Origin of the sequence: Cognatundibacterium luofuense, assembly GCF_018139685.1 — a bacterium.
In the GTDB taxonomy this organism is placed as follows: Bacteria; Pseudomonadota; Gammaproteobacteria; order Burkholderiales; family Burkholderiaceae_D; genus Undibacterium; species Undibacterium luofuense.
The window spans coordinates 1-427,641 of sequence record NZ_JAGSPN010000002.1; the positions used below are offsets into that span (position 1 = coordinate 1).

Here is a 427,641-nt window from a genome sequence, read left to right on the forward strand (position 1 = left end):
ACGCCAGCCGGGTCATCGCCGGCTGGATCGGGTTCTACAACAACCAGCGTCCACATCAGGCGCTGGGGATGAAAACACCCGCTGAGGCATTTGCTTTAGCAGCCTAAGTTGAGCAGGAATCGCTGGGTCATTACACACGGACGTTGAGACAAGTCTGTGGCTGACTCCTGCTGTCTCCGGTTACGCACCGGTGCAATTAAAATCCGGTCATATCCCCTGTATTAGCAGCAAAACTGCCATACCCCACATGGTAATAACGATCAGTGCATCGATGACTTGCCATGCGCGCGGATGCTGAAATACCGGTGCAAGCCGTGCTGCACCAAAGCCGATGATCATGAACCAGCTCAGACTGGCGAGACAGGCACCCGCGATAAACCACCAGCGTAACAGTGGTGCCTGTTGTGCACCGATACTGCCGATCAATAGCACGGTATCCAGATAGACATGCGGATTCAGAAATGTGAAGGCGGCTGCTTGTGCAAGTACAGCGGCCATTCCTGCTCCTGCCACATGGCTGGCTGCAGTTAATTGCTGTGGTCGCCGTACCCGCTGTAATGCCTGCCAGCCGTAAACCAGTAAGAAGGCAGCACCGCCCAGTGCCAGAATCTGATTCAGTAAAGGGCTGGCTTTCAGCGTTTGCGATAAGCCCAGCACGCCGCTGCTGATCAGTACCGCATCGGTACCGGCGCAGAACATTACTACCGGCCAAACATGCTCGCCACGCAAACCCTGACGCAATACAAATGCGTTCTGCGCGCCGATAGCAACGATCAGACTCAGACAGACCATGAAACCCTGTACAAACACACTCAGCATGACGACCCCCTGCTCACTCAAATTTGGAAAACACAGAGCTTGCCTCAGCATTAAAATGAAGCCAAACTATCTTTTCTTAATCAAAGTTAGCAATGCTTAATTATGTTTGACTATGATGCGCTGGCAGCGTTATCTGCCGTGATTCGTGAAGGCAGTTTTGAACGTGCTGCCCGCGCCCTGCATGTAACGCCGTCAGCCATATCACAGCGAATCAAACTGCTGGAGGAACGTACCGGCTGCGCACTTGTGATTCGCGGGCAGCCATGCGAAGCCACTGCCACCGGGCGACAGTTGTGTTTGCATGCGGATCGTGTGCGCTTGCTGGAGCAGGAATGCAGGCAAACATTACCGGGTTTGTTTCCGGATAGCCCTCAGCGAGCGCCGCTCAGTGTCGCGGTCAATGCTGACAGTCTGGCCAGCTGGTTTGCTGATGCGATGGCAGCCTTCGCGGCGGAAGCACCGGTGCTGGTGCAGGTTGCCGTGGATGATCAGGATCACACCGGAAGCTGGCTGAAAAACGGTGAAGTGATGGCGGCAGTCACCAGCACTGCACAACCGGCAACCGGCTGCAATGCCTTTGCGCTGGGTGCGATGCGTTACCGTGCGACAGCCAGTCCGGCTTATATGCAACGCTATTTCCCCGATGGTGTTGATGCCGCAAGCCTGAAGAAGGCACCCAGCCTGCTGTTCAATCAAAAAGATACGCTGCAGGCACGCTGGGTTTTGCAAGTATGCGGAGAAGATATTCCTTTGCAGCGCCACAGCCTGCCATCCAGCCATGCGTTTGTGAATGCCACACGGGCAGGCATGGGCTGGGGGATGAATCCGGATTTGCTGGTCGCATCCTATCTGGCAGATGGCAGCCTGGTGGAACTGATTCCGGACACGCCACTGGATGTGCCACTGTACTGGCAAAGCGCCCGCGCTTCTTCCGGCTTGCTGAATGATTTCAGTCAGCATATTTTGCGGGCAGCCAGAGCGGCGCTGATTCCGCTCTGAGCCGCTGACGCGGAAGTACTCAGCTTTGCTCCCTTAGTCGTGACCGAAACCGGTGACAACGACCTTACCGATAGTTTGCTGACTTTCCAGCATTTCATGCGCCTGCCGCAGCGTCGCTGCATTAAAAGGCTGCAAGACAGTGCTGAGTGTCGTACGCAGGCGTCCCGCATCCACCATCGCGGCGACTTCGGCCAGCAAAACACCCTGCTGCGCGATATCGTCGGTGCTGAACATCGAACGGGTGAACATGCTTTCCCAGTGCAGCGAGATACTTTTGCGTTTCAGCGGCATCACATCCAGCACATCGGCATCATCAATCACTGCCAGTTGTCCTTGCGGCGTCAGGCATTCCACATATTGGGCGATGTATTCAATGGTATGCGTCAGACTGGCGATCATATCCACGCTGCTCAACCCCAGCGCCTGCAATTGCGGCAGCAGTGGCTGATGATGGTTAATCACATGATCAGCACCCAGTTCGCGGCACCAGGCAGCAGAGGATTCACGCGATGCGGTGGCGATTACCGTCACATCCGTCAACTGTTTCGCCAGTTGTATCATCATCGATCCGACACCACCGGCACCACCAGTAATCAGCAATGTACGCTGACGCGGCTTGCGTGGTTCAGCGCCTTTGCGTTGCACCTGCAGACGATCGAACAGGATTTCCCACGCGGTGATGGTAGTCAACGGCATGGCGGCCGCCTGTTCATCGCTGAGGCTTTGCGGTGCGGCTGCAATCAGACGCGCATCTACCACCTGATACTGCGCATTGCTGCCCTGACGTGCCAGCGCACCGGCGTAATACACGCGCTGCCCCGGCTGAAATCCGCTGACTGCGCTGCCGGTTGTGACGATTTCCCCGACCGCATCCCAGCCCGGAATCCGCACTTCGCCCGCAGCAGGTGCTGCCAGTCTGCGGATTTTGGTATCAACCGGATTGACGGCAATCGCGCTGATTTTGACCAGCACATCGTGCGCTTCCGGCACCGGCAGCGGTAAGTCCAGATCGATCAGGGCTTCAGGGTGGCTGACTGGTAAAGACTGACGAAATCCAACGGCTTTCATGATTTTCCTTTCGTGAACAAAATGTATGCGATGATTGTAGGCTTCAAAATAATTTTGATTAAGCCAGATAATTCTGAAAGACTTTCAAATGAAAATTGAAAATATCAGCGATTTACGGGTTTTGCTGGCGACTGCACGTCAGGGTTCGCTGAGTGCTGCAGCACGTGAACTCGAAATCACGCCAGCCGCCGCCAGCGCCATGCTGAAACGGCTGGAACAGCAACTCGGCGCGCGCCTGTTTGTGCGCTCTACCCGCGCATTGCGCTTGACCAGCGAAGGCGAGCTGCTGCTGAATTACGCCAGACGGGCGCTGGAATTGCTGGAAGAAGGTATTACGCAGGTCGGCGTTGGCACCACCCATCTGAGCGGTCATATCCGCGTCGCCGCGCCATCGGATTTGTCGCGCCACTGGCTGATGCCGTGGTTTGATCAGTTCATGGAAATGCATCCGCAAGTCAGTATTGCACTGACAGTCAGCGATAAATTGCAGGATTTACACCGCGATGCGCTGGATCTGGCGATACGCTACGGCGAGCTGGCGGATTCCGGTCTGGTCGCCCGCTTGCTGGCGGAAACGCAGCGCATTGCCTGCGCCAGCCCGGCCTATTTTGCCCGTCACGGCTACCCTGCTGACCCGGACGATTTGCAGCGGCATGAATGCATCAGCCTGCATATCGCCGGTCAGCGCGACACTTTATGGTGGTTTTCACGGACAACATCCGGCGCAAAACCGGAAATACGCGAAGTCCGGATACAGCCGCGCCGCAGTGTGGACGATGGCGCGCTGGCGCATGACTGGGCGCTGGGCGGCAAAGGCATTACCTACAAATCGGCGCTGGATATTCACAACGATCTACAACACGGTCGCTTATTACCAGCACTGCCGGACTGGCAAGGCAAGCCCTACCCTTTGCATGCGCTGTATCCGGCCAACCGTTTTTTACCGGCGCGCGTCAGGGCGCTGACCGATTTTCTGGCGCAGCAATTTGCGGGATTAGGTTAAACCCGCGCCATCCACTGCACCTGCCTTTGTGCAAATATCGTCATGAGGTGATTTGCAAGAGCCGGACTTTCTGCCGACGACCGCCAGATAGCTATGCAGGAATCCGCATTTAAGGCAATTTTGCCCCGTTTCCGACAGTTCTCAGCGGCATTCAACATGCAGATCACCAGCCTGCCAGCACAATCACACACCACATGGCCAGCACCGCCGCAAAATTCAGGGTGAATACGATGCCGCGTAAGCGCACATTGCTCGTCAGTATCTGCACGCCGCTGTGTAAGACTCTGCCTGTCACAAATAACCATGCCAGCACAGGCAGTGCGGCACTGCTCAGCGCCAGCAATTCGCTGAGCAGACAAGCCACGTAGAACAGCATCGGCCATTCAAACTGGTTTTTCAGATTGGCGCTGATACGTGGTTCCAGCGCCGCAAACGGATTCGATCCGTCCGTATTTCGTCCGACACCCCATACCGCCGGTGCGCGGGCGATGGTCAGCAACACATACAGGCTGGCGAGCAACAGTACATGGACGAACATCGGTAACAATAATTCATGCAACATACTCTTCTTTCCTGAGAGAGCGATCTGTCGAAGAAAATAACATTTCCGTCAGATATTTACTTACACGCAATTTACATAGAATTGACACCGCATTGACACCGAATTGACACATGACCTGAGGTTTTCCCCGAATCTTTTTACATGCAGACGACAAACAAAAAGCGGTGACAGAAAACTGTACACCGCTTTTTACTTTGTCTGTATCGCAGAGGCAGAAACTTCCTGCCGCCATGCGCAGCCGGATATTACTTCAGCACTGCAGCAATCGCGTTCGCTGCTGCTTCCACGTTACCGCTGTTCAGACCAGCGATACACATACGGCCGGAGCGAACCAGATACAGGCCGAACTCTTCACGCAGGCGATCGCACTGTTCTGCGCTGAGGCCGGTGTAGCTGAACATGCCGCGCTGTGTCAGGAAGTAAGAAAAATCGCGGCCCGGTACTTTGGCGCTCAGTACGTCGTGCAGTTTGCGGCGCATTAACTGAATGCGTTCACGCATTTCTTTGACTTCAGCTTCCCACATCGGACGCAGAGTTGCATCGCTCAGCACTTGCGCCACCAGCTGACCACCGTGGATAGGCGGGTTGGAGTAATTGCGGCGGATCGTCGCTTTCATCTGACCCAGCACATTCACCGCTTGCGCTGCATCGGGACACACCACGCTCAGCGCGCCGCAACGTTCACCGTACAGGCTCATGCTCTTGGAGAACGAGTTCGCCACGAAGAAGCTCAGGCCCTGCTCTGCGAACAGACGGATAGCAAATGCATCTTCGTCGATACCGTCGCCGTAACCCTGATAAGCCAGATCCATGAAAGGAATCAGTTCGCGCTCTTTGATTACAGGAACCAGCGCCTGCCATTGTTCTTTACTCAGATCCACACCGGTCGGGTTGTGGCAGCAAGCGTGCAGCAATACGATGCTGTGTTTATCCGCTGCTTTCAGCGCTTCCAGCATCGCCTCAAATTTCAGGCCGCCGGTGGTGCTGTCGTAGTAAGGATAGGTTTTGACCGTCATGCCGCAGCCTTCAAATACGGCGCGGTGATTATCCCAGGTCGGATCGCTGACCAGCATCACGGATTGCGGGAAATAACGCTTGATGAAATCGCCGCCGATTTTCAGGCCGCCGCTGGAACCCACGGTTTGCATGGTCACGACACGGCCTTCTTTGACCGCTGCACTGTCTGCACCGAACAGCAAATGCTGTACCGCGCTGCGGAAATTCGCTGCGCCTTCCATTGGCAGGTAAGGACGCGCACCGGCATCGTTCACCACTTTGTGCTCTGCGGCACGCACCGATGGCAGCATCGGAATCTTGCCGTTATCGTCAAAGTAAATACCGATCGAAACGTTGATTTTGCCCGGACGGGTATCTTTGCCGAATGCTTCGTTCAGAGACAAAATTGGATCGCCTGGGTAGGCTTCGACGTGCTGAAACATAGATGGACTCCAGAGTAAAAAATCATCGCCCTGCTACTGCAGACAGGTTTTTGCAGCGCAGACAGAAAGCGCCATTTTGACATACTCCGCCTGTAAAACAGGATACACATGGTGTTTTTACGGGGGCTTTTCTGTGCGGATTCTTGCTTTACTGCAGTGTTTTCCTGAAAAATGAAAACAGCTCGTCAACAGCACTGCTTGTCAGGAAAAATTTGTTTCGTTTTTCCGATGAAAAACACCGATACAGCGCCATGCGTATCGGGCCGGACTGAGCATGACCGTGCAGTCGCCTTCCGACGCAGATGGAGGCAGGTAAATAAGCTGGTCTGCCAAATGCACCCACGCCCCATCCCGTCCGCCAGAACGGAGACTGAACAGCGTTACCAACTCCTGCAACACCCCCCCATCCCATCACTGATCACAGCTGATCGTCTGAAGGTGAACCGAAGGCGGGCTGATTGCGCTCTGAAATTGCTCCAAAACCCGTCTGAATGCGGATTCTGGCATAGAAAAAGCACCTGCTCACCGGCTTGTCGTTGAAAACAGTGGTTCACTGCGACTTCATTTTTTAGCGCATGACGATTTCTGAATAGCTCAAAACTATCCCGAAAAACAATTAACTGAAAATTGGTTTTCAAGGAGCAGATTGCGCTTGCAAGTAAATGTACTTTTTACAAATCTGGCACAAAGCTTGCTGCAGATCAAACACGCGCCACTTTTAACAGACGCGGCTTTCATAACAATTGATCAGGGAGGCAATTTTGAAAAATCTATCTCGCGCCATGCTGGCACATGCACTGGCTGCCGCTTATCCGGTGGTGTTTGTGATCGGCACTTTTGGTGTGCACTTACAAGCCAGTGCGCAATCCGCGTCCGGCAATACCGGAAATACCGGACTTTCTCAGACAGCGCAAAACTATCAGCAAATGTGTAATGCGGCGGGTGGTTATTTTCAGACTGGTACGGTCAATTCCGCTACCAATAACGATTATCCGAACGTGACTAACTACACCTCCGGCAAGAAGCGCCAGGGCATCCCGTTGTCGCATACGCATATTGAAATCACATCCGCGATTGACGGCAATATTTACGATGTCGCGATCGATAACGTATTCGCCCCGGATTACGACCCGAGCAGCTACGTTGTGCCACCATCTTATGTCAACGGTATTCAGGCCGGTGGCAATCTGTATCTGTGCAGCGGCAATCCGGGCAAAGTACCTTACGCCGAAAATGAAGGGCTGGCAAAGCAAGGCTTCGACTGGGTTCACACCAATTGCAGCACCAGCGGTTACAGCAGCTCTTACAAAAACGGCTTTATCTACAACGATCAGGGCGTGAATCTGACCAACAGCCAGACGTATTGCTATCTGTGGCCATCCAGCTGATTACAGCCAGACCCGTTCCGCCACGGCGCTGCAACAACATTGTCACGTATCGCCGTCCCGACCAATTCACCACTTCATTTCAGAACAGGAATTCCTGATGAAACAGCGTACAAAAGTCATTATTGATACCGATGTCGATTTCGACGATTACATGGCCATCGTGTATCTGATGCAAAACCCCGACATCGACGTTATCGCCATTTCCGTTACCGGTTGCGGCGCAGTGCATTTATCCAAAGGCGTGGAGAACGTCGCGAACCTGCTGACTCTGTTCGGCAATCACGCACTGAAACTGCCGGTCTTGCGCGGCGCTTCTGCACCACTGAGCTTCAGCAATGTGTTTCCGGCAGATGTGCGGAATGGCGCCGATCTGCATTACGCCGCAGCATTTCCCGGCGTGAATCCGTCTCCGGCGATTTACGAGGCGCAAAGCTGGCTGCATGACTTCTTCATGCATAACGATGAACCGGTAACGGTATTGTCGATTGGTGGCGGCACCAACTTCGGCACATTGTTCCGCAGCGCGCAGCAAAACCCTGCGCTGAAAGCGAAACTGCAGAGCGGCATACAGCAAATCGTGATGATGGGTGGCAATATCCTTCCGCGCGACATTTCACCGGGTGCGATGGGCAATATCATTCCAACGCTCGGTGATAACGTGATTTACCGTAACGAAGTCGCCGAATGGAATATTTTCATTGATCCGCTGGGCGCACAGCTGATGTTTGAATCCGGTGTGCCATTACGTCTGATTGCACTGAACGCGACCAATGAAGTGCCGCTGGATCAGGAATTTGTCAGCAAACTCAATGCGATTAATACCCCGCAGGCTAAATTCCTCAGCGCCGTGCTGGCCTATCCTGAAAACGCCGCTGGCATCGGCACCTATCTGTCTTTCTGGGACCCGTTAGCAGCCTGCACGATTCCCTTGCCCGCACTGGTCACTACCGAAGCATTCAAACTGTATGTATGTCAGGAACTGAACGAAGAAGACGATCAGAGCGCCAGCCTGATTGTAGACAGCAAACACGGCAGCCGTATTGAAGTCGCTATTGCCGCCAATGCAGATGCGGTTCATGCCGAATTTCTGCGCGTACTGAGTCTGCCAATGCCAGACACCCGGCATTGCACCGGGAATTAACAACATCATTTCAATCACACGAGGGAGACAACATGTTTAAACGCTCTGTACATACCGCCATTCAGGCCGGTGTTATCGCGCTGATGGGGATGTCCGCATCCGCATTTGCCGCAGGTGCAGCCAAACCGGCAAACACCTGCAGCGGCACCTATCCAAGCTACTGGCAGGACATCGCACCGAAATTCGCGGAAATGTGGAAAGGCCAGATCATTTCGAATGCGCCAACCGGTGCGTATTCCGGCCCGGTATTTAAATTATCGGATGATTATCCGCGTCAGCCAGTGGATGACAAAGCGAATCAGCCTTGGCGCTCTGCCAAATTTGATCCGCTGTTCGATCCTGCCACACCGCAGGATGTGAAAGCCAAACTGGCCAAAGAATATGGCTGGCTGGTGTATAACTACATTCTGGCCGGCAATATCAATCAACCCGGTCAGTCCGATTTTGATGTCTGCGAAAATCCGGTACGTCCTTGGTATCACATTGCTTTCCAGACGTATGATCCTTTGAGCGGCCGCGAATTTATTCATGGTCTGACCCGCGAAGCACCGGTCACCTTCTCGATCAAATCCGGCACCGGCACAGCAGCCACTACGATGTGGGCAGTTGCTGTCTACAACGCCACTGCAGCTTATACGCTGGGCACAGTCTGGCAAAAAGACGGCACAGCAAAAGTCCCGACCTCGAATATCCGCTTTCAGGAAGGCGCTGTGATCGGCAAACCGCTGTTCAATACTGCAACGCTGGATCAGTTGCCGGTGCTGGCGAATATGCCGCGCTGGAATGCGAATATTTCTGATCCGACGTTCTGTAATGCGCCACAAGGTGCCACGATGGCAGAACAATCCGCCGCCTGTCCGCGCAATTACGCTGCATGGAACGATGTACGCTTGCTGCAGTTTGATATTTCGATTGCGGACAGCCGCGCCAAAGGTACTGGCTGGGTGTACGGCACTTTCGTCGCCGATGGTCAGCGTAAAGCCAAAGTCAAAGATGAATGGCAGCGCGTCAGCCTGCTGGGCATGATGTGGGGCAACGACACGCCGCCACCAGGCCAGCTGGCTTACAACTATCCGCCTAACCCGCGTAAAAACGGTTTTAAAGAAGAAGTGATTTTCTGGGATGTGGTGGACGAACTGAATTCCTACGGCGGTACTGGTATGGTGCAGCGCATGGGCCATCTGGGTTCCAATCACCGTCTGAATGGCCCGGCAGATAATGCCAACAGTTCCTGCATGTCTTGCCACGGCACGGCGTCGGTACCGGACTCCACATTCACGACACCACCACTGCTGGCAAAATTTGCACCAGCCAGCATGAATATGACATATCAATCGGTTGCGCCGGTGAATGGTTTGAAAGCGGTTGGTCTGGATCGCAGCGGCTCACCGGCAACCGTGAAAAACGATGTCAGCTTCAGCGAAATGGATGCTATTTATTTCGCGAATGTGATGGCGGGTACGTCATTCAACATGACCACGCCTTCAGGCAAAAATGTGATGGGAGAAGGCGTACCGAGTTATCCGAATCCTGCACAAAAACAATGGATTTCTCTGGATTATTCGCTGCAATTGTCGATGTCGCTGACCCAGTGGATGCAGTGGAAGGCTGCTGAAGCAGCGCAGACGCCACCGGAAAAACGTCAGTTCGTCAAAGCACTGCGCCGCACACAGTAATCGCTTTCTCAGCGCTTTACTGAAAAAACGCCGGACTGGTTCCGGCGTTTTTCTTTCTGCGCTCAGGCTTGCCGGCGCTGAAGGGAAACCGGATGCGGCAAGGCCTGTCACTGAGTTCTTATCCCGACCGGTATCGCCGTCGGATCGGATCTTATCTGATCTGCCCCGATGCCTGAAAATGCCTCCACAATGTCCCGAATCGCCTGAAATGCGGACTTTCGCACAGAAAAAACACCCTGTTTGCTTGTCGTCCGCGAAAACAGTGGCGCTCCGGACTGCCTGTTTTCCGGCAAATGATGATTTTTGCACAATCGGGCAAGCGCAAACACATGTAAAAACAAAAAAGCTGCCCGGAAACCGGACAGCTTTTTATCTCATCAGCGGCGACACGCAACATGGCTGCATGCCGCGTCGCTGCGTCTGCCTTGCGATTGAAAGCGATTTACAGCACCGTTTACGGCACCTTAGCCGCATCACTCATGGTTGTGATTGTGCGAATAGTCAATCGCATCCACTGGTGCATTCGCGCCCTGCTTACCCTCAAAGAAGAATGGTTTGCGTGGTTTGGCACCTTTGCCTTGCGGATTCATGGTCGCAGTATCGTACAGACGACCATTGATCATCACATAGCTTAAGCGATCCGACTGGCGGATATCTGCCACCGGATTACCATCCACCACCATCAGATCGGCCAGTTTGCCTGCTTCCAGCGAACCGACATCTTTATCCATTCCCAGATATTTCGCGCCGTTCAGCGTCGCGCTGCGGATGGCTTCCAATGGTGTCATACCGCCCATTACCAGTGTCCACATTTCCCAGTGCGCCGCCAGACCTTCACGCTGACCGTGTGCGCCCAGATTCACCGGCACACCGGCACGCTGCAGTTCGGTTGCGACTTTGGCGGCTTTGATCACGTTGAAATCTTCTTCCGGCGCGGTTTCGCGACGCACGCTACGCGGTTGCAGTACAGTGCGCGGCACGTATTTCGACAGAATCGGATGTTCCCAGACATTGGTGCGCGCATACCAGTAATGTTCACCATCCAGACCGCCGTAAGCCACACCCAGCGTCGGCGTGTAACCGACCGCAGTTTGCGACCACAATTGGCGTACATCATCATAAATATTCGCCACCGGCAACGCATGCTCGACACCGGTATGTCCATCAACCACCATGGTCATATTGTGCTGGAACAGCGAACCACCTTCCGGCACCACCATCATGCCGGTCTGACGCGCCGCTTCCAGAATTTGCTGGCGCTGCTCACGACGCGGCTGGTTATAGCTTTTTACCGAGATCGCACCGGCGGCTTTCATGCGTTTCAGATGCGTCAGCGCGTCATCGTAATTATTGACCACGGCGCTGAAATTACTCTTCGCACCATACAAAATCGTACCAGTCGAGAAAATACGCGGTGCCACCACCAGACCCGCTTTCTGCATTTCACTGTGGGTGAAAATCGTCCCGGTATCGTTCGATGGATCGTGAATCGTGGTCACACCAAAAGCCAGCGACGCATAATCAATCCAGCTTTGTTGCGGAATAATGCCGTCTTCACCCATGCCACCGTGCCAGTGCACATCCACGATGCCCGGCAATATGGTTTTACCGCTGACATCAATCCGCTCAGCACCAGCCGGAATCGTAACCTCTGCCGCCTTACCAATCGCTTTGATGCGGTTGTTTTCGATCACGATACGACCCTGCTCGATGACTTCATCACCGCGCATCGTCACGATACGTGCACCATCCAGTACTTTGATGCCGGTAGGTTTATCGGCCTGCATGCGCAAACCGATTTCCAGACCACGTTCAGGATTCGGCGCTGCTTTCACATCCGTTGCCGCACCGGCCTGCCACGGGAAAGCGTCTTTCAGCTCACGGGTGAACAATTCATTCCCCAGCGCAAAATGCAGCTTGCGGCCATCGCCGGACCAGTGCAGATACTGACCGGCATTCACGTCTAATTGTTTTACCGGTAGTGCATCCATGTTTTTACCAATGGTAACTGGCTTACCGGCTTGCGGTAACGGCGTTACATAGGCATGGAAACGTTCACCGAAAGCCAGCCACTGACCATCCGGCGACAAGGAAAATTCACCGGCAAATTCACTCTTCGCGACCGGCGCTTCCTGATGCGTCTGCAAATCCAGACGCACTAAGGATGTGGTCCAGTCAACTTCGCCACTGTATTTAGTACGGCTGACATACAGCACATCGGAGCGGTCAGTCCATTGCGGGTTATTACCGTCTTCCGTGACCAGTTTCGCTTCGCCGCTGCCATCCGCCGCTGCCACATACACACCGGTTTCCATACCGTGCCACGGCGTTGTCAGGTAGCCGCCTTTGGATTTTACGAAGCTGACCGATTTGCCATCCGGCGAAAATGCCGGTTGCAGATATTTACCTGACGTTTTGCTGATCACCGTTTCTTTGCCACCGGCAACATCCAGCACGCGCACGCTACCAAGTTGCTGATCATCCCAGGTCGTGAAAACCAGTTTTTTACCATCGCGCGAGAAACGCGGGAAATATTCGAAATGGTCGGACTGACGGGTCAGGCGGCGTGGCGTGCCATCCGGCAAATCACGCACATACAATTGCCCCATTGCGGAATACACCACTTTATCGCCTGCCGGTGACACGTTCACCCAGCGCAACTGGTGCACATCAAACTGATCCGGCGCGACTTCATGTGCAAAATGTAAAGCAGGACGGACTTCGCGGCTGTCTTTCACATGGAAGGCAATCTCTTTTGCACCGCCTTTGAAAGAATCGACCCGCCAGATGCGACCCTTGGCCCAGACCACAATTTCTTTGCTGCCTGGAGCCCATGCGAATGCCGGATACACACCGTGAATTGCCCATGATTCCTGCATGTCACGCTCCAGCTCCGGCCAAGCGGCACGCTCTTCGCCAGTCTGCAAATCCTTCAGAAATAAGGTGGACTGATTGCGGATGCGGCGCACGAATGCCAGATAACGACCATCCGGCGAAGGGACAGGCCGTACCGCACCGCCCGGACCACCAGCGATGGATTTGACTTTACCGTCACGTAAATCTTTGCGGAAAATCTGATAAATCTGGTTATTCGAATCTTTGTTGTATTCAAACGCCGTGCCGCCGGTCGTATCCTGCGAGTAATACACGTAGCGGCCATCCGGTGAAAATGCCGGTTCGCCCAGATCTTTTTGCCAGTTCGGTTTTTCATTCAGTTGTATACCTGCACCGCCATTCACGTGATACATCCAGATTTCACCGGAACCCAGCGAACGGGTACCGCTGTAATGTTTACGCGCCGCAATGTACTGACCATTCGGATGCCAGACCGGATTATTCAGTAAACGGAAATCTTCTTTGGTAATCGCACGCGCATCGCTGCCATCGGCATTCATGACCCAGATATTGTCACCACCACCTGCATCCGACATAAAGGCGATTTTTTTACCGTCCGGCGAAAATTTCGGCTGCATTTCCCACACCACCGAATGTGTCAGCGCTTTCGCTTCCCCGCCCTCCGCTGGCATCAGGTAAATATCACCGAGCAGATCAAAGGTAATCCATTTGCCATCCGGACTGATATCCACGCTCATCCAGGTACCGGTACGGGTATCGATACCAACCGATTTTGCCTCGCCGGGCGGCTGATTCACATTCCATTTTGGTTTTTCGGCAGGCTTATTGTCTGCAGCAAGCGCTGGCAAGGCAAACAAACTGGCAACGGCCAGTGATATCAGGCTGGTTTTGAACATTCTGCTTTTTCTCCGTTGATTTTTTCTTTATGTCGACCGGCGGCAATGACCGGTAGTTTTACGCATTGACTGATGCGGTTTGCTGGTGCGGCAGGTGCACATGCTCAGCGCAGACGCCTGTTACCGGTAACACCCGGTTTCCGCGTTTTATTCGGATGCGGCGTTCAGACGGAAACCGGCTGGCAAAGTTCCTGAAAATTATTTTCCATATTATTGCGCTATGCACCAATTTCACTTCTGCAAATAGTTTCGCGACACAACGAGATTGCGCAATGTGCAGTTTTTCATTATTTCAAATCGTTTTTTTCACGAAGCTACCACCATCAAATTGCACCATTTTCGTGCAATTCAAAAATGATGAAAATATGGTCAAAAGAGGTGCAAATATTATTTTTGTGCAGTTTTATACTTCTGAGCGACTTAATTACCAAAGCTTATATGGGTATTCGTGAAACTTATTTTGCATGAAAACCTTTTTTCACGTTGTCGCAAAAAACGAACAAAAAAACGACAATTTTTTATCAAATATTCATCGTTTTCAATAAATTTCGTCAGTTTTTAGAAACAAAACGTTACTATTAATTTTGGGGCGGAAATTTTTTCTCAGCGAGGGGGATCTCGCGGGGGAGAAGAAGTAGCAAATCAGTTCCACCATCGTCTGAAAAGACGAAAAAAAGATGCAGGCAAGCCCTGTTAAATCCCGGCAAAACGCACGGGTTTTCTTATAACTGGAGAGTTAAAGAATGAAATTAACTAAAATTACTCTGGCGCTGGCAGCTATCGGTATGACTACCGTTGCTTTCGCTCAAGAGAAAACTGAGACCACGGAGAAGATTCAGAAAGTTGAAGTGACTGGTACAAGTATTAAACGTACCAACACTGAAACAGCTTCCCCTGTTCAGGTGATCAAAGCCGAAGACATCAAACGTTCCGGCGCATCCAACATGACCGAACTGTTGCAGACTATCCCTGCAATCACTTCCGGTGGTCAGAATGACTTCACTTCCGGTAACGGTTTTGCTGCAGGTACTGCAACTGCATCCCTGCGTGGTATGGGTTCTGCATCGACACTGACCCTGATCAACGGCCGTCGTATGGCAGCAACTGCGACTGCAGATCCTAACTCTGGTCAGTCCACGCTGTATAACATCAACAACATCCCGATGTCCGCGATTGAGCGTATCGAAGTTGTAAAAGACGGCGCATCCGCTGTTTACGGCTCCGACGCGATTGCCGGTGTTGTTAACATCATTCTGAAAAAAGAATACACAGGCTTTGAAGCAACTGCGACCGAAACCGGCGCAACACAAGGCGGCTTCAAAAACCACAATATCTCCCTGTTCGGTGGCTGGGGCGATGTTGAAACAAACGGTTTCAACGTGATGGTTGGTCTGGATGCGTCTAAGCGTCCTGGTACCAAGTACACAAAAACCGGTGGTCTGGACATGAATGCAGTCAATCTGGGCAGCTTCGCTGGCGGTTCCCAAACCGACCCTGATTCCGCAATCACATACACACCAAACTTCTACCCTGAATCGGCAAAAGGCAGCGGCGCGTTCCTGACAACGTCTCCTCTGACCCCGACTAAGTGCCCTGCAAACCAGATCAGCACTACATGGTTCGCAACTGGTAAGCCAACTTGCGTGATGGATCTGAGCCAGTTCGGTTACCACACAACACCATCTAAATCTGCAAACCTGTTTACACGTGTCTCGTTTAACGTTAACAAAGACATCCAAGGTTTCGTAGAAGCAAGCTACTCTCGTCTGGAAAATGATTTCCCAGGTGGTGGCGGTTTCGCAACACTGTCCAGCAGCCTGTCTACATGGTTTGACCCAGCCGGTAACCGTCGTTCGTTCCGCTTCATCATGCCAGCGAACCACCCTGACAATCCACTGTTCCAGGCGGATCCGAACAACCAGCTGCGCGTCGTTACCGGTGCACGTCTGGCTGATATCGCTGCAGGTACATACGTTACTCAGGATACTTACCGTATCGTTGGTGGCTTGAGCGGCACACACTTTGGCTGGGACTGGCAGTCTGGTGTTCTGCTGAATCAATCCAAGCGTGATCAGCGCGAAACCGGCATGATCAATTCCGTGACTGCTCAGGCCGCGCTGGAACAATACCGTTTTGGCGGCAGCAACAGTGCTGCTCTGCTGTCACAAATCAGCCCAGAAGCACTGTCTACAGGTAAGACAAAAGTTAACTCCGTTGACTTCAAAGCTTCCCGTGAATACGGTGCATTGCCAGGTGGCGCAGTTGGTATCGCTGCTGGTGCTGAATTCCGTAAAGAATCCATCGATATGACTCCGGACGCCAACCTGGCAGCTGGTAATTTCGTTGGTCGTGGCGGTTCTTCCGCTACTGGTTCCCGTAACGTTTCCTCTCTGTTCACAGAGCTGAATCTGCCAGTATGGAAAACAATCAATATCGAAGCAGCGGTACGTTATGACCGTTACAGCGATTACGGTTCTTCCACAACACCAAAACTGGGCTTCAAATACACACCAATTCCGGAACTGAGCATCCGTGGTACTGTTGCTGAAGGCTTCCGTGCACCAGGCCTGACACAGATTTCCAAATCTAACGTGTCCAGCTTCCAGTCCATTTCCACATGGCGCGACAACGTTCGTTGCCCAGGTGGTAAAGCGATTGCAGGCGCGACTGGCTACGAAAGTGCGAATGAGTGTAATGCCGCTTCCAGCGCTGCTACACGTACTATCGCCTCCTTCATCGTTGCGAATCCGGATCTGAAACCAGAAACTTCCCGCAGCAAAACGCTGGGACTGGTATTTGCTCCGACAAACAGCCTGAGCGCAACACTGGATATCTATGAAATCAGCCGTAAAAACGAAGTTGACCGTCTGAGCTCTAACGACATCCTGCGTAAGCTGTACCAAGAAGGTAATGGTTTCTACAACGACGTCGTATTCCGTAGCCCTGATCCTGCTACTCAGCTGAAAGATGCTGCTGGCAACCCAATCCCAGGCACCGGTACTATCGTCGGCGTAAAACGTAAATACCTGAATCTGGGTGAAACCATCGTTAAGGGTGTAGATCTGGACATTACCTACAAAGCCAATCTGGGCGCAATGGGTAAAGTAACGACCTCCCTGTTTGCTGGTTACAACGACAGCTACAAGTTCCAGCGTGAAGTAGGTAACCCATACGTTGACGAAGCAGGCACTGAAGTTGCACCACGCCTGAAATCCCGCGTAAACGTCAGCTGGGAAAAAGGTGATTACACTGTATTTGGCGCGATGAACTACACCAGCGACTACAGTCTGGCAAGCTTCAACACCACAACCGGTGTTCGTACAGAGTGCCCTGCATCTGTATCCGTTGCTCCGTACACCATCACCAACCCAGCTTGCCGCGTTGCTGCAAACTACACGTTTGATATCGGCACCAGCTACAAAGGCTTCAAAAACCTGACGCTGCGCGCAACTATCCGTAATATGTTTGATCGTGCAGCACCATACGATCCATACTACACATACTACAACACCGTTCTGGCTAACCCAAATGGTCGTATGTTCTCTGTTTCTGCAAACTACAAATTCTTCTGATTTGGCAGTTTAAAGACAGTGAGTTAAAAAGCCCGGTCTCTGACCGGGCTTTTTTTATTTTTCTCACCACATATCAGGCTTACATTCATTAAATAAATTTTTATACCGACAAAATATCACTGAATTTTATGGAATCGGCGCATAACACCGGAACTTACATTTCCGTTTTGCGATCAGAGAATGCAACTCAGGTACTGCTCTTGGTCTTGCAGCGCAACTTTCCTTATTTCAATAATGATATTCAGAAAAAAAACTCCGCTCTTTTCTGCTGTAGCATCGGCTATTTTTGCAACGCTGACTACCAGTGCTCATGCGCAATCACAGAACTTTCAGGCTGTACGTATTCCTGATACCGCCTCGAAAATCATACTCGATGGGAAACTCAATGATCCCGTATGGCAGTCTGCACCGGTGTCTGATACTTTTTATCAGACTCAGCCCGTGGATAAACAAAAAGCTCATTTAAAAACAGAAGTCCGGGTTTTATACGATGACAAGTATTTGTATGTAGGTGTACGGGCATTTGATCAAAGCCCTGCAGATATTCGTGCTCCGTTTGCCCGCCGCGACAAAATTAGTATCGATCAGGATTTTATTGCGCTGTATATTGATCCCAGTGGCGCACATAAAGCATCGCAAGTATTTTATGCGAATGCTCGTGGTGCAATCATGGATGGCATATACAGCGACATGACTGGTGACGATACGGCGCCGGATTATCAGTATGATGTTGCCACTTCAATCGACAATGAGGGCTGGACGGCAGAATTCAGAATTCCTTTCTCTGAGATCGCATATAACAAAGATGCCACGCAGCCTTGGAGCTTGCTTGTCCTGAGAAATATGACCCGTGACCAGCGTTATCGTATGTACAGTGGTGGCGTGACACGTGCAGCCAGTTGCAATCTGTGTTTTTCAGATCCTGTCACGGGGCTGCGTGATTTGCCATCAGCAAGTAACTGGCATCTGACGCCACAGCTGGTTGTCCGGCGTGCTGAAGATCGCAACGGCGATCAGGTAACACGCTCAGCATCCAGTCGTGATCTGAGTCTGGATCTCAAATTTCGTCCCGACTCGTCTACCACCATAGACGGTACACTTAAGCCAGACTTTTCCCAAATAGAACTCGATGCCCCGCAGTTATCCGGCAATACAAAATTCAGTATTTTTTCGCCGGAAAAACGCCCGTTTTTCCTCGAAGGTGCGGATATTTTCAAAACCCCTCTGAATGTCATCAGTACACGCAGCATTGCCAACCCTGATGCTGGTTTGCGCTACACAAAACGCGACGAACAGAAAGATATCAGCATCCTCGTCAGCCGTGATGCGGCGGGTGGACTTGTTCTGCTGCCAAACAGTTATTTCACTGGACTTGCTACATCCTCCACGCGGTCTGTTGCGACCGATGCACGTTTCAATTTCCGCTTCGGCAATATGTCCGCTGGCGCAATCCTGACCGACCGTAATTATGGTGAAGGCCGTGGTTATAACCGGGTATTCGGGCCGGATCTGGTCTGGCAGGCAGACGAAAATGAGTTATTCCGCATCCAGTTGCTTGGCAGCCAGACAACGGCACAAGCCGGCATGGACGGTAACCTGCAATCCGGCGAAACAACGAGTGGCTACGCAGCATTTGCTGACTGGTATCGCGGGAATGACGAATGGTCATATTCAGCAACATATAAAAATTTCAGCAAAAATTTCCGGGCGGACAATGGCTTTTTTGCGCAAACCGGGTTTCGCAGCGTTAATGGTGAAATAGTAAAAAAATGGGGGAAGCAATCCCCTTTACATGAACTGAATACTTATTTACAAGCCGAATATAAACTGGACTCTGATGGCAATCTGATGTCTCAAAGTGTGACACCAGGTATACGGATCGCAAGTCACTATGACAGCAGTGCGTACTTCGCTGTCAGCCCATCCGTGCGTTCACGGATACAACGTTTTGGTGAGGCATACGACACTAATAAATTTCTGACTGGTTTTGCAATCAGCCCTGGCCGTCATCTGGCACGACTGACCGTTGATATGACTTTCGGCGATACGATCGATGTTGATGCCAGCCGTACAGGTCGCGGGGGAACGCTGACTGCCAGTGCAAAGATACGTGCGCACGACAGATTAGAGCTGGAACCAAGTTACGCTGTTAACTGGATTGATCATCCGGGCAATTCCGCCATTACACAAAAAGGCCGCGCGTTTACTGAAACAGCGATTCAGTTAAATACGATTGCGCACTTCAGCAGCAAAGATAATTTGCGCTGGATTTATCAGGGTCGGCATACATCCCGTAATCCGGCGCTGTATAACTTCAGCGTGACAGCAGACAGCCAGCGACAAGTAAATTCCGTGGTGTACACCCATACGCGAGCCCTCGGAAAAGTGTTTTATCTGGGCTGGACACAGTCCACTGCTGAAGCAACAATCAGTGCGCCACGTACAAAACAACAGGAAATTTTTGCAAAATTCTCCTGGCGCATCTGAGTCACTCCGCAATACTGAAATACCAAAAAAAACGGCTTCCTCGCGGAAGCCGTTTTTACAGCGACTTGAATAAATCAACCAGCAAACGTATAGCTGGTTTTCATTGTCGTAAAAAATTCGACTGCCGCCGAACCCTGTTCACGCGCACCGTAACTGGAGCCTTTTGTGCCACCGAACGGAACATGATAATCCACACCTGCTGTCGGCACATTCACCATCACCATACCGGCACGTGCGTGACGCTTAAAGTGTGTTGCATGTTTCAGCGAAGTTGTGCAGATACCTGCAGTCAGACCAAATTCGGTGTCATTTGCCAGTTGCAGCGCATGTTCATAATTCTTCGCTGGAATGACAGAAGCAACCGGACCAAAAATTTCTTCGCGCGCATGCACCATATCCGGATGACAATCAGTAAACAATGCCGGACTCAGGAAGTAGCCTTCCGTCTCGCGTTTCAGCAGATCGCCACCGAATGCCAGCGTCGCGCCTTCATTTTTTGCGATATCAATATAGCGCAGATCCTGCTCCAGCTGAGACTGATCGGCAACCGGGCCAATGTCGATACCTGCGTACAGTGCATGCCCGACTTTAATTTGTGCCAGCTTATCTTTCATTGCAGCGACAAAAGCGTGATAGATGCCCTCTTCCACGATCAGACGTGAAGATGCAGTACAACGCTGACCTGTCGAATAGAATGCGCCCTGAATCGCAGCATTCACCGCAACGTTCAGGTCAGAATCTGCCAGAACAACCAGCGGGTTCTTTCCGCCCATTTCCAGCTGTACTTTGGCGCGGCGCGCTGCACATCCGGCCAGCACACGGGTACCCGTACCAACCGAACCGGTAAAGCTGATTGCATCCACGCGACGGTCATTTACCATCGCTTCACCAACCACGCGACCCGGGCCAGACACCAGATTAAACACGCCAGCTGGCAAACCAGAACGACTAATGATTTCCGCCATTTCCCAGGAACAACCAGGAACCAGATCAGCGGGTTTCAGCAGTACGGTATTACCATAGGCCAGCGCTGGTGCCACTTTCCATGCAGGGATCGCGATCGGGAAATTCCACGGTGCGATGATACCGACGGTTCCAACCGGTTCACGAGTCACATCCACATCAAGACCGGGACGTACCGATGCCAGTTTATCGCCACGGATACGCAAAGCTTCCTGTGCAAAAAATTTAAAAATCGCTGCTGCACGACCAACTTCACCAATCGCTTCCGGCAAGGTTTTACCTTCTTCGCGTGCCAGTAAAGTACCCAGCTCGTTTTTACGCTCGTTAATTTCTGTCCCGATTTTGTCCAGAATATCTGCACGTTGCTGCACATTTGAATAACGCCAGGATTCCGCAGCATTGCTAGCGGCTGCAATCGCCATTTCTACTTCTGCAGTACCGGCGCTGGCGTATTCACCCACCACATCGCTTAAATCAGACGGGCTGCGTGTCGTCGTAACTTTTGCGCCTTCTAACCATTCACCATTGATAAAAAGTTTTTTCATTACTTGGCTTCCTTAAGAGAAGAAGCAGCAATTGCTGCAAGAGTTGATGTTCTGCATGGAAATACAGGTTGTCTTAACTCGGGCGCATCCCAGCCAAACATGATCTGGCAGGCTGCACCGCAAATCCGGCCCTGACAAGCGCCCATTCCGGCACGGGTAATCAGTTTTGCCGAACGCCAGCTAGCGTGCTGACGCAGCTCAGCGACCGGGACATCCTCGCAACGGCAAACCAGCGTTGAATCTGATGCGAGACGCCTGACCTCATCATTCACCGCAAATGTGTCGCGCAATAAGCCCATAAAATGCTGAGCTTCCTCACGCCTGACTTCATCACCATGACTGATTGACTGATCACTGACAGCGAGTCCTGCGATATGTCCTTCGGCGATCGCCTTTTCCACTCCGCCAAAACCGGTGATTTCGCCAGCGACATAAATGTGAGGCACGGAAGTACACTGACGCTCATCATGAATGACAGCGCCACCACCTGTGCTGCATCCGAGCAGACGTGCAATTTCGGTATTCGGCGTGATTCCGAAACCACAAGCGAGCAAATCCGCCTGAACTGTCATCAACTGGTCACCACGCCGGAAATGCACCTCAGCCAGTTGCCCGTCTCCGGCCGCTTTTTCGATAATGATGTTGCTGAGGTAGGGAATTTTTTTAAGTGACCAGTACAGTGAAATTGCCTGCAGCGCTTTACTGCGATGATGCAATATCAACTGCCCCATAAAACGCATCAATTTAAAGATTGGCTGAATTTCAGCAACAAGCAAGACTTCAGCCCCTGCTTTTTGAGCAGTCTCTGCCACCGCGAGTAACAGCGGTCCGGTACCAGCAATGACAATCCGTTTCCCACGGACATCCGCACCCGCTTTAATTAATGCCTGCAAACCACCTGCCCCGGTGACACCGGGCAATGTCCAGCCATCAAAAGGCAACAAAAGCTCACGGCCACCGTTGCACAAAATTAGTCGCTCAAAGCGGATACTGACAACTTTTTCCGGCAATTCAAAAATGGCTTCATGCGGATGACTGAATGCAACCAGTCGCGCAGAGTTCAGCCATTGCACATTCAATGCGTTTTGACAGCGATCCCAGAATAATGCGGCACGCGCATCCCTGACTTTCCCGGGACCCCCTCGCCAGATTTGACCACCCGGTAAGGGATTATCATCAGCGATCAGTATTTGTTTACCCGAATTTAATGCGGCACTGGCGGCAGCAAGTCCTGCTGGTCCGGCACCGATAATCAGAATTCCGGTGTGTAACTCCTGCATCTTCATACGACTGCTTTCTTATCTGTCTGTATGACCATACCCGGCTCACAAATCGTCTGACATGCAAGACTATGCGGATGACCATTAATCTGCACTCTGCACTCCTGACAAATGCCCATACCGCAGACCGCAAATCGTGCAGAACCGGAAACCGAGAGACGTGTCAGCAACTGATTTTCCTTCATCAGAATCGCGGCCACACTCACGCCACGCTCAGCTTCGACCTGTGCACCATTTATCCAGAGTCTGATCCTGTTTTTTTCAGGCATACTGCAGTTTCTCCTTATCAAAGAAACGAGACGGATCGTAAGGACGCATATCAAGCGCAGGTGACTTACCGCACATTTGTGCAGCCAGCAATTGTGCTGTAGCGAACGCAGTTGTAACGCCAAGACCTTCATGCCCGGCGGCAATCCAGATTCCGGGTTGAACCGGATGCTGCCCAATGACCGGATGCCCATCCGGGGAAGCAGGACGCATACCGGCCCACGCTCTGACGATACGCATATCTGCGAGGCATGGCAGTAATTCCGTCGCTGAGCGCAGAACCCCACCGAGAGCACGCGGGTCAAGCGTTGTATCTGTCTGACCATCTTGCCTGCAAGAACCAATCAGCCATTGACCAGTCGGTCTGGGCTGCACGTTAGCGGCTACCGTCAATGCATCTGCAGTCACTGTCGCCTGACCATAATTCATGCTAACGACCTGATGCTGTAAGCGTCCGGGATAACGATCAGTAATCGCCAGATGCCCCTTACGCGGGAAAATTCTGAAATCGGGCAATAGCCTGCTGACGCCGGTACCGGCAGCAATCACAATTTGCGCAGCCTGAATCACACTGCCATCACTGAGAAGTACACCGTCATCATGTAAGACCATGACTGGCAAACCAAACCGGCACTGTCCACCGGCCTTTTGCAACAACCCCGCCAGATAATGCGCCACTGCTGGCGGATAAATGACGGCGTCGCCAGATACCCTTACGCCGCCAGCCAATCCGCTTCTGAGGCAAGGCTCAAGGCGACGTAACTGATCACTGTTAACGAGTCCGGCGCGCCAGTGATGATGATTCAGACGTTCGGCGCGACGTTCTGCTTCAGCAAGCTGCTCTTCGTTCTCAGCAACCCATAAAGTACCGCACTGACTATAGTCACCAACACCGGGATGCTCACGAACAAAATCCTGCCACAGGCTCAGGGCATACAAGCATAAATTCAGTTCATCTTCCGACTCATCCAGTGCTACCAGATGTCCCATACCGGCAGCGGTGACGCCACTGCCAGGAGACTTTTCATCGATCAGGGTCACCTGATAACCCTGTTGCTGCAAAGTGAAAGCGCAGGCTGATCCTACGATGCCTGCGCCTATCACCAGCACATCGGCTTTGTTGCCCATGTGTTGATCACCTATCTCTGATTATGCAAAGCTTGGCAGCTTAGGACGGTTAGCCAGTGCAGCTTTTACAACTGCTTCTGCGCGGGTACGTGGCTCGCCTTCCAGTGGCATACGTGGCAGACGCACGCGCTCGTTGGAATCGATCACCATCGCTTCAACCAGTTTGATGTTCTGAACCAGATAAGAGGAAACGTCCAGATCCAGCAAAGGACGGAACCAGCGGTAAATCTCCAGTGCTTCAGCATAACGACCTGCCTGAACCAGACGGTAAATTGCGACGGTTTCATGCGGGAATGCGACCACCAGACCAGCAACCCAGCCGATCGCGCCAGCTGTCAGTGCTTCGAATGCCAGATTATCGACACCGGTGAATACATCGTAACGACGACCCAGACGATTGATGATTTCTGTTGTACGACGGATATCATCAGAAGACTCTTTCACTGCGACGAAGCGTTTATCGTCCGCCAGCTCTTCCAGCATATCGGTTGTCACGTCAACGCGGTAAGCGATACGGTTGGAGTAAATCATGACCGGCAGATCTGCCGCAGCAGCGATTGCACGCAGATTGGCAACCGTTTCTTTCGGGTTGGTGTGGTAGATGGTACTTGGTACAACCATCAAGCCATCTGCGCCGGCTTTCGCGCCTTTTTCTGCCAGTGCACAAGCTTCACGGGTAGAAGCTTCAGCAACAGTCAGCAGTGCAGGTTTTGCGCCGGTAACTTGCTTAGTTACTTTCAATACTTCGATACGCTCATCATGCGACAGGAACGGGCCTTCACCGAGGGAGCCGCAAGCGATCAGGCCATCGCAACCAGCGTCCATCAGGAACTTGAAGCAACGTTCCATTTCGTTGTAGTCGAGCTTGTCGTCGGCCGTGAATTTAGTCGTTACCGCAGGAATAACACCTTGCCACATGATTTACCTTACTTTCTCCGGCTGGTCCGGTATCTGTTAAAAAGTCAAGAATTCACCGCAACAGTTGTGAGTGTACCGGTGACTCCGGCACACTGCTTCCCGCTCGTGTCCGGGAAACTGATGCGTAACATTGCACAGTTTAAGCAGCCACACGTAACACGTCTTGATAGTTGTAACCGGACAAAAAGCAGAATTCTGCACAGTAAAATACTGCTGTTTTCTGACGATCAACAGATGTTTTTACTGCACGACGGCATTTCCACAAGGAAATTTTCGACAAATTTCACCTTAAGAATCGATAGAACGTGGCTATATTTCCGTATTTTTGAGGAAAAACACCACCAAACTTAGAATTTACTTTGATCTATCAGGATAGAAAGCAAATTTCTTTTATTCTCGCCATTCTGATAAACCGACTTCCATCACATCGAAATAAGATGAAATCAGCATAGTGATTGTCGTTTTTTTATCATTCGATCTAAAAACCAGTGGCGAAATCCGTCACATCAGAACGGCGCGGCGGTGTGATCAGAAATTGCAGTTAACTGCACAAGCCGGTTAAAACCGCACACCACAGCTTACTCATGCATTTTCGGATAACCGGTAATCTCCTGAATCGATTTGTACAGAGGTTGCAGACGACTGTACATTTTGCAATAGACCTGTTTGTACAGAGCCTCATACATCTGATGGTGATGAGGAATAGGCTCGAATGTGCGGCCAGTGCGCGTCATGGCTACGATAGCACTGTGAAAATCACTGTAACAACCGACACCGACCGCCGCATTGATTGCTGCACCTAGTCCGGAGGTTTCATAGACATGCGGACGCGATGTCGGCAAGCCAAAAATATCGGCAGTTAATTGCATTGCCGCGTCACTCTGCGACCCGCCGCCTGAAATACGTAAGCTGGTGACAGGAACGCCACTGCGCTTTTCTATGCGCTCCTTCCCTTCCCGCAAGGCGTAAGCAAGGCCTTCGAGAATAGCGCGGTACATGTGTGCACGGTTATGGACATCACCGAAACCTATCATCGCACCCTTGGCTTCCGGTCCCGGGATTTTGATACCGGGCGTCCAGTAAGGTTGCAGCATTAAGCCCATTGCGCCGGGCGGTACCGAGTTCACCAGCTCGTCAAACAAACTTTCAGGAGAAACGCCAAGCTGCTCCGCTGCCAGTCGCTCATTCAGCCCGAACTGCTCCTTAAACCAGTTGACCATCCAGTAGCCACGGAATATCTGCACTTCAGTACTGTAAGCACCCGGAATAGCAGCCGGATACGGCGGAATAAACGGTGTCACTTCCACATACTTGCGGCTGGTAGTATTGATCGTTGCCGTTGTGCCATAACTGAGGCAACCGATATGCGGCGCTTCGCACCCAGCACCAATCACTTCACACGCTTTATCTGCTGCGGCGGCAATGACCGGTGTTCCTTCAAGAATACCGGTCTGCGCGGCGGCACTAGCGGTAATGTTTCCCAGCAGACTGCCCGGCGCTACCAGTTCCGGCAACATTTCCTCCCTGACCGCCAGCGCCTGCCATTTCCAGTCCCATTTCGGGGCCCAGCGCAATCCTTTGTAATCAAACGGGATGTATCCGACCTGCGAACCTGAAGAGTCACGGAAAAGGTCAGTAAGCTTGTAATTCAGATAGCCGGATAACAACAGAAAATGGGCAGTCTTGTCCCAGATCTCCGGTTGCATATGCTTAATCCAGTTCAGCTCCGCTTCACCGCGAAAAAAACGGATGGTGTCGGCAACACCTGCTACTTTGAATGCTGCCAGCCACAAAGGATTTACCGGCGGATAGTGTTCGGTACGGCGCTGATCAAGCCATGTGATCGCAGGGCGCAAAGGCTGTCCGTGTGCATCGAGGTTCACCACCGTGCCGCGCTGCGTCGTAACAGATACCGCAGCAACATGCGCCGGCCCTGCTGAGGATTGTGCCCACAAACGCTGACATGCAGTACACACTGCCTGCCAGTAGCCATCCGCATCATGCTCCGCCCAACCGGGTTGTGCAGAAAAATACGCTTCCAGATGCACCTGCGATTTGGCAACGATATTCCCGTGCACATCAAACAAAATTGCACGGACGCTCTGCGTTCCGTTATCGATGGCGAGTAAATACTTTGCCGACATAAGTCCCCACGTTTCTTTATTTTTTATTGTTATTGTTTATTTCAGATGAACCCGGTCATCTGAAGATACTTATTTGCCTAGAACTCATTTCATAAATACCCGCGAGATGCGTTTGCCTCATAGCGCGAGCTGGCAAGGCGGACAAGGCAGTGAATAGCGGTGCTATTCACAACGCGTCCAACGCTGTCCAGCATGCGCTATGAGGCAAACCCTCCGGGAACGGAGGTGCCGGGCGCATTGCTTTGTTGCGTCGCTTGCACAGGCACCAGCCTGTGCTGCGCAACGGCGCCGCGCACTGCCTCCCGGCACCTCGCGTTCGCACTCGTGGCTATTGATGAAATGAGTTCTAGTTAGCTGAATAATCATTCACTGGAAACGTTTTTTTACGTCTTCCCGCACATGTTATGCATCGGGCAAACATGCCGCTGGCAATTGATACACCTCTTGCCAGATCATCAGATAGCGCTGTTCCTCCTGCTCCCAGTGCTGATCATCCCAGCCCAGTGCAGTCTGACACAGGCTGCGCAGCGCTGACAAGTGATCACGCCCGCCTTGCGGCAGGATCAGGCCATAACGTGTGCGGCGCAATAGCAAATCATCCAGATGGCGCACGCTTTCATGCCTTGCACACCAGAGCATTTCTGCCCACAGAATCTGCGTACCAGGTACATACAGCGTCGCCGTCAAGGACGTCAGCGTCAGGATTTCCTGTGCTGCATCACCGTAATAGCCGCATAGTCTTTGCCACAAATCCGGCGCGATGCCTGCGTTTGGCGGCATGAGCGTCGCCACCTGAGTAAATAATGTTTCTTCAGCCTGAGCGTTTCGCGCTACAGGCAGGATTGCCGACACACTGTTCAGTGCTTCTCTGGCGATCAGCCGGAAAGTCGTCAGTTTGCCGCCGGTGACGGTCAGCAAACCGTTTTCCTGCCACAGCACATGATCACGCGAGACTTGCGAAGGATCAGCATGCCCGTCATCCACCACTGGCCGGACGCCTGCATAACATGACAATACATCCGCTGTCGTCAGCGCCAGCGAGGGAAACTGCCAATGCAATGCACACATCAGATAGTCCACTTCCTGCTGACTGATACGCGGCTCCTGATCAGCCGGTGCGGCATGATCTAAATCCGTGGTTCCAACCAGCGTTACGCCTTCCCACGGATACAAAAAGACTGGTCGCCCGTCGTCCGGATGCATCAGGCTGACGGCTTGTGCGACAGGCAAACGCCATGCAGGAAACAGTAAATGACTGCCGCGTAAAGGCCGCAGCTTTTGTGCATCGGGATGCACTTTCCGTAACTGATCCGACCATGCACCACATGCATTAATCACGATTTTTGCTCTGACTTCGACAGTTTTCCCACCATCGGCACTGCAAAGCGCTGCACCGCACACCTGATCACCGTCGTATATCAGATGCTGCACTTTCAGATAATTACGGCACACCGCACCCAGCTTGCGCGCTTCCTGCAGCACACGCAGTACCAGACGCACATCATCTGTCTTTGCATCCAGATAGCACATGCCACCATCCAGGCCTTCTGCGCGAATATGCGGCGCCAGCCACTGATATTCCGCCTGATCGTACTGATGGCGCGCATGACTGCCCGCCATCTTGTCGTAGATCGCCAGTCCGAGCGCAAACAACCAGCGCGATGGCCCTTTGCCACGATAATGACTGAAAGCAAAACTCTGTGGCTGCACCAGCCCCGGTGCTTCAGTCATCAGGCGCTGGCGCTCGCGGACTGAATCGCGAGTCAGTTTCCACTGCCCCTCCTTCAGATAACGCAAGCCACCGTGCACCAGCTTGGATGAACGGCTGGAGCTGCCCCACGCAAAATCCTTCTGTTCCGCCAGCAATACACGATAACCTGCACGCGCCGCTTCCAGTGCAATTCCCGCGCCGGTGATACCACCACCTGCAATCAGAATATCCACCTCTGTGGGTAAGGAATTATCCTTACTAGCAGAACAAAAACGCTGGCTTTGCCAGTCATGTTCAAGGATTGCTGGCATTGATCAGACTCCTTTGCCGGCAACACATTTGCCGGGATTCATCATGTCCTGCGGATCAAAATGGCGGTATATGCTGCGTATTGCATCCAGCCCCGCCTCACCTTTTTCTGTATGCAGATAAGGAGCATGGTCCAGACCAACGCCATGCTGGTGGCTGATCGTGCCGCCGAATGCCGTAATCGATTCAGACGCAGCCCTTTTCAAACGTTGCCAACGGCGTAAATCGGTCTGATAGTCACCACTCAGACGATAGACAAAGGTTGTGTACACGCTCGCACCCTGCGTATATACATGGGACAGATGGGTGTAGGTATGAACCGTTTCCCCGTCTTCTGCCAGCGCTGCACGGGCAGCCTGTTCTACGGCTTGCATCATTGGTGTAATCCCCGGCCAGTCAGTTGCTGTTTCCACCGTATCAATTGCGTATCCCATGTCCCATAAGGTATTACGCAGATACACATTGCGGAAACGCCCGTGCTGCCACTTCTTTCCTAACAAAGTACCCAACCCGACACCGCCGTGCAGCCGCCAGACCGCTTTTGCCTGCTGCAAAGCCTGCCGCACCTGCAATGCGCTGCCGCTGGCACCGATAATCGCCATACATTTCTGTTCCGCACAGCCGCGCCAGCGCAGATATCGCTCCAGCCATGCCACTTGCTGAACATGCCCTGCCAGCTTCAGGCTGGTCGCAGTTTCAGTGGCATTCGATAAACGCAGCATTGATAAAGGCATTTGCTGTTGCGCCATCTGACGTAAAGCCTGCCGCCCGCTTTCCCAATCGGAAAAGCACACTGCAATAAAGCTTTCTTTTTCAGGCAAACGCTGAACACGCACCGTTACATCGGTCAGCACACCGATTCTGCCCTCCGAACCCAGCACAAGTTCACGGAGGTCGGTACCGGCCGCAGAAGCCGGAAAAGCGCGGATGTCCAGCGTACCGGTCGGTGTTTCCAGATGTCCGCCGGCAAACATTGCTTCAATACGACCGTAACCCAGCGATTGCTGACCAGATGAACGTGTGACTACCCAGCCGCCCAGACTGGAATATTCAAACGATTGCGGAAAATGTCCCAGCATAAAACCATGAGCACGTAGCTGAGCCTCCAGATCGGGGCCGAGCACGCCGGCACCGAAAGTCGCCAGTTGCGCTTCCTTGTCCAGCGATTGCAATTGCATCATGCGCTGCATCACCAGTGTGATCACAGGTCGTGACGAAGCCTGCACATTGACATGCCCGGCAACACTGGTCCCGCCACCGTAAGGAATCACCACGCAGCCGAGCTGCGCCGCCCGCTGCAACACCGCACGGACCTCTTCCCTGCTTTCCGGAAAAGCCACCGCATCCGGTGTTTGTGCGATCTGTCCGTAGCGTAATTGCAGCCAGTCGGGCAGGCTCTGACCCAGACTGTAGCGGATACGCTGTGCAGGATTCGTCGTCCATAGTTTTGTGTCGCCCAGTCTTGATGCCGACAACCGGGCAACAGCTGTGTTGAAATCCGCATTTGGGCCAGTTTTAGCCTCTCCGAGCACTTCGCGCAGGAATTGTTTTGCCTCCGGCACCAGTGCCAGCTGAATCTGCTCATCTCCCCAACCATTCCATCGGCGCATGTTGTCCGTCCTTTTTTCCGTTTTCTGACAAGTTGCCGTAAGATTAGCGGGGTTCGTCAGGTGCGTATTGCGCACAGACGTCAGGATTTTTGCGAAAACATGCCAAACACTGCTTCCCGCCCTGCCAACGGATTATCAACCACACACATGGTCAGCCTTGCGTATCTGCAACCGCTGCAGGATGTGCTGCATGCCCGCAACAGTTCGCTGGAAAAGCTGATGCAGCATGCCGGTTTGCGCTATCACGCAGGAGCCGACGTCATCCCCGCCAGCCACTATCTGCAATTACTCGATGCCGGAGCGGCGCTGTTTGATGACACTTTTTTTGGTCTGCACTGCGGTGAAAAGACACGGCTTGGCGCTTATAACGTGTACGGACTGATACTGATGAGCTGTCAGGATCTCGGCGAAGCGCTGCACCAGACTATGCGCTATGAAGAGCTGGCACATGATCTGGGACGATCTGAATTGCTGACCGACGGCGACTACGCCGAATACCGCTGGCACAGCCATTTTCCGCAAGCCAGTCGCCATCTGGCGGAAAGCGTGTTCGCCGGTATCCGGGTCTTTGCCGACTGGTTTGCCGGTCAGCCTTTACCTCCGGGCGAATTGCGCTTTCAGCATGCGGCGCCACCGGATTGCAGCGAATATCTGCGGGTGTTTGGCGCTGTACCTGCATTCAGCGCAGATTGTCATGCGGTGCGTTTTCCCTCCGCCTTACTCAGTTTGCCGGTACCCAACGCAGATCAGTCGCTGGCAAGTATGCTGCGTCAGCATGCAGAAACACTGCTGCAAAAAAAACGGCAGCAAGCCATGCCGGAAATCGTGCGGCTATTGCGGCAATTATTTGAACATCAGTTGAAGAGTGGCGAGGTAAAGCTTGCCGACGCTGCTGCCCATCTGCAAATGAGCGTACGTACACTGCAAAGAAAACTATCTGATGCCGGCACTGGTTATCAGCAAGTACTGGATCAGACCAGACATGAGCTTGCTTGCCTGTATCTGGCCAACCCGCAACTCAGCCTGACGGATATCGCATTCCTGCTCGGCTATCAGGAACAGAGCAGCTTTCAGCATGCGTTCCGCACCTGGAGCGGCGTGACCCCGGGCCAGTACCGGCAACGACTGCATAAGCCAGCATGATGCTAATCGCTGCTCGCAACAGCAAAAAACGCACATTCTTGTAATTTTCTGTAAGTAATAGAAAGTAAATATTTAAATTAATAAAATTTAATCTCTGCCTTTCTACAATGCGGCCTTTTTTCTGACAGGCCACCCGCATGTTGATCCGACGCATAACAGCGCCGAGTGCTGACAAAATTAAGTCTGCCATTACCCGCCTCGATACACCTCTGCTGATTCAGAACAATCCGGAATTTGCCAGTTTCTGTGAAGTGTGGAATTTAGAATCCATGCCATCAGAAACGGAAGATCAGCTGGTTCGCATAGTGACAGCTAACCGCGAACGGGAAGCGACCCGTTTCCGTGAAGTCAGTCTGCATCATTTTCTGAACAGTCTGCACTTACGTCAGGAACAGGATTTTCGCTACCTGAAAGAATTTCCGCTCGCCGCTTTGCACCGGCGCTTACCTGAATATCTTGCGCAACACCGGTTTATTCCGAAATCCGGCATTGCAGGCAGTGCTTGGATAGGCAGCGGTCAGACAACCACTGGCACCCATTTCGATTTATTCGATAATTTACTGTTTCAGGCCGATGGTAAAAAAGCGGTCTGGCTCGCGCCTCCGTATGCGATTTCCCGCCGGCAGTATGCACGCAAATACGACCGCTTTGCCCGCCTGGCAACGCCGGAACTGGCCGGGCTTTCAGATGCTGTCCGCATCGAAGTTCAACGCGGTGATTTGCTGTTTATCCCGCGCCGCTGGTGGCATCAGGTGCAAAACCTGACTCCTTCTTTCACCATCAGCGGTTTTCACTACAGCCACACTGAAGTGCTGACGCGGGCAATTCCTGAATATCTGCGCCACGGCGCACATTGTATTAACCCTTTCCGACGAGAGTGTACCTGCCATGTCTGATTTAACCGTACGTTTGCTGAGCAATGCAGATCTGGATGCCCTGCTGGCACTGGAACATAAAAAATGGGAGCCGTCGCAGTGCGCAACCCGCGAGATGTTATCAACCCGGCTGCAGCATCTGGATAAAACCAGCTGGGGTGCGTTTCGACCGGACGGCGAGCTGGTCGGCAGTTTATTTGTCATGCGCAAATGCCGCCAGCGGCTGGCTGCAAGTACAAACTGGTATGAAACAACCCATGGCGGAATTGGCTTTCCGCAGGATGATGCGCCCTACTGGTTTGGCATCAGTCTGACTTGTGACGATATTCACGCGCAATCCGCTTTATTCGCCTTTGCGATGCAACGCGCGCTGGAACAAGGTATACGTTCAGTTTTTCTCGGCTCACCGGTTCCGGGTTTCGCGAAAGCACGTCAGCAAGAACCTGAACTGAGTCTGCTAACTTATGTCAGCCGGACCCGCAGTGATAAGCGCGGCGGGTCTGCTGTTCCGGCCGATCCTCAGCTCTACTATTATCATCAGCGCGGCTTTAACCAGATACTGGCAGCGCATGAAAACTATTTCGAGCATGCCGCTGCATTAAACTGCGCTGCACTGCTTGAATATGTGCTGATACCTGAACCAATTGCTGCATGATTACAGCACCGACCGGAATGCAAAACTCCGGTCAGTGCTGACTATCCGGCGCGTGCAAGGGCAGAATCAGAGTGAAGGTTGTGCCTTTGTCCGGCTCACTTTCCAGATGAATACGCCCACCGAGTATCTCCGTGACGAGGTTGTACACAATATTCATCCCCAGACCAGAGCCACCCTGACCAAATTTCGTTGTAAAGAAAGGATCAAACACCTTACTCAGGTGATCTGCTGCGATGCCATGTCCGTCGTCACTGAACCGGATTTCGACAGAGTTTTCTGCATTCAGCGTCGTCGACAATCGCATCAGGCCTTTAGCTCGCCCTTCGAATCCGTGACGTATCGCATTCGCAATAAAATTACTGATAATCTGCCCCAGCGCGCCCGGATAACTGTTCATACTGATACCCTCCGCCAGCTGCGTTTCCAGCTTATAAGGGGTTTTTAAATACATCGACGAATTCGTCAGCAGAATCTCCTGCAGTGTCTCTTTCAAATCGAACTGACGCCGCATATCGCTGGACTGGTCAACCGCAACGTGTTTGAAACTGCGTATCAGTTCGGAAGCACGTCCAAGAGACCGCATCAGTACATCTGCACCAAAACTCAGGTTATCCAGTAACTGATTCAGCATGGATCGTTTTAACTGCCCGCTTTCCATCTCACGACGGAAGCGCCGTATTTCATCCTGCAGCGTACTGGTTACCGTCACGCTATTGCCGATCGGTGTATTCAGCTCATGCGCAATTCCGGCGACCAGCGCCCCCAGCGATGCCAGTTTTTCTTGCCGGATCACCTCTTCCTGCATCATACGTACCGATTGCAATGCCTGTGCCAGTTCTGCATTCGATTGCTCAAGATTGCGCGTTCTCTTTGCAACCCGCTCTTCCAGCTCGGCATTCAGTTCGAGCAATTTCTGCTCCGCGGCCAGCTCACGGGTCACATCCAGTGGCGTGACGATATAACGTGTTTCATCTCCGACAAAAATCTTCCTCGCGGATAACAGGCAGGTCCGGACAGCACCGTCCGAACGGACCAGTTCGGCCTGAAACTGGTCAATCTGCTGATCTTCAGCTAGTTGCCAGACAAATTGGGTCAATTGCTCAGGATGTTTCCAGAATCTGACCTGCCAGTCTGCCTGCTGATCTTTCAGCACCGATTTACTGTAGCCGAATAAATCCACCCAGGCCTGGTTGACAGTTTCTATTTGCCGGTGCTGCAAATCAACCAGAGACAAAGCCAGCGGAGATCGTTCAAAAATTTCGGAAAATTTATATTCAGCCTGACGCAGCACCAGTTCTGAACGACGCAGTTTTGAAAGCTGCCGACTCAGCAAGCCCATCATCACCATCAGCGCAGCCAGCACCAGAGCGGTGTACATCAGTTTATGCTGTACCCGTTTTTCCCAGCCGGCCAGCATGCTTTCAAAGTCGCGACCGTAGACTACCGTCACCGGATAATTTTTAATTTTTCTGAATACATACAAACGCCGGAATTCATCGTCCAGCCAGCTGTCATCTTCAATCTCGCCTTCATTTCCCATTGCGGCAAGCCGTGTAGTCGCATCCTCTGCGGCGATATCACGCCCCGCATAACGTGCCTCAAACGGTGAACGGATGATAATAAATCCCGCATCGGCAATCAGCGCCAGCATGACATTATTTTCAACAGCGATGCCGTTATATAAATCACCAAAATAAGAAAGACGAATATTGGCACTCAGAATGCCAGTCTGCCTGCCCTCAGCGTCATAAACATAACGGGACAGGGGCACAACCAGTTGGCTGTCATACGGACTCTGATACGGATGACCGAACACAATCCGGGTATAACCGGGATTCAGTAATAAAAACTGAATATCATCACGGTCAGCCACATTCACACTGTGCGCAGGAAAATCAGGCGACTCAACCCAGCTTTCGCCGTTTGGATGAATGAACTGCAGCGACTTCATAAAACGGGAATCCTGAAGTGCGTTCAGACGCAATAAACGCTGAATCCGGTTTTCATCACTGCTGACATCTGCAATTTGCTCCGCAACCGCATCCAGCTTACGGGCACCGTCTTCGAGCGTCTGTGTCACATGCTCTTCAAGAATCCGTATTGCCACATGACCATTCGATTTTTCTGCTTCAATGGTTTGTTTACGGTCGTCGGTAAGACTCCAGTATGTCTGTACGATAATGGCGAAAGCCATGCCAACACCCAGCAACAATAAGCTGAGTTTATGCGAGACAGCACCATTATCCTGTTTTGGCGTCATCGCAATCTACCTTCCTTCCACGCTTGCAGTAAGCGTTCGTAGGGGATTGTTTCTCCGGGAGGTTTTTCATTGGGCAAGGCTTGCCATGGCGCACCTTTACTTGTCAGATAGCGGTCGCCGTGTTGCTTAGCATTCAGTTTCGGCGCGCAATGCATCATGCCCTGATGCTGCAACTTTCCAAGCACATCATCCATTTGTTGCGCCAGTTGCTCCATTGCTTTAGCTGGCGACAATTTTCCATCAACTGCCAAGCCGATATTTCTCCACCAGAGTTCAGCCATTTTCGGATAATCCGGCACATTGGTTCCGGTCGGCGTCCAGGCAATGCGGGCGGGGCTGCGGTAAAACTCGATCAGTCCGCCAAACTGGTCCGCATGTTCTGTAAAGTAAGGATGCCGGATATCGGATTCGCGGATAAAAGTCAGACCGGTAATCGATTTCTTTAGTGAAACCGTGCGGGATGTAACAAACTGGGCGTACAACCAGGCAGCAGCCTTACGCCAGCGTGGTGTGGATTTCAAAAAGGTCCAGCTTCCTACATCCTGATAACCATTCTGCATTCCCGGTTTCCAGTATGCGCCGTGAGGCGAAGGTGCCATTCTCCAGAGCGGCTTACCCGCAGCATCGGTCACCGGCAAACCCGGTTTATTCAGCGCGGCGGTAAACCCTGTGTACCAGAAAATCTGCTGTGCGATCTGGCCCTGTCCAGGCACCGGGCCAGCCTGAGTAAAGTTTAATCCTTTTGCCTCCGGTGGCGCAAAACGGTTCAGCCAGTCAAGATAATGACTCAATGCGTAAATAGCTGCCGGTGAATCCGTTGCTCCGCCACGCTCGACTGATGCACCGACCGGCGTACACTGATCACCGGCGACGCGAATCCCCCACTCATCGACAGGCAGCCCATTCGGCAAACCTTTGTCCGCCACGCCTGCCATCGATAACCATGCATCCGTAAACCGCCACCCAAGCGAGGGATCACGTGCGCCGTAATCCATGTGTCCGTATACCCGTTTCCCGTTCAGCTCACGAACATGCACCGAAAAAAACTCAGCAATATCCTCGTAAGCCGACCAGTTCAGCGGTACACCAAGCGGATAACCATAGCGGTCACGGAATTGTTTTTGCAAATCTTCCCGTGCAAACCAGTCAGCGCGAAACCAGTACAAATTCGCGAATTGCTGATCCGGTAACTGATAAATCTTTCCGTCAGGGCCAGTGGTGAATTTCAGCCCGATAAAATCCTTCAAATCCAGCGTCGGACTGGTGAAATCGCGCCCCTCGTCCTTCATGTAATCGGTCAGTGACTCAACCAGTCCGTAGCGATAATGTGTTCCGATCAGATCGGAGTCAGTTATCCAGCCATCATAAGCGCTGTCGGGACCGTCCATCGCTTGCCGAAAACGGCTGACCAGCGTCCCTTCCGGAACAATTTCATGCACAACCCGAATACCGGTGATTTCAGTAAATGCTTTAGCCAGAACATTCGCTTCATAATGATGGGTGGCCAGATCTTCAGAAATAACGCGGACTTCACGAATCCCGTTCAGACGCAGACGGTCTGCAGCGAGAACAAACCAGCGCAATTCAGCACGCTGCTGTTCGGAGGTCAGAGAAGATGGCTGAAATTCTTTTTGAATCCAGCGGTCAGCATCCGACTGTCCGGCCATTACGGAAACACAGGTCAGTGATGCGGCAATCACAACAGGCACAGTCCATCGATTTAACCTCATGAATTTCACTCCAACGCAGCCAAAGCGCAGTTGAACATCACTGCAGAACACCGGTTCGGTTTTCCGGCGTTACTTTTGCATAAAATAACGGATGCCTGCCTGTGCGAAAAACGATGCATTCAGGTAAGAAGTACGCTAAGCCATTATAGGTATGACGCTTTAACAACTGCAAGCGAGTGCTGGCAGTCAGGCTGTCAGAATGCGGAATTTTTGGGAAAGCACAAAATAAAAACGGAGCCTCGCAGGCTCCGTCCGGAATTCGGGACCGGCGACCACCGCTAAGCAGCAAGCACACCGGACTGCCGTCATACATATCGGTTGTATGTACAGCAGCTGTTGCAAACTATATCACACACCATCACAAAACCGCACAGTCCGAAGCGCACCAGTATCGTACTTACAACAATTCAAAATCACACCACTGTAAAAACAAAACCGGCCAGACGCTTGCGCAGTCTGACCGGTACCACCGTCATACATATCGGTTGTATGTACAGCAGATGAGTGAACTTTATCAGATCAATACTACAAAATCATGACATAAAACAAAGTTTATGCTTCATGTTAATCAGTACGGATACGCTGGCGTTTTACCGTCAATATCCACCCACATGCCAGTTTGTACCTGATTGCCCTTACCCGGCGCCAGCGCATACAGCCACAGTGGTGCAACCGGCAACTTCAGATCAGAAACGGAATCCAGCGAACGCTGATCAAGCGGAATACCCCAGGCTGCAAAATACTGGCGCATGTCCTGCCCGATAATTTGAGAGCTCAGCACATACAACAGATCATGGTTTGTAATCGTATTGTTCGCATATCGGCCCATCGCATATTTCGATGCATTTGCTGTCGTCCAGTCTTTCGCCACCAGTCGGTCAGCTTTCGTCAGCAAGGTCAGATATTCCAGCGAAGTATCGACAGTCGGTTTATCCATGCCCAGACGGAAGCGTGTATAAAGGAAACCAAGCTGAAAATGCACTGCGCGCATTGCATTCTGATTATCACTGTTCCACAAACGGTTGCTCATCTCGGCGATCAGATCGTTACCGGTCTTGCCGGTTGCACGGCTGGCGCTCAGGTAGCCATACAAGCCTTTGTAATCAATGCGGTCACCGCTGACATCTTCGCCGGAAACCGCATAGTTGCGCATCGCAGATGCTGTCGACAAAATATTGTTATCGCACTCGACTACGCAACCTGCCGTACCCGGTGGAACGATATGGTGCACGCGCTGAACAGTATTATGACCCAGTTCATGCCACCAGCCCCAGCCAGCCGCAATACCAGCGAAACCATCCGACGGATTGCCTGAACACAGGAAGCCGCACGTAGCGATCCAGCCGACAAAATGCTGAACACCCGGTGCGCGATGCATATCACCGTCACAAGTCCATCCCAGCTTGTCGCATACTGCTTTGACATTGGCAGACATCGCCATATTGCTGTAACCATTTGCGATATGGTTAGAGTCAAAAATGCGTGCGCGCAGATTGTCCTGAATATAGTCACGCGGATCTTTAGTACCAATCACACTCAGCGCATAAGCATTGGTTTGATGTACTTCACCACCGACGAATTTTGAAGTCTGCCAGCCAAATACTTTAGATTTAATCACTGCAGAGGCAGCATCAATCTCTGCCTGCGACATGTCTTTCGTAAAATCAAAATGACCATACTTCGCACCACCTTTAATTTGCAACTTAACGACTTTACCCCCGGCGAGGCCGCTGTAATTCAGGTAAAGCGGACCACCAAACGGTGTCACAAATACGTTATCTGTCGCTGCAGATAAAGGAATGTTCGGGGAAATCGGTTTACGCGGACGACCATATTTTTTGCCATCAGAAACCGGATCACCCCAGGTACGTGCAAACCCTGACTGCACCCCCAGAGAACCACTCGCTGCATCAACAACACGAATCGTAACGGGTTTACCGGGTACTGCAGCCCGTCCGATTGCAGTGATCCCGCTACCCTGTGCGATGGTGACATCAATGCTTTCGAAATCTCCGCTGACAGGCATTGTGGTCGCTTCTTTTGGCATAAAATCGCCATAACCGTTCGGTGCAATTGTTGTCTTTCCGCGGTTGAACACCACCCAGGAGTCACTGGCAAAAGTACGCAAGAAATCTGGCGCTGTCGATTTTTGTTCAGGTGGCAACTGGCCGTATTTCGTCACCGACGGACGCCACAAATCTGCCCACAGCACCAGCAGTTTATGCAAATCCATTGTGGTGCCACTGAACAGATTCACGCCACGACCCTGAATACCGTTAACTTCATTCATTACCAGCGTTACCGGATCCAGCGGAGAGCTGTCTGCAGCGAAGTCCCACAATAATTGATCGCTCTGCAGTTTCTGGATCGTGCCAATCAAACCGGCCATCTTATCTGCCCGACCGATCGTGTCTGCTGCAGTTCTCGTATTGGAAATTTTCAGATCATCAGCGGAAGCAAAATAATTGCCCGGATAACCGCCAATATCGATCCCCATTGCATTCGCTACTTTTCTGCCACCACCGGATTCAATCCAGCTCGGCGCAAAATAGACGACAGACTTACCGGCATTCAAGTAAGTCTGGATCTGAGTACTCAGACCGGCAACATCTTTTGTTCCGCCACCGAATACCATCAAATCCGTATTCTGCCAGCAGGTGTTTGCCAGATCTGTCAGATCACAGGAAACTTCCTGCGCTTGCCAACCGGATTTTTTAAAAAAATTATTTACATTAGCAGCACCGTAGCCCGCTACCGTAAATTTAACGGTTGCCGGCATTGCCGCATCCGGGTTTCCGGTTACCAGCCATGTCATCACGCGCTGAAATAAAGGCAAATGCTGTTGCTGACTGGTTGTTCCCGCCATCCATGACAGTACATCAGCACCATAAGCAAGACCACGGCCCTTACCGACGACCGAAAAAGCCGCCATGCCGTTATTGCCATCTGCGTTCAGAAATCCCACAGCAGACGTCGAGTTCTGCGGATAAACGGCGATACTGTTTCCGGTATATGTCAGTGACTGATCCAGATCAGCACCATTTTTTCGCAAAATGCTGCCCAGCAACGTAACTTGCTGCTGCTGAACGTTACCTGCAATCACCAACGCTTTTTGCAGCAAGCTAGGCTGAGCGGCGGCAGGCTCTAGTCCGGATGCATCACCGGTCTGCATCGCAGCTGCAATCTTTTCATCCAGAGTCGGCACTTTAGGCGGAGTAACAACACCAGTATTGCTGTCTCCACTTGATCCGGAACCAGAACCTCCTCCGCCACCACAGGCCGCCAGCAGCAAAGCCGCAGCGAGCAAGCTTAATTGTTTTTTTAACATTTGCATACCAATCTGTTATCAGGTCATGAAGTTGGCTGACGTCACACCAGAAAATCAATCCGGGCGCCACAGCAAGCCGGGGGAGCCTGAATCTCTAACTAAAAAGCAAATTTTCTGTTTCGTGAACAGATGTGCAATACCCGGAACAACGGATTCCGGTTTCTGACGTCAGCCTGAAAAAGTTTACGTGTGGCAACCGGTTTTTACTATTGCACTTTGGTGCAATCCGACACATTTCTCAATATTGATACAGCACAGACTGGCAGCGATGACGCGTTGAACTTGGTAAAATATTCAATTCGCCTGAATTACCGGAATCAATCGTATGTCACCGACCAGTACTGCTCAAACCAGTGAGTTCCTCTTTTCCGCAACCGGGCATACCGCAGCGATTCTGCAACACGCATTCCTGCATGATAATCAACAACCCGCATTAATCATTTCTGATTACAGATGTGAACTCGCCACAATCCTGACCGGCGCATACCAGCAAAATCTGCCGCAGGCGGCGGTCTTGCATTTTGATCAGTTAGCACCGCAACAAGTGCTCGATCACATTCTTGCCCTGCCTGCAGGTGCACTGGTTGTATTAATTCAATCCACCCATTTCCGGCTTGAAGCCTATCGTTTACGGGTTGAATTATTTAAGCGCGGCTTGAAAATCATTGAACATCCCCATCTGGAGCGCATGCTGCCGGACGAAATAAGCGCATATATTGACTCCCTCGCTTATGACCCGGATTACTATCGCAACACGGGTAAAGGTCTTAAACAACTCATTGATCGTGCAAATCAGGGAATCATCGTCAGCGGTGACGGTGCTCAACTGGTGTTCAGTGATGGCTTTGAACCTGCAAGACTGAATGTTGGCGATTACAGCGGCATGCAAAATACCGGCGGACAATTCCCAATTGGCGAAGTGTTTACCGAGGCGTGTGACCTGGAAAAAGTCAGCGGATGCGTCCGTATCTTTGTTTTCGGCGATACAAGCTTCCGTATCAATGAACCGGAAACGCCGATTACGCTAATTGTTGAAGCGGGCAAGGTAGTTACCACCGAAAACAGTACACCGGAATTTGATACTGTTCTGGAAAATATTCGTCGTGATGAAGGCGGAATCGTCTGGGTAAGAGAACTTGGCTTTGGACTAAACCGTGCTTTTACAGCAAGCCGACGGGTCAGGGACATCGGGACCTATGAACGTATGTGCGGCATTCACTTATCGCTGGGTGCGAAACACGGCAGCTATGGCAAACCGCATATCAAACGTGGTGAAGGCCGCTACCACATTGATGTTTTTGCTATTACTGAGCAAGTATGGCTGGATCAGCATAATGTCTTTCAGGATGGCAAATGGCAGTTGCCATCAGAAGCCAGCCTGAGCGAACTCGCAGTGCCCGCTGAGCGCTGACTGCAGGCGATTCTGCCAGTCCGGCTGCGCCAGCGTTTCCGATAACTGACGCAACATGCGCAGCACATCCAGTTGTCGTGTCAGCACAGGTGCAAATCCAAACTGGGATAAATGCGCCAGATCAAAATCGACCTGCACACCGCTGAGCATCAGCGCTTGCAACATCAGATGTCCGTCTGCATGCAAAACTGCCAGCGCAGGTGCACCGTTTTCCTGTTCGGGGAACGCGATATCAAATGCGCCATCCGGGAACCAGTCATGTAAACGCTGCGCCAGCGCGTGACGACTCAGATGATGCGGCTCCTGCGGACAATACACCAGCACATATTCGTGCGGTGCAATCAGGATCTGATCAGATTCTTCAGGCAAAACTGATGCCTGCTCTGGTCGCTGCGATAACAAATAACTGACAACGGCTGCATCCAGCGTACTCATCCGGCTTCCTTCCCGATTCGGGTTTGATCTGAACTTCAATGTCTTAAAACACTTGCATGCATCATCACGCCATATCGGAACAGCGCACATTGTCGCCATCCGTCCCGAGTTGCCACGTGGCATCTGGTGCATTGTTCGATTGTAGGAAACTTACGCTGTGCTTCATATTGCACTTTGGTGCAGTCTGACGCATATCCGCAGAAATTTTATTGAAGGGATCTTTATTACGGACGACAAGACAATAAGTCGTTTTATGAAAGTATCAGTCTGCAAACAATTGCAGATCATGACCTACCACGGGGAGCAAGAGAGAATAGCTTACACAACGGACTGGGCGTCACGCAGTGACTGAAGCAGATTCAGTAATTCTGATTTTTCAACTGGCCGGCGTATAACCGGTAAAGCCAATCCGGGAACTGTGCGAGGCAGGCGTGGCGCCACGCGCTCATCTGCCATCAGAATCAGAGGAAAGCGCTGGCGCAATGCACTCAGCCGCTCACTAAGATCTGTTTGCGTCAGCATGCGTTCACTGACCTCCAGAATAACGCAGCCCGGCGTGTTGCTTTCTGTGTTTGCGAAATCAGTCATTGCGTCGTAACACTGCACTGTGTACGCATAAGCACCAAGCACCAGACTCAATACAGCCCGCTCGAAATCGTTGCCGGAAATAATATGGGTTACAAACACAAGAGTGCCTCAGAGAAACGCAAAAAACTGCCGATAAACCATTCAACACGTAAACAAATCGTGCAGACAGATTTTCGCCGTGATAATGCTCGAAACCCCGAGTATACGTAACTGTGTGGCTCTTGCCTATCGTACTTTGGTGCAAAACTGCAAATGATTGAAAATAATCGTATCTTTTTTATCGCTTAAAACTGACATTAATGAAATAATTTTTTCTATTTTTGTGCTTGCGTCGAATTCAAAACCCCCAATTGCGTTGCCTGAAGAACAAGTTCTGCAAGCGTATCCGCCTGCATTTTCTCCATCACACTGCTGCGATGGGCTTTGATCGTGCGCTCAGATGTACCAAGTTCAAATGCGATTTGCTTATTCAGCTTGCCGCGCACAACCTGATGGAAAACTTCCAGCTCGCGCTCGGTCAGTTGCCCCAACCGGTAACGCAAATCATCCAGCCTCACCCGCTCTGAACGGGCTTTTGCACTGCGCTGATGCGCTGCATCAACTGCACGCAATAAGTCTTCTTTTCTTACAGGCTTACTCAGAAAATCATCAGCTCCAGCTTTAATAGCACGTACGCTCATTGAGATATCGCCATAAGCAGTCAGAAAAATGACAGGTACGGGACTTTGTCTGCGGTTCAGTGCTTCCTGTACTTCCAGACCACTCAGGCCAGGCATGTTCACATCCAGCAAAAGACAACTGACCACATCTTCCGGCTGCATCTGAAAGAAATGCGCTCCGGATTCGAACGTCTGCACACGATAACCACAGGCCTGCAACAAAATACTCAGTCCTGACCGTACCGAAGCATCGTCGTCAACCACATACACAAGGGGTAAGCTTTGCTCACTCATGATGACCGCGCAGTAAAGGAAGTTTGAAACGCATAATGCCGCCGCCGAGACGGTTTTCTGCCCAGATATGGCCGCCGTGGGCCTGCACAATCGATGCACTGATCCACAAGCCCAGACCAACCCCTTCGGGCTTGGTTGTGAAAAATGATTCAAAGACGCGCTCGACACCCTGATCGAAACCCGTACCTGAATCGACGACCGAAATCCTGACCTGATCGCTGGCATACAGACTGGTTTCCAGCGTAATAACCCGCTCTTTCCCTTTTTTACGGTCAATCGCATCCATACTGTTCAGTATCAGATTCACCAGTACCTGCTGCAACTGTACGATATTGATAGAAACCAGCATACCGTCCTGCCCCAGATTTTCACGGATCTGAATGCGGCGCACTTTCGCTTCAATCGATAAGAAGTTCAGAACCTTTCTTACCAGCCAGTTAATATCCACCGGCGTGAGTTCTGTATCGGACTTTGTCAGCAAGCCCTTCATATTGCGTATCAGCTCGTCCGCACGCAGATTATCGCGGCGGATATTCTGCAGAGTTTCATGCAGCAGATCATAGGCCGGCGGTTCACGCTTTAAGAAAATCATCGCCGCTTCCACGTTCGACAAAATCGCCGCCAGTGGTTGCATCAGTTCGTGTCCGATCGCTTCGTTATAAATCGAAGCAGTCATTTTGCGATTCATTTGCGTAATCTGGCTCAATACCTGACGCGAAGCATCCACTGCGCTGGAATGCAAACGACGCTCAATCACCAGTGTGATCACTGCAATCAGTAACAACAAAAAAGTAGCGAAAGCAGCGATCAGATACCAGCGATACGCTTCCCAGATCGTTGGTGTGTAAAAGCGGCGCTGCGTACCGGCAGGCAAACGCGAATCAGGTATCTGCCAGCGTTCAGCCTGATGATTGTCCAGCAGCGGAATGAAACCGGAACTGATCAGATCATGCGAACCTTCTTTCCCCGCTTTCGCTTTCAGCGCAAGTGCAGCAGTTTCCTTTGCCAGTTCTGCAAAATCAAAACTCAGGGCCACCAGTGGCCCCTTACCTAACTGCCCCGGCTCATCAACAATCACCGGATGCTGTGCCTGCGCCAGTACCGCTTGCAATACATCTGCACCGTACTGACGCGCACTGGCGCGGTCGGCTGTCTGCATTCCCTGGAAAATCACGCTGCCAGCGGGCAGTTTACGAACTTCCTCAAGTACTTCCGTCAGCGGCAAATGCCTTAAATCGCGGATACTCAGCTCATCCGACATTTGCATCGCCTGCTGGCGAAAAAAAGTACGATTCATTTCACCGGGTGGTACATTTCCGGTCAGCACCAGTTGGCGAGTGCCCGGCAGCATGGTTTTGACGACATGCACTACGTTTGAAAAGTTTGCCCGCAATACTTTGCCGTTAAAATGCGGCGGCAAATTCATCTGGATAACATCCACATCGCTGGCCAGCGAGAATACGACGGGCGTCCCCGGCCACATCCACTTTTCGTATTGCAAACTGAAACGCAAGGCCTGCTGACCGGTGACGATAATGACATCCGGCGGCATATTTTTATATTTGTCGCGAAACCATCTGGCCAGATTCAGGCGATAAGTCTCATAAGGAAACTCCTGCAAATCCAGCGATTCGTGATACAGCGTAACATTTCCCGACTCTTCCAGCGACTGCTGCAATTGCCCGTAAAATTCCTGCAAACCCTGATCGCGCCGCGATTCAGGTGTCAGCAGCAATATCCGCTTACCTTCCGTTGCATAAGCATCCGGAATCACGCCGGCAATACTGCCCGTGATCAGCAACAAGCAAATCAGGATGCGAAAAAAAGAGGAAGCAAATCGTTGTGACATGCGTAATCACTTCACAGAGCGCAGAAACGGCTATTGAAAGAGGGAAACACCATCGCAGGATGCAGACAGCAACAAGCAGCACGTGCAGAAAACAGCATCTGCCACAACCGGCACACAGCATCAGATAATTGCGCGAAGGCAATGAGAGCGGAATTATCTTCGAAATTGTTCTGATCAGCAAAATAATTTACTGATTAACGGTCAGCATTTCCATATTTTCAATTGCAAAGCTGATTACAAATCCGCACAAAGCAAGGCAATCCTGTGCATCAGGAAGAAGTCTTCAGATTTCCGGCGCGCCATAAGCGGAAATTCACCCCCGTTCGCTGCTAGAATAACGCTCTTGTTCTATCTCTATGATTGCCACTCCTATGACCAGAAAGTTGTTTGTCACTACCGCTCTACCTTATGCCAACGCGCCCTTCCATCTGGGCCACATCATGGAATACATCCAGGCAGATATCTGGGTGAGAAACCAACGAATGTCTGGCAGTGAAGTGCATTTCGTAGGGGCAGATGATGCGCACGGTGCGCCTATCATGATCGCCGCTGAAAAAGCCGGTCTGACACCACAGGAATTCGTCGGCCGCATCGCTGCCGGCCGTCAGCAATATCTGGATGGATTTCATATCCGCTTTGATAACTGGCATTCAACCGATGGCCCGGAAAACCATGCGCTGTCGCAAGACATTTACCGCAAACTGAAAGCTGCCGGTTTCATCATCAGCAAAACCATTGAACAGTTTTTTGATCCGGTCAAAAACATGTTCCTGCCGGACCGCTACATCAAGGGCGAATGTCCGAAATGCGGCGCGAAAGATCAGTACGGTGATTCATGTGAAGTGTGCAGCGCTGTGTATGCACCAACCGAAGTAAAGAACCCGTACTCTGTACTGACAGGTGCCACGCCGGTTCTGAAATCATCTGAACATTTCTTCTTCCAGTTATCCAATCCGCAATGCGTTGAGTTTCTGCGCAGCTGGGCATTGTCTGATAACCGTCTGCAATCTGAAGTCGCGAATAAATGCCGCGAATGGCTGGAAGGCGAAGGCGGTCTGGGCGACTGGGATATCAGCCGCGATGCGCCTTACTTCGGTATCGAAATCCCGGATGCACCGGGCAAGTATTTCTACGTCTGGCTGGATGCGCCGGTCGGCTATCTGGCTTCGCTGAAAAATTATTTCGCGAAAACCGGTCGCGACTTCGATGCATTCATGGCGGATCCGCAAACCGAACAGATTCACTTCATCGGTAAAGATATTACGTATTTCCATACACTGTTCTGGCCGGCGATGCTGAAATTCTCCGGTTACAAAACACCGGATTCCGTTTACGCCCACGGTTTCGTCACCGTCTCCGGCGAAAAAATGTCGAAATCCCGTGGCACCGGTATTTCGCCGCTGCGCTATCTGGAAATCGGCATGAATCCTGAATGGCTGCGTTATTACTTTGCTGCCAAGCTGAATGCAAAAGTGGAAGATCTGGATCTGAATCCTGACGATTTCGTCGCCCGCGTTAATGCAGACCTGATTGGTAAATACATCAACATCGCCAGCCGCGCATCCGGCTTTATCACCAAACGTTTTGACGGCGTAATCAATACGGCATGGGCAACTGACAGTGATGAATTCCTGAGCCATATCCGTGCTGCCGCTGGCGAAATCCGCGCGTTTTATGAAAACCGCGAATACGGTAAAGCCCTGCGCGCCACCATGGAACAGGCAGACTACATCAACGCTTATGTAGATGCCAACAAACCGTGGGAACTGGCAAAAAATGCTGATAACAATGCGCGCCTGCAGGAAGTGTGCAGCCGCTTGCTGGAAGCCTTCCGTATCCTGACGATTTATCTGAAACCGGTACTGCCTGCGCTGGCAGCCAAAGTGGAAGCACAACTGAATATCGGCGAACTGAGCTGGGCAGATGTGAACACCCCGATGGCAGATCAGCACAAAGTCAATGCCTACGAGCATCTGATGCAGCGCGTTGATATCAAAGTATTTGACGACCTGTTCGACCCGCCAGCGCCGGCAGCAACTGCTGCTGCAGAACCGGCAGCGGCCAGCATTGAACCGATTGCCGAAGAAATCAAAATTGATGACTTCGCCAAAGTCGATCTGCGTATCGCCAAAATCGTCAATTGTGAACACGTTGAAGGTTCCGACAAACTGCTGCGTCTGACACTGGATGTTGGCGAAGGCCGCACCCGCAATGTGTTCTCCGGCATCAAATCCGCGTACCAGCCGGAACAACTGATCGGCAAATTCACCGTGATGGTGGCCAATCTGGCGCCGCGCAAAATGAAGTTCGGTATGTCGGAAGGTATGGTACTGGCCGCATCCGCTGCGGATGAAAAAGCCAATCCGGGTCTGTACATTCTGGAACCATGGGCTGGCGCCGAGCCAGGCATGCGCGTCCGTTAAGCGTATGCCCGACCTTACGATACGCGAAGCGGGTCAGACCGAAGCGGCACTGATTGCCGAACTGACCCGCCAGTGCTGGGCCAACAAAGTTGCGTCCAGCTCCAGCGGCCACCGTGAAAACACGGAACAAGTCGCAGCAGAACTCGCGCATGGCGGCGGATTCATCATGTACCTCGATGATGTTCCCGCCGGGTCCGTACGCTGGCTGCCAGTGGATATGGATGCCAGTATCTGGGAAATGCGGCGCATGGGTGTCCTGCCCGCTTTCCGTGGTCAGGGCTACTCTGAGCACTTACTGGAAGCAGTGATTCTGGCCGCGCAGACTGCCGGCATTGAAGAACTGCGACTGGGTGTGCGCATTGATCAGCCGCGCCTGTTGGATCTCTATGCCGCTTACGAATTTGAACTGGCACCTGAGCTGGACTATGCTCATGCCAACCCCGCCGAACCCAAACCTTATGTGATGCGCCGCTTTTTGCGCTGAACCCGCCTTCTCCGGAAATCTTTCATGAACACGATACCAGAACGTATATCCGCACTGCGTCAGGCGATGCAAGCGCAGCAGGTGCATGCCTGCCTGATTCCTTCTGCCGATCCGCATTTATCCGAATACCTGCCGGAACGCTGGCAAGGCCGTGAATATTTTTCAGGCTTCACCGGCTCCGTCGGCACCCTGATCGTTACCGCAGACTTTGCCGGTCTGTGGGTGGACAGCCGCTACTGGAGTCAGGCCGAAACCGAACTGGCTGGCACCGGCATCACGATGATGAAAACCAATTCCGCTGCTGCCACCAGCTATATCGAATGGCTGGCACAACATCTGACCACAGGTCAGGTGCTGAGTGTGGATGGCATGGTGCTCGGTCTGACAACTGCCCGCATGCTGGAACGTCAGGCGGCGCAATCCGGCTTTATCCTGAAAACCGATACCGATGTGACCGGCCTGATCTGGCACGACCGCGCCAGTCTGCCGACTGCAGCGGTTTACAGCCACATGGCACCGTTCGCGGTTGTCAGTCGCGCGGAAAAGCTGGCGCAAGTCCGTGGCCGCATGCAGGAACTCGGCGCACAGCATCACCTGATTTCTACGGTGGACGATATTGCATGGCTGCTCAATCTGCGCGGCGGCGATGTCAGCTACAACCCTGTATTCATTTCGCACCTGTTGCTGAATGCAGAACAAGGCACGCTGTTTATCGCCGAAGGCAAAGTACCTGGCCCGATTGCCGCTGAACTGGCTGCCGACGGTATACAGATCGCCGCTTACAACAACACCATCGCTGCATTGTCTGCCCTGCCTGCGGACAGCAGTGTGCTGATCGATCCGCGCCGTGTCACATATGGCTTGCGCTCTGCGATTCCGGCCAGCGCCAAAGTCATTGAAGCAATCAATCCTTCCGTGTTTTTTAAATCCCGTAAAACTGCCGGTGAAGCGCAGTTTATCCGTGAAGCGATGGAACAGGATGGCGCTGCGCTGTGTGAATTTTTCAGCTGGCTGGATAAAGCACTCGGACAGGAACGTATCACCGAAATCACGATTGATGAACAAATCTGTGCGGCGCGTGCCCGTCAGCCACACTTCATCAGCCCGAGCTTCGGCACCATCGCCGGTTTCAATGCCAACGGCGCAATGCCACATTACCGCGCCACACCGGCATCCCATGCTGTGATTGAAGGCGACGGCCTGCTGCTGATCGATTCCGGCGGCCAGTATCTGAACGGCACTACCGACATCACCCGCGTGGTGGCGATCGGTGAAGTCAGTCAGGCACAAAAGCGCGATTTCACGCTGGTGCTGAAAGGCATGATCAACCTGTCCCGCGCCCACTTCCCGACTGGCACGCTGTCACCGGCGCTGGATACGCTGGCTCGCATCCCGCTGTGGCAGGAAGGCATTAATTTCGGCCACGGCACCGGTCACGGCGTCGGTTATTTCCTGAATGTGCATGAAGGTCCGCAATCGATCAGCCCGACCATCGCCGAACCACACATGGCATTACTGCCGGGCATGGTCACCTCAAATGAACCAGGCATTTACCGTCCGGGACAATGGGGTGTGCGTATCGAAAACCTGATTCTGACCACCGATGCCGGCGACGAAGGCTTCGGCAGTTTCCTGAAATTCGAAACCCTGACCCTGTGCCCGATCGACACCCGCTGTCTGGATACCAGCCTGATGCGCGACGATGAAATCGCGTGGCTGAACGATTATCACGACACCGTCCGCGCCCGCCTGTCTCCGCGTGTCAGCGGCAACGCCCTCGAATGGCTGCACCGTGCGACGCAACCGGTCTGAGTCGTCATCAGAAAACAGCAAGTGGCGTTTGAGTTTTACACTAAACCGCTGATGGTAAAAATGAGGAGCACTGCTCCTCATTTTGCTTTCTGGCGGCAAGATGTGGCTGACATCAAATCACTGCAAAAAAGCATTGTTCGGGTTACCTCTGTTGCTTGCAACTCGACAATCGCCGCCGCAGGCTATGCATTTTGTATAAGTACAGATACGATACCAGCCGGAATTTGTATTTTTCTATCTCTCACTGATAGTACGTACAACAAAGGACGCATCACCGATGAAGTCTGCTCTGAACACTGCCGCTGGCGCTATGGCCGGCACTGCCATTTATAGCTGGCTGACCAGCACCCCTGCTGCGCTAGATCTGCAGCGAACGCTGTGGATTGGCGTAATCACATTTTTTCTGCTGAGACTGTTTCAACTGCTGAGGCGCTGACGCTTCGCGAGGCGTAGCGATCGACGCCGCGCCGCCTGCCACAAGCCAACACCAGACCGGACGCGCAAAGCATGCCATTTTTGCACTACTTTGGTGCAAAATGCGGACTTCAACACAGCTTTTTTAGCCTGTCGCCTTGTCGTCGGCGACAGCTCTGGCTTTCCGGGGCATGGCTTTTTCAGCGGATGCGGGTTTCTGCATAGTGTCAGGTGTTGCTGACGGGTGGTTGCCACTGGCGCAGGTACTGAAATAAGGCGGTGGCGGCTTTGGTGCGGCTTTTTTGCGGGTGCCAGATCAGATAGAGCTGGCGATACAGGGTGCCGGTAGGTAGTTGCAGTTCGGCCAGCGTGCCATTGTTCAGCATATCGGTGACAGCGATGCGCGACAGGTAGGCGACGCCGAGTCCGGCGGCGACGGCTTGCTTGATGGCTTCGGACTGCCCCAGTTCTGCCATACGCGGATGTTCGCCGAGCAAGGGGCGGATTTGCTGTTCCCAGACTTCGCGGGTGCCGGAGCCCGGTTCGCGCAGCAGCCATTGCGCCTGCTTCAGCGCTGCCAGCCGCTGACCGGGACTCATGTTCAGCAACGCGTCCTCTCTGGCGCACACCAGCACCAGTTCTTCCCGCAGCCAGGGTTCGCAGGCCAGTTCCGTCTGATGGCATTCTCCTTCGATCAGCCCGACATCCGCACGCAAACTCTGCACCAGCGCAATCACATCAGCAGTATTACGGATCAGCAATTCCGGCAGACCGGTGGTCAGCGACGGCGGCAGTTCGCGTCTGGCTTGCGCCAGCAGTGGCGGACAATAGTAATTGCCGATGGTGGTACTGGCCGCAAAACGCACCCGTTGCCAGTTGCTGCCGGTGCTGAAATCCTGTTGCAGCGTCTGCGCCTGATCGAGCAAGGCTTGCGCCTGCATTCGCAGCGCCTCGCCTTCCGCATTCAGTGCCAGACGCTTGCCGATGCGTTCAAACACGCGGGTATCGAGCTGGTTTTCCAGTTCGTGCAAACCGGCACTGACAGCCGACTGCGATAAGCCCAGCTGTTCCCCCGCTGCCGCAGTGCTGCCGCAGTCTGCAATCGCCATAAAAATTTCTAACTGCCGGAGCGTGATACGCATGTTATTAACCAGTTTTTTAGCTTAATTTGATTAGTTTAATCCGTTTTACAGCTTGATTGTACGGGTTTAGCATGCGGGCATTGTTTTGACTGAGGTTTCATCATGTTGTCGCGCATCTCTGCCCGCCTGCAAGCTTTTTTACCCGGTACGGCACTGGCCTTGCTGGTGGCTTTATTGTCTTTATGGCTGGTGGTGACATGGATTCCGGTCAGCGCCGGTCTGACGCCACTGCATCTGAGCCTGATTGCGGGTTGCTTACTGGCACACAGTCTGCCGGCCAGCTGGCAATCACATTGTGCTGCCGGACTGGGCTGGTCGCGCCAGACGCTGTTGCGACTTGGGATTGCACTGTACGGCTTGCAAGTCAGCTGGTCCGATTTAGCCGCACTTGGGCCGGCAACGCTGCGCGATTCGATACTGGTGGTGTTTTCCACGATAGGTCTGGCGGCCTGGGCTGGCCCGCGCTTACTGGGGCTGAACCGGCGTGAATCCTTGCTGATCGGTGTTGGCAATGGTATTTGCGGCGCGGCAGCGATTATGGCGGCATCAGACACTCTGCGCGCACGTCAGCAGGAAACGCAGGGAGCGGTTGCCGGTGTGATGCTGTTCGGTACGCTGAGTATGCTGCTGTATCCGTATCTGGCCAGCCTGCTGCATTTGTCTCTGCATGGCACGGCAAGAGCGCTGGGCGGCACGATACAGGAAGTCGCGCAGGTACTGGTTGCAGCGCGTCAGTTTGATGCCGACGCTCTGCCCGCCGCGATCGGCAGCAAAATGTTCCGCGTGATTTTACTGACACCGGTGATTTTATTGCTGAACCGTCAGACACCAGTCAGCGATGCAGACGGCGTGCGTGCGCAAAGCCGTCCGGCTGCTGTGCCGTGGTTTATTCTCGCGTTTATTGCGGTGATTACCGTGCATCCGTTGTTGCAACTGAGCACAAATGCCCATGCAAATCTGATCCGGGCTGATCAGCTGATGCTGACCATGGCGATGTTCGCACTGGGCATGCAAATGCAGATTCCGGCGCTGATCAAAGGCAGTCGCCGTACGCTGGGACTGGGAGCAATGTTATGGGGCTGGCTGACATTGTGCGCAGCACTGATTGCCACCAACTGAAACCGGGGAAACTGCGCTGGCAGCGATGTTCAGCGCAGATGCGGTTTATGTGCGCTTTCTGCCATCACCAGCTTACGCAAACGGTTCGCCTGCGGTTCCGGCAAATCAACAATTTCAAATCCCATTTCCAGTATGTGACCGCGCACAACGCGGTTACGCAAGCGTGCTGTCACCTGAAAATTCTGACTGTCTTTGATCATCAGATCGGCGACGCACTCCTGATCCATCAGCGCCAGAAAACGCGCTTCTTCGCTGACATCGGCAGATAAACGGAATCCGCGCTCGCTGAAATCTCTCAACTGGCAGCGGTATTCGCGCAATTGTTCGTCCAGAATGCGCACCTGAGAATGGGTATCGGCCAGATAAATACGCAAATAACGGCGGAACTCTGAGCTGAGTAACTGATCCGGCAATGGAAAGCGCCAGAAATACGCCAGCGCATCCTGCCAGTTGCTTTCGGTTTTTACGGTCGCCAGGTAATTTTTAACGCCGTCAGAAAAGGCCATGTTCAGGGTTTCGCGGTCGCGCGCCAGTTCAAACACAGGATCGGTGGAACTGATTGTCACCAGCGCATCACTGACCTGATAGCCATGAAAAACTGCATGAACAACATGCTGCTCTTCTTCACCGAGCAAGCGCACACCGGCATGTTTTTCGCAGGCAGCAAGAAAGATGGCGTGAATGCGCTCTGCATCCGCAATCACCGGCGAGTTAACCGGCCGGCCTGTGTTCTGTTGCCCTTGCGTCAAGAGTGGATCCCGGGTCAGAACCGAATAAATACGCCGCCACCAGCCTGCCATAAAACTACTATCCTGCTTATCAAACTAATCTATCCTGCCGCAATCTTTTTTTGCTGTACGGCACCCCAAACGCCGCCATTTGCAGCGCTGCGACACATTATCCTGTTCGGTCTGAGTCCGCAACGGCACCAGCGCAACTTTTGCACAGATGTCGCAATAAACCACACTCCGGCAATGCTTTTTCGCGTTTGCACAAAGCCTGCTGCAGTGCGACTTGATACCCTCGCACGAAACCATTATAACGAGAGCACATCAGCCTGCTTCCAAGTACGCATCGTGATGCAGGTTGCATTCACCTTCAAAATCAAGTCCCCTGAATGAGGTTACGCATGCCAGCCTTCAATTATGCTGCCGCCCTGCAGGCAGCCGATCCTGAAATTATCGACATCATGGCTGCACCGTTTCTGGCGGCACTGCCTCAGTATTTGCAAGACATTGAAACTGCAGCTTCCGAACAGCGCCACAGCGATCTGCGCCGTCATGCGCATACGCTGAAAGGTCTCGCAGGAAATTTCGGCGCAGAGCCTATCGTCAGCCTCAGCCATACCATCGAGGAACTCGGTAAGCAGGAGCAATCTGCTGAAGCACAACCGCTGCTGACAACGCTGAAAAACGAATTACGCGAATTTATTACCGTGCTCAGCGCCAGCGCCTGATTCGGGCAAATAAACGTTCAGGACATAAAAAGAAGCGGCGTTCCGTATCAACCGGAACGCCGCTTCTTTTTTCAGAACTCCGCCGGGTTTACTTCGCCTCTTCCGGCACTTACTGCTGACTGTGCGCTGCAGACAAAGGAAACTGCACGCTGAACTGGCTGCCAACATCCGGTGTGGAATCAATCACCAGTTGCGCATGATGACGCAGCAACACATGCTTCACAATCGCGAGACCCAGACCGGTTCCCTGCGTTTCGCGTGAACGGCTTTTATCGACGCGATAGAAACGCTCCGTTAAGCGGGAAATATGTTCCGGGCTGATACCGATACCATTGTCTTCCACGGAAAAGCGCGGACCTTTATCGGTTTGCTCCCAGCGCAACTGTATCGTGCCGCCTTCTGGCGTGTAGCGAATTGCATTCGTAACCAGATTCGTCATCGCACTGCGGATTTCATCGGTACTGCCTTTCAGATCAGGCCCTTCCACCAGCAGCGTAATTTCGTGTCGCCCGTTCGACAACGCTTTTGCCTCCTGCAGAATCTGCTCCAGTAAGGCGCGCATATTAATCACTTCTGTGCGCACCAGATGATCGACCGATTCCAGCCGCGTCAGTGTCAGCATGTCTTCAACCAGACGCTGCATACGGTTGCCCTGCTCTGTCATCAGACGGATATGTGCTGCGCGTGTGTCTTTGTCCATTTCCACGCCGGATGCTGCAATTTCCAGAAAACCGTTAATCACGGTCAGCGGGGTGCGCAGCTCGTGCGAAGCATTCGCAATAAAATCGCGGCGCAGCATGTCGATACGTTCTGACTCCGTAACATCATGCGTTACCAGAATCTGACGACGGTTTTCAAACGGAATGATATGCACGATCAGTTTGTGATCGCGGAACGATAAGGTCAGCGGCGTATCGTAACGGCCCAGAATAATGTAATCCATGAATTCCGGACTGCGCACCAGATTCGTCACGCGCATCCCTTTATCCTGATGCAGACTGAGCCCCAGATGACGCTCCGCCGCCGGATTACACCATTCCAGAAACAGCACGTCATCCATAATGACGACGCCGTCCGGCAGCAAAGTCATGGCCTGACGGAAACGCGCCAGCCACTCTGCCAGCTCAGCCTGATTTTTTTCATCGCCGCGACGCAGTTTGTACAAGCGCGAAAACACTTCCATCCAGGCACCGCTGCCATCCGGCAAGCGGGAACTGCTGGGGTGATCGAGCCACACCGCAAGACGCTGAAGGTAATACAACTGATGTAAAAACAAGCCGAGTACACCGGCAAAGCCGAGCAGTAATCCTGTGGTAACACCCCAGAAGTAGCACGCAAGCCAGGTGCCTGCCACGATCAGCAGGATGCGGACGGAATTGGAAATCCAGAAAATGGTACTTGGTGACATGTACGAAGGAAGGGATGAGTTTGCAAACCGGGTTGCCGGTAAACACGCAGGGCAGAGATACTCTGCCCTGTTATTCAAAAATGACTTACAACGACAAAGCGCTTAAGGCTTTTCAGACAACATGTAGCCGACGCTGCGTACTGTGCGGATCAGATTCTCTGCGCTTTTCAGCACTTTACGTAAACGCAGCACGTGGACGTCGACGGTGCGCTCTTCAATCACAACATGGTCGCCCCAGACCTTATCCAGCAACTGGCTGCGGGAAAACACCCGTTCCGGATGCGCCATAAAAAACTTCAGCAGCTTATATTCTGCATGACCAATTTCAACTTTCTGGTCGTGAATACGCACTGTGCAACTGACCGGATCTAACACCACAGGCCCCGCTGTCAGCGCGGTTTGCGAATGTTCCGGCGCTTTGCGACGCAATAAGGCTTTTACACGCGCTGTCAGTTCACGCGGAGAAAACGGTTTTGTGACATAGTCATCCGCGCCGTGATCCAGACCGGCGATTTTGTCTTCTTCCATGCTTTTTGCTGTCAGCATGATGACCGGGATTTCATTGAACTGACGGTCAGAACGAATTTTTGACAGCAATCGCAATCCGCTCTGATCCGGCAGCATCCAGTCCAGCAAAATCAGTTGCGGCGTGCGACGCTGGATAAAATCCCAGGCTTCGCCGGTGCTGCCAACGGCTACCGTACTCCAGCCGGCAGCCTTCAGGGTAAAACTGACCAGCTCAACAATGGCTGGTTCATCTTCAACTATTAAAATCGTGGTATCGGCCATATCAGAGTCGTTCCATCTTATTGTTGTTCCTGGCGGGCAGCCACGTAATCTGAGTGGCGAATATCCTTACCTTCAACAATATAAATGGTGTGTTCCGCAATATTTTTCGCATGATCGCCGATGCGCTCTATCGCTTTTGCCACCCACAGCGTGTTCAGCGAAGAAGAGATTGTCGACGGGTCTTCCATCATGTACGTGATGAGATTCCGCATAATCGAGCGAAAATCGTTGTCAATAATAGCATCTTGTGCAATTAACTTAACAGCCTTTTCCTGATCCAGACGGGCAAATGCATCCAGCGAAGCATGCAGCATGTCTGCTACGCTGCTGGCCAGCACGCGCACGGTTTCATATTCACTGAAAATCGGCAGACCACGACGGCCATGCGCGGATTCTTTTGCGATACGTGCGATCTTGGTAGATTCATCACCGATGCGTTCCAGATCCGTGATGACTTTGCCGGTTGCCATTACAGTACGCAAATCATTCGCAGCAGGCTGACGTTTGACGATCAGGTGGCTGCACATGTCATCCAGCGCCACTTCCAGACGGTTCACTTCCAGATCGGACTGAATGACCGCTTCTGCCTGCTCCGCATTACCACTGCGGAAACACGCCATTGCGTCATGAAAATGACTTTCTACCAGACCGCCCATCAGCAGGACCTTGGAGCGGATTGCTTCCAGATCCATGTCATATTGTTTTGAAGAATGTTCTCCAGTCACAGCTTTCTCCTCTTTTTTCCGGGAATCAGCCGAAACGGCCGGTAATGTAATCCTGTGTTTCTTTTTTCACAGGGTTCATAAAAATCTGATCGGTTTCACCGAACTCAACCAGTTCACCCAGATACATATAAGCGGTGTAATCAGAGCAACGTGCAGCTTGCTGCATGTTATGCGTCACAATCGCGATTGTGTACTCTTCTTTCAGCTCATTAATCAGTTCTTCGATTTTGACGGTGGAAATCGGATCCAGCGCGGAAGTCGGTTCGTCCAGCAGCAGAACATCCGGTTTTACCGCAACGCCGCGTGCGATACACAAACGCTGTTGCTGACCGCCGGACAGACTAAGACCGCTTTTATTCAGCTTGTCTTTCACTTCGGTCCAGATCGCGGCTTTTTTCAGCGCCCATTCAACGCGCTCATCCATTTCACCTTTGGACAGGTTTTCATACAAACGCACACCGAAAGCGATGTTGTCATATACAGACATCGGGAATGGTGTCGGCTTCTGGAACACCATACCGACTTTGGCGCGCAACAGATTGATATCCTGATCGCTGTCCAGAATATTTTTTCCGTTATAAACAATTTTGCCTTCGGCACGCTGCCCCGGATACAGGTCATACATACGGTTCAGCGTACGCAACAGCGTGGATTTACCGCAACCGGACGGGCCGATAAATGCAGTAACTTTTTTATCAAAAATATTCAGATTAATATCGCGCAGACTGCGGGTTGCACCGTAAAAAAAGTTCAGTCCGTTAATTTCAATCGCTTTTTTCAGATCGTTGGCGTGAGTAGTCATATCGGTGCTCAATTAATGCTGTGTTTTTTGGTTAAACAGGGTGCGGGACAGAATGTTCAATCCGAGTACGCTGAAAGTAATCAGCAGTGCACCACCCCAGGCGAGATCACGCCAGTTATCGTAAGGACTCATTGCAAACTGATAAATCACGACCGGCAGATTAGCCATCGGTTTATTCATGTTAGCGCTGAAGAACTGGTTATTCAGTGCGGTGAACAGCAACGGTGCGGTTTCACCGGAAATACGCGCTACTGCCAGCAGAATGCCCGTCACAACACCGGCTTTGACTGCACGCAGACGCACCATCAGGGCAACTTTCCAGCGCGGTGCACCGAGCGCAAACGCCGCTTCACGCAGACTGGCAGGCACCAGACCGAGCATGTTATCGGTGGTACGCACTACAACCGGAATTGCAATCAGGGAAATCGCGATACTGCCTGCCCAACCGGAAAAATGCTTCACGTTGGCAACATAAACCGCATATACAAACAGGCCAATCACAATCGATGGTGCAGACAGCATGATGTCCGTCACAAAGCGCGTCAGACCACCGAACCAGCTTTTATCGCCGTATTCCGCCAGATAAATACCGGCCAGAATACCCACCGGTGTGGAGATCAGCGTGGCGCTGCCAACCATCATCAGTGACCCGACAATCGCGTTTGCCAGACCGCCGCCATCACTGCCCGGTGCAGGTGTTGATTCGGTGAACATGGTCCAGTGAATCGCGCTAACGCCTTTGCCGATCAGGATAAACAAAATCCACAGCAATGCGCCGATACCGAAAGCCATTGCCACAGAAGAGAAGAAGATACCGATTTTGTGACGCAGCAAGCGGCCGCGGTACACGGGATTATTGGCGGTTAAAGTGATGTTTTCCATTATTTCGCTCCTTCACTCTTGCTCAGACCCAGTAGCAGCAATTTGGCTGCGGACAGTACGATGAAGGTAATCACAAACAGGATCAGACCCAGTTCAAACAGAGAGGCAACATGCAATGGTGATTCCGCTTCCGCAAATTCGTTCGCCAGTGTCGATGCAATACTGTTACCGGCGGCAAACAGCGACCAGGACAATTTGTGTGCGTTACCGATCACGAAAGTCACGGCCATGGTTTCACCGAGCGCACGTCCCAGACCCAGCATCACACCACCTACCACACCGATTTTGGTGTACGGCAATACAATCTTGCGTACCACTTCCCATTTGGTACAGCCGAGGCCGTAAGCAGATTCTTTCAGTACCGGTGGGACGACTTCAAACACATCGCGCATGACGGAAGAGATGAAAGGAATAATCATCACCGCGAGAATGATGCCCGCAGTCAGGATACCCAGACCGATCATCGGACCGGAAAACAATGCACCGATGACAGGCAGTTTGCCGAGTGTTTTCGCAAGAAACGGTTGTACATATTCAGAAAACAGCGGCGCAAACACAAACAAACCCCACATGCCGTAAATGATACTCGGCACGCCCGCCAGCAATTCAATGGCTGTACCAAGCGGACGTTTGAGCCATGCAGGGCAAATTTCTGTGAGGAACAATGCGATACCGAAGCTGACCGGAAAAGCGATCAGCAGTGCGATCAGCGAAGTTGCCAGTGTACCGACAATCGCAATCATGCCACCGAACTGATCATTCACCGGATCCCATTCGATGGTAGTAATAAAGGCAAAACCGTATTCCTTCAGCGCAGGCATTGCACGCAGGAACAGAGAAATAATAATTCCGAGCAAAACAATCAGCACCAGTGCGGCGAAGCTCAGGGTAATTTTGTGAAACAGAAAATCCTGCCAGCGCTGACGACGCATAATCTGATGCATACGCTCATCGCTGACCGACGCATTAACCGGCGTCTGAACGGACTCTTTCGGGTGTGTAACCGAAGGTGAACTCATGTTGACCTGAGAAGATGATGTGGGCATAAGGTTTTTTGCTGACTGACAGAACCGGCGATACCGGCTTCCTGCAGGAAAAACCGGGGGAATATTCCCCCGGCACAGGGATTACCAGAGCGCTTTACCTGAAGCGTCTTTGATTTTTGCTTTCCAGCTGTCTTCGATCAGTTTGACAACCGGTGCTGGCATTGGAACGTATTCCAGATCAGCTGCCATCTGGCCGCCGTTTTTAAATGCCCAGTCAAAGAATTTCAGCACTTCTTTACCTTTTTCTGCTTCAGCCTGAGATTTGTGCATCAGGATGAAAGAAGCGCCTGTCACAGGCCATGTTGCTTTGCCTGGCTGATTTGTCAGTACCAGGTACATGCCAGGTGCTTTTGCCCAGTCAGCATTCGCAGCAGCAGCTTTGAAGTTTTCATCATCTGGGGAAACAAACTGACCATCCAGATTTTTCATCTGGGTGTAAGTCATTTTGTTACGTTTTACGTATGCGTACTCAACGTAACCGATAGAGTTTTTGATACGCTGAACGTTAGCTGCAACGCCTTCGTTACCTTTACCGCCCAGACCTACCGGCCATTTCACAGCAGTAGATGCACCAACGGAGGATTTGAATTCTGCGCTGACTTTGCTCAGGTAATCTGTCCACAGGAAAGTTGTACCGGAACCGTCAGAACGGTGAACAACGGTGATCTCTTCTGCTGGCAGCTTAACGCCAGGGTTGATAGAAGCGATCTCAGCAGCATTCCATTTAGTGATTTTGCCGCCGAAGATACCAGCCAGCACTTCACCAGTCATTTTCAGCTGGCCTGGTGCAATACCGTCAACATTCACAACCGGCACAACACCACCGATCACAGCCGGGAATTGTGTCAGACCTTCCGCATCCAGCTCTTCAGCTTTCAGAGGCATGTCAGATGCACCAAAATCAACAGTCTTTGCTTTGATTTGTTTGATACCACCGCCGGAACCGATGGACTGATAGTTCAGACCATTGCCAGTCGATTTTTTGTATGCTTCCGCCCATTTAGCGTAGATCGGGTACGGGAAAGTTGCGCCAGCACCGGTGATATCCGCCGCTTGTGCAACAGAGTAAGTAGCAGCTACACCAACTGCAGCGATCAGGGATTTGACGACACGATTCATTTGCATGTTCACCTCAGGGTTAAATAACAAGTGTTGTTAATGCGAGGCGAACTTTAATGACGAAATATGACCGGATTATGACAAGATGAAATCCGTATGAAATATTTCACTGGTGTGAAATATTTTCTGTCATAAAATTGTCATACAGGCCATTTAGAATATGGCAAACAGCAATGAAAAAGCCTATGACTCAAAGACTTACACCCGAATCAGCCTCCCCTGTAACAAATACGGTTGCTGATCAGCCAGCCGGACAACCCTCACCGGCTCCCGAGGCTTCTGTGACAGACGATACGGAATCCGGCATCCCGATAGCAGCGAATGTACGCGCCCCCCGCGGTGCTGGAACGGAAGGAAGCCGTAATGTGATTTTCCTGGACCGGGAAATTTCGCAAATCGCGTTTAACCGGCGCGTGCTTGCACAGGCAGAAGACAGACAAGTGCCGTTACTGGAACGATTAAAGTATCTTTGCATCGTTGGCAGTAATCTGGATGAATTCTTTGAAGTCCGCATTGCCAGCCTGCTGGCACAGAACACGGTGGACGGTGAATTATCTCAGGACCCCGCATTCCGGCAGCAGTTACGGAAAATTTCGGAGAACTGTCATCAGCTGGCACAACGTCAGTACGAATTACTGAACACAGAAATTCTTCCGCAACTGGCGAAAAAAGGCGTCCGCATTCTGCGTCACAATGACCGCAATGAAGCGCAGCGCGCCTGGGTCAAAGCGTATTTTGAACGTGAAGTAAAACCGCTGCTGACCCCGATTGGTCTTGATCCCGCCCATCCTTTCCCGCAAGTCGTCAATAAAAGTCTCAATTTCATCGTTTCTCTGGCAGGTAAAGATGCGTTCGGTCGCGGTACTGCAATTGCGATTGTGAAAGCGCCACGGGTTTTACCGCGCATTATTAAATTGCCGGAAGAGATTTCCGGCAACTGCATGGCTTTCTGTCTGCTGTCTTCTGTGATTCACTCCCATATCGAAGATTTGTTTAATGGCCGTGAGGTCATCAACTATTCCCAGTTCCGCGTTACCCGTGACAGTGATTTGTGGGTGGACGAAGAGGAAGTGAAGAATTTGCGACAAGCCTTGCAGGGTGAATTGCAAACACGTCAGTTCGGCGAAGCGGTTCGTCTGGAAGTGGCGAAAAATTGCCCTAAAGAGTTGTCCGACTTCCTGCTCGCGCAGTTCAATTTACCGCCGGACCGTTTATATGCGGTCGATGGCCCGGTCAATATGGTGCGTCTGGGCGAGTTGCTGGATTATGTACGCCAGCCAAGCTTGCGCTTCCCGCCATTTACGGCGCGCTTTGTGACCAAAGCCAATGGTCTGGATATGTTCAGCAATCTGCGTAAGCATGACATTCTGCTGCATCATCCTTTCCAGGCATTTCAGACGGTAATTGACTTCATCCGCTCCGCATCGCTGGACCCAAATGTGGTTGCCATCAAACAAACGGTATACCGCACCGGCATGAATTCCGACCTGATGGAGTCGCTGATTACGGCGGCCCGTCACGGTAAAGAAGTGACTGTGGTGGTTGAACTGAAGGCGCGCTTTGATGAAGAGGCGAATATCAACTGGGCAGACCGCTTGCAGCAAGCCGGTGCACAAGTGGTATATGGCGTGGTTGGCTTAAAAACCCATGCCAAGATGGCGCTGGTCATTCGCCGCGAAGATGGTGGCGTACTGCGTCACTACGCCCATCTGGGAACCGGTAACTACCATCCGTCCACCACACGCTTTTATACCGACTTCGGTTTGCTGACCGCACATCAGGGTATTGCCACCGAAGTCAATGAAGTGTTTATCCATCTGACCGGACTGAATAAACCGAAAAAGCTGGAACATTTATGGCTGGCACCATTCGGCCTGCAACCACAAATCATCAAAGCAATCCGCAATGAAGCGCGTATTGCCCGTGAAGGCCGCCCTGCCCGCATCATCGCCAAAATGAATGCACTGCTGGATGAATCCGTGATTCGCGCACTGTATGCGGCCTCTGCCGATGGCGTGAAGATTGATCTGATTGTGCGCGGCGCTTGTGCTTTGCGTCCGGGCGTGCCGGGCTTATCGGAAAATATCCGCGTTCGCTCGATTATCGGCCGCTTCCTTGAACACAGCCGGATTTACTATTTCCGCAATGATCTGGCGCATGACGTTTATCTGGGCAGCGCCGACTGGATGAACCGCAACCTGTTCCGCCGTATTGAAGTCGCATTCCCGGTGCTGGACAAAGCCCTCAAAAAGCGGGTGATCAGCGAAGGTTTAGACCCGTACCTGAAAGACAATACCAATTCCTGGGTACTGGACAGCGAAGGCAATTACGAACGTCGTAAACCGCGTGGCAAGCAACCGTCTTTCTGCGCACAAAATTATCTGATGCAGCAATTAGGTTCCCTCTCTCATACGGACGATGACTAATGGACTTAATCCTCTGGAGACATGCAGAAGCAGAATTCGCCACCGGCGACATGCAGGACAGTGACCGCAAGCTGACTGCAAAAGGCTTAAAGCAAGCCGCGAAAATGGCATTCTGGCTGGACAGCGTACTGCCGGACACTTGCCGGATTCTGGTCAGCCCGGCGGTACGTACACGCAGCACAGCCGATGCGCTGCTGGAGTACGGGCGCAAGTACAAGGTAATGCCTGAACTGGGGGTGGATGCCACGGTACGCGAAGCCCTGCTCGCCGCTAACTGGCCTTACAGCCGCGAACCAGTCATGATCGTCGGCCATCAGCCGTATCTGGGTGCGATTGTCGGGGAATTACTGGGACATCCGCTGCATGATTATTCGGTACGTAAATCAAATGTCTGGTGGATTTCTCAGAAACAAAAAGAAACTACGGACGCTGAAACCTATCTGAAAGCCATCATGGCACCGGATCTGGTGTTGAAATCCTGATCACCTCTTTGCCCCGGCAAGCAATCTGCCGCGGCTTTCAGTAACTCACACAGTTTGCAATGCAGGCACCGGTTTCGTTCAGCGATACCGGTGCTTATTGCTGCTCGCACGATATTTTGGCTGCGGCCTTGCCTGCAAATCCATCCGGCGCGGAATGCATTTACCGGCGTGACAGGTGCTGCGGAGCGGAGCCAATCGCAAGGTTCGTCAGCGAAGGTTTGGAAACTGCCGGAAATGGCAAAAAATGCCCTGAATGCGGACTTTGGCATAGCGATCTGGCGGTCGTCGGCAGAAAGTCCGGGCCTCGCTAAAGTGTAAATGACGATACTTGCACAACTACACGCAAAGTCCATCCATCACAACGCCTGCCAGCGCGCTGCCGCAGGCAGCCCGGCAGACGCAAGCCAGCCAGCCATTGTCAGGCAATCATGCCTTCACTGACCGGCGCCGGTGCACCGCTTTCAGGATCTTTCGGTAATTGCTGATAGACGACGTCGTGCCAGGTCACAATACTCAGCTCACCGGCAGCATCTTCGACCAGTGCGGACAAGCTTTCGACCCAGTCGCCATCATTGCAGTACAAAATGCCGTTGATATCGCGGATTTCCGGCTTATGAATGTGGCCGCAAATCACACCGTGCAAGCCTTTACGACGTGCTTCTTCGGCTAAAGCATCTTCAAATCGGGTGATGTAGCTGACCGCATTTTTGACTTTCAGCTTCAGATATTGTGACAAGGACCAGTAAGGCAAACCGGCGCGGGCGCGCCAGATGTTGTAGATCTGATTGAATTTCAGAATCATGGTGTACAGGCTGTCTCCCAGATAGGCCAGCCATTTGGCGCAGGCAATTACACCATCAAAGCGGTCGCCGTGCAGCACCAGCAAGCGGCGACCGTCGGCCGTGGTATGCACCAGCTCATCCCGAATCTGAATACCACCGAAATTCAGATCAATAAACTGACGCACCGATTCATCATGGTTACCGGGAACAAAAATCACATTTGTCCCCTTTTTCGCTTTCTTCAACACCGTCTGAATGATGTTGTTATGGGTCTGATCCCAGTACCAGCGGCGTTTCAGTTGCCAGCCATCAATGATGTCGCCGACCAGATACAGGGTTTCGGATTCGGTGGCTTTTAAAAATTCCAGCAAGCGCGCCGCCTGACAACCGGTGGTACCGAGATGCAGGTCAGAAATCCAGATCGTGCGGTACTTCAGCACATCTTTTTTACTGACCTTGTGCAGTTTTTTCCCGAGGAAGCGGTCGGCCTTCATCAGCATTTACTCACCGGTTCCGTAATGACGGGCGTAACGGGCATCAAGATTTGCCAGTGGCAGCATGACAAACAGATCGGCGCTGTGGAAATCAGGATCCCAGGCCGGTTCGCCGCAAATCCATGCACCGGCACGCAGATAGCCTTTCAGCAGCGGCGGAATCCGCGCATCGCTGGCTTGCGCATCAATGCCCTCCAGCGGGAAAGGCAGCAAGGGGCTGACGCGATATTCCAGCGGACACATTTCTTTCTCAGTCAGGCTGCGGTAAATCGCCGCCGCATTCGCACCGCCATCAGTCAGGCTGATACTGGCGCAACCAATCAGATGCGAGCACCGTTCACGGCGCATGTAAGCCGCGATACCCGCCCACAGCATCATAATCACTGCACCGCTGCGGTAATCCGGATGGATACAGGCACGGCCTGCTTCTGCAATACCGGAACGCAGATTAGCGAGGCGCGATAAATCGAATTCTGTTTCGGAATAATAACGACCGATGGTACGTGCGGCATTCGGGCCCAGGATACGGTAAGTACCCACCACTTTCAGTGTTTTGCTGTCGCGCACCAGCAAGTGATCGCAGTGATCATCGAACTCATCCTGATCCAGCCCCTCGGCATTCGCCAGTGCCGACAAACCCATACTTTCAATAAATACTTTGTAACGCAGGCGCTGCACTTCCCGGATTTCTTCCGGTGTGGTTGCCAGACTGAGGCTCAGTTTGGAAAAACTCGGATTTGCATCGGCCGGGATCGTAAGTAATCGCATGAATTGTCCTTTTGCTCATAAATGTGCTTGACTGACAGGCACAGATTAATGAGGGATTACTTCAGGACGATGACGTTTTGATTGCAGTTTAATGACAGGCAAAAAATACAACAAGTGCTCAGAAAACAGGCGACCGGTCAGGGGGAAACGTGATGTATACGAGAGCAGAAAGTGCTGGCGGGACAATACAAACAGAAATGCAGCAGCGCAGGCACACCAGGGTGTCCGCGCTGCTCAGCAGAAGAAGTAATACAGTAAAGCGCTGTTTAATCGCGGTCTTTTTTCGGGCGGCCAGCTTTCAGCACCGGCAACTCGGCGATCAGTTTTTTCAGCGCAGGTGTTTCTGTCTGGCTCAGTAACAATAAACCGATGCGCAGCAACTGGCTTTTCTTCACTTCGACACCGGCTTTCAGACATGCTTTTTTGGTGGCACCAAGAATCGCATATTCATCTTCAGGCATCGTAAAACTGTCACGCACCAGTTTAGTTTTAGCCGGCTTTGGCGCTGACTTGGCGACTTTCAGTTTCACCGGTGCCTTCACCGGCGCTTTGACGGCCTCCGTTTTCTTTTGATCGTCTTTCACAGCCGCAGACCTTTGTCTGCTGGCAGCACCTGCTGCTGCCGTATTCCGTTTCGTCGCTACTGCCATAAGATCCTCAGTCAAAATAAACAAATCATCAATTGATATAAACCATTCCGGCACCCGGTAACAGCATAACCGCATGGCATGACAAGCTTGTTACCAAAGAGTATCAAATTCATCAGAAAAAAGCTTCAGCGCCGCACTCTAACCAGCGGATATATCAACTCACCCTGTCCAGCCGCCAGATTTCCGAATTTGCTTCAGCATCAGCGCTGTCATAATCACGCCTTTTCAGCAGCGTCAGCAAAAGCAGCGCAAGAAAGCCGGTTTATGTTAACAAAGTTGTTCAGTTTTATAGGATTCAGTGCAGCACTGAGTTTCAGCAGTGCTGTGTTTGCGCAGGATATTCAGGGTGCAGGTTCTTCTGCAGCCGCACCACTGTATCAGTTGTGGGCTGATGCATTCGGCAAAGCAAAAGGCAGCAAAATTGCTTATCAGGCCAGCGGTTCGTCTTCCGGCATACGGCAGATAAAAGAAGCCAAAACCGATTTCGGTGCCAGCGATGTTGCCTTACCGGCGACTGAACTGAAACGCCACGCTTTACTGCAATTTCCGTCAGCCATTTCCGGCGTGGCAGTGGTCTATCATTTGCCCGGCGTAAAGTCACAGGAACTGCGCCTGACCGGTGACTTGCTGGCACAGATTTTCTCCGGAAAAATCACACAATGGAATGATACCCGCCTGCAAACTGCCAATCCGCAATTGCGTTTACCGGCGAAAGCTATTGAAGTGCTGGTACGCGAAGACGGGTCCGGCACGACCTATAACTTCAGTGACTATCTGAGCAAAATCAGCCCTGCGTGGAAAGCAGAAACCGGGCGCGATTTTGTGCTTCGCTGGCAGACACATTTCCGCGCCACCAAAGGCAGCAGCGGAATCGCTGCCATGCTGAAGAAAACGCCCTACAGTATCAGCTATATCGATTACAACTATGTGCTGCAGGAAAGACTGGATGCAGCCCAGTTGCAGAATCAGGATGGCAAGTTTGTCAGTCCCGGCGGCGAAAGCTTTGCCGCTGCATTAAATAACAGCCGCTGGAAATCAGAAGGCGGATTTGATGAAACGCTGACCAATCAGCCAGGGGCGAAAAGCTGGCCGATCACAATGGGCACCTTTATCATCCTGCCGCAAGTAACTGCAAGTCCGGCGCAAACCCGCACTGCACTGCAGTTTTTTACGTGGGCGTTTATGAACGGCGACCGTCTGGTCAGCGCGGCAGATTTTGTGCGTTTGCCGGATGCGATACAGGCGCGCATTTTCCGCGAACTGAACAGCGTGACCACACGCGATGGCAAACCGCTTAATTTCTATCAGTAATTTGCGGACATACAGCGCATCGCAAAGCATCACAGCAATAAAAAAGCGCAGACCATGCAATCTGCGCTTTTTTTCCGCCTGCCGGTGAAATCAGACGAGCATCACTCCGCCGGTGCCTGCATCCATTGCTGTGGCGTGCAGCGATCCCAGTTCATGCCTGCAGCGTAAAACAATGCAGCGCGGGTTTTCGATAAATAGTTAAACGATGGCTGCTGAACCAGGCGGACTTGTCCTGCGCTCACAAAAAACTCCACGGTGTATTTCGGGTACGCCATCACCAGTCCGCCGGGAACAAACGAAACATCTTCTGGCCGAATAATTTCTGCCAGCTGTAACTCTTTTGCGCCGGTAGTTACTGCTTTCAGGCGCTGCGCATTTTTCTGATAAGCCTCGCGCTCTGCCATATTGTCCCGGGCAGAGCTGAGCTTACGGATAATATTCAACGGATTGGTTCCCATGCTGACCAGCGACTCCAGATCTGACAGCGAAGGATTGCGTGCCACTTCAACAATACTGCGCCAGGTCGGCTTTTCCGGCAGCGTAATGCTCAGTTCCGTCACAGGTTCTGCGCGCGTAACCAGTGATTTCAGCCACGCATCTGCATCATCGCCCCAGTGACGGCGGGTCGCTGTGGCATATCCACGGCAACTGTAAAACGCCGCAGCGTCGCGACGGCTGAGTTTGCCGCTGAGTTTGCCATCTTCAAAAATCAGTGCGCCCGGCTCACCTTCCGTGAGCGCGAGGTAATGCCAGACCTTGCCCTGACTGTCTTTGACCTCAAAACGCTCCATAACGGCTTCAGGCGCGAAATCTGTAACAACCTTCCGCGCATCCTGCGTTGCGCTCACCTGTACCGTCTGCGCCTTCGCCAGTGCATTCTGAGCGCACAGCAACGGCAATAACAAGGCACCGTACCGGACTGCCGGTCTGATCTGATGGCATTTCATACTTCAGCTCCGTAACAAAAATGCATTCAACATAACAAAATGATATGCCAACCGCCAGCAAAATCTGATCAGATGGTCATGAAACCGACAAAACGTTTTACATGATTTAACATAATTTCCGGCAATTGCACTCTACGCGAGCCCTTACGGCATAAGGCTTTCCCACGAAGTCGCAAAAATTTTATACAATTACGCCCTTTCCGATTTCTGCAATTTACCAGACAAAGCTTGTCAGGCAAGGCTAAGACTAGGATAATCTCGCCCTCGCGCAAAAATCTTGCGCGGATAACCGAGTAAGATGATTCCGCTTTTTTGTCAGCGTAGCCCGCTAATTTTCAGCGGGCTTTTTCGTCCGTGTCTGCCGTTGATCTGCAACTTTGATCGTCTGCAGCATCTCGCTATTGCCAAGCTCACTTGACTAGCCCTTTGTTGCCGTACTGAATTTGTTACATGAAAAACAGCTTAACTGACTCATCGACTGCCAATGCAAAAACAGGTTCCACGCTTACCCTTGGTAAAAAGACCTTACAGCTGAACCGTGGCGCAGCACCTGCCGTTGCTGCAACACCTGCCCCTGCGGAAGACGCTGCACCTGAAACGGTTGCAGGCGCTGACGCATCCGGCGCTGTGCCTGTCATTACCCGCCGCAAGGTGCGCATCCAGACTATGGCAACCGCCGCCGTTGCTGCGCCGAAAGCCTGGACTGCCGAAGAAATTGAAGCCATGGCACAACTGCCGGAAAGCGAACTCGCTTCCGCTGGCCTGCAGATTCCTGCTGAGCCGGTTGCACCTGAATTGACCGCAGAAACTGCGGCACCGGAAACGGATGCCGCTGCTGCAGTCATGGCTGCTATTGTGACGCCGGCAGAACCTGAACCGGTTAAACCGGAAGTGAAAGCCGAAATTCGTGCCGATCTGCGCGCGGAACTGCACACACTGAACGGCAATGATTTGCAAAAACCGCGTGCTGCAGTGATTCGTAAAACACTGGCAACACCTGCTAAAAAATTACTGCTGGCAGATCAGCAACAAGATAACCGCAATGTTGCGGGCAGCACTGTGAAGAAAGAAGCACGCATCAGTAATTCGCGCTTTGCAGAACCTTCGCCAGTCAAAACACTGAAACCTGTGAGCGCCACGCCGACACGCACTATAGTGCGTGCAGCTGCACCGGTAAGCACTCCTGCACCTGCAGCGCCTGTCGCCCGCTTTGAACAGCCTGCCATCATTGCACCTGTCAGCGCTCCTGCGCCAGCCGCACCGGCAATGTCTGCGGCAACTGTTACGCCGGTTGCACCTGCAGTCAGTCTGCGCGCAGAAACACCGGTAACACGTCCGGTTGTTGCCGAAGCACCGGCAAAACCTGTCGTGGCAAGCTTCAGCGAAGTCGATGCCGCAGCACTGCTGACACCAGTGAAAGATGTGAAACGCGGCCGTAAAGCCGTGGATGCGGATAACGAAGGCGATGAAATCGCGATGCTGAATGCCGCGGAATCTGCTGAAATCAAACTGGCAGCCCGTGCACGCACCCGCAAAAAAGATACCCCGGAAGCGGAAGCCGCCCGTCTGGAACACTATCGCAAGCAATTAGCGAAACTGATCCGTCTGGGCAAAGACCGTACTTACCTGACCCACGCTGAAATCAATGACCATCTGCCGGAAGAAGTCGCGGATGCGGAAATGATTCAGGAAGTGATCAGCACCCTGAACGATATGGGTATTGCTGTGTACGATCAGGCGCCGGACGCAGCAATGATGCTGCTGACCGATACCGTGGTCAGCAATGTCAGCGACGATGAAGCAGAAACGGTTGCCGCGTCTGCGCTGGCCACTGTGGATTCTGATTTCGGTCGTACCACTGACCCTGTCCGTATGTATATGCGTGAAATGGGTGGCGTGGAATTGCTGACACGCAGCGGTGAAATTGAAATCGCTAAGCGTATCGAAGAAGGTCTGAAAGACATGGTGCAGGCAATTTCTGCCTGCCCGGTCACGATTTCTGAAATTCTGGCAATTGCCGACCGCATCGAAAAAGATGAAATCCTCGCGGACGACGTTGTCGATGGCTTTATCGCTGCCGAAGAAAACGAAAACACCAGCCTGATGCTGAACGACGGCGATGATCTGGATGACGATGTTGGCGAAGATGACAATGTTTCCGACAGCGTCGGCGGCATCAGCGACGAACAACTGGCGCAACTGAAAGCGACAGCAATGCAAAAACTGCGTTTCGTTGCCAGCAACTTTGAAAAACTCAAAGAAGCGCGTGCCATGGACGGTTATCAGTCTGCCGCTTACCAGCAAGCCCAGCGTGCGATTACGGCAGAACTGCAAACCATTCGTTTCACAACCAAAACAGCAGAAAAACTGTGCGATACCCTGCGTAAGCAAATGAAAGAGTTGCGTACAGCAGAGAAGCAACTGATGGATCTGGTGGTGAACCGTTGCGCAATGCCGCGTGAATACTTCATCAGCATGATCAAAGTACACGCGACCAATCCTGACTGGTTTGAACAGGAAATGGCTTCCGGCAAGCCTTACGCCGCTGCGCTGTCCCGTCATATCCATGCGGTACGCGAACAACAGCGCCGTCTGATTGATCTGGAGAACCGCGTTGAACTGCCACTGAGCGATTTGCGCGATATTAACCGTCAGATGATTGCCGGTGAAAAACGTTCTGCAGAAGCCAAACAGGCGATGACTGAGGCCAATCTGCGTCTGGTGATTTCGATTGCGAAGAAATACGTCAACCGTGGTCTGCAATTCCTGGATCTGATTCAGGAAGGCAATATCGGCTTGCTGAAAGCGGTCGATAAATTTGAATACCGTCGCGGCTACAAATTCTCGACCTATGCAACATGGTGGATTCGTCAGGCAATCGCCCGCGCGATTGCGGATCAGGCACGCACGATCCGCGTTCCGGTACATATGATCGAAACCATCAATAAGATGAACCGTGTTCGCCGCCAGTTGCTGCAATCCACTGGTCTGGAACCGGAACCGGTTGCTATCGCAGAGAAAATGGGCTTACCGGAATCCAAAGTCCGTGAAATTCTGAAAATTTCTAAAGAACCGGTATCGCTGGATGTCCCAATCGGTGACGATGGTGATTCCGCACTGAGCGACTTTATCGAAGACGGCAATACGATGTCGCCTATGCACGCAGCAATGCAGGCATCGGTCAATGCGAAACTGAAAGAAGCACTGGATGGCCTGAGTCCGCGCGAAGCGAAAGTCTTGCGTATGCGTTTCGGTCTGGAAACCTCCACCGAATTCACGCTGGAAGAAGTCGGCAAACAGTTTGAAGTAACGCGTGAACGTATTCGTCAGATCGAAGCGAAAGCGATGAAGAAACTGCGTACACCAGGCAAAGCAGAACAATTGCGCAGCCTGATGGAAAACGAATAATTCCGAGCTGATCGCAGTAGTACAAAACAGAACGCCCGCCAATATCGCGGGCGTTTTGTTTTGAGTGTCAGCAAACTTATGCATTGCAAACACTGCGGGAAATCATCGCCCTGCGCATGCTCCGGCGGGCGACACAGCAAAAAAATAAAGCACTCCCTGAATGCTGTGACTGTGCAAAAATCCGCATGTGCGATTTCCGGAGCGCCAGCGTTTCTGCCGACGACCGCCAGATCGCTATGCTGAAACCCGCATTTACACTGAAAAATGGCCTTTGACGGCACTTTTGGATGCAACAACGGGCTTTGCCCGTCAGACTCAGCTTAAAACGGTCTTCAGCCCGAAAGCCAGAAAAACAAAAGCCGCTCAGCGAGCGGCTTGAACAGCAACAACCGGTAATCAACTCAGGCGCCGATCAGAAAATCCATCGCAAACGCGACCTGATCCAGCCGCTCCTGCATACCACCTGCCAGCAGCAAATGCGGGATTTCACGCTCTTCCAGTTCCTGTTGCAGTTTGTCGTGAATGCGCTGACGTACAGCAGGCGATTCGCGCTGCAAACCGTCATCAACCCATGCGAAATCCGGTGATGTCAGCAAGGTGAAATCATAGGTGTGCGATGCAGCCAGCTCAAACAATGGCAGATCGGCTTTGCCGAAATAATGTTCGCTGTATAAACGAATCATCAGCGGCGAAGTATCACAAAACAGGAACTGATTTGCCTGCGGCAATAACTCTGCCTCGCGCTGCACCTGCATACGGGCAATCTCAATCTGCTCATGTTCTTTTGGTGTGCGCTGATGCTGCGCGACAAAGTCACGCAGATATTCCGGCACCCACACCGTGTTGTAATGCTGCGCAAGTGCCTTTGCCAGTGAGGTTTTCCCACTGCACTCCGCACCGACGATCACGATTTTCTGAACCGGTTTACTTAATTCTGTAAGTCCTGCTTCCAACGTTTCCACCCCTGTACTGCCATCAACACAAAAATACCGTATAACACCGCGGTCAGCTGCAAACCTTTATACAGATACAAACCTACGTACAACACGTCCACTGCAATCCAGATCAGCCAGTTTTCTATCCGCTTTTTTGCGAGCAGATACTGCCCAACCAGACTGCCTGCCGTCAGAAATGCATCGCTGTATGGCACATCGCTGTCGGTGTACATGCGCAACGCGGCGGCAATCGCCACAAACGATAAGCCCCAGCTGGCAAACACGGCAACCTGCCCGCGCTGCGTCAGTGCAGTTACCGGCAATGCGCGCTGCTCGATACCGCGTAACCACCAGATCCAGCCTTGCACGGACACTGCGACAAATACGATCTGCAAAGCCATATCGCCATACAGCGCAGACTGATAAAACACCACGCCGTACATCAGCGAGGATGCGATCGAAAACAGCCATGCCCAGTGCAACTGGCGGACATTCAGCCAGACCGTCACCACCGACAACAGAAAAGAAATCAGTTCCAGCCAGCTGGTGCTGAACGGACCGATGACCAGTGCATCGTTCATGCTGTACCCTGTAAAAAGTCAGTCCGGCATTATCGGCGATGATGGCGGTACTGTCATGAAAAACTTTGAAAAATTGCCCCCGGACAGACAAGCTGTACGGGGGCAAGCTATTACGGCATTCTGATGCGCACCATCATCGTACACATCGAATTTCAGATCAGGTTTTCAGCAATCTGAAATCAGAACTTATGTTCAAACATCGCGCGGAACGTCACGGTCGTTGGTGTGTAGTTCGTTTGCACAATCGAACCGGCAGTATTGTAGTAGGTCGATTGCGACAGATTATCCTGATGCAGCCAGTTCGATACCGAAGCACGCAGGCTGGTTTTCGGATCAAATTTCCACAATGCATATACATCCACAACGCGCTTCGGTGTTGCATAAGCAGTACGGTCTGCAGCGATACGCACTTCGCCCGCACCCTGATATCCATAATTACCACCGACCGTCAGCGGCGTACCGTCGATTTTGTAATCAACACCAACGTTTGCGCTGACCGGCGTTTGTGAAGCAAGACGATTATTCGGACCAGGTACAGAACTCAGATTCGAGAAATTAAACGAAGCATTGGCGCGGAGATCAATAGATGGCGCATTTTCCATCAGTGCACGCAATGGCATCTTCGCATCCAGCTCTATGCCTTTGGTGGTTGCGTTACCGGCATTTGCAGGCATCGATACCCAGCGACCATCGATCAGATTCAGCTGCGTAATCACCACATCGGTGATCTTGCGCATATACACGCTGGCACTCAGCACACCGCCCTGTGGCATGTAATGTTCGTAAGCCAGATCCAGACCCCATGCCAGCTCCGGCTTCAGATTCGGATTACCGGTGGAGTCCGGATTGGTTTGTTTATTGTCTGTCGACAGGAAACGACGCGGTATCAGCGAATTGGTATCCGGTGCTTTGTAAGTACGGGTCAGGCCAAAGCGCAACTGATCATTTTTACTGTCAGGCAGTTTGTACAGTGTTTGCAGAATCGGGCTGAATACGCTGGAACGGTTTTTCACATCCGCGTAAGTATTACCGGAGCTCTTGGTTTCCAGACCTTCCCAGCGCAGACCGGCATATACCGACCATTGCTTGGTAACATTCCATTCGTCCTGCGCAAACAAAGCCAGACGTGACACCGTTGCATCAAAATCTTCGTTCAGATTAATCGGCGTTAACTTGTTCCCGGTGACCGGATCTGCCGAGACAACATCAGCCTGCGTACGTGTTTCATTGCGCTTGGAATACTCTGCATCCCAACCGATAACAACGGAATGATCTTCAATGAAAGGTGCGCTGTATTTACCGCTGGTTGTCCAGCCTTTCGCCGTTCCGGTCGATGAAGTACTACGATTCAGAATCGATGCGCCATTGTTCCCGAAGCCTGCCAGATCCACATCGGATTCGCGTTTATTCAGGTTAACACCAAACTTCACATCCAGCTTGGCACTGTCTGCCATGCGGTGTATCCAGTTCAGATTGCTGCGCAGCATCGCAAATTCAGAAGTAACGCGCTGCATATCGGACAGATACTGCGGCTGTGGGCCGCTTGGTGCGGAAGTCACTTCTGAGTTGTAACCTCTGAAGCGGTTCGCATTGATAAAACTCTGACTGGTGATGATGTCACCGTTCGGCAAATTCCAGTTAACACGTGGCGACATACCGAGTCCGTCAAACGTGCCCCAGTTGTTTGAATCTGTGCGCTGATTACCTGTTTGTTTACCGGTCGTATCGAAATATTGTGTTGTGGAATAAGAAGGACGCTCAAATTTTCCGTGATTCAGATTACCGGAGACAGAATACGACATTGCACCGGCTTTATCAGATATCTGGAAATTCACATTGGCACCGTACTTACCACCATCTGACTGGCCACCGGCTTTGATTTCACGCTGCGCAGTCTGAATTGCGCGCTTCAGAACGATATTAATCGCACCGGCAACCGCCTGTGTACTCAGTTCTGCGGTTGCAGCGCGGATGACTTCAATGCGTTCAATCAGATCCGGTGAAATCGAATCCAGCGAAAAACCCGGCGGGCTTGGCTCGCCATTCAGCAGAATCTGCGTATAACCAGCACCGAGTCCGCGCATACGGATTTCACCGCCGCGTCCCTGCACACCACCAATTGTGACGCCCGGCAAACGTTTCAGCACATCACCGACAGTCGTGTCGCCGAAACGAACGATTTCTTCCTGCGTGACAACGATTTTGGTTGCAGTGTCCTGACGACGCTCGTCGTAACCCTTTGCACCCTGCACTTCAACTTTTTGCACGGCTCCTGTATCCGGCACTGCTTTCTTTACGTCAGCGGCTTTTTTCGGTGCTTCCTTTACCGGTGTTTCAGGTGCTTGCTGTGCATGTGCAAATACCGGCAGTGTCATCATCACTGCCAATGTCAGCATACGCTTAGAAGTATTTGGCATCTTGGCTTTTTGGTTTTTCATCTTAGTCAGATTGAGTCATTACTGCGCTTATGATGCTGCATTGCACGAGAAAGTTCCCCGCATTTGAACATCGTTAATCTTTGATACTTTTCAGCGCCTGCAGTAACACTGCGATACATTGCCAATGCGCAATTGCTTCACACCGGAACCCGTAGTAATGAAGTATTTCAGCCACAAAGCGATGTCAGCAGCGCTTGATTAAGGGATGCAGTTCACATATCATGGATTAGTAAAAGGACTTTATCCAAGCACCAGGGAGCACACTGATGATGTCACAACACAGTAAAACGCCCGGCTTGATAAGTAAGCGCTGCACGCAATCCACGGGCAATCTGACATTTGGCAGCGACTATTTTCTGACAGCACATCCTTCGCTGATTTTGCAGGATGGCATCTCGTCTGCATGCGAAACGGACGACGATCTGATCAGCTTTGCTGATGAAGAAGCGGACGACTCCATCCACAAAAATGAACTCACGCCCTGGAAAATCCTGATCACGGATGACGATAAAAACGTCCACGAAACCACACTGCTGGCACTCAGCGGTGTACGCATACACGGACGTCCGCTGCAATTCCTGCATGCTTACTCTGCGGGCGAAGCAAGACAGTTACTGCAAAGCATTCCTGATGTCGCCCTGATTTTGCTGGACGTTGTCATGGAAACGGTGGATGCAGGCTTACGTCTGGTGGAAGTGATTCGCGGTGAAATGAATCAGCATGACATCAAAATTGTGTTACGCACCGGCCAGCCGGGTTATGCACCGGAAGATCAGGTCAGTCACCAGTTTTCGATTGACGGTTACACCACCAAATCCAAACTCACGCGCTCATTACTGATTTCCGTACTCAGCGACATTCTTGGTGATGCACACAAAGCCAATAGTTTCGCCAGCTGAATCTGTTTATCTGTAACAACATCCGCGATACAAAATAAAACAGCCCCGTTGTGACCGGGGCTGTTTTATTTTCAGCGCGGAAAAGTACCGCTTTATTCCGCATCGGGTTGCGCCGAAGGCTGCGCCTGCTGGAATGCAGGTAATGCCATACAGCGCTCATACACCGCCATCAGCAAAGGCGTGGCCGACAAATCACACTGAAAACGCTGCGCATTAAAAATTTGCGGAATCAGCACGCATTCCGCCAGTCCCGGCTGTTCACCGAAGCAAAATGGCGTTTGCACCGGGCGTTGCTGCAGGCGCTGCTCCAGCACTTGTAAACCACTTTCACACCAGTGTTTATACCAGGCATTTTTCTGTTCATCGCTGGCACCCAGCGTTTGCGATAAGTATTTCAGGATACGCAGATTATTGACCGGATGAATTTCACAGGCGATCGACAATGCAAATGCGCGTACCGCTGCGCGGCTGGCGGCATCCTGCGGCAGCAAAGGATGCTCAGGATGGGTTTCTTCCAGATATTCAATGATCGCCAGTGACTGACTCAGAATGACTTCGCTGTCCGCACTGTCATCGACCAGCGCAGGCACCAGTCCTTCCGGATTGATGTGACGATAGGCTTCCGATAACTGCTCCCCGCCGTTGCGCAGCAAATGGATACCGGCATGCTCGTAAGAAATACCTTTGAGATTCAGTGCAATACGCACACGATACGAGGCAGAACTGCGGAAATAGCTGTACAAGCGCATAAGAATGTCTCCGGAAAAGGATAAGTTATGCCCGAATTGTAACAATCAGAATAGACGCCTGCACATACCGCAAGAATACGGTACTGCTGCAGCCGACTTCTGCCTGCAGGCATGCAACAGGTATTTTTGAATCAGCTTCTATATAATGAGGCACGATTTTGCCCTGCCACACAGCATCTGCACATACGCCGCAAACCGCTGCGCAGGGCCACAAAAAGGATACACAATGACAATAACATGCCTGCACCCTGCTTATCTTATTCCGGTTGAACCTGCCAGTCAGGTACTGACCGGCCATGCGCTGGTGATGAATGACAGCCTGATCGAAGCCATTCTGCCATCTGAAGAAGCGCGACTGCGCTATCCGGATGCAATCCATCAGGATTTGCCGAATCACGCGCTGACACCGGGCTTCATCAATCTGCACGGGCACTCAGCGATGAGCCTGCTGCGCGGACTGGCCGATGATCTGGCGCTGATGGACTGGCTGAATCACCATATCTGGCCCGCCGAAAAAGCCCATGTTTCCGACGAATTTGTATTCGACGGCACCAGCTTTGCGATGGCGGAAATGCTGCGCGGCGGCACGACCACAATCAATGACATGTATTTCCATCACACAGCGGTGGCGCGCGCAGGTATCGCTTCCGGCATGAATACCGTGGTTGGCTGCAGCATTCTGGAATTTCCTACAGGCTATGCGCAGGATGCCGCTGGTTATCTGCAGTTAGCAGAAGATGCGATCAATGAATACCGTGGACAGGCTGGCATCGGCTTCACACTCGCACCGCATGCGCCCTACACCGTTGCCGATGATACTTTCCGCAAAGTCGCTGCGATGGCGGCGGACAAAGGCGTGCGTATTCACTGCCATATTCACGAAACCAATGACGAAGTTCAGGGCAGCATCAGCCAGTACGGCAAACGTCCGCTGGCACGTCTGGCGGAACTCGGCTTGCTAAGCGAGCAACTGATCGCCGCCCACATGGTACACACCACAGACGAAGACATCGCACTGCTGGCAAAACACGGCGTGCATATTGCCCATAATCCGGCTTCCAATCTGAAACTGGCGTCTGGTTTCGCCCGCGTGCATGCAATGCAGCAAGCCGGTATCAATATCGGTATCGGTACCGATGGCGCGGCCAGCAATAACAAGCTGGATATGATGGCCGATACCCGCCTCGCAGCGATTCTGGCGAAAGCACAGTCCAGCGATCCGACCGCAGTGAATGCGCATACTGCGCTGCGCATGGCGACACTGGATGGCGCAAAAGCACTTGGCTTGGCAGACCGTACCGGCAGCCTGACTGTTGGCAAGCAAGCCGATGTGATCGCGATTGATTTATCGGCAATTGAAACCCAGCCGGTATTTGATCCGGTATCGCATGTGATTTACGCTGCCGGACGCGAGCAAGTCAGCCACGCCTGGGTACGCGGCAAAGCCTTACTGGTCAACCGCGAACTGCAAACGCTGGACCAGCAGGCGCTGCTGGCCAAAGCACGCTGGTGGCAGCAACGCATACACCCACAATGAACCAATGAACTTTTGATCCGCTGAGCCGTCTGACTGCACGTCGGGCGGCTTTTTCTGCCGGACAGGCCACAGCGGCCATCCCTCCTGATTCACGGCGCACCGACGCGCCCGGCCGGTTTCCGGTTCGTACTTTCTGTTGATTGACGATGATGATGCATAAGTTATTGCCAGCGGCGCTGGCTTGTCTGTTTGCAGTACCGGCGGCAATGGCCGCTGAAAACATGGTGACAGTGGCGGAAAAATCGCAGTTCACCAAAACCGGCCGTTACACAGAAGTTGATACCCTGTGTAAAAACTTCCAGAAAAATTACCCGAAATGGGTGCGCTGTCAGGAGATCGGCCGCTCGCCGGAAGGCCGCCCGATACTGGTGCTGATCGCCAGCAAAACCGGCGCACTGACGCCCTTATCGGTAAAAGAAAAACAGATTCCGGTCACCTTAATTCAGGGCGGCATTCACGCCGGAGAGATTGACGGCAAAGATGCCGGCTTTCTGGTGTTGCGTGAATTATTTGAAAACCCGTCCAGCGATGTACTGGACAAACAAGTCGTGATGTTCGTCCCTGTGTTCAACGTCGACGGGCATGAACGCTTCGGCAAATGGAACCGTCCCAACCAGCGCGGCCCGGAAGAAATGGGCTGGCGCACCAGTGCACAGAATGCGAATCTGAACCGCGATTACGCCAAGGCCGAAACACCGGAAATGCAAGCCATGCTGCGTCTGGTGAACCAGTGGGACCCGCTGGTGACTATCGATTTGCACGTGACTGACGGCGCCAAATTCGAGCACGATATCTCGGTACAGATTGAACCGAAGCATGCCGGCGATGAAAAGCTGCGCACCGCCGGACAAATGCTGCAACAAGCCGTTTTGCAGGACCTGAGCAAAGCCGGTTCCCTGCCGCAACCGTTTTATATGTCGTTTAATCAGGAAGACGATCCGATGTCCGGTTTCACGGATGAAGTACCGGGCGCACGCTTTTCCAACGGTTATTTCATGCTGCGTAACCGCTTTGGCATTCTGGTCGAAACCCATTCGTGGAAAGACTACGCCACCCGCGTCCGCATTACCCGCAACACCCTGCATGCAGTCCTGAATCAGGTCGCCCAGCAAGGCATGCAATGGAAAAAAATGGCCGAAGAAGCGGATATGCAGGCGATGCGCATGGCGGGCAAAGATGTTCCGGTCAGCTACCGCACCACCGATGCTTACAAAACCGTGGAATTCCGTGGCTATGCTTACACCCGCACCCAGTCGGATATTTCCGGCGCGCTGATGACACGCTACGATGAAAGCAAACCGCAAATCTGGCGCGTGAAACTGCGCGATCAGAACGTACCGGACAAACTCGCCCGTCTGCCCGAAGGTGGCTATGTTGTACCAGCGGCGTGGGCGAAAATGGTGGTCGAAAAACTGCGCGCACACGGCATCCAGTTTCAAGCCCTGACCAGCGGCTGGAAAGATGTTGGCGTTGAACGTTTCCAGACCGAAAAAGCCAGTTTCCGTCCTGTTTCATATGAAGGCCGTCAACCGCTGGAAGTCAAAGGTCAGTGGGTTGCCGATCAGAAACTGCAGTTCGCCCGCGGCAGCATCTTCATCCCCTCTGCCCAACCGAAATCAGCGTTGGTAGCAACGCTGTTTGATCCGGCTTCCGCCGACTCTCTGCTGAGCTGGGGCTTCTTCAATCAGGCTTTCGAACGCAAGGAATATATGGAAGCCTATGTCGCCGAAGACGTCGCCCGCGAACAACTGGCAGCCGATCCGGAATTACGCAAGCAATTCGAACAAAAACTGCGCAGCGATCCGGCATTCGCCAAAGACCCTGCAGCACGCCTCGAATTCTTCGCCCGCCGCCACAGCTCCTGGGATACGGCTTACCAGCAATATCCGGTCTACAAAACGGCGCTGATTCCGAAAAACTGACATGTGAACACGGGCGACGGATCACATGCCCGTACCCTTGCCCCTACCCGAAAAATCAAAACCGGCCTTTGTCAGGGCCGGTTTTGATTTTTATCCACTCTGAATTATCCGCCGTCCGGCACAACAATCAGCCACACATTATGCAGAACTCCGCATCACCCTGTTTCGGAGAGCCAGACTTTCTGCCGACGACCGCCGGATCGCTGTGCTGAACACCGCATTTGGGGCATTTTCAGGACTTTACGGGGTTGTATCAGGCAAACACACGTAGCAGTTCACGAAGCAGGCTGCCCGATGGGTACGGAGATTGTTCTGGATTGAATGAAGTTGTTAGTCCACTTGCCACCAGCGGAAGTAAATACTGTAATTAACAACTCTAAATCAACCTATACCGGCCTGAATCAGACAAAAGACTCTCTCAAATACCCAGTACGGCTCAGGCGGCAGAACGCTCAGACTGTGCGTTCTGCTGATGACTGACGACTGACTTATTTCGCGGGATATGTGGCGATATAAAGCTGACGGCTACCCATAGAAAACAGTACACGGTGATGCATTAAAAAATCTTTGCCCAGTAAAATTTCGATTATCTGGTTATCACTAACAGGAAGCTGATTGACCGTTATCTCTTGATTTTTGAAAATCAGTTCACCAATTTTTACTTCATCCAGCGTCGTCCTCCAGGACTTCTCTTTTCCTGTGCCTGCACCAACGGCCGAATCTCCTTGTGTCAGCCTACCGGAAGAAGGGTCTATCCCGATACGCTTTGCGGCAACCGTACTTAACGTAGAGCGTTCGGCCGCTGTATCGACAATGGCGACAAATTTTTCGCCATTAATCGTGATGATAAAACTTGGTCGATCATCGTCTTTGTCAACTGGAAAAAATGGGACAGCCGTCATCGCCCATTCTGGCGCCGGATAGGTTGTGCAATTCTGTGCACGGTAAAATTTAATTTCTTTTCGCTGTAAGTTGACTTCTAAGTCTGATTGCAATAAATAGTCTGCGCCTGCAATTGCATCAAAATAGGGTTTGAAGCCCATGCCATTCAATACATACAGGTAAGGCTTATCGACGCGGATATTACCTATTGCCAGACTGTTGAGCTTGGTCACTGAACTGCTGACTGCCCCACCAATACCCTTTGCGGTACCGCTGGGTTTTCCAACACGAAGATTAAGTTTTTCTGCCGCTTCCGGCATGATGTACGTCAGGCTTGAACCAGTGTCCAATAATAATGTTGCCGGCTTTTGATTGATTTCGCCCTCAATGACTGGCAGGGAATTTCCATCTCTAAATGAGACCGGCAAGCTTGATAAAACCTGATATTCACACGCAGCCTCCTGCGCAAATACCTGAGTTGCAGCCAACGATTCGAGGCTAAGCACGCAGATCGCTAAAAGCGAATTCTTGATTTTTTTCTTCATATTTGGGGTATATACAGGCGGTTGAATTAAAAAATACGGCGGTGTGGAATATAGCCTTTTTATCAAAATTATTAAAATTAAAATTACTCGAAATACTATGGAACCACAAAAATGTGGCTTCTTAGAAAAAAGGGGACTGCTCTGATGAACATCATGAATTTCATGGGAGGGGGAAGCTCAGCTGACTGATAAGCCGCACATCCGCTTGCCAGTAAAAATAAAACCGGTTTTCTCAGGGCCGGTTTTGTTTTTTATCCGCGGGAAATTCGTCCGCTATCCGGCATAACAATCAGCCACACATTATGCAGAACTCCGCATCACCCTGTTTCGGAGAAGCAGACTTTCCGCCGACGACCGCCGGATCGCTGTGCTGAACACCGCATTTGAGGCATTTTTGGGGCTTCACGCTGTGGTTGAAGCACGGTGCAGGATATCATCAGCAATGTCGGCGCCGACTCTTGCAACCACACCGCAATTTTGTATCGTGCAATTTTTCCGGAGCACTGGCAAACGGGAATGTGAACGTTGTAACATGCAAACCGGTTAATCAAATGGGAACTGTGTACATGGAGACCAGTACTTCTCGTATTCAAATGACGCGGAATACCTGGACCACAAATAATCAGTTCCCCCTCACAGAAACATCTGAATGAAACGCATACTTCTGAGTGAAATGACCAACGTGAATGGGCTCCTTTACTATCAAGGAAACTTATTCTCAGGCGTGTCGTATGAAAGGTTTGACGATGAGACCGTCCGCGCGTGGTTAGTTCATGATGGGCGGCTGGACAAGCCCTATTTATCGCCTTATTTCGATGACCGCAGTGATCTTCTTCACGTTGATTTGTCTGCCGGTATGTCAGATTACGAAATACCGTGTTTCGACGGAAAACCTTACAGCGGGATTGCCTACTCATTTGAGAAGGATTACTGCGAAAGGGAAGCCCTGTTGATCGAGGGGGATGTAATTTCAGACACCTGGTGGAGTAACGATGGCATATTGTTGCGTTACGAACAATATACCCCTGATTATAGCGAAATATATGAATGGTACAGAGATGGGGCTTTGAAACGCTGCAGTATCTGGAGGAGAGATTCTTTTAATGGTGCTTTGACGTATTCACAAGATGGGCATCTTAAAGGGATTGGTAGCCGACGTGGTTTTTTCGGCGAATTTAGTCGTATCGCCAGCAAATCACCAGCATTTCCCGTGCGCAACGTATCAGACCTTTTTACGCTGCAATGTGCTGAAGAAGTGTGGCTAGTTGGTGAAGATATCGATGACTTTTTTGTCGGAAATATGTGTGAGGCAGGCATGCTCATGCAGACAAAAAAAATATGTATCGTTGATACATCCATTACCGATAGCGGAATAACGCTTCTTGCAAAATGCCCGTTGCTCAGGAATTTTGATATTCAAGAGAAGGATGTGCATAGGCTGCAACTGTTGAAAGCAGCGCTTGCCGGAATGGAATCAATTCAAGCTAAATTCAGCTAGATCATTTCAAAAAATATGATTCAGTGTAACCAGAAAGTACAAGCCTGCAATGAGGTGGCAGTTCAATGATATTAGCCGTAGACGTTGGATATTCAGAAAATGGCGCTAAGGCAGTTGGGGCTATTTTCCATGACTGGGAAAGCGAAACCATCCACAAGAAATTCGTGGTGGACATACCAGAAGTGGAAGAGTATGTTCCGGGACAATTTTTTCGACGCGAATTGCCTTGTATTGAAAAAGTGCTGGAGTCAGTAGATGAACCTATCGACTGTATCGTGATTGATGGTCACGTCAGCTTGGGCGAATCACAGGCGCCGGGACTTGGCGCAAAGTTGTGGGAAAAATTAAATGGCGCTATACCCGTGATTGGCGTAGCAAAGTCAGCCTATTTAGGAAACCCTGAAGAAGCAAAACTATTTCGAGGACAAAGTACGCGCCCATTATTCATTTCTGCCAAGGGCATGACATTAGAAGAGGCTAAGCAGCGTATCCAGCAAATGCGCGGGAAATACCGTTTGCCGGATATTTTAAAATTGGTTGATCAGATTAGTCACGGGTACTAAAACCCATTTTATCAATATCCCCCGTGTCGACTTCTCATGCCGCGTGTTCACATTCACAGATGACGCGAAGAGAAGAACTGACTGATAAGTCGCCCTACATCTTCCTGAAAAACAAAACCGGCCCTCATCAAAGCCGGTTTTGTTTTTTTATCCGCGGGAAATTTTCCCGCTATCCTGCACAGCAATCAGCCACAGATTATGCAGAACTCCGCATCACCCTGTTTCGGAGAAGCAGACTTTCCGCCGACGACCGCCGGATCGCTGTGCTGAACACCGCATTTGGGGCATTTTCGGGGCTTTGCGGGGTTGTTTGAGGCTGGCGTGCGGAGCATCGCGGCAGCACGGGCAGCCGGATGCCGTCCGTGGCTGCGCTGCCCTGCCCGCTTCGTTCAGATTTCAATGGAAGAACAGATAAGCCACGCCAATCGCGGCGATCACGCCTGCCAGATCTGCCAGCAAGCCCATAGGAATCGCGTAGCGGGTTTTGCGGATGCCGACCGAGCCGAAATACAGGGCGACGATGTAGAAGGTGGTGTCGGCAGAGCCCTGGAAAATGCAGGCCAGACGTCCGGCAAATGAATCCACGCCGAAGGTTTTCATGGTGTCGACCATCATGGCGCGTGCGCCGCTGCCGGATAAGGGTTTCATCAGCGCGGTTGGCAAGGCATTCACGAAGTCTGTGTTCCAGCCGAATGCGGCGAACAGGGCTTCAAAGCCTTTCACAATCAGGCCGAGTACACCGGAATTGCGCAGTAAGCCAATCGCCACCAGCATGCCGACCAGATACGGGATGATCGTCAGCGAGGTTTGTATGCCGCCTTTTGCGCCCTCGATGAAGGTGTCATAAACATTCACGCCTTTACGCATGGCAGCGATGATAAAGCCGGTAATGATCAGTAACAGCAGGAAGTTGGCGCTGACTTTGGAAAAGGTTTCCAGTTCGGCGCGCGTCATCCATTCACTCATACCCCAGACCATTGCTGCGATTGCCGCGCTGATACCGCCGAGCCAACCGAGCAAAACACGGTCCCACAGATTGATGCGCTGGCGTATCGCCACGGCCAGCATGCCGGTGACCGTGGCCACATAGGTTGCAATCAGACATGGGATGAAGATATCCGACGGATTCTGCGCGCCCAGCACCGCACGCTGCGCCATAATCGCGAGCGGAATCAGGGTCAGGCCGGAGGTATGCAGCACCAGAAACATGATCTGCGCGTCACTGGCGGTTTCTTTGTCTGTATTCAGGCTTTGCAGGCTTTCCATGGCTTTCAGACCGAATGGCGTCGCTGCATTATCCAGACCGAGTAAATTGGCAGAAAAGTTCATCACCATATGGCCATTGGCCGGATGATCTGCCGGAACACCGGGGAAAATCCGCGAAAAAAACGGCGCAATTTTACGCGCCAGCCACGCCACCACGCCGGCCTTTTCACCAACCTGCATCAGGCCCAGCCACAGCGTCATGACGCCTGCCAGCGGCAAGGCGATGTCCATCACCGCAATGCGGGCGGATTCAAAAGTGCCGTCCATCATGCGCTTAAAGACTTCGGTGTCGCCCAGAAACAAAAACTGCAATACCGCTGCCGCAAAACTGACCAGAAAGAAGCCTATCCAGATGTAATTCAGAATCATTGCGTTTACTGAAATCAAAACCGCCAATGTATAACGAAACTGTGCTGCGGGAACAGCCTTTTTGACTGCTGTGATCCGGCCATACATTCTGTCAGCCGGATGCGGACCTGCGCCGTTAAGGGCATATCCCGATTTTATTTACGGAGTTCATGATGCGATTCGCACTCCTGACTGCCGCGCTGCTGGCCAGCGCACTGCACACTGGCACGGCTTCCGCCCAGCAATGGGATAACTGGAGTTACTCCGGTTATAACCCGCCACCGCAAATCACCTATGAGTATGTGTATTACCCGGCGCAGCAAGTCTATTACTCGCCGCGTTTCCGCACCTGGTACTGGCCGGAACGGTCGCGCTGGGTGGAAAGCGCGTATTTGCCGTCGTATATCCGTGTTGATTACCGTTCCGGCGGTTACAACATCCGTTTATCCAGCCGCACACCATACACGCAGCATGTGTATGTAGAGCAACAATATGGTCACTTGTGGCGTCGCGTGCCGGAATGGCGGCAGGAGTACCGTGAAGAGCGCTGGGAAGACAGACATCACCGTCCGCACCACCATCACCACGGGCATCACGGCCACCGCGACTGAGCTGATCGGCAAAAATCCGGTACGAAATGCGCCTACGCAAGCCTGCACAGTCAGAGTATGATGACAAGAACATCAACTCAGCGCATACGAAAGGCAAGCGATGAATGCACGCTCGTATATCGTTCTGTCCAAAGCCAAGCCCGGCCAGCAACTGGCCGAGGCGGTCACGGATCAGCACGGGATGGTGTTATTACCAGCCGGTGCCACCCTGACAGTGAATCACCTGCAGCATTTGCAGGATCACGGCGTCAGCATCCTGAGTATTCAGACGCCAGCCAAAGCAGTCACTGCTGATCCGCAACAACTGACGCACCGGCTGAATCATTTATTCAGTACTGCCGGCAATTCAGAGGCAGCGATGCAGTTGCGTCTCGCTATTCAGCATTACCGGAGTCAGTCATGAACAGCGCAGCGACGTTTGATCCTGTTCCGGCCCTGTCAGAATTGCAAACGCTGCCGGTCATGCCCGGCGTATTACGTTTGCTGCACGAAGCTGGCAAACGCGATACGGCAGAGCCTGCAGAGCTCAGTCGCCTGATTGCACTGGACCCCGGACTGACCGCTAAACTACTGCGTTTAACCAATGCATCACACTTTGGCGCGAACTCCAAAGTCGTGACAACGGATCAGGCTGCGGCACTGCTGGGCAGCAAGCAATTGCTGCAAATGGCGGCAGTCACCAGCCACCACAATCCCGCCTCACAATTACCTGCGGAAGCACTGACCCTGCTCTGGCGACGCAGTATCGCAACAGCATTTTGCGCCAAAGCCATCGCACGTACACGCAATATGAAGCACGGTTACGCTTACACAGCTGGCTTGCTGCACCGTTGCGGCGATCTGGTTTTATTGCTGCATCCGGGTCTGCAACGCACAATGCCGGAAGGTGATATTCCGCTGACCGTGATTGACGCGGGCGCCGCACTCGCGCATCAGTGGCAATTCGCGGATACCATCACCGACGCCATTTCTCATTTCAGCACGCCACCGGAAGACCCGCATCAGTTACTGGCGGCAGTTGTTCATCTTGCAGATGCTTTCGTGACTGCACTTGATCTTTGTGGGGACGCTACAGCCACACTGCCCTTGCTGAGCACTCACGCATGGGATACCCTAGCGCTGACAGAGGCAGAATGCCTGCAGGTTTTCCGCGAGACAGAAATGCACGCGCTGGCGACCTTCGATTTACTTCAGATCTGATTCTTTATGCTGCTGGACAAAACGGTTTTAGAACGCGTCAATACGTTTAAACATCTTGAATACCCGCTGGAAGCCATACAACTGTTCAGAAATATTTCAGATAACAATCTGGGCGTCATCCGCCACCTGATTCAGGAGTGCGAAATTGTCCGTGCCCGTGCCGGGCAAACGGTACTGGATGCCAGCAGCGCTGGTTCCCGTCTTTATATTGTGCTCAGTGGCGCGCTTGGTGTCACCATGCTCAACGAAGATGGTAATCATCTGGAAAATACCATCACCCAGTACTTACCCGGTGAATGTGTCGGAGAAATTTCCGTACTGGATGAAGAAATTCATTCCGCAACGGTATCCGCGATTCAAGACAGCATGCTGCTGGTGATTGAGTCCGGCATTGTGTGGCAACTGATCGACGAATCAAACGGCGTAGCAAGAAATTTGCTGCAATTGCTGTCTTTCCGGATTCGAGCTGCCAATGCGCAAATCCGCAGCCGTAAAAAAGTCGGCGAGTTTTACCGCCAGTTATCGATGGTCGATGGTTTAACCGGCCTCCATAACCGCGCATGGCTGAACCAGCAATTACCATCATTAATTCAGGCTGCACTGGGCAGCAATCAGCCGCTGAGCATTGTGATGGTCGATCTGGATCATTTCAAACGCTTTAACGATACCTACGGCCATCTGCGTGGCGACGATGCATTACAAGCGGCGGCAAAGGTGCTGAACTCGGGATTGCGCCCGACAGATTTTGCAGCCCGCTACGGTGGTGAGGAAATGCTGGTGATTTTGCCGGATACCGATTTACCCGCAGCCAGCATCGTTGCAGAACGCCTTTGTCAGCGCCTGCGCAGCGCACCGGTTTTTACTGATTCAGATAAACCTTTGCCGCATATCACAGGCTCCTTCGGCGTCGCAACATTGCAGGAGGGCGAAGATTTTCAGAAATTACTCGATCGCGCCGACAGTGCCCTGTACTTCGCAAAGCAATCCGGTCGAAATCAGGTTGCCTGTGCGCCTGTATTGAACAGGACAAATTAAACATTACCGACATTCGTTACAGAAAGCTGCGACAGGCGGATCAAAACAACATTATTGTCTGAATGTTTGCATGGCAAATAAAAAAGGGAGCTTACGCTCCCTTTTTACTTCAGATGACTGGCATCAGAATGCGTAACCAACACCTACCGTGACAACGATCGGTTTGAAGTCGATTGTTGTTGTGCGGTCGATACTACCTGTTGTTGCACGCAGATCCGTTTTTACTTTCGCAGCTGCAACGGAAGCACACAAACGCCATTTTTCAGTCAGCTTGTAGTTCACACCGATCTGTGCTGCCAGACCCCAGGAACTGGTCAGGTTGATCTTAGTAGGTCCACCTGTTGCCAGATCGTTGGCTGGTGTCGAGTTCGCATCAAAGAACTGTGTGTAGTTCACGCCGGCGCCGACGAACGGACGCAGGTTATCCGACGGAGAACCAAAGTTATAGTTCGCGAATACAGTCGGAGCACGCTGTTTCACCTTCGCCAGTACACCGTACGGAGCCAGTTTGCCACGGCCAAATACTTCGTGCTCTGGTGGAATACCGGCAACAAAGTCGATATCCCAGTGGTCAGTCAGACGCTTTGTCACACCGAACAACAGAGTTTTCGCGTTACCCACTGTGATACCAGCTGGTTGCGGTGTCAGGAATTCAGGGCCATTGCTCTTGAAATCAGGAGATTCAGGATGCAAAGCGATGCCGATCACACCTGCACGGACAGTAATACCCAGATCTTCCGCGAAGCTGCTGCCTGCTGCTAATGTCAGGGCGACTGCTGCTGCAATTTTCAATACTTTCATTGTCGGCCTCCTGATTAGTTAGATTGCGCCAGAACTTGCTGGAAGAAACCACGTGCTGCCGCATTGCAGAACGGTGGAACCAGAGTGCCATGGTATGCACTGGCAACAGCGGTTGCCGGATTCTGACCCGCAGCTTGTGCCGCTGCAATCACTTTCGCTTTAGAAGTCGCAAAGCCAACTTTTGCTGCTGCAAACGGATCCGTTGCGCCGGTTACTGCAGAATCAACGTCAAGAACAGGCAATGCAGCTGCAGGGAAGCCTTTACCCTGGAAGAATGCCTGAGTCAGCTGAGTATTCACCCAGAACACTGTCGGATCAGCGTTACCGCCGCACAGCATGACAGGGTTTGCAGGTACAAAATTACGCAGATCGTTTTTCAGTGCTGCTTTACGGAACGGATGTGCCGGTGTGCAGTTCAGCGGATCCAGAGGATTTGCGCCACATTTGTTCGTTTGCAGATCAGCCAGATAAGCATTGCGGAACGATGTTTTGATCAGGTTGCCGTCACCGAAGAATGCTGCAAATTGTGCAGATGTCGGGCCAGGCAGCGAATCTTTTGCGAATGTCGCTGTTTGCGGCAGTTTGCCGGAAGTGAACAAATCGCTCAGTGTGTACTGACCAGGAATCAGAGATTCGATACCGGTTGCGTATTTATCTTCATAAATATCGCTCGGAGTGTTGTACAGACCACCGTAAGATTTTTGCCAGCCGGTTGTGATCATAGGCAGGAACGCTGTACCACCCAGATTCGGGCTGCCTGCGAAAATTGCATCACCCATTGTGCTGATTGCATAAGGGCCGGACATACCAGCAGTTGCAGTCACTTTGAACTCAGAAGAGTAAGTGGATTGCATTGCTTTTTGCGTTGCCAGTGCAACGTGACCACCCTGAGAGTAACCAGCGATCATCAGTTTGCCGGAATCCTGCGCACCGATCACAGGGAATGCTTTACGTGCAGCACGCATGGCATCAACCATGTCGTTCGCTTGCTGTTCAGCGTTCAGGTAAGGATGGTAAGACAGGGAGGAAACATCGTAACCGGCGTAGTTTGGCGCAACCACGATGAAACCCTGCGCTGCATAGATCGCAGCTGCGAGCGTTGCTTCAGCGTAGCCGGACACGTTCGCCATGTTGAATGCTTTTTCAACAGTGGTGCCATGCGCGTACAGAACGACCGGACGCGGACCGGTACATGCCGGATCAGAGCCCGACGGAATGTACATTGCCGCAGTTGCCGTCGCTGGCTCATTGGCGCCACCGACGGTTGCATATTTCATGTAGTAGATAGACAGTGCGCATTTCGGCGTACCTGTCACCTGTGTGATGCCAGGAGAACCGGCTTCCAGTTTCGCAGCGAATGCGGCTGGTTCCAGTTTAGGCAGTGCTTCGCCGTTTGCTTGCGGAATCGGCACCTGAATTGGCGGGCTTGCGAGCAAAGTACCGCGAGCCATGGAATCAGTTACTGTCGGACCAGGTGTCCCGCTGCCACCACAAGCTGCCAGAACAGCAGTTGCGAGCAGGGATAACGCGACGTGGTGTTGACGCATTGTTGTCTCCTCTAAGAATTATGTAGTCAAGTTTGCAGAAGCAGCCGTCTTTAAATGGAACGAGCGTTCAAAAAACTCAGGTTTAGTATCTCACCGGCACATTTACTATGGTAGTAAAAAGCACAAATCTAGAGGAAATCCTCTTAATTAAAAAACCTTAAGTCTAAAGCGGAAATAAGCCGCATAAGGGCGCGAATTATAGGCGCTGCCGATCAATTTTAAAAGACGATTTCAGCATAACTTTGATTATGCTGATTTTGCAATCTGACACAATTGAATTCGCGTTTGTGGGATTTTTGCGACGTCGAAAAAAGCACCTCGCTTTACACCGACAGAGCCATGTGAAGCCTGTCCGGAAGATGAATCAGTGAGTCGTCTGACAGTTGTTGTTTTCAGCCTGCTCTGCCGAAAATAAACCCAGCGCCAGCCATTGCTGCACTCTCTGCAAAAGCAGATCCGCAGATCCAGGCTGCTCATCCAGCAATAACATCAACACCTCACCAAGTGCTGCGCCATGATGCAGTACTGACAACGCATGAAATTCCGCTTCAGTAATAATGCTAACTAACGGCTTCCATTCCGGTCTGCTGATCAGCACATGCTGTGGTTCTTCGCGCCAGCGCAAGCCATCGAATTGATCAGTCTGATGTGCGAGCCAGATGTCAGCAGCATTTCCCGGCAATCGCAGCAAATGCACACTGGCAGCGAGCTGCATTCGGGCAGACATCAATTGCGCCACATCACCTCCACACTGCTGTACCAGCAACGGTAAAGTCAGCAATGGAATATCCGGTGCGTAATACTGACGATGAATGTACCACTCCAGCGCCGCAACTTCGGCAAGATAAGGAAAATCTGCGGCAACTGGACTTTGTCGCAGATATTGCGGAAATACGTCGCCGTACAGATGCAAATCACCACTGCATGATGGTATCTGCGACGCAAAATCATCTGCCAGTGAATGAAAACAAAGCTCGCCGGTTAACTGCCGGATAACCGGATAAGCCTGCGCGAGCACTTGCCTGCGCAAGGCCCGCTGGCTGTCGCGATATAAAGCCAGACCTTCCGAATACGACGGTACGAGAATAGCGTGCAAGTCAGGCGATTCGCTGCCACATATTGCCTTCAGCAAATCAGCCTGCCATCCGAGATCCGGCATTTCATCCTGCTTCATGCCTGACTCCCGCAAGCTGCCCGAATTTCCCTGATATATTGCAGTTCTTGGAGGAGATCCAGCAACGGCGGAATATCCGCGTCACGCTCGATCATCGCTGGCACAGCAGCAGCGCCGTGCTGACAGGCAAAACGGAATAAATCCCACACAGGGTCCGCCACAGGCCTGTCATGGGTATCAAACAATAATGTAGTTTTGTGCCGATGTCCGGCCAGATGAATTTCAGTGATTTGCTGTGCAGGCAAAGTCAGATAATGCAACAACTCCGACTTTGCATCGGTGCCGTGATTCCATTGACTCACATACAAATTATTGATGTCGAGCAGAACACCGCAGCCCGTACGTCGCGCCAGCTCGACCAGAAATTCCGCCTCTGTCATGTCCGCATCCTGAAACCGTATATAGGAAGACACGTTTTCAAGTGCGATGCTCCGCCCGAGAAACTCCTGCACCTGCTGCACACGGGCAGCCATCCAATCCAGCAAATTGCGCTGCATTGGCAAAGGCAGCAGTTCATTGGCATATACCCCGCCAGCCGCATTCCAGCATAAATGTTCTGAAACTGCGGCAGGCTCAGTACGTTCAATCAAGGCTTTCAGCCGCGACAAATGCACCGTTGAAAGCGGGGACGCTGAGCCTATACCCAAACCAACGCCGTGTAAGCTCAGCGGATAATCTGTACGCAGCCGCAACAGTACATGCAGATCAAAACCGCCATCGCCGAAATAATTTTCAGAATGCACTTCCAGCCAGTCCACTGGCTGTTTAGCGTTCAGAAAATCCGGATAATGCGCATGACGTAAGCCAAGTCCGACGCCTTGCAGAGGCGAAGCAGCCATCTTTTCCGCTGAAACGACGCTATTCACACCGGTTTATTTACTCATTTCCATTACTTTAGCCCCCTTATCTTTCGGGTCCGTCTTACCGCCAAGTTTTTCGCAAGTACCGGCTGGTACTTTTTTCCATTCATTCGGATCATTATCCTTAGTCGCCTGCCCTGCACAGCCATGAGAACCATCTTTGCTGGCGCAATCATTCTGCCCGGCCTTTGCAACACCGTAGCAACGCTCGGACTTGGATTTCGCCGGTGCATCTGCAGCTTCTGCCGCACCCGCAGTGATCAGACCTGCCAGTACGGCTGCAATCATTGCCTGCTGATTCATTTATCACTCCTTTAAACTGAAAAAAATTTCCGCAAATTGCAGTAAACAATGTTGCGCATCATACCTATCCTGCTCAAACCCTGCATCATTTTGCGATATCTGAACTCAGTTGCGATATGCGCTTACCGGTCGGCCGATAAGGTGTAAAGTAAGAGAAGGCAGATAACGCCCCTGCAAACCATCACAGCATTGCCGGCCGGTTTGTCCGGATGCGACCCGTTCTGGTGTATGCTTCACCCTTTTTTGCTCAGAAAGTCCATTATGGAAAAGATTACCGTCCCGCTGCGCGGTGAGTTCATTGAACTGAACCAGCTGTTAAAAATCGCGGGAGTTTGCGATAGTGGTGGCGCCGGAAAAATGATCGTGGCGAGTGGCGATGTGACGGTTGATGGCCAGCAGGAATTGCGTAAAACCGCCAAAATCCGTGCCGGCCAGGTAGTACAGATCGGTGATATCCGGATTACGGTCACCGAATAAGCATTGATTGCTTAAGCAGGCGTTTGCTCAGCAGCAGGCGCCGGCGTTGCATTCCACGCGATCATAAAGCGCGCCAGCATATTATCCATTGTGTCCACATGGTGCTCAAACCAGTGTGGCAACTCTTCTGCCAGTTTTTGTCCCAGATCTGTTTCGCCGGCCAGATAGCGGCTGCGGACTTCGCGCATAATTTCCAGTACAGAATCGTGCTCTTGTTTGTGGCAGCCAACTGGCGGGAAATTCGTTTCTTCCATCCAGCGATTTTCCTGCTCGAAATGTTCAATCGAGTGCGCAATCAGCGCGTCGAGCCGCTCGATAAAGGTGTCCGGCGTTCCTTTGCCAAGTGCCGCGCACAAGGTAACGAATTCCACATGCGTTTCATCCATCGGGCCATAACTCAGCTTCAAGCGGTCTGACCAACCCCATTCTGTGTTTTCCATACATATTCCTGAAAATTCAATGCAGCGGCATTATCCGCCATCAGCAGTATTTTCGCTTGCGTCAGATCATGTGCATTCTGCGAACGAGCATAAAAAAATGCGGCAAATGCCGCATTTTTAAGTGACTGCAAAACCGTTTTTCAGGCGGTCGTGTTGATATTGCGACCCAAATGGGAAGGCAGATTACTGGTTGCCTGATTATTCGGTATCGCCTCAATCAGTGCAGTGGCGCTTTCGGTCTGAATTTCATTGGCTTTTTTGAGAACAGCAATGCTGACCGCCTGTGCGTTGCCAACATCCGCCAATGTTGTAGACAATTTCGCAATTCCGGTGACGTCCATGACATTACTCCTGATCTGTACGTCTCAGTTAACGTCACGATTCACCACCTTCTGAAGGGCTGTGCTCAAAATAAAAGCAGATTTCTGTGCTGCAAAGCATCAAATTTCCGTGGCGAAATGCCACCGTCACTGGTAGGTCATATTTGATCGGCAAACTTCGGGGCTTGTTTCAATTCCCGGTTTCCACGCATCATGTTGAAGATACTCTCCACCACTGTATTCCGTTTTTTCCTCCTGATTCTGGCTGTATTGCTTCCCGCGCACGTCAGCGCACAGGACAATCTGATTATCGTCGGTCAGGCAATCGATTTATCCGGACCGAATGCTGCAGTAGGCCGCGATTATGTGGCCGGTATCACGACCTTCTTCGACAGCATCAACAGCCATGGTGGCATTCACGGCAAGCGGGTTCGTTATCTGGTGCGCGATGATCAGGGCAATCCGGCCAACTCTGCAAAGCTGGCAGCGGAACTGATAGAGCGTGATAAAGCCGACTTTCTGATCGGCGGCATTGGCGCATCAACGGTCGATGCCGTCGTTGCGACACCTGCATTTCAGCAAAGTAAGATCAGCCTGTTTGCCCCTTTGTCAGGCGTACAGAAACAATATGGCGGCCGTGTTGTGTACTGGCGCCCCAGTGCAGAACAGGAAATGCAGTACATTTTTTCTTACTTCGACAAACTCGGCATTCGTCAGGTTGGTATCGCGCTGCAGGAAAACAGTGTGAATCACGACATGTACCAGTATGTTGTCAGCGAAATTCAGCGACGCAAAATGACGCTCAGCGGTGTCGTTAAAATTACCGGCAATCCCGACGAACTGCATCGCGAATCGGCGAAACTGGCCGCCGGCAATCCGAATATTGTGATCACCGTCGCCGATACCGTGGCGACCGGCTTATTTCTGAAATCCTTCCGCCGTTCCGCGCCCAAAGTGTTTGTCGCCGGCTTGTCGCTGACCAATCTGGATACAGTTGCAGAACTGGCGGGACGCGGCTCACTCGAATGGACGGTGTTTTCCCAGGTCGTGCCAAATCCGCTGGGAAAAAAGTCGGTCGTGCAGATTGATCACAGCAATATGATGAAGAAATTCCGTGACGAAGAACTGTCTTCTCTGACCTTCGAAGGTTTTCTGGTTGCAAAAACCCTGAGCCGTGCCATGCAAAATGGCCGCGGCGGGCGCGACATGTTCGCCGGCGTTACGGCGCAACGCAATCAGATCGATCTGGGCGGATTTCTGATGACACCGGATGAACAGCAAAACCGGATTTCGGGATTTGTCGATATCGCCCTGTTCCGCAAAGGCGGCGGCTTATTATTCTGAGAAACAACAACCTGAAATCGCAAAATTATTGCTTTGCATCATTATTCCGATTAGGCTTACGCGCGTTGAAACATGCACAGGCAATCGTATATGAACAAACTCATCCGCTCCGTTTTGCTGGCCGCCGCCAGTCTGTTACTCAGTCATACCGCAAGCGCGCAAGTGTACGCTGGCATTGGTGCAGGCAAAACTTCCTGGTCCTTAAATTGCACCGACACTTGCAACGCGAGCAAGCCAGATCTGCATCTGACACTGGGCTACGATCTGGGCCAGGACTGGAGCGTGGAAGGACGTTTCAGTAAGTTATCTGACGTCACCGAAACCACCAGACAATGGCGTTTCCGCAGCTACCAGACCGAAGTCGCCGGTCTGCGCCGTTTCATGGTGCAAAACAATCTGGTGACATTCGGCAAATTCGGCGTGACTTACACCCGCTTCAGCCCGCAGGAAACCAATGGCGCTACCGTAGAGAAAAGCAACCGCTTCAGCCCGATGGTTGGCGTTGGTCTGGCCTATAAAATCACCAATCTGGTCGCAGTACGCGGCGAAATCGAAACTCGCCAGATTCGCTTTATGGAACAAAACAGTAAAATCACCAGCGTCTCGTTCGGCATTCAGAAAGCCTTCTGAGCGCAACCTTTGCGACCTGAACACAGATGCAGCAGATCCATTTGCTGCACAAAAAAAACACCGCTCCTCCATCCGGACAGCGGTGTTTTTATTTACGGTTCACACAGATTTTCGCTGGCCTGGACCAGGTCAGTTGCAGAACCGCCTGTTTTTACTCAAAAATGCCCGAAATGCGGCGTTCAGCACAGCGATCCGGCGGTCGTCGGCAGAAAGTCCGGCTCTCCGGAAATGGCAGATGACGATATTTGCACAAATACAACCGTTTTGAGACTGAGAGAGCCATAAAAAAACGCTGCTCACACGCTTCCGTGAGCAGCGTTTTGACGGCATCGCCTGAACGGGTTTAACCGCTGTTGCGCAAGCCGGCGGCGATGCCGTTGATGGTCAGGTGGATACCGCGGCGGACGCGTTCGTCTGCGTCGCCTTCGCGGAAGCGTTGCAGCAATTCGATCTGTACATGGTTCAGCGGGGACATGTACGGGAAGCGGTTGCGAATCGAGCGTGCCAGCAGCGGATTGGCTTCCAGCAATTCATTCTGACCCGAGATTTGTTTCAGCACCGCAATGGTCAGGCTGTGTTCGTCCTGCATGCGCGGGAAAATGCGGTCACGCAGCGCCGGATCGCGCACCAGTTGCGCATAACGGCTGGCGATACCGATATCGCTTTTCGCCAGCACCATTTCCATATTCGACAGCACCGTCGCGAAGAAAGACCAGTTTTTGAACATGGCTTGCAAAGTTGCGAGGCCGGTATCCGGATGTTTTTCCAGATAACGCTGTACTGCCGTGCCGAAGCCAAACCAGCCCGGCAGCATCAGCCGGCATTGTGACCAGCTGAATACCCACGGAATAGCGCGCAAATCTTCAATCGCGGTGGTCTTTTTACGCGAAGCCGGACGGCTGCCGATATTCAGACCGGCGATTTCAGAAATCACGGTCGATTCCCAGAAATACTGTTCAAAGCCATCGGTTTCATAGACCAGATCGCGGTAAGCGCGGAATGCATCAGCAGATAATTCTTCCATGGCCGCCAGATACGCGGCTTCCGGTGCCGGTTCCTGATGCGCGAGCAAACTGGCTTCCACCGTCGCAGCAGCCAGCACTTCCAGATTGCGGCGACCAACTTCCGGATTGCCGTATTTGGCAGTAATCACTTCACCCTGCTCGGTCAAGCGAATTTGGCCCTGCACCGCACCGGCCGGCTGCGCCAGAATCGCCTGATAGCTAGGACCGCCGCCACGGCCAACCGAACCGCCGCGACCGTGGAACAGGCGCAGGCGGACGCCGTGTTTTTCAAATACTTTGATCAGTTCCAGCTCTGCTTTGTACAACTCCCAGCCGGAAGTCAGGAAACCGCCGTCTTTATTACTGTCGGAATAACCGAGCATGACTTCCTGCGCCTGCGCGCGGCTTGGCAGGAAACGTGCGTATTCAGGCAGGCTGAATAAACGGTCCATCGCGGTGGCGCTGTGCTGTAAATCGCCGATGGTTTCGAAAAGCGGGATGATGTTCACATCCAGGCGACCTTCCTGCGGATGCAGCAAGCCGGACTCTTTCAGCAACAGCGCCAGCTCAAGCATGTCGGAAACGCCGTCCGTTTTAGAGATGATGCAGTTCGGCACTGCCTGACGACCATAACGCTGATGCGCGAGCGCCGCACCACGGTAAATGGCGAGTTCGGAGCGAGTTTCGTCGGAATATGTCAGATAAGGTGATACCAGCGGACGCGCCGATGCGATTTCGCGGCACAGTAAGGCAATCCGCCCTTCTTCATCCAGACTCAGGTAATCCACCGATGCATCTGCGGCGCGCAGCAGTTCAGCCACGACGCGCTCATGCACATCCGAGTTCTGACGCAAATCCAGTGGTGCAAGATAAAAGCCGAAAACGCGCACTGCACGGCGCAAATGACGCAGGCGGCCACGGGTAATTTTGGCGGAACCGTTTTCCACCAGCGACTGGTGAATGATATCCAGATCAGCTGCCAGTGCTTCGGCGCTGTCATACGGTGCTGCCGGGCCGCTAGGCGGAATCACTGCATGCGCACCAAGTAAACCGGTGTAGGTTGCCGCCAGACGCGCATAAATGCCGCTGATCGCCAGACGATAAGGTTCATCCGAACGGTGCGGCGAATGATCCGGCGAACTTTCTGCCAGTGCGCGCAAATCATCCGACACATTCACCAGCAGGGTTGCCATCGACAATTGCGAACCCAGTGTATGCAATTCTTCCAGATAGAAACGGAAAACGCGGTTGGCCTGCATTGCCAGCGTTTTTTCCAGCACGTCGGCCGTCACAAACGGATTGCCGTCACGGTCGCCGCCGATCCAGCTGCCCATTTTCATGAAGCTTGGCAATTCTTTTTGGGCAAAGGCCGGATCGCGGGCGCGCAGCACATCTTCCAGACCGGCATACAGTGATGGCAATTCGCGCAGGAAGGTGTAGTCGTAAAAACTCAGACCATTTTCCACTTCATCCAGCACCGATAATTTGGAGGTACGCAGCATCCGGGTTTGCCACAGCGTCAGCACCGCGCGTCCCAACGCTTCATCATTCGCTTCCTGCTCTTCCGGGGTTAACTGCATACGGTCGCGCTCATCGAGCAAGCGTGCAATCACCATCTGGCAATTCAGAATACTTTTACGCTGGACTTCGGTCGGATGCGCAGTCAGTACCGGCACCACGCTGGCAGTATCAAAAAACTGGCCGATTTCCTCGCTGCTGCGGCCGGATGCATATAGTGCATCAATCGTGTAAGCCAGCGTGCCCGGACGCGCCGCAGAACCGGCGATCTGGTGCGCACGGGTGCGGCGGATGTGGTGCTGATCTTCCGCGATATTCACCAGATGCGAAAAATAACTGAATGCGCGGATCAGCTGTGTCATCGCATCATTGCTGAGGCCATCCAGTGTGGCTTCCAGCGTGGTGCGTGCCGACACATCCGCATCCCGGCTGAAACGCACCGATAACTGACGTACGGTTTCGATGCTGTCAAACACCTCATCACCATGCTGATTGCGGACTGTATCACCCAGAATACGACCGAGGCGGCGGATATCATCACGCAGGCTCTGATCTTTATCGTCTTGAAGTTCTTTCATTTTAAGGGCCGGAGTTAAGTGAGCATTCATGGCAAAGTGTAAAGGAGGACAATCAACGCACAGATGAAAATTATCGACGCGTGTGTGCACCGCAACAAACCAATTCGGGTGTCATTGACACCACAAATCCGTTTGCTGCAGAAATCAGCTTAAAAAAGGAATTTGACGTGAGACTTACATTCAGGCGACGCGCCGCAGTTTCTGACTGCGCGCCACCGCTTGCAATAAGCCACGGGTGGAACTGTCTTCCGGCTCGCGCACCGCTGCAGGATCAAGGCTGATCAGTTGCTGCGCCAGCGATTTACCGAGTTCCACGCCCCACTGATCGAAGGCATTGATATCCCAGATCACCGATTGCACAAACACTTTGTGCTCATACAAGGCAATCAGCGCACCCAGCGAACGCGGTGTCAGCGCATCTAACATCAGCGTGGAGGTCGGACGGTTACCTTCAAACACACGGTGCGCCAGCACATGATCCGGCTGGTCGCCGAGCTCCTGACGCACTTCTTCCAGCGTTTTACCCCACGCCATCGCTTTGGACTGCGCAAAACAGTTCGCCAGCAAAGCCTGATTATGGCTGGCCAGACCGGCATCATCATCTGCAACCACAATAAAATCAGTAGGAATAATCGTTGCGCCCTGATGCAGCAACTGAAAGTAAGCATGCTGACCATTAGTACCGGCTTCGCCGAACAGAATCGCAGAAGTCGAATAATCCACACGCTGACCTTCGCGGGTCACGGATTTACCGTTGCTTTCCATTTCCAGCTGCTGCAGATACGCCGGTAAGCGCGTCATACGCTGGTGATACGGTGCAATCGACAAAGCCTGCAAACCGAGGAAGTTGATATTCCAGACACCGATCAGCGCCATCAGCACTGGCAGATTCTGCTCCAGCGGCGCATGTGCAAAATGCAAATCCATTTCATGCGCACCGGCCAGCATTTCTTCAAAACGATCCGGGCCAATGTACAGTGCAATCGACAAACCGATCGCACTCCACATCGAATAACGGCCACCTGCCCAGTTCCAGAACGGGAATACATTTTCTGCCGCAATACCAAAGGCTTCTGCAGCTTTGACATTGGTGCTCAGCGCCACAAAATGCTGACGAATCTGATCAGTTGGGCAGCCATGCGCCAGCATCCATTCACGGGCGGTTTTCGCATTAGTCAGTGTTTCCATCGTGGTGAAGGTTTTCGATGCCACCACGAATAAAGTCGTTTCAGGATCTGCATTTGCCAGCGCGTCCGCCACATGACGGCCATCCACATTCGAGACAAAATGCAGCGATAAATTCTTTTGCGACCACGGCGCCAGTGCGATACACGCCATTTGCGGCCCCAGATCGGAACCGCCGATACCGATATTGACAATCGTACGTATCGGTTTACCGGTATATCCGAGCCAGCGCCCTTCCCTTACCGCATTCGCAAATTCACGCATTTGCGTCAGTACCGCATGCACATCTGCCGCGATATTCTGACCATTCAGCATGAAGGATTCTTCTTTCGGCAAACGCAATACCGTATGCAGTACGGCCCGGTTTTCAGTGTGATTGACTGCTTCACCGCGCAGCATGGCATCACGGCGCTGCTCGACTTGCTGTTGTCTTGCCAGCGCCAGCAAATTCAGTTTCGCCGTCGTGTCCATGCGCTGTTTGGAATAGTCGAGCAGAATGCCACAGGCCGAGGCGGAAAAATGGTTAAAGCGTTGCGGATCCGCTTTAAACAAATCTTTCAGGCTGGGCATATGGGTAGCACGTTGTTGCAACAGGCACCAGAGCGGCGTACGGGAAACAGAATGAGCCATGATAGTCAGTACAATCCGGGAAGAAAAAACAGGTTCAACACAAAAAAAAGGCAACGCCCTGAAGGGAGTTGCCTGAATTCAGAGATCAGCTTTGCCGGCCTGCAGCCGCTGCAGCGGCAGCCAGCTGGCCGATTTGCGCCCAGTCGCCAGCGTTGATCAGCGGTGCAGGACACATCCAGGAACCGCCGACACACAATACGTTAGGCTGCGCCAGCATTTGCGGCGTGCTTTCCAGCGTCACACCACCGGTCAGGCAGAATTTCACATCCGGGAACGGACCGCCGAGTGCTTTCGCCATTTTGACGCCACCTACCAGATCGGCCGGAAACAGCTTCACAACTTTGAAACCGTGCTCCACCGCCAGCATCAGATCACTGGCACTGCCGACACCCGGAAAATATGGCAAAGCACTGTCACGCGCTGCTGCAGCCAGCACAGGCGTAATGCCGGGACTGATACCGAACGCTGCACCGGTAGCCAGCACCGCATCCAGTTGCGCCGGTGTCAGAATGGTTCCTGCACCAACGGTGACTTGCGGGCAGGCTTTCACGACTTCTTTCAGCACCGTCATCGCATTCGGTGTCCGCAGTGTGATTTCCACGGCTGGCAAACCATTTGCCGCCAGCGCATTCACACAATGAATCGCCTGATCGACATCATCGGTTACCAGAATCGGCAATACTTTTACGTCTGCGAGTTGCGCGGTAATTTCATTGAGTTGCTTGCTCATCATGTCTCCTGTTCTGTCTTCCCCGCACGGTGATCCGCTGCACACAGGGGGAGCTGTGCGCAGCGGCTACCGGCATCAGACAGCGGTATCGATAAATAAAGTGCTTGCACCCTGCTCCGGACTGGTCACTACCAGACGCTGGGCAGCAAACAAATCACGGCCAAAGCCTGTTGTTGTATCCGGTTTTGCGGAGCGCACTGCGCGGCTGTTCCATTCGGCTTCATCTACTAATGCACGCAATTCACCGGTATGCACATTCAGTTCAATCAGATCGCCGTCACGCACTTTACCGAGCGGGCCGCCTTGCGCCACTTCCGGGCTGACATGCAGCGCTGCCGGTACTTTGCCGGAAGCTCCGGACATACGGCCATCGGTGACCAGCGCAACTTTATGTCCGGCAGACATCAGGCTGCCGAGCACCGGTGTGAACTGATGCAGCTCCGGCATACCGTTAGCACGTGGTCCCTGATAAATTACAACTGCCACAAAATCACGATTCAGTTCACCCGCCTTATACGCGTTAACAAGTGCATCCTGTGATTCAAACACCACTGCCGGCGCGCGGATTATCCATGCATCCTCCGGCACGGCAGAGGCTTTCACAATCGCACGACCAAGATTACCCTGCAGCAAACGCAATCCACCTGTCGGTGCAAATGGTTCCGCAACCGGACGCAGTACGCTGGTGTCGCCGGACACTTCCGGCAGCGCATCCCATTGCACGCGACCATCTTCACCCAGCGACGGTGTTACTGCATGACCATGCAAGCCTTGTTTGCCGAATACAGTCATCACATCACCGTGCATCAGACCGGCGTTCACCAGTTCACGAATCACGAATGAAGGGCCACCGGCATCCTGGAAGGCATTCACGTCTGCAGTGCCATTCGGATAAACGCGCGCCAGCAGCGGCACCACGGAAGACAGTTCATCAAAGTCCTGCCAGTCGATCAGAATGCCGGCCGCACGTGCGACAGCAATCCAGTGAATGGTGTGATTAGTCGAACCACCGGTTGCCAGCAGCGAGATCAGTGCATTCACGATGGCTTTTTCATTTACCAGCTCACCGATAGGCGTGTAATCACCGGCGATTTCTGTCAGCTGCACAATGCGCTCGGTCGCGGCTTCAGTCAGTGCATTACGCAACGGGCTGGACGGATGCACGAAAGCGGAACCCGGCAAATGCAGGCCCATTGCTTCCAGCAGCATCTGATTACTGTTCGCAGTACCGTAGAACGTACATGTACCGGCGCTGTGGTAAGCCGCGCTTTCTGCTGCCAGCAATTCTTCTTTGGTCGCTTTGCCCTGCGCATAACGTTCACGCACTGCCGCTTTTTCTTTATTCGACAAACCGGAACCCATAGGACCGGCAGGTACAAAGATCACCGGCAAGTGGCCGAAAGCCAGTGCACCAATCAGTAAGCCCGGTACGATTTTGTCGCAGATACCAAGGCACAAGGCAGCATCAAAAGCGTCATGCGATAAGGCAACCGCCGTTGCCTGCGCAATTACATCGCGCGAGAACAAGGACAACTCCATGCCCGGACGACCTTGCGTCACGCCGTCACACATTGCCGGCACTGCACCGGCAACCTGCGCCGTGGCACCGGCTTTTAATGCAGCCTGACGAATCAGTTCCGGATAGCCTTCATAAGGCTGATGCGCAGACAACATATCGTTGTAAGCCGTCACGATACCGATATTCGGTTTCTGCGCCTGCGCCAGCCAGATTTTCGATTTACTGTCCATCGCGGCATTTGCATGTGCCTGATTAGCGCATGACAAACTGCTGCGACGCGGGCCGCGGCCTTTGAACTGACGGAGTTGTTCGAGATAGGCAGAGCGCAGCGATCGGCTGCGCTCTGTAATACGTTGCGTGACCTGTTGGATCACTGGGTGGAGACCGGAAGTTGTGGTAGTTGTCATTTAACTCACCTATGCTGTTGGCAGCGGTTACTGCCCGGAAGATCAAAATGTTCACGCAAACCGGTTGAGCTGCTGCACCTGATCGGTTTGCGTAAAAATTCTGATGATCAGCTGACAGAACGATAGCACAAATTCAGAAATTTACGTAACAAACTTTCAGAATTGTCGATTTAACCGATAAATTTACAGAAATAAAACCACAAAAACGTAAAGAAACTACATTTTTGATTTTTTTCTGGCATAATTCAAACACTGAAAAAGCACCGGAACGCCATGCCGGCAAGCCGGTTGAACAGCACAGCCAACTCTCTGTGGAGACAATATGACCACCTTTGTTCTTTTCGGCGGCACCGGCGATCTGGCCCGGCGCAAGATTATTCCGGCGCTGTACAGTGCCTTTGTGAACGACAGGCTGGATGCCTCGTTCCGCTTCATCGGTGCTGCGCGGGAAGGATTGCAAAGTGCGGAATACCGTCAGCGTGTAGCGGACGCTATTGCCCAGTTTGGCGGCAAAGTTTCCGGTGGTACGCCTGAAAAACTAGCCGCCTTTCTGGACGTGACTTACTATCAGAAAGTCGATGCCCGCATCCCCGAAGATTTCGATGGTTTGCGCGCTCAGATTCCCGCCAGCGAAGACAACCCTACTCTGTTCTATCTGGCAACAGCACCGAACATCTTTATTCCCGTTGTCGAGCAATTACATGCGCATGGACTGACTTCCGGTAACGCACGTGTGGTGGTTGAAAAACCGCTGGGCCGCGATGGTCAGTCAGCGCTGGCAATCAATCAGGCTTTGCGCCAGTATCTGCAGGAAAATCAGATTTACCGTATTGATCACTATCTCGGTAAAGAAATGGTGCAAAACCTGCTGGCGCTGCGTTTTGCGAACTCTTTTCTCGAACCGCTGTGGAACCGTAAGTGGATTCAGGATGTTCAGATTTCGATTTCTGAACAAGTCGGCGTTGAGTCCCGGGGCGAGTTTTACGACCAGACCGGCGCCATGCGCGACATGATTCAGAACCATTTACTGCAACTGGTATCGATTGTGGCAATGGAACCGCCGGTGAATGCTGATCCGGATTCTATCCGCGATGAAAAAGTCAAAGCCTTGCGTGCTTTACACAAATTCACACCGGAAGAGGTGTCCAAAAAGACAGTGCGTGGTCAGTACCGTGCAGGTGCGGTTGATGGAAAAGCCGTGCCGGGCTACCAGACTGAACCGGGTGTTCCGTCCGCGTCGCGCGCAGAGACTTTTGTCGCTATCCGCGCTGAAATTGATAACTGGCGCTGGGCTGGCGTACCGTTCTATCTGCGTACCGGCAAACGCATGGCGACCCGCAGTGCGGAAATTACCATCAACTTCAAACCGATTCCGTATTCGATTTTCGGCAATGGACAAGGCCCGATGCGCTCTAACCGTCTGGTGATTTCCTTGCAGCCGGAAGAAAGCGTGAAGCTGTTCATGAAAGCTAAAGAACCGGGCGAAGGCATCCGCTTATCGGAAGTCGCACTGGATCTGGATTTTGCTGAAGTGTCCACCTCACGCCGCGTGGAATCGTATGAACGTCTGTTATTGGACGCGATGCGCGGCGATCTGACCCTGTTCGTCCGCGACGATGAACTGATGGCGGCATGGAACTGGGTTGATCCTATTCTGCAGGCATGGCAGAACGACAGCGAAGGTTTGAAATCGTATATCGCAGGCAGCTGGGGGCCGGTTGCCGCCAGCTATCTGCTGGCACAGCACGGTGCAGCCTGGGGAGAAGAATATGTTGAAGGCTAATCCGGCGGTGCAGCCCGACTTGCAGTGGCACACATTCGACAACTTTGACGCACTAAGTACAGCACTCAGCGAGCAATGGCTGAGCCTGATTCAGCAGGCATGCAGCGGCAGCAGTTTTGCACTGGCTGGTGGTTCCACGCCATCGCCGGTGTATCGCAAACTGGATGCCTTGCTGGCGCAAAATAAAACGCCTGCACTGTGCAAACTGGTAGCGACCGATGAGCGCTGGGTCACCGATGCTGATGCGCAAAGCAATGAGGGTTTATTCCGTCGCTGCTTTGAACAAAGCATGGATAAAGGGCAAACAACGCTGGTTTCACTGAAAGATGCTGCCAGCACACCGGAAATTGCAACCTCCGCCATCCATCAGCGTTTGCAACAGCAATTGCCACAGGCATTTGATGCTGTACTGATCGGCATGGGAGCCGATGGCCATGTCGCCTCCCTGTTTCCCGGCGCACCGGTGCAGCATGACGATCTCGATTGTCTGGCAGCGCTGCATCCGCAAACCCGTCAGTGCCGCATGTCTTTGTCGCTGCCGCGTCTGGTGAATACCCGTCGCCTCTGGCTGGTGATCAGCGGCGCTGAAAAACGTCAGGTTCTGGAAAACGCAGCCGATTTACCGGTCGCTGGGCTGGTACGTGCCGCTGGCTGTACCGTTGATGTGTTCTGGTGTCCATGACACTGCAACCTGCTGTCAGCCATCCCTGACAGCAGGTTTCTTTCCCTGTCCGGGGCGGTTACAATTCCGCTTCCCTCTACCGGTTTCACGATCAATCTGCGCATAAGAAAAAGACGATGGCAACCTCGCTGACCGATACCCGCTCTTCCCCGCCGAATGAAAAAGGCTTGCTGGCCCGCATCCGCATTGCCAGTACGGCACTGAGCCGCGCTGAACGGCAGGTGGCAGAATTTCTGCTGCAAAAGCCGCATGATGCGCTGGAAATGTCGATCCGCGTTCTCGCACAGGCCTGCGATGTCAGCGAACCAACCGTGGCCCGTTTTTCCCAAAGTCTGGGTTTTGATGGTTTCAAATCGTTCAAGCTGGCATTCGCGAAGAGCCTGGCAACCGGCATTCCGTATCTGCATCTGGATGTGAATCAGGCCGATCAGGTACGTGATGTATTACCGAAAGTGTTTGACCGCACCATCGCTGCACTGATGGAAGCGCGCAATAACGCGAATATTCCGAATTTCGAAGCGGCTGTGAATCTGCTGGCGCGTGCACGCCGGATTGAATGTTACGGCCTCGGCTATTCCGGCGCACTGGCCACCGATGCGCAACTGAAATTTTTCCGTTTCGGCATTCCGACTACAGTATTTTGCGATGCCCACTTGCAGGCGCAGTCTGCCTCGTTACTGAACAGTGATTGTGTCGTGGTGGCGTTTTCCCGCACCGGCCGCACCCGCGATCTGATCCACAGTGTGCAGATCGCCAAAAATGCCGGTGCGCGTGTACTGGTGCTGTGTGCCAGCGGCGGCCCGCTGGCGGATCTGGCGGATGTGCATCTGAGTGTGGACGTGGAGGAAGATCCGGATGTATACACACCGATGACATCCCGCCTCGCCCATCTGACCTATATCGATGCACTGGCGGTTGCCGTGACATTACTGCGCGGACCGGCAGCAATTGATATGCTGGAAAAAGTGAAATCCAGCATCAGCGCCAAACGCGTACAGCAAGAATAAACCGCAAGACGGAATCACCAGCCCGACATTCAGCCCGCATCACATCTGAAACGCCGAAAACATTGTCGTACAGCATGTTTTCGGCGTTTTTCGTTTTCTGACCTCGCTTATTCGTCGTACAAAACCGACAAACAAACACCCTTTTCCGCCGCGCAATCGCATCGCCCGTGGTTTTCAGTAATACTGTTTTCCGGAGGTGTTTATGGTTCAACTGACAAGCGAACAAATTGCGCAAGACATTCAGGACTTACCCAGTCTGCCCGGTCTGGTGATGGATATTCTGAACAACATCGATCAGGACGATGTGGATGTGCGCGAACTGGCAGAAAAAGTGTCACGCGATCTGGCGCTGACCGCAAAGACCCTGCGTTTTGCCAATTCTGCGTATTACACCACCATGGTGAAAGTCACCACCATTGATCAGGCGATCAGCCTGCTGGGTTTAAATCAGGTCAGACAAATCATTATCAGTGCCGCGCTGACCGGCTGCTTTCCCGAAAATAATTGCCCCGGCTTCAGCCATCTGCAATTCTGGCGACATTCCAATCTGGTGGCGATTGTTGCCCGCTTGCTGGCAAAGCACCTGAAATTCAATCCCGTCGTCGCTGGCACTGCAGGCATATTGCACGACATCGGCACGCTGGTGCTGGTCAGCAGTCACAGTGATGCCTACGCCGAAGTATTGCGGCATCAGGAAGAAAAACAATTACAGCAATTGTTTGCAGAGCGTCACATACTCGGCACCGATCATGCGGCAGTCGGCGAAGCGCTGGCGCGCGCGTGGATGTTCTCCGAAGAAATGACCCATGCAATTGCCTACCACCATCAGCCGGAACGGCCCGGTGCCGGCTTTCTTGCCACCATCATTCACGTGGCGAACGGTATCACCCACGCGATTACCGAAAGTGCCAGCACGGAAATTCGCGATGCCGACATTTCCGCACTATCATGGCAAAGTCTGGGCATCAGCGAAGCGGATTTGCAGGCACTGACCAATGAAGCCGCTGATCTGTTTGTCCGCATGGAAAGTGAAATTGACCTATAAACCGGAAGGAATGAACATGCGCCGCGCCCTGCTAATGAGTTTATTTTGCAGCACACTGTCCGCTGCTTCTGCGAATGCGCAGGAAGCCCAGCTTGCCAATCCCGATTTCAAACCGGAACTGGCAAAACAGCTCGGTGCCGACAAAATCGGCATGCGCCATTATGTGATGGTGATTCTGAAAACCGGCCCGAACAAAATCCCTGCTGGTAAAGAGCGCGACGCGATGTTCGCCGGTCACTTTGCGAATATGAAGCGGCTGGCGAACGAAGGGAAATTAATGGTGGCGGGTCCGGCAGATGGCGTGGATGGCTGGCGCGGCATGTTCTTTTTCGCGGTCGATAATATCGACGCTGCCCGCGAACTGACTGCGACCGACCCCGTCATTCAGCAAGGCGAAATGATCGCCGAATACCACAAAGTGTATTTATCGGCGGCGCTGATGCAAGTGCCGCGGATACACAAACAAATTTCCGCTAAAAACTGAAACCCATTACAGGCGTTTGCTTTGGCATCTGCGCATGCTTCGGAATGCCTGAAAACGCCCGAAATGCGGACTTCAGCACAGCGATCCGGCGGTCGCCGGCAGAAAGTCCGGGGCTCAGCAATTGCCTGATGCAGATAGCTGCACAGAAATTTTTTGATCGGCTGGAAAGTGTCCACGAAACTTACGGCGATTCAAGTCGTTTTTGACGCTTCACTCCTGATTCGGAAACTTCAGATGAATATCGTACTGCTTTGAAGATGCAAATCAATGCATATCTCTGACATTATGAGCAAATCTAATTAAAATAAAACATATTAACGCCCACAGTCAGAAGATAAGCAACAATGCTACACACACCCAAAAATAAACCTTCTTTTTTTGAAAGTTTTTTATGCCTCAGCCAGAGTGTTCCATGACATATTGCGCCAAGAAGTAAAAAAAACATGAACAATGTGAGTTTATTGGGCATAAAACTATCACCTACAATTTAATAAAATCATAATTTGACCGCTGGACGCTGCCGCACTTGCCACCACACTAGCGACCATCCCTGGATATCCAGCTATCGCCCTACTAAGAATAGAACTTAAATTAACAGCTTTTGAAGCTGCGCCACATCCAGATGCCAGCGCACTCTGCTTTCCAGCCACGCCGCGTGTACATCGCAGCTCCGCGCGCCTCACCTTCCACCTCAATCAGCGTATCGTGCATACGGATTGCAATCAGTGTAATTTCTTCGGCGGAGGCGGGATTCTGGGGGCGAAGATGCATACAGAGTCAGCTGTCCTGAAGATGAAAAAAACGTTGTTTGACGCATTCATTGCGAAGAATTAGCAGATAGCCAACGACTGCCAGACTCATCGTTGCAATCAGTATTTCTGACGGCAACTGAAAAGTCGTTTTGAAAATGGACAGAACGCAACTCGCCAGCATTCCTAGCGACGTACCGGTTTCCAGAAGCTTTTCTGCCGCAGAGTAGCGCCGTTCCAAACGACATGCGCACGCCGGGCACTCATACTCAACACGACTTCGAAAGCTGCGCGGATTCATCACCAGCATTTTCGGACCAAAAAAGGGAAAACGTACGTCACAGCAAGGACAAGTTTCTCTGTACATGACGCATCCAATAAAAAAGTTTAATAACCAAATGACCAAACGGCATAAAACAAAGGTATGTCACGCACTATCTGAGTAATCACAAGCGCGAAATCGTGATGTCCAGACCGACAAGATTATGTCCGTTCGTGTTCGCTAAAATAAAACCGGATATCGAACTCGCGGCACTCATCTTCATCCGGCGCCTGCCACATCTGACTCGCGATTTCAAAAACCGTCTCTGTCACTTGCATCGCATAAGTCGGTCCCCACTCACGATTGCGCTGCTGCACGCGCTGCCAGCGTACTTCCTGCGATGCTTCCAGCACATGCATTGTCAAAGGAAAACCCGCTGCGATGATCTGACGGCAAAACGCTTGTCGCTGTTCCGCCTGAATTAAGCCCATTTCCAGAATCACGTCTTGACCGCTGGCGAGGATCTGCTGCGCATGCCACCACAAGGTTTGCAATAAACGCTCTTTACGTGCCAGATACCAGTTCACCACATCCGTTTGCGGACGATCCGGGCTGAACAAGGCCACAAACCATTGATCCAGCGCCAGATGGACTGCCTGCTTTTCGTTTGCCAGTTGTGCCGAAAACCTTGACTTACCGGCTCCGACAGGACCTTCGATCAGATATACCATTGGCATGATGTATTCCTCTGAAGAATTTTTATCATGCCATGATATCAACAAACATTCAGTTTGTCGGTAATTGCATCAGCCAGTAAGCACCATCATCGCAATCACCGCTTTCCATCACAGAAAAACCTTGTGCCATATAAAAATTCACTGCGGGCTGATTGAGTTGCAGGCATTTTAACTGCCAGGGTTCTTGCTGCCATTGCGGTAATTGCTGCAGTAAAGCTGCACCGATACCGAGTCGCTGATGTGTGGCAGCGACGTAAAGATGGTGGATGAAGCGTGATTCTGATTGCACAGAAATGAATCCGGCAAGCTGTCCCCGTGCATCTTCGGCCAGCAGGATATCTTCATCGCTGGTTTGCGCATCCAGATCCTGCAACTGAAAACGACGGATGTCGGTCCAGTGAAATGCAGCAATCCGGGATTCTAAAAATAACTGCCTCAAGGCGGGCCAGTCGTGTGCTTGCGGCAGGCGGATACGGAACTGTGTCAAATCGTCCCCTCGGAAGTTGAAGACAACACGGGTTTTAGCACGTGTTTTGTCATGCTGAAAAACAAAATGCGGAGCCTAACTCCGCATTTACTCCGCATTTTTATATTTGATTTATTCGTCCGCCTCGGCGCTGAACAAATGACCGAGCTTTTCGGCTTTGGTACTCAGGTAACGTTCATTGTGCGGGTTGCGGCCTGCGATGATCGGGACTTGTTCGCTGACGGTCACATTCAAACCTTGCATCGCCGCCAGTTTGCGCGGGTTATTCGTCATCAGACGCAAAGCAGTGATGCCGAGATGGCGCACCATAGGCTCAACCAGTCCGTAATGACGCAGGTCGGCGGCGAAGCCGAGTTTCTGATTGGCTTCCACGGTATCTGCACCCTGATCCTGCAAGTGATATGCACGGACTTTGTTCAGCAAGCCAATGCCGCGCCCTTCCTGACGCAGATAGAACAAAGCACCGCGTCCGGCTTCTGCGATCCGCTGCAGCGCGGTTTCCAGTTGCGGGCCGCAATCGCAGCGGGCGCTGAACAAGGCATCGCCAGTCAGACATTCAGAGTGGATACGGGACAATACCGGTTCGCCGTCCGCCACATTTCCCAGCGTCAGTACCACGTGTTCTTTACCGGTCGATGCTTCAAAAAACGCATGCATTTGAAATTCAGCCCAGCGGGTAGGCAGGCGGCAGGATTCGACAAAGACCAGATCCTGCGCACTGTTTGCGGCAGACGCCACGGTTTCAGACATAGACAAACTCACAATATTTTTCAGATAGCGGCTGCAGATTCCCGTTGTAGCGCCAATGCAGACAAGTCACAGCGGAAAGCAGCAAAACAGCAAGTATAAACGAGAGGCGATTTTTCAACCGGAAACCACTGTTTTTTCGAGGAAACTGACCAGTCAGCCAGCGCAGTATCCAATTTTCTCTGACAGCTTTACTGCCGAACCGGCGCATCCACACCGATTCCGGCAAGCGATGCGCTTATGCAGAATGCCGCATTTGCGCCAAAATGCCCCTGCCCGCTGCGCCACTGTTTTCGCCGACATCCGCAAAAAATCGTGAAAAACCTGTGCTGAACACCGCATTTCAGCATTTTTCAGGCATTCACCGTCCTGCAGACAGCCGAAACTACGCTGGCGGCAGGTTCAGGGCTGCAAAACTTTCAGCGCCGCACTGGCTTGCAATTGAAAGAATGCAGACAACACCGTCATCGGCTGCCGACATTGCAACGTCAGCGTCTGTCCCTGCTCCAGTCCCAGCCGCACTTCCTGACGTTCACGGCAGGCGTTCACCATCGCTTGCAGTGTGCGCTGATCGCCGCTGTACGGCAAACCTTCAATCTGTGTGACGCTGACTTCCGCGCGCAAACGCTGACATTGCGGCAAACCGCTGAGGACAATTTTGTCTTTCTGCGGATAGACATCACGCATGCCGCTGCAATCTTCGCGCATCAGTTGTCCGATTGCGCTGATCAGCATTTCCTGCTGTTGATCCGCCGTCGGCGCGGCGCTGACGGCCAGAGGTGAAGCCCTGAGCCAGTGCTGCCAGACAGCGGAGATGGTTTGCTCAGAGCGCAACAATTGCGGTAACCAGCGTAGCTGGCAATCGGCTTTGCCATCGCACTCCAGCATCGCTGCAAAATCTGCGCTGCCGGATTGCTGCAACTGGCGGTAATAATGATCTAAGCGCTTAAGCGCTGGTGTAATTTCGGTACTGCCCGCGATGGCATACACGTAAGCAGGCAAGCCGCACACATAGCCAATGCGCCCGTTATCCACTTCCGCGCGGGATAAACTGCGCAGCGAACGCTGGCCGGCGCTGATCAGGCATTTCGCCAGCGCATTGTCCACATCAGCCGCCGCTTGCTGCGGACTGAGCCAGCCCGTTTTAATGCTGGTCATCCAGCGTAAAAATTCTGCGCCGCCTTCGTGGATCAAACGCTCTTCTGCATAACTGGCGCTGCCCGCCGGATAGATCTGAAACCGGTGACTGAATTCATGCGCGACAAACTGCGAAATCGTGCGCTGACCACCGTCGTCCATCGTCAGCGGCCAGTTAAAAAATGCCAGTTGTAAAATTTCCTGCGCATTCCCGTTGAAGTAAGTCGGCCCGCCGTCACGGATGGACGCCGCTGCAATCATTGGCATGCGGAATGGCACTGAAGGCAGCTGTTCACGCAAATACTGCACGGTGTGATCTGCCACGTCCCTTATCAGCGCAACCGTGGTTTGCGGCACATCCGGATCAGCGTAAAACGGCGTGCCTTCGAAGCGGACAGCTGCATCCGGCAGCATTAAGGCAGGCTGACTGTCACGCTCTTTAACATCGGTATCCAGCACCAGTTGCGCAGGCACGGCCTGACCGCCGGTGGCCACAGCAGGCGCATTCAGCACGTAACGCGAGTCACCGCAGGCATGATCGACCGCATAATTCGAGGTATGCAGCAACACAGCTTGTCCCAGCGGCAAAGCGGGCTGGTAATGGTGATACACCTTTTTTGTGACCGGCACCGCAAAACGCGCAACACAATTTGCAGCATTTGCCGCCTGCTTCCACACAATCTGATCGCCTTCCAGCCGTGCGCAATCGTTCAGCGCCTGCCAGCCATCCCGCAAGCCTTCGCCATCACGGTTCTCTTTGCTCAGTCGTAAGCGCTGGCAAACTTGCTGCGGCGCGTAACTGACTTCCAGTTGCTGCGCATCGCGGTAAATAATCTGTATCGTCAGCGGCGCACCGGACACCGTCTGTGCAGCGACCTGTCCCGCCAGCAGCGCCAGCCCCGCCAGCCAGCCTTTCTTCCATCCCATGCCCAACGCCATCTCAGCCTCCTGTTTCCTGCCGCGCACAACACGCCGCATACCGGTCAGGAAAGCAGTTTCCGGTAAAACAAGATTGCCTTACAAGCAAATTCCGGCTGTAAGTCCGCTTCTGCCCGCTCTTGTGGGACGCACGCGACAAGCACGGGCATTGTGCAGAACACCGCATTTACGCCAAAACACCCCTGCCCGCTTAGCCACTGTTTTCGCGGACGTCCGCTAAAAACGGCAAAAAAGCTGTGCTGAACACCGCATTTCAGGCATTTTCAGGCAATTTCTGTCTGCAGACGACTTCGGGGGGGGGGGCAGGTTCGGTAACGCTTCGTTTATGCTCAGCGATTTTCAACGCAAAAAAAGGGGAGCCTAAGCTCCCCGGACACTGGAACAACAGAGCAAAACAAAATCTTAACGGCGGCGTAACTGGCTGATGTCACGTACCGCGCCACGGTCAGCGGAGGTTGCCAGCGCGGCGTAGGCTTGCAGCGCTTGCGAGACATAACGTTTACGGTTTTCCGGCTGCCATGCAGCATCGCCACGGGCTTCCATCGCGGCACGACGCGCTGCCAGCTCTTCATCGCTGATACGTAACTGAATGGTACGGGCCGGAATATCGATGTCGATCATATCGCCTTCCTGCACCAGACCAATCGCACCACCTTCCGCTGCTTCCGGCGAGGCATGACCAATCACCAGACCAGAGGAGCCACCGGAAAAGCGGCCATCGGTGAACAAGGCACAGGCTTTACCGAGTCCTTTGGATTTGATGTAGGAAGTCGGATACAACATTTCCTGCATACCCGGGCCACCTTTCGGGCCTTCGTAGCGAATGATGACGACATCGCCTTCATGCACGGTATCGCCGAGAATGCCGGCGACTGCGTCGTCCTGACTTTCAAATACGCGGGCTTTGCCACTGAATTTCAGAATACTTTCATCCACACCGGCGGTTTTCACGATGCAGCCTTTTTCGGCCAGATTGCCGTACAGCACGGCGAGGCCGCCATCCTGCGAATACGCATGGGCACGGTCACGGATACATCCGTTTTCGCGGTCGGTATCGGCGTTATCAAAACGCTTGTCCTGCGAGAACGCTTCCTGCGTCGGCACGCCACCCGGTGCAGCGCGGTAAAAGTGTTTAATCGCTTCGTCACTGGTCACGGTGATATCGTATTTCGCAATCGCATCTGCCATGGTGGCGCTGTGTACGGTAGGACGGCTGGTGTCGATCAGTCCTGCGCGTGCGAGTTCACCAAGAATCGACATAATGCCACCGGCACGGTGTACATCTTCGATATGGTATTTGTCGGTCATCGGCGCCACTTTGCACAGGCACGGCACTTTGCGTGAAATGCGGTCGATGTCGGCCATCGTGAAATCGACACCGGCTTCATGTGCTGCTGCCAGCAAATGCAGCACGGTATTGGTAGAACCGCCCATCGCAACGTCCAGCGCCATCGCGTTTTCAAAGGTGGTTTTGGTCGCAATCGAACGCGGCAGGACGCTGGCATCGTCCTGTTCATAGTAACGACGCGCCAGATCGACCACCAAGCGGCCTGCCTGCAAAAATAATTCGCGGCGGTCTGCATGGGTCGCCAGTGTCGTGCCATTGCCCGGCAGTGACAAACCCAGTGCTTCGGTCAGACAATTCATCGAATTCGCAGTGAACATGCCGGAGCAGGAACCGCAAGTCGGGCAGGCAGAACGTTCAATCCGGCTCACTTCTTCATCGCTGACGGTGGTATCACCCGCTTTGATCATGGCGTCCACCAGATCCAGCTTTTTCACAATGCTGACCGCCTGTGTTGCGGGCTGATTGGCCGGATGGAAGACATCAATCACTTTACCGGCTTCCATCGGGCCACCGGAGACAAACACCGCCGGAATATTCAGACGCATGGCCGCCATCAGCATACCGGGCGTGATTTTGTCGCAGTTGGAAATACAGACCATCGCATCAGCGCAATGGGCATTGACCATGTATTCCACGGAATCAGCAATCAGTTCACGTGAAGGCAGCGAGTACAGCATGCCGCCGTGCCCCATCGCAATACCGTCATCCACGGCAATCGTGTTGAATTCTTTGGCCACGCCACCCACCGCTTCAATTTCACGCGCAACCATCTGCCCCAGATCTTTCAGATGCACATGACCCGGCACGAACTGGGTGAAGGAATTCACAACAGCGATAATCGGTTTATTGAAGTCCGCATCGGTCATACCGGTAGCACGCCACAAAGCGCGCGCACCAGCCATATTGCGACCATGCGTAGTTGTACGGGAACGGTATTGGGGCATGCCTGACCTCTTTCTTAATTCAATTCAGCGCAGAAGAATCCGCGTTTTCTGTATAAGAATGAGCATGCACCAGCTTATTTATCTGGTCAAATACCAAAATTGAATGCGATTTATTCTTTTTTTGGATAAATCAAAGGGCGGAACCGGAGCGTAATGTCGCTTATGAAGACTGCCTGACACCTGCAGAGACTGTATCAGGCAGCTTCGCCCACTGAGGCTTTCCGCTTGTATCGCGCAGCAGGATCGCTGACAGATTTTCTTGCACGGTAATTCCGGTAAAGAACCGTGATCATCCAGGGTACGTAAACCACAAACAGCATCGTTTTATGGGTAAACCAGAATACACATATCCACAAAATCATCAGCGCCATTTCCCACTTTGGAATGTCAGCGCGGTAGCGGTCTGTCAGAAAAGTTCCGCAATGCGGGCAACTCTCACATAAATGCGAAGGTTTGTACCACTTTGCATGTGGTGGCCAGTTCGCCATTACTGGCTTATCAAAGCCTCCGTGACATTGCGGGCAATGGTACTGACCATCGGGAATTGCAGGTTGCAAGTGCTGATCACAGGCACGGCAAACGGATGTTTCCGAATCCAGCGGCTGACCACAGCTTTCGCACACTGCCATCGTTGTATTCATCGGTCTGCGTCCTCTGCTGGCTGCTGATGTTCATGTTGATGTTCGAACGGAAGTACTTTTTCGTAACGTACCAGTGATTTCGCGAGTAAAAACGGAAGCACGACTGCTGCACTAAATAACACAATCAGAGTCCCCCTATTCAATTCCGGTAAAAAATTGCTGAGTTCCGGCCATGCGATCAGTAATAGCATGACGAAAGAGAAGCCCAGCAAAATACCGGTCACCAGCACCAAACGCACCAGCCAGAGCCGCCCGGGACGAATCTCCCCCTGACACCACGGACATTTCGGCAATGACAAGTGTGGCGGCTGCCAGCCTGAAGCAGGCTTCAGCACGACTCTTCGCACGTCCGCAATCAATAACGAACGGGAACAATGCGGACAACGTGGCATCGGTAACTTTCAGAAAAGGCGTTGCTGATGGCAACCGGGTAATGAGTTGGCAGAGAGATACCTGAACGGCCTGATTTTACCCATCTGGCTGTGCCATAACCAACACAAAAAATGTAAGTGAATCTGACAAAAAGCGCACTCCTTTACTCAGTTACCGGATTCCGATGAACGAGATTTCATGTGCAGATTACTGCAATACAAAACACCACTTAACAATACAAACCGACACAAAAAAAGCATTTCACGCCATAAATCCGGCATTTCATCGCAAACCGGATTTCAGCCTGAATGCGCGCCGATATAGTTCGCTCCGTTGAAGACGCAAAACATTTTATTCACCGCTGCACAGTCAGCAGTCAATACGGAGACTAACAATGCAATACCCGATGAGTTCAGTTCTGACCCTGTTGTTATCCAATGTTCTGGTTGTCAGCGCACATGCGCAGCAAGCGCCGACGCCACAGTCTGCACCGGCGGTGAAGGCTGAGGGCAAACAAGAGCCGCAAAAGGTGGAAGTACAGGCACGTGGCGAAGTGCAGGCAGCGCGTCAGGAAGCTGCAGCACGGACCATCATTTCCAATGCAGATCTGGTGAAATTCGGCGATACCAACATTTTTGATGCAATGCGTAAAGTACCGGGCGTGCAGGTTAACAACAATAAAATTCAGCTGGCAGGTTTAAATGCAAATTACACCCAGGTACTGATTGACGGCGAACCTCCGCGTGGCGTGAACGTAGAAGATATTCCGATGCAAATGATAGACCGCATCGAAATCTACCGTACCGCCAATGCACAGTTCAGCACTCAGGCGGTAGGCGGTACTGTGAATATCATCTTAAAACGTTCTGCAGCTACCAGTCAGCCTATGCGTTCTGTCAAGCTGACAGCGGGCTATAACCAGCGCGAACAAGGTACAGTTGAATTTAATGATTCGGGCAAAAACGGAAATCTGTCACACAATGTCGCAGTAACCGCATCACTGAACAATGTTGGCAGCAGCATTCCGCGTACAACACTGACCGAGCAATCCATTGCTGACAATAACGGCAAAGTTTTGCAGCAATACAATTCCAGCATGGACAAACGTATGTCAGACCGCGATATACGCATTGTTCCGCGCTTCACATACAAGACAGCAAATAATATCAATCTGATTTCTACCACCATGTTTGCCCACGCAAATGGTGAAGCAGATTCCGGCAAGGTTTATCAGTTTTTGCAGGGCCCAGTGCTTGATATCGCCAGTATCAAGTATCACGACACCAATAACCGCACCAGCCTGAACAGTACGCTGCGTGCGATGGCCAGCCTGGACAACGATATCAAGCTGGATATTTCCGGTGGCTTCCACGCCAATCGTATGAATAACGGGCAAACTTCCAGCAACTTTGCACCGGACGGCAAACTCAGTTTTGACCGGAACTACGACACCAGAGTACGGGTGCTCGGCGGACATACCAGTGGTAAAGTCAGCTTTCCGACGAATGCGGAACACGATATCGTGGTCGGATGGACGGGGTCACGCACTGTTGTCAATATCGATCGAGATCAGACCGATATTCCTGCAAATGGCGCCGCTGTTTTCCTGCCGCAGAATGCACGCAATGAATTAACAAAAGCCGCGATTTACGCGCAGGATGAATGGAAATTCCAGAAAAATTCCTCGCTGTATCTGGGTCTGCGCTGGGAAACACTGGGCATTGCCAGTGAAGGTTCTGCGCAGGAAAAATCGGACTACAACACCAGCGTTCTGAGCCCTATCGTACAAACTATGTGGCAGTTAAATCCGGAAAACACGGACCGGATCCGCGTTGGTCTGGCAAGAACTTATCAGGCACCAAACGATTTTTATCTGGTGTCACCAAAAATTTACTCTGTCAATAATTCGATTCAGAATCCGAATTTTGTTGGCAACCCTACCCTGCGTCCGGAATTGGCCTGGGGTCTGGATACAGCGTTTGAACATAATGGCAAAGACGGCCTGAACTATTCTGCCCGCGCCAAGATTCAGCAGATCAATGACCTGCATCGCGAAACCCTGTATTTCGACAATAACGCCTGGTGGAAAAAATTCGTGAATGCCGGCAGCGCACGTGGCGCCAGCCTGGAATTATCGACACAATTTCCGTTAAAACGCTTCATGACAGATGCGCCGGATCTGGACGTGAGCATGACCTACATTCACTTCTGGTCTGATGTAAAAGGCTTCCCTGAACCATACAATCAGTTGAATCCGTACACCTATCAGTTCACCCTGAACGTCAATTACCGGATGAAAGCATTACCTGTGACGATGGGAATGAATGCACGCCTGCAGGATGCACACTGGCAGCAAATCAGTCTGACTGACCGGGAATACGTAAAGTCACCTGCCACACTAGATCTGTATGCAATGTGGAAAATTGATAAGCTGAGTTCTTTGCGTCTGGCAGTGAACAATATCACCAACAGTAACATGACCGACCAGACAACGATCAGTAATGTACCTGGCTTCATCAGCAGTACACGAACACAAAATGAACGCGCTCGTCAGATCAACCTGAGCTATGAACATAAGTTCTGATCAGGGAAAATAAAAAAACCGGAAGCAAACAAAGTTTGTTTCCGGCTTTTTACGAAACACTGGCAACCATCACTATTCAGTTGTCTTCAGCAACAGGTATTTCGCCTGTTCGGCGCCGACATAACGGGCATATATTTTTTCAAGAGTGCCGTCCTCATGCATATTACGGATTTCACGCCGCATCAATTCCATCACAGGTAAGGGAACGCGGTTACGCGACAAAACCAGTCCGTGCCGGACTTCATCAAATGGCGCCCAGTCAAGCACTATAAAGCTGTTCGCCAGTTCTTTCCGACGCAAAGGTTCCAGGCTAGTCGGCAACGCAAGAAATGCATCAACACGTTTCGCCATAAACAACCTGACGACACTGTCAAAATCAGCAGCTTCCTCAACACGGTTTTGCTCACGTAATTTGGCAAGCCACGTGTCATATAAGGCTCCGTGCCGAAAACTTTTAACTACAGCAACCCGCAAATTTGGTTCCGAAAGAAATCCTTCAGGACTATGCGCGCGCGCAGGTGCAGACGAAGACAAAAGCAGAAAATTACGCGTTGTAAAATAGGGGATGAACCGCGCAAACTTTTCGCGCTCCGGCGTCGCAATTCCTGAGACCGTTACATCCAGCGTCTGCTGACTCATCTGGTGCCAGATTCTCACTCTTGATTCCAGTACGGTCTGAAACTGACAACCACTGCGCTTACTCAGCTCATCAATAACGTCTTTATCAATGCCGGCATATCCACCTTGCGGCGCTTTAAAATACAAAGCACCCAGCTCATAGAACGCCAGCTGAAAATTACCGCATTCTGCCTGCGCCGTATGCACAGTCATTGCAAACGTTATAGCGGCAAGTACACATAATCTGTGTAGTTTCTGCAAACCCTGGCGAGCTGCCTGAAGTAAACCGTTCGATGATTGAAATAACAGCATATCTCCGCCAAACACTCTGATTTACGGATCACCGGAAAAACCGTAAAAATGATTTATTGCTTTCAGCATAAACAACAGCAGGAAGCATGTATCAGCAAGGCGGGATGTTTAACAAAAATTAACCACAGATGTGACAATCCGGCTACGCAGAGAAGTCATGGCTGATGTAACGGAAACCGCGATTCCAGTAACAGCAATAATTGCCTCAACCCGGAATCTAATTGCCTGCAGGCATCGGCATCCAGCCCCTGTAAGATGCGGTGCTGATTCTCAACATGAGCTGCCACAACCTTTTCTATCATCGAAAATCCGCTGGTACTGAGCTGAACAAGCATAGAACGTGCATCTGCCGGATTAGGCACGCGCTCAATCAGCCCTCGGTTTTCCAGTTGCTGCAACTGTCGGGTCATTGTTCCTGAGCTGAGCATCAGAGACGAGAATAAAGCTGTTGGCGACAACCGGTATGGCTGCCCCGAACGGCGCAAGGTGGCGAGCACATCAAACTCCCAGTGGCTGAGCTCATAGTCGGCAAAAACAATCGTCAGCTGTTTCTGAACCAGTGCGCCGGTACGTGCGAGCCTGCCCAGCACACCCATCGCACTGACGTCCAGATCCGGTCTTTCGCAGTGCCACTGATCAAGAATACGGTCAACGGCATCATCTGGCAGATTACTTTTTTCGGTATCAGACATAGTCACTCCAATAACTGAAACGCGGAAGGTTACGGCATCACTAAACCGGAAAATACATCACAATTTTTCTCAGTTTCATATTTTCAGTGCAGTTTATCTTGAATTCAAGATAAATACACCCTATCATGCGATTTATCTTGAATGCGAGATAAATACATGCAACAGAACTCTCACTATCTGCGCGACACTTTACTGACCGCAATTGCCCCAATGCTTTGGGGAACCACCTATATCCTGACCACACAGGTATTACCGCCGGACCGTCCGTTCACAGCGGCTGTCATCCGGGTGTTACCTGCCGGACTGATTCTGCTGGCGTGGGCTCGATCAATGCCTCCACGCGGGTGGTGGCTGAAGCTGGGAATACTGGCCGCTCTGAATATCGGAATTTTTCAGGCTCTGCTGTTCATCGCAGCATATCGTCTGCCCGGTGGTCTGGCGGCGATTTTCGGCGCACTACAACCATTAATCACCATGGCACTGGCAAGTCTGGCGAACCGCCGCTCTCCGGGCTGGCGAATGATCTCTGTTGCGCTGCTGGGTTTACCAGGCATGGCAATGCTGTTGTGGGCTCCGGGAATGCAATGGGACCTTACCGGTGTCATTGCTGCTTTTGCGGGTGTTTGCTGTGTGTCGGCAGGTGCGTTTCTGGTGCGCCGCTGGCAACCACCGATGTCCGTGATTGCACTGACTGGCTGGCAATGCGCACTCGGTGGTCTGATGCTTTTACCGCTCGCGTTGCTGCTGGAACCTGCGCTGCCGGCACTGAGTCTGCAGCAAATCGCAGGTTACAGTTACCTCTCCGGTTTTGGCGCATTACTGGCCTATGTTCTGTGGATACGCGGCATACAAAAGCTGCCGCTGGCTGCGTCTTCTTCACTGGCATTGCTCAGTCCGGTGGTTGCCACGATTCTCGGCTGGGTCATTCTTGACCAGAAACTGGCTGCACCAGCACTGACAGGCATGGCAATTGTTTTACTCAGTGTTTATCTGGTACAGCGCGAAGCAGCAAAATCCATAGTACCGTCAAACCGTTAACTCTGATCAGCGCTCAAGTCTGATGCACATCCCGGCCACACAGCATATCGTTGATGCGGCCGGATTTTTCGGGATCAAATCCGACTTTTTCAACCCACTGCTCCGTATTATTCCAGGTGCCAAACAGCATGTCCCATAGCGGCAAGCCATAATTCTGGGCATGATGCCCCCAAGCATGATGTACTCTGTGCATCTCCGGACGCTGGATAAAGTAGCCGAGCCAGTGCGGCGAGCGGGTATCAGAGTGCAGATATAAATCAAACAGACCCGTCATAATCAGCGCCCAGGTCGCTGCGATTGGCGTTGCACCGAATAACAGATAACTGCTGAAGCAAGACATCATTGTTGCAGCGGCTGTTTCCAGCGGGTGGGCAAAAAAAGCGGTAAGTGACTCAATTCTCAGAGCGGAATGGTGTAACTGGTGGACATGCCTCCACAGAAAATCAGATGCATGTGTTGCTCGATGCCACCAGTAGAAAATAAAGCTGGTACTTAAGAAACATAAAAATCCGAGCAGCACGTCCGGAATCTCACCACCTAACGGAATCAAAGCAAAGCCCCGCCACGCAGACAGCAACCAGCCGACAAGAAGCGATGCAACCCCAGATACAGCAGCAAGACTGAATGAAAGAATCTGCCAGCGTTTATCGCAAGCATTACCAGACGCTGGTGCAATGACTTCACGGGTAAACAATGTGATCAATGCCAGTAAAATCACGGGATATGCGAGCCATTCCATATATTCTCTTCAGGAAATTTCTTATTCAGCTATTTTGCCGTGGGTTAAGCACGGTGACAATAAAAATGCCGGGCATCAAGCCCGGCATCTTCCCGACATTTTTTAGCACACGGACGAGATTTAAATCAGACTTATCAACGGGATTTCTCGATTTGCCTTTGCAAAACAGGCTGCAATGCAGTTCCACTCTGTTCCTGAGATACACGACGCATTCTTGGCTGCATCTGAATCACTGAATTCTGTTGCGTAGTCAGTTCAAACGCGTTGACCAGATCTCGTAATACACTCACTTCTTCTTCCAGTTTTTCAGCAGAATATGTCGCTGCGGAAACAATCTGCATGTTTTGCTGTGTCATTTCATCGATTTCGATTACTGACTGATTCACCGTGCTTATCCCCAGACTTTGCTCCTGGGTTGAGACTGTGAACTCCTGCATCAGAGCAGCGACTTTTTTGACACCACTGACGAGTTCATCCATGCTCTGCCCCGCCTCATCAACCAGCTCAGCACCTTGCTCAACCTGCTCCACCGAATGCTGAATCAGCTCTTTAATTTCTTTCGCTGCGCTGGCGCTGCGCTGTGCAAGAGCTCTTACCTCGCTTGCAACAACAGAAAAACCGCGCCCCTGATCTCCCGCACGGGCAGCTTCAACTGCAGCGTTTAGCGCAAGAATATTGGTCTGAAATGCAATACCATCGATAACAGAAATAATATCGGCAATGCGTGACGAACTATGACGGATTGCTCCCATCGTTTGCACGACTTTTTGTACAGCACGACCACTGGTATCTGCCAGACCAGCGGAGCGAATTGCTACCTCACTGGCTTCACGCGAATTAGCCGCATTGTGCTGAACCGCCACCGTAATTTGCTCCATCGAACTGGCCGTTTGTTCAAGTGAACCTTTTTGCGACTCCGTATGCTGAGCAAGTTCACCGCTGCATTCACTGACATCGCTGCCGATTGCATGTACATGACCACTGCTCTGTTTAATCTGTCCGATCAGCAATTTCATGTTGGTTTGCAGAACACGCAATGATTGCGCAAGTTCACTGATTTCATGCCGACCATGCACTGCAATAGGCTGAGACAAATCACCGGCACTCATTGCCTGTATATGATGCCGCAACTGTCCGACCTGTCCCGCAATCAAACGATGGACACTGACGGTAAAAATGCCGCTGGTGATTAAACCCAGTCCGATCGTCAGCATTTGCAGGCCACTTTGCCATGCCTGTACCTGCCATCCGAATAGCAACAAAAAGAAGGCTGAAAAAACAGCGTAAATACGCAAAACACTGTGTATTGGCAGAGAAAATTTATCACGGATTTTTTGTAAGGTGCTGTGACTATGCACTCTGCCATCCCGAATAAACAATCCCGGGCTGCCGGACTTTATCGCTGCATAAGCTGCATCAGCGGCTGCGACCTGTACCGGATCCGGTTTAACCCGCACAGAGGTATATCCCACGATTTTTCCGTTTTTCGTCAACGGAGCAGCAGTGGCTTCTACCCAGTAAAAATCACCATTTTTACAACGATTTTTTACCAGCCCATGCCACGAATGTCCGCCCTGAATAGTTCGCCATAAATCTGCGAAGGCTTCGCGGGGCATATCAGGATGCCGGACAATATTCTGCGGCGAGCCTATCAGCTCTTGCAGGGAGAAGCCACTGATACGAACGAAATCGTCGTTGGCATAGGTAATATTGCCGGAAAGATCTGTTTTTGAAACGATGGTTTCATCATCGCTGAGTACATACTCGCGCTGATTTTGTCCTACCTGGCTACGCATACAAAATCCTCTCGTGAAAGATTAAAGTAGCGCTGGCTCGCCGTGACAACCTGATACAGTACAGGCGGGCGCAAATGCACACCATTCCTGAACAAACCAATCACTCAGCTACTCTTTTTGGCTGAAAAATTCCAGCACGACCAGCACAAACCCGTATGATCTCAGTGAATACCGAACCTTTAGAAAACCCGGAAAAGGCTGGGCAAAACAGGTAAAAAATCAGAAGATACAAACGGGCGGAGAGTTCACAAGATACGTTGTTGCGGACACTTGTTATTGTGTTATATCAACCGGAAAAACCAAAAGAAACCAGATGAAACATTACGTTACTTTGCAATGACAACCTGTGCAAAATAACGATTCAATTGAATTCTCTGATGCAAAATCAGGTCAGCATCACAGTCGAAATGATAAGAAAACAGTAGTTCCTTTTTAAGAACGTCTAAATAAAACGCAATCAGACAAAAAGGTCAGTTAAATGAAAAAGTGTAATTCACATCAAGGGCTGATTCACTGCCAGCACGCCCTATCACCGTAACTCTGCGTGTCAGTTGCCAGCTCAGTTTTAATGCACCACTTGCATCGCCGAGGCCCCGTTCGATAGATAACACCAGGCCCGGCATCAGGCGCTTCCCTACGGTAACGACCTGATCGGATGGCGATGAGCTGCTACTGCTGATACCTGTCGCACCGGCAATAGTCTGCCCGGGAAGGCGGGATCCGGCCGCAGTTTTTGCTGATCCTATCGAAAATTCGTCGAATCCCAGTCCTTGCACAACATCACGAGGAATATTCCTGCTGCCATCACCACCAAAAATGGCACTTGCTGCGGATAACAGCAACGATGCATCACCGGACGACAATTGATCGGATCCGCGACCCAGCACCAGCCATGCCAGTTTATCGCTGTCCGGCATTGCCGTATCAGAATACAAGCGAACCTGCGGATTAGAGACCGTTCCGATAACTTCAACACCAACCTGAGAAGCAAGCCCTGGTCTGATAGCAAGAATATTCAGCCCCGGATTGAGCGGCGGCCCCTGGAAATTAAGAATGCCACGCTCAATTTCCAGTTGCTGCCCGTATCCCTCGTATAAGCCATTGCGGGTACTGATACTGCCATTCGCCTGCAGAGGGCTGCCATCCGCTGAACGAAGACGCAAGCTGCCGGCCAGCCCCGTATCCAGTCCACGACCAACGAAAACAAATTTCGGACCCATATCAAACGTCATATCCAGCCGGGTACGAATGACTTTCTTTGCATTCGGATCAGGCTCTCCAGACACTTTCTGAGCGCGTTTATTCTGAACAATCACATCCGATGAAAGAGACGGAGGGGGCATTTTAGGCAGTCGGAAAAATGCACCATCGGCAGTCAGTTTTCCTTGCAGGGACCAGATATTTGCCGATTCTTTCACACCTGCTTCACCACTGACCACCAGCCAGCGATCCTTTCGCTGCAACAAAGGAAATTGCTGCCAGCTTGCCTGAATACTGCCGGTTTCTTTACCCAGATCAATATCTCCGGAAGCCCTGAATTCCCCCTTTTTGCCGAGTAAATCCAGCCCTTTAAACTGCGAGTGCTGCGGAACCATGTTGACTGCACTCGCAAAATTCAGCTGATTCAGTCGCAAATGCATGCCGTTAATATCTGCATCCAGCTCGCCGTTTGGCAGCAACAGCCCCTCAGAAGCAAACGCCAGCTCGAGCTTACTGCCTCGCACATGTGCCTTCCAGTCGGGTTGACTCAGTTTTCCTGCCAGAGCGACATCCGCGCGTAACTGCCCCTTCATCACCAGACCCGGATACACCAGCGGCCCCATCCACTCGAGATCAAGAATTTCTGCACTACCGTTACCTGCCAAAGCCTGCTCACCTGCGAGAGTCCAGATACCTTCGCGCTTATGCAACGCTGACTCGGCATGCAGCTGCATTAAACCAAGCCTGCTGCCTTCGGCTCTGATGTCTGCAATCAGTTTTTCTCTGTCGGTGCCACTTATCAGACCAGCGGTCCGGATATTCAATTGCAAATCTTTTAAACCTGCAGGGATACTTGCACCTGTACCGTCGGGGTCCTGAAAACGTAATTCGCCGGATTGTCGCTTCAGTGCCACTTGCACGTTCGCAGTATCATCCAGACGGAGATTCCAGGAAGCCTGCAAACGCAAATCGCCACTGAGTGTTGTTTGCTGACGGAACCGCTGCAAAATATCAATAAGACGGATATCCTGCATAGAACCGTTTGATGTCAGACCGGATTTACCGATCTCCAGCGTTTCTGCGTGAATTTGTGCAAGTGATGTTTGCAAGCGGATAGCACCAGCTCGCAATCCTTTTTCAGACAGTTCAAGCTTGACCGGTGCCTGTAAATTTGCGGATGGCTGACCACTTAACTGAAGGTTGCTTAACTCCCCCTGCCAACGCCACAAGTCTTTCTCTGACTGCATTGCACCGCGTACTTGCATATTGAGACGCTGACGCGGATTCAGCGTTAACTGCAATGCCGACTGGTGTGAAGTTAATTGTCCCTGCAAAGTCCAGTCCAGTTGATCAATTTGCTGAACATCCTGCCCGACACCATCCTGCAAATGTGCGAGCAAAGGAATATCACCTTGAATCTGGCGCAGCTTAAGTGTGCTTTGCACAGGAGCATTTTTTAAATCGGGTGCTTTCGCATTAAAGGCGACCGTTTCCGCACGATAGCGTTTACCTGCATATTCAACATTCAATTGATCTGCCTGCAAATCAGCAAGCAACCCCGGTTGACGCAATTGTCCGCTGAGCTGAATCTGCCCTTTCACTTTTCCGGCAAGATTCAGCCCCCATATTTGCAGTAAGGGATTCAATTCCTGTAAAGCCGGCCAGTCTGCATTCAAATTCAGCTGGTCACCTGCCTGCCCCCAGCGCCCTTGCGCTGACAACTTATTACTTCCGACTTCAATAGTTGAGGGACGCACAAGCCACTGTGACACACCTTGCAGTTCAGCATCAACGCTACCTTTCAATGTCTGACCTGCATAATGACCGCCAAGCTGTCTGACAATGGCATGTAACGACCATTTTGGCTTCAACCGGCCATCCAGCGCGATATCAGCATTCACGTCTCCGTTTGGAAATTTACCCCACTTCGCCGGATTGATATTCTTAATTTGTGTATTCAGTTGAAACTGTTGCTGCGAAAATTGATAGCTGCCGTCTGCCGTCAGGCGTGCATCGGCAAACTGCAAATCCAGCTGTTCCAGCGAAATCACTTTTTTAACGATGTCTGCAGTTGCCTTCAGTTGCAAATGACCATTGCTGTCATTCAGCTCACCACGTGAAAAGATCTGCTTGCCATCCGTAGTTTTGATGATTAGGTCACCATTGATAGCTGTTTGATAAAGTTTTCCGGAAAAATCTTTCAGATTAATTTTTCGTAGCTGAACTTTTGCATCAGCACGAATCGCTTTTCCCCAGCCCAAATCACCACTCAACTGTATTGCCGATTTTCCGGGCAAGCCGATTTCAAGCTGCTCCATGAGCATACGCTCTGGCAAAACTTGCAGATTGGCAGATACAGAATCTACCGGAACACGGTTTTTATCCAGATTACCGGAAAGCAGATTACGAATATTGATGCTGGCACGCAATGAAGTTGTGCTGTGTTTATCCGAGCGCTGTGTTTGCTGAAGTAAAACATCTGCCCGCAGATCCAGATCTGCTTCGGGTAAACTTGCATGCCATGCGGCGGGATTTAAATGCTGGAAAGCGATCGTTGCCGGCCCCAGCGCAGGTTGTGAAAACGGAAAAACATCCAGTTCCGCGTGGCCGGTCAGTCCTGCTTGTAAAGAGTTTTCTTTCAGTAATGGACGCGCATCAAGTGATGCATGGAAAGACCGCAAATTACCTACAACCTGCAAATCCAGCGTTACCGGTGGCACATCCGGATGCGGGTGTGATTCCAGGCTCGCCACACCATTAAGGTCAAATGGCGCCGCTCCGTTCAGACTAAGACGGGCATTCGCCTTTCCATAGTCGGAGTCCGCACTGGCATTTGCCATATAGCGCTGTCCATCCCACGCGAACTGGCCGGTAAGTGCACGGAGTTCAATATCTTTTTGCCGCTGCTTTCCCTTGATCGTTTCAACCAGCAAAGTTCCGATAGCAAGCTGCTCTGCTTTTAAACGCAATGGAAGACCAAGATGATCAGGAAATACCGATTGCGTATCGCTGTGTGCTGTCGCAACCCTTACGCTGCTGGCTGTCAGCTCCTTAAAATCCGCACTTCCGCTGAACAACTGACTGCCCTGCCATTGCAAGTGCACACCTTGCAATTCAAGTTCAAACTCTTCGGATTTCCACAGCAGGCTCTGTAAGCGCAGGTCACGTGCCAGCTCACCGCTGATTCCATTCACACTCAGTTGCGGTAAGGTTTTTTCCAGCAAAGAAAATGCCACCCGTGTGCCGCTTGCAGTCAGGGTGATCCACATGATCGCAGCAAATAATGCCAGAAAAAACCCGCACAGCCAGTATGCCCAGCGATAGCGGGCTGGTGCTTTTTGTGCAGGTGACTGATCGTTGTTTGTAGGAGTGCTTGTCATGCAAACTCAGTTCAGAATGCAATTGCAATAGAGAAATCAATACGTGCGCGTTTTGTTTTCAGCGCATATCCCAGATCCAGGGCAACAGGTCCTGCGGGTGTCCGGTAACGTAAGCCGGTACCAACACTCTTTTTCAGACTCAGTTTACGCCAGACAGAAGTTGCATCCCCCACATCTGCAAACGCGGCGATGCCCCAACTGCCATTCAACCAGTGCAGTGCTTCTGCACTGGCTACAGCCATTACACGTCCGCCGGTCACCGCACCTTGCACAGGAATACCAATACTCTGATATGCATACCCGCGCACTGTACTGGCGCCACCGGTACGGAACAAATATTCTTCGGGAATCCCTTCTTCATCCGGTGCCACGACCTGCCCCGCTTCAACACGGAAAATCAGCGTGTCCTGTTTATTAACAGGTACCCATTGCTGATATTTTCCGACCAGACGTACAAAACGCTGATCAGACAACAACGCTTTTTCTGAGACCGCGATGTCGGCCTGAATGATCTTACCCTGATGCGGATTGAATGCATCGTCGATATCACGCCATGTCCAGCCCGCACTCCAGACCAGTGCTTTAGAAATTTCTGTCGGTTCGCCTTCAATCGTGCTTTTTTCGCGCAATAAATTCAGCCCGAAACGACGCTCAATATTACCTGTGTGACTGGTACGCCGAACGCCTATCGCTTGCTTAACGGTGAGGACCCCGGAAACATCCTGACGATCTGCCAGCACGCCAAATGAATTCAGCACCTGATCTGAAGGTGGCAAATACACGTCGGCATAGCCAAGCTGGCGCTTTTGCTCGATCCTTACGGCGGAGCGCAGATCCCAGGCACGGTTGAGAATATCGCGGTCACGATAAGCAATCTCGCCACGGAACCCGGTATTCGAGCTGTAACCGGCACCAAAACTCAGATCGCGTGCTTTACGCTCTGTAAGGTTAACTTCAACCGGTACGGCATCAGCTTTATCAGGGTCTGCATCAATCTGTACTGCCACGGCTGCGAAGTACGGTGAATTCTGTAAGGTGCGCTGAAAATCCAGCAACCGGTTACGTGAGTACAGTTCCCCCGGTTTAGGCGGGTCATACCGATCCAGCAACCACAGAGGATAACGCTGCAAGCCTTTGACGTTCAGTGCGCCAAGTTTGAATTCAGGGCCACTGTCAACCGTCACCTCAACCCGTGCTGTTGACGACCCCGCATCCACTTTAACCGCCGTGTCTTGAAGCTTTGCTGCCGCGTAGCGGTCTGAACGAAAGCTTTCAAGCAAGACATTTTTAGCCTCACTCCAGTCACTTTCACGAAATGGCTGACCGACGGCAAGTCCCCAGTCTTCCCGCACCTGTCTTTGCCTCTGCACTGCATCCTGCTGACCGGAACGGACTGCTTCATCAAAAGCACCGGAAAAACGCATGCTCACGTTTTCAATCATGCTACGGTCGCCGCGCTCAACCATCACGCTGATCTGACGCTCACCGGCGTTCGCACGCCCCTGGGGTAGCGCTTCAAATCGTATCTGAGGATTGAAATAACCTTCTGTTGCCAGAATGCCGGATATATCCTGACGAAGCCGCCGGAGTAAGGCAGGCGTCACATTTTGTGGTTCGGCGTTACTGCCGAATTCGGGAATATGTTCTTTCAGCAAAGCAGATTCGGCATCTGCTTTCATGCTGAGGACAAAACGCACAGTACCGAGACGTTCTGCACTGAGCTCACCGGCAGCGGACATTAGCACTGCGGTGTCGGGAGTAGGCAAACTCCCTGTTTCCTGCGCAAAGCAGGATGCGCTGACCACCAGACACAAGGCCGGGACTATTCCCCGGTATTGATATCGTTTGATGGTCAGTACTGTCATCAGCGGGTCGCCAGAGCCACGCGACTGATACCGATCTTTTTCGCTTCCGCGATGACCTGTACAACGTCGTCGTACACGATGCCTTTATCCGCAGAAATCATCACTGCGAGATCTGGTTTAGACTGATGGTATTCCTTAAGCAGATTCATCAGTTGCTCTTTATTTCTGACTTCATCCGTACGTTCTCGCTGTGTCGCATTACCGTTCCGGGTGTTCAGGCTGATAGAAGCAGATGCGTCCTGCTTCAGTGTCACCTCAATGAAACTGTTCGGCGGCTGGGTGGATTGTCCTGCCGTCGGCAAATTGATGACACTGGGATTCGTCATTGGTGATGCCACCATAAAAATAATCAGCAGCACCAGCATCACGTCGATATACGGAACAACATTAATTTCCGCTTTCAGTTTGCGCTTACTGCGCTCACCACGCATGGAACCCATGACTCCTCCGTTCAGCGCGACTGACGCTGAAGAATGTTGGAGAATTCTTCAATGAAAGTTTCGAAACGCATCGCCAGACGATCAATATCGTGCGAGTAGCGGTTATAGGCGAGCACGGCTGGAATCGCAGCAAACAAACCAATCGCCGTCGCAATCAGCGCTTCTGCGATACCCGGCGCTACCGCAGCCAGTGTTGCCTGTTGTACGTTTGCCAGACCGCGGAACGCATTCATAATCCCCCATACTGTCCCGAACAAACCGATATACGGAGAGACAGAACCTACGGAAGCCAGAAACGATAAATGCGCTTCCAGTAAATCCATTTCACGCTGAAACGCTGCACGCATCGCGCGACGCGCACCATCGAGCATTGCCCCCGCATCCAGATTGCCTTTGTTCGCGTTTTTTGTTTTATGGTATTCACTCATACCCGCTTCAAAAATGCGCTCCAGCGAACCGGTCTGATCTTTACTCTGGCGACGTGCTGCGGAAATATCCTGATACAGTTCCACCAGATTGCCGCCGGACCAGAAGCTGCGTTCAAATGCTTCCGTTTGCTGACGCGCTTTTTTAATGGTGAACATTTTGTTGAAAATGTAGCTCCAGCTGGTCAGCGATACACCCAGCAATAACAGCATGACGAGCTGAACCAATACCGATGCGTTTGCAATCAGGGTGATAAACGATAAATCTTGTGTTGCGTTCATATTCAGATTTCTAATCAGTCATTCATTATTTTGCTGCATTGCCTGCAGCACTCCGGCAGGAATCGCGGCAGGTCGCAAATCACTTGCGCCGACACATCCGATTTTTACCGTCGATGTCACCAGCACCTGTTCACCGCGCATAACCTGCTGCGCCAGCAGAATCGAGGCTTTGCCTATTTTCTGCACTTCCACGGTGACTTGCAATTGATCATCCAATACTGCCGGCGCCTGATAATCGACCGTCACCGATTTGACGACAAACAGCAGGCCTGTCTGCTCTTTCAGCGTGTGCTGATGTACACCGGCGGCGCGCAGCCATTCGGTACGGGCACGCTCCATGAATCGCAGATAATTTGCATAAAAAACAATTCCACCCGCATCAGTGTCTTCATAATAGACTCTGACAGGCCACGCAAATAAAGCACTCATACCTGCAATTTAGTTATCAGAAAACGGCACATTATACCGCCGGATATTATTACGTCAGCATTTACCTGCAAAGCGGCAGCCCGAACTGCCTCAGGTACTGCGTTTGATGTTCAGCGGGCCAAATCCCTGACAAGCTGGCATCATTTCGATGTAATTGATATTCACGTGCGCCGGTAATGTGGCGATCCAGTAAGCTGCTTCGGCGATATCGTCCGCAGTCAGTGGTTCCGTGCCTTCGTACACTTTTGCCGCAGCCGCATCATCGCCACGGTAACGTACATTTGAAAACTCGGTACCACCACACAGACCCGGCGCAATATTAGTTGTACGTACACCGGTACCAACCAGATCTGCCTTCAGATTACGGGTGAACTGATCAACAAAGGCTTTTGTTGCGCCATACACATTGCCACCCGGATACGCGACGGAACCGGCTATTGAACCGATATTAATGACCATACCGGATTTACGGGCCACCATCTCAGGCAGGATAGCGCGCGTCATCAGCACCAAACCACGGGCGTTGGTATCGATCATGGTTTCCCATTCCTCTTCTGATGCGGTATATGCAGGCTCCGTACCGAGCGCCAGCCCTGCATTATTGATCAGCACATCAATCTGACGGAATGACGGAGGCAATCCGGCCAGCATTGCCTGAATTGATGATTTATCTGTCACATCCAGCACCACCGGCAACAATTGCGCACCGAGCTCCTGCTGCAGCGCCTGCAAACGATCCGCGCGCCGCGCTGCGGCAATCACCTGATGGCCGTTTTGCACAAAACGACGGGCCATTGCTTCTCCGAATCCTGAACTTGCTCCGGTAATCAGTACGATCATGAATGCTTCCTTTTCAGACTATGAATTCCGCACATTCGCGGTATTGAGGTTTTGTGGCTTATTTTAAATTCATTTCGACAGTAACGCAGGATAAAGCCGACAGAACAAACATTTTTCATCATTGAGATTTTCGAAATCTGCATAGCAAAAACCCGCTCGCTTGCCCATTCAACAGCCATCACGTAAAATCGCCGCACCATTTTGTTTCACGTAACTGGCGCAAGCGCGGACACAGCAAATTGTTCCTGCGATAGATGGAGGAATCCCATCAGGAAGCGTGAGATATACGGAGTTTTCTCCGTGCCGTACGCCTGGGCAGCCCGATGGTAGAGCAAGGATGAGGCTGCCTGTCTGTTTTCACATCACTGACACCTCATTTTTGTCCATTCTTTAACATCGTTTCTAACTTAACAGGAAATCAGGAAAGCTATGTTTGCAAAAAATCACACTCTCGCGAATATCGATCCAGAGCTGTTTGCTGCCATTGAAAAAGAAAATGTGCGTCAGGAAGAGCATATCGAGCTGATCGCGTCGGAAAACTATACTTCTCCGGCTGTCATGCAGGCGCAAGGTTCTCAACTGACCAACAAATATGCGGAAGGCTATCCGGGCAAACGTTACTACGGTGGCTGCGAAAACGTGGACGTCGTGGAACAACTGGCCATCGACCGCCTGAAAGAATTGTTCGGCGCGAACTTCGCCAACGTTCAGCCAAATTCCGGTTCTCAGGCAAATCAGGGCGTATTCTTTGCGCTGCTGAACCCGGGCGACACCATCATGGGTATGAGTCTGGCAGAAGGCGGCCATCTGACCCACGGTATGCCACTGAACATGTCCGGCAAATGGTTCAATGTTGTTTCTTACGGCCTGAACGCACAGGAAGACATCGACTATGACGCGATGGAAAAACTGGCACGTGAAACCAAACCAAAACTGATCATCGCCGGCGCATCTGCATTTGCACTGCGCATCGATTTCGAACGTTTCTCCAAAATCGCGAAAGAAATCGGCGCGTACTTCATGGTGGACATGGCGCATTACGCCGGTCTGATCGCGGCAGGCGTTTATCCTAATCCGGTGCCGTTTGCTGACGTTGTTACCTCCACAACACATAAGAGTCTGCGCGGCCCACGCGGCGGTATCATTCTGTCCAACGACGAAGCGATCGCAAAAAAAATCAATTCCTCGATTTTCCCTGGCTTGCAAGGCGGCCCGCTGATGCACGTCATCGCTGGTAAAGCAGTTGCATTCAAAGAAGCACTGTCTCCGGAATTCAAAGCGTATCAGGAACAAGTTGTAAAAAATGCTGCAGCACTGGCACAAACACTGACAGAACGCGGTCTGCGCATCGTTTCCGGCCGTACTGAATCGCACGTGATGCTGGTCGATCTGCGTCCTAAAGGTCTGACAGGTAAAGAAGCGGAAGCGATTCTGGGTTCTGCACACATGACATGCAACAAAAACGGCATCCCGAACGATCCGCAAAAACCAATGGTGACTTCCGGTATCCGTCTGGGCAGCCCTGCATTCACTACCCGCGGCTTCAAAGAAGCGGAAGCGATCAAAGTTGGTCATCTGATCGCTGACGTTCTGGATAATCCTCACGATGCAGCAACGATCGAGCGCGTGAAAGCAGAAGTCAAAAAACTGACTGAAGCCTTCCCAGTGTACGCAGCCTGATAACTGTGATATAAAACAACGCCACTGCCTTTGCAGTGGCGTTTTTCTTTTTGCGGCCGCACTCAGGTTCACTCACAGGAACGGAACATTTGCATGAAATGCCCTTACTGCCACCATACTGATACTCAGGTCATCGAAACCCGTGTTTCCGAAGACGGCAGTGCCATGCGCCGCCGCCGCCGTTGCAGTGCCTGCGATAAACGCTTCACGACGTATGAACGCACGGAACTGATGATGCCGGTTATCGTCAAGAAAAACGGCAGCCGTACAGAATATGAATCCGGCAAGCTGCGCGCCAGTTTCATGCTGGCCTTACGTAAGCGCCCCGTTTCCGCAGAAGCAATTGACAGTGCGATCATGCATGTCGAAGAAAAATTGCTGTCCAGCGGCGAACGTGAGGTGATGTCCGTGTATCTGGGCGAACTCGTGATGCGCGAACTAAAGAAACTGGACAAAATCGCGTATATCCGTTTTGCCTCTGTCTATAAAAGTTTCAAAGATATTTCTGAATTTGCTGAGGCAATCGAAGAAATCAAGAACTGACGTAACACCCTCACTCTTTTGCAAAAACAACCATCCACATCCGCATGAAACGGGCCGCCTGAAAACTCCCGTTACGTCGTCTGCCACACAACCCGCCCGTGCATCGTCTGATCAGGCCCTGATTCAGCGAAACCATGCAGAAATCGTCATCCGGCATTTCCGGAGAGCCGGACTTTCTGCCGACAAACAGCAAATCGCTGTGCTTAACTCCGCATTTGGGTCTGAAAACACCTGAAACAGCGGTCAACAGCGTTTTTTTCAGACTCAGCCTGAGTTACCCCGTACTGAACTGAAAAAAATACTGAGCAAACCTGCAACACCAGCCTCACTTCCGATGGCAGCCGGATAAGTTGTTAGCAAATTTAAATCTTCTTGTCCGGATTATGCAAAACTGCTAATTTCATTCCGTTTCAAACTTGGCAAGCCAGATCTGACGGATATTGAAAAGACAAAGGAAGCAGCATGGAAACATTTACCTATCGCGGCAAAACACTGGAATTCCGCAGTATTACCGGCACGGTACTGGACACCAGCACCCGTAGCGAAACCCACATTTCCGGCGGTGGCGGCGGCGGTTATATAGGCCCGAATGGTGGCCATATTGATAACATCAGCATCAGATCACACAACACCACCCATCAGGAATTCTGGATAAAAACCGAAGATGGCATGGAAAAATCCGTCAATATCAGCGGCACCTCCATTCCTTTACGCGCTAATCAGCGGATTACTCTCATTTCGGCAGAACAAAAGGGACGTAATGAAGGCTGGTATGCGAGTGTGATCAACCACAATGCCAATCAGTTTTCGTTTATTTGCGATGGCGCTTCACTGAACAACCTGATGAAACTGGAAGTATTCCCCAAACACTTTTTGCTGATCGGATTTGCGCTTTGGGCAGGACTGGCGATCGCGTTTCACGATGGCTGGCTTGCCATATTCTTCGCCACTATTGTAATGGGTATTTTCGCGATCAATAAAAATGCACGTATCAAAAGGCTCATCAGTTCACTCAACGCCCATATCGAAAAAGTCAGCCAGCCGTTTTTACAGCGCAGCTGAGTATTCCCCTTCCTTGATTCGCAGGCCCTGAGATACCGGGCCTGCAACCTCTCCAAACAACTTCCGCCGGACTCAAAAAACAGCGAAATGCGGATCTTCGCATAGTGATCCGGCGCTCGCCGGCAGAAAGTCCGGGCCTCAGCAATCATCAGATGACGATAAAGGCATATTCGGGCGAGCTGAAGACCAGCCACTTCCATCATCCTTAACAATTGGGGCAGGATGCGGCAGGCAAAGCGCCTGAATGCAGACCAGGCTTCGCAAACACAGAGAGGCGCCGGAAGATAGCCGCAGCCAGATAAGCAACCACCTGACTGAATACATTTCCGTGCAACGAAGAATCCGGGAAGCTGAAAAAATCAGTGCAGAAAAACAAAAAAGCCCGTCGAAACGGGCTTTTTTGTTTTGAATCTTGGGGTGGCTGATGGGACTCGAACCCACGACGACAGGAATCACAATCCTGGACTCTACCAACTGAGCTACAGCCACCGCTGTTTTTTCTGACTAACTTTCGTTCGTCAGAGAGCTACGCATTATAGGGTAGTTACCGCGTTTTAGCAAGTTCCCGCCGGCATTTTCTTTATTTTGCAATTACTGCCCCACAAAGAAAAATGCCCGCTACCAGATGGTGCGGGCGGAAACTCACTTTTGTGAGATGAGGAGTGTGCATTGCAACTCATCCCAGACTATACGCTGCGAGCCTTCATTTAAAGTAAAGATTACATTTTATTACTTGCCGCAATATCATGATACTGAAAGCCTGCTGTTCAGGCTTCAGTGTACTGGCTTGGTCAGAGAGCGTACCGGCACCACCACTTCTTTGACTTCGCGCTTTTTCGCTTTATCTTCAAACGTCAGTTGCAGCGTCACTGACTCCCCTTCCGTCAGCGGCTTTTTCAAACCCATCAGCATAATGTGCATGCCACCTGGTTTCAGCGCAACATCCTGTCCCTGCGGCAATGGCAAGCCATCGATTTCACGCATACGCATGACCTGATTTTCCATTTTCATTTCATGGATTTCCGCGCGCTCAGCGGCAGACGTTGTCACCGACACCAGACGGCTGTCCTGAGAACTTTTCAATTGCATGAAAGCACCGGTTGCCGTTTGCTGCGGCACCGTCGCACGCACCCACGGCTGCGACACGACCACTTCAGCCGATGCGCTCATCATCACACAGGCTGCCGCCAGAAAAGCGATTCCGAATTTCATCGATTTCATTGATTTCACTCCCATCTCCGAATAAATCTGCGCTGACATTACGCGCTCGTTCCTGCTAAAACCACTCAGGCATCCGCCGCCATCGATTGCATCACACCCTGCATCTGCGCCAGCGCCACACGCAATAAAGCAGGGTCACCACTGGCCAGTCGCTTGCTGTCCGATAAAGTCTGGCGGAAACTGCGCGCACCCGGCAAGCCTGTCATCAGACCCAGCATATGGCGCACCACAGAATTCAGACGCAAGCCTTTACCGTTATTGCCGTACAGTTCCAGCTGACGCTGTACGTAAGGAATCATTAGCTCGATGATGGCTTCACGGCTCAGCGGTTCTGCACTGTCACCGTAAAAACGGGAATCGAACTCAGCCATCATATACGGATTGTGATATGCCTCACGACCGATCATAACACCATCCACATGCGCGAGATGCTGCTGCACTTCATCGGCAGTTTTGATGCCACCGTTGATAATGATTTCCAGCTCCGGAAAATCCTGCTTTAACTGATACGCAAAATGGTATTTCAGCGGCGGAATTTCGCGGTTTTCTTTCGGTGACAAACCTTTCAGAATCGCATTCCGCGCATGCACGATAAAGGTTTTACATCCCGCATCCGCCACAGTGCCGATGAAATCGCGGACAAAACCGTATTCTTCCACCTGATCAATCCCGATGCGATGCTTGACCGTAATATCCACATCAGTGGCGTCACGCATCGCTTTCACGCAATCTGCCACCAGTACCGGCTCAGACATCAGGCAGGCGCCGAACGCGCCTTTCTGCACACGCTCAGACGGGCAGCCGCAATTCAGATTAATTTCATCGTAACCCCATTCCGCACCGATCACCGCACAACGCGCCAGATCCGCCGGCTCGCTGCCACCCAGTTGCAGCGCAACCGGATGTTCCGCCTCGTTGTAATTCAGATGCCGCTCCACATCTCCGTGCAATAAAGCACCGGTGGTCACCATTTCGGTGTACAGCCAGGTATGACGGGTAATCTGACGATGGAAGTAACGACAATGCCGGTCTGTCCAGTCCAGCATAGGGGCAACGGATAAAGTTCTTGGCGGCAGCGCGCGCTTCGCACCACCCGCCTGTTGTGTATCTTTCACTTCGGGGCTTTCATTCGGTAAAACGGGAATGCCGGCAAAAAACACCGGCAAATCAAGGGCGTAAGTCTAACAGCAAACACGAAAAACCGCGCCCGCCGCGCGAGCCTGTTTTCCGGTTAAACACAGCGCAAACTGCCTGATCAGATGCCTTCTTTCAGCAATTGCAACAAAGCATTCGCATCCAGACGGGCACTGGCATCGCCTCCTTCCAGCAGACTATCGGCCAGATCTCGTTTCTGCGCATGCAGGGCAAGGATTTTTTCTTCGATGGTATTGGACGTTACCAGACGGTAAATCGTGACCGGTTTTTGCTGCCCCATACGGTGCGCGCGGTCTGATGCCTGATCTTCAACCGCCGGATTCCACCACGGATCAAGGTGAATCACATAATCAGCGGCAGTCAGATTTAAGCCGGTACCACCGGCTTTCAGGCTGATCAGGAACACATCACCCTCACCCGACTGGAAAGCATCGACGCGGCGCTTACGCTCCACCGGCGGCGTCGAACCATCGAGATACTGGTACGCGATATCGCGCTGTTCCAGCACTTCGCGCACCAGCGCCAGATGATCAACAAACTGGCTGAAGACCAGCACTTTGTGACGGTTATCCAGAATCTCGGTCAGCGTATCGCTGAAAACCTGCAATTTACTGCCCTGCATTTCCTGCTGACGTAACACCAGCGAAGGATGACAACAGAAACGGCGCAGGCGCGTGATTTCGGTCAGCACTTTCAGCGAGCTGCCATCAGCACCTTCACCGGAACTGGCCAGTTTTTCCAGCGCTTCCTGACGCAAGGCTTCGTACACATGGCGCTCTTCATCACTGAGTTCGACTTGCAGCGTGATTTCCGTACGCGGCGGCAATTCGGTCAGCACCTGTGTTTTGGTACGGCGCAAAATGAACGGCTGAATCAGTTTTTTCAGCAATTGTTTTGCCTGCTGATTGCCTTTTTCCACCGGCAAAGCAAAGCGGTCATTGAACTGTTCTTTGCTACCCAGCAAACCCGGATTTATGAAGCGGAACAGATTCCATAATTCACCGAGATGATTTTCCACCGGCGTGCCGGTAGCGATCATACGGAAATCAGCTTCCAGCGCCATCGCCGCCTGGCTGCGCTTGGTCGCCGCGTTTTTAATTACCTGCGCTTCGTCCAGCACCACGGTATGCCAGTGCTGACGGGCAAATACTTTCGCATCGGTTTGCAGCAAACCATAACTGGTGACCACCACATCAAATGCCGCCGGATCTTCCAGCTTGCGGCGCTGATGATAGGCGCAGATTTTTAAATCCGGCGCAAATTTCTGCGCTTCCGCAATCCAGTTCATCGCAACTGATACCGGTGCAACCACCAGCGCAGGGCCGCCAGCTGCACGATGCAATAACAGCGCCAGTGTCTGCACGGTTTTACCCAGACCCATATCGTCTGCCAGACAGGCACCGACACCCCAGTGTGCGAGTCGCGTCAGCCACTCGAAACCCTGCTGCTGGTATTCGCGCAAAGTGGCCTGCAATCCGGCAGGTACTTCCGGCACAAACGCATCCAGCGTACTCAGGCGTGATAATTGCTCCTGCCACGCGGCATCCACGGTCAGTTGCGCTGCTTCATCCGTGATTTCCGCAACCGCATTCGCAGACAAAGGATGCAGTCTTAACTGACCGCGTCCGTTGACTTCGCCGAGCGCACGCAATTGTTCCAGCTTGCGCTGGAAGCTTGCCGTCAGCGCCAGCCAGTCTTTTTCCCCGATCTTCAGGAAGCGGCCTTTAGCGCTGTCCATCATTTGCAGCAATTCACGCAGCGCAATGACTTTGCCATCATCCAGCACCAGCTCGCCACCGGCGACAAACCATTCACCCTGACGCTTAATACTGAGCCGCATGTTTTGCATAGAACGCGAACCGTTCAGACGATAACGTTCACCTTCCGGCCAGATCAGCGATAGGCCCTGATCTTCAAGCGCGCGCAACTGACTGAGCAATTCCAGACATTGCTCCGGCGTCTGCAATTCCCACTCGGGCATTTCCCCCGTAGCAGGCAATGCCGGACAAGCGGCAATCACTTCTGTCAGTTTTCGTTTTTCCGCGTCCGTATCGCGTGCAGCCTGCACCATACTGCCATCAACTTCACCCATCAGTACCGCTGCCCCGCTGCCCGGCATCAGCCAGCTGCCTTCAGGCAACGGGCGCACCAGCATTTGCAGGCGCAATCCTTCCTGCAAAGGCAGCAAGTGCGCGTACAGCGTGGCGTCAGCGTTAATCGTTTTAACGTTGCTCGCCAGTTCCGGCAAGTCCGAATGAATCACCATGTGCGGCGCAATTGCCGCAATCGCATCCAGCAATTGCTGACGCGCACTGACCGGCACTTGCATACCGCGACCGAGAATGCCGGAAATCTGACGGATTTCAGGGCTGGACTGATATACCACCAGCCGCGTCGGTGTTTCTTTGCGCCAGACCATTTGCTCATTCGGTGCGACGTAAGGATCCAGTTGCAGGGCGATATGTTCCCCGCGCTCCTGCAATTGCAATGCGACTTCACCGCGCGCCAGATCAACACGTACTTCGGGCGCATCCATCCAGTAAATTGCCGGATGACCGGTCATCAGCGGCAGTGCTTTCTGAATATCAAAATCATATTCAGAACCAAAAGCACCGGCAGTGCGACGAATCGCATGCGCGGTAATCTGTCTGTCCTGTTCGGTCAGATACACTGGCGGTTCCTGCAGCAAGCGGCGCAAGGCTACTGCACGCCCTTTGCTCCACGCTGCTTTACCATTGCGCTTTTGCTCACGCGGCTCAGCCCGCAATTGCTGAAATTCCATTTCCAGCATCCAGGCCAGACGGGTCTGTTCTGCAGGCGCTTCTTCTTTCGCCTCTGTCTGCGGACGCAACTGACTCAGTGCTTCCAGCGCACGCTTCCAGGGTTCTTCTTTCTGCAGAATCTGCAGTACCGGCTGCCATCCGGCTTTCTCATGCCAGCCCGCCAGCACCGGTGCCTGTGAAAAGCGTTTTACCAGCAATCCGTCTGCCTCTGCGGCAATCCAGAGATAGCCACGCGCCTGCATCAGGTCGCGCATATCGTTGAGTTTGGTCTGCAAACGCGGATGCGATGGCGCATCGAGCCAGTCGCTGGCATGCGCTTCAAACAGTGCATCCACATCATGGGTGGTACGCACAGCGAACGCCGAATGCGGCAACTGAGTTCCCTGCTGCAAATGATTCAGTAAAGGTTGCAGCGCAAAATACGTGTAGGCATCGCGTTGTTTGACGCCTTCATCAATCTGGCTTTTAGCAAGCTTCAGACTGGCAGCATCATTTTTCGCCAGCAAAGCGACTGCAGCGAATAAGCCACCTGGGCCAGACAGAAAAAATTTCCGTTTCCCTGTTCCTGCGCGCTGCGCTTCGGAATAGGTTTGCGCGAGACTGCAGGCTTGCGCGATTTTGTTTTGCATAACAGAGAGCACCATCTGCAATTCCGGCAAATATGCAGGTTGCACACGCGGCATCAGCTTTTCGAGCGCTGACAGATCGCCGCGCAAAATCGCCTGCCAGCACAGCAGACTGATCAGTTGCGGCCAGTTTGCTCCCAGCTTTTCTGCATGCTCGCAACCGAACTGGTAAGCACGCGCGCAATCTGCCAGCGTCCAGTTCGCATGCTGAAACAAATCAGTCAGCATCATGCCCTGATCCATAACACGCAGTTCAGAAAATAACTGCACACCATCATCGGTAGCAAAGAATTTATCCGCCGGCAGATTGCCCTGTAAATTTTTTACGCTGAACAGCTTTTCACGCCACAGCAGCGCTTCATCAGTACGGCCCGACAGCACGGAGAACTGTACTTCGCGGCCGTAAAACGCGCCATCATATGACTTCCAGTACTGGTACTCACCCAGCCGTTTCAGCATATCGCGTACACCGGCAATCCACGTCCGCAATATGCCCTGCCTGAACATATGCAGAATCACGGTCATGCGCAAACCATCTTCCAGTACCAGACCAATACCGATTTCCTGCTTCAGGATATGTTTGCGCGTCAGTCCGGCACAAACTTCTTTTAACAGGCGTGGCGAGTAGGGATTACCCATTGCATCGGTCTGCGCACGTGCCTGAAATAAATCCGTCAGCTTGGCGGCGGTCATCGCCGTATCGTATAAGGCCACCGCGTAGACTACGGGCAGCTCATCTTCATTTAATTCTGTCAGCCAGTTCATTCTGTTCATTTATCCGGTTTGTCCGTTGGTATTTACTGAAGTTTGCGACTTTGTTCAGCGATGAACGGAATCCGAAAACAGATTCAGCACAACAACGCCCGCTACAATTAATGCAATGCCCGTCAACGCGGCTTTATCCAGTGACTGACCATACAGCCACCATGCCAGCAGCGAAATCAGAATGACCCCCACGCCCGACCAGATGGCATACGCAATACCAACCGGAATGGTGCGCAGAGTCAGCGACAGGAAATAGAACGATGATGCATAGCCGACAGCCAGTATCAGCACCGGCAACGGTTTGGTGAAACCTTCTGAGGCTTTCAGCGCGCTGGTTGCAATCACTTCACTCAGGATTGCAATTCCGAGATACATCCAGTTCATCCACACTCCTTGACGACCAACATTGCAAGTTTCGGGGGAGGACGCATCACTTAAGCGGCCTCCGGACATAACCTGACATTATCCCGCTAATTGCTGTCGGGAATGCCATTTTTTTTCACTGGTGTGCATTTCCGGCGCCGGACGGCGAAGGGACTGCTTGTCGAAACCCATTCTGAATTAACAATCGTTTTCTTGTACGGATTGGCAAGGATTTCTAAGCTGCAACAAAGCACCATCAAGGTGCGCGGAGGAGACTGTCATGAAACCGGCCATGTATCTGCTGATCTGCGGTTTGATCTGTGTGCAAGCTTCGGCACAAGTCCCCGATTCCGGCCGCTGGCAAACGCTGTCCTACACCAGCAACGAAGTTAATGCGCGTCAGGAGCAGGATTACTACGAGCTGATACGTGAGATGGCTGATCAGGGTCAGATCAACCGGAATCCGGCAATGCTGGCAAGGCTGCGCGATATTCTTTCCAGCCTGATTCCATCCGCAGTCAGACTCAATCCCGGTGCAGCGGACTGGGACTGGGAAGTTCATCTGACCAGTTCCCCCGACATTGATGCGATCTGTTTTGCCGGAGGAAAAATACTGGTTAGTGAAATTTTCCTGCAGCAGTTGCAATTGCGTGACGGCGAAATTGCAGCGCTGCTGGCGCATGAAGCGGCGCATGCGCTGGCGAGCCATCAGCATGAAGAATTATCGGAAGCACGCCTGCTCAGGGATGCGCCGGGCAAAGACTTATCTCTGGTCGCTGAGCAATTACGCAGCGATTACAGTCTGCAACTGAAACTCAGCCAGCTTTCATATCAGCATGAAGCAGAAGCAGATCAGTTGGGCATGCAACTGGCGCTGGATGCAGGCTGGAATTCTCTGGATCTGGTGCGTTTCTATGAAAAACTGGCGACACTGCCCGATCGTGCACTGTTGTCGCGCAGCGTACCACTGCCGTCGGCGAGACTGAGCATGGCGCATGGTATGGCGAAATACTGGGCATCATTACCGGCACCGTGGGCCCATAGTTTTGCGGTGCGCTCAATGAAAACCCGCCATCCGGATGCAATTGCCATGCGCTGATTCATTTCCACCATGCTGCATATTCCGCATCCGAAAATATAAGGAACAAAACCATGATGATGAGCAAGTGCACAATCAGCGCCAGCGCAAAACGCAGTAAAAATGATGTCTTTTTACGTTTGTGCCGGCAAATCCGCATGGCCAGCATTGCGCCTGCCCAGCCACCCAGCAGCACTGCAAGCAGCAAGTGCCGCTCCGGCACGCGCCACGCGTTACGCACAGCCTGTCGTTTATCCAGCGCAAACAAGCCGTAAGTCAGCACATTTAACGCCAGCGCATATACAGCCATCATCCAGACTGATTCAGACAACATCCGTTTTCCTCCCTGTAATAGTCCGCCGCGATAGCCCGCCGTTATCGCGGCAACATCTGTTGATACCGGATCTGTACTGCTTTTTTCCGCCAGACTGCTTCTGTTTTTCATAACAGCTGCAGCGCATGATCGCGCCACGAATGACTCCTCGCTTCCGGCCGCCATGCATAATCCCGCCACTCCGCAATACAAAACCATTTCGGTTTACACCAAATTCGAGCCGTTTTATGTGCGCGAATCGCAAGGCAGATTCACGAATCTGCGCTGGCTTTGTGTACTGCTGACACAAATGGTGTTTTTTATCACACCCTGGCTGAGCTGGAATCAGCGGCAAGCTGTATTGCTGGATCTGGCGGCGCGCAAATTTTATCTGTTCGGGCTGATTCTGTATCCGCACGATCTGATTTATCTGGCAATGCTGCTCATCATTTGCGCCTTCGGTTTGTTTCTGGTGACTACCATCGCAGGCCGCGTCTGGTGTGGCTACGGCTGCCCGCAATCTGTGTACACACTGGTCATGATGTGGATAGAAAACCGGACTGAAGGCAACCGCGCCAACCGCATGCGTCTGGCGCGGGAGGGCTGGACCGCCGAACGTATCCTGCGCACCGGCAGCAAACATCTGATCTGGCTCACACTGTCATTTATCAGCGGTTTTGTATTCACCGCATGGTTTGTGCCGGTCAGCGACATGCTGCAAGCGCTGACGCAATTCCGCTTCAGCGCCGGTGTAACGACCAGCATCCTGCTGTATGGCGGCCTGATGTATGCCAACGCCGGACTGATGCGCGACCAATTTTGCCGTTACTTATGTCCGTATGCACGTTTTCAGGGTTCCATGCTGGATCAGGACAGCTTGATCATCAGCTACCACCCGCAACGCGGCGAACCGCGTCAGAAACCCGGTGCAGACCGTCCGGTGAATGCAGACAGTTGTATTGACTGCGGCCTGTGTGTGCAGGTGTGTCCGTCCGGCATTGATATCCGTAAAGGATTACAACATGACTGCACCGGTTGTGCTGCCTGTATTGATGCCTGCGATCATGTGATGGATAAACTGCAGTTGCCGCGCGGCCTGATCAGTTACAGCAGCGCACGCCAGTTACAGGAATCCCGCGCTGGTTCTGCGTCGCCAGACAAACCCCGCTTTCTGCGTCCTCGCATTGCGGTCTACAGCCTGCTGATGCTGATCATGTGTGCGGCAGCTGCTTATTTACTGGCAAACAGACCGGATGTCAGGATGGATATTTTGCCAGACCGCATGCTGACATCACGCGAACCTGCGCCAGGTCAGTTCGAGCAAGTCTACCGCTTGCATTTACTCAATACCCGTGAAGAAACTGGCAATTATGATTTAAGCATTGAAAATGTACCTGCACTGCATCTGCAATCGGATAACGTTATCCGCCTGTCGCCTGCCGGTGCAGGATTCATCAGCGTCACCGTTCGCAACACCAGCCCGTTAACTGCCGGACATTACCGTTTCCGTTTCACGCTGCGTGACAAACAGACACAGCGGACCATCGTCACAGAACCAGCCATGTTCCGGATACCCGCGTAAGGGAAGATGCATGAAACTCTACGAAAAACTGGCCGAAGATATTGCGCAATCGATCCGTGCCGGTACATTGCGGCGCGGTGAAAAACTACCCTCCGTCCGTCAGGCCAGCGAGCTGCGTTCCGTCAGCCCTGCGACGGTATATCAGGCCTACTATCTGCTCGAAGCACGGGGCCTGATACGCGGCAAAGAACGTTCCGGTTATTTCGTCATTGCCGGCAGCCACGAAGCCTTGCCGGAAGCCAGAGTCAGCGCCCGGCTCAGCGGAGAAAAGCAGACACTGGATGTCAGCAGCCTGATTTTCAGCATTCTGGAATCCGGCCACCGCGACATGGTGCCGCTGGGCTTTGCCTTCCCCTGCCCCACCCTGTTCCCGATGGGCAGACTGGCAGCCTGCATGTCTCAAAGTCTGCCGCAACTCGATCCGTGGAATACCATTGACGACCTGACACCCGGCAGCCAGCATTTGCGCCGTCAGATTGCATTGCGCTATCTGACACTGGGAATGCGGGTGCATCCGGACGACATCCTGATTACCAACGGCGCTCTGGAAGCGCTGAACCTCGCGCTGGCATCGGTCACTCAGCCCGGCGATACGGTGGTGATTGAATCGCCGTCTTTTTACGGTGCCTTGCAAGCAATTGAACGCATGGGCTTGCAGGCGCTCGAAGTGCCCAGTCATCCGCGTGACGGCATCGATCTGAATGCGCTGGAAACGGCATTCCGTCGCCACCAGCCAAAAGCCTGCTGGCTGATGAGCAATTTTCAGAACCCGCTCGGCAGCACGATTCCTGCGCAGAACAAACAAGCGATCGTGGCGCTGGCCACGCAATTCGGTGTAACGATTATTGAAGACGATGTGTATGGCGAACTGTACTTCACGGCAGAACGCCCTTTGCCACTGAAAGCATGGGATACCGAAGGCGTCGTCATTCACTGCACGTCCTTTTCCAAAAGTCTGGCACCGGGCTACCGCGTTGGCTGGGCATTAGCGGGTAAGCATACCCATGCCATGATCCGGCAAAAACTCAGCACCAGCCTGTCCACCGCACTGCCAACGCAGGAGGCTCTGGCAACGTTTCTGAGTAAAGGTTATTTCGACCGCCACCTGCAACAATTACGACATCACTTGTCGGTGCAGCAAAGCGCCAGCCTTGAAATGGTGCAACGCTATTTTCCGGAAGGTACGCGCACCAGCAGGCCGTCCGGCGGCTATTTTTTGTGGCTGGAATTACCGGAGCCGGTGGATATGCTGCTGATACAGCGTCAGGCCATGGCAATGGGAATTTCGATCACGCCCGGCCCGATGTTCTCTGCCAGCCGTCAGTTCAGAAACTGCATGCGCTTAAACGCCGGCCACCCGCTGACCCGCCGCCATGAACAGGCGCTGAAAACGCTGGGTCAACTGATGCACACGCAAACCTGCGCCGCCGTTTAGAGTGTCGAAACGCTGGTACTGCCACCCTGTATTCGACACCTGAACGACGTAAGCGAACTGAGCCGGATACACCTCATTGCCAACAGCCCCTTCGATTGCGCCAAAACAGGCAAAAAACAGCTCAAATGCGGAGTTCAGCATACCAATCCGGCTGTCGTCGGCAGAAAGTCCGGGCCTCCGTAAATCACACATGACGATATTTGCACAGTGCTGGCGGCTGAGTGAGTGCATTTGACTTAACGCGACCGAGAGCGACGTCGAACGGACTGGTCGCATGATCGGTGGGATGTGGCCGTTGGAACAGGCTATCGAGGATGTGCAAGGTGCTTATTTAGCGTCGCACTGAATTGCCCAGGTTTGACAAAATTTGCCACGTTTCTCAGCGGCTGGAATGCAGCTAAAGATGAAGCTCATTGTGCCTTACGAATTAACGGAGACGATCACAAGCCGGAGCTAATTAAACAGCGCGGGCCATGGAAGACACTGGAAGTCGTGGGGTTGGCGACGCTGGCATGAATGTGGTGGATCAATCATCATAGGCTGATGGAGTCGATCAGCACCCCCATCTGCAGATAAATAAATATTATTAATAACTTCCGATCATTCCATGTTACCCCGATCAAAAAATTGTCAACAATAATTGGCTTTCTTCCCTATCGGTGGAATGTGACCGATTGACTTCATTCAGCGGTGACGATTGAATCACTGCACCCATGCCAGTATCGCCAGTTCCGCTACTTCCCGCACCGGCTTTCCGTTCACTGGGGGCTACATTCAGCGTAGGTCGCTTTCACCGGTATTCATACACCATCTGCTTACGTCACGCACCCTTCTCATTCGTGATCGCAATGACGCTGCCTTAGTTACCACACGCCCATAAAAAAACCGCTCCGGTTTCCCGGAGCGGCGAGCTCTCTTACATTCTTACTAAATATTATTCAGATTCGCTGATTACGGTGCTGCGTCACGAACCATGATATGGAGTGTTGCGCCTGCTGGCACGATCACACCGGATTTGCTGTAGTTGGTTGCACCTGCAGCAATGGTTTCCTGAGCAAAGTAATGCGATGTAGGAACCATTGTTGCCGGAGATTTTGCCGTGATTTTGAGTGATTTCACAACAGTCGCTACGTCAATCGCGTCAAATACACCATCTACGGTACGTTGCGGGAAGCCCAGACCGGAAGGCAATGCCGATGCTGGTGTGTTACCCCACAGCGAAATACCGAATTTCGCCAGTTCATCACCCATACCCACACCGCCAACACCCTTGATCAGCGTATCCATACATGCATAGCTGGTGACTTTGACGCCATTCACTGTTTTACCATCATTACAGTCAGTCACGATTTTCTTGAACATCGACAAGCCGTATTTACGGTTGATGAATGCACCGAATGCTCCACCGAACGCATAGCTGTCGCTGGACAGATTTGTCCAGTTGACATAGCTGACGCCACCACCAGTACGCAGGTATTGCGGAATGCGAACCTGAGTCATTTCATTGTAGCTGCCACCGAAAATGGTTTTCGCCAGAATGTCTTCACCCATCATCGCTGTGGTTTCTTCCAGCCATGTATCGTGCGCTGTATCCAGAACAAATGCGCGCTGATAGAAGTTAATCATATGCACGGCTTCATGCATCAGCGTGGATTTGTAGTAGTTCAGCGCTTGCGATACCTGTTGACCGTTGACAAAGAACACCAGTGCTTCGTTACTGTCTTTGGTGCTTGGGAATGCTGTTTTCAGGAAGTTGTTACCACCCCAGAAGTAGCCACCCCATTTGGTTGTGGACGGTACGTTCGGTACAACTACGTTGATATCGAGCAGACCGTTAGTATCGCCGATAGTGTTGCTGTAGCTCTTCGTACCATAAGCGTCACCCATGATATCGGTCAGCGCGTCAAAGCCTGCTGTACCTGCGCCACCGTTAGAACAGAAGGTGTTCGCCAGTGCCAGCAAATCAGCTGCGGTTGCACCACCGTTCGGGTCACCCCAGATCACGGCATTACGGCCGGTTTTCAGCTTACAGATTTGCGCCACTTTCAGTGTGTAGCTGACAGGATTTGCGCTGTCGTAAGTATCTACCCAGACCTTAGTGTCGCCCACTGCAACAGCACGCACCGGAGGAACGTTTGCTGCTTTGACGCCAGCGGCACGGATGGTGGCTGGTTTAGCACGCATTTGCTGGATCAGGTCATGATTACGCTGATGCATAGACTGATGTGCTGTATCCATCTGTGCGTGACGGTTCAGTGCTTGCATGTTCAGGGACAATGCACCGGTCGACGCGGCAGGAATTGCCACAGGCACAGCGCCGAATCCCGGCGCAGTCAGCGAGCTGGTATCTGATGTATTGGTGAACACCAGGGTTGCTACCTGACCAGCTTTCACGCCGGAAATCGCAAAATTCAGCGATGCCGGAACAGAGCCTGTATTTTTGTACTGCCATGCACCCACACCGGAACCGGCATAGGTTGTCGCGCTGCTGGCGCTGCAACCTGCACCGGAACAGCTAGGGGCCAGCGCATTCGAAACCGCCTGCATCACAGTAACTTGTGTCGCCGCCGATTTGGTCGATTTGTTTTGAGTATTAGTTGCTGTTACAACCACACTGTAAGTACCTGCTGCCGTGTAGCTTTTTTGCACGGACGCGCCTGTACCTGTCGTGCCATCACCAAAATCCCAGCTGTAAGTCAGTGGCAGTGAATCTTGTGCAGATGCATTGAAAGTGACTGCTGCATTTGGCAGAACAGTGGTGTTATTCGCGCTGATCACCGGTGTGGATGGTGCGCCGGCTGCAGCGGAAACACTGTAATTCAGTGTTGTAGTTGCCTTGGTGCCCAGATCATTGGTGACAGTCAATACCACGGCATATGTGCCTGCAGTTGCGAAAGAATGCGACACGGTGGTACCCGTATCTTTGGAGCCGTCACCAAAATCCCAGCTATAAGTCAGCTTACCGCCGCTAGGATCGCTGGAAGCACCAGTAAATGTGACTGCGTTACCCGCAATCGATGAAGCCACGCTTGGCGTGATAGTTGGTGCTGTCAGTACTGCGTCAACGATAGTAACCGTGCCGGATGCGCTGGCTTTAGTGCCATTCGTATCGGTTGCAGTGACTTTTACTGTGTAAGTACCGGCTTTCGCAAAAGTATGTGCGGAAGTCACGCCGGTGCCGGCGGCAGTGCTATCACCAAAGTCCCAGGAATACGTTAATGCCAGGTTGGCCGACGATGTGCCGGTCGCGCTCAGCGACACGGAGCGGCCTGTGTACATGACCGGCAAACCGGATGTCGAAATACTGACGGACACGGTTGGCAATGGTGCCGGTGCTGTTGTGGAATCTCCTCCTCCGCCACCACCGCAGGCAGTCAGCGCTGCCAGAGACAGGGTAGATACGAAGAGCATCTGTGCTGTGCTTTTTTTCATTGTTTACTCCGATTTCATTAAGAAGCGCAACGATCCTAGCACAGGACACAAAATTACACATTGCAGTTACATATTGAAACAATCACAAAAAATGCGGTTTCAACCGTTATTTTTTTACTAAATTCACTTAACTTTCAAAAAAATCCCTTCATCGCAAATTATTATTTTTGCATATTCTGATTTCTTGGAATTTTCTACGAAATCTTTGTTGCATTTGAAAAATCCCGTAAAAAAAGCCGTCGCAGTGAAAACGACGGCTTTTTACCACACAATTGCTGCAGATAAATCAGGGCGCGGCGTCCCGGATCATGATATGCAGGGTTGCACCGGCAGGCACCAGCAAACCGGACTTGGTGTAACTACCTGCACTGCTCAGCACTTCCTGACGGAAATAATGGGATGTTGGCATAAACAATAGCGGAATCACCGGCGTGACCGGAATGACTTTTGCCATGCTTGCAATGTCAACCGCGGCAAAGTCGCCATCGACTGTACGCAGCGGAAAGCCGAAGCCTTGCGGCAATGCGGAGCCCGGGGTATTGCCGAACACTGAAATACCCATGCGCGCCAGATCATCGCCGATGCCATTCCCACCCGCTGCTTTAATCAGTGCATCCAGACACTGATAACTGGTTTGTGTGCCACCGTCTTTGCAATCGGTTTCGATCTTGCCAAACATACTTTGCCCGTACTTCCGGTTCAGAAAAGCGCCGAAGCTGCCACCCATAGCGTAGTGATTGCCGGATAAATTCGGCCAGTTGATATAACTGACACCGCCACCTGAAGCCAGAAAGGCTGGCAGCCTGCTTTCTGCAATTTTATTAAACGTTCCGCCGGACAAGCGTTTGCTCAGAATATCCTCCCCCATCATCGCGGAGGATTCTTCCAGCCAGGTGTCGTGATCTGTGCCCCGGACAATCGCACGCTGATAAAAATTAATCATGTGCACAGCTTCATGAATCAGGGTCGATTTATAGAAATTCATCGCCTGAGAGACTTGAGTGCCATTCACGAAAAATACCAGTGCTTCATTACTGTTGCTAAAGTTACCTCCGTTTGATTTCAGGTAATTATTCAATCCCCAGAAATATCCTCCCCATCCGGTTCCGACGGGGACTTTCGGCAATACCACATGAATATCCTGCAAACCCTTGGCGTCGGAAATCATCTCCGATCCGGCAGCACTCCCCCAGGCATCGCCCATAATATTGGTCAACGCATCAAAACCTGCTTTTCCAGCACCGCCGTTAGCACAAAAGGTATTGGCCAGTTCGGCTACGTCAGCAGCCGTTGCGCCACCATTCGGATCACTCCAGAAAACAGCATTACGTCCGCTGTTCAATCTGCAAATCTGCGCTGCCTTCAGCGTGTAACTGACTGGATTCTTGATGTCATAACCATCAATCCAGACCCGCGTATCACCGATGGCAACCGCCCGGATCCGGGGTACTGTTGACTGGCTGGCTGCGACTCTGCCGACTGCTTTACGCTGAGCAATTGCGCGTGCCAGCGCCTGATTCCGTTGCAGCATCTCATCATGTTTTAAGTCTTTTTGCATTTGAGAATGCAATGCCTGCGAATGCAGATTTTCACGATGTAATGGCGCCACCGAAGCTGGCAGATTACCAAATCCCGGCGCCAGCAAAGTCGCACTCTCTGAGGCATTTGTGAACAGCACGGTTGCCACCTGCCCCGCCTTCACGCCGCTGATACTGAAATCCATCAGCACCGGTGTTGTACCGGCATTCTGGTATTGCCAGACCCCGACACCGGAGCCGCTGTAAGTAGTTGCTCCCGTAGCAGAGCAGTTACTGCCACCACAAGCTGCGGTCAGTGCATTACTCACCTGCTGCAACACCGAGACACTAAATGGCGCAGACACCGTCTTTGCTCCCTTGGTATTGGTCGCTGTAACCGTGACCTGATAATTTCCGGCATTGCTGTAGGCATGCTGCACGGAAGCACCGTTGCCAGTGGTGTTATCACCGAAATCCCAGCTGTAGGTCAGTGGCAATGCATCCAGTGCGGATGCATTCAGAGTAATCGCCTTACCCGTACTTGCCACATTGGCCGCACTGATGACTGGCACTGTCGGGGCACCAGCATAGGCGTTCACCACATAAGAAAGCGTATTTTTAACGGTGCTACCCAGATCATTGGTGACAGTCAGCACCACGGGATAGGTGCCCTGCGTCGAAAAACTGTGCGTGACTGTGTCACCGCTGGCGGTGCCCTGATCACCAAAATCCCAGCTATACGCCAGCGTGCCGCCGCCCGGATCGGATGAAGCACCTTTAAAGCTGATATCCACACCGGCAAACCCGCTGGAAGGATTCGCCGTAATCGACGGGGTCGTCAGTACCGCATCCACCACGCTCAGTACACCGGAACTACTGGCTTTCACACCATTGCTATCGGTCGCGGTGATTTTGATGGAATAAGTGCCGGATTTGGCGTAAGTATGATTCAGGCTGGCACCGCTACCGGTACTGCCATCACCGAAATCCCACTGATAAGTCAGCGGTAAATCAATAGAAGATTTGCCAACAGCAGAAAAAGAGACCGCCCGACCGGTGTATAACACCACCTGCTTCATGGGGGAAATAGAAATGGCAACTGTGCCGACCGGTTTTTCAGCGGGTGCGGAATTACCGCCACCGCCGCAGGCAGATAAACCGCCTGTCACCAGTACAGAAGCCAGAAGGTACTGCGCAGCATGTCTGTTCATGATCGCTCCGTTTAAAATAAACGAAGCGATATTAACATAGCAACATCAATATAATTTAATAAACCGCACGATTACAATGATGTTTTTCGGACTGTGTGCCGCAACCCTCACGGCACACAAAGAATTACAGCATTTTTGCGATCAGGGCTTTTTCGTATTTTGCTTCCAGCGGAATGCGTACAGTATGACCTGCGCCGCTGATCATGTTCAGCGACTGGTTCTCAGTATTACGCATTTCACCGAGGGTCACGATTTCATTACCGGCCGGAGAAATAATTTCGATGCGGTCGCCGACGCTGAAACGGTTTTTCACTTGCACTTCGGCCCAGCCATCTTCGACTTTAGTCACCTGACCAACGTACTGGCTGCGGTGTGCCTGCGATACGCCTTCCATGTAGTTCTGATGGTCTTGCGTGTGGTGACGCTGATAGAAACCGTCGGTATAACCACGGTTGGCCAGACCATTCAGTTCGCCCAGCAATTCAGGATTGAAAGGACGGCCTGCGACGGCATCGTCAATCGCACGGCGATACACTTGTGCGGTACGTGCCACGTAGTACAGGGATTTGGTACGGCCTTCCACTTTCAGGGAATCCACACCGATTTTCGCCAGACGCTCTACGTGCTCTACCGCGCGCAAGTCTTTGGAATTCATGATGTAAGTGCCGTGCTCATCTTCCAGAATCGGCATCAGGCTGCCCGGTTTGCCGGTCTCTTCGATCAGGTAAGGACGGTCGGCCAGCGGATGACGCTTCATATCGCCCATGGCGGAGAACGACTGATTCGCATCTTCCAGCGCTTTGTTGAAATCGAACTTGATGGTTTCGACAGGAATATTCACCAGATCGCCGGTTTCGTTTTCCGACGCATTGGAAACCTTGTAATCCCAGCGGCAGGAATTGGTGCAGGTGCCCTGATTCGGATCGCGGTGATTGAAGTAACCGGACAACAGGCAGCGGCCGGAATATGCAATACACAGCGCGCCGTGGACGAATACTTCCAGTTCCATATCCGGACATTCCTGACGGATTTCTTCGATTTCATCGAGCGACAGTTCGCGAGACAGAATCACACGGGTCAGACCCATTTTTTTCCAGAATTTCACGTCGGCCCAGTTCACCGCATTCGCCTGCACCGACAAATGCACATTCACTTCCGGCCATTTTTCACGCACCATCATAATCAGACCCGGATCGGCCATGATCAGCGCATCCGGCTTCATTTCGATGACCGGTTCCATATCGCGCAGATAGGTTTTCAGCTTGGAATTGTGCGGGAAAATATTGCTGGCGACGAAGAACAGTTTGCCGCGCGCATGCGCGCCTTCGATACCCTGACGCAGCACATCCAGCGTCGAAAATTCATTATTGCGGGCACGCAGACTATAGCGTGGCTGACCGGCATACACCGCGTCTGCGCCAAAGTCGAAAGCAGCATGCATTTTTTCCAGCGAACCGGCTGGCAGTAAGAGTTCAGGAGATTTCATGATCACAACATTCCGTAACAGAACCGCAGCGCAACCGGCGCCAGCGGAAAATTGGGGTAAATAACCCGCTATTTTACTGCGATTAAGCCCGTTTCTGTTGCCATGTCCGGATTTCATTGCCGATTAAAGCAGCTAACACCAGTGCGCCGCCGGTCAGTGTCGCAGTGGCAGGCACTTCCCCTGCACCCAGCCATGCCCACAATGGCGCCAGCAAGACTTCCAGCAAGGCCAGCAAGGCGACTTCATGCGCTTTCAGGTGTGCAGACGCTTTCACCATCAGCGAGCACGGTAAGCCTAGCTGAAAGAAACCCAGCGCGCCGAGGATCAGCACATCCTGCACCGATGCATGAAACGGCATCGACAAAGGCAGCATCGCCAGCGCCGAGAACGTGCCACCGAGAAATACAGCCGGAATCAGATCCACCGTATGTGAACGGCGTTTCAGCAGAATCATATTCACCGACGACGCCAGCGGAATACCGAGTGCCACCAGCATACCGAGCACACCACGGCTGTCAGTGACCGATAAGTTACCGGCAAACATCCAGCCCATACCACAACCGGCCAGCGCAATCGCAATCCAGGTCGCGAACGGGATTTTTTCTTTCAGCACCAGCCAGGACAGCAGCGCCGTGAATAAAGGCGCCAGACTTTCCATCACCGAGGTATTGGCGACCGTGGTCAGCGTCAGCGCCGTCATAAAGCAACTGTACATGGTGGCCCACATCAGGCCGGATACCACGCCTGTGCTGCCCATTAGTTTCAGACGGCTGACGAAACCGCGCCCGTACTGATGCAGCATCAGCCCGGCGACAAAGATCGCGGCAAACAGACTGCGCCAGAACACGATTTCAAATCCGGCCGCACTTTGCAAATGGCGGCTGGCGACACCTGCGGTACTCCACAGGGTGGCGGCAGCAATCATCAGCAATATGGCTTTACGGCGGGCATTCTGGGCGGCGGGCATGCGTTCTCCTGATTCAATACGGTCTTCAGCGCGGCGTTTGCGCAATTCCGCCAGATGGTTCGTGGCTAACTAAGGCAGCAGCAGACTTTCCGGCTTGCAATTCATAAAAACTGAATATATCAGGCACTTTATCAGGATGACATCGTGGATGTCCGCAGAAACAGTGGATTTCAGCCTTGAAATTTTTTGAATGCAGATTGCATTTGCTGGCTGTTTTGCGGATTTTTTTCATCTAACTGCAGCTGCGACTGATACCACACCAGATATTTCACAGGATCACCTGATCATCAGACACAAAAAACGCGGCAACATCGTGAAGATGTGCCGCGTTGGTGCGCTGCTGTCAGCGGTTTAGCAGTCAGTCATCAGAACAGCAAATACCCGACTGCGCTGCCACTCACGACTTGCAATGCTGTCTGACAACAGGATCAGGACGGATCATTAAACGCATACGACCCACTTCCAGCATATCCCAGCCAGTCACCGCTTTTGCCTGTCCGGCACGCAGGGCTTCGTTCAGCTTATCGCAGTCGTCCGCTTCCACATCCACATGGGCCTGCCGCTTCCAGACGCCGGGCTGTATTTCTGCATACAGATTGCCGCCATAGTTGCGGTTGCGATCCAGTACCAGCACTTCCGGCTTGCCATCGCGATTCATATCCTGCAGCACCGCATCGCAGGCGTGGGTTTTCGCGATCAGGCATTCGGTATCTTTCTGCGTCAGCCAGCCATTATCTTTCTGATCGGGCTGGCGCAAAAATCCCTCCGGCAGCACTGCACCTGTTGGCCAGACTTCATACGGACGCACAACCTGCACCGGCTCTTCTGCATACGATTTATACGTCAGCGCCAGCACAAACGCGGCTTTCTCGCGAATCTGTTTTGACTCAGGCAAGGCAGTTTCCAGCTTCAGTTGTTCCAGCGCTTCACGTCCGTAACGACCGCCTTCAAAGCGCAGATAACGGTAATCAAACTTGTCTGCCGTCACTTTGCCGTCACGCAGACGCGCCACCTGATCCGCCACCGAAATACGCGCCGGGTCCAGCAAAGGCGAAAACAAGGCCAGCACCGCAGCCAGTTGCACATACGCCATCACCACATTGGCACCCGCTATCTTACTCAGCAAACCATCCGCAGCGATTGCCGCACGCACATAGGCCAGACCGTAAGCCAGCGCGATCAGCGCACACACCACGGCGATCAGGCGATCGCTGCTCCAGCCATATTGCGTGATCCGCAATTGCAGCGCACGCAAGGCCAGCGAGGCCAGTACCGGCAATAAGAAACAGGCCAGGCGCGCACACCAGCGCAGTATCTTCGGCGCTGTCGCCAGTGCAGCACCATCCTGAAACGCGGTATTGATCAGCACCACCAGTACAACGCAGGAACCGAGCAACAAACCGCTTGCATGGCGTGTCGCCCACAGTAAATCCACGCCTTTGTACAACAGCGACACCAGAAATCCGGCCAGCACAATGGTTGCCAGCGGCAACAGCCACGACAACAATACCAGCAGCAAATTGCGGATGCCGCGCACAATTGCCGGACGCATATCGGTCAGATGCAGCGCAAACCCGAACGCCAGCACGATCACCGGTATATTGAACCATTCACGTTTGAGTAATTGCGCCAGAAAATCCAGCTTCAGCATATCGAACAAGCCAGCCCCCAAAGCCAGCAACGCAAACAGTGCGCCGACAAACAAGGCTGAGAATTTCAGCTGCACCAGCAACTTCCACGACAAATCAAAATACTGCGGATATTGCGCGACGCCCTGACGTTTTTGCGCATACGCCAGCTTCAGCGATTGCGCGACATACAGGCACAGGAAACTGAAGGTGAACAGTAAGGGAGACGGATACAGCGCCTTATCGCTGTGGCGCCCCGGATATTCCGCCGAACCCCATTCATTATTCAGGCCATTGCGCCGGAACCAGTCATGCAAAGTCAGTCCGGTCAGCACCAGCGCCAGAAAACCCAGCCAGCGCAACAGCTTCGCAGTCGACATCTGCCCCAGCGAAGAAATCGCGATCACCGGCAAACCCAGACCGCACAACAGTAAAGGGAAAAACAGTTCCGGCTGCGTCGCCGGCCATAACTTTTGCGTTCCCGCCCGGTACAAAAAATACAGCAGCACCGCCTGCACCGCCGCAATCGCAATACGCACCCAGCCGGTACGCGGATTCAAGCCTGAGATTTCCTGATCCATAAGATCCTGCATAAAGATTGAAAAGGAATGCCGCAATTCGCCATTTTTATGACAAGAGCAACATTGGCAAACCGGCATGCTAACTCAGATTTGCTTTTATGCAATCAGAATCCGAGGTAAAAAACCGATAAAAGATTCAGGAACATTATGCAGAAATCGTCATCAGACAATTTCGGAGAGCCGGACTTTTCGCCGATGACAGGCGGGTTGCTGTGCGAAAGTCCGCATTTCAGCACTTTTTAGCGCTGTTTTGCACTGACTCGCACTGTTACACGGAAAAACAGGCTGATGACTAAAAGACGGCCACACGGCCTTTCCGCCGATGTGTGAAGAAATCCTTCCGACATCGCAGCAATAAAAAAACCGCAGACTAAGCTGCGGTTTTTTATTCGGGCACTAAAGCAGATTACACTTCAGATTCGCGCTGAGCGCGTTTGCGTTCGTGTTCTTTCAGGAAACGTTTACGCAGACGGATGCTCTTCGGTGTGACTTCTACCAGTTCGTCATCTTCGATGAACTCAACCGCGTATTCCAGGCTCAGCTGGATCGGTGGTACCAGACGGACTGCTTCGTCGGTGCCGGAAGCACGAACGTTAGTCAGCTGTTTACCTTTAACCGGATTCACAACCAAATCGTTTTCACGGGAGTGAATACCGATGATCATGCCTTCGTACACTGGGTCATTGTGGCTGACGAACATACGGCCGCGATCCTGCAGTTTCCAGATGGCGTACGCAACTGCTGCGCCGTCTTCCTGAGAAATCAGCACGCCGTTACGACGGCCAGCCAGTTCACCTTTGGTGTTGTCGACTGGCGCGTAATCGTCAAATACGTGGCTCATCAGACCAGTACCACGGGTCAGGGTCATGAATTCGCCCTGGAAGCCGATCAGACCACGTGCTGGAATACGGTATTCCAGACGTACACGGCCTTTACCATCCGGTTCCATGTTTTGCAGATCACCGCGACGGCGACCCAGTTCTTCCATGACGCCACCCTGATGGGATTCTTCTACGTCAACAGTCAGATTTTCGTATGGCTCGTGACGTACGCCGTCTACCATTTTGAACACAACGCGCGGACGGGAAACTGCCAGCTCGAAGCCTTCACGACGCATGTTTTCGATCAGAATAGTCAGATGCAACTCACCGCGACCGGAAACTTCGTAGCAAGAGTCATCGTTTTCCATTTGTTTGACGCGCAGCGCCATATTGGATTTCAGTTCGCGTTCCAGACGGTCACGGATCTGACGTGTGGTCACGAACTTACCTTCGCGGCCAGCCAGTGGCGAGCTGTTAACCATGAAGTTCATGGTCAGGGTTGGCTCGTCAATTTTCAGCATCGGCAGCGGTTCGATGCAATCCGGTGCGCAGATAGTGGAACCAATACCGATTTCTTCGATACCGTTGATCAGAACGATGTCACCGGCTTGTGCTTCGTCAACCAGCACGCGGTCCAGACCTTTGAATGTCAGCACCTGATTGATACGGGCTTTGGTTGGCTTGTCTTCCGGGCCATTCATCCAGACCACGTCTTGCAGACCACGGATACGGCCACGCAGGATACGGCCAACGCCGATTTTACCAACGTAGGTGGAGTATTCCATGGAAGTGATTTGCAGTTGCAGAGGACCGTCCGGGTCATCTTCACGCGCAGGAACGTGCTTCAGGATCGCGTCAAACAGCGGCTCCATGTTACCTTCGCGCACGGTGTCTTCCAGACCTGCATAGCCTTTGAAACCGGATGCGTAAACGATAGGGAAGTCCAGCTGTTCATCGCTTGCACCGAGTTTGTCGAACAGTTCGAAAGTCGCGTTCACTGCTTTTTGCGGATCAGCGTTTTCACGGTCAATTTTGTTGACCACAACGATAGGTTTCAGACCCAGCGCCAGCGCTTTACGGGTCACGAAACGGGTCTGTGGCATCGGGCCTTCCTGCGCATCAACCAGCAGCAGAACGGAGTCAACCATGGACAAAACGCGCTCAACTTCACCACCGAAGTCCGCATGGCCTGGGGTATCCACGATATTGATGTGGGTACCTTTGTATTCAACGGCACAGTTTTTGGACAGAATGGTAATACCGCGTTCTTTTTCGATGTCGTTCGAGTCCATGACTCGGGAATCGACTTGCTGGTTGTCACGGAAAGTACCGGACTGGCGCAGCAGCTGGTCAACCAGGGTAGTTTTACCGTGGTCAACGTGAGCGATAATTGCGATGTTGCGAATAGCGCGTTTAGGAGTAGACATGTTGATTCAGTTCAAGGTGAAATCGGATAACCCAAAATTATACCATGCTGCGCAGCAGCACCAGGAAGCATTATTTCAGGTTAGCGCGACAATTCAATGACAAAAAGTACTTCAGGTGTGTTCAGTGCGGATTAAACGTTCCGGTGCGAGAATACCGCCCGTCTGCAATTGCGCCGAGCCGAGCAGACTGCCATCCGACTGGCGATACACGCGGACGCGGCCGGTATCTGCCGGGAGTTCCACAGTTTCTTTCGCCAGCGCCAGACGCTGCCCTTGCAGCAGGCGTGCTGCCAGCACATCCGTCAGTTGCACTGCCGGAAAATTCGACAGTAAAGCATCGACAGGATCAAGCAAGCCGGCGCGCTCTGTCTCAGGCATCGCATCCAGCATATCCAGCGTAATCGATTTACTCAGCACCAGCGAACCGACGCCGGTACGACGCAGGGCATTCAGATGCGCGCCGCAACCGAGCGCGTGCCCAATGTCTTCGCCAAGCACACGGATATACGTGCCTTTACTGCAGCAAACGCGCAGACGCAGAAACGGCGCTTCGTAACCGAGAAATTCCAGACTATGGATCACGACATTGCGCGCTTCACGCTCCAGCGTGATACCGGCACGTGCATACTCGTACAATGGTTTGCCATCACGCTTTAAGGCGGAATACATAGGCGGCACTTGCGCAATCGGGCCGGTAAACTGCGGCAACACGGCAAGAATATCGGCTTCAGACACAGTCAGTTCGCGTTGTTCCAGTACCTCGCCTTCGGTATCACCAGTGGTCGTGGTGACACCCAGATGCACGGTGGTTTCGTAGGTTTTATCAGCTTCCAGCAAATCGTGTGAAAACTTGGTGGCTTCGCCAAAGCACAGCGGCAGCAAGCCGGTAGCAAACGGGTCCAGCGTACCGGTATGACCGGCTTTTTGCGCATTCAGCAAACGCTTGGCGCGGATCAGCGCATCGTTACTCGACCAGCCTACCGGCTTATCCAGCAATAACACGCCGTGCACGGGCACTCGCACCCGTTTGACATTTGGTTTATTCATACAAAAACAAACGGGGCCTGAGCCCCGCGCTGATTATCTGTGATTACTGGTTTTGCTCATCGTCATCGAGGGCGCGGGTGGAATTGGCTTCGTCAATCAGTTTTGACATCGCCATCCCGCGTATCGTGGATGTGTCATGCACAAAGTGCAGTTGCGGCAGTGTGTGGATACGCAAACGCAGGCCCAGTTGTGCGCGCAGGAAACCGGCAGCCTTACTGAGGCCCTGCAGGGTTGCTTTCACGCCTTCAGGATCATCGGTCAGCGTCGTGAAATACACTTTTGCATGCGCATAATCCGGCGTCAGCTGCACCTCGGTCAGCGTGATCATGCCGACGCGGGGGTCTTTTAGTTCAGACCAGATAATTTCTGCTAAATCTTTCTGGATCTGGTCTGCCACACGCAAACCGCGACCCGGAATACTTTTACTATGTTTTGCCATAAATTCTATTCAGCTTAAAACAAGAACCCCGGATCAGGTCCGGGGTCTTGAGATTTCTTACAGGGTACGGGCAATTTCCTGTACTTCGAAGATTTCCAGCATGTCGCCGACCTGGATCTCGTTGTAGCCTTTCAGTGACAGGCCACACTCCATACCGGCTTTGACTTCCTTCGCATCGTCTTTGTAACGTTTCAGGGAATCCAGTTCACCAGTCCATGTCACCACGTTGTTGCGCAGCAGACGAACGGACGATGTACGTTTCACCATACCATCAACCACCAGACAGCCCGCAATCGCACCGACTTTGCTGACCATGAAGACCTGACGGATTTCAACCATACCGATAACCTGCTCACGTTTTTCAGGAGCCAGCATACCGGACAACGCTGCCTTCACATCATCGACTGCGTCGTAAATGATGTTGTAGTAACGGATGTCGATGCCGTTGGTTTCAGCCAGCTTACGTGCCGATGCGTCAGCACGGGTGTTGAAGCCGATAATAACTGCTTTGGAAGCCACCGCCAGATTGACGTCGGATTCGGAAATACCACCGACCGCTGCATGCACAACCTGTACACGCACTTCGTTTGTGGACAGTTTGACCAGCGATTGCACCAGTGCTTCCTGAGAACCCTGTACGTCGGTCTTGATAATGACAGGCAGATTTTTGAGTTCGCCGTCGCCAAGACCTTCGAACATGTTTTCCAGTTTTGCAGCCTGCTGTTTCGCCAGTTTCACGTCACGGAATTTACCCTGACGGAACAGCGCGATTTCGCGGGCTTTGCGCTCGTCAGCCAGAACCATGACTTCTTCACCGGCTGGCGGCACTTCTGTCAGACCCTGAATTTCAACCGGAATAGACGGACCGGCCTCAGAAATGCTGCTACCGGTTTCGTCCATCATCGCACGGACACGACCGTAGGAAGTACCTGCCAGAACGATGTCACCGCGACGCAGTGTACCGGACTGTACCAGCACGGTTGCCACAGTACCGCGACCTTTATCCAGACGCGCCTCAACAACCAGACCTTTCGCCGGTGCATCTTTCGGCGCTTTCAGTTCCAGAACTTCTGCCTGCAGCAGAACGTTTTCCAGCAAATCGTCGATACCCTGACCGGTTTTCGCGGATACAGGGATAAACGGCGCATCGCCACCGTATTCTTCAGGAACAACGCTTTCAGCAACCAGTTCCTGCGTTACGCGATCAGGATTTGCCGCTGGTTTATCGATCTTATTGATCGCCACAACAATCGGCACACCCGCTGCTTTCGCATGGGAAATCGCTTCTTTGGTTTGCGGCATCACACCGTCGTCAGCTGCAACAACCAGAATAACGATATCGGTCGCTTTCGCACCACGCGCACGCATTGCCGTAAAGGCTTCATGGCCCGGTGTATCAAGGAAAGTGATCATACCGCGTGGTGTTTCTACGTGATATGCACCAATGTGCTGAGTAATACCACCAGCTTCACCGGAAGCCACTTTTGCACGACGGATGTAATCCAGCAGAGAAGTTTTACCGTGATCAACGTGACCCATCACCGTTACAACCGGTGCACGCGGCAATTCTTCAAATTCAGTTTGTACACCATCATCCGTCAGCAGCGCTTCAGGATCATCCAGTTTCGCGGCAAACGCCTTGTGACCCATTTCTTCCACCAGGATCATTGCAGTTTCCTGATCCAGAACCTGGTTGATCGTGCACATCTGACCCAGCTTCATGAGCTGCTTAATCACTTCTGCCGCTTTCACGGACATTTTGTGCGCCAGTTCGGCGACTGTCAGGGTTTCAGGTACGTGAACTTCTTTGATGATCGCTTCAGTCGGCATCTGGAAGTTAGTTTCACGCTGATCTTCATGGTGATGGCGGCGGTTTTTAGGACCTTTCCAGCCATCGCGACCACCGGAAGCATCGCCACGGGTTTTCAGACCACCGGAGCGTTTCTTCGCATCATCACTCCAGCTACCGTTCTGACCACCTTTACCGCCCTTGCGATCTGTGGATGCCGGTTTTTTGTCATCTTTTTTGTCTGTCGTTGCCGCAGGAGCCGCTGCTGCCGGTTTTTTATCCGCAGCAGGTTTTTTGTCAGCTGGCTTATGCAGTGTACCTTCGACTTTCGTCGGCGCTGCAGGCGCTGGTGCAGGTGCCGGAGCAGGCTTAGGACGGCGCATATTGGCCATCATTTCTTTAATCTGCGCAACCTCATCGGCAACCGCTTTGCGTGCTTTCTCAGCAGCTTCAGAACGCTTTGCAGCATCAGCAGCTTCTTGCTTACGACGTGCTTCGGCAGCTTCCGCTTCCTGGCGTTTGCGCACTTCTTCAGCAGCTGCGCGCTCTTCCGCACTCTTTGACGCCGCAGCAGCAGCCGCAGCCTCAGCAGCTGCACGCTCAGCCTTCGCACGCTCTTCGTCACGACGCTTCGCTTCTGCCTCAGCGGCTTCGCGCTCAGCACGTTCCTGCGCTTCACGTTCAGCTTCCAGTTTCGCTAAGTGCTCTTCTTTTTCACGCAATTCAGCTTCCTGACGTGCGATCAGCTCTGCTTCACGGCGGGCTTCTTCTTCATGACGAGCTTGCTCTGCCGGATCTGCAGCCGGACGGGAAACTTCATCTTCACGCTTTACAAAAGTACGCTTCTTGCGCACCTCGACCTGAATGGTACGAGATTTGCCCGTCGCATCCGCCTGTTTGATTTCAGACGTTTCTCTGCGGGTTACCGTAATCTTTTTCTTTTCCTCATTGGCAGTGCCATGAGAACGACGCAGGTGTTCCAGCAGTCGGTCTTTATCTTCTTTCGTCAACGCGTCATCCGTCGAATTTTTATTGACGCCTGCCGCACGCAATTGCGTGAGCAGCAGTTCCGCTGACATTTTCAGCTCGGTGGCAAATTGGGCAACGTTGTTACTCGCCATTCAGTCCTCTTTTCCTATGTGCGCTTTATGAATATGAAACCCGTGATTACTTAGCCTCTACGAGTTTCCAGGCAGTCGCCAGCAGCGCTTTTGCCTGATCATCATATTTAGCGTCGATGAGTTTCATCTCATCATCGGTCACATCTTCAAATGCATTTTTAATCAACTGGCGTGAACGGTCGGCAGACAATGCCAGAATCGCGCCAAATTCGTCGTATGCCAGAGCAGCAAATGCTTCCAGCGTTTTAATTCCGGACAGACCCAGTTTACCGGCGGTATTACGTGTCATACCTTCCAGGTTGATCAGGTTGTCCTCCATGCCTTCCAGACCTTCTTCTGACGCAATTGCTTCAGTCAGCAATGCATCACGGGCGCGGTTACGCAGCTCGTTGACGGTATCTTCGTCAAATGCTTCGATTTCCAGCATTTCGCTCAGCGGAACATATGCCACCTCTTCCAGACTGGAGAAGCCTTCTTCGACCAGAATGTCTGCCACTTCCTGATCCACATCCAGTTTTTCCATAAACAGGGTGCGGATACCGGCTGTTTCTTCAGCCAGCTTGTTTGCAGATTCTTCTGCAGTCATGATGTTGATCTGCCATCCGGTCAGATCAGCAGCCAGACGTACATTCTGACCTGCGCGACCAATTGCAATAGCGAGGTTTTCCTCATCCACTACAACGTCCATGCCGTGTTTTTCTTCATCAACCATGATAGAAGAAACTGCAGCCGGAGCCAGTGCACCGATCACGAACTGCGCAGGATCTTCAGACCACAGAACGATATCCACACGCTCACCGCCAAGTTCAGACGTCACTGCCTGAACGCGGGAGCCGCGCATACCAACGCAGGTACCGATAGGATCAATACGTTTATCTGCTGTGTACACAGCAATCTTTGCACGTACACCCGGATCACGGGCAGCGGATTTAATGATCAGGGAACCCTGTTCGATTTCCGGCACTTCCAGCTCAAACAATTTCATGATGAACTCAGGCGCAGTGCGGGACAGAATCACTTGCGGACCACGGGCATTGCGGTCAATACGCAGAATGTAGGCACGAACACGGTCACCAACACGCAGATTTTCTTTCGGAATCATCTGATCACGTGGCAGGCGCGCTTCTACTTTACCGGACTCAACGATCGCATCACCGCGTTCCATACGTTTGATTGTGCCAGTCACCAGCGAGTCGCCACGTGCCAGGAAGTCAGCCAGAATCTGTTCGCGCTCAGCATCGCGGATACGCTGCAATACAACCTGTTTGGTATCTTGCGCAAAACGGCGACCGAAATCGACAGACTCGATCTCTTCTTCAATGTAGTCACCAACCTGAATTTCAGGATCATCTTCCACTGCTTCGAAATGCAGAATTTCCTGATCCGGCAATTGCAGACCAGCCTCATCCGGCACCACATGCCAGCGGCGGTAAGAACGGAATTCACCGGTATCACGGTCGATTTCAACACGAATGTCCACTTCGCCCGGGAAACGTTTTTTTGTCGCTTGCGCTAAAGCATGTTCTAACGCGCCGAAAACAACTTCCTCATCGACGTTCTTTTCACGCGCGAGCACATCCACCAATAACAACAAATCACGACTCATGCTTTGCGACTCCTAAAATCCACTTGCGGCACCAGGCGTGCCTTATCCACATCAGCGAGCGTAAACTCCAGCATCGCCGACCCGTCTGTTACTTCAAATTCCAGCTTCAGGTTTTCGCCTTCCGGTTCATGCAAAATGCCCTCAAAGGTTTTGCGGTTAGGCGTACCAGGCATAGGCATGCGCAGCTTTACGCTTGCACGGCATCCTGCGAAACGGACGAAATCGTGCAGCTTTTTCAGAGGACGATCCAATCCCGGAGAGGAAATTTCCAGCCGTTCATAATTGACGTTCTCCACCATCAGCACATGCGACAGCTGATGACTGACTTTCTCGCAGTCTTCAACGGCAATACCGCCTCTGTCATAATCTGCCGGCAACAGGTCGATATATACCCTGAACAGACCACGTTCAGCCTGTTCAAAATCAACCAGCTCGTATCCTGTGCCGTTGACGGTTTTTTCAATTAAATCCAGCAAAACCAAACTATTCTCCGATCAGTGAACGCCCGCATAAAGTGCTTCCGTACTGCGAAAGCGGGAAACCAAAAAAAAATGGGCAACTGCCCATCTTTTTAGTAGCACCCGATTAACTTCATCAAGGCAAATCTGCTAACTACAAGATTATAAACGATTACCCACCCCGTCGCAATCAAAAAACACGGGGCAGGCAAGGGCAAAACAGGCAGAAAATCAGCCGTTACGCGAGCGGCGGCGAGCAGCAATTGCCTGCCCGATTGCCTGCCCACTTCCGCGCTGCGTCGGACCACGGCGCGGCGCAACATCCTGGAATCCAAGCGCTGTCTGCAACGGATCCGGCTGACGAGGGCGCTTCTTACCGCCCTGCTGATCTCCGCCACGTTTTGACCCTGCTGTACGCGCACCCGCCAACTCACCACGCGAAGTCATCGGATACGATGGCTGCTTGCTTGCAAACGGATCTGCATTACGGTTCGAAATACGTGGCTTTTGCTCTTTACGCGGCTGCGCCTTATCCTGACCGGATTTCTCCATACCAATCAGTTTCAGCAAGGATTTCACACTATCGTCCGACAACTCTTCCCAACGACCGCGCTTCAGTGAAGGCGGCAGAGTCAAAACACCATAACGAGTGCGAATCAAGCGTGAAACAGTCAGGCCAACCGCCTCAAACATGCGACGAACCTCACGGTTACGACCCTCACCAATAATGACGCGATGCCATTTATTCACACCCTCACCACCACCATCGGTAATACGCGAAAACTGCGCAACACCATCTTCCAACTCAACACCAGCCAACAAAGCCTGACGCATACCCTCTTCCAACTCACCCAGCGTACGCACCGCATATTCGCGATCAATACCGTAACGCGGATGCATCAGGCGGTTCGCCAGATCACCGGAATTCGTGAACAACAACAAACCTTCAGTATTGAAGTCCAGACGACCAACTGCCAGCCATTTACCAACTTTCATTTGCGGCAAACTGGAAAACACCGAAGGACGCCCCTCAGGATCATTCATACTGACAATCTCACCAGCCGGCTTGTGGTACATCAGCACACGCGGAGGACGCTTGGTCACCTTACGCTGCAAAGGCTTACCGTTGATGCGCACCTGATCAGTAGGCAGAATACGCTGACCGATATGTGCAGGCTCACCATTCACCGATACACGGCCGGCAACAATCAGCTCTTCCATATCGCGGCGAGAACCCAGGCCCGCCTCAGCCAGCACCTTATGCAACTTAGGAGCATCATCATCGGATGTCAAATCACGACGCGAACGTTGCGCACCGCGTCCATTACCACGACCACCCTTATCGTCCTGCTGAGCATCAAAATTATCAGATGTCACCCAGGAAAACACATCTTCATCAACAGCAGACTTTTCAGCGCGCGGCTTACGACCTTTCGCCGCCGGTTTTGCGTCAGCAGGCTGACGACCGCGACCACGCGGAGCGCGCTCATTGCGCTCACCTGCCTCCGCAGGCTTCGACTCACGTCGCTGACGCGGCGCTTTCGGATGCTCTGTTTTTTCAGATTTCTCGGCCCTTACAGACTCACCGCCAGACTGCTCACCCTGGACACCATCCTGACGAGGGCGCGCACGGCGCAGATTACGCGGACCACGCAAAGCACGCTTAGGCTTTGCACTATCGGAGCCACCACCGGCTTCCTGTTCATTTTTTACTTCATCAGAGTTCATTGGACTCACTATTTGATTCCATGTCGGGCGCCACATCTGCAGCCAGCCCGGTTTGCCATTCAGGATCAGAAGCTGCCGCATCTACCCCGGATGGCAACGCCACCCCGTCACCGGGCTTCTGTTCTGTACCATTTTCAGCTGCAGATTCTTGCTGCAACTGACCGGATACAGCAGGTTCTGCCTGCTGCGCTCCGAATTCAAGGGAACCGGACTGATCATCCTGTTCCAGTATTTTTTCTTTTGAGATTTGCTGCAAAGGCGGCAGCTGATCCAGAGAATTTAAACCAAGATCACTTAAAAATTGCCGCGTTGTTGCAAACAATGCAGGTCGCCCAGGCACATCGCGGTGACCTATCGTCTCGATCCAGCCGCGGTCTTCCAGCGATTTAATCATTTGCGAAGAAACAGTCACTCCGCGAATTTCCTCAATATCCCCGCGGGTCACAGGCTGACGGTAAGCAATAATTGCCAGCGTCTCCAGTGTAGCGCGCGAGTAGCGCGGCGGCTTTTCCGGATTCAGCCTGTCGATATAAGCCCGCATTTCCGGCCGACTCTGAAAACGCCAGCCGGTCGCCAGTGAAACCAGCTCAATACCCTTATCCGACCAGTCAGAACGAATCTGCTCAAGCATGGTTTTAATGGTATCCGCACCAACCACGTCAGACTGATCATCTGTTTCAAGAAACAATTTTTTCATTGACTGCACAGTCAGGGGCTCAGACGCACACAGGAGCGCTGTCTCGAGGACCCGCTTAGCCTCAGCAGTATTCATGCAATTCTATGATTAGGTTGGTTCAATCGGCGTTTCAGAAGAGCAGTCCGTACAGACTGCGACCGGCACGTTTTCGCAACGTGAACCGCATTCCCTATGCTGGATGCGGTCTGGCAGAAACCCACAGACTCCGGTAAGGAATTTCGCCGATAAATCGGCAGACACCGAATTGTAGTCCAGAACGCCCGTGACAATCAAAATTTTTCTTCAGGTAAGAAAAAAGCCACGCTAGCGTGGCTTTTTTTGAATCCTGGTTGCGGGGGCAGGATTTGAACCTACGACCTTCGGGTTATGAGCCCGACGAGCTGCCAGACTGCTCCACCCCGCGTCTGAAGTCCAACACTATACACGATTTATTTTAAAAAGCAAATTCCAGCCAAACAAAATCACTCACACCTCCAAAGCAACACAGTAAACAGAGGTCTTCGCCACCGCCGAAATCAGCGCGCCAGTGTTAAACTTTGACTTTTCCCGTCACAGAACGCCGGTATGAAATTCTGCTCTGAATGCGCCACCCCTGTTATCGTCACGATTCCGCCTGACGACACCCGCGAACGCTTTGTTTGCCCGGCGTGTCATACTGTGCATTATCAGAACCCAAAAATGGTGGTTGGCAGCATTCCGGTTTGGGAAGACGACGGCATTACAAAAATCCTGCTTTGCCGCCGCGCGATTGAACCGCGTTATGGCTACTGGACTTTGCCAGCCGGCTTCATGGAAAACAAAGAAACCAGCGGTGAAGCGGCGTCACGCGAAACCGAAGAGGAAGCCGGTGCCGATATCCAGCGCCACGCACTGTTTGCGATACTCAATGTGCCGCACGTGCATCAGGTACATTTATTTTACCGCGCGACACTATTGAATCTGAATTACGCCGCCGGCACTGAAAGCCTTGAAGTGAAACTGTTTACGGAACAGGAAATTCCGTGGGAAGACATCGCCTTTCCTACCGTCAGCGAAACGCTGCGCCTGTTTTTTTCCGATCATGCCCGCGTAAAGGCAGGCGGCAGCTATCAGGTGCATGAACACGACATCACCCGCCCGATGCGGAGCTGCGATTGATTCCCTGGCTAGGCCCTGACGACGCATTTCCGGATGTCAGCGAAGCGCTGACTGATATCCATGGTGCACCGGGCTTGCTGGCAGCAGGTGCAGATTTAAGTCCTGAGCGATTACTGATGGCGTATCGCGAAGGTATTTTCCCCTGGTTTTCTGAGGGACAGCCAATACTCTGGTGGTCCACCGACCCGCGCATGGTACTGAAGACGGATGCATTCCGTGTTTCTGACAGCCTGAAAAAGACCTTAAGAAAAATTGCGCGCGACCCGGCTTACACTTTTCGTTTTGATTCGGCATTCGAACAAGTCATGCGCAACTGCGCTGCGCCGCGTGCAGACGGCTACGGTACATGGATTTCACCGGATATTATCCGTGGCTATTGCGGACTGCATGAAGCCGGCTATGCGCACTCTGCCGAACTGTGGCATCACGGACAGCTAGTTGGCGGCGCTTATGGCGTCTGCATAGGAACGATGTTTTACGGCGAATCAATGTTTGCACGTGAACGCGATGCCTCTAAAATAGCACTGAGCCAGCTGGTATTTCATTTACGCAGAAACGGCGTTGCAATGATTGATTGCCAGCAAGAAACAGGTCATCTCGCGTCACTGGGCGCACAACCCATACCGCGGAAACAGTTTATTCAGCATCTGAAGCAGGCAATACAATTTCCGGCGATTCGCGACTGGACACACACAGGAATTCAGGCCCCGTGAGCACTCCGAACGAACCTCCTTTTATTTCCATACAGTTTTACGCAACCGCACCCTATCCGTGCAGCTATCTCGATAACCGGGAGGCGCGCTCACAGGTTGCCACGCCGACACATCTGATCAGCGAACAGCATTACGCCGATCTGGTGCGGCTCGGTTTCCGTCGCAGCGGTGTATTTATTTACCGGCCTTGGTGCGACCATTGCAATGCCTGCACACCGGTGCGTGTCAGAGCTGGCGAATTTCAGCCTGACCGCAGCCAGCAGCGCGCATGGAAAAAGCATGAAAGTCTGCTCGCTTATTCCTGCCCGCTGGATTTCACTGAAGAACACTACGATCTTTATCTGCGCTATCAGCAGCAGCGCCACCGCGGCGGCGGCATGGATCAGGACAGCCGCGAGCAATACGCGCAATTTTTACTGCAAAGTAAAGTCGATACCCGCCTGGTTGAATTCCGCACACCCGAAGGCATCCTGAAAATGGTCAGCATCATTGATATTCTTGATGATGGCCTCTCTTCGGTGTACACGTTTTTTGATCCTGATGATGATAAAGCGTCGTACGGAACGTACAATGTCTTGTGGCAGCTGACACAAGCCAGAGATGCCGGCCTGCCCTATGTTTATCTGGGTTACTGGATCAGCGAATGCCGGAAAATGACATATAAAACGCGTTTTCAGCCACTGGAAGCCTTCCGCGACGACCACTGGCAAGCGATGCCGCGCTGATTTCCACTGCAAACCCGCCATACCGATTTCTTTTGACTGACTGAACCTCTTATGATTTCTCCGAGCTTTTTATATACCCTTGCCCGCCCGATTCTGTTTTCCATGGAACCGGAAAAAGCCCACCATTTTGCGTTGCCAGCCTTGCAGGCAATGACCGGACTGGGTTTAGGCAAACTGACCGGAAGCCGGATTGATGATCCGCGTGAAGTCATGGGAATCCGGTTTCCGAATGCGGTTGGTCTGGCAGCCGGTCTGGATAAAGATGGCGCTTATATCGACGGTCTGGCAACGATGGGTTTTGGCTTTATCGAAGTTGGCACTGTCACCCCGCGTGCGCAACCCGGCAATCCGCTGCCGCGCATGTTCCGCCTGCCGCAGGCTGACGCGATTATTAACCGCATGGGTTTCAATAACGGCGGTGTTGATGCTTTTGTGCGCAACGTACAGTCCTCACGTTACTATCAGGAAAAGCAAGGCGTACTCGGTCTGAATATCGGCAAAAATGCAGACACACCAATCGAACGCGCTGCAGATGACTATCTGCACTGTCTGGAAAAAGTGTATCCGTATGCAGACTACGTCACCGTCAACATCTCTTCACCCAACACCAAAAATCTGCGTCAGTTGCAAGGCGCCAGTGAACTGGATGATTTGTTATCCCGTTTAAAGAAAGCACAATTGCGCCTCGCAGATCAGCACAAAAACTACGTGCCGGTGACACTGAAAATTGCACCGGATATCGACAGCGAACAAATTAAGAATATTGCAGACGCCTTGCTGCGCCACGGCATTGACGGTGTGATTGCCACCAACACCACGATCACCCGCGATGCGGTTGCCGGTCTTCCGCACGGAGAAGAAACCGGCGGCCTGTCAGGCAAACCTGTATTTGAATTATCTAACCGCGTTGTGCGCGGCCTGAAACAGGAATTGGGGAATGCGATTCCTATCATCGGCGCCGGCGGCATTTTCAGCGGTGACGATGCGATCACTAAAACCGAGGCTGGCGCATCTCTGGTTCAGGTTTATTCCGGTCTGATTTATCAGGGTCCGGGGCTGGTACGCGATTGCGCAACCGCGTTACGCCGCCGGCACCAGAGCCGCTGAAGCCAGACTATTCAGGCCGCATATAACAAAAACCCGGAGTTTTCCGGGTTTTTTATTGAGCAAGATCATTAGTAAGAATCATTCTCATTTACATTTATCAAAAACTTCGTTACACTTTTACATTCAGCTTCCACCCAGCCATTCCCTTTGCCGGAAAAGCCAGACGGTATCTGAAGCACCGTTACCACTACTTCTGGAATTTCGTCATGTCGTACATTAAGAGCAAAAAACACCCTGTCACACTGGCACAAACCACAGTGGGCGCCGCTGTCAGCGCTGCTTTACTGCTGCCTGCCGCTGCAATGGCTGCAGACAACAACCTGCCTGAAGTTGTTGTGAAAGCCAAGACTGAAAACGAATTTAAAGCCGATAAAGCCGCTTCACCAAAATACACGCAACCGCTGGTCGACACACCGCAAACCATTACCGTGATCAAACGCGAACTGATCGAACAACAAGGTGCGCAAACACTGACTGAAGCGATGCGTAATGCACCGGGCGTCGGCGCATTCTTCCTCGGCGAAAACGGCAGCACGAACACAGGTGATGCGATTTACATGCGCGGCTTCGATACTTCTTCCAGCATTTTTGTGGATGGCGTACGCGACATGGGCTCGATTTCCCGCGATCTGTTCAATATTGAGCAAATCGACGTACTGAAAGGCAATGCCGGTACGGATTCCGGCCGCAGCGCGCCAACCGGCTCGATCAATCTGAGTTCCAAGCAAGCGAATATGGAAAACGCAACCAGCGTGAATCTGAGCGTTGGTAACGGTTCGCAGAAACGTGTGACTGCCGATAAAAATGTGGTGCTGGACGAGAAAAACGGCGCAGCATTCCGCATCAATGTGATGGATCAGGATAGCGGCGTGGTCGGTCGTAATGTCGTGAACAACAGCCGCTGGGGTGTCGCCACGGCACTGTCTTACGGTCTGGGCAGCAATACCCGTTTCTTCCTGAATTATCTGCATGTGCAGCAAGACAATATCCCGGATGGCGGCGTGCCGACCATCGGTCTGCCGGGCTACAGCTCGCCGGATGCAAAACGCCCGTTCATCAGCAACGCGGCTAAAGTTGATCCGTCCAATTTCTACGGTTCTTCTTCTGACTTCGACAAAGTTAAACTGGACATGCTGACGGCACGTGTTGAGCATGATTTCAATGACAAAGTCCGCCTGATCAATACCGCACGTTACGGCAAAACCACCCAGAATTATCTGCTGACGGCATTCATGGCCAACACCGCCAATCTGGCGACGCCATCTGCAACCGATCCTTCCGGCTGGACACTGGCACGCAGCATCCGCACCCTGAAAGATCAGGTTAATGAAGTGCTGACCAACCAGACCAATCTGCAAGCAGAACTGACTGCCGGCGGTATCAAGCACACCCTGCTGGGCGGCATGGAATTCACCTATGAAAAGCAAAATACCTGGGGCTATAACGGCACAGGCACACTGGCAGCTGCCAACCTGTACCGTCCGAATCCGGATGATGCGGTCACCGGCCTGAATCTGGTGCGCAACGGCGTATTCACCCGTGGCAGCACCAGCACCGTCAGCGGCTACGTATTCGATACGATGGAATTCAACCCGCAGTGGCAATTGAATGCCGGTGTTCGTGTTGACCGTTACAACACCGATTACAGTGCAGCGGCACTGTCGACAGCGGCCAGCAATCCGACACTGCCGGTCGGCACACTGGTGCCAACCAGCCTGAATTCCAGCGGCAATCTGGTCAACTGGAAAACCGGCTTGCTGTACAAACCAACCAGCTACAGCAGCGCCTATGTTTCGTATTCCACATCGAAACAACCACCGGGTGGCTCTAACTTTGCGCTGAGCTCCGCAACCAGCAGCGCTGCCAATCCGAAGTTTGACCCGCAGGAAACACGCAATTTTGAAATCGGTACCAAGTGGGATCTGCTGAAAGAAAAACTGTCCTTCACTGCAGCGGTTTACCGCACTAACGTTTCCAATGAAGTGGTACAGAATCAGACTGATCTGCTGTACTACCAGACTGGTGAAAAACGTGTGGATGGACTGGAACTGGGTGTGACCGGCGCGATTAACCGTGACTGGCTGGTGAGTGCAGGTTATGCCTACATGAAAACCAGTGTACAGGCTGGCCCTGCAGTCACTGCCAACGGTGAAAACAATCTGGCCTATGCGCCAAAACAAGCTTTCACGCTGTGGAGCTCGTATCAGGTACAAAAAGGCTGGAAAATCGGTGGTGGCGCACGCTTTGTTGATGCACTGCTGCGCGGCACGGATGGTGCAGTCGGTACACCGGCTAAATCAGACAGCTACTGGGTTTTAGATGCGATGACCAGCTACAGTGTGAATAAAAATATTGATCTGCAACTCAACATCAATAATCTGCTGGATAAAACCTATGTCGCAGCGATCAATAAGAGCGGCTATCGCTACACTCCTGGCACACCGCGCGCGGTGACACTGGGCGTGAATGTGAAATTCTGATCGCCAGCATGATCTGATGTCTGCAAAACTGCCCTGCCGGTGAACGTCAGGGCAGTTTTTTTTGGCAATGATAAAAATTATCAAGATAGAACGAAGAGGAGTAACACCATGATGCTGCATATTCCCGGCGTACTGAGCAAAGAACAGGTACGCAACCTGCGTCAGAAATTACAGGAAAGCAACTGGGTGGACGGACGCGAAACCGTCGGTGCGCAAGGCGCAGTGGTCAAACAGAATCGCCAGTTGCCTGAGCACGGCGAAGTGTCGCGCGCGCTGAGTGAAGAATTACTCGGCATTATCCGCCGTCATCCGGTATTTTTTGCCGCAGCACTGCCTTTGCATATCGTTCCGCCGCTGTTTAATGCGTATAGCGGTGGCGAACATTACGGTATGCATGTGGATGGCTCTATCCGTCATTTGCCGGGCACTGGTCAGAGCATACGCACGGATGTGTCCACCACCTTATTCCTGTGTGAACCGGATGAGTATGAAGGCGGCGATCTGGTAGTCAGCGATACCTACGGCACGCATGAAGTGAAATTACCGGCTGGCGACATGATCGTTTATCCGTCCACCAGTCTGCATCAGGTGATGCCGGTCACCGCCGGAGAACGGGTTTGCGCATTTTTCTGGAGCCAGAGCATGATCCGCGACGATGCAAAACGCGCGATGCTGTTTGAAATGGATAAGACCATCACATCGCTGCGTGGTCAGATGGGTGACAGCGCTGAAGTCGTGCAACTGACAGCGCAGTACCACAATCTGTTACGCATGTGGGCTGAAACCTGAGCTATACCAGCCGCAAAAGGCAGCGCGGACAGTCGCAGAGTATGCAAATATCGTCATTTGCCTTAAAACTACCCTGCCCGCTCAGCCAGAGAATTCGCGGACGTCAGTCAAAAATGCTGTTTTTCCTGTGCTGAACACCGCATTTGAACCAAAAAACCGTCTGCAGACGGTTTTTTGGTTTTACGCTTGCCTTCCTGCTCATTCAACCAGTCAGGCTTGTCAGGCTTGCCAGGCTTATCGGGATGATCAGGCTGCAGGCGGCGTACTGACGGCTGGTGCTGAGGAAGCATCCGCTGGCTGCGCATCTGCTTGTGCATCCTCTTTTGCTGCTGTTCCGCATGATGGGCAAAACGGGAAAAAGGCGTTGTGGCGCAAACCGCAATGGCCGCACTGGCGAAACAGCTTTAAGCCGCAGTGCATACAGAAATTCACGTTGCCGCCTTCGCTCTGCACCACTTTGCGTTCGCAACCCGGGCAATGCGATTTCGCCATGGCTTCCAGCGCTTTTTCATAGCGGATTTCATGCTTACGGGCTTCCTGTGGGGCTGCCTGCTCCTGCTGTTTGCGCTCCAGATAAGCTTTCAGCGCCGCGATTAATGCCCTGCCACCCCAGAAAGTCAGCACCGCGCCGACACCATAACGGATATAGCCGCCAAAACTCGGCAGATACGGCACCAGTTCAAAGAAAAAGGCAAACAGCGCGAAAAAGCCGAATCCCCAGATAAACGGCCACTGATCTGATTTACGGTAGCGGCGGAATAACCAGATCGCCAGCGCCAGCACCGGCCCCACCAGCGCCAGCCGGAAACCGAAGGCTTTCAGACTGTAAATACGGTTTGCTTCCAGAAATCTGTCATAGCCTGCCTGATTCAGCGTATTGATTTGCTGATTCAGTGCTTCCAGTTGCTCCGCATTTTTCCGGTGCGCGTCGTCTACCGAGGCTACCGCTGCCTCCACGGTTTTCTGCTGCTTCAGCAACTGATCCAGATTGCGCGCTCTGAGCACTACTTCAGGATTTTGCTCGGATTGTCCCGTTGAACGGCGTGCTTCTTTCCAGTTATCAAAACTTTCTTTTTCGTGCTGATACTGTTCCCGCGCCTTTTGCAATTGCTCAGACTGGGTACGTGCTGATTCCTGCAGTGATTGCTCACGCTGCAGCAAAGGTGCACGTTGCTGCTCCAGATTGCCGAGCGCAGCCTTATCCTGAAAATCTTCCACTGCCGGTGCGCGGGATACCGAAGGCACATCGGCAATCAGGCTGGCACCGACCTGCGTCAGAAAATAAGCAAATAAAACGGCAACACACCACTGACCGATCCGGAACAAGCGTTCGGGCGCGCGTAACTGCTGATACATAGACTCTCCGTAAAATCCGGCGAAAAAGCGGGCATCAGCCCACTTTCATCGCCTGCAGGGAAACGCTTTTACCGTTTGGCAAGCGCTGACGACCGACTTCTTCAAAACCGAAGCCGTGATGGAATTTTTCTGACACCGGATTGGGCGGATCGACATCGTATTCGCAGGTCAGCGACGGTGCGCCCGTTTCCCGCGCAAATGCCAGCACCCGCTCATACAACATGCCACCAACACCGAGCCCGCGTACTTCTTCGCCGATCACAATGCGGTCGATGTACAGGAACTGCGGATAGCGCGCAGCAAACCACTGATAATTCAGGCTGTCGTAATCTGCGCCTTCGCGGAAAGCAAGGACAAAACCGACCACCCGCTCACCGAGCTCCACCACCTGATGCCAGGCTGCTTCTTGCTGTAAATGCGCCAGCCGCGCTGCGTCCATCGCACTCAGCAAATGCACTGAATCTGCATTCAGCGCCAGAATTGCCTCGGCATCCTGTGGCAATGCACTCCGGATTTTCATCTCAACCTCCTGCAACTGATTCTGGTGTCAGGGCTGTTTTGCTCTGACAGGAATAGCGACGTTACACAAATCCACATAACCGGCAGGCACTTTGTACCAGTCGCCACCACGATTGCGTAAAGCATCTTTGATACGACCGAACACCGGCACATCAGTACGGATCACTTCCAGCGCGCTGCGTTCTGCTTCCAGCACATCGGCCGCGATACGGATTGCTTTGACCGGCGTACGCTCTTCTGCTTTTTCATAAAAACCCAGCGCACCGGAACCGCGTGGCAGCGTCGTCAGCAATTCCATGCCTTTCATGACGCGCCCGACCACCGCGATATTCCGGTCCAGCTGACGCGGTGCATGACCGATCACGACATACAGCGACGTACCGGAGCCACTGTCCAGCTCGTTACCACGCGCAACGCCCACTGCACCATAGCAATGGGCAAGCCAGGTTTGCTGAGATTTCGGATCACGTCCCGCAGCAAAACCGTTCACATGCCCTGCCTGTGGTGCAAAGCCGTCGCGATCCGGTAACGCACTGAACACCTGTCCGGCCGGTACCGGCACGGTAAATTCCGGTGGCAGCTTGCTTTTGGCTTTTTTCAGCTCGCGCTTTTCATCCGGATCAGCCCATTGCACCACATAGTTTTCATGCGAACGCACAATCGCTAACCCATCATAGTATCCCTCGCGTACCAGTGTGCGGATATTGTCAGCATGGGCTGGCGCAAATTCCGGCGCCAGCTCGATCACGACGCGGCCTTTTTCCAGTTCCAGATACAAAGTATTTTCCGGATTCAGCGGACGCCAGTCGCCCGGCTGCGACGCTTTCAGAATGTCACCCACCGACTGATACGGCTTCGCGGCTTTTTCGGCATTTACCGTTTTACCCGCATCGGCTGCCTGTACTGCACCGCTGATCAGCATACCGGCCACACCGGCTGCCAGACAAAATTGTGCTGCACGTATTGCGTTTTTCTTCATTGCGCCCCCGTTATTGTTCTGATGTTTTTAAGATGGATAGCCGCAATCGTGTCAGCCACGGCGGCATAGGTGTTTTGCATATTTCGCAAACAATGACCTTACTGCAAGGCAGAAGCCTTGTCCAGACGACATCCCCTGCCATTTATCTGAAAACAAAGAAGAATGCGTCGTATGCAAGTTGCCTAAAGCGACGGGTTTTGATAAATTGATTTTTTTACATTGCCACAAACCAGCGGCAATGCTGGCAGGACATCTTTCCTGCGCGCCTGCAAAGGCAAACGACCGCGGCGATAACGCGGAACCATAACAATCTCCGGCTGCTAATGCCGCCGGTTCAACGCTGAGAAAATACCTTATGGAACAAGCACAAAACGATGCAATTCCGGTCAAACAGCCACCGGTATTGTTCAAAAAAACCCAGACCACTCTGAAAAAACTGTCTTCCATTCTTGGCGGGCCGGTGATTTCTTACTGGAATGCTACACGGGGCTCCGTCTGTCATAACGATGTGATCGCGCTGTATGAATTGCTGGGCAAACTGGGCCATCATGACACCCTGTATCTGTTTATAAAATCTGCCGGTGGTAATGGTCAGGCATCGCTGCGCTTAGTCAGCCTGTTGCGCCAGCACTGCAAAAAACTGGTGGCACTGGTGCCGCTGGAATGTGCATCGGCCGCAACGATGATTACGCTGGGCGCGAATGACATCATGATGGGCCCGATGGCCTATCTGACCGCTGTTGATACTTCACTGAACCATGCTCTGTCACCTATCGACCGCGACAATGACCGCGTCAGCGTCAGTCTGGATGAGCTGAACCGTGTCATGCGTTTATGGGAAAGCCAGCAACAGGGCAAACCGCAGGGTGATAATCCGTATCAGTCGCTGTTCCAGTATGTGCATCCGCTGGTCATTGGTGCGGTGGACCGTGCGGAATCACTGTCGATTATGCTGTGTAAAGAATTGCTGGCATACCACATCAAAGATCCGGCACGGGCAGATCAGATCGCACAGGATCTGAACAGCAAATATCCTTCGCACAGTTATCCGATTCTGCTGAACGAAGCAGGCAAACTGGGACTGAACGTCAGCCCGATGGATTTGCAGGTCAATGCGCTGCTGCTGGAACTGAATCAGTTTTACAGTGAAATGGGCCAGAAAGCGATTACCGATTTCGATGAAATCCGTTCGCACAGCAATGAAATCCTGAACATCTGGGAAGGTCTGGATACGCAGATTTTCTTCCAGCAGGATAAGGACTGGTTCTACCGCGCGGAAGAACGTCGCTGGATTACGATGAATGACAATTCCGGCTGGCGTAAGCTGGAGCAAGTCGGCGGAAAAACCCGCAGCAGCCGTTTCCACATCGAATAAAACCGAAAAACAGGCCAAATGCGGAGTTCAGCACAGCGATTGGCTTGTCGTCGGCAGAAAGTCCGGCTCTCCGTGAATGACAAATGCGGATAGCTGCATAATATGCGCGAGTCTGCCTGACTTATTAAATCAAAAAGCGCGTTCCGGTCATCATTGCCGGAACGCGCTTTTTTCCTTGCAGCTATTACCAGATGCGCTAACGCATCAGGCGGTCGCCATGCCTGCAGCGACAGCATCCTGCGTTTCATGCGAAGGCTGACGCAGACTGACGCTCAGCGTATTTTGCAACGCCGAAATCGGTGCGCCGGTATGGTAAGCAAACGATACATCTACGATATCGCCTGCGTTTACCTGCATTGGTTCAGGTACCGGAATCGCCATATAGTGATTCAGCCAGTCAATCGTGGAACCTGTGTCCAGCAACACTGCCAGCACGTTTTTCGTCACAAAACGCAGCGCGGTCAGCGTACCGGGGGTTTCGATCTGCAGACTGCCCTGCCAGCGCACCGCCAGTTCATTCGGCTGACAAAAATCGATCACGCTGTACAGTACAGGATTGCCGAGTTCCTGCGTGTTTGCAGAAAACACACCCGGTTGAGTGAACTGAATAATCGGTGCCTGATAACCCCAGAAATCGTAGGTTTCCTGCAAAGGCTGCACCGCCATCAGCACGGCTTCCGGGATGAACACCGGCATTTTCGCGTCCGGGAAACGTTCTGCATAACGGCGCTTGAAACCTTCAATGACTTCGACTTGCTTTTCACGCAGCATCGCAACGTGAATCATTTCGCAAATCACAAAATCCACAGGCTCTGGTGGCAGGTATTCAAACGCATCTGCATGGATCACTTCAACTTTGTGACCGTCACGGTTTTTTGCCAGCAAACGGCGCGCTTCCGCCACCATATCCGGATTGAATTCCACGCAATACACTTTGGATGCAGATTGCGCTGCAAACCACGACAGCACGCCGGTACCACCGCCGAGTTCCAGCACTTTGGCGCCTTCAAACACATGGTGCTGAATTGCCGCTTTAAAATTATCCATGCGGTTCGCGTCCATCAGCATATTGTGATGGTATTGCACCGGAATAAACTGCCCCAGATAGCAGCTTTCCGCTTCACGTTCGACCAGCATATGTCGTCCTTCCCGTTTGAATGTGATCACTGTGCTGCCCGCAAGCTGCGCGGCAGTACGCCTGCTGTCAGGCAGGAAGATCAACCTGCTATGACACAGGCTGATTATCTCTGAGCGCACAAAAACAAAACGGCGAAGCAGAAGGCAATTTCCCCCTCTGTTCGCCGTTTGCACAACGGGAAGATCAGTAGCTCAGTTTTTTTCTATGCTGCAACGCGCATCCAGATAGGCTTTTTTACCCTGCTCCCAGCCATCACCGGGCGAGGTCTGGGCGCAAATCCGCGCGTCGCTGGTTTTACTGCTCCACCAGTACCACGGCGCAGGCGCTGCCTGTGCCAGCGACAACCCACCCAGTGCGATGACCGTCAGCAAGCTGCGGCGAAAGAACAGAATTACTGAACGATCCATGTCGCTTCTACCAGCAATTGCGCATCACTGAAGATTTTTCCGGTATAAGTCTGGCCTGGCAACACCTGCCCCACTCCCTTCGGCGTACCGGTCATGATTACATCACCATCTTCCAGTGTCGCGAAACTCTGAATTTCCGGCAGCAGTGCAGCAGGCTTATTCAGCATCAGCGGTACACCGCCGGCCTGCGCCAGTTTGCCATCTATCCACAATTCCAGATGCAGACTTTCCAGCGGCACATTCAGCGCCACGAATTCACTGAAGACGGCTGCGCCATCAAACGCTTTTGCGCGTTCCCACGGCAAACCTTTTTCTTTCAGCTGATTCTGTACCTGACGTTTGGTCAGATCCAGACCAAACGCGACTGCGGTGTACTGGCCATCTTGCACCAGCAAAGAAATCTCGCCTTCATAATGCACTTCATCACCGTTGTGTATGCGCAGTACATCCGTCACTGCGGAATTCGGTTTCATAAAAATCACGGCCTGTGTCGGCACTTCATTGTTCAGTTCGGCAATGTGATCTGCGTAATTACGGCCGATACACACCACTTTCGATGGCTGCAACCGCTGTGCTCCGAATCGAATATTCTGCACGGGAACTCCTTTAAACAAATTTAAAAGATTTAAAAATTAAAAAATTTAAAAACTTAAACACAATTGAGCACGCAGGGAGCTCCTGCGTATGCTCTGACTCTCTGAATTTCAGTTTCTTATAAAGTCCGCTAAGGATTAATTACTCAGCGACCGCAATCTCTGCCGAACCGGACTGCTGCAAATGCTGCACCAGTTCTTCTATCGTCAGAATCACCATGTCGTGCGCCAGCGCATAACTGAGCACCTGCGCACCGGCCGCCATGCTGCCATCCGGATTCATCAGCTCACATAATACGCCCGCCGGCTGCAAACCGGCCAGACGCATCAGATCAATCGTGCCCTCAGTATGACCACGTCGCTGCAAAACGCCGCCCGGCATGGCACGCAAAGGAAATACATGCCCAGGACGCGCCAGATCTTCCGGCTTAGCCTGCGGATGGATCGCCGCCTGTATGGTGGTGACGCGGTCTTTGGCGGAAACACCGGTGGTGACACCGTGTTTCGCTTCAATTGTGACGGTGAACGCAGTGCCGTAGCGGCTCTGGTTATCTTCCACCATCATCGGTAACTCCAGCGCACGGATTTTTTCAGTAGTCAAGCAAAGGCAGACTATGCCGCTGCAATCACGAATCAGGCGCGCCATCATGTCGGTATTCAGCTTTTCCGCAGAAACGATTAAGTCCGCTTCGTTTTCGCGGTCGGCATCATCCATCAGTAGTACAGCACGACCGGCACGTAAATCATCCAGCGCGCGTGGCAAACGCTGCGTGACAGGATGCTGTACGAAATAATCAGAAAACGCCGCAGCGGACGCTGCACCGGAATTCGCAAGGATTTGCTCAGAAGTAAAAGTAGTTTGTTGCATTGAAACGCTCCACAAATAAAAAGTTTGTAAAAGACGTTTCAGGGAACGACGTAAGATCCGCAATTCTGCGACACCCATGCAGCAGCAAGCCTTTCCGCGAAACGGAAATGCAGCAGCGCTGCGAATGCGCAGCAAAACAGACATCTTCTCTCATCCGGACTTTCACCGTCGGCTCCGGATTCACACCGGATCTGCTGACCCTGAGATAACTCAGGCGCTCGCGGGCTGGCTGCAGTATTCCGCAGCTTCACCGCCGGTGGGGAATTTCACCCCGCCCTGAAGACGACGTTGTGCACAGCACAACGTGCGGATTATACCGTTTACATAAAAACGGCATCGCTCTCTCCAATTTCATAATGACGAAATCTGCATAAATCATCACAATCCTGCCGATGCACACTTGACCGCTTCCGAATACCCGCAAGCAAACCAAGGATAAGGACAATATGTCTTATGCAAAACGACAAATAACGAAAACTGCATAATCGTCTGATTTTGTTGTTTTAACACCGCACTACTGAAGCAAAGCAGTTCACTAATACATTTCAAATATATTTAAATGAAGTTTGCAGAATACGCTTTGCATAATTTTTCATTGCTCAACGTCTTCTGCATTTTCAGCACCGGCGAAATCAGCACATGCCGTATGCGTATAAATATGAGGAGAAATTGTGAACAAGCTTCCGCAACTGAAAAAAATGACTCTGGCGATTGCACTTTGTATTGGTACCTCGCCTTCTGTTTTTGCACAAACAGCAGATAATACAGACAAAGACGCAAAAAAAGATGTACCTCAACGGGTCGTAGTAACCGGCTCCAACATCAAGCGGATTGACGTCGAAACCGCTGCGCCTTTGCAGATTATTTCTCGTAAAGAAATTCAGCAGAGCGGCGCTATTACCGCGAAAGATATTCTGGAGCTGACCACTTCGAATGACCGGTCTGCATTGTCTGACCTCGGTGGTTCTAATTCCTGGGCAAGTGGTTCATCCGGTGCATCGTTACGGAATCTGGGCGTAAACAGCACGCTGGTGCTCATCAATGGCCGTCGTTTACCAAATTATGGCTTCGCTGATGGTACAAAAGATACGTTTGTAAATATTGATTCGATTCCGGCTTCCGCAGTCGACCGTGTCGAAATTCTGCGCGATGGCGCTTCGGCCATTTACGGCTCAGCAGCGATTGGCGGCGTCATCAACATCATCACGCGCAAAAACGTCACTGGCGTTGAAATCGGCGGTAACTTCAGTGGCTCAACAGAAGAAACCAAATTCAACCGCAATCAGACCGCATCAATAACGGTTGGTATGGGCGAATTCGCAAAAGATGGCTATAACGCTTATATCTCGATGGATGTATTCCGTCGTAATTCGTATAGCCTTGACTATGCGAACTTACGTTTGCCTGACTGGTATAAAACCCTGAACAAATTTAACGATCCAAATGTTCCCGGCAATTACTTATCCAGCTATTCATGGCCTGGCAACTATTATGGTCGCTATCCGGCAAATTATGCCGACCCCAAGCTTGCAGGAAAACTGATCAACACACCTGCACCGGGATGCGCAGCAAACAATATTGTCGACGGTCTGTGCCGTTTTAACGGCAACGAGAATGTAGACCAGATGCCGGGGGCAGACCGTGTGCTGATCCACTCTCAGGGCACGTTACGCATTAATGAAAATCTGACAGGCTGGGCGGAAATTCAGCTGGCGAATGTGCAGTCAACTTACCACACGGCGATTGCGCGCCTGAACTCCGGTGCAGCAAGCAGCTGGTACGATTCGATTAAAGGTGAAATGCAGTACTACACTGATCCGAGTCTTCCGGCAGGGCACGCGTTCAATCCGTACAGTTTCCCGATTGGTATGCAATATCGCTTTGCCGATAACCCTGACATGTTCAAAAACGTCGGTGGATCGCAACAATACCGCGTCGTTACTGGTCTGCAAGGATCGAATTTTGGCTGGGAATGGGACACGTCGGTAGGCACCATGCTGAACCGCGCGCATCAGCGACAGCAACTGTATAAAGACCGCTACGCATTCGCAGATGCGATCACTAGCGGCGAATATAAATTCGGTCAGAAAAATTCCCAGGCACTGCTGGATCGTATGTTCCCGGTGATGGGTTCCGATGGCAAATCGACGGAAAGCTGGATCGACCTCAAAGGTAACCGCGAACTGATGGAATTAGGCGGCGGCCCGCTGACATTGGTACTGGGCGGAGATATTCGCCGCGAGTCCCTGCTGCATAAGAGCATGGACAATATTCTGGCGGCCCAAATCGTCGGTTTCAGCGGCGTGTCGATCAGTGGCAATCGTAACGTGTATGCTGCGTTTGCCGAACTGGATGCGCCAGTGAGTAAACGTCTGAATTTGAATTTCGCATTACGTGCTGACAAATCTGGTCCAACTGCAACCGAATTTATTCCTAAATCCAGTGCTAGCTTTAATGTTAACGACAGCGTGAAACTGCGCGCCTCTGCTTCCCGAGGCTATCGCGCCCCAAGTCTGCCGGAAACAGGTAACGGCGGGGTATCCTGGTTCACTTCCGGCGACGATCCTAAACGTTGTGCCGACGCTGATGCAATCTATGAAGCGTTACAAAAAGGTAATGCGACCGACAAGCAAAATGCAGAAACTGCTTACTATTCTGGGTGTAACGTCGGCTTCCCGGTTGCCATCACACCAAACAAAAATTTACAACCAGAACGTTCGGCTGTATATGGTTTAGGTGTTGTACTGCAACCGACCAAAACCATGTCTTTGACCTTCGACTGGTGGAGCGTACATCGTCGCAATGAAATTAGTACCTTCGACAATGATTACATTCTGAACCGCGAAGACAGCATTCCGGGTCAGGTCATCCGTGACACCATCTCTGATAAAGACAAAGAGCTGGCGGCACGTGCATCAGAACTGGCTGGCACACCGCTGAGCTTTAAAACAGGCAAAATCCTCGGCATCCGTAACATGTATGTCAACATGGGGCAGACCAAAGTTTCCGGCCTGGACTTCAGTGTGAAAGACAGCTGGAATTTCGGCGAATACGGCAAACTGAACGCCGGCATCGAAGGCACGTATATGCTGAACATGCAATGGTTCGATATCGATAAAGGCCAGCTGGATGACGGACAGGTCGGCTACCGCAACTACCCTCGTCTGACCAGCAACTTCATGCTGAGCTGGTCTAAAGGTCCGTGGTCTGTTTCCAGCCGTACGCGCTTCGTCTCCGCAACCCGCATGGCATTCAGTACTTACGATACAACCAACTATCAACAGTACTGCGACAAGCTGGGTGCGACCGGCGAAGGTTGTAAAAAATCGTATGACATCGTCACCGGTGCCGGCATGTCTTACAGCGGTTTTAAAAATGCTGAGCTGGGATTAGATATCGGCAACATCTTTAACCGCCCTGATCCAGTACTTTACACACTTGGCAGCGGCCTGCCTTTGCGTGGCCGTACTTTCAATGTCTGGGGTCGTTATAAGTTCTGATAATGCTCACATCCTGACTGTGACAAGCTCTTGTTAGTCAACAGCCCTCTCTCACCCGGTATGCCGGGTGAGAGAACATGCCACCTGGACAACCTGTCACACCAGCGCAAGACCCTGATTTTCGCGCAGACGAATTGAGCACAGTCTCAAACAATCTTCCGCCTTAGCTGCGCATTTTAAGCGGCACTCACATTCAGCATCAGCATCATTCAGCTGTGCGTGCAAAATATTACGAAAAATATAAATACGCACAACGAACCAGATTCGTTGTTTCAATGCAGCATTTCCTGCATCACCTTAATCGCAAATATTCCAAAAATATATTGTAATAATATTTACAGGAATTTACTGCTTAGGGACGCATCCCCCGCAGACAGCCTGTACTTTTAGCGCCGTCGAAACCCGCATATTCAGGGCGCAATTCTTTTGGAGAAATCGTGAAAAAACTTCCACAACTTAAAAAAATGAGTCTGGCAATTGCATTGTGCATCGGTACAGCACCAGTTGCTTTTGCTCAAACCACTGATAAAACTGATCAGGACGCAAAAAAGGATGCACCACAGCGTGTTGTTATTACGGGCTCGAATATCAAACGTATTGATACCGAAACCGTATCCCCTGTTACAACAATTACTAAGGAACAAATCGCACGTTCCGGTGTTACCAGCGTTGTAGATCTGCTTCGCAATGTGTCCAGCGCTGGTGGGAATATGGGGGAGTTTAACGGGACAAATAGCTTCCGCAATGGTGCTACCTCGATTAACCTGCGTGGCTTACCAACACTGGTATTACTGAATGGCTATCGCCTGCCGACTTCCGGATCGGACAGCGGCGAGGGTTATACTGCAGTTGACTTAAACATGATTCCGCTGGCGGCGATTGAACGGGTTGAAATCCTGAAAGATGGTGCTTCTGCTATTTACGGCACCGACGCAGTTGGTGGCGTAGTTAACTTTATTACCAAACAAGAAAATTCCGGCATTACTGTAGATGCCAGCTACGGCCGCACGGGTTATAACGATGGTGGCGTTGCAAAGGCTTCTATCGGTGGTGGTATCGGCAACCGTGCCGAAGACAAGTACAACCTGACATTCGCGTTCTCTGCAGAAAACTCTAAAGCGATTAACATGGCTGATCGTCCTTGGGCAAATCGTTACGATTTCCGCAAAGATGGTGGTTTATTTCAAGGAAATGTTTACGGTGCAAATGGTGATGACCCGGGTACTTTGTCATTCACAAGCGCCGACAGATTCCCGGATCCTGCTTGTGCCAAAGAACGTCAGTTAGCGTATTTCAATGCACCTGAATGGTTTGCTTCCTCCAAAAAAACCGGTTGCTTCTACACACCGGCCGAAGGAAATCAATTCCGCCCTGAAATTCATCGCTACAGCCTTGCGTCAGTTTTCAATTACGACATCAATGACCAAACGTCTGTATTTGTACAAGCGTTCGCAAACAGACTGGAATTAAAACAAATTGCCCCGCCAAACGCCTTGCTGGATGCTGATGGTAACCCATTCGGTATCGAAGCCAGCAATCCTTTCAATCCTTACGGAAAGTTTGTCCGGGTTCGTCGCCTTTTCCCTGCACAAGAGGGAGGTAACGATGTGAGTGTCAACACATTCTGGCTGGTTGGAGGGATCAAGGCTCAGCTTGCCAACTGGGAATTCAGCGCATCTGCGGGACACGGTGAAGAGCGTGGCAACGTGAAAACAAAAGGTGCCTTCCTGCGCGACAAAATGGCGGACTATATTGCAAATGGGAAATTCAATCCATTTGGTCAAAGAACAAATTCACAAGACGTCATTAATCAGCTGACCGCTGATATGGGCGTAAAGACTAAAACCACTACCGATTTTGTCAAATTATCCGCAACAACCGAATTTGGAAAACTGCCGGGTGGTGCAATAGGATTTGCCGCCGGAACAGAATTCAAACGCGAATCCTTAAAATATGATCCGACACAACAGTGGCGCGATGGTGCGATCGGTGGCTACACTTACAACGGTAGCATTGATGGCTCTGAAAATCTGAAGGCAGTATATTCTGAATTGAATTTACCAGTATTGAAGTCACTCGAAATTCAGGCTGCTGCCCGATATGATCAGTATCAATATGCTGGGAACACACTAAATCCAAAAATCGGCATTCGCTGGTCCCCGGCGGAAACACTGATGCTGCGCGCTAACTACAGCACGGGTTTCCGTGCTCCAACCCTCAGCCAGCAATTTAATTCGGGTCGCGGCGCATATTACCGTACGAAAGATTTCAAACGCTGCAACGAAGACTCTGATATTTTCTATCTCGACTGCTCCCGCTCTGTATTGGGCCTGGCAAGCGGAACACAAAGTATCAAACCGGAAAAATCAGAACAATACAATTTCGGCTTCGTCTTTGAGCCAACACAAAATCTGAGTTTGGGTATGACTTACTGGGGCATACGCTGGACTGACCGGATCGAGATGACCGACATGGCTACGGTAATCACTGGCGAAGATTCGACGTATAAAGGCTTCGTAACACGTTTGCCGGTAACACAAGATGATATTGATGCATACAATGCACTGACTCCGCAAGAACGCGCAGCGATGGGTCCGCTTGTTGGTCGAATTAAGTCAGTTCGACTCGGCTATGTAAACCGCAGCAAGGTAAGCACAACCGGCATAGACGCTGATATTGCTTACACCATGAAAACTGGTTTAGGTAAATTCCGTCCATATGCAGATGCAACATACACAATCAAATATGACTCAACGCTGTCCCCGGATGATCCATATGTGAATTGCCATGGCAATATGGCTTGCGACTCGGGTGAAATGTCATCTCCAACATTGATGGCAAACGTTGGCCTTGGCTGGGAAAAAGATGCCTGGGCAGCGAATACAGTGATGCACTACACACATCATTACCATGTTTCGCGCAATCCGACTGCTACTATCAACAGCTATGGCTACGATATGTACAAGAAAGGTGTGATGGTTCCGGCGGCCTATATTTTTGATGCATCTTTAACCTATAAGGGCTTCAAAAATACGACTTTGCGCTTTGGCATTAACAACCTGTTCAACCGTGACCCGTCCTTCAATCCTGGCAGCGCAATTGGCTACGATTCGGCACTTGGCGATCCGCGCGGCCGCTACATTTACGGTTCGGTCAGCTATCGCTTCAACTAATCGCAATCTTCAGGATTACTGATCCTTTAAACGGCGCACTTGGCAGTGCGCCGTTTTTTTATATACTCAATGCAACATTGACCTGCGGGCAACGAGAATCTATATAAGAAAAGCACATATAAGCAAATAAATTCTCTGTAGTTGGGAATAAAGAGTCACTTGTTTACGATTCAGGCTAGTAAATAGTGAGGGACTATGACAGTTACTTATGTGATTTCCGGTTTTGCCGTGGGCTTGCTGGTTGGCCTGACAGGTGTAGGTGGCGGGTCGCTGATGACACCGTTGCTGACATTGCTGTTTGGCGTATCGCCCAGCGTTGCCGTGGGTACCGACCTCGCTTTTGCATCGATTACCAAATCTGCGGGCACACTGACCCACCGGTTACGCAATACCGTGGAATGGCGCGTTGTCCGTCTGCTGTGTGCAGGTGCCTTACCCGCAGCGTTGCTGGCGACTTTGGCACTGAAAGAACTGGGTGCAATCAGCAAAGAAATCGGACAAATTATCCGCTACTGCATCGCTATTTCCGTGTTGCTGACCGTAGTTGCCATTCTGTTCCGCGCCAGAATGCTGGCATGGCTGAATGCGCATCCGGAAAAACAGTTGCAAGGGCGTGCACTGGATGCCGCCACCATTATTACCGGCGCAGTACTGGGCGTACTGGTCACGATTTCTTCGATTGGTGCCGGTGCAATCGGCGCAACGATCCTCGTAATGCTGTATCCGCGTATGTCACCGGCACATATTGCAGGTACCGACATTGCCTATGCCGTACCGCTGACCGCAATTGCCGCTATCGGCCACTGGTGGCTCGGTTCCATTAACTGGGAATTGCTCGGCACATTGCTGGTTGGCTCCTTGCCGGGCATCACCATCGGTTCACTGGCTGCGAAAGCCGTACCCGAAAAATTACTGCGTGGTTTACTGGCTGTCACACTGACAGCAGTTGCCGCCAAACTTATGCTCTGAATTAACCTTGATTTTCTGCCACACCGGCTTACCCAGAAGGGATAACGATGTACCGATATGACCAGCACGATCATCTGATCATTCAACAGCGTATCGCGCAATACCGCGATCAGGTCAGACGCCGTCTTGCCAATGAACTGACCGAAGAAGAATTTTTGCCACTGCGTTTGCAGAATGGTTTGTACCATCAGCGTCACGCCTACATGTTGCGTATCGCTGTTCCTTACGGCATGCTGTCAAGCACCCAGCTTCGTAAATTCGCGTTTATTGCACGTCGTTTTGATCGTGGTTTTGGTCACTTCACCACCCGTCAGAATATTCAGTTCAACTGGATCAATCTCGAAGATACGCCGGAAATTCTGGAAGAATTAGCCAAAGTCGAAATGCATGCGGTTCAGACTTCCGGTAACTGTATGCGTAACATCACGTCGGACGAATTCGCCGGCGTCGCTGCTGATGAAATTATCGATCCGCGTCCGTATGCGGAAATTCTGCGTCAGTGGACAACATTCCATCCGGAATTCGCTTATTTGCCACGTAAATTCAAAATCGCAATCAATGGTGCTGAACAAGACCGCGCAGCGATTGCGATGCACGATATCGGTCTGACCGTTGTGCACAACGATGCAGGTGAAGTCGGCTTCCGCGTGATGGTTGGCGGTGGTCTCGGCCGCACACCGATCCTGGGCAGCATCATTCGTGATTTCCTGCCATGGCAGCACGTGATGACCTATCTGGAATCGATTCTGCGTGTGTACAACCTGCATGGTCGTCGTGATAACAAATACAAAGCGCGTATTAAGATTTTAGTCAAAGCCATCGGCATCGAAGAATTCGCACGTCAGATTGAGGCAGAATGGCTGAATAATAAAGGTGGTCCGGGTACGCTGACTGAAGCAGAACTGAAACGCGTTGCTGCTTACTTTACTGCACCGGCTTATGCAACTCTGCCTGCCAGCGACGCAGCTTATGAAGAAGCACTGCAATCCAATAAAGCCTTTGCGAACTGGGTACGCCGCAATGTGAAACCGCATAAAGTCAGCGGCTATGCCAGCGTGGTGTTATCGCTGAAAAAAGCAGGCGTACCGCCGGGCGATGCGACAGCGGATCAGATGGATTTTGTGGCGGATCTGTCAGACCGTTTCAGTTTCTCGGAACTGCGCGTAACGCATGAGCAGAATCTGGTACTGGCCGACGTACGTATCAGTGATTTACTGCAAGTCTGGCAGGAAGCCAAATCACACGGACTGGCAACACCGAATATCGGTTTGCTGACCGACATGATTTGCTGCCCGGGCGGTGATTTTTGTTCGCTCGCGAATGCGAAATCGATTCCGATTGCACTGGATATCACGGAACGTTTCCAGGATCTCGATTATCTGTACGACATCGGCGATCTGGAACTGAATATGTCCGGCTGTATTAATGCCTGTGGTCATCATCATATCGGTCACATCGGTATTCTGGGCGTGGACAAAGACGGCAGCGAGTTTTATCAGGTTTCCATCGGCGGTGCGCAGGGTAACAATGCATCGATCGGCAAAATCATCGGACCTTCATTCTCTGCCGGTCAGATGCCGGAAGTGATTGAACGTATTGTTCAGGTGTATCTGAAAAACCGTGTTGATGCAGAACGTTTTATTGATACTGCGTTGCGCATCGGTGTTACCCCGTTTAAAGATTTTGTTTATGCCACCCCGATTCAGACCGGCCTGCACACCGGCGAAGACGCGGGTACTGCAGTCAGCTACTGAAAGGAATGATGATGCGTGAAATAATTAAAGACCGTGCCATTGTTCAGGATGACTGGAGCGTACTGCGTCTGAATGAAGGAGAAACACCGGAAGCAGTCAGCGTACCGGCAGGCAAAGTGATTGTGCCGCTGGCCGTCTGGCAGGTACAGCGCCCTGCCCTGCTGCAACGTTTGCAGGCACAGCAGGAAATCGCTGTCTGGCTGGCACCGGATCAGCCAGCGGAACTGATTGCGGACGACGCAGCACTGTTCCCGCTGATTGCGATTGATTTTCCGAAGTTCAATGATGGTCGCGGTTACTCGGCTGCATATTTACTGCGCAGCCGTTACCGTTACAGCGGTGAACTGCGTGCAATTGGCGATGTGTTGCGCGATCAGTTGTTCTACATGCAGCGCGTAGGTTTCAATGCATTTGCGACCCGCGCTGACCGCAACATTCAGGATGCACTGAAAGGTCTGACAGACTTTTCTGAAGTCTATCAGGCATCAGTAGATCAGCCACTGCCATTGTTCCGCCGCACGGAACGTCAGGCGGAGAGCGCATGAGCACGCTGAACGAAAAAGTGGCGCATACCAGCGCCTTGCTGCAGAAAATTGCAGACAGCTATCAACCCGCTGCACTGGCTTCCAGTCTGGCAGCTGAAGATATGGTGCTAACCGATCTGATTTTGCGTAACAAGCTGAATATCAGTATTTTTACCTTGCAGACCGGTCGCCTGCATGCGGAAACACTGGCGGTTGCCGACCGTATCCGCGAGCACTACGGCTACGAAATCACCATGATGCACCCGGATCCGGCAGCCGTTGAGCAGTACGTTAACAATCATGGTTTAAATGCGTTTTATGACAGCGTGGAACTGCGTAAGTCCTGCTGCCATATCCGTAAAGTGGAACCGCTGAACCGCGCACTGGAAGGCAAACAAGCGTGGATTACCGGACAGCGCCGCACTCAGGCTGCCACCCGTACTGAACTGGCGGAGCAGGAAGACGATACAGCGCGTGGCATGCAAAAGTTCAATCCGCTGGCGGACTGGACTGAGCAGGATGTCTGGGACTATCTGCGCCAGCATGAAGTCCCTTACAATGCTTTGCATGACCGTGGCTATCCGTCAATTGGCTGCGAGCCTTGCACCCGTGCGATACAGCCGGGCGAAGATGTGCGCGCCGGACGCTGGTGGTGGGAAAATCCGGAATCGAAAGAATGCGGTCTCCATCTGGTAGATGGCAAACTGGTCCGTATCAAACAAGCGGGTTAACACCCTTTTCACAATAAGTGAACACATACTGAATTATGAATACTGTCGCTGATCAATCCGTACTTGACGCCGCCAGCAACCGTCACCTTGACTGGCTGGAATCTGAAGCGATCCACATCATGCGTGAAGTGGCTGCGGAATGCACTCGCCCTGCACTGCTGTTTTCGGGTGGTAAAGATTCCATCGTATTGCTGCGCCTCGCTGAAAAAGCATTCCGTCCCGGCAAATTCCCGTTCCCGCTGGTGCATATTGATACCGGCCATAATTTTCAGGAAGTCATCGCTTTCCGCGACAAACGTGTTGCGGAACTGGGCGAGCAACTGATCATCGGTTCGGTCGAAGATTCGATCAAACGCGGCACCGTACGTCTGCGTAATCCGGCCACTGATTCACGCAATGCAGCGCAAGCCGTGACCCTGCTGGAAACCATTGCAGAACATCAGTTTGATGCCTGTATCGGCGGTGCGCGTCGTGATGAAGAAAAAGCCCGTGCCAAAGAACGTATTTTTTCATTCCGTGATGACTTCGGTCAGTGGAATCCGAAAGCACAACGTCCTGAATTATGGTCGCTGTATAACACCCGCGTTCATCCGGGTGAAAACATGCGTGTGTTCCCGATTTCAAACTGGACAGAGCTCGACGTCTGGCAATACATCGCCCGTGAAAAACTCGAGTTGCCGTCGATTTATTTTGCCCACGAACGCGAAGTGATTCCGCGCAATGGCTTACTGGTTCCGCTGACGGATCTGACACCGCCACGCGAAGGTGAAACTGTGCAGAAACAAGTCGTGCGTTTCCGTACTGTCGGCGATATTTCCTGCACCTGCCCGGTATCTTCTGATGCAGCAACAGTGGACGCGATTATCCGCGAAACCGCCATCACACAGATTACAGAACGCGGCGCAACCCGTATGGATGATCAGACTTCCGAAGCATCCATGGAAAAACGTAAGAAAGAAGGATATTTCTGATGACCAGCACCAACACTCCAGCCATTTCCGAACGTGGTTTGCTGCGTTTTATCACTGCGGGTTCCGTCGATGATGGCAAAAGCACGCTGATCGGTCGTCTGCTGTTCGATAGCAAAGGCATTTTTGCGGATCAGCTGGATGCAATTTCACGCGCCAAGAACAAACGTACCGTTGGCGATACCATCGATTTGTCTTTGCTGACCGACGGTCTGGAAGCCGAACGTGAGCAAGGCATCACCATCGACGTGGCTTATCGCTATTTCGCCACACCGAAACGCAAGTTCATCATCGCGGACACGCCGGGCCACGAGCAGTACACCCGCAACATGGTCACCGGTGCATCGACTGCCGATGCCGTCATCATCCTGATCGACGTCTCCAAAGTAAAACTGAATGACGATGGCAGCGTGGATTTGCTGACCCAGACTAAACGTCACTCCACGATTGCACACTTGCTGAAAATCGAACACGTGGTGGTGGCCGTCAATAAAATGGATCTGGTGAATTACGACCAGACCGTGTATCAGCGTATCGTTGATGCCTACCGCGCCTTTGCAGAACAGCTTGGTCTGCAAGACATCCATGCTGTACCGATGTCAGCGCTGGCAGGTGACAATGTGGTGACCGCCGGCGACAACATGCCGTGGTATCAGGGACCAACTCTGATTGATCTGCTGGAATCGCTGGCTGTATATGACGCCTGCCACGACGAGCCATTCCGTTTCCCTGTGCAGCTGGTTGCCCGCCATAACGGTCATGAAGCGAATGATTTCCGTGGTTACATGGGTCGTATCGAAGCCGGCAGCGTGCGCCGTGGTCAGAAAATCGTGTTGCAACCGGGTGGTCAGGAAGCGACTGTCAAAGATATTCTGACGTTTGACGGCTCTTTAGAATCGGCAAGCGTTGGTCAGTCTGTTACCATTCTGCTCAATGAATACCTCGACATTTCGCGCGGCGATATGCTGACCGAGGCAGAACGTCCTGCCACGCTGAGCAAAACGCTGAAAGCTGATTTGTGCTGGTTATCAGAAGATGCACTGGATGTACGCCGCAAATACTGGCTGAAACACACAACACGCCAGGTTGCCGCCCGCGTAACCGGTATCGAGTCGCTGCTGGATATCAACACCCAGCAACGCCGCGATGCCGACACGCTGCGCCTCAACGATATAGCGACGGTCAGCGTCACAGTGCAGCAGGCAATTGCAACCGATGCCTACGCAGATCTGCGCTCGACCGGCGCCTTTATCCTGATCGATGAGGTGACAAATCAGACCGTAGCTGCGGGCATGATACGTCCCGGAGACTCAGATTGAATCAACCCCACAGCACCGGCAAAGTTTATCTCGTCGGTGCAGGTCCCGGCGCGGCTGACCTGATTACGGTACGCGGCGCCAGACTACTGCAACAGGCCGACATCGTGTTATACGATGCGCTGGTCACCCCGGACATGCTGGCTTTATGTGCGCAGGCGGAACAGATTTCCGTCGGCAAACGCAGTGGTCAGCGTTCGGCGGCACAAAGTCATATCAATACCCTGCTGGTCGAATCAGCGCAGCGCGCGGCGATTGTCGTGCGTCTGAAAGGCGGCGATCCCATGTTGTTTGGACGTGCCGATGAAGAACTGAATGCGCTGGAAGCCGCTGGTATCGATTATGAGATCGTGCCCGGCATCACTACCGCACTGGCTGCTGCAGCCAGCACCCGCCAGCCGCTGACCAAACGCGGTATTGCGCGCAGTGTTGCGCTGTTCACCTCCAGCACCGCGCCGGATGAAGCAGAGGAAACCCGCATTCCCGATTGCGACACGCTGGTCCAGTACATGGGTGGCCGTGAAGCGATGCTGACGGCTGAGCGTATGCTGAGCCGTGGCTGGTCGCCGGATTTACCGGTGATGCTGGTGGAAAACTGCAGCCGCAGCGATGAAGTCATCCGACGCGTGACTTTGCAGCAACTTGCTCAGGAACCGGTTTCGGCCACCGGCCCGGTACTGGTGATGATGGGTGAAGCGATGCGCCAGCGAATCAACGCCGCTCGCTGAGTTCCCCGCGACACCAACGTAAATGCCCCGTGCGCCGGGGCATTTTGCTTTCCGGGAGCTTCAGACCAGCCCGGTCTGAACGGAAAAATCACAGCAAATTTTGTTCGGCATTGTGCAGAACTCCGCATTCGGGCCAAAAACCACCTGCCCGCTCAGCCAGCGTTTCTGCCGACGTCCGCAAAAACAGCTGTTTTTTCTGTGCTGAACACCGCATTTGGCACAAAAAACGGCTTTTCCGCTGCCAGCAGCCCCCTGCCAGCTGAGGCTACATCACCTGATCCCGCAACTGGCGCGACACTTCGCGGTTCGCCGTCAGCACCGCGCCGTCATCCATGTGCATTTGCAACTGCGATTGCTCATCGGTTTTCATGGCTCGGACAAAATCCAGATTCACCATGACTGAGCGGTGAATGCGGATAAAGCGCGAAGGGTCCAGCCTTTGCTCCAGCTCACTGATACCAAGGCGTATCAGATAAGTTTTGCCGCCGGTCACCAGCGCCGTGTATTTGGCATCTGCTTTCAGATAACTGATCTGTCTGGTCTGCACCGGAATAATCTGGCCGCGTTCACGCACCAGTATGCGTTCCAGCGGTGCTTGCGGCGCCTGACTGGCTTGTACCGCTGCCTCGGTGAAGTCATTCGTCAGCCTGCGCGGCGCTTCCAACACACGCTGTATTGCCGCGTCGAAGCGTTCGCGGGTGAAGGGTTTCAGCAGGTAATCCATCGCATTCAGCTCATACGCGGTCAGCGCGTACTGATCGTAAGCAGTCGTCAGCACCACCACAGGACGATGCTGAATCTGGCGTAACACATCCAGTCCGGTCAGTTCCGGCATCTGTATATCCAGCAACACCAGATCCGGTTTCAGCGCATCGATCATTTGCTTCGCCTGCAAACCATTTTCTGCCTCGCCACACAATTGCAATTCCGGCCGCGCCATGACCGCATCGCGCAAGGTTTCGCGCGCCAGCGGTTCATCTTCGGCAATCAGCACACTCAGGGATTTTTCCATCATTGCTCCACAAATCAGATCAGACTGCTGCTTTTATGCAGATGCCGTTTCCAGCGGTACAGAAAAAGCGACACTCATGCCCGCACCGGGTGCGGTGCTGACGGTCCATGCCGCCGCATCCCCGTATTCCAGCGCAAGGCGACGCTGTATGGTGCGCATGCCCATGCCGGCGGCCTGCTCAATCTGCTGAGGATAACAGCCGGGGCCATTGTCCTGCACTTCTACCCGTAAAAACTGCTCCTGCGCGTCAGCATGGCAGCGTATCGTCAGCAAACCAGGCTGGCTGCGCGGGTTGAATGCGTGGCGAATACTGTTTTCCACCAGCGGCTGGATGATCAGCGCCGGCAAACTGACACCGGCACAGCTGTCATCCACATCCCATTCGACTTGCAGGCGCGAACCGAGGCGCAAACTTTCCAGCGCCAGATAATCGCGCACAAACTGCAATTCTTCTTCCAGCGTCACCCGGTCGTGACCGCTTTTTTCGGTATCCAGTATGTAGCGCAGCATGTCTGAAAAGCGGAATAACGCAGACTCCGCTGCCTGCTGGTCCTTACGCACCAGAGCGATAATCGAATGCAGGGTATTAAACAAAAAATGCGGATTCAGCTTATTGCGTAAGGCATTCAGCTCGGTACTGACCAGTAGCCTGCGGGTTTGTTCCAGCGTGAGATCCTGCTGTACCCGCTGACGGTGAATACGAATGCCATGAAACACCAGCGCGTGGGTCAGATACATCATGCCGTTGTACAGCGTCGGCCAGAAAGAAAACATGCGGTTAGATAAATCCAGCTGCACGACACCAACCCAGGCCAGTGCCAGATAAACCAGTCCGGGTACGAAGGCATACGTCAGTGCGCCGCTGACATGCACCGCCAGAATCGCCATCAGCGGCAAGGTTTTACGTTGCAGAACACCTGTCAGTGGCCAGACCAGCGCCAACAGAAAAGGCGCCGGCAGCATCAGCAGCATATTTCTGACAAACTGAAACGAGGCAATCGACACCTGCTCTTCCGTGACCAGCGCTACGCTGACTGTCAGCGCATACAACAACCAGATCAGCGCATAGGCAATCCACATTTTTCGCATTCTTTATCCTGAAAAATCATGACTGAGGGAATGATACGCAGCAGCGGCTTACACTGCACTCGAAATGACACGAATTGCGGTACGGAGTGCATGAAGTGCAGTTGTTCCGCGCATCTGGCAGGCGTCAATGCAAAGTCAGCGAAAAAAAATCTGCACAGGAATACAATGGGTAAATAATTTCTCAAGGAGACAACATGAAAAAGACAATATTGTGTGCACTGCTGATGATCAGCACTTGCTCTGTCATGGCAGCCGATCTGACGGTTAATCTGCAGATTGCGGGTGAAAAAGGTGCGTTGGGCGAAGCAGGCAGCGTGATGATTTCGGAATCGCGCTTCGGTCTGGTCTTCACACCCAACCTGAAAGGCTTAACACCGGGGTTACATGGCTTTCACTTACATCAGAACGCGAGCTGCGCACCGATAGAAAAAGACGGCAAAATCATTCCGGCGGGCGGTGCCGGTGGACATTTTGATCCTGCAGCCAGCAACAAGCATGGCACACCATGGGGCGATGGCCATCTTGGCGATTTACCACCACTGTTTGCCGATATGGCTGGCAATGCGACGCAACCGGTACTGGCACCGCGTTTGAAAATGAGTGACCTGAAGGGCTTATCACTCATGGTGCATGCCGGTGCTGACAACCATGCCGATCACCCTGCCCCGCTGGGTGGTGGTGGCGCACGCATGGCTTGCGGCGTACTCTGAAATAAAAAAAGCCCGCAAAACCGCGGGCTTTTTATCATCAAACCTTGTTAGGCCATCTAAGCATTTTCTGTCTTTGCAAGACAGTAATCCGCCATTGCAGCAACCACGGACTCACTCTCGCCGACCGCTGGTTGCAAACTGATTTTCAGCTGCGGTGCTTGCTGATGAATTTCTTCCAGCAACAAAGGTAAATCACGCAGCACATGGCCGCCCTGCCCCAGAAACACAGGCACCAGCGTAATCTCTGTGACACCGTCAGTCGCCATTGCCACCGCAATTTCCGGCAGCGCCGGTGTCATAAATTCCAGAAATGCCAGCTCGACACGCAGATCAGACTGACGGGCGCGTATGGTATCGCGCAGACGTTCAAACGGGGCCGCCCAGCGCGGATCACGTGCGCCATGGGCAAACAGAATCAGGGCTTTCATTAATGACGCTCCACATAACGTAATCCGGCCAGCGCCAGACTCATAAATAAAATACTCGGCACCATCGCTGTCATCACAGGCGGCCAGGTATTCAGCAAGCCCAGATGTGAGAACAGGCTGTTAATCAGGTAGAACACCATGCCGATCATAATGCCGCTGAAAATTTTCAGACTGACACCACCGCTGCGCACATGCAGATAAGCGAACGGCAGCGCCAGCATCATCATCACCAGCGTTGCAAACGGATAAATCATTTTCTTCCAGAAAGCGATTTCGTAACGTTCACTGTCCTGTTTATTCTCTGCCAGATGGCGGGTAAAGGCTGCCAGATCATAGGCAGACATCCTGTCAGGGTCGGCAAACAACACTGCCAGAATATCCGGCGTGACTTCGGACACCACTTCCCGGCTTGGATAATACTGACTGCGTACCTGTGCAATATCTTCTGCTGACAGCGTTTTCGGGAATGTTGTTTCTGTGACCTCAGATAAGCGCCAGACATTATTGCCAGCGTATTCGGCGCGGGCTGCTGTTACTTCACGCGACAACTGAAAGCGTTTATCAAATTCATACACGCGGACACCTTTCAGCTTACGGTCGGGTGTGATTTCTTTCACATTCAGAAAACGGGAGCCGGTGACTTCGCCGCTCAACCCATTTTCACGCACCAGATCTTTGGTCCATAAGCCAGTGCGGAATTCTTTTTTCTGATTCGCACCGATCGCCGATAACTTCATACTTTCGGCGTAACGGCTGCTGGCTGGCGCAACGAATTCACCGAACAGAAAAGTCATGACCACAAACACCATACCAATCTTCAGCAGCATTGCCAGCGCCGTACCGGTTGCCATACCGGCTGAACGCATAATTGTGAATTCAGAATTCGATGCAAACTGCGCCAGCACATAAATCGTACCGATCAGCACAGCAATCGGCATGAATTCATACATATAGCCCGGCAAGCCCAGCAAAACATAAAACACCGCATGCATCAGCTTATAGCCACCGCGATTGGCATGCTGCAGCTCACCCATCAGATCAAAAAAGGTGAACAGTGCCAGCAATGCCAGCATGACAAATCCAACAGCGCGCAGAATTTCTGACGCGAAATAACGTTGCAATACTTTCATCCCGCGCATCCTTCCTTACGGCGCAAACCGGCTTTGCAACGTGACCACACAACCAGCGGGTGCCAGCGGTGATGAATTTTCAAACGCCATAAAAACAACAGAACAATCACCAGTCCGGTCACCAGATGCACAGGCCACCATGCGCGATCAAAACCGGCGCGTCCCTGTGCCACCATTGCCTGAGACACATTGACCATTGACAAATACATGACGGTACACAACAGTGCCACGATCAGATTGGCAGAACGTCCGACACGCGGATTCACAAAACCGAGCGGAATTGCCAGCAACATCAGCAAAGTTGCCATCAGCGGTAATGAAATACGCCACAACAGCTCTGCGTATTTACGCGGATCAGGATCTTCCAGCAATCGTGCCACCGGCATCGATTTCTCGGAATTGTCACCGTTCACCACACCTTCCTGCGATGAAACCAGTACGCCGTAACGCTCAAACTGCATCATCTGAAAATCAGGTTCCGTCGGTAAACCATCGTAACGACGGCCCTGATCCATGATCAGAAATTTATCGCCGTGTTTATCGATTGAAATTGTGCCTTCGCGTGCGACCACAACGCTGGACTTACCGTCTTTAACGGTATTAATAAAAACGTTCTGAACTTTACTGAGATCTCCGGCCACTTCCTCAACAAAGAAGATTCGGTCTGATCCAGCGGATTCCTGAAATTTCCCTGGCGATACTTTGGCAATATCCGAGCGTTTTTCAAATCGCTCACGGAATTCGGCACTTTGCTGATTAGCCCACGGACTGACCACGAAACTGAGCAAGCCAGTCAGTAAAATCAGCGGTGCACCGAATTGCATCACCGGTCTGATCCAGCGGGTCAGGCTAAGGCCGGAAGCAAACCAGACCACCATTTCAGAATCCTGATAGCTGCGGGTCACCACCAGCAACACCGCAATGAAGCCGGTCAGTATCAGCAGGATGGGTAAATACATTAAGGATGTGAAGCCGATCAGGGCCAGTACATCAGAAGACGCAACCTTGCCGCTGGCAGCCTGCTCCAGCACCCGGATCAGCATCCAGGTAACAGTAATCACAAACAGGGTGGCAAGTACCGCGCCGGCTGCGTTTAATAATTCACGTCGAAGCGCGCGTTGAAAAATCATGAGAAGGATTATAATGTCCGTTTTACGAGACTTACCAAGAGGAGTAATACGTGGACTTTAGCATAAAACCAATCGACGCTAAAAGCGCCGCCACTGGCCACAAAGCAACCAAAACCGCTTGCCTGATCGTTGGCGTGTTTGAAAACAAAAAGCTCTCCGCCGCCGCTGCATCGCTGGATGGCGCAGGTCTGATCGCTGCTGCACTGAAAGCAGGCGATATTTCCGGTAAAGCTGGCTCCACTCTGTTACTGCGCAAACCGGAAGGTGTTGCTGCAGAACGCGTCTTGCTGGTTGGTCTGGGTGAAGAAGCCGCTGAAATCTCTGAAAAAGCCTACAACAGCGCAATCGGCGCAGCTGCTCGTGCGCTGTCCGCACTGGGTGCGGCTGACACAGTCATCGCACTGCCGGCAGTCAAGGCACAATCCGTACAATGGTCTGTCCGCACTGCTGTGCTGGCATTCCGCGAAAGCATCTTCCGCGCCGATGGCCTGAAGAGCAAAAAAGATACAACACCGGTAACGCTGAAGAAAATCGCTTTCTCCGTCGCCCAATCTGACGCCACTGCTGCCCGTAATGCACTGGCACAGGCTGTTGCCATGGCGAATGGTGTTGATCTGGCAAAAGAACTGGGCAACCTGCCTGCAAATTACTGCACACCGACCCATCTGGCGAATACCGCTAAACAAATCGCTGCAGACTACGGCATGACCGCTGAAATACTGGACAAAAAACAAATCCAGGCGCTGAAAATGGGCAGTTTCCTGTCCGTAGCAGCCGGCGCGATTGAACCACCAAAATTCATCGTTCTGAAACACAACGGCGGCAAAGCCAAAGACGCACCAGTTGTTCTGGTGGGTAAAGGCATTACTTTCGATACCGGTGGTATCTCTCTGAAACCTGGCCTGAACATGGACGAAATGAAATTCGACATGAGCGGTGCAGGTTCCGTTCTGGGCACCATGCGCGCCATCGGCGAAATGAAGCTGAAACTGAACGTCATCGGTGTAATCCCTGCCTGTGAAAACATGCCAGCAGGCAATGCCACACGTCCAGGCGACATCGTGACATCGATGTCCGGCCAGACCATCGAAATCCTGAACACAGACGCTGAAGGCCGTCTGATTCTGTGTGATGCACTGACTTACACTGAACGCTTCAAACCAGCAGCGGTAATTGATATCGCAACCCTGACCGGTGCCTGCGTCACTGCGCTGGGCTATCACAATTCCGGTCTGTTCACACGTCATGATGATGCGCATGATGCACTGGCAGATGAGTTGCTGGCAGCGGGTAAAGAATCCGGTGACACCGCATGGCGTATGCCTATCGGCGAGCTGTACAACGATCAGCTGAAATCCAATTTTGCTGACATGGCAAACATCGGCGGTCCTGCCGGCGGCAGTATCACTGCAGCCTGCTTCCTGGAGCGTTTCACGAAGAAATACACCTGGGCCCATCTGGACGTCGCTGGTACAGCTTCCCGTTCCGGTGCAGCCAAAGGCTCTACTGGTCGTCCGGTACCACTGCTGACTACATTCCTGATCAACCGCGCAGGCTGATCAGTTACGTGTAACTGCTAACCGCACTCGCTTTCCGGGTGCGGTTTTTTCTTTTTCGGATCAAGATGAAACTGACAACCTGGAACGTTAATTCGCTGAAAGTCCGCCTGCCGCAAGTACTGCAATGGCTGCAAACCAATCCGGTTGATATCCTGTGCATACAGGAAACCAAACTGACGGATGATAAATTTCCGCAGGCAGAAATCGAAGCTGCCGGCTATCACGTTGTGTACACCGGGCAAAAAACCTATAACGGCGTCGCCATTCTGTCGCGTCATCCGATTGAAGATGTCCAGAAAAACAATCCGCTGTTTGAAGATGAACAGCAACGCATCATTGCCGCCACCATTGCCGGCATGCGGATTATCTGCGCCTATATTCCGAACGGACAAGCACCGGGCACCGACAAATTCAGCTACAAGCTGCGCTGGCTCGAATCGCTGGAAACATGGCTGCAACAAGAAATGGCGAAGCATCCGAATCTGGCATTACTGGGGGATTACAACATTGCCCCGGATGACCGTGACGTGCATGATCCCGCTGCATGGGAAGGAATGAATCTGGTTTCACCGGAAGAAAGAACAGCATTTCAGCGCCTGATCGCACTGGGTCTGAGCGACAGTTTCCGTCAGTTTGAGCAAGCTGAAAAAACCTTCAGCTGGTGGGATTACCGTGCGCTGGGTTTCCGTCTGAATAAAGGTGTGCGCATTGACCACGTTCTGCTGTCGGCGCCGCTGGCACAACGCTGCATCAGTTGTTCTGTAGACAGGGTGCCGCGCAAATGGGAGCAACCGTCTGATCATGCACCGGTGACCGCTGAGCTGAAACCGGCAGAGTAATCCTGCCAGATACATCGTCTGCTTCTACTTCTGCGTCTGCCTCTGCTTTTGTTTTTTGTTTTCGCTGGTGACGACAATCTCGCGTCAACGATCATCAAACGCAAACAGGAAATAAATCAGAAATAAAAAAGGGGGCTGACGCCCCCAATCTACCAACGGAACAAATCTTAGCGGCCGATCGCCAGCGAACTCGGTCCGCGTTTTCCACCACCACCCTGTGGCGCAGCGGCGATTCTCGGTCCAGCACTGGATTCCATACGGAATGCCGACATGGCTGTCTTCAGGATATTGGCTTGCTCCTCGAGAGAACCGGCTGCGGCTGCTGCTTCTTCCACCAGCGCAGCATTTTGCTGTGTTGCTTCATCCATATGTGACAGCGCCTGATTTACCTGCTGAATACCGTCACTTTGTTCAGCAGACGCTGCCATGATTTCACTGATAATGGAAGCGACCTGCTCTACCGCTGACACAATCCGAGTCATCGAGGCACCTGCCTTATCGACCAGATCCGAGCCTTCATTGACTTTGTTGACGGAGTCATCAATCAGGCCTTTGATTTCCTGAGCCGCTGCAGCACTACGCTGCGCCAGCGTACGCACTTCGCTCGCCACCACCGCAAAGCCACGTCCCTGCTCACCTGCCCGCGCTGCTTCCACTGCGGCATTCAGTGCCAGAATATTGGTCTGGAACGCGATGCCCTCAATCACGCCGATAATATCAACGATTTTGCGGGAACTGTCGGAAATACCCTGCATGGTGGAAACCACTTTACCTACCACCTCACCGCCCTGTGTTGCCACTTCCGACGCATTCATCGCCATGCGGTTAGCTTCACGGGCATTTTCGGCGTTATTGCGCACCGCTTCGGTCAGTTCTTCCATGCTGGCAGCAGTTTCTTCCAGTGATGAAGCCTGCTGTTCCGTACGGCCAGACAAATCCATATTACCTGTAGCGATTTCAGTTGCGCCGACAGTAATCGAATCCGTGGCACGACGAACATCTGACACCATGACGCGCAACTGATCGAGGAACTGATTGAACGCATTGGCGGTTTGTGCCACTTCATCATCGCCGTCGATTTCAATTTTGCGGGTCAGATCTCCACCACCAGCCGCGATATCCGCCATCGCATCACGCACACGACGCAGACCGGACAACATGGTTCCCACCAGAATATTCGATACCGGCAGAATCACCGCCAGCAACACAATCAGCACCGCCAAAGACACCATCAGCAACTGGTCCAGTGCAGACAAGGCTTTTTTCTTATCAATCACCAGTGCCAGATACATATCAGAGCCGCTGATCGCCTGTACAAACAACAGGGATGCTTTGCCATCAACCGTGGTATCGGTCAGTGCATTTGTTTTCGCCAGCGCCTGCAAGTTATCCAACGCCAGCTCCGGAGCGAGATCTTTCGCAGGTTTCAGCACTTTCGCCTGATCCGCATGCGCCAGCACCTGACCGGATTTATCGAGCAGGAATGCATAGCCTTCGCCACTGAGTTTCATGTTGAGAATTTGCTCAACGATTTTGGTCAGGAAAACGTCCGCAGCAACCACGCCGTTTTCGCCACCTTTTACCGGCGCAGCAAATGAAATCATCAGCCCCGGCGGATTCACACCCATGTAGGCAGAAGTCACAATCGGTTTTTTCGCTTCCATTGCGGCCTTGTACCACGGACGCACCGTCGGGTCATAGCCTGCAGGCGGCGGATTCGCCGGGAAGTTAGTAAAGGTCTTATCCGGCGTCCCCAGATACACGCTGAGGAAATTGCCACCTTTACTGATCATTTTGAGACTGGTTTCCAGATCTGCACCGTTACCCAGCGCGATCGACAGACTTTCCACCATGGATGTATTGACCTGAATCCAGTTGGAAAGAATCGCGTTGTAGCCAGCAGCCACGCCGCGCACTTCATTATTCAGATCGCCTTCGATCTGGGTCTTAAGCCGGATATAGCTTCCGAGCGTCAGGATGATGACGCAAACTGCAACCAAGCCTGCAATTGCAACAGTCAGCCGGGCCTTCAGTGATTTCATTGAAATTCTCCGTGGGTGCGACAAAAAACTGTAAAAAAATGAACCGAATAAGCTTTTGTTACGTCTTCATATTACGTCGTTCAATTCAGGAAAACCAAGATTTCTTGATGAAAAACTGTTAAATTGAATCAACATTGAATTTTTGGCTACTCAAATAGAAAACCTTTATTCAATATGCTTTTTGCTATCTCTCTGATTTGTAAGCGTACCGGAGCAGGATTATGATCATTTTAGAAACAGCGCGACTGGTGTTGCGTTTGTTCAACACAACAGACGCCGATTTCGTTGTTACCCTGCTCAATTCACCCGGCTGGCTGCAACACATCGGGGATCGCGGTATCCGTAATACGGATGATGCGATCCGCTGGATTCATGAACGCCCGCTTGCCGCACAGCAACGTGATGGATTCAGTTTTTACGTGGTCACTGAAAAATCCAGTGGTACTGCGCTGGGAATCTGCGGCCTGATCAAACGCGACTCACTGCCGGTGACCGATATCGGATACGCTTTTCTGGACAGTGCGCAGGGCAAAGGCTATGCACGCGAAGCCGCTGCAGGTGTCATGCGGTATGCACAGGAAGTATTGAAGATGCAGGAGCTGATGGCGATTACTTCGCCAGTGAACACTGCCTCTAATCAGCTTTTGCAAAAACTTGGTTTCACGTTGCAGGAAGAAAAAATTCTGGACGGAGAATCGGAACTGACCCGGGTTTACTACACGACATTGCCGTCACAATAGTTAGTTGCGCCGCTTCTCTATGCAGATATCGTCATCTGCAATTTTGGAAACACCGGACTTTCTGCCGACGACCGGCAGATCGCTATGCTGAACACCGCATTTGAGGCGTTTTTTGCCTGAAACTGACAATCACGGTTACCTGTGCACCTTGCCAGCTTTGAAAACAAAAAAACAAAAAGACAAAAGCACCGTCTGCTGACCGGCAAACGGTGCTTTCGGTTTGAGCTGCTACCTGATAGCGCTTCAGCATCAGGTAACTGCGAACAGCAGAATTACAGGAAACGATCGAGAATACGACGGCTGTTTTTATCGATACTGAACATGTCGCGGATCAGAAACTGAATACCGTGATTGTCAGTAATAATCAGCGATTTCGCGCCGACGCGACGTATGTCTTCATCACCTTTCAGCACGAAATCCGTTGTACCGCGATCGGTTTCGACTGTCCATGTGCAAGGCATGGCGAAGCTGGTCAGTGTCACGATGCGCTGAATTTCCGGCATGAATTCACGGCCTTCCAGTTCGGCTCTGATCAGTGCCTGCTGTGCTTGCGGAAGATCGGCCAGCACATCAATCCACGCCACCTCGCGGCCATCCGTCGTCACCAGAGAAATGCAGTTGTCAGGCGACTGAATCGGAAATGCGCGTACCGGATTCACGCCTTCAAACACTTCTCCGGCGGCATTGGTCAGCACCAGTTTGCCAAAGCTGTCTTTGCTCAGTTGAAAACTCGCAACACTCATTATTCTTCTCCTGCCAGCGCGGCATTGCGTGCCTGTGCGTTGTACAACTCAAAGTACGCACCTTGTTTTTCCATCAATTCATCGTGACCGCCGACTTCCACAACTTGCCCACGATCCAGCACCACCAGCCTGTCTGCTTTGTGCAGCGTCGATAAACGGTGCGCAATCGCAATCGTGGTACGGCCCTGCACCAGATTATCCAGTGCTTTCTGAATTTCTTTTTCTGTCTGCGAGTCGACCGACGACGTTGCTTCATCCATGATCAGAATTTTCGGATCAATCAGCAAAGCACGCGCAATAGAAATCCGCTGACGCTCACCACCGGACAAGCCCTGACCGCGCTCACCCACCATGGAATCGTAACCCTGCGGCAAACGCAGAATGAATTCATGGGCATGGGCAGCACGGGCCGCCGCCATGATTTCTTCACGGGTCGCATCCGGTTTTCCGTAAGCGATGTTTTCTGCAATCGTGCCGAAGAACAGGAATGGTTCCTGCAGAACCAGACCGATGTTGCGACGGTAATCCGATACTGCATACGAGCGGATATCGTTGCCGTCGAGCAGAATTGCGCCTTCGGCTACGTCATAGAAGCGGCAAATCAGATTGACCAGTGTACTCTTGCCGGAACCACTGTGACCGACCAGACCAATCATTTCGCCGGGTTGTATTTTCAGATTAATACCACGGTTAACAGCACGGTTGCCGTAACGGAAACCGACTTCACGCAATTCGATTTCGCCTTTGATGGTATCGATTTTTTTCGGATTTTGCGGATCAGGTACGCTGGAAACATGATCCAGAATATCGAAAATCCGCTTAGCAGCGGATGCCGACTTTTGCGTTACCGAAACGATACGGCTCATCGAATCGATACGACCGTAGAAGTTGGAAATGAAGGCGACCGATGCCACCAGCGAACCCACGGTGATTTCATCATGCGCCACCTGCCAGATACCGAAAGCCCATACGACCAGCACGCCCAGATCGGTCAGGAAAGACACCGTCGGTGAAAACAAAGACCAGACTTTGTTCAGCTTGTCGTTAACTGCCAGATTATGCTTGTTCGCTTCACGGAAACGCTCTGCTTCGCGCTTCTCTTGTGCAAATGCTTTGACAACGCGGATACCCGGAATCGTGTCGGATAACACGTTGGTCACCTCACCCCAGACGCGGTCAATCTTTTCAAAGCCGGTACGCAGTTTGTCGCGCACCAGATGAATCGCCCATGCAATCAGCGGCAAAGGCATCAGCGTAACCAGCGCCAGCTTTGTATTGATCTGCAGAAGTGCAACTGCAGTCATCACAAACATCAGCACGTCCGTCAGGAAATCCAGCAAGTGCAGGGACAGGTAAACGCAGATACGATCACTTTCGCTGCCGAGGCGTGACATCAGATCGCCGGTACGTTTACCGCCGAAATATTCCAGCGACAAGCGCAGCAAATGTTCATACGTGGTGGTACGCAAATCAGCACCGATGCGCTCGGAAACCAGCGCCAGAATATAGGTTTTACCCCAGCTCAGCAGCCACGCCAGCACAGCAGAACCCAGCAAGCCGCCGATATACAAACCGACCAGCTGCGGATCAACTGACTGATGATGCTGATACGGAATCAGCACTTCATCGGTCAGTGGCTTGGTCAGATAACGCGGAATCATATGCGCTGCAGTACCGAGCAGCATCAGCGTAAAGCCAATAAATAAAGGCAAACGGTAAGGACGGGCGAAACGCCATAAACGGAATAAAGTCCAGGTGGATGGCGGTGTATGCACAACCTTGGTACAGACCGGGCACTCTTCTTCATCCGCTTCCAACACAGCCTTGCAGCTAGGGCAGGTATTCTGCTCTTTTTGTGTTACCGGTTGCTGCGTCAGAAAACTGTGTAATTGCTCTTTAAACTGGTCCAGCAAGCGGATCGCCTGCAAATTATGCCCCAGCGTAAAACGCCAGCTTTCGATTAGCCCGTTCTGATCCGTCAGCTGTAAATGACCTACGCCTGCATGATCATGATGACTGAGCGTCAGCCCGTCGCGAAAGCCGGTGCGCTGCCAGCGGTTTTCACCGGCCGGACAGGAAATCAGGCCCTGATCGGTCAGTGCCAGTACGCCGCTCACAAAACGCAAACGGCTGTCTAGGTCAACCTCCAGCACTGCCAGCACGTTTTCACCTGCATTCAGTTGCTGTTTCAGCTGAGACTGCCATCGTTCAGGCAGGCTGAGCACCGGTTGTCCGGCGCTGGATAATATCGTGGTCATCGTGAAGCAAACTCCGCCAAAAAGAGCGTCCCCGCGTTAATCGGGGTCAAAAATTGGTAAAAATCAGCCCTGCACATCCCCTTATCGGGATGTTCCGTATCACGGAGGAGGCAATTTACGGTATTCTATCGAAAGAAAAATGATCAAACGCTACTGATCAAGAGGATTCAGGCTGTTGCGCTGGCGCGCAAGTATATCGCAAGCGCGTCGCACGTTTCCGCTTTGTCGAGAATATATCCGTGTCAGCCCCCGCTAACGGGTTCGCTGCGCTGATGGTTGACATTCGCAGCCCGAAGACTACCTTGTGAAACAAACTGATCACAGAATGACAAGACCCGGCAACGTGTTGCGGGACTCTGGAAATGACATACATGACAACAAAGAAGAAAGACATTGAGATTCTCCGCGTCAGTTATCTGCGCGGTCCGAATATCTGGACCTACCGTCCTGTAATTGAAGCCTGGCTTGATATAGGCGGCCTTGAAGACTTTCCTTCTAACCTGATTCCCGGACTTTACGAGCGCCTGACAACGCTGCTGCCCGGTCTGATCGAACATCGCTGCGGTGTCGGCGAACGTGGTGGTTTCCTTGAGCGCCTGCGTGAAGGCACATGGGCGGGTCACATCCTGGAACACATTGTTCTGGAACTGCAGAATATGGCCGGTATGCGTACCGGTTTTGGTCAGACGCGCTCTACCAGCGAAATCGGCGTCTATAAAATGGCGTTCCGCACACGCGAAGAATCTGTTGGCCGCCGCGCACTCGCGATTGGCCGCGATTTACTGATGGCTGCCATCAATGACGAAGCTTTTGATCTGGAGCCATTAATCAGCGATCTGCGTGATCAGGTCGATTCCCGTTGTCTCGGCCCGAGTACTTCTCACATTGTGGATGCAGCAACAGATCGCCGCATCCCGCATTTGCGTCTGTCGTCCGGCAATCTGGTTCAGATTGGTCATGGCAAAGCACAGCGCCGTATCTGGACCGCAGAAACAGACCGCACCAGTGCAATTGCTGAAAGTATTGCCAGCGATAAAGATCTGACCAAATCCCTGCTGAAATCTGCCGGAATTCCGGTGCCGGATGGCGCACTGGTATATAGCGCAGCTGAGGCATGGGAAGAAGCGCAGGATATCGGTTTGCCAGTCGTGTTAAAACCCTATGACGGAAACCACGGGCGTGGCGTATCACTGAATCTGATCACCCAGGCAGATGTTGAAGTTGCGTACGAACTGGCTGTGCGTAAAGGTGGCAGCAAAGCAGTTATAGTCGAAAAATATATCGCAGGCGATGAGCACCGCATTCTTGTTGTCGGTAATCGCGTCGTTGCAGTCGGAAAAGGCGAATCTTTATGGATCACTGCCGACGGCACTTCGAATGTACAGCAACTGATTGATGCACAAATCAATACAGATCCGCGTCGCGGCACAACTGAAGAATTTCCGCTGAATATCATTGACACCAGTGAAGCGGCCGAAGTAGTGCTGGATCTGGCGCGTCAGGGTCTGACTGGTGAATCCGTGCCGCCTGCCGGACAAAAAATTCTGATTCAGCACAATGGCAACGTTGCGCTGGACGTTACCAGCGAAATTCATCCGGAAGTGGCGCGTGTAGCATCTCTGGCTGCACGTGTCATCGGCCTTGATATCGCAGGTATTGATCTGGTTGCAGAAGACATTTCCAAACCACTGGAATCACAGGGCGGCGCGATCATTGAAGTGAATGCCAGCCCCGGATTGCTCGCTCACATCAAACCTTCCAACGGCCCTGGCCGTAATGTTGGCGAAGCCATCATGGCGCATTTATTTGCACCGGGCGAAACCGGTCGTATCGACGTGATCGGTATTTCCGGCAGCCGCGATACAACACTGATTGCCCACCTGACCAGCGCACTGATCCGAATGAATGGCAAATACACCGGCGTCGCTTCTCAGGATGGTTTATACCTGAACAACCGTCTGGTCACCAAAGGTAATTGCACACGCTGGGAAGATGGCGAACGTTTGCTGATTAACCGCTCAGTCGAAGCTGCAATTTTCGAAAACAGCCCGCGCAATATCCTGACGGATGGTCTCAGTTATGACCGCTGCCGTATCGGTATCGTTACCGATATGCCGGACACTGCAGATCTCAGCGAATTTTATATTTACGATGCTGACCAGATGCGCAAAGTCATCCGAACGCAGGTCGATGTCGTTTTAGCGGACGGTGCGGCAGTTCTGAACGCAGCGGATACCGAAGTTGCCGGACTGACAGAACTGTGCGACGGCGATGTCTTGCTGTACGCCGTCAATGCTGATCTGGACGTTATCCGTGAGCACCGCGCAAACGGTAAACGTGCGGTAGTGGTAAAAGACGGTGCCATCACGCTCGCGCAAGCAGAAACGGAAACCGTTCTGATGCCGGTTCAGGCATTGCCTGCAGCGCTGGCAAGCAAAACAGAGAGTGTACTCGCTGCTGTTGCAGCGGGATGGGCTTTGGATGTTGAGCCGGAACTGATGGCTGCTGGCCTGCGCACTTTTCACGGTAAGTAATCAACGCATAATACTGCAGCGGCAAAACGGAATCTGATCCGGTGTCGCTGCGACAATGACAGGCAGCGCCGGACTCCGGCCTGCTATCTTGAATGCCCTTTTAACAGGACAAGGTTTTATGGAAGTATCCCGTATCCGCGCTTTGCGCGGCCCTAACCTCTGGAGCCATCACACCGCAATGGAAGCCATCGTCAGCTGCAGTGAAGCTGAACGCTCTATCGCAGAGCTGCCAGGGTTCGAGGACAGGCTGCGCGCACTGTTTCCTGAACTGAGCATTTTGCAACCGACAGGACACAACGATGCCGTACCGATGGCACACGTATTTGAACTGACCGCGCTGGGACTGCAGGCGCAGGCCGGCTGTCCTGTAACATTCAGCCGTACAACACAGACTTTAGAAGACGGCATTTATCAGGTCGTCGTCGAATACTCTGAAGAACAGGTTGGCCGTCTGGCGCTGGAACTGGCTGAAAAGCTGATTAAAGCAGCATTACATAACGAAGAATTCGATTTGGCCGCCGCGCTGGACCAGTTGCGTGAGCTGGATGAAGATGTGCGCTTAGGCCCTTCAACCGGTGCCATCGTCAATGCAGCCGTTGCACGCAATATTCCTTATCGTCGCCTGACCGAAGGCAGTCTGGTTGTATTCGGCTGGGGATCGCGTCAGCGCCGCATTCAGGCGGCGGAAATGGATATCACCAGCGCGATTTCGGAAGCCATTGCGCAAGATAAAGAACTGACCAAAAAGCTGCTGCATGCGGCAGGTGTTCCGGTACCGCTGGGCCGCTCGGTGAGCAATGTTGATGACGCCTGGGCTGCAGCACTGGAAGTTGGTTTGCCTGTGGTTGTTAAACCGCAGGACGGCAATCAGGGCAAAGGTGTCACCGTGAATATCACCACCCGCGAACAGCTGGAAGCTGCCTATCAGGCTGCTACTGAGTTTCGCGACGACATCATGGTCGAACGCTTCCTGCCGGGCAATGATTTCCGCCTGCTGGTGATTGGTAACAAACTGATCGCTGCGGCACGTCGCGACCCGCCGCAAGTGGTGGGTGACGGTAAATCAACCGTCCGTGCGTTGGTTGAACAAGTCAATAAAGATCCGCGTCGCGGCAGTGGCCACTCCACTTCGCTGACTAAAATCAAATTCGATGACATCGCACTGGCGACGCTCGCAAAACAGGGATTCAACGCAGAATCAGTCCCTCCAAAGGGTCAGCGTGTTGTATTGCGCAACAATGCCAATCTGTCGACCGGCGGAGCTGCAACTGACGTGACCGACGATGTGCATCCGGAAGTGGCTGCACGTGCTGTGGAAGCGGCGCAAATGGTTGGTCTGGATATTTGCGGCGTCGATCTGGTATGTGACAGCGTACTGAAACCGATTGAAGATCAAAACGGCGGCATTGTTGAAGTCAACGCTGCGCCTGGTTTGCGTATGCACTTGTCGCCATCATTCGGCAAAGGCCGTGCTGTCGGTGAAGCGATCGTCGATGCCATGTTCGATGAAAATGATGATGGCCGTATTCCTATCATCGCTGTTACCGGTACTAACGGTAAAACCACGACTGTGCGTCTGACTGCACACTTGCTATCGGAAAGTGGTCTTCGTACCGGCATGACGAATACCGATGGCGTGTATGTCAACGGTGTACAAATCGACAGTGGCGACTGCAGCGGTCCGCGCAGTGCGCGTAATGTACTCTCGCATCCTGATGTGGATGCCGCAGTGTTTGAAACAGCACGCGGCGGTATCCTGCGCGAAGGTCTGGCCTATGACCGCTGTCAGGTAGCGGTAGTGACCAACATCGGCGCGGGTGATCATCTGGGCCTGAATTACATCACCACGGTGGAAGATCTGGCAGTTCTGAAACGCGTGATCGTGCAGAACGTGGCGGATAGCGGCTACGCGGTACTGAACGCAACAGATCCTATCGTGGTCAGCATGGCTGCTAACAGCCCGTCTCAGGTCATTTTCTTTGCAGCGGATAAACACCATCCTGTGATGGCTGCGCATCGCGCACAAGGTAAACGGGTTGTATACGTTGAAAATGGTTATCTGGTTGCAGCTGAAGGCAAAGAGAAGCAACTGATCCCGCTAGCCGATATCCCTATTACCCGCAACGGCACCATCGGCTTCCAGGTGGAAAACGTGATGGCATCGGTGGCCGCTGCATGGGCAGTGAACGCCAGCTTCGAAGCGATCCGTCGCGGTCTGAAGAGTTTTGCCAATGAAAACGATAATGCACCGGGCCGCTTTAATATGTTCAGCTATCGCGGCGCAACTGTGATCGCTGATTACGGACACAATCCGGATGCAATGATCGCTCTGGTCAAAGCTGTTGAAACCATGCCGGCTAACCGTCGTTCCGTCGTTATCAGTGGTGCCGGTGACCGCCGTGATCAGGACATCCGTCAGCAAACCGAAATCCTCGGCAATGCGTTCGAAGATGTGATTCTGTATCAGGATCAGTGTCAGCGTGGCCGTGCCGATGGCGAAGTGATTGCGCTGTTACGCGAAGGCCTGAAAAACGCGACGAAAACCCGCCGCACAGATGAAATCACCGGTGAGTTTGTCGCTATTGACCTCGCACTCAGCCGTCTCGAAACAGGTGATCTGTGTCTGATTCTGATTGATCAGGTGGAAGAAGCACTGGCACACATTGCAAAACGCTGTCAGGAAGCCTGATAGCAGGCTGCAGCATTTGTGCTTTCTGTGCTCAAAAAACAAAAAGCCCCCGAGTACCGGGGGCTTTTTCATTGAGACTTCAGTCTGCCCAGCGTTTCTGAATCTCTTTGATTTTTTGCTCTAACTTCAGAAAATGCTCCACAAGTACAGGATCGAAATGCTGCCCTGACTCATTGCGAATAAGTTGCATTGCATCCTCAAACGACCAGGCTGATTTGTACGGGCGAACGCTGGTCAGTGCATCGAACACATCGGCTATCGCCACCATTCTGGCTTCCACCGGAATCGCTTCGCCTGCAAGACCTGCAGGATAGCCGCCACCATTCCATTTTTCATGGTGACAGCGAGCGATACGGGCAGCCATTTGCAACAACTCGCCCTGACTTCCCTCAAGGATTTGCGCACCGATTTCCGAATGCGTACGCATCACCGCCCACTCTTCCGCATCGAGTTTTCCGGGCTTGCGTAAAACCGCATCCGGAATACCGATCTTACCGATGTCATGCATCGGTGCAGCACTCAGCAGCATATCGGCAAAGGCCTCCGGATAGCCCGCAGCCAGTGCCAGCTCGCGCGCAAAATAACTCATACGCACAACGTGCATGCCGGTTTCATTATCTTTGTATTCCGCTGCCTTACCCAGTGTCTGAATAATCTGCAGACGGGTACGTTCCAGCTCCTCCGTCCTGACCAGAGACAAGTGTGTTTTTACCCGTGCGCACACAATGGCAGGGCTGACTGGTTTAGTGATGTAATCAACCGCCCCGGCTTCCAGACCACAGGCCTCATCACTGGTTTCCGCAAGCGCAGTGACAAAAATGACCGGAATCGATCTGGTTTCAGGGTTAGCCTTCAGTGAGCGGCACACTTCCAGACCACTCATACCCGGCATCATCACATCCAGCAAAATCAGATCAGGGCGCGAACGCTGCGCCAGTTCCAGCGCTTTTTCGCCGTCTTTCGCAAATTGCAACTGATATAAATCCTGCAAAATCGACCGCAGCACCTGCAAATTTGCAGGCTCGTCATCGACTACCAATATGCTTGCCCGTCGTTGTTCCATCATTATTTCCTGTCCTCCGCGTCCTGCAGCAATCTAACCGCCAGCTGTAACGCGAGATCAAAATCAAATTCGTCAATTGCATCTGATAAGGCTTGCATCGCCTTCATGCCAAGCTGAAGCTGCAACTGATCCAGCATGCCCGCATCAATCCGGCCATCTTTCAGCAAAGGGATCAATTGATGCAATACATTGATCACAACAACAAAATCCATCTCTCCGCCGGCGTCGGCCTGATCCTGATCCCCTGCCTGCAATATGCTGAGATGAACTGCGTCAATTGAGTTGTGTAAGCGTTCGAGATCACTCTCTGAAAATCCGCCCTGCGCTTCGGCAATAGCCGCCACTTCTGCAATTTCCTGTAATCCAAGGTTTTGCGCTGCACCTTTGATTCTGTGTGCAAAGCCAGACTCAGCACTATGCTCCGCCATTTCGGCAGCAGTCCTGCGCAGAAATGCCTGTACTGCCGTTATCAAAGCTGCTTCTGAACCCCAGCGTGTTACCGCCTGTTCCCAGCTGCTACCTTTGTCACGGCTGCGCGGGCTGATAATCTGGCTATCCGAATTCCCTGTCAGATTGAGTTGCAATACCCTTGCGATTTCTTTTTCCAGCTCAGGTAAATCAACCGGCTTGGTAGCAAATCCCAGCATACCCGCCTGACGCGCCTCTTCACGGTCTTTACTTAGAACGCTGGCTGTCAGCGCAATAACTACCGGTGCAGCCCTTCCTGCATCCGATGCCAGTTGATGCAGCATACGTGTCGCCTGCAACCCGTCAATGTCCGGCATTTGCACATCCATCAGCACAACATCAAAGGTATGCTGCTCAAACAATCGCACTGCTTCGTGACCGCTGCCAGCAGTCATCACCTTATGTCCGCGGGGCCTCAGCAGTAATTCAAGCAATTCAAGATTTTCCGGCACGTCATCTGCAATCAGTATCTTCAGCGGTGGCAATTCCATCTGCTGCGCGGTTACGGTATTCTGTGCATGGCGCGATACGTGTACTGGTACCCGCACGGTAAAACAACTACCTTCACCTTGTGTACTGACGACACTGATTTGTCCACCCATTAATTCTGTCAGCTGACGCGCAATTGTGGTGCCAAGTCCCGTTCCGCCGAAGCGACGCGTCATGGATGCATCCGCTTGTGTAAACGGCGCGAAAATTGCGTCAATTCTGTCTGCGCTGATCCCGATACCGCTATCCTGAATCGATAAAATCAAATCCGGCGCAACATAATCTGCGGTGAGAGTAACACTGCCATGTTCTGTAAACTTGACGGCATTCCCAAGCAGATTTGTCAGTACCTGCCGTAAACGCAAATCATCGGCATGAATCAGCGCAGGCACCCCGGGACGCAAAATCTGGTGCAGTTCAATCCCTTTCTGAGATGCCTGCAACTGGAAAGTATTCACAACCTGCTGCAGTAAATCAGGTAGCAAGCAATCCCGCAATTCAAGTTCGATTGCACCACGTTCAAGCTTCGCTGTATCAAGAATGTCGTTCAGCAAACGCAACAATGAACGGGCAGACTGCAAAACGGTGCGAACATGCTTTTCCTGTTGCACATCGAGCTTCGTCCCCATCAGAATTTCCGTAAAACCCAGAATCGCGTTCATCGGCGTGCGAATCTCATGGCTCATATTCGCGAGAAACATCCCTTTCGCTGCGGATGCCGCTTCCGCCCGCTCTTTTTCTCGGATCAGATCACGTTCAATACTCTTACGCAGCGATAAATCGGCCGCCAGTTTCACGATTTTCCACGGCTTGCCATCAGCATCCGGAATCGGATTGTAGGCAGCCTGAATCCACACATCCTGACCATGTTTTCCGAGTCTGTGATATTCCCCGCTCTGGAAACGGCCTGCACGCAGGTTATCCCAGAACATCTGATAAGATTTTTCCTCAAAATCGTCTTTCGGGCAAAGCATACGGTGATTATGCCCAACAACTTCTGTCTCGCTGTAACCTGTCAGCATCAGGAACTGGTCGTTGACGAACAGGATATTTCCCTGCATATCAAACTCAGCCACCACCAACGCTTTTTTTATCGCAGTAACGATACCGGCAAATTCAGCAGATTGTCGCTTAGCATCTGAAATATCGAACATAACACCGTCCATCCACTCAGGATTTCCGTGCTCATCAAATACAGCTCCTGCGCTTTCAGCAATCCATTTTTCCTGACCATCTCTCGTCAGAATACGGTATTCCAGATTCCATGAATGTTGCTGACGTAAGGCAGCATTAACCTGTTCGCGAACAAGCTCAATATCATTCGGATGAATCAGGTCAGAAATACGAATCTGGCCCGACGTAAAATCGTCGGCACTCCAGCCGGTCAGGGTGATCACGGAATCGCTGATAAACATCTTGCTCCAGTCGGCATCGGGCTTACTGCGGAACACGACACCGGGAATATTCGCAATCAGCGTCCGGTAGCGGCGCTCGCGTTCCAGAATATCTTTTTGCATAGATGCCTGCCGCGTCATATCGGACACGTACGCAATCAGCAATGCCTCAGCACCACCGCCCACCTGCCCGACAGCGAGGCGCGCCGGAAAAGTTTTCCCATCCAGCCTGCGCGAACGCACCCACTCACCAGCTCCCAGTTCAACGGTATCGCCCGGCTCAAGGTAAATATCCAGCGAACCGTCAGCCGCTGGTGTGAAAACAGTCGGAAAAAAAACAGTCAGTGAAATACCGTGCAATGCATGAACCGGTGCGCCAAGAATACTGGCGGCGGCAGTGTTCGCTGAAATAATCGTACCGCGCCGGTTACAAGTCAGAATGCCATCCAGCGATGTATTGACTGTTGCCTGTAAACGGGACTGAATCTCAAGGTTGTAGCGGTATATCTGCACAAATCTGAGCAGAAAATTTCCGGCCAGCACTACAAAACCTGCCGCTACTGTGCCGCCCGCAACGGCTCCGGTCAGCACAAGGTGATTTTCATCAATGCTGGTGAGACTGGTCCAGCGGGGAAAGCCGATAAATCTGGCGGCAGCCATACCGGTGTAATGCATACCCGAAATTGCCAGCCCGAAAAAACTGCCTCCGATCAGCAAACGGAATACCGCTGGCAGGACTTTCGTTTGCTGAATCCGTTGCCAGACTGCGATTGCGAGAATTGCAAGACCGACGGCAACCGCGATGGACAGCGCAAATAATGCCGCGTCATAACGCAGCAAGCTGACCATGCGCATCGCCGCCATACCGCTGTAATGCATCAAACCGATACCCGCACCGAGAATCAGTCCGCCTCCGCATAACTGCCATCGCGTCAGATCCCTTCGCTCCATGATCATCAGCGCAACCCAGGATGCAAAAATACCCGGAAGGACGGATAAACCTGTCATCAGCGGATCATACGATGCGGAAACACACAGGCTTTGAGCCAGCATACCGATAAAATGCATCGCCCAGATGCCGATACCCAACGCGACCGAACCGCTGAGCAGGGCAACTTGCCGGTGCCAGCGCTGGCGTGCTTGTTTTGCCAGACCGGCAACCTGCAACGCGAGCACCGAACTGAACACGGCAATCGCGACCGACAGCACCACCATGGCGGTGGAATACTCGCCCTTCAGATACAGTCCTGCAGGGACGATATCACTGACAAAAAAATCACTCCACCATGATTGCATCGTTTCCCCTGAGCGACGGCATCGCCGACTTGCTTTGACTTTTATACAAACAGAAATACAAAGCATGAAAAGCTTTGACTGTGTAGCACATTATGGCTGAGAAAAAGACAATTTGCCGGAGAAAACGGCTAGGGCAGAATTTAACAAAATGCCGGTGGCAACGGGGTTAAAGCGAAATACTGCTCCATAGTCAGGTGCACAAAGCTGATAACTTCACCAGATTTTACAAATGTGCAGAGATTATTGGCCGGAATTACCCTGCCGGACAGACTCCACACCCTGATTAGCGAGTTGATCGGCCAGCTCATTACCTGGATTGCCGGTGTGTCCGCGTACCCAGATCCATTCAATCTGATGCGTCTGACAAGCAGCATCCAGCGCCTGCCATAAATCTACATTTTTGACCGGTTCTTTGGAGGCAGTGCGCCAGCCACGGGCTTTCCAGCCACTGATCCATTCAGTAATACCCTTCAGCACATACTGGCTGTCAGTATGCAGTTTGATTTCACACGGGCGTTTCAGTGCGGATAAGGCTTTGATGACCGCCATTAACTCCATACGGTTATTGGTGGTTTCCTGTTCTCCGCCAAATAATTCTTTTTTGTGCGCGCCGGATTCCAGCACCGCACCCCAGCCGCCAACGCCGGGATTTCCCTTGCAGGCGCCGTCGGTATAAATCGTGACTTTATTCATGCGTTTGTTTATTTACCTGATTCACTGCCGGCACTGCCTGTGCCCGGCGTGCACGTTTTTTTTTCCATGCAGGGCCAATTAAATGCATACCACGTACCCGTTTGACCGCCTGCATCACATACACCGCCCCGAACACCGGCCACCAGCGCGTTCCGGCTTTTTCTGTAAACTGATAGCGCTGCAACCATTTTTCCGAACGGAACGGCGGCGCGTAGCAACCAAAATGCGTGGCACTGACTTCCATATTCAGCAACTTCATCCAGTCGCGCAAACGCGCCGGACTGATGAATTCACCTTCTTTTGGCAGATAGTAACGCTGGCGCAAACGGTCGGTCGCCTGCCGCATCCCCCACAGACTGGCGCGGTTAAAGCCACTGATAATCACCCGCCCTTCCGGAATCAGAATACGCTCAACTTCACGCAGAATCTGATGCGGTTCCTCTGCAAATTCCAGCACATGCGGCAACACCACCAAGTCCAGACTTTGTGACGCAAACGGAAATTCAGCAAAGTCATGCAATATCGCAACACGAGGATTACCAAAGCTGCGTCCTGCCTCTTCCTGCGCAATCCAGCGGTGCGGCATACGACTGGCGCGTAGTGCATCAATTTGCGGTAAACCAACCTGCAATGCGTGGTAACCAAAAATGTCCGGTGTCAGTTGATCAAACAGATTCTCTTCCCAGCGTTTGACGTACTGACCGGCAGGCTGCTGCAGCCAGGCATCGAGGTCTATAATGTGTTTTTCCAAAGCTTTTCCGAATGGATGAACAACATGCTGAGTATATGGGGACTGCCTGCATTTGACGACAATTATCTGTGGATTGTACACAATGGCAAAGATGCGATGGCGATTGACCCGGGTGATGCCGCTGTCGTCAGCAAAGCCTTACAGGAACACGGTCTGCAATTACGCGCCATTCTCGCGACCCATAAACATGCAGACCATACCGGCGGAATTGGACGTTTGCTGGCGGACTTTCCTGTTCCGGTGTACGGCTCGCAAACCGATCAGATTCCCAGTCTGACACATCCGGTCAGCGACGGTGAACGCATCACGATTCCCGAACTGCATCTGACGCTGGAGGTGATTGCCGTTCCCGGCCACACGCTCGGCCATGTTGCGTATTACGCTGCATCGGAACAAGCTTTATTCAGCGGCGACACCTTGTTTGCCGGTGGTTGCGGACGCCTGTTCGAAGGCAGTGCAGCACAAATGCGCGCATCGCTGAACAAGCTGGCGGCGCTGCCCGCCAATACCCGCGTCTACTGCGCCCACGAATACACGCTCAGCAATCTGCGCTTCGCCGTTGCAGCCGAACCGGATAACCCGCAAGTGGCCGCCCGCCTGCAGCATGTACAAAGTCTGCGCGCCGAACAAAAGCCCAGCATCCCGAGCTTACTGGCCGACGAACTGGCGACCAATCCCTTCCTGCGCAGCGACCGTCATGGTATCGTGGCGACCCTGCGCCGCGAATGCGGATTGCCGGAACACGCCGATGCCGATGCCAGCTTTGCCACATTGCGCGAATGGAAAAACCGCTTCTGAAACACCCGCGTGCTGATGCCTGCCATCAGCCGCTCTGCGGCAGCACCGCTGCCTTATCGTCATGATCAAAACCCTCACGATTTTCTGCCGTGTTGTCGATAACTACGGCGACATCGGCATCTGCTGGCGTATTGCACGCCAGTTCGCCCACGAACACGACCTGCAAGTACAGCTGTGGGTGGACGACCTGATCAGCTTCCGCCGCATCTGTCCGGAAGTTGATATTCAGACTGACGATCAGATGGTGCATGACGTCCGCGTCAGGCACTGGGCGCATCAGGCACTGCAATTCACTGCCGATGATATCGCGGATGTCGTGATTGAATTTTTTGCCTGCGATATCCCACCGGCGTACATTCCGATGATGGTGCAGCGTCAGCCGCAACCGGTCTGGATTAATCTGGAAGGTCTGACCGCAGAAGACTGGGTGGAAGGCTGCCACACCCTGCCCTCACCGCATCCGCAGTTTCCGATTACCAAATACTTTTTCTTCCCCGGCTTCAATCAGCGCACTGGCGGTCTGATTTACGAACCGGCACTGAAACCAGCCCGCGAACGCTTTTTACAGGATCGTGCTGACCGCGACTTCCTGCACAATCTGGGTGCCAGCGACGACGAACTGGCCATGTTCCGCGTTTCGCTGTTCTGCTATCCGCATGCACCGGTAGCAGCCATGCTGCAAGCCTTTGCCGCTGGCGAGCGCGAGGTGCTGTGCTTCGTGCCCGAGGGCGTGGCCAGCGATGCAGTCACGGCATTTTGCGGACAAAGCCTGCAAGCCGGAGACTGTATTCGTCAGGGCGCGCTGACACTGCGCTGCCTGCCCTTCATCCCGCAAACCGATTACGACAAACTGCTGTGGAGCTGCGACCTGAATCTGGTGCGCGGCGAAGATTCGTTTGTGCGTGCGCAACTGGCCGGCAAACCCTTTCTCTGGCATATCTACCCGCAGGACGACAACCTGCATCATAAAAAACTAAAAGCTTTCCTGCAGATATACTGCCCGCAACACCCTTTGCTGCGGGACATGATGCTGGGCTGGAACCATGCCAGCGCCCAAGCGCCGGACTGGTCTGTGCTGTGGTCGCAGCTATTACAGGCGTTTCCTGCAATACAAGCTTCGGCTGAGGATTGGTTGCAACAAATTCATGATTCCGGCGACATGTGCAGCCAATTATTGCTGTTCTGCGATGGCAAAACGGGAAATTCCGGCCAAAAATAGGTTAGAATGACGGGTTAAATTTTCGGGAATTATCTCGACCCCGTCGACTGAGCTTGCGCGGCGAATGCCAACAGGCGTCAGATAACATTTAAGCAACCAACTTTTTAAGATATCTGCTATGAAATTTGCAAAAGAAATCCGCGTTGGCAACATCATTATGGTTGACAGCAAGCCAATGATCGTTTTGCGCTCTGACGTAAACGGTTCCAGCCGCACCGGTTTCACCTACAAATGGAAAATGAAAAACCTGCTGACCAATGCGCCACAGGAATCCGTTTTCCGCGGCGACGACAAATTTGACGTTGTCGTTCTGGAAAAGAAACCAGTTACTTACTCTTACTTCGCTGACCCGCTGTTCGTATTCATGGACGAAGAATACAACCAGTACGAAATCGAACAGGAAAACATGGGCGACGCAATCAACTACCTGAAAGACGGTATGGAATGCGAAGCAGTTTTCTACGACGGCAAAGCAATCTCCGTAGAACTGCCAACCACCATCGTTCGCCAGATCATTTACTCTGAGCCAGCAGTCAAAGGCAACACTTCCGGTAACGTTCTGAAAGAAGCGAAAATCGAAAACGCGATCGAAGCTTACTGCCACACCGTTCAGGTTCCTCTGTTCGTTGACCAGGAAGACAAAATCGAAATCGACACACGTACTAACGAATTCAAAAAAGTTGTTCGTAACTAATTTTTTAGTTTCGTCGATCAAAAAAGCCGCTCGGATGAGCGGCTTTTTAACATCTTCATGTTTTCATAAAAGTAAAACACTCACACTTAATCTCTGAAATCGATTTTACTTTGGACGAAGAGAGGGAAATCCAATCATCTTTTATAGTCCAACTGCCACCGCTTTTATTGAGCAAATTCATAAGAAACAACCTCCAATCCCATTCTGGATTTAATTCTTGGCAATCAATAGCATCAGAAACGAAAACCAAATCATCCTCCCTCTCCCAATAGCTATTCAATCGAGTAGATATTCTTTTGAATTCGATTCCACCACTACAAATAACTTTAATTTTCCCATTACGGTTTGCCACGCTTAGTAGCGACGAGTCATCAATTAACCCCAATGATGAATCCCAAATAGCCAAATTTTTCTCAGGTAGAACGGATTTAATAATACATAGTTCTTCACTACTCATCTCGTCAGTCGCCTCTAACTTAGCAACAGCCCAGCCACGCCAATCGAACGAATCTTTCTCAATTACAATTTCATTGCGACTTGCCACCAGTGAATTATTGTCAGCGCAAATTACACCAATCGCACCCGCCATTCTTGCATAAGCAATACCTTGCACTGTTACACTGCAATAAAGGCCACTTTTCGGAAAAGCATCAACTCTTCCTACAATTTTATTGTTTTTTGAAATCGGAGTTAATTTTCTCGCTTTCAAGCCAAGTCTTTCGCATAATTTTTCATCATCAAGGTGCCACCAGTCATTTGCCTCAACCAATTTTATTTCCGAATTATCATAGCAAAAATAAATATTTATATCTGCAGTTGGACAAATGGATGCAATTGCTTTTGCAAAAAGAGAACCAATTTCCTTTGACTGCTTTAGTTGCTTCCAATACAGCTCACTCCCTTTGAAAAGTATATTTTTCAATAATTGGTCGACTTTTTCAACATCCAAAATCAGCTCTACTTTCGTTCCATTTCTTATGAATTTTTCGCTATTTTTCTGAACACGCAAAACTGGACGTGAATGAAGCCCATTTTCAAAATGAAGTTCTAATTGCTCATTAATTTCCTCAGAACCTACTGGGTATTTTTTTGTTGTAACAAGAACTTGATCACTCAACATAAAAACTGAGAAAAAACCAATCCCAAATTTACCGATAGGCTCAAAGCTGCTGCTTCTTAAATTTGGCAACTCAGTATATATATCATCGCTTCGCCACAAGGATTCTCCAAAATCCAATAAAACTTCTGTAAGGACATAGCGACTCATTCCAATTCCATCATCAGAGACGGTAAATTTAAATTTACCGCCCTCAATTTTCTCGATTGAAACCTCAACTCTTCCTTCATTATTTTTCAAATATCCCAAGCAACGAGCGGCTCGAATCGCATCAAATGCATTCTGCAGTAATTCATAAATTGCTTTCTCCGGCCTATCTCCATATAACGCCCGCCCACCGAGAGTTTCAATAATTCTCGCCACGTTGCCTATACGTGGCTTAACGTCCACAGGCTCCCAACCTTCGACCTCTACGATCTCTGAAAAATTCTTGGCTGACTCGATACCAGCGACGCCATTTACGGCAAATTCGCTACACCCCTCTTCCCTCATTAAAACCTTAACTTGACGCAATTCGAGGTCAATCATTTTTGCAGTATCGAACGCCAGCCACCAAGAATCACGCTCTTTTTCATTAAAAGGCCACATTGAATCAATTCTAAGAAGAGCTGTCCTGTCATCCCGAGTCGGTTGATTTAGTTTATTTTGAAAACTCCAGTGATGCGCAGATACTCCTTTGGGTTGCATCACTGCCATTAGAAACGATGGTGCTCGCTCAGAATCAATGTGCGCCGCATCAGCCGACCTCAACAGACAAGCTAGTTTTAATGCATCAACTTTCCAGCCAATAGGGAACCCAGTCGGAGGTGATTTTATTCTTCTTCGGCCACAAAACTCCTGCTGCACCCTTACCATAGACCAATGATGACTAGCAGCAATCTTGCCTATTAGCACTCCAACACTATTGCGTAAATCAAAATCCTCCAAAAGTTTTCTACCACTCCATTCGATATCCAACAAATTCATAGCCTGTTCAGCATGCAAATGTCGCGCGACTGAAAAGAACACTTGCTTAAACTCGTTCGTTCCAGGGGCAGGCTCAACTCCCCCATAATTCTGCGCAACGATATCTTTCCAGATTATTTTTTGCCGTAAGCCATCGACTCCATCTGGATATGCCTGCACTACGTGAGCGGCATCATGTAGCAAAACTGCTCCACCGAAAACAAAAGCTTCCAACGGATTCAATGGGTATTGATCTCCTGCAATTTGATCAGCCACGCGCCAGAGTGCATCTAAGTGGCTGATATCATGAATTGTAAGACCGGGTAATTGATCCTTTGCGAAACTGATTAACTGTTCAACATGGTTACGAAATCGTTTGAAGGTCTCAACTAAACGGTTCACTTCCGTAGCATTTTCACCAGTTACATTTCCAAGACTTCTCTTCCATAAACCAGTTTGTTCAATCACCCGCATTTTTTCACCCACATTCAACAACAGAAAGTATTCATCTTAGCAACATGAGGTAACAGCGTCGAGCAAAGGCATGCCCAGTTGATACGAATCGTTCGTCCAACTAGTTTTACTAGCTGGAAATCACCTGAAAATACCCCAAATGCGGGTTTCAGCACAGCACCCCGGCGGTCGTCGGCAGAAAGTCTGGCTGCCCGCAAATCGCTGATGCGGATCGCTGCATAAAGGGTCAGCTGGCTATGCCGCGTGCCATCAGGCTGGCGCTGGCGAGGACGGCGGTCAGCAGGACTAACTCCAGCAGCAGGATGCTGCGCAGGCGGCTGTATTGCTGGCTGCTGATGACCGGAGCAAGACCAGCTTTCAGGTCTTTGCTCCAGCGCAGGAACGTGATGGTCGGGTAGATCGAGATCAGGCCGGTGATCACGTACAGGGTGATTTTCAGGTGGAAGAACGGGTTGCCCATGTAGAACGCACTGCCTTTGGCGTAATACAGCACGCGGAACAGTCCGGCACCGAGCACGATACCGGCGAACAGGCCGTACCAGCGGTCGCACCATTGCAACAGGCGCGCTTCGCGCAGTGTAGGTTCCGGACGCAGCAGCATCAGTTCTGCGAACAGCGTAGCGGCCAGGCCGAAAGCGGCGAAGAAATGCAGGAAGGCGACGAAGACTGCCATCATGGTGTGACTCCTGAAGTGGAAAGATCCGAGTGATCTGGCATTCTAATAGCAATCTGATCATGTCATCTGAATCATTTTTTTGCGCAACTCCGCCCTGAAGTACACGGCTGAGGCGCTGCTCAACAAGCAATACAGGCACCGGTTTCCGGCTGCCAGATGCCAACCTCCCTCGTTCCAGCAAAGTCAGCTCCCACGATTTATCTGACGGTTTACTTACCCGCTTGCTCAGCTCATGCATCAGCGCGACTGCCAATGCGGCCAAAAATCGCCCGAAAATGCCTCAAATGCGGTGTTCAGCACAGCACCCCTGCGGTCGTCGGCAGAAAGTCTGGCTGTCCGCAAATCGCTGATGCGGATAGCTGCATAGCAGGCGGTTTGTCACCTGTCTGCTTACTCCTTGTTTTCGGGATGTTGATGCGCTGCACCCAGGCTGTTGTCGCTCTGATTCATCGCTATTTCGGTGCTGTTTCAGTTCTGCTTGTGCGCTGAGGTTGCCTGTGTACGCCGTCTTCTGCGCTGCGTTCCATCAGCACATAGCAAAAAGCCGGACCCTTTGCAGGATCCGGCTTTTCGCGGATTGGTCAGCCCTTTGCGGGTCTTGATCAGAATGCAGGTACAACAGCACCTTTGTATTTTTCTTCGATGAAGCGTTTCACTTCAGGAGAATTCAGCGCGGCGATCAGTTTTTTGAAGGCTGGCGAATTTTTGTTGTCATCACGTGCAACCAGCAGGTTGGCGTAAGGAGAATTCGCATCTTCAATGAACAGCGAATCTTTGACCGGATTCAGTTTGGCTTCGATCGCATAATTGGTGTTGATCAGTGCAACGTCAACCTGATTCAACACGCGCGGCAGCGTTGCTGCTTCCAGCTCTTTGAATTTCAGGTTTTTCGGATTCTCAATAATATCTTTACGTGTTGCGGAGATATTGGTCGGGTCTTTCAGTTTCAGCAAACCTTGTTTTGCCAGCAGCAACAGTGCGCGGCCGGAATTGGATGGGTCATTCGGAATCGCGATGGTTGCACCGGCAGGAATGTCAGCTGCTTTTTTGTATTTCACAGAGTAAGCAGCAAACGGTTCTACGTGTACTTTAGCGACCGGCACTTCGATATCGTTTTTGTGGCTTTTCTTGAATTCATTCAGGTAAGGCTGATGCAGGAAGAAGTTACCGTCCAGATGCTTTTCATTCACTTGCACGGCTGGCTGAACGTAATCGGTGAATACTTTCACTTTCAGTTCGATACCTTCTTTAGCCAGTTGTGGCTTGATGAATTCCAGAATTTCAGCGTGCGGTACCGGAGTCGCTGCAATGGTCAGGGTTTCCGCAGCAACAGCACCTGCCATCAGCACGGAACCTGCACTCAGCACAGCCAGACGTTGAATTTGTTTTTTCAGAAATGCAGTCATGTTATTTCCTCTCAATTGAAATAAGGTGCAAAAAGTCATTTACTTACGGGTGAAGTGACGTACCAGACGGTCACCGAGAAACTGAATAATTTGTACCAGCAGAATCAGAATCGCGACGGTGACAATCATCACATCGGTTTGAAAACGCTGATAGCCGAAACGCAGGGCGAGATCACCAAGACCACCGCCGCCAATCACACCGGACATCGCCGCATACGACACCAGCGCAATCGTCGTCACCGTACCGGCAGCCAGCAAACCGGGCAAAGCTTCCGGCAGCAGCGCGTGAATCACGATCTGGCGTGTGGTTGCGCCCATGGACTGACAGGCTTCGATGACGCCTTTATCAATATCTCTTAAGACGTTTTCCACCAGACGGGCAAAGAATGGCGCAGTGCCAATCACCAGCGGCGGAATCGTGCCCGGCACACCCAGCGAAGTACCAACCAGTAACAGCGTCAGCGGGATCAGTACGATCAGCAAAATAATGAAAGGCACGGAACGCAGCACATTCACCACCACCGACAGCACGGCATATAAGGCTTTTTGTGCCGGTGATGAAGAGCGTCCGCTGAGGAACAGTAAAATGCCCAGCGGCAAACCCAGTAATACGGTGAACAGCAGTGAGAAGCCGGTCATCGTTAAGGTATCCAGTGTGGCTTGCGCGATGTCAGCCCAGTCGATATTGCTCCATTCCATTACGCGGCCTCCTGCTGTAAATGCTGCTGTGTGATCACATCCACCCGTACATCTTCTGCCGACAATTGCTTCAGCACGCGGATCGCAGTGTCTTCATCAGCACGCAAGCCAATCACCAGTTGCCCGTAAGGCGTATTTTTAATGCGGGAAATCACACCCTGCAGTATCGAAATCTCGACGCCAGTTTCAGCACCGACGCGGCTGAGCACCGGCGCGTGGGTGCTGTCGCCCAGATAGGTCAGTCGCCACAGGCGGTAATCCGGATGACGCAAACCGTTCAGCCAGCTCAGATCCAGTTCATGCTGCTCCGCCACCATGGCACGGGTGACCGGATGCTGCGGATGCAGAAACACTTCTGCGACTTCGCCCTGCTCCACGATATCGCCGCGCTCAATCACCGCAACCTGATCGCAGATCGTGCGGATGACCTGCATTTCGTGCGTGATCAGGACGATGGTCAGACTAAGCTGACGGTTGATATCCAGCAGTAATTGCAGAATAGATTGCGTGGTTTCGGGATCCAGTGCCGAGGTCGCTTCGTCGCACAGCAACAGACGCGGTGCATTGGCGAGTGCGCGGGCGATGCCGACACGCTGTTTTTGTCCGCCGGATAACTGCGCCGGATATTTATCCGCATGCTCGGTCAGTCCGACCAGCGCCAGCAATTCCTGCACACGTTCTGCACGTTGCTGCGCATTCATCTGTCCGGCAAGCTTGAGCGGGAACGCGATATTTTCTGCGATGGTTTTCGAAGACAGCAGATTGAAATGCTGAAACACCATGCCGATACGCTGACGCAGCGCCAGCAGTTTGCTGTGCTCGTAGAACGTAATGTCCTCGCCATCAATCAGGATACGGCCCTGATCCGGGCGTTCCAGCAGATTCAGTGTGCGCAGCAGCGTACTTTTTCCGGCACCTGAACGGCCGATAATGCCGAACACGCTGCCCGTCGGAATACTGAGCTGAATATTGTTTAAAGCAGGTACTTGTTTGCCTGCAACGGTATAACTCTTATGGAGTCCTGAAATTTCTATCACGGGGTAAGGCTTTCTTTATTACTGAAAGCCAGTATAACCAGAATAAATCCAAACTTTTAATCATATAAAGTCACTAGCTTATGCTGCATTGCATATAAAGCGTCTGCATCACTGCATAATGATGAATATCTGCTAAAAACAGCCTACGAAAACAGCGTATCAAAACAAAAAAGCGACCCGTCTCCGGATCGCTTTTTTTATCTGCAGTTGGCAGTTGCTGCGTTACCGCAGGTGCAACGCTTCAGCTTGTTTACCTGTGCATCAGCCTTTCAGTAAGCCCTGGCAGCTGGCTTTTTGCGGATCGCCGGAAGGCAGCTTGTTACAAATACCATCCAGCTGCGATTTTACTTTCGCAAACACTGGCTGATTTTTGCCATCTTTATTCCATTCGACCAGTTTCTTACCCATTTTTTCCAGATAAGCGCGGTTACGTTCGTAAAACGCGGTATCGGTTTTACCTGCTTCATCAAACACGCTGCTGACCGCTTTTTCGATACGCGGCGCATCAGCCGGTGTCAGATCCACCAGACTGACGACGTAGTTAGAACCCCATTGCAAGCGGGTAGCCGGACCTTTGGAAGCGTTATACGCTTGCTCATACCAGTTCACTGCACCAGCTTTGTCACCACGTTTTTTCGCATTCGAACCCAGCGTGGACATGAAGTAATACGGCGAATGCGAACGTTTCAGTTCGGCTTTCAGCAGATTATCGGAGTCATCCAGCAAACCGGCATTACCCAGTGCATAGGCTGCGGAACTTACGACGGACTGGCGCTCGTAGCTGTCAGTAGTTGCCTGCTCAATACTGCCGACGCGTTTCTGCACTTCTTTTTGCAGCGTCGGTGTTGGTTTGCCGCCATCCAGTTTTGCCAATGCAATTTCTGCCACGACTGCACCCAGACGATCGGTTTTGGAAATACTCTGATCATCCGCCAGTTTTTGCAAAGCCGCGTTCCATGCCGTCACCAGCTTGTGACGGCTGTCAGAACCGGACGCAGTCAGGAATTCCGTCAGTTCAGCCGCGGAACCTGCCACCAGATCCAGATTGTCACGCGCCACCTTCACATCGGATAAGGCTTTGATCAGCTTGTCGGTCGCGTGTGCTTTATCCAGCGCCGCATTCTTCACACCAGCCTGCGCATACAGCGATTTCAGATACAAACGGGTTGCATTCAGGCCAGCTGGTGCCAGCTCGGCCAGTTTGCTTAAGGTTGCAGCGATATCTTTTTGCGGCACCAGTTTTTGCTGCGGATCATCCCATGAGTAATCCGCCAGCAGACTCCAGTCGTCCGCTTTCAGGGTTTTACCGCCAGCCAGCGCCAGCTTCAGGGTTTCACTGACTGGTGCAGCGCTGTTCAGCGCCAGCGTCAGTACTTGCAGATAACGTTCGGAATCCACTTCACCCGGCAAACGGGTCAGCTCCGTGCCGTCAGGACGGAACAGAATCATGGTCGGGTAACCGCGCACTTTGAATTGCGCTGCATATTTTTGTGCGCCCGGGCTGTCACCATCCAGATACACAGGAATGAAGTGACGGCTTTTATCGATAAATTCCTGACGATTAAAAATTGTTGCTTTGACCTGATTGCAAGGCGGGCACCAGACTGCGCCCCAGTACAGGAACAAAGGCTTATTCGCTGCCTTCGCCGCTGCAAACGCAGCTTCCACATTGTTATCTTTACGCCAGTCAATCGCAGCAGTCTGCGCGGAAGCCTTGTCCGCCGCCAGCGCCGGTTGTACCAGTTGTGCTGCAGTCAGCAGGCTGAATACCAGTGTCGGGAGAAATTTCATCTGTCTTTATCCTGTTACTTATTTTTTTGACGGAACAAGAGTGTAGCAAAGCCGGCACTTATCCGGAGCCAAGGGTACAGACTTGTTTTTCATATTGATATGGTGACCGCGCTTTATGCGGTTTTCATCTGACCATAGAAGAATAACTTTGTTCCTTTGCAGTGATGCCTGATGCAAGATCGGAAGACCTTCGCTGCCCTTTACTGAGGGCAAACATCTCATATCTGAAAGGAGTTTTCATGGTGCATTCCGATGCTTCCGCGACTTCGCGCCGACGTTCACGCCGCCTGTGGTTACAACAAACCCTGATCGCCACCCTGCTGGCTGGCGGTACTGGTCAGGCGCTGGCAGCCACGCATTTTTTAAATGCCGCTTACGATGTGACGCGTGAATTGTATAAAGATATTAACGCTGCATTTATCACCGAATGGAAAACTAAAACCGGCGAAACGCTGAATATTCACCAGTCTCATGGCGGTTCCAGTAAGCAGGCGCGTTCGGTGATTGACGGTATGGAAGCTTCCGTGGTTTCCATGAATCAGGCCAGCGATATCGATGCGATTGCAGACAAAGGTTTGCTGCGTGCAGACTGGGCTAAAGCGTATCCGGATCAGTCTGCTCCGTTTTATTCCACCATGGTGTTTCTGACCCGCAAAGGCAATCCGCGTCAGATCAAAGACTGGGCCGACCTCGGCCAGCCCGGCCTGAAAGTCATCATTCCGAATCCGAAAACATCCGGTAACGGACGCTACAGCTATCTGGGCGCATGGGGTTCAGTAATTAAAAACGGTGGCAGTGAGGCACAGGCGCGTGCACTGGTGACAAAAATCTTCCAGAACGTGCCGGTACTGGATGCTGGCGGACGCGGTGCGACCACTACATTCACACAGCGTGAAATCGGCGATGTGCTGGTGACCTTTGAAAATGAAGTGCAGCTGGTTAAACAAGAGTACGGCGACCGTTACGAAGTTGTGTATCCACGCTACAGCATTCTGACAGAATCACCAGTGGCACTAGTGGATAAGGTTGCAGATAAACTCGGCACCCGCACACAAGCCAGCGCCTGGATACAATTTCTGTACAGCGAAACCGGGCAGGACATCATCGCCCGTCATTATTTCCGCCCGCGTTCTGCGACCATTGCACGCAAATATGCTGCGCAGTTTCCTGCCGTGAGTTTATTCCGCGTTGAAGAAGTGTTTGGCAGCTGGCGTGTATTGCAGAAAAAGCATTTTGACGATGGTGCTGAGTTTGATCGTTTATTTCTGACACGCTGACCGGCCCGTTTGCGACAGGCCGGTCGCCGCTCAGGCGGCGCTGGCCAGTGCAGTGAACTGCAGCACCGCTGACGGTATCGCGCTGATGCGACTGCCGAAACTGCGTATCGCTGGCAAAGTACGGTTGTGATGCTCGCGGATCTGACGTGCAGACATGTGCGCTTTGTCATGTGTGGTGTGTGCATCTTCAACCAGCACCACATCTAAGCCCTGTGCCGCCGCACGGCGCACTGTCGTATCGACACAGAATTCGCTGGCGTACCCGCAAATCACCACTTGTTCCACTTCCCACATTTGCAGTAACTCGCCAAGCTCGGTGCGCAGAAAAGAATCCGGCGTAGTTTTGCGCAGCACCACATCGCCCTCTTCCAGATCGAGTTCCTGTGCCAGTTGCCAGCCATCGCTGCCAAACTGCAAACTGCCTTCACGGCTTTCATGCTGAATAAACACGACCGGTACGCTGTGCGCCCTTGCCTGTGCGGCAAGCTGGTTGATACGGCGCATGACCTGGTCTGCTTCAAACGGACGCGGTTCAGGATCAAACAAACCACGTTGTACATCGATGATCAGTAAAGCTGTTTTCATGTGATTTTCCCCGGTATGCCGGTCTTTCCGACCAGCCGGTTACAACACTGACTGCAACTGCACTACCACGAACACCGTGCGTTTCATGACCCGCATGACAACAACGGCGGAAACATTGTCGCATGAAGCATCTGTTTTCTTCATCCTGTCTTGCCCCGCGGCATAACAACGCTGCATACCCGCCACAGTTGTGCCATACTGCAACATATTGCACACCGCTTGCAAAACCCGGCAAAGCCCCCGTGAATACGGGACTTTACGCAACAGTTGGACGCTGAAGACACAGTTTTCAGGATCATGGCTATTTATGAAATAGCGACGGGCATATACAATCGGCCGGTTCAACCAGTACAGATGTCGTAATTCAGCAAAGCAGATCGGAGCAGGGATGGCAGAGGCAGGCTTGTTGTATAAGAATCAGGTATTTCTTCTGGCGCAGACCTTTTTTATTCTGGATAACCGTGAAGAGCTGTTACTGAACGCCCACAAATACGACTTCGATATTCTGTTCTTCGATCAGATGACGGATTTCGTCGATGCCGTCAGCCACGCCGATGAACACGCCCTGTTCCTGATTGATCTGGATGTGTTGTACAACATGCAGGCTGACATGCAGCAGCAAAAGCGTCAGACCATGTTTCTCAGCGATCTGCTGCAACGCTTACCTGCCGGTCACGAATACATTTATCTGCAAACCAACCGTCAGGGCGAACGCTTCGTTCTGCAGCAGCGTCTGGTTGACAGCAAATGCCTGGCTTACGCTGAAAAGCCGATTACCAATGAAAATCTGGTCGACAGGCTGTTCAATATCTTTGCACGCAAGCAATCCGGCAGCAACAACACCATTCTGTATCTTGATGAGCAGCCCGCACTGGATACTGCGCTGCTGGCTTCACATGATATTCAGGTTGTTCATCATACCGATGCCACCACACTGCATCTGCGTGTCAAAGCATTGCAGCCGGACATCGTACTGATCAGTGAAGCCAAATATCTGCAAACCGATGCTGTTGCCCGGATTCTTAAGAAAAATATTGAATTCGACAGTGGTCGTGAGATTTTTTTACTGCAGGAAAGCAGCCAGTCCCACGTCGCACGTCAGGCGCTGGATGGTGGCTTTGATCAGATCTTATCGCGTACCGAACCGGATATCCTGACCCGTCAGCTGGTGCACCGGATTCAGAAAATCCGCACCTCCAAAGACTTAATCAGCCGTGACCGTGCGACCGGCTTGCTGAATAAAGTCGGTTTGCAAAAGCGTGCGCAGGAATGGATACAAAAAGCGCAGCAGCAAGGCAAGCCACTGGCCTATGGCGTGATTGATATTGATAAATTCAAAACCATTAACGATACCTGGGGCCACTACTTCGGCGATATCGTGATTAAACGTTTGTCGCTGGTGTTGTCTGCCTATGTCGGCGAAAGCGATTTGCTGAGTCGCTTTGGTGGTGAAGAATTTGTAATGGTGTTCTGGGATTGCGATGCGCAGACCGGAAAACAAAGAATGGATATGATGCGCGAAGCATTCGGCCGCGTCGTGTTTCAGGTGACACCGGAAGAAACCCGCCAGTTCAGCTTCAGCGGCGGACTGGCCACTTTCCCGGAATGCAAATCTGAAAACGAATTATTCCTGCGTGCTGATGAACAGTTGTATCAGGCCAAACAAAACGGCCGCAATCAGATTTGCGGCTGACGCAAACATCCGTCCATAAACGCCGGTGAAATACCGGCGTTTTGCTTTTTGCCGATCACCTACATTTTTATACAATTCCCCGGAACTGTGCGGGAACCAGCACATCGTTTTTCCCTCTAAGCACAGACGCTGACGCGACACGTATCCGCCAGCAAACACAGACAACAAACGGGGAGAAACATGAAATTACGCCATTCGCTGCTGCTGGCTGCCATGCTCAGCGCACAAGTATTCGCACAGGAAAATCTCGGTTATCAGGTACCGCCGCCATCGATTATGGCGCTGGCCGATTATCAGCGTCCGCCGACTGTGAGCTTCGATCATCAGCGCCAGACTATGCTGCTGAGCTTCCGCAATACCTATAAATCGCTGCGTGAACTGAGTCAGCCGGAACTGCGTCTGGCAGGTTTGCGGATTAATCCGCAAACCAGTATGCCGACCACACAGGCTTATGTGAATCAGTTGCGTTTGAAACAAGTCAGCACCGGCAAAGAAACCGAGATTAAAGGCATGCCGGCAGATGCGCTGATTTCCAATGTGAAATGGTCACCGGATGGCAAAAAAATCGGTTTCACTCACACCACCGACAAAGGTGCGGAACTGTGGGTGATTGATGTCGCGAAAGCTGCGGCACAACGTGTCACCGGCGCTAACCTGAACGGTGCAGGTGGTGCTGCCTACAGCTGGCTGGCTGACAGTCAGGGCCTGCTGGTGAAAATGTTGCCGAAACAGCGCCCTGCCCTGCGTGATGCCAGCCGAGATCTGCCAACCGGCCCTATCATCTCCACGTCCACCGGCGTAGTTTCGCAAACCCGCACTTATGCCGATCTGCTGAAAAACAAAATCGATGAAGCAAATCTGGAAACGCTGCTGACATCGGATCTGGTAAAAGTCAGCCTGAACGGTAAGCAAACCGTGCTGCGCAAAGGCGAGATGCTGACCGAAGTCGATGTATCGCCGGATGGCCGCTATCTGTTGCTGGATATTTTGCAAAAACCGTTTTCGTATCTGGTGCAGCTGGATCGCTTCCCGTTCAATACCATCGTGACCGACCTTGATGGCAAAGTCGTCAAAGCCATCCACGAGCGTCCATTGCTGGAAACCATGCCAAAAGGTTTCAGCGCAACTGAACCGGGTAAACGCCGGATAGGCTGGCGTGCCGACAAACCGGCGACGCTCAGCTATGTGACTGCGCTGGACGGTGGTGATCCGTCTAAGAAAACCGAATTCCGTGACGAGTTATTCAGCTGGGATGCACCGTTTGCACAGGCACCGGTGTCTCTGGTTAAACTGCGCCAGCGCTTTGCCGGCGTGGTCTGGGGTGATGATCACACCGCGGTGGTCAGCGAAAGCTGGTACGACACCCGCAACAGCAAAACCTTCCTGATTGATCCGGCAGCACCAGCCAAAGAACCGCGTCTGGTATTCGACCGTAATATTCAGGATATTTACAAAAATCCGGGCCGCTTTGAAACCCGCCGCAATCAGTTCGACCGCCGCGTACTGGCTACCGAAGATGGTAAAGCTTTCCTGATCGGTGAAGGTTTCACCCGCGAAGGTCAGTTCCCGTTCATTGACGAACTGGATCTGCAAAGCCTGCAAACCAAGCGTTTGTATCAGGCAACTGACAAAGACAAGATGGAAACCATCGTATCGCTGGAAGATGCGAAAAAAGGCGAAGTACTGGTCAGCCTGCAATCGCGCACTGATTATCCGAACTTCTACCTGCGCTCAGTCAAATCCGGCGAGCCACTGAAAACCCTGACTTCGTTTGCCAATCCTTTCGCTGGCCTGAAAGACGTACACAAAGAAGTAATCAAGTATCAGCGTAAAGACGGCGTGCAATTGTCCGGCAATCTGTATCTGCCAGCTGGCTACGATCGCAGCAAGAAAGAAAAACTGCCACTGCTGATCTGGGCATATCCGGCTGAATTTAAGGACAAGGATTCCGCTGGCCAAAGCCGCCACAACCCGAATCAGTTCACCTACCCGAGCTACGGTTCTTTCATTTACTGGACGACCCGCGGCTATGCCGTGCTGGACGACGCTGCATTCCCGATTATCGGTGAAGGCAAGGCAGAACCGAACGATACTTTCTTAACCCAGTTAGTTGACAATGCAGAAGCGGCAATCAATGCCGTCGATGCGATGGGCTATATCGACCGTAACCGTGTCGCTGTCGGCGGCCATTCTTACGGCGCGTTCATGACCGCCAATCTGCTGACGCATTCCAAACTGTTTGCCTGCGGTATCGCACGCAGCGGCGCTTACAACCGCACGCTGACACCGTTCGGCTTCCAGAATGAACAGCGCAATTACTGGGAAGCGCCGCAGATCTACAACACCATGGCACCGTTCATGCATGCGGACAAAATGAAGACACCGCTGTTGCTGGTACATGGTGAAGCCGATAACAATCCGGGTACGTTCACGCTGCAAACCGAACGCTACTTCCAGGCATTAAAAGGCCTGGGCGCGCCGGTACGTATGGTGATTCTGCCAAAAGAAAGCCACGGCTATGCGGCGAAAGAAAACATTCTGCATCTGCTGTGGGAGCAGGATCAGTTCCTCGAAGGCTGTCTGAAGAAAAAATAAGCCAGCACCACGCTGACTTAGTTTGCCTTGCCGGTTCACACTGGCAAGGCTTTTTTTATGGTGGCTGGCTCAGCCCTCCCTGCGATGGCTGAAGCAGGCAAAAAAGACTGAAAAGAGTCTGAAAACACCCCAAATGCGGTGTTCAGCACAGCGATCCGGCGGTCGTCGACAGAAAGTCCGGGCCTCTGAAAAAGGCGGATGCGGACTTCTGCACAATCAACCCTGTCCGCCGGCGATCTGGTTCACTTCATCGTGCCCGCCGGCGCCGAACAGCAAGTCTTTGAGTTTCGCCAGTTCATCACGGACTTTGGCCGCTTTTTCGAACTCCAGATTTTTCGCGTGATCCAGCATTTGTTTTTCCAGACGCTTGATCTCTTTGCTGATCTGTTTCTCGCTCATGCTTTCATAGCGCGCCTGCTCTTCAGCCACTTTCTGTTCCGGCTGCGAAGACTTGTCGGAGTACACGCCATCGATAATGTCGCGGATTTGTTTCTGCACGCTCTTCGGTGTAATACCGTGTTCCAGATTGAAAGCAATCTGCTTGGTGCGGCGGCGTTCCGCTTCTTCCATCGCACGACGCATGGAATCGGTAATGCGGTCAGCGTACAGAATCGCTTTACCGTTCAGGTTACGCGCAGCCCGGCCTATGGTCTGAATCAGCGACCGTTCGGAACGCAGGAAACCTTCTTTATCCGCATCCAGAATGGCGACCAGCGACACTTCGGGAATATCCAGCCCTTCGCGCAACAGGTTAATCCCGACCAGCACATCAAAGGTACCGAGACGCAGATCACGGATAATTTCCACCCGCTCCACCGTATCAATATCGCTGTGCAGATAGCGTACTTTGATACCGTTATCGTTCAGGAATTCGGTCAGTTGTTCCGACATGCGCTTGGTCAGCGTCGTCACAAGTACACGCTCGCCTTTGGCAATACGCGCCACCGCTTCATTCATCAGATCATCGACCTGCGTGATCGCCGGACGCACTTCAATTTCCGGATCAACCAGACCGGTAGGACGCACCACCTGCTCCACCACCTGATCCGTGCGGCGCGCTTCGTAATCCGCCGGTGTCGCCGACACGAAAATCGTCTGGCGCATCTTGCCTTCAAATTCTTCAAACTTCAGCGGACGGTTATCCAGCGCCGATGGCAGACGGAAGCCGTAATCCACCAGATTCTGCTTACGTGCGCGGTCGCCGTTATACATGCCGTTCAGCTGACCGATCATCATGTGTGATTCATCGAGGAACATCAGTGCATCCGGCGGCAGATAATCGACCAGCGTTGGCGGCGGTTCACCCGGTGCAGCGCCGCTCAGATGGCGTGAATAGTTTTCGATGCCTTTGGTAAAGCCGATTTCCGCCAGCATTTCCAGATCAAAACGGGTACGCTGTTCAATGCGCTGCTCTTCGATCAGCTTGTTTTCACGCCGGAAAAAATCGAGGCGTTCCCGCAGTTCTTCTTTAATCGTTTCCACCGCGCGCAGCACAGTTTCACGCGGCGTGACGTAATGCGAACCCGGATATACGGTGAAGCGCGGAATCTTCTGTTTTACCTTGCCGGTCAGCGGATCAAACAATTGCAGCGATTCAATCTCATCGTCAAAGGTATCGACCCGCACCGCCAGTTCCGCATGTTCAGCCGGAAAGATATCAATCGTGTCACCGCGTACGCGGAAAGTGCCGCGCGAAAAATCCATTTCATTGCGGGTGTACTGCATCTGAATCAGGCGGGCAATGATGTCGCGCTGGCTGACCTTGTCTTTGGCGCGCAGCGTCAGAATCATTTTGTGGTATTCGCTAGGATTACCGATACCGTAGATCGCGGACACCGTCGCCACAATCACCACGTCGCGCCGCTCCATCAGCGATTTGGTGCAGGACAGACGCATTTGCTCGATATGTTCATTGATCGCAGAATCTTTCTCAATGAACAAGTCGCGCTGCGGCACATAGGCTTCCGGCTGGTAATAATCGTAGTAAGACACGAAATACTCAACCGCATTTTTCGGGAAAAATTCACGGAACTCGCTGTATAACTGCGCCGCTAGCGTTTTATTTGGCGCAAACACAATCGCCGGACGGCCACAGCGCGCAATCACATTCGCCATCGTGTAAGTCTTACCGGAACCGGTCACACCCAGCAGGGTCTGGAACGATAAGCCATCCTGTATGCCTTCGGTCAGGCTGGCAATCGCTGTCGGCTGGTCACCGGCCGGCGGGAAAATTTCATACAGGGCAAACGGAGAATCCGGAAAAGTACGGAATTTTGATTCATCATAGCCTTCCGTATTTGCCATATTCACTGGTGCGACCGCCATCGTGACTCTTCCTTTGTTAAAATGTCCGGCTATCCGGGTATTACGCGAAGCACAATCCGCAGGCCATCCGCCTGCACTCAGGTACCACCCGTACTGTCATTGTGTTGAATGCTGCATATCGTGCGTCAATGATTTGTGTAATCCCCCGCTGCTTTCACGGCAAAGAACCGGAAAAGCCGGACCACAGTTTTATTTCAACCACTTCTGTCACTGACACAGAAACATTTCATATTATCACGATGACTGCTACCGCAACTTCTACCCTGTTTTCCGCGATTGACATGGCTCCGCGGGACCCGATTCTGGGCGTCACTGAAACCTTCAATGCCGATACCAACCCGTCCAAAGTCAACCTCGGTGTTGGCGTTTACTATGACGATAACGGCAAAGTCCCGCTGCTGGCCTGCGTGCAAAAAGCCGAAGCCCTGCTGATGGAAAAAGCCGCACCACGCACTTATCTGCCGATCGAAGGTCTGGCAGCGTATGACCGTGCCGTGCAGGATCTGGTATTCGGCGCTGACAGCGCAGTAGTACGGGAAAAACGTGCGATCACGGCACAGGCCATCGGCGGCACCGGTGCACTGAAGCTGGGCGCTGACTTCCTGAAACGCTTTTCTCCGGATGCACAAATCTATATCAGCGATCCGAGCTGGGAAAACCACCGTGCGCTGTTTGAATCTGCCGGTTTTCAGGTCAACACCTATCCTTACTACGATGCCAGTACCCGTGGCGTGAATTTCGACGGCATGCTGCAGGCGCTGCAAACCATGCCAGCGGGTTCTGTCGTTGTACTGCACGCTTGCTGCCACAACCCGACCGGCGCGGACCTCAGCGATGCGCAATGGACACAAATCATTGAAGTGGTGACTACCCGCGGTCTGATTCCTTTCCTCGACATGGCATATCAGGGCTTTGGCGAAGGTATCGAAGCAGATGGTCAGGTTGTGCGTCGCTTTGCTGATGCAGGCGGCCCGCTGTTTGTATCGAACTCGTTCTCTAAATCGTTCTCGCTGTATGGCGAACGTGTCGGCGCACTGAGCATCGTCGCTGCCAGCGCAGAAGAAGCAGCGCGCGTGATGTCGCAACTGAAACGTGTGATCCGTACCAATTACTCCAACCCACCATCACACGGTGGTCAGGTCGTTGCTACCGTCCTGTCCACACCGGAACTGCGTCAGCTGTGGGAAGACGAACTGGCAGGCATGCGTGTCCGTATCCGCGAAATGCGCGCAGCGTTTGTTGCCGGTCTGAAAGAAGCGGCGCCAAACCACAATTTTGACTTTGTAATGCAGCAACGCGGCATGTTCTCTTACTCCGGTCTGAGCAAAGAACAAGTCACCGTACTGCGCGAACAGCATTCCGTCTACGCGGTGGACACTGGCCGCATCTGCGTTGCAGCACTGAACAGCAAAAACATCGGCCACGTGCTGAGTGCCATCGCACAGGTGCTGTAATCGTCTAAAGCGCCGGGGCAGATATTGACAAGGATTACTCACGTCCCTATAATGTCTGTCTCTGTTCCCTGATAGCTCAGTCGGTAGAGCGACGGACTGTTAATCCGCAGGTCCCTGGTTCGAGTCCAGGTCGGGGAGCCAAAGAATTCAAGTTGGCAATGAACTTAAAAATAATCATTGCAATGTAAAAAGTTTTGAAGCAAAGCTTCTGTTCCCTGATAGCTCAGTCGGTAGAGCGACGGACTGTTAATCCGCAGGTCCCTGGTTCGAGTCCAGGTCGGGGAGCCAGAATTCAAGGCTTAACGCTTGTTAAGCCTTTTTTATTCCAGTCAGCAGCAAACGGATAAGAAAAATTGCTGCAGTTGGTTGTACAAGTTTGATCCCTGATAGCTCAGTCGGTAGAGCGACGGACTGTTAATCCGCAGGTCCCTGGTTCGAGTCCAGGTCGGGGAGCCAAAATTTAAAGGCTTAACTTAGGTTAAGCCTTTTTTATTCGCCGCACGGTTTTACCCGTTATTCTATTGTCAGAACGCGTCATTCTGAATCCCATCTGACGCCGCATCTATCGCTATCATGCAGTTCTGAAGGGCCCTCAGACTGTTTCGTTATACGCTTATTTCACTTACATTTAGTCACAATTCAGTCATATTGCTCACGTAGTATTGCCGCGAATCAACTCAAGGCAATACCCTACCGTGAACACACTATTCTCCCCCGCCATACGCCTCGCGCGCCGCTTTCATATCGCACACAAAGTCAGCTTTATCGCAATTGCTTTTGCGATACCGCTGCTGATTGTGGTTGGATTACTGATTGCCGAAATGAATCAGGGCGTACGTGCAGCTTCCGAAAAACTGGATGCGCTGACCAGCATTCAGCAGCAGGAAAAACTGGTACTGACTTTATCCGGCTTACGCAGCCTGCAGCATCGTCAGATCATGGGCAATAAAGAACTGTCAGATAGCATCAGGCAATCAGAGCAAGCACTGGCGGCGTTTGCAGAAAACGAAAGTACCAAAGCCATCCTGACAACGCTGCAGCAAAGCATCCGTCAGGAAAACATCAAAGCACCGGCCTTATTTGCGGCTTACACCAAAGCCATTAACACGGTACGGGAGCAGCAGGCGAGCATCGCACAACAGTCAAAGTTATCACTCGACAGTGATGCGATGAATCACAGTCTGGCCAGTCTGAGCCTGCAAGCCCTGCCTGCCCTGCGTGAAAAAGTCGATGTGATGGCTGCACGCGGCGCTGCTTACATCGATTCCGGTTTGTTTGAAGCCGGTGAAGATGTGATGCTGAACTCTTTGTCCATGCAGGCACAAGTCGATATCGCGCAATTACTGCAAACCAGCAGCACCCTGAAAGAGCACGATGCAGCATTTGCAGCAGACCATGAGCAAATACAAAAAACCAGCGAACTGACACGCCGCTTCTTTGAACGCGCCAAAGATGAAGTGCTGGCGTCGGTAAATCAGACTTCCGGCAAAGAATTCAGCGAAGCCGGCGCACAGGTACTCGGTGCCCTGCAGCAAACGCAGCAACAGACAGAACAACAACTGACTGGTCGTCTGACACAGGAGCAGACTGCACTGCAATTGCGTATGCTGGAAATTGTCGCCGGCATCATCATCCTGACCCTGATCGCCGCATATTTGCTGGTTGGCATGTATCTGGCATTCAGCGCCGATATCCGTCAGCTGACCCACAGCCTGCAGGAAACGGCGGCAGGAAATCTGTACGATCCGGTCAGTATCCGTGGTCAGGATGAATTATCCGCCCTGCTGCGCGCCATTGCCGATATGCGCCACGGCCTGAGCCAGATGGTGGAAAACATCCGTCAGAGTGCGCAGGAAATCGACACCATCGCACATGAAATCCATCAGGAAAATACCGACCTCGCTGAGCGTACCGCGAGCCAGGCAGATTCTGTGCAAAAAACCAGCAGCGCCATTTCAGAACTGACCAGTTCAACTCAGGAAAATGCCGCCAATCTGGCGCAAGCCAATGCTGTGATCGCTGGTACCGCAACACAAGTACAGGAAGGTCTGAATGTGATGCGGAGCGCGATTGAATCGATGCAAAGTGTGACCCACAGTGCCAATCTGATTTCCGACATCATCAATGTGATGGATGGTATTGCATTCCAGACCAATATTCTGGCGCTGAATGCCGCTGTTGAAGCAGCCCGTGCCGGTCAGGAAGGTCGTGGTTTTGCGGTGGTTGCAAGTGAAGTGCGCAGCCTCGCGCAGCGCAGCGCGGAAGCGGCAAAAGAAATCAAACAATTGATTGACCGCTCAGGTCAGGCGATTTCACGCGGTAACGATATGATCGAAGCAGCAGGCAGCAGCATGAGCACGATCGCCACCGATGTGGCACAGGTTTCCGCATTGATTGAACAGATCGCAGGTGCAGGACGCGAACAAAGCGCAGGCATTTCCAGCGTCAATGAAACCATTGCCAGCATCGACAGCATCACCCAGCACAATGCCAGCCTGGTCAGCGAAGCAGCCCGCTCTGCCGCACAACTGGAGTCGGAAGCTGCAGCACTGAGCGCCGCCATCAGCGCCTTCCGCCCCGCTTCCGAACATATCCATCAATACGAAAATCCGTCTGTGTACGGTGCAATGAAAAAGAAACCAGCGCTTGCCGGCGCCAACCATAACAGTAATCCGCGTTTAGCGTAAGCGCTGCCATGCGGAGCTGCCATGCTCCGCTATCCCTCGCTCTTACAAACGCACCATGAATAACAAGGCCGCACGGATTGCGGCCTTGTTATTTTGATCAACGGTGTAAGCAACTCGGCAGAGGTACTGCCAGAAAATCTGCCAGTTCACTTTATTCCGTTACGTTTCTATCCCCAGCAGCCAGCCACCGTCAGCGCTGCGATGGCGAATTGCATTGTGCAAAAATCGTCATTTTGATTTTTCTGAGGCCCGGACTTTCTGCCGACGACCGCCGGATTGCTATGCAGAACTGCGCACTCAGGCTGCTTTTGACTCCGTTTCGGCCTTCCGGAAGCGGTACCGTAGCAACCGCACGAATATCCGGTCCGCGCTGGTCATGTCACGCCAGTGCCCATCATCTCAGAACACATAAAAAAACACCGCCTTCTTTACAGGAAGCGGTGTTCTTTTTTGCCGGTAAGGCAGGTGTTTTACTGGAAAACGGTGTTGTACCGTATTTTCAGACTGCAGCCGGTTCGCGCAGCAATGCCAGAATCGCAGTCAGTTCGGCACGGACTTCGTGCAGGCTGATTTCCGGTTCGGCATGGCCACTGCCTTTTGCTTTTGGCCCCGCCAGCTTATTACGCGCACCATTAATCGTGAATCCAAGGTCATACAGCAATTCACGGATACGGCGCACCAGCAACACTTCGTGATGCTGGTAATAGCGACGGTTACCGCGCCGCTTGACCGGCTTCAGTTGTGAAAACTCTTGCTCCCAGTAACGCAGAACATGGGCTTTCACACCGCATAAATCGCTGACTTCCCCGATCGTAAAATAACGTTTTGCCGGAATCGGGGGCAACATACTGGTTGGTATCCTGCTCTCTGTCATACTCTGCCACTCAGGCTACATTCACATGGTTAGCGGAATTAGCGTCGTCGACCATGCCCTTCAGTTTCTGACTGGCATGGAAAGTGACGACGCGGCGTGCGGTGATCGGAATTTCTTCACCGGTTTTCGGATTACGTCCCGGGCGCTGAGGTTTGTCGCGTAACTGAAAATTCCCGAATCCCGACAGCTTGACCGATTCACCACGCTCCAGTGCATCGCGGATCTCATCAAAGAAGGTTTCCACCATGTCTTTTGCTTCACGCTTGTTCAGGCCAACATGTTCAAACAGCAACTCTGCGAGTTCTGCTTTAGTCAGCGTCGGCAGTTCTTTTTCTGCCTGCGAACGCGCTTTGGCTGCCTGAACAGCGCGTGATAAATCAGCATCAAGTACCGACTGAAATTCAGCGGAATTTACGTCATTCATTGTCAAACTTCTCTCACCTATAAGACTGGCTGAACGCAATTATTAACGCAACTTCGCAGCATACTGCTGACCGGCTGCCGTTGTCAAAGCTGCCATAGCGGCTTCAACCTGCTCATCCAGCAAAGTCGCCTGAGTATCTTGTAAGCTGAAGCGGAAAGCAAGGCTTTTCTCATCCTCGCCCAGGCCTTTGCCACGGTACTCATCGAACAAACGTACAGACTGCACAATCGCACAGGCAGGATCTTTGGCACGGGTCTGACTGAAGCAATCCAGCAGAGACTGTACAGCAACGTCCTGACGCACCACCAGTGCCAGATCGCGGCTGACCGCCTGGAACTTGGAGATTTCCTGATATACCGGCACGTCGACATTCTGCAGTGCAGCCACATCCACTTCAAACACCACCGGCGCTTGCGGCAATTCGTATTTTTGCTGCAGCTTAGGATGCAGTTCACCGATCACGCCAATGACTTTGCCATCGAGTTCAATGCTGGCGGAACGTCCCGGATGCAGAGCGACGTGTTCTGCTTTCACAAAACGCAGGGTCTTCGGCGCGAACAATGCTTCCAGATCGGCTTTCACGTCAAAGAAATCAACCTGACGATCTGCAGCACCCCATTGCTCTTCCTGTACTGGGCCATAAGCCAGTGCAGCCAGACGCTTAGGCTGGTGATAGCCTGCAACAGTCAGCGGGCCATCGCTGACCTGCGCATCTTTCAGATACACAGCACCGATTTCGAACACGCGAACACGGTTCAGTTTACGGTTAATGTTGTAACGCGCATTCGCCACCAGACTGCTGATCAGCGTGGTACGCATCACACTCATCTGGCTGGCAATCGGATTCACAACACGGACCGGGCTGGCATTCGCCGCAAAATCCAGTTCCCAGCTTTCATCCACAAAGCTGTAATTCACCACTTCCTGATAATCCTGATCAGCGATCAGACGGCGGATAGCGAACTGAGAACGGTGGTTTTCCGGCGCAATACGCATCACATGCTCTGCCACCGGCGGCAGCGCAGGAATGTTTTCAAAGCCGTAAACACGTGCGACTTCTTCAATCAGATCTTCTTCGATTTCAATATCGAAACGATAGGATGGCGGCACCACGTGGAAAACGCCGTCAGTCAGCGTGAATTCCAGTTTCAGACGTGTGAACACATCAGCAATCTGCGCATCTGTCAGTGCAACGCCAATCACTGTACGAGCACGATCGGCACGCATTGCCACAGGATTGCGTTCTGGCAAACGGGTCACCAGGTCAGTCACAGGACCAACCTGACCACCGCAGATTTCCACGATCAGTGCAGTAATGCGTTCGATATGCTCAACGATGCTCGCGAAATCGACGCCACGCTCAAAGCGGTGCGCTGCATCGGTCGAGAAATTCAGTTTGCGGGCACGACCCTGAATCGCATCCGGCCACCAGAATGCAGCTTCCAGATAAATGTTTTGTGTATCCAGCGTGACCGCACTGTCGTCACCACCCATGATACCCGCCAGTGATTCCACCGCCTTATCATCGGCGACCACACCGAACCACGGATTCAGTGTCACGGTGTTACCGTTCAGCAGCTTCAGCGTTTCGCCCTCTTTTGCCCAGCGTACAGTAATGCCGCCATGCATTTTGTCGAGGTCAAACACGTGCGAAGGACGACCCAGTTCCAGCATCACGTAGTTGGAAATATCCACCAGTGCGGAAATCGAACGCTGACCACAGCGCTCCAGACGCTGTTTCATCCAGTCCGGCGTCGCAGCTTTTGCGTTAACACCACGAATCACGCGACCGGCGAAACGACCGCACAGATCAGGCGCTTCAATTTTCACTGGCACAGTTTCAGTCAGTGTGACCGGTACTTCTTTTGTCGTTGGCAAATGCAGAGGTGTTCCGGTCAGCGCAGACACTTCACGCGCCACACCGAGAACCGACAAACAGTCCGCTTTGTTCGGTGTCAGTTTGATCGTGAATTTCAGGTCGTTCAGCTGATAGTAGTCACGGAAATTCATGCCGACCGGCGCATCCGATGGCAGCTCCAGCAAACCACCGTGCTCTTCAGACAGCTTCAGTTCACGTGCGGAACACAGCATACCCTGTGATTCCACACCGCGCAGCTTGCCGACTTTGATCAGGAATGGCTTGCCATCTGCACCCGGTGGCAATACTGCGCCAGCGGTCGCGCAAGGAATACGCAAACCAACGCGCACGTTCGGTGCACCGCAAACGATATTCAGTAAAGTGCCGGTACCAACATCCACCTGACACACATTCAAACGATCCGCATCCGGATGCTTCACCACTTCACGTACTTCAGCCACCACCACATTGGTGAAAGGAGGAGCAACCGGCTCAACTTCTTCCACTTCAAGGCCAGACATCGTCAGCAGATGGGACAGCTCATCCGAAGTCAACTTCGGATCGACCATGGTACGAAGCCAGTTTTCAGAAAATTGCATAATTCAGCTCTGTCTAATGAGATTAATTCGGTTGTCGGGATCAGTTGAACTGCTTCAGGAAACGCAGATCACCCTCGTAGAACAGGCGCAGATCGTTCACACCATAGCGCAGCATCGTCAGACGCTCCAGACCGGAACCGAACGCGAAACCGATATATTTTTCCGGGTCCAGACCCATATTGCGGATCACGGAAGGATGCACCTGACCTGAGCCGGAAACTTCCAGCCAGCGACCTTTCAGCGGACCGCTGCCGAAAGCGATATCAATCTCTGCTGATGGTTCGGTGAACGGGAAATAGGATGGGCGGAAACGCACTTGCAGATCATCGGTTTCAAAGAAAGCACGAACGAAATTCAGGTACACACCTTTCAGATCAGCAAAGCTGATGTTTTCAGCAATCCACAGGCCTTCAACCTGATGGAACATTGGAGAGTGTGTCGCATCGCTGTCTACGCGATAGGTACGTCCCGGCGCGATTACTTTGATCGGCGGCTGGTTCGCACGTGCGTAACGCACTTGCATAGGGCTGGTGTGGGTACGCAGCAGCAACTGGTTACCCTGGCTGTCATGCCCGTCCACATAAAAAGTATCCTGCATCGAACGTGCCGGATGGTTTTCCGGGCTGTTCAGCGCAGTAAAATTGGTCCAGTCATTTTCGATTTCCGGGCCGTCTGCCACGTCGAAACCGATAGAACGGAAAATCTCTTCAATCCGCTGCCATGTGCGCATTACCGGGTGAATACCACCAACACCACGGCCACGGCCAGGCAGGGTCACATCAATTGCCTCTGCATTCAGGCGCGCCTGCAACTGAGCATTTGCCAGCGCATCGCGGCGCTCGGTTAGCGCATTTTCAATCTGTGTTTTGGCAGCATTAATCACTGCTCCCTGTGCTTTACGCTCTTCCGGTGCCAGTTTCCCCAGGCTTTTCATGAGTTCGGTTATCTGGCCGCTTTTTCCCAGATATACCGCTTTGGCGTTTTCGAGCGCTGCAGCATCCGGTGCTGCAAGAAAATCAGCACGGGCCTGGCTGACAATTTGATCTAATGAATTCATGCGTTGTTCCCGCTGACTAGAAGCTGAATGAAAAACTGAAAACAAAACGGGGCACAGGAATCAACCTTTGCCCCGTTTGCTGTGGCTGACCAGTGAAAGTCAGCCAGCGCGACTGTAAGTCAGATTACGCTGCCAGGTTGGCTTTAACTTGGTTCACAATAGCAGCGAAAGCAGCTTTGTCAGTTACAGCCATGTCAGCCAGCACTTTACGGTCGAGTGCAATCGCGGCTTTTTTCAGGCCGTTCATGAACACGCTGTAAGTGATGCCGTGTTGACGTGCACCAGCGTTGATACGCGCGATCCACAGTGCGCGGAATACACGTTTTTTGTTGCGGCGGTCACGGTATGCGTATTGGCCAGCGCGCATAACTGCTTGCTTAGCAATACGGAATACTTTACTGCGACGACCACGGTAACCTTTTGCAAGGTTCAGAACTTTTTTATGACGGGCACGAGCTGTAACCCCACGTTTTACTCTAGGCATAATTACTCCTTAACGGTGTTGAGGTTAAGCACTTGGCATCATACGTGCCACGGATTCCATATTGGTGCTGTGAACACCTACGGCACCGCGCAGCTGACGTTTGTTTTTGGTCGTTTTCTTAGTCAGAATGTGACGTTTGAACGCTTGACCACGTTTTACAGTACCGCCCGGACGGACGCGGAAGCGCTTTTTCGCGCTGCTTTTCGTCTTCATTTTTGGCATAGCATCTCTGTCTTTTCGACAGCTCCGTTATATATGATGGTAGGTGGCAGCAAATTCACTGCTCTTGGATGCCTACTTCTCACTTATTAGTGCAGTCTGTTTCCAGACTGCATTCTGCCCGGCAGATTCACCGGGCGAATTCTGTAATATCGGTAAAACCGGATTACTTTTTCTTCTTCGGTGCCAGAACCATCACCATCTGACGGCCTTCCACTTTCGGGAATTGCTCAACCTGGCCATATGGCTCCAGATCTTGCTTCAGGCGCTCCAGCATACGCACACCGATATCCTGGTGAGCCATTTCACGACCGCGGAAACGCAGTGTGATTTTGGTCTTATCACCTTCCTCGAGGAACTTAATCAGGTTACGCAGCTTGATGTTGTAATCGCCATCGTCTGTACCCGGACGGAATTTAATCTCTTTCACCGAAATGACTTTTTGTTTCATTTTGGCTTCATGAGCTTTTTTCTGCTCCTGATACTTGAACTTGCCGTAATCCATCAGGCGGCAAACCGGAGGTTGCGCGTTAGGCGCAATTTCAACGAGGTCAACTTCAGCCTCTTCCGCCAGGCGGAAGGCTTCACTTAATTTCACGATACCCAGAGGTTCGTTATCAACGCCGGACAGTCGCACTTCAGATGCGTTGATTTCCCCGTTGATACGATGTGTCTTATCGGTAGCTATTGCCGTTTCCTTCAAAAAAAATAATCAAAGCCGTGCTGCCCCGCTTTACCGGCGGGGCTGCCCTGACAACGGATTACACCTTGGTTGATACCTCGTCCTGAAGACGGGAAATAAAGGCTTCGAGCGACATAACGCCCAGATCCTGATTGCCACGTGTACGCACAGCGACAGTGTTTGCATCACGCTCTTTATCACCGACGACAACGATGTACGGTAATTTTTGCATAGAATGCTCGCGTATTTTATAGGTAATTTTCTCGTTGCGCAAATCAGCGTTCGCTCTAAATCCTTGTTTTCTCAGGATTTCAGCAAGGTTTTTCGCGTATTCAGCCTGCGCATCGGAAATATTCAGCACCGAAATCTGCACCGGAGCCAGCCACAACGGCAATGCACCAGCGTGATTTTCGATCAGGATACCGATAAAACGCTCCATCGAACCAACAATTGCACGGTGCAGCATCACTGGCACTTTACGACTGTTATCGTCCGCAACATATTCCGCACCCAGACGACCCGGCATAAAGAAGTCGACCTGCATCGTACCCACCTGCCATGGACGACCCAGACTATCTTTCAGGTGATATTCGATTTTAGGTCCATAGAACGCACCTTCACCCGGCAACTCTTCCCACTGTTCCACACCACAGGCACGCAGACCGGCGCGCAGAGTTTCCTCCGCACGATCCCAGACTTCATCGGTACCGATACGGTTTTCAGGACGCAGCGCCAGCTTGATCGAAATATTCTTGAAACCGAAGTCCTGATAAACCTTCATCGCTTGCGGATGGAAAGCTGTCACTTCCGACTGAATCTGCTCTTCAGTACAGAAAATATGGCCATCATCCTGCGTAAAGCCGCGCACACGCATAATGCCGTGCAATGCACCGGAAGGTTCGTTGCGGTGACACTGACCGAATTCACCGAAGCGCAATGGCAGATCACGGTAAGACTTCATACCGGAATTAAAAATCTGCACATGTCCCGGGCAATTCATTGGTTTCAGCGCATACGAGCGATTTTCCGATTCTGTGACAAACATATTGTCTTTGTAGTTATCCCAGTGACCGGTTTTGCCCCACAAAGAACTATCCAGAATCTGCGGACCTTTCACTTCCTGATAACCGCAGTCCTGATACACCTTGCGCATGTACTGCTCTACTTGCTGCCAGACTGTCCAGCCTTTTGCATGCCAGAACACCAGGCCTGGCGCCTCATCCTGGAAGTGGAACAGATCCAGCGACTTACCCAACTTACGGTGATCACGCTTCTCTGCCTCTTCCAGCATATGCAGATACGCTTCCTGCTCTTCCTTTTTCGCCCAGGCAGTGCCATAGACACGCTGCAGCATTTCATTTTTCGCATCACCACGCCAGTAAGCACCGGCCAGTTTCATCAGCTTGAATACTTTCAGCTTGCCGGTTGACGGTACGTGCGGCCCACGGCATAAATCGGTGAAATTACCTTCGGTGTACAGAGAAACATCTTCACCTTGCGGAATCGAAGCAATAATCTCTGCCTTATAGTTTTCACCGATGGATTTGAAATACGACACTGCTTCGTCACGCGGCAGCACTTTGCGGGTGACCGGCTCATCTTTTTTCGCCAGTTCAGCCATTTTCTTCTCAATCGCCAGCAAATCGTCCGGAGTGAACGGGCGCTTGTATGAAAAGTCGTAATAAAAACCGTTTTCGATCACTGGGCCAATAGTGACCTGCGCATCAGGAAACAATTCTTTTACCCCATAAGCCAGCAAGTGCGCTGTCGAGTGACGAATAACTTCCAGACCGTCCGCATCCTTATCAGTCACAATCGCCAGATCGGAATCTTGTTCAATCAGGAAGGAAGTATCCACAAGCTTGCCATCAACGCGGCCCGCCAGTGCTGCTTTTGCTAAACCAGCACCAATACTGGCTGCCACCTGGGCAACAGTTACCGGTGCATCGAACTGACGCAAAGAACCATCAGGAAGTTTTACTGAGATCATGTCACTCTCCAAGTGGCAAAATACAAAAGAAACGGAAAAATGCGGAAATTTCTGGACGAAAAAAAAGCACGGCTAGCCGTGCTTTTTCTTTTACTGAAAAACGAAAAAGAACCCTGACTAGCGTCACTCACAAACCAACAATGTGGTAGTTCGCGGTGTCATAACCGGGTTGCCTTTCTCGCTCTTATCTGAATTTGTGGTAGACACGATTGGACTCGAACCAACGACCCCTACCATGTCAAGGTAGTGCTCTAACCAGCTGAGCTACGCGTCTATAGGAGCAGCATTATAGCAAGGCCAACGAAAAAAGCTAGCCCTGCCGCGATATTTTATATTACTGCCGGCGAACTTCCAGAATACCAGTGACATCACGAATAGCATTCAATGCTTTAACCAACTGGGAAGTACCGCTGATTTCAACCGTAAATGACATTCTGGCCTGCGCTTTTGCGCTTTGCGTGTGAACACCGATCACGTTGATTTTCTCCTTCGACAACACTTCGGAAATATCGCGCAGCAAGCCCTGACGGTCCTGCGCAAGCACGAAAATATCAACAGGAAACACCGTATCGCGCACCTGATCACCCCAGGTGGTCTGAATCACGCGCTCAGGTGCCTTATTGCGCATTTCGGCAAAATTCTTGCAACTCAGCCTGTGGATCGACACACCTTTGCCGCGCGTGACAAAACCAACAATATCATCCGGCGGCGCAGGCTTGCAGCATCGCGCCAGTTGCGTCATCAGGCCATCCGTACCCACCACCAGCACACCGGATTTTGCTCCCTGAATCACGCTGGAAGCGCGGCTTTTATTGGTGATTTGCAATTCATCAGGCAGCTCAGGTTCTGGCGGCTGTTCGCGCAAAACCAGTTCAATCTGTCGCAGGCTGAACTCCTCCTTACCAACCGATAAGAATAATTCGTCGGGCGAAGCAAAACCCAGTTTGCGTGCAAGGTCTTCCAGATTGACCGCTGTCTTACCTTCCCGCTGCAGTGTTTTTTCAACCATCGCACGCCCTTCTGACAGGGTTTGCTGCTGGTCGATTGCATTGAACCATGCGCGGATTTTGCTGCGGGTCCGGGTGCTGACCGAGTATTCAGGACTCAGCCAGTCGCGCGATGGGCCTGTTTGCGGCGAGCCAGCTTTCAGCGTGATGATTTCCACCGTCTGACCATTCTGCAAACGGGTATTCAGCGGCACCATGATGCTGTCCACCTTCGCCCCACGGCAGCGATGTCCAACATCTGTATGTAATTGATATGCAAAATCCACCGGCGTGGCATTCGTCGGCAACTCAATCACTTTTGCCTGCGGCGTCAGCACATAAATACGGTCATCCAGCGAAGCAGATTTAAGTTTTTCCACCCATTCTTTTTGCACATCCTCATGTTCCACCACCGCATCGGCCACATCGGTTTTCCAGGCGAGCAACTGACGCAACCAGGCGATTTTTTCATCGTACTCCTGCGCCGTGAAATTAGAACCGCCGCTTTCTTTATAACGCCAGTGCGCTGCAACGCCGTACTCTGCGAACTGATGCATTTCACGGGTACGTATCTGCACTTCCAGCGGACGACCATCATCCACCATCACAACCGTGTGCAACGATTTATACCCGTTTGGTTTCGGACGCGAGATGTAATCGTCAAATTCTTTCGGAATCGGCGCCCATGCGTTATGCACGATACCGAGCACGGTATAGCAATCCTTAATATCATCAACAATCACACGGAAGGCACGGACATCGTACAGCTCACGGAAATCGACGGATTTCCCTTTCATCTTTTTCCAGATGCTGTAGATGTGTTTAGGCCGGCCTGACACTTCGGCGCGCACACCGGCTGCTTTCATCTCGGTATTCAGACGGGCAATCGAATTGACAACAAAGGATTCGCGCTCGACCCGTTTTTCTTCGAGCATTTTGGCAATGCGTTTGTACTGATCCGGTTCCAGAAAGCGGAACGATAAATCTTCCAGTTCCCACTTCAGTTGCCACACACCCAGACGATTTGCCAGTGGCGCATACAAATCCATGGTTTCGCTGGCGTACTGACGGGCGGCACCGTCTTCTTTTTTGACTTCGGCAAAATAGCGCAGAGTGGTGACACGCGACGCGAGCCGTATCAGCACCACCCGCATATCACTCGCCATTGCCAGCACCATTTTGCGCAGCGTTTCCATTTGCGCGGCGGCTTTGTCGGCCGCATCTTTACCTTTGCCCGGATCATGCTGTGTCAGCGCCGCTTCACGCAGACGTAACAGGCGACGTGTACCAGTGACCAGATCGGCAATTTCTGCACCAAAACGGGCTTCAATCTGCTCTGCTGCTTTCGGAGCCAGATCAGGCAATTCGAACAGCAATGCTGCAATCCGCGAATCCACATCCGTTCGCAGCATCGCCAGTGTGCTGGCCACGCCGCGTGAAAACGCCAGCGCATTCTGACCGGTAATCACAGCCTGTTCCTGATAATACGGCGTGACAAAATCCAGCGCAGCGATCAGTTTATCTTTGTCTGATTCAGACAGGCTTTCCAGTAACTGCGCTTCAGACTGGGCAACGGATGTAGAAACCATGGTGCGGTATATCTTTTCTTAATTTATTATTTCAGTGCAGCGGTAACAACCACTTCGATCAGCCAGGCCGGATCAGCCAGCGGCGCTTGCACAGTCGCACGTGGTGGCGTATTGCCAGCTGCAACCCATGTATCCCAGACTTCATTCATCGCGCCGATTTGCTGAATATCTTTCAGAAAAATCTGGCAGGACAAAATACGGGATTTATCGCTGCCGGCCTCATTCAGCAAGCGCTCTACATGACCCAGTACTTCACGGGTCTGGCCGTAAATATCCTGACTGACATCTTCCGGAATCTGACCGGCAAGATACACCACACCGTTGTAAATCGCGGCCTCGGACAAACGCGGACCAACATGCATGCGACGAATTTCCATAAACGTTCTCTCTTACTTTGCTAATAAAAAATCTTTCACGGCCTGAATTTGTTCAGGCTGCTGAAACATCGGCGCATGTCCAACGCCGTCAAATTCAGTCAGTGCTGCTTTCGGCCCGCGCTGCTGCATCTGCGCAGCAGTTTCCGGTGTCAGCAAATCCGATTCTGCACCGCGGATGAGCAAGGTGCGTGCCTGAATCGCGTCGTAAGCAGCCCACAAAGTTTGCTCCCCTGCTTTCAGTGCTTCCGGTGTTGCGTTGGCAAAGGCTTGCGACAGGCGCAAATCATAGTGACGACGCCAGCTGCCATCGGGATTCTGGCGCAATACATCACCAGCCATTTTGTCCCATTGCACATCGGAGTGCGGACCAAAAGAATCAGAAATCGCGCGGATATAGGCAACGGCTTCATCGCGGGTCGCAAAGCGCACATCATCACCGACATAGGTGCCAATGCGAGCCAGCGCTGCAGGGTCGAGTGCGGGTCCGACATCATTCAGCACCAGTTGCCGGATCGGCGAATCGTTCTGCGCCGCCAGTATCATACCGATCAGGCCGCCCATCGATGTTCCTACCCAGTCCACCTGTTCAGCATTCACACGCGCCAGTAAAGTAACCATATCACTGACGTACTGAGGAATCGCATAAAACGCCGGATTCGCCAGATGGCCGGAGTACCCACGCCCGACTACATCGGGACAGACCACGCGATAGGTATCGCAGAGACTGGTCGCCAGCGCATCGAAGTCTGAAGAAACACGGGTCAGCCCGTGCACGCATACCAGCACACGCGGATTATGCGGATCGCCCCATTCCTGATAAGCCATCCGGTGCAGACCGGCCGGTGACAGACATTGCACATCATGACGCCGGTATTCCATGTGGCTCTCCTTGTTAGCGCAGCTATGAACAGTGATACAACTTAATTTCTCTGACATTTTACCGAGCGCTGACATTAAAATCATTGATAATTTTCCCGATTCACCGTCAAACATTCTTTGAAACACACATCTCACACAGGAAGGAAAGCTATGACGACTGCGACATTGCGCGGTAAAACAGCGCTGGTAACTGGTTCCACCTCCGGCATTGGTCTGGGCATTGCCCGCAAACTGGCGGGTGCCGGTGCCAATGTGATTCTGAACGGCTTTGGTGATGCCGATGAGATTCGCCGCATCCGCGAAGACATCAGCGCCGCCTTCGGTGTGCAAACCGGTTATCACAATGCAGACCTCAGCATTGCCACTGAAATCAGCGCGATGATGGAATATGCGCAGGCTGAGTTCGGTGGCGTCGATGTGCTGGTGAATAATGCCGGCATTCAGCATGTGGCCAGTGTCGAGGATTTTCCGGTGGAAAAATGGGATGCGGTAATCGCAATCAATCTGACCGCCTGTTTCCACACCACCCGCCTTGCGCTACCGCTGATGCGTCAGAAAAACTGGGGCCGGATTCTGAATATCGCTTCGGTACACGGACTGGTGGCTTCCGCCAGCAAATCCGCTTACGTGGCAGCGAAACACGGTCTGATCGGTTTCACCAAAACGGTAGCACTGGAAACCGCGCAAACCGGTGTCACCTGTAACGCGATCTGCCCCGGCTGGGTTCTGACGCCACTGGTGCAAAAGCAAGTCGATGCACGCGCCGAACGCGATGGCCTGAGCAATGAAGAAGCGAAGAAAGCATTGCTGCTGGAAAAACAGCCATCCGGCGAATTCGTCACACCGGATCAGTTGGGTGAGCTGGCAGTTTTTCTGTGCAGTGACGCTGCCAGCCAGATTCGCGGTGCGGCGTGGAATATGGATGGCGGCTGGGCGGCTCAGTAAGCCTCCGCGCTATCCCCGCTCAGAACGCTGCTAACCCTTGTGGTGCGCAGCGTTTTTTCTTTGTCTGGCATGATGATTGTGCAGATATCCGCATGAGCACTTTTCGGAGAGCCGGACTTTCTGCCGACGACCGCCGGATCGCTATGCAAAAGTCCGCATTTGAGGCAGTTTCGGGCAATTTTGGGGCATTCTCCAGCCCCGCTGAACGAAAAAAGGGCGCAGCATGCTGCGCCCTGCACTACCGAAACGCCGACCGGCTTATCCCAGCAGGGAGAAGTCCAGTGCCGCTTCCGTTTTTGCAGCAATTTCTTCGCGGCTCACACCTTCCGCCAGCTCGACGACTTTCAAGCCTTGTGGAGTCACATCAATCACACCCAGATCAGTGATGATACGGTTCACCACACCGACACCGGTCAGCGGCAGATTGCACTGTTTCAGGATTTTCGGCGCATCGCCTTTAGCCACATGTTCCATCAGCACGACCACGCGGCCAACACCGGCCACCAGATCCATTGCGCCGCCCATGCCTTTGACCATTTTGCCCGGAATCATCCAGTTCGCCAGATCACCGTTTTCGCTGACCTGCATCGCGCCCAGAATCGCCAGATTGATTTTGCCGCCGCGTATCATCGCGAACGAATCTGCCGAACTGAAAATGGACGAACCCGCCAGTGTAGTCACTGTCTGCTTACCGGCATTGATCAGGTCTGCATCGACTTCGGCTTCCGTCGGGAAAGGGCCGATACCGAGCAAACCGTTTTCTGACTGCAGCCAGACTTCCATACCAGTCGGCACGTGATTCGCCACCAGCGTTGGCAAACCAATACCCAGATTCACGTAAAAACCGTCCTGCAATTCTTTTGCTGCGCGCGCAGCCATTTCATCACGATTCCATGCCATCGTTATCTCCTGATTCTGGTTAGGCTTCGGTTGGACGCACGGTGCGTTGCTCGATGCGTTTTTCCGGCGTCGCATTCACGACGATACGGTGGACGAAAATGCCCGGTGTATGCACTTCATCCGGATCAAAGCTACCGGTTTCCACCAGCTCTTCCACTTCCACCACCGTGATCTTGCCTGCCATTGCCACATTCGGATTGAAGTTTCGCGCAGTTTTGCGATACACCAGATTACCGGCTTTATCGGCTTTCCAGGCTTTTACCAGCGATACATCTGCCACTAGCGAACGTTCCATCACATATTGCTTACCATCGAATTCGCGGATTTCCTTGCCCTCAGCCACAATTGTGCCGACACCGGTACGGGTGAAGAATGCAGGAATGCCCGCGCCGCCGGCACGCAGTTTTTCAGCCAGCGTACCTTGTGGTGTGAATTCCAGCTCCAGTTCGCCTGCCAGATACTGACGTTCGAACTCTTTGTTTTCACCGACATAAGATGAAATCATCTTGCGGATCTGGCGTGTTGTCAGCAGCTGGCCGAGGCCAAAGCCATCCACACCGGCGTTGTTAGAAATCGCTGTCAAGCCTTTGACGCCACTGTCGCGCAGCGCGGCAATCAGCGCTTCCGGAATACCGCACAAACCAAAGCCGCCAACCGCAATCGTCTGATTATCTTTGACGATATCAGCCAATGCGCTTGCTGCATCGGGGAATACCTTGTTCATCCTTGTCTCCTTGATGGTTGAATCGCTGCTGCATCCATTGTGTAGCAGATAACGGGAACCGTTCTGCAGAATAATGACCTGCGTTATACTCCGCAATACCGTAAAACTACCTGACACCGACTGCCGCGCCATGCACCCTACGCTGCCCGACACCGATTTTGCTGATATTTTCCGCCTGGCACCCATCGGCATGTGTGTTTCGCGCCACCGTATTATCGTGGCCTGCAATGAAGCACTGGCAGAAATGTTCGGCTATCTGCCGCAGGAATTGTGTGGTCAGTCGTTTCAGATTCTGTATCCGAGTGCCGATGAGTTTGAACGCACCGGCGCACGGATCACGCCGATTCTGAACACGAAGGGTTCCTATTCTGATGAGCGTATTATGAAACGCGCCAGTCAGGAACTATTCTGGTGTCACGTATCCGGCCGTGCCCTGCATCGCGCAGATCCGCATGCCGAGGGTATCTGGACGTTTGAAGATTTAAGTGCGCGACGTCCGGTATCTGCCGAACTGACGCCGCGCGAACGCGAAATCGCCGCGCTGATTGTGGAGGGTAAAACCAGTAAGCTGATTGCGCGTCAGATTGATCTGAGCCCGCGCACGGTAGAGATGCACCGCGCCAAACTGATGAAAAAGTTCAGCGCTTCCACCTCCAGCGAACTCGTGCATAAATTGCTGGGTATCACTCGCTGATTCAGCGTACGCGACGGCCTTGCTGATCGCCTTTTAACTCTGCGTATTTGGTACGGATGGCATCCGGGAACGGCGTGCCTTTACCGGTTTTGCTGTCAACCCAGACAACGGTTGCGCCACCTTCGGCATACACTGCGTAACCGTCATTGACGGAACGCATTTCCTGCGCAGTCTCGAAGCTGCTTTTCCCGAGCGAATAAATATAGGTGCAGACCTCCACCTGATCCGGATAGGTCAGCGGCTTACGGAAATCACAACGGGCACTGACAATCACCGGACCATTGCCGTTTTCATCCGGCAGGCAACCCATCGCAGCCAGCCATTCAATCCGTGCCTGCTCCATGTAGCGGAAATACACGGTATTGTTAACATGCCCCAGTGCATCCATGTCACCCCAGCGCACCGGGATCGTCATGGTATGCACCAGTTTTTTTTCGTTACTTTGTTCAGTCATCTTTATTGCGCACTTAAACCATCATCTGCAGTGACGATGGTGCCATTCAAAAAGCGGGATTCTTCAGCAGCTAACAACAACAGCAAGCCATCCAGATCTTCAGGTGTACCAACGCGACGGCGCGGCAGCATATCAATCAGTTTCCGTCCCTGTTCAGTACGGAAATATTCTTCGTTAATTTCTGTCGAGATATAACCGGGACAAATCGCATTCACATTAATACCAAAACGCCCCCATTCCACCGCCATCGCTTTCGTCATATGAATAATGGCGGCTTTACTCATGCAGTAAATACCAATCTGCGGTAACACACGTAACCCGGCCACCGAGGCAATATTAACAATCCTGTGTTGCTTGCGCGGATCGCCTTTATGACGCGCGATCATGCGCTTTGCAGCCTCCTGTGCAACAAAGAAAGCGCCGCGCTGATTGGTATCCATTACATAAGCATAATCATCCGGCGTCACATCAATCAGCTTCTGCGTTGTTGACACACCAGAATTATTAATCAGGATATCAATCGGGCCTGCTTCAGTCTCAGCATGCGCAATCGCCGCCTTAATACTCGCGTAATCAGTGACATCTAGACTGACGACATGGGCTGCACCGCCCTCAGATTCGATTTCTGCACGTAATTCTTTTAAACGGTCGATACGGCGGGAAGCCAGCACCACCTGTGCACCGGCCTGTGCAAGCACTTTGGCAAAGCGTGCGCCAAGGCCACTGGAGGCGCCGGTTACTAATGCGATTTTCCCCTCAAAATTGACTTCCACTCCCATTCGCCGTCCCTCCTGTGCATTGATGTGGATGGATCCCGCGCTGAAAAGCGCAGGCATGTATCCGCATAATCATGACACAACGCTAAATCAAAATGTTGTAAGTCGCCGAAAATATAGCGCTGGATCAGATGAAAACCGGGAAATTCACATCGCATCTGATGCACTGAAACAGTGAAGCTGCGATAATCTCGGCACAACAAATGCCTGTATTGTCGCGCCGTGCATCGGAGATGCTGCCGGAACCGCGGCCGGCCTCCGTACAAGGGCGCACAGACACAAATGGAGACATCCTTCCACAGCAGCATGTACCTCTGTCTTTTGGTCAGCCGGCTTACGCTGCGACAGTACCGGCAGCACCTGCGCTTTTCTAGGCGACGGTTTCTAATCCCGTACTTGCAGATTGGTAAACCAGCAGATACCATGCTGAGAACAATTTAGCACGTTCGTTCGAAAAAATTTTCAGAAAGCGAAAACAGTCATGACACAAAATCTTGTCGAACAGTTCGGCCCTCGCGATGCGATGGAATACGACGTCGTCATCGTAGGCGGAGGCCCTGCTGGCCTGTCTGCCGCGATTCGTTTAAAACAAATGGCAGCAGAGCAAGGTAAAGAAGTTTCTGTTTGTCTGCTGGAAAAAGGCGGTGAACTTGGCGCCCATATTCTGTCGGGCGCGGTGATGGATCCAAAAGCACTGACTGAACTGATTCCTGACTGGAAAGAACGTGGTGCTCCGCTGAATACAGAAGTCACGGAAGACCGCTTCCTGTTTCTATCCGAAACAAAAGCCTATAAAACACCAAACTGGTTATTACCGAAGTGCTTCCAGAATCATGGCAATTACGTCATCTCTCTGGCGAATGTCGTTCGCTGGCTGGGTCAACAGGCAGAAGCACTGGGTGTTGAAATTTTCCCGGGATTTACTGCTGCAGAAGTGTTGTACAACGATGATGGCTCAGTAAAAGGTGTCGCTACCGGCAATATGGGTGTGACGCGCGAAGGTGAAGCTGGCCCGAACTTCCAACTCGGGATGGAACTGCACGCAAAATATACCTTGTTTGCTGAAGGCGCACGCGGCCATCTCGGTAAACAACTGATGACCAAATTCGATCTGAACAAAGGTAAAGATCCGCAAACCTATGGCATCGGCATTAAAGAGTTATGGGAAATTGATCCCGCCAAACATCAGCCTGGCCTCGTCATTCATACTGCCGGCTGGCCGCTGGATAACGATACCTACGGTGGTTCTTTCCTCTACCATCTGGAAAATAATCAGGTAGCAGTTGGTTATGTGGTTGGTCTTGGCTACGAGAATCCTTACCTGTCACCTTATGAGGAATTCCAGCGTTACAAAACGCATCCGGAAATTCGTCAGTTCTTTGAAGGTGGCAAACGTATCTCTTATGGTGCACGTGCTATTGCAGCGGGTGGCTTGCAATCTCTGCCGAAACTCACATTCCCGGGTGGCGCATTGATTGGCTGTGATGCCGGCTTCCTGAATGCCAGCCGTATCAAAGGCAGTCATGCTGCAATCAAAAGCGGCATGATGGCAGCAGATGCTGTGTTCAACGCACTGGGACAAGATCGGGCATACGACGAAGTGACCGATTACAGCAAAGCATTCGAAGCATCATGGTTGCATGAAGAGCTGCATGTTGCGCGTAACTTCAAGCCATCTATGAGCAAAGGTCTGGTAGTTGGTACCTTGCTGGTGGGCATTGATCAGGTTCTGTTTGGTGGTAAAGCACCGTGGACTTTCCGCCATTCGAAAGCAGATCATGAATATTTGCGTCCGGCATCTGACTTTGCGCCGATTCCGTATCCGAAACCAGATGGCAAACTGACATTTGACCGCCTGTCTTCCGTATTCATTTCGAATACCAATCATGAAGAAGACCAGCCTTTCCATCTGACGCTGCGTAATGCTGACGTACCGGTCAACGTTAACCTCGCTAAATTTGCTGGCCCGGAAACACGCTATTGTCCGGCCGGGGTATACGAATTTACGAAAACAGATGATGGTCAGGACAAACTGCAGATCAACGCTCAAAACTGCGTGCACTGTAAGACCTGCGACATCAAAGATCCGACGCAAAATATCGTTTGGATCACACCGGAAGGCGGCGGCGGACCAAACTATCCGAATATGTAAGAATTAATAAAAAATAAAAAAGCAGGCATTCAGCCTGCTTTTTTATTTTCGAAAAAATTTACGATCAACTCTTTAAACACTGAACTCGAAACCCAGTCAGGTCGACCACTCACCTCTCAGTATTTTTTCCAGCCAGAAGATACCGATAATCGTTTTCACATCGGTAATCTTCCCCTCCCTGACCCACTGTGACAATTCATCCGGTGTCGCGTAGAAAGTTTCGAGAAATTCACCGTCATCCAGATGACGTTCGCCTTCAGTAATATCGCGCGCAAGGAAAATTTCAATACGTTCATTCGCGTAAGCAATCGCGTTATGAATAGTAGTCAGATGCACCCAGTTCTGAGCGGCACAACCGGTTTCCTCTTCCAGTTCCCGCTTTGCACATGTCAGCAAGTCTTCGCCATACTCAAGCTTACCTGCAGGAAACTCAATGAATACACGGTCCAAGGGGTATCTGAACTGACGCTCCACCAACACACGACCATCATTCATTAAAGGAATGATGACGACAGCACCGGGATGTAATATGTATTCACGGGTTGTCTGTTTCCCATCCGGCAAAATGACTGTATCGCGCTTCACCTTGAGGAAATGTCCATCCAAAACCAGCGTACTGTCTTTGGTCAGCTCACGCAGATGCATATCTTCATTTTGATTCTGCTGCATGATGCCCCATCAGATATCGGTAAACAAAGCCCGGGAAAGCCAGCACCACAAACAGGCAAAGCGTTACGACAAAAAATTGCCATTCCTGCGGAAAACGATTCCCTCTTGCGATCTCAAACTGCATTCCTGCAAACAACACAAACCCGTAAAACAAAATCAGTTCAATCAAACGCAGCCAGAATGGTTTAAAAGAAAAACGCTGTATCGCGACAATCGCGAAACAGCGCTCACTGATAAAAGGCAGGTTAGCCAGTACTACTGCTAACCCACCAAGAATCCACACACTAATGCTATTCAAAGATTAACCTCATGAAGCCAGTGTTTTGACAATCGCATTCAGACATACGTTCATCAAGCCGCTAGGCAAAATACCCAAAACCAACACAGCCAGACCATTCAAACTCAGAACGATACGCATGTCTGCTGTTGTCTGAATTTCTGATGTGTCTACCGCTTCATCGAAATACATCACTTTCACTACGCGCAGGTAATAGAAAGTACCGATGAGAGAGAACAACACTGCAACGAGAGCCAGCCACAATTGACCTGTCGAAATGACCGCTTGCAATACCGATAATTTCGCATAGAAACCAACCATTGGTGGAATACCCGCCAGAGAGAACATCAGCAACAGCATGACGAATGCGAACCAAGGAGAACGTTTATTCAGACCTTTAAAGTCTTCCAGTGTATCTGCCTCAAATCCGGCGCGGGACAACAACATGATGACGCCGAAGGTACCTAACGTAGTCAGAACATAGGTAATGCTGTAAAACATCGACGCACTGTACGCGTCTGCAGCATTACCCGCGCTACCATTCGCAACACCCGACAGCAAGCCCAACAGCATGAAACCCATCTGCGAAATAGTTGAGTAAGCCAGCATACGCTTAATGTTCGTCTGGGCAATCGCCGTAATGTTACCGACGGCCATCGACAATACTGCCAGCACGACCAGCATTTGTTGCCAGTCAACAGCTTGAGCAAACAGGCCTTCCACCAACAGACGGAAAGTGATCGCAAACGCTGCCAGCTTAGGTGCGCCACCCAGTAACAATGTTACCGCTGTCGGTGCTCCGTGATAAACGTCAGGAACCCACATGTGGAACGGAACTACGCCCAGTTTAAATGCCAGACCAGCTACCAGAAAAACGATACCGAAAACCAGGATAGTTTTGTTTGCTGTTGCAGATGCAGATGCTTTCGCAACTTCAGTCAGATCGAGTGTGCCAGTTGCACCGTACAACATCGAAATACCGTACAGCATAAAACCAGAAGCCAGCGCGCCAAGGACAAAGTACTTCATCGATGCCTCGGTCGAAATCGTGTGATCACGACGCAAAGCTACCAAAGCATATAAAGCCAGTGACATCAATTCCAGACCAAGGTAAATGATCAGAAAATTATTACCTGAAATCATCACCATCTGGCCAAGCAGTGCGAACAGAGCCAGAACATAAAACTCGCCGCCCAAGCTACCATTTGACATTCCACGAGCGGTTGCATAAGTCCGGGAATAAATCAAAGTCATACCAACGGCCGCATAAGACGCGAGTTTCAGAACCATAGACAATGGATCAGAAACAAACATGTTGCTGCTGGTATATTCTGAGCCGCCACTATTTCCGGTCGACAAGGTCAGTGCAGCGGTAACTCCCAGGGCAACCAGACTTAAGACATAAGTCAGATAACGCTTACTGTCTGATAAAAACATATCTGTCAGCAAGATGGCGCAGATTGCCACCAGCAGAAAGATTTCAGGATAAAGTGGAATGAAGTTCATTTTATTTTCTACTTGCTTAGATATGTTGCCGGGCATGCCCGGCAACTATAGTAACCACGCCCTTATTTACGGCACCAGCTTTGATACCGCTACATGTTTCAGAAGATCGGTGACCGAAACTTGCATCGAATCGGTGAATACACCAGGGTACAAGCCCATCACCAACACGCAAATAGCCAGTGTGCCCAACATAAAGAATTCACGTCCGTTCAAATCAGTGAGTTCAGCAACATGCTTGTGCTTGATATTGCCAAAAATAACGCGTTTCACCATCCATAACGAATATGCAGCACCGAAGATCAGCGCAGTTGCAGTCAGCAAGCCAATCCAGAAATTAAACTTCACTGCCCCCAGAATTACCATGAACTCGCCGACGAAACCTGAAGTAGCAGGTAATCCGCAGTTCGCCATGGAGAACAATACGAAAAACGCTGCAAAACGCGGCATGGTATTAACAACGCCACCGTAATCGGCGATTTCACGGCTGTGTACTCGGTCATACAAAACGCCGATACACAAGAACATTGCACCCGAAACGAAGCCATGGGAGATCATCTGAACAATAGCGCCCTGCGCAGCCATATCATTGAACACGAAGAAACCCAAAGTCACAAAACCCATGTGAGCGATCGACGAATACGCGACCAGCTTCTTCATGTCTGCCTGAACCAGTGCAACCAAACCAATATAAATCACCGCGATCAGCGACAAGGTAATAACAAATCCAGACAAATAGTGGCTTGCGTCCGGCGCAATCGGCATCGAGAAACGCAGGAAACCATAAGCTCCAAGCTTCAACATGATTGCCGCCAGAACCACAGAACCACCGGTAGGTGCCTCAACGTGAGCATCCGGCAACCATGTATGGACAGGCCACATAGGTACTTTGACTGCAAATGCCATAAAGAACGCAAAGAAAATCAGAATCTGCACGTCCATTGGCAATGGCAACTGATGCCAGACCTGGATTTCAAACGAATGACCGGCTTTGATATACAAATAAATAATTGCAACAAGCGTCAGAAGTGAGCCGAGCAACGTGTAAAGAAAAAACTTAAACGCTGCATACACACGATTCGGACCACCCCAGACACCCACGATGATATACATCGGGATCAGGGTTGCTTCGAAGAAAATGTAAAACAGCATGCCGTCAGTTGCACTGAAGACGCCAACCATCAGCCCTGACAAAATCAGGAATGCTCCCATGTACTGTGCGACCTGCTTTTCGATAACTTCCCACGCCGCAATCACCACGATAATCGTGATAAATGCCGTCAATGGTACGAACCAAAGCGAGATCCCATCAATACCAAGCGCGTAAAAAACATTGAATTTTTCAATCCAGGTGTATTTTTCGACAAATTGCAAACCATGGGCAGCGTTGTCGAAATTTTTTATTAAAGGCAGCGTTACAAGAAAACTTGCCAATGCGCCGATTAAAGAAACTCCCCGCACCAAACCACGATTAGAATCGCGGCCGAATGCAAGAATAAAGAAGCCGAATGCGATCGGGCACCAAATCGCCAGGCTGAGTAATGAAGAAGTAGACTGCATCATAGTTCTGATTATTTAGCCAGGTGAATTATTTGCCGAACGGTGTAGGCATAAAGTAAAACAGGAACAGAATTACGCCGAGAATCATGACAAATGCGTAGTGGTAGATATAACCACTTTGGAAATGACGAACCAGCTTCGCGATCCAACCAACCAGTTTGGCACTTCCGTTTACAACCAAACCGTCGATGATTCGTTTGTCACCGATATTCCACAGACCATTACCGAGTACGCGAGCGCCACCGGCGAACACTACTTCGTTGAATTTGTCCATGTAATATTTATTATCAAGCAAAGTATAAATTGCAGAGGCGCGTTCTTTGATTCCAGCTGGGATCGATGGCTTCACCATGTAGAAGAAATATGACGTAGCAACACCAGCAAGAGCCAGCCAGAATGGCAATGTTGTCAGCGCATGAATCGCCATGCCAACCGCACCGTGGAACTCCTCGTGCAGCTCGTGCATCGCAGGATGAGTCTCTGAAACAAAGATAACGCCCTTGAAGAACTCGCCAAACAACATTGGCTCGATTGCGATAAAGCCAACTAAAACTGATGGAATCGCCAGCATTACAAGCGGGAACCAGACAACGAATGGCGACTCGTGAGGTTTTTGTCCAGGTGCCAGACCATGGTGATGGTCATCATGTGCATCGTGATCATCATGCCCATGATGGTCATGAGCTTTACCAAACCGTTCTTCTCCGTGGAACACCAGGAAATACATACGGAAAGAATAGAACGCAGTAACAAAAACACCTGCTAACACAGCAAATTTAGCGAAACCTGCACCTGCGATATGAGTCGCGGCAACAGCTTCGATAATGCTGTCTTTTGAGTAAAAACCTGAAAAGAATGGCGTACCAATCAGTGCAAGAGAACCGAGCAGAGAGGTTATCCAAGTGATCGGCATGTACTTGCGCAAGCCACCCATGTTACGAATATCCTGGTCATGGTGCATACCGATGATCACAGAACCTGCGGCAAGGAATAACAGAGCTTTGAAAAATGCATGAGTCATCAGATGGAAAACCGCTACAGAGTAGGCGGATGCACCTAACGCGACAGTCATGTAACCCAGCTGAGACAATGTCGAATACGCGACAACACGCTTAATATCGTTCTGGATAATTCCAAGAAAGCCCATGAACAACGCGGTAATCGAGCCTATAACGATGATAAATGACAAAGCAGTGTCAGACAGCTCAAACAACGGTGACATGCGAGACACCATGAAAATACCGGCCGTTACCATTGTCGCAGCGTGAATCAGTGCGGAAATAGGTGTAGGGCCTTCCATGGAGTCAGGCAACCAGACGTGCAGCGGGAATTGCGCAGACTTACCCATCGCGCCGATAAAAAGACAGATACAGGCAACAGTAATCAGCATCCAGTCTGTTCCGGGGAGCATCAGTTTAGCCAGCTCATCTTTTTTCGCAAAAACTTCCGCATAGTTCATGGAACCGGCATATGCCAACAGCAAGCCAATACCCAGAATGAAGCCAAAGTCACCAACACGGTTGACTAAGAAAGCCTTCATGTTGGCGTACACGGCCGTGTCTTTGGTGTACCAAAAACCGATCAACAGGTACGAAACAAGGCCAACTGCCTCCCATCCGAAAAACAGCTGGAGGAAATTGTTGCTCATTACAAGCATCAGCATCGAAAATGTGAACAAGGAAATATACGAAAAGAAACGGTTGTAACCTTCGTCTTCTTCCATGTAACCGATCGTGTAGATGTGAACCATCAAAGACACAAAAGTCACAACACACATCATCATTGCGGTCAGATTATCGACGAGAAAACCTACCTCAAGCTTCAGGCCAGCGACTGTCATCCATTCGTATACCGTCGCATTGTAAACAGCAGCACCATCAAGCAGTTGCTTGAAAGTCATTGCTGAAATAATAAATGCGATCAGTACACCCAAAATTGTCGCTGAATGAGAAACCTTGCGGCCTACAACATTCCCGAAAAATTTGGTGCCTAATAAGCCCGCAATCGCCGACCCAGCCAATGGCGCAAGTGGCACGGCTAAAAGTAGTTGTGGGTTAAGTTGCCCCGTCATAATGACCCTTTTTGCTTAATACTTATTTTAAATCCGCAACAGTTCATGCCAGCTTTAAATAAAAGCTGGCATATTTCCATTAACCTTTAAGAGCGTCCAGATCTTCGACGTTGATTGTGTCCAGATTACGGAACAAAACGACAAGAATAGCAAGACCAATCGCAGATTCAGCAGCGGCGACTGTTAGAATAAAGAACACGAAAATCTGCCCTGCAGCATCCCCGAGATAATGGGAAAAAGCGATGAAGTTAATATTAACTGCCAACAACATCAGTTCGATCGCCATGAGTAAAACGATCACATTTTTGCGATTCAGAAAAATACCAACGATCGAGATCGCAAACAAAATCGCGCCAAGCACCAAATAATGCGTTAAACCCAAAGTCATCTTATTCCCCTTGATGCGCTGTTTGTCGCGCTTCGGTATCTGCCTTCATGCTGATAATACGAACACGATCCGAACGTTTTACTTTCACAGCATCTGCAGGATCTACGAAACGAACATCTTTACGACGACGCAACGTCAACGCAACAGCAGCAACAATCGCCAACAAGAGAATTGCAGCAGCAACTTCAAACGCGTAAGTATATTGAGTAAAAATTGCGTTGCCGAGGTACTTTGTATTTCCGATCTGATCAGCTGCAGCTGGGACATGGCTGTCAGGTCGTAAAAAACCTTTCCACAAGACCGCAGACATTTCAAGCACAACGACAACACCAACAAGCGCAGCAACCGGGAAGTGACTCCAGAAACCTGCTCGCAATTTATCAAGATTGATGTCAAGCATCATAACTACGAACAGGAACAGTACCATCACCGCACCAACGTAGACGAGTACCAAGACGATAGATAAGAATTCAGCCTTCAGCAACATCCAGATTCCGGCCGCATTAAAGAATGCAAGAACCAGAAACAATGCAGCGTGAACAGGGTTTTTCGTTGTGATTACCTGCAGTGATGCGAGCACCAAAACCGCAGAAAATACGTAGAACAAAATACTAGTAAATTCCATAAATGCTCCGCACCTTATCTGTAAGCCGCATCCGCAGCTCGCGCCGCAGCAATCTGATTTTCATAGCGATCGCCCACTGCAAGCAGCATTTCTTTAGTGAAGTAAAGATCACCACGCTTTTCACCGTGATACTCGAGGACGTGCGTTTCAACAATAGAGTCAACCGGACAGGATTCCTCGCAGAATCCGCAAAAAATACATTTAGTTAAATCAATGTCATAACGAGTTGTACGGCGACTTCCGTCGGCGCGCTGTTCGGATTCGATTGTAATCGCCATCGCAGGACAAACAGCTTCGCATAATTTACAAGCGATACAACGCTCTTCACCATTCGGATATCGGCGCAAAGCATGCAAACCACGAAAACGCGGAGACTGAGGAGTTTTTTCTTCGGGAAACTCGACTGTGATCTTACGGGCAAACATATAGCGCCCGGTCAGTGCAAGCCCTTTAATTAACTCCCGCAGCATCAGGCTGCCAAAAAAATCTTTAATTGCTTCCATTTTCAGCCTTTAATTACTTCCAGATATTCCAGGATGTCTGCATCCAGGCAGCGACGATAACCAGATACACCAAAGTCAGCGGAATGAACACCTTCCAGCCAAGACGCATAATCTGATCGTAGCGATAGCGAGGGAACGATGCACGTGCCCAGATAAACAGGGAGACCACGACAAACGTTTTCATACCAAGCCAAATCCAGCCCGGAACGAAACTCAGGAAAGCAAACGGCGCGCTCCAGCCCCCCAGGAACATCAACGATGCGATTGCAGAAATCAGAATCATATTTGCGTATTCTGCGAGGAAGAACATCGCAAATGACATACCCGAATACTCAACCATATGACCAGCCACGATTTCGGACTCACCCTCAACCACGTCGAAAGGATGGCGATTTGTTTCAGCGATGCCGGAAATTACGTAGACAACAAACATTGGCAACAAAGGCAACCAGTTCCAGGACAGGAAAGTAATTCCCATGTCAGCAAATCGGCCCTTCATCTGACCGTTTACGATGTCAGTCAGGTTAAGACTGCCGGAAACCATCAGTACGATCACCAATACGAAACCCATTGCGATTTCGTAAGAGACCATCTGTGCTGACGCACGCATAGCACCAAGGAACGCGTATTTCGAATTAGACGCCCAGCCGGCGATGATAATTCCGTACACCTCCATAGAGGTAATTGCCATCAACAGCAGTAAGCCCGCATTGACATTCGCAAGTACGGTTTCAGGCCCGAAAGGAATAACAGACCACGCTGCCAATGCAGGCATGATTGTCATGATCGGTGCCAGAACAAACAAGACTTTGTTTGCCTTGGCTGGGATAACGATCTCTTTCAACAACAATTTCAGACCATCTGCAATCGGTTGCAGCAATCCGGCAGGGCCTACACGATTTGGGCCGAGACGAATATGCATCCAGCCGATCATTTTGCGCTCCCATAAAGTGAGGTATGCAACGCACCCCAACAGTGGCAAAACGATACAAACGATCTTCAGTAAATTCCAGACCAGCGGCCACAACGCACCTAACTGCGCCTGCCCGACAGACTGGATAGTAGCCAACAAATCCATTATGCGCGCTCCAACGAAACCTGACCGAAATAACCATTCAGATCAGTAGTTGATGATGTACCAGCCATCACACGAACAACCCCGGCTGCAAGCGCCGAATCCACTTTTGCCGTAGCCAAAACAGTTGAACTTCCCTGCGACATCTTGACTTTATCCCCGTCAGAAATACCCGCAGAAGCAGCGACCTCAACACTGACACGCAACAACGGTGCTTTTGCATCCGCTGTAAGTTGCAAGGATTCAGCTCTGCGAACAATCGCGTCACAGCTATAAATACCTGGCTCCGCCACTAACGTGGCTAAACCCGAAACTTGTACTTGCTCAACAACAAAATGATCTGTCTTATTGGACAACTTCGACTTCCAACCATCGTTTAACACCGAATCACGAACAGCTTCAGATGTCTCAAAGTCGAAACCTGAAAGTCCGAGCAGATTACCAAGCACACGTAACACTTTCCATGCAGGACGTGTTTCTGCCAGCGGTTTAACCACAGCGTGGAAGCTTTGCGCACGCCCTTCTGCATTAACAAAAGTGCCAGAAGTTTCGCTGAACGGAGAAACCGGGAGTAACACGTCTGCATATTCCAAGCCATGCTTAAACGGCGTCATCACAACTACCATGTCGGCTGTGGCAAGCGCTTGCTTTGCCTTACCTGCCAATGCAGCATCCGCTTCGGGTTCTGCGTGGAGTACGATGTACGCTTTCTTCGCTTCTGAAAATACTGCCGTAGCAGTTTTCTGCGGATAGGCACCGGCGACGTAACCGCCGACAGTGTTAGCAGCTTCGGTCAGATATCCGAATTTGGAATCTGTCTGCTCAGCGATCCATGAGCACACGGAGTGCAAAACAGATGCGTCAGGATAGTTTGCTGCTGCATTCCCCAGCAAAATACCACTGTTACCAGCGAGAATTGATGCAGCCAATTTCGCAGCCGCTTCAGAAGCAACGACTTCTTTAGCAAAAGCAGGCACTGCCAGTTCTTTTTGTTTTGCAACGGAAACAGCAACCTGAATTGCAAAAGCAACCCACTCGGAAGGTGCCAAAGCTTCCTGTACGTACACAGGCATCAGCAAATCGTCTTTAACCGCGTGAACGACGCTCACACGGGATCCTGTTTTTGCTGCCTGACGGAATTTCGCTGCCATCAGCGGGTGATCTTTTCGCAGGGAAGAACCGAAAATCAGAACATTTTTCAAGTGCGTGATTTCCTGCACGGTTCCGCCAAGCCACGGAGTGATTTTTCCATTCAGACGGAAATCAGACTGACGGAGACGGAAGTCAATCGCATCCGAGCCAATACCTTTAATCACTTTGTTTAACAGTGACAATTCTTCCAGCGTGGAATGCGGGGCCGCAACCGCTGCAACAGAATCTGCACCGTGTTCATGACGAATATTACGAATCCCATGGGCAACATATTCGATCGCTGTCTGCCAGTCAGTTTCCTGCCATTGACCGCCTTGCTTAATCATTGGCTTAGTCAAACGGTCAGAACCATTCAAGGCTTCATACGAGAAACGGTCACGATCAGAAATCCAGCACTCATTGACCTCTTCATTTTCAAGAGGCACTACCCGCATCACTTTATGGTTTTTCACCTGAACAATCAGGTTAGAGCCAAGAGAATCGTGAGGAGAAACAGATTTACGACGAGACAGTTCCCACGTACGAGCCGAATAACGGAAAGGCTTTGAAGTCAGTGCACCAACCGGGCACAGATCAATCATGTTGCCAGACAGCTCAGAATCAACAGTTTTACCGACAAAAGACGTAATTTCGGAATGCTCACCACGATTCAGCATACCAAGTTCCATTACGCCAGCGATTTCTTGACCGAAGCGAACACAGCGAGTGCAGTGAATGCAGCGACTCATTTCCTCCATCGAAACCAGTGGTCCGACGTCTTTATGGAACACCACACGCTTCTCTTCCTGATATCGGGAACTAGTGCCACCATATCCGACAGCCAGATCCTGCAACTGACACTCGCCACCCTGATCACAAACCGGGCAATCCAGCGGATGGTTAATCAGAAGGAATTCCATGACAGCTTGCTGCGCTTTCACCGCTTTATCGCTGTGAGAACGCACGATCATGCCAGGTGTGACAGGCGTTGCACATGCCGGCAAAGGCTTAGGTGCTTTCTCAACCTCAACCAGACACATACGGCAGTTAGCCGCGATTGATAATTTTTTGTGGTAGCAAAAGTGAGGGATATAGGTGCCAAGTTTATTGGCAGCATCCATCACCATACTGCCTTCCTGCACTTCGACTTTTTTGCCGTCTATTTCGATTTCGACCATGGTTTACTCTAATTGTGCTAACCGAAGCCGGCTTACAGATATGCCGGAACCAAGCAATGCTTGTGCTCGATATGATATTCAAATTCTTCGCGGAAATTCTTAACAAAACCTCTTACGGGCATCGCGGCAGCGTCACCGAGCGCACAAATGGTTTTACCCTGAATATTATCCGCAATAGAATTCAGCATATCGAGATCTTCAGGGCGTCCTTTGCCATTCTCGATACGATCCACGATACGGTACAGCCAACCCGTGCCTTCACGGCAAGGAGTACACTGACCGCAAGATTCTTCGTAATAAAAATATGACAGACGTTGTAGCGACTTCACCATACAGCGAGTTTCATCCATCACGATTACAGCGCCGGAACCAAGCATAGAGCCGGCTTTGGCAATGGAATCGTAATCGAGATCTGTTTCCATCATCACATCACCGCGAATGACCGGCGCAGAAGAACCACCCGGAATCACCGCTTTGATTTTCTTACCACCACGCATGCCGCCCGCCAGTTCCATCAGCTTTGCAAATGGAGTACCGAGCGGAACTTCATAATTACCCGGGCGTTCAACGTCGCCTGAAATTGAGAATATCTTGGTGCCGCCGTTGTTCGGTTTACCGAGCGCGGCGTAGTTTTCACCGCCGATCGCCAGAATAAACGGCACGGCAGCAAATGTTTCTGTGTTGTTAATGGTTGTCGGTTTACCGTACAGACCAAAACTTGCCGGAAACGGCGGCTTGAAGCGTGGCTGACCTTTTTTACCCTCAAGGGATTCCAACAGTGCAGTTTCTTCGCCGCAGATATATGCGCCATAGCCGTGCGAAGCGTGCAGCTGAAACGAAAATTCAGAACCGAGAATATTGTTACCGAGGAAACCGGCTGCGCGCGCTTCTTCCAGCGCGTCTTCAAAACGCAGATAATCCGCGAAAATTTCGCCGTGGATGTAGTTATAGCCAACGGTAATGCCCATAGCATACGCACCGATCGCCATGCCTTCGATCAAAGCATGCGGGTTGTAGCGAATAATATCGCGGTCTTTAAATGTACCAGGCTCGCCTTCGTCAGTGTTACAAACCAGGTATTTTTGTCCCGGATACTGACGTGGCATGAAGCTCCATTTCAACCCTGTCGGAAAACCTGCCCCGCCACGCCCGCGCAAAGAGGATGCCTTCAATTCTGCGATGATTTGTTCAGGAGGTATATTTTCAGTAAGGATGCGCTTCAGAGATTCATAACCACCACGGGCCACGTAATCCTTCAGATGCCAGTTGTCGCCGTTCAGTCCGGCGAGAATCAATGGCTTAATATGACGATCATGCAGGCATGTCATTATTTACTCGCCTCTTTCAATTCATTGACCAACTGATCAATTTTTTCATTCGACATAAAGCTGCACATACGTGCATTATTGACCAGCAACACCGGAGCATCACCGCAAGCGCCCATACACTCGCCCTCTACCAGAGTAAAGTTGCCGTCAGCAGTCGTCTCTCTGTAGTCAATACCCAGTTTTTGCTTCAAATGATGCGCAGCACGCTCACCGCCAGACAATACGCATGGCAGATTGGTGCAAACGGTGATCTTATGCTTACCAACCGGCTTGGTATTGAACATATTGTAGAAAGTTGCCACTTCCTGCACTGCCACCGCTGGCATGCCGATGTAGTCTGCGAGAGTCTGCATAACCTCAGGAGAAATCCAGCCGGTTTCTTCCTGCGCAATCGCAAGTGATGCGATTACCGCAGACTGACGCTGATCTGCCGGAAACTTGGCCAGCTCCCGGTCGATACGTTTAAATGCTTGCTCTGATAAAACCATAGCTAATGCCTCAAATTTACGCTGATCGCGTCTCTTATCTGTCAATTTCACCGAAAACGATATCCTGAGTGCCGATAATCGTTACAGCATCAGCAATCATGTGACCTTTAGCCATCATATCCAGACCTTGCAAATGAGCAAAACCAGGAGCACGGATCTTCAGACGATAAGGTTTGTTGGCGCCGTCAGATACCAGATAAATACCGAATTCACCTTTTGGATGCTCAACTGCAGCGTAAGCTTCGCCCTCAGGAACATGGAAACCTTCAGTAAATAACTTAAAGTGGTGAATCAGATCTTCCATGTTGGACTTCATATCCACACGCTTCGGAGGAGCCACTTTGAGATTGTCGGTAATGACAGGACCCGGATTTTTACGCAGCCAGTCGATACACTGCTTGATAATACGGTTCGACTGACGCATTTCCTCGATACGCACCAGATAGCGATCATAACTATCGCCATTCACGCCAACAGGGATATCGAAATCCAGACGATCATAAACTTCGTATGGCTGCTTCTTACGGACATCCCATGCAATACCAGAACCGCGCAACATTGCACCAGTAAAGCCCATTGCAAGCGCTTGCTCAGGTGAAACCACACCAACACCGACAAGACGCTGTTTCCAGATTCGGTTATCTGTCAGCAGTGTCTCGTATTCATCTACGTATTTCGGAAAACGTTTTGTGAAATCGTCGAGGAAGTCAAGCAAAGAACCCTGGCGAGTTTCATTCAGCTCGCGAATCGCTTTCTCATTACGGATTTTAGATGCTGCATACTGCGGCATTTTTTCCGGCAGATCGCGGTAAACGCCGCCCGGGCGGTAGTAAGCGGCATGCATACGCGCACCGGAGACCGCCTCATAGCAGTCCATCAGATCTTCACGCTCACGGAATGCATACAACATCACTGCCATCGCACCAACGTCGAGCGCATGACAACCAACCCACAGCAAATGGTTCAGCAAACGTGTTACTTCATCAAACATGACGCGAATGTACTGAGCGCGCAAAGGCACTTCGATACCCAGCAGCTTCTCAATAGACATCACATACGCGTGCTCATTCATCATCATCGACACATAGTCGAGACGATCCATGTAAGGCACGGATTGCAGGAAAGTTTTTTGTTCAGCCAACTTTTCGGTTGCACGATGCAACAAACCGATATGCGGATCGGCACGCTGAATCACCTCACCATCGAGCTCAAGCACGAGACGCAACACACCGTGCGCAGCAGGATGCTGAGGACCAAAGTTCAAGGTATAGTTTTTAATTTCAGCCATTATTTCACCCCGTAGTTCTCTTCACGGATCACACGCGGCGTATTTTCGCGCGGCTCAATCGTGACAGGCTGATACACAACGCGTTTCTGCACGTCATCGTATTTCATCTCAACATAACCTGAAACCGGGAAGTCTTTACGGAACGGGTGACCGATGAAGCCGTAATCTGTCAGGATACGGCGCAAGTCGTTGTGACCATCAAACAGAATACCGTAAAGATCAAATGCTTCGCGCTCATACCAGTTTGCAGCAGGCCATACATCCACCAGGGATGCAACAACCGGCATATCATCATCGGCGGCAAAAACACGAACGCGCAAACGCCAGTTATTTTTTACAGACAACAAATGAGAGACAACAGCAAAACGCTGCCCCTCCCAAACATCATCACCATAGGATGAGTAATCCATACCGCACAAATCAATCAGCTGCTCAAATGCAGTTTCGGTACGATCGCGCAAATCGCGCATCACACCCAGATATTCGGCAGGTGACACAACAATTGTCAGCTCACCAAGTGCATTTTTCAAACTGACGATACGTTCACCGACAACGGCATTTACCGCCGCTTCAAGTTGCTCGAGTTTGCTTGTCATAATCAGAGACTACCCTCAACAACAATGCTCAACGAGCGATTGTATTGGTACGTTTAATTTTATTTTGCAGCTGAATGATGCCGTATAACAAAGCTTCAGCTGTCGGAGGACATCCCGGCACATAAATATCAACCGGAACAATACGGTCGCATCCACGTACAACAGAATACGAATAGTGATAGTAACCACCACCATTCGCACACGAACCCATGGAAATAACCCAGCGTGGCTCAGCCATCTGGTCATAAACTTTGCGAAGCGCAGGAGCCATTTTATTGCAGAGCGTACCCGCAACAATCATCACGTCAGACTGACGCGGAGATGGACGGAACACCACACCGAAACGATCAAGATCGTAACGCGAGCAACCCGCGTGAATCATCTCAACCGCACAGCATGCGAGACCAAAAGTCATTGGCCACATGGACCCTGTACGGGTCCAGTTAATCAGCTTATCGGCCGTCGTCGTGACAAAGCCTTCACTCAAAACACCATCAATTGCCATATCGCATCACTCCCAATCCAGAGCGCCTTTTTTCCAGATGTACCAGAAACCCACAGCAAACTCCAACACAAAGCCGAGCATAATCAGGAAACCCGACCAGCCCAGATCACGCATTGCAACACCCCATGGGAAGAAAAATGCTGTTTCGAGATCAAACAGAATAAACAGAATCGCAATGAGGTAGTAACGCACGTCAAATTTCATGCGCGCATCCTCAAAGGCTTCAAAGCCACATTCGTAAGGAGATGTTTTTTGCGAATCAGGTCTGTGCGGAGCAACTAAGCGCCCCAGAATTTGCGGAACGACACCAACGCCGATACCAACAAGAAGAAACAAGAGAACGGGGAAATAATTTTCGAGGTTCACGTTAGGCTACCTGTAATTGAACGCCATATTTGAAGAAAACTGCACTTTACACACTATGCAGCCCCTCCTCGAGACAGCCAGAAGATCTGACTTTATTTGGTGCCGACGACGAGACTCGAACTCGTACAGCTTGCGCCACTACCCCCTCAAGATAGCGTGTCTACCAATTTCACCACGTCGGCTGGAGCCCAGCATTGTACTACGTCTAACAATCTAATTCAATGCAGGCCACAAATAATTTGCTTCGATCAACTGTCTGCTGCAACACTTATTTATTTAGGGATTTGTGTACCCTGAGACTCTGCAGGCGCCGATGCAGGAGCCGCCGGTGCAGCTGGCTGCGTCGCCGCAGGCAGGGAATCCAGAACAGTACCGCCACTTGCTTTTTTACCGGACGCCACAATACTCAGACCCAGAGTCGCGACAAAAAACACTACTGCACATACCGCAGTAGCGCGGGAGAAAAAGCTTGCTGAACCGCTGGCACCAAACAGACTGCCGGATGCGCCTGAGCCAAACGATGCACCCATATCAGCACCCTTGCCATGCTGGATCAGAACCAGCCCGATAATCGCGATCGCAGAAACGACCTGCAACACGATCAGTAAGGTATAAAACGCTTGCATTAACTTACCCTAGAAGACAAAAAAAAGACTTTATCAGACAGCAGCAATAATTGCGAGGAAATCATTCGCCTTGAGCGCTGCGCCACCAATCAAACCACCATCAATGTCTGTCTGACGCAATAACTCAGCAGCATTGTCTGGTTTCATACTGCCGCCGTACAGAATTTTGACGGTTGCCGCGGCTTCAGCACTGAACGATGCAATTGCCTGACGTAAAAATGCATGCACTTCCTGCGCCATTTCCGGTGTAGCAGTTTTACCCGTACCAATCGCCCACACAGGCTCATACGCAACAACTATTTTTGCGATGTCCGCAGACTCCAGTTTTTCCAGTACTGCTTTGAGTTGCGCACCAACCACTGCATCAGTTGCACCGGACTCACGCTGCTCCAGTGTTTCGCCAACACAAACGATCGGAGTCAGGCCTGCGCGCAGTGCCTGCAGGGTTTTCGCTGCAACAATCTGATCGCTCTCAGCATGATAAGAACGACGCTCAGAGTGACCCAGAATCACATAAGTGCAACCAACATCACGCAACATACCGGCAGAAACTTCTGAAGTGTATGCACCGGCATCATGTACGGAACAATCCTGTGCACCGACCGCAACAGATGTACCCTGTACTTTTTCCAGCGCCTGCGTCAGGTATGGATATGGCGGGCAAACCAGAACATCTGCCTTTGCAGCATCAAAGCCCGCAGCCGAAATTTCTGCCAGCAGCGTTGCATTTGCCGAGACAGAGCCATTCATTTTCCAGTTACCTGCAATAAGTTTACGTCGCATAGCGCTCTCAGATTAGTAGTCAAATAACCCGCGATTGTATCCTGCGTTCAATTTGAAGGTCAAACTGGTATCAGTTGAGCTTCAGCATAATTTTGCCAATATGCTGCGAGCTTTCCATCAAACGATGCGCTTCAGCCACCTCATCCAGACCGAATACGCTGTGAATGACAGGTCTGACCTTCCCCTGCTCCAGCAATGGCCAGACATACTCTCTGACTGAGTTCGCCAGCGCAGCCTTAAAGTCATGCGGACGGGCGCGTAGTGTCGAGCCTGTAATTGTCAGCCGGCGACGCAGAATCTGCGCCATATCCACTTCTGCCTTCACGCCGCCCATGACCGCAATAATCACCAGCCGTCCGTCATCTGCGAGCAAACTCACTTCTTTCGGCACATAACTACCTGCCACCATATCCAGAATCACATCCATGCCGCGGCCATCATTGGCAGCGCGTAATTGCTCAAAACAATCTTCTTCACGATAGTTGATACACGCCACTGCACCGAGCTCCTGGGCAAACCGGCACTTATCCGCACTGCCCGCCGTGGCAAACACTTTGACGCCCATCGCAGTTGCGATCTGAATAGCTGTGACGCCGATACCGGATGTGCCACCCTGAACCAGCAGACTCTCGCCTGCTTTCAGACGTGCGCGGTCAAACAGATTACTCCAGACAGTAAAGCAGGTTTCCGGCAAAGAAGCCGCCTGGATCATATCCAGCCCTTGTGGAACGGGAAGACAATGTGCGACCGGCGCAACGCAATACTCCGCATATGCGCCGCCTGCCAGCAATGCGCATACCTGATCGCCGATCTGATAGCCAGATCCCGCGAGATCTCCGCCAGCGATTTCCCCCGCCACTTCCAGCCCCGGAATCAGGGTAACGCCAGGCGGCGGCGCATAATGACCCTTGCGCTGCAACACATCCGGCCGGTTTACACCGGCTGCATGCACTTTGATCAGCACTTCCGCTTTGCCCGGCACTGGTACAGGCATCTCAGCGACCTGCAAGACTTCCGGCCCGCCGAATGCAGTTATTTCTATCGCACGCATCATCATTCCTTCTGATTAAGTTTCCGTTCGCAACGGAATATTACCCCATCCAGCAAGCTCGGTAGGCGACTCGCCAGTACAGCTCCAAGCGAGCGAAGCCTGACACACGGAGGCTGTTACACGTTCTGACTGTGCAAATCTCGTCATTTTACTTTTACTGAAGTCCGGACTTTCTGCCGACAACCGCCAGATCGGTATGCCGGAATCCGCATTTTGCCCATTTTTGACACAAAACCAGCCATTTCTGGTGTCGCTATCGTGATGATGCGATCAAACAGTAAATCTGACCTGACCAGCCACGCGCGTCCCCTCCGGCAAGTAAGTCGAGGCCATAAAAAAACACCGCCCGGTTGAGGGGCGGTGTTTTTCAGTTGCCAATACAATCCGCACGGGGCGGACTAAGGCATTACTGTTGTTGCTGCTGTTGCTGCTCGTCTTCTGCTGCGACGGCTTTCATCGACAGTTTGAAGCGACCACGGTCATCCGTTTCCAGCACTTTCACGCGGACAACCTGACCTTCTTTGAGGTAATCAGCAACAGCGTTTACACGCTCGTTGGCGATCTGGCTGATGTGCAGCAAGCCATCTTTACCCGGCATGATTTGCACGATTGCGCCGAAGTCCAGCAGTTTCAGAACGGTACCATCATAAACTTTACCCACTTCCACTTCCGCAGTCAGCGCTTCGATACGACGTTTCGCTTCCTGACCGGCAGCCGCGTCAACGGATGCAATCGTCACAACGCCTTCATCGCTGATATCGATCTGTGTACCTGTTTCTTCTGTCAGGGCACGGATCACTGCACCACCTTTACCGATCACATCACGGATTTTTTCCGGATTGATTTTCAGAGTGATCAGGCGTGGCGCAAAGTCAGACAATTCTGTACGGCCGGCAGGAACAGCTTCCTGCATTTTGCCCAGAATATGGATACGGCCTTCTTTTGCCTGTGCCAGCGCGACTTCCATGATTTCTTTAGTGATACCCTGGATTTTGATATCCATCTGCAGTGCAGTAATGCCTTCAGCAGTACCAGCTACTTTGAAGTCCATGTCGCCGAGGTGATCTTCGTCGCCGAGGATGTCAGTCAGAACAGCAAATTTGTTACCGTCTTTGATCAGGCCCATTGCGATACCGGCAACGTGTGCTTTCATCGGAACACCAGCGTCCATCAGTGCCAGGCAGCCGCCGCAGACGGAAGCCATCGAAGAAGAACCATTGGATTCAGTGATTTCAGAAACCAGACGTACGGAATAGCTGAATTCATCTGCTGCCGGCAGTGCTGCCTGCAGTGCACGTTTTGCCAGACGGCCATGGCCGATTTCGCGGCGTTTTGGCGAGCCAACGCGACCAGTTTCACCGGTTGCAAACGGAGGCATGTTGTAGTGCAGCATGAAGCGTTCGGAGTATTCACCGGTCAGCGCATCGATTTTTTGCTCGTCGCGTGCTGTACCCAGTGTTGCAATCACCAGCGCCTGTGTTTCACCACGGGTGAACAGTGCTGTACCGTGGGTACGTGGCAGGATGCCTGTGCTGATCGTGATAGGACGCACAGTGCGTGTGTCACGACCGTCGATACGTGGTTCGCCGTTCAGAATCTGGGAACGAACGATACGTGCTTCCAGATCAAACAGAATGTTGCTGACTTCAGAAGAATCAGGCTCTGCTTCGCCTTTAGCAGCAGCTTGCTCAGCCAGTGCTGCGGTAACAGCGGCGTGCGCAACTTTGATTTCCGTTGTACGCGCTTGTTTTTCTTTGATTTGATACGCAGCGCGCATCAGTGGCTCAGCCACTTCTGTCACAGCAGCGATCAGTGCTTCATTTTTAGCAGGTGCAGTCCAGGTAGATTCTGGTTTGCCAGCATCGCGTACCAGTTCGTGGATTGCATCGATCACGACTTTCATCTGATCGTGGCCGTAAACCACCGCGCCCAGCATCACTTCTTCAGACAATTGCTGCGCTTCGGATTCCACCATCAGCACCGCTGCTTCGGTACCGGCAACAACCAGATCCAGAGCAGAAGTTTTGATTTCGGTTGCAGTCGGGTTCAGCAGGTACTGACCATCAACATAACCAACACGCGCCGCACCCAGCGGACCATTGAACGGAATGCCTGCCAACGAAATCGCAGCAGAAGCACCGATCATGGAAATGATATCCGGATCAATTTCAGGATTGACGGACAGAACATGCACGATCACCTGAACTTCATTCAGGTAACCTTCCGGGAACAGAGGACGGATCGGACGATCGATCAGACGCGATGTCAGTGTTTCTTTCTCTGTCGGACGGCCTTCACGTTTGAAGAAGCCACCCGGAATACGGCCCGCAGCATAGCTTTTTTCCATGTAGTCTACGGTCAGCGGGAAAAAGTCCTGGCCAGGTTTCACGTCTTTTTTCGCAACAACAGTTGCCAGAACAACCGTGTCATCCATCGATGCCATCACGGCGCCGGATGCCTGACGGGCGATTTCACCGGTTTCCAGTTTGACTGTATGGTTACCGTATTGGAAGGTTTTAGTTACTTTATTAAACACAATGTGTCCTTTCTGATTTGCCGACAGAATTTCAGGCGCTGTCGTTCACCTCACCACGCGCAGTCTTACGACCACGGATTGCAGCACGTCCTGCATTCAGCGCAGAAACATACCACGAAAACGAATGCAAAATACAAACAAAAAGCCTGTGACAGCAGCACTGTCACAGGCTTTTTTATGCAACTTTTGCGAAAAAGTGCAAATTACTTACGCAGACCGAGTTTTTCGATCAGGGAGCGGTAACGGTTCAGATCTTTACGCTTCAGGTAAGCCAGCAGACTTTTACGACGGTTAACCATCATCAGCAGACCACGACGGGAGTGGTGATCTTTCATGTGGGATTTGAAGTGACCATTCAGGTCGTTGATGCGTGCTGTCAGCAGCGCAACTTGCACTTCAGGAGAACCTGTATCGTTTTGACCACGTGCGTTGTCTGCAACGATTGCAGCTTTCTGATTTTTTTCGATTGCCATGATTTTTCCTTAACTGGCGATAAAAACAGTTGCTTCCATACAAACCGTCTTTATCGTGATTACAAAACCGCTTTTTCAGCGGGATCCGAATACTAACACACAAAGAAAATAAAGATCAAATTTGCGGGTTCAGCTTTTCAGTTTTGGACTGCAATTTGTTTAAAGCCGACAAATACGCCTTGGCCGACGCCACCACGATATCCGGATCCGCACCGGTACCGTTCACAATACGCCCAGCTTTCGACAAACGCATGGTCACTTCACCCTGCGATTGCGTACCGGTGGTAATTGCATTCACAGAGAACAGCAACAATTCCGCGCCGCTAGGCACTTTAGCTTCAATCGCATTCACGATCGCATCCACCGGACCGTTGCCGGTTGCTTCACTGATGTATTCTTCGCCGGCGCGGGAAAAGACAATTTTCGCCGATGGCAATTCGCCGGTCTCAGAACGCTGAGACAAGGAAACAAAATGGAAGGCATCGACTTCATTGGCCTGTTCGCCATCGGATACCAGCGCCAGAATATCTTCATCAAAGATTTCGGCTTTACGGTCTGCCAGTTCTTTAAAACGCGAGAATGCGGCATTTACATCAGCTTCGGAACCCAGCGTGATCCCCAGTTCTTCCAGACGCTGACGGAAGGCATTACGACCGGACAACTTACCGAGCACAATCTTGTTAGCGCTCCAGCCCACGTCTTCTGCGCGCATGATTTCGTAGGTGTCGCGTGCCTTCAGAATACCGTCCTGATGAATGCCGGACGCATGCGCAAACGCATTCGCGCCAACCACTGCCTTATTCGGCTGCACAGCAAAACCGGTAATCTGCGATACCAGTTTAGAAGCAGGCACGATCTGGCTGGTGTCGATACCCAGTTCCAGACCAAAGTGATCTTTACGGGTACGCACCGCCATCACGATTTCTTCCAGCGCTGTATTACCTGCGCGTTCACCCAGACCGTTAATCGTACATTCGACCTGACGCGCACCGCCTATCATCACACCCGCCAGCGAGTTCGCAACGGCCATCCCCAGATCATTATGGCAGTGTACCGACCAGACGGCTTTATCCGAATTCGGAATCCGTTCACGCAGTGTTTTGATCATATTGCCGTATAACTCAGGCACTGCGTAACCAACGGTGTCCGCAAAATTAATCGTCGTTGCACCTTCGCGGATGACAGCTTCAATCACACGGCACAGAAAATCCATTTCCGAGCGGCTGCCGTCTTCCGGGCTGAACTCCACATCCTCTGTGAACTGACGCGCATAGCGCACCGCCTGAATTGCTTGCACCAGCACCTGATCCGGACTCATGCGCAACTTCTTTTCCATATGCAGCGGTGAAGTCGCGATGAAAGTATGGATACGTTTGCGTTGCGCGGCCTGTAATGCTTCAGCTGCGCGGGCGATGTCACGTTCATTGGCGCGTGACAAAGAGCAAATCGTGGAATCTTTGATCACCGAAGCAATCGCTTTAATCGACTCAAAATCACCCGGCGATGCCGCCGCAAAACCAGCTTCTATGACATCCACTTTCAGGCGCTCCAGCTGACGCGCAATACGGATTTTTTCGTCGCGGGTCATCGATGCGCCCGGTGATTGTTCGCCATCACGCAATGTTGTATCAAAGATAATTAATTTTTCAGCCACAGTAGCCTCCGGCAATTTGGGTTGGTTAATTTGTCTGGTGCGCCGCAGATAAACACACGGCATGCGGGTAAAACAGGAGAGGAGTTTCTGCGTGCGATTACGCTAGCAGAATAAATAGCGATAGCGAACTTAGGAAGTCCGCCAGAGTGGAATTAACAGCGAAGGATGCAGTTAAAGTAAGCATGGCACAACTATATGCCGGAACGGGAAAATCCGCAACCGAAAAAGCGAATTTTCCCTTGTAAAGATGAGACTTTGAAGCAATAGATTCAGATGTTTGCAGAATGAAATCCAAATCAACAGAATTTTATTCCGCACCAACCCGTGAATCCGGTTTAGTCTTTGCGCAAACGCACTTTACCTTCGATTGAAATATTCAGTTCAGAAAAGCCCGGTTCAAAACGAAAGCCCGGATTCTGCGTAGCGCCGTCAGCCATCGGCGCGGCCATGGCCATCATTTTCATTTCCGGTACCGGCCCGCTCATATCCGTCACATTCAGTTCCGCCAGTTCTGCCTGTGCTTCCGATTTACCCATCGCTTTTAGCAAATACGACAGCTTGTGTGAGAATTGCTTATAACCGGAATCAAATTTCTGCTGCTCAGTTTTTGCCTTAGCGGCATCAGACAAACCGAAATTCAGTTGCGTCATTTGCAGATTTTTCTGCGCCTCTCCGACCAGGCCGGTCAGACGGCTCAGATCAGCACTTTTCACATCCAGCTTCTGACCAACGCGCCACGCAATGATGACAGGTGCCTTACCCGGTTTTGCGCGGCCCGCATCGTAGACCGGGTAACTGTAGACGCTGCCTGTTTGCAACATCGCGGAAGGATCCGATTTCTTAATTTGTTCAGTGCCGGTACGCATACGCTGGTTCAGGCGGGTGATCGCCTGCTGACGATCCGCATCCTGTTCTTCGGCTGAAAATTCTATCGCTGCCTGATCGTTTTCCACCCGAATGCTGGTTTGCGCAGACAGCGTAATCAGCGCGCCATTTGTCGATTGTGCTGCAGCGACACCGGCAACGGACAGCAGGGATACGAGTAACAGTTTTTTCATCATCATTCCTTTCAGAGCAAAACCTGATGCGTTCGCTTCGCAGCACGCGTTCAGGCAAAGAGCACAGCTTAGTCAACCATGGTAAAACTTCCAAGATTTGAATCTGCTAAACCGGTTCGGGACACAAAAAGTACCGTGTCGCAAACCTATCCAGGGGCAAAAGGAGTTCAAAGAGAGTCTTTCGTTTTACCAGGAACAGATCATTGGCATAACCAACCAGCTCCGGTACGGGCCTGTATTTGCCCGAAAATGGCCAAAAATGTCCGAAATGCGGTGTTCTGCACAGCGATCCGGCGATCGCCTGCAGAAAGTCAGGGCCTCCGAAAATCATCGATGACGATATCTGCACATTCATTGCGCTTTACACGCGCTTTGCCAGAAGCCAGGAACCAGCTTCCCGCACAAAAAATCCGCTCTGAAAGCGGGGAAAAACGGAGGCATGCACACACATGTCAGCGACTTTATTGTTTGATGTCACAAATAAAAATACCCGCCGCAGCGGGTATTTTCAGTGACCGGAACAATCAGTTTTTGGACTGATCAACCAGTTTGTTTTTCGCGATCCACGGCATCATTGCGCGCAGTTTTGCACCGACTTCTTCGATCTGATGTTCAGAAGTCAGGCGACGACGGGAAATCAGCGTTGGTGCGCCAGCTTTGTTTTCCAGGATGAAGCTCTTCGCATATTCACCAGTCTGAATATCTTTCAGACACTGACGCATGGCATCTTTGGTCGCCGATGTCACCACTTTCGGGCCGGTCACGTATTCGCCATATTCCGCATTGTTGGAAATCGAGTAATTCATGTTAGCGATACCGCCTTCATAAATCAGATCAACGATCAGCTTCAGTTCGTGCAGACATTCGAAGTAAGCCATTTCCGGTGCATAACCGGCTTCCACCAGTGTTTCAAAACCGGCTTTGATCAGTTCAACCGTACCGCCGCACAAAACAGCTTGCTCACCGAACAAGTCAGTTTCAGTTTCTTCACGGAAGTTAGTTTCGATGATACCGGCACGGCCACCGCCGTTGGCCATCGCATAAGACAGCGCGATATCGCGTGCTTTACCGGATTTGTCCTGATACACAGCTACCAGATGCGGCACGCCGCCGCCTTGTGCGTAAGTACCGCGCACTGTGTGGCCCGGCGCTTTCGGTGCAACCATGATGACGTCCAGATCCGCACGCGGAACTACCTGACCATAGTGAACATTGAAGCCGTGCGCAAACGCCAGCACTGCGCCTTGTTTCGCAAATGGTTCAACGTTTTCTTTGTAAACCTGCGCGATGTTTTCATCAGGCAGCAAAATCATGATGACGTCAGCTTCTTTCACTGCATCATTTACTTCTGCAACACGCAGACCTGCCTGCTCTGCTTTCGCCCATGAAGCACCGCCTTTGCGCAGCGCAACGGTTACATTGCAACCGGAATCATTCAGATTCTGTGCGTGTGCATGGCCTTGAGAACCGTAACCGATGATCGCTACTTTTTTGCTTTTGATGAGGGAGAGATCACAATCTTTATCGTAAAAAACTTTCATTTTTATATCCTGTCTGAATTCAATATTTATCAAAAATTTTCTTTACAGCCGGCATCACACTTTGAGGATGCGTTCGCCACGGCCTATACCGGAACCACCGGTACGGACTGTTTCCAGAATCGCTGTACGGTCTATTGCATCAATGAAGGCGTCCAGCTTGCCGCGATTACCGGTCAGTTCTATCGTGTAGGTTTTTTCAGTGACATCAATGATGCGGCCACGGAAAATATCCGCAGTACGCTTCATTTCTTCACGCTCTTTCCCCACCGCTCTGACCTTAATCAGCATTAACTCGCGTTCAATATGCGCACCTTCGGTCAGATCCACTACCTTCACCACTTCAATTAAGCGGTTCAGATGCTTGGTGATCTGTTCGATGATGTCATCGGAACCGGAAGTGACGATGGTCATACGCGACAGCGTCTGATCTTCGGTTGGTGCGACGGTCAGCGTTTCGATGTTGTAACCACGGGCGGAGAACAACCCAACCACACGCGACAAAGCACCGGCTTCGTTTTCCAGCAAAATCGAAATAATGTGTCTCATTACAGATCCTCCGAACCAAGCAGCATCTCGGTGAGGCCTTTACCCGCCTTCACCATCGGCCAGACGTTTTCGGTCTGATCGGTAATGAAATTCATAAACACCAGACGATTTTTCATGGCGAAAGCTTCACGTACTGCGCCATCCACATCGGCCGGATTTTCAATACGCATACCAACGTGACCATAAGCCTCCACCAGTTTGGTGAAGTCCGGCAACGAGTCCATATACGATTCCGAATAACGCGAACCGTAATCCAGCTGCTGCCACTGACGCACCATGCCGAGGAAACGGTTGTTCAGCAGAACGATTTTTGGTGTCAGGTGATACTGCTTACACGTCGCCAGTTCCTGAATACACATCTGAATCGATGCTTCACCAGTAATACACGCCACCGTTGCATCAGGATTGGCCATTTGCACACCCATGGCGTATGGCAAGCCAACACCCATGGTGCCCAGACCGCCAGAGTTAATCCAGCGGCGTGGTTTATCAAATTTGTAGTACTGCGCGGCCCACATCTGATGCTGACCAACGTCGGACGTGACGAAAGCGTCGCCCCGGGTCACTTCAAATACTTTTTCCACAACGGATTGCGGCTTGATGACCAGATCCGAAGTCGGATATTTCAGGCATTCTTTCGAACGCCACTCATCAATCTGTTTCCACCAGGCGGACAGCTTGCGTGCATCGATACGCTGCTCTTGTGCATTCAGCTGCGACAGCATTTCGATCAGCACATCCTTCACGTTACCGACGATAGGAATATCGACTTTCACGCGCTTGGAAATGGAAGACGGATCAATATCAATATGAATGATCTTGCGCGGGTGCGAAGCAAAGTGTTTCGGATTACCGATGACACGGTCATCGAAACGGGCACCGATGGCAACCAGTACATCGCAGTGCTGCATTGCCATGTTGGCTTCATAAGTACCATGCATACCCGGCATACCGACGAATTTGGAATCGGTGGCGCGGTAGCCGCCCAGTCCCATCAGTGTGTTGGTGCACGGCACGCCGAGCATATCGACCAAACGATTCAGTTCCGGTGCTGCATGCGCGAGAATGACGCCGCCACCGGTGTAAATCATCGGGCGCTCTGCAGACAGCAACAACTGAACCGCTTTGCGAATCTGCCCTGCATGGCCTTTATCCACCGGACGGTAGGAACGCATTTCCACTTCTTTCGGATAGTGGTAGCTCGTTTTGTGCATGGAGATATCTTTCGGGATATCGACCAGCACAGGACCGGGTCTGCCGGTTGTGGCAATAAAGAAAGCTTTTTTGATCGTAGTCGCCAGATCACGCACATCCTTGACCAGGAAATTGTGCTTTACGCAGGGACGGGTAATACCAACGGTATCACACTCCTGAAAAGCATCCTGACCGATCACGGCGCTTGGCACCTGACCGGAAATCACCACCATAGGAATCGAATCCATATAGGCAGTTGCGAGCCCCGTCACTGCATTCGTGACACCGGGACCGGATGTGACAATGGCCACACCGACTTTGCTGGATGAACGGGAATAAGCATCTGCTGCATGAATCGCAGCCTGCTCATGGCGAACCAGAATATGCTGAAACTTATCCTGATTAAAAATTGCGTCATAGATGTAGAGAACGGCACCGCCCGGATATCCGAAGACGTGTTCAACACCCTCTTCGGCCAGACACTTTACCAGTATCTCTGCGCCTGTAAACTCTGAACTCATTGTTGTCCTTTCAAGGTCCATAGGAAATTGATCGGATGTTCTTTCCTGGCGAAATCACGACGCATATCTGTTCACCGATGTCCCTTTTTTGCATCGCCGCACTCCCCTTGCTGCACCCGTTGGGTACCGTTCCAGGCAATACTTAAGACACTCGTTCGATCAGCGGAAAAAATATAACGAAGACAGACTTCTCACGCTTGTGGCGTGGGTCAGAACAAACAGCTACTAAAAGCGCACTTACTGAATTGAGCGTGGTCGGCTTGTTCAGCAAGCATTTTTGTCCCGGGATTGTGGGACGAGCGTCAACAGTACTGCGTCGCAGCATTTTGGTCAAGTGAAATTCGTACCACATACGCGATAATACGCAGTCAACTTGTGCCAACCGGTTTGCTGCACCGTACGTTAATAAAAATCATCCCCGTTTACGCATTTTTTGCTAGGATGTGCCCTCTTTTTCCGGACAGTCGCTAGACTGAGCCGGCCCGCTGTTACTGAAACGAATGATCGCCAACAATGGCTACAGACAAAGAACTCTCCGATTTTCTGGAAAGTGTCGAGCGAAGAGCATTTAAGCACGCTGTTTATGCCGTCAGAAATGATGAATCCGCACTCGACATTGTTCAGGAGGCAATGATTAAACTCGCTGAGAAGTACGGCGATAAGCCGGCAGCAGAATTGCCTATGCTGTTTCAGCGTATTTTACAAACGACCATACTGGATTTTTTCCGGCGTGAAAAAGTCCGCAATACCTGGGTCAGCCTGTTTTCGAACATGATTCCGGCAGGACAGTCAGAAGAAGACCAGTTTGACCTGCTCGAATCCTACGCAGGCGAAGAAGGCAGCGAAACCACCGAGTCCACTGCTGATAAAATGGAGCGCGAGCAGGTATTAGGCATTATTGATGAAGAAATAAAAAAACTGCCGGCGCGTCAACGGGAAGCATTCCTCATGCGTTATTGGGAAGACATGGATGTAGCAGAAACTGCCGCCGCAATGGGCTGCTCGGAAGGCAGCGTGAAAACGCATTGCTCAAGGGCAACGCACGCACTTGCTGCGACACTGAAAGCAAAAGGAATACAGCTATGAATTACTCAAAAGAATCTCAGGATCTGGACTTCGCTTACAAAGTCCGGCGGGCGCTGAATGAATCGTCCGAAAGTCTGCCGGCACCGACACTGGATCGTCTGGCACAGGCACGCAAAATGGCGATGTCACGCAAGAAGAAAGAAAGCCCTGCGCTTGTCCGTTTGTTCCAGAATGCATTTGCCGGAGCAAATGGCTTCCAATTCAGCGGTCCTTCGTCCTGGCTGGGACGTGCAGGACTGGCTTTACCGGCCATCGTGCTGATAGCGGGTCTGGCTGGCATTTACGAATACGAGCAACAGCAAAATATTAACGAACTGGCCGATATCGACACTTCAATGCTGGTGGACGAGTTACCACCGGCAGCCTACGTGGATACTGGCTTCACGACTTACGTCAACAATAAACAAAACGAGGAATCTCAGTGAGACTGGTTGTTTTTCTGAGCACGCTTGCCGTACTTTGCACCGCACTTCCGGCGCAGCCAGTGATGGCCGCCGGAAGTGATGCTTCTGCCATACTGGGCTTAAAGCCGGCTCCTGCAAAACCGCTGTGGTCTGAACTGACACCTGCGCAGAAAGTCGCACTGACTCCGTTGCAAGCCGAGTGGGATGCATTACCGGAAGTCCGCAAAAAGAAGTGGCTGGAAATCGCAGGACGCTACGCAACGCTGAAACCTGAAGAACAGGCGCGTTTGCAGGAACGTATGCGCGACTGGCTGAAACTGACGCCGGAACAACGCATGGCAGCGCGGGAAAACTTTGCCAAGACCAAACAAATCGCTCCTGAGAAAAAGAGTGAGCAATGGCAAAAGTATCAGCAACTCAGTGAAGAAGAGAAAAAGAAACTGGCAGCTGACCAGCCGGCAAAAAAATCTCTGACTAACCTGAGCCCGGACGCATTACGCAATCCGAATACGCTGCAACCGATCAAAGGTAATTTACCGAAACCGGCTGCACCTGCCGCAGTGGCAAAACCAGTTACGGCCAGCGCGCCTGCTGTCAGCGCACCTGTGCAAGCTCCCGCATCAGTTGTAGCACCTGCCCCGGCTTCTGTGCCGGCCGAAGTACCGGCAACGGCTCCTGCATCTGTAACTTCTGCCACAAAATGACTGAACCGGTAACACTGATCACGCCTTCGATCCGGAGGCGCCTTACCTGCATGCTGTATGAAGGCATGTTGTTATTCGGGCTGGTCTTTGTGACCATACTGGTATTTAATTTCCTGAGCAAAAGCCGCCTTGTATTACAGGTGCTCTTATTTCTGGTAATCGGGTTTTATTTTGTTTACTGCTGGACCCGCTCGGGACAGACTCTCGCCATGAAAACCTGGCGCATCCGCGTTACGGATCTGGATGGGCAGCCTTTGCCGCGCATTAAAGCAATCGTGCGCTACGTGCTCAGCTGGATGTGGTTTTTGCCGGCACTGGCACTGTCATATCAGTTTAATCTGCAAAAAATTGAAGCCGTCGTCGCTATACTTGCTGGTTTAGCGGGCTGGGCACTGACGGCACTTCTGGACCCTGAGCGTCAGTTTATGCATGACAAACTCGCAAAAACACGGCTGACCGAATTGCCTGCCGGCACAAAAAACAGTTCAGCTGAGTAACACAGGTTTTGAGGATATGCGGAAGAATGCTATTCTTACGAAATATTATCTCGAAAAAATAGCATGCAACACAAAGCTCCGCGTCGTACCAGGGAACGAATCCTAGAGCTTTCCCTGCGTTTGTTTAATGAATTTGGTGAGCCTAACATCACAACTACCGTGATCGCGGAAGAGATGAACATCTCTCCGGGCAATCTTTATTATCATTTTCGCAACAAAGACGATATCGTCAATTCCCTGTTTTCTCAGTTCGAAACTGAGATCAATAAAAAGCTCGCGTTTCCCAGCGGACGCAAAGCCAATATTCAGGACGTCTGGACGTATCTGCATCTGACCTTTGAACTGGTCTGGCGCTATCGCTTTTTCTATCGTGATCTTAACGACCTGCTCTCACGTAACCGCAAGCTGGAACTGAATTTCAAAGAAATTCTGACCCACAAAATCCGCGTCGCCACAGAATTGTGTACTGGCTTACGCGCGGACGGCGAATTTGAAGCAACCGATATGGACATCGACGCACTGGCAACCAATATGGTCGTGGTTGCTACCTACTGGCTGTCGTATGAGTATGTGCGTAATCCGCGCAAATACACAGAGGCGCAGATCATGTCGGAATCCCTGGCACGTGGTTGCTATCAGGTCATCGTACTGATCAGTCCTTATCTGCGCGGACAAGCGAAAGAAGTGTTTGAACGTCTTTCTGCTGAATATCTGCGCAAAATGAAGCCGGAATGAAATCCGTTTGCGTTTATTGCGGCGCCCGCAACGGCAGCAATCCTTTACACCACAAGCAGGCGCAGGTACTCGCCGCCGCGATGGTGAACCGAAATACCTCACTGGTTTACGGCGGAGGCAATGTCGGCCTGATGGGTGTCATTGCCGATGAAATGATGCGCCTGGGTGGCACGGTGACCGGCGTCATTCCTGCATCGCTGGTTGCCCGTGAAGTCGGTCATCAGGGTCTCAGTCAACTGCATGTAGTCAGTACGATGCATGAACGTAAAGCACTGATGGCGGATTTGTCCGATGGCTTCATTGCGATGCCCGGTGGTTTTGGTACGCTGGATGAGTTATTTGAAATTCTGACCTGGGCGCAACTCGGATTCCACAACAAACCTGTCGGCTTGTTGAATACCGCTGGATATTTTGATCATTTACTGCAATTTATTGATCATGCTGCTACCGAAGGTTTTATCGGCGATGAACATCGTCGTATGTTTTGCGTTGCAGATGATCCTGCTCTTTTATTGCAGCAAATGCTGGCAATGCAGTCCGCCTCACAGCTAACGCATTTTTCTGACACTCCGGACGCAGGCGATCTGCGCTGAAGTTCTTTTAACCATCCTGCTTTTTTCTCTGCAACGCAGCAAAAGCGGAGTAAAATGCCGCAGTTTTCAATCTGACCTAGCCCTAACATGAAATTCTTACACCAAGTTTCCATGTACGAATCTGAAGCCACTTCGTTTCTGAAAGACCTGAAAAAGGCCAAACCACATCTGGATCAGGAGCAAGTCGCAGGCCGTTCACTGCTGTGGGATAAGGCACCACTGGATCTGGACCAGCAAGAGCGTTTTGCCGAAGCGCGCATTGCACAGCAAGCCTACGTTTATCAGAACAAAGGCTGATCGCTGCCTTCGGCATACACTGAGCACATCAAGTGACCGCAGAAGCCGCTGATCTCCCGATTGTGGGAGCGCAGGATACGACACCGGATGTCGTTGATGGCCTTGCTCTGGCAAGGCTGTACGGCGAGCCTTTATTCAAGGTTCCGACGGACTTGTATATCCCTCCCGATGCACTGGAAGTGTTTCTGGAAGCGTTTCAGGGGCCGCTGGATTTGCTGCTGTATCTGATTCGTAAACAGAATTTCAATATTCTGGATATCCCGATGGCGGATGTCACCCGTCAGTATCTGACGTATGTGGACCAGATTCGCAGCCGCAATCTGGAGCTCGCCGCAGAATATCTGTTGATGGCAGCCATGCTGATTGAAATTAAGTCACGCATGTTGCTGCCATCCAACAAAACGCAGGAAGGCGAAGAAGCGGAAGATCCGCGTGCAGAACTGGTCAGACGCCTGCTGGAATACGAGCAAATCAAACTGGCGGCCTTTGACCTGAATAATGTACCGCAACTCGGTCGTGACTTCCTGCATGCGCAGGTCTACATCGAACAACATACCGTCTTACACTGGCCGCAGGTCGAGCTGATTGATATTCAGTCCGCCTGGGCCGATGTACTGAAACGCGCGACGCTGGTACAGCATCACAAAATTTCACGTGAAGAATTGTCGGTACGCGAACATATGACAGCCATTCTGCGCAAACTGCAATCGACCCGCTTTGTGGAATTTGCAGACTTGTTTGACCCTTCACGCGGCGTTCCGGTACTGGTGGTCAATTTTATTGCCCTGCTGGAACTCGCAAAAGAAACCCTGATCGAAATCACCCAGGCGGAAGCATTTGCGCCTATTTATGTCAGACTGGCATACTCGCCCGCCTGACACCGATTGTTTACCGGAAAATTCCCATCATGAAAGTTATCACCTCGATTGAAGAGTTGCGTGCTCACCTGACTGGTCAGCTGCGTACTGCATTCGTCCCGACCATGGGCAATCTGCACGAGGGTCATTTATCCTTAATGCGACTGGCAAAACGCCACGGCGATCCGGTAATTGCATCGGTTTTCGTTAACCGTCTGCAATTCGGCCCGAATGAAGATTTCGACAAATATCCGCGTACGCTGCAAGCGGATATCGATAAGCTGGAAAAAGAAGGCGTATATATCCTGTTTGCACCGAGCGAAAAAGATCTGTATCCGGAGCCACAGGAATACCGTATTCAGCCGCCGAATAATCTGGGCGACATCCTCGAAGGCGAATTCCGTCCGGGCTTTTTTGGTGGCGTGACCACCGTGGTCATGAAACTGTTTTCCTGCGTACAGCCACGTGTTGCTGTGTTCGGCAAAAAGGATTACCAGCAGTTGATGATCATCCGCAACATGAGCAAGCAGTTTGCACTGCCGACAGAAATCATCGCGGCGGAAACCTACCGCGCCGATGACGGTCTGGCACTGTCTTCCCGCAATGGCTACCTGTCCGCAGAAGAGCGTGCGGAAGCACCTGTGCTGTACCGCACGCTGAATGAGGTAGCGGATGAAGTCCGTTCAGGTCAGTCTGATCTGTTGCGCCTGGAACAGCTGGCGATGGAAAAACTGGCGACCCGTCAGTGGGCGCCGGATTACATTTCAATCCGCAAACGCGCTAACCTGCAGGCACCGACACAGGAAGAGTTGCTGGCCGGCGAACCGCTGGTGGTACTGGCGGCAGCGAAGCTGGGCAAAACCCGCCTGATCGACAACCTCGAAATCTGAACCATGCTGCGCCGTCTGACTGCCTCACTGATTCCGCTGCTGCTGGCTGGCAGTGCTGCAGCCGCCATCCGTGTGACGGATGATGCGGGACAGGCAGTATTGATGGAAAAACCGGCGCAACGGATCATCAGCCTTGCGCCGCATGTCACCGAATTATTATTCGAAGCAGGTGCAGGAAAACAAGTCATTGCTGTCAGTGATTACAGCGACTATCCTGCGGCCGCGAAACAACTCCCGTCAGTTGGTAATGTCTTTGCGCTTGATACGGAACGCTTGCTGGCAATGCGCCCGGATCTCGTTATTGTCTGGGGAACCGGTAAAGGTCATGCACTGGCAGATCAGTTACGTGCCAACAATATCCGCATCTTCGAAAGCGATCCGAAAAACTACGAACAGGTCGCCAGCAGTCTGGAACGGCTGGGTGAACTGACCGGTAATGCCGCCACCGGACAACAGGCCGCGAAACGTTTTCGTGATCGCCTGCAGCAATTGCAAAGCCGTTACCAGCTGAAAGCCGGTGAAGCTGTAGTGACGGTGTTTTATCAGGTCTGGCATCAGCCGCTGATGACACTCAGCGATCAGCATCTGGTATCGTCGGCAATTCGCTTGTGCGGCGGTAAAAATCTGCTTGGCGCGCAGCAGGATATCAGTCCGAAAGTCGGAACCGAAGCGGTGATTGCCGCCAATCCGGATGCGATACTGACCGGCGGCGAATCCACGGCTCAGCTTGAGCAGTTCTGGCAGCATTATCAAACTATGTCTGCCGTAAAAAACCGCCAGTTTTATGCAATTAAAGGCGACTGGCTGAACCGCAACGGCCCGCGCGTACTGGACGGTACTGAAGCCCTGTGTCAGGTGCTGCAAAAAGTCCGCGCCCAGAAATCCCGCCGCTGACATCACTTCTCCCTGCACTACCCGCCACAACAGCATACGGCGCAAGGATCTGCATGCTTTCCCTTTGTAGCTGATCCGGCCATCGCCAACGCGAAATCCCGGAACTTGTTACACTGTGCAGTATCTATGCTTTTTCTGCAGTAAATTCATCCACACGGCACCCGCATCCCGCAAGGTTCAGCATACGCTGCGTTAAGTTTGATCTACCTGACAACTTTATCAGGCAGACAAGCTTACCATCGCCACTGACAATATCCTTCCGGCAATTCCCCGTGCACCTGCAGTCTTTTTCTGATCGGATTTTTCATGCGTCGTAACGGTACTTTACTGGCAGGCTCTGCTTACACTATCTGGGGTTTGTTCCCTTTGTATTTCAAAGCACTGCACAGCGTGCCTTCGCTGGAAATTTTGCTGAACCGCATGGTCTGGTCGCTATTGTTTCTGATTGGTATTCTGACCTGGAAAAAACACTGGGGCTGGATTTCGCAAGCAATACGTAACCCGAAACTGGTGATGAGTTTTGCACTCAGCGCTACCCTGCTGTCGGCGAACTGGCTGGTATATATCTGGGCGGTGAATGAGGGCCGGGTCATTGACGCCAGCCTCGGTTATTTCATCACACCGCTGGTGAATATTCTGCTTGGTGCAGTTGCGCTGCGCGAGCGTATGCGCACGATGCAGTGGGTCGCCGTCAGCTTTGCGGCTGCCGGTGTGATGTGGCTGACCTGGCTGACCGGCAGTCTGCCGTGGATTGGCCTGACGCTGGCACTGACCTTCGGCACCTATGGTTTGTTACGCAAAACCTCATCGCTGGGTGCGCTGGAAGGCTTGTCGCTGGAGACTGCGCTGCTGTTTCCCTTCGCCAGTGGCTATCTTTTCTGGCTGGCGATGCAGGGGCACAATGCATGGTTCACGCAGGATAGTCATGTCGTGACGATGCTGTTGCTGACCGGCCCGGTAACCGCCATACCGCTGCTGCTGTTTGCCGCAGGCGCACGCAAAATCCCGATGACCACACTGGGCATCCTGCAATACATTTCGCCTATGGTGCAATTTCTGATGGGCATCTGGTTGTTCCACGAGCCGTTTAATGCACAAAAACTCGGTGGTTTTGCGCTGATCTGGCTGGCACTGATCCTGTATTCGGCAGAAGGCCTCTGGATGAATTTCCGCCAGTCTGCCAACAAAACTGCCTGAAAACCCACGGGCATTATGCAGCTGTCAACGCAATGCTGCTGAAATCCGTGTAAAATCCGCTGCACGCTAGGGGTCCCGGCTATTACGCCGGGTGAGAGAGTCCCTTATACCTGATCTGGATCATGCCAGCGTAGGAAAGCGCACAGCGAACAAAGTCCCTTCTTTCTTGCTTCCGGCGCTCTCTGGCATATCTGTTTAACGAGAGTACCGAATGTCTGCCACTTCTTTTCCTTGTTCTAAACGCCCTGTCGTTCTCGCGCTGTCTCTGGCATTTGTGATGCCGCTGGCAATGGCGGAAGATGCCTCTGAAACTGCACAGTCTGTTGTCATCAAAAGCCGTAAGGCTGACAAACTTGCAGAGCCAAGCCGCAGCGCCGGCAAGATTGATACACCGCTGCAGGATATCCCGTTTTCGGTGAATCGCTTTGATGCCCGCCAGTTGCAGGATCTCGGCGCACGCATGACCACCGATGTCAGCCACTTCGATGCCAGCGTCAGCGATGCCTACAATGCCGTGGGTTACGCAGAACAGTTTTCGATTCGCGGTTTCGCGCTGGACAATAACAGCAGCTATCGCAAAGATGGCTTCACCATTCCGGCCGATGCATCGATTCCGCTGGAAAATAAAGAAGCTGTGGAAATTTTAAAAGGCGTTGCTGGCTTCCAGTCCGGCATGACCACGCCGGGCGGCTATATCAACTATGTCGTCAAGCGTCCGCTGACCAGCCCGCTGCGCACCCTGAATCTGGAATTGTCAGAACGTGGTACCCGCTATGCTGCGGTGGATGTTTCTGAACAGTTAGCCGGTACGCCGGTTGCCATTCGCCTTAATGCAGCAGCAGAACAAATGCGTTCCGTGATTCGCGGTGCAAACGGAAACCGTGAATTTTTCTCGGCTGCGGTGGATCTGAAAACCGGCAGCAATGGTTTGTTGCGCGCTGACTTTGACTACCAGCACAAATCCCAGCTGACTGCGCCGGGCTTCCAGTTATGGAATGGTACGGACCTGCCACGCGGCATCAGCGCCGATATGATGCTGAATGTACAGCCGTGGGCAAAACCGGTGGATACCAAATCCATGAATCTGGGTCTGCAGTATCAGTACAGCCTGAACAGCGACTGGCAATTCCGTACCGGTGCGAATCTGCACCGTTTCCAGCGCGACGATTACACTGCATTCCCGTGGGGCTGCACCTCCGGCAACCTGTTCCCAGGTTATTGCGCTAACGGTGACTTCGACATGTACGATTACCGCAGCCTGAACGAAGCGAAATATCTGGTGGCCACCGATACCGGCCTGCAAGGCAAATGGGTCGCAGCTGGCATGCAGCACGAAACCGCCGTTGGTGTTGAAACCAGCCGCCGTCGCGATTATTTCGGCGATTATGTGTATGACTTCGCCGGTGTCAGCAATGTCTTCAATCCGGTGGCTGTGCCGCCAAGCAGCAAGCAGCCCGGTCCGGTTTCGCTGCGCCGTATGGATAAAGAAACCGCGCTGTATCTGCAAGATATCATCAGTCTGAATACAGAATGGAAACTGCACCTGAATACCCGCCGTGTGCAGCTGGACCGCGTTCAGCTGGATAATCCCGGCTACAACCAGCAACACTGGGTTTCCGGTGCGGCGCTGGTGTACAAACCAGTCGCCAGCCTGACGACGTATCTGAGCCAGTCTCAGGGCCTGGAATACGGCGGCATCGCGCCGGTTGGCACCAACAATCCGAATCAGATGCTGAATCCGCTGCGCTCGCGTCAGACCGAAGCAGGCATTAAGTACAGCGGTGACAACCAGCTGCAACTGAGTGCCGCTGTTTTCCAGATCACCAAGCCGCTGGAACTGATTAACGCAGCCAATTACTACGTGCAAACCGGCGAAGCCCGCCACCGCGGTATCGAACTGAATGCACAGGGCAATCTGCTGAAAGACCTGAAAGTGCTGGCCAGCTTCACTGCGATCGATGCAGTACAGCAGGATACCGGCAGCGCTGCTTACGATGGCAAGCAAGTGCTGAATGTACCCGGCCGCAAAGCCAGCGTCACACTGGATTACAGCTTGCCGGTGGCTGGCCTCAGCGTACAAGGCGGCTGGCAGTATGCAAGCGAGAAAGCCTTCTCGCCGGATAACCGCATCATGGTACCGGACTATTACGTGCTGAATGCCGGTGCGCGTTACCAGACCCGCATCAGTGGCGTACCGACCACGTTCCGTGCGCAGATCGACAACCTGACCGACCGCTTCTACTGGCGCGATGTCACCCAGTCGCTCGGCGGCTACCTGTTCCCGGGCGCACCGCGCACTGTCCGCTTGTCCGCTCAGCTGGCGTTCTGATCACCAGCACCGTTACGCAACAGCGTACAGCCTGCCCCGCTCCGCACTGGCTACCGTTCAGTGCAGACAGCGCGGCAGGCTGTTTTATTTCCGGCGTCTCCGGACGCAGATAACCTATTCCACCGCCTTCAGAAGCCATCACGCGCCAGCAATCAAACCGTCCCGGCTCTCTGCTACTGTGCAGAACTCCGCATTTGCACTTTCCGGACAGCCAGACTTTCTGCCGACGACCGCCGGATCGCCATGCAGAAATCCGCATTTGGGGTGTTTTCGGGCTGTTTCAGCACTTTTCCGGCGCTGGCGTAGCATGTGTAACAGCACAAACAAAAAAGGCAGCCCGCAGGCTGCCTTTCATTTATCAGATCGCTGACTCGTTTTATGCAAACCGGTCAGCAGACCGGGATCTTCAGACGTCGGTACGTACCAGCACTTCCGTGCCGACTTCGCGCCAGAACTCAGTTTCTTTTTGCAGCCAGTAAGACATGGTCGGATGCTCAGTCATCCATTTGCGCTGCAATTCCAGCTCAATATTTTTCTTCATACGCACGCGCAGATCTTCGTATTCGATATCAGCGCGGGAATGCATCAGCATCACGGATAAACGCAATGCCAGTACCGCTTTCGCAAAATCCGGATCATTCAGGCCTTCTGCGATTTTCCGCAGATTGCCTTTCTGACTCAGAATCAGCTTGCTCATGATGCGCTGTTCGCGACTGGTAAAACCGGCCAGATCCGCATTTTCCACCATGTAAGCACCGTGTTTGTGGTACCCGGTGTGCGACACAACCATGCCGGACTCATGCAGCAATGCGCTCCAGTACAGCAAACGATTGTATTGCTCGGAAGCAGGACGCAATTGCTGATACAGCAGCTTCACCAGATCCGCCACGCGGTTGGCACGTGCCATATCCGAGTGAAATAACTGGGCAAATTTCTGCACCGACACTTCACGACGATCCCGCTTGGTGGCGCGCAGATACAAATCCCAGATCACACCGATACGCAGACCGGCTTCAATCGGATTCAGTACCTCGATTTTGAACTCGGTCATCAGACCGATCAGAATCGCCAGCCCGCCAACCACCATCGGCACGCGCTCCGGCTTCACGCCATTCAGTGCCAGCTGATCCATAGAACCGGCCGCCACACAGCGTTCAATCAGCGCATACAGATTCGGCAGCGTCACGCGACCATCACCGATGCCGTTCTTTTCTATCGCTTCCGCAATCGCACGCATGGTGCCGGAAGAGCCGTAAGCCTTGCGCCAGTGCTGCGGCGCGTAAACCGAGGACATGTCTTCAAACACGGAGCGTGCGGTCAGAATCGCGGCGTCAAAGGCTTCTGCCGTAATCCGCCCTTCAGGGAAAAAATTGATCGCGTGAGGAACCGTGCCAATGCTGAACGATTCCACATTCAGAATTTCATGGCCGCGCCCGAGTATCACTTCGGTAGAGCCCCCACCAATGTCCATCACCAGACGGCGTTCGCCCGGCACCGGTACGGTATTACAAACGCCCAGATAAATCAGACGGCCTTCCTCTTCGCCGGAAATCACTTCAATCGGATGGCCGATTGCAGCTTCCGCACCGGGTAGCCAGTCTGCTACATTTTTCGCGATACGCACCGTATTTGTGGCCACCACACGCACCGATTCCACAGGATATGCTGCCAGCACTTCGGCAAAGCGCGCCAGACAGGCTGTCGCCCGCTGCATCGCTTCTTCGGTCAGGTTACCGTCTTTATCCAGCCCCGCCGCCAGCCGTATCGGCTCACGCGCGGTTTTCAGGATACGGATCGCACTGCCTTCATGCCGGGCAATATGCATACGAAAACTGTTCGAACCAAGGTCGACAGCAGCAAACATAATTTTTCCTTCTCGTCTGTGGTGCGATACTTTATTCAATCACAAAGGGCGGAAATGATACTAATCATTTTTTGTGACTCAACAGTGACGTGGCTGATCAGCTTGTTGCTTCTGTGTCCTGTGCGACAAAAAAGCGTGGTTGCAGTGACTGCAAGCCGGTATTTTCCAGAATGTCATGCAGTCTGGCAGCAGCACGCTTCTGTGGCTGGCCTTTGTATTCCGCAATGATCAGTTCATTCTTCATCGAATGCTCCCAGCCCACCAGTTCAGTGACTGTGACCTGATAGCCGTGCGCTTCCAGTTGCAGACAACGCAGTACGTTGGTGATCTGGCTGCCGAATTCGCGGGTATGAATAGGATGACGCCACAGTTCCGACAAAGGATTCGATTTCACTGCCTGCGATTTTGTGCGACGCAGTTCTGCCGCCACTTCTGCCTGACAACAAGGTACCAGCACCATGTAGCGGGCTTTTTTACGTAGCGCAAACTCAATTGCATCATCGGTTGCGGTATCACAGGCATGCAGCGCGGTGACGATATCTACGGTTTCCGGCAATTTGTCAGAGGTCACCGAATCTGCGACTGATAAATGCAGAAATTCCATGCCGGGAAAACCAAGACGCTGTGCCAGCTCGGTGGATTTCTGCACCAGTTCTGCACGGGTTTCGATGCCGTAAATACGGGAATCTTTCAGCGCGGGCTGATTTTTGAAAAACAGGTCATACAGAATGAAACCAAGATAGGATTTACCGGCACCGTGATCCACCAGCGATACGGCACGGTCGCCTGCACTCAGATTGTTCAGCAATGGCTCGATAAATTGATATAAGTGATAAACCTGCTTCAGTTTGCGGCGACTGTCCTGATTCAGTTTGCCGTCACGGGTCAGGATATGCAGTTCTTTCAGCAATTCTTCTGACTGCCCCTCACGGATTTCATGTTTTTGTGCCGGCGGGCTGGTGTCGGCCTTCACTGCACTGGCTTTATTTTTTTTGCTCATGATGTTCCTGTTTCCGGAAGAGTCGTATCCTGCACGGTCGGTCGCAGCTTGCGTGCTGTTCTAAGCACAACAGATGATAGCGGCGATTCGTGACGATAACGGCGAATATAAAACAAAAAGGACCCAGATTTTCATCTGGATCCTTTGTCTGGTGGGTTGTGCGGGATTCGAACCTGCGACCAACGGATTAAAAGTCCGCTGCTCTACCGACTGAGCTAACAACCCGTTAGCCTGCTTGCAAACTCCCTGACGGGAACCTGCGGAATTTCTGGTGGGTTGTGCGGGATTCGAACCTGCGACCAACGGATTAAAAGTCCGCTGCTCTACCGACTGAGCTAACAACCCAACTTATTTCTCGACACCATCACCAAAAGGACTCTGGTGGGTTGTGCGGGATTCGAACCTGCGACCAACGGATTAAAAGTCCGCTGCTCTACCGACTGAGCTAACAACCCCGAGAAAGACAGCTATTATAGGAGCCTAAACCATAGCTGTCAATAGACACGCGCCTTCCGGCTTACTTCAGCGCGCCGATACGGCTTTTCGCCGCTTGCGCTGCTTCTGTGTTCGGATAGTCGCGCACAATGGTTTCCAGCGTTTTCTTCGCAGCCGGTTTATCTTTCAGCTCAACCTGACACAGAGAAATATTCAGCAACGCTTCCGGTGCTTTCGGATGATCAGGGTACGATTTCACCAATTGTTGCATGACAGGAATCATGCCTTTGCAGTCACGCTGCGCCAGATACGAATTACCCATCCAGTACTGTGCCTGACCGGCATACACCGAATTCGGATAGCTGTTCAGAAAGCCACTGAAGCCGTTCACCGCTGCTTTGAAGTCACCGGACTTATACACATTCATCGCACCTTCAAAGGCGCGTTCTTCACCCGGCTCGATCACTGCTTCACGCCCGTCCACCACCATGCGCTTCGGTTCCAGTTTGCGGATGCGGTTATCCAGATCCACATAGAAATCCTGCTGACGACGCTGGGTATTCGCGATGTCATTCGCCAGCACTTCAACCTGTCCGCGCAGCTTTGCTAATTCAGCGCGCAGTTTTTCATTTTCATTGGCCAGATCCAGCGCGGTCGATTTATCGGCCTTGGTTTCAATGCGCGAATCCAGACGGGCATTTAATGCCTCAATCTTGGCGCGCAAATCCAGAATTGCTTTACGGGCTTCATCATCATCAAAAATACCTGCCGAAGCCATGGCAGGAAAACATCCGGCAAATGCCAGTGTCAGCAATACACGGCGGACTGAGTTTTTTTTCATCGCATTGCTCGTCAAAATAAACACGCCGCTTATCAAAGATAAGCGGCGTCAGTTAGCTGATCAACAGACAAACATGTCCGTCTTCAGGCTGGTATTACTGATAAACGATATCAGCACGGCGGTTTTCCGCCCAGGATGCTTCATCGTGGCCAGTTGCTTTTGGCTTCTCTTTACCCAGAGAAACTGCTTCCATCTGACCATCAGCAACGCCCATCAGGTTCATTGCTTTACGCACTGCTTCAGCACGTTTCTGACCCAGTGCCAGATTGTATTCGCTGCCACCGCGTTCGTCAGTGTTACCCTGGATCAGGATCTTGCGATCTTTTTTGGATGCCAGGTATTTGGAGTGGTTTTCAACCACAGATTTGGAATCGTCTTTCACAACATAGCTGTCAAAGTCGAAGTACACGCTGCGCAGTGCCAGCACGCCTTTAGGATCGTTCAGCGGATCCATTTCAGGTGCTTTCACTGGTTTAACAGCGTTAGGGTCGACTTGTGTCGTTTGTGTCGTTGTTACTGGTTTTTCTTCCACTTTTGGCGGATCCAGAGGCACTTTAGAAGCACAGGCGGACAGCAGTGCTGCGCCGGAAATCAACAAAGCCAGTGTTTTAGTTTGGGATGTGAAACGCATTTTCTCTCCTGAATTAAACAGTTTTATTTGAGATACGGGCCCCAGGTAGGTTCCCGGATATCGGCAGCCTGCACCGATAATTTTTGTCGCACCTTACCGTCAACAGACACGACTGCCAGTGTTGCCTGACGTCCAGTTTCGGTAGCGTACATGATATAACGACCGTTCGGCGAAAAGCTAGGCGATTCATCTTTGGTCGTATCTGACAGCCTTGTTTCCTGACCGGAAGCAAGATCCAGTGCATACAGCTGGAACTTTCCTTCACGACGGGAAATATAAGCAAGGGTTTTGCCGTCCGGCGAAATACGTGGTGTGATGTTATAGCTGCCGTTGAACGTCACGCGCTTTGCTTCACCACCATTCACACTGACGCGGTAAATCTGCGGACCGCCGCTGCGGTCACTGAGGAAATACACATACTGGCCATCGGCGGAGAATTGCGGCTCAGTATCAATCGCATTACTGCTGGTCAGCTTTTGCAAGCCGGAACCATCGGCATTAATCAGGTAAATCTGGGTCAGGCCATCGCGCGACAAGGCAATTGCCAGACGGCTGCCATCCGGCGACCATGCAGGCGCAGAGTTACTGCCTTTAAAGTTCGCTACGACACGGCGTTCGCCGGTCAGCAGATTCTGCACCCAGACCACAGGTTTTTTCATTTCAAACGACACATAGGCAACTTTGCTCCCATCCAGTGTCCAGGCCGGCGAAATAATCGGTTCGCGGGAACGTAAGGCAGGAACTTCGTTGTAGCCATCCGAATCGGCCACTACCAGACGGTATTCGCCGCCGGATTTGGTCACGTAAGCAATACGCGTTGCAAACGCACCGCGTACCCCGATCAGCTTTTCATACACATCATCGGCGATTTTATGTGCCGAAACGCGGGTACTGGTCGGCAGCGTTGGCAGCGCAAAGCCGGACAGCATCGCCGCTTTGGTGGTGTCGAACAGTTTATAGCGCACATCAAAGCGGCCATCTGCCAGCTTTTGCACACTGCCTACGACCAGTGCTTCCGCGCCTTTGCGCTTCCACTCTTCAAAGTTCACCGGCGCAGTTTCAGACAACACGGTGCCCGCATCAATCAGGCGGAAATAACCGCTGCGTGCCAGATCGTCACGAATAATCTGGCTGATTTGCTGCGGACTGAGGTCTTCATTACTGAAACCTGCAATCGCAATCGGAATCTGGTTCGAACCCACACCGGAAACTTCCACCCGCAATTGCGCCTGTGCCGGAACAGGCGGCACACCCGCCATCAGTGCCAGCGCCAGCGCAGGAATACTCAGCAAACGTAAACCTGATTTCATATCGTCTTACTCTTCTCGTAATTTGTAGACCAGTAACAAACTGGAGGGAACCTGACCGTTTTTATCTTTCGGCAGCGGCGCAGATTTTTCAATCGCTTTCGCCACCGCTTCATCAAAAGACGGAACGCCGGAACTCTTTGCCATACGTGGCAAGCCGCGCAGAGAACCATCCGGCAGCAATTCTATTTTGTATTCCACCGTCGGATTGCGACCTGCATTATCACCCGGCGGATAAATCATGTTCGAACGCACTTTAGACGCAATTTTAGCGATATAGCTAGGATCACCGCGGTTATTACCGGTCGATTTTTCCGCAGTACCGCTGCCACCGGAACCAACTGCACCGGCCTGCGCATTGATACGCTGCATTTGCTCGCTGAACAGTTTGTCAGCCAGTGCTTTTTCACGCGCATCTTTGGCTTTCTGATCAGCCTGCTTCTGCTTATCTGCTTTTTCTTTCTGCGCTTTATCCTTCAGCTCTTTTTCTTTGAGCTCTCTCTCGCGTTCTTTCTCACGCTCTTTTTCACGCTCAAGACGTTCTTTCTCGCGCTGCTTCTCAAGCTTTTCTTTTTCGAGTTTTTCTTTTTCGCGCTTTTCTTTCAGTTCAAGCTGACGCTTTTCCTCTGCAATACGCAGTTTTTCTTCTTCGCGTTTTTTCTCTTCCTGAATACGTTTCTTTTGCTGCTGCAAAGCGATTTCCGGATCTTCCACCGGTTTGGCGACTGGCTCAGGGGTGCGCGCGACTGGCGCTGGCTTCGGTTCCGGCTCGGGTTCCGGCGCGACTTGCGGTACGGGCAAAGGCGCGGCTTCGCGCGTGGTCAGATCCCAGACTTCCGCCTCCACTGCATTCGATTCATGGCTTTGCCAATTGATACCGACCACAAAAAACAATAACAGTGCCAGATGCACCAGTAACGCCAGTGCCATCGCGCCGGGCGAAACACGCGCCTCACGGTTGGTCATGGAATTTACCGGATTCAATGCAGCATTCATATGGGGACACAGATCACCGGCGGCTCGAAAAAGTTCCCGCAAATATGCGGAAAATATGCGCCGCCTGCCAAAGTTCGATTATTAACCCGTCATTATAATAGCTAGTTCGCATGCTGATACATGAAACTCCTTCAGCGGTTTGCCGGATTTACGGCTTTTTCAGTGTATCGCTGCGTAAGCCCTGCAGTTCGGCATCTGGTTGCTGGCTGAAAGTGCCCAGAAACTGCCGGATCACCATTTCCACCAGACGCTGGCGTCGCAATTCATCCAGCGGTGGTTGCCCCATCATAATTTGCGGCCACAGTGCGACGGCTTTCACCTGCCCCATCAGCATATCGCTGAGTTCGACCGGTTCGTAGTCGGTCAGCAAACGGCCGGACGCTTGCGCCTCACGTATCCAGCGCACAATCACCGGCTCGCTTTGTTTCAGCTGCTCCACCATACCACGCGCTCTTTCCGGTGCATGAATCGTCGCAGCCACAATCACGCGCAGCAAATCAACAAAGGCCGGATCACTGAACAAAGCAATTTTCTGCTGCAAAAAATGGCGCAACTGGCTGGCCAGGGTCTGCGGCGCAATAAAGTCGAAGCGGTCGTTCACCATCACGGTTTCCCACAGGCGCTGCAGAATCGCGGCGAACAAATCCTCTTTGCCCGGGAAATGGTTATATACGGTGCGCTTGGAAACACCGGCGCTGGCGGCGATTGCATCCATACTGGTCGCGTCATAGCCGTGGCGACGGAATTCCTGCACCGCTGCCTGCACAATCGCTTCTTTTTTCTTATCTGTCAGCCTGCGCAACAGCGAGGGACAGCTATTACAGAGACTAAACGCCATACTGCCGCCGGAGATTTTTTCGGGAAAACATAATTTTACACCGGACAGTTTACTTTTTTCCGGAACCCGCCTAAACTAAAACTACACCGTATAGTTTACTTTTGGAGCTGAAGCATGCAATCATCCGGCGCTGCATCCGATACAACCCGCTATCACAATCCATCCGGCGCCGGCATTCAGCAGCGCGGTTTTCTTGAGCATGTACGCATCGCATGGAAAATGCTCAGAAAAAACACCCGCGATACCGTGCCGAACGGCAGCATTCCTGTTCACGAACTGGACAGCACCGCCATTCTGCGTGCGCCGGATAACAGTATCTGGCGCTTTGGTCATTCCACCATGCTGCTGAAACTGAACGGGCAATTATTGCTGACCGATCCGGTTTTTTCGGACTACGCCTCACCGTTTCAATTCCTCGGCCCTAAGCGTTTTCATGTGCCGCCAGCGGCAATCAGCGAATTACCCCAGATCGATGCGGTACTGATTTCACATAATCATTACGATCATCTGGATAAGCGCAGCGTGCAACAACTGCGCAGCAAAACGGACCGCTTTATCGTGCCCTCCGGACTGAAGCAGCAACTGGTGCAATGGGGTATTCCGGCCACCGCGATTACGGAATTGCAATGGTATGAAGAAACTCCCTTCAATGGCGTGCGTATCGTTGCCACACCGGCGCGCCATTATTCAGGCCGGAGCCTGTGGGACCGCAATCGCAGTTTATGGGCGTCGTACTGCATGATCAGTCCGCACGCTCGGGTTTTCTTCAGCGGCGACAGTGGCTACTTCGATGGCTTCCGCGAGATTGGCGAGCGTTACGGCCCTTTCGATCTGACCTTAATTGAAGCCGGTGGCTACAACCAGATGTGGCATGACGTCCATATGGCACCGGCAGAAACGCTGCAGGCGCATCTGGATTTGCGCGGGAAATTCCTGATGCCGGTGCATAACAGCACCTTCGACTTATCAGAACATGTGTGGTGGGAACCGATGGAGCAATTACTGAAGCTGGCAGAACTGCGCGGCGTGCGCATCAGCTTCCCGCAGATCGGTGAAATGCAGGATATCAGCGAGCCCTCCCCCGGCCACGCATGGTGGAACAGTGAGCGTGTACACCGTCGCCACAGCGCCGCCGGAACAACGCAGCCATCCCGCATACAAAACGCCTGAACACCGCCGGATATCGCCAGCAAACCTGCTTACCTGATGCACGAAAATTTGTGCAATTTTCGTCATCAGGCAATTTCGCAAGCCCGGACTTTCTGCCGACGACAGCCGGATCGCTGTGCTGAACACCGCATTTGAGGCATTCTGACTCACCCAGAACAGTCTGAGCTTGTCCGTCCAGCTTGCAGCACGCCTATTCTTCCAGCGATGCTGCCATTTCCTGAATGAAAGCTCCGATATCCAGCCCCTCACATAACTCCGCTTCACCGGATTCATGGTCCAGCCTGACGATCAGCGAAGCGGCTTCGGGCTGTGCATGTAATGCGAAGTAATTGCCTGCGCCATCGTCCGCAATGATCAATAGCTGACCCGGATCAATCGACGCTGCGGCAGGATGTTCGCGCTGCCACCACAAACGAAAATGCTGGGTTTCTTCAGCAATTCTTGCGGATGCATACAGCAATGTAACAAACAAAAATGCTTCTTCATCCTGAATCGCTACACCGTCAGCAACCGATAGCAGCGATACCAGATCTGCAGGCAACTCCATCGCCAGGGTCGCCGCCAGAACCTGCAACTGTTCCGGCGTGGCAGGCGGAGGCAGTACGATATGCGGATGTAACGCCATTAACTGTTGTCGGTTCATACCTGCCCCCATTTAAACATCAGACCACCGAAGTTGTACCGGATGAAGCAGCGTCGCCGGATTGCTGGTCTTGTGTGATTTCGTGAAATTACTGATCCAGACTAATCAGTGGCGGTGATGCTGTTACCTTGCCCAGCTCAATCGAAAAATCGTCTTCTGCAGAGACTTTGTTTTTCGATGCAGGATATGTGTACGGGCCACAAACCAGTTCACCACCGGGTTTTCTGCATACCCAGTACTCGCCGCCCTGATCTGACAAATAAACCGTTTGTATTGGTTCCCGCTGAGACAGTAAATACGCCATCGGGCTGAAATCCGGGTTATTCCGATAATGTTTATCTCTGCTCGCATGATTGCCGCCAACCAGTGCCACGTAGGTGTAGTCCGGATATTGTCTGAGTCGGTCGATAATATTCAGTGTCATTTCGCCGTCAATTCTGCCAATGGAGAATGGTTCGTTTTTCTCCAGAGGAACCGGTTTATAGTCAGCGCTGATGTCAAATGCGGCCAGCAAAACTTTTTGTCCGCTTTGCTTAAGCTTCCTTACCGTTTCAATCAGCCCGAACATTGCAACACTGGAACGGCCGTCCTGCATCTTGCCCTGCCAGAATTTACCCTGCTGCAATACACGTCTGTCGTCAGCAGTGCCATTCGATTGCAGATAACGATTGATTCCCACTTGTTCATTTTCGGGAATTTCCAGCCCCAGTATCACCGGCTTATTCGCCGCCAGCAGCTGACACACCACACTTTTTGCGAACGCCGGATATTCATTGGAACCATGCGTTTCGCCGATCACCAGCACTCTGGTTTTGAGCTCCGCCACAGGAAATTTGCCATCTTTCGGGCAGACTGACTCATCCGCACTGGCCGTCGTGAATAAACCGGAAATACACACCGATAAAACAAGCTTCAGAATTTTTTTCATAGAAATCTAAATCAGGGATAAAAAACGCAGCACAAGCGGCAAGGCGAAACAAAACCGCCTTCATACATATGCTGCAGTTAACATTTGTCCGACGTGAAATTGCGACATTGATGTATGTGCCATCGCCACGCATTTCTGCACTTATCGCAATGCTTTGTCATTCTAAGCAACAGCCGATTCTTTTTTATCATTGGCATTTAATTTTTTAAAAGAAATACAGCATCTGAACTCTTTTACAACAACGCCAGGCCTGAATTTTCTTTTACGCCGTGTTTTCGGAAAATTCCGCTTCGTGTTGCACGTCAGCTTGCCCCCGTATTCCCGGGGCGCCGCCGTCCAACTCGCCGCTTGTATTGTGCAGACTTCGTCATTTCGTTTTTACGGGCAACCAGACTTTCTGCCGACGACCGCCGGATCGCTGTGCTGAACACCGCATTTAAAGCTATTTCTGCCTGAATTCAGCCTTTCCGGTGGCTTTACCTGACATAGACGCAGCAATCCCGATACGGATGCTGATCCGGATACGGAACAAAAGGAACATAAAAAAACCGCCGTTCATTGCTGAAAGGCGGTTTTTTGTGGCAGTTCGTATCTGCGGCAGCTGCAGTAAGTTCAGCTGCAAAGGCTGAGTAAAAGCCGGATTACTCTTTGTGATACGAGGTGACCAGCTCAACTTCGTTACGCGAGCCGAGGAATACAGCAACGCGCTGATGCAGTGCCGTCGGCTGAATGTCCAGAATGCGTTCCTTGCCGTTGGTCGCCATGCCGCCAGCCTGTTCGACGATCATCGCCATCGGGTTGGCTTCGTACATCAGACGCAGCTTGCCGGCTTTTTCCGGTTCACGCAGGTCAGCCGGATACATGAAGATGCCGCCGCGATTCAGAATGCGGTGTACGTCAGCCACCATGGATGCAATCCAGCGCATATTGAAGTCTTTGCCGCGCGGGCCGGTTTTGCCAGCCAGCATTTCATCCACATAGCGTGTGACCGGCGGATACCAGTGACGGCTGTTGGATGCATTGATCGCGAATTCTTTAGTATCTGCCGGGATTTGCACATTGCTTTGTGTCAGTACCCATGAACCCATTTCACGATCCAGTGTGAAGCAGTTCACGCCGTTACCGGTGGTCAGCACCAGCACGGTTTGCGGGCCGTACACAGCGTAACCGGCAGCAACCTGTTTCGTGCCCGGTTGCAGGAAATCCTGCTCACTTGGTGTGCTCATGCCTTCCGGTGCTTTCAGTACCGAGAAAATTGTACCGATCGATACGTTGACGTCGATATTGCTGGAGCCGTCCAGCGGATCAAACATCAGCAGGTATTCGCCCATCGGATAACGGTTAGGAATCGGATGGATACTTTCCATTTCTTCCGATGCCATTGCCGCTAGATGGCCGCCCCATTCGTTGGCTTCCAGCAGAATTTCATTGGAAATGATGTCCAGCTTTTTCTGCACTTCACCCTGTACGTTTTCCGAGCCGGCGGTGCCGAGCACTTCGCCCAGCGCACCTTTGCCAACCGCATGGCTGATGGTTTTGCAGGCGCGTGCAACAACTTCGATCAGCAGACGCAATTCCGCAGGAATAGAATTGTTTTGTCTTTGTTGCTCTACCAGAAACTGGGTCAGACTTACACGTTTCATAATAACTCCGTTAATAAAATTTATTCTGCAGCCAGCGCTTTGGTCACGACTTCTGCGACGTCTTTCGACAATTTCTTCGTACCTGCCACTTTTTCCAGTGCTGCTTTCATTTTTTGCTGCAATGCCGGGCTGTATTTTTTCCAGCGATCCATGCTGCGTGCCAGACGTGCGGCAACTTGCGGATTGATCTTATTCAGCGCAATCACCAGCTCGGCCCACAAGGCGTAACCGCTGCCATCCGGTGCATGGAATTGCGAAGGATTGGCATTGCAGAAGCTGAATGTCAGGCTGCGTGCGCGGTTAGGATTGTTCAGGGTAAAGGCCGGATGCTGCATCAGTTCACGCACTTTGGCGACATCCGTCGTTTCTGCCACGGCTTGCAACATAAACCATTTGTCGACCACCAGCGCTTCTTTCGAGAACAGTTTGTAGAACTGCGCCAGCGCTTTGTCTGCCGCTTTCTTCTGTTTCGCGTCACCTTTGAAATTCACCAGTGCATGCAATGCCGCCAGACGGTCTGTCATGTTTTCTGCTTCATTAAACTGCGTCAGCGCCAGATCAAATGTGGATTGTTGCGGCCAGTCTGCCAGATACGACAAGGCCAGATTTTTCAGGCTGCGTTTTGCGGAAGATTCTGCATCAGGACTGTATTTACCCGGTGTCAGATTGTCTTCATACGCCGTCAGCAAATCGCCGCGCAAAGCATCGCTGATCGCTGCGCGGGCAAACTGACGTGCGGTGTGAATGGCCTGCGGATCGACTTCGTCAAATTCTTCGGCAATCACCAGTTCCGATGGCAGCGTCAGTACCAGTTCACGGAAGGCAGGGTCCAGCGTTGTATCGTTCAGGGTATTACGCAGCGCTTCGAGGAACATCTCGTCCAGCGCCAGCGCTTCACCTGCCTGTACTGCCTGCGTCAGTTTCACCAGACGGCGGGTTGCCAGTCGCTGACCAGCTTCCCAGCGGTTAAACGGATCGCTGTCGTGTGCCAGCAAATGCGCCAGTTGCGCGTCGGAATAATCAAAGTGCAGCACGACCGGCGCAGAGAAATTGCGCAGCAGCGATGGGACCGGTTCTTCAGCAACATCACGGAAGATGAAAGTCTGGCTTGCTTCGGTCAGCTCCAGCACTACGCTGGTCTGACCAGCCTGAGCGCCATCGGTATGCAAAGGCAGATCACGACCATCCGCACCCAGCAAGCCCACCGTCACCGGAATATGGAAAGGCAGTTTTTCAGCCTGACCCGGTGTCGCAGGACAGGATTGCGCCAGTGTCAGCACATAGGTCTTTTCTTCTGCGTTGTACACAGCGCTGGCATGCACACGTGGTGTACCTGCCTGGCTGTACCAGCGTTCAAACTGGGTCAGATCACGGCCACCGGCATCCGCCATCGCTGCGCGGAAATCATCACACTCCACCGCCTGACCATCGTGGCGTGCAAAGTACAGATCCATGCCTTTGCGGAAGCCGTCGTGGCCCAGCAAGGTGTAATACATGCGCACCACTTCCGAACCTTTTTCGTAAATGGTGACGGTGTAGAAATTATTGATTTCAACAAACGAATCAGGGCGTACAGGATGCGCCATCGGGCCTGCATCTTCAGAGAATTGCACCTGACGCAGCACGCGCACATCTTCGATCCGCTTCACCGCACGACCAGTCGCCGTTCCTACCAGATCTGCCGAGAATTCCTGATCACGGAACACCGTCAGGCCTTCTTTCAGCGATAACTGGAACCAGTCGCGGCAAGTGACGCGGTTACCGGTCCAGTTATGGAAATATTCATGACCAACCACAGATTCAATACCTGCGTAATCGGTATCTGTGGCAATACTAGGATTTGCCAGAACGTACTTGGTATTGAAAATGTTCAGGCCTTTGTTTTCCATCGCGCCCATGTTGAAGTCGCCGGTGGCAACAATCATGAAGCGGTCCAGATCCAGTTCCAGCCCGAAACGTTCTTCATCCCAGCGTATGCTCTTCTTCAGGGATTGCATCGCGTGGTCGGTTTTGTCCAGATTGCCCGGCTCCACCCACACTTGCAGCAGCGCGTCGCGGCCATCCTGCAAACGGAAAGTTTCTTCCTGACAGACCAGCTTACCCGCGACGATCGCGAACAGATACGAAGGCTTGAAGAACGGGTCTTCCCATTTCGCATAATGGCGACCATCACCCAGATCACCTTCTTCGATCAGATTACCGTTCGACAACAGTACCGGGAAGGCTTTTTTATCAGCGCGCAGCAGCACGGTGTACTTTGCCATCACATCCGGACGATCCGGGAACCAGGTAATACGACGGAAACCTTCTGCTTCGCACTGGGTAATCAGATTACCGGCCGATGCATACAAACCAGACAAAGCGGTATTTTTTACCGGCTGAATCAGGGTTTCAATTTCCAGCACCACGTCGTCCGGCGCATCCGGAATACGCATGGTTTCGCCCTGAATACTGTATTGCGATTTTTTCAGGTTGGCGCCGTTCAGGCGCAATTGCAGAATTTTCAGACCATCACCGAACAACACGATGTCTTTTTCCGTGCTTTCCGGATTGCGGCGCAGGGTCATTCGTGTCGCTACATGCGTCTGTTCGAGGCCGAGATCCAGCCCCATTTCCACGGTATCCACCCAGAAGCCGGGTGCTACATAATCTTTACGGTAAATTGCCTGAGGTGCAGAAAGGTTGTCGTTTCGCATATGCAAGCTGTCTCTTCAGTCAGAAATCGGATGGGCGCCGTCGGTCAGGCGCAAACCAGCATTGTAGCAATGGCTATAGAAATTCCGGTAAATACCCGCTGAAAATTCAGCGGAAACAGGGAAAATTCGGCGAATTTGCGCAAGCGCATGCCGGATGCAGCTTTTGTTCCTGTGCGTTACAGTTCGAAACGGAAAGACAAGTATTTCGATTTACACTACAGGTAAGCGTTTTTGTGCAAGACTGCTCACATCGCAAGCTGTGCCTATGCGCTTTCTTCCCGTTTTTAGCAATTCAGCAGGAGATCTATCATGATTCACATCGCACGCAGCGTACTGATCAGCGGTGTCGTATTTTTATTATCCGCTTGTGCCAGCACGTTTTCCGGTCAGGTCAGCAGTTTTCACGAATGGCAGCCACAAATGGCAAAGATTTATGTCGTTGAACGTGCGCCGGATCAGGAAAACAATCCAGAGTACAAAGTCTATGAAGAACAGTTGCGCAAACAACTGGGTTTATCCGGTTTTCAGGAGGCAGATGCTCAGCATCCGGCCGTCATGAAAGTCAGCATGGCGTATGCAAGTAACTTTGCGGAATTACAGGTAAACAGCATGCATCCAGCGTTGTATGACCCGATCTGGCGACTGCATTTCCGCCGAGGCCTTTACTACGGCCCTTACTGGTATCCGTATCCGTCTTTGTACCCGTCCGACCTGAGTGTCAAACGCAGCTATCTGCACCAGCTGGAATTACGCTTCAGCGATGTGCAAAGCAATAAGCGTCTGGCCGATATCAAAGTCAGCACTGAACAACTGAATCCGGCAATTTCCTTATTTATGCCCGATTTGCTGGCCCTGGCAATGCAGGACTTCCCGCAACCGAACGGCAGCACCAAAGTCATCGAACTGCAAAAAGCGACAAAAGAAGTGAAATAAGCGACACTGAAGCTTCAGTGAACTGTGTTCGCGCTCAGGTCACAAAAAAAGGGAGAGCTCCATTAGAGACTCTCCCTTTTGTTTTGTGCATTTGCGTCTGCTGAATAATGCTGTCAGCACCTGTCAGAGTGGCGGATCCCGCAAGGCTTCGACCAGCGCACGATCCACAACCGAATGTGCAGCAACTTTAACGGCTTCGCCACAACGGAATTTCCCGATCAGTTCATCTGCTGAAACCGAGAACGAATCATGTCCCTGGCGGCTGCTGAAAATGTAACGGGTACGTTTCGGGCTGACCCATGCCAGACGATAGCGCGTTGTCACATCAGCCTGATTCGTGAAGTCCACCCACACTCCGGATTCCAGCGCATCGACCATGGCTTCCCACTCATCACTTTCCTTCGGCACTTGATCCTGCGCCTGACGGTTCAGACGCTTTTCACTGGCGCGCTGCGCAATGTTGACCGCAATTTCCAGCTGACGACGTGGTGATAATTCCAGCGGAGCACGGGCAATTGCCGCATGTCGCTCTGCCAGCTTGGAAAAGAAAATCACCCGTTCCGGCTCATCCCATTTAATCGCATTCAGCCATGCGTTCAGCAGCGTCAGCATCGCCGGTAACTTACTGACCAGTTCTTTACGTTCCTCCGCACTGTTTTTCGGCTTCAGACTCCAGATCAGATCATCCATCGTCTTCAGCGCATTCTCCAGCGCGTTCGGTTTTTCTTCTTTGACGTTATGTGCAATGGTCAGGATGCGTATCCACTGGGTGCGTAAGAAATCCTCCAGAAACCCAGCCACTTCACCGGTTTCAACCCGAATCGCCACATCGTTCTCGGCGAATTCGCGGGCCAGACGCATTTTTTCCTGCTTCAGCGCTTCCTGAACCGGTTCAGAAATCGCAGTTGCCGCTTGTTTTTCTTCATCCCGAAGGAAATTTTCGAGATCAGCAACAACATCGGAGAACAGTTCAATCTGCAAATCAAATTCTTGCTGTACCCGCTCGACCACACCTTCAATCATCTGATACAGCGGATCTTCTGCACTGGCATCACTGCCCAGTAACACAGAGGATTTCGCCAGCGTATCAATCAGAACACGTGCAGGATGGCTGTCGCGGAAAAAGAAATCCTTGTCCATCAGCGCGACCTTCAGCGTCGGGATCTGCAACTGACCAATCAGACTTTTGATTTCTGCCGGAATATGCGGGTCGTTGAATACGTAATCGAAAATCCGCGCAAGCAGTTCAATTGTATTCTGGTCAATGTGTGTCAGTTCATTCTGACGATGGCGGGAAATCTCGCGCAGATGCATACCGTTTGATGCACCGTCGGGCGTGGCAGCCGTACGCTGAATACTGGTCAGATAGTCAAAAAACTGCCGGTCGATAGTAATCGTTTCCGTGCCATCACCAGCGCCGCCCCAGGATGCCGCGCCGCTGAACCCCGGCAAAGACGCGTTTTCTTTACGCGCATTCTGATCGGAAAAAATATTCCGTAATTTGTGTTCCAGATAAGGATCTGACGCTTCCAGATCTTCGCGCCGCGTAAAAACCATGCGTTTTTTGGTCTGACGTTTCGCACCTTCTATATCGACGACAATGCCTCGTTCAACAAACGCATCATTCAGTCCCTGATACACCGGATTCAGTTGCAGAAATATTTCCGGCTGCAGCAAACGCAGTATCAGCGGCATGCTGTCTTTACTGTTGCTGTCAAATTCCTGCCATGCATCCAGCACCGCATGCACGAAAATTTCAGGCCGGAAGGGATTTTGCGAGACAGCAATCGGCGTCCGGCGTAAGACATGTCCGATACGGATATTCAGTCCGACCAGTTGATCTGCGTTATTCAGTTCGAGTGATTTGCACAGGTTTGAAGTCAGGATTTTGTTTTCCATTTCTTCAAACGGCACCAGCGACATATCCTGCAGATTCCCTTGCTCACCTAGTCGCTTACGGGTATTCATCACACTGATTTCTTTGCTGAGCGCGGCATTCAGATGCGTTGCGGCAAGTCGGTAGAAACTGCTGTGATTTCGTTTCAATAACTGATAGGTCTGAAAGCTGCTGGTTGCCTCATCCGGCCGCACATTCTGATCAGCAACTTTAAATAGTGCCTGTGTCAGTCGTGATGCGAACGCTTCAAGCTGCGACGAAATCAGGTTGACTGCGACCGGCACCATCGCCTGCAGCATTTGCACGCGCGGCGCTCCGGAGGAATCAGATTGTCTTTGCGGATTGACCGGCACTGTATCCATAAAATTTCTGTTCTGTCTGAATCTGTCATCTTTACAGCATCCGGCGACCGGATTTCCTGAAAACCCGGCTACCGGCTACAACCCTGCAGGTTTTGCAGCGCCCATCTTCAGCCAGCAAGAATTACACTGCATCTACCGGCAATATACTGCTGAATTCCTGCTGTTGACATGTTAATTAAGTCGGTGTCCTGACTGTCAAGCGCCAAGCGCTTTGCGGTTGTTTCAAAAGCGGAAGGATTACAAGACAGATCAGACAAGACAGGGCGCTTTTCACACGCGCTGCTTTTACTGCATCCGGATGCGTTGCATGATAAAGAAGTACATCAGGCCTGCCATCCGTTATTTCCCTTATACTTTTCCGACCAGCGGTACTTGATCAGATGCCGCGTTTCACTTCTTTTCAACGCACAAGGCACCCGGAGTGTTTCCGCCTCACATCTGCAGACCGCAGATGCCGAAATATGCACAGCATAAACGATTGCAGCCAGTGACGGCAGGCTTCGCACCCGATCAGCAACCAAAGTGGTGTACGGCGCAACAGCGTTGCGCCGGAACAAGCAGTAACCATAACGAAAAAACAAATAAGGCTGGCACGGGAATTATTTTCCACATGGAAAAATTATAACAATTCCTTACAAAGTCCCGCCGGATTTTTCAAATTATCTGAAAAACAATGACTCATAAGGCAATTATTTTTTCTACAATGGAGAAATCCCTACCAAACTAACAACATTGCTAATCCATTATGTACAGCCCAAGCCTGCAATTCTCAATATTCAGAAAAAAAACTGCTCCCGAAGAAATCAGCGTCGCAGAATCAGGTGACGTGAGCACAACGGAACCACTGAAATCTGCGTTTGCGAGCGACAAAAATACGCCGCTTTCGGCCATTTTCGCAAGACTAAGCGGAATGAATTCTGCACAGGAAAGCTGACAGCAAGAAATATGAGCTGCATCAATCACATCCCCGCCATCCCGGAACTGGCTTACCCGGGGTGCCTGTATGGTAAAATGATGGTTTATCTTCCAACCTGACAGGCAGTCAGAGTTTCTTCCTGAATCCGGCCGACTGCCTCCATAAGAAAGACACATCATGGCAGGACATAGCAAGTGGGCCAATATTAAGCACAAAAAAGCTGCGGCAGATGCAAAACGCGGCAAAATCTGGACACGTCTGATCAAAGAAATCACGGTTGCAGCCCGTATGGGTGGCGATGATGTGAATTCCAATCCGCGTCTGCGTCTGGCGGTTGAAAAAGCCGCAGACGCTAACATGCCGAAAGATAACGTCGCGCGCGCCATTCAGCGCGGCGCAGGCACCGCTGAAGGTGTGAACTACGAAGAAGTACGTTATGAAGGCTACGGCATTGCCGGTGCAGCGATCATCGTTGACTGCCTGACCGATAACCGTACCCGTACCGTGGCAGAAGTGCGTCACGCATTCAATAAATACGGCGGCAATATGGGAACCGAAGGTTCCGTTGCTTTCATGTTCAAACACTGCGGACAACTGATGTTCGCACCGGGCACCAATGAAGATGCCCTGATGGAAGCAGCACTGGAAGCCGGTGCCGATGACATCATCACCGATGATGAAGGTGGTATCGAAGTCCTGTGTGAACCGTATTCTTTATCCGAAGTGCGTGCACATCTGGAACAGGCAGGCTTCAAACCGGAAGTGGCGGAAGTGCTGATGAAGCCTTCCACTGAGACCGTGTTTACCGGCGAAGATGCACAAAAGATGCAAAAGCTGCTGGATGCAATCGAAAATCTGGACGATGTTCAGGAAGTCTTTACTAACGCCATTATTGAAGAATAATATGAAAATTCTCGTCGTCGGCTCTGGTGGCCGTGAACACGCACTGGCGTGGAAACTGGCGCAGTCTGAACGTGTGCAAACCGTTTATGTTGCTCCGGGCAATGGCGGTACTGCTAAAGATCATCGCCTGAGCAATGTCCCCCTGTCTGATCCGGCTGCGCTGGCAGATTTTGCGGAAAAAGAAGGTGTCGCACTGACCGTCGTCGGCCCTGAAGTACCGCTGGCGGCAGGTATTGTGAATATTTTCCGCGAACGTGACCTGAAAATTTTCGGCCCTACTCGTGAAGCAGCCCAACTGGAAAGTTCCAAGGACTTTGCCAAAGCCTTCATGAAACGCCACAAAATCCCGACAGCTGAATATCAGACGTTTTCTGATCTGGCGGCTGCGCATGATTACATCAATGCCAAAGGCGCACCTATCGTCATTAAGGCGGATGGTCTGGCTGCAGGTAAAGGTGTTGTCGTCGCGATGACGCTGGAAGAAGCGCATGCGGCTATCGACATGATGCTGGCAGATAACAAACTCGGCGATGCCGGGGCGCGTGTTGTGATTGAAGAATTTCTGGCAGGTGAAGAAGCCAGCTTCATTGTGATGGTGGATGGTAAAAACATTCTGGCACTGGCAACCAGCCAGGACCATAAGCGTTTGCTGGATAACGATGAAGGCCCGAATACCGGTGGTATGGGCGCTTACTCCCCTGCCCCTATCGTGACACCGCAGTTGCATGCACGTATCATGCGCGAAATTATTGTGCCGACTGTGCAGGGAATGGCGAAAGACGGCATCGTCTTCACTGGCTTCCTGTACGCTGGTCTGATGATCGACGATCAGGGCAATCCGAAAACGCTGGAATTCAACTGCCGCATGGGCGACCCGGAAACCCAGCCTATTATGGCGCGTCTGAAGAGTGATCTGGTGCAGGTCATGGAACACGCGGTCAACGGTACGCTGGATACGGTGGAACTGGAATGGGACCGCCGTACTGCAATGGGTGTGGTGATGGCAGCCCATGGCTACCCGGACAGCCCGCGTAAAGGCGACAAAATTACCGGCATTCCGGCTGAAGCAGCAGACGCCGTCGTATTCCACGCGGGCACCACTGAACAGGATGGCGCTACCGTGACCAGCGGCGGCCGTGTTCTGTGCGTAGTGGGTCTGGGTGATACTGTCAAACTGGCACAAAAACATGCGTACGATGTGGTCGAAAAAATCAGCTTTGCCGGCATGCAATACCGCCGCGATATCGGCTGGCGCGCACTGAACCGCAAACACTGATCTGGTTAAGTCGAATCCCGGTGTGGGTTGGAAGCTTTCCAACCCACATTGTTTTTTTATGAGATGCTGACATGGTGAATACCGAAGCTGTCAAAACCTATTTACTGGACCTGCAGGCACGCATCATTGCGGCGCTGGAGCAACTGGATGGCAAAGCCTTCCTGACCGACAGCTGGCAGCGTGCTGAAGGCGGTGGTGGCATTACCCGTCTGGTGGAAGAGGGAAATGTGTTTGAGCGTGGCGGCGTGAATTTCTCGCATGTCAAAGGCAGTACCTTACCGCCATCCGCTGCTGCGAACCGTCCGGATGTGGCGGGCCAGCCATGGGAAGCCATGGGCGTATCGCTGGTGCTGCATCCGCGTAATCCGTATGTGCCAACGGTGCATATGAATGTACGCTTTTTCAGTACCTGTGATACACAGGGTAATCCGGTCTGGTGGTTTGGCGGTGGCATGGATTTAACCCCGTACTATGGCTTTGAAGAAGACGCTGTGCACTTTCACCGCACCTGCCGCGATGCGCTGACACCGTTTGGTGAAGACTTATATCCGCGCTTCAAAAAGTGGTGCGACAATTATTTTTACCTGAAACACCGACAGGAAGCGCGCGGTATCGGCGGCGTGTTTTTTGATGATTTCAATGAAGGCAGTTTTGAACACAGCTTCGCGATGATGCGTTCTGTCGGCGACAGCTTCATTCCGGCCTATGTACCAATCGCCGAGCGCCGTCAGGCAATTGCTTACGGTGAACGTGAGCGCGACTTCCAGGCGTATCGTCGTGGTCGTTATGTAGAATTCAATCTGGTGTTCGACCGCGGCACGCATTTTGGTCTGCAATCCGGTGGGCGTACAGAATCTATCCTGATGTCGATGCCACCTGTCGTAAAATGGCGGTATCAGTGGCATCCGGAAGACGGCACACCTGAAGCGCGTCTGTGGACAGATTTTCTGCCACATCGTGAGTGGGTTTAATGGCAACAGCGGTTTCTTCGGTACTGGTATTTGGCGGCAGCTTCGACCCGGTACACTGCGGACATGTCGCACTGGCTAACCGCTTTTGTGAACTGCTGCAGCCGCAGCAACTCAGAATTATTCCTGCCGGGCAACCCTGGCAAAAAAGCGCTCTGACGGCTACATCGGAGCAAAGAGTCAGCATGCTCAGGCTGGCTTTTGAAAACTGGTCATTGTGCCAGCTGGTGATTGATGAACAGGAAATCGTGCGGGCGCAGCAGCAACAGCCCAGCTATACGATAGAAACCCTGCGTCAGCTCCGCGCTGAATTAGGACCAGACACCTGCATTCATCTGGCGATGGGTGCGGATCAGTTACATAACCTGCATACCTGGCGCGAATGGGAACATTTGTTCAGCTATGCCAACCTGTGCGTGGCTGCCAGACCGGGCTTCAGTCTGGATTTGTCTGCCGGTGCGGTCAGGGATGTCTGGAAACAAAGAGCAACAAGCGCAGAACGATTACGCAGCCTGCCCTGTGGCGGCACCCTGATCGAGCCGGATCTCGACTGGGATGTCTCTGCCACCCAACTGAGGGAAGGTTTAATGCGGCATAATCCTGCAATCCGGTCGCTGGTTCCTGTCAAGGTGCTAGACTACCTGCAACAACATACAATTTACTGATTATGGATATTAAAAAACTGCAAAGCATCGTTGTCGATGCACTGGAAGATGTTAAAGGCCAGGACATTCAACTGTTTGACACCGTGCATCTGACCAGCCTGTTCGACCGCGTACTGGTTGTCTCCGGTACATCGAACCGTCAGACCCGTGCGCTGGCCGCATCGGTACGTGACAAAGTCAAAGGCGCTGGCGGCGACATCGTCAGCATGGAAGGTGAAACCACAGGTGAATGGGTGCTGGTGGATCTGGGCGACATGGTCGTTCACATCATGCAACCTGCAATCCGTGCTTACTACCGTCTGGAAGAAATCTGGGGCGACAAGCCAGTGAAACTGGGCGCGGCAAAGCGTACTGCAAAGAAAACTGCCAGCCCGAGCACCGATGACGAAGAAAAACCGAAACGTACCCGCAAAACTGCGGCGAAAGCACCGGTTGAAGTAACCTTCGACATGATGGCAATTCAGGCACCGCTGGAAGATGATGAAAAACCGGCACGTAAGCCACGTGCGCGTAAAACGGCAACCACCGAAACTGCAGCAGCGAAACCAGCCGTACGTAAGCCACGTGCACCAGCCGTTCCAAGCGGTGGCCGTGTGAAAGTTGCTGCGACTAAATCTTCCGTTGCCTCTGCAAAACAGGCTGCGGCAAAACGCACAACCCGTAAGAAAGCAGCAGAATAAACCCTGCTTCTGTCTCTGTCTGACACAGATCTTGAAATGGCTGCCGCAGGCAGCCATTTTTTGTGGACGACAGCTCACCGAAAGAACACTATGCAACTGATTATTGCTGCAGTCGGGCACAAAATGCCGGACTGGATAGAAAACGGCTTTCAGGAATACACCAAGCGTATGCCCGCAGAATGCCGCGTTGTACTGAAAGAAATCAAACCGGTAGACCGCTCCGGCAGCCGTACTGCGGAAACCGTCATGTCGATGGAGCGCACCCGCATTGAAGCGGTGATCCCGAAAGGTGCGCGCGTCATTGCGCTGGATGAACGCGGCAAAGACTGGACCTCGGTCGCCCTGTCGCAACAGCTGACGCAATGGCAGCAGGACGGACGCGATGTGGTGTTTATCATCGGCGGTGCAGACGGTTTAGATCCGGAAATCAAAGCCCGCGCAGATAATCTGATCCGTGTTTCCAGTATGACCCTTCCGCATGGTATGGTTAGGGTTTTGCTCGCAGAACAACTTTACCGGGCCTGGTCGATTACCCAGAATCATCCTTACCACCGGGTCTGACACCGATTCATGATGAAACCACCTATGATTTATCTGGCTTCCAAAAGCCCGCGCCGCCGTGAATTACTGACACAGGCAGGCATTTCTTACGAATTACTGCTGTTGCGCGACAAACCACCGCGCGGCCCGGATGTGACGGAAATCGTGGAGCCGGGCGAGTTACCGCTGCACTATGTACAACGTGTGACCCGTGAAAAAGCGGAAATGGCATGGAAAGCCATGCAATGGCGCAAATGGGACGAGCGCCCGGTGCTGGCGGCAGATACTACCGTGGTCGTGGATCATCATATTCTGGGCAAACCGGCTGACCGCGCTGAAGCGGAACACATGATGCGTATGCTGTCCGGACGCAGCCATCAGGTACTGACCAGCCTTGCGCTGCGTACAACCAATGGCGTGCTGGCAGTGACACAAAGCTCCGAGGTCACGTTTGCAGCTCTCAGCGATGCCGACATCGCCGCCTACTGCGCCAGCAGCGAACCGTATGACAAAGCCGGTGGCTATGGCATTCAGGGCAAAGCCGCACAGTTTATCCGTCATATCAGCGGCAGTTACTCCGGTATTATGGGCTTACCGATTTTTGAAACCTGCCAGCTGCTGCGTGATGCTGGCCTGCAATGGGAATAACAAAGAATCATGGAAGATCTGCTGATTAACATCACCCCGCAGGAAACCCGCGTGGCTCTGATTTTTCAGGGTGCCGTGCAGGAACTGCATGTGGAACGCACGCTGTCGCGCGGTCTGGTTGGCAATATTTATCTGGGCAAGGTAGTCCGTGTACTGCCGGGCATGCAAAGCGCATTTATCGACATCGGTCTGGAACGTGCCGCGTTCCTGCATGTGGCTGATATCTGGGATGCCAAGCCGCAGGACGGCAATCCGAATACCGCTTTGAAACCGATTGAAAAACTGCTGTTTGACGGTCAGAGCATCACCGTTCAGGTCATCAAAGATCCGATCGGCACCAAAGGCGCACGCTTATCGACACAAATCTCGATCGCAGGCCGCATGCTGGTGTTTTTACCACAGGATAAACATGTCGGCATTTCGCAGAAAATCGAAGATGAAGCCGGACGTGAAGCCCTGCGCCAGCGCGTAATCAGCCTGCAGCAACCGGAAGACAAAGGCGGCTTCATTGTGCGCACGATGGCAGAAGATGCGAATGACGATGAACTGAAGGCCGATATCGACTATCTGCGCCGCACCTGGGCCAATATCAGTCTGGCAGCCAAAAGCAAACCGGCTGGCAGCCTGTTGTATCAGGATCTGAATCTGGCACAGCGCGTGCTGCGTGATTTTGTGAATGAAGAAACCGGTGCGATTCAGGTCGATTCGCGTGAAAACTTCCAGATGCTGACGGAATTCGGCAGCCAGTACATGCCTTCCGTATTGCCGCGCCTGCAGCATTACACCGGCGAACGTCCGTTATTTGATTTGTATGGCGTGGAAGAGGAAATCGAACGTGCGCTGGGCCGCCGCGTCGATCTGAAATCCGGCGGTTACCTGATCATTGATCAGACCGAAGCCATGACCACCATCGACGTCAACACCGGCAGCTTTGTTGCCGGTCGCAACTTTGATGACACGATCTTCAAAACCAATCTGGAAGCGGCCCATGCGATTGCACGCCAGCTGCGTTTGCGTAATCTCGGCGGCATCATCATCCTCGATCTGATCGATATGGAAAATGCCGAGCACCGCACCGCCGTGCTGGCCGAGCTGAACAAAGCCTTATCGCGTGACCGCACCAAACTATCAGTTTCCGGCTTTTCGGCACTGGGGCTGGTGGAAGTCACCCGCAAACGCACCCGCGAATCGCTGGCCCATGTACTGTGCGAAACCTGCCCTGCCTGTTCCGGCAAAGGCATGGTCAAAACCGCCCGCACCGTTTGCTACGAAATCCTGCGCGAACTGCTGCGCGAAGCCAAGCAATTCAATCCGCGCGAGTTCCGCATTCTGGCGTCACAAATCGTGGTCGATATGTTCCTTGAAGAAGAATCCCAGCATCTGGCCATGCTCGGTGATTTCATCGGCAAACCGATCTCACTGCAGGTCGAAAACTCCTTCCATCAGGAACAGTACGACATCATCCTGATGTAAGCCACTGCCCCAATGACGATCAGGCTGCGCCGCGGACTATGCAAATCTCCGCATCGCAGCCTTTTTTGACCTACCCGGAGCACCACTGTTTCTGCGGACGTCCGTGAAAAACCAGCATTTTTCTGTGCAGGACTCCGCATTTCGGCCATTTCAGGCAGTTTTAAGATCATCTGACACTGTCTGGATACACGAGGGGCATCACCACGGCCTTTGCTCAAAGCGCTGCACCAGAAAATCCAGCAAGGCACGTACCGCAGGCGCGAGGTGGCGGCGCGACGGGTACAGCGCATAGACGCCGATCTGGGTAGCTTGCCAGTCGCTGAGTACGCTGTTCAGCAAACCTTCACGCAACATGGGATTGACCAGATACGCTGGCAGCAAGGCGATACCGGCACCGGCGATCGCTGCCTGCATCAGTGAGGTTGCGTCATCCATGGTCAGTCTGACCGGAACCGTAAAACGCTGCGTCTGTCCATTCTGGCTCAGTGTCCAGCCATCACGTCCGAAATGGCTGTGGCTGATGCAACTATGCTGCGCCAGCTGATCCGGATGCGCAGGCGTGCCAGTCAGTCGCAGATAGGCGGGACTGGCCACCATCACCGAATCACAGATTGCCAGCGGACGCGATACCAGACCGGGATCGGGCGATTGACTGATGCGGATCGCCAGATCAATGCGCTCTTCCAGCAAATTCACCGCCTGATCGCCAAGCTTGACGTCAATTTTCAGCGCCGGATTTTGTTGCAGAAACGCCGCCAGCGCCGTTGCGAGCTGCGCATAGGCGAACGACACGCTGCAGGTTAACCGCAGTAAGCCGGAGAGTTCCTCACCATCGCTTCGTACTTCCTGCTGCAAAGCTTCTGCCACCCCGTGCAATTGCTGCGCACGCTGCAGGCAGCGCTCGCCGGCATCCGTCAGCGCCAGTCTGCGGGTGGTGCGCTGAATCAGGCGTACACCGAGCCAGCTTTCCAGCGATTCCACATAACGGCTGACCATCACCCGCGACATCTCCAGCCGGTCAGCCGCTGCCGTGAAACTGCCGGTGGCAGCCACCTCGCAAAAGACCCTCATCGCCATCAGTCTGTCCATTGCAGCCCTTCCCACGCTTAGCGTCTGAATCCATCCAACATTAGAACGAATTTTGAAACAATGAAGCACAGTTTAGCGCATTTATCTTCTTTTTGATTACCAATACACTGCGTCCTGTCGAATCTGAAACGGTTCAAAAAACTCTCTCCCCTGAAAGGATGCATCATGCTGAAATCTGTTGTTCTGACCGCTACCCTCGCCCTGACTGCCTCTGCTGCGATGGCAGAAGCACCGTTGAAAGTCCGCGTCTATCAGGCGGATGGTGCCAGCTTCAATGTCACTTCCACCCTGATCAGCGGTGAAAAAGAAGCAATCGTGATTGACGGTGGATTCACACGCGCCGATGCGCTGCGTATCGCCGCCAATGTGCTGGACAGCGGTAAAACCCTGAAAACGATTTTCGTGAGCCAGGCTGACCCTGACTATTACTTCGGCGTGGAAACCCTGAAGCAATTTTTCCCGCAGGCAGAAGTGCTGACCACACCAGCGGTACTGGAAAAAATTCAGGCCAAAGTGGCTGGCAAAGTTGCTTACTGGGGCCCGAAAATGGGCGCGAATGCGCCGAAACAACCGGTACTGCCACAGGCTTACACTGCAAAATCGTTGCAACTGGAAGGCCACAGCATTGAAATTCGTGGCACCGACGGCATCCTCGCGCATCGCCCTTATCTGTGGATTCCGTCACTGAAAATGATTGCCGGTGACATCGCAGTATTCCAGCAAATGCATGTATGGACCGCAGATACCCAGTCTGTCGCTGAACGTCAGGCATGGCAGGCGCAACTGAACGAGATGCTGACACTGAAACCGGAAATGGTGGTGCCTGGCCATATGCGTCAGGGCGAAAAAACCGATACATCAGCGATTCTGTACACCGCTGAATATCTGAAACGCTTCGAGCAGGAAGCCGGTAAAGCCAAAGACGGCAATGCACTGATCAGCGCCATGCAGGCTGCGTATCCGGATGCGGTCGGTGCGATTTCTCTGGAAATCGGTGCCCGTGTCGCGAAAGGTGAAATGAAGTGGTGAGTCGCATAGCCGCGGGCTGAATAAGGTTTTATCAGCCTGCTTCAATCGAGAATAGCAAAGCGTAATCAGCGGAATCTGCTGGTTACGCTTTTTGCTTTTGTTCAGTCAGAAGTCTGCCTCAGCTCGCATTACTATCAACACCATAGAAAGCCCGAGTTTTACTAATATATTTTAATTTCTTTAATCCGAATTCACTTAAATGTGATTTAATTAACTTCTTTGATTAACCCCCATCATTTTTGATCCGGACATGAAAATCACTACCCTCAGGAAGTTTCTGATGACAGCCCTGCTCACCTTCATCAGTGGCGCTGCGCTGGCGGCGACTTCCAACGCTGACTGCTCTGACCGTAAAAATACCATCGACATTACAAACTGTATGATGGAGAAACTGGATGCGAAAGAAGTTAAGCTCAGGAAATATCTGGCTGCTGCACAGAAACAGGAAAAGCAAACCGGTGGGAATGACGAGGAATTAATTGAAACGCAGAAAATCTGGGAAAATTATATGCGTAAGCATTGCGGTTATCTGTATAGCCGCGAACCGGGTTCAGCACGATATACCGAGTCAGCCGAATGCCAGTTGCGGCTCTACGATGAACGCATTAAAGAAATCTGGCTTGCTTATCTGACCTATAGCGATTCCACACCACCGGTTCTGCCAGACCCGAAAGATTGAGCGCAGTTACCAAAACAAAAACGGCTGATTTTCATCAGCCGTTTTTCATGGCAGTTTTTTACCTCAGCCTGACTTATTTTCCGTCGCGCAGTTCGCGGCGCAAAATCTTACCGACATTGGTTTTCGGCAGTTCCATACGGAATTCGATGTACTTCGGCTTTTTGTAAGCCGTCATCTGCTCTCTGCAGTACGCCATTAAATCGTCCGCCGTCAGTGCCGGATCTTTTTTCACAACAAACAGTTTCACCGCTTCGCCGGAGTTCGCATCCGGAATACCGACGCAGGCGCATTCCAGAACGCCGGGATGATTCATCACTACGGCTTCGACTTCGTTCGGGAATACATTAAAGCCGGACACCAGAATCATGTCTTTCTTGCGGTCGACGATTTTCACAAAGCCGCGCGCGTCCATCACGCCGATATCGCCGGAACGGAAGAAACCATCCGCCGTCATGACTTTGGCCGTTTCATCCGGACGGTTCCAGTAGCCACGCATCACTTGCGGACCACGGATCGCAATTTCACCCGTTTCGCCGATGGCCAGATGTCTGCCGTCATCATCCAGAATTGCAATTTCCGTTGATGGGATCGGCAAGCCGATGGTTCCGCTGAAACCGGCCATTCCCGGTGGACACAATGTCGCACTCGGGGAAGTTTCTGACAAACCGTAGCCTTCCAGAATCGGCTTTCCGGTCAGTTTCTGCCAGCGGTCACTGACTGCCTGCTGTACCGCCATGCCGCCGCCAAGTGCAATCTGCAATTCACTTAAATCCAGCAGCTTGATATCCGGATGATTCAGCATCGCATTGAACAGCGTGTTCACACCGGGGAAGAAGTGAATTTTGAAACGGCTCAGGGTTTTCATCAGGCCGCCGATGTCACGCGGATTCGGAATCAGCACGTTCAGAGCACCCCAGCGTGCGCCCATCATCATGCAGGCATTCAGTGCCAGAATGTGATACAGCGGCAGCGCGCAAACCGTTACCCATTGCTTGCCCTGCGGCAGATCCTTCATCGCCGGCACCGACCACGCATCATTTTGCAGGATATTGGCAATCACATTCCTGTGCGTCAGTACTGCGCCTTTAGAGACACCGGTGGTGCCGCCGGTATATTGCAGGAACGCGATATTTTCATGTCCCTGCAACGGTTTATCCAGATGCAAACCGGCACCAACCTGCAACACGCGGTTAAAACTCAGCGCATCAGGAATCGAAAATGCCGGTACCATTTTTTTAATGTGGCGCACCGCGAAGTTCAGTAACATGCCTTTCACGCCGCCGTGCATGTCGCCCATGCTGGCGATAACGACTTTGCGTACCTTTGTTTTCGGCAGCACTTGCTGAACGGTGGCAGCAAAATTTTCCAGTACGAAAATCACTTCTGCGCCGGAGTCAGCCAACTGGTGTTCCAGTTCGCGTGCGGTGTACAACGGATTCACATTCACCACGGTGTAACCGGCACGCAGAATACCGGCAACAGCAATCGGGTACTGCAGCACGTTCGGCATCATCACCGCTACACGGGCATGCGCGGATAAACCCAGACACTGCAGCCATGCGGCCACACGCTGAGAATGCAGGTCAATTTCACGGTAAGTCAGCGATTTACCCATGCAGAAATAGGCATCGCGGTCGGAATGGCGATGAAATGACTCTTCCAGTAAGGCAGTCAGCGAAGAATAAGTATCGGGCTGAATCGCAGCCGGCACGCCTTGCGGATAGGCAGAAAGCCAGATTTTATCTGTTGTCATGTTGTCTCCTGTTATGATGTCCGGCTATGTATCCGAAGCAGATTCTTTGCCTGTACGGATTCTGTATTGTGCACAACCGGTATATTTTGCATCGAATGTAAAGATTTCCTGCGCAGAACACAATCAGAATTTTAGATGAGCACTTCGGCCATTTCTTTCCTGCTGTTAATCCGTTCGCAGAACCATGAAACAACGTGACTTATGGGTAGACTACGCAAAAGGCGTAGGTATTTTGCTGGTCGTCTACGGCCATGTCGCACGCGGTGTCGCCAATGCCGGCATTGCGCTCAACGACTATCTGTACCGTCTGACCGACAGCATGATTTACAGCTTTCATATGCCGCTGTTTTTCTTCCTGTCAGGCTTGTATTTCCAGTCATCGGTTGAGCGGCACGGCCGCTGGTCACTGATCACAGACAAACTGCGCACTATCGTTTATCCGTATGTGGTCTGGTCTCTGCTGCAGGGCAGTACTGAAGTTCTCTTATCGCGCTACACGACCGCAAAAACCGGCTGGGCCGACGTACTGGCAATGGGTTGGCAACCGCGTGCACAGTTCTGGTTTTTATATGTGCTGTTCTTACTGTTTGTTTTACTGACGCTGTTGTACCGCAAGCATACGCGCTGGCTGCCGCTCATGCTGAGTCTGGCCACCGCTGGCTGGATCGTACAGCAGTTTATTCAGATTCCGTTCCCGCTGGACTTTATCGCCAGCTACGCGTTTTATTTTTTGGCAGGCAGTGCCTGGATGCGCTGGCAGCGACAAGGTAGTTCCGCGCCACCACAGGCTTTCACTGGTATCGGGATCCTCTGTATTTCACTGGCACTCAGCGGTGTTTATCACATCATCTGGGGATTTAACTACCAGTCGCGCAGTTTGTGGCTGATGCCGATCGCGCTCTCAGCGATTACTGGTATCTGTCTGGTTTGTCAGCGATGGTGCCTGAGTCAGAACGCATGGCTGCAAAAAACCGGTGCAGTCATTGCCTGGTGTGGCCGTTACTCTATGCCTGTGTTTCTGCTGCACATTCTTACCGGCAGTGGTGTACGCATTATCTTGCTGAAAGTGCTGCATATCAGCAATCCTTCTATACACATCGCGGCAGGCTGTGTCGCAGGCGTGATCATTCCTGTTCTGATTTACCGGCTGCAGGAAGTACCGGCTTTGCAACGTATGTCACTGCTTTTTCAATGGCCAAGAAAACAGTTACGCTAATCTACCGGACACATCCGGCAGATATCGATCTCGTTCAGTTGATAAGCGCCAGCGCATCCTGCGCTGCAATCATGCCTTCGTCGGTTGGAACGACCCAGATTTCAATGCCGCTGTCCGGCGCATGTATCGCCATGGCTGCATCACCGGTTGCAGCCTGATTCGCTGCGGCGTCCAGCTTCAGACCGAGATAACTCAGCCCCTGAACCACATCGGCACGTAACTGTGCATCATGCTCACCGATACCACCAGTGAACGCCAGCACATCCAGCCCCTGCAAAACCGCAGTCAGTCCACCGGCCTCGCGCCGTATGCGGTAAGCAAACTGGGAAATTGCTGCCGCAGCCTGTGGCGCATCAGATGCACGCAGTGTTCGCATGTCTGCTGAAATTCCGGACACACCCAGCAAACCGGATTCTTTATACAACAAGTGCTCAATCGATTTTCTGTCACGTCCCTGATCAAGCCAGTGCAGAATCACACCGGGGTCCAGCTGTCCGCAACGGCTCCCCATCATCAATCCGTCCAGCGCCGAAAAGCCCATCGTCGTTGCGATGCTTTCGCCGTTCCGCATCGCGCATAAACTGGCACCGTTTCCGAGATGCGCCATTAAAACGCGCCCGGATGCCCTGACACTCAGCTCAGACAACCGGTGAGAAACAAAGCGGTAAGAAAGTCCGTGAAAGCCGTAACGACGTACGCCTTGTTCATGCTCCCGTAACGGTAAGGCAAAACGGGTTTCATCGTCGGGCATAGTGGCGTGAAATCCGGTATCGAAGCATGCGATTTGCGGCACATCCGGATATGCGCGGGCAAATGCAGCAACACCATCCAGATTGTGCGGTTGATGCAAAGGTGCCAGATGCTCATAGCTGCGCAAAGTTTGCAGCACGTCGGGCGTTACTGCGCAGGAGGCTGCATAGTGCCCGCCACCATGCACAATACGATGCGCTACCGCACAAATAGTAAACGATCCGGCATGCAGGCTGACTTGCTGATGCAACCATTGCAAAGCTGCGGTAAATCTGGCGTCATCATTTTCACCACTGATATGGTCAGCAGGCAGCGACTGCTGATTCATACGCAGGCGAATTTGTCCGTCCGGCTCAAGCCCTTCCAGAACACCGGAAATAAATGCCGGTGCAAGTGCATTGTTTTGTACAGGATACAGCGCGAATTTAATGCTGGAAGAACCGGAGTTCACCGACAAAATTGCCGGCTGGCTCATGGCGTCACCTCACGGTAGCGGTGTGCCAGCAATTTCACCAGCGCTGCCGATGCCACCCTTGCCTCCGCGCCGTCCGCGCGGCTGGTCAGCGCAATCGGTACACGCGCACCGAGTACGATGCCGCAAGCCGATGCACCAGCGAGATATTCAAACTGTTTGGCAAGCATATTGCCGGATTCGATTTCCGGTACCATCAGAATGTCAGGATCGCCGGATACAGGAGATTGTATTCCCTTGATACGGGCAGCCTCAGCAGAAATCGCATTGTCAAACGCAAGTGGCCCGTCAACGATCGCGCCGGAAATTTGACCACGGTCTGCCATTTTGCACAGTGCTGCCGCATCCAGTGTCGCCGGCATTTTTCCGTTCACAGATTCAACTGCAGCCAGCAATGCCGCTTTCGGCTCAGCAATACCGAGCGCATGTGCCAGCTCGATTGCATTTTGCAGAATCTCGGCTTTGGCCTGTAAATCCGGTGCAATATTCAGCGCCGCATCCGTCAGCAAAATTACTTTGTGGTACATCGGCACATCCAGATGAAACACATGCGACAGACGACGACGGGTTTTCAGCGCTGCACAATGTACAACTGCGGACATCAGCTCATCCGTATGCAGACTGCCTTTCATTAATGCTTCAACCTGACCATTTGCCGCCAGCTCAACCGCTTTTTCAGCGGCGGCATGACTGTGAGGAACATCGATCAGTTCTATGCCATCCAGCGACCAGCCAAATGATGCCGCCAGTTGCTGTATGCGGGATACAGGGCCCACCAGTACCGGAATGATCAGATGATGATCGGCCGCATCCAGCGCACCACGCAGCGATTCCTGATCACAAGGATGAACAACTGCACAACGCACCGGCGATAAATCACTGACGCTGTGAATCAGGGATTGCTGACGTGCACCAAGATCAAACATAGCCAGTGTCGGCAAGTGCGCTCTCGGACGGGACACACGCTCCGTCGGCGCAATCACCAGTGCCTCACCGCTGACGACGGTTTGCCCTTTCTGGTTTTGTATCTCGCACTGAAGCGTTACACGTTTTTTTTCCGGATCTTTCGTCAGTACGGTGACAGAAATTTGCAAGGTATCACCAACCCGGACTGGCTTGGAAAAGCGCAGATTCTGCTCCAGATAAATGGTTCCCGGGCCTGGCAGTTGTGTACCGAGCACCGCAGAAATCAGCGCACCACCCCACATGCCATGTGCAATCACACCGTGAAACAAAGTCTGATCTGCGTACTCCGCATCCAGATGGGCCGGATTCACATCACCGGATACGGTCGCGAAAGCCTGAATATCTGCCTGTGTCAGTACACGCTGCACACTGGCAGTCTGGCCAATCTGAATTTCATCGAACACGACATTACGGATCATGGTCTGATCACTGGCTAACGGATAAACCGGATTATTCATCGCAACTCCAGAAATTTATTAATTCACAATATGATATCCACCATCGATATACAGGGTTTGCCCTGTCATACCCGACGATGCATCACTAGCCAGAAATACTGCAAGATTCCCGATTTCCTGCAAGGTCACCAGACGTCGCAAAGGTGATCGTTCGACTGCTTTTTGCATTAACTGATCAAAATCCTGCAAACCGGATGCAGCACGGGTAGGCACCGGCCCAGGGGAAATGGCATGCACACGATGACCGTTCGGCCCCAGTTCGGCAGCCATATAACGCACTACAGACTCAAGCGCAGCTTTCACAGGCCCCATCATTCCGTAGTGTTCAACCGCTTCATCTGCTCCCAGATACGACATGGTCATCAGACTGGCCGATGCGGACAAATGCGGTTCGCAACAGCGGACCAGTTCAGCAAACGAATGACAGGAAATGCGCATTGCACGTAAAAAACCTTCCGCACTGGTATCGGTTACACGACCATGTAAATCATCCAGTGGCGCCCACGCGACAGAATGAACGATAAAATCGATCTTCCCGAGATGGCTGATGGCATTACTGACCAGATTCTGAATGCATCCTTCCTGCTCAACATTGCAGACAATCAAAGGTGCGTTCACTCGCTCAGCAAGCGGTGCAACAAATTGCTGTGCCTTTTCGTTGACACAAGACATGACGAGCTCAGCACCCATCGCATGCATCTGTTGCGCACAACCCCAGGCAATACTCTGCTCGTTTGCAACACCCACTACCAGACCACGTTTACCTGCCAGCGAAAATTCCTGCATATATCCTCCTGAAATAGATATCAGTCTTACACCGGATCTATTTTATAGAAAATAATTCATAAATAAAATTAGTTAATTATTTTAATAATTAACATTACGAGAACTGCTGCCGGAATCGTTGCATTGTGACAAAACGGACAACAATACCTATGATCAGAATGCCTGCCAGCATAGGCCATAAAATCGTCAGTCCGGCACCTTTCATCAGGATGCCGTAACTGGCGTTGATGTAGTAATACAGCGGTGAAATATACATTCCCCAGCGCATCAGGGCTGGCATGGCCTCAGGAGGCGTCCACAAACCGGACAAAAACATCATGGGGGCAATAATCAGAATAACCATCATCCCGGCCTGAGCCATATTCCGGGTAACAGTTGCAATGAGTATGCCGATGCCAGCCAGCGTGGCCACATATGCCGTACTGAAAACAAAGAAAAGGAGCAGGCTTCCTGCTACAGGAATATGAAATACCGGAATGAGGATGGCAAATAATCCTAGCGCAATACCACCCAGAATAACGGCAAGCATTGCAATAATTTTAGGCAACATGATTTGCAGCGGCGACAAGGGCGACACTAACAATTGCTCGATTGTGCCTCGCTCTTTTTCCCTGACCATTGCTGCCGCCGGCAGCAACATTGAAAACAAGGTCACGACATTCAGCAATTCGGAAATTCCCATAAACCATGCATCGTTCTGATTCGGATTGAACCATACCCGGACATCATTGCTGATGACAGGCAAATTCAGATTTCCACCAGACAGCGATAAGCCATTCTGTATCGCCATTTGCTCAAGCCCAAAACGGGCAACGATCTGGCTTGCATCCAGTGTCGCAAGAAACCCCTGTACAGAATTAGATGCATCAATCTGAAGCTGCACCTGACTTCCCTTACCGGACTGCAAATCCTTGCCAAATCCGGGTGGAATTTCAAGCACCGCCAGTGCCTTACTTTCATCCAGAAACCGGATACCATCAGCTGGTCGTGTTGTCGTAGCTAGCCAGCGAAACTCCGGTGGCATAAACCGTCCTGCCAGCTCACGTGATACTGCACTGCGATCCTGATCACTGAGTACCATTGCAACATTATTGAGCTGAAATGAAACGCCGGATCCCGCGTTATAAATATCTGCTGTAAATGCATAGAGTACAAATACCAGCAAAACCGGGTCACGCAACAGCTGCAGCAACTCTTTCCATGTCATTGCGCGCAAACGGCGCAACCAGATTATGATCATCGGAGACATATGATTCCTACTGAGCCGGACGCTTATGAAATTGCAGATATCCGGCACTGAACAGTACCAGTGTGTAAAGTAGCAAAATACCCAGATCGTCCCATAACGAAAACACACTGACATCTTTCAGAAAGCAGGCCGTTGCAATTTCCGCGTAATACATACCGGGTAATAAATGTGCTATGACGCTCGCAATTGCCGATAACGATGGAATCGGGATAATCATGCCCGAATACAATACCGCAGGTACTACAGTGACAATCGCCGTTCCCACCATAGCGGCGACCTGAGTCGATACCATCACGGATACAAGTAAGCCTATCCCGGTCGTACAGACTACATATAAGACCGTAGCAATAAAAAATAACAGCAGATTACCTTTAAACGGTGTCCCGAAAAGCAACCATGCCATCATGGTCAGTAAACCCGCGTTGATGACGCTGATAGCAACGTATGGCAGTAATTTCCCAATCAGATATTCGGCACGGCTGAGTGTGGATGCGTAGACGTTATAGATTGCCCCTGATTCTTTTTCTCTGACGACACCTAAAGCTGTCAGAAATGGCGGAGACAACATCAGAATGACCATAATCAGTTTCGGCGCAAGCGACCATATGCTTTTCACTTCCTGATTGTACAAATAGCGGACTTCCACACCGACAGGCTGCAACATTTGCTGAACCTGTTGCCTGCGTAAGCCAGTTTGCGCTGATACAGATGCAGACAAGTAATCGATACTGATCGCAGCATTCATCGCCGTAATATAGCCGCGTGCAGTGAGCGCACGAAACGGGAAAGTCCCGTCTACCCAGGTTTGCACGTGAGCAGGTTTTCCAGCCATAACCAGTTTGCCGAAATCAGGCGGAATCACGAGAACTGCACGCAGGCTGTTATCCATCAGCATCTGCTCAAGCATGGTCTCATGCCCGCCCTGCTGCTTCAGAGAAAAATAGCGACTGTCACTGAACTTATGAGCATAGTCGCGAGAGATACTGCTCTGGTCGTAATCAACGATTGCCAGCGGGATATTTTCCACGTCCAGCGAAAGGCCGTAACCAAACAATAACATCAGCAATGATGGCACAACAAAGGCCAGAATAAAGAACAACCGGTCACGAATGATCTCCCGCCATTCTTTATAAGCAACGACAATAATACGTGTCCAGTTCAGAACATGCGGCACGATGTTTCTTTCACTCATACCGGCTCCATTGTTACAACAGGTTTGTCAGCAGTCTTGCTCTCTGCAGGAGCCTGAGTCTGCTTCTCGAGCCGACTGACGATATGAACGAAAACATCTTCCATACTCAGCTTTTGGGGAGAAATTCGAATCGCGTCACTGTGCGCGTATTTTTCCCTGATGAGGCGTTCTGCTGCCGCAACGTCCTGAACAAACAAATGGACGTGCGGCCCAAACACTGCAGCGCTGGTGAATCCCTCATCCTGAAGACTTTGCGCTAATATGGCAGAGTCTGCACCACTGATACGAAGTAACTGCCCGGCTTCACTTTGTACATTCTTTTTCAACTGTTCAGGCGATGCGTCTGCAACGACTCTCCCTGCGTACATCAGAGCAATGTGATCACAGTGTTCGGCCTCAGACATGTAGTGCGTGGTGACAAGAATGGTGACTTTTTCTTCGCGTGACAACCTGAAAAGAACGTCCCAGAATGCACGACGGCCAAGCGGATCAACACCGGAGGTTGGCTCATCCAGAAACAAGACTGATGGCCGGTGAATTAATGCACAACCCAGTGCCAGTCTTTGACGTAACCCCATCGGCAATCCTGCTGTCAGCGCGTTTGCGTACGGCCTGAGTCCTGCCATATCCAGTATCCATGACATACGCTCACGAATCCGGCTCTCACTAAGTCCGTAAATTCCACCATATAAACGTATATTTTCGGTAACGCTGAGGTCCAGATACAGAGAAAAGGCCTGCGACATATATCCGATTCTTTCCCGGATTTGCATACCTGCAGTTCGCATGTCTGCTCCTGCAACCCAGCCTGCGCCATCGCTTGGTGTAAGAATGCCGGTCAGCATTTTAATTACCGTACTCTTACCCGCTCCGTTAGCCCCCAGTAATCCGAATATTTCGCCCTGCGGCACCTGAAAACTGACGCTATCCACTGCTTTAAACTCAGCAAAATGTCGCGACAAATCTCTGGCTTCTATCGCATGGCCTGCGTCAGCTACGTCGATCTGTGCTGACTGACCAGTAGGACTGTTTTGCAAACTGGCACCATACTTCTGACGTAATAAGGCGATGAATGTATCCTCAAGCTCCGGTTCAGTTTCCGTAGCTGGCGCCAGTTCTGAACAGGCTGCCAGACCGGCCAGTTCAGGAATCGCTTGTTCCGCTGGCAAATCAGAAAAGATACGCACCTCATTACCAAGCACTTCAAGTTGAGGAAATAGGGGTTGCACCTCATTGACGATGCGTAATTGCTGCTGAGGATCGTCGCAGTTCAGGCTCAGCATACAACCAGTGGCCAGATGACGTAGTTCAGAAGGAACACCGGAGGCCAGAACCTGACCACTATGCATCAGTGAAACCCTGTGAAAGCGACTTGCCTCATCCATATATGCGGTTGAAACCAGTGCTGTGATTTGTTTTTCTTTGAGAAGCCGGCTCAGAATACTCCAGAATTCACGGCGGGAAACCGGATCCACACCCGTAGTAGGTTCATCAAGAATCACAAGACGTGGCTCATGTATCAGCGTGCAAACCAACCCGAGTTTCTGCTTCATTCCACCAGACAGATTCTTCATCGGCCGGTCACGAAAGCGATCAAGGCGCGTTGCCTGCAACAGCAGGTTTTTCCGTTCTTCAAGAGTCTGTTTTTCGATCAGTCGTAACCCACCGAAGTAGTCAATATTTTCTTCAATGGAGAGGTCAGCATATAAATTTTGCCCGAGCCCCTGTGGCATCAGACCTATTCTGTCTTTTACTTTATCTGCGTCACGTTCGTTTTGTATCCTCGTTCCGAATACCGTGAGCTCTCCCTGATCCTGCGCCAGTACACCAGCAATAATTTTTAATAAGCTGCTTTTTCCGGCCCCGTCCGGCCCGATTAACCCGTAAATTTCACCCGGATTTAAGCTAAGGCTGACACCATCCAGTGCATGCACTGCACCATATGACTTTCTGAGTCCATCCGCAATCACTGGCGCAGCCGAAGATATTGTCGACATAACCCGGCCTTTCAGTGCCAGCGCGGCTTTTGCCAATCGGTACTATCCTTCCAGCGGATTACCGCATCTGCAGGCAGTCCCGGTGTTAATTTGTGACCCGGGTTGGCATTCAGTGTCAGTTTGACGGCATACATCAGTTTGACGCGCTCATCGGTCGTCTGTACTTCTTTCGGAGTAAATTCGGCTTTCGCTGAAATATAAGAAACTTTCGCCTCGTAAAACGTATCTGGTTGAGAGTCAACATAAACACGTGCAGGTAGTCCCAGCCGGACCTGTCCGATTCTCGATTCAGGAACATAGACCTTCAGATACAACTGATCGAGGTTGACCATTTCCAGAATAGCGCCACCGGGCATCACTACCTCACCCGGCTCACGCAAGCGCGTAAGAACAATGCCGGCTGCCGGTGTAACGATTTGCATATCGTTTAATGTAGCCCCGCTCTCAGAAACAGCGGCCTCGGCACGCTGTTTCTGAGCAGCGAGTGCACTGACTTCCTGACGCCGCGCCTGAATTTTCTGCTGACCTAACCGAGCCTGTGCTAACGCCTCTTTCGCACGCCGAATATTCTCCATCGCTGCAAGCTGATCACTCTCCGCCACTTTCAGGGCGAGTTCAGCTTGCTCCAGGCGATGCTTCTCAATAACTCCTTTATCAAACAATGCCTGATGGCGCTCAGCATCACGCTTCGACTGCAGTGCCACTGCCTGCGCTTTGGAATATAAGGCCTCTGCCTGACTGACTCCGGCATCCGCCACCGTGATTGCCATTGGAACTTCTTTTTCCGCAACATCCAGACTGGCTTGCGCTCCAATCAGTTGTGCGCCTGCTGCATTGACTGCTTGCCGCGCCTGTTCTGTTCGTGCCTGCACACTTTCATCCTCAAGTAATGCAATTAATACACCCGCTTTCAGCTCATCCCCTTCGTGCGCACGTACTTCACGTAACCGTCCGGGAAATTTTGCAGCTGCCATGATTCTGTCACCCTCGACCCGTCCGCTGGCTGCAATCAAGCCTTCAGGTAATTTGCGGCTGCTCTGAACGTAATAGGCTACACCTCCGGCAATCGCAATTGCTGCTGCAATCAGCAAAACAATACCTGTTCTTCCCGTCTTAATATTCACTTTATTCACTCCTTAATGCTTAAGGTTGCGGCTGAGCAAGCAAGCCGCTGGCATAGCGCAGTTGGATATCTGACAAAGTCAGATCATATTTCGCCTGATAGCGGTTGGCGTGTGCTTGTAATCTGCGGGTCTCAGCGTCAAGAACTTCCGTATTACTTGCAAGACCATTCCGATAACGCTCTCTTGCAAGTTCACTGACTTGCTCTGCCTGTGCAACAGCCTTTTCTGCAAGTAGCTGTCTCGATGATGCCTCCTGATAATTCAGCCAGGCTTGTCTTACTTGCAGTGAAATTTTTTCCTGGCTGTCTTTCAACATCTCTCCAACCGCCTGGCTCTCAGCGAGTAATTTGGACGATTGCTGCTTGATCAGCCCGCCATCAAACAGTTCCCACTTCATCATAATTCCCGCATACCAGCCTTTATCCTGTGTCAGGTACCGGTTTTCCAGCTTCGCATAGCCAGCGCTGAATCCGATCTGCGGCAAATGACCCGCCCGGGTACTGGCTGCCTGTGCTGACAATGCTTGTGCCTGCTTACCCAGCGCTGTGACTTCAGGTCGCTGCGTCATTGCAGTGGCGGTTAACTCGGCAAGTGGAGTCTTGAAGTCAGAGGAGAGTTCAGGATCGTGCAAAGTAAGCGCTGCATCGGCGGAGCGACCCAGCCAACGGTTATATGTAGCTTTAGCGAGATTGAGCGAATTGGACGCCTGTAGTTGCAATTGCAAAGCGTTGGCAAGCGCTACTTCCGTTGCCAGTACATCATGTCTGGCCACATAGCCATGTGCATTGAGTTCACCGACATCCTTTGCATGCTGCCGCATCGTTGCAACATGACTGTCCGCCACCAGAACCGCATGTTGTGCACGCAATACAGCAACATATGTTTGTGCAATGGCCAGTTTAAGGTCGGCAACTGCGACCTCAGTCATAGCATGCCGGGCATCCGAAGATGCATCCGCCGCACGAATGCCTGCACTGATTCGTCCGCTGGTCATCAACGGTACAGTCATTTCAACAAGACCAAAACCGGCCGCATCCTGTGCGAATGGCAATGATAGACTCTTCAGCGCCGGGATCGCGGGTAATGAAAGATGCGCCGATGGCTCAGACTGAAGGCGCAGGTAGCCGGCATCCATCGTCACTTTTGGCATACTGACTGCTCTGGCTGAGGCTTGCTGTGCGCTAGCTGCCTGCTCCTGATAACGCGCCGCAAGCACGCTGTGATCCCTTGCCAATGCGATTTCCCATGCCTGCTGCAAGCTCTCTTGCGCCGCAACATCTGCGACGATCATGTAACCATTGACCCAGATCAAACCTGATGCAAGCAACAGAATTCGTCTTGCTTTTTGCCGGGTCCTCCCGCCAAAATATTGCAGAAAAATTATTTTTTGCATTTCCATAAATTCGATTAACCAATTGATTTTTATGCAGTTTTTATTAAATACGGGAAAATCTGCATATTGAAAACTGTTTCATCCAGTTTATTGCTGCATATGCACATTTCAATTGATCCGAATCAATTATTCCGGAGCAGCACTTTGTGACAATGACTTAAGACAAAAAGGCGATATCCGACAAATGGCAAGCGACCACTCTCCGACTCCTCAACCTGGACATGTCATGCAAACTCCTTCCCAAAATTCGCAAGCACCTGCAGAACACATCTCTCCGGTTATCAGAATGATTTGCTATCTGAGCGGTTGCAGCGATTCGCCTCATCCTCTTGATCTCGCTTTACATTACAGACTTTCGCAGATGACCGGCGGGCTCTCACCTGCCAGCCTGTTGCTTGCATTAGTAGACTGGAATCTGCACTTGAGTTTTTCACCTGGTAAGCAAATCGAATTAATCCGGCTGCTGGAAAATCAAATTAACGAGTGGCCAGCCTTGCTTTCACAAATGGGCGGCGGTCAAGTTCAAATCTCTGATGAAAAAGAAAGAATCAAAGACGGGCGATTTAAAGGAGATAGCTGGAAGACATGGCCATATAGCGCAATTAGCCATCATTTTTTTCAAACTCAGACATTCTGGGATGCGGCAACAACAGGTATCAGAGGCGTAAGCAAACATCACGAGAACGTTGTGAATTTCGCTGCCAGACAATGGTTGGATATGCTCGCACCACCAAACTTTTTTGCGACAAATCCTGAAGTTCAGAAACTAACCACTGAGCAGCGCGGCGCTAATCTCTGGCGAGGTTTTCAAAACTGGAATCATGATCTGCAGCAAAGTATCAAGCAGCAACTGAATCAATCTTCAGCGACTGAGGACTTAACGCATAAGCCGGGGAAAGATGTAGCGATTACCGAGGGGCAAGTCGTGTTCCGGAATCATCTGATCGAATTAATTCAGTATGCACCGGTTACCGAAACCGTACATCGCGAGCCGATACTGATCGTGCCGTCCTGGATTATGAAATATTACATTCTGGATCTTTCACCGCACAATTCAATGGTGAAATTTCTGGTTTCGCAGGGCTTTACGGTATTCATCATCTCTTGGCGAAATCCTGATTCAGAAGACCGGAACCTCGGTATGGATGATTATGTTGAGTCTGGTCTTTATACCGCAATGAAAGAAGTATCCCATCTATGTAATGGGAACCCGGTACACACTGCAGGTTACTGTCTGGGCGGTACATTACTGTCTATAGGAATGGCTGGACTTTCAAGTGACCATGATTCAGACAAGATGCCTGTGGCAAGTATGACTCTGTTAGCTGCACAAACAGATTTCACCGAACCTGGTGAACTGGGTCTATTTATTGACGAAAGCCAGCTGGCCATGCTTGATGCGCTGATGTGGAAGCAAGGGTATCTGGATGGAAAACAAATGGCGGGATCGTTTCAACTTCTGAATTCAAAGGATTTGATATGGTCCAGAAATATGCGCCGCTATCTTTTGGGAAATGAAGAAAAGTCAAGCGACCTGATGTCCTGGAACTCTGACGTAACACGTATGCCTTACCGAATGCACAGTGAATATCTGAGACATTTGTTTCTGCATAACGATTTGGCTCAGGGTCGGTATCAGTTAAACGGGCGAACAGTCAGTTTAAAAGCAATCAAAGCACCCATGTTCGTTGTTGGGACAGAAAAAGACCATGTCTCTCCCTGGCGTTCAGTATTTAAAATTCATAGCCTGAGCGATGCAACTGTCAGCTTTATTCTTGCTTCGGGAGGGCATAATGCGGGGATCGTCGCTGCGCCGGAAAATCCAAAATGCAGCTTTTATAGCGCAAAACAAATGCCCCCCGGCGCCCCGGTTCCATCGCCGGACGAATGGCTTGCCAATGCAGTACACACAAATGGTTCATGGTGGCTGCACTGGAGTAACTGGCTTCGGCAAAATGGAACTGAGCAGGTTCCGGCGAGGCAGCTAGGACAGGAAATTGTCCCTGCACCGGGCACTTACATATTTCAGTGAGATGCTGGTTTGACTCGCTTCCAGAGATTCAGCAGTAAAACTGCTGCGACACCTGCAACAATGCCCGTAATTGCGTCCATCAAAACACTGGCAACCATACCCAACAAAGGGCTTTGAGAGATGTGAATAAACCATTCTGTAGCAGCTTCAGTTGCATGATGTACAGGCGGCAATCCATGTCCCAGTATGCCTCCGCCCACGGTAAACATCGCAATTGTGCCGGCAACCGCCAAAAATCTCATCAGCAAAGGGGCAAATCGAAGTAAGCCAGTTCCGATAAAATAACGCACATCCCTGCTATTTCCGGATTTTCGCTGCAGATACAAGCCAACGTCGTCAAGTTTAACAATCGCAGCAACAATCCCATAAACACCGACTGTCATTAAAACGGCAATTAATGACATCACCGACAAACGTGTCATAAACGATGCCGTTGCAACTGTTCCCAACGTAATGATCATGATTTCTGCACTAAGCACGAAATCAGTCCGGATAGCTCCCTGAATTTTCTCTTTCTCAAGCTCTAACAAAGCCTGCTCATTGTCTGGACTTGCAAGCATGGCTGAAGCCTCATGGGCAACCTGATCATCGCCGTCTTCTTCATGGTGCATTATTTTTTCCGCACCTTCAAAACACAGAAACAATCCGCCAACCATCAATAGCGGCATGACGGCCCAAGGTAGAAAACTGCTCAGCAACAATGCCAAAGGGAGCAAGATCAGTTTATTCCTGAAAGACCCTTTTGCCACAGCCCAGACGACGGGCAATTCCCGGTCAGCGCGAACCCCGGCGACCTGCTCTGCATTCAAAGCCAGATCATCTCCGAGTACTCCGGATGTCTTGCCTGCTGCCACTTTCGTCATCGCAGCAACATCGTCCAATACTGTCACGATATCGTCTATAAGTGCCAAAAGGCTGGCTCCGGCCATTTTTCAACCTTCCTTATTGTATTCACAAATTTTCAAAAAGCAGATAATACCGGAGAGGCCGCGTCAGTTCACTGAACAAAATGAAAATGGCACAAAAAAAGACATCTCAATAACTCGAACTCATTTCATAAATACACGCGAGATGCGTTCGCACTCGTGGCTATTGATGAAATAAGTCCCAATGAAATGAAGTCAATCAAAATTTCAGCACGCTTATCGTTATCAGCACCGAGATATCCAGCACTTATTCAATTTCACGTTTGAACGGATAGCGCCCACGCATTTCCTCTGAAAATATACAAATGCCACCCGCATCAGATTGTTTCGCGTAATACATCGCAATGTCTGCAGATTTTGCGAGAGTTCGCTCATCTTCTCCGTGGTCTGGATAAAACGCGATGCCTATACTTGCCCCAAGAGTTTTAGACATTTCTCCGACTCTGAATGGCTGATCCAATGCATCACAAAGTTTTCTCGCAACCAAGATTGCATCCTCATCACTATATAAGTCCGGTAACAATCCGACAAATTCATCTCCGCCGATACGCCCGATCGTATCTGAATCTCTTATGGTAGTGCGCATACGTTGCGCGGCTTCTTGCAAAATCAGATCACCGAACGCATGTCCATGCGTATCGTTTACGGGTTTAAATTTATCTAAATCAATAAATAATAATGCAACCCTTCGGTTATGAATGCTTGCAAATTTCAGAGTTTCTCTGACTCTTTCAAAAAACAGTACCCTATTCGGAAGATTAGTGAGACTGTCGTGGTGTGCAAGGTGCGCAAGTTTTTCACTGGCAATTTTACGCTCAGTAATGTCGCGCTTAACCGCGACATAATTTGTTAAAGTGCCGGCGCTGTTAAATACCGGTGCTATATGCGCCTCTTCCCAATAAATCTCACCTGATTTCCGGCGATTAATTAATTCACCCGACCACACTCGTCCCGCCAAAAGTGAGTCCCACATCAGGCTGTAGGTTTCAGCACTTGTAAGTCCGGACTTCAGAAGTTTAGGTGTTCTGCCAACAATTTCATCAAGCGAATACCCTGTTTCACGAGTAAATTCGGGATTTACATATTCGATACTCGTATCGGGTCCCGTAATCATGGTCGGTGCGGGGCTATGTTCAATTGCAACTGACAGTAAATGCAGCCTGGATTGATGCTCTCTTAGTTCATTAATTGTGCGTTTAAGCTTACGATTGATATGAAATACGTAAGTAGTAAAAATTAAAACCACAAATATTAAGATCAGTGCAACAGTGAACATCGGATTCATTTGCCGTTCGCCCACACCATCTTTCCCACCCAACTCATACAAAAAACCTTCGAGCGGAAAGTTCTCTGGCAACATCTCAAGACCGGCATAGATGTCCGCAATGGCACGCCATCTCCCTGCATTCATATAACCCACTGCCACCAAGTCTGACCTCATCAGGCTAGCAACTTCTTTTGCTTCAAAATGAAGGAAAGCGCTTGAGTTCAGTTCACCGTTACTGACAGGATATTTCCTGAGAATCACATCAATAATCTCCCCCTGATGCGATAATGCATATTCCCATCCCTTCAGACTTGCCCGAAGAAAAGCCTTCACACGTTCAGGGTGCTGAATGACTTCCATTTCACTGGTAAATAGATTGTCACCGTAAAAATCAATTCCTGCTGAACGTGGGGTAAATATCTGAAAAGGAACCGACGATGCAGTTAAATGAAAAGGCTCACTGATCGAGTAGGCACTGATAACATCCGTACTGTGCGCTTTTAATTCGTCAACGGAGAAACTATGCGGCTGAATGCGCAATGCTGACAAAGGGACTCCTTCGGCTTTCAGATAAGCCAATAGTTCCTCCGACTGCGGCTCAAGCATCAAACGACGACCAACCAGGTCATGAATTGTCTGATTTTCCGAAAATTTCCTGGCAATTAATATCTGGGGGGAATGTTGAAAAATATTCGCAATAACCACTACTGGCTTACCGGCCTTACGCTCAAGTATCAAGCTACTCGTACCAACACCGTATTGCGCACGCCCGCTTAATACTTCCTCAGTAGTATGTGTCTTTGGTGTTCCTTCAGTGATTTCAACTTCTAATCCAGCATCCTTGTAGAAGCCTTTCTCTACAGCAGCGTAATACCCTGCAAATTGAAATGCATGTCGCCATTTCAATTGCAACCGGACCTTCTCCTGAGCATGCGCACCAAATGAAAACGAAAGCACCGCAAGAAGACTCAGAGCTTTGGCAAAAAATTTTAATTTTTTCTTCATAAATGCGCTGCCTTTGTATTCTCTGATGAATAAAATCCTGCGTGTAAATATTCTGCAAGCAAGTCGATTCAAGTGCGCTTAGGCACTATCAGCCTGGTGAATTTATTCTCACTTGCAGATGCGCGTCTGGAGAAATATTGAAAGACTTTCACCAAATTCATTTACATCGCTACGCCGGACTCATATACGTCGCAATAGAAAAACTATTCAGAACAGGCAATATTGGTGGCACCCAATTTGATGGCTGCACTTTATAGTCTGCCCCTAAAAGATATTTAGAACTCATTTCATCAATAGCCACGAGTACGAACGCGAGGTGCCGGGAAGCCGTGCGCAGAGGTGTAGCAGGACAAATGAATTGCACCTCAATCCACCCACGAAGCGACTTCCGCATATTTGCGGAAATCTGCACTCAGCAGTATAAGCCGGAGCCTGTACAAGCGACGCAACAAAGCAATATACCCAGCACAGCCATTCCCGGCAGGTTCGGCTCATAGTGCACACTGGACAGCGTTGGACGCGTTGTGAATGGCACCACTTTCACTGCCTTGTCCCCTGCAGGGCGCATATGTGCTGGGCCATTACAGGTAAGCGCACATCGTTACGCAGGCAGCTTTGCTGCATGAATTCCCTGCTGCACCCTTGTCAGCCCGCGCTACAAGGTAAACACATCTCGCGGATATTTATGAAATAAGTTCCGACGAGTTCTGGTGCTTTTTATTTCTCATTCTCGTTCTGATCCGGCTCAATGCCTCAGGTGTAATCCCCAGATATTTGGCAATATCTCTGATCTGGATACGTTTCACGATTGTTCGGTGGCTCTGCAAAAAGGAATGGTACCGGAGGTCCGGAGTCATTGTTAGTAACTCTCGTTCCCGCTGTTCTTTCCTGAGAATATGAGATTCCAATAAAACCCGTACCGCTCTCGACCAATCAGAATTTTTTTCAGCCAAATTCTGTAACGCCGGATAATGCAATTGCTCAAGCTCGACATCTTCCAATGCAACTGCAAAATAATCTGTCTTACCACCGGAAATAATGACAGAAGGGCACGCAAAAAATCCTCCTTCACCGATAAAAGACTTTACCCATTCCTCACCGGTATCATCCAAATAGCTTAGCTTAACAATACCCCTTCGGATTACATAAATATAAGGTTGCCACTCGCCCGAACCAAAAATTTCCTGTGCTTTGGAAAATTGTCTTAACTGCGCTGCGTTTTCAAGAGTGTCCCAATCGGAAAGTTCGTTTCCGGCAGCACCACACATCAGCACTTTTGTTTGCCGGAGGAATTTCAGTTCCATCGGAGAGAACTTTGAATACGATCAGCAACACTGTCCGGCATTAAGTTGCGCATGCACTGATGATGTCCTAATGGGCATTCCCGTTGTTTGCACGGCATGCAATCCAGCGACAAATTAAATGACCACGACATGTCTGAAAATGGCGGAGCATGTGCGGGATCGGTCGGTCCGTAGATAGCTGCAACCGGACGGTTCAACGAAGAAGCTATATGAAGCAATCCCGAATCGTTACTAACCATCAGATCAGCGGCTGCAATCAAGGATACCGCCTGGAATAAGTCCGTTTTACCTGCGAGTATTTGTGCATCCGGTAGTCCACTCTTCACCTGAGCGCAAATATCCGTATCTTTGGCTGATCCCATAAGAATAATCTGCACCTTCGGATCAGCTTCACGCAATCGCTGTCCGAGCGATGCGAAGTGCTCTACTGGCCAGCGCTTCGCATTACCAAATTCAGCTCCCGGAGCAAAAATGACAATTCGCTGAGATCGCGTTAATCCAAATGTCGACAGTGCTGCATTCAGATCGTCGTCTTTAACAACAAGTTTTGGCTTCGGCACTTCAGCCGTAAAGGAATCTACCGGCGGATAAGCCAACGCCGCATAAAAGCGTGTCATCGCTCTTGGCCGCTGCTTATCATCAAAATGCATACGGTTAATCAGCCCATAGCGACTTTCGCCTTTATAACCGATGCGCAAAGGAATTCTCGCCAGCCATGGTAACAGTGCAAATTTGAAAGTATTTGGCAAAATATAGGCCGCACTATAATTCTGCGACCGGAGTTTTCGGGCAAAGTTCAGCCTTTCGCGGAGTTGCAAAACACCGTGCCTGAACGGAGCCTGAATCACCTCAGTAACTTCAGGCATCGCACGAACGACCTGTGCAACCCATGCGGTGGCCATAACATCAATCTGTACATCCGGATATTGCGTCTGCAGAAGTTGCAACAAAGGTTGGGCCATCACCGCATCACCTATCCAGTTAGGCATGATCACCAGAACACGCTGATTTTTCATATTTTTCAAATTTCAGCAAAATCAGTCTGCAAATTGCATTTTGTACAGGTTTGCATAAATACCGTCCTTTGCAAGTAACTGCTGGTGTGTGCCTTGCTCCGCGATTTGCCCATCCGCAAGCACCACGATGCGGTCAGCGCGCTCAATCGTTGACAACCTGTGTGCGATTACCAATGTAGTTCTGCCTTGCATGAGCGCATCTAATGCTGCCTGTACTGCACGTTCGGACTCCGTATCCAGAGCAGAAGTTGCCTCATCCAGAATAAGAATCGGTGCGTCTTTGTATATTGCACGCGCGATAGCGAGGCGCTGCCTTTGTCCACCTGATAAGCGTGAACCATTATCGCCGATACGTGTTTCAAGCCCGTCCGGCAGCTCATTAATCACCTCAGACAAATGGGCCGCCTTTACCGCTGCCTGGACTCTGGCAAAATCCGGCACTCGATCGCCGTATGCAATATTTGCGGCGATCGTGTCATCAAAAAGCACAACGTTCTGGCTCACCATCGCAATCTGCCGTCGCAAACTGTCAAGCGCAAGCTCACTTACATCCTGACCATCCAGCATTACTTTTCCAGCCTGTGGAACATAAAACGCTGGCACGAGGTTCACAAGTGACGTCTTTCCTCCCCCGGACATACCCACCAGCGCAATCGTTTCACCTGCTTTAATATCCAGCTGAATGTCGTTGAGTGTTACCTGATCCTGCCCCGGATAAGAGAACCGGACCCTACTGAATGACAAATCTCCTCTGGCGCGAGCTGTCAGTAACTTACCATCAGTCCGTTCGGCCTGCGTATCAATTAGCTCAAAGACAGAGTCGGCAGCAGCCATCCCACGCTGCATCGGCCCGTTCAGGTCAGCCAGTCGCTTTAGAGGCGTCAGCAAGAGCATCATTAATGTAACAAACTCGACAAATTTACCAACAGTTGTAGCGTCCTGAGCTGCCTGGGAAACAGCAAACATAATCACCACCGCAACCGACACCGCAGCAGCCAGTTGGGTCAGTGGAGTGGTCGAAGCTACCGCAATCGTTGTCCGCATTGCATAGCCGCGTAATTTTTCATTACTTTCTGCAAAACGTTTTTTTTCATATTCCTGCCCACCAAAAATACGCACGACCTGAGTCGCACGAGTCGCTTCCTCAATAACCTGTGTCAGCTCGTTATTAACATTGAGCTGATTCTGGTTAAGCACACGTAGCCGTTTGCTGACGCTACGCACAAGAAACGCCATGACAGGCATCATAACCAGCGCAACGATTGTCAGTTTCCAGTTTTGCCAGACCAACGCTGCGAGTAATACAAATACTGTCAGAGAATCTCTGATCAGGGTTGTCATGGAAACCTTGAGCATTTCTACGATCTGCTGAGCCTCCATCATAATGACGTTAATAATACGCGACGCTGACTCCTTCTGATAAAAACCAATGGGGACAGTAAGAACTCTCTCGAATACCTGTGCGCGCAAGTCATTCAAAAGTTTTGTTGATATCCAGCTCATCAGATAGCTGGTTGTAAAAGTGCAAATTCCCCGTAACAAAAAGATACCGATGATTGCAACAGGAATTTTCCATAGCGCAAGACCTTTAATAACCGCTGCTTTGCTTTGTACTGCACTCCCATTTTGCACAGCACTCAGGATCGTTGAATCATTACCAGTTGGACGACCAAAACCATGATCTAAGATATAACCCAGTACTCTGGGGAAAGCAGCCTCGGTTAATGCTGTAACAGCCATTGTCAGCAACGCAATCCAAAAAAACTTACGGTAAGTTCGCATAGCACGCCACAGCCTGCTGAACACCGCTCTTGTATTTTGATCAAACAAACGCATAAGAAACTCAAATAAGAAAGTCACACACGGAACCGGATACAGGTCAGGCGTACCTCAACGTCGCAATCCGCTGACAGGAATTGACAAAAGTATGAGGAATGCAACAGCGAAAACAGCGTCCCGCATAATTGCATTAAAAAATGCACCGGCAGACATAAACAAAGTCAGCACTAGAAGCTGCAATCCCCGTTTTTGCACCAACGCTGTTCCGGCCCTGAGTAACTTCACAGACACCAGAATTTGCTGCCCCCAAACCATTAGTAATGCGAACAAACCAATTAATCCAAACTCCGTAAGATATAAGAGGTAGTCGCTGTGTGGCGTGGTCATCGTCCCACTGGACAATCCTTGTGCGCGGGAATGATAGATTGGCATCCAGCTACCTGCACCGTGTCCAACCATTGGCTGCTCCGAAATGATTTCTGATGTGATCCGGTAAATCTCAGAACGCATACCATCATCGTCTTTGCTTTGCCGGCCCTCACGCAGGTCATTTACTTGTTGCAAAGTACAAACTGCACGCAAATGCAAAATTTCCCAAGGAGCTGCTTTCACTTCATTAACAACGCAGGTAGTTGGGCGAGGTTGGCTGATTGCATATGTCCACAATGCACTGATACAACCGATAAAGAGTGCAATTAATAAAACACTCTTCCAACTCCACCTAATTGAACAAAGTGTCACTATGATAAATCCAAGTAAAAATAACAAAACTGCTGTCCGCGTTTTTGCTAAAAAAACAGCTGTCAACGTCAGAAAAACAAACAAAGCAATGTTTCCGACAGTTATTTGTTTATCGAACGCAAGCTTTACCCACGTCATACATGCCGCTAGTGCAAGAAGAATCCCCAGCAAAATCGACTTATTACCGAGATAGAAAACGTAGCTTTTGAATAGAGTTACATCAGGCAATACATGTAATGCATTCAGTAAAAACAAAGCCCCAGCCAGCACAGCGCTACCAAGGAAAATATTTTCCATTTTTTGTTGCCAGTTTCCTGAACTTAACGTCAGAAATGGCAAAATCAGCAAATAGGATTGATAATGCCCTACGGCTGTCCAGAATTCGTGATCAGAAACAAGTTCGCTGCGGTGAGTCAGTGACATCAGTAACGTCATCAAACTCAGGGATAATACTGGGATCAGCAATGGGTTCTTTACCAATTGATTCCAGCGACTTTTCCAGTCACCTGAGACTGCCCAACTGACCCAGAATGCAAAAAGACCTGCGTACATAAAGCCGACCGGAAAGAACAAGGTCAACGGTAACCACACCAATATCCGCTGAGGGATATCGCTTCCATGAAATTGGGGAAGAATTTTTTTCATATAGTTACTGGTACTCAATTGCAACACAAGACTTACCCAGCCACAAGCTGAGCTGGTGTCTTAACTGATCATCTGGGCTTACCCTCCATTGGTCGGATAAATAAAAATCCGCATCAGCCGACTGACCAGAATAACTAATCAGCACCGGACACCCGTCCGGATTTAGATGAGGATGCAATATTTCACGCAGTTTTTTCAGATCGGTTTTCTCATCGAGCTTCAGGCGCAACCCCTGAGAGAATTGGATACGGGCTCGGCCGATATCCAGAACACGTTCAGCAGAAATTCTGAGTCCACCGGAGAACCGGTCCTCAGAAACTTTTCCCAGAACGGCGAGGAATTCATCTTCTTTAAGATATGCTTTCGCCTCATCCATCAGTTCCGCATAAATGCTGACCTCGACTTGCGCAGTGCCATCATCGAGCGTCACGATCATCATTTTTCCACGCTGAGTTAACTGAGTTCTGGCACCAGCAATAACTCCGCAGATCATACGTAAATCACGTGAAGGCTCAAGTTTTGCAAGCGTCGTCTTAATAAACTGCCTGACTTCAGGCGCGTAGGCATCAAACAAATGACCTGACAAATAATAGCCAAGCGCCTGTTTCTCTTCCATTAAACGCTGACGGTCAGTCCACGCTGGCACATCAATGTATTGCGGTGGCGGAATCAGATCGTCATCATCGCCGAATAAACTTACCTGATTTGCTGCCGCGTCTGCCTGTTCCGCTGCCTCAACCGCCAGTGGCACTGTAGCAAGAAGAACAGCGCGATCTTTACCAAGGCAGTCCATCGCACCTGCACGTATCAGCGCTTCGATTGTCCGGCGATTGACAATGCGTTTATCAATACGTTTGCAGAAATCAAAAAGATCGTTAAATTGCCCGTCTCTCTGACGTGCTGTAATAATATTTTCGATTGCGCTTTGTCCGGATCCTTTTACTGCTCCAAGGCCATATCGAATCTGTGTCGCGCGTTTACCGGGCTCACCTGCTGGAACAAAGCGGTATTCAGAGGAGTTAATATCCGGTGGCAGCATACTGAGTTTGCACACATCAATTGCATCCTCAACCAGAACCTTAATTTTATCGGTATCATCCATAGCCAGCGACATATTGGCTGCCATAAACGCTGCAGGATGATGAGCCTTCAGATATGCGGTGTAATACGACAGCAAAGCATAAGCAGCAGCATGGGATTTATTAAATCCGTAGCCTGCAAATTTCTCCATCAAATCGAAAATTTCGTCTGCTTTCTCTTCAGTCAGACCATTTTTACCAGCACCTTCACGGAAAATCTTCCTGTGCTCCGCCATCTCCTCGGCTTTTTTCTTACCCATCGCACGGCGTAGTAAATCCGCACCACCGAGCGAATATCCGCCGATTACCTGCGCCATCTGCATAACCTGTTCCTGATACACCATAATGCCGTAGGTTTCAGACAGAATGCCTTCTGTACGAGGGTCTGGATACTCAAACTTTTCACCATGCTTACGCTTACAGAAATCCGGGATCAGATCCATCGGCCCCGGACGGTATAACGCAACCAGCGCAATAATGTCTTCAAACCGGTCCGGACGCGCATCTTTCAGCATTCCCTGCATCCCGCGACTTTCCAGCTGAAAAACAGCAACCGTGCGGGCTTTCGTCAGCAAATCATAAGACGCCCGGTCATCCAGCGGCAAAGTAGCCAGATCAAAGCCGGACATTGCAGGATCAAGTGCGCGAATATAATTGACCGCACGATCAAGAATAGTCAGCGTTGTTAAACCAAGAAAGTCGAACTTCACGAGACCGACTGCTTCTACATCGTCTTTATCATATTGCGAAACAACACCGGAATCGCCACCCTGTGTATACAAGGGACAGAAATCCGTTAGTTTTCCGGGAGCAATCAACACGCCACCCGCATGCATACCGATATTCCGGGTTATCCCTTCGACCTGCTGCGCCAGATCGAGCAAAGTACGTACTTCCTCTTCATTTTGCTGACGCTCAGCAAGCAACGGTTCTTCTTCTATTGCATCGGCGATCGTGACCTGTTTACCCGGTTTAAAAGGAATGAGTTTAGAAACACCGTCGCAGAAGTTGTATCCAAAATCCAGAACACGTCCGACGTCACGAATCGCTCCCTTTGCCGCCATCGTCCCGAAAGTTGCGATTTGCGAAACAGCCTCTTTTCCATAGCGGTCTTTAACATACTGGATTACCCGGTCCCGTCCTTCCTGGCAAAAGTCAATATCAAAGTCGGGCATCGATACACGCTCAGGATTCAGAAAACGTTCGAACAGTAAGTTGTATCGCAACGGATCGAGGTCGGTAATTAAAAGACAATATGCAACCAGCGAACCCGCTCCGGAGCCACGACCCGGACCGACTGGTACGCCATTATTTTTTGCCCACTGAATAAAGTCCGCAACAATCAGGAAGTAGCCGGGAAACCCCATCTTGATAATGGTATTGGTTTCAAATTCCAGGCGAGCCTCGTAACGCGGACGCTCTTTTTCTCGCTGATCAAGATCCGGAAACAGTTGTTCCAGACGCAAAACCAGACCACGTTTAGACTCATAAACAAGGAAATCGTTGAGCGACATGCCGTCAGGTGTCGGAAACAACGGCAGCTTTGGTTTTCCAAGTTCCAGAGTCAGGTTGCAGCGCTTTGCAATTTCCACCGAATTCTGAAGAGCGGCAGGAATATCTGCAAAAAGCTCAGCCATTTCTTCCTGTGTACGGAAACACTGCTGATCATTGAACCTGCGGACGCGCCGTGCGTTTGCCAGCATATCGCCTTCCGCAATACAGACGCGCGCCTCATGCGCAGTGAAATCATCTTTACTGAGAAACTGAACCGGGTGCGTGGCAACCACCGGCAAATGCAGTTTGGCTGCCAGTTGAATTGCCTGACGGACATGGGCATCCATATTCGGCTGACCTGAACGCTGAATCTCAATATAAAAATGACCAGGGAAAACATTCTCCCAGCGCTTTGCACATTGTTCCGCTTGTTCAAGATTACCGTTATCGATTGCAATGCCAACATCACCGCTGTGCGCACCGGATAAGGCAATCAAATGCCCATTTTCGCCTGCAGCGCGTATTTGCTCCAGCCACTCTGGTCGGATTTCAGCACGTCCACGGTGCTGGTTTGTGAGCCAGGCACTGGTCAGCAATTCGCAAAGCTGAAGATAGCCGGTCCGGTCTTTCACCAGAATCAGCAAACGTGAAGGTTTCTCGCGATCTGCATCATTCGTAATCCACACATCGCATCCTGCGATGGGCTTGATACCTTTGCCACGAGCAGCCTTATAAAACTTGATCATGCCAAAAAGGTTTGCAAGATCTGTGATTGCCATTGCAGGCTGTTTATCTTTTAATGCTGCTTTTATTACATCATCAATACGGACCAGCCCGTCTACGATGGAGTATTCAGAGTGCACGCGCAAATGCACAAAACATGGATCAACTGGCTTTGCCATTTCAGCAATGCCACTGTCTTTCTGGAGAGAATTTTCTGTCGTCATTTGCATATTCTACCGTGTCGATGACAGGAACTCAGCAATCTGGTTAGCAATGATTCAAAACAAATACGCGCTGTTTGCTGCGCTACGGTAGAATATGAAGGTTTCACGTCTGCAAAATTTCTTCCTTTTCAGGCAAGTAAGCTCCTAAAACCAGCGGTTTTTAGCTTGCAGACGCTTCTCTCTATCGTGACCAGCGCTTACATCTAACATGAGCAACGACAACAAAAACAAAGCAGCAGAATCTGCTGCCCCTGCCTCAAATTTCCTGCGTAATATCATTGATGCGGATCTGGCGGGCGGTAAATACCAGCGTGAAGGTTTACCTTCGGTCATCACACGCTTTCCACCAGAACCGAACGGTTACCTGCATATCGGCCACGCGAAATCCATTTGCCTGAATTTTGGTCTGGCGCGCGATTATGAAGGCCGCTGCCATTTACGCTTCGACGATACCAATCCTGAAAAAGAAGACCAGGAATATGTTGATACGATCATTGACAGCGTGCAGTGGCTGGGCTTCGATTGGAATCGCGCAGACGGCAACCATCTGTACTATGCAAGTGACTATTTCGATACGTTCTACGCAATTGCCGAATACCTGATTCAGGCCGGACATGCGTATGTAGACAGCCAGTCCGCAGAAGACATGGCCGCGAACCGTGGCGATTTTTCCCGTCCGGGTGTGAACTCCCCTTACCGCGATAGACCAGCGAACGAGTCGCTGGACTTATTCCGCCGCATGAAAGCCGGGGAATTCCAGGGTGGAGAACATATCGTGCGTGCAAAAATCGATATGGCATCGCCTAACATGAACATGCGCGACCCTGCGATTTATCGTATTCGTCACGCCCATCATCACCGTACCGGTGACAAATGGTGCATCTACCCGATGTACGATTTTGCACATCCTCTGGAAGACGCAATTGAAAAAATCACACACTCCATCTGTACCCTGGAGTTTCAGGATCACCGTCCGTTCTATGACTGGGTCATTCAACGTGCCACAGAGGGCGGTTTCTTCCAGCAGCCAGTACCTCAGCAATACGAATTCGCTCGTCTGAATCTGACCTATGTTGTCACCAGCAAACGTAAGCTCCGCCAGCTGGTTGAACAAAATATTGTCAGCGGCTGGGATGATCCACGCATGCCAACTATCGTCGGTTTCCGTCGTCGCGGGTACACTCCGGAAGCTATCCAGTTGTTCTGCGAGCGTATCGGTGTTTCCAAAGCCGATGGCTGGATTGACTACAGTACGATTGAAGGTGCGCTGCGTGATGATCTTGATCCGAAAGCACCACGTGCGACTGCAGTGTTGCGTCCGCTGAAACTGATTATCGACAACTTCCCGGAGAATGAGCAAATTGCCTGTTCAGCACCTGTGCATCCGCATCACCCTGAGCGTGGCGTACGCGAATTCACAATTGGCAAAGAACTCTGGATCGAAGCGGAAGACTTTATGGAAGAGCCGGTAAAAGGTTATTTCCGTTTATTCCCGGGCAACAAAGTCCGCTTGCGCTACGGTTATGTCGTCGAATGTACCGGATTTGACAAGGATGCCAACGGCAATATTACTGCCGTACATTGTGAATATTTCCCCGACAGCAAAAGTGGCACTCCGGGCAGTGCCAACTATAAAGTCAAAGGCAATCTCCACTGGGTAAATGCAGCAGATGCAGTTCAGGCTGAAGTTCGTCTGTACGATCGTCTGTTCACCGATGCAACACCCGATGCCGGCGGTAAAGACTTTATGACCCTGCTGAATCCTAACTCTCTGGAAGTGATTCAGGCTTACGTTGAACCTGGTATGGCAAAAGTAGAACCTGATACCCGTCTCCAGTTCGAACGTCATGGCTATTTTGTGACTGACCGCAAAGATTCCGTCGCAGGGAAGCCAGTCTTTAACCGGATTACCACACTGAAAGATTCTTTCGGTAAGTGAGCTGATAAAGACAAAGCGGCAAACACGCTTTAACCTAAAAGCCACAGCCCTCGCTGTGGCTTTTTCACTTTAGCGTCACAAATCTTGGCAGTAATGCTGGCATATTCCCAGTGTGCTCACTAAGCTGACAAATATTCTGCATCTATGTCAGCATCGAAAAACATGCTTATTCAACTGCGACGATTTACTGAATTTTCACTGACACTCTGTCTTCTGTTCAATCTGACATCTGTCAGGGCTGATAGTGACGACACCATTCATGTTCGGTACTATCAGGGAGGCACTGTCCCGGAATATGCTGTAAGAGTGCTGACACTGGCATTACAAAAAAGTGGTCACAGTTATTCACTGACTCCCGTCACCACTCCGATGACAACGCCACGCATTGTCAGAACAATCAGAAACAACACGCCAGACAGCGTCAATTTATTCTGGGCTGCGAGTAGTCCTGATCTGGAAAATGCGCTCGCCGCTATTCCTGTACCGATAGAAAGAGGCCTGATCGGATTCAGGGTACTGGTGACAAGCCAGGAGTACTTGCCACGCATCGAGCAAATGAACAACGACCACAACTTCAAAACGATAAACCTGCTTCAAGGTATCGGATGGAGCGATACAGCAATCTTAAGAAAGAATGGTTTTACAGTCACAGAGGCATCTCCCGATAACCTGTATAACATGCTTGCAGCAGGCAGAGCTGATGCATTTCCACGCAGTGCTATCGATGCGGAACGCGAATTACGCACTCAGCAAAAACTGCATCCCAGTTTAACGATAGCACCGGGAATAGCGTTGGTGTATCCGCGCTTCGGCGTATTTTTCTTTGTATCCGGCGATAACAAACCATTGCGCATTGCACTAGAAAAAGGCATGCAGGCAGCACTGAAAGACGGGAGTTTTTTAAAGTTATATGAAGAAGATCCTGATATCCGGTCCGCACTGAAAATGTTGCGTGATCCCCGTAAAATTTATAAATTATCAGGAACATCTCCGGATTCAGCACTTCACAAACTGGATGCAAACCTGTTTGAACCGTTACTATCCGGGGTATCCAAAGAAAATGCTGCCGCAAACACGAGAAAATAATCAGAGTAAAAACCAAACCGTACACAACTATCTGCTGTGTGCTGTTAAAAAATATCGCTGCTTGCAACCGCAATTACCTTCACCCCAAGCTTCGACGACCAAAAAGCGGGATCGCCACACTGCGATGCACTGACCGGGGCATCACTGGTCACTTGAGAAATCACACCATCTGCGCCGATACGGAGCAGCATACATGTCTGCAGATTCATACTACCCGGCACCATTTGTTTCATATAGAAGAAACGCTGATCAGCCGCGCCGTAGAAAACCGGTGAAGCCATCAACTCCTGATCCGAGTACGGGATATCCGCCTGATACTGTGAAATAACTTCGCCGTTCAGGTCGAAACGAAATTGCTCGATCCGAAACTGGTTCACATCCCGGCCGATGATCGTACAGTCGAGATGCTTTCGTCCCGGAGCCCAGTTTAACTGGCCACCGGCACAAATATTTTTTGGTATCAGAGTGCCCGGCTGCAGAAGCTGATAACGAGGGCTTTCTGCCAGCCCAAGTGCACGTACCGGATTCAGCATCACGACTTTATTGATATTGTTTATACGACGCCACTCTTTGCCAAACTTCAGATAAACGTCCTGCTGTCCGTTCTGCGTATTTTCTGATTTCAGCCAGTTGACGGGTTGCTTGCTGTCACCTGATCCATCACATGCACAAAGTACAATAAGTAAACAGCCTGTCATCAGAAAACGGGAAAACTTTTGCATTATTTTAAATTTTTAATGGTTTAACAAAATATCCCGAAAGTACGGGCGTATCCGAGCATAACAAAGCGGAATATGTGCGAGCGGACTTAAATCATTCTCAGCACCAAAATAACAAAACAAACTGTGTAAACGTCATGAAAACACTATGCTAGTTTCTACTTTTTTAAAATAATATTTTTCAATGTTTTTTTGACAAAGATAATACATTTTTAACAGTACAGCATACGTAAAAATACCATTTCGGAGCATTTTAACTGTGCAGCATTAAATTTCCATTGCCACGAAGAAATTTGATCAAGTAAAATCGCGGCAAATTTCTTTATGGCAATTCGCCGCCCGTATTTTCTGAACTTACTTGTCTCTGTTAAAAATGAAAAAACTTCTGTTGATCTCCGCGCTGTCGCTGGCCTCCTCCCTGTCATTTGCGAATGAAGTTGCTCCTGTAATGGACAAACAAACCTGTGAAAAACCGGTATATCCTAAAGCTGCTCTGATAAATGAAGAGGCTGGTGCTGTTGCATTGTCTGTTCTGGTAGCACCTGACGGTAACGTTGTTGATTCCAAAATTGATAAATCCAGCGGTTCGAAAACACTGGACAAAGCCACTGTCAAAGTTTTTTCTTCGTGCAAATTTAAACCAGGCACAAAAGATGGTAAAGCTCAGCAGGCATGGGTAAAGCTCGAATACGTCTGGAGTCTTTCCTGATCTGCTGATCCGTATTCAGCAATCGTAAAAAAGGATGCGCAAGCATCCTTTTTGCTTTAAATATACGAAAGACCCGCTTCCGGCGAAGTAGCCTGCTGTAAAAAGCCAGTTTGCTGCGTATGGTAAACTGGCGTCTTTCTGTTACAGCGCAATCTGCGCCTGAAAAGGTTTTTATCGTGACGACTACTCAAGAAATCAGCCAACTCTATCCCAATGCATTATGGAACTGGTTTGCGCAAATCTGTGCCATTCCACACCCGTCAAAACATGAAGCAAAGCTGAGTGAACATATTCAGCGCTGGGCTGCAGAAAAAGGCTTGCCGGTCGTCGTCGACCATGTCGGTAATTTAATTATCCGAAAACCTGCCACTGCTGGCATGGAAAACCGCAAAATTGTCGTGATTCAGGCCCATCTGGATATGGTCCCCCAGAAAAATGCTGACAAACAGCATGATTTTGTTCTGGATGCTATCGAACCACGCATCGACGGTGAATGGGTAAAAGCCAATGGCACTACACTGGGCGCAGATAACGGTATCGGTATGGCGTCAGCGCTGGCAATTCTCGGTGCAAACGATATTCCGCACGGTCCGCTGGAAGTTTTACTGACAGTCGATGAAGAAGCCGGAATGACAGGTGCCTTCGGTTTGCAGGCCGGCATGCTGAATGCCGACATTCTGATCAACACAGACTCCGAGCAGGAAGGTGAAATCTACATGGGTTGCGCCGGTGGTGTGGATGCAGAAATCAGGCTGCCGCTGGAAATGGAAACAGTACCGTCCGGTCTGCAGGCTTTCACCTTGTATATCAGCGGACTGAAAGGTGGTCATTCAGGCGTAAACATTCATCTCGGTCGTGGCAATGCGAATAAATTGCTGGCCCGTTTTATGGCCGGACATGCTGATGAGTTAAACATCCGTATCGCAGATATCACCGGTGGTACGCTGCGTAACGCCATTCCGCGCGAAGCGCAATGCCAGTTCCTGATTCCTTCTGCCCACATTCCCTTACTTACCCAGCGCATTGCACAGTACGAGCAAATACTGCAAGCCGAACTCAGTCAGACTGAGCCGTCACTGAAAGTGCGTATCGAAGAAAACAAGTCCTTGCCACAGCAAGTGTTATCACTGCCTTCCCAGCAACGCTGGATTCATTTCCTGAATGCTTGTCCTAATGGTGTGATACGGATGAGCGATGACATTCCCGGCGTCACCGAAACCTCACTGAACCTCGGTGTGATCAGTATTGAAAACGGACAAGGCCGTGCGCTGTGTCTGATTCGTTCGCTGATTGACACAGGTCGTGAGCAGGTGGAAAGCATGCTGACATCCCTGAGCGCTATTGCCGGTGCAGAAATTACTTTATCCGGCTGCTACCCTGGCTGGAAACCGGACACCAGCTCACCGGTCATGAAGATCGTGAAAGATACTTACGAAAGTATTTACCATAAAGAACCTGACATCATGGTCATTCATGCAGGCCTGGAATGCGGTCTGTTCAAAAAGCACTATCCTGAACTCGATATGGTTTCGATAGGCCCGACCATCCGTTTCCCGCACGGACCGGATGAAATGGTGAATATCAAAACCGTTGGCCAGTACTGGGAGTTGTTACTTGCCGTTCTGGCACGCATCCCTGAAAAAACCGCCTGATATGTGTTCCCGGTGGTCAGCTGGTTCTGACCACCATATACCGGTCTGACATATCTGAAATCCTATTCCATCATGATCATGTCGCGCTCTCGTCTCATATTACCCCTCATCACTGGTTTCCTCATGTCGCAGTCTGCCGCAGCTTCAGCCGCGACACAGACTCCCGGTGAACGTCAGTTTCAGCGTTGCATTAACTGCCACCAGATCGGCCCGTCTGCGCGACACGGGTTCGGACCCTCACTGACAGGGGTTCTCGGCAGACAAGCCGGTAGCGCCAGCGGCTATAACTTTTCAGCTGCCATGAAAAACAGCAGGATCGTATGGGATGAAAAAACGCTGACCGCATTTCTGAAGAATCCGGACGGCGTCGTACCGGGCACCCGTATGCGTTTATGGGGTTACAACGATGAGCAGCAGATCCGCGATCTGATCGCCTATCTGAAATCCAATCCTGCACCGGCATCGCGCTGAATAAAAAAGCCCCGGCTGCTCTGATCAGACAACCGGGGGAGGGAGAACCCTGTACCGGGGAAGTACAGGGAGAGTGTGAGACAGAGAAGACTTCAGATTCAGAAGTGATATTGCATACCGACGTTCAGATTACGGACAGTTTCCTTTTCGTCGCCGAATTTGACTTTACGGGTTTCAAATTCCGCACGTAATGCCAGTTCTTTGGTCAGTTTGTAATTCAGGCCCAGACCCCAGACTGGTTGTGTAGAGCTGGTACTGGTCGATGTCATAACAGATGCTGTCGGGTTAACCGCCCACATATCACCTTCAGCCTTGACGCTGGCAATACCCAGTTTGGCGAAACCGGATAACTCAGAAGTAAATTGCTGATTTGCTACAGCAGCCAGTTCAAAAGAGCTGGACTTGACCTGCATCCTGGCGGAAGTACTGCTTGCTGTATCATATAAGTCCGCTTTCGTTTTACCCAGATTTGAGTAACTGGCTTCTACAGCGAAATTCGGGTGAAACTGATAGCCGCCAAATAACTTGTACGAGGTTGCGTCATTGCTGCAACTGATAGTACCTGAGCAGTCAGCGGACAATTGAGAGCGGCCGATACTTGCACCACCGTATACCTGCGCAGATGCAGCGGCACTCAGTGCCAGACCAGCAACAACCAGACTTGCTTTCATCAGCTTACTTTTCAGCATTTTGCATTCCTTTAATCAGGTTAAACATCATCGTGACCTTGCGGCTTGTTCCGCTTGCAGTGCAGCGATGAGGCAAGTTTTGCAAATGGCATCCGGGATGACCAGCAGTCTGTAAAAAGTGGCATTTGGAACACGCAGAGGTATCAAATTTCAAAACCAAATCTATGTTACACGCTGAAAAATACTGATATTTAATCCCCTATCGATGACATGAAATAAAAAAACTGCCACAGGATTGACGTTATCAGATCAACTATGCAAACTTGCAAAAGTTCTTTCTGCACCACCGAAATGCATTGCACAGCCCGGTTTGCCGAAATCCGGTTCGTTCAATCCTGACTCGCGAGACACTATGCAAAATGCCCAGGCGTTGCTCGAAGCACTCCGTCAGAGTTATATCCGCGACCTTCCCTCACAACTGGATGAACTGGAATCCCTGATTCTGCAACGCAGTCCGGACGACAAGCTTGAACGCTGGCAAGAGCTGTACCGCCGTGTACACAGCCTGAAGGGAAGCGGCGGCACATATGGTTTGCACGCTGTTTCCGATATTTGTCATCCGTTTGAAGATCTGATTGCGTCGTACCTGAGCACATCTGAACCCCACCCGCCCGCACTGACAGACTTTGCGTTGCGTTATCTGGATTTGCTGCGCGAAACCACACTGCATTACCAGCAACAACAGCCTGTGGATGAGTTGCTGCCACAGCGCTTGCAAACTTTGAATAATGCAATCAGTGCCACTCAGCACTCTGCCCTGATCGTCGAGAATTCGGATGTCGTGATTCAACTCATCAGCGAGGTACTCAGCCACTTCCGTTTCCGTGCAGAGGTCGCCAGAGACGGTTATCTGGCGCTGGGCAGGGTATTATCCGGTTCATTTGATCTGGTGATTACCGGCATGGAAACGGGGCGTTTAAACGGCTTTGCGATGATCAGCGCCGCACATCTGGCCGAAAGCCGCAGGCAATCCACCCGCTTCGTACTGGTCACCGCTTCCGGTTTTAATACACCGCTGCCGGAGGGTGATGCAGTCTTTCACAAAGATTCATTATTGCGCGAAAACCTTTTCCGGCATCTGCGCGATCTGACGCTGACCAAAATCAGTCACTGACACTCAAAAAAATTAATTGATATTAAATGCAATACGCATATTAAAAAGGTAAAATGCCAGATGCTGCCATCATCCGAACCGGATGGAGAATGACCGAAGCGCTTCATTTTTCTTTTGCCATTGATAATGCGTACCCTCTTTATTTCTGTTTTTCTGCTGATTAACAGCCTGACTTCATCTGCCGTCGCTGCTGACAACCCGAATGAACATCCTTTACCGTCTGATCTGCGGGTTTCCTTCAAACAGTGCAGCCAACCTGCTTACCCGAGATCTGCCGGACGTAACCTGAAGAGTGGCGATACGCTGATAACAACACTGACCGATGCCGATGGCAAAGTGGTTTCCGTAGACGTTGTACGCAGCAGTGGCTGGCGAACACTGGATTTTGCGGTTGCGCGCGCCGTCATGGGCTGCAAAATTACCAACCTTGCCCCTGGCAGAGCGATCAAGGCCGGGCTCACCTTCCGTTGGATGATTGAAGACGCTGATTTCTTTTACTTTGAACCAGCCAAACTACTCGCCGCAAGCTGCCCTGCCTCCGACTTACTGCGCATCCCCGGCGATGATGAGCCTGGCCTCGGAATTGTGATCGGTGCGGTCGTCACCAAAAAAGGACTCGTATCCTATCACTCTGTTGAATGGGCAGACGACGATGATGCACTGACGCAGGAAGCCGTGCGCATTGTCAAAGCCTGCAAATTTGAACCGGGGGCTAACAGTCATGGCATCCTGGAAACCACTGTTGCCATTCGCCTGCTACCGAAAAAATCTGCAGCAACCGCTATCGTTAAAGCTGCTCAGTAAGCCTTACCGCTCCCAAACCGGAACTGCCCCGAACGGGATGTTCCGGTTTCTATTGCAGCACAGCGCCCGCTCTCCCTTCCTGCGCTAAACGCCGTTACTTTTTGCCGTTTTTTGGACAAATTACGACAGCACGCAATCGTTTTCGCCGATTGTCATGCAAACTTCATATCGGTTCGGTATATTCGCTGTCCATTCCCCTTTCTCATCTGATCTGCCGGAAATATCTGACGTTCTGATGCGCAATCGTTTGCTTACCGGGGTTTGAACCAGTTTAAGGACAGAACATGAAATTTCCTCTGATAAGCAGTCTTCTCTATCTCGCCATCAGCGCAGCACCGGTACAAGCACAGGAAGCGCCGGCGGAACAGGATCTTTTTCTGAGCAAGAAAGATATTCTGCAACATTGCCTGCAACCCAAATATCCACCGGCAGCCATGCGTAACCGTTTTCACGGCACAGCGCATGTTGCGATGACGATCAATGAAAAAGGCGAAGTCGAAGCAGTGGATTTCCGTCGCAGCAGCGGCTGGTGGTTGCTGGATCAGGCCACAGCCAAAGCACTGATCGGTTGCAAGCTGCTGGATCAGCCGCCGGCGAAAAAAGTCGTTGCCACTGCGCGTTACAGCTGGAACCTCGATGAAAAACTGCGTTATGACAACGATCCAGTGATTCGTCCGGAAACCTGTCCGGAATCCGACAAAGTGCGTCTGGCTGGTGAAACAGAAGGCGGGCTGGGTATCGTGGTCGGTACGCTGGTGTCACGCGAAGGTCAGGTCAAACAAGCCTCTCTGGAATGGGCCAGCGGCGATGCCGATACCGATATGGCCGCCGTCAATTTTGTGAAGGCTTGCCAGTTCAACCCGGCCACGATTCAGGATAAAGCCTACAACGCACCTGCATCGGTACGCTTGCTGGAAAAGAAAGCAGCGCCAGCCAAAGCACAGTAAAACCCGCCGGTGACGGCATCCGGTCGCAGCATCTTCCACGTCTGGTAAATGCTGCGATCCTGCTTTTCTGCCAGCGCCGACACCTGACCACTGTGCGATTTTCGTCATTTGTGTTTTACGGACGTCCGGACTTTCTGCCGACGACAAGCAGATCGCTATGCAGAACACCGCATTTGGGCCTGTTTTGGTACTCAACCGGCTCTGTAAGGCTCCTGACAGATGTTCGGAGCCATCCTCCCGCCAGCCCCGCCTGCACTGACCAACGCAAGCCTCGCGCTGTTACTTTTTCCGTACTGCAATTTCGGGCAGAGAGCGGCATAATAGCGGACTTTCTTTCGCGGAAAATCCGCCTGTTGTGCTGACGGTGTGTTGCATGACATCCGGCACTCCTTCTCTGCCGCCATGCGCTTCTCTTCACAGTTTTCTTCGCGTACCCACGCGAACCTGATCTACACCGGTGTGGCGATTGCCTCCGGTGGCGTCGCGCTGTACACGCCGCTGATCGTCTCGCAAACCGGCCTGAAATTTTCCGGTTTCTGGGCTGCATCGATTCTGTTCGGCCTGAATCTGGGGCGCGTTGCCGGTGCATGGCTGGGTACGCGTTTTCCGGCGATTGCGAATCATCCTTTTTCTGTCTCCGGCAATATTCTGCTCGAAGGCATTGCGCTGTATTGTCTGGCTTTTCTGGATCAGGCCTGGGCGCTGGCCTTGTTTGCCACGATTGCGGGGCTGGGTAGCGGATTGTCATTTCCCGGTCTGAAATTCTTTCTGCTGAAACTGCGCGATCTCGATCAGTCTGCACTGTTCGCACGCTTGTCGATGTCGATACGGCTGGGGCTGGTCGCCGGTTATTTACTGGCTGGATGGATTCCGCATGAGACCATGCAACTGGTGTTTCTGATCGTGCTGCTGACGTTCACGGGCTACGGGATACTGATGCTGATTGCGATGCGCGGCATCGTCATCAAAGAACAACAGGCAGCAGACCCCGAAAGCCTGCACGGGCATGCCGCTCAGCAAGTCCATGCCCGCTTCCATCCGCGACAGCTGAACCAGCAGGCGGAACTGCCATGGCTGTTTTATATCTCGAATGCGGTGTTCTGGTGTCTGGCAATGCAGCCGAATATCAGCCTCAGCCTGCATATTCCGCACTTCACCCCGTCGATTCCGGTATCCACGCCATTCTGGGTCGGGGCGCTGGTGATTATCGCGCTGCAAATGCCGGTCTCGAAACTGGCAGTGCGGGATCAGGATCATTTCCGTTTCCTGCGCTTCGGGTATCTCGGATTATTTGCCGGATTTGCGACGCTGGTGTGCTTTCCGCAATCGGCTGCCGCCGTGATTGCTGCCGCCGTTCTGATTTCTTTCGGGCAGATTTTCTACGGCCCGTCGCTGGATGTGCTGACCGCCCGCTTCGCCGATAAAACCAATGCGGATACCGGCCGCTTAATGTCACGCCAGATGCTGTATCAGAGCAGTGGCAGCATGGCGGGCAGTTTATCCGGCGGTATCCTGTTCGATCTGGCGCAGCGTCTGCAGTTACCGGTACTGAACTGGGCTGCGCTGGCTGTGCTGGCACTGGTCATGTGCTGGTACAGTTACCGCACAATTCCCGCGCTGTACAAGCAAGCGGTACACAGTCAGCGTCAGTGATGGCACTGAAATACCGGTGTCAGCTGGCAGCGCAACACTTGCTGCGGCTGATCCGCAATTAAGGCCTGCAGCAAACCGGCAGCGCCTTCCTGCGCATGATGAAAACGAAAACCGGTACGTGCATACAAACTTTCATGCTGCGCAGACCAGACATAATCCAGACGCACTGCCGGCAACTGCATGCGCTCACCTGCAGTATCCAGCAAATGCAGCATCCATGCTGACGATTGCGGACGATCTTCCCAGACCGTCATCACCTGTACACCGGACTCACTGATATCCACAATCAACCCCGTTACGGCATCATCCTGTGGCTGTTTGTTGAATACCCACACCGGCACAAACTCGCGGTCACGGGTTAAACGAAAGAATTGCACACGCTGAAACTGCCTTTTTTCTGCTGTATTCATACACAAAATGTAAAAACGGATGGCAAAAGTGCCGAAAATCGGCGCTGTCAGTTAACTGTCAAGAATGCCCGTTACAATAGCGCCGGAGAATGGTTCGATACCATAAGTGTGAAATATGACCCGCTCGTGACGCTGAAACAGCACGCGAAGGCAGTTGAAGAGAGATGCAAAACATGTTGCCCTGGCAGCGCATTCACGGTGAATGGCAAATCAGCCTGGTTGGCAATGTCCTGATACGGACATTTGCCGGCAATTTCAATGACGCAGGCACGCTTGCCTGCTATGAAGAATTTAAGGAAAAGGCTCCGAAACAAGGATCATGGGCCAGTCTTGCTGATGGCCGTTTCTGGGAAATGTCCACCCAGTCCGCCCTTCAAACCTATCAGGGCATGCGTGACTGGGCGTTTGAAAACGGATGCGAACACATCGTTTTCATTTTGCCGAGCAAATTTCACAAAATTATTGTGGAACGCGAAACGCAGGCGATTTCAGACCCGCGCTACCATCTGTGCTTCAATCTTGAGCATGCCTGCGAACAGTTGACCAAACTGGGTTTTCCCTTATCTCTGGCAGACTATCCGCATACAGCATTTGCCGAAAAAGCGCGTCGCCAGTACGGCGAGACTGCCTGACACGTGTTGCAGGTAGCGCTTATGCAGGTGTATCCGCTGGTGCTTTCTTCGCACTTCCCTTTGCCGTACTGACCGGATAGCGCAGCGTATTCCGGTCAATTTTGCTGTTGCAGGCCGCAGCCAAATCGACCTGTAAGCGATCTGCCATCAGCAAAAGGTAACACAGCACATCCGCCATTTCATCGCTGACCGCCTGCAATTGCGCTTCACTCAGCTCACTGCGTTCACCCGCCTGCAACCATTGAAACGGTTCTAATAATTCTGCTGCTTCCACCGCCAGCGCACTGGCAAGGTTTTTCGGGGTGTGAAACTGCGCCCACTGGCGCTCATCACGAAATGCTGCCAGCCTGCGCTGTAATTGCGTCAGCCGGTCTTCGTCACCGGATTCGGAATGCGGGATATTGTTATTCATCGTACTCTGCCTTTAGCCAGACCGCATTTTATCAGCCGCACAGCGCACATCTGCACTGATATAAAGCCGTAGTTTGCTGCTTGCGATGCAGCAACGCAAATCTCCGCTCAGCAAAATAGTCCTGCGGAATCAGGGAGACACAGAGTAAAATCAGTTTGTTGCATCGCATCATCCGCACGATTTTCAGGTTTTCTGTTTCAGCGTTTTTCCGACAATAGCGCAGTCTTCCGAATGAAGGAGAACTTCATGGCAACTTCCGGTTTTACTCAGTCTCAGGTATTTGAACAACCCGCAACGATGTTGCGTCAGCTTTCTGAACAAGGTTTGCAGCAATATCAAGGCATGCTGCAGTGGCAATGGGAAACCAGCCTGCGTATGCTGCAGGAATTCAGTCAGCTTGGCCAGTTCTGGCTGGGCTCTCACAGTCTGCACGACGCCGTCAGCAATCAGCAGCAACAAATCAGCGATTTCTTCCGTTTCTTCCAGTCTGAACAGCATAACTGGGACAGCGTACAATCCGCAGCCCGCGACTTCTGGCAACAATTCACCGGCGAGCAGCACCCGCTGGTCAAACTGCAACTGCAAAGCATGACCCGTTTTCAGGAAAATGCTGCTCCAGTCGTGCAACCGGTCGCTGTCAGTGTCAGTATTCCCGGCCCGGTGAGTGTGCAGGCAGTCGCAGAAGTAATCGCCAGTCCGGTACAAAAAGAACTGGTACTGCAGCCGGAACCGGCAGTAATCCAGGCCGCAGACATTCCCGCAGCGCCGGTCGCTGAAGTCCGTAAGGAAGTCAGTACTGAAACAGCTAAGGCTGCAACCGAAAAGGCAGAAGATACACCAGTCGCCGTAGTCAGTGCCGCGCCTGCAAAAGTCACTCCGGCACCGGCAGCCAAAGCACCTGTTGTGAAAACTGTCGCTGCCAAACCTGTAAAAAAGGTCGTCGCAAAACCTGCACCAGCAGTAACAACACCGGTCACCGCAAGCGTGAAAACCGGCTTCCCGACACCGGACACCAGCCATCTGAAAGCCGAAGCCGCTAAAAACGGTGACAAAAAACCGGTGGCCGTTAAAAAAGCCATCGCACCGGCGCTTGTCAAAAAAACGGTCAGCAAATCGAAGAGCTGATTTCTGCGCAAACAGCTTTCACAAGTACGACACAAACGCCGGTCTCTGACCGGCGTTTTTTACGTCACTGCACTGCGCGATCAGATAAGCATTCAAAAAATACAGGCCCATCACAGTAATCAGCGATAATCGGACATCCTGTTTCTTTTCAGACACCATGGCACGCCGTCCAAGCTTATCCACCCTCTATCTGCGCAAACCCGATGCCGCGGAAACCCGGCATCTGCAACAGTTGCAGGCTTTATATGACGCTGCCGGTCAGAACGCTTTTCTGGCCGATGATGACACGCTGCGTTGCCTGTATCTGCAACCCGGCGTCATGCAAAGCGCGATGCTGACAGAGTATCCGTGGTATCTGGTGTGCGCTTATGCAAGGCTGATGATGAGTGCACTGGTACAGCAACCACGCCCCGCATCTGCATGGATACTGGGACAGGGCGGCGGTTCACTGAGCCGTTTTTTGCAATATGCGTCACCGGATTGCCGGACCGATGCAGTGGAAATTGATGAGACCGTACTGCGTTTGTACAAACAACTGCAACCTGCACCGGAGGACAATCCTGTCGCCTTGCATCATGCAGATGCCACGGTATGGTTACCTGCTCAGGTTGAAGCCGGTCGCCGCACAGATTTATTGCTGATTGATGTGTACGACCGCAACGGTCTGGTACCGGCGCTGAACACACCGGCCTTTTATGCCAGTTGTGCCGCTGCGCTCAGCACTCAGGGCATGCTGGTCGCCAATGTCTGGGGAAAGCCGTCGCAACTCAGCATCATGCTGGCAGATCTGCGACAACAGTTTGCCAGCGTGCAATGGGCGCGTTCGCCGGATAGCTATAACCTGCTGGTGTTCGCCTGTCAGGCACCGGTATCAACGGAAATACGCCAACAACATGCGAACGAGCTGAACCAGCGTATTCCGGCGCTGAATATCCATGACAGCCTGCAGCGCCTGCGAACACTGCCCGCAGCAGCCAGTAAAGACGAAGATCTGAGCCGGATTACCGATGATTTGCGCAGTGTTCTGATACCGGACAGCGCGGTTCCGCAAAACTATCCGGACTGGAAACGTAATGTCTTGCAACAGGCAAAGGCATTGCTGTCGCTTCCTGCTGACAAAATCACGCCTTCCGGCCTGAAAGCCAATGGCAATTGCGCTGGCGAATTGCCAGCCTGACAGGAATCTGGCAATCTCACAGCGAATCCGGTCGTGACTGACAGACCGGTAGCGGAGCAATTATGTACGACGAAAATGACTTTACTGCGATCTCCAAGTTTTTAAAACTCGGAGTCAAAATTACCTTCCGTGACCCGATGGGGAATAATCCGGCTTTTGAAACCAGTTTCCCGAATCCGCGCGGCGGCGTGGTACAGATTCGTGAAAAGAGTTTGTACGATGTGGAGCGCAAACTGCGTGCGCTATTAAGTAACGATACGCCGGTAAAAACCAAGCTGGCGCCGTTTGCCTATCTGGGTACCAACTTCCGTGGCCTGCTGTATTGCACCCGTGGCTCGAACGAATTCATTGTCGAAGAAACGCACAATGTATTCGGCTCTGAATCCAAACGGATCGTGCGTCAGGCCGACGACTTCAATCAGTTACTCAGCTGACGCAACACGCGTCTGCGTCAGCTTCTGCTTCTGCTTCCGTTCGGCGCTTCAGTGCGTCATTCGCCGGCACCGGCGGCACTGGCCGACAAACCGCGTCATTCACCGACTGATGCGCGACATCTTTACGCCAGCGGTTTATTCTGCCTTCATCAAATCAAACACATGAAGGAGAATATCATGCGTGACGAATGTCAGAATCCGGTCGCTCAGCGTCGTAAAAATCTCGTATTTGGTCTGGCGCTGATTGCTGCCGGTGCCTTTTTTATGACCAACGACTGGATCGTCATCACACAATTACGCTGGTGGCACTGGGCTTCCGGCGCGATAGCACTATCCGGCCTGATCGAACTGGTCAGCGCGCAGAATGCATCCCATGTTGGCCGCTCTGTCTGCACGCTGATCATTGCTGGCTGGTTATATGCTTCCGCAGAACATCTTTGGGGCTGGAATTTCTCTAACAGCTGGCCACTGTTGCTGATCGGTGCTGGTGCACAGTATCTGATCGGCGGTATGTTTTCTTCTGACAAAAAATAATTCACGGAGCCCTGTCATGTCTGCTCGCAAACAACAAAACCGCGTCGTCTTTGGCGCTGCCCTGTTAATTTTCGGTGTTCTGGCTTTACTGGATAATCTGAATATTTTCAGTCATCTGAATTTCCTGCACTTCTGGCCAACCCTGTTCATTCTGGTCGGTATTTTAAAAATGTCGCGCAGCAATACCATTTCCGGACAATTAATCGGCGGCGGATTTGTCGCCTGGGGCGCAATCCTGACGCTGAAATATATGGGCATCATCAGCTTTGATATGCGCCATATCTGGCCGATGTTACTGATTCTCGGCGGCCTCGCGGTCATTTTCAAAGATAAGCTGATCAGTGAAACCCAGTGGGGCGGTGTCGGTGAAGGTGCGGGTCAATCCGAGGTATGCAATGTATCTGCGGTCATGAGCGGTGCGAATGTACAAAACTCTGCTGTGAATTTTCGCGGTGGTGAACTGACGGCGGTTATGGGCGGCATCGAACTGGATCTGCGCGGTGCGCAATTGCAGCAGGATGCCACGCTGAATGTATTTACCATGTGGGGTGGCATCAGCATCAGAGTTCCTCAGGACTGGACAGTGATGTCACAAGGTGTTCCGCTGCTCGGCGGTATCGACGATAAAACCGTGCCACCGGCAATGCCTGGAAAACGTCTGGTGATTCAGGGATACGCCATCATGGGTGGCGTGGAAATCAAAAACTGAGATGCATCCGCTGCTCAACAATCCGCAACGGGTCGCATGGTATCTGGCAGGCTGGCTGTTGCTCAGCCTGCCGTGGATCAGGCTGGCACACACCAGCCTGCAATTTTCTGTCTGGGCCGCAGCGGTTCTGGTGATTCCGGTCATGCTGATTACCGGCATTATCTGCAGCTCTGCTTATTATCTGTGTAAAGCCATGCCGTCTAACCGGCGCAGTCTGGGACAAACCCTGATGGCATTTGGCTTGTCTTCCGCTGTATCTGCACTGCTGGTGATGGCATTAATCAGTGCATGGCATCAGGCACTGGTTTTGCTGGCAGGAACCGAGTTTCAGTGGCAATGGCAGGAGCATCAGTCATGGCTGCTCGGTGGCAGTGCTGCGATTTTGTTTTTACTGAACTTGCTCGCTTATGATGTATTTCTGAGTTTTGAACAAGTACGCATCAGCGAACAGACAGCAACGGCGGCACAACTGGCAGCGCGCGATGCAGAACTGCAAGTGTTGCGCTCCCAAATTGATCCGCATTTCTTATTTAACAGTTTACATTCCATCAGCGCGCTGACCGCCATTGCACCGGAACGCGCACGCGATATGACGATTGCACTGGCCGATTTTTTCCGGCTGACGCTGCGCGCGGGTCAGGAAGACAAAATCCGCTTACAGGATGAACTGCAGCTGTGCCAGCACTTTCTGACTGTGGAAGGCATACGCTTCGGCCCAAAACTGCAATATCAGCCGGAAGTCGCAGAAGGTCTGAATCTCGCGCTGATACCGTCTATGCTGATACAGCCCTTACTGGAAAACGCGATCAAGCATGGCATTCAGCATTTACGTAAAGGTGGTTGCATCCGTTTGCAAATCCATGCGGATCAGGGCTGGCTGCATATACAGTTACACAATCCGGTAGCCGACAGCATTGCCACCGATGAACGCAGCCGTTCCGGTATCGGTTTGCGCAATTTATCAGAACGCTGTCAAGCCATGTACGCTGGCCGCGCCCGCGTCAGCCACGCACTGGCTGACGGCATGTTCTCTATTTCAGTCACGCTTCCTCTGGAGTTTGCTGCATCATGAAAACACAATGGCAGATATGTATTGCCGACGATGAATATCTGGCACGTGAACTGCTCAAAGAATTTCTGCGTCCGTTTCCGGAATTTTGTGTGGCATGGGAATGTGAAACCGGACAAGAAGCAGCCGATGTGATCCGCAATCACAATCCGGATCTGGTATTTCTGGACATTCAAATGCCGGAACTGACCGGGCTGGAGGTACTGGAAGTGACAGGCCGCCAGCATGGTGTGATTTTCACCACCGCCTATGATCAGCATGCATTAAAAGCCTTCGATTTACATGCAGTCGATTACCTGCTGAAGCCGTTTTCGCGTGAGCGCTTTGAAACCGCGCTGAACAAAGCGCGCCAGCAAGCAGCAGCGCAGGACAATCCGCCACTGAAACAACTGGTCAGTCAGCATCAGCAACAGGTGCAACGGATACTGTTACGGGAACGCGGTCAGACCATCGCCATTCCGTTCGAAGAACTGCTGTATGCCGAAGCGCAGGATGATTATGTGGTGCTGCACACCGCTGCCCGCAGCTGGATGAAAACGCAAACCCTGAGTGAACTGGAACAGCAGTTACCCTCGACGCAATTTATTCGTGTCCACCGTTCTTACATGCTGAATCTGCAAGCACTGGAAAGTTTGCAAAAACTCAGTAAGGACAGCCATCAGGCGGTGGTACAGGGTGGAAAAACCGTGCCGGTCAGTCGTTCCGGTCTGGATAAGCTGCGGGCAGCGGGACTGGATCGCATCAGCTGATCCGGCGCTATCGCCACTGATACCGCGAAAGCGGCGTTTCATCGCAATGCGATTTCCGGCTTGCCCGGAAAAGCGCAGTATGCACTCTGTCAGCCAACATCAACAGGGAGAAACAACATGGCACATCCTGATCGTATTGAAGTAATTTTCCGTCAGACCATCGAAGAATTTCTGTATCTGGCGCGCCGCGCCTTCCGTGCACTGGATGAACTGCCGCTGCCGCGTCTGCTGCTGGCCTGTCTGGTGATTGCACTGATGATCAGTGTGATTCCGCTGGCAGTCAGCCTGTTTCTGATTTTTCTGGGCGTGAAGCTGCTGATGGGGCTGGTGTTTTATAACGTGCATCAGCAAAAAGGGAAATCACCGCGACTGGCAGATGCGCCGCCAGCCGCTGATGATCATCGCTGATCAGCGAAACTGATTGATCGCGTCGCGGGTTTGTGTAGCCACGCGGCGCGCTGCATCGGTGTAGCTTTCACCGGCTTCTGCGCGCGCGTACAGAATCGCGCGGGATGAATTAATCATCATACCGGTGCCATTCGCAGTACGACCGGCACGGACAGTCGCTTCAATATCGCCGCCCTGCGCACCAATGCCGGGAATCAGCAAAGGCATGTCGCCGGTAATGTCACGCACAGCTGCAATTTCATTCGGGAAGGTCGCACCGACCACCAGCGCTGCCTGCCCGTTCGCATTCCATTTCTCTGCCACCAGTTGCGCCACATGCTGGTACAGCGGTTTACCGCCGACATCCAGAAACTGCAGATCCGAACCGCCCGCATTCGACGTGCGGCACAGGATGATGACGCCCTTGTCTTTCCATTCCATATACGGCTGCACGGAATCAAAGCCCATGTAAGGATTGACGGTGACGGCATCCGCGCCGTAACGCTCATAGGCTTCACGTGCATATTGCTCTGCCGTCGCACCGATATCGCCGCGCTTGGCATCCAGAATCACCGGAATATGCGGATACTGTTGTTTGATGTAGCGGCAGATGGCTTCCAGTTGGTCTTCGGCGCGCAATGCGGCAAAATACGCGATCTGCGGCTTGAAAGAACAGGCAACAGCGGCGGTTGCATCCACCATCGCTTTACAGAATTGATAAATCGCGTCAGGCTGCCCTTGCAATTCTGCCGGGAAACGCTGAATATCCGGATCAAGGCCGACGCATAACAAAGACTGATTAGATTGCCATGCGGCTTGCAGTTGTTGAATAAATGTCACGATTTGCCCCATATAATTTCAGATTGGTCACGGCCAGCATTATACCTGCTGAAGCAGGCGCAACCCCGACCACAAAGCCGGTTTTACACTGGCGCAGGACCTTACCATGACCATTTGCCCGCCCGTTAACGCCAGCCTGCTGCTGCAGCTGGATCGCCAACTGTGCTTTGCGCTGTATTCTGCCTCGCTGGCAATGACCAAGACCTATAAGCCCTTGCTTGATCAGCTCGGTCTGACCTATCCGCAATATCTGGTGATGCTGGTACTGTGGGAACAGGATGACCGCGCCGTCAAAGAGATCGGCGAATTACTGCATCTGGACTCCGGCACGCTGACGCCGCTGCTGAAACGCATGGAAGCGGCGGGCTTGGTACACCGGCAGCGTGACAGCAAAGATGAACGCTCGGTGCGGATCCGGCTCAGCGATGACGGACGTGCCTTGCATGAGCGTGCCGCTGAAATACCCTTACAAATCTTCTGCGCCAGCGGTTTGCAGCCGGAACAACTGGAGAATCTGCGCGTCGCACTGAACCAGCTGCGCGATCAGCTCAGCGCCGCGTAAATACCGGATAGATGTCTGGTAATCGGCTGTTAAGCACCTGTTAAGCGCCTGTTCAGCGCCCAAACAACACCTGACAGACACCGGACCGCGCTGCATCAGCGCTTGCAATGTGCAGAAGTCCGCATCTGTCATTTCCGGAGAGCCGGACTTTCTGCCGACGACCGCCGGATCGCTATGCAAGAATCCGCATTTGAGCTATTTTTGGGCTGTTTTTGGGCTGTTTTTTGAGGGATTCAGGGCATTTTTCAGGCGTTCAGCGTTGCTGTTGCACGTACCGCACTATTACTGTCCACTTCCCCCGACACTCCACCGTAAAGCAAAATGAAAAGCGGACGTCGTCCGTCCGTGCGGCAAGGACCTCTTTCCCGTCATCCCTGCGTTTTCCCGCATTTACGGTTCGTTACCCCTATTTTTGCGACAAAAACTACAGCTGAATCACCGCCATACATACAGCCTGCCTATCAGCATGATTGAAAAAGACAATCACAATTTATATTGCGCACAATCTAATTGTGTACGATACTTATCTCCATCGCAGCACACATCGCTGCGAAACCAATCCCCCTCACTATCGGAGAACATCATGCAAGTACTGTACACAGCGAATGCAACAGCAACCGGTGGCCGCGATGGCCGCGCCGTTTCCAGCGATGCACAACTGGACGTAAAACTGACCACACCAAAAGAACTGGGTGGCGCCGGTGGTGCCGGTACCAATCCTGAGCAATTATTTGCCGCTGGCTACTCCGCCTGCTTTATCGGCGCGATGAAATTTGTGGCTGCTGCCGCGAAAAAAGCGCTGCCAGCAGATGTTTCAGTCAATGGCCTGGTTGGCATCGGCCCGAACGGCAAAGGTGGCTTTGGTATTACGGTCACACTCAACATCAGCCTGGCGGGCATGGAGCGTGCAGATGCGGAAGCGCTGATTCATAAAGCACACGAAGTCTGCCCGTATTCGAACGCAACACGCGGCAATGTCGATGTCACGCTGAATCTGCTCTGATTACCATAGTGCACCAACCTGCTGACACACCGGTGCAAGCCTGATGCAGGTTTGGGGCAGATTTGGTAAAGGTTTGATGCGCAAAATAAAAAACGGAGCATTCGCGCTCCGTTTTTTATTGTCTGATGCAAGCAGATTAGCCCGCTGTCGGCATCTTTCGTAAGCCGCCCAGCAAAGCTGCGCGCTTTTGCGGTTTTGGTGCCGAAGAAGCATTCGCTGACGCCTGTTTTTCTGTCCGCGCACCGGCAGGTGCCGTATTCGGGGTGTAAGGACGCAGGAACCACGGGTCGACTTTTTCACGGCTGCCGCCATAACTACCACGGCTGCGCGGGTGTTCACTGCGTTCGCTACGCTGTTCATAGCGGTTTTCACGCTCGCGTTCGCGGTAAGGAACTGCGCTGGCAGGGACAAAGCCAGCCAGTTGCAAACGTACGATTTTACGACCGGTCAGCTTTTCAATATCCGCCAGCGCTTTATCATCTTGCGGAGTACACAGGGAAATTGCATCTCCCTTAGCACCGGCACGGCCGGTACGACCGATACGGTGTACATAATCTTCAGCATTAAACGGCAGATCATAATTGATCACACACGGCATCTCGGAAATATCCAGACCACGCGCAGCAACGTCGGTTGCGACCAGCACTTCGACCGCACCACGCTTGAAATCTTCCAGCGCTGTCATCCGTTCAGACTGGGATTTGTCGCCGTGAATCGCCGCCGCTTTCACGCCCTGCTTCACCAGATGCACCGACAAGCGGGATGCCCCGATTTTGGTATTCGTGAACACAATCACTTGCTTCAGGCCACGCTCGCGCAGAATGAAGGCGATTGCATCGCGTTTCTCATCTTCCTTCACTTCATACAGAATCTGCGTCACGTTGTCGGAAGTCGCATTGCTGCGCGCAACCTCAATCGTTTGCGGATTACTGAGGAAGCTGGCTGCCAGCTTTTTGATTTCAGGCGAGAAGGTCGCCGAGAACATCAGATTCTGACGCTGACGCGGCAACAGATTGATGATGCGCTGCAGATCCGGCAGGAAACCCATGTCCAGCATACGGTCTGCTTCATCCATCACCAGAATCTGCGTCTGACTCAGATTGATTGACTTTTGCGCCACGTGATCAAGCAATCGACCCGGCGTCGCAATCACAATTTCCACGCCGGAACGCAAGGCCGCAACCTGCGGCGCCATATCCACGCCACCGAATACCACGGTCGCACGCAAGCCGGTGTGACGCGAATACGCTTTCACGTTTTCCGCGACCTGATCGGCCAGTTCACGGGTTGGTGTCAGAATCAGCGCACGGACAGGATGGCGTGCCGGAGATGCACTGGTATTCGCATGCGCCATCAGACGCTGAATAATCGGCAAAGAAAAACCTGCGGTCTTCCCGGTACCGGTCTGGGCAGCGCCCATCACGTCCCTGCCCTGCAATACCACAGGAATGGCCTGCGCCTGAATCGGTGTCGGATACTCATAACCCTGATCGCGCAATGCACGCAGAATTTCAGGGGATAAACCGAAATCGTCAAAACGCTGGCGGGCCGCTGCCATATCAGCAGGGGCAGAAAGTGGGGAAGACTGTTGGTCTGTCATCATTATTGAAACCTCATCCGGCCTGCGGCATTGCTGATGCAATGACTCGCAGTGCATGTGCTGTTACTACCGGAATGAAAGCAAATAGAAAATCGTGTGCGAAACCTGCATTGTAGCACCATGCAGCAATCACAACCGTATTGACTGGTATGTTCTGTGAATATCACCGCAGATCAGAGACAGAAAAGGACTGAAACAGTCCCTCTTGTACTCAAAACGGTAACTGGTGGGCCCAGCAGGACTTGAACCTGCGACCAACGGATTATGAGTCCGCTGCTCTAACCAACTGAGCTATAGGCCCGGTTTTCCAAAGATTGGCTGTTTTTAACAACCGCCCGGCTGACACAAACGCATGCAGCGCAAGCAAAAACGGGCACCGAAAAACGGCACCCATTATAAACGATTAATTACCTTCGAGGAAGCTCTTCAGCTTATCGGAGCGGGATGGATGACGCAGTTTGCGCAATGCCTTGGCTTCAATCTGACGAATACGCTCACGCGTCACGTCAAATTGCTTGCCTACTTCTTCCAGCGTGTGATCTGTCGACATCTCAACACCGAAACGCATACGCAATACCTTCGCCTCACGCGGTGTCAGAGAATCCAGAACGTCTTTCACTACATTACGCATCGATGCATGCAGCGCTGCGTCGGAAGGTGCCAGTGTGTGATTATCTTCGATGAAATCACCCAGATGCGAATCATCATCGTCACCGATCGGTGTTTCCATCGAAATCGGTTCCTTCGCGATCTTCATGATCTTGCGGATTTTATCTTCCGGCATTTCCATCTTGATCGCCAGTGTTGCCGGATCCGGTTCCACACCGGTTTCCTGCAGAATCTGACGGGAAATCCGGTTCATCTTATTGATGGTTTCAATCATATGCACCGGAATACGGATCGTACGTGCCTGATCCGCGATAGAACGGGTAATCGCCTGACGAATCCACCATGTTGCATACGTGGAGAATTTATAGCCGCGACGGTATTCGAATTTATCCACCGCCTTCATCAGACCAATATTTCCTTCCTGAATCAGATCCAGGAATTGCAAACCACGGTTGGTATATTTTTTCGCAATCGAAATCACCAGACGCAGGTTGGCCTCGGTCATTTCGCGCTTCGCTTTGCGGGCTTTCATTTCACCGGCGGACATGCGTTTATTAATATTGCGCAAATCAGCCAGCGGCAGAACAACACGCGCCTGCAGGTCGATCAGTTTTTGTTGCAATTGCTGAATTGCCGGTACGTTACGGCCCAGAGTCGCGCTGTAAGCGTGACCGCCGTTCACTTCACCTTCAACCCAGTGCAGATTGGTTTCATTACCCGGGAAAACTTTAATAAAGTGCGAGCGCGGCATATTGCAGCGGTTCACTGCCACGTCAAGAATCTGCTTCTCAATGTGACGCACTTCGTCAACCTGTCCACGCAGCGTATCACACAGCTTTTCAACGACTTTGGCTGTAAAACGGATGCCCAGCAGTTCGTTTGAAATAGTTTCCTGTGCTTTCACATAGGTTTTGGAGTTATAGCCTTCTTTTTCAAAGGCTTTGCGCATTTTGTCGAAATTGGAAGAGATCACATCAAACTTCGCCAGAGAATCACGCTTCATCTGCTCCATTTGCTCCGCACTCATCCCGGTCGCACCTGCAGCACCACCGGACTCCTCTCCCTCGTCTTCATCCTCTTCTTCTTCCTCATCCTCATCCGACTCATCATCAGCAGCAGCTGGCGTAGCAGCAGCTACCACCGGCTCATCGTCGGTTGCGTTCGGATCGACCAGACCATCAACGATTTCATCAATTTTGATTTCGTCCGCAGCAATCTTGTCGGCCATTTCCAGAATCTCAGCGATTGTGGTCGGGCAGGCAGAGATTGCCTGAATCATGTCTTTCAGGCCTTCTTCAATTTTCTTGGCGATGACGATTTCGCCTTCACGGGTCAGCAGTTCTACCGAACCCATTTCACGCATATACATACGTACCGGATCGGTCGTACGACCGAAATCGGAATCAACCGTCGACAGCGCAGCTTCAGCGGCGGCTTCAACCTCATCATCATCCGAAGCCACTGTTACAACGTTATCAGACAGCAGCAGAGTTTCTGCATCCGGCGCCTGTTCGTAGACAGCCACACCCATATCATTGAAGGTGCCGATAATGCCTTCAATCGCTTCCGGATCAACCACATTTTCCGGCAAATGATCGTTGATCTCTGCGAATGTCAGATATCCACGGTCTTTACCGAGCTTGATCAGTGCCTTCAGCTTCTGACGGCGACGCTCAAGTTCCTCTTCAGTCGCTTCCGGATCAGAGGAAAAGGCATCTTTCAGCAAAGCTTTTTCTTTCGCTTTACGGTCTTTGGCTTTCGCTTTATCGATCGCTTTCAGCTCTGCACGCTCCACGGCGTTCAATGCTGCAATTTCATCATTTTCAGGCTGAAAATCTTTTGGCTTACGTCCGCGACGTCCCGGCACTTTCACACCAGGCAGCACATATCCGGAAGTATCAATAGTTGCCAGCACTGCAGCATCTGTGGTCTGGCTGACCGCCGGAGCATTACCCTGACGAATTTCCTGCACTTCAACCGAAGGCACAGCAGCTTTCGCAGCAGCCGCTTTTTTCGGCGCACGGGCCGGCTTGGCTTCAGCTACGACGGATTCCGCTGGCTGCGCGTCAGTGACGGGCGCTACCTCTGCAGCCTCAGCTTTTTTGCTGCGTTTTTTCGGCGCTTCAGCGACAACCTGCTCTGCTGCCTGCGGAGCGGCTTTCTTTGCTTTGGATGGGGATTTGCTGCTGGATTCTTTCACGGGTGCTTTCTTTGCTGTGACCGGATCGTTGTTTTCCGCGACCGGGCTCTGACTGCTGGACTTCTCGGATTCTGGTACTGCCTTTGCTGCGGCAGCCGCTTTACTTACTTTAGGCGCTTTAGTGTCTTTCGCAAGCGCTTTCTGCTCGGTTGAATGATCAGGCTCTGCAGGGGCTTTTTGCTTGGCGCTGGCTTTCACCGCCTTAGATGCTTCGATGATACTGTCTTCGGCTTTTGCTGGCTTTTTCGAACTTTTAGGCGCAGTTCCGCTGCCGGTTTCTTTGTGGGTTGCCTTTGCCGCTGATGTGGATTCCGTTGCCGGCGTCAGGGTTTTCGCGGGTTTCTTCATTGCGTTAGCCATTGAATCAAACCATCCGGTACTGAGGAAGTCGTCTGCGCTACGCCATACAAATTTCATAACGACAGACAGATTGCTTACCGCCCTGCTTCGCCATTCTTTTGTTTCAGACTTCCCGAGTCTCAGCGCCAGTGTTTGGGTTACTCGGAGGAGCACAAAGGCTCACCTAAACAACACGTTCTGCCTAAAAATTCAGCAAATTACACAGAACAAAACAACCTAAGACCTTGAATTGAAAGCTTTAAATTATAGCACGCAGACTCCGCTTTCTCCAGTCTGCGGGTAGCCGCCAGCGAAGAAATCTGATAAAAAAATAGGCAGATTTCCCAAAGACGTACCAATTCAAACATGCGTTTTTATCAAGCCTGAGAGCGGAAATCAAGCCCCCTGTGCCGCAGATGATGATTTATCGCAACGGCGACCTCAGGCAACAGGCTGTTTTTTCAACTGTTCCAGCAAACCCATAATTTCCCGCCATCGCTGCCGGGAAACCTCATCAGCCAGGCCGCGCGCCACCAGATGATCCGCCTCCGCGCGCAGTGCCTGCATGCGCATCTGACGAATGGCACCGTTCAGCTCAAGCTGCGCCAGCTCAGGATCGATATCTCCCTGCCCCGCGATTTCAGTAATCAGACCATCAAAATCATTTCCGGTTCCACGCAATACTTCTGCGAGGGCTGCAAATTGTCCGTGTTCACCCAGAGATAGCGCCACCTGAACGAGACCCTGCAACATCTCGGCGCCGTCTGGCGCAAGCTTCGCGGCATCCGCCATCGCCACCTGATCCAGCAAAGCAGCCAGCGGTGGAAAGGCCATCACGAGACGCATAATCTGCAACTCCAGCCCGGCCGGAGCGCTTCGTCGCACTCTTGCCGGTGCGGCCGCCTGGCGCCGCACTACCGGTTGTGTCAGCGAAAATAAGGCTTCGATATCACCAGCCGGTGTTTGTGTCAGCTGCGCCAGTTGGCGCACAATTTGCAAACGCAAAGCCGTCGGCTGCATGGCTTGTAGCAAAGGTTTTGCCTCAGCCAGCGCATGCGCCCTACCCTCCGCAGACTGTAAACTCAGCCCGGCAGTGACCTCACGAATAAAAAACTGCGATAACGGCGTCGCATCACGGATTTCCTGCTCGAATGCATCCGCACCAAACTCCCGGATATAAGAATCCGGATCATGTTCGGCTGGTAAAAACAAAAACTGCACCAGCTTGCTATCGTCAAGCAAAGGCAGGCAGGCATCCAGTGCGCGACGAGCTGCGCGGCGCCCCGCGGAGTCACCATCGAAACTGAAAATAATCCGGTCCGTCTGACGCAGCAACTTTTGCACATGAGTAGGCGTACAAGCGGTTCCCAGCGTTGCTACAGCCTGCGGAAAACCCATTTGCGCAAGCGCGACGACATCCATATATCCTTCGGTAACCAGCGCATATCCGGCCTCACGAATCGCCTGCCGCGCCTCAAACAGTCCGTACAGCTCAAGCCCTTTCTGAAAGACCGGCGTTTCCGGCGAATTCAGATATTTTGGCTCGCCCTGCTCCATAATACGTCCGCCAAAACCAATGACCTGGCCCTTGGTATTGCGAATCGGGAACATGATACGGTCACGAAAACGGTCGTAACGCTTGCGCTGACCACCGTTTTCGGCAGACTTGTCGATTACCAGCCCAGCCTCATCAAGTGCGCCAGCACTGTAATCAGGGAAAACCTGGCGCAGACTATCCCACGCATCCGGTGCATATCCCATCCCGAAGCGGGCAGCAATTTCTCCGGTCAGACCACGCTTTTTCAAGTAAGCAATCGCCTGTGGCGCCGTTTTCAGCTGCTGACGGTAGAAATCGCATGCTTTACCGAGCACATCGCTGAGTGCCATGCTTTTTGCCTGTGCTTCAGCACGACGCTCCGGAATAATGCGATTTTCCTCCGGCACAACCATACCCAGTCCCTGCGCCAGATCACGTACTGCATCAGGAAAGCTTACTCCCGAAAACTCCATCACAAATCCGATCGCCGTACCATGTGCACCACAACCGAAGCAGTGATAAAACTGTTTGGTTGGACTGACGGTAAAACTCGGCGATTTTTCATTGTGAAACGGACACAAACCCATATAGTTTGCGCCGCCTTTTTTCAGCTGAACATGCTTACCAACGACATCTACGATGTCGACACGGGCCAGCAAATCCTGAATAAAACTTTGCGGTATCAATGCCTTCTCCGGCGCAGAAAGCGGGCGAATTACTTGCTCAGCGCAGCTTTGACGAGGCCGGAAACTTTACCCATGTCTGCACGACCAGCCAGACGGGTTTTCAGCAATTCGATGACTTTACGCATATCCTGCGGACCTGCGGCACCAATTTCTGCGACCGCAGCAGTAACTGCAACCTGCACTTCTTCATCGGACAAGGCTGCAGGCATATACGCGACCAGCACATCAATCTCGGACTTTTCAATTTCAGCCAGCTCAGGACGACCGCCAGCCTCGAATTGCTGAATTGAGTCCTTGCGCTGCTTGATCATTTTTTCAATGATAGCGAGGATCATGCCGTCATCCAGCTCCACACGCTCATCCACCTCTTTCTGCTTCAGTGCTGCCTGCAGAAGACGAATAGTCGCCAGCTTGCTCGCTTCTTTTGCGCGCATTGCCGCTTTCATATCATTGGTGATTTGTTCTTTTAAGCTCATGAAATTTCCTGAATGACGAAATAAAAAATGACAACGCCCGCTGCGGTACACCGAAGCGGGCATGCAAACCTAATGCTGGTTTCATTGCTTTCAATCTGGCGTTGCCAGACGAGGCAATGAATCAGTACATTTTCTTAGGCAACTGTTGACTACGAATGCGTTTGTAGTGACGCTTAACAGCCGCAGCCAGTTTGCGTTTGCGTTCTGCTGTTGGCTTTTCGTAGAACTCGCGAGCGCGCAATTCGGTCAACAGACCGGTCTTTTCGATAGTGCGCTTGAAGCGGCGCATGGCGACTTCGAACGGCTCGTTTTCTTTAAGGCGAATTGTGGTCATTTAAGTTCAAACCATGGAAAAAATTGTAGGAAGACCGAGATAGTAACAGGATTTCAGTCTTTTTGGAAGAATTTTTTGATTAATTCTTATGCAGTCAAGCCCCTGCGCGGATATTTTGTTGCGAATCCACCGTTTACGCTGACTGTCCTGCGACATAGCCTGACGCCCATGCCCACTGGAAATTATAACCGCCAAGCCAGCCTGTCACATCCATTGCCTCACCAACAACGAACAACCCCGCGACTTTTTGCACCATCATTGTTTGCTGAGACAACTCACGCGTATCTATTCCGCCGCGCGTTACCTCCGCTTTGCGATATCCCTCGGTTCCATCCGGTGTCAGTTGCCATTGATTGACAGCATCGCCGATACGGCGCAACACTTTATCGGACAGGTCAGCCATACGGCCACCACCATCAATTGCACAAGATACCAGCAATCCCTCAGCCAGGCGGGCCGGCATGTATTGAGTAAGTACCGTCGATAACTGCTTCTTATTTCCGGACTTCTGCTCCAGCAAGGCTGGTGTCAGGTCAATTTCAGGCAACAAATTAATCGTTAGCGGGGTTCCGGGCTCCCAGTAACTGGAAATCTGCAGAATCGCCGGCCCGGACAAACCGCGGTGCGTAAATAGTAAATCTTCCCGGAAGGTGATCTTATTCTTTTTCGTTCCGGTAGAAATATCGACTTCCAGAGAAATTCCGGCGAGAGGCACAAACGGAGCCCAGACCGACTGCGCAAAAGTCAGCGGCACCAGCGCGGGACGCGGCTCTACAATCTTCAGCTCAAACTGTCGTGCAATCCTGTAGGCAAAATCAGTCGCGCCTATCTTCGGAATAGAAAGGCCGCCACTCGCCAGCACGACACTTTCTGCAGAAAATTCGCCTGCAGATGTTTTTAGTATGAAGCCGGATGTCTGTTGCTCAATCGAATCAACACTGACTGGCATCTTCCAGCGCACACCGGCTTTATCGCATTCCGATTTCAAAACCCGGATAATTTCTTCCGCGCTTTCGTCGCAAAACAATTGGCCTTTGTGCTTTTCGTGCCACGCGACCTGATATTTTTTTAATAAAGACAAAAAATCCTGCGGCGTATAGCGCGTTAGCGCACTGCGACAAAAATGCGGGTTATCTGACACATAATTTGCAGGTCCGGCATGCAGATTAGTGAAATTACAGCGACCACCACCGGAAATGCGGATCTTCTCCGCAAGCTTCGTCGCATGGTCGATTAACGCAACCCGCCGCCCACGCGACGCTGCAGTAGCAGCACACATCATTCCCGCAGCGCCAGCTCCGATAACGATAACGTCAAATTGTTCCATCCTGCCACCCCTGCAAAAAACCAAGCCCGCATTCTAGCGAAATCCTTATCTGCAGCACAGCGAAATCAGGCTTTCGCACAAATCAGAAAAAAGTATTGCACCGCAATAAACTATTCCTAATTCCCATTAAAAAATGTGGGTTCTGCACAACGAAAGTTCAATTTTTCGTGATGTTCACCATATATTTTCTATGATGAACTTGACGCCTTTGTCACAAAACGGAAACATGCGCGTTAATTTTGCGCAAACGTTTGCGCAATCGATTTGAAAATGCGTTTTTTCCTTATGAAAAACAAGCACCATTTCAGACCAAAACCGATTTTTAACTCACTTCCCCGGATGATTATGTCTACTTCGACCAAAACACTGATGCTGCACACGACCCGCAGCCTCATCGCTGTTGCAATCGCTACGGCCTTTCCTGTACAAATGGCGTTTGCTGATGATGCAAAAACAGAAGCAAAAAAAGATGACACTAAGCTGGAAACCGTGATTGTGACGGCGAACCGCCGCGCAGAAAGCATCAAAGAAGTGCCAATGTCTATTTCCGCGATCAAAGGCGAGGCGCTGGACACCTACACCGCATCCGGCCAGGACATCCGTTTCCTGTCTGCACGTACACCAAGCCTGAATATTGAATCTGACTTCGGCCGCTCTTTTCCGCGGTTCTACATCCGCGGTCTGGGTAACACCGACTTCGATCTGAATGCATCCCAGCCTGTTGGTCTGGTCTATGACGATATCGTTCAGGAAAATCCTGTTCTGAAGGGCTTTCCGGTATTTGACGTTGACCAGGTGGAAATTCTGCGCGGCCCTCAAGGCACGCTGTTTGGTCGTAACTCCCCTGCCGGCGTAATCAAGTTTGATTCCGCAAAACCAACAAAACGTTTTGAAGGCTATGCTTCCGTTGGTTTTGGTAACTACGGTGCGTTCAATCTGGAAAGTGCAGTTAATGCCCCGATTAACAGTGACTGGGCAATGCGCGTTTCCGGTCAGGCGCAAAGCCGCACTGACCGCGTTAACAACCCGCAAGCGACTGGCACACGCAGCTTAGAGGGCTACCACGACAATGCAGCACGCGTTCAATTGCAATACAAAAATCAGGACTTCACAGCATTACTGAATGTCCACGGCCGTGACATGGCAGGCAATGCCACTCTGTTCCGCGCCAACATCATTCAGAAAGGCACCAACAATCTGGTACCGGGCTTCCAGTATGACAACTATCCTACCGATGGCATCAACAAGCAAACGCTGACATCCTGGGGTGGCAATCTGCACCTGCAATGGGATCTGAAAGACATGTCCATCTACGCCATTACCGGCTATGACCGCGCGAAGTTCTACAGCCGCGCTGACGTAGACGGTGGCTACGGTGCATCGTTTGCACTGCCTATGGGTCCGGGCTTCATACCTTTCCCTGCTGAGACTGCAGACGGCGTTCCTTACCTGCGTCAGATGACACAGGAAATCCGAGTTCAGTCCACCACCAAAGATCCGCTGCAATGGATTGCTGGCCTGTACTACTTCAATGAAAGCCTGCAGGTTGACAGCTTCGACTTCAACTCTCTGGGCGGCAATGTGCAGGATGGCTACGCAGTTCAGCATCAGCAAGCGAAATCTTATGCTGCGTTTGGTTCTGTGAACTACGCAATCAATGAGCAAACGAAAGTTCGTGCCGGCCTGCGTTATACCAAAGACAGCAAGGACTTTGATGCACAACGTTTGTGGACCCCGGGTAAGCCACAAAGCGCCGGCGGCACTGCGCTGTTTTCCACCAGCCCTTCTGCAAGCAACCTGACCTGGGATCTGAATGGTAACTACGCGCTGGACAAACAGACCAACTTGTTTGCACGTATCGCTACCGGTTACCGCGCACCTAGTGTTCAGGGCCGCGTATTGTTCGGTGATGGCATCTCTGTTGCACGCTCCGAGAAAACTCTGTCTTTCGAAGCCGGCGTGAAAAAAGATATTCTGGAAAACACAGCGCATGTTGATTTCACTGTATTCCAGTACACAGCACGTGATCTGCAACTGACCGCCGGTAACGGCAGCGTCAACCAGAATCAGCTGGTGAATGCTGACAAAGCAAGTGGCCAGGGCTTTGAACTGGATCTGACAGCGAAAATCAACCGTAACTGGAAAGCGACAGTTGGCGTCAGCTACAACGATACACAGATCAAAGATCCGGCACTTTACGTTGTTCCTTGCGGCAATGGCTGCACAGTAACCAATCCTGCAGGCCCTAACGGCACTGTTGCAATCAACGGCAATCCGCTGCCACGCGCGCCAAAATGGGTTGGTAACTTCTCGCTGAAGTACACAACACAAATCGGTGACGGCACACTGTACGCAATCACTGACTGGTCTTACAAAGATCGTTACAACATGTTCCTGTATGCTGCGAAGGAATATGATGCGAAATCCATGCTGGAAGGTGGTCTGCGCGTCGGTTACCAGTGGGCTGATGGTAAATATGAAGTTGCTGGCTATGCCCGAAACATCACTAACCGTCAGCAAGTGGTTGCAGCGATTGACTTCAACAATCTGACCGGCATTCTGAACGAACCACGCAGCTACGGCGTTCAGTTCAAAGCAAACTTCTGAATTTATTAATAAAGTATTTCAGAAATAAAAACGCCCGCAATTGCGGGCGTTTTTTTATAATCTGGCTGCAAACAGATTTCCGCATCATGTCTGTCGGAAAACAGCAGACACTGCGGCTTCGCTTCAACTGCAACTCAGCCTGCGCGACCATTCACAACATAATTCAACCTGAGCCTGAATATTAGCCGGCACTGCTCGCTCCCCGCATAATACTTCTCTGATCCACTTTGCGGTCGATGGTGCATCCAGCGCATCCGGCAACACTTCTGCGCCTTCCAGCGCAATTTCCTGTGTTTCACCGAGTATATGCAACTGCCCCTCATACCAGGCGTTCACCTGCTGCATTCTTGCTGTATTAGCGACAGTTTCACCTTCTGTCGCACGCATCAGGAATAAAGCGCCCTCTTGTTTATTGACAAAATTCTGCGCAAAGTCAGATAAGGTCGCAAGATACTCACGATGAGTATACGAAGTCAAACGCAATACCGGCATACTGAAAGGCTGCAGCAGTTTCACCAGCGTATGGGTAGAGTTCCGCAAACCAAGTTCGGCACGAATATTCAGTAAACCTGACATCGCTGGTGATAAAGTTGCCAATGACATCCATGCCGGTAAACCGCTAAGCCAGCGTGCACTGACCTGATCGGCATCTGTACATTCTGCGATTCCCAGCTGCTGAAAAATCTCCGCACTCGTGACACGTCCGGCATCGCGCACTACTCCGTGCAAAAACACCGGAACACTTTCACGGGCCAGCAACATCGCCAACAATGGCGTCAGATTCGGCTTTTTACGTGCACCGTTATAACTGGGAATTAAGACAGGCGCATACCCCTGCGGCGTTGTCGATGGCAAGGTCAGGCAATGTGACCGGCAGGCATCCAGAAAACCAGCAATTTCTTCCGGCGTTTCACCCTTGATCCGCATCGCAAGCAGAATCGCACCGAGTTGCAAATCGCTGACTTCCCGTTTCAGCATTGCCTCATACAACTTCGCGGCTGTAGCGCGGTCCATTGGTTTAGCACCAAACTTTCCACGTCCGATTTCTTTAATCACCGAAGGCACATGCCATTCTGCAATTGACGGTTTATCTGACATGTTTTGCTCCGGCCAGTTGTTCGGTAATAAATTGCCACTCTTGCGGAGTGACCGGCGTAATCGATAAACGACTGCCTTTTTTCAGTACCAGCATCTCTTCCAGCTCAGGATGCGTACGTAATTCGTTCAGGGAAATCAAACGTGTCTTTCTCAATGCCTTCACATCAACCATAATCCAGCGCGGATTTTCCTGCGTGGATTTAGCATCGTAATAATGACTGGCCGGATCAAACTGGGTGTGATCGGGATAAGCGGTACTGCAAACTTCTGCGATACCCGCAATACCGGGTTCGGCGCAGCTGGAGTGATAGAACAAGACGCCATCACCGGGCTGCATCTGGTCGCGCATAAAATTGCGCGCCTGATAATTCCGCACACCAAACCATGCGACACTGTCCTGTGCCAGTGCATCGTCAATGCTGACTTCGTCAGGTTCGGACTTCATGAGCCAGTAAGCCATAGGCTGCCTCTTACGAATATGGAAAAAAGATAAGAAATGCGGCGATTGTAGCCGGAAAGTCTAGCGACGGTTGACGACATGTGCATGCAGAACCTGATCTGCATTTTCGACATGACAAAAGAAAACGGCTGTCAAAAGACAGCCGTTTAAAATGAGGCCCCGCCAGAGTCGCTATGCCGGCATCCTGAACCTGATGGTTCAGTTCGGCTGCAGTCAGTTCAATTTCGGGTTCATCGGACAAGCGACGCTCACACCTATCGAACAATATCCTGCTGCCTATGCACAAAAATGGTTCAAGGAATATATGGCACTGGCGAACACGGCAGGGAGTCTTAAGTGTACTCCCAAATCCGCATGACTTGCTAGACCCTGCGTAAAAAATTCAGGTAAAAAACCTTTTCAGAATAAGGTTTTTTGCGGCGTAATCGCTTCATCCAGAATCTGGTGCATGCGCCCGATTTTTTCGCGGACATCGCCCATCGACATACCGGAGAGCGGACCATCCGGCGCTTTGGTGGACAACAATTCTGCGGTCATTCCCAGTGCAGCCATCACAGCAATACGGTCTGTACCTTTAACTTTAGCGGTATCACGGATCGCGCACATCTTCGCGTCCAGATATGCTGCAGCTTCACGTAACGGTCGGTCTTCACCTTCTTTGCAGGCCAGTTTGTAAATCTGCCCCATGATCATGACATCGATCTGGATCATTTTTTTCTCACTCATACAGCATCTCCGTCATTCAGCACTTCCGGCGGCAAACGTTCTAACAGTGCCAGTACACGCTGCTCTGCCTGCTGAAGGCGTTTGTGCATGTCGTCACGACTGGCAGTCAGCGCCGCGACAACCGTGTTATGGGTTGTGGTCAGGGATTCAACTGCAGCGTTATGGCTGGTCGTCAGGGAATCGACGGCGGCATGATGACTGGCATTCAGCGCATCAATTGCCGCACTGTGGCCGGTTTTCAGCGCAGTGACTTCATCGCTGTGACCGGTTTTCAGTCGTGTCAGTTCCTCACTGTGGCTGGTCGTCAGGCGCGTCAGCTCTTCACTGTGGCTGGTTTTGAGCGAGGCGATTTCCTCACGCAGACTGGTAGTAACCGTACTGAACTCTTCACGCAGGCCGGCATTTTCCTTCCGCAGCGCATGCGTTTGTTCAGCCAGACGGCTGACTTTTTCCACCAGTTGTTCGAAATCGGGGATCATCATAGATGTGACAAATTATGCAACAAAACTGAAACAGAAATTATACGGGGAAATCAGCAAGATACACCGGAAATAAAGGATAAATCTCGATATTCAACAAATTTTAATATGCGTTAACGACCATGCCTGTCTTTTTGGTGACAGAAGGCGTTAAAAAGACAGAATCTGCACAAAAGAACGCATTAACGAATGCTTAAGCCGCCTTCTGATTCAGCATAGTCCGCATTGTGCATTGCAGCAAGAATTCAGTACCGGTGATCAGATTTTTGTCATCGCTGTGACAAATTTGGAGGGTGGGCGCACATGTTGAAAAAAATAGGTTATTATCTGCCGCACGGTTGTTCTGGCTTGTTGCCACAGCAATCACATTTGCAGTCTGCCGCTCAGGCATCTATTGAATCTGCAAAGTTCGTCCCCAGATCCGGCATATCAGCCGCCAGTGCAGACAAGCTAAGCCTGCCGCGCAAACCGGTGGTCTGTGGCACAAAACACTTTTATTATTCCCCTCAAGCTGAGGACTTCATGAGCGATTTAATCAAACACATTAGCGATGCTTCCTTTGAAGCGGATGTACTGAATTCTGACAAACCGGTTCTGGTCGATTTCTGGGCAGAATGGTGCGGCCCTTGCAAAATGATCGCTCCGATTCTGGACGACGTTGCCAAGGAATACCAGGGCCGTCTGTCTATCGTCAAACTGAACGTCGATGACAATCAGGCAGTTCCTGCGAAATTCGGCATTCGCGGCATTCCAACTCTGATCCTGTTCAAAAACGGCGAAGTCGCTGCACAAAAAGTCGGCGCACTGGCAAAAGGTCAGCTGGTTTCCTTTATCGACGCCAATATTTGAGTTATGATACAGGCCTTGCCGGCGCTGTTCCTCAGCGTCCCGCAAGGCCGGTTGCAGTCAGCCCCTGTATGAAATCAATAAGCCGCTGACTCAGCTAGCCGTTAGAGACTTACAAACACTCTGTTTCTTTAGTCATTCCCCCGTATTTTCCCCACCTTATTTCCCCGTTTCCGGGACACACATTCACCATGCATTTATCTGAATTAAAGGCCTTACATGTTTCCGCATTGCTGGAAATGGCCATCGGACTTGAAATTGACAATGCCGCCCGGATGCGCAAACAGGAACTGATGTTTGCGATCCTGAAAAAGCGCGCCAAAGCCGGCGAACAGATTTTCGGTGACGGCACGCTGGAAGTGCTGCCGGATGGTTTCGGTTTCCTGCGCTCACCGGATGCCAGCTACATGGCATCGACGGACGACATTTATATTTCTCCGTCACAGATCCGTCGTTTCAACCTGCACACCGGCGATTCTATCGAAGGTGAAGTGCGTACACCGAAAGACGGCGAACGTTATTTCGCGCTGGTGAAAGTGGACAAGGTCAACGGGGAATCGCCGGAAGCGTCGAAGCACCGTATTCTGTTTGAAAACTTAACGCCGCTGCATCCGAACAAGATCCTGCATCTGGAACGTGAAATGCGCGGCGAAGAAAATGTCACCGGCCGTATCATCGACATGATCGCGCCGATTGGCCGCGGTCAGCGCGGCTTGCTGGTGGCATCGCCAAAATCCGGTAAATCCGTGATGCTGCAACACGTTGCACACGCAATTACCACCAACCATCCTGACGTGACTCTGATCGTTCTGCTGATCGATGAACGTCCGGAAGAAGTCACCGAAATGCAGCGTTCCGTACGCGGCGAAGTGGTTGCATCGACTTTCGATGAACCGCCAATGCGCCACGTACAGGTTGCTGAAATGGTGCTGGAAAAAGCCAAACGTCTGGTCGAAATGAAAAAAGACGTGGTCATTCTGCTCGACTCCATCACCCGTCTGGCCCGTGCTTACAACACCGTGATCCCTGCGTCCGGCAAAGTGCTGACCGGTGGTGTGGATGCGAATGCGCTGCAACGTCCTAAGCGTTTCTTCGGTGCTGCACGTAATGTCGAAGAAGGCGGCTCGCTGACCATCATCGCGACTGCGCTGATCGAAACCGGCAGCCGTATGGATGACGTGATTTACGAAGAATTCAAAGGTACCGGTAACATGGAAGTGCATCTCGAACGCCGTCTGGCCGAGAAGCGCGTGTATCCGTCGATCAACCTGAATAAATCCAGTACCCGTCGTGAAGAATTGCTGATCAAACCGGATCAGCTGCAGAAGATCTGGGTACTGCGCAAACTGCTGTACGGTATGGACGAGATCGAAGCGATGGAGTTCATCCTCGACAAAATGCGCTCAACCAAAAACAATGCAGAGTTTTTTGAGATGATGCGCCGCGGCGGCTAACCCCCGTCTGCACAAGAAAACGGTGAATTGCGAAAGCAGCTCACCGTTTTTTGTTTTTGTACTGCCACATCTTTAGCCCGTCTCCCGATATTTCTCAGCACCTACGCCGCCCGACATCCGACGGATCCGCCTGTTTTTAGCTGCATCATTGTGCAGAACTCTGCATCTGCCATTTCCTGACAGCCAGACTTTCTGCCGACGACAGGCAGATCGCTGTGCTGAACACCGCATTTACTGCATTTTCAGGTCTTTTCCGGCGTTTTTACTCGCTAACGACAAGGCCGTAACAACAACACCAGCCCGGAGCGAACACCACCCGTCGCAGACAGATTGATTTACATGATCAAAACAACAAGAATAACGACACTCTTCATGCGTCGCACCACTACCCGCAAAATACTTCCTACCCATGCTGAACATCCCCGAACTGCGCCAGCGCGCGACTGAACTGAAGCCTGTACTCGGCAGCGTGCTGGCGGCTGGCATCACGACACTCCTGCTGTCACAGCGCTATATGGGAGAAGGTTTAGCCGTGGTTGCGGTGATCTTCATCCCCTGGCTGCTGTTTACGATCTATGACTATGTCAAAGAACCGGAACAGCGCCGCCTGTTGATACAGAAAATCCTGATCTGGCTGCTGGTCATCAGTCTGATCACAGTTATCCATCTGGTGCGCCATCACTATGTACGTACCCATGCGCAAAACATCGCTGACAGAATTCAAAGCTTCGCCGACCAGCACGGCCACTACCCGCCCGATCTGGAAAGCATAGGTACGTCTGCGGCGCAGGAGAAAGCTGTACTGGGTATGTTCCATTACGGCTTACCGGACAACAAAGGCCCCGACGCAAAACCCGATTTTTACTATGTCGCGACCTATATGAACATTGAAATTGATCGCTACGACTTCAATGCGCGGCGCTGGGAGCATGTGTACGACTGAGATACCATACCAACGCAGCCACTGTTATTGAAAGTAAGCAAGCTCCCCCGAATCACTGATCAGCGGATCGAATGCCATATAATGCAAAACCTCTCAGAACAAGGCTCACGCGCCACTGAACTGAAACCCGTACTCGGAAGCCTGCTGGCGGCTGGCATCATGACATTCCTTTTGTCACAGCGCGGCGCGGCTTTCATGCTGATTCTCTTTGGTTTTATCTGTATCCCATGGCTGCTGCAAAGTATTTACTACTACATCAGCAAGCCCGCGCAGCGAAAGCTGCTGATGCAAAAAATCCGGATCTGGCTGATCGCTCTGTTTCTGATCACGGGCATCCATCTGCTGCGCCATCACCATGTACGCAACCAGGGGCAAGACATCGCTGACAGGATTCAGCACTACGCTGACGAACACGGCCATTACCCGCCCAGTCTCCAAAGCATAGGTACGCCAGAAGAGCTGAAAAAAGGTACACTGGTTCTCTTTGGCTACCGCTTACCAGATAACAAGGAAAGCGATGCACAGCCTGCGTTTTTTTATATGTCCACCTACGTCGCTCTCCATGTTGAACGCTACGACTTCAATACGCGGCGCTGGGAACATGAGATACCGGACAGAGACTGACGCCATCTGATTCAGCAAGGATTCTTCATGCCCCATCACACCGCTCTGCAAGCCTTACAACACACCTTACTCAGCCATGCCAATCCGCAGAAGGCGCAGGCGATGGCGGATTATCAGCGCGGGCAGTTTGTGTTTATTGGATTGGCTGCACCGGAGCGGCGGGCGCTGGTGAAATCGCTGGGGTGGAAAAAATTTCCGCGCACGGAATTGCTGGCACTGGTGCAGGCGTGCTGGGAATTGCCGCAGCGTGAGTTTCAGTATGTGGCGGTGGATTTGCTGGCGGCGCATCACAAGCTGTTGCAAACGGAAGATATTGCGCTGCTGCTGGCACTGGCGCAGCAGCACTCTTGGTGGGATAGCGTGGACGGGCTGGCGGGAGTGATGGGGGATTTGCTGTTTCGCCTGCGCAGCACTGATGCGGGTGTCATGGCGACGATGGATGCCGCGATCCGCCACGAGAATTTCTGGGTGCGCCGGATTGCGATGCTGCATCAGCTCGGCTGGCGCGAAGCAACCGATACGCAGCGCTTGTTCGGTTACGCATTGCAACTCAGCCATGAGCAGGAATTTTTTATTCGCAAAGCCATCGGCTGGGCCTTGCGCGATTATGCGCGGGAAGCACCGGAAGCAGTGCGCGCCTTTGTGCTGGTGCACCGCGATCAGTTATCGCCGCTCAGTCAGCGTGAAGCCTTAAAGCATTGTGCAGACTCAGCGTAAGCCCGCATAAGCTCAACGCAAGGAATCCGCACGCAAGGCGATGTATCCGAGCGACGTGCACAGGCAGACCCGAACTACGGCGCAGCAAACACACCCATTGTGCAGAAACCCGCATTGGTATTTTATGGAGAGCCGGATTTTCTGCCGACGACAGACAGATCGCTGTGCTGAACACCGCATTTGAGCCAGATTCGGGCAAAAAACACGGCTGACAGCATCCTGTGATCAGGTTTCCGGCGTAGTCGCGGCAACCGGGTTCAGCTTTGGCGGAACACATCAGCGTCGCATCGGCATGCAACGATCTCAGATATAAAAAAACGGCAGCGATCTGCGCTGCCGTTTTTAAAAAGCCGGTGACTGAAGAATCAGCGCCACTGCACCTCTTTCATTTCGCCCAGCCATTGCCAGTCGGACTGAGCACGACGGAAGCGCAGCCACATTTTGTCGCAGCCATCAAACGGAATAAACACTTCAAACGATTCTTCGTTTTCCTTTTGCGTCAGCATACCGAGGCAAGTGCCAAGCTGCGCCACTTCGATCACGCGGAAGGCTTCAAAGCGCCCGTCCGGATACACTTCCAGCCAGCGGTCTGGCTTCACCAGTCGCCAGTCGCGGCGACCCGGCGGTTCATACGGATAATCGAAATAAAAGCGTGCCAGTAATCCCGCATCGGCACGTGTCTGTTCCTGCTCAAAACGTTCCATTGCCTGACGCGCAGCATCTGCTGCCGGACCTTCCTGCACCAGACCGAGTACACGGCGATACGATTTTTGCGCAGGCATTTTTTCATCCATTTTTTCCTGCGCCTGCGCCAGAAACAGCCATGCCAGCGCATTGTTCGGATTGGCTTGCAAAATCTGCCGGTACTGTTTTGCCGCCACCGGATAGCGCCCCGCATCAAATTCTTTCACTGCCGCTTCCAGCTGCGCCATTTCAGGGTCGCGCGACGCCGGTGCTGCTTTGGCGCTGGCACTGGCTTTGGCAGGCGTGGCTTTCGCCGCTTTTGTACGTGATTCCGGTTCAGACTTCGGCGCGTCGGCGCTGGTCAGCGGTGGCGGCGATACCAGATTCCCCATGTTCCAGACTTGCGCAGTCTGGCGTCCGGCAGCATCGGTGCCTATGCCTTCGCCGTGGCGTTTTCCTTCGCTGAACTGGCCCTGAAACTGATTACCGTTCGGTAGTTTTTCAAGACCGGTGCCATGCTGTTTGCCAGCCAGAAATCCACCCTGATAAAAATAACCTGCAGTATTAGTGAACACACCATTGCCGGTACGGTCATTTTCAACGAAGTCGCCTGTGTACTGGCTGCCATCCGGCCAGGTGTAGCTTCCCTGCCCGTGGCGCTTACTGGCAACGAAAGAACCCTGATAGCGGCTGCCGTCTTTCCATACAAACACGCCCTCACCCTGCTGCGCGCCTTTGACAAATCCACCTTCGTAGCGGTTACCGTCCGCGGTTACCAGAATACCCTGACCGGTGCGTTCGCCATCGACAAAATCACCGCTGTAGCGGTTGCCATCCGGCCAGCGGAAACTGCCTTGTCCGGTGCGGGCATCATCGACAAACGGTCCCTCATAACGCATGCCACTGGCCCAGATCATCATGCCGCGGCCATGCTTTTTACCGTTAACAAAATCGCCCTCGTACACATCGCCACTGGCCCAGGTAAATTTACCCTGACCGGTGCGCAAATCATTCACAAAATCACCTTCGTAACGATTACCGTTAGCCCAGCTGTAAATCCCTTTACCGTGTTTTTCACCGTTAACAAAAACACCTTCATACACGTTGCCGTCCGGCCAGCTGTAACGGCCACGGCCATTGCGTTTGCCTTGTGAAAACTCACCTTCATAACGCTCGCCATTCGGCCATGTCATCACGCCGCGCCCCTGCAGCGTGGTACCAACCGCTTCGCCCTGATAGGTCGCACCGTTCGTATACTGCACGCTGTATGGCTGGGTTTGTTGCGATACAGCCAGCGGCGTTTGCAGCGCCAGTGCCAGCAGCGTTGCCGCCTGCACACTGCGTGTCATTGCCTGAATCTTATTTTGTTTCATGACAGGCCCTTATTTTTTTCCGAAGCTGCATTCACGGACATCTGTCACACGAATTTCCACTTCTTTCACAGGACACGGTGGCTTAGGATCGATTTTGTAGGTATCGCCGAAACAACCGCTCATACCAATAAAATTATCGGCGACGCCACGGCTTGGGGTGTGCGCTGTTCCCGGGCAATACGCTTCATACATCACATCAACACAGTAATCGCCTTTCGGACGCTGCTTCGGCAATACACCGGTTGCATAGTAATGGCCCTCTCCACCCATACACTTGGTCGCCACCAAACGAATACCTGCAATCAGCGCCTGAAAATAATTCGATTTTTTCTGTTCTTCTTCAGCCTTACGTTCGGCTTCTTTTTGCAGATATTCCGCGCTGTGACCGCTGTTTTTCTGTTGTCCGGCAGCAGGCAGTCCATTGTTCTGGTTGTAGCCATTCATGTTGGCACCGCTGTTCTGATTGCCACCGGCATTTGTTCCGCCTTGCTGCATCGTGTTCTGAGAACGGCTTTGCTGCAACAAACCGGACTGACTGACTGGCGCATTAGCCGGACGCGCAGAACCACCGGATTGCACCGGCAATGTCAGCGTGCGCTCATACTGTTGCGTCTGTCCCTGAGAATGTTGCTGCTGGTTTTGCTGTTGCGGTGCGTTAATCACACCGGTAGGCTGCAAGCCGCTGTGCTGGCCGGGCTGGCGAATCGAACCGTTGTACACCGGCTGCTGGTGTTGTTGCTGCTGAACCGGCTGATGCTGCATCTGCGCATTACCGTTACTGGCTGTATGTCCGTTTTGCGCACCGCTCTGCTGTTGCAGATACATTTGTGCGGCAGCAGGAAGATGCTGATTCTGCTGCACCGGCACACTGGTCACCACGGCCGCCGGTGGTGCAGACGGCGTACGCTGCTGGTTCTGCACTGTGCCTGTCACCGGCGCTGGTACAGGCTGCACTTGCAACTGACGCGGCTGTACCGGTGCTGGTGCTGGCTGATTATTCAATTGATTGACCGGTACCTGCTGTGGCTGCGGTGATGGTTGCTGTACCTGAACCGGATTCTGCGTTTGCAACTGGCGCGGCGCGCCAGATGCCGGCGGCATGCCCTGCACAGTTTGCACTTGTGGCTGCAACTGACGTACGGGTTGCTGCTGTTGCTGGGTTTGCTGCATCAGTTGTTGTTGCGACACCGGTTGCGGCGCACGTTGTTGTACCTGCTGTTGCTGAATTTGTTGTTGCTGAATCTGTTGCTGCTGATATTGCTGTTGTACTTGCTGGCTTTGCAGATTCTGTTGCTGGGTGTGCTGATTCTGTTGCTGGGTGTGCTGATTCTGTACCGGTTGCACCTGGGTTTGCTGCTGACGCTGCTGCATTTGCTGTTGTTGCATTTGCTGCTGATATTGTTGCTGTTGAATCTGTTGTTGCTGGATTTGCTGCTGTTGCAATTGCTGCTGGCGTTGCTGTGCCTGCTGCTGTTGCTGCATCTGCTGTTGATACTGTTGCTGCTGCATCTGCTGTTGCTGCATTTGTTGCTGTTGCAATTGCTGCTGGCGTTGCTGTGCCTGCTGCTGTTGCATTTGCTGTTGATTCTGTTGCTGCTGCATTTGCTGTTGTTGCAACTGTTGCTGGCGCTGACGCTCATTTTCCTGACGCTGACGCTCGCGCTCTGCTTCCTGTCGCTGCCTTTCCTGTTCACGCTGACGTTCGCGCTCTGCTTCCTGACGCTGTCTTTCCTGCTCACGCTGGCGCTCACGTTCCATTTCCTGACGCTGGCGTTCCTGCTCGCGCTGACGCTCCATTTGCTCTTGCTGGCGGCGCTGTCTTTCCGCTTCCTGCTGGCGTTCGCGCTCCAGACATTGCTGCTGCAGATACGGTGGATTGGTCGGCGGGCAGTAAGCCTGCGCCTGTTCTGACCAGCACAGAATAGCGGCAGTCAGGGATAACAATAACGGAGATGCGCTGCGGCGCGGAGATGGCGAGAATGTAGCCACGGCAAGCCTTTATACGGAAACACAGTAGAAGCAAGTATTGTAAGTGGGCGTTCCGGCCGGAAACAATGCCAAAACATTACGATCAATACATTTTCGTGTGATTTGCCGGAAAATCGTGGAAGATCACGCAACATCTTTCCAGCGACTGCATTCCGTCAGGGCGTAAAAAAGGCTTGCCACAGCAAGCCTTTTTCAGTGAGATGCGTCCCTCTCAGGCGCGGGGTGCAGAAACATCCCAGCCACCGCCCACCGCTTTATACAAGCTGACGACGGCTGCCAGATGCGCGCGCTGCGCTTCAATCAGGGCAGTTTGTACCTGCGCCAGATCACGCTGTGCATTCAGCACTTCGCTGTAGCTGCTGTAACCCTGCTCGTAGCGACGCTGAATGATGCGCTGGCTGTCACGCAGTGCATCGACCCGTTTCAGGCTGGCCTGATACACCTGATCGTTGGTGCTGACTGCGGTCAGTGCATCATGCACATCACGGAACGCGCCCTGCACTGCCTGCACATACTGTGCTGTGGCCGTGGTTTTGCGCGCTTCCGCACCGGCCACAACCGCATCAATCGCACCGGCACGGAATACCGGCTGCACCAGATTACCGGCCAGATTCCATAACAGCGAACCCGGTTTGGTCAGGTTTTCCAGCACATTCGATTCATAACCAGTCGATGCGGTCAGACGCAGACTCGGGAAATACTGGGCTTTCGCCTGTCCGATATCCGCATTGGCAGCAATCAGGTTTTGCTCAGCCGCGATCAGATCCGGACGGCGTTGCAGCACATCGGATGGCAAATCGGCAGGCAAACCAGCGAGGCTGTACAAAGCCTGCACTGGCTTACCGCGTGCAATTTGCGGTTGCGCCACGGCTGCCGGAGAGCGACCCAGCAAAACTGCCAGCGCCGATTCCAGACCGGACTGATTCTGCTTTGCCTGCGCCAGCGTTACCTCAGCACCGGCAGATTCGCTTTCTGCCAGATGCAGATCGGCGTCACCAATCGCACCGGCGGCGCGGCGTTTCTGCTGCAGCGCCAGCACGGTCTGACGGCTTTTCAGCGTATCCAGCGCCAGTTGTACCTGTTCATCCGCCGCACGCAGACTGAAATACGTCTGCACCACACTGCTGAGTACCGAAGTACGCACGGTGTTACGGTTGGCTTCGGATGCCAGATAGCGCGCTTTGGCGGCTTCATCCGCACGCGACAATTTGCCCCAGATATCGACTTCATATGATGCGGTCAGGCCCAGCTGAAAATCTTTGCTGCGCGGATCAGCACCTGCCGCCAGACGACCAGTGGTTTCGCTGGCTTTGGACCGGCTGGCACCGGCAGTCGCATCCACCGACGGGAAGCGGTTAGCACGGGCACCGACTGCCAGCGCACGCGCTTCTTCCATACGGCCGGTAGCCGCCACCAGATCCTGATTCGAGCTAATCGCTTCCGCGATCAGTTGATCCAGTACCGGGTCCTGAAATTGTTTCCACCAGTTTGCGAAGTCAGCCTGTTGCTGACCAGCGGTTTTCCACATCACTGTGGTTTCCATCACCGGACGCTGATAGTCCGGGCCGACAGATGCACAGCCGGACAACACCATCGCGGCCAGCAGTGCAGAGATCGTGAATGTTGATGCTCTCATACCTTACTCCTTACCTGCTTCTGCATTGTGTAAAACATGCACAGGATGATGGAAGTCTTCTTCAGTTGTTTTAAAGCGGCGATCATGGATCAGCTTAAAGAACAACGGTACAAAGAAAATAGCGAGGAAGGTGGCTGCCAGCATACCGCCCAGCACACCGGTACCCAGCGACTGACGCGCCGCCGCACCGGCACCGCTGGAAAACGCCAGCGGAACCACACCCAGAATAAATGCCAGCGATGTCATCAGAATCGGACGGAAGCGCAGACGTGCTGCCTCTACCGCTGCCGCTACCGGCGCATAGCCTTCCTGTACTTTCATGACCGCAAATTCCACAATCAGAATCGCATTTTTCGCCGACAAGCCCAGCAGTGTGACCAGACCGATCTGGAAGTACACGTCATTATTAAAGTGACGCAGGTACACAGCCAGCAGCGCGCCGAAGATACCGAAAGGCATTGCCAGCAACACAGAGAACGGCAGCGACCATTTTTCATACTGTGCCGCCAGAATCAGGAAGATCATCAGCACACCTGCCCCCAGCGCCAGACTACCGGCACTGCTGCTGCGTTTTTCCTGATACGAAGCACCGCCCCAGTCGTAAGTCACGTCAGATGGGAACACTTGTTTCGCGACACGTTCCATCGCTGCCAGTGCCTGACCTGAGCTGTAACCGGCTTTCGCTTCACCCATGATTTTGATCGCAGGCAAGCCGTTAAAGCGCTGTACAGAATCCGGGCCGGTCACGAATTTAATCGTGGTAAAGGCACGTACCGGAATCATCTGGCCAGTGGTGGCTGAACGCACATACATATTGCCGATGTCATCCGGTTTAGAACGGAATTCACCTTCTGCCTGCAACTGCACCGTGTAAATACGACCGGCTTTGTTGAAGTCATTCACATAGTAGCTGCCCAGTGTTGCTGCCAGCGTGTTATACACATCCGACAAAGCCACACCCATGGAACGCGCTTTTTCGTTATCGACATCCACATACAGTTGTGGCGAACTGCCTTGCCACAGAGTTTTCACACCCGCCAGTTCCGGCTGCTTGTTCGCTTCTGCCAAGAATGCAGGCATCAGCTGCGCAATACGTTTAACACCACCTTCGCCGGCATTCTGCATGTAGAACTCAAAACCACCGGTCTGACCAAGACCCTGAATCGCAGGCGGCGCAAAGAACAGCGGCAAGCCTTCTTTGATACGGCCAGTCTGCATGTAAGACTCACCCACCAGTTGTTGGGCAGACTTACTACGTTCTTCCCATGGTTTCAGCGGGAAGAACATGGTCGCAGAAGACGATTTCAGGCCGCCACCACCGAGGAAATCCAGACCAACCAGTGCGAAGGTGGTATCGATATCCTTGTTTTTCTGCATGATGGATTCCACCTGCTGCACCATTTTGTCGGTACGTGCCAGTGAAGCACCGTCCGGCATAATCGCAGCACCGATGAAATAACCCTGATCTTCATCCGGCACCAGACCACCCGGCACGGTTTTCCACAGCACGCCGGTCAGTGCCAGCATACCAAGCACCAGCATCGTTGCCAGCACTGCACGGCGCAGGAAGAAACTCACACCGTTGGTATAGCGTTTCGTCAAACGCAGGAAAGCAGCGTTAAACCATGTGAAGAACGCATTATGATTTTCCGCACCCGGTTTCAGGATCAGCGCACACAATGCCGGTGTCAGTGTCAGCGCAACCACGCCGGACAAAATCACCGCAATCGAAATCGTGACCGAGAACTGACGGTACAGCTCACCCGCCAGACCACCGAGGAAAGCAATCGGGCCGAACGCTGCAGTCAGCACCAGCACAATCGCAATCACCGGACCAGTGACTTCGCGCATCGCTTCAATCGCTGCATCTTTCGGGCTCATGCCCTCTTCATTCATCAGACGCTCGACGTTTTCCAGCACCACAATCGCATCGTCCACGACGATACCAATCGCCAGCACCATACCGAACAGCGTCAGCGTGTTAATGCTGTAGCCGAGCAAATGCAAACCAGCCATCGTACCGATCAGCGACACAGGAACAGCCAGTGTCGGGATGATGGTAGCGCGCCAGCTTTGCAGGAACAGATACACCACGATGAAGACCAGCACCATCGCTTCCACCAGCGTTTTCAGCACTTCATGAATCGACTCGCTGACGAACGGTGTGGTGTCATACGGTACGGCATAGGTCATGCCTTCCGGGAATTTCGCGGCCAGCTCTTTGAGCGTTTTCTCAACCGCTTCGCGGGTTTCCAGCGCATTTGCACCGGTTTGCAGGAACACACCGATATTCGCTGAAGGGTGACCATTCACACGACCCAGCAGGTTGTAATCTTTAGAACCCAGTTCAACACGCGCCACATCACGTACCCGCACAGTGCCGCCGGTTTTTGAAGAACGCACAATAATATTGCCGAATTCTTCCGGGTCCAGCAGACGGCCTTTGGCAGTCACGGTCATGGTCAGTTCTTCGGTATTGCCCGGTGTTGCACCGATCTTACCGGCAGCGTACTGGTTATTCTGCTCGCCAATCGCATTCGACAAATCTGCTACGGTGACGCCCATTTGCGCCATACGGTCAGGACGCATCCAGACGCGCATTGCGTAATCTTTGGCACCGAAAATCTGTACGTTGGTCGTACCCGGAATACGCTTGATCGCATCCAGCACGTTTTGCGTTGCATAGTTCGACAAATACAGCGCGTCGTAACGGTTATCCGGCGAATACAGCGCAGCCACCACCAGGAAGTTAGACGAGCTTTTCGCAACCGTCACACCCTGACGACGTACTTCCTGCGGCAGTTTCGGATCTGCCTGACGAACGCGGTTATTCACGTTCACCGCAGCAATATCCAGATTCGTACCGACTTCAAACGTCACGTTAATCGATACGCGACCGTCAGCAGACGAGGTGGAATCCATATACAGCATATGTTCCACGCCATTGATCTGCTCTTCGATCGGTGCCGCAACCGTGCGCTCCACTACTTCAGCGGATGCACCCGGATAAAACGCGGTGACATTCACCACCGGCGGTGCAATTTCGGGATAGCGCGAAATCGGCAATACCCGTAATGCGGCCAGACCGGCCAGCACGATCAGCAACGAAATTACCGTCGCAAAAATCGGCCTGTTAATAAAAAATTTAGAGAACATGAAGTTTCCTTTTCTTCTGCCGTCAAACCTGCCGTTTCAGCCGCGCAGACGCGCACTGAAGGCAGAACGACTTTGCAGATTATTTTGTACTCTGTGCAGAAGCCTGTGCAGATGCGCTGGCAGCCGGTTGAGCGCCCTGTTTCTGTGCTGCAGCAGGTGCAGACGGATTCGCAGGCAGCGCAGCCGCTTCTTTCGCAGACAGCGGCACCGGTGTTACTGTCATGCCCGGATCATGGGCTTTGATGAAACCATCGACCAGAACGCGGTCACCGGCATTGATACCTTTGGTGACGATCCACTCGCCGTGCGACCAGCCATCCAGTTCCACCGGTTTCGGTACCAGTTTGTTGTCCGGTGACACTGCAAATACCATTTTGCCCATCGGCGAATCAATCACTGCACGTTGCGGCACAGCCAGTGCGGACTGACGTTTGGCGCCGGACAGAATCACACGGACAAACTGACCCGGACGCAGGCTGCCATCCGGATTAGTAACGGTAGCGCGTGCATCAAAACCACCGTTGGCGGTGTTGATTTTTTCGCTGACAAAATTCATTTTGCCGGTTTGCGCAAACATGCTGCCATCTGCCAGTTTCAGTTTCACATCGAAACCGATACTGCCGTTGCTGGCGCGTTTACCCGGTACGCTGACTTTGCCTGCGCCGACTTCTTTCGCTACTTTCAGGTAATCCGCTTCCGGAATACTGAAGTTCACATACAACTGATCTGTTTGCACGATGGTGGTCAGCAGATTGTCGGCTGCGGTAATCAGATTACCGTTGGACTTGGCTGCTGTGCCGGTCACACCATCAATCGGCGCGACGACTTTGGTGTAGCTCAGGTTCAGCTTCGCCTCGGCAACTTGCGCTTTCACTTGCTTGTAGCTGGCGTCGGCCAGTTCCAGCGCGGACTTCGCATCATCCATTTCTTTCTGGCTGATGGCTTTGTCGGCTGCCAGTGGCGACAAACGCGCAAATTCGCGTTTTGCCTGATTCAGCTTGGCTTCCGCCACACCCAGCGATGCTTCTGCTGCGGCTAACTGCGTCTGGTACGTACCCGGATCGATCTGGAAAAGCACAGTACCCGCTTTGACGCGGGAACCTTCTTCATACAGACGGTTTTCCAGGATACCCGGTACGCGGGCACGGATTTCCGTTTCTTTGACACCGGAGGTCTGGCCGACGTATTCGTAATCCACTTCCAGATCACGCGCCTGCACAGTTACCACACTGACTTCCGGCGGCGGCATTTTGCCCATGCCAGGACCGCCCTGCTGCTGTTGTCCGCAAGCGGCCAGCACCGCTACCGGCAAGACCAGCGCCAGCTTACGCCAGCTGCTGCCCTGCACCGCAGAACGAAATGCCGCGACACCGGCACGAAGAGTCATTCGAGAATTTGGTTGCATAAATACACTTTCAAAACAGGGAAAGGATGGTGTAGGATTATATACATACACGAATGTTTGTAAATGAAATTTTGCATAGCCCTTGAAAATCACAGGGATTTTCCGGTGGGAGTCTGGAAAGTATTGGATAGCATTTGGCAATCCGTTAAAAAGACACAATATTTAACAATGTTGCAGTAAGAAATGTGAGCAAAGTTTGTGCATTCGTCATTGCGCAAACAGTTCACTGAACTTAAGATGCCGCCCAGCTCACCGGCGCCGTACCCTGTACAGCGAGCATGGCAGAACAGCGTGACCGAATGATGAAATCAGGTAACGCCGATATCCCGTCATCAGCCAACAATGCCGGAACGGAGAAGCAAAAATGGTCAGGAAAACGAAAGAAGAAGCTCAGGAAACGCATACCGCACTGCTGAACGCGGCCGAACAGGTGTTTGCCACCAAAGGGGTGACCAACACCACACTGAATGATGTTGCGCAGGCGGCAGGGATGACCCGTGGCGCGATTTACTGGCACTTCAAAGATAAAAACGCGCTGTTCAAATCCATGTGTGACCGCGCCTTCCTGCCAATGGAGGCTTTGCTGAACGAAGTCACCGCCAGCCGCGACGATGATCCGCTGGCCGCACTCCGCCGTCTGAATCTGCATTTTCTGCAACTGACCGCGGGCGATGAACGCCAGCGCCGCGTGTTTGACATCATGTTTCATCACTGCGAAAAAAATTCGGTGATGCAAGTGATTGAGGATGAAAAAGCCAAGCGTGATGAATGCCTGAATCAGGTGGAATCTCTGTTTGTGCGCGCGGTTGAACTGGGTATGCTGCCGCCGGATACAGATACCTATATGGCTATGCAGGCCAACCATGCCTATCTGGTTGGCATTGTGCATGAATGGCTGGAAGATACGCAGGCGTTCTGTCTGCTGCAAAAAGCCGAAGCCATGGTGGATTTATTTATTGCCGGCTTGCGCGCCTGTCCGCCGCGCATCAGCGCTGGCTGCACTGCGCAAACCATCCCCGCCAGTCCTGCTGCCTGAGACCGGACGCTGCATCCACAGCAACATCAGAAACATCAGGAGCCAAAAACAAAAGCACCGCAACCTCACAGGTTCACGGTGCTTTTTCATTTTAACCGGATCAGAAGTCATGCAGTATGACCAATATGTTCCGCCTCCCGACTACCGGACACTGCCCGACGCTGCCCGATGCCGCCCGATATCATCCGAAATCGCCTGAAAACACCCAAAATGCGGTGTTCTGCACAGCAACCCGGCGGGCGTCGGCAGAAAGTCCGGGCCTCAGAAAATGCCGGATGACGACTTTTGCACAACGACTGATGCTGTATGCCGCTCAGGCAGGCAGTTTCCAGTCAAAGCGGATCGCCAGTATCCGCAGGATGAAGGTGCTCAGAATCCCCGCCAGCAGGCTGACCACTTCCGGCAACTCTACATAATGTCCGGCCAGATAAATCCAGCAACCGGCAAACGCGCAGGTCGCATACAACTGGCTGCGGCGGAACACCATCGGGATTTCATTGCAGATAATGTCGCGCAGCACGCCGCCAAAAATGCCGGTAATCACACCCATCATCACGCAGACAAACACCGGCATACCGGCTTCCATTGCCATCGAAGTGCCGTTCACCGAAAACAGTCCCAGACCAATCGCATCAGCCCAGTCCAGCACCTTATCGGTCATGATCTGACGCAGGCGACGCAGCATCGGCACTGCAATCAGCGTCAGGATAAACAGGATGATCGGGTATTCCTGATTTTCCACCCAGAACAGCGGTCGCCGGTCTAACAGCAAATCGCGCAGCGTACCGCCGCCAAACGCGGCAATAAAGGCCACCGTGAACACGCCCACCCAGTCCATACGTTTGCGGCGGGCTTCAATCAGGCCCGAACAGGCAAACGCCAGTACACCGATCAGTTCTATGGTATGTAACATCGCACTCATGCTTAAGTAACTGACCGCCATTGATTCTTTCCTCCATCTACGCCAAAGCCCCTGCAAAAAGGAGCAAAATCAGCATATTGTAGCGTGGAAACCTTGTTTCTCCGGCACTCAGACGTGATCCCCGCGATCACGCGGCGATGATTTTACCTCTGTAAACTTGCGCTCCGTGCCCGCAAATCATTGTATAATCGCGGGCTTGACGTTTTTCGTCATGATTTTTGTTCAACCGAGGCAAGTGATGCGCAATCGGGCCAAGAAGCAAGCCGGCCGACGAAGTGTGTATTGGCTACCCCACATATACTGAGGCAATTATGAAAGCTGGTATCCACCCAAATTACCGTGAAGTAGTGTTCCACGACGTTTCTATCGATTTCAAATTCGTGACACGTTCCACTATCCACACTAAAGAAACTATCGAATTCGAAGGTAAAGAATACCCTCTGGTAAAGATCGAGGTTTCTGCTGAATCTCATCCTTTCTACACTGGTAAACACAAAATCGTTGATACCGCTGGCCGTGTTGAAAAATTCCGTCAGAAATTCGGCAAAGTTGGTTCCCGTACTGCTGTTGCTCAACAGTAATCCGGTTATCACCGACGATAAAAAGGCAGCTGCGGCTGCCTTTTTTTCTGCTGATTTTCTACGGATTTTCTGCAGTTTTTCGCTGTTCCCCTGTTGTTCTCTGCTGTTTTCCTTACAATGCAGCCTTCGGAACCTGATAAGCTGTCTGCCGGTACTTTCCGCACGACAAGGTTCCTGAATTTTTCTGACTATTCACCGGTTTGTTTATGAAGCCTGTCCGTCTCCCCGCCGCTGCTACGGTTGCCCTTCCCCGCTGGGCGATTTTCGCTCTGTGTCTGCTGTATATTCTGCCCGGTCTGATCGGCCGCGATCCCTGGAAAGGTGACGATGCCAGCGCATTCGGCGTGATGTGGACAATGGCGCACGGCAGCCTGTCTGACTGGCTGTGGCCGCATGTGGCCGGTATGCCTACCCCGGAAAAAGGCCCGCTGGCTTACTGGATCGGCGCTTTATTTATCCGCCTGTTCGGCGGCGTGTTCGGTGATCCGATGGCGGCGCGTTTAGCCGGTGGCATTTTCTTCATGATCGGCGCAGTGTCGGTCTGGTATGCCACGTATTTACTCGGTCGCCATCCTGAAGCACAGCCAATGAAACTGGCGTTCGGCGGTCAGCCCGATCCGCGCGACTTTGGCCGCACACTGGCTGACGGCGCTTTACTGATTTATATCGCCAGCCTTGGTCTGCTGTTGCACAGCCATGAAACCAGTGTCGAAACCCTGCAGATTTCGCTGATCGCGTTTTTGTTTTATCAGAGCGTGCGCTTATTCGACACCCCCGGTTACCGCACAGGCCTGATGCTGGGCGCGACTGCCGGTTTGCTGGCACTTACCAAAGGCTGGGTATTGCCATTGGCAGTCTTGCAGACGCTGGCTGGCGTTGCCGCTTATCGCCGTCAGGGCAAGGTGCTCAAAGCCCTGTTTCCGGCATTGTTACTGGCAACACTGCCCGTGCTGGCGTGGCGCTTTGGCCTGAATCAGGTACATCCGTTTGACAGCAGCCCATTCCCTGCGTGGATGGAATGGAATTACCGTCTGGTCAGCGGCCCGACCAGCGAATCTGTCGGCTACACCTTCAAATATCTGCTGTGGTTCGCCTGGCCTGCGTGGCCATTTGCGATCTGGGCAGTGTACGCATGGCGCCGTCAGGAAAAGCCGCTGCATATTTTATTGCCGGTAGCGTATCTGCTGTGTTTCCTGTTACTGGCTTGCCTGAACAAGCATTCGGAAGAAACCATTCTGCTGCCGATTCTGCCCGTGTTCGCCATTCTGGCTGCCTTCGGTCTGACCACCGTGAAACGCAGCACCATTAATGCCGTGGACTGGTTCTCTGTGATGATCATGACCGGCGTGGCCGGACTGATCTGGCTGGGATGGATTGCACAGCAAACCGGCTGGCCAAAAGGGCTGGCACAGCAACTGAACCTGCTGCTGCCTGACTACAACGCCGCCAGCCAGCCGCTGGCGATGATGACTGCCATGCTGGCCACGGTTGCCTGGTTTGCGCTGGTGTACTGGCGTATTTCACGTCGCCCTGCCGTATTGTGGCGTGCGGTCGTGTTATCCGGCGGCGGTGTGATTTTGTGCTGGCTGCTACTGATGACTTTGTGGCTGCCGTGGCTGAATCAGCGTATCAGTTACGCCAGCCTGACTACTGAACTCAGTGCCAAACTGCCCGCTAAATACAAGTGTGTGGATGCTTACATCGGCGCTTCGCAGCGCGCATCGTTCGCCTATTTCGGCGACATCCGTTTTGCGGGATTCAGTGATCAGCGTTGTGATTACCTGCTGCTGCAACACAGCCGCAAACGCAATCTGGTGCCGGACATGCCGGAACCTTACGAAGCCCGTCAGTGGGAATCAGTCTGGATCGGTCATCGTGCCGGCGACAAAGATGAATTGTTCACCCTGTACCGCCGTCGTCGCTGATGTCGCGCTTTGCTTATGAACGTCAGATCAGCGCACTGGCATGGCCAACGCTGATCGGCCAGCTTGCCACGGTCAGCAATGGCGTGATTGATACCGCGATGACGTCGCGCTATTCCGCCACCGACCTGGCGGCGCTGGCGATAGGCGTCTCCTTATATGTGACGATCTTCGTCGGCCTGAACGGCGTTCTGCAAGCAATTTCCCCCATCATCGGCCAGTTATACGGCGCAAAAGATTTTCATCAGATCGGCCACAAAGTACGCCAAGCCGTCTGGCTGGCAGCTGCGCTTAGCCTTAGTGGTTGCTTACTGTTATTGTTCCCTGCGCCTTTGCTGCAAATCTCCAATGCCGAAGGCGAACTGTACGACAAAGCCGCGCATTACTTACAAATACTGGCGCTGGCACTACCTGCCACACTCGGCTTTCGCATTTACAGCGGTTTAAACAATGCAGTCGGCAAGCCGAAAATGGTGATGCTGATTCAGTTGCTGGCGCTGGCGATGAAATTCCCGCTGAATTCCTTATTCATTTTCGGTGGCTTTGGTATTCCCGCCATGGGCGGCCCCGGCTGTGCGGTGGCGACGGTGGTAATTTCATGGATCATGCTGGCAGTCGCCTTTGTGATTTTGCGCCGCAATCCGTTTTATCAGGCATTTCAGTTATGGGGACAAGGCTGGGTTGCGCCGCAAAAAGCTGCGTTCCGCCAATTCCTCGCACTCGGCATCCCGATGGGATTCAGTTATCTGATCGAAGTCAGTGCTTACGCATGTATGGCCTTATTCATCGCCCGCATCAGCGAACTGGCGGTGGCCGGTCACCAGATCACCGCCAACTTCGGCACCATTCTGTACATGATTCCGCTGTCGCTGGCCAGTGCCAGCAGCACCCTGACCGCGCAAGCCATCGGCGCACGCGACCTGCCGCGCGCGCAGCACACCGCCTTAGCGGGCATACGGCTGGCGCTGATGTTTTCTGTTCCGGCCGCTTTGCTGATCTGGCTTGGTCGTCCGCTGATCCTCGGCATGTACACGAATAACGACTCCATCGCCGCCGCAGCCATGCCTTTGCTGGCTTACATTTGTCTGTATCAGATCGTCGATGGCGTACAAATTGTCTGCGCCTTCAACCTGCGCGCCTACAAAGTCGCCACTGGCCCCACACTGCTGTACGCGCTGGCCTTATGGGGCTGCGGCCTCGGCGGCGGTTACCTGCTCGCCTTCAATCCGCTGCGCTGGTTTGACAATGCCACGCTGGGCGCCGCCGGTTACTGGATCGCCAACACCGCAGGCACGCTGCTGATCGCCACCGCCCTGCTCGCCTACCTGCTGATCATCCAGCGCCGCTACCGCCATCTGCACACACATTAATGCCGCATACTTGCAAAGTGGTCGCCGTGCTGTCATAATCGCGATCTGTGCGTTGCCGAGATGGCGGAACTGGTAGACGCACGGGACTCAAAATCCCGCGCCGCAAGGCGTGCCGGTTCGATTCCGGCTCTCGGCACCAAAGAATGCAAGCCCCTTGAGAAATCAAGGGGCTTTTTGCATTTCGGCTAACTTACAAATTCGACAGGCACTTTGGGTCATCATGTGCGTTAAGAATTTTTTCCAGCACACTGATCATTCTACTCAATTCGTTATCTGACGCCCCCGTAAACGGCGCGATTCGAATATGCCGCCCCGGTTGCCGCTGAACTTTTTCAGGGCTGTCATCGACGATCCATACCTGATCGACGGAATAACCAAGCTTTTGTAATCTGCGCAGATCTTTGATGTAAATATATCCGTGAGTTTTCACATCCGGCTTCTGGATACATTTCTCCGCTGACCAGGCGAACTGCAGCGCAATCCGATTACCAAATATTTGAGACGTTACTGCATCCACATAAGACTGACTGGAAGAAGACCATACACCCAAATCAAAATGGCGGTCAGCGTAAGCCAGAAACTCACTTAATCCTGATCTTAAATAAATATAGTAAGCGCCAACGATAAAGTCAGGCTCATGAGAAAATTTCACACTTGTGGCATGTAAAAGTGTCTCATCTAAATCAAGCACAATCAGGTGACGCCGCATACTCATATCTGTCGAATGTTTCCGTAAGACCAAGAACATCTGTCTAAAGATCGCACATATCAAAAAGACGGGGATGATAACTCCTTAGCCCTTCGCCGCAGGCTGGATATACCACTTCGCAAGGCGACCGGTTTTGGCGGCTTTGATCAGAGCTTTGTTTAATTCTTTAAGATAGGCGTCGTTGTAGCCGGGGGTGACGGCAAAGTGGAGGCTGCCGGAGTGGACGGGTTTGCCTTGTGCGCAGAACGGGCGTTCGCGGAACACCGGATTTTCCTGCGAGGCAAGGCGGCCGTATTGCATATTGACCAGATCTTCCAGCGCACGCGGGTCGGTGAGCTGGGTGTACATCAGCAGGCCATCGGTTCTGTGTTTGAGTAACTTATCAAAGCGCGAAATCGAATCATTCACATCGTATTCCGGTGTAAATACAAAGTTAACAGCTTTCGCGATTTCCGGCCCGTAATACGCATCGCGTATCATACCAATGGTTTTTCCCTTCAGATCGGCAATACTGTTGAAACTGAAGCGGGTATCGCAGCGCGTGACGATCCAGACGTTATCAATGTAGATGGGTTCGCTGAATACCAGATGCTGCAGGCGTTCCGGTGTTTGCGATGCACCGAACACAAAGCCTTTGCCTTCTATCGCAGATTGCAGTGCCCGCTTCCACGGCACGAATTTGCGGTCAAACTGTACGCCGGTTTCACTTTCGATAAATGCCAGTAATTCACGGTTCGGGGTACTGAGCGCGGCAGCGGGGTTGACGCGATCGTGCTGGGCACTAAGAAACAGGGTTACTTTTTGGTTTTCTGCCTGCGCTGCCGCACTGCAGAGCCACAGCATCAGAAAACCGGCCTTCCGTATCATGTTTTTCATCATTTTGTCAGGAAACCATAGAGCATCACTTAGCAGCCTACCGTATGCGGCAGTTGCTAGAAAGCATTAAATGAAAACGATTGCTACATTCGCAGGCATTGTGAATGTACGACACGCTTGCGGATGAAAATACGACAGTTTGCCGGTGATCTGCCTCAGCCATTCCGAGCGGATAGAAACAGGTCAAAATTGCCCGAAAACGGCCATTTTGCGGAGTTCTGCATAGCGATCCGGCGGTCGTCGGCAGAAAGTCCGGCTCTCCGAAAATACCAAATGACGATAACAGCACAAGATTACTTGCGGAACTTCAGCAAAAACGCCGGTAACAGGTTCAGCAAGCGTATCAGCCAGATCATGCGGCGCGGAAAAGCGATCACGTCGCGGCGCTGTGCCAGTGCGGTGGTGATGCGTTCCGCAGCATCGTCTTCCGACAGCAGAAAAGGTTTGTGGCTGGCATCGCCATTGTTCAGCTCTCGCAAGCGGGCGGTATCCATATAACCGGGAATGATGGTGCTGACGCGGATGCCAAACGGCGCGTAAGCGCGGCGGTAGGTATCAGCGATCTGGATCACCTGACGTTTGGTGGCGCTGTACACCGATGCACCGGGATCGGCTTTGAGTAATCCGGCGACGGACGCAATCACTGCCAGTTGCCCGCGCCCCTGTCGCAGCATCTGCTGCGTTGCCGCTTCAAACGCGTATTGCAGGCCGTGTACGTTAATTGCGATCATGTCAGCGCATTGTGAGGCAGTCAGTTGCTGGCTGCGCGCATTGAAATACATACCGGCGCTGACCAGCAATACATCCAGACCGCTTTCCGCGTAAAGCCCGATGCAGGCACGCACAGCAGCCGCATCGCGGATATCCAGCGCAAGGCATTGCAGTTGCGGATATTGTGCGCGCAGGCTTTGAGGCACTTTCTGCGGATCTCGTCCCGCCACGCTGACCTGATGTCCGGCAGCCAGATAGTGCCGCGCCACCGCCAGCCCGATGCCGGAAGTGCCGCCGATGATCAGTATCTGCTGAGGTTGTGATGCGGGTGCTGCTGTCTGCACGATGTTATCCGGATCAGGTTTGCCTGCCATCTGTCGCTACTGCTGCAATGTGGCTGGCGCGGGTAAAATGGGCATTTTATCCACTAATCGATGGTATGCGCCACGCTGACCGGCATTTCTTACTGAATGCACTGAGTTTTGCCCTGATCTATCACTGCACCAACTGGCTGGCTGCGAAGGCGGATGTGCAGCAGCATGTGATGCTGGCGGCAGAGCGTGATTTGCCGTTTGTGGCGTGGATGATTCTGCCGTACAGCTTGTCTTTACTGTTTTTTGCTATTCCATTCTGGCTGGTGCGAACCCAGGATTTACCGACCGTGAGACGCATCAGCCAGGCTTTTTTACTGGCAACCTGTATCGCGGGACTGGTGTTTTTGTGGTGGCCATTGCGACAGCAGCATGTGATACCGGATGGCGGACATGCATTCGCCGCATTGTATGCCTTGCTGCACAGCGTGGATCAGCCGTTTAATCAGCTGCCTTCACTGCATGTTGCTTATGCGGGTATCGGCTGGTGGTTTATTCGTCCGGCCTTAGCTTTGCGCTGGCAGCGTTTTGCATTAGATTGCGCCGCCTTGCTGCTGCTGGCATCGACGCTTTTCACTTATCAGCATCATGCGGCGGATGTGTTATCCGGCATGTTGCTGGCGCTTATTTGTCTGCGCTGGCGAGTGAATACGCAGCAACCGGCAGTTGCGCTGTATTACGGGCTGGCTACTGTCTGGCTGAGCAGTCTGGCGTTTTACAGCGGCCATTGGTGGTTGCTGTATCCTGCACTGAGCTGCACACTGGTGGCGATTGCCTATCAAGGTCGCAATGCCTTGTTTCTCAATAAACAGAATGGCAAATTTCACTGGCAACAATGGATATTGTACGGCCCGTATTTATGCTCGTATCAGATCAGCTGGTGTCTGCAGCGTTTTATACTGCAACCTGCGATCCGGCCTGAGCAAATCAGCCCGCAATGGATCATCGGCCCGCGCCTTACTGCATCAGAAGCCCGCGCCCTGCCTGCTGGTGTTGTGGCGATGGATTGCAGTGCCGAGCTGGCAGAGCAAGCCGTGCTGATGGCGCGCGTGGCAGCAGGAGAACTGCGCTACCTGCATCATCCTTTACTGGATATTGTGCAGCCGACAGACGCCGACTGCGATGCCGTGATCAACGCACTGAGGCCGGAACTTGCCAGCGGCAAAACCATTTATCTGCATTGCGCGATGGGCTTTCACCGTTGTCGTGTGATTGCCGCCCGTTTTAAGGAAACCGGATGAAAATTTCTGTCTATCAGTTAAAACCTGCATTCCAGCGCTGTCTGCAACCCTTGTTACAATGGCTGATGCGTACCGGTATCCGCCCTAATCATCTGACACTGGCAACACTGGTATTGTGCATCACCTACGGCGCAGCACTGGTCTTGTGGCCTGCACAAAGCGCGCTTTGGATGGCGTATCCGCTGCTGATGTTAGTCCGCATGATGCTGAACGCGCTGGATGGCATGCTGGCAAATGCGGCGCAATTACGTACCCGTCTTGGCGCCTTACTCAATGAGTTATGTGATGTGCTGGCGGATCTCGCACTGTATCTGCCACTGCTGTGGCTGTTGCCGGATCACAGCGCGTTATTGCTGGCACTCATCGTACTGGGACTACTCACAGAATTTACCGGCGTGCTGGCAGTCAGCGTACAGGCCGCCCGTGCTTTTGACGGCCCGATGGGGAAAAGTGACCGCGCTGTGTTATTCAGCCTGCTGGTGTTATGCCAGCTGTCCGGCGGCAGCGCGACTGTCTTACTCGGTTTGCAAATCGCCGGCATCCTGCTGGCGATACTGACGATTGCAAACCGTTTTCGCAGCGCACTCAGGGAGTCGCAAACTCCGCCAGACTCACACTGAAAATCCCCTGAATACCAACCAGCGATTGCAGCTTGCGACCACCCGCCATCGCCACCAGCGCATCCAGTTCTGCCTGCGGACGCGGGCGCATCACCCAGGGTTTGCCCTGATGGTTGGTCAGCGTATGCGCAATCATCGCCAGTTGCGGATGCCACGGCTGGCCGGTGTAAATCAGTTTTGCACCGGGCTGCATCTGACGACGCACACCCTGTAACGCAGTGCTGAGCAGAGCATTATCCGAAAACAATTCAAACAAACCGGAAATCACCACGATATCGAAGCGCTGCGCTTCCTGATAACTATCCGCACTGAATGCATCGCAACGGCGGCATTGCACGCTGTCTGCCAGCCCGAGCTGATTCGCCAGCGCTGCTGCAGCATCGAGATTGGCTTGTACATAATCGCGCAGTTCGATATCAAACTGACGATCACCAAATCGTTTCACGGTTTCAAGCACATAACGTCCGCCACCGGTCGCCAGATCCAGTATCCGTATCGTCTGGCCTGCAGGAACAGCGGCAATGGCTGCTGCCAGCATTTTTTCCAGATGCTGTTTGCGCTCGCGGATACCGCGCCAGCCAATCGCATCCAGATATCCGCGGTCAATCAATGCACCAATCCCCAGCTTACCGGATGCACGATTGCGATACACATAATCCAGTGAAGCGCCGGAATCAAAACCGGTTTGTATGCCAAGCGTAATGCCTTCACTGAGCCATCCGAGATGGCGCATCATGAAGCGCTGCATTCCGAAAGCAATGCTGTCAGCCAATCCCGGCGCAGGTAAATCCTGCAAGCCCGGTTCGCGCTGTGCCGCTGCTTGTGGTGCGATATGCTTTTCAAATGAATGTTCCGGCAGCGCAAAGCATTCTTTTATAAATGTGCGTATTTCAGAAAACGCGACGCTGGTATCTTTCTCATATAACAGTGCATGATGCGCCTCCGGCAAATACACCCAGCGTTTCAGCGCGGAACGGATTTTGTCGTAGAACGCTTTTTGCGCGCCGGTTTTCACCACATAATCCTTACCCGCCACAAGCATCAGTACCGGTAAATCAATGGCAGCGGCATCTGCCACCACACGCTGCGCGGTATCTGCCAGATCAATCAGTACCCGTGCAGAAATATTCTTTGTGACCAGCGGATCAGTGTCGTATGACTTCGCTTCTGCTTCGCAATGTGTCAGCATGCTGGCGCGCACATAACTGGTCACATTCAGTTCAGGTTGTAAGCGCAAGCCCAGTCTTAATGCGGGTTTGGCCAGCGGCACGTACAAGTTAATATCAAAAGCACTGGCGGCCATGACCAACCCGCGTACACGCGGCGCGTAGTCGTGTATCCAGGTCGCAGCAATGACGGCACCGACACTGTTGGCGATCACCAGTATCTGTTCTTGTCGGCAGCCGTGCGTATTTTGAAGATGCTGAATAAAGGCTTCAAAATCGCGTACCAGACACATAAAATCCGGCGCATCGCCGCGCTTGCCGTGAGAGTAGCCATGTCCGCGCGCATCCCATGCATACGCTGCGGTATCTGCAGGAACCAGTGCATCCACCAGTTGCTGTACCCGCCCGGAATGTTCATGGCCACGGTGCAGCAACACGATCACACGACCGGAATCCTGCTGCCCTGCGTGCACCGGCCAGTGCCGGTAAAATAAACGTGCACCGTCATGCGAAAAAAAACCGTTTTCCAGCGCTGCTCTGCTCACTGCCTGATCCATTAGTCTCCGCTTTCTGAAGCCTGTGGCTTCGGTTAATGTGTATTCCAGATATTCAGAAAAATCAGCATGGCTGGTGCGGTCAGCATCAGGCTGTCTGCACGATCCAGTATGCCGCCATGTCCCGGAATAAGACTTGAAAAATCTTTTATCTGCAACCGGCGTTTAATCATCGAAAACCACAAATCGCCCAGCAACCCGCACACAGACAAAACAGCTCCCAGCACCGCCAGTAAGGGAAGCGGTGCAAGCGCAAGATAGTTGCCGAAGAAGGTGGCGAGCAAGCTGCTGACTAACACACCACCAGCAACACCTTGCCATGTCTTGTTGGGACTGATGCTGGCAGCAATACGCTGCTTGCCGAAATTGCTGCCACTGATAAATTGCGCGACATCGTTAAAGCAAGTCATGACCATTAAAAAAAATAGCCAGCGCATTTGCTGCTCCGGTGCATCGCCTGTCGCCGGTAGCAGCAAATACAAACACGCCAGCCCGCTGCAACAGCCTGCCCACGCAAATAACAGACTGTGCTGATGGCTGCTTACAATATGACGGTCAGAACGCCACAGAAAAACCACAGGCAGCAGCATCAGCAGCGCAATCTGAACAGCTTGCGGTATGGCATCAGACAGCACTATCGCCGCTGTCATCAGCAACAGGCAGGCAGCAACAAACACAAAACGGAACCGCTGCTGACTGATACGGAATAAATCCCTGAATGCCAGAATAGCAATCAGGGCAATCAGCAACAATAAACCGGTAGATTTAAACAGCAGTGCAGCATGTATCAGCGGCAGCATCAGCCACCATGCATAAACACGCGGCCTGAGACTTTGTCTGCGACCGCCACGTGTCAGCATCGCCGTCACGATACTGGCAATCAGCAAAAAACCATAAATGCCCTGCATGCCACCAGTGAACAATGCCGACTGCCATAACTCTGTGATTGCCATACTGCGTATGAAAGTGAGTAACTTTTGTAAAAATGAAGATCTTGCTTAGCCTGTAAAACAGGAATCAAAGCAATGTTAGCATTAGCGGTACAGCAAGAAGTCTGCTTCGTCACGATGCAGATATCTGCACGGGGCATCAGCGAACCGCCAGTATTGACGCTGTGAAACAGCACATGCCTGTGCAAAATTCAGCATTTACATCAAACGAGAGTATTTACCGGCATTTGATGATGCCATCGTGTATTCATCGCCAATGCATCGCAGATAATAACATTTTTATCATACCGACCTGTTATCGACCGATGAACGAGTAGCGCCGGAATATCCGCTTCAGAACCAGAGAATTGGTCAGGGATGGGGCATGATCCTGCAGCGGTAACTATGGTCTGGCCGAAACACAGGCCCGTCAGACAACCTCAGGAAATATCCGGGTAAACTGCTGCCGTATTTCAGGCCTGGCATTGCAAACATCTGCAGCCAGTGAAAGAATCTGATCAGCCGTCGCAAGCAAACGCCACAACTTCGCACATTCTTTCAATTCTCTTTGCTGTGCTCCGCTCAGCAGTAATGCAGAAAAATGCTGATGCAATCTGACTTGTTGCGCCTCTGTCAGTGCTGCATGCTTTAATCTTCGCGCCAGCAGTTCACGCAAATATCCGCTATATGAACCGAAATAATTAAGAATCAGATAGCGAACTGCGATCTCCGTACAGGCGTTATCACCTCCCATTATGCCGTCTGCTATCCGGTACATCGTTTCTCTGTACTGATGCCACTCAGGCCATAATGCTGATATCTGCGACAAACTGAGATCAGCCGTACCGCCAAGCTGTGTATGCACGGCCCGTATCTGATGCGCAAGCCAGCCGGATGGCACAGCGGCGTAAGCAATCCGGTTCACTTTTTCGGTAGTCACAACTTTCATTGATCAGCTATCCTGAAGCCGCCACGGAGGATTTTTCCGGTTCTCGCCAGCAAAATACAGGCAAATTTCATTGCCGGACGGGTCTTTAATACGCGCTTCCCGCCACAACCAGCGCTCATCCCGTGGTAATTGCGTGAATTCAAAACCTTGCGCACGCAAACGCGCAACCCTGTCATCCAGATCATCGCACTCAAAATAGATGACGGTAGCATGTTGCGGAACTGGATCGGGAGCCAGATGCAAAGAGAAAGTTGCGTCACCATCAGGGCATTCAAAACGGGCATAGTGCGGCGACAAAACGATCAACCGCAATCCCATTCCCCGATAAAAAGCGACCGCTGGTTCGATCGCATTTACTGCAACAGTGACTTGATTCAGCTTCAATTTAGCCCCCTTCCCGATCTGCGTATGTACCGAGCATAAGCATACCGCCAGAAACCGGAGGCCGGCGATTAACCGTACTGGTTAGGAGGGATCAGCGCTCATTGCCTGATTCAGATGATCTGACGATACAATTTTAGAGATTTTTTTGTGCAGATATCTGCATTGACTGTTTTTGGATGGCGAGACTTTCTGCCGTGGAGCGGGGAGCTGGTGTGCGGGAATGCGCATTTGGCCGTTCTGAGGGCTTTGGGTGATGTTTTCTGACCCGCAAAGCACAAACCCGGCGGCAGCCGGGTTTGTTTTGTCTTTGTCTTTGTCTTTTTGTTTTTGACCTGGTCTTTGCTTAGTTCTTGTTCTTTTCCCGCTTTCCGACCGCACAAAGCAAAACCCCCGCCTCTGTCGAGAGCGGGGGTTTCTTATAGGGAGCCTGACGATGACCTACTTTCACACTGGTTGCAGCACTATCATCGGCGCTAAGTCGTTTCACGGTCCTGTTCGGGATGGGAAGGGGTGGTACCAACTCGCTATGGTC

Annotated in this window: 349 protein-coding genes, 12 tRNA genes, 1 rRNA gene, 1 other RNA gene, 1 pseudogene and 3 riboswitches; of the genes and pseudogenes, 142 read left to right on the forward strand and 222 right to left on the reverse strand. The window is 51.9% G+C overall.

Going from position 1 to position 427,641, the window contains the following annotated elements; all coding sequences use genetic code 11:
* Positions 1-14: 14 nt before the first annotated feature.
* A complete protein-coding gene (locus tag KDM89_RS03520; RefSeq protein ID WP_329604621.1) occupies positions 15-107 on the forward strand; it encodes an integrase core domain-containing protein in 93 nt (30 codons plus the stop codon).
* Positions 108-207: 100 nt separating this feature from the next.
* On the opposite strand, the gene KDM89_RS03525 is transcribed toward KDM89_RS03520, so the two are convergent.
* Positions 208-819: a LysE/ArgO family amino acid transporter gene (locus KDM89_RS03525; protein WP_212686579.1), complete on the reverse strand. Its 612-nt coding sequence runs from the start codon at positions 817-819 to the stop codon at positions 208-210.
* A gap of 102 nt (positions 820-921) precedes the next feature.
* Between KDM89_RS03525 and KDM89_RS03530 the strand changes: the two genes are divergently transcribed.
* A complete protein-coding gene (locus tag KDM89_RS03530; RefSeq protein ID WP_212686580.1) occupies positions 922-1,818 on the forward strand; it encodes a LysR family transcriptional regulator ArgP in 897 nt (298 codons plus the stop codon).
* A gap of 33 nt (positions 1,819-1,851) precedes the next feature.
* Here the strand turns inward: KDM89_RS03530 and KDM89_RS03535 are convergent, their stop codons facing one another.
* Positions 1,852-2,886 (reverse strand): zinc-binding alcohol dehydrogenase family protein, encoded by a 1,035-nt coding sequence (locus KDM89_RS03535; RefSeq protein WP_212686581.1) that lies wholly within the window; start codon positions 2,884-2,886, stop codon positions 1,852-1,854.
* An 88-nt stretch (positions 2,887-2,974) separates the two neighbouring features.
* Between KDM89_RS03535 and KDM89_RS03540 the strand changes: the two genes are divergently transcribed.
* Positions 2,975-3,889, forward strand: a complete 915-nt coding sequence (locus KDM89_RS03540) for a LysR family transcriptional regulator (protein WP_212686582.1) — start codon at positions 2,975-2,977, stop codon at positions 3,887-3,889.
* 163 nt (positions 3,890-4,052) lie between these two features.
* Here KDM89_RS03540 and KDM89_RS03545 read toward each other — a convergent pair whose 3' ends face one another.
* Positions 4,053-4,451: an MAPEG family protein gene (locus KDM89_RS03545; protein WP_212686583.1), complete on the reverse strand. Its 399-nt coding sequence runs from the start codon at positions 4,449-4,451 to the stop codon at positions 4,053-4,055.
* Between the two features lie 245 nt (positions 4,452-4,696).
* Positions 4,697-5,890, reverse strand: a complete 1,194-nt coding sequence (locus KDM89_RS03550; RefSeq protein WP_212686584.1) for an amino acid aminotransferase — start codon at positions 5,888-5,890, stop codon at positions 4,697-4,699.
* A gap of 761 nt (positions 5,891-6,651) precedes the next feature.
* On the opposite strand from KDM89_RS03550, the gene KDM89_RS03555 reads away from it, so the two are divergent.
* The 3 genes from KDM89_RS03555 (at position 6,652) to KDM89_RS03565 (ending at position 10,095) form a co-directional block, all read left to right on the forward strand.
* Positions 6,652-7,278, forward strand: coding sequence for a hypothetical protein (locus KDM89_RS03555; RefSeq protein ID WP_212686585.1), 627 nt, complete (start codon positions 6,652-6,654; stop codon positions 7,276-7,278).
* Positions 7,279-7,375: 97 nt separating this feature from the next.
* On the forward strand, positions 7,376-8,419 hold the full coding sequence (locus KDM89_RS03560) for a nucleoside hydrolase (RefSeq protein WP_212686586.1): 1,044 nt from the start codon (positions 7,376-7,378) through the stop codon (positions 8,417-8,419).
* A gap of 32 nt (positions 8,420-8,451) precedes the next feature.
* A complete protein-coding gene (locus KDM89_RS03565) occupies positions 8,452-10,095 on the forward strand; it encodes a hypothetical protein (RefSeq protein ID WP_212686587.1) in 1,644 nt (547 codons plus the stop codon).
* Between the two features lie 473 nt (positions 10,096-10,568).
* On the opposite strand, the gene KDM89_RS03570 is transcribed toward KDM89_RS03565, so the two are convergent.
* Complete coding sequence (locus tag KDM89_RS03570) at positions 10,569-13,847, reverse strand: amidohydrolase family protein (RefSeq protein ID WP_212686588.1); 3,279 nt, start codon at positions 13,845-13,847, stop codon at positions 10,569-10,571.
* Positions 13,848-14,590: 743 nt separating this feature from the next.
* Here KDM89_RS03570 and KDM89_RS03575 point away from each other — a divergent pair.
* Both KDM89_RS03575 and KDM89_RS03580 read left to right on the forward strand, forming a co-directional pair.
* A complete protein-coding gene (locus KDM89_RS03575; protein WP_212686589.1) occupies positions 14,591-17,419 on the forward strand; it encodes a TonB-dependent receptor plug domain-containing protein in 2,829 nt (942 codons plus the stop codon).
* Between the two features lie 234 nt (positions 17,420-17,653).
* The gene (locus tag KDM89_RS03580) at positions 17,654-19,906 is read left to right on the forward strand and encodes a carbohydrate binding family 9 domain-containing protein (RefSeq protein WP_212686590.1); all 2,253 of its coding nucleotides are present in this window, start codon (positions 17,654-17,656) and stop codon (positions 19,904-19,906) included.
* 74 nt (positions 19,907-19,980) lie between these two features.
* On the opposite strand, the gene KDM89_RS03585 is transcribed toward KDM89_RS03580, so the two are convergent.
* The 8 genes from KDM89_RS03585 to KDM89_RS03620 form a co-directional block, all read right to left on the reverse strand.
* Positions 19,981-21,414, reverse strand: a complete 1,434-nt coding sequence (locus KDM89_RS03585; RefSeq protein WP_212686591.1) for an aldehyde dehydrogenase family protein — start codon at positions 21,412-21,414, stop codon at positions 19,981-19,983.
* Positions 21,414-22,700 (reverse strand): NAD(P)/FAD-dependent oxidoreductase, encoded by a 1,287-nt coding sequence (locus KDM89_RS03590; RefSeq protein ID WP_230427656.1) that lies wholly within the window; start codon positions 22,698-22,700, stop codon positions 21,414-21,416. Before KDM89_RS03590 ends, KDM89_RS03585 begins: the two co-directional genes overlap by 1 nt.
* Positions 22,697-22,963 carry a (2Fe-2S)-binding protein gene (locus tag KDM89_RS03595; protein WP_212686592.1) on the reverse strand — a complete coding sequence of 89 codons (267 nt, stop codon included), beginning with the start codon at positions 22,961-22,963 and terminating at the stop codon, positions 22,697-22,699. Before KDM89_RS03595 ends, KDM89_RS03590 begins: the two co-directional genes overlap by 4 nt.
* On the reverse strand, positions 22,956-24,089 hold the full coding sequence (locus KDM89_RS03600; protein ID WP_212686593.1) for an NAD(P)/FAD-dependent oxidoreductase: 1,134 nt from the start codon (positions 24,087-24,089) through the stop codon (positions 22,956-22,958). The genes KDM89_RS03595 and KDM89_RS03600 overlap by 8 nt, the downstream gene beginning before the upstream one ends.
* Before the next feature lie 21 nt (positions 24,090-24,110).
* The gene (locus KDM89_RS03605; protein ID WP_212686594.1) at positions 24,111-25,007 is read right to left on the reverse strand and encodes a dihydrodipicolinate synthase family protein; all 897 of its coding nucleotides are present in this window, start codon (positions 25,005-25,007) and stop codon (positions 24,111-24,113) included.
* Between the two features lie 578 nt (positions 25,008-25,585).
* On the reverse strand, positions 25,586-27,151 hold the full coding sequence (locus KDM89_RS03610) for an FGGY-family carbohydrate kinase (protein WP_212686595.1): 1,566 nt from the start codon (positions 27,149-27,151) through the stop codon (positions 25,586-25,588).
* Positions 27,152-27,553: 402 nt separating this feature from the next.
* Entirely contained in the window at positions 27,554-29,173 is a 1,620-nt protein-coding gene (locus KDM89_RS03615; RefSeq protein WP_212686596.1) for a glycerol-3-phosphate dehydrogenase/oxidase, read from the reverse strand.
* A gap of 3 nt (positions 29,174-29,176) precedes the next feature.
* Positions 29,177-30,781 (reverse strand): FAD-binding oxidoreductase, encoded by a 1,605-nt coding sequence (locus KDM89_RS03620; RefSeq protein ID WP_212686597.1) that lies wholly within the window; start codon positions 30,779-30,781, stop codon positions 29,177-29,179.
* Between the two features lie 99 nt (positions 30,782-30,880).
* Between KDM89_RS03620 and KDM89_RS03625 the strand changes: the two genes are divergently transcribed.
* The 3 genes from KDM89_RS03625 to KDM89_RS03635 all read left to right on the forward strand — a co-directional run bounded on the left by KDM89_RS03625 (position 30,881) and on the right by KDM89_RS03635 (position 33,454).
* The gene (locus KDM89_RS03625; protein WP_212686598.1) at positions 30,881-31,924 is read left to right on the forward strand and encodes an AraC family transcriptional regulator; all 1,044 of its coding nucleotides are present in this window, start codon (positions 30,881-30,883) and stop codon (positions 31,922-31,924) included.
* 137 nt (positions 31,925-32,061) lie between these two features.
* Positions 32,062-32,820, forward strand: a complete 759-nt coding sequence (locus KDM89_RS03630; protein WP_212686599.1) for a cupin-like domain-containing protein — start codon at positions 32,062-32,064, stop codon at positions 32,818-32,820.
* Positions 32,813-33,454 carry a hypothetical protein gene (locus KDM89_RS03635; RefSeq protein WP_212686600.1) on the forward strand — a complete coding sequence of 214 codons (642 nt, stop codon included), beginning with the start codon at positions 32,813-32,815 and terminating at the stop codon, positions 33,452-33,454. The genes KDM89_RS03630 and KDM89_RS03635 overlap by 8 nt, the downstream gene beginning before the upstream one ends.
* A gap of 31 nt (positions 33,455-33,485) precedes the next feature.
* Here KDM89_RS03635 and KDM89_RS03640 read toward each other — a convergent pair whose 3' ends face one another.
* The 3 genes from KDM89_RS03640 to KDM89_RS03650 all read right to left on the reverse strand — a co-directional run bounded on the left by KDM89_RS03640 (position 33,486) and on the right by KDM89_RS03650 (position 40,778).
* Positions 33,486-35,714, reverse strand: coding sequence for an ATP-binding protein (locus KDM89_RS03640; protein WP_212686601.1), 2,229 nt, complete (start codon positions 35,712-35,714; stop codon positions 33,486-33,488).
* On the reverse strand, positions 35,711-37,444 hold the full coding sequence (locus tag KDM89_RS03645) for an ABC transporter substrate-binding protein (RefSeq protein WP_212686602.1): 1,734 nt from the start codon (positions 37,442-37,444) through the stop codon (positions 35,711-35,713). Before KDM89_RS03645 ends, KDM89_RS03640 begins: the two co-directional genes overlap by 4 nt.
* Positions 37,445-38,012: 568 nt before the next feature.
* On the reverse strand, positions 38,013-40,778 hold the full coding sequence (locus KDM89_RS03650; RefSeq protein ID WP_212686603.1) for an ImpA family metalloprotease: 2,766 nt from the start codon (positions 40,776-40,778) through the stop codon (positions 38,013-38,015).
* Positions 40,779-41,097: 319 nt separating this feature from the next.
* On the opposite strand from KDM89_RS03650, the gene KDM89_RS03655 reads away from it, so the two are divergent.
* On the forward strand, positions 41,098-42,183 hold the full coding sequence (locus KDM89_RS03655) for a M29 family metallopeptidase (RefSeq protein ID WP_212686604.1): 1,086 nt from the start codon (positions 41,098-41,100) through the stop codon (positions 42,181-42,183).
* Here the strand turns inward: KDM89_RS03655 and KDM89_RS03660 are convergent.
* From KDM89_RS03660 to KDM89_RS03675, 4 genes are all read right to left on the reverse strand, one after another.
* Positions 42,139-42,618, reverse strand: a complete 480-nt coding sequence (locus KDM89_RS03660) for a hypothetical protein (RefSeq protein ID WP_212686605.1) — start codon at positions 42,616-42,618, stop codon at positions 42,139-42,141. The two genes, KDM89_RS03655 and KDM89_RS03660, sit on opposite strands and share 45 nt — an antisense overlap.
* Positions 42,619-42,936: 318 nt before the next feature.
* Entirely contained in the window at positions 42,937-43,305 is a 369-nt protein-coding gene (locus KDM89_RS03665) for a response regulator transcription factor (RefSeq protein WP_212686606.1), read from the reverse strand.
* Positions 43,306-43,520: 215 nt separating this feature from the next.
* Complete coding sequence (locus KDM89_RS03670; RefSeq protein WP_212686607.1) at positions 43,521-44,159, reverse strand: response regulator transcription factor; 639 nt, start codon at positions 44,157-44,159, stop codon at positions 43,521-43,523.
* Complete coding sequence (locus KDM89_RS03675) at positions 44,152-46,008, reverse strand: ATP-binding protein (protein ID WP_212686608.1); 1,857 nt, start codon at positions 46,006-46,008, stop codon at positions 44,152-44,154. Before KDM89_RS03675 ends, KDM89_RS03670 begins: the two co-directional genes overlap by 8 nt.
* A gap of 371 nt (positions 46,009-46,379) precedes the next feature.
* Between KDM89_RS03675 and metG the strand changes: the two genes are divergently transcribed.
* From metG to KDM89_RS03690, 3 genes are read left to right on the forward strand one after another with little or no spacing between them, the layout of a single operon-like run.
* Complete coding sequence (gene metG, locus KDM89_RS03680) at positions 46,380-48,431, forward strand: methionine--tRNA ligase (protein WP_230427657.1); 2,052 nt, start codon at positions 46,380-46,382, stop codon at positions 48,429-48,431.
* 4 nt (positions 48,432-48,435) lie between these two features.
* Positions 48,436-48,915, forward strand: a complete 480-nt coding sequence (locus KDM89_RS03685) for a GNAT family N-acetyltransferase (protein WP_212686609.1) — start codon at positions 48,436-48,438, stop codon at positions 48,913-48,915.
* Positions 48,916-48,939: 24 nt separating this feature from the next.
* The gene (locus KDM89_RS03690; protein ID WP_212686610.1) at positions 48,940-50,727 is read left to right on the forward strand and encodes an aminopeptidase P family protein; all 1,788 of its coding nucleotides are present in this window, start codon (positions 48,940-48,942) and stop codon (positions 50,725-50,727) included.
* Between the two features lie 641 nt (positions 50,728-51,368).
* Here the strand turns inward: KDM89_RS03690 and KDM89_RS03695 are convergent.
* Positions 51,369-52,283 (reverse strand): LysR family transcriptional regulator, encoded by a 915-nt coding sequence (locus KDM89_RS03695; protein ID WP_212686611.1) that lies wholly within the window; start codon positions 52,281-52,283, stop codon positions 51,369-51,371.
* 102 nt (positions 52,284-52,385) lie between these two features.
* Between KDM89_RS03695 and KDM89_RS03700 the strand changes: the two genes are divergently transcribed.
* The gene (locus KDM89_RS03700; protein WP_212686612.1) at positions 52,386-53,402 is read left to right on the forward strand and encodes a YeiH family protein; all 1,017 of its coding nucleotides are present in this window, start codon (positions 52,386-52,388) and stop codon (positions 53,400-53,402) included.
* 29 nt (positions 53,403-53,431) lie between these two features.
* Here the strand turns inward: KDM89_RS03700 and KDM89_RS03705 are convergent, their stop codons facing one another.
* A complete protein-coding gene (locus KDM89_RS03705; RefSeq protein WP_212686613.1) occupies positions 53,432-54,151 on the reverse strand; it encodes a PilZ domain-containing protein in 720 nt (239 codons plus the stop codon).
* Between the two features lie 380 nt (positions 54,152-54,531).
* Here KDM89_RS03705 and KDM89_RS03710 point away from each other — a divergent pair, with 380 nt between their 5' ends.
* Entirely contained in the window at positions 54,532-54,858 is a 327-nt protein-coding gene (locus KDM89_RS03710) for an Hpt domain-containing protein (RefSeq protein WP_212686614.1), read from the forward strand.
* Positions 54,859-54,967: 109 nt separating this feature from the next.
* Here KDM89_RS03710 and phoR read toward each other — a convergent pair whose 3' ends face one another.
* The 7 genes from phoR to pstS (KDM89_RS03745) all read right to left on the reverse strand — a co-directional run bounded on the left by phoR (position 54,968) and on the right by pstS (KDM89_RS03745) (position 61,635).
* Positions 54,968-56,266, reverse strand: coding sequence for a phosphate regulon sensor histidine kinase PhoR (gene phoR / locus KDM89_RS03715; RefSeq protein WP_212686615.1), 1,299 nt, complete (start codon positions 56,264-56,266; stop codon positions 54,968-54,970).
* 102 nt (positions 56,267-56,368) lie between these two features.
* On the reverse strand, positions 56,369-57,055 hold the full coding sequence (gene phoB / locus KDM89_RS03720; RefSeq protein ID WP_212686616.1) for a phosphate regulon transcriptional regulator PhoB: 687 nt from the start codon (positions 57,053-57,055) through the stop codon (positions 56,369-56,371).
* 17 nt (positions 57,056-57,072) lie between these two features.
* Positions 57,073-57,780 carry a phosphate signaling complex protein PhoU gene (phoU, locus tag KDM89_RS03725; RefSeq protein ID WP_212686617.1) on the reverse strand — a complete coding sequence of 236 codons (708 nt, stop codon included), beginning with the start codon at positions 57,778-57,780 and terminating at the stop codon, positions 57,073-57,075.
* Positions 57,781-57,805: 25 nt separating this feature from the next.
* Positions 57,806-58,582 carry a phosphate ABC transporter ATP-binding protein PstB gene (pstB, locus tag KDM89_RS03730; RefSeq protein WP_212686618.1) on the reverse strand — a complete coding sequence of 259 codons (777 nt, stop codon included), beginning with the start codon at positions 58,580-58,582 and terminating at the stop codon, positions 57,806-57,808.
* A gap of 12 nt (positions 58,583-58,594) precedes the next feature.
* Entirely contained in the window at positions 58,595-59,464 is an 870-nt protein-coding gene (gene pstA, locus KDM89_RS03735; protein ID WP_212686619.1) for a phosphate ABC transporter permease PstA, read from the reverse strand.
* The gene (gene pstC / locus KDM89_RS03740; RefSeq protein ID WP_230427676.1) at positions 59,464-60,408 is read right to left on the reverse strand and encodes a phosphate ABC transporter permease subunit PstC; all 945 of its coding nucleotides are present in this window, start codon (positions 60,406-60,408) and stop codon (positions 59,464-59,466) included. The genes pstA and pstC overlap by 1 nt, the downstream gene beginning before the upstream one ends.
* 183 nt (positions 60,409-60,591) lie before the next feature.
* On the reverse strand, positions 60,592-61,635 hold the full coding sequence (gene pstS / locus KDM89_RS03745; RefSeq protein WP_212686620.1) for a phosphate ABC transporter substrate-binding protein PstS: 1,044 nt from the start codon (positions 61,633-61,635) through the stop codon (positions 60,592-60,594).
* Between the two features lie 179 nt (positions 61,636-61,814).
* Here pstS (KDM89_RS03745) and ppk1 point away from each other — a divergent pair, with 179 nt between their 5' ends.
* Both ppk1 and KDM89_RS03755 read left to right on the forward strand, forming a co-directional pair.
* The gene (ppk1, locus tag KDM89_RS03750; RefSeq protein ID WP_212686621.1) at positions 61,815-64,055 is read left to right on the forward strand and encodes a polyphosphate kinase 1; all 2,241 of its coding nucleotides are present in this window, start codon (positions 61,815-61,817) and stop codon (positions 64,053-64,055) included.
* On the forward strand, positions 64,055-64,537 hold the full coding sequence (locus KDM89_RS03755; protein ID WP_212686622.1) for a SixA phosphatase family protein: 483 nt from the start codon (positions 64,055-64,057) through the stop codon (positions 64,535-64,537). Before ppk1 ends, KDM89_RS03755 begins: the two co-directional genes overlap by 1 nt.
* A gap of 418 nt (positions 64,538-64,955) precedes the next feature.
* Here KDM89_RS03755 and KDM89_RS03760 read toward each other — a convergent pair whose 3' ends face one another.
* From KDM89_RS03760 to KDM89_RS03770, 3 genes are all read right to left on the reverse strand, one after another.
* A complete protein-coding gene (locus tag KDM89_RS03760; RefSeq protein WP_230427677.1) occupies positions 64,956-65,813 on the reverse strand; it encodes a UDP-2,3-diacylglucosamine diphosphatase in 858 nt (285 codons plus the stop codon).
* 6 nt (positions 65,814-65,819) lie between these two features.
* Positions 65,820-66,581 (reverse strand): GNAT family N-acetyltransferase, encoded by a 762-nt coding sequence (locus KDM89_RS03765; RefSeq protein WP_212686624.1) that lies wholly within the window; start codon positions 66,579-66,581, stop codon positions 65,820-65,822.
* A 266-nt stretch (positions 66,582-66,847) separates the two neighbouring features.
* Positions 66,848-67,231, reverse strand: coding sequence for a hypothetical protein (locus KDM89_RS03770; protein WP_212686625.1), 384 nt, complete (start codon positions 67,229-67,231; stop codon positions 66,848-66,850).
* 264 nt (positions 67,232-67,495) lie between these two features.
* On the opposite strand from KDM89_RS03770, the gene pstS (KDM89_RS03775) reads away from it, so the two are divergent.
* Positions 67,496-68,542 (forward strand): phosphate ABC transporter substrate-binding protein PstS, encoded by a 1,047-nt coding sequence (gene pstS / locus KDM89_RS03775; protein ID WP_212686626.1) that lies wholly within the window; start codon positions 67,496-67,498, stop codon positions 68,540-68,542.
* A gap of 101 nt (positions 68,543-68,643) precedes the next feature.
* Here the strand turns inward: pstS (KDM89_RS03775) and KDM89_RS03780 are convergent, their stop codons facing one another.
* Positions 68,644-69,489, reverse strand: coding sequence for a hypothetical protein (locus KDM89_RS03780; RefSeq protein WP_212686627.1), 846 nt, complete (start codon positions 69,487-69,489; stop codon positions 68,644-68,646).
* Between the two features lie 1,266 nt (positions 69,490-70,755).
* Between KDM89_RS03780 and rpoD (KDM89_RS03785) the strand changes: the two genes are divergently transcribed.
* Positions 70,756-72,897 carry an RNA polymerase sigma factor RpoD gene (gene rpoD / locus KDM89_RS03785; protein WP_230427678.1) on the forward strand — a complete coding sequence of 714 codons (2,142 nt, stop codon included), beginning with the start codon at positions 70,756-70,758 and terminating at the stop codon, positions 72,895-72,897.
* 401 nt (positions 72,898-73,298) lie between these two features.
* Here rpoD (KDM89_RS03785) and KDM89_RS03790 read toward each other — a convergent pair whose 3' ends face one another.
* From KDM89_RS03790 to KDM89_RS03800, 3 genes are all read right to left on the reverse strand, one after another.
* A complete protein-coding gene (locus tag KDM89_RS03790) occupies positions 73,299-73,850 on the reverse strand; it encodes an AAA family ATPase (RefSeq protein ID WP_230427658.1) in 552 nt (183 codons plus the stop codon).
* A complete protein-coding gene (gene pnuC / locus KDM89_RS03795) occupies positions 73,826-74,413 on the reverse strand; it encodes a nicotinamide riboside transporter PnuC (protein ID WP_212686628.1) in 588 nt (195 codons plus the stop codon). Before pnuC ends, KDM89_RS03790 begins: the two co-directional genes overlap by 25 nt.
* A gap of 179 nt (positions 74,414-74,592) precedes the next feature.
* Positions 74,593-76,851, reverse strand: coding sequence for a TonB-dependent receptor plug domain-containing protein (locus tag KDM89_RS03800; RefSeq protein ID WP_212686629.1), 2,259 nt, complete (start codon positions 76,849-76,851; stop codon positions 74,593-74,595).
* A gap of 266 nt (positions 76,852-77,117) precedes the next feature.
* On the opposite strand from KDM89_RS03800, the gene KDM89_RS03805 reads away from it, so the two are divergent.
* Positions 77,118-77,750, forward strand: coding sequence for a response regulator (locus tag KDM89_RS03805; RefSeq protein ID WP_212686630.1), 633 nt, complete (start codon positions 77,118-77,120; stop codon positions 77,748-77,750).
* Positions 77,751-77,842: 92 nt separating this feature from the next.
* On the opposite strand, the gene maiA is transcribed toward KDM89_RS03805, so the two are convergent.
* Positions 77,843-78,499 (reverse strand): maleylacetoacetate isomerase, encoded by a 657-nt coding sequence (maiA, locus tag KDM89_RS03810; RefSeq protein WP_212686631.1) that lies wholly within the window; start codon positions 78,497-78,499, stop codon positions 77,843-77,845.
* A gap of 226 nt (positions 78,500-78,725) precedes the next feature.
* Here maiA and KDM89_RS03815 point away from each other — a divergent pair, with 226 nt between their 5' ends.
* Both KDM89_RS03815 and KDM89_RS03820 read left to right on the forward strand, forming a co-directional pair.
* Complete coding sequence (locus KDM89_RS03815) at positions 78,726-80,036, forward strand: TRZ/ATZ family hydrolase (RefSeq protein WP_212686632.1); 1,311 nt, start codon at positions 78,726-78,728, stop codon at positions 80,034-80,036.
* Positions 80,037-80,182: 146 nt separating this feature from the next.
* On the forward strand, positions 80,183-81,958 hold the full coding sequence (locus tag KDM89_RS03820; RefSeq protein ID WP_230427659.1) for a M14 family metallopeptidase: 1,776 nt from the start codon (positions 80,183-80,185) through the stop codon (positions 81,956-81,958).
* A gap of 488 nt (positions 81,959-82,446) precedes the next feature.
* On the opposite strand, the gene KDM89_RS03825 is transcribed toward KDM89_RS03820, so the two are convergent.
* Positions 82,447-83,385: a retroviral-like aspartic protease family protein gene (locus KDM89_RS03825; RefSeq protein ID WP_212686633.1), complete on the reverse strand. Its 939-nt coding sequence runs from the start codon at positions 83,383-83,385 to the stop codon at positions 82,447-82,449.
* A 649-nt stretch (positions 83,386-84,034) separates the two neighbouring features.
* Between KDM89_RS03825 and KDM89_RS03830 the strand changes: the two genes are divergently transcribed.
* From KDM89_RS03830 to KDM89_RS03840, 3 genes are all read left to right on the forward strand, one after another.
* On the forward strand, positions 84,035-84,883 hold the full coding sequence (locus KDM89_RS03830) for a hypothetical protein (protein WP_212686634.1): 849 nt from the start codon (positions 84,035-84,037) through the stop codon (positions 84,881-84,883).
* A gap of 65 nt (positions 84,884-84,948) precedes the next feature.
* Positions 84,949-85,446, forward strand: coding sequence for an endonuclease V (locus KDM89_RS03835; RefSeq protein ID WP_212686635.1), 498 nt, complete (start codon positions 84,949-84,951; stop codon positions 85,444-85,446).
* 59 nt (positions 85,447-85,505) lie between these two features.
* The gene (locus tag KDM89_RS03840; protein ID WP_212686636.1) at positions 85,506-85,760 is read left to right on the forward strand and encodes a hypothetical protein; all 255 of its coding nucleotides are present in this window, start codon (positions 85,506-85,508) and stop codon (positions 85,758-85,760) included.
* An 82-nt stretch (positions 85,761-85,842) separates the two neighbouring features.
* Here KDM89_RS03840 and KDM89_RS03845 read toward each other — a convergent pair whose 3' ends face one another.
* Positions 85,843-87,081 carry a nucleoside recognition domain-containing protein gene (locus KDM89_RS03845; RefSeq protein ID WP_212686637.1) on the reverse strand — a complete coding sequence of 413 codons (1,239 nt, stop codon included), beginning with the start codon at positions 87,079-87,081 and terminating at the stop codon, positions 85,843-85,845.
* Between the two features lie 152 nt (positions 87,082-87,233).
* Here KDM89_RS03845 and KDM89_RS03850 point away from each other — a divergent pair, with 152 nt between their 5' ends.
* The 4 genes from KDM89_RS03850 (at position 87,234) to KDM89_RS03865 (ending at position 89,906) form a co-directional block, all read left to right on the forward strand.
* Positions 87,234-87,671 (forward strand): hypothetical protein, encoded by a 438-nt coding sequence (locus KDM89_RS03850; protein ID WP_212686638.1) that lies wholly within the window; start codon positions 87,234-87,236, stop codon positions 87,669-87,671.
* Positions 87,672-87,771: 100 nt separating this feature from the next.
* Positions 87,772-88,074 (forward strand): hypothetical protein, encoded by a 303-nt coding sequence (locus KDM89_RS03855; RefSeq protein ID WP_212686639.1) that lies wholly within the window; start codon positions 87,772-87,774, stop codon positions 88,072-88,074.
* Positions 88,071-88,871, forward strand: a complete 801-nt coding sequence (locus KDM89_RS03860; RefSeq protein ID WP_212686640.1) for an HDOD domain-containing protein — start codon at positions 88,071-88,073, stop codon at positions 88,869-88,871. Before KDM89_RS03855 ends, KDM89_RS03860 begins: the two co-directional genes overlap by 4 nt.
* Positions 88,872-88,877: 6 nt before the next feature.
* Positions 88,878-89,906: a GGDEF domain-containing protein gene (locus KDM89_RS03865; RefSeq protein WP_212686641.1), complete on the forward strand. Its 1,029-nt coding sequence runs from the start codon at positions 88,878-88,880 to the stop codon at positions 89,904-89,906.
* Positions 89,907-90,029: 123 nt separating this feature from the next.
* Here KDM89_RS03865 and KDM89_RS03870 read toward each other — a convergent pair whose 3' ends face one another.
* The 5 genes from KDM89_RS03870 to KDM89_RS03890 form a co-directional block, all read right to left on the reverse strand.
* Positions 90,030-90,707, reverse strand: coding sequence for an OmpW/AlkL family protein (locus KDM89_RS03870; RefSeq protein ID WP_212686642.1), 678 nt, complete (start codon positions 90,705-90,707; stop codon positions 90,030-90,032).
* 14 nt (positions 90,708-90,721) lie between these two features.
* On the reverse strand, positions 90,722-92,254 hold the full coding sequence (locus KDM89_RS03875) for an alpha/beta hydrolase family protein (protein ID WP_212686643.1): 1,533 nt from the start codon (positions 92,252-92,254) through the stop codon (positions 90,722-90,724).
* Between the two features lie 364 nt (positions 92,255-92,618).
* The gene (locus tag KDM89_RS03880) at positions 92,619-93,428 is read right to left on the reverse strand and encodes an HvfC/BufC N-terminal domain-containing protein (protein ID WP_212686644.1); all 810 of its coding nucleotides are present in this window, start codon (positions 93,426-93,428) and stop codon (positions 92,619-92,621) included.
* Positions 93,425-94,267 (reverse strand): MNIO family bufferin maturase, encoded by an 843-nt coding sequence (gene bufB, locus KDM89_RS03885; protein ID WP_212686645.1) that lies wholly within the window; start codon positions 94,265-94,267, stop codon positions 93,425-93,427. Before bufB ends, KDM89_RS03880 begins: the two co-directional genes overlap by 4 nt.
* Before the next feature lie 33 nt (positions 94,268-94,300).
* Positions 94,301-94,591: a BufA1 family periplasmic bufferin-type metallophore gene (locus tag KDM89_RS03890; protein WP_212686646.1), complete on the reverse strand. Its 291-nt coding sequence runs from the start codon at positions 94,589-94,591 to the stop codon at positions 94,301-94,303.
* Positions 94,592-94,852: 261 nt separating this feature from the next.
* Between KDM89_RS03890 and KDM89_RS03895 the strand changes: the two genes are divergently transcribed.
* Positions 94,853-95,068: an RNA-binding S4 domain-containing protein gene (locus KDM89_RS03895; protein WP_212686647.1), complete on the forward strand. Its 216-nt coding sequence runs from the start codon at positions 94,853-94,855 to the stop codon at positions 95,066-95,068.
* Positions 95,069-95,079: 11 nt separating this feature from the next.
* On the opposite strand, the gene KDM89_RS03900 is transcribed toward KDM89_RS03895, so the two are convergent.
* Entirely contained in the window at positions 95,080-95,508 is a 429-nt protein-coding gene (locus KDM89_RS03900) for a hemerythrin domain-containing protein (RefSeq protein ID WP_212686648.1), read from the reverse strand.
* A 140-nt stretch (positions 95,509-95,648) separates the two neighbouring features.
* Positions 95,649-95,849 (reverse strand): YjfB family protein, encoded by a 201-nt coding sequence (locus KDM89_RS03905; RefSeq protein WP_212686649.1) that lies wholly within the window; start codon positions 95,847-95,849, stop codon positions 95,649-95,651.
* Between the two features lie 192 nt (positions 95,850-96,041).
* On the opposite strand from KDM89_RS03905, the gene KDM89_RS03910 reads away from it, so the two are divergent.
* Both KDM89_RS03910 and KDM89_RS03915 read left to right on the forward strand, forming a co-directional pair.
* The gene (locus tag KDM89_RS03910; protein ID WP_212686650.1) at positions 96,042-97,172 is read left to right on the forward strand and encodes an ABC transporter substrate-binding protein; all 1,131 of its coding nucleotides are present in this window, start codon (positions 96,042-96,044) and stop codon (positions 97,170-97,172) included.
* A gap of 90 nt (positions 97,173-97,262) precedes the next feature.
* The gene (locus tag KDM89_RS03915) at positions 97,263-97,802 is read left to right on the forward strand and encodes a porin family protein (protein ID WP_212686651.1); all 540 of its coding nucleotides are present in this window, start codon (positions 97,263-97,265) and stop codon (positions 97,800-97,802) included.
* 343 nt (positions 97,803-98,145) lie between these two features.
* Here the strand turns inward: KDM89_RS03915 and ppc are convergent, their stop codons facing one another.
* The 4 genes from ppc to edd form a co-directional block, all read right to left on the reverse strand.
* Entirely contained in the window at positions 98,146-100,902 is a 2,757-nt protein-coding gene (gene ppc, locus KDM89_RS03920; RefSeq protein ID WP_230427660.1) for a phosphoenolpyruvate carboxylase, read from the reverse strand.
* A gap of 180 nt (positions 100,903-101,082) precedes the next feature.
* On the reverse strand, positions 101,083-102,717 hold the full coding sequence (gene pgi / locus KDM89_RS03925) for a glucose-6-phosphate isomerase (protein WP_212686653.1): 1,635 nt from the start codon (positions 102,715-102,717) through the stop codon (positions 101,083-101,085).
* Positions 102,718-102,802: 85 nt separating this feature from the next.
* Positions 102,803-103,447, reverse strand: a complete 645-nt coding sequence (eda, locus tag KDM89_RS03930; protein WP_212686654.1) for a bifunctional 4-hydroxy-2-oxoglutarate aldolase/2-dehydro-3-deoxy-phosphogluconate aldolase — start codon at positions 103,445-103,447, stop codon at positions 102,803-102,805.
* 75 nt (positions 103,448-103,522) lie between these two features.
* Entirely contained in the window at positions 103,523-105,373 is a 1,851-nt protein-coding gene (edd, locus tag KDM89_RS03935) for a phosphogluconate dehydratase (RefSeq protein ID WP_212686655.1), read from the reverse strand.
* Positions 105,374-105,695: 322 nt separating this feature from the next.
* Here edd and zwf point away from each other — a divergent pair, with 322 nt between their 5' ends.
* The 5 genes from zwf to KDM89_RS03960 all read left to right on the forward strand — a co-directional run bounded on the left by zwf (position 105,696) and on the right by KDM89_RS03960 (position 110,374).
* Positions 105,696-107,156: a glucose-6-phosphate dehydrogenase gene (zwf, locus tag KDM89_RS03940; protein WP_212686656.1), complete on the forward strand. Its 1,461-nt coding sequence runs from the start codon at positions 105,696-105,698 to the stop codon at positions 107,154-107,156.
* Positions 107,143-107,838: a 6-phosphogluconolactonase gene (locus KDM89_RS03945; RefSeq protein ID WP_212686657.1), complete on the forward strand. Its 696-nt coding sequence runs from the start codon at positions 107,143-107,145 to the stop codon at positions 107,836-107,838. The genes zwf and KDM89_RS03945 overlap by 14 nt, the downstream gene beginning before the upstream one ends.
* A gap of 116 nt (positions 107,839-107,954) precedes the next feature.
* Positions 107,955-108,845 carry an SIS domain-containing protein gene (locus tag KDM89_RS03950; RefSeq protein ID WP_189355475.1) on the forward strand — a complete coding sequence of 297 codons (891 nt, stop codon included), beginning with the start codon at positions 107,955-107,957 and terminating at the stop codon, positions 108,843-108,845.
* A 202-nt stretch (positions 108,846-109,047) separates the two neighbouring features.
* Positions 109,048-109,890, forward strand: a complete 843-nt coding sequence (locus tag KDM89_RS03955) for an HDOD domain-containing protein (RefSeq protein ID WP_189355476.1) — start codon at positions 109,048-109,050, stop codon at positions 109,888-109,890.
* A 16-nt stretch (positions 109,891-109,906) separates the two neighbouring features.
* On the forward strand, positions 109,907-110,374 hold the full coding sequence (locus tag KDM89_RS03960) for a YciI family protein (protein ID WP_212686658.1): 468 nt from the start codon (positions 109,907-109,909) through the stop codon (positions 110,372-110,374).
* A 591-nt stretch (positions 110,375-110,965) separates the two neighbouring features.
* Here KDM89_RS03960 and KDM89_RS03965 read toward each other — a convergent pair.
* The 8 genes from KDM89_RS03965 to KDM89_RS04000 all read right to left on the reverse strand — a co-directional run bounded on the left by KDM89_RS03965 (position 110,966) and on the right by KDM89_RS04000 (position 118,700).
* A complete protein-coding gene (locus KDM89_RS03965; RefSeq protein WP_212686659.1) occupies positions 110,966-111,145 on the reverse strand; it encodes a hypothetical protein in 180 nt (59 codons plus the stop codon).
* A gap of 461 nt (positions 111,146-111,606) precedes the next feature.
* Positions 111,607-112,167 (reverse strand): P-loop nucleotide/nucleoside kinase family protein, encoded by a 561-nt coding sequence (locus KDM89_RS03970; RefSeq protein ID WP_329604615.1) that lies wholly within the window; start codon positions 112,165-112,167, stop codon positions 111,607-111,609.
* A gap of 4 nt (positions 112,168-112,171) precedes the next feature.
* The gene (locus KDM89_RS03975; RefSeq protein WP_212686661.1) at positions 112,172-112,609 is read right to left on the reverse strand and encodes a GNAT family N-acetyltransferase; all 438 of its coding nucleotides are present in this window, start codon (positions 112,607-112,609) and stop codon (positions 112,172-112,174) included.
* 111 nt (positions 112,610-112,720) lie between these two features.
* Positions 112,721-113,359, reverse strand: coding sequence for a GTP cyclohydrolase II (gene ribA / locus KDM89_RS03980; RefSeq protein ID WP_212686662.1), 639 nt, complete (start codon positions 113,357-113,359; stop codon positions 112,721-112,723).
* 399 nt (positions 113,360-113,758) lie between these two features.
* Positions 113,759-115,432 (reverse strand): hypothetical protein, encoded by a 1,674-nt coding sequence (locus tag KDM89_RS03985; RefSeq protein ID WP_212686663.1) that lies wholly within the window; start codon positions 115,430-115,432, stop codon positions 113,759-113,761.
* A gap of 402 nt (positions 115,433-115,834) precedes the next feature.
* On the reverse strand, positions 115,835-117,724 hold the full coding sequence (gene ilvD, locus KDM89_RS03990; RefSeq protein WP_212686664.1) for a dihydroxy-acid dehydratase: 1,890 nt from the start codon (positions 117,722-117,724) through the stop codon (positions 115,835-115,837).
* Between the two features lie 194 nt (positions 117,725-117,918).
* Entirely contained in the window at positions 117,919-118,365 is a 447-nt protein-coding gene (locus KDM89_RS03995; protein ID WP_212686665.1) for a hypothetical protein, read from the reverse strand.
* The gene (locus KDM89_RS04000; protein WP_212686666.1) at positions 118,362-118,700 is read right to left on the reverse strand and encodes a hypothetical protein; all 339 of its coding nucleotides are present in this window, start codon (positions 118,698-118,700) and stop codon (positions 118,362-118,364) included. The genes KDM89_RS03995 and KDM89_RS04000 overlap by 4 nt, the downstream gene beginning before the upstream one ends.
* A gap of 431 nt (positions 118,701-119,131) precedes the next feature.
* On the opposite strand from KDM89_RS04000, the gene KDM89_RS04005 reads away from it, so the two are divergent.
* A complete protein-coding gene (locus tag KDM89_RS04005) occupies positions 119,132-121,321 on the forward strand; it encodes a TonB-dependent receptor plug domain-containing protein (protein WP_212686667.1) in 2,190 nt (729 codons plus the stop codon).
* 72 nt (positions 121,322-121,393) lie between these two features.
* On the opposite strand, the gene KDM89_RS04010 is transcribed toward KDM89_RS04005, so the two are convergent.
* Both KDM89_RS04010 and KDM89_RS04015 read right to left on the reverse strand, forming a co-directional pair.
* Complete coding sequence (locus KDM89_RS04010; RefSeq protein WP_329604616.1) at positions 121,394-122,251, reverse strand: substrate-binding periplasmic protein; 858 nt, start codon at positions 122,249-122,251, stop codon at positions 121,394-121,396.
* A 155-nt stretch (positions 122,252-122,406) separates the two neighbouring features.
* Complete coding sequence (locus KDM89_RS04015) at positions 122,407-122,943, reverse strand: MarR family winged helix-turn-helix transcriptional regulator (RefSeq protein WP_212686669.1); 537 nt, start codon at positions 122,941-122,943, stop codon at positions 122,407-122,409.
* Positions 122,944-123,099: 156 nt separating this feature from the next.
* On the opposite strand from KDM89_RS04015, the gene KDM89_RS04020 reads away from it, so the two are divergent.
* On the forward strand, positions 123,100-123,981 hold the full coding sequence (locus KDM89_RS04020) for an EamA family transporter (protein WP_212686670.1): 882 nt from the start codon (positions 123,100-123,102) through the stop codon (positions 123,979-123,981).
* A 13-nt stretch (positions 123,982-123,994) separates the two neighbouring features.
* Here KDM89_RS04020 and KDM89_RS04025 read toward each other — a convergent pair whose 3' ends face one another.
* From KDM89_RS04025 to KDM89_RS04060, 8 genes are all read right to left on the reverse strand, one after another.
* Positions 123,995-124,720 carry a sterol desaturase family protein gene (locus KDM89_RS04025; protein WP_212686671.1) on the reverse strand — a complete coding sequence of 242 codons (726 nt, stop codon included), beginning with the start codon at positions 124,718-124,720 and terminating at the stop codon, positions 123,995-123,997.
* 134 nt (positions 124,721-124,854) lie between these two features.
* Positions 124,855-126,516: a methyl-accepting chemotaxis protein gene (locus KDM89_RS04030; protein ID WP_212686672.1), complete on the reverse strand. Its 1,662-nt coding sequence runs from the start codon at positions 126,514-126,516 to the stop codon at positions 124,855-124,857.
* 470 nt (positions 126,517-126,986) lie between these two features.
* Positions 126,987-131,096 carry a translocation/assembly module TamB domain-containing protein gene (locus KDM89_RS04035; protein ID WP_212686673.1) on the reverse strand — a complete coding sequence of 1,370 codons (4,110 nt, stop codon included), beginning with the start codon at positions 131,094-131,096 and terminating at the stop codon, positions 126,987-126,989.
* 11 nt (positions 131,097-131,107) lie between these two features.
* Positions 131,108-132,961 carry an autotransporter assembly complex protein TamA gene (locus KDM89_RS04040; RefSeq protein ID WP_212686674.1) on the reverse strand — a complete coding sequence of 618 codons (1,854 nt, stop codon included), beginning with the start codon at positions 132,959-132,961 and terminating at the stop codon, positions 131,108-131,110.
* Positions 132,961-133,401: an ExbD/TolR family protein gene (locus tag KDM89_RS04045; protein ID WP_438947494.1), complete on the reverse strand. Its 441-nt coding sequence runs from the start codon at positions 133,399-133,401 to the stop codon at positions 132,961-132,963. Before KDM89_RS04045 ends, KDM89_RS04040 begins: the two co-directional genes overlap by 1 nt.
* 11 nt (positions 133,402-133,412) lie before the next feature.
* Positions 133,413-134,108, reverse strand: a complete 696-nt coding sequence (gene tolQ / locus KDM89_RS04050; RefSeq protein WP_212686675.1) for a protein TolQ — start codon at positions 134,106-134,108, stop codon at positions 133,413-133,415.
* Positions 134,109-134,126: 18 nt separating this feature from the next.
* Positions 134,127-134,537, reverse strand: coding sequence for a tol-pal system-associated acyl-CoA thioesterase (gene ybgC / locus KDM89_RS04055; protein WP_212686676.1), 411 nt, complete (start codon positions 134,535-134,537; stop codon positions 134,127-134,129).
* Between the two features lie 90 nt (positions 134,538-134,627).
* Positions 134,628-135,377: an SDR family NAD(P)-dependent oxidoreductase gene (locus KDM89_RS04060; protein WP_212686677.1), complete on the reverse strand. Its 750-nt coding sequence runs from the start codon at positions 135,375-135,377 to the stop codon at positions 134,628-134,630.
* Positions 135,378-135,577: 200 nt separating this feature from the next.
* A riboswitch (ZMP/ZTP riboswitch) is annotated at positions 135,578-135,701 on the forward strand.
* Between the two features lie 105 nt (positions 135,702-135,806).
* Here KDM89_RS04060 and glyA point away from each other — a divergent pair.
* The 3 genes from glyA to KDM89_RS04075 all read left to right on the forward strand — a co-directional run bounded on the left by glyA (position 135,807) and on the right by KDM89_RS04075 (position 138,662).
* On the forward strand, positions 135,807-137,057 hold the full coding sequence (gene glyA / locus KDM89_RS04065; protein WP_212686678.1) for a serine hydroxymethyltransferase: 1,251 nt from the start codon (positions 135,807-135,809) through the stop codon (positions 137,055-137,057).
* Between the two features lie 93 nt (positions 137,058-137,150).
* Positions 137,151-137,600: a transcriptional regulator NrdR gene (gene nrdR, locus KDM89_RS04070; protein ID WP_212686679.1), complete on the forward strand. Its 450-nt coding sequence runs from the start codon at positions 137,151-137,153 to the stop codon at positions 137,598-137,600.
* Between the two features lie 462 nt (positions 137,601-138,062).
* A complete protein-coding gene (locus KDM89_RS04075) occupies positions 138,063-138,662 on the forward strand; it encodes a hypothetical protein (protein ID WP_212686680.1) in 600 nt (199 codons plus the stop codon).
* Between the two features lie 413 nt (positions 138,663-139,075).
* On the opposite strand, the gene KDM89_RS04080 is transcribed toward KDM89_RS04075, so the two are convergent.
* The 5 genes from KDM89_RS04080 to KDM89_RS04100 form a co-directional block, all read right to left on the reverse strand.
* Positions 139,076-139,151: transfer RNA gene (locus tag KDM89_RS04080), tRNA-His, on the reverse strand.
* 285 nt (positions 139,152-139,436) lie between these two features.
* Complete coding sequence (locus KDM89_RS04085; protein WP_438947497.1) at positions 139,437-139,898, reverse strand: copper chaperone PCu(A)C; 462 nt, start codon at positions 139,896-139,898, stop codon at positions 139,437-139,439.
* Positions 139,899-139,948: 50 nt separating this feature from the next.
* Positions 139,949-140,959: a tRNA dihydrouridine(20/20a) synthase DusA gene (dusA, locus tag KDM89_RS04090; RefSeq protein WP_268977844.1), complete on the reverse strand. Its 1,011-nt coding sequence runs from the start codon at positions 140,957-140,959 to the stop codon at positions 139,949-139,951.
* 179 nt (positions 140,960-141,138) lie between these two features.
* Positions 141,139-145,212 carry a DEAD/DEAH box helicase gene (locus KDM89_RS04095; RefSeq protein WP_212686681.1) on the reverse strand — a complete coding sequence of 1,358 codons (4,074 nt, stop codon included), beginning with the start codon at positions 145,210-145,212 and terminating at the stop codon, positions 141,139-141,141.
* Between the two features lie 54 nt (positions 145,213-145,266).
* Complete coding sequence (locus KDM89_RS04100) at positions 145,267-145,596, reverse strand: DMT family transporter (protein WP_212686682.1); 330 nt, start codon at positions 145,594-145,596, stop codon at positions 145,267-145,269.
* Between the two features lie 259 nt (positions 145,597-145,855).
* On the opposite strand from KDM89_RS04100, the gene KDM89_RS04105 reads away from it, so the two are divergent.
* Complete coding sequence (locus tag KDM89_RS04105; protein ID WP_212686683.1) at positions 145,856-146,674, forward strand: M48 family metalloprotease; 819 nt, start codon at positions 145,856-145,858, stop codon at positions 146,672-146,674.
* Between the two features lies 1 nt (position 146,675).
* Here the strand turns inward: KDM89_RS04105 and KDM89_RS04110 are convergent, their stop codons facing one another.
* A complete protein-coding gene (locus KDM89_RS04110) occupies positions 146,676-147,098 on the reverse strand; it encodes a DUF1294 domain-containing protein (RefSeq protein ID WP_212686684.1) in 423 nt (140 codons plus the stop codon).
* A 52-nt stretch (positions 147,099-147,150) separates the two neighbouring features.
* Here KDM89_RS04110 and ccoG point away from each other — a divergent pair, with 52 nt between their 5' ends.
* Together ccoG and KDM89_RS04120 are read left to right on the forward strand one after the other, a co-directional pair.
* A complete protein-coding gene (ccoG, locus tag KDM89_RS04115; RefSeq protein ID WP_212686685.1) occupies positions 147,151-148,548 on the forward strand; it encodes a cytochrome c oxidase accessory protein CcoG in 1,398 nt (465 codons plus the stop codon).
* 10 nt (positions 148,549-148,558) lie between these two features.
* Positions 148,559-149,983: an aminotransferase-like domain-containing protein gene (locus KDM89_RS04120; protein WP_212686686.1), complete on the forward strand. Its 1,425-nt coding sequence runs from the start codon at positions 148,559-148,561 to the stop codon at positions 149,981-149,983.
* Between the two features lie 951 nt (positions 149,984-150,934).
* On the opposite strand, the gene KDM89_RS04125 is transcribed toward KDM89_RS04120, so the two are convergent.
* The 15 genes from KDM89_RS04125 to KDM89_RS04195 all read right to left on the reverse strand — a co-directional run bounded on the left by KDM89_RS04125 (position 150,935) and on the right by KDM89_RS04195 (position 172,341).
* Positions 150,935-153,415: a PKD domain-containing protein gene (locus KDM89_RS04125; protein ID WP_212686687.1), complete on the reverse strand. Its 2,481-nt coding sequence runs from the start codon at positions 153,413-153,415 to the stop codon at positions 150,935-150,937.
* 286 nt (positions 153,416-153,701) lie between these two features.
* On the reverse strand, positions 153,702-156,143 hold the full coding sequence (locus KDM89_RS04130; protein WP_212686688.1) for a PKD domain-containing protein: 2,442 nt from the start codon (positions 156,141-156,143) through the stop codon (positions 153,702-153,704).
* 124 nt (positions 156,144-156,267) lie between these two features.
* Complete coding sequence (gene trhP, locus KDM89_RS04135) at positions 156,268-157,629, reverse strand: prephenate-dependent tRNA uridine(34) hydroxylase TrhP (RefSeq protein ID WP_212686689.1); 1,362 nt, start codon at positions 157,627-157,629, stop codon at positions 156,268-156,270.
* 82 nt (positions 157,630-157,711) lie between these two features.
* Entirely contained in the window at positions 157,712-158,596 is an 885-nt protein-coding gene (locus tag KDM89_RS04140; protein WP_212686690.1) for a DMT family transporter, read from the reverse strand.
* 25 nt (positions 158,597-158,621) lie between these two features.
* On the reverse strand, positions 158,622-158,828 hold the full coding sequence (locus KDM89_RS04145; RefSeq protein ID WP_212686691.1) for a hypothetical protein: 207 nt from the start codon (positions 158,826-158,828) through the stop codon (positions 158,622-158,624).
* 165 nt (positions 158,829-158,993) lie between these two features.
* Positions 158,994-160,805 carry a DUF4153 domain-containing protein gene (locus tag KDM89_RS04150; protein ID WP_212686692.1) on the reverse strand — a complete coding sequence of 604 codons (1,812 nt, stop codon included), beginning with the start codon at positions 160,803-160,805 and terminating at the stop codon, positions 158,994-158,996.
* Between the two features lie 406 nt (positions 160,806-161,211).
* Positions 161,212-163,053, reverse strand: coding sequence for a translational GTPase TypA (gene typA, locus KDM89_RS04155; RefSeq protein ID WP_212686693.1), 1,842 nt, complete (start codon positions 163,051-163,053; stop codon positions 161,212-161,214).
* A 111-nt stretch (positions 163,054-163,164) separates the two neighbouring features.
* On the reverse strand, positions 163,165-164,100 hold the full coding sequence (truB, locus tag KDM89_RS04160; RefSeq protein ID WP_212686694.1) for a tRNA pseudouridine(55) synthase TruB: 936 nt from the start codon (positions 164,098-164,100) through the stop codon (positions 163,165-163,167).
* Positions 164,101-164,143: 43 nt separating this feature from the next.
* A complete protein-coding gene (gene rbfA / locus KDM89_RS04165) occupies positions 164,144-164,539 on the reverse strand; it encodes a 30S ribosome-binding factor RbfA (protein WP_212686695.1) in 396 nt (131 codons plus the stop codon).
* A gap of 57 nt (positions 164,540-164,596) precedes the next feature.
* Positions 164,597-167,449, reverse strand: a complete 2,853-nt coding sequence (infB, locus tag KDM89_RS04170) for a translation initiation factor IF-2 (protein ID WP_212686696.1) — start codon at positions 167,447-167,449, stop codon at positions 164,597-164,599.
* Positions 167,450-167,495: 46 nt separating this feature from the next.
* Positions 167,496-169,055: a transcription termination factor NusA gene (nusA, locus tag KDM89_RS04175; protein ID WP_212686697.1), complete on the reverse strand. Its 1,560-nt coding sequence runs from the start codon at positions 169,053-169,055 to the stop codon at positions 167,496-167,498.
* The gene (rimP, locus tag KDM89_RS04180; RefSeq protein ID WP_212686698.1) at positions 169,052-169,537 is read right to left on the reverse strand and encodes a ribosome maturation factor RimP; all 486 of its coding nucleotides are present in this window, start codon (positions 169,535-169,537) and stop codon (positions 169,052-169,054) included. The genes nusA and rimP overlap by 4 nt, the downstream gene beginning before the upstream one ends.
* Positions 169,538-169,744: 207 nt before the next feature.
* Positions 169,745-171,241, reverse strand: a complete 1,497-nt coding sequence (locus tag KDM89_RS04185; RefSeq protein ID WP_230427679.1) for a pseudouridine synthase — start codon at positions 171,239-171,241, stop codon at positions 169,745-169,747.
* On the reverse strand, positions 171,231-171,938 hold the full coding sequence (gene scpB / locus KDM89_RS04190) for an SMC-Scp complex subunit ScpB (RefSeq protein WP_438947495.1): 708 nt from the start codon (positions 171,936-171,938) through the stop codon (positions 171,231-171,233). Before scpB ends, KDM89_RS04185 begins: the two co-directional genes overlap by 11 nt.
* 326 nt (positions 171,939-172,264) lie before the next feature.
* Positions 172,265-172,341, reverse strand: a tRNA-Met gene (locus KDM89_RS04195).
* Positions 172,342-172,502: 161 nt separating this feature from the next.
* Here KDM89_RS04195 and KDM89_RS04200 point away from each other — a divergent pair.
* From KDM89_RS04200 to KDM89_RS04225, 6 genes are all read left to right on the forward strand, one after another.
* Complete coding sequence (locus KDM89_RS04200) at positions 172,503-173,075, forward strand: NUDIX hydrolase (RefSeq protein ID WP_212686701.1); 573 nt, start codon at positions 172,503-172,505, stop codon at positions 173,073-173,075.
* Complete coding sequence (aat, locus tag KDM89_RS04205; RefSeq protein WP_212686702.1) at positions 173,072-173,788, forward strand: leucyl/phenylalanyl-tRNA--protein transferase; 717 nt, start codon at positions 173,072-173,074, stop codon at positions 173,786-173,788. Before KDM89_RS04200 ends, aat begins: the two co-directional genes overlap by 4 nt.
* The gene (locus KDM89_RS04210) at positions 173,785-174,513 is read left to right on the forward strand and encodes an arginyltransferase (protein WP_212686703.1); all 729 of its coding nucleotides are present in this window, start codon (positions 173,785-173,787) and stop codon (positions 174,511-174,513) included. The genes aat and KDM89_RS04210 overlap by 4 nt, the downstream gene beginning before the upstream one ends.
* 51 nt (positions 174,514-174,564) lie before the next feature.
* A complete protein-coding gene (locus KDM89_RS04215; RefSeq protein ID WP_212686704.1) occupies positions 174,565-175,620 on the forward strand; it encodes a quinone-dependent dihydroorotate dehydrogenase in 1,056 nt (351 codons plus the stop codon).
* Positions 175,621-175,826: 206 nt separating this feature from the next.
* Positions 175,827-178,100, forward strand: coding sequence for a catecholate siderophore receptor Fiu (locus tag KDM89_RS04220; RefSeq protein ID WP_212686705.1), 2,274 nt, complete (start codon positions 175,827-175,829; stop codon positions 178,098-178,100).
* Between the two features lie 108 nt (positions 178,101-178,208).
* The gene (locus tag KDM89_RS04225) at positions 178,209-178,889 is read left to right on the forward strand and encodes a Fe2+-dependent dioxygenase (RefSeq protein WP_212686706.1); all 681 of its coding nucleotides are present in this window, start codon (positions 178,209-178,211) and stop codon (positions 178,887-178,889) included.
* 246 nt (positions 178,890-179,135) lie between these two features.
* Here KDM89_RS04225 and KDM89_RS04230 read toward each other — a convergent pair whose 3' ends face one another.
* Genes KDM89_RS04230 through KDM89_RS04240 form a run of 3 tightly spaced genes read right to left on the reverse strand, consistent with a single transcriptional unit; the run spans position 179,136 to position 181,743 of the window.
* Entirely contained in the window at positions 179,136-180,245 is a 1,110-nt protein-coding gene (locus KDM89_RS04230; RefSeq protein ID WP_212686707.1) for a zinc ribbon domain-containing protein, read from the reverse strand.
* A gap of 34 nt (positions 180,246-180,279) precedes the next feature.
* Positions 180,280-180,765: a GNAT family N-acetyltransferase gene (locus KDM89_RS04235; RefSeq protein WP_212686708.1), complete on the reverse strand. Its 486-nt coding sequence runs from the start codon at positions 180,763-180,765 to the stop codon at positions 180,280-180,282.
* Positions 180,766-180,792: 27 nt separating this feature from the next.
* Positions 180,793-181,743 carry a peptidylprolyl isomerase gene (locus KDM89_RS04240; protein WP_230427661.1) on the reverse strand — a complete coding sequence of 317 codons (951 nt, stop codon included), beginning with the start codon at positions 181,741-181,743 and terminating at the stop codon, positions 180,793-180,795.
* 355 nt (positions 181,744-182,098) lie between these two features.
* Between KDM89_RS04240 and KDM89_RS04245 the strand changes: the two genes are divergently transcribed.
* Positions 182,099-183,118: an SDH family Clp fold serine proteinase gene (locus KDM89_RS04245; RefSeq protein ID WP_212686709.1), complete on the forward strand. Its 1,020-nt coding sequence runs from the start codon at positions 182,099-182,101 to the stop codon at positions 183,116-183,118.
* A 204-nt stretch (positions 183,119-183,322) separates the two neighbouring features.
* Here KDM89_RS04245 and KDM89_RS04250 read toward each other — a convergent pair whose 3' ends face one another.
* The 4 genes from KDM89_RS04250 to ribB form a co-directional block, all read right to left on the reverse strand.
* Positions 183,323-184,255, reverse strand: a complete 933-nt coding sequence (locus KDM89_RS04250; RefSeq protein ID WP_212686710.1) for a methyltransferase domain-containing protein — start codon at positions 184,253-184,255, stop codon at positions 183,323-183,325.
* A 192-nt stretch (positions 184,256-184,447) separates the two neighbouring features.
* The gene (locus tag KDM89_RS04255; protein ID WP_230427662.1) at positions 184,448-184,663 is read right to left on the reverse strand and encodes a hypothetical protein; all 216 of its coding nucleotides are present in this window, start codon (positions 184,661-184,663) and stop codon (positions 184,448-184,450) included.
* On the reverse strand, positions 184,648-185,259 hold the full coding sequence (locus tag KDM89_RS04260; RefSeq protein WP_212686711.1) for a fumarylacetoacetate hydrolase family protein: 612 nt from the start codon (positions 185,257-185,259) through the stop codon (positions 184,648-184,650). The genes KDM89_RS04255 and KDM89_RS04260 overlap by 16 nt, the downstream gene beginning before the upstream one ends.
* 139 nt (positions 185,260-185,398) lie before the next feature.
* Positions 185,399-186,124, reverse strand: coding sequence for a 3,4-dihydroxy-2-butanone-4-phosphate synthase (gene ribB / locus KDM89_RS04265; protein WP_212686712.1), 726 nt, complete (start codon positions 186,122-186,124; stop codon positions 185,399-185,401).
* Between the two features lie 138 nt (positions 186,125-186,262).
* Positions 186,263-186,412, reverse strand: a riboswitch (FMN riboswitch).
* Positions 186,413-186,795: 383 nt separating this feature from the next.
* Here ribB and KDM89_RS04270 point away from each other — a divergent pair.
* From KDM89_RS04270 to cobA, 9 genes are all read left to right on the forward strand, one after another.
* On the forward strand, positions 186,796-189,624 hold the full coding sequence (locus KDM89_RS04270) for a TonB-dependent receptor plug domain-containing protein (RefSeq protein WP_212686713.1): 2,829 nt from the start codon (positions 186,796-186,798) through the stop codon (positions 189,622-189,624).
* A 437-nt stretch (positions 189,625-190,061) separates the two neighbouring features.
* Positions 190,062-192,797 carry a TonB-dependent receptor gene (locus KDM89_RS04275; RefSeq protein ID WP_212686714.1) on the forward strand — a complete coding sequence of 912 codons (2,736 nt, stop codon included), beginning with the start codon at positions 190,062-190,064 and terminating at the stop codon, positions 192,795-192,797.
* Positions 192,798-192,992: 195 nt separating this feature from the next.
* The gene (locus KDM89_RS04280) at positions 192,993-193,766 is read left to right on the forward strand and encodes a sulfite exporter TauE/SafE family protein (RefSeq protein WP_212686715.1); all 774 of its coding nucleotides are present in this window, start codon (positions 192,993-192,995) and stop codon (positions 193,764-193,766) included.
* A gap of 47 nt (positions 193,767-193,813) precedes the next feature.
* On the forward strand, positions 193,814-195,520 hold the full coding sequence (locus tag KDM89_RS04285) for a nitrite/sulfite reductase (RefSeq protein ID WP_212686716.1): 1,707 nt from the start codon (positions 193,814-193,816) through the stop codon (positions 195,518-195,520).
* Positions 195,521-195,531: 11 nt separating this feature from the next.
* Positions 195,532-196,065, forward strand: a complete 534-nt coding sequence (locus tag KDM89_RS04290) for a DUF934 domain-containing protein (RefSeq protein WP_212686717.1) — start codon at positions 195,532-195,534, stop codon at positions 196,063-196,065.
* Positions 196,062-196,775 (forward strand): phosphoadenylyl-sulfate reductase, encoded by a 714-nt coding sequence (locus tag KDM89_RS04295; RefSeq protein WP_212686718.1) that lies wholly within the window; start codon positions 196,062-196,064, stop codon positions 196,773-196,775. Before KDM89_RS04290 ends, KDM89_RS04295 begins: the two co-directional genes overlap by 4 nt.
* Positions 196,776-196,810: 35 nt before the next feature.
* Entirely contained in the window at positions 196,811-197,746 is a 936-nt protein-coding gene (gene cysD, locus KDM89_RS04300) for a sulfate adenylyltransferase subunit CysD (RefSeq protein ID WP_212686719.1), read from the forward strand.
* Positions 197,746-199,062 (forward strand): sulfate adenylyltransferase subunit 1, encoded by a 1,317-nt coding sequence (locus KDM89_RS04305; protein ID WP_212686720.1) that lies wholly within the window; start codon positions 197,746-197,748, stop codon positions 199,060-199,062. Before cysD ends, KDM89_RS04305 begins: the two co-directional genes overlap by 1 nt.
* Positions 199,059-199,787, forward strand: a complete 729-nt coding sequence (gene cobA / locus KDM89_RS04310) for a uroporphyrinogen-III C-methyltransferase (protein WP_212686721.1) — start codon at positions 199,059-199,061, stop codon at positions 199,785-199,787. Before KDM89_RS04305 ends, cobA begins: the two co-directional genes overlap by 4 nt.
* A 265-nt stretch (positions 199,788-200,052) precedes the next feature.
* On the opposite strand, the gene KDM89_RS04315 is transcribed toward cobA, so the two are convergent.
* Both KDM89_RS04315 and KDM89_RS04320 read right to left on the reverse strand, forming a co-directional pair.
* A complete protein-coding gene (locus tag KDM89_RS04315; protein WP_212686722.1) occupies positions 200,053-200,802 on the reverse strand; it encodes a LytR/AlgR family response regulator transcription factor in 750 nt (249 codons plus the stop codon).
* Positions 200,803-200,832: 30 nt separating this feature from the next.
* On the reverse strand, positions 200,833-201,888 hold the full coding sequence (locus tag KDM89_RS04320) for a sensor histidine kinase (RefSeq protein WP_212686723.1): 1,056 nt from the start codon (positions 201,886-201,888) through the stop codon (positions 200,833-200,835).
* A gap of 194 nt (positions 201,889-202,082) precedes the next feature.
* Here KDM89_RS04320 and sodC point away from each other — a divergent pair, with 194 nt between their 5' ends.
* Entirely contained in the window at positions 202,083-202,598 is a 516-nt protein-coding gene (sodC, locus tag KDM89_RS04325) for a superoxide dismutase family protein (protein WP_212686724.1), read from the forward strand.
* A 56-nt stretch (positions 202,599-202,654) separates the two neighbouring features.
* Here the strand turns inward: sodC and KDM89_RS04330 are convergent, their stop codons facing one another.
* Genes KDM89_RS04330 through lptF form a run of 3 tightly spaced genes read right to left on the reverse strand, consistent with a single transcriptional unit; the run spans position 202,655 to position 205,286 of the window.
* Complete coding sequence (locus tag KDM89_RS04330; protein WP_212686725.1) at positions 202,655-203,026, reverse strand: sirohydrochlorin chelatase; 372 nt, start codon at positions 203,024-203,026, stop codon at positions 202,655-202,657.
* Positions 203,026-204,156 carry an LPS export ABC transporter permease LptG gene (gene lptG / locus KDM89_RS04335; RefSeq protein WP_212686726.1) on the reverse strand — a complete coding sequence of 377 codons (1,131 nt, stop codon included), beginning with the start codon at positions 204,154-204,156 and terminating at the stop codon, positions 203,026-203,028. The genes KDM89_RS04330 and lptG overlap by 1 nt, the downstream gene beginning before the upstream one ends.
* Positions 204,153-205,286, reverse strand: coding sequence for an LPS export ABC transporter permease LptF (lptF, locus tag KDM89_RS04340; RefSeq protein ID WP_212686727.1), 1,134 nt, complete (start codon positions 205,284-205,286; stop codon positions 204,153-204,155). The genes lptG and lptF overlap by 4 nt, the downstream gene beginning before the upstream one ends.
* Positions 205,287-205,336: 50 nt before the next feature.
* Between lptF and KDM89_RS04345 the strand changes: the two genes are divergently transcribed.
* Together KDM89_RS04345 and xth are read left to right on the forward strand one after the other, a co-directional pair.
* Complete coding sequence (locus KDM89_RS04345; RefSeq protein WP_212686728.1) at positions 205,337-206,845, forward strand: leucyl aminopeptidase; 1,509 nt, start codon at positions 205,337-205,339, stop codon at positions 206,843-206,845.
* 65 nt (positions 206,846-206,910) lie between these two features.
* Positions 206,911-207,684: an exodeoxyribonuclease III gene (gene xth, locus KDM89_RS04350; RefSeq protein WP_212686729.1), complete on the forward strand. Its 774-nt coding sequence runs from the start codon at positions 206,911-206,913 to the stop codon at positions 207,682-207,684.
* A 167-nt stretch (positions 207,685-207,851) separates the two neighbouring features.
* Here the strand turns inward: xth and KDM89_RS22820 are convergent, their stop codons facing one another.
* Positions 207,852-209,726 (reverse strand): methyl-accepting chemotaxis protein, encoded by a 1,875-nt coding sequence (locus tag KDM89_RS22820; RefSeq protein ID WP_212686730.1) that lies wholly within the window; start codon positions 209,724-209,726, stop codon positions 207,852-207,854.
* Positions 209,727-209,947: 221 nt separating this feature from the next.
* Here KDM89_RS22820 and KDM89_RS04360 point away from each other — a divergent pair, with 221 nt between their 5' ends.
* On the forward strand, positions 209,948-210,466 hold the full coding sequence (locus KDM89_RS04360) for a GNAT family N-acetyltransferase (protein ID WP_212686731.1): 519 nt from the start codon (positions 209,948-209,950) through the stop codon (positions 210,464-210,466).
* 272 nt (positions 210,467-210,738) lie between these two features.
* Here KDM89_RS04360 and KDM89_RS04365 read toward each other — a convergent pair whose 3' ends face one another.
* Both KDM89_RS04365 and KDM89_RS04370 read right to left on the reverse strand, forming a co-directional pair.
* Positions 210,739-211,209 carry a cyanophycin metabolism-associated DUF1854 family protein gene (locus tag KDM89_RS04365; RefSeq protein ID WP_212686732.1) on the reverse strand — a complete coding sequence of 157 codons (471 nt, stop codon included), beginning with the start codon at positions 211,207-211,209 and terminating at the stop codon, positions 210,739-210,741.
* Positions 211,209-213,467, reverse strand: a complete 2,259-nt coding sequence (locus KDM89_RS04370; RefSeq protein WP_212686733.1) for a cyanophycin metabolism-associated ABC transporter — start codon at positions 213,465-213,467, stop codon at positions 211,209-211,211. The genes KDM89_RS04365 and KDM89_RS04370 overlap by 1 nt, the downstream gene beginning before the upstream one ends.
* Positions 213,468-213,838: 371 nt before the next feature.
* On the opposite strand from KDM89_RS04370, the gene KDM89_RS04375 reads away from it, so the two are divergent.
* Entirely contained in the window at positions 213,839-216,001 is a 2,163-nt protein-coding gene (locus KDM89_RS04375) for a cyanophycin synthetase (RefSeq protein WP_212686734.1), read from the forward strand.
* 118 nt (positions 216,002-216,119) lie between these two features.
* Entirely contained in the window at positions 216,120-218,690 is a 2,571-nt protein-coding gene (gene cphA / locus KDM89_RS04380; protein ID WP_212686735.1) for a cyanophycin synthetase, read from the forward strand.
* A 79-nt stretch (positions 218,691-218,769) separates the two neighbouring features.
* Here the strand turns inward: cphA and KDM89_RS04385 are convergent, their stop codons facing one another.
* The 4 genes from KDM89_RS04385 to KDM89_RS04400 all read right to left on the reverse strand — a co-directional run bounded on the left by KDM89_RS04385 (position 218,770) and on the right by KDM89_RS04400 (position 224,844).
* Positions 218,770-219,756: a response regulator gene (locus tag KDM89_RS04385; protein WP_212686736.1), complete on the reverse strand. Its 987-nt coding sequence runs from the start codon at positions 219,754-219,756 to the stop codon at positions 218,770-218,772.
* The gene (locus tag KDM89_RS04390) at positions 219,756-223,400 is read right to left on the reverse strand and encodes a PAS domain S-box protein (protein ID WP_212686737.1); all 3,645 of its coding nucleotides are present in this window, start codon (positions 223,398-223,400) and stop codon (positions 219,756-219,758) included. Before KDM89_RS04390 ends, KDM89_RS04385 begins: the two co-directional genes overlap by 1 nt.
* A 240-nt stretch (positions 223,401-223,640) precedes the next feature.
* Positions 223,641-224,093: a ribonuclease HI gene (gene rnhA / locus KDM89_RS04395; protein ID WP_212686738.1), complete on the reverse strand. Its 453-nt coding sequence runs from the start codon at positions 224,091-224,093 to the stop codon at positions 223,641-223,643.
* A complete protein-coding gene (locus KDM89_RS04400; protein ID WP_212686739.1) occupies positions 224,086-224,844 on the reverse strand; it encodes a class I SAM-dependent methyltransferase in 759 nt (252 codons plus the stop codon). The genes rnhA and KDM89_RS04400 overlap by 8 nt, the downstream gene beginning before the upstream one ends.
* Positions 224,845-224,868: 24 nt before the next feature.
* On the opposite strand from KDM89_RS04400, the gene gloB reads away from it, so the two are divergent.
* From gloB to KDM89_RS04415, 3 genes are all read left to right on the forward strand, one after another.
* Positions 224,869-225,642 (forward strand): hydroxyacylglutathione hydrolase, encoded by a 774-nt coding sequence (gene gloB, locus KDM89_RS04405; RefSeq protein ID WP_230427663.1) that lies wholly within the window; start codon positions 224,869-224,871, stop codon positions 225,640-225,642.
* 61 nt (positions 225,643-225,703) lie between these two features.
* Complete coding sequence (gene earP / locus KDM89_RS04410; protein WP_212686741.1) at positions 225,704-226,861, forward strand: elongation factor P maturation arginine rhamnosyltransferase EarP; 1,158 nt, start codon at positions 225,704-225,706, stop codon at positions 226,859-226,861.
* A 118-nt stretch (positions 226,862-226,979) separates the two neighbouring features.
* Positions 226,980-227,555: an elongation factor P gene (locus tag KDM89_RS04415; RefSeq protein ID WP_212686742.1), complete on the forward strand. Its 576-nt coding sequence runs from the start codon at positions 226,980-226,982 to the stop codon at positions 227,553-227,555.
* Between the two features lie 55 nt (positions 227,556-227,610).
* Here KDM89_RS04415 and KDM89_RS04420 read toward each other — a convergent pair whose 3' ends face one another.
* The 6 genes from KDM89_RS04420 to KDM89_RS04445 form a co-directional block, all read right to left on the reverse strand.
* A complete protein-coding gene (locus KDM89_RS04420; RefSeq protein ID WP_329604622.1) occupies positions 227,611-230,103 on the reverse strand; it encodes an HD domain-containing protein in 2,493 nt (830 codons plus the stop codon).
* Between the two features lie 214 nt (positions 230,104-230,317).
* Positions 230,318-230,767, reverse strand: a complete 450-nt coding sequence (locus KDM89_RS04425) for a DUF2214 family protein (protein WP_212686744.1) — start codon at positions 230,765-230,767, stop codon at positions 230,318-230,320.
* 602 nt (positions 230,768-231,369) lie between these two features.
* Positions 231,370-232,161, reverse strand: coding sequence for a MetQ/NlpA family ABC transporter substrate-binding protein (locus KDM89_RS04430; RefSeq protein WP_438947498.1), 792 nt, complete (start codon positions 232,159-232,161; stop codon positions 231,370-231,372).
* 51 nt (positions 232,162-232,212) lie between these two features.
* Complete coding sequence (locus KDM89_RS04435; protein ID WP_212686746.1) at positions 232,213-232,872, reverse strand: methionine ABC transporter permease; 660 nt, start codon at positions 232,870-232,872, stop codon at positions 232,213-232,215.
* A complete protein-coding gene (locus tag KDM89_RS04440) occupies positions 232,872-233,909 on the reverse strand; it encodes a methionine ABC transporter ATP-binding protein (protein ID WP_212686747.1) in 1,038 nt (345 codons plus the stop codon). Before KDM89_RS04440 ends, KDM89_RS04435 begins: the two co-directional genes overlap by 1 nt.
* A 261-nt stretch (positions 233,910-234,170) precedes the next feature.
* Positions 234,171-235,700 (reverse strand): thioredoxin family protein, encoded by a 1,530-nt coding sequence (locus tag KDM89_RS04445; protein ID WP_212686748.1) that lies wholly within the window; start codon positions 235,698-235,700, stop codon positions 234,171-234,173.
* Positions 235,701-235,939: 239 nt separating this feature from the next.
* Here KDM89_RS04445 and KDM89_RS04450 point away from each other — a divergent pair, with 239 nt between their 5' ends.
* Positions 235,940-236,977 (forward strand): sulfate ABC transporter substrate-binding protein, encoded by a 1,038-nt coding sequence (locus tag KDM89_RS04450; protein ID WP_212686749.1) that lies wholly within the window; start codon positions 235,940-235,942, stop codon positions 236,975-236,977.
* A gap of 30 nt (positions 236,978-237,007) precedes the next feature.
* Here KDM89_RS04450 and KDM89_RS04455 read toward each other — a convergent pair whose 3' ends face one another.
* Positions 237,008-237,562: a cysteine hydrolase family protein gene (locus tag KDM89_RS04455; RefSeq protein ID WP_212686750.1), complete on the reverse strand. Its 555-nt coding sequence runs from the start codon at positions 237,560-237,562 to the stop codon at positions 237,008-237,010.
* 388 nt (positions 237,563-237,950) lie between these two features.
* Between KDM89_RS04455 and KDM89_RS04460 the strand changes: the two genes are divergently transcribed.
* Positions 237,951-239,255 carry a GGDEF domain-containing protein gene (locus KDM89_RS04460; RefSeq protein WP_212686751.1) on the forward strand — a complete coding sequence of 435 codons (1,305 nt, stop codon included), beginning with the start codon at positions 237,951-237,953 and terminating at the stop codon, positions 239,253-239,255.
* 180 nt (positions 239,256-239,435) lie between these two features.
* Positions 239,436-241,850 (forward strand): S9 family peptidase, encoded by a 2,415-nt coding sequence (locus KDM89_RS04465; protein ID WP_212686752.1) that lies wholly within the window; start codon positions 239,436-239,438, stop codon positions 241,848-241,850.
* Between the two features lie 216 nt (positions 241,851-242,066).
* Here the strand turns inward: KDM89_RS04465 and uvrB are convergent, their stop codons facing one another.
* Positions 242,067-244,175: an excinuclease ABC subunit UvrB gene (gene uvrB / locus KDM89_RS04470; protein ID WP_212686753.1), complete on the reverse strand. Its 2,109-nt coding sequence runs from the start codon at positions 244,173-244,175 to the stop codon at positions 242,067-242,069.
* Positions 244,176-244,414: 239 nt separating this feature from the next.
* On the opposite strand from uvrB, the gene KDM89_RS04475 reads away from it, so the two are divergent.
* The 5 genes and pseudogenes from KDM89_RS04475 to KDM89_RS23045 form a co-directional block, all read left to right on the forward strand.
* Complete coding sequence (locus KDM89_RS04475; protein WP_212686754.1) at positions 244,415-245,629, forward strand: amino acid aminotransferase; 1,215 nt, start codon at positions 244,415-244,417, stop codon at positions 245,627-245,629.
* 65 nt (positions 245,630-245,694) lie between these two features.
* Positions 245,695-245,770 (forward strand) — tRNA-Asn (locus tag KDM89_RS04480).
* 71 nt (positions 245,771-245,841) lie between these two features.
* Positions 245,842-245,917, forward strand: a tRNA-Asn gene (locus tag KDM89_RS04485).
* A 92-nt stretch (positions 245,918-246,009) separates the two neighbouring features.
* Positions 246,010-246,085, forward strand: a tRNA-Asn gene (locus KDM89_RS04490).
* A 1,238-nt stretch (positions 246,086-247,323) separates the two neighbouring features.
* Positions 247,324-248,049, forward strand: a pseudogene (locus KDM89_RS23045) (methyl-accepting chemotaxis protein); the annotation flags it as partial.
* Positions 248,050-248,815: 766 nt separating this feature from the next.
* Here KDM89_RS23045 and KDM89_RS04500 read toward each other — a convergent pair.
* The 12 genes from KDM89_RS04500 to KDM89_RS04555 all read right to left on the reverse strand — a co-directional run bounded on the left by KDM89_RS04500 (position 248,816) and on the right by KDM89_RS04555 (position 260,334).
* Complete coding sequence (locus tag KDM89_RS04500) at positions 248,816-249,163, reverse strand: MerR family transcriptional regulator (RefSeq protein WP_230427664.1); 348 nt, start codon at positions 249,161-249,163, stop codon at positions 248,816-248,818.
* 37 nt (positions 249,164-249,200) lie between these two features.
* Entirely contained in the window at positions 249,201-249,614 is a 414-nt protein-coding gene (locus KDM89_RS04505; RefSeq protein ID WP_212686757.1) for an integration host factor subunit alpha, read from the reverse strand.
* Positions 249,615-249,656: 42 nt separating this feature from the next.
* Positions 249,657-252,071 (reverse strand): phenylalanine--tRNA ligase subunit beta, encoded by a 2,415-nt coding sequence (pheT, locus tag KDM89_RS04510; protein WP_212686758.1) that lies wholly within the window; start codon positions 252,069-252,071, stop codon positions 249,657-249,659.
* A 40-nt stretch (positions 252,072-252,111) separates the two neighbouring features.
* Positions 252,112-253,128, reverse strand: a complete 1,017-nt coding sequence (gene pheS, locus KDM89_RS04515; protein WP_212686759.1) for a phenylalanine--tRNA ligase subunit alpha — start codon at positions 253,126-253,128, stop codon at positions 252,112-252,114.
* A 124-nt stretch (positions 253,129-253,252) separates the two neighbouring features.
* A complete protein-coding gene (gene rplT, locus KDM89_RS04520; RefSeq protein ID WP_189355576.1) occupies positions 253,253-253,612 on the reverse strand; it encodes a 50S ribosomal protein L20 in 360 nt (119 codons plus the stop codon).
* Between the two features lie 24 nt (positions 253,613-253,636).
* The gene (gene rpmI / locus KDM89_RS04525) at positions 253,637-253,834 is read right to left on the reverse strand and encodes a 50S ribosomal protein L35 (protein ID WP_189355577.1); all 198 of its coding nucleotides are present in this window, start codon (positions 253,832-253,834) and stop codon (positions 253,637-253,639) included.
* Between the two features lie 163 nt (positions 253,835-253,997).
* Positions 253,998-254,534 carry a translation initiation factor IF-3 gene (infC, locus tag KDM89_RS04530; RefSeq protein ID WP_189355578.1) on the reverse strand — a complete coding sequence of 179 codons (537 nt, stop codon included), beginning with the start codon at positions 254,532-254,534 and terminating at the stop codon, positions 253,998-254,000.
* Between the two features lie 58 nt (positions 254,535-254,592).
* Positions 254,593-256,503 carry a threonine--tRNA ligase gene (gene thrS, locus KDM89_RS04535; RefSeq protein ID WP_212686760.1) on the reverse strand — a complete coding sequence of 637 codons (1,911 nt, stop codon included), beginning with the start codon at positions 256,501-256,503 and terminating at the stop codon, positions 254,593-254,595.
* Positions 256,504-256,700: 197 nt separating this feature from the next.
* Positions 256,701-256,777, reverse strand: a tRNA-Val gene (locus KDM89_RS04540).
* A 60-nt stretch (positions 256,778-256,837) separates the two neighbouring features.
* Positions 256,838-259,078: a RelA/SpoT family protein gene (locus KDM89_RS04545; protein WP_212686761.1), complete on the reverse strand. Its 2,241-nt coding sequence runs from the start codon at positions 259,076-259,078 to the stop codon at positions 256,838-256,840.
* Positions 259,079-259,104: 26 nt separating this feature from the next.
* Positions 259,105-259,455, reverse strand: a complete 351-nt coding sequence (locus KDM89_RS04550; protein ID WP_212686762.1) for a RidA family protein — start codon at positions 259,453-259,455, stop codon at positions 259,105-259,107.
* Positions 259,456-259,467: 12 nt separating this feature from the next.
* On the reverse strand, positions 259,468-260,334 hold the full coding sequence (locus KDM89_RS04555; protein ID WP_230427665.1) for an alpha/beta fold hydrolase: 867 nt from the start codon (positions 260,332-260,334) through the stop codon (positions 259,468-259,470).
* Between the two features lie 150 nt (positions 260,335-260,484).
* Here KDM89_RS04555 and KDM89_RS04560 point away from each other — a divergent pair, with 150 nt between their 5' ends.
* A complete protein-coding gene (locus tag KDM89_RS04560; RefSeq protein ID WP_212686763.1) occupies positions 260,485-261,279 on the forward strand; it encodes a 3-hydroxybutyrate dehydrogenase in 795 nt (264 codons plus the stop codon).
* A 258-nt stretch (positions 261,280-261,537) separates the two neighbouring features.
* Here the strand turns inward: KDM89_RS04560 and KDM89_RS04565 are convergent, their stop codons facing one another.
* Together KDM89_RS04565 and KDM89_RS04570 are read right to left on the reverse strand one after the other, a co-directional pair.
* A complete protein-coding gene (locus KDM89_RS04565; RefSeq protein ID WP_212686764.1) occupies positions 261,538-262,179 on the reverse strand; it encodes a CoA transferase subunit B in 642 nt (213 codons plus the stop codon).
* 19 nt (positions 262,180-262,198) lie between these two features.
* Positions 262,199-262,903 (reverse strand): CoA transferase subunit A, encoded by a 705-nt coding sequence (locus KDM89_RS04570; protein ID WP_189355584.1) that lies wholly within the window; start codon positions 262,901-262,903, stop codon positions 262,199-262,201.
* A gap of 130 nt (positions 262,904-263,033) precedes the next feature.
* Between KDM89_RS04570 and KDM89_RS04575 the strand changes: the two genes are divergently transcribed.
* Positions 263,034-263,597 carry a LuxR C-terminal-related transcriptional regulator gene (locus KDM89_RS04575; protein WP_212686765.1) on the forward strand — a complete coding sequence of 188 codons (564 nt, stop codon included), beginning with the start codon at positions 263,034-263,036 and terminating at the stop codon, positions 263,595-263,597.
* A gap of 1 nt (position 263,598) precedes the next feature.
* Here the strand turns inward: KDM89_RS04575 and KDM89_RS04580 are convergent, their stop codons facing one another.
* Both KDM89_RS04580 and KDM89_RS04585 read right to left on the reverse strand, forming a co-directional pair.
* Positions 263,599-264,051 (reverse strand): acyl-CoA thioesterase, encoded by a 453-nt coding sequence (locus tag KDM89_RS04580; protein ID WP_212686766.1) that lies wholly within the window; start codon positions 264,049-264,051, stop codon positions 263,599-263,601.
* A gap of 2 nt (positions 264,052-264,053) precedes the next feature.
* Positions 264,054-264,830: an SDR family oxidoreductase gene (locus KDM89_RS04585; RefSeq protein WP_212686767.1), complete on the reverse strand. Its 777-nt coding sequence runs from the start codon at positions 264,828-264,830 to the stop codon at positions 264,054-264,056.
* A 520-nt stretch (positions 264,831-265,350) separates the two neighbouring features.
* On the opposite strand from KDM89_RS04585, the gene KDM89_RS04590 reads away from it, so the two are divergent.
* Positions 265,351-266,979, forward strand: coding sequence for an electron transfer flavoprotein-ubiquinone oxidoreductase (locus KDM89_RS04590; protein ID WP_212686900.1), 1,629 nt, complete (start codon positions 265,351-265,353; stop codon positions 266,977-266,979).
* A gap of 96 nt (positions 266,980-267,075) precedes the next feature.
* On the opposite strand, the gene KDM89_RS04595 is transcribed toward KDM89_RS04590, so the two are convergent.
* The 27 genes from KDM89_RS04595 to KDM89_RS04725 form a co-directional block, all read right to left on the reverse strand.
* A complete protein-coding gene (locus tag KDM89_RS04595) occupies positions 267,076-267,648 on the reverse strand; it encodes an NUDIX domain-containing protein (protein ID WP_212686768.1) in 573 nt (190 codons plus the stop codon).
* A complete protein-coding gene (locus KDM89_RS04600; RefSeq protein ID WP_212686769.1) occupies positions 267,629-267,946 on the reverse strand; it encodes a DUF2818 family protein in 318 nt (105 codons plus the stop codon). The genes KDM89_RS04595 and KDM89_RS04600 overlap by 20 nt, the downstream gene beginning before the upstream one ends.
* Before the next feature lie 9 nt (positions 267,947-267,955).
* A complete protein-coding gene (gene nuoN, locus KDM89_RS04605; protein ID WP_212686770.1) occupies positions 267,956-269,431 on the reverse strand; it encodes an NADH-quinone oxidoreductase subunit NuoN in 1,476 nt (491 codons plus the stop codon).
* A 66-nt stretch (positions 269,432-269,497) separates the two neighbouring features.
* Positions 269,498-270,991, reverse strand: a complete 1,494-nt coding sequence (locus KDM89_RS04610) for an NADH-quinone oxidoreductase subunit M (RefSeq protein WP_212686771.1) — start codon at positions 270,989-270,991, stop codon at positions 269,498-269,500.
* 25 nt (positions 270,992-271,016) lie between these two features.
* Complete coding sequence (nuoL, locus tag KDM89_RS04615; RefSeq protein WP_212686772.1) at positions 271,017-273,059, reverse strand: NADH-quinone oxidoreductase subunit L; 2,043 nt, start codon at positions 273,057-273,059, stop codon at positions 271,017-271,019.
* Between the two features lie 79 nt (positions 273,060-273,138).
* On the reverse strand, positions 273,139-273,447 hold the full coding sequence (gene nuoK / locus KDM89_RS04620) for an NADH-quinone oxidoreductase subunit NuoK (protein ID WP_189355593.1): 309 nt from the start codon (positions 273,445-273,447) through the stop codon (positions 273,139-273,141).
* 1 nt (position 273,448) lies between these two features.
* On the reverse strand, positions 273,449-274,072 hold the full coding sequence (locus tag KDM89_RS04625) for an NADH-quinone oxidoreductase subunit J (protein ID WP_212686773.1): 624 nt from the start codon (positions 274,070-274,072) through the stop codon (positions 273,449-273,451).
* 14 nt (positions 274,073-274,086) lie between these two features.
* Positions 274,087-274,575, reverse strand: coding sequence for an NADH-quinone oxidoreductase subunit NuoI (gene nuoI, locus KDM89_RS04630; protein WP_189355595.1), 489 nt, complete (start codon positions 274,573-274,575; stop codon positions 274,087-274,089).
* A gap of 13 nt (positions 274,576-274,588) precedes the next feature.
* Positions 274,589-275,653, reverse strand: coding sequence for an NADH-quinone oxidoreductase subunit NuoH (nuoH, locus tag KDM89_RS04635; protein ID WP_212686774.1), 1,065 nt, complete (start codon positions 275,651-275,653; stop codon positions 274,589-274,591).
* Positions 275,653-277,959: an NADH-quinone oxidoreductase subunit NuoG gene (nuoG, locus tag KDM89_RS04640; RefSeq protein ID WP_212686775.1), complete on the reverse strand. Its 2,307-nt coding sequence runs from the start codon at positions 277,957-277,959 to the stop codon at positions 275,653-275,655. Before nuoG ends, nuoH begins: the two co-directional genes overlap by 1 nt.
* A 32-nt stretch (positions 277,960-277,991) precedes the next feature.
* On the reverse strand, positions 277,992-279,287 hold the full coding sequence (gene nuoF / locus KDM89_RS04645) for an NADH-quinone oxidoreductase subunit NuoF (RefSeq protein WP_212686776.1): 1,296 nt from the start codon (positions 279,285-279,287) through the stop codon (positions 277,992-277,994).
* Positions 279,287-279,775 carry an NADH-quinone oxidoreductase subunit NuoE gene (gene nuoE, locus KDM89_RS04650; protein WP_212686777.1) on the reverse strand — a complete coding sequence of 163 codons (489 nt, stop codon included), beginning with the start codon at positions 279,773-279,775 and terminating at the stop codon, positions 279,287-279,289. Before nuoE ends, nuoF begins: the two co-directional genes overlap by 1 nt.
* Before the next feature lie 34 nt (positions 279,776-279,809).
* Positions 279,810-281,063 (reverse strand): NADH-quinone oxidoreductase subunit D, encoded by a 1,254-nt coding sequence (locus KDM89_RS04655; protein ID WP_212686778.1) that lies wholly within the window; start codon positions 281,061-281,063, stop codon positions 279,810-279,812.
* Complete coding sequence (locus KDM89_RS04660) at positions 281,063-281,659, reverse strand: NADH-quinone oxidoreductase subunit C (protein ID WP_212686779.1); 597 nt, start codon at positions 281,657-281,659, stop codon at positions 281,063-281,065. Before KDM89_RS04660 ends, KDM89_RS04655 begins: the two co-directional genes overlap by 1 nt.
* A gap of 28 nt (positions 281,660-281,687) precedes the next feature.
* Positions 281,688-282,164, reverse strand: coding sequence for a NuoB/complex I 20 kDa subunit family protein (locus tag KDM89_RS04665; RefSeq protein ID WP_189355602.1), 477 nt, complete (start codon positions 282,162-282,164; stop codon positions 281,688-281,690).
* Between the two features lie 6 nt (positions 282,165-282,170).
* Positions 282,171-282,530 (reverse strand): NADH-quinone oxidoreductase subunit A, encoded by a 360-nt coding sequence (locus tag KDM89_RS04670; RefSeq protein ID WP_212686780.1) that lies wholly within the window; start codon positions 282,528-282,530, stop codon positions 282,171-282,173.
* A gap of 97 nt (positions 282,531-282,627) precedes the next feature.
* A tRNA-Leu gene (locus KDM89_RS04675) sits at positions 282,628-282,712 on the reverse strand.
* 90 nt (positions 282,713-282,802) lie between these two features.
* The gene (gene secG / locus KDM89_RS04680) at positions 282,803-283,156 is read right to left on the reverse strand and encodes a preprotein translocase subunit SecG (protein ID WP_212686781.1); all 354 of its coding nucleotides are present in this window, start codon (positions 283,154-283,156) and stop codon (positions 282,803-282,805) included.
* Positions 283,157-283,189: 33 nt separating this feature from the next.
* Positions 283,190-283,939, reverse strand: coding sequence for a triose-phosphate isomerase (tpiA, locus tag KDM89_RS04685; RefSeq protein ID WP_212686782.1), 750 nt, complete (start codon positions 283,937-283,939; stop codon positions 283,190-283,192).
* A 70-nt stretch (positions 283,940-284,009) separates the two neighbouring features.
* Positions 284,010-284,990: an NAD(P)H-quinone oxidoreductase gene (locus tag KDM89_RS04690; protein WP_212686783.1), complete on the reverse strand. Its 981-nt coding sequence runs from the start codon at positions 284,988-284,990 to the stop codon at positions 284,010-284,012.
* A gap of 406 nt (positions 284,991-285,396) precedes the next feature.
* Positions 285,397-287,526 carry a polyribonucleotide nucleotidyltransferase gene (gene pnp, locus KDM89_RS04695; protein ID WP_212686784.1) on the reverse strand — a complete coding sequence of 710 codons (2,130 nt, stop codon included), beginning with the start codon at positions 287,524-287,526 and terminating at the stop codon, positions 285,397-285,399.
* A 203-nt stretch (positions 287,527-287,729) separates the two neighbouring features.
* Positions 287,730-287,999: a 30S ribosomal protein S15 gene (rpsO, locus tag KDM89_RS04700; protein ID WP_189355608.1), complete on the reverse strand. Its 270-nt coding sequence runs from the start codon at positions 287,997-287,999 to the stop codon at positions 287,730-287,732.
* 115 nt (positions 288,000-288,114) lie between these two features.
* The gene (locus tag KDM89_RS04705) at positions 288,115-289,653 is read right to left on the reverse strand and encodes a 2-isopropylmalate synthase (protein WP_329604619.1); all 1,539 of its coding nucleotides are present in this window, start codon (positions 289,651-289,653) and stop codon (positions 288,115-288,117) included.
* Positions 289,654-289,988: 335 nt separating this feature from the next.
* The gene (locus tag KDM89_RS04710) at positions 289,989-290,711 is read right to left on the reverse strand and encodes an SIMPL domain-containing protein (protein ID WP_212686786.1); all 723 of its coding nucleotides are present in this window, start codon (positions 290,709-290,711) and stop codon (positions 289,989-289,991) included.
* 524 nt (positions 290,712-291,235) lie between these two features.
* Entirely contained in the window at positions 291,236-292,252 is a 1,017-nt protein-coding gene (gene ilvC / locus KDM89_RS04715; protein ID WP_189355611.1) for a ketol-acid reductoisomerase, read from the reverse strand.
* Positions 292,253-292,306: 54 nt separating this feature from the next.
* Complete coding sequence (ilvN, locus tag KDM89_RS04720; protein WP_189355612.1) at positions 292,307-292,798, reverse strand: acetolactate synthase small subunit; 492 nt, start codon at positions 292,796-292,798, stop codon at positions 292,307-292,309.
* Positions 292,798-294,513, reverse strand: coding sequence for an acetolactate synthase 3 catalytic subunit (locus KDM89_RS04725; protein ID WP_212686787.1), 1,716 nt, complete (start codon positions 294,511-294,513; stop codon positions 292,798-292,800). Before KDM89_RS04725 ends, ilvN begins: the two co-directional genes overlap by 1 nt.
* Before the next feature lie 513 nt (positions 294,514-295,026).
* Between KDM89_RS04725 and KDM89_RS04730 the strand changes: the two genes are divergently transcribed.
* The 12 genes from KDM89_RS04730 to KDM89_RS04785 all read left to right on the forward strand — a co-directional run bounded on the left by KDM89_RS04730 (position 295,027) and on the right by KDM89_RS04785 (position 304,996).
* Positions 295,027-295,599, forward strand: coding sequence for an RNA polymerase sigma factor (locus tag KDM89_RS04730; RefSeq protein ID WP_212686788.1), 573 nt, complete (start codon positions 295,027-295,029; stop codon positions 295,597-295,599).
* Complete coding sequence (locus tag KDM89_RS04735) at positions 295,596-296,024, forward strand: DUF3619 family protein (RefSeq protein WP_212686789.1); 429 nt, start codon at positions 295,596-295,598, stop codon at positions 296,022-296,024. The genes KDM89_RS04730 and KDM89_RS04735 overlap by 4 nt, the downstream gene beginning before the upstream one ends.
* Positions 296,021-296,707, forward strand: a complete 687-nt coding sequence (locus KDM89_RS04740; RefSeq protein ID WP_329604620.1) for a DUF3106 domain-containing protein — start codon at positions 296,021-296,023, stop codon at positions 296,705-296,707. The genes KDM89_RS04735 and KDM89_RS04740 overlap by 4 nt, the downstream gene beginning before the upstream one ends.
* Positions 296,704-297,204: an RDD family protein gene (locus KDM89_RS04745; RefSeq protein WP_212686790.1), complete on the forward strand. Its 501-nt coding sequence runs from the start codon at positions 296,704-296,706 to the stop codon at positions 297,202-297,204. Before KDM89_RS04740 ends, KDM89_RS04745 begins: the two co-directional genes overlap by 4 nt.
* A 63-nt stretch (positions 297,205-297,267) precedes the next feature.
* Positions 297,268-297,939, forward strand: a complete 672-nt coding sequence (locus tag KDM89_RS04750) for a TetR/AcrR family transcriptional regulator (protein ID WP_189355618.1) — start codon at positions 297,268-297,270, stop codon at positions 297,937-297,939.
* On the forward strand, positions 297,936-298,532 hold the full coding sequence (locus KDM89_RS04755; RefSeq protein ID WP_212686791.1) for an LOG family protein: 597 nt from the start codon (positions 297,936-297,938) through the stop codon (positions 298,530-298,532). The genes KDM89_RS04750 and KDM89_RS04755 overlap by 4 nt, the downstream gene beginning before the upstream one ends.
* Positions 298,533-298,619: 87 nt before the next feature.
* Positions 298,620-298,829 (forward strand): DUF3460 family protein, encoded by a 210-nt coding sequence (locus KDM89_RS04760; RefSeq protein WP_212686792.1) that lies wholly within the window; start codon positions 298,620-298,622, stop codon positions 298,827-298,829.
* A 32-nt stretch (positions 298,830-298,861) separates the two neighbouring features.
* The gene (locus tag KDM89_RS04765; protein WP_212686793.1) at positions 298,862-299,707 is read left to right on the forward strand and encodes a segregation and condensation protein A; all 846 of its coding nucleotides are present in this window, start codon (positions 298,862-298,864) and stop codon (positions 299,705-299,707) included.
* 29 nt (positions 299,708-299,736) lie between these two features.
* Entirely contained in the window at positions 299,737-300,576 is an 840-nt protein-coding gene (gene panC / locus KDM89_RS04770) for a pantoate--beta-alanine ligase (protein WP_212686794.1), read from the forward strand.
* A gap of 3 nt (positions 300,577-300,579) precedes the next feature.
* On the forward strand, positions 300,580-301,470 hold the full coding sequence (locus tag KDM89_RS04775) for a cobalamin-binding protein (protein WP_212686795.1): 891 nt from the start codon (positions 300,580-300,582) through the stop codon (positions 301,468-301,470).
* A gap of 306 nt (positions 301,471-301,776) precedes the next feature.
* Positions 301,777-302,667, forward strand: coding sequence for an EamA family transporter RarD (rarD, locus tag KDM89_RS04780; protein ID WP_212686796.1), 891 nt, complete (start codon positions 301,777-301,779; stop codon positions 302,665-302,667).
* 58 nt (positions 302,668-302,725) lie between these two features.
* A riboswitch (TPP riboswitch) is annotated at positions 302,726-302,821 on the forward strand.
* Positions 302,822-302,878: 57 nt separating this feature from the next.
* The gene (locus KDM89_RS04785) at positions 302,879-304,996 is read left to right on the forward strand and encodes a TonB-dependent receptor (protein WP_230427668.1); all 2,118 of its coding nucleotides are present in this window, start codon (positions 302,879-302,881) and stop codon (positions 304,994-304,996) included.
* Positions 304,997-305,402: 406 nt separating this feature from the next.
* Here KDM89_RS04785 and KDM89_RS04790 read toward each other — a convergent pair whose 3' ends face one another.
* The 10 genes from KDM89_RS04790 to KDM89_RS04835 all read right to left on the reverse strand — a co-directional run bounded on the left by KDM89_RS04790 (position 305,403) and on the right by KDM89_RS04835 (position 312,908).
* Positions 305,403-306,860 (reverse strand): Ppx/GppA phosphatase family protein, encoded by a 1,458-nt coding sequence (locus KDM89_RS04790; protein ID WP_212686797.1) that lies wholly within the window; start codon positions 306,858-306,860, stop codon positions 305,403-305,405.
* 97 nt (positions 306,861-306,957) lie between these two features.
* Complete coding sequence (locus KDM89_RS04795; protein WP_212686798.1) at positions 306,958-307,860, reverse strand: class I SAM-dependent methyltransferase; 903 nt, start codon at positions 307,858-307,860, stop codon at positions 306,958-306,960.
* 149 nt (positions 307,861-308,009) lie between these two features.
* Positions 308,010-308,085, reverse strand: a tRNA-Lys gene (locus KDM89_RS04800).
* Positions 308,086-308,129: 44 nt separating this feature from the next.
* Positions 308,130-308,205: transfer RNA gene (locus tag KDM89_RS04805), tRNA-Lys, on the reverse strand.
* Between the two features lie 34 nt (positions 308,206-308,239).
* Positions 308,240-308,315: transfer RNA gene (locus KDM89_RS04810), tRNA-Lys, on the reverse strand.
* A gap of 62 nt (positions 308,316-308,377) precedes the next feature.
* Positions 308,378-309,136 carry a tol-pal system protein YbgF gene (ybgF, locus tag KDM89_RS04815; protein WP_212686799.1) on the reverse strand — a complete coding sequence of 253 codons (759 nt, stop codon included), beginning with the start codon at positions 309,134-309,136 and terminating at the stop codon, positions 308,378-308,380.
* A gap of 94 nt (positions 309,137-309,230) precedes the next feature.
* Entirely contained in the window at positions 309,231-309,767 is a 537-nt protein-coding gene (pal, locus tag KDM89_RS04820) for a peptidoglycan-associated lipoprotein Pal (protein ID WP_212686800.1), read from the reverse strand.
* 23 nt (positions 309,768-309,790) lie between these two features.
* Positions 309,791-311,077, reverse strand: a complete 1,287-nt coding sequence (tolB, locus tag KDM89_RS04825) for a Tol-Pal system beta propeller repeat protein TolB (RefSeq protein ID WP_212686801.1) — start codon at positions 311,075-311,077, stop codon at positions 309,791-309,793.
* Between the two features lie 6 nt (positions 311,078-311,083).
* Positions 311,084-312,040: a cell envelope integrity protein TolA gene (gene tolA, locus KDM89_RS04830; RefSeq protein WP_212686802.1), complete on the reverse strand. Its 957-nt coding sequence runs from the start codon at positions 312,038-312,040 to the stop codon at positions 311,084-311,086.
* Between the two features lie 178 nt (positions 312,041-312,218).
* On the reverse strand, positions 312,219-312,908 hold the full coding sequence (locus KDM89_RS04835; protein ID WP_212686803.1) for a TetR/AcrR family transcriptional regulator: 690 nt from the start codon (positions 312,906-312,908) through the stop codon (positions 312,219-312,221).
* Positions 312,909-313,022: 114 nt separating this feature from the next.
* On the opposite strand from KDM89_RS04835, the gene KDM89_RS04840 reads away from it, so the two are divergent.
* Positions 313,023-314,078: an MBL fold metallo-hydrolase gene (locus KDM89_RS04840; RefSeq protein WP_212686804.1), complete on the forward strand. Its 1,056-nt coding sequence runs from the start codon at positions 313,023-313,025 to the stop codon at positions 314,076-314,078.
* Between the two features lie 190 nt (positions 314,079-314,268).
* On the opposite strand, the gene KDM89_RS04845 is transcribed toward KDM89_RS04840, so the two are convergent.
* From KDM89_RS04845 to pepN, 4 genes are all read right to left on the reverse strand, one after another.
* Complete coding sequence (locus tag KDM89_RS04845) at positions 314,269-314,721, reverse strand: SMI1/KNR4 family protein (protein ID WP_212686805.1); 453 nt, start codon at positions 314,719-314,721, stop codon at positions 314,269-314,271.
* A gap of 88 nt (positions 314,722-314,809) precedes the next feature.
* Positions 314,810-315,649, reverse strand: a complete 840-nt coding sequence (locus KDM89_RS04850) for a hypothetical protein (protein WP_212686806.1) — start codon at positions 315,647-315,649, stop codon at positions 314,810-314,812.
* A 641-nt stretch (positions 315,650-316,290) separates the two neighbouring features.
* Positions 316,291-317,292 carry a class 1 fructose-bisphosphatase gene (locus tag KDM89_RS04855; RefSeq protein ID WP_212686807.1) on the reverse strand — a complete coding sequence of 334 codons (1,002 nt, stop codon included), beginning with the start codon at positions 317,290-317,292 and terminating at the stop codon, positions 316,291-316,293.
* Positions 317,293-317,312: 20 nt separating this feature from the next.
* Positions 317,313-319,988 carry an aminopeptidase N gene (pepN, locus tag KDM89_RS04860; RefSeq protein ID WP_212686808.1) on the reverse strand — a complete coding sequence of 892 codons (2,676 nt, stop codon included), beginning with the start codon at positions 319,986-319,988 and terminating at the stop codon, positions 317,313-317,315.
* Between the two features lie 309 nt (positions 319,989-320,297).
* Here pepN and KDM89_RS04865 point away from each other — a divergent pair, with 309 nt between their 5' ends.
* A complete protein-coding gene (locus tag KDM89_RS04865) occupies positions 320,298-320,921 on the forward strand; it encodes a hypothetical protein (RefSeq protein WP_212686809.1) in 624 nt (207 codons plus the stop codon).
* 123 nt (positions 320,922-321,044) lie between these two features.
* Here KDM89_RS04865 and KDM89_RS04870 read toward each other — a convergent pair whose 3' ends face one another.
* The gene (locus tag KDM89_RS04870) at positions 321,045-323,180 is read right to left on the reverse strand and encodes a DUF1631 family protein (RefSeq protein WP_212686810.1); all 2,136 of its coding nucleotides are present in this window, start codon (positions 323,178-323,180) and stop codon (positions 321,045-321,047) included.
* 1,093 nt (positions 323,181-324,273) lie between these two features.
* Here KDM89_RS04870 and KDM89_RS04875 point away from each other — a divergent pair.
* From KDM89_RS04875 to rng, 8 genes are all read left to right on the forward strand, one after another.
* Entirely contained in the window at positions 324,274-324,999 is a 726-nt protein-coding gene (locus tag KDM89_RS04875) for a YebC/PmpR family DNA-binding transcriptional regulator (protein ID WP_212686811.1), read from the forward strand.
* A gap of 1 nt (position 325,000) precedes the next feature.
* The gene (purD, locus tag KDM89_RS04880; RefSeq protein ID WP_212686812.1) at positions 325,001-326,275 is read left to right on the forward strand and encodes a phosphoribosylamine--glycine ligase; all 1,275 of its coding nucleotides are present in this window, start codon (positions 325,001-325,003) and stop codon (positions 326,273-326,275) included.
* A 71-nt stretch (positions 326,276-326,346) separates the two neighbouring features.
* Positions 326,347-327,246: an oxygen-dependent coproporphyrinogen oxidase gene (gene hemF / locus KDM89_RS04885; protein WP_212686813.1), complete on the forward strand. Its 900-nt coding sequence runs from the start codon at positions 326,347-326,349 to the stop codon at positions 327,244-327,246.
* The gene (nadD, locus tag KDM89_RS04890) at positions 327,246-327,908 is read left to right on the forward strand and encodes a nicotinate (nicotinamide) nucleotide adenylyltransferase (RefSeq protein ID WP_212686814.1); all 663 of its coding nucleotides are present in this window, start codon (positions 327,246-327,248) and stop codon (positions 327,906-327,908) included. Before hemF ends, nadD begins: the two co-directional genes overlap by 1 nt.
* A 2-nt stretch (positions 327,909-327,910) precedes the next feature.
* Positions 327,911-328,588, forward strand: a complete 678-nt coding sequence (gene rsfS, locus KDM89_RS04895) for a ribosome silencing factor (protein ID WP_212686815.1) — start codon at positions 327,911-327,913, stop codon at positions 328,586-328,588.
* A gap of 90 nt (positions 328,589-328,678) precedes the next feature.
* Complete coding sequence (gene rlmH / locus KDM89_RS04900) at positions 328,679-329,149, forward strand: 23S rRNA (pseudouridine(1915)-N(3))-methyltransferase RlmH (RefSeq protein ID WP_212686816.1); 471 nt, start codon at positions 328,679-328,681, stop codon at positions 329,147-329,149.
* A 12-nt stretch (positions 329,150-329,161) separates the two neighbouring features.
* Complete coding sequence (locus tag KDM89_RS04905; RefSeq protein ID WP_212686903.1) at positions 329,162-329,776, forward strand: Maf family protein; 615 nt, start codon at positions 329,162-329,164, stop codon at positions 329,774-329,776.
* A gap of 6 nt (positions 329,777-329,782) precedes the next feature.
* Positions 329,783-331,249, forward strand: coding sequence for a ribonuclease G (gene rng, locus KDM89_RS04910; RefSeq protein WP_212686904.1), 1,467 nt, complete (start codon positions 329,783-329,785; stop codon positions 331,247-331,249).
* Positions 331,250-331,447: 198 nt separating this feature from the next.
* Here the strand turns inward: rng and KDM89_RS04915 are convergent, their stop codons facing one another.
* Positions 331,448-332,326 (reverse strand): LysR family transcriptional regulator, encoded by an 879-nt coding sequence (locus KDM89_RS04915; protein WP_230427670.1) that lies wholly within the window; start codon positions 332,324-332,326, stop codon positions 331,448-331,450.
* 177 nt (positions 332,327-332,503) lie between these two features.
* Here KDM89_RS04915 and KDM89_RS04920 point away from each other — a divergent pair, with 177 nt between their 5' ends.
* On the forward strand, positions 332,504-333,367 hold the full coding sequence (locus KDM89_RS04920) for an MBL fold metallo-hydrolase (protein WP_212686818.1): 864 nt from the start codon (positions 332,504-332,506) through the stop codon (positions 333,365-333,367).
* Between the two features lie 280 nt (positions 333,368-333,647).
* The gene (locus KDM89_RS04925) at positions 333,648-334,046 is read left to right on the forward strand and encodes a lysozyme inhibitor LprI family protein (protein WP_212686819.1); all 399 of its coding nucleotides are present in this window, start codon (positions 333,648-333,650) and stop codon (positions 334,044-334,046) included.
* Positions 334,047-334,119: 73 nt separating this feature from the next.
* Here the strand turns inward: KDM89_RS04925 and KDM89_RS04930 are convergent, their stop codons facing one another.
* Positions 334,120-335,799 carry a long-chain-fatty-acid--CoA ligase gene (locus KDM89_RS04930; RefSeq protein ID WP_212686820.1) on the reverse strand — a complete coding sequence of 560 codons (1,680 nt, stop codon included), beginning with the start codon at positions 335,797-335,799 and terminating at the stop codon, positions 334,120-334,122.
* Between the two features lie 184 nt (positions 335,800-335,983).
* Between KDM89_RS04930 and KDM89_RS04935 the strand changes: the two genes are divergently transcribed.
* Positions 335,984-337,015 (forward strand): acyltransferase family protein, encoded by a 1,032-nt coding sequence (locus KDM89_RS04935; RefSeq protein WP_212686821.1) that lies wholly within the window; start codon positions 335,984-335,986, stop codon positions 337,013-337,015.
* Positions 337,016-337,049: 34 nt separating this feature from the next.
* Here the strand turns inward: KDM89_RS04935 and KDM89_RS04940 are convergent, their stop codons facing one another.
* The 8 genes from KDM89_RS04940 to KDM89_RS04975 all read right to left on the reverse strand — a co-directional run bounded on the left by KDM89_RS04940 (position 337,050) and on the right by KDM89_RS04975 (position 347,321).
* Positions 337,050-338,240: an acetate/propionate family kinase gene (locus KDM89_RS04940; protein WP_212686822.1), complete on the reverse strand. Its 1,191-nt coding sequence runs from the start codon at positions 338,238-338,240 to the stop codon at positions 337,050-337,052.
* A complete protein-coding gene (locus KDM89_RS04945; RefSeq protein WP_212686823.1) occupies positions 338,237-339,661 on the reverse strand; it encodes a bifunctional enoyl-CoA hydratase/phosphate acetyltransferase in 1,425 nt (474 codons plus the stop codon). The genes KDM89_RS04940 and KDM89_RS04945 overlap by 4 nt, the downstream gene beginning before the upstream one ends.
* A gap of 18 nt (positions 339,662-339,679) precedes the next feature.
* Entirely contained in the window at positions 339,680-340,447 is a 768-nt protein-coding gene (gene fabI, locus KDM89_RS04950; protein ID WP_212686824.1) for an enoyl-ACP reductase FabI, read from the reverse strand.
* A 94-nt stretch (positions 340,448-340,541) separates the two neighbouring features.
* On the reverse strand, positions 340,542-341,696 hold the full coding sequence (locus KDM89_RS04955; RefSeq protein WP_212686825.1) for an ABC transporter permease: 1,155 nt from the start codon (positions 341,694-341,696) through the stop codon (positions 340,542-340,544).
* Between the two features lie 7 nt (positions 341,697-341,703).
* Complete coding sequence (locus tag KDM89_RS04960; RefSeq protein ID WP_212686826.1) at positions 341,704-342,888, reverse strand: ABC transporter permease; 1,185 nt, start codon at positions 342,886-342,888, stop codon at positions 341,704-341,706.
* Entirely contained in the window at positions 342,885-344,885 is a 2,001-nt protein-coding gene (locus KDM89_RS04965; protein WP_212686827.1) for an ATP-binding cassette domain-containing protein, read from the reverse strand. The genes KDM89_RS04960 and KDM89_RS04965 overlap by 4 nt, the downstream gene beginning before the upstream one ends.
* An 11-nt stretch (positions 344,886-344,896) precedes the next feature.
* On the reverse strand, positions 344,897-346,009 hold the full coding sequence (locus KDM89_RS22385) for an HlyD family secretion protein (RefSeq protein ID WP_212686828.1): 1,113 nt from the start codon (positions 346,007-346,009) through the stop codon (positions 344,897-344,899).
* A 19-nt stretch (positions 346,010-346,028) separates the two neighbouring features.
* Positions 346,029-347,321 carry a TolC family protein gene (locus KDM89_RS04975; protein WP_212686829.1) on the reverse strand — a complete coding sequence of 431 codons (1,293 nt, stop codon included), beginning with the start codon at positions 347,319-347,321 and terminating at the stop codon, positions 346,029-346,031.
* A 307-nt stretch (positions 347,322-347,628) separates the two neighbouring features.
* Here KDM89_RS04975 and KDM89_RS04980 point away from each other — a divergent pair, with 307 nt between their 5' ends.
* Positions 347,629-349,434, forward strand: a complete 1,806-nt coding sequence (locus KDM89_RS04980) for a PHA/PHB synthase family protein (protein ID WP_230427671.1) — start codon at positions 347,629-347,631, stop codon at positions 349,432-349,434.
* On the opposite strand, the gene KDM89_RS04985 is transcribed toward KDM89_RS04980, so the two are convergent.
* From KDM89_RS04985 to dnaE, 7 genes are all read right to left on the reverse strand, one after another.
* Complete coding sequence (locus tag KDM89_RS04985) at positions 349,428-350,345, reverse strand: DUF808 domain-containing protein (protein ID WP_438947496.1); 918 nt, start codon at positions 350,343-350,345, stop codon at positions 349,428-349,430. The genes KDM89_RS04980 and KDM89_RS04985 overlap by 7 nt on opposite strands.
* Before the next feature lie 262 nt (positions 350,346-350,607).
* Positions 350,608-352,632 carry a GGDEF domain-containing protein gene (locus KDM89_RS04990; RefSeq protein WP_212686831.1) on the reverse strand — a complete coding sequence of 675 codons (2,025 nt, stop codon included), beginning with the start codon at positions 352,630-352,632 and terminating at the stop codon, positions 350,608-350,610.
* Between the two features lie 683 nt (positions 352,633-353,315).
* A complete protein-coding gene (locus tag KDM89_RS04995; protein WP_212686832.1) occupies positions 353,316-353,936 on the reverse strand; it encodes a Crp/Fnr family transcriptional regulator in 621 nt (206 codons plus the stop codon).
* The gene (gene waaF, locus KDM89_RS05000; protein ID WP_212686833.1) at positions 353,927-354,952 is read right to left on the reverse strand and encodes a lipopolysaccharide heptosyltransferase II; all 1,026 of its coding nucleotides are present in this window, start codon (positions 354,950-354,952) and stop codon (positions 353,927-353,929) included. Before waaF ends, KDM89_RS04995 begins: the two co-directional genes overlap by 10 nt.
* A gap of 21 nt (positions 354,953-354,973) precedes the next feature.
* Positions 354,974-356,788 (reverse strand): lipid A export permease/ATP-binding protein MsbA, encoded by a 1,815-nt coding sequence (gene msbA / locus KDM89_RS05005; RefSeq protein WP_212686906.1) that lies wholly within the window; start codon positions 356,786-356,788, stop codon positions 354,974-354,976.
* A gap of 54 nt (positions 356,789-356,842) precedes the next feature.
* Entirely contained in the window at positions 356,843-358,117 is a 1,275-nt protein-coding gene (locus KDM89_RS05010; RefSeq protein WP_212686834.1) for an O-antigen ligase family protein, read from the reverse strand.
* Positions 358,118-358,121: 4 nt separating this feature from the next.
* Complete coding sequence (gene dnaE / locus KDM89_RS05015; protein WP_230427691.1) at positions 358,122-361,592, reverse strand: DNA polymerase III subunit alpha; 3,471 nt, start codon at positions 361,590-361,592, stop codon at positions 358,122-358,124.
* Positions 361,593-361,845: 253 nt separating this feature from the next.
* On the opposite strand from dnaE, the gene KDM89_RS05020 reads away from it, so the two are divergent.
* Positions 361,846-363,576, forward strand: a complete 1,731-nt coding sequence (locus KDM89_RS05020) for a glutamine--tRNA ligase/YqeY domain fusion protein (protein WP_212686836.1) — start codon at positions 361,846-361,848, stop codon at positions 363,574-363,576.
* Positions 363,577-363,738: 162 nt separating this feature from the next.
* Complete coding sequence (locus KDM89_RS05025; RefSeq protein ID WP_212686837.1) at positions 363,739-364,662, forward strand: type 2 periplasmic-binding domain-containing protein; 924 nt, start codon at positions 363,739-363,741, stop codon at positions 364,660-364,662.
* 44 nt (positions 364,663-364,706) lie between these two features.
* Here KDM89_RS05025 and KDM89_RS05030 read toward each other — a convergent pair whose 3' ends face one another.
* The gene (locus KDM89_RS05030) at positions 364,707-365,195 is read right to left on the reverse strand and encodes a hypothetical protein (RefSeq protein ID WP_212686838.1); all 489 of its coding nucleotides are present in this window, start codon (positions 365,193-365,195) and stop codon (positions 364,707-364,709) included.
* Between the two features lie 559 nt (positions 365,196-365,754).
* Here KDM89_RS05030 and KDM89_RS05035 point away from each other — a divergent pair.
* The 3 genes from KDM89_RS05035 (at position 365,755) to KDM89_RS05045 (ending at position 368,213) form a co-directional block, all read left to right on the forward strand.
* On the forward strand, positions 365,755-366,090 hold the full coding sequence (locus tag KDM89_RS05035) for an energy transducer TonB (RefSeq protein ID WP_212686839.1): 336 nt from the start codon (positions 365,755-365,757) through the stop codon (positions 366,088-366,090).
* 176 nt (positions 366,091-366,266) lie between these two features.
* Positions 366,267-367,742: an aminoacyl-histidine dipeptidase gene (locus tag KDM89_RS05040; RefSeq protein WP_212686840.1), complete on the forward strand. Its 1,476-nt coding sequence runs from the start codon at positions 366,267-366,269 to the stop codon at positions 367,740-367,742.
* Between the two features lie 123 nt (positions 367,743-367,865).
* Entirely contained in the window at positions 367,866-368,213 is a 348-nt protein-coding gene (locus KDM89_RS05045; protein ID WP_212686841.1) for a c-type cytochrome, read from the forward strand.
* Positions 368,214-368,311: 98 nt separating this feature from the next.
* Here KDM89_RS05045 and KDM89_RS05050 read toward each other — a convergent pair whose 3' ends face one another.
* Positions 368,312-368,902 (reverse strand): outer membrane beta-barrel protein, encoded by a 591-nt coding sequence (locus tag KDM89_RS05050; RefSeq protein ID WP_212686842.1) that lies wholly within the window; start codon positions 368,900-368,902, stop codon positions 368,312-368,314.
* 352 nt (positions 368,903-369,254) lie between these two features.
* Here KDM89_RS05050 and KDM89_RS05055 point away from each other — a divergent pair, with 352 nt between their 5' ends.
* From KDM89_RS05055 to KDM89_RS05070, 4 genes are all read left to right on the forward strand, one after another.
* Positions 369,255-370,016: an ATP-binding response regulator gene (locus KDM89_RS05055; protein ID WP_212686843.1), complete on the forward strand. Its 762-nt coding sequence runs from the start codon at positions 369,255-369,257 to the stop codon at positions 370,014-370,016.
* A 126-nt stretch (positions 370,017-370,142) separates the two neighbouring features.
* On the forward strand, positions 370,143-370,820 hold the full coding sequence (locus KDM89_RS05060; RefSeq protein ID WP_212686844.1) for a TonB family protein: 678 nt from the start codon (positions 370,143-370,145) through the stop codon (positions 370,818-370,820).
* A 284-nt stretch (positions 370,821-371,104) separates the two neighbouring features.
* Positions 371,105-371,767 carry a TonB family protein gene (locus tag KDM89_RS05065; RefSeq protein ID WP_212686845.1) on the forward strand — a complete coding sequence of 221 codons (663 nt, stop codon included), beginning with the start codon at positions 371,105-371,107 and terminating at the stop codon, positions 371,765-371,767.
* A 402-nt stretch (positions 371,768-372,169) separates the two neighbouring features.
* A complete protein-coding gene (locus KDM89_RS05070) occupies positions 372,170-373,420 on the forward strand; it encodes an MFS transporter (RefSeq protein WP_212686846.1) in 1,251 nt (416 codons plus the stop codon).
* Here the strand turns inward: KDM89_RS05070 and KDM89_RS05075 are convergent.
* Positions 373,414-373,797, reverse strand: a complete 384-nt coding sequence (locus KDM89_RS05075) for a hypothetical protein (protein ID WP_212686847.1) — start codon at positions 373,795-373,797, stop codon at positions 373,414-373,416. The two genes, KDM89_RS05070 and KDM89_RS05075, sit on opposite strands and share 7 nt — an antisense overlap.
* A gap of 197 nt (positions 373,798-373,994) precedes the next feature.
* Here KDM89_RS05075 and KDM89_RS05080 point away from each other — a divergent pair, with 197 nt between their 5' ends.
* On the forward strand, positions 373,995-374,462 hold the full coding sequence (locus KDM89_RS05080) for a hypothetical protein (RefSeq protein WP_212686848.1): 468 nt from the start codon (positions 373,995-373,997) through the stop codon (positions 374,460-374,462).
* Positions 374,463-374,481: 19 nt separating this feature from the next.
* Here KDM89_RS05080 and KDM89_RS05085 read toward each other — a convergent pair whose 3' ends face one another.
* The gene (locus KDM89_RS05085) at positions 374,482-374,874 is read right to left on the reverse strand and encodes a nucleotide pyrophosphohydrolase (protein WP_212686849.1); all 393 of its coding nucleotides are present in this window, start codon (positions 374,872-374,874) and stop codon (positions 374,482-374,484) included.
* Positions 374,875-375,120: 246 nt separating this feature from the next.
* Here KDM89_RS05085 and KDM89_RS05090 point away from each other — a divergent pair, with 246 nt between their 5' ends.
* The 8 genes from KDM89_RS05090 (at position 375,121) to KDM89_RS05125 (ending at position 381,079) form a co-directional block, all read left to right on the forward strand.
* A complete protein-coding gene (locus KDM89_RS05090; RefSeq protein WP_212686850.1) occupies positions 375,121-375,999 on the forward strand; it encodes a hypothetical protein in 879 nt (292 codons plus the stop codon).
* Positions 376,000-376,156: 157 nt separating this feature from the next.
* Complete coding sequence (locus KDM89_RS05095) at positions 376,157-377,176, forward strand: spermidine synthase (RefSeq protein WP_212686851.1); 1,020 nt, start codon at positions 376,157-376,159, stop codon at positions 377,174-377,176.
* Positions 377,177-377,238: 62 nt separating this feature from the next.
* Positions 377,239-377,610 carry a hypothetical protein gene (locus KDM89_RS05100; RefSeq protein ID WP_212686852.1) on the forward strand — a complete coding sequence of 124 codons (372 nt, stop codon included), beginning with the start codon at positions 377,239-377,241 and terminating at the stop codon, positions 377,608-377,610.
* A 177-nt stretch (positions 377,611-377,787) separates the two neighbouring features.
* Positions 377,788-378,144, forward strand: a complete 357-nt coding sequence (locus tag KDM89_RS05105; protein WP_212686853.1) for a hypothetical protein — start codon at positions 377,788-377,790, stop codon at positions 378,142-378,144.
* A gap of 16 nt (positions 378,145-378,160) precedes the next feature.
* Entirely contained in the window at positions 378,161-378,853 is a 693-nt protein-coding gene (locus KDM89_RS05110) for a LiaI-LiaF-like domain-containing protein (protein WP_212686854.1), read from the forward strand.
* A 1-nt stretch (position 378,854) separates the two neighbouring features.
* Positions 378,855-379,925, forward strand: a complete 1,071-nt coding sequence (locus tag KDM89_RS05115) for a sensor histidine kinase (protein ID WP_212686855.1) — start codon at positions 378,855-378,857, stop codon at positions 379,923-379,925.
* A complete protein-coding gene (locus tag KDM89_RS05120; protein ID WP_212686856.1) occupies positions 379,922-380,671 on the forward strand; it encodes a LytR/AlgR family response regulator transcription factor in 750 nt (249 codons plus the stop codon). The genes KDM89_RS05115 and KDM89_RS05120 overlap by 4 nt, the downstream gene beginning before the upstream one ends.
* Before the next feature lie 117 nt (positions 380,672-380,788).
* Positions 380,789-381,079, forward strand: coding sequence for a hypothetical protein (locus KDM89_RS05125; protein WP_189355687.1), 291 nt, complete (start codon positions 380,789-380,791; stop codon positions 381,077-381,079).
* Here the strand turns inward: KDM89_RS05125 and pyrF are convergent, their stop codons facing one another.
* Positions 381,080-381,898 (reverse strand): orotidine-5'-phosphate decarboxylase, encoded by an 819-nt coding sequence (gene pyrF / locus KDM89_RS05130; RefSeq protein ID WP_212686857.1) that lies wholly within the window; start codon positions 381,896-381,898, stop codon positions 381,080-381,082.
* A gap of 106 nt (positions 381,899-382,004) precedes the next feature.
* On the opposite strand from pyrF, the gene KDM89_RS05135 reads away from it, so the two are divergent.
* Positions 382,005-382,460, forward strand: a complete 456-nt coding sequence (locus KDM89_RS05135) for a MarR family winged helix-turn-helix transcriptional regulator (protein ID WP_212686858.1) — start codon at positions 382,005-382,007, stop codon at positions 382,458-382,460.
* Positions 382,461-383,043: 583 nt separating this feature from the next.
* The gene (locus KDM89_RS05140) at positions 383,044-383,463 is read left to right on the forward strand and encodes an organic hydroperoxide resistance protein (RefSeq protein WP_212686859.1); all 420 of its coding nucleotides are present in this window, start codon (positions 383,044-383,046) and stop codon (positions 383,461-383,463) included.
* A gap of 136 nt (positions 383,464-383,599) precedes the next feature.
* Here KDM89_RS05140 and KDM89_RS05145 read toward each other — a convergent pair whose 3' ends face one another.
* The 7 genes from KDM89_RS05145 to KDM89_RS05175 all read right to left on the reverse strand — a co-directional run bounded on the left by KDM89_RS05145 (position 383,600) and on the right by KDM89_RS05175 (position 392,571).
* On the reverse strand, positions 383,600-385,063 hold the full coding sequence (locus KDM89_RS05145) for a DEAD/DEAH box helicase (protein ID WP_212686907.1): 1,464 nt from the start codon (positions 385,061-385,063) through the stop codon (positions 383,600-383,602).
* Positions 385,064-385,287: 224 nt separating this feature from the next.
* Positions 385,288-385,364: transfer RNA gene (locus KDM89_RS05150), tRNA-Ile, on the reverse strand.
* A gap of 102 nt (positions 385,365-385,466) precedes the next feature.
* Positions 385,467-388,220 (reverse strand): RNA polymerase sigma factor RpoD, encoded by a 2,754-nt coding sequence (gene rpoD / locus KDM89_RS05155; RefSeq protein WP_438947499.1) that lies wholly within the window; start codon positions 388,218-388,220, stop codon positions 385,467-385,469.
* Positions 388,221-388,652: 432 nt separating this feature from the next.
* Positions 388,653-390,434, reverse strand: coding sequence for a DNA primase (gene dnaG / locus KDM89_RS05160; RefSeq protein ID WP_212686860.1), 1,782 nt, complete (start codon positions 390,432-390,434; stop codon positions 388,653-388,655).
* A gap of 29 nt (positions 390,435-390,463) precedes the next feature.
* Positions 390,464-390,910 carry a GatB/YqeY domain-containing protein gene (locus KDM89_RS05165; protein WP_212686861.1) on the reverse strand — a complete coding sequence of 149 codons (447 nt, stop codon included), beginning with the start codon at positions 390,908-390,910 and terminating at the stop codon, positions 390,464-390,466.
* A gap of 121 nt (positions 390,911-391,031) precedes the next feature.
* On the reverse strand, positions 391,032-391,244 hold the full coding sequence (gene rpsU, locus KDM89_RS05170; protein ID WP_005877634.1) for a 30S ribosomal protein S21: 213 nt from the start codon (positions 391,242-391,244) through the stop codon (positions 391,032-391,034).
* A 133-nt stretch (positions 391,245-391,377) separates the two neighbouring features.
* On the reverse strand, positions 391,378-392,571 hold the full coding sequence (locus KDM89_RS05175; RefSeq protein ID WP_212686862.1) for a BaiN/RdsA family NAD(P)/FAD-dependent oxidoreductase: 1,194 nt from the start codon (positions 392,569-392,571) through the stop codon (positions 391,378-391,380).
* A 345-nt stretch (positions 392,572-392,916) separates the two neighbouring features.
* On the opposite strand from KDM89_RS05175, the gene KDM89_RS05180 reads away from it, so the two are divergent.
* A complete protein-coding gene (locus KDM89_RS05180) occupies positions 392,917-395,178 on the forward strand; it encodes a TonB-dependent receptor (RefSeq protein WP_230427674.1) in 2,262 nt (753 codons plus the stop codon).
* A gap of 123 nt (positions 395,179-395,301) precedes the next feature.
* Here the strand turns inward: KDM89_RS05180 and ybiB are convergent, their stop codons facing one another.
* The 5 genes from ybiB to KDM89_RS05205 all read right to left on the reverse strand — a co-directional run bounded on the left by ybiB (position 395,302) and on the right by KDM89_RS05205 (position 397,944).
* Positions 395,302-396,276, reverse strand: a complete 975-nt coding sequence (gene ybiB / locus KDM89_RS05185; protein WP_212686863.1) for a DNA-binding protein YbiB — start codon at positions 396,274-396,276, stop codon at positions 395,302-395,304.
* Positions 396,266-396,736, reverse strand: coding sequence for an EVE domain-containing protein (locus KDM89_RS05190; protein WP_212686864.1), 471 nt, complete (start codon positions 396,734-396,736; stop codon positions 396,266-396,268). The genes ybiB and KDM89_RS05190 overlap by 11 nt, the downstream gene beginning before the upstream one ends.
* Positions 396,737-396,888: 152 nt before the next feature.
* A non-coding RNA gene (ssrS, locus tag KDM89_RS05195) (6S RNA) lies at positions 396,889-397,068 on the reverse strand.
* Between the two features lie 67 nt (positions 397,069-397,135).
* The gene (locus KDM89_RS05200) at positions 397,136-397,447 is read right to left on the reverse strand and encodes a cell division protein ZapA (protein WP_212686910.1); all 312 of its coding nucleotides are present in this window, start codon (positions 397,445-397,447) and stop codon (positions 397,136-397,138) included.
* An 11-nt stretch (positions 397,448-397,458) separates the two neighbouring features.
* Positions 397,459-397,944: a hypothetical protein gene (locus KDM89_RS05205; RefSeq protein ID WP_212686865.1), complete on the reverse strand. Its 486-nt coding sequence runs from the start codon at positions 397,942-397,944 to the stop codon at positions 397,459-397,461.
* Between the two features lie 519 nt (positions 397,945-398,463).
* Here KDM89_RS05205 and trxA point away from each other — a divergent pair.
* From trxA to KDM89_RS05230, 5 genes are all read left to right on the forward strand, one after another.
* Entirely contained in the window at positions 398,464-398,790 is a 327-nt protein-coding gene (gene trxA, locus KDM89_RS05210; RefSeq protein ID WP_189355698.1) for a thioredoxin TrxA, read from the forward strand.
* A gap of 188 nt (positions 398,791-398,978) precedes the next feature.
* Positions 398,979-400,241: a transcription termination factor Rho gene (rho, locus tag KDM89_RS05215; protein ID WP_189355699.1), complete on the forward strand. Its 1,263-nt coding sequence runs from the start codon at positions 398,979-398,981 to the stop codon at positions 400,239-400,241.
* 409 nt (positions 400,242-400,650) lie between these two features.
* Positions 400,651-401,184, forward strand: a complete 534-nt coding sequence (locus tag KDM89_RS05220; RefSeq protein ID WP_212686866.1) for a hypothetical protein — start codon at positions 400,651-400,653, stop codon at positions 401,182-401,184.
* Between the two features lie 81 nt (positions 401,185-401,265).
* Positions 401,266-401,808: a hypothetical protein gene (locus tag KDM89_RS05225; protein ID WP_212686867.1), complete on the forward strand. Its 543-nt coding sequence runs from the start codon at positions 401,266-401,268 to the stop codon at positions 401,806-401,808.
* 27 nt (positions 401,809-401,835) lie between these two features.
* Positions 401,836-402,525 (forward strand): DNA alkylation repair protein, encoded by a 690-nt coding sequence (locus KDM89_RS05230; RefSeq protein WP_212686868.1) that lies wholly within the window; start codon positions 401,836-401,838, stop codon positions 402,523-402,525.
* Positions 402,526-402,890: 365 nt separating this feature from the next.
* On the opposite strand, the gene KDM89_RS05235 is transcribed toward KDM89_RS05230, so the two are convergent.
* The 5 genes from KDM89_RS05235 to KDM89_RS05255 form a co-directional block, all read right to left on the reverse strand.
* The gene (locus tag KDM89_RS05235; protein ID WP_212686869.1) at positions 402,891-404,582 is read right to left on the reverse strand and encodes a tetratricopeptide repeat protein; all 1,692 of its coding nucleotides are present in this window, start codon (positions 404,580-404,582) and stop codon (positions 402,891-402,893) included.
* Between the two features lie 9 nt (positions 404,583-404,591).
* Positions 404,592-406,571 (reverse strand): hypothetical protein, encoded by a 1,980-nt coding sequence (locus KDM89_RS05240; protein ID WP_212686870.1) that lies wholly within the window; start codon positions 406,569-406,571, stop codon positions 404,592-404,594.
* A 211-nt stretch (positions 406,572-406,782) separates the two neighbouring features.
* The gene (locus KDM89_RS05245; protein ID WP_212686871.1) at positions 406,783-408,207 is read right to left on the reverse strand and encodes an efflux transporter outer membrane subunit; all 1,425 of its coding nucleotides are present in this window, start codon (positions 408,205-408,207) and stop codon (positions 406,783-406,785) included.
* 3 nt (positions 408,208-408,210) lie between these two features.
* Positions 408,211-411,363, reverse strand: a complete 3,153-nt coding sequence (locus KDM89_RS05250) for an efflux RND transporter permease subunit (RefSeq protein ID WP_212686872.1) — start codon at positions 411,361-411,363, stop codon at positions 408,211-408,213.
* A gap of 79 nt (positions 411,364-411,442) precedes the next feature.
* Positions 411,443-412,750, reverse strand: a complete 1,308-nt coding sequence (locus KDM89_RS05255) for an efflux RND transporter periplasmic adaptor subunit (RefSeq protein ID WP_212686873.1) — start codon at positions 412,748-412,750, stop codon at positions 411,443-411,445.
* 382 nt (positions 412,751-413,132) lie between these two features.
* Between KDM89_RS05255 and KDM89_RS05260 the strand changes: the two genes are divergently transcribed.
* Entirely contained in the window at positions 413,133-413,804 is a 672-nt protein-coding gene (locus KDM89_RS05260) for a TetR family transcriptional regulator (protein ID WP_212686874.1), read from the forward strand.
* Between the two features lie 313 nt (positions 413,805-414,117).
* Here KDM89_RS05260 and KDM89_RS05265 read toward each other — a convergent pair whose 3' ends face one another.
* Positions 414,118-414,747 carry a trimeric intracellular cation channel family protein gene (locus tag KDM89_RS05265; protein WP_229793014.1) on the reverse strand — a complete coding sequence of 210 codons (630 nt, stop codon included), beginning with the start codon at positions 414,745-414,747 and terminating at the stop codon, positions 414,118-414,120.
* Positions 414,748-415,037: 290 nt separating this feature from the next.
* Here KDM89_RS05265 and KDM89_RS05270 point away from each other — a divergent pair, with 290 nt between their 5' ends.
* The 4 genes from KDM89_RS05270 to KDM89_RS05285 all read left to right on the forward strand — a co-directional run bounded on the left by KDM89_RS05270 (position 415,038) and on the right by KDM89_RS05285 (position 418,738).
* Complete coding sequence (locus tag KDM89_RS05270; protein WP_212686875.1) at positions 415,038-415,307, forward strand: type B 50S ribosomal protein L31; 270 nt, start codon at positions 415,038-415,040, stop codon at positions 415,305-415,307.
* 206 nt (positions 415,308-415,513) lie between these two features.
* Positions 415,514-417,232, forward strand: a complete 1,719-nt coding sequence (locus tag KDM89_RS05275) for an ArnT family glycosyltransferase (protein WP_212686876.1) — start codon at positions 415,514-415,516, stop codon at positions 417,230-417,232.
* Entirely contained in the window at positions 417,232-418,599 is a 1,368-nt protein-coding gene (locus KDM89_RS05280; RefSeq protein WP_212686877.1) for an MATE family efflux transporter, read from the forward strand. The genes KDM89_RS05275 and KDM89_RS05280 overlap by 1 nt, the downstream gene beginning before the upstream one ends.
* Positions 418,600-418,653: 54 nt before the next feature.
* Positions 418,654-418,738, forward strand: a tRNA-Leu gene (locus KDM89_RS05285).
* Between the two features lie 51 nt (positions 418,739-418,789).
* Here the strand turns inward: KDM89_RS05285 and KDM89_RS05290 are convergent.
* The 3 genes from KDM89_RS05290 to KDM89_RS05300 all read right to left on the reverse strand — a co-directional run bounded on the left by KDM89_RS05290 (position 418,790) and on the right by KDM89_RS05300 (position 421,269).
* Entirely contained in the window at positions 418,790-419,308 is a 519-nt protein-coding gene (locus KDM89_RS05290) for an HAD family hydrolase (protein WP_212686878.1), read from the reverse strand.
* A gap of 84 nt (positions 419,309-419,392) precedes the next feature.
* Complete coding sequence (locus KDM89_RS05295) at positions 419,393-420,175, reverse strand: substrate-binding periplasmic protein (protein WP_212686879.1); 783 nt, start codon at positions 420,173-420,175, stop codon at positions 419,393-419,395.
* A gap of 302 nt (positions 420,176-420,477) precedes the next feature.
* Positions 420,478-421,269 carry an SDR family NAD(P)-dependent oxidoreductase gene (locus KDM89_RS05300; protein WP_212686880.1) on the reverse strand — a complete coding sequence of 264 codons (792 nt, stop codon included), beginning with the start codon at positions 421,267-421,269 and terminating at the stop codon, positions 420,478-420,480.
* Between KDM89_RS05300 and KDM89_RS05305 the strand changes: the two genes are divergently transcribed.
* Together KDM89_RS05305 and KDM89_RS05310 are read left to right on the forward strand one after the other, a co-directional pair.
* Entirely contained in the window at positions 421,218-422,507 is a 1,290-nt protein-coding gene (locus tag KDM89_RS05305; protein WP_212686881.1) for a phosphatase PAP2 family protein, read from the forward strand. The two genes, KDM89_RS05300 and KDM89_RS05305, sit on opposite strands and share 52 nt — an antisense overlap.
* Positions 422,504-423,127 (forward strand): CDP-alcohol phosphatidyltransferase family protein, encoded by a 624-nt coding sequence (locus tag KDM89_RS05310; RefSeq protein WP_212686882.1) that lies wholly within the window; start codon positions 422,504-422,506, stop codon positions 423,125-423,127. Before KDM89_RS05305 ends, KDM89_RS05310 begins: the two co-directional genes overlap by 4 nt.
* On the opposite strand, the gene KDM89_RS05315 is transcribed toward KDM89_RS05310, so the two are convergent.
* From KDM89_RS05315 to rrf, 5 genes are all read right to left on the reverse strand, one after another.
* Positions 423,093-424,850 carry a bifunctional alpha/beta hydrolase/class I SAM-dependent methyltransferase gene (locus KDM89_RS05315; protein WP_212686883.1) on the reverse strand — a complete coding sequence of 586 codons (1,758 nt, stop codon included), beginning with the start codon at positions 424,848-424,850 and terminating at the stop codon, positions 423,093-423,095. The two genes, KDM89_RS05310 and KDM89_RS05315, sit on opposite strands and share 35 nt — an antisense overlap.
* 32 nt (positions 424,851-424,882) lie before the next feature.
* The gene (locus tag KDM89_RS05320) at positions 424,883-425,800 is read right to left on the reverse strand and encodes a phosphatidate cytidylyltransferase (RefSeq protein ID WP_212686884.1); all 918 of its coding nucleotides are present in this window, start codon (positions 425,798-425,800) and stop codon (positions 424,883-424,885) included.
* A gap of 406 nt (positions 425,801-426,206) precedes the next feature.
* The gene (locus KDM89_RS05325; protein WP_212686885.1) at positions 426,207-426,725 is read right to left on the reverse strand and encodes a hypothetical protein; all 519 of its coding nucleotides are present in this window, start codon (positions 426,723-426,725) and stop codon (positions 426,207-426,209) included.
* Between the two features lie 3 nt (positions 426,726-426,728).
* Positions 426,729-427,109, reverse strand: a complete 381-nt coding sequence (locus KDM89_RS05330) for a VOC family protein (protein ID WP_212686886.1) — start codon at positions 427,107-427,109, stop codon at positions 426,729-426,731.
* Between the two features lie 425 nt (positions 427,110-427,534).
* A 5S ribosomal RNA gene (gene rrf / locus KDM89_RS05335) occupies positions 427,535-427,641 on the reverse strand; the annotation flags it as partial.

Excerpts from the sequence above, each read along its gene's own strand:
- KDM89_RS03525 (WP_212686579.1), bottom strand. The coding sequence starts at position 819 with ATGCTGAGTGTGTTTGTACAGGGTTTCATGGTCTGTCTGAGTCTGATC.
- KDM89_RS03530 (WP_212686580.1), top strand. The coding sequence starts at position 922 with ATGTTTGACTATGATGCGCTGGCAGCGTTATCTGCCGTGATTCGTGAA.
- KDM89_RS03535 (WP_212686581.1), bottom strand. The coding sequence starts at position 2,886 with ATGAAAGCCGTTGGATTTCGTCAGTCTTTACCAGTCAGCCACCCTGAA.
- KDM89_RS03540 (WP_212686582.1), top strand. The coding sequence starts at position 2,975 with ATGAAAATTGAAAATATCAGCGATTTACGGGTTTTGCTGGCGACTGCA.
- KDM89_RS03545 (WP_212686583.1), bottom strand. The coding sequence starts at position 4,451 with ATGTTGCATGAATTATTGTTACCGATGTTCGTCCATGTACTGTTGCTC.
- KDM89_RS03550 (WP_212686584.1), bottom strand. The coding sequence starts at position 5,890 with ATGTTTCAGCACGTCGAAGCCTACCCAGGCGATCCAATTTTGTCTCTG.
- KDM89_RS03560 (WP_212686586.1), top strand. The coding sequence starts at position 7,376 with ATGAAACAGCGTACAAAAGTCATTATTGATACCGATGTCGATTTCGAC.
- KDM89_RS03565 (WP_212686587.1), top strand. The coding sequence starts at position 8,452 with ATGTTTAAACGCTCTGTACATACCGCCATTCAGGCCGGTGTTATCGCG.
- KDM89_RS03570 (WP_212686588.1), bottom strand. The coding sequence starts at position 13,847 with ATGTTCAAAACCAGCCTGATATCACTGGCCGTTGCCAGTTTGTTTGCC.
- KDM89_RS03575 (WP_212686589.1), top strand. The coding sequence starts at position 14,591 with ATGAAATTAACTAAAATTACTCTGGCGCTGGCAGCTATCGGTATGACT.
- KDM89_RS03580 (WP_212686590.1), top strand. The coding sequence starts at position 17,654 with ATGATATTCAGAAAAAAAACTCCGCTCTTTTCTGCTGTAGCATCGGCT.
- KDM89_RS03585 (WP_212686591.1), bottom strand. The coding sequence starts at position 21,414 with ATGAAAAAACTTTTTATCAATGGTGAATGGTTAGAAGGCGCAAAAGTT.
- KDM89_RS03590 (WP_230427656.1), bottom strand. The coding sequence starts at position 22,700 with ATGAAGATGCAGGAGTTACACACCGGAATTCTGATTATCGGTGCCGGA.
- KDM89_RS03595 (WP_212686592.1), bottom strand. The coding sequence starts at position 22,963 with ATGCCTGAAAAAAACAGGATCAGACTCTGGATAAATGGTGCACAGGTC.
- KDM89_RS03600 (WP_212686593.1), bottom strand. The coding sequence starts at position 24,089 with ATGGGCAACAAAGCCGATGTGCTGGTGATAGGCGCAGGCATCGTAGGA.
- KDM89_RS03605 (WP_212686594.1), bottom strand. The coding sequence starts at position 25,007 with ATGTGGCAAGGTGTTATTCCTGCGGTAACGACTAAATTCACGGCCGAC.
- KDM89_RS03610 (WP_212686595.1), bottom strand. The coding sequence starts at position 27,151 with ATGTCGGCAAAGTATTTACTCGCCATCGATAACGGAACGCAGAGCGTC.
- KDM89_RS03615 (WP_212686596.1), bottom strand. The coding sequence starts at position 29,173 with ATGCCAGCAATCCTTGAACATGACTGGCAAAGCCAGCGTTTTTGTTCT.
- KDM89_RS03620 (WP_212686597.1), bottom strand. The coding sequence starts at position 30,781 with ATGCGCCGATGGAATGGTTGGGGAGATGAGCAGATTCAGCTGGCACTG.
- KDM89_RS03625 (WP_212686598.1), top strand. The coding sequence starts at position 30,881 with ATGCCAAACACTGCTTCCCGCCCTGCCAACGGATTATCAACCACACAC.
- KDM89_RS03630 (WP_212686599.1), top strand. The coding sequence starts at position 32,062 with ATGTTGATCCGACGCATAACAGCGCCGAGTGCTGACAAAATTAAGTCT.
- KDM89_RS03635 (WP_212686600.1), top strand. The coding sequence starts at position 32,813 with ATGTCTGATTTAACCGTACGTTTGCTGAGCAATGCAGATCTGGATGCC.
- KDM89_RS03640 (WP_212686601.1), bottom strand. The coding sequence starts at position 35,714 with ATGACGCCAAAACAGGATAATGGTGCTGTCTCGCATAAACTCAGCTTA.
- KDM89_RS03645 (WP_212686602.1), bottom strand. The coding sequence starts at position 37,444 with ATGAGGTTAAATCGATGGACTGTGCCTGTTGTGATTGCCGCATCACTG.
- KDM89_RS03650 (WP_212686603.1), bottom strand. The coding sequence starts at position 40,778 with ATGCAAATGTTAAAAAAACAATTAAGCTTGCTCGCTGCGGCTTTGCTG.
- KDM89_RS03655 (WP_212686604.1), top strand. The coding sequence starts at position 41,098 with ATGTCACCGACCAGTACTGCTCAAACCAGTGAGTTCCTCTTTTCCGCA.
- KDM89_RS03660 (WP_212686605.1), bottom strand. The coding sequence starts at position 42,618 with ATGAGTACGCTGGATGCAGCCGTTGTCAGTTATTTGTTATCGCAGCGA.
- KDM89_RS03670 (WP_212686607.1), bottom strand. The coding sequence starts at position 44,159 with ATGAGTGAGCAAAGCTTACCCCTTGTGTATGTGGTTGACGACGATGCT.
- KDM89_RS03675 (WP_212686608.1), bottom strand. The coding sequence starts at position 46,008 with ATGTCACAACGATTTGCTTCCTCTTTTTTTCGCATCCTGATTTGCTTG.
- metG (WP_230427657.1), top strand. The coding sequence starts at position 46,380 with ATGACCAGAAAGTTGTTTGTCACTACCGCTCTACCTTATGCCAACGCG.
- KDM89_RS03685 (WP_212686609.1), top strand. The coding sequence starts at position 48,436 with ATGCCCGACCTTACGATACGCGAAGCGGGTCAGACCGAAGCGGCACTG.
- KDM89_RS03690 (WP_212686610.1), top strand. The coding sequence starts at position 48,940 with ATGAACACGATACCAGAACGTATATCCGCACTGCGTCAGGCGATGCAA.
- KDM89_RS03695 (WP_212686611.1), bottom strand. The coding sequence starts at position 52,283 with ATGCGTATCACGCTCCGGCAGTTAGAAATTTTTATGGCGATTGCAGAC.
- KDM89_RS03700 (WP_212686612.1), top strand. The coding sequence starts at position 52,386 with ATGTTGTCGCGCATCTCTGCCCGCCTGCAAGCTTTTTTACCCGGTACG.
- KDM89_RS03710 (WP_212686614.1), top strand. The coding sequence starts at position 54,532 with ATGCCAGCCTTCAATTATGCTGCCGCCCTGCAGGCAGCCGATCCTGAA.
- phoR (WP_212686615.1), bottom strand. The coding sequence starts at position 56,266 with ATGTCACCAAGTACCATTTTCTGGATTTCCAATTCCGTCCGCATCCTG.
- phoB (WP_212686616.1), bottom strand. The coding sequence starts at position 57,055 with ATGGCCGATACCACGATTTTAATAGTTGAAGATGAACCAGCCATTGTT.
- pstB (WP_212686618.1), bottom strand. The coding sequence starts at position 58,582 with ATGACTACTCACGCCAACGATCTGAAAAAAGCGATTGAAATTAACGGA.
- pstA (WP_212686619.1), bottom strand. The coding sequence starts at position 59,464 with ATGGAAAACATCACTTTAACCGCCAATAATCCCGTGTACCGCGGCCGC.
- pstC (WP_230427676.1), bottom strand. The coding sequence starts at position 60,408 with ATGCATCAGATTATGCGTCGTCAGCGCTGGCAGGATTTTCTGTTTCAC.
- pstS (WP_212686620.1), bottom strand. The coding sequence starts at position 61,635 with ATGCAAATGAATCGTGTCGTCAAATCCCTGATCGCTGCAGTTGGTGTA.
- ppk1 (WP_212686621.1), top strand. The coding sequence starts at position 61,815 with ATGACTCAAAGACTTACACCCGAATCAGCCTCCCCTGTAACAAATACG.
- KDM89_RS03755 (WP_212686622.1), top strand. The coding sequence starts at position 64,055 with ATGGACTTAATCCTCTGGAGACATGCAGAAGCAGAATTCGCCACCGGC.
- KDM89_RS03760 (WP_230427677.1), bottom strand. The coding sequence starts at position 65,813 with ATGAAGGCCGACCGCTTCCTCGGGAAAAAACTGCACAAGGTCAGTAAA.
- KDM89_RS03765 (WP_212686624.1), bottom strand. The coding sequence starts at position 66,581 with ATGCGATTACTTACGATCCCGGCCGATGCAAATCCGAGTTTTTCCAAA.
- KDM89_RS03770 (WP_212686625.1), bottom strand. The coding sequence starts at position 67,231 with ATGGCAGTAGCGACGAAACGGAATACGGCAGCAGCAGGTGCTGCCAGC.
- pstS (WP_212686626.1), top strand. The coding sequence starts at position 67,496 with ATGTTAACAAAGTTGTTCAGTTTTATAGGATTCAGTGCAGCACTGAGT.
- KDM89_RS03780 (WP_212686627.1), bottom strand. The coding sequence starts at position 69,489 with ATGAAATGCCATCAGATCAGACCGGCAGTCCGGTACGGTGCCTTGTTA.
- rpoD (WP_230427678.1), top strand. The coding sequence starts at position 70,756 with ATGTCTGCGGCAACTGTTACGCCGGTTGCACCTGCAGTCAGTCTGCGC.
- pnuC (WP_212686628.1), bottom strand. The coding sequence starts at position 74,413 with ATGAACGATGCACTGGTCATCGGTCCGTTCAGCACCAGCTGGCTGGAA.
- KDM89_RS03800 (WP_212686629.1), bottom strand. The coding sequence starts at position 76,851 with ATGAAAAACCAAAAAGCCAAGATGCCAAATACTTCTAAGCGTATGCTG.
- KDM89_RS03805 (WP_212686630.1), top strand. The coding sequence starts at position 77,118 with ATGATGTCACAACACAGTAAAACGCCCGGCTTGATAAGTAAGCGCTGC.
- maiA (WP_212686631.1), bottom strand. The coding sequence starts at position 78,499 with ATGCGCTTGTACAGCTATTTCCGCAGTTCTGCCTCGTATCGTGTGCGT.
- KDM89_RS03815 (WP_212686632.1), top strand. The coding sequence starts at position 78,726 with ATGACAATAACATGCCTGCACCCTGCTTATCTTATTCCGGTTGAACCT.
- KDM89_RS03820 (WP_230427659.1), top strand. The coding sequence starts at position 80,183 with ATGATGATGCATAAGTTATTGCCAGCGGCGCTGGCTTGTCTGTTTGCA.
- KDM89_RS03825 (WP_212686633.1), bottom strand. The coding sequence starts at position 83,385 with ATGAAGAAAAAAATCAAGAATTCGCTTTTAGCGATCTGCGTGCTTAGC.
- KDM89_RS03830 (WP_212686634.1), top strand. The coding sequence starts at position 84,035 with ATGAAACGCATACTTCTGAGTGAAATGACCAACGTGAATGGGCTCCTT.
- KDM89_RS03835 (WP_212686635.1), top strand. The coding sequence starts at position 84,949 with ATGATATTAGCCGTAGACGTTGGATATTCAGAAAATGGCGCTAAGGCA.
- KDM89_RS03840 (WP_212686636.1), top strand. The coding sequence starts at position 85,506 with ATGACGCGAAGAGAAGAACTGACTGATAAGTCGCCCTACATCTTCCTG.
- KDM89_RS03845 (WP_212686637.1), bottom strand. The coding sequence starts at position 87,081 with ATGATTCTGAATTACATCTGGATAGGCTTCTTTCTGGTCAGTTTTGCG.
- KDM89_RS03850 (WP_212686638.1), top strand. The coding sequence starts at position 87,234 with ATGCGATTCGCACTCCTGACTGCCGCGCTGCTGGCCAGCGCACTGCAC.
- KDM89_RS03855 (WP_212686639.1), top strand. The coding sequence starts at position 87,772 with ATGAATGCACGCTCGTATATCGTTCTGTCCAAAGCCAAGCCCGGCCAG.
- KDM89_RS03860 (WP_212686640.1), top strand. The coding sequence starts at position 88,071 with ATGAACAGCGCAGCGACGTTTGATCCTGTTCCGGCCCTGTCAGAATTG.
- KDM89_RS03865 (WP_212686641.1), top strand. The coding sequence starts at position 88,878 with ATGCTGCTGGACAAAACGGTTTTAGAACGCGTCAATACGTTTAAACAT.
- KDM89_RS03870 (WP_212686642.1), bottom strand. The coding sequence starts at position 90,707 with ATGAAAGTATTGAAAATTGCAGCAGCAGTCGCCCTGACATTAGCAGCA.
- KDM89_RS03875 (WP_212686643.1), bottom strand. The coding sequence starts at position 92,254 with ATGCGTCAACACCACGTCGCGTTATCCCTGCTCGCAACTGCTGTTCTG.
- KDM89_RS03880 (WP_212686644.1), bottom strand. The coding sequence starts at position 93,428 with ATGAAGCAGGATGAAATGCCGGATCTCGGATGGCAGGCTGATTTGCTG.
- bufB (WP_212686645.1), bottom strand. The coding sequence starts at position 94,267 with ATGGCTGCTTCGCCTCTGCAAGGCGTCGGACTTGGCTTACGTCATGCG.
- KDM89_RS03890 (WP_212686646.1), bottom strand. The coding sequence starts at position 94,591 with ATGAATCAGCAGGCAATGATTGCAGCCGTACTGGCAGGTCTGATCACT.
- KDM89_RS03895 (WP_212686647.1), top strand. The coding sequence starts at position 94,853 with ATGGAAAAGATTACCGTCCCGCTGCGCGGTGAGTTCATTGAACTGAAC.
- KDM89_RS03900 (WP_212686648.1), bottom strand. The coding sequence starts at position 95,508 with ATGGAAAACACAGAATGGGGTTGGTCAGACCGCTTGAAGCTGAGTTAT.
- KDM89_RS03905 (WP_212686649.1), bottom strand. The coding sequence starts at position 95,849 with ATGGACGTCACCGGAATTGCGAAATTGTCTACAACATTGGCGGATGTT.
- KDM89_RS03910 (WP_212686650.1), top strand. The coding sequence starts at position 96,042 with ATGTTGAAGATACTCTCCACCACTGTATTCCGTTTTTTCCTCCTGATT.
- KDM89_RS03915 (WP_212686651.1), top strand. The coding sequence starts at position 97,263 with ATGAACAAACTCATCCGCTCCGTTTTGCTGGCCGCCGCCAGTCTGTTA.
- ppc (WP_230427660.1), bottom strand. The coding sequence starts at position 100,902 with ATGAAAGAACTTCAAGACGATAAAGATCAGAGCCTGCGTGATGATATC.
- pgi (WP_212686653.1), bottom strand. The coding sequence starts at position 102,717 with ATGGCTCATTCTGTTTCCCGTACGCCGCTCTGGTGCCTGTTGCAACAA.
- eda (WP_212686654.1), bottom strand. The coding sequence starts at position 103,447 with ATGAGCAAGCAACTCAATGAAATTACCGCGCAACTCGCAGACGTAAAA.
- edd (WP_212686655.1), bottom strand. The coding sequence starts at position 105,373 with ATGACAACTACCACAACTTCCGGTCTCCACCCAGTGATCCAACAGGTC.
- zwf (WP_212686656.1), top strand. The coding sequence starts at position 105,696 with ATGACCACCTTTGTTCTTTTCGGCGGCACCGGCGATCTGGCCCGGCGC.
- KDM89_RS03945 (WP_212686657.1), top strand. The coding sequence starts at position 107,143 with ATGTTGAAGGCTAATCCGGCGGTGCAGCCCGACTTGCAGTGGCACACA.
- KDM89_RS03950 (WP_189355475.1), top strand. The coding sequence starts at position 107,955 with ATGGCAACCTCGCTGACCGATACCCGCTCTTCCCCGCCGAATGAAAAA.
- KDM89_RS03955 (WP_189355476.1), top strand. The coding sequence starts at position 109,048 with ATGGTTCAACTGACAAGCGAACAAATTGCGCAAGACATTCAGGACTTA.
- KDM89_RS03960 (WP_212686658.1), top strand. The coding sequence starts at position 109,907 with ATGCGCCGCGCCCTGCTAATGAGTTTATTTTGCAGCACACTGTCCGCT.
- KDM89_RS03965 (WP_212686659.1), bottom strand. The coding sequence starts at position 111,145 with ATGCATCTTCGCCCCCAGAATCCCGCCTCCGCCGAAGAAATTACACTG.
- ribA (WP_212686662.1), bottom strand. The coding sequence starts at position 113,359 with ATGTCTGAAACCGTGGCGTCTGCCGCAAACAGTGCGCAGGATCTGGTC.
- KDM89_RS03985 (WP_212686663.1), bottom strand. The coding sequence starts at position 115,432 with ATGGCGTTGGGCATGGGATGGAAGAAAGGCTGGCTGGCGGGGCTGGCG.
- ilvD (WP_212686664.1), bottom strand. The coding sequence starts at position 117,724 with ATGCCCCAATACCGTTCCCGTACAACTACGCATGGTCGCAATATGGCT.
- KDM89_RS03995 (WP_212686665.1), bottom strand. The coding sequence starts at position 118,365 with ATGAATACAACGATGGCAGTGTGCGAAAGCTGTGGTCAGCCGCTGGAT.
- KDM89_RS04005 (WP_212686667.1), top strand. The coding sequence starts at position 119,132 with ATGCAATACCCGATGAGTTCAGTTCTGACCCTGTTGTTATCCAATGTT.
- KDM89_RS04010 (WP_329604616.1), bottom strand. The coding sequence starts at position 122,251 with ATGCTGTTATTTCAATCATCGAACGGTTTACTTCAGGCAGCTCGCCAG.
- KDM89_RS04015 (WP_212686669.1), bottom strand. The coding sequence starts at position 122,943 with ATGTCTGATACCGAAAAAAGTAATCTGCCAGATGATGCCGTTGACCGT.
- KDM89_RS04020 (WP_212686670.1), top strand. The coding sequence starts at position 123,100 with ATGCAACAGAACTCTCACTATCTGCGCGACACTTTACTGACCGCAATT.
- KDM89_RS04025 (WP_212686671.1), bottom strand. The coding sequence starts at position 124,720 with ATGGAATGGCTCGCATATCCCGTGATTTTACTGGCATTGATCACATTG.
- KDM89_RS04030 (WP_212686672.1), bottom strand. The coding sequence starts at position 126,516 with ATGCGTAGCCAGGTAGGACAAAATCAGCGCGAGTATGTACTCAGCGAT.
- KDM89_RS04035 (WP_212686673.1), bottom strand. The coding sequence starts at position 131,096 with ATGACAAGCACTCCTACAAACAACGATCAGTCACCTGCACAAAAAGCA.
- KDM89_RS04040 (WP_212686674.1), bottom strand. The coding sequence starts at position 132,961 with ATGACAGTACTGACCATCAAACGATATCAATACCGGGGAATAGTCCCG.
- KDM89_RS04045 (WP_438947494.1), bottom strand. The coding sequence starts at position 133,401 with ATGGGTTCCATGCGTGGTGAGCGCAGTAAGCGCAAACTGAAAGCGGAA.
- tolQ (WP_212686675.1), bottom strand. The coding sequence starts at position 134,108 with ATGAACGCAACACAAGATTTATCGTTTATCACCCTGATTGCAAACGCA.
- ybgC (WP_212686676.1), bottom strand. The coding sequence starts at position 134,537 with ATGAGTGCTTTATTTGCGTGGCCTGTCAGAGTCTATTATGAAGACACT.
- KDM89_RS04060 (WP_212686677.1), bottom strand. The coding sequence starts at position 135,377 with ATGATCGTACTGATTACCGGAGCAAGTTCAGGATTCGGAGAAGCAATG.
- glyA (WP_212686678.1), top strand. The coding sequence starts at position 135,807 with ATGTTTGCAAAAAATCACACTCTCGCGAATATCGATCCAGAGCTGTTT.
- nrdR (WP_212686679.1), top strand. The coding sequence starts at position 137,151 with ATGAAATGCCCTTACTGCCACCATACTGATACTCAGGTCATCGAAACC.
- KDM89_RS04075 (WP_212686680.1), top strand. The coding sequence starts at position 138,063 with ATGGAAACATTTACCTATCGCGGCAAAACACTGGAATTCCGCAGTATT.
- KDM89_RS04085 (WP_438947497.1), bottom strand. The coding sequence starts at position 139,898 with ATGGGAGTGAAATCAATGAAATCGATGAAATTCGGAATCGCTTTTCTG.
- KDM89_RS04095 (WP_212686681.1), bottom strand. The coding sequence starts at position 145,212 with ATGAACTGGCTGACAGAATTAAATGAAGATGAGCTGCCCGTAGTCTAC.
- KDM89_RS04100 (WP_212686682.1), bottom strand. The coding sequence starts at position 145,596 with ATGAACTGGATGTATCTCGGAATTGCAATCCTGAGTGAAGTGATTGCA.
- KDM89_RS04105 (WP_212686683.1), top strand. The coding sequence starts at position 145,856 with ATGAAACCGGCCATGTATCTGCTGATCTGCGGTTTGATCTGTGTGCAA.
- KDM89_RS04110 (WP_212686684.1), bottom strand. The coding sequence starts at position 147,098 with ATGAAAAACAGAAGCAGTCTGGCGGAAAAAAGCAGTACAGATCCGGTA.
- ccoG (WP_212686685.1), top strand. The coding sequence starts at position 147,151 with ATGCATAATCCCGCCACTCCGCAATACAAAACCATTTCGGTTTACACC.
- KDM89_RS04120 (WP_212686686.1), top strand. The coding sequence starts at position 148,559 with ATGAAACTCTACGAAAAACTGGCCGAAGATATTGCGCAATCGATCCGT.
- KDM89_RS04125 (WP_212686687.1), bottom strand. The coding sequence starts at position 153,415 with ATGAAAAAAAGCACAGCACAGATGCTCTTCGTATCTACCCTGTCTCTG.
- KDM89_RS04130 (WP_212686688.1), bottom strand. The coding sequence starts at position 156,143 with ATGAACAGACATGCTGCGCAGTACCTTCTGGCTTCTGTACTGGTGACA.
- trhP (WP_212686689.1), bottom strand. The coding sequence starts at position 157,629 with ATGAAATCTCCTGAACTCTTACTGCCAGCCGGTTCGCTGGAAAAAATG.
- KDM89_RS04140 (WP_212686690.1), bottom strand. The coding sequence starts at position 158,596 with ATGCCCGCCGCCCAGAATGCCCGCCGTAAAGCCATATTGCTGATGATT.
- KDM89_RS04145 (WP_212686691.1), bottom strand. The coding sequence starts at position 158,828 with ATGAAAAAAATCCGCAAAACAGCCAGCAAATGCAATCTGCATTCAAAA.
- KDM89_RS04150 (WP_212686692.1), bottom strand. The coding sequence starts at position 160,805 with ATGGATCAGGAAATCTCAGGCTTGAATCCGCGTACCGGCTGGGTGCGT.
- typA (WP_212686693.1), bottom strand. The coding sequence starts at position 163,053 with ATGTCTACTCCTAAACGCGCTATTCGCAACATCGCAATTATCGCTCAC.
- truB (WP_212686694.1), bottom strand. The coding sequence starts at position 164,100 with ATGAATAAACCAAATGTCAAACGGGTGCGAGTGCCCGTGCACGGCGTG.
- rbfA (WP_212686695.1), bottom strand. The coding sequence starts at position 164,539 with ATGGCAAAACATAGTAAAAGTATTCCGGGTCGCGGTTTGCGTGTGGCA.
- infB (WP_212686696.1), bottom strand. The coding sequence starts at position 167,449 with ATGGCGAGTAACAACGTTGCCCAATTTGCCACCGAGCTGAAAATGTCA.
- nusA (WP_212686697.1), bottom strand. The coding sequence starts at position 169,055 with ATGAGTCGTGATTTGTTGTTATTGGTGGATGTGCTCGCGCGTGAAAAG.
- KDM89_RS04185 (WP_230427679.1), bottom strand. The coding sequence starts at position 171,241 with ATGAACTCTGATGAAGTAAAAAATGAACAGGAAGCCGGTGGTGGCTCC.
- scpB (WP_438947495.1), bottom strand. The coding sequence starts at position 171,938 with ATGAAAAAATTGTTTCTTGAAACAGATGATCAGTCTGACGTGGTTGGT.
- KDM89_RS04200 (WP_212686701.1), top strand. The coding sequence starts at position 172,503 with ATGAAATTCTGCTCTGAATGCGCCACCCCTGTTATCGTCACGATTCCG.
- KDM89_RS04215 (WP_212686704.1), top strand. The coding sequence starts at position 174,565 with ATGATTTCTCCGAGCTTTTTATATACCCTTGCCCGCCCGATTCTGTTT.
- KDM89_RS04220 (WP_212686705.1), top strand. The coding sequence starts at position 175,827 with ATGTCGTACATTAAGAGCAAAAAACACCCTGTCACACTGGCACAAACC.
- KDM89_RS04225 (WP_212686706.1), top strand. The coding sequence starts at position 178,209 with ATGATGCTGCATATTCCCGGCGTACTGAGCAAAGAACAGGTACGCAAC.
- KDM89_RS04230 (WP_212686707.1), bottom strand. The coding sequence starts at position 180,245 with ATGTATCAGCAGTTACGCGCGCCCGAACGCTTGTTCCGGATCGGTCAG.
- KDM89_RS04235 (WP_212686708.1), bottom strand. The coding sequence starts at position 180,765 with ATGAAAATCCGGAGTGCATTGCCACAGGATGCCGAGGCAATTCTGGCG.
- KDM89_RS04240 (WP_230427661.1), bottom strand. The coding sequence starts at position 181,743 with ATGAAGAAAAACGCAATACGTGCAGCACAATTTTGTCTGGCAGCCGGT.
- KDM89_RS04245 (WP_212686709.1), top strand. The coding sequence starts at position 182,099 with ATGGAACAAGCACAAAACGATGCAATTCCGGTCAAACAGCCACCGGTA.
- KDM89_RS04250 (WP_212686710.1), bottom strand. The coding sequence starts at position 184,255 with ATGCTGGTCGAACGTGAAGCGGAAAGCTGCTATCTGGGGCAGTTTATT.
- KDM89_RS04255 (WP_230427662.1), bottom strand. The coding sequence starts at position 184,663 with ATGGATCGTTCAGTAATTCTGTTCTTTCGCCGCAGCTTGCTGACGGTC.
- ribB (WP_212686712.1), bottom strand. The coding sequence starts at position 186,124 with ATGCAACAAACTACTTTTACTTCTGAGCAAATCCTTGCGAATTCCGGT.
- KDM89_RS04280 (WP_212686715.1), top strand. The coding sequence starts at position 192,993 with ATGACAGTTACTTATGTGATTTCCGGTTTTGCCGTGGGCTTGCTGGTT.
- KDM89_RS04285 (WP_212686716.1), top strand. The coding sequence starts at position 193,814 with ATGTACCGATATGACCAGCACGATCATCTGATCATTCAACAGCGTATC.
- KDM89_RS04290 (WP_212686717.1), top strand. The coding sequence starts at position 195,532 with ATGCGTGAAATAATTAAAGACCGTGCCATTGTTCAGGATGACTGGAGC.
- KDM89_RS04295 (WP_212686718.1), top strand. The coding sequence starts at position 196,062 with ATGAGCACGCTGAACGAAAAAGTGGCGCATACCAGCGCCTTGCTGCAG.
- cysD (WP_212686719.1), top strand. The coding sequence starts at position 196,811 with ATGAATACTGTCGCTGATCAATCCGTACTTGACGCCGCCAGCAACCGT.
- KDM89_RS04305 (WP_212686720.1), top strand. The coding sequence starts at position 197,746 with ATGACCAGCACCAACACTCCAGCCATTTCCGAACGTGGTTTGCTGCGT.
- KDM89_RS04315 (WP_212686722.1), bottom strand. The coding sequence starts at position 200,802 with ATGATGGAAAAATCCCTGAGTGTGCTGATTGCCGAAGATGAACCGCTG.
- KDM89_RS04320 (WP_212686723.1), bottom strand. The coding sequence starts at position 201,888 with ATGCGAAAAATGTGGATTGCCTATGCGCTGATCTGGTTGTTGTATGCG.
- sodC (WP_212686724.1), top strand. The coding sequence starts at position 202,083 with ATGAAAAAGACAATATTGTGTGCACTGCTGATGATCAGCACTTGCTCT.
- KDM89_RS04330 (WP_212686725.1), bottom strand. The coding sequence starts at position 203,026 with ATGAAAGCCCTGATTCTGTTTGCCCATGGCGCACGTGATCCGCGCTGG.
- lptG (WP_212686726.1), bottom strand. The coding sequence starts at position 204,156 with ATGAAAGTATTGCAACGTTATTTCGCGTCAGAAATTCTGCGCGCTGTT.
- lptF (WP_212686727.1), bottom strand. The coding sequence starts at position 205,286 with ATGATTTTTCAACGCGCGCTTCGACGTGAATTATTAAACGCAGCCGGC.
- xth (WP_212686729.1), top strand. The coding sequence starts at position 206,911 with ATGAAACTGACAACCTGGAACGTTAATTCGCTGAAAGTCCGCCTGCCG.
- KDM89_RS22820 (WP_212686730.1), bottom strand. The coding sequence starts at position 209,726 with ATGAAATCACTGAAGGCCCGGCTGACTGTTGCAATTGCAGGCTTGGTT.
- KDM89_RS04360 (WP_212686731.1), top strand. The coding sequence starts at position 209,948 with ATGATCATTTTAGAAACAGCGCGACTGGTGTTGCGTTTGTTCAACACA.
- KDM89_RS04365 (WP_212686732.1), bottom strand. The coding sequence starts at position 211,209 with ATGAGTGTTGCGAGTTTTCAACTGAGCAAAGACAGCTTTGGCAAACTG.
- KDM89_RS04370 (WP_212686733.1), bottom strand. The coding sequence starts at position 213,467 with ATGACCACGATATTATCCAGCGCCGGACAACCGGTGCTCAGCCTGCCT.
- KDM89_RS04375 (WP_212686734.1), top strand. The coding sequence starts at position 213,839 with ATGACAACAAAGAAGAAAGACATTGAGATTCTCCGCGTCAGTTATCTG.
- cphA (WP_212686735.1), top strand. The coding sequence starts at position 216,120 with ATGGAAGTATCCCGTATCCGCGCTTTGCGCGGCCCTAACCTCTGGAGC.
- KDM89_RS04385 (WP_212686736.1), bottom strand. The coding sequence starts at position 219,756 with ATGATGGAACAACGACGGGCAAGCATATTGGTAGTCGATGACGAGCCT.
- KDM89_RS04390 (WP_212686737.1), bottom strand. The coding sequence starts at position 223,400 with ATGCAATCATGGTGGAGTGATTTTTTTGTCAGTGATATCGTCCCTGCA.
- rnhA (WP_212686738.1), bottom strand. The coding sequence starts at position 224,093 with ATGAATAAAGTCACGATTTATACCGACGGCGCCTGCAAGGGAAATCCC.
- gloB (WP_230427663.1), top strand. The coding sequence starts at position 224,869 with ATGCTGAGTATATGGGGACTGCCTGCATTTGACGACAATTATCTGTGG.
- earP (WP_212686741.1), top strand. The coding sequence starts at position 225,704 with ATGATCAAAACCCTCACGATTTTCTGCCGTGTTGTCGATAACTACGGC.
- KDM89_RS04415 (WP_212686742.1), top strand. The coding sequence starts at position 226,980 with ATGAAATTTGCAAAAGAAATCCGCGTTGGCAACATCATTATGGTTGAC.
- KDM89_RS04425 (WP_212686744.1), bottom strand. The coding sequence starts at position 230,767 with ATGATGGCAGTCTTCGTCGCCTTCCTGCATTTCTTCGCCGCTTTCGGC.
- KDM89_RS04435 (WP_212686746.1), bottom strand. The coding sequence starts at position 232,872 with ATGGAATGGAGCAATATCGACTGGGCTGACATCGCGCAAGCCACACTG.
- KDM89_RS04445 (WP_212686748.1), bottom strand. The coding sequence starts at position 235,700 with ATGAAATTTCTCCCGACACTGGTATTCAGCCTGCTGACTGCAGCACAA.
- KDM89_RS04450 (WP_212686749.1), top strand. The coding sequence starts at position 235,940 with ATGGTGCATTCCGATGCTTCCGCGACTTCGCGCCGACGTTCACGCCGC.
- KDM89_RS04455 (WP_212686750.1), bottom strand. The coding sequence starts at position 237,562 with ATGAAAACAGCTTTACTGATCATCGATGTACAACGTGGTTTGTTTGAT.
- KDM89_RS04460 (WP_212686751.1), top strand. The coding sequence starts at position 237,951 with ATGGCAGAGGCAGGCTTGTTGTATAAGAATCAGGTATTTCTTCTGGCG.
- KDM89_RS04465 (WP_212686752.1), top strand. The coding sequence starts at position 239,436 with ATGAAATTACGCCATTCGCTGCTGCTGGCTGCCATGCTCAGCGCACAA.
- uvrB (WP_212686753.1), bottom strand. The coding sequence starts at position 244,175 with ATGGCGGTCGCACCAGTGAATATGGCAAATACGGAAGGCTATGATGAA.
- KDM89_RS04475 (WP_212686754.1), top strand. The coding sequence starts at position 244,415 with ATGACTGCTACCGCAACTTCTACCCTGTTTTCCGCGATTGACATGGCT.
- KDM89_RS04500 (WP_230427664.1), bottom strand. The coding sequence starts at position 249,163 with ATGTTGCCCCCGATTCCGGCAAAACGTTATTTTACGATCGGGGAAGTC.
- KDM89_RS04505 (WP_212686757.1), bottom strand. The coding sequence starts at position 249,614 with ATGAATGACGTAAATTCCGCTGAATTTCAGTCGGTACTTGATGCTGAT.
- pheT (WP_212686758.1), bottom strand. The coding sequence starts at position 252,071 with ATGCAATTTTCTGAAAACTGGCTTCGTACCATGGTCGATCCGAAGTTG.
- pheS (WP_212686759.1), bottom strand. The coding sequence starts at position 253,128 with ATGAATTCATTAGATCAAATTGTCAGCCAGGCCCGTGCTGATTTTCTT.
- rplT (WP_189355576.1), bottom strand. The coding sequence starts at position 253,612 with ATGCCTAGAGTAAAACGTGGGGTTACAGCTCGTGCCCGTCATAAAAAA.
- rpmI (WP_189355577.1), bottom strand. The coding sequence starts at position 253,834 with ATGCCAAAAATGAAGACGAAAAGCAGCGCGAAAAAGCGCTTCCGCGTC.
- thrS (WP_212686760.1), bottom strand. The coding sequence starts at position 256,503 with ATGATCTCAGTAAAACTTCCTGATGGTTCTTTGCGTCAGTTCGATGCA.
- KDM89_RS04545 (WP_212686761.1), bottom strand. The coding sequence starts at position 259,078 with ATGGTTTCTACATCCGTTGCCCAGTCTGAAGCGCAGTTACTGGAAAGC.
- KDM89_RS04550 (WP_212686762.1), bottom strand. The coding sequence starts at position 259,455 with ATGGAAATTCGTCGCATGCATGTTGGTCCGCGTTTGTCCGAGGCCGCG.
- KDM89_RS04555 (WP_230427665.1), bottom strand. The coding sequence starts at position 260,334 with ATGGAATACCGGCGTCATGATGTGCAATGTCTGTCACCGGCCGGTCTG.
- KDM89_RS04560 (WP_212686763.1), top strand. The coding sequence starts at position 260,485 with ATGACGACTGCGACATTGCGCGGTAAAACAGCGCTGGTAACTGGTTCC.
- KDM89_RS04565 (WP_212686764.1), bottom strand. The coding sequence starts at position 262,179 with ATGGCATGGAATCGTGATGAAATGGCTGCGCGCGCAGCAAAAGAATTG.
- KDM89_RS04570 (WP_189355584.1), bottom strand. The coding sequence starts at position 262,903 with ATGAACAAGGTATTCCCCGATGCAGCAAGCGCATTGGCTGATATCGTC.
- KDM89_RS04575 (WP_212686765.1), top strand. The coding sequence starts at position 263,034 with ATGCACCCTACGCTGCCCGACACCGATTTTGCTGATATTTTCCGCCTG.
- KDM89_RS04580 (WP_212686766.1), bottom strand. The coding sequence starts at position 264,051 with ATGACTGAACAAAGTAACGAAAAAAAACTGGTGCATACCATGACGATC.
- KDM89_RS04585 (WP_212686767.1), bottom strand. The coding sequence starts at position 264,830 with ATGGGAGTGGAAGTCAATTTTGAGGGGAAAATCGCATTAGTAACCGGC.
- KDM89_RS04590 (WP_212686900.1), top strand. The coding sequence starts at position 265,351 with ATGGAATACGACGTCGTCATCGTAGGCGGAGGCCCTGCTGGCCTGTCT.
- KDM89_RS04595 (WP_212686768.1), bottom strand. The coding sequence starts at position 267,648 with ATGCAGCAGAATCAAAATGAAGATATGCATCTGCGTGAGCTGACCAAA.
- nuoN (WP_212686770.1), bottom strand. The coding sequence starts at position 269,431 with ATGAACTTCATTCCACTTTATCCTGAAATCTTTCTGCTGGTGGCAATC.
- KDM89_RS04610 (WP_212686771.1), bottom strand. The coding sequence starts at position 270,991 with ATGATGCAGTCTACTTCTTCATTACTCAGCCTGGCGATTTGGTGCCCG.
- nuoL (WP_212686772.1), bottom strand. The coding sequence starts at position 273,059 with ATGACGGGGCAACTTAACCCACAACTACTTTTAGCCGTGCCACTTGCG.
- nuoK (WP_189355593.1), bottom strand. The coding sequence starts at position 273,447 with ATGACTTTGGGTTTAACGCATTATTTGGTGCTTGGCGCGATTTTGTTT.
- KDM89_RS04625 (WP_212686773.1), bottom strand. The coding sequence starts at position 274,072 with ATGGAATTTACTAGTATTTTGTTCTACGTATTTTCTGCGGTTTTGGTG.
- nuoI (WP_189355595.1), bottom strand. The coding sequence starts at position 274,575 with ATGGAAGCAATTAAAGATTTTTTTGGCAGCCTGATGCTGCGGGAGTTA.
- nuoH (WP_212686774.1), bottom strand. The coding sequence starts at position 275,653 with ATGGATTTGTTGGCTACTATCCAGTCTGTCGGGCAGGCGCAGTTAGGT.
- nuoG (WP_212686775.1), bottom strand. The coding sequence starts at position 277,959 with ATGGTCGAAATCGAAATAGACGGCAAAAAAGTCGAAGTGCAGGAAGGC.
- nuoF (WP_212686776.1), bottom strand. The coding sequence starts at position 279,287 with ATGACATGCCTGCATGATCGTCATATTAAGCCATTGATTCTCGCCGGA.
- nuoE (WP_212686777.1), bottom strand. The coding sequence starts at position 279,775 with ATGGTTTTATCAGAGCAAGCATTTAAACGTATCGACCGGGAGCTGGCC.
- KDM89_RS04655 (WP_212686778.1), bottom strand. The coding sequence starts at position 281,063 with ATGGCTGAAATTAAAAACTATACCTTGAACTTTGGTCCTCAGCATCCT.
- KDM89_RS04660 (WP_212686779.1), bottom strand. The coding sequence starts at position 281,659 with ATGACAAGCAAACTCGAGCAACTTGAAGCGGCGGTAAATGCCGTTGTC.
- KDM89_RS04665 (WP_189355602.1), bottom strand. The coding sequence starts at position 282,164 with ATGGCAATTGATGGTGTTTTGAGTGAAGGCTTTGTCACGACGACGGCC.
- secG (WP_212686781.1), bottom strand. The coding sequence starts at position 283,156 with ATGCAAGCGTTTTATACCTTACTGATCGTGTTGCAGGTCGTTTCTGCG.
- tpiA (WP_212686782.1), bottom strand. The coding sequence starts at position 283,939 with ATGCGACGTAAACTTATTGCAGGTAACTGGAAAATGAATGGCTCTGTC.
- KDM89_RS04690 (WP_212686783.1), bottom strand. The coding sequence starts at position 284,990 with ATGCGTGCGATAGAAATAACTGCATTCGGCGGGCCGGAAGTCTTGCAG.
- rpsO (WP_189355608.1), bottom strand. The coding sequence starts at position 287,999 with ATGGCAATCGAAAAAAATCAGAAAGCTGCAATCGTTGCAGACAACGCA.
- KDM89_RS04710 (WP_212686786.1), bottom strand. The coding sequence starts at position 290,711 with ATGAAAAAACTGTTACTCGTATCCCTGCTGTCCGTTGCCGGTGTCGCT.
- ilvC (WP_189355611.1), bottom strand. The coding sequence starts at position 292,252 with ATGAAAGTTTTTTACGATAAAGATTGTGATCTCTCCCTCATCAAAAGC.
- ilvN (WP_189355612.1), bottom strand. The coding sequence starts at position 292,798 with ATGAGACACATTATTTCGATTTTGCTGGAAAACGAAGCCGGTGCTTTG.
- KDM89_RS04725 (WP_212686787.1), bottom strand. The coding sequence starts at position 294,513 with ATGAGTTCAGAGTTTACAGGCGCAGAGATACTGGTAAAGTGTCTGGCC.
- KDM89_RS04730 (WP_212686788.1), top strand. The coding sequence starts at position 295,027 with ATGGCTACAGACAAAGAACTCTCCGATTTTCTGGAAAGTGTCGAGCGA.
- KDM89_RS04735 (WP_212686789.1), top strand. The coding sequence starts at position 295,596 with ATGAATTACTCAAAAGAATCTCAGGATCTGGACTTCGCTTACAAAGTC.
- KDM89_RS04745 (WP_212686790.1), top strand. The coding sequence starts at position 296,704 with ATGACTGAACCGGTAACACTGATCACGCCTTCGATCCGGAGGCGCCTT.
- KDM89_RS04750 (WP_189355618.1), top strand. The coding sequence starts at position 297,268 with ATGCAACACAAAGCTCCGCGTCGTACCAGGGAACGAATCCTAGAGCTT.
- KDM89_RS04755 (WP_212686791.1), top strand. The coding sequence starts at position 297,936 with ATGAAATCCGTTTGCGTTTATTGCGGCGCCCGCAACGGCAGCAATCCT.
- KDM89_RS04760 (WP_212686792.1), top strand. The coding sequence starts at position 298,620 with ATGAAATTCTTACACCAAGTTTCCATGTACGAATCTGAAGCCACTTCG.
- panC (WP_212686794.1), top strand. The coding sequence starts at position 299,737 with ATGAAAGTTATCACCTCGATTGAAGAGTTGCGTGCTCACCTGACTGGT.
- KDM89_RS04775 (WP_212686795.1), top strand. The coding sequence starts at position 300,580 with ATGCTGCGCCGTCTGACTGCCTCACTGATTCCGCTGCTGCTGGCTGGC.
- rarD (WP_212686796.1), top strand. The coding sequence starts at position 301,777 with ATGCGTCGTAACGGTACTTTACTGGCAGGCTCTGCTTACACTATCTGG.
- KDM89_RS04785 (WP_230427668.1), top strand. The coding sequence starts at position 302,879 with ATGTCTGCCACTTCTTTTCCTTGTTCTAAACGCCCTGTCGTTCTCGCG.
- KDM89_RS04790 (WP_212686797.1), bottom strand. The coding sequence starts at position 306,860 with ATGTTTGCTGCTGTCGACCTTGGTTCGAACAGTTTTCGTATGCATATT.
- KDM89_RS04795 (WP_212686798.1), bottom strand. The coding sequence starts at position 307,860 with ATGAGCAAAAAAAATAAAGCCAGTGCAGTGAAGGCCGACACCAGCCCG.
- ybgF (WP_212686799.1), bottom strand. The coding sequence starts at position 309,136 with ATGAAAAAAAACTCAGTCCGCCGTGTATTGCTGACACTGGCATTTGCC.
- pal (WP_212686800.1), bottom strand. The coding sequence starts at position 309,767 with ATGCGTTTCACATCCCAAACTAAAACACTGGCTTTGTTGATTTCCGGC.
- tolB (WP_212686801.1), bottom strand. The coding sequence starts at position 311,077 with ATGAAATCAGGTTTACGTTTGCTGAGTATTCCTGCGCTGGCGCTGGCA.
- tolA (WP_212686802.1), bottom strand. The coding sequence starts at position 312,040 with ATGACCAACCGTGAGGCGCGTGTTTCGCCCGGCGCGATGGCACTGGCG.
- KDM89_RS04835 (WP_212686803.1), bottom strand. The coding sequence starts at position 312,908 with ATGGCGTTTAGTCTCTGTAATAGCTGTCCCTCGCTGTTGCGCAGGCTG.
- KDM89_RS04840 (WP_212686804.1), top strand. The coding sequence starts at position 313,023 with ATGCAATCATCCGGCGCTGCATCCGATACAACCCGCTATCACAATCCA.
- KDM89_RS04845 (WP_212686805.1), bottom strand. The coding sequence starts at position 314,721 with ATGAACCGACAACAGTTAATGGCGTTACATCCGCATATCGTACTGCCT.
- KDM89_RS04850 (WP_212686806.1), bottom strand. The coding sequence starts at position 315,649 with ATGAAAAAAATTCTGAAGCTTGTTTTATCGGTGTGTATTTCCGGTTTA.
- KDM89_RS04855 (WP_212686807.1), bottom strand. The coding sequence starts at position 317,292 with ATGAAACGTGTAAGTCTGACCCAGTTTCTGGTAGAGCAACAAAGACAA.
- pepN (WP_212686808.1), bottom strand. The coding sequence starts at position 319,988 with ATGCGAAACGACAACCTTTCTGCACCTCAGGCAATTTACCGTAAAGAT.
- KDM89_RS04865 (WP_212686809.1), top strand. The coding sequence starts at position 320,298 with ATGATTCACATCGCACGCAGCGTACTGATCAGCGGTGTCGTATTTTTA.
- KDM89_RS04870 (WP_212686810.1), bottom strand. The coding sequence starts at position 323,180 with ATGGATACAGTGCCGGTCAATCCGCAAAGACAATCTGATTCCTCCGGA.
- KDM89_RS04875 (WP_212686811.1), top strand. The coding sequence starts at position 324,274 with ATGGCAGGACATAGCAAGTGGGCCAATATTAAGCACAAAAAAGCTGCG.
- purD (WP_212686812.1), top strand. The coding sequence starts at position 325,001 with ATGAAAATTCTCGTCGTCGGCTCTGGTGGCCGTGAACACGCACTGGCG.
- hemF (WP_212686813.1), top strand. The coding sequence starts at position 326,347 with ATGGTGAATACCGAAGCTGTCAAAACCTATTTACTGGACCTGCAGGCA.
- nadD (WP_212686814.1), top strand. The coding sequence starts at position 327,246 with ATGGCAACAGCGGTTTCTTCGGTACTGGTATTTGGCGGCAGCTTCGAC.
- rsfS (WP_212686815.1), top strand. The coding sequence starts at position 327,911 with ATGGATATTAAAAAACTGCAAAGCATCGTTGTCGATGCACTGGAAGAT.
- rlmH (WP_212686816.1), top strand. The coding sequence starts at position 328,679 with ATGCAACTGATTATTGCTGCAGTCGGGCACAAAATGCCGGACTGGATA.
- KDM89_RS04905 (WP_212686903.1), top strand. The coding sequence starts at position 329,162 with ATGAAACCACCTATGATTTATCTGGCTTCCAAAAGCCCGCGCCGCCGT.
- KDM89_RS04915 (WP_230427670.1), bottom strand. The coding sequence starts at position 332,326 with ATGGCGATGAGGGTCTTTTGCGAGGTGGCTGCCACCGGCAGTTTCACG.
- KDM89_RS04920 (WP_212686818.1), top strand. The coding sequence starts at position 332,504 with ATGCTGAAATCTGTTGTTCTGACCGCTACCCTCGCCCTGACTGCCTCT.
- KDM89_RS04925 (WP_212686819.1), top strand. The coding sequence starts at position 333,648 with ATGACAGCCCTGCTCACCTTCATCAGTGGCGCTGCGCTGGCGGCGACT.
- KDM89_RS04930 (WP_212686820.1), bottom strand. The coding sequence starts at position 335,799 with ATGACAACAGATAAAATCTGGCTTTCTGCCTATCCGCAAGGCGTGCCG.
- KDM89_RS04935 (WP_212686821.1), top strand. The coding sequence starts at position 335,984 with ATGAAACAACGTGACTTATGGGTAGACTACGCAAAAGGCGTAGGTATT.
- KDM89_RS04940 (WP_212686822.1), bottom strand. The coding sequence starts at position 338,240 with ATGAGCCAGCCGGCAATTTTGTCGGTGAACTCCGGTTCTTCCAGCATT.
- KDM89_RS04945 (WP_212686823.1), bottom strand. The coding sequence starts at position 339,661 with ATGAATAATCCGGTTTATCCGTTAGCCAGTGATCAGACCATGATCCGT.
- fabI (WP_212686824.1), bottom strand. The coding sequence starts at position 340,447 with ATGCAGGAATTTTCGCTGGCAGGTAAACGTGGTCTGGTAGTGGGTGTT.
- KDM89_RS04955 (WP_212686825.1), bottom strand. The coding sequence starts at position 341,696 with ATGTCTCCGATGATCATAATCTGGTTGCGCCGTTTGCGCGCAATGACA.
- KDM89_RS04960 (WP_212686826.1), bottom strand. The coding sequence starts at position 342,888 with ATGAGTGAAAGAAACATCGTGCCGCATGTTCTGAACTGGACACGTATT.
- KDM89_RS04965 (WP_212686827.1), bottom strand. The coding sequence starts at position 344,885 with ATGTCGACAATATCTTCGGCTGCGCCAGTGATTGCGGATGGACTCAGA.
- KDM89_RS04980 (WP_230427671.1), top strand. The coding sequence starts at position 347,629 with ATGCAAACTCCTTCCCAAAATTCGCAAGCACCTGCAGAACACATCTCT.
- KDM89_RS04990 (WP_212686831.1), bottom strand. The coding sequence starts at position 352,632 with ATGAAGAAAAAATTAAAATTTTTTGCCAAAGCTCTGAGTCTTCTTGCG.
- KDM89_RS04995 (WP_212686832.1), bottom strand. The coding sequence starts at position 353,936 with ATGGAACTGAAATTCCTCCGGCAAACAAAAGTGCTGATGTGTGGTGCT.
- waaF (WP_212686833.1), bottom strand. The coding sequence starts at position 354,952 with ATGAAAAATCAGCGTGTTCTGGTGATCATGCCTAACTGGATAGGTGAT.
- msbA (WP_212686906.1), bottom strand. The coding sequence starts at position 356,788 with ATGCGTTTGTTTGATCAAAATACAAGAGCGGTGTTCAGCAGGCTGTGG.
- KDM89_RS05010 (WP_212686834.1), bottom strand. The coding sequence starts at position 358,117 with ATGAAAAAAATTCTTCCCCAATTTCATGGAAGCGATATCCCTCAGCGG.
- dnaE (WP_230427691.1), bottom strand. The coding sequence starts at position 361,592 with ATGGCAAAGCCAGTTGATCCATGTTTTGTGCATTTGCGCGTGCACTCT.
- KDM89_RS05020 (WP_212686836.1), top strand. The coding sequence starts at position 361,846 with ATGAGCAACGACAACAAAAACAAAGCAGCAGAATCTGCTGCCCCTGCC.
- KDM89_RS05025 (WP_212686837.1), top strand. The coding sequence starts at position 363,739 with ATGCTTATTCAACTGCGACGATTTACTGAATTTTCACTGACACTCTGT.
- KDM89_RS05030 (WP_212686838.1), bottom strand. The coding sequence starts at position 365,195 with ATGCTGAATCCGGTACGTGCACTTGGGCTGGCAGAAAGCCCTCGTTAT.
- KDM89_RS05035 (WP_212686839.1), top strand. The coding sequence starts at position 365,755 with ATGAAAAAACTTCTGTTGATCTCCGCGCTGTCGCTGGCCTCCTCCCTG.
- KDM89_RS05045 (WP_212686841.1), top strand. The coding sequence starts at position 367,866 with ATGTCGCAGTCTGCCGCAGCTTCAGCCGCGACACAGACTCCCGGTGAA.
- KDM89_RS05050 (WP_212686842.1), bottom strand. The coding sequence starts at position 368,902 with ATGCTGAAAAGTAAGCTGATGAAAGCAAGTCTGGTTGTTGCTGGTCTG.
- KDM89_RS05055 (WP_212686843.1), top strand. The coding sequence starts at position 369,255 with ATGCAAAATGCCCAGGCGTTGCTCGAAGCACTCCGTCAGAGTTATATC.
- KDM89_RS05060 (WP_212686844.1), top strand. The coding sequence starts at position 370,143 with ATGCGTACCCTCTTTATTTCTGTTTTTCTGCTGATTAACAGCCTGACT.
- KDM89_RS05065 (WP_212686845.1), top strand. The coding sequence starts at position 371,105 with ATGAAATTTCCTCTGATAAGCAGTCTTCTCTATCTCGCCATCAGCGCA.
- KDM89_RS05070 (WP_212686846.1), top strand. The coding sequence starts at position 372,170 with ATGCGCTTCTCTTCACAGTTTTCTTCGCGTACCCACGCGAACCTGATC.
- KDM89_RS05080 (WP_212686848.1), top strand. The coding sequence starts at position 373,995 with ATGCAAAACATGTTGCCCTGGCAGCGCATTCACGGTGAATGGCAAATC.
- KDM89_RS05085 (WP_212686849.1), bottom strand. The coding sequence starts at position 374,874 with ATGAATAACAATATCCCGCATTCCGAATCCGGTGACGAAGACCGGCTG.
- KDM89_RS05090 (WP_212686850.1), top strand. The coding sequence starts at position 375,121 with ATGGCAACTTCCGGTTTTACTCAGTCTCAGGTATTTGAACAACCCGCA.
- KDM89_RS05095 (WP_212686851.1), top strand. The coding sequence starts at position 376,157 with ATGGCACGCCGTCCAAGCTTATCCACCCTCTATCTGCGCAAACCCGAT.
- KDM89_RS05100 (WP_212686852.1), top strand. The coding sequence starts at position 377,239 with ATGTACGACGAAAATGACTTTACTGCGATCTCCAAGTTTTTAAAACTC.
- KDM89_RS05105 (WP_212686853.1), top strand. The coding sequence starts at position 377,788 with ATGCGTGACGAATGTCAGAATCCGGTCGCTCAGCGTCGTAAAAATCTC.
- KDM89_RS05110 (WP_212686854.1), top strand. The coding sequence starts at position 378,161 with ATGTCTGCTCGCAAACAACAAAACCGCGTCGTCTTTGGCGCTGCCCTG.
- KDM89_RS05115 (WP_212686855.1), top strand. The coding sequence starts at position 378,855 with ATGCATCCGCTGCTCAACAATCCGCAACGGGTCGCATGGTATCTGGCA.
- KDM89_RS05120 (WP_212686856.1), top strand. The coding sequence starts at position 379,922 with ATGAAAACACAATGGCAGATATGTATTGCCGACGATGAATATCTGGCA.
- KDM89_RS05125 (WP_189355687.1), top strand. The coding sequence starts at position 380,789 with ATGGCACATCCTGATCGTATTGAAGTAATTTTCCGTCAGACCATCGAA.
- KDM89_RS05135 (WP_212686858.1), top strand. The coding sequence starts at position 382,005 with ATGACCATTTGCCCGCCCGTTAACGCCAGCCTGCTGCTGCAGCTGGAT.
- KDM89_RS05140 (WP_212686859.1), top strand. The coding sequence starts at position 383,044 with ATGCAAGTACTGTACACAGCGAATGCAACAGCAACCGGTGGCCGCGAT.
- KDM89_RS05145 (WP_212686907.1), bottom strand. The coding sequence starts at position 385,063 with ATGACAGACCAACAGTCTTCCCCACTTTCTGCCCCTGCTGATATGGCA.
- rpoD (WP_438947499.1), bottom strand. The coding sequence starts at position 388,220 with ATGAAGAAACCCGCGAAAACCCTGACGCCGGCAACGGAATCCACATCA.
- KDM89_RS05165 (WP_212686861.1), bottom strand. The coding sequence starts at position 390,910 with ATGAGCTTAAAAGAACAAATCACCAATGATATGAAAGCGGCAATGCGC.
- rpsU (WP_005877634.1), bottom strand. The coding sequence starts at position 391,244 with ATGACCACAATTCGCCTTAAAGAAAACGAGCCGTTCGAAGTCGCCATG.
- KDM89_RS05175 (WP_212686862.1), bottom strand. The coding sequence starts at position 392,571 with ATGGAACAATTTGACGTTATCGTTATCGGAGCTGGCGCTGCGGGAATG.
- KDM89_RS05180 (WP_230427674.1), top strand. The coding sequence starts at position 392,917 with ATGTCTACTTCGACCAAAACACTGATGCTGCACACGACCCGCAGCCTC.
- ybiB (WP_212686863.1), bottom strand. The coding sequence starts at position 396,276 with ATGTCAGATAAACCGTCAATTGCAGAATGGCATGTGCCTTCGGTGATT.
- KDM89_RS05190 (WP_212686864.1), bottom strand. The coding sequence starts at position 396,736 with ATGGCTTACTGGCTCATGAAGTCCGAACCTGACGAAGTCAGCATTGAC.
- KDM89_RS05200 (WP_212686910.1), bottom strand. The coding sequence starts at position 397,447 with ATGATCCAGATCGATGTCATGATCATGGGGCAGATTTACAAACTGGCC.
- KDM89_RS05205 (WP_212686865.1), bottom strand. The coding sequence starts at position 397,944 with ATGATGATCCCCGATTTCGAACAACTGGTGGAAAAAGTCAGCCGTCTG.
- trxA (WP_189355698.1), top strand. The coding sequence starts at position 398,464 with ATGAGCGATTTAATCAAACACATTAGCGATGCTTCCTTTGAAGCGGAT.
- rho (WP_189355699.1), top strand. The coding sequence starts at position 398,979 with ATGCATTTATCTGAATTAAAGGCCTTACATGTTTCCGCATTGCTGGAA.
- KDM89_RS05220 (WP_212686866.1), top strand. The coding sequence starts at position 400,651 with ATGCTGAACATCCCCGAACTGCGCCAGCGCGCGACTGAACTGAAGCCT.
- KDM89_RS05225 (WP_212686867.1), top strand. The coding sequence starts at position 401,266 with ATGCAAAACCTCTCAGAACAAGGCTCACGCGCCACTGAACTGAAACCC.
- KDM89_RS05230 (WP_212686868.1), top strand. The coding sequence starts at position 401,836 with ATGCCCCATCACACCGCTCTGCAAGCCTTACAACACACCTTACTCAGC.
- KDM89_RS05235 (WP_212686869.1), bottom strand. The coding sequence starts at position 404,582 with ATGAAACAAAATAAGATTCAGGCAATGACACGCAGTGTGCAGGCGGCA.
- KDM89_RS05245 (WP_212686871.1), bottom strand. The coding sequence starts at position 408,207 with ATGAGAGCATCAACATTCACGATCTCTGCACTGCTGGCCGCGATGGTG.
- KDM89_RS05250 (WP_212686872.1), bottom strand. The coding sequence starts at position 411,363 with ATGTTCTCTAAATTTTTTATTAACAGGCCGATTTTTGCGACGGTAATT.
- KDM89_RS05255 (WP_212686873.1), bottom strand. The coding sequence starts at position 412,750 with ATGACTCTTCGTGCCGGTGTCGCGGCATTTCGTTCTGCGGTGCAGGGC.
- KDM89_RS05260 (WP_212686874.1), top strand. The coding sequence starts at position 413,133 with ATGGTCAGGAAAACGAAAGAAGAAGCTCAGGAAACGCATACCGCACTG.
- KDM89_RS05265 (WP_229793014.1), bottom strand. The coding sequence starts at position 414,747 with ATGGCGGTCAGTTACTTAAGCATGAGTGCGATGTTACATACCATAGAA.
- KDM89_RS05270 (WP_212686875.1), top strand. The coding sequence starts at position 415,038 with ATGAAAGCTGGTATCCACCCAAATTACCGTGAAGTAGTGTTCCACGAC.
- KDM89_RS05275 (WP_212686876.1), top strand. The coding sequence starts at position 415,514 with ATGAAGCCTGTCCGTCTCCCCGCCGCTGCTACGGTTGCCCTTCCCCGC.
- KDM89_RS05280 (WP_212686877.1), top strand. The coding sequence starts at position 417,232 with ATGTCGCGCTTTGCTTATGAACGTCAGATCAGCGCACTGGCATGGCCA.
- KDM89_RS05290 (WP_212686878.1), bottom strand. The coding sequence starts at position 419,308 with ATGCGGCGTCACCTGATTGTGCTTGATTTAGATGAGACACTTTTACAT.
- KDM89_RS05295 (WP_212686879.1), bottom strand. The coding sequence starts at position 420,175 with ATGATACGGAAGGCCGGTTTTCTGATGCTGTGGCTCTGCAGTGCGGCA.
- KDM89_RS05305 (WP_212686881.1), top strand. The coding sequence starts at position 421,218 with ATGCGGGTGCTGCTGTCTGCACGATGTTATCCGGATCAGGTTTGCCTG.
- KDM89_RS05300 (WP_212686880.1), bottom strand. The coding sequence starts at position 421,269 with ATGGCAGGCAAACCTGATCCGGATAACATCGTGCAGACAGCAGCACCC.
- KDM89_RS05310 (WP_212686882.1), top strand. The coding sequence starts at position 422,504 with ATGAAAATTTCTGTCTATCAGTTAAAACCTGCATTCCAGCGCTGTCTG.
- KDM89_RS05315 (WP_212686883.1), bottom strand. The coding sequence starts at position 424,850 with ATGGATCAGGCAGTGAGCAGAGCAGCGCTGGAAAACGGTTTTTTTTCG.
- KDM89_RS05320 (WP_212686884.1), bottom strand. The coding sequence starts at position 425,800 with ATGGCAATCACAGAGTTATGGCAGTCGGCATTGTTCACTGGTGGCATG.
- KDM89_RS05325 (WP_212686885.1), bottom strand. The coding sequence starts at position 426,725 with ATGAAAGTTGTGACTACCGAAAAAGTGAACCGGATTGCTTACGCCGCT.